Genomic DNA, 461373 nt, shown 5'->3' on the forward strand with positions numbered 1-461373 from the left:
GAAATTGAGCATCACTTTTTTTCCACGGAAATCCGTTAAACTGATATTTTCACCTTCAATAGTCTGGAGCATAAATTCGGGTGCTTTTGTGCCGATCTTCAAGCCTGGTAATTGATCTTCTGCTGCAGTTTTTAAAGGGATGAATAGCCAAAAGCAACAAAGGAATAATACGATTTTTTTCAACTTGAACACTCCTTCCTCTCATTATTGTTCCTAATAGGAAAGAAAATATAGTGTTCTCATCATCCAAAATGAAAGGAAATAAGTAAGTAAATAAACGAAAGCGATACGCATCCAAGGAATCATTGGGAATTGCGAGCGATAGGCTTTAATAAATAAATATATAAACATGATAATCAAAGCAAAATATAGACCTTTCAGTCCACTACTTAAATAAACAATTATGAAAGGATTTTTTATTACATCTGCAAACTTCGTTATTAGAGGCAACCCTTTATAACTTAGGAGAAAAATGATAAGACCAGTCATCAGACTAGAAGTAACTTCATCTTTTATTTCCTCCTCCACCTTAAAGAAAGTTTTTAAAAGAAAATATGTGATTACAAACGCGATCGCAAGACTTAACTGATTCACAGTGATTAAAAACGGACCAATCATCCACGCTTTCATTTGTTATCTCCTTTTATTTCAATATGCTCAAAAAACTTTCACATCGTGATTTATGAGTATTGAATATAGACAAATTAAAAAAACCTCTACACATCTAGATGTGTAGAGGGTAGGAAATCTACAATTATTTCTTCAATCGATTTCGAAGAACCATTTGCAAGATACCACCATGACGATAGTAATCAATTTCCACTTCAGAGTCGAATCGAACAAGTGCTTCAAAAGTAGTTACAGTGCCATCTTCTGCAACAGCAGTCACTTTTACAAAGTCGCGAGGTCTTACGCCTTCTCCGATTTCAACACTAATTGTTTCCTTACCAGTTAATCCTAGTGTATCAGCACTTTCACCAGCTTTAAATTGAAGTGGTAGAACGCCCATTAACACAAGGTTAGAACGGTGAATACGCTCATAACTTTCGGCAATAACTGTTTTAATACCTAGTAAGTTTGTTCCTTTTGCTGCCCAGTCACGAGATGATCCCATTCCGTAATCCTTACCAGCAAGTACAACTAATCCAGTTCCATCTTCTTTATATTGCATACATGCATCATAAATGGAAGTTACTTCACCAGTTGGCCAGTAAGTTGTGAATCCACCTTCAGTACCCGGTGCGATTTGGTTACGGATACGGATATTAGCAAATGTACCACGCATCATGACTTCATGGTTACCACGACGAGAACCATAAGAGTTGAAGTCACGAACTTCTACGCCATTTTCGCGAAGATATTTACCAGCTGGTGTATCTTTTCCGATTGCACCTGCAGGAGAGATATGGTCAGTTGTAACTGAATCACCAAATTTACCAACCACACGTAAACCATTTAATGGTTTTACTTCTTCTGGATCTGGTTTTAAACCTTCAAAGAATGGTGGGTTTTGGATATAAGTAGATGATTCATCAAAAGTATATAATGGCTCATTACTTGTTTTAATTTCATTCCAACGCTCATTATCATCGAAAACACGCTCATATTCATCACGGAATAAATCTGGTGTTACCGTTTGTTTAACGACTTCATTGATTTCCTCTGTTGTTGGCCAGATGTCTTTAAAGAATATATCGTTACCATCTTTGTCTTGACCAAGAACATCATGTTGAAGATCAACATCAACTGTTCCAGCTAGAGCGTATGCAACTACTAATGGTGGTGAAGCAAGGTAGTTACCTTTCACTAATGGATGAATACGACCTTCAAAGTTACGGTTACCAGAAAGAACAGACGTAACAAGTAAATCGCTATCAGCAATCGCTTCTTCAATTTCTTCTTTTAATGGACCGGAGTTACCGATACATGTTGTACATCCATAACCTACTAGGTTAAATCCTAATTGCTCTAAATAAGGAAGTAAACCAGAGTTATTTAAGTATCCAGTAACAACTTTTGAACCTGGTGCTAAAGATGTTTTTACGTATTTAGGAACTTCCAAACCAAGTTCTACTGCTTTTTTCGCCACAAGACCTGCACCAACTAATACATAAGGATTAGATGTGTTTGTACAGCTAGTGATCGCAGCAATTGCAACTGCACCCGTTTTCATTGTCGTAGAATCGCCATTTTTGAAGTTAACTGTCGCTGTTTTATCAAACTCTTTCTCATCATAACCAAAACCTTGGTTCCCTTGAGGAGCCGTAACAGCCTTATTAAATTCTTTTTTCATAGCAGAAAGCGGAATTAAATCTTGCGGACGTTTTGGACCTGAAAGGTTCGGTTCAATGTCAGCTAAGTTAATTTCTACTACATCTGTGTAAACAGGTTCTAATGAAGGATCAAAGAATAAGCCGTTTGCTTTAGAATAAGCTTCAACAACTTTGATTTGTTCTTCTTTACGTCCAGTTAAACGCATGTATTCTAAAGATTCACCATCGACAGGGAAGAATCCGCATGTTGCACCATATTCAGGTGCCATGTTCGCGATTGTTGCACGGTCAGCTAGTGGAAGTGCAGGAACACCTGGTCCGAAGAATTCCACAAATTTACCTACAACGCCGTGTGTACGTAAAACTTGTGTTACTTTTAAGGCAAGGTCAGTAGCTGTTGCTCCATTAGGTAGCTCACCAACAAGTTTCACCCCAACAACTTCAGGAACTGGGAAATATGAAGGCTGTCCAAGCATACCAGCTTCCGCCTCAATACCACCAACGCCCCAACCGAGTACACCGATACCATTAATCATCGTTGTATGAGAGTCAGTACCAACAAGTGTATCTGGGAATGCTTCAAAATCTCCTTCTGTTGTTTCATTTGCAATGACAACATCAGCAAGATATTCTAAGTTTACTTGGTGAACAATACCTGTTGCAGGTGGAACCGCACGATAGTTATCAAATGCTTTTTGTGCCCAACTTAAGAATTGGTAGCGTTCTGCGTTTCTTTCAAATTCTAAAACCATGTTTGCGTCTAGTGCATCTGGTGTGCCATATTTATCAACTTGTACAGAGTGGTCAATAACAAGATCAACTGGTTTTTCAGGGTTGATCATATCCGGATCTCCACCCATATCAGCCATAGCTTTTCTTAAAGAAGCTAAGTCTACAACTGCTGGTACACCTGTAAAGTCTTGAAGGATAACACGTGAAGGTTTAAATGGTACATCCACTTCCTTCACATCTGCTGTTCCCCATTTTGCCAAGTTTTCAACATGTTCTTTTGTAATTACACGACCGTCATATTGACGTAGTACAGATTCAAGTAGGACTTTAATTGAATATGGTAATTTAGATACCTGTCCAATACCTGCATTTTCAAGTGCTGCTAAGTCATAGTAATGATAGCGTTTCCCTTCTACTTCAAATGATTTACGGGAATTAAACACATCATTTTTCGCCATAGTATTACCCCCTAATTCGAACTACAAAGTACTATAATACCACTTAATGGTAATCAATCGAAAAGTTTGAATTTTTACCCATCCTCACTTTTCTCACAATTTCTATAATAATACAACATTCAACATAAGTAAATAACAAGAAAGTTATTGTTATTGATAAGTTTTACTTATGGTATTTCTAACAAATGATATGATAAACATAAAAACACCATAATTGAGAGAGGTTATCAATTACGGTGTGAAATAGACTTCATTTAATTATTATATTAAGAAAATAAACCATTCGTGTTTAATTGACTTTATTCGACTTTCTTAGCTCTATTTTTTATTTTCCGATTGTACTTGGTGTGTGATGGCATCCAAATCAGTTTGAAATTTAAGCAATTGCTCTTTTTGATGCTCAGATGCCACTTCTAGGGCATTCTGAATTTGTTCATAAGTTTCTGCTATTTCTTGAGATAGATGGTTGAGTTGTTGGCCATACGTACTCGCGTGTTTATCTATTACATCATACTGTTCTTCTACATCTTCCATACTTTGTTGTGCTGCTTGAAATGCTTGCTGTTTATTTTTATGATAAGGCATAACTTGTTTTCACCTCTTTTACTATTCTTACAATTAAATTGTTCAGAGTGATGATGAAATATACCGTATAAAAAATGGGGATTCTTTCATCCTATAAACAAAGGAGGGAAAAAAATGAATAAAAATGATGGTAAAGATATGAGAAAAAACGCTCCAAAAGGGGATAATCCAGGACAACCTGAGCCTTTAAGTGGATCTAAGAAAGTAAAGAATAGAAATCATTCGAGACAAAAGAATCACGCTCATCATGATATGTAGAAGTTTATTGGATGAAATGGAATAAGTGGTAAAAATCTGCTTAAATGAGTTCGGTATTGTATCGAACTCATTTCTCCTTATTTTAGCAACTCTCCGTATAAATTCATGATTGTTCTACTTAAACTTTTCTAAACTATTGTTCTGGGGCAGTTATCATAAATTCTTCCTTCAAAAACAATTAATTCATTAATAATCGATTGGCCATTCACATTACTTATGTATACGCATACATTATCATACTGGGGTGATATGTATGAATATGGAGTGGCAAAGTTGGTTAGAGAGCATGTTTCTCGATCCTTTAACCTCTTTTTTAGACGAGTCTATCTTTCGTATCGATGTGTTTGATACAGAATCAGCTTATATTATTGAAGCCTTAATTGAAGAAGATCGTTATCATCATGTGAAAGTCATACCAACAGGAGATCAACTTATAATTAGTGCTGTTGCAAAAAGTGATGGCGCAACCTATAGCAGAAAACTTACACTTCCTCATATTACAACTCCACTACGAATCGTTCACCAACATTCTATTTTGGAAATTTTCATAGACAAATAACTAGTAGATATTAGTTTACATAATAAATTTATGTAAACCTCTTTATGGTTACAGTTTGCGATTTAAAATGAACAAATTTACCTTTTAGTATGGATAAACTAACTCAATGAAAAACGCCCGCTTAACAAAAGGGGCGTTTTTCTTATCTTTATTTTATTTTTTTAGTTTATTTAACATATCCTCAGTCATTTTCGCGAGATCATACTCTGCTTTAAATCCCCATTCTTCTTTTGCAGCTGAAGCGTCAATGGCATTTGGCCAACTGTCAGCAATCGATTGGCGAACTGGATCAACATCATACGTTAAGGTGAATTCTGGTATATGTTTACGAATTTCAGCAGCGATTTGCTCCGGTTCAAAACTCATTGCTGTCACATTAAATGAATTACGATGTAATAATTTCGTAGGATCTGCCTCCATAAGGTTGACTATCGCATTTAATGCATCAGGCATATACATCATATCCATATATGTGCCTGGTGCAATATAAGATGTATACGCTTTGTTTTTCATTGCTTCGTAATAAATCTCCACAGCATAATCGGTCGTTCCCCCACCTGGTGGTGTTACGTAAGAAATTAATCCGGGAAAACGTAAACCACGCGTATCGACACCAAATTTATGGTAGTAATAATCAGAAAGTAGCTCTCCAGAAACTTTATTAACACCGTACATTGTAGTTGGTCGGCAGATGGTATCTTGTGGTGTATGATCTTTTGGTGTAGAAGGTCCAAAAGCGCCAATGGAACTTGGCGTAAAGAATTGCGCACCCGTTTCCCTTGCTGCTTCAAGTGCGTTCATCAATCCACCCATATTTAAATTCCAAGCAAACACTGGATTTGCTTCAGCTGTTGCTGATAATAAAGCAGCCATATGAATAATGGAATCAACTTGATGCTTCTTCGCCACTTCTAACATCGTTTTGCCATCTGTAACGTCTACCATTTCAAAAGGACCTGATGTAGCTGCCTCTGAGTCATTGCTTCTAATATCAGTTGCAATGACATGGTCTGTTCCATAGATTTCTCTCAATTTAAGTGTTAACTCTGAGCCAATCTGACCAAGTGCGCCAGTAATCATTATTTTTTTCATTTTTTCTCCTACCCTTTTCTAAACTCTTCCTAAAGGAGTGATTTTATATAATCTCTAATTCTTTTCCTACCGCTTCATATATAGTTAATGCTTGATCTAGCATTTCTTTCGTATGTGCTGCAGATGGCATATTCCGTACACGACCTGTTCCTCTTGGTACTGTTGGGAATACGATCGACTTTGCATACACTCCTGCTTCATTTAATTTCTTACTAAATTCTTGCGTTTTCACTTCATCCCCAATGATACAAGGTGTAATCGGCGTTTCACTATCACCGATATTAAATCCTAATTTCTTTAAGCCTGCCTTTAAGTATTCACTGTTTTCCCATAGCTTTTCATTTAGCGCTGTGCTCTCCATTAACATCTCAATCGCTTTCTTACTTGCAGCAGCATCAGCAGGTGTAACAGATGTAGAAAATAAGAAAGGTCTACTTCTTACCTTTAACCAATCGATTAATTGTTGTTTACCAGCTACATAACCACCAACAACTCCGATTGCTTTCGATAATGTTCCAATTTGGAAATCCACTTTATCAGATAGGCCAAAGTGTTTAACTGTACCAGCACCTTTACCTAATACACCAGAACCGTGAGCATCATCTACATATGTGATTAGATCAAACTCTTCCGCGATTTTAACGATTTCTGGTAATTTAGCAATATCTCCATCCATTGAAAATACGCCATCTGTAATAACCATTACTTTATTGTATTGCCCAGATTCTGTTGCTTCCTTTGCTTTTGCTCTAAGATCATCCATGTCAGAATGATTGAATCGAATAATCTTTGCTTTGGATAAACGGCAACCATCAATAATAGAAGCATGATTTAGCTCATCTGAAAGGATGGCATCATTTTTATCCATTACTGCAGAAATCGCTGCCATATTACAATTGAATCCAGATTGATAAGCGATAGCTGCCTCAGTATGCTTGAATTTTGCAAGTGTTTCTTCAAGCTCTACATGGATTTGTAACGTACCATTAATCGTCCTTACAGCCCCTGCACCAACACCATATTTATCAACCGCTTCTTTAGCAATTGTTTTTAACGTATCATTTGTTGCTAAACCTAAATAATTGTTCGAAGATAAGTTGATTAACTCTTTCCTGTTAATTTTAATGATTGGACCATTTGCACTTTCTAACGGGTCAATTTCGTTATATAACCCTTTATTTCTTAAATCCTCAAGATTTTCACTTAAAAATTGATTAAGAATATTGCTTGACATATTCCTTTTCCTCCTAGCGTTTCATCTTAATTTTCTTTTCAAAGCAGACAACTGTCCTCTTGAAAAACACAACTAATTCCTAGTCATGTATTTGCTATGTATAGGTTTTACAAATTATACTTTACCACATTTTAAATAATTGTACACATATAGAGGACATTTTTTCAAAGGAACTTTATTAGTTAATTTACCCATTTCCCTTGAAAAATGTTCATAACTAATTGAATTAACTGCGGTTTTTTTTTGAGCATTTATATCAGATTATAAATGGGGCTATGCTATGATGGAAACGTTAAATATTACATATGGAGGGGTTTTATATGAAAATTGCTGCATTTGTTGGAAGTAATCGCAAAGAATCAATTAATAAAAAGTTAGCTATATTAATGAAAGAACGTTATCAAGAAAAGCTAGAGATTGATATTCTCCCTCTTGAGGAGTTACCGATGTATAATCAAGATGATGAACTTGCACCACCAGCGGCTGTCATAGAAATTCGCCAAAGAATTAAAGATAGTGATGGGTTATTATTTTTAACACCTGAATATAATCATTCCATTCCTGCATTTTTAAAGAACGCCATTGATTGGTTTTCCAGAGTAGAAAAAGTTATGGTCAATAAACCTGCAATGATTGTTGGTGCAACGCCTGGTGCAATGGGAACTGTAAAAGCACAAATGCACTTGCGTCAAATACTCAACTCAGCAGGTGTTGGTGCTGTCACGCTTCCAGGAAATGAAGTTTTTATCGGTACCGTGCTTGAAAAAGTAGATGAGCAAGGAGAGCTTGTCCACGAACAAACTCTAGATTTCTTAGATCAGGTTGTAATAAATTTTATTAACTGGGCAGAAAAGGTAAAATAAAATTCATATCCTTTAATAGGTTAGCTATACATTTCAAACAAAAATCCGCATTGTACCAAATAACGCTCGTGTTATTGGTACATGCGGATTTTGTATTTGTGAAAAATTCGCACTCTTTTATCAACTAGAATCACGATTCAAAGTGTAATTGATAATTTCTTTCCGTCTTGCAATCATTTTTCACACATTTATGTCATGTAACATACTAGTATATTGGTGATTAAATTTATTGCACTCTCAACAGAGGATATATTACCAACAATATCGAAATTAAATTAATACAAAGACCTTATTTATAATTATTATAAAAAAGTATTGATTTTCGAATGAGAAGTGTTATTATTAATATATATCGTTAATATGTTAGTTATTCTCATATTTCGTTTATTTTTTCACTTTTTCTCATTTGCCTTTAAGTAGATCTTAAAGGCATTCACTACAATTACATCACTATAAATGAGGGTTATAGCATGAATAAAGACCAAATAGAAAGCTTGATTCCCTTATTAAAAGAGAAAAACTTAAGGGTTACACCACAAAGAATACAAATTTTAACAACACTAATTGACATGAATGGACATCCAACAGCTGAAGACATTCAAAAAAGAATACCTATTATTAGTCTCGCTACCATTTACAATAACTTAAAATTATTTGTTGAATTAGGAATCATTAATGAGCTACCTTATGGCAATGGATTAAGTCGCTTCGAATTTAGTCAGTCCAATCATTATCACGTCATCTGTGAATCATGTGGAAAGATCGCTGATATTAACTATCCAGAACTAACAGAAATTGAAGAAATGGTAGCTAATCTTACAGGGTTTTCCGTCAACAACCACAATATGGAAGTGTATGGGAAATGCCAAGAATGCATAGAGAAAGGATGATTCCTATGAAAAAAGAAGATAAAATTTGCCCAGTATGTAAAACAAAATTGATTAAGTTAAAGCATAGTACAATTTGCGCTTGTGGTAATAAGATTATGAAAGATAAAATTCCATCATAAAAAGCCATCGATATAGATGACTTTTCTCTATGATGACTATAATCTCGGGTCGACTTCATCTCCTTCGAGGGCAAGTATAGCGACAATACATTCATGAATTCGGCCTAATTCTTCTTGCTTCACAAAACGGTTTAACGCCTCTATTCCTAAAGAAAATTCTTGCAATGCTAATTTTTGTTTACGGTTTGTATTTCTTTTCTTCAACCGCTCTAAATTCTTCTCTTCTAAATAATCCATACCATATATGATTTGTAAATACTTTCTTCCCCTCACCTTTAATGCCGGCTGTAACAGTTTCCCTTTATCCCATATGGTAAACTGATTGGGCTTAACAACCATTCCTTCATGCCCTTCTTCAGTCATTTCCTGCCACCAACCAATTACTCGCTCCCAATTTGATTCACCTTCAATTAGTAAATAATCAGTACGCCTAAAAATACTGCATATTTCGGATAATTCTTCCACATGATCCATATGCCATATATGCGACTGTTCGTGATATACTCTCCCACTATGGGCTAGGATATGAAATGGAGCAATCACAATGCGATCAATGTCAGAAACCTCCCAGCAATACTTTTCATACACTTTTTGAAAACTTTCTGCACGTTCTAACTTTTCCTGATTTTCCTTTAACCAATGATTCTCAACTAGGGCTTCATTTAGTTCTTTATCCAAGATCATTCGATCTAGAATCGCGCTTTCGGCGACAAGATTATATTGTTTATTGATTAAGTCTTGTGCTTTTAAATTCCACGGCATGATTTCACAATCCAGTAACACAAAGTCTGTTTCGTACTTATCAAAATAATCAGTTCTCTTTAAACTAGATTGGATACCCGTTAAAATTTGCTCTTCAATATCCTTTTTAAAGAAACGTTTCCCACTTCTTGAATAAATCGCCCCTAAATTACTAATCCCAGTATAGTTAAAGGCCTCTTCCTCATTCTTAAAAATCAGTAAAATGCCACGTGAGCCCATATGCTTTTTCTCCACAATAAGCTGATTCACACCATGATCACGATAGTACTGAAAAGCTTCTAATGGATGTTCTAAATAATCTGGTAACTGACTCGGAATAGGAACAGGACTCATAGTTGGTGGGAGATAAACCAGTTGATTAAAATGGGTATCAGATGTCGATAACGAACCAATAACCGGCTTTATATATTTACTTTTCACACTCACATCATCGAATCCTTCTATTTGTACGCGATAACCTTCAATAAGTGCTTGTATATTAGGGGGCTGCAACCTCTTGTTCTTCCATTCTATTATTGGGTTATGCTCGACCCCGTTATAATTTTTGAGGGCATCAACTGAGATAAATGACTTCTCAGGGTATCGGTAAGCTGTTAATTTCCCTCCGAATACCACACCTTGATCAATATTAATCGTAGCATTGATATTGGTTGGATACGGTCTCGGATCATGGCCCCAAACAATCGTCATATGACCTGAATGATGATGATACCATTCATCTCTAATGGGCCTACCATCTTCCGTACTACTTGATGATTCACCATATCGACAATAATCGGATATTTGTTGGGAACTCTTCCCTATATACTCATCTTTAATCCCTGCATGCGTGCATACAAGCATTGGCACGCCGTCATCTTCGATTATATAATGTGCCGGAGCATTTCCTAAAAACTGAATGAACTCATCCTTCAATCGTTTTTGCTCTTCTTTTGAATAGGTTGCTAACCATTGATTGATTTCTTTAGCTGTCAATTCGTCACCATGTCGTAAAGTGACCTGATTTCCTTTTAACCATCTGTAAATTTTCCACCCGTGATTACTATCAATCATATAAGCTAAGTTATGATTAACATGATTCTTAAAAAATAAAAGCGTTTCTAAAGAGCGCGGTCCCCGACTCATAATATCCCCTAATGATAAAAACTTCCTCCCTAGGGGATGAGTATAAAGCCCTTGTTCATTTTCTTCATAACCTAACTTCTCTAATAATTGTAATAGCTCAGTAAAACAACCATGAATATCACCAATGATATCGATGCCTGCACCCACATCAATAGAAGGAACTTCATCCATTCGTTCTATTTCAAGAGAGTGATTCAATTCTTTTATTATATGAAGTTGATGATAACCTTCCGTCTTTAAATAGCGCTTATCGTATTGAAATCTTTTCATTTGTTGTTTAATGCGCTTTGAACCTCTAGGCATCGCTCGTTCATTATCTCTCACTAATAATGTATCCAAATCGACATCCAATACAATGGCGCTTACCGGCAAATGATGGCGATGTGCAAGGGAAATCAATTTTTTACGATCATCACTATTTATATTAGTCGCATCAATAAAACTACATTTATTTAAGCGACATCTTGCTTGTATGGTCAATTCTAGCAGTTCAAATGCCTCTTTAGAGATTCTTTGATACTGTTCAAATAAGATTTGCGCCTTCTCGCTATTTTTGTTTTCAACTGAGGTATACTCTTCATCTGCAACGATTTTTCTATATTTATCTGAACTTAAAACTTCTGACTCTTTTATTTGTCCACTATTGACCCATTTCTGCAACAATGTTGTCTTACCACTCCCAGAAGGTCCAATAAGTAAAACGACACCAGCGTTAGGAAGGGTTATTCTCTTCATATCATCACCCCTTTTTCAAAAACGACTATCTGAGTCGGCCCGCCTCGTTCATGATCAATCTCACCTATACTAGAAATGGTTGCTTTATAAGCATACATAGCAGTCATCTTCTCAACCCATGCATGTAATTCTGCTCTTGTCCATTCAAAACGATGATCATAATGGCGCATGGTTTCCCCAAGTTGATAAAGAGTATTATATTCTTTATTAGGTGTTGTTATAATGCAAACCTCAGGCTTATACTCTTGAAAAATAAGTTGCATGACCGTTTGCAGTTTTTCTTCAGCAATATGTTCGATTACTTCACATAAAATAAAGACATCTTTATTCTTTAATCCATCATCATAATAAAATACCGATCCCCATTTTTGTATCGGCATTAAGAAACCCGCATTTTCGGCAGCTTTGGCATATCTTTTTGTCGCCTTTAACGTTTCTCGTTCACTTGGTTCAACCGCGATTATTTCACTCACATGTGGTAAAAAGCCTAATCGAGTACTTAGTTTCCCTTCTCCACTACCCATATCTACGATCTTTCTAAGATGAGGTTTGGCTTGAATGATCTCGATGATCTTTTCATAACGTCGTTGGTTTAGCCCTTTTTGTTTCTTTTCCCGTTCAACCTTTCCCTGTTGAAAAATCGTCCCGTTTAATAACCCTTTATATTTTAGGGCGCGTTTATAAATCCATTCCTTCTGAGGATGATCCTCTAGCCAACCTTCACCGAAACGCTGGAGCTTTTCCGCTTCCTTTTCATCTATATAGTAGTGCTTATAATTATCAATAACTGGAATGAGAATAAATAACTGCCTTAATCCCCTTTGCAACGTTGTCTCACCTGTAACGGTTACATAAAGAGGACTGTTTTTCGTTTTCGATTGCACAGATACGGTAAATCCAAGCGGTGAAAACAACTCACGAAGATTCTTTACAGAAAGGTCTGTATTTACTGGCCCAAATGAAAACGAAAATTGAAATACCTGTTCCACATATGGTAAATATTCTTCCTTAGGTAAGCCATTTAGGGCTGTCGCAAGAGGAGAGCGTATTAGTGATAAAAACAAACTACTAACTGCAAATTCACGGTCATTAATATAATGTGTAATATCTAATTTCTCTCCGCCATCCCTCACTAAACTGATAGCATCCAAAACGGCGTAAATCGTTAGTTTCACCTCATTTGGAGTAAAGCATTGATAAAAGAGGCGTACTTTATGCCCTTTATATTCTCTTTCATATAGACGTTCAGGATGTTTCGCCAATAAAAAAGAAAGGACATTCGCTCCTTCTCCCTTTGCATGGATCGTTAATTGCATAACAATCCCCCTTTTATATGTATTTAAACCATATTATACCACTATCCATTCCCCTTAAGGAATTTTTCTTTTATAGATAAATATCGCCTCTCCCCTAGTTAAACAACGAGAAATCTAGTATGATTATTAAATGATTATGAAGAAATGAGGATTACAAAATGAGTTTACTTACAGTTGATCATTTAAGTCATACTTTTGGCGATCGAACATTATTTAAAGACGTGTCTTTTCGTTTATTAGCAGAGGATCACGTTGGGTTAGTTGGAGCAAACGGAGTAGGTAAATCTACTTTAATGAATATTATTACAGGGCAACTCATTCACGATGGGGGAAAAGTGGAATGGACACCTAATGTTCAATACGGTTATCTCGATCAACATACCGTTTTAACCCCTGGAAAAACGATGCGCGATGCATTGAGAGATGCCTTTCTTCCATTATATAAAAAAGAAGAAGAATTAAATGAAGTCACAGCAAAGATGGCAGATGCCACACCAGAAGAATTAGAAGTTTTGCTTGAGAAAATGGGTGAAATTCAAGACATGCTAGAAGCAGGCGGATTTTATTCAATCGACTTAAAAATAGACGATGCCGCAAGAGGGTTGGGATTAGATGCCATAGGTTTGGACAGAGATGTTGCAGCACTCAGCGGAGGGCAAAGAACAAAAGTCTTACTTGCCAAACTATTACTAGAGCAACCTCAAGTTTTACTATTAGATGAACCAACAAACTATTTAGATGTTGAACATATAGACTGGTTATCCAACTATTTAAAAGAATATCCATATGCCTTCATCTTAATCTCGCATGATACTGAATTTATGAACGGAGTCTCAAATGTCATTTTTCATCTAGAATTCTCTAAGCTTACTCGCTATACAGCTAGTTATGAAAAATTCTTAGAACTGGCAGAAATCAATAAAAATCAACATATTCAAGCATATGAAAAGCAACAAGAATTCATCAAAAAACAAGAAGATTTTATCGCAAAGAACAAGGCAAGGTATTCGACAACTGGCCGAGCAAAAAGTAGGCAAAAGCAATTAAATCGGATGGAGAGAATTGATCGTCCTGAAACAGCTGCTAAACCAACGTTCGAATTTAAAGAGTCAAGAGCGAGTAGTCGATATGTGTTTGAAGGCGAGAATTTTGAAATTGGTTATACCCATGCCCTATTGCCAAAAATGTCAATCACAATTGAAAAAGGGGATCGCATTGCCATTGTTGGTTGCAACGGTGTCGGAAAATCCACCCTCTTAAAAACGATGCTTGGGAAAATCCCAGCCATTAGCGGGAAAATTGAAAGAGGTGACTTCCTCTACCCTTCCTATTTCGAACAGGAAGTGAAAGGCGAGCAAATTACACCAATTGATGATGTATGGAACGAGTTCCCAGCGATGGATCAGCATCAAGTTCGTGCAGCTCTGGCTAAATGCGGACTAAAAAATGAACATATTTCAAGACCAATGAACCAACTAAGTGGTGGCGAACAAGCGAAAGTACGTCTTTGCAAGTTAATGATGAACGAAAGCAATTGGTTGCTGTTTGACGAACCAACAAACCACTTAGATATTACAGCGAAAGAAGAATTAAAAAGAGCCTTAAAAGCATATAAAGGTACCATCGTCCTCGTTTGCCACGAACCCGACTTTTACGAAGATTGGGTCACAAAAGTGTGGAATGTCGAAGAGTGGTCAGATGCAATGAAATAAAAAGAAAAAAAGCAAGATTCCTTTACAAGGGCAAATCTTGCTTTTTTATTATTTATTTACTTTTCATATATCATTTTCTTCGTCATACCACCATCTACAGTGATATTCTCTCCGTTCACGAAGTTATTTTCGGGATCGGTTAAGTAAAGACAAGCTTTAGCTATATCAGCTGGTGTCCCAACTCTCTTTGAAGGGTGCTGTTGATGATCTATTTCTCGAAGTTGCGCCTGTTCATTTGTCTCAATCCACCCTGGCGATATACAATTTACCGTAATGTGATAATCAGCTAGGGAAAGAGCTAATGCATGAGTTAAACTAACGATACCTCCTTTTGAAGCAGCATAGGCTTCTGAATGGATTTCAGACATTGCGGAACGGGTAGAAGCCATATTAACAACCGACCCTCCCATTTCGTTATGCTTCATATATTTCGCCGCTTCTTTCGTGGCTAAAAATACGCTTCTTACATTAGTATTGATGACGCGATCCCATTCATCTATTGTTAATTCGAACAAAGGTTTAAAGACAGATATACCAGCATTATTAATAAGAATATCTACTTGTCCATATTTCTCCACCGTTTCTTCCAATAATCGCTTAATATCCGCTTCTTCTTGGACATCTATCTGATAGCAATCAAGCCCCTTTGCTTCAAGCATTGCAAAGTTCGATTCATCCCAATCAGCTACTACTACGTTGGCACCTTCCCGTTTATAAGCGAGTGCAACACCTTGACCGATTCCATGCCCTGCACCAGTGACAATAACTGTTTTATTTATAAACTTCATTCACATCTCTCCTCATCTATTTAAAATGACTTGTCTATTATTTTAGATAAAAAGAAAAAGAGATGCCAGTATCAGCACCCCACACCAATCAAAAGATGAATGAAACTCTCTATTGTACATAAAATGAGCGAATAACTGTTCTTTCATAAGGTTCTCCTTGAAGTGTTTTACCTTTTATATCAATGGTCATATTATAAACACCACTACTTAACTTTGTAGTGAATTGCCCAATTGACCCTTTTTGCGAAGTATTTTGTACATTTAACGGTGCGACTACTTTATTGCCCTTCTTATCTACTAATGTCGTATTCATTGTGATAGATTGTATATTGTTGTTTGATTGTAAGGAGAAAGCAACTGGATTGTTAGAGAGGAGTGAATTCATCTTTAGTTCTAGATTATTTCCCCCTCCATGGGTAACATTCATCACATAGGCATTATCTTTTTTACTAGATGTTAGTTCCACTTGCCAACGACCTGCCTCAGATATAACGCCAGTAAAACTATGAGCTGCTGCCCCATTAAATATTTCTGCACTTTGAGAAGAGGAAACATAACTTTGATACTTTTTCCCAGTTGGCGAGATTAATTTAACCTTATCATCCTTCGTTGTAGTCCAGATTTGTATATTTTTGAGTTGTTCATCAACATGAAAGTATTGTTTATATGGTGCATTTCCTTGCCATTGCCCACCGTGAACATAGGAAGAAACCTGTTTAGACATATATGCGTCGCTACTTTTTATATCACCCGTTGTCACTCCTGCTACAGATGATGTCCGCAAATAGGGTTCAATTCTAGAAAATACAGCGGAGCCCATGCGAATTTTATCATGATCAAGAGAAGTGTCATTAAAGAGATGTGTACCATATGGTAATCTTGTACTCCAATCGTTAACTAAACCATCATTTTCACCTTCAGAGGATAAGTATTGGCCACCCATCCATAAAGCGGACAATGAAGGCCCCTTATTTGTTCCTGAAACAGTGTAATACTTATTTTTTGTTGCATTAGAATGATGATCAGTTAACGAGCGAAAGTGAGCCATTTCACCTATCTGTAAAGAATAGGTCCCATCATCTTTTTGCCCTAATAACGTTCCTAACCAGCCTGCCCACCAACTATAGGCAAGGTCAGCTAAATGCGAACCATGATGGGGTGAGCCTAATGTAATCACTCGACCGACATATGGGTGAGCACCATAATGAATAAGCGCCGCTTGTGTATCTGGTCCACCTTTACTGTGAGCGACAATATTTAATTTCTTTCCTTGGAAATGCCCGGAAATATCAGCAAGCATAGAAGCGAGAAGTTCACCGTTATCAAATTGGCTAGCCGAACCTTCTCCTGCGGCATCATGCAATTGCACAAACACAGTCTGATAGCCAGATTCGTACGCTTTTGTATACATATCATTCACACCATGGTATTCTGTTTCTTCATACCAACTAGTTGAGCTACCATTTTTTCCTTGAACAAAGACAATCGGGGGTTTACTAGCATCTAAATTCGGTGGTGTACTTCCGAGAAACCACTCTCCTGGCGTGAATACTTCCCCTGGTGGCTTAAGCTTTCCTTGAGGCGTAATTGTTTTAGCAGCATATACTTGAGAGGTTGTTAACATAAATAACGTGACGATGGCAATCGAAGCGACCATTTTTTTCACTTCACATTCCTCCCTCTATTCAGTTTGAAAGCAAAAATTGCTCCCTTAAAAGGGTTATGCAAGAAATCTTCTTTTCCTCCTGTAATATGTAAAAACACATCAAAAGATATAAAAAAAGAGTATGTAAGATACGAATAATATCCTACATACTTAAAACAATCTTTACACGATATAATCATATGTGTGCACGTCTGCTCCATTAATAAACGGATTTGTTTGCGATTTTTGCAAGATAACTAACTGATGCATTGCCCTCGTACACACAGTATAGAATAAAAAGCGGTCCCTCTCTTTTTTATATTGTTCACCATCAGGGATAACAACAGCATCAAATTCAATCCCTTTTGCTAAATAGGAGGGAATAATAGTAACTCCTTTTTGAAATTCCGTTGTTTTTTGATGGATAAGGTTCACATTATTAAAATGAGGCAATAATTGACTGTACCACTTCTCACATTGTTTCGCATTTCTAGCAATGATCGCAATCGATTCATGACCTAGTGAAACGGAGCGGCGAACGACATCGATGAGTGTTGTTAGCGCTTCATCCTCAGTCACATTTTTAATAACAGGCTTTTCGCCACTTCGGTTAAAAGGAATAATATCTTCATTATTCAACAGCAAACTTGATGTAAATGTCGTAATCTCTTTCGTTGAACGATAACTTTGTCTTAATTGATAGACTGTTGCTTTTTCATTACTAAAAAGAGCAGACTGGTTGTCAGCATGATAGTGGATGGTTTGATTCACATCCCCCAATAACGTCCACTTACTATACGGGAATAACTCTTTTAAATAGGCAAAGTGAAAGGGTGAATAATCCTGCGCTTCATCAATAAATATATGACGTACAGAAGTATGACCATCTTCCTTTAATAATTGTTGTTTTAAATATAAGTAGGGAACAACATCTTCATACAACATATCACCAGATGAGATGGCCTCTAATCCCGAATCATCTTCGTTATTTGTACGTAAAAACTCAACATACATTGCAACTACATCAACAAAATAGAAAGAATTGATTTGTTTCCGAAGCGGCTTAAGTTTCCTTTTCACAACCATTTTCATCAAATACGCCTGCTCGACTTCTGGTTGCAAAAAGCCTTCATCATCGATTTTCTGTGCTTTTTTATAGGCTTGTAAATAATCCTCTTTATCAAGTAATTCTACTTCATTCTCAACCCATGCCTTCTTCCGTTCTGCTTTTTCCTTTTTCTTTATGATAGCTAGGATCCATTCCTGTATAAGTTGCAGTCTGTTGGCGATGGAAATATGACTATCATAGGAATAAAACTTCTCAACTATTTCATCGACAGTCAACCATTTTTCATTATGAAAGGTGATATCCCGGAAAATCATCCCTTCTATTAATAAATGGCTAATATATTGATCCATAGAAGATTTATATGATAAAGAAGATTTATATTCAATTTCCCGGACTCTTTTTTCACTCGCATTATTTTCTTGAAGAAGTAATTCTAATTGATCTAGCGGTGTTTCTATCGTAAGCTTCGCATCAAACTTACTTTGAATGAAGTGCCAAAAAGTATCCTGCTTCATATTTTTCTCACCTAATTCCGGTAACACTTGAGAGACGTAGCTATTAAATAGCGGATTCGGCGAAAATAGGATTATATTTTCAGCATGCAATGATTTTCTATAATGATAGAGAAGGTAAGCGATTCTTTGTAATGCTGCTGATGTTTTCCCACTACCTGCTACTCCTTGGACAATAATTAAATCGTCTTTCACGTTGCGGATAATTGCATTTTGCTGCTTCTGGATCGTAGCAACAATACTTTTCATTTGTGCATTCGCATGTCCACCTAACACTTCCTGGAGCACACTATCGCCAATCGTTAACCCTGTATCAAATAATCCTTCAATTTTCCCCTTTTTTATAATAAATTGACGTTTTAATAACATTTCTCCCGTTATTGTTTCATATGGGGTATCATACTTTGCTTCACCAGGCGTGTAGTCGTAATACATACTCGCAACAGGTGACCGCCAATCGTAAATAAGAAACTGCTCATCGTTTGCATCCATCAAAGAGGCAATACCAATATAAATGGATTCCTTTTCTTCCCCATCTTCCCTAAAATCAATTCTGCCAAAATAGGGAGAGTCTTTTTGTTTCGACAATATGTTGACATATTGATCGAGCATGCCCATTCTCCGTTCCCTTTCTCCTAATAATTCGGCTTGCTGCTTCACACTTTGAAATGTCTCAATCACATCATCCATTTCCTCTAGGTTGACTGTCACATCATCCCAAAACCCAGTTTTTAAATGTTTCACATCCTTTTGTACGTGGTCGCGATTTTCTATATAAGCGACTTGCTTCTTATTCACTTCATGTATTATTCTATCGACCCTTTTTTGCTCTTCTTGTCGCTCTAGCATAAAATCACTCCTTGATAAAAATTAGTTGACACACCCCAATATTTTTGTTATTATTATATTGGATACTTTTACTCAATGATTTTAAAAAAGTCATACCTATGTATCATAGCATAGGTATTAATTAAGTATCAATAGCTATAAAATATTCACAATATTCAATCTATTTATAAAAGGTGGACACAATGAAATCAGATATAAATGTTTTACGCATACCTATTCCTACTCCCACTCTTTGGCCCTATACGACAACAAATAGTTATATTATCGGCAATAAAGAGGAAACTCTTATCATTGACACTGGTTATAATCAACCGATTACAAGAGAAACACTACAAACAGCACTAAAAAAACACGAACTCCCCATTCCGAAAAAAATCCTTCTTACCCATGGACATAAAGATCATTCACCTGGCGTGAAACAACTTCTTGATTGGCAAATACCTACATTTATTCATCCACTTGAAGAGCCCGAAATCAGAAGGAATGTTCAAATTGATAACCTCCACTACCTTTCTGATCACGAAGAGATATCTATAGGCGATGAATCTCTGATAGTATTACACCTCCCTGGGCATTCTCCAGGTCATTTAAGCTTTTATTTACCTTCTAAAAAGATTTTATTGGCAGGTGATAATTTAATTGAAAAGGGAACTTCGTGGATTGGTACACCTGATGGGAATATGAAAGACTACTTCATCACATTAGAAAAAATAAAATCATTATCGTTAACAATGGTTGGTCCAGGTCATGGTGATTGGATTCATAATCCGTACGAACATATTGAATATGTACTGAATAGAAGGAAGCAGAGAGAAGAACAAATTTTACATATTTTAAAAGACAATGAGCCCCTGTTATTACACGAAATTACGAACAAGATATATGATGGCCATATTCATCCTTCAAACAAGGTAGTTGCAGAAAAAACAACAGAAGCTCATTTAATTAAGTTAATAGACGAAAGAAAAGTTATACAGAATAGAAATGCTTACTCCATTTACTCATGAAGTGGCATCCAGCCAACTCATTGCTTTTTCAAGTGAGCGGATAGTCGGATGTATGAGTTTAATTTCACCCATCTCATATGCACGCAAAGCTTCTTTTGGATATATCCACCTGGCTTCTGCCACTTCGTAAGGATCAGGAATTGGTTGTTGCCATTTTGGAAGACGAGCAATAAAGAAACGTGTATCAAAACGTATGGGGCTTTTTGCAGGAGTCGTTTTATGGCCAATATATGTGAAGCAGCGACAATCAAGCGCGGCTTCTTTTTCTTTTAATAACTCGATAAAACTTATTTCCTTATTTAAGAGCCTTTTCCTATCGTGCAAACTCTCCTCTTCTTGAAATGAAAGCGGCTCTCCTTTTCTATCACATCCAAGGAAAACGCCAATTTCTTCATAGACTTCTCGTGCGGCAGCAACATAATAAGCTAATGGGATATTTTCTTGATCGGTTGGAGCAATTAATCTATTAGATAGGAGCGAGTCTTTCTCATCCACTGCGCCACCAGGAAAAACATAATGCCCTGCAAGAAATTTCATTGTTGCTGGGCGTTTCGTCATATATACTTGGCCTTGTTGATTGATTAATAAGACCGTTGCCGCTGGCTTAGGAATAGTTACCATTGTTTAGTCACACCTTTTTAGAAGAATATCATCTTATTCATTTATACTTCTCCAACGCTAGCAAAATTCCTCTCACTTGTTACTAACAATTATTCTCTTATTTGTCCATTGCCTTCAATAAAATATTTACTTGATGTTAGTGCTTTTAATCCCATTGGTCCTCGCACATGCATTTTTTGCGTGCTGATCCCAATCTCTGCACCAAAGCCGAATTCAAATCCATCTGTAAATCTTGTTGATGCATTATGATAAACAGCAGCAGCATCTACATGATTCAAAAAGGTTGCTGCTCGACTATTATTTTCCGTTATAATCGCTTCTGAATGCTTCGTCCCATATTGACGAATATGAGTAATGGCTTCTTCGACAGTGGCAACTGTTTTAACGCTCATTTTCAAACATAAAAACTCATTGTGATAGTCTTCTTCAGTGGCTAATGTCATGTGAGGCAAGAAATCTTTCATATATTGATCACCCACTATTTCAATTCCTTCGTTCTCAATATAAGCTAAAAATTCTCCCCCGTACTTTTCCAACCATCGAGTATGAATCAAAAGAGATTCGATACTATTGCACACAGACGGTCTTTGTTTCTTCGCATTTAATACTACTTTCTTCGCCATTTCTAATTCAGCGAACTCATCAATATACATATGGCAATTGCCTGCACCTGTTTCAATAACCGGTACGGACGCCTCACGTACAACCGTATCAATCAATCCTTTTCCACCTCTAGGGATAAGAACATCAAGAAAAGATTGAAGATGAAATAATTCTTTGGCAGCTTCTCTACTTGTATCTTCAATTAATAATACACTATCCCTTGGTAACTCCGTCGATTGTAATGCGCGATGAACAGATTGGACAAGCGCACGATTACTATGTAAAGCCGTTTTACTCCCTCGTAAAATCACACAATTATTTGTCTTTAATGCTAGTGCAGCAGCATCAATTGTTACGTTAGGTCTTGCCTCGTAAATCATACCTATCACACCAAGTGGGACTGACTTTTGTTGAATAATTAGACCATTTTCCTTCTTTATTGTCTGCAATACTCGATGAATAGGATCGTCAAGTTGTACGATATCAGTGACTGCTTGTGACATTGCCTTTATTCTAGATTCATCCAGCATAAGGCGATCGATCATACTATCACTCAAATGACGACGCGCCATACTTATATCTTTTTTATTAGCTAAACGGATCTCCTCTTGATCTTCTATTAATTGTTTAGCAATTGCCTTTAATGCTTGATTTTTTTCCTCGGTCGTAGCGCCAGTTAAACGATAGCTTGCTTTCTTTGCTAACTTACCTTTTTCATATACTTCACTTGCCATTTCCCACACTCCTATTCGTTTCTAAAACTAATTTATCGCGATGAATCACTTCTTTTATTCGTTTTTTCTCAAGTGATGTTTGCATGAGAAATTGACTTGAACAACTTACTTCCCCCTTAGCAATTAGTTTATTTTCAAACCTCACTTCAACAACCTCACCTGAATGAAAACTTCCATCAATTTTAACAATTCCAGGTGATAATAGACTTCCTCCACCATGCACGAGTGCTTTTTCGGCTCCTTTATCAACATAGATTTTTCCTTTGACCGTCGAATGAAGAGCAATCCATTGCCGCTTCGTATTAATATTTTTCATTTGCTGATTAGAAAGATAAGTACCGTCTCCAGTTCCATTAAGGATGCTTATTAGTTTGTCTTCACCTTTACCAGTACCGATAAAAACGGGAACATTTAATTCCATAGCTGTTTTAGCAGCATTCAATTTCGAGTACATGCCTCCAGTACCCACTTTAGAGCCCGCACCATTTGCCGCTTTCATTTGTGCATCAGTAATTTCATTCAGAAAGTCAATTCGCCTTGCGTTAGGATACATAAACGGGTTTTGATCATATAAGCCATTAATATCAGTTAAAATCACAAGTAAATCAGCATGAACAAGCCCACTAACAAGTGCTGATAACATATCGTTATCCCCGAAAGTCAATTCCTCAATTGAAACAGTGTCATTTTCGTTAATAATCGGTATGACTTTACGATCTAACAGTTCCATAATCGTATCGTACGCATTTCTAAAGCGTACTTGATTGTTAAAGTCGGACCGAGTTAGTAAAATTTGCGCTGCTAAAGTGTCAAAATTCAATAAGGCTTCCATGTAACTTTGAATTAATAACCCTTGACCGATAGCAGCCGCAGCTTGTTTCCCTTTTAATGTAATGGGACGGGAAGAATAACCTAATTTTCTAAAACCTGCTGCTACTGCTCCCGACGATACGACAATCACTTCATGACCCATCCTCTGTATTTTTGCAAGTGCTAATATATGATCAGTAAATTTATAACGGTCAATCTCTCCTCTTTCATTTGTTAATGAACTGCTACCTATTTTAACGATGATTCTTTTCTTCCCCATACGATTCATTCCTTTTAAGAGCAAGAACATCCATACGTTTAATGTCTTTTCTTCTCTTTTTAAAATAAAAAACCTAACTCAAGCCTTAATACATAAGGACGAGTTAGGTTTCGCGGTACCACCTTAATTGAATGCAACTTTTCTGAAACATTCCACTTTCATGAGTTAACGTCTCAATCACCGCTGATGGTTTTCATCAGACTATAGAGGCAGGTTCAATAGGTTGAAACATGGTGGAATCTTTCAGCTGATAAACCCCACTCTCTTTCATGCCAATTCCTATTTACTAGCCCTCTTTCAATCGTTCAGCTATTATTTTAATACTTTCTTCAATTAAAACGTTTCAATATTAAAACTATTATAGCAGATATCTTTCTCTTGAAAAGTATTTTTTTATCATAGTTGATGAAAATATTACCACATGAAAGAAGAGCGCAGAAATAAATGGTAAACTATTTACTTTTTATTCAGTTATTTTTCATCAGCTGCAATGCAATTACTTGATTGGATGAAAGTTCTTCTATTCTTTCTTGCGTATAGCCTAACGATTGTAAGACGCACTCCGTATTTTCCCCTAGTTTTGGCGGTGCTGTTTTCACCTCAGGTGTAGATTTGCTTAGATGAAAAGGGAGTCTTGGTAAACGTAAATCTTCAATTGTATCATGTGTTACCTGTTGCCACATGCCAAGGGCTTCTGTCTGTTTTGCATCAATGACTTCAGATATTTTCTTTACTTTGGAACTTGGGATACCCGCAGCGTTTAATTCCGTTACCCAATAGTCAGCCGTTTCCCTTTGAAGTATCAGTTCCATTTTTTCTTTTAGGATGAATTGGTTTTTCACACGATTTTTATTATCTATAAATCGCTGATCTGATAGCCACTCTATACTATTTAAAACCCGACATAATCTTTCAAATAACGATTGATTGGAAATGCCAATCATAATATACGTATCACTCGCCAAGTAAGCACCATAAGGAGCGAAAGCCGTGTGACCAGAGCCGTTTTTCTGTGGTTCCTCTCCTGTCGCTAAAAAGGAAAGCATATGATAACTACTCCAAAATAAACCTGTTTCGTATAAAGAAGTAGAAACAAATTGCCCTTCACCTGTTTGCTTTCGATGCAAAAATGCAGATAGAATACCAATTGCACCCCACATTGCACTTCCTTGATCTAAAATAGAGACAGGTACTCTCGCTAGTTCAGCATTTTTTGCTCCGTTTATGCCCATGATACCTGTTTCTGCTTGAGCAATAGCATCATAGCCCGGTTGCAACTTTTGCGGTCCACTTTGGCCGTATGCTGATAATGAGCAATAGATGATTTGTTTGTTTATTGCCTTCAATTGAGCATAGCCTAACCCCATTTGCTCAGCTTTTCCTTGCCGGAAGTTTTCCACGAATACATCTGCCGATTCAACAAGATCATAAACGATTTGTTTCCCATCTTGTTTCTTCAGGTTGATGACAACCGACTCTTTATTTCGATTAATATGAAGAAAATATACGCCTTCACCACTCATAAAGGGCCCCATCCCCCTGGCGTCATCCCCCGTACCCGGACGTTCAATTTTAATAATTTCTGCACCTAAGTCCGCTAGAATCATTGTTAAAGTTGGACCGGAAATATTAGTTGTGACATCAATGACTCTCATGCCTGCTAAAGGTCCCGTCATCCTTATCCCTCCCTGTAGTAAAAGAAATGGTACAAGTTAATAAGACCTTGGTAATCCCAATACATGCTGTCCGACAAAGCTTAACACTAAGTTATTGGCAATAGGGGCAACCTTAAATAATCTCGCTTCTCTAAATTTCCGTTCAATATTATATTCTTTAGCAAAACCATAGCCACCGTAAGTATCCATTGCCGCATTTCCTGCATTCCATGTCGCTTCAGAAGTAAGGTATTTAGCCATATTTGCTTCTGCACCGCAATTGACTCCCTCATCAAATAATTCAGCCGCCCTATCTCTCATTAGCTTTGCTGCTTGTATTTCCATATACGCCTTACCAATCGGAAATTGTACACCTTGATTCTGTCCAATAGGGCGATTAAAGACCACGCGTTCATTAGCATACTGCACTGAGCGATCAATAAAGTATAAACCGTCTCCAACAGATTCTGAGGCAATTAATATTCTTTCCGCATTCATACCACTAAGAACATATTTAAATCCTTTACCTTCTTCACCAATTAAGTTTTCTACAGGAATTTCAGCATTTTCAAAGAATACTTCTGTTGTCGCATGATTAATCATTGTATCAATTGGACGAATGGTTATTTTATCACTTTGTTCTTTCATATCTAGTATGAATAAACTTAAGCCGTCTGTTTTCTTCGCTACAGCTTCTTTTGGTGTGGTTCTTGCTAGAAGTAGCATTAAATCAGAATGCTCAGCTCTAGATGTCCAAATTTTCTGTCCGTTAACTATATATTTATCTCCTTGCTTTTGGGCAAAAGTTTCGATACTCGTTGTATCACTGCCAGCTGTTGGTTCAGTAATCCCAAATGCTTGGAGCCTTGCTTCGCCACTGGCGATTTTCGGGAGAAATCTTTGTTTTTGGTCTTCACTACCATGCCTTAGGATGGCACCCATTGTATACATCTGGGCGTGGCAAGCACCCGCATTCCCACCTGAGCGATTAATTTCTTCTAACACGATACTCGCTTCCGTCATTCCCAAGCCAGCTCCGCCATATTGTTCTGGAATAAGAACGGAAAGCCAGCCCTCATCTGTTAAGGCTTGAACGAAACTTGTTGGATATTCTCCCCTTTCATCCGTTTCTTGCCAATACGTTTCCGGAAATCTCTCACATAAAGTTTTCACACTTTTTCTAATCATGTCATGTTCAGTATTGACTTTCGTCTGTGCCATTTTTACCCTCCTTTATTTTCCTTGCCATTGTGGTTTTCTTTTTTCATTAAAAGCATAAATTCCTTCTAAACGATCGCTAGAATTAGCACAACGATAATATGCTTCTAATTCTAGCGCGATTCCCGTAGATAAATCGCAATCTGCTCCTTTATTAACAACTTTCTTTATTGCCTTTAATGAAAGTGGAGCATTTTCAGCAATTTCTGAAGCCAACTTAATCGTTTCTTCTAATAAATTTTCTTCTCTGCAAACTTTATTCACGAGTCCATATTTTTCAGCTTCTATAGCACTGATTCTTTTACCGGTAAATAAAACTTCTTTCGCTATCGCAAGTGGTAACACTCTTACGGCCATTTGTGTGCCACCAATTCCCGGTATAAGACCGAGTTTCGCTTCAGGTAAACCGAATGAAGCGTTTTCATTTGCTGTGCGCATATCACAGCTTAGTGCAATCTCCATACCGCCACCCAGCGCATAACCATTTACAGCACAAATAACGGGAAAAGGAAACTCTCGAATTAATTCAGTTACTCTTTCAAAAATATCATGTTGCTTTTTCCAGTCACTTTGGCTCATACCGTTTCGTTCTTTTAAATCAGCTCCAACACAAAAGCTTTTATCTCCCTCTGCTGTTAAAATAATGACACGTAAATCTGGATCATATTTTAAGCTTTCTAAACTTGATACGATTTCACTTGCCATTTTTGTATTCAGTGCATTCATTGATTGTGGACGGTTTAAACGTAAAATAGCAATTTGATTATGATGGATTTTTTTTAGGCCAATCGTTTCATATGTCTCAACCTTCATTTATATCCTCCTTTTTGCCTTGAATGAGCATTAATTTCATCCTCAATCATGGCCATAGTTGTTCTTGGTTTAGTATGATTCAAAAAAGAAAGGGGAGCGAATACATGCTCATTTTTCGCCAAATGTCATAGATGGACTTGTGGAGATGTATGGTGCATTCCCATTCAGTAACTTAGAGGGTCGTTTTAAGTGATATTTTAATGGCTTGCTAGAAAACTTACATTAGTCAGCGAAGCTTCTCGCTGTTTCTCTCGAGTGATATTGTTCGTCTTCACTCTGCTTAATAATGGTTATCTATAGGATACTGTATCCAATTTTTAATTGCAATATTTTTTAGAATTTTCTATTTACTTAAATACTCATTAAAAAGAGAGATCGCTGATCTGGGGATCATTACCCAATTGATAACGTCTTCCCCCCATTGCCATACACTTTCGTGAAAACATCGACTTTTACTTTCTCGGAAATGCAGATGATAATAATAACAAGCATTAAAATATTTTCTATAACTTCTTGTTTTCTTCCTTTCGATTTCAGCTTCTTGTAATAATAAGCAATTCGCTACTAAATAATAAATGTGTTGCATAATAGAAATAGCTTCCATCTCTACATCTGTAGGGCTAACTTGCCCTATTAAGTTAAGATCTTCCTCTAATCGATGGATATTTGTTAATAATTTCTTTTTCAATGGGGTAAAATCAACAAATGTCACTTCATTTAAAATCGTTTTCATTGTTTCTATTAACACCGTATTTGCCTTATTTTTTGTTATTGCTCTTAAAACATCCAAGGCGACAATATTCGTCGTACCTTCCCATATTGACCCTAAATGAGCGTCTCGAACAAGTTTAGCATTTGCCCATTCTTCAATATAACCATTGCCACCTCTCATTTCCATCGATTCTCCTGCAATCACTCTTGCTTGTTTGCAAATTACACCTTTTAACAAGGGTGTTAACAACCTTAGCATCGTTTTTGCTTTCTCGTCCTTTTTAGATTCGGTCAAATCATACATATATGCTGTATAAAGTGACATGGATGTCGCCACTTCTGATGTTAGCATCATTTCAAATAATTGTTTCTGCATGAGAGGAAGTTTCGCTAATGGTTTTTCAAATGCAATTCGTCCTCTAGTTGTATATAAAGCTTCTAAATAAGAGCGCCTAATGAGACCTGTAGAACGGACACTATTTGATAACCTTGAAGCGTTGACCATTGACATCATTTGTTTAAACCCATGATCAAGTTCACCGACTAAGTAACCAATCGCCCGCTCAAAAGTTACTTCTCCTGAGGCCATTCCTTTTGTCCCTAATTTATCTTTTAATTTATTGATCGTATAATGATTTCTTTCTCCACCTGGTATGATTCTTGGTACTAAAAACATGGCCAATCCTTTTGTTCCTTCTTTTGCATCTATTGGTCTAGCTAAAACAAGTGCTACATCAGCACTAACATTCGAACAAAACCATTTATCCCCCGTGATGAACCATGCATCTCCATTAGCTTCTGCTGTTACTGAATTGGCACCAACATCCGATCCGCCTTGCTTTTCTGTCATAAATTGAGCAGCGGTCATTCTATTACTCTTCGTACTAATTAATTTGGATAAATATTCTTCCTTCAGCTCTAAACTTCCATAATCTTCCAAAATCTTCGCAGCTGAATCCGTCATACTCATCGGACAACATAAGCCAAATTCAGCTTGAGCAAATACATACCAAAAAGTATATTTCATCACTTTATTAAAAACCTCTTTAGACCCCATGACACCACTGCGATGACTCATGGCAACCAACCCGAATTCTTCATAACCGATTTCCTCGAGACGTGAATAGGATGAATGATAATTAACATCATTTATTCGTTGTCCCCGCTTATCATACATTGTTAATGTCGGTGGATGTCTGTCCGCCTCTCTCGAAAGCGGATCGATTTCATTACTTGCTCTATCCCCTAACTCCATTAACTTAGCTTTAAATAATCGATAATCATCGTTTGCATAGTGTGCTAATAAAAAATGAATATGGGGATCTGATAAGAAATAATTGATTTCTGTCGGTTCTGGCATGCCACCTTTTATCGGTTCCGGTTGAGGTACTTTAATAGACTCATCCATAAATCCCCCTCCTAACTTATCCGCTGTTTAACAGAAAAGGTACCTAGCGCTTTTGCAACAACACTTCCATCTTCCTGAGTTAGGATAGACTCAACATATTGGATTCTTCTTCCTTCGTGTATCATTTTCGCTTCTGCATACAAGATGCCTTCTTTAACTGGTAATAGAAATTGAGTGGTTAATGAAATTGTCGCAACTTTAACATCTTTCATTGAGCGAATAGTGACCCCTATAACCGAATCCAATAAGGAGGCAGTTGCGCCTCCATGAACCACACCATTAGAGTTTAAATGTTGTTTTTCTACTGCCATCTTAATGCGCGCTCTTCCTGCTTCCAATTCATCCATCGTAATACCAAGAAGCTGCCAATAAGGAGATGTATGAAACTCATTTTCTAGCCAATGTAAGTATTCATTCTTCATAATAGAGATTTCTCCATTCATAAGGATTCTATTAAATGATCAATTTTTTCATCCCAAACGATGACACCATCTAAGGCAAGCACACCTTCTCCTTCTTCAAGCACAAGAAGAGGGTTGATATCCATCTCTTTTAATCTACCTTTTTGATTAGCAGCAAAATGAGATATCTTCTCTATCGCTCGAGCTAATGCATGAATGTCATGTCTGCATTTTCCCCTAACTCCTTGCAAAATGGCATAACCTTTTAATTCCGTTAGCATCTCCATTGCATCCTCCTTACTGACTGGGGCTTTTCTTAGCGAAACATCTTTTAATACTTCAATAAATATCCCGCCTAGTCCACAGACAATAATGGCACCAAATTGTGGATCCTCTTTCACGCCAATGAAAAATTCTACGCCTTCTTGCTTCACCATCTCTTCCACAAGAAAGCCATCTATCTGTGCTTCTTTATCATATTTCTTGGCATTTTCTGATATCTCCTTAACCGCTAATGCTAATTGTTGTTCATTCTGTATATTAACAATCACACCTCCTGCATCCGTTTTATGAAGAATATCGGCAGAAATGACTTTGCACACCTTAGGGATATCCCAGTCTACTTTCATTGTCGCTATCTCGTCTATCTTATTGATAAGTACGCCTTTAGGTGTGCGGATGCCAAAGTTTGATAATAAATGTTTGACCTTTACTTCAGTCCAAATTCGTTCTTTTATTTCCTCACGTTTATACATGTTTTCAGCTGTTACCTGCACATCATTCACCGTCTTTGTTGAATATTGTACTAGTACGCTTAGTGCAACCATTGTTTCATAAGATGTTTTATATACTGGGATATTATTTTGTTGTAAATACCTTCTTCCTTTTCCTGTTAATTCATCGGTGCCAGTAATCGTCACGAGTATCGGTTTATCTGTTTTTGCGTCTATTTCCGCTATTGCTTTGCAAATATTAAAGCCTAATTCGCCTCCAAATGTCGTTTGAAAAACAATGCTGTCTATTGTTGTATCCTCTAATAAAATTTTCAATGTATCGGTTAGGATATGTTGTTCTTTTAAACTTTGCGCAGTCACATCAATCGGATTCATTGCAGAACCGTAAGTAGGGATTAAATCTGCTACTTTTCGCCTAGTTTCTTCAGCTAAAGTAATCATATTAAGCTGTAAATCTTCACTATAATCAGCCATTGCAATACCTGCAGCTCCAGAATTAGAAATCGTTACCACTCGATTCCCAGCTGCCCTTTTTTGATTCAAAAAGACTTTGACTGTTGAGATTAAGTCATCAATATCATTCACTGTAATAATGCCATATTGTTTAGCGATGGCTTGATAGGTTTCGTCAGAACCAGTCATTGAGGCTGTGTGTGATAAAGCTGCTTTCTGTCCTAATTTTGACCTTCCAGCTTTCAGCATGATGAGTGGTTTATTTTTTTCTTTTGCGGCTTTCGCTAATCGAATGAATTGTTCCCCATCAGGAATACTCTCTAAATAACCAGTAATGATTGATGTCTGCTCATCATTTACCATATAGTTCATTACATCAAGTGTCGTAATATCCATCTGATTACCTGTATTTACAACATAGGAAAACCCAATATTTTCTTCTTGTGCCATCCCAAATAATGAAAAGCCGATCGCTCCACTTTGAGAAGCAAACCCGACTGGTCCAGAAATAAATGGCCGGTCTGTTTCAAACGAGGTAGCAAAACCCATTGGTAGTGATAAATGAACATTTAATAAGCCGACACAGTTGGGACCAAGAATATGAATATTTGCTTCCTTTGCCTTTTCTAATACTTTGTTCTGTAGATTTGAACCTTCTTCTCCTATTTCTGCAAAACCTGAGCCGAATAGAACAATATTTCTAATCGCCTTTTGTTTACATTGATCGATGATGGATAACATTCTTTTAGCTGAAACTGCAATTAATGCAACATCAACGGATTCCGGAATATCAACTAAAGATGGGTAACATTTGTAACCACCAATCTCGTCATATTTAGGGTTAACAGGATAAATGTTTCCTTTATAATGATGGTGAATAAGATTTTTAATCGGTTTACCACTAATGGATGTAAAATCTTTTGATACGCCTACAATAGCGATTGATGCTGGGTGAAGAAATTTTTGTATCGCTTCATTTTTATCCATTCGTTATACCTCCAGTTCATTACCTTGATTATAATTACTTCTATTTCTACGCCATTTAAGTACATAAAGACATATAGCTATCACGGTTCCCCCGATAATAAATGACCACATCGGAACAAACATTATCAGACCAGCAACAAATAGAATGATTCGCTCTGCCACAACTAAAGTGCCAGCTCCCACAAGATAACCTTCCAGAGCAAAGGAAATGCATGCAATCCCTATAATGGCAACAATTATACTGATGACCGTCTCCCACGGATCTCCGCGCCCAATCAATATGGCTGGATTATAAATCATGAAGAAAGGGACGATAAACTTTACTGACCCTAACTGGACAGATTGAAAAGCTGTTTTCATCGGACTTGCTCCTGCTATACTTGCTGTAGAAAAGGCAGCTAATGCTACTGGTGGCGTGATATAGGAGACAGTTGCCCAATAAACAACGTATAAATGTGCTGCAATTGGATCTACACCGACTGCAACAAGTGCCGGTGCCATAATTACTGCTAAAAATACATATACAGCGGATACAGTCATACCCATCCCTAAAATAAAGCAGGTAAGTGCTCCACCAATTAAGATTAAGAAAGTATTATCACCCGCAGCAGCCACTAATTCACGTGAAAACGAAAACGATACTCCTGTAGCGGACAACGCACCAACAATAAAGCCTACCCCAGCAATAATCACAACGATATCAGTTAAAACCTTTCCTATATTCACAACCATATTCGCTAGGTCTTTACCTGACATCCTCGTTGATTTCTTTATCATGGCAATGAGTAACAATACAGCACTCGCATAATAAGGTGCTTGCCCTTCTGAGTTTAGTACTGCTAAGAAGAAAATCATGACAACGATTGAGAAGATATAATACCAACCCTCTTTCAATGTTTTCCAGAAAGGTGGTATTTCCGAAACAGACATCCCTTTCAATCCATTTTTGGCAGCATATCCATCAATTTGAATAAATAAGCCAAAATAATAAAGAAATGCTGGTACTGCAGCGGCTAAAGCGATTTCATAATAAGGAACCGCTAAAAAAGAGGCCATGATAAAGGCTGCCGACCCCATAATCGGTGGTGTAATCGTACCTCCTGTAGAGGCTGTCGCCTCAATAGCTGCTGCATAATGCGGTTTATAACCTGTTTTCTTCATTGCCGGTATGGTCATTGCACCAATTGTCACGGCATTTGAAACGGCACTACCACTCAACATGCCAAAAAACGCACTCCCTACAACGGCAACCTTCGCTGAACCCCCCCTTGTTTTGCCAAAGATAGAAAGAGCGAGGTTGAAGAAAAAGTCACCGCCTCCAGTTTTCGTAATGACTACACCAAAGACTAAAAATCCAAGTAATAAATTTCCTATCGTTGTATAAGCAATACCAAAGACGCTATTAGAACTCATGATGTGATTTCTCGCTAACGTAAGAAAATCATAAGACTGTCCTTGGAGCAATTCTATCGGGATGACTCCTGCAATAAGCGGATACAGTGAGATTACTAGACAAATCATCGCTAAAACAAGACCGGCCGTTCTTCTAAGAGCTTCAATAATTAGCCCCCAAAGAAGAATTGAGGCAATTGTCGGTAAAATGGGAGCCTCCCAATCCCATCCCTCAATAATAATCCGTTCACCATTCAAGCCAATGGCGATAGCAATGATTAGGGATAATAAAAAACAGGCTATATCATACCATTTAATTGAAAGATCCGTTTTCTTTGCGGGGAACATAAGATAAGCGCTAGGGAGAAAACATGCTAATAATAAGATCATATAAGCATTTTGGATTGGATTTATGCCAAATAATTCAAGATAGAATAACATGTTTACAGATAAGAAAATGCCTATTAGAGTAGAGCTAATAATGATCGTTTTCCAAAAAGTGTTTAAACGTGACTGCATCATAGACTAAACTCACCTCACATTTTAAGAATGGATGGTTATCTTATTTCTTATTGACAGTTTCTCGGTTTTGCAACCAGAGCGCTTCGAATTCCTCATCTGTTAAATCTTCTTTTTCAGCGTATGCAACTGTTTTATCCCACACTTCTCTTAACTCTTCGTACCGTTCAATTAATTGATCATTTTTTTGTTGTTTCTCTTTACTCCATAAACCTTCTTCTTTAAAGAACCGGATGACACCGTCGTGAAACGGAATCCCTTTTGGCTCTGTTAAAACTTCATCTTTACCATATAGTGCTAGATTAGGTAGTGCATCGCTATATAGATGGAAAGAATCATTTAACGATTTAATAAACTGGTAGACTGCCTCTTCACTTTGATCTGCGTATCCCCCAATTAAATAGCCATGGCCCATGACATTGAAACCTTTTTCCATCCCTGCTCCTTGCTTTGAATGAATAGGAAATAACCATGCAGCCACTTCCTCTACTCTTGCCCAACCTTCATCGTCACCTTTATCCATTTCCAGCCAACGAATCCCGCCTTTACTATGGGCTTCAAACATTGTAGATGCAGTCGGATTAATACCAGCAACATCAATTTGTCCTTGGATAAGCGCTTCTCCTTGTCCTGAATAGGAAGTGATTTTTACGGGCTCTACATCATCCCAAGTTAAACCAGCGAAGGCAAGCATCGCTTCATTTTTCAAATTGACGGAAGTGTTTCCTGCGATTATTGGAATCTTCTTTCCTCTTAAATCTTTGAGAGTTTGTATATCTGAGTTTTCTCTCACAGCAAATCCGAATTGGCTAATGGGTGCCCAATAAGCACGAACATCTTGCGGTCCCCATTTTTTTGAAGTGAATTCTTCTGTCCCTTCAAATGCCAGTTGAATTTCATCTCCAACTTTTCCTACAGAAGCAATTTCACGCCTTAAAGGTACCATCCTTCCAACACCACTTGCAGATGGTAGCATTCTCACTTTTGTATCATATTTTTCTGTTAGCACATTCGCAATAGCTGACATTTCTGCATAACCACCAGAACCTACATCATATACACTCCACGTCATTTGATCAGCAAGACCCGATTCATCTGCAAGCAACGAAGCTTGCGAAGCGGAGCTACATCCAGCTATAAGAAAACATAGTATTAGCAGCAGGACTAATGGAAGCATTTTATTCCCTTTTTTCATGTAATAACCTCCCATCCAGATATGGCAAATGAACACTATCTTATACAGGCGTAAACATGGGTAGAGCCATCTCTCCGACTTTTTGAAAGACGACCTTTACTTTTTGGTTGCAATGAATGGCTTCCATATCCGTATCAATAATGTTCGTCATCATCCTAACCCCTTCTTCTAGCTCGACGAGGGCAACACAATAAGGTAAATCGCCCTTAAATGCAGGACCACCAGCTCTTCGCGCAATCGTATAAGAATAAATCGTACCCTCTCCGCTTGCTTCAACCCAAGTCACGTTTTCCTCTCCACAGTGAGGACATAGAATACGTGGGTAAAAGATATGCAAAGAGCAACTTTGACATTGTTGAATGAATAATTTGTTTTTCTCGCACCCTTCCCAAAAAAATTTCGAATCATTATCAATAATTGGTAATGGCTTCATTATCTCATCCATCTGTTTAGTCCCTCCCTAAAATGACGACCGATGTTGAGGAAAGTGTTCCCCCTGTTCCATTCACAAGTCCTATTTTTGCTTCTTTCACTTGTCTCTCTCCACACTCACCTCTTAATTGCCTTACCGCTTCAATAATTAAAAAGATACCGTACATGCCTGGATGTGCGTATGAAAGGCCCCCACCGTTCGTATTCATTGGAAAATCACCGCCCGGAGCTGTACGTTGATTCTTCACAAAATCGCCACCTTCACCACGCTTACAAAAACCTAAAGATTCTAATGTGAGCAACACCGTAATCGTGAAAGAGTCATAGATTTCAACAAAATCAATGTCATCATGGCCAACACCGGCCATCTCAAACGCTCGTTTACCTGATTGTGCAGCAGATGTCACTGTTAAGTCAGGCATCGCCTGAATAGACCAATGACTATGTGCCTCACCTTGACCAAGAATCCATACCGGTTTTTTTCGACAATCCTTTGCTCGCTCAGGTGATACAAGTACAACGGCTCCTGCTCCATCTGTTACCAGACAGCAATCTAGTAAATGAAGAGGATCTGTAATCATCGGTGATTGCAACACATCCTCAATGGATATCGTATCCCTTTTTGTCGCAAAAGGATTTAATTGCGCCCATTTTCTTGTTGCAACTGCTATCTCGGCTAAGTCTTCATTCGTTGTTCCGTATTGATGCATGTGGCGATTTGCCGCCATTGCATAGGCACCAGCTGGTGAAGGTAAGCCAAAAGGTGTTTCATATTGTGCAGTAAACGTAGGTGGCCTTCCTGCTAAAGATCGTGATCTCTCTGATTTCTGTGTACTTCCATATAAAATTAATGCCACTTCACAAAGTCCTGCTTGAATGGCAGCTGCAGCATGGCCAATATGAGCTTCAAATGAAGAACCACCGATCTGTGTAGAATCTGTATAGTTTGGCTCAATCCCCAGATATTCTCCCATGACAACAGAAGGAAATGTACCAACACCGGGTACTCCCCATAGACCAGCAACAAACAGACCATCTACATCAGACTTTGATAAACCTGCATCATCTAATGCTCGTTTTGCTGCAATTGCTTGAATTTGCATGACGGATAAACCGTCTTTTACTTTCCCATCTTCAAGCTCAATGTCACCTACTCCAACAATGGCAGCAGCGTTTTTAATTGACATAGTAACCCTCCATCTATGCATTTATTTGTGGAAATTCATATGAAAAGTAATAACTAATGAATTGGTAGGAATATGTTTTTATTAATGGGTTTGGTCATTACAAAGAAGTTAAAAGAGAGTATTTCAAGATGTATCTTTGTTGAGGATGTTGTTTTGTCATTTTGTATGACTGAGAAGAGATGTTAGTAATTATCAATTTATTTTCTTATTGTGCAATCGCTTACATATATCTGCCACCAGTTACTTCAATTACATTCCCAGTGATATAATCTGCGTAATGAGAGCTTAAGAAAACGACAGCTTTAGCAATATCAAGAGGTTGACCTACTTTTTGCATCGGTATTTCAGCTATTTTCAACTCCTTTAATTTGTCAGGAATGGCTTTGGTCATATCTGTTTCGATAAAACCGGGTTGTATGGCGTTAACATTGACCTGGAACTTAGCTAATTCTTTTGCTGCGGCTTTCGTCATGCCCACAATTCCTGCCTTTGCGCCTGCGTAATTCACTTGCCCCATATTACCAACTTTACCGGCAATGGAGGAGATATTAACAATCTTTCCCTTTTCTTGTTTTCTCATATGAAGTGCCGCGGCTTGCATACATAAGAATGTCCCTTTCATATGTACTTGAATCACTTGGTCAAATTGCTCTTCTGTCATTTTATGAAGCATTGCATCACGTGTAATTCCGGCATTATTAACAAGCACATCTATATCACCAAAATGACTAATTGTCTTTGAGAAAAGTTCGTCCACACTTTCTTTTTTGGCAACATCTACTTTTACTGCTAATCCCCTTGATCCAACCTTTTCGATTTCATTCACGACAGATTCACATGCCTCTACATTCAAGTCACCAACGACTATTTGAGCACCATGTTGAGCTAATAAAAGACTAATCTCTCTACCGATTCCCTTTCCAGCGCCAGTGACTATCGCTACTTTATTCTTTAAGTCCATTAAACTACCTCCCATTCGAAAATATGATATGTACTAAATTTTATATATTAAAAAAATTTTTGTCAATGAAAAATTAGAAAATTAAGATTATTTAACCATATTCGATAATTCTCAGCAAAAAAGACATTATTACTCCTTATCTTCTGACTGAATAATAATGTCTGTTCTAATTAGACTAAACGGCTTTCTCCACCTAATTTAATTGTAATTTCACTGGCAATTCCCTTTACTAGTTCACCAATTCTTTCTGCTTCCGCTCCTTGCAACTGACTGGTTAAGCCAACTAACGAAATGGACATCTCCACTTTATTCGTATTATTAAAGATCGGGGCAGCAATGCCAATTAAACCATCAATATATTCCCCATATGAAATGGCATATCCTTTTATTTTTATCCTCTCTAACTCTATTAATAATTCTTTCATTTCGTTTTCCGATAAAGGGCGAAGACCATCATTATAATCAATTAACCGTTTTGCTTCTTCTCGCCTGAGATTAGCTAACAAACACTTACCATAAGCACCATCTACAATTGAGAAATGTCTTCCTACAGATACATTTATTCCAAATTGTTCTGCTTCAACCTTCGCAATGATGGTCGATTTTTTTTCACCAATTCGATTGACGAGAAAACTCGTTAATCCTGTTTCTTCTGTTAATCTTTCCAAATAAGGCATAATAACAGATAAGTCTAATATATTTTCTTTCGCTCTTTCTCCTAAAACGACTAAATAGGGTCCAAGACTATATCTTTTCGAACTTTGATCATAACGTACAACCGATAGCTCTTCTAGTTTTTGCAGAATGCGGTAACATGTTGTTGGCGTTAATGATAAAGCATTAGCAATCTCAGTTAAGTTACTTTTACTAAACTTTTTTCGACTTAATAAAGTAAGGATTTTAAATGCGCTGTCGACTGCAGGTACATTATATTTTCTCTTCGCCTTCTTTACATGCTCATCCATCTCTTCTACTCCTTCATTTTCCTATTATCCGTAATTTTATATACAAAAAAATTTTTTGTCAATGAAATTTTAGAATGATAATAAATTATCTGATATCTATATGATAAAATAGTGGCAGCAGGAAAACATGTAAGGAGCGTTAGTAGATGGATATTAAACAATTAGAAGTATTTCTATCAGTCTATAAACATCATAACTTTTCTAAAGCTGCTGAGGAATTATGTATTTCACAACCAACTGTTAGCTCTCAAATTAAATCTTTAGAAGACCAATTAGGACTGCAATTATTCAATCGAAAAAATAAAGCATTAGGTAACTTAACTGAAGCCGGAAAAATTCTTTATCCCTATTCCACACAAATTCTTTCATTACTAGAAGAGGCTGAAAAATCACTCACTCAATATAAAGAAGGGGATAAAGGTTCCCTCTCTCTAGTAACTTCTGATTCATTTTGTTACTGGATCTTACCAAAAATTTTAGAAAGCTTTCACATTTCCTATCCTGCAATTGAAATCATACTGCATACGGCTTTTACACCTAAAATGATCGATATGCTCTATCATCGTGAAGTGCATTTTGCCATTGCACGTTCCGCTCAAAAAGAGTTTATAGAAGAAGATTTAATCAGCCATCATATAGGACAAGATCCTATTGTCCTCGTTGCCTCAGCGAACAATCGCTTAACAAATATTCCAAGTCCACATTTAAGTGACTTAGCTGATGAAACCTTCATTGTTTATGGGAAAGAATCAAACTATTGGCAACAAATCGAACAAAAGCTTTCTTCCTATGATTTTCATATGAGAACAGGCATGGAGCTTAATGACATCAATGCAACGAAAAAAATGATTGAGATCAATCTCGGGATATCTTTCTTGCCAAGTATTTCAGTGCAAGAAGAAATTGAAAATGGTAAACTCCGCGTCATTCCGATAAGTGAGGACCTAGATTTGTATCGTCACTCTCACCTTGTTTACCATCAAGATACCGTTATAGCGGGAGGGATACAGAAGTTTTTATCGTTTGTCACTGAACAGAAGCCCTATTTAATTTAAATGCATATAAACTCCCTTATTAATGAACTCTATACGCTCAGTCTCATTAATAAGGGGATGTGAATCAATTATATATCTCTGCCTGTTTCTTCCCAACAATGACAGCATCAACTGCTGTAACACCTTTACCTTCTTTATGGACGAGTATCGGATTAAATTCCATTTCTGTCCATTCTCCTTGATGAGATAAACAAAATTCTGATAAAGATTGTATCGTTAATGCCAATGCTTTTATATCTGACTTATGTTTTCCCCTGGCTCCATTTAGAAGTGGAAACGCCTTAATAGAAGCGATCATTTGTAAAGCCTGTGCCTCTGTAATCGGTGCAGGCAAGAAAACGACATCCTCAAGCACTTCCGTAAATATTCCTCCGATACCAAACATGATTGTCGGTCCAAAAGTGGGGTCATCAATGGCACCAATAATCACCTCTACCCCTTCATCTGCCATTTCTTCAATCATCATTCCTTCGATAAGATGTTCGACTTGATGATGCTTTATTCTATTTATCATCCCTTCATAAAAACGAAGTAACTCTTGTTGATTATTAATTTTTGTTTGAACCAACTGATAGTCAGATTTATGAGTTATTTCCTTTGAAACTCCTTTTAAGACAAGCGGAAAAGGAAGACTATGCGCATGTAGATCTTCTTGATTACGAACAAAAGACCCTTTAGGCACTTTTATACCAATCGATTGTAATAGTTGCTTCCCTTCCCATTCATTTAGTTTTTCATTTACAATCATCGGTGACTGCTTATGGTTTCCTTTTCTTATTTGAGCGGATGTATTCCTTTCTGCTGTATAGTAATTTACGACATGTGCAAGGGCATTAATGGTCCGTGTGGGGGTAGGAATCCATGGAATACTTTTTTCGCTAAAGAGTGCCCTTTTAGTTTCTTCCTGTATTCCTGACCAACAAACAACAATGGGCTTATTTGCTTGTTTAATCAACGTACTAAGTTTGTTGATAATAGGTGTAAATAAATGATCGGTCATTTGAATATAGAGCACGATGGATTGCACTTCAATTGCTTCTACTAGCACAGTTAAAGTGGCAAGTATTTGTTGAGGATTTTGATTCACTTGTGCAGTCATATCAACTGGATTCTTAATTGATGCAAAAGCAGGAAGTGTTTGTGATAGTCTTTCTTTCGTTTCTGCTTTTAAAGTGGCAAGCTTAATTCCTTTACGTTCACATTGGTCAGCCATCATAATGCCTGCACCACCGGATTGTGTGACGATAACCGTCCCTCCATCTTTAGCCATATTTTTAGCATAATTAAACAATGATAATGTATCGATTAATTCTTCCTCATCATTAACAAGGACAACATTGTTTGCAGCAAAATAAGATTGATAGATCTTCGCATTGCCTGCTAATGATGCGGTATGCGAACTAGCCGCATCCGCCCCTATTACTGACGTTCCAACTTTCATTAATACAAGTGGTTTATTATTTTCATGACTTGCCTTTATTGCACGATTCATTTTAGTTACACTTCTTGCTCCCTCTAAATATCCACCAATGACTTTTATATCACGACTTTTAGCAAAATAATCAATATACTCAAAGAAATCAACCGCGCTTTCATTTCCACTTGATACAAATGCTTGAAATCCGATACCGATTTCAGTTGCTAATGTATGAGTTAAAGATCCGATTGCTCCGCTTTGTGTAACAAATGCAATCGGTGCAGAATCACATGCTTTTAAACTGGAAAAGGAAGCAATCATTTGCTTATTTAAATTAAATAACCCGAGAGAATTTGGACCGCAAATCGGCAAATGGTGCCCTTTTGCATACTCTCTTATCTCTTTCTCTAACTTCTCTCCCTCACCACCTATTTCAGTAAATCCAGAACTAAAAATTAATACACTTTTTACCTTCTTCGCGTGTAATTGTTTAATAATAGATAATACACTTTTAGCGGCTACGGAAATCAAGGCTAAGTCAATATGTTCAGGTAGTTCTTCTATCTTCTGATAGCAAGGAAAACCTAATATCTCTTCATATTTTGGATTCACAAGATAAACTTCACCTTCATAGCCTACCTCTTTTAAATTCGCTATCGGTTTATAGCTGATTTTTGTTTTATCTCCACTAGCTCCAATAATGGCTATTGCTTCTGGTTCTAACATTGGTCTAAGGTCATCACTTGTAAACATCTATTCACCTTCCTCTTAATACATATTTTTAGGCAAGAACAAAGCAATATCAGGAAATAGATAAAGAATAATAATTAATAGGAAAATGGGAATTAAAAATATACTCGCCCCTTTAAAAATTTGTTCTAAAGTAAGGTCAGGGGCCGATCCTCTCAGTACAAAACAATTCATGCCAACAGGAGGAGTGATCATAGCCATTTCCATCACTAAAACAATAATGACACCAAACCAAATTAAATTCATATCCATCGCAAGAATGATCGGTAGAATAATTGGTAGTGTAACGACAACCATAGCAAGGGCATCCATCACCATTCCTAATAAAATGTACATAAGAATAATAAGTACAAATAATAGAAAAGGAGGAACTGAAATAGATTCGAAAATATCTGCTAATAGAAAAGGCAATCTCGTAATTGTAAGGAAGTAATTTAATATAAATGCCATAATAATAATGGCAAATAAAAATCCAGTTGTTTTCAAAGTAGCAGATAATGCTTGAACAAATGACTGTATCGTTAATTTCTTTCTGATTAATGCAAAAATAAAAGTAAAGAATGCGCCAATCCCTGCTGCTTCTGTTGGGTTAAACCAGCCGATATACATACCGCCAATCACAATGCCAAATAACAAAATAATCCATACGGTGGATTTCAATGCGATAAAACGATCCTTCCATTCCACCTTTGTATGAATCATTGGTGCTAACTCTGGTCTTAAAGAAACAGCCACAAATACAGTGATCATATATAAAATGATCAGCATAATCCCCGGGATAATGCCAGCCACTAAAAGCTGTCCGATAGATTGTTCAGTCATCATGCCATATAGAATAAACAATGTACTTGGTGGAATGAGCACTCCCAATGTTCCCCCTGCAACAATCGTTCCTCCGGTTAATGATTTGTTATAACCCGCCTTTAGCATTTCCTTCGATGCAATTACACCCATTGTGGCAGTATTTGCAAGGCTTGAACCTGAAGCGGCCGCAAACACTGCAGAGGATGCAATCGTCGCCATCCCAAGTCCACCTCTTAATCTACTAAGCCAAAGTCTGAATGTATTAAAAAGTTCTGTACTAATTCCACAGATAAATAATAATTCACCCATTAGAACGAACATAGGAATAGTGCTTAACGTATAACTAAAACTATGATCCCATGTCACTGTTTCAACAACGGTGGCCAATGCCGTCCAACCTTTCAAATAAAAGATTCCTAGTACGGCTGGTACGACCATTGCGATAGCAATGGGTACTTTAAAAAACATTAAAACAAACATGAGCAAAATAACGATTACGCCAAACCATTCAACCGGCATGTTCATCACCTCCTATATTTTCATGATTCAATGAAAGGATGAGCTTGAGCATTCTTAGAAATGCCTCAGCTCCCCACATGAGAAAGCCGAATGTAATGATATAATCAAAGGGGTAAAAAGGGATTTCTAAAAGAGTAGTAGATATAGGCATTGTCAATTGATGAAAAATCCCGACATGAAGATAAATATAAGCAATGAGGATGGTAATAATAAATGTAAGAAATGCGCCAAATATATCTAAGACGCGTTGCCACTTATATGAAAGTCTACTTGTGATAATATCTATTGTAATATGTCCGTTTACTTGTTCTGTATAAGCCAAACCACACATGATTAGCACAACCATACCTAACTGAACAATTTCGATATCACCTATAATAGGTGAAAATAGTAAGCGACTCATCACAGCAAACGTAATAAATATCATCATCAGTGTCATCGTTGCTAACGCAATATATTTTGTTATTGCTGTAAAGAAACGTATGACCTCTTCAAGCTTTCTCATGTATTCCACCACCTTAACTGTTTTAATTTTCAAATGGTAAAGGGTAATCTTCTTCACGGAGAATTTCAAAAAAAGCTTCGACCATTTCTTCCCCATCATATCCACGTTTATTTGCATCTTCTATCCATAACTCCCAGGCACCTTTACCCGCTTCACGATACTTAACGTCTTCTTCTGTAGAAAGTTTAATATATTCACCTCTTTTTTCAACTGCTTTCTCTAACTGCTTATTGGAAGCAGCTAACTCTGTAACATAACTCTCTGTAAACATTTCTGATAACGCAGGATTCAATTCTTCTGTAAAGATTTTTTGTAAATCTGGCGGAAGCTGATCATAGAAGTTTTTATTCATTACAGGAATGAGTGGATTGACGAGTACTGACATTTGTGTGATATAAGGGGCCGGTTCATAATACCTTACTGCTTCACCGCCAATAGGTGTATAAAATGCGGTATCAATCATCCCTTTTTCTAATCCTTCGTATATACCTTCAGATGTGATCGATACTGGCGTTCCTCCTAATGATTGAATAAAGGCATTTTCTCCTTTTCCGCTCATTCTCATTTTTTTGTTTTGTAAATCTTCAATTGTGTAAATAGGTGATGTAGAGAATAAATCATAGGCATCTGTTGATGTGGGAGGCATAAGGATGACATTATCTAATCCCTTGTCTGCAAATCGATCTTCGAATTTACTTAAAACTTTGTTGGCCTCAACAGGTCCTTGCAAGGCAAAAGGTAGACTACCGATTGTATAAGGAAAAAAAGGAGTATCATAAAAATAGTTTGTTACGAGAAGACTTACATCATAGAGCCCTCCTTTTATATCTTGATAAACGGAGCTAGACTTTCCTAACGCACTGCCATGATAAATATTGACCTTTACTCTTCCGTTTGTCTTTTCTTCCACCATCTTCTTCCATGGCTCCCATGCATTATAAGCATAGTGATGTGTAGATGGCTGCCAATTATTAATATCCATCACATACTCCTCATCGGAAGCGCTTTCATTGGATGTCTGTTGACTACATGCACTTAATAAAATGCCTATACAAAATACAGTCAATAGAAGGATCTTTTTCATTGGAAACACCCCCAGTATTGTTCAAAATCACACTTTCTTCTTATCTGACGAACCAATTACTCCCTCTTTTCTCAATTGATTAATCTCTAATGTTTGATACCCTAAAGAATGTAGAAGTTCTTCAGTATGTTGCCCTAACAAAGGTGGTCCTGTTTTTGTTTTAATATTTAGCGTAGAATTCTTGAGTGGACTTTTTACTAATTGAATACGTCCAAGCTTTACATGGTCAACTTCTTCAACAACTTCTCTCGCTTCAGCTTGAGGGTGTTGAAAAACTTGTTCAATATTATTTACTGGTCCAGCTGGAACACCTACTTGTGATAATTGAGTGAACCATTCATCTGCCGTTTTGGTTATCATAATTTCTGCGATTTTTTTTGATAACACTTCACGATTAGTTACTCTAGCTTGATTTGTTATAAACCTTTGATCATCTATCCAACTATCACGAGCTAAAACCACACAGAATTTTGCGAATAATTTATCATTCCCACAACAAACCATTAAAGGGCGGTCACTGCATTTAAACACTTGATAAGGAACAATATAACTATGATCATTGCCAACTCTTGTTGAAACAGTACCTGTATTTAAATAACTACTTCCTACATTGGCAAGTGCACTTAATTGTACTTCAAATAGAGATAGATCAATATATTGTTCCTTTCCTGTTTGATCTCTTTGCCTTAAAGCGGCGAGAATCGCTATTGCTACATATTGTGACGTCATAATATCGACGAGTGGAAGCCCCACTCTTGTCGCCTCCCCTTCCGGAAATCCAGTGACTTCCATTAAACCGCCTATTGCTTGCATAACAGGGTCAAACCCAGGTTCCCCTTTATACGGTCCCGTTTGACCATATCCGGTTACTGAACATAATATAATATCTTTTTTAACCTTTTTAAGTTGTTCTAGGTCGAGACCCAACTTTTTCAAAGTGCCTGTTTTAAAGTTTTCTAAGACAATATCAGCCTCTTTTACGAGTTGTAAAAAGATCTCCTTCCCTTTTTGCTTTTTCAAATCCAACTCAACTGATTTTTTATTACGATTAGCGGTAAAATAATACGTACTTTCTCCTTCTATGAAAGGAATCCAATCTCTCATACTATCTGTACCATTCGGTGCCTCTATTCTGATGACATCAGCCCCTAAATCTGCTAATATCATTGAACCCCCAGGTCCTGCATATACACGAGACAAATCCAATACTTTAACACCTGCAAGTGGTTGACTATCACTCATCGATTACAACCTCACCTTATGAATATCACTACTTAAGGAAAACTTTCTTTCGATATGATGACGATTGGCATCCTTTTCTCCTAAGGCGTCATTGGCAATCAGTATTCGTTGGATATTCGCCGATCCTTCACCAAAGTGAAGCATATTCGCATAGTTTACATACTTCATAATCGGATATTCATCTGCGATACCATTGCCACCAAATATCTCTAATGCACTTCTTGCTGCTTTGGTAGCTACTTCTGAGGCAAAATATTTTGCGTATGCACTTTGTCTAGTTGCCGCCTCGCCTTTGTCTTTTAAGTAAGCGCTTTTATAAGTAAGCAATCTTGCAGCCTCTGTTTCTACTACCATATCCGCAATCAAATGTTGAATCATTTGATATTGACCAATCGCTACGCCACTCACTTCTCGTTCGTTTGCATAAGATATCGATTCATCAATACAACCTTGAGCAATACCAACCAATCGCGAAGAAACAGTTAAGCGCCCATAATCAAGGGCGTTCATCGCTATTTTAAAACCTTCTCCCTCTTTACCTAATAATTGATTTTTTGGGATTCGATAGTCTTCTAAAAATACTTCACAGCTTCTAGTCATAAATCCTAGGGAACTGATTTCGATTGGCTTTGCATAAAACCCCGGTAAATTAGTCTCAATAATAAAAGCAGAAATGCCATTATGACCAGCGTCTGGGTCTGTTTTCGCAAATAACACACCTACATCTGCTTCATTAGCAAAAGTAATCCACATTTTTGATCCGTTCAGCACGTACTCATCACCATCTAGAACAGCCGTTGTCTTCATTGCTCCTGCAGGATCTGAGCCACCACCAGATTCAGTAAGAGCGAACATACCAATTTTCTCCGCTTTTATTAGTGAAGGAACATATTTTTCAATTTGCTGCTTATTTCCCCAATTTAATATTGTAAAAGGACAGGTCATTGCTTGCATATTAAAGGCATAACCTAACGATGGATGTGCTTTTGATATTTCTTCAGCAATGATAGCTAAATTAAGAAAACCTAATTCAGATCCACCATATTGCTCCGGGAAACAAGCACCAAAAAAACCGAGATTCCCCATTTTTTCAAAAATATCTTTCGGGAATAATTGATTTTTCTCATAATACTTGATTTGGGGTGACACTTCTTTTCGAACAAACTCCTTTACCATTTGTAAGACTTGTTGGTTTTCACTTGTATATTCAAACTCCATCTACCCACACCACCTTATTAGAATTTTCTGAATTTATTAATTATATTATTATATATATTAATAATATTCAATATTTTATTGAGAAAATAGATAATTAGTTTGGGATAATGGATACAATTGATAGGCAATATAAGTCTTTGTCCTAGCATGAAAATAATTGATTAAAGCTTCGATCTTTCTTGTTGAAACTTCTCTCTTGCTTGTATATACCAGTCATTACCTAAAGAATCGATAATTACTGTAGCTGGAAAATGTTCTACTGTAAGCCGATATACTGCCTCCGTACCTAACTCAGGAAAGGCCACAACCTCTGCCTCTCTAATAGCCCTAGACAGAAGTGCGCCGCTTCCCCCTATTGCTGCTAAATAAACTGCTTTGTTTGTTTTTATACTTTCCTTTACTTCTTCGTTTCGATACCCTTTTCCAATCATTCCTTTTAAGCCATGCTCTAATAATAATGGTGTGTATTTATCCATTCTACTACTAGTTGTTGGACCGGCGGAACCAATCACTTGGTCAGGCTTTGCTGGGGTCGGACCAACGTAATAAATAAAAGCATTTTCTAATGAGAATGGAATCGTTTCTTGTTGAGATAAACGAGCATAAATTTTTTTATGGGCTGCGTCTCTCGCTGTATATATTAAGCCGGTTAATTCAACTTGCTCTCCTGCTCTTAATGTTGCCAACTCTTCTGGACTTAACGGTAAAGATAACTGTTTTTTTCCCAATTCTATCAGCCTCACATTCTCAATTCTTTATGTCTAGACGCATGACAATTCAAATTAACTGCCACAGGAAGTGCAGCGATATGACATGGTTCTAACTCGATCTTTACATCTAGGGCAGTTGTATCTCCACCTAACCCTTGAGGACCAATCCCCATTTCATTCATGTTTTTCATCAAATCTTTTTCTAATTGGGCTACTTCTGGAGATGGATGATGTTGACCAATTGGCCGAAACAATGATTTTTTAGCTAAATAAGCGCAGCGTTCGAAATTGCCACCAATTCCAATACCAACGACTAAAGGAGGACAAGCATTCGGTCCTGCATGTTCAACGGTGGTTAAGATGAAATCTTTTACGCCTTCAATACCATCTGCTGGGGTTAACATTTTAAGGGCACTCATATTCTCACTCCCTCCCCCTTTTGCCGACATATGGATAACGAGTTGATCTCCGGCTTTCATTTCGATATGAATAATGGCAGGGCTGTTATATGTTTCAGATTTATCTCTCGTCAGGGGATTATTGACGATAGAATGCCTTAAATACCCGTCTTTATACCCTTTCATTACACCTTCATTAATGGCATTTGTGATTGTCCCACCTTTAATAAAACAGTCTTGACCTAATTCAACAATAAAAACGGAAACACCTGTATCCTGACACATGGGGACGCGGTTTTCAGTAGCGATATTGGCATTTTCAATTAAATCTAACAATATATCTTTTCCAATTGGTGACCTTTCTGTTTCCACCGCTTGTCGAAAAGCAGAAATAACATCTTCGCCAAGATCAAAGTTCGCTTCCTGACAAAGCTTCGCTACTTGTTCCACTATATGGTCATAAGCAATCACTTTCATCATTAAGCCTCTTTTCCATTTGCAATTGGACTATTTGCCACTAGCCAATCCTTTATTTTTAATTTTTCAATATTGTATATATCATCTACTCTATGATTTACATCTGTGATCTTATGAGCCACTAATGACTGGAATTTTTCAACCATTTGTTTTTTACTGGCAGGATTCTCTGGGTCTCCTTTTGGAAATTCAGTCGCGAAACAATAACTTTCTTTATTTCTTAAGACAATAGTTACCTTTGCACCCCATTGTTCCGGATAGGCATCCGTAAAATCCTTTGTAGATGTAACTCGAACTTTATGAATCATTTCTCTGATTTCACTATTATTTAATGACTTTTCATTAAAATCTTGTAGAAAAGCACTACCTTTAAGAGCAAGTAAGCTAACACAGAATTGCACACTAAATTTTGCTGCATAAATGGAACGAGGATCAGGATTATCCGTTATATCTAAAACTGTTTGATAAGTTTCTATGTGGATTTTTTCAATTTCAGTAGGGTCTATTGTATATTTGTTCATCAATGTATGCACACAGTCCATACTCGGATGGGTATGACGACAGGAGGCATACAGCTTAAAACCATTTTCCATTATTTTAAACTGCTCACCGAGTCCTTCCACAACCTTTTGTTCGTTGTACGAATCACTCATTGCCTTGAAAAAGCCACGTTTTCCCTCTAGTATTTTTGATGCACCTGTAAAGCTCTTTTTAGCAAGTAATGCTGCAAGTACACCATTATAGGATGCCTTTGCTGTATGAAGCTGTTTAGAATTAGCTCCATCTTCAATAAATTCCCATAATCCTGCTGCCTGTGTCCCTGCATTCCCCAAAGCATGAACGATTTGTTGTTTATTGAGCCTTAATAACTTCGCTGCTGCAGCTGCTGCTCCGAATGTGCCACATGTTGCGGTATTATGCCAATAATAATAATGACTAGGCGTAACCGCTTCACCAATACGATAACAAACTTCATAGCCGATGACGATACTCGTAATTAAGTCTTCAATAGATAAGTCATACGCTTCACACACAGATAAAGCAGCTGGAATCACAACTGTTGCTGCATGAATAATCGATCCTTTATGGATATCATCTAACTCCACTATATGGCTAGCAGCACTATGAATCATCGCAGCATTAGCAAGAGAAGTTCTTTCACCGGAAATGAGGGTTGCCTGTTCCTTCCCTCCCATTTCCAGTAACGTCTCTTTTAAAGCAATAACTGGTGGTTCATCTATTCCTGCTATTGCTGAACCGTACCAATCCAAAATACACACTTTCGTAAATTCAATCACATCTTTTGGTAAATCTTGATAGTCTAAATTAACTATATATTCTGAAATTTTTTCCGTTAAAGTCATTCCCATTCTCCCTTCCTTCATTAAAGTAAACGTTTACAAAAGATAAGGCAGCTCGGAATAATTCGTGCTGCCCTCTTGATGAAACTACGTTTATGTCATTCTCTCATTTTTTAAACTGTGAATAAGTGATTCGCCTGTTCTTAAAATATGATGAGACAAAATCTCACCTGCATGCTCAAATCTTTTCTCTTTTATCGCTTTGATAATCTCCTGATGCTCTTCATTTGATGTAGCCGTCTGACCTGTAATAAAATGTGGGGTTTGTTGTGGTAGCCCATTCCAAAGAGAATCAATAAAACCATTTAATCTCTCCCAATGGCAGTGCTTTAATAATAATTGATGAAATTCTATATTTCTTTCAACAAATTCATCTACATCTTCACTATCTTCCATCAATTGAACAAGTTCTATTAATCTCGTGATTTCAGTATCTGTAAGCAGCTTTGCACTTTGGATAAAAGCCAGCTTCTCTAACTGTGCTCTTAAGGTGTAAACCTCTTGTAAATCTGATAAATGAATGGTTTTAACAATAGCTCCTTTATGTGGTACTAGTGTAATTAAGCCTTCAGATTCTAATTTCCTCAAGGCTTCTCTAATGGGCATTCTACTAACACCTAGTTTTTCTGCTAAATCTGATTGTTTTAATCGTTCACCAGGTTTAAACTGGCCTTTTATAATTGCTTCTCGGAGGACATTACATACTTTTAAATGCAGTGTATCGCGATTATCTAATTTTAATTCAACATCAATCGTCAATGATCACTCACCCTTTACTCCCTTTTAAAACAGGATACAAAATCCAATTAAAATTGTCTATACTTTTCTGAATTTATTTCGAAGAGTAGTAAAACTAATTGCAAGACGTTAATGGAATCCCATACCAACTTACCAACCTTTTTATAGTTAGCCATATGAGAGTGTTATCACTTTCATTCATTATTAATCTGCAGTATTTTCTTAGCCTGTTTATACACGGGGTAATCAACTAAGCGACCATTCACATTAATGGATGCTTTCCCCTCTTTCTCAGCGTTTTCAAACAGTCTAATTACTTCTTTTGCTTCTTGAATACGGTTTTTACTCTCTTGATGATACACATCATTGATCCATACGACTTGGTTTGGATGTATCGCTAATTTACCGGCGAAGCCTAATTTCCGGCCATGGTTTGTTTCTTTAATCAGATCGTTGCTATTCTCTAATTGAAGGAACACAGAATCAATAGGGGGTAACGTTTTAGCTGCTGCTGAAGCGTTTACTAATTGCGAACGTGCGTATAATAACTCTTCCCTCCGCTCCCCTACCTCAATATTTGTATCTAAACAATAATCAACCGCACCAAAAGCGAGCCTTTCAACGGTTTTTGTTGCAGTGGCAATGTCAAATGAATAATGTATCCCTTTTGCCGTTTCGATTAACGGAATAAGTGCTATAGATTCATCTGCCAAATAAGTAGCTACCTTCTTTATCATGTTTTTATCTTCTGACTTTGGGATAAATACCCCCCGTGGCCTACAGCCTTTCACTAATTGGAGATCATGATAAAAATATGGACTATCACTATCATTAATCCTAATATATACCCTTTGCCTATCCCATTCATTAAGTTCACTCATATAACCAGAGACCTTCTCTCTGGCTACATGCTTTTTGGAGTGGGCAACAGAATCCTCTAAGTCTAGTATGATAGCTGATTGTTTAATCGTTAAGGCCTTATTTACCATCTTGGTAGAAATCGCTGGTACGAATAAAAAGCTAAACATTTGATTCATCAAATATGCTCAACCTCCCTCAATTCAGCCAATATTATTTTGTAATTGAAGACAAATCTTATTTGTCACTTCATCAGTCGTAGCATTTCCACCAATATCTTTCGTCTTTATCCCTGCCTCAGTCACTTCTTCCATTGCTCGTAAGACCTCTCTAGCTAGTGCTGCTTCACCTAAATGATCTAACATTAACGAAGCCGTCCATATTTGCCCGATTGGATTGGCTATTCCTTTCCCATAAATATCTGGCGCTGAACCATGTACAGGCTCAAACATGGACGGATATTTCCCATTTATATTGATGTTTCCTGCAGGGGCTATACCAATACTCCCCATAATCGCTCCACCAATATCAGTTAAAATATCTCCAAAAAGATTACTAGCAACGATCACATCGAAATCGCTCGGTTTGGTAACAAAAAAAGCAGCTAGTGCATCAATATGCACAGATGATGTACGCACTCCTGTATAGCACTTACTCACATCATTAAACACTTCATCCCAAAATGGCATCGAATGGACAATACCGTTAGATTTCGTAGCTGAAGTGACATGACCCTTACGAAGAACAGCTTGCTTAAACGCATAATCCATTACTCTTTCCGTTGCTTTTCTCGTAAAAATGGCGTTTTGGATAGCGATTTCATCTTCTCCTTTATGTATCCTTCCCCCAGACTCACTATACTCCCCTTCACTATTTTCACGGATAACTAAAAAATTAAATGGTCCAGGATTAACGAGAGGGGAAGTTAACCCTTTAAATAATTTTGCTGGACGGATATTAATTGTCTGCTCAAATTCTCTCCGAATGTGAATGAGTAACCCCCATAAAGAAATATGATCAGGCACTTTGTTCGGATCTCCTACTGCACCCAAAAAAAGCGCATCAAAATTCTTCAGTTGCTCTAGACCGTCATCACTCATCATTTTGCCATGTTTGAGATAATAGTCGCACCCCCATGGAAATTCAGTTGTCTCTAATTGAATACCACCATGTAAAGTCGCTGCTGTTTGGAGCACTTTTACGGCAGCAGGTACAACCTCCTTTCCTATACCATCACCAGGAATTACTGCTAGTTCATATTTTTTCATCACTTTTACCTCCTCTTAGTTGTCATTGTTATATATTTCATTTTCTTTAAGACCCCTTATAAATCCTTTTCTTTTTTCAAATATTAAGAGAAGTCTTCTTACTAAGTAACCATTCGATCGATTTATTTTAAAAAAACATAAAGTTTTTTCTTGGTCATTTTGCGCAAGAAGTCTTTAAATATCTAACTAATCTCATCCTTTAGGATATACTAAGGTTGTACATAAAGATTTATCATAAAAGTAAAAGGGTGGTTATATTTGCAAGCAGCGATTTCATTTCAAAATGTGCATTATCATACTGATTCAGTAGCAATTATTAAAGACATAACGGGTGCGATTTCTTCCGGAAATATAACGACCGTTGTCGGTCCATCAGGCTCAGGCAAGTCTACATTATTTCATTTATGTAATGGGATGAAGTCAGCCTCATCTGGAGATATTTTCATTCAGGGTGAGGATATTTTGACCCTTACACCAACAGTATTACGCCGTAAAGTAGGAATAGTTCTCCAAAAATCTATCATGATAGAAGGGAATGTCTTTGATAATTTATCATTGCCACTATCCCTCCATGGAAAGCGATTATCAAAAGAAAAGGCGATTGAAATGCTTCATTTAATTGGGTTGAATGAAACATTTCTTCACCGGAAAGCAACAGACCTTTCTGGGGGGCAACAACAAAGGGTGTCTATCGCACGGACATTACTGAATGAACCGGCAATATTATTGTTAGACGAAGTTACATCTGCCCTTGATCAGTCTTCACAAAGGGAAATTGAGCAACTGATTACATCGATTAATCAAAAGAAGGAAACAACCATCATTTGGATTACTCATAATCTAGAACAAGCACTTCGTATAGGGGATGATACGTGGGTAATGATAGATGGCAAACTAGCGGCATATGGAAAAAGTGCTGAAGTCGCTTCCTCCACGAATGATAAGGTCAAACAGTTTTTTGAAGGTGGTGAGAAAAAATGACATTTTTTCAATTATCTCTGACATTAATATTTGTTCTTATTCCTATTGTCTTATCAAAAACATTTCGGTTAGGTCTTGAAAAAGATGTCTTGATTGCGACCATACGTTCAATCATCCAACTTCTTGCGGTCGGATATGTGCTGCAATTCGTTTTTGATTCAGAAAGCTATTTCTATATCTTTTTAATGATTCTTCTCATTATTACTACTGCCGTACATAATGCAAGAAAAAAAGGGGTGATGATCAAAGGGATTACATGGAAACTTATCCTTACATACTGCTTTATTGAAGTGTTAACACAAGGTGTCCTTATTAGTCTTAAAATCATTCCAGCAACTGCCCAATACATGATTCCAATTAGTGGAATGATCATTGGCAATGCAATGGTACTATCGATATTATTTCTCAATCGGTTTACCGCTGAAATTGAAAACAGAACAGGAGAAGTTGAGCTATTTCTATCATTGGGAAGTACACCGAAGCAAGCCATTCACCGCCAGTTAATGACAAGTATTCGTGCCAGTACGATACCGACAATTGAAAGTCAAAAAACGATTGGTCTTGTACAACTGCCTGGGATGATGAGCGGACAAATAATCGCAGGAGCTGATCCTGTTCAGGCTGTCATGTTTCAATTGTTGATTCTATTTATGTTGCTTTCATCTGCTGTTATTACGAGTACTATACTTGGGTTCCTATCCTACCCAACAATGTTTAATGAAAGGATGCAATTTGTGGCTCAAACCTCAAGTAAAGAATGATATCCTCAATAAACGCGGACAAATGGAAATTTGTTCGTGTTTTAATCAACAATAAAGCAAGCACTCTTTGGCCTTTTTTCATTATTTTTTATTTCTAAAATAATGCCAAGATGTTTTAAGGGAAGCATAACTACCAATAGCCCCATAACCATAAAAGTATCCCATAAAGACACCTGCAATGAAATCCCCTCTATGGCTTATAAAGATTGATACAATTAACCCTAATAAAATAGCCACTGTCGGTACAAAAGGTTTACTAATCCCGAGATAATATTTTAACACTTGCGTAAAGATAATCACTAAGGGAATGGCGATAATAGCATCCCAAAAATTTGTATGTATGATTGGAAATTCCATATTTTATTACTCCCTTTATTATAAAGACCATTAAAATTGTTTTCTTCTATTATTCTTCATTATTGCTGAAATACACTTATAAAGGATAAACCTCTTAAAAATTGGTTACATTATGATTAAACAACCCAAGTGAAGCAATGGAATATAAAAATATTTAATAGGGTTTTACCATACGATTTACATAAGATTCTATTTCACCCTTGAGATATATTCCCAAAGTAAAACCAAGTCTATAGTTATAAGTCATAATTTAAATTGGAGGAAATTAGATGGCTATTAAAAAAAATATGGAGTTTAACATTAAAGATGGTTTTTTACCTAACTTATGCTTATCAAAATCTTTGAAGGTTTTGGATGTAAGTGAAAGTAGTATTATTATTGAAATGGGCTCTTCACAAAGACGTGGTGTTTTCCCGCCCGAAAATTTCAATTATTGGATTAATAAGGGGATTCTTATTGCTGTAAAAGATCATCAAAAGCGGATATCATAAAATTTTATACATACTTTATTACCGTCATCATACCTTTGATAATGGAGGTGACTGTAGTGGAGCGAGAAGGCAAAAAGCCAGAAAATAAAAAAACGAAACAATTAGAAGCATTCATTCGTGAAAATAAAAATCAACCGTTAACAACTAATGAAGGGGTAGAAATTGCGAATGACGAAAATACTTTAACAGCTGGTGAACGCGGTCCCACCTTGATGGAGGATTTTATATTTCAGGATAAAATGGCGCATTTTGATAGAGAGCGTATTCCTGAGAGAGTAGTTCACGCAAGGGGATTTGCTGCACATGGGGTTTTTCGTGTATATGAATCGTTAGAAGATATAACAATGGCACATTTTCTTCAAGATCCTAGTTTAGAAACACCCGTATTCGTCCGTTTTTCTCAAGTAGCGGGCTCGAGAGGCGCAAATGAAACAAACCGAGATGTACGTGGATTTGCGACAAAATTTTATACAGAAGAAGGTAATTTTGATTTAGTAGGGAATAATATTCCCATCTTCTTTATTCAAGACGGCATAAAATTTCCAGATCTCATTCATGCAGTAAAACCGGAACCGCATAATGAAATTCCACAAGGTCAAACAGCTCATGACACTTTTTGGGATTTCATTTCGAGCAATGAAGAATCTGCAGCAATGATGATGTGGATTATGTCCGACCGAACCATTCCCCGTAGTTTTAGAACGATGGAGGGCTTCGGCGTCCATACATTTAGACTTGTTAATAAAAATAACGAAGCGAAATTTGTGAAATTTCATTGGAAGCCCGTACTTGGTCTTCACTCATTAATTTGGGATGAAGCACAAAAACTTGGCGGAGCGGATGCGGATTTTCACCGCCGAGATTTATGGGAAAATATCGAAGAAGGCCACTTTGCTGAGTATGAATTAGGCATACAAGTCATTAATGAAGAAGACGAATTTACATTCGGCTTTGATATTCTTGATGCGACTAAATTATGGCCAGAAGAGCTTGTACCCGTACGAAAAATAGGTAAAATGACATTGAATCGAAATGTTGATAATGTATTTGCCGAAACTGAACAAGTTGCTCTTCACCCTGGTAATATCGTCCGTGGTATTGACTTCTCTAATGACCCCCTACTACAAACGCGTATTTTTTCCTATTCAGATACACAAATATATCGTGTAGGAACAAACTTCCAACAAATTCCTATTAATCGTCCTGTTTGTCCATTTCATAACAACCAACGAGACGGTGCAGCCAGATATATTATCGATAAGGGCAAAGTCGCTTATCACAATAATTCCTTGCAAAACAATACACCTTATGAAGTACCCCCAGCAAGAGGAGGGTTCCTCACATATCCTTCTCAAGTTGAAGGTATGAAAGTTCGAAAGACTGCGCCAAGTTTTCAAGACCATTTTTCTCAAGCAAGGTTATTTTGGAATAGTATGAGTGATGTTGAGAGGAATCATATCTACTTAGCTTTTAGCTTTGAATTAGGTAAAGTAAAAAGTAAAATGGTCAGGCAAAATGTCGTCAATCTCATTGGTCATATAAGCCACGACCTTGCCACATCTGTCGCACAAAAAATTGGTGTCCAGCCGCCTAATGTAAAAGAGTCATCTGAAACTGCATCCTCTAAAGCACTTAGTATGGCAAACACAACTTTTTCTCCAGCTACCTTAAAAGTGGGGATTATCGTGGCTGATCAATATGATGCAGCAATTGTACGTCCATTATTACAACAACTGCTCGCTGCAAAAACTCGCCCGTTCATTATTAGTGAAACACAGGAAACATTGACTGGAACTGATGGTAGTACGCTTCAAGTCGACGATTCCTTTTTAACAGGTTCTCCACTGGTTTATGACAGTCTATTTGTCGTATCTGGAAGAGGAGCCACACCTCACTTTAATCAAAAGGCTAAGAGCTATATAATTGAGCAATATAACCATTATAAACCCATCGGCTCTTCTCGAAGTGGCATGTACTTAATTCAAGAAGTCGGGATTATTAATAAACCTGGTGTAACAATAACAAATGGCCCTTTTAAAACTTATATTCAAAATGTAGGTAAACAAAGGTTTTGGGACCGAGGTTAAGGAGAATATACTAGTATCAACTATCATTTGACCCCTTTACATCAGACCACTATTGTAGTGGTCTTCCCTTTTACTCTTGCTTAATTATATTCTCAAGTTAGGAAGAACCTTGTATATCAAGTAAGCACTTCATTAAGTCTTTTTGATTTATTTCTTTAAAACTAACTACAGTACTCTTTACCTCTAGTCGTTTCTCGCCCTATCTCATTCCTAATTAGCAAACGCAGAAAAATTTTACTAACTTAGCTTACAGGTACACCTTTTACCTAAATAACAGAAAAAGAACACCCTTGAATCGTATGGACACGAATCAAGAATGTTCTTTTTTAGTTCTCTTACAAAAATTATTTAACTGCTTTTGTTTTGTTTCCAAAAATCTCTTGTTCTAGTCTTCTGCCTGTTGGTGTAGCCGCTAACCCACCTTCAGCCGTTTCTCTTAACGCGGAAGGCATCGTTTGACCGATACGGTACATGGCATCAATCACTTCATCACATGGAATTCTACTTGTGATTCCTGCTAATGCCATGTCCGCTGCAGTCATCGCATTTGAAGCACCCATTGCGTTTCTTTTCACACAAGGGACTTCTACCAATCCAGCTACAGGGTCACATACTAAACCAAGCATATTTTTTAAAGTAATCGCCATCGCATGTGCTGCTTGAGAAGGTGAACCACCTGCCATTTCTGTAATAGCTGCAGCTGCCATCCCACTCGCTGACCCTACCTCTGCTTGACAGCCACCAGCTGCTCCGGAAATGGAAGCATTGTTGGCAACGATGAAGCCAAACGCTGCGGATGTAAATAAGAATTCAATCATTTCTTCTCTTGATGGGTTAAGTACATCCTTAACAGCAAACAGTGTCCCAGGTACAACGCCTGCTGAGCCTGCCGTTGGTGTTGCACAAATGGTCCCCATCGCTGCATTTACTTCATTTGTAGCAACAGCTTTGCTAACAGCGTCAAGCAGGGTGTGACCAGAAAGTGCTTTTCCACTTTTTATATATTTTTGTAATAAAACCGCGTCCCCACCTGTTAACCCGGAAACGGAAGTTACACCATTTAAACCTCTCTCTACCGCTTGTTCCATAACGGTGAGATTACGATCCATTTGGGCAATAATATCTTCACGTGTGCGCCCAGATACTTCCACTTCTTGGCGAATCATCACTTCCGCAATTTTAATTTGCTCTCTTTCTGCTATTTCTACTAATTCTGCCGCGTTCTTAAATAACATCATACATCCCTCCTACGTGCTGTCATTAATCCACCATCTTGATGACTTGAGTGATATGTGGTAACTGAGCGATTTCGTCCATTAAGTTTTGATCAATATTTTGGTCAACTTCAATGACCATTAATGCCATTTTCCCTTTTTCTTTTCTTGACACTTCCATATGACCGATGTTTATTTCATGTTGTGCTAAAAGGTAAGTAACTTTTGAAATTACACCAAATTGGTCATTATGGACAACTAAGATAGCAGGATGTTCACCTGTAAGCTTGAGAGCAAATGAATTTAATTCAATTATTTCAATAGAGCCTCCACCAATGGAAATACCAACAAGCTCCATTTCTTTATCATCATCGAACAATTTAATGCGCACAGTATTTGGATGATCGACAACTGCTTCTTCAACAGAGAAAACGATCTCTATTCCTAGTTGCTCGGCTAATTGCAGCGATCCAGGAATACGTTCATCATACGTATCGTAATCAAGAATTCCCCCGACAATTGCCACATCTGTTCCATGTCCCTTATATGTTTTCGCAAATGAACCATAAAGGTATATTTCTGCTTTAGTTGGCTGCCTGCCAAATAAAGTGCGAGCTACCCTTCCAATGCGAGCAGCACCAGCTGTATGTGAGCTAGAAGGTCCGATCATCACTGGGCCGATAATATCAAAAGCTGATCTATATTTCATATATTATGCTCCTTTATCATTAACTGACTCATTATATTAAACATACTCATGCGTGTTCTCATTCTCATTCATCACTTTTATTTTCTGTAAATAATTATAAATAGTAAACTTGGAAACTCCTAAAATAGAAGCAACATATTCATTGGCTCCTTTAATTAAGAAAGTCCCTTTTTCCTCTAACTGTTTCACTGCCTCAATTTTTTCATCAATCGTCATACTTGCAGGTGCTTTTTTAAACGGTTGAAGGACTTGTTCCACCATTTCGTGAACAATATCCTGTACGGATGTAAAGAAGGTTTCATCCTTCGTATCTTCCTCATTAAAGTTTGTTAACGTTTCAAGGACACCACCAAATTGCATCATCAAGCTAATGTCATAATTCATACAAAGCGCGCCAATAATTTTATCATTTTCGTCTCGTAAGAAAACGGTTGATGATTTCATTACATTTCCCTTTGGTGTCTGCGTTTTATAGTTGGCAAGATCCTCTGCTACATTGTTTCCCTTTGCTAATTCGTTCAAAACTAAATCTGTAATTGGAGCACCAATTGAACGACCAGTTACATTACCGGCAAGATGTATAAGCGATTTCTTAAAATCTGAGAAATCATGAACACCTACTTCACAATGAGGGCCAAACATCTTCACAAGCATATCAGCCGTTCTAATAGCAAAGTCAAATATATGTTGATCCTTCTTTTTCATCTTTGTCACATCCTATACTCTTCGAATGAAACCGTTTTCAAAATGGTTGTATATCAAATCCTAATCATCATAACATACATGAAGTACAATTAAAATATTTTTTTAATGCATACAATTTTTTTGTAATATTATTTCGAAAGAACTACTAAACTAGGGAAATATAAAAGAAACAAGTTTGAAAAAGCTAATGGGGTTAGCAAAAAAAATTATTCAGTAAATGGTCTCATCTCCTATGAGAATGCTCTTTGAGATGCTTTGAAATCTAATAACTGAAAATTCATTATACACATATCTTCCCCAATAACGAATGGAAAGAGCCTGGGACATAACTAAATGAGCTAACCTCAAAAAAGAACAATAACAAATTGATCTTAAAACATCATTTTTGCAAAAGAAAGTCCGTTCCATAGCGCTCACGTACTCTCGCTTTCCGCGGGGAGGGGCTGAGCCTCCTAAGGCATTGCCTGTGGGTCTCAGCTTTCCCTCTATTTCCCGCAGGAGTCGAGTGTCTTCCGCTCCATTTCACTATTCTTTTCATATAAGGGTTCAAATCACACAAAAAAACCGAATGATTAGATGCTAGAACTCCTAATCATTCGGATAAATCATTAGCTAGCATACTTATGTCCCAACCTCTTTACCTTCAAACATTTCTTAAAATCAACTGAAGACGGTTATTTCTCGTTTCTTGCTCCTCTTGATTAGCTAAATCGTATTTCTTTAATAAGTGAAATACATCGTTTAAAATTTCTTGGCTATGTTCTTCTTGGAAAAACAGGTCGAACTTTGCATGAAAATCCTTAGGCAAATACGTTTTCTGATCCATATATTTATTTTTTACATCTGTCATTGTGTGATCCAATTTGCATTCGCTCATCTTTTTTCCCCCTTAATCGATTTCTCAATGTATGAAGTATAACATTGATTTTAGGTCGTTTACTATATTTTATCTCTAAGTGCACATTCAATACTTTAACTTTCTACTTCTCGCTCATAAACATATTGATAATCCTCACGATTCATAGGTGTAAACCCTGATGGATTATAAAACCTTAATAAATCTTTTGTTAATATTTCATCAGAAAGATTCAGTTTTTCTCTCGCGGCTTGTGTCAGTTAATCAAATTCCTCCTCATACGATATCTTCTTCCCACTTTTACTATCATAATAACGCTGATTAATCATACTTATATCAGTCGAGATAAAATCGCCATTTCGCAATGAAGTAAGTTTAAAAATGACCTTTCGCTAATAAATTTGTACCTAAACCGGGTTTCAATCCCTAATAAATGTAAAAGTGCTGGCCTGATATCCAACTGACCGCCGATAGGTGTAGGATCATCTCCTGTTTTCACACCAGGGATATGAATCAAGACTGGGACTTGTTGTAGTTTTAGACTTTCGAATGGCAATCAAAACTGGTGTAATATGTAATGATGAACTTCACAGCAAAGCAACTTAATACAATAAGGAAAATCGGATTAAATGATATAGATTTACTGTTTCTTTCTTCCATCATATAACCTCTTTCACATCGCTCTAATAAATAAAAATGTAATATGAAGACGAAGATGAAATTAATAAAGTTTCATTTTTGCATGATTATATATATCCCTGCTGCAAAGAAGAATGAGAAAACCTTCAAAGGCAAAGACCTTCGAAGGTTTTAAGTCATCATTATATTACTGGTAACTCTACATAACTTACATTACATAACGGTATAATGATCTCATCCGTTTCATTTGTGTAATAACCAGTTACGACACGAGCTAACACAAGTGAACCATCATCTACGCGTAAAAGGACGCCCGTTTGCGAAGAAAAGTTACTTACTACAGTGATAGTACGTCCAATGAAACCTTCAAGTTCTTCTGCAATAGTTGGTGCTAAACCAGAAAACCCTCTAGACAATATAACCCCTCCTTAACTTAAATTTATAACTGATTGAATATTTCTAAATGGAACAAAGAAAGTTGAAGTGCCATCAGTAACAACAACATAGTCTTTTTTCACTGCTGCTAATACACCTTCTACTGGTCCACCTGTTGTTTCAATTTCTACAAAAGTTCCGACTAAGCGTCTTAATTCATCTCTTAGTCCTTCAAAATTACAGAAGTCATCACCACAGTCATTGTTATGAGATGGTTTTCCACAACCCTCAAACTTTTCTTTTTTCTTACCATCTAGATAACGTTGTTTTTTCTTAGAGTCAGTACATAACATATTGTAATACCCTCCCTTCACTCCTTAATCACTAACTATCTTATGTCGTTTTTCTATAACTGAATGGACGAGTTTCCCAGTACAAACGCCTTTTTTCTAATAATTCTTCCATCATCCCACATATAATGTAAAAAACATGATTGGAAGTGTTAAGATGAAATCCATTTTAATGGTAGCTGATCACTTAGGAGCAAACGGTACAGTAACCTATTTATTCACAATTAGTAAAGCATTAAAAGCGATCGGTTATACGATCGTTGTAATCGGGAGAACCGGCGTGTTAGGAGACAATTTTAAACATGAGAACATTCCTGTCTATGAGGTAAATATTCCGACCACCTTTGACGATAAATCTACGGAATTACAGGAAAAAATAGAAGAAATCATTCACAACCATCAAATTGATCTCATTCATTGTCATCAAGTTTTTTCCGGTATTGTATTACTTCATATGGCCCAAAAACTTAACATCCCTTATGTCTACACCCTTCATGGCCTATACAACCGCAGAGAAGAATTATTAAAAATACTGCCAAAATGTAATCAAATTATTACTGTGAGCCAATTAGTTCAAGAGCAATTAGTTCATCAATATAATCTGTCATCTACCTTCATCCCAAATGGTATAGATGGAAATGATTATATTGATCAATCTGATTTAACTGTAAGAAAAAACCTTCACATCCCAGACACAGGGTTTGTCGTCTTCTACGCCAGCCGGCTAGAATTCGATAAAGCAGATATTTGCATGCGCCTGTTAAAAGCAATTGAAGAATTGAGACAGCCAAACCTTTACGCCCTTGTTGCTGGGGAAGGTTTTAGAACGAAACAAATTCACAATATGATTAAAGCGATGAACCGGAAAAGAGCAACACCGTACGTTCATTTATTAGGCTCACAACAAGATTTACGTCCCTTTTACCGTTCCGTTAATGTGGTTGTAGGAACCGGAAGAACAGCAATGGAAGCAATAAGCTGTGAAGTTCCTGTTATAGCAGCAGGTGCAAAAGGTTATAGTGGAATCGTGACAAAAGAAAACTGGGAAAAGATGAAATATGGTCATTTTGCAGATCATCATGCAGATCAACCTATTCATCAACGGAATATCAAAAATGACATCTCCCAATTGATGACACATGAAAAAAACATTGTAGAAATGAAAGAAATTCGTCAAGCATTATTAAGGGACTTTAATATTGAGAAAATAATAAAAGATTTAAATAGTTTGTACATCAACACGCTAAATTAATGTTAAAATATGCTAAAAGATATAGAAAAGGATGTGCGAGCTCTCCATGTCTAGAAAGAAAATCATATTTATTTCTTTCATAAGTTTAACAACGATTTTCACCGCCATACTTATTTGTTTTGCAGTGCTAGAGGGAGTTTCTTATCATGCAGCGACTAGACTGGCTGACACTATTCAAGAAGAAGACATGCAAATATTATTAAACGACCCTTCAATCCAGTCATATATAAATGAAAAAGACGAGATTGCAACAATGAATTTAAGTAAAACAGACTTACCGATAAAAACGAGATCAGAAGCTATAACTAAAGTAACACAAACCTTTACCAATCAAGACATCAAAGATCTTTCTACTAAACTAAAAAAAGGGTTGACGGAGAAAGATAAGGAGGAATTAATGGACACCGTCAATCAACATTTCAGTGAAGAAGAAATTCTTTCATTAAAAATTCTTGCCCTACAAGAACTTAAAAAAAGAGAATCTCAATCACAAAAACAATAAAGAAGCTGGCATGTTCAGACACAGAAAAAAAGCGTATAATAATAGACAATAAAACATATAGGAGGGAACACAATTTTGACTAACTTTCAAACGAAAGAAACACTGCAATTATTAAAAGAATTAGTTTCCATCCCTAGTCCATCAGGGAATACATATGAAGTAATCTCATACGTTGAGCATTATTTGCATGAACTGGGAGTACAAACAAAGAAAAATCGCAAAGGCGGTCTAATCGCAACAATTACTGGAAAAGACCATTCCCAACATAGGATGTTAACTGCACATGTGGATACATTAGGAGCAATCGTTAAGGAAATTAAACCGAGTGGAAGATTAAAAATTGATCTCATTGGTGGGTTTCGTTACAACTCTATTGAAGGCGAATACTGTCAAATTGAATCGTCAGATGGAAGAAGATATAGTGGTACCATCCTCATGCATCAAACCTCTGTTCACGTCTATAAAGATGCTGGTACTGCGGAAAGAAATATGAATAATATGGAAGTACGTTTAGATGAGGAAATCCACTCGATTGAAGACGTTAAGAAACTAGGAATTGCCGTTGGAGATTTTGTTTCATTTGATCCACGAGTGGAAATAACCAATGCTGGATTTATCAAATCTAGACATTTAGATGATAAAGCAAGTGTAGCTATTCTACTGCAATTAATTAAAGATATCGTTACTAGTCGTATTGAACTACCTTATACCACTCATTTCCTCATTTCAAATAATGAAGAAATTGGTTATGGAGGCAATTCAAATATTACTGACGAAACAGTAGAGTATTTAGCTGTCGATATGGGCGCTATCGGTGATGGACAGACAACTGATGAATATACAGTTTCTATTTGTGCGAAGGATTCTAGCGGCCCTTATCATTATCAATTGCGTAAACATTTAGTCTCTCTTGCAGAAGAACATCAAATCGGTTATAAGGTAGATATTTATCCATACTACGGTTCCGATGCATCTGCCGCTATTCGATCCGGATTTGATATTATTCACGGATTAATCGGACCAGGTATTGACTCTTCTCACGCTTTTGAGCGCACGCATGAAAAGAGTATTCGCCAAACTTACGATTTACTTTATTATTATCTACAGTCAGAACTTGTTGGATAAAAACATATGCTGGATTAACTTATTTTCATCATACCTGCCTGCCCAGATATATCATTTGTTGGCAGGTATATTTTCCCCCTAATGTCCTTCTCTTCTTAATTCTATAATTTTCTTTTGTACATGATTGTGATATTGTCTCTTAATAGTGAAAACTTCTCGCTTGATCTCTTTTTGATGATGAACTGTCCCCATCTCCTCGTGTACACGATAATTCACCAATTTTTCCGCGATGTAATGAAAGTTTTCACTTAAACCAATGCGCAGCCACATCTCATAATCATGTGTATATCTATAACTGACATCAAACGGACCAACTTCGCGCAATAAATCCATACGCAGCATGACTGTACAACCGTGAATAAAACATATTTCTAATAAAGCTTTTAAGAAGTGACTTCTCAATGAATACGTTTGATTAAAATTCGCATCTAACTGTGTATCACTTTTCCCAATTGTCTCACAACCGCTATAACAAGCTCTTACACCATATGTTTCCATATATTTTACTTGTTTTTCTATTTTTGTTGGTTTATAGCTATCATCGGCACTAAGCCAACAAAAATATTTACCAGTTGCGATTTGAATCCCTGCGTTAAGAGCTGTAGCTGTCCCTCCATTTTCCTTCCTTAAATAAGTAACTTTTGTTTTATATGGTTCAAGTTTATCAAGATGACATGTGGAGCCATCATCAATGACAATAATCTCGATATTTCCATATGTCTGTGCAAGCAGACTTTCAATTGCCTCACCAATATATCGACAATTATAAAAAGGGATTACGACTGAAACTTTATCCATAAATTAACTGCACTCCGTTCTTTCTTTCTAGACGTATTGTCCAAACCACATGTGAGACTTGCGCATATTTATAATTAAAGGGTAAATGTGATAGGAGGAGTACATCTTGAAAGTATTATTTATATTCTATGTACCAAGTGGAGGAGTCGAAACCTTAAATAGACAAAGAAGTATTGCTTTAAAGGAGGTAGGAATCAATTGTCATTTTCTATATTATGAAAATCGTAGAAATTATTTAAATGAACACTATAATCCTGTATTTATTAAAAGCGATGAAGCAGAAATTATTAAGCTTATAAAGAAACATCAATATGATGCTATTGTCATAACTTCCGATTTTAAAATGGTTCCTGCTATCAAAAAAAGTGGATACAAAGGTAAAATCTTTGTTGAAATCCAAGGTTATGGGTCGATACAACAAACAAGAAATGGTTTTTTTCTTGGTAAAACATTAGCGGAGAATGATATTGATGGTTTTCTTAATCCAAGGACTCCCCATATTTCCGTATTATTAAATGAGATATTCCCAAAGGTCCCCAAGTATGAATTTAATAATTGCTTTGATTGCAGTAACTTCAACTATAAAGCGACTGGAAAAAGTTTTGTCCAACCAATTATTGGTTGGGTTGGGCGAATTGAGGATAATAAAAACTGGCAAGAATTTTTGAGCATTTGTTTTTTACTAAAAAGGAAGCTACGCAACCAGCTACAAGTCTACCTTTTTGAAGATCCAACTTTATCTTTCCCTGAAGATAGAGAGAAGTTTTTAAAGGCGATGAGAAAGTACCATTTAGAAAAAAACATAACATTATTACCGAATATTCCTAATGAGAATATGGCTGACTATTTTTCAATGATTAGTGATTCTGGTGGATTTCTTTGTTCGACCTCAAAAATAGAAGGTGCTCCATTAACAGCATTAGAAGCAATGAGTTGTAGATGCCCGATACTCACAACTGATTCTAGCGGTATAAGAACAGCTGTTACTCATAATATTACCGGCAAATACTATGAAATTGGTAACCCAAAAGAAGCTGTGAAAGAAGGGGTCGAACTGATTCAAAACCAAGCTCTCAGACAAACGATTATTAATAATGCAGTATCGCATGTAAAAACGAACTTTCACCCCTCGCTTTATGCTCAAAATTTCAAGAAAATGATGACAAGTACATTAGTAAGCAACTGAAAGTTGTTCATAAAAGAAATCGGTTTTACACGGTTTTTCTATGTGAACGTCATACCATCGTTAAGGAATACGTAGCAACTAGCCTCTTAAGAGATGAAACGAACAAGATTGTAAAAATAATCATACATGAGGAAACGAATTGAGCAGGACCATACACTGCTCAATTCGTTTCCTCATGTTGGCTCTTTCTTATGCTGTTTTTACTCTATAGTATAACTAGATATCTTAACTTCCTTTAAAGTAAATGTCTTTCGGCTAGAATTTTACTTACTCGACAATCAGTTTTATGTAAAATAGAAAACACTCCCTTTTTTAGGAGTGTCCATTTGACATGTATTCATCCAAGTGACTATGCAAACTAGTATCTTTTCATTTCCACTTTTTTAAAAGTTGCCTTAATTTTCTCCGATAAATCGCTTCGAGTTTACGTATTTCCATTTTCATTGCCGGCTGATTTTTAGCTGATGTTGAATTGCTATGGGCGCGATATTTTGTCAGACTTTCATTTATAAATGCTATTGACGTTTCGGCAAGGACCACCCTTAACCACATATCATAGTCTTGAGTGAATTTATATCGAGCATTGAAATAGCCCAATTCATTAAATACATCTTTTTTTATCATGACTGTACATCCATTTACAGGGTTATAGTATAAAAAGGTTTCATAAATATGACTGGTAGATAGAAAATTAATCGTTAAGTTTTTATTCACCACTTCATTATTTTCATTGATAATATCATAGTTTGTAAAACTCATACTCAGTTGACGATTTTCCATAAAATCTACTTGTTTTTCAATCTTTTCATGTACAAATAAATCATCGGCACTTAACCAGGCAATATATTTCCCTTTAGCAGCTTTAATTCCCGTATTCAACGCAGCAGCCGTTCCTTTATTTCTTTGGTAAATATAGGTTAGTTTATTTTTATAAGCTTGCACTAAGTTTACGTATTCAGTTGAACCATCATCGACAACAATTAATTCAATATTTTTATAAGTTTGCTGTAATACGCTTTCAATTGCTTGATCGACATATTGGCAATTATAAAAAGGAATAACGACCGAAACTAGTGGCTTCATATTTACACGTCCTTCTTTATCTTATTCCTAAAGTGAGTTAACACATCATTTAATGATTGTGTTAAAGAATAGCTCCTCACCCAACCTAAATCTCTTAAGCTTTGTGCACTCATTGATGCGACATAAGATGGTCGTAACTCTTCCACTTCTTCTATATGAATATGTTCATTCGTAAGAGATCTGTAAATAGCCATCACTTCAAGAAGTGTATAAGATGTTTCTGAACAAATCTCGTACACTTCCCCTACTTTTCCTTTTCTTAACAACAATTCGTACGCTTTTATTGCATCTCTTACATCGAGAAAATCTCTTTTGGCATTGACAGCAATTTCTATAGATTCTTTTTTATCATAGGAATGCTTTGCTTCTAATTCTGCAATTCGTTGACCTAAAATGGCACAAATACCCGTCGAATTCCCTGGACCAATTAAGTTTGTTGGTTTGGCTAAGATGACTTGGCTTTCAAAGAGCTGAATCCATGACTTTGCCAGGATTACTTGTATGGTTTTACTAAGACTATAAGGATTTTTTAGCGTGTCTAATTGATTCGGTTCAAATTCTAATGCTGACCCTGGTATAAGGATGCGACAGTGTGCCACATGCTTTCTAGCTTCGTCTATTAATTTGACTGTTGCGATTGTATTAACACTCAATACATCAACTGGATGTTCCCATGAATCAGAAACATTACACCTCCCAGCTAAATGCAAAATATAATCAGGCTTACTGACATTTACTGCTTCTTCAATTTGTTCAAGTGATAATAAATCACAAATGATCACCTTATATGGTAATGATAAGTTTGGCTTTTTCCTCATTAATGCATATACTTGATAACCTTGATTATGAAAGAAATCACATGCATGCCGACCCGTAAACCCACCAGCACCAGTAATAAGGATCGTTTTCCCTTTACCCATATTGCCCCTCTCACTCTCCATTTCGAACAACTTACTAAATAGCATATGAAGAGTTTGTCTATTTGTTTGGGCTCAATTCTTTTAAAAAAATGGTAAAACTTGTCCAAGCACCTCGTACGCCATGCACATAATGTATTACTAACTGACAAGCAAAGGAGGTGAATATAATGGGAACATTTTTAGATTCACAAAGCTCACAAAACTCAACAGCAAATGGTCAAATTAGTATTCCTGTGACAGCTACACCAACATTATTTGGTACATTAGGCTTGAATTTAGCTGGTGCAGGGACTAATCCTCGTGTAACATTTTCTATCAGCGCTGCATTCACTTCCTTAGCTACAGTGTTAACACCGATTGTCGTAAACGTTTATCGCGTTGTAAATGGAACGCCATCTCTTATTTATTCAGCGACACAAACATTAGCAGTTGCAGGCCTTGGATTAGCTTCAACTACTGTATTATCCTTCAATGGTGCCGATTACAACCCGATTGCACAAACGACTTTTCCAATTTATCGCGCAACAATCAATGTAGCAGGCGGGGTCGTATTATTTCCAACTCGAACAGGCCCAGAAACATTCTATGCAGCAGCATATTCTGACTAATTTGTGAATAAAGCAAACCACGGACAATATATGTTTTAAACATATATTGTTCGCACTTTAATTTGAACACAGCTTTCTATTTTCATATTGTATAAGGTTTTAGCAGGTATACCCGTCTATAACAGATAATAGCGGACCGCATATACATATAATGTGGACAATCACAAAGGAGAGGAATATATGAAGATTCTTTTTGCAACCTTTTGGCAAATTCCGCACGTTGGTGGCGTATGGAAATATATGAACCAACTAAAGAATAGATATGAACGACTTGGTCATACAGTTGATATCATTGGCTTTACTCAAGATCATAAAGCGCTTGCGGTGATTAATCGTAATATTTTTATTCCTACGCCTACTGGACCACCACCTATGGCTGAGAGTAAGGATCCAATTATTGGCTCTTATTCTTCCTTATTAGACATATATATAAATTGTTTCAAACAAATCGACCTTAGCGAATATCATGTTATACATGCCCAAGATATTTTCTCTTCCATAGCGGTCAATCGATTAAAATACCCTCAAACTGCAACGGTTACAACAATGCATGGATGTGTAGCTCAAGAAATTATTGATGCCCATTATAATGGTCAAATTGAAAATCGCTCCATAGAAGGGGTTGAATATTTCTGTCAACTCGAAAAACAAGGAGCTGAAGCTAGCGACTGCACCATTGTTGCAAACCGATGGATGTATGAAAAACTGATATCCCAATTCGATGTATCTGAACAGCAATTAAACATTTTACACTACGGCTATGATATCGATGCATTTACCGCTAGCGCTAAGGAAACAACCAATATGAAAAAGCCACGCAATAAAAAAGTGATCATTTTCACAGGTAGATTCACGCCGTTCAAGGGGGTTAGGTTTCTTATTGAAGCACTTGCAATGCTTAAGGAAACAAGGCGTGATTGGGTATGCTGGCTTGTAGGGAGCGGTCCTGAAGAAAACGATTTGAAAAAACTTGTTAAACAAGCACGACTAGAGAAAGAGATAGTCTTTCTAGGGCAACGAGATGATGTCCCTGCCTTACTGCAACAGTCAGATATGCTTATTTTACCAACGTTAATTGAGAACCAACCTTTATCTGTTATTGAAGCACAAATTTCCGGGAAAGCCGTCATCGCAAGTCAAGTTGGGGGTGTCCCCGAGATGATTCAACATGGAATGACTGGCATGCTAGTGCCTCCAAAAAACGCCTACCCACTTTATGAAACGATTGCTTATCTCTTAAAAGAACCAGCATTCTTGAATAATCTCGGTATACGTGCCAAACATTTCGCCCATGATTATTGGCGTTTAACTCCAGCCATTGATAGTGTTATTGCCGTTTACCAAAAAGCCTTGAAGACAAAGCAAACTTAGGGAGGAACAATCATGAATATTGTTATTAGCGGAGGAGCAGGATTTATTGGCTCACATCTAGTGGACTACTTTATAAAAGAAAGAGCAAAAGTATATGTGATTGATAACTTCTCATCTAGCACACAAAAATATCTCCACCCTGAGTCAATCGTTCTTGATTGTGATATAAGAAGCGAGACAATAAAGCAGCACTTTTCTACAATAAAACCTGATCTTGTTTTTCACCTTGCTGCTCAAGCAGATGTAACAAAATCCATCAAATATCCAACTGTAGATGCAGATATTAATATCGTTGGTACAATCAATCTTCTAGAAGCTAGTGTTCAAGCAAAAGTCAAGCAATTTATATTTTCATCTACCTCAGCTGTTTATGGAGAATCATCAGAAGATATTATTCATGAAACAGATACCACTCAACCAATCTCCTATTACGGTATGTCAAAATATGCAGCAGAAAATTATATCCGCCTTTACCACCATTTATATCAATTACCCTATACGATTTTACGCTATGGCAATGTGTATGGTCCTAGACAAACACCAAAAGGAGAAGGTGGTGTTATTGCTGTTTTCCTGGAAAAGATTTTAGCAGGGGAAACACTTAATATACACGGTAATGGCGAACAAACACGAGACTTTATATTTGTCGACGATATCGTTCTTGCAAATGTTTCTGCTAGTAAACAAGTCACAAATGATACCTTTCATGTGAGCACAGGTTTAAAGACTTCAGTTAATCAAATCATTGAAAAACTCTCTCAAATTCATAACAAACCGATCAAAAAACAATATGTTACCGGTCGCCAAGGAGATATAAAAGATAGCTGCCTCTCCCCGGAAAAAATCAAACAGAAACTCAATTGGGTATCACAACATGCTATCGATAATGGATTACTACAAACCTATCAATTTATGAAAAACAAAAGCTAACTTCATGTAAGGAGCTTTTTTATGAAGATGATGCCTAGAAGGAGTGTAGAATGATATGAATCCGTAAGGCGAGTTACACAAACATAGGTAGCTAATGGATGAAGCGTATCTTATGTAATAACATTCACATCGAGAGTCATTAACTAACTGTTCTTCACTATGTGTTTATTTATCACCCTCTCAGAAAACCAGCCTTTATCAATTATCAGGATTAGCTATTATCGCTCGTGATGTAGGAGGTAAACCAGAAATGATTGAAGATGGTGTAACAGGTTTTCTTATACCGAGCGGAGACTCAAAGAAACTAGCTCAACAAATTTCTTTCTTACTACGTGAAGATAAGATCAGAAAAAGTTTGGGGTATGAGCGCATTTGCGTTCGCTCCTAGTTACTGGTCGTTAACAAACACAATTAAACAAGTCTCCCCCTTCTATCATCAGACGATAAGAAAAAACAGCATGAATAATTGAATTTTAGTAAACAAGTAATCCGGTTTGATTCGCTAAATTTCTTATCCATGCCATCTGAATGCGAATAAACGGAGACGTTTTAAAAAAGGAGACGCTAAACATAAAAAACGAACAAATTCTATCGATTAAATGGAATTGTTCGTTTTTTTCTGTATGAGTAATCACGACTATGCTCTTTCTTTCATTCTTTTCATCTCTGTTTTAAGCTCACTGAGCATTTCTTTATATGTTGGAAATCGATAGGAGAAATCTTTCCTTACCGTTTGCACTGTTCGATCCAACTTTACTTCATCATCAGGGATAATCGATACATCTTCTTTGTGAAATACTTCTTTTATTAAAGACAAGAGCTCATATTTAGAAACGGCTTGAGGCATACCAAGATGATACAGTCCTTGTATATCCTCCTTAATCATCTGATGAATCGCTTTCGCTAATTCTAAAGTCGTTACGCCATTCCAATACACATTACTAAAACCCTTTATGGTACCTGTTTGATTCATAAACCATAAGAATAAGCCAATGCCATCTTTCTTTAACTCAGGACCTATAATTGATGTCCTGACAGTTAAATGTGGGGGGGAAGATACTTCACCTAATTGCTTCGATTGCGCATAAATAGATGTGCCATCTGTTATGTCTTCTTCAGAATAACCTCCCTTATCGCCTAAAAACACACAGTCCGTACTAATATGGATGAGACGGCCTCCCCTTTTTTCCATAATACTTGCCAACGATTGTGGCAGCAGACTATTAACTTGAAAGGCAAGTTTTGTATTAGCACTTGCATGCTCGTTTAAGATACCAACACAATTAATAACGATATCTGGTTGTACCTTATCAATAACCGCTTCTACATCAGTTGTACGGGTCACATCTAAATATAGTTGATGATCATTTTCTGAATGTTCTCTTGAAGTTATATAGACGTCAAACGTTGAATAAGCATGAAAATAGGAGGCAAGCATGTGACCTGCCATGCCCTTCCCTCCCAAAATTAATAATTTCATTTTAAATAAACCCGCCCTTCTTCAACATCTTCCTCAGCTCCTCTTTATCCATTAACGATTGACCAGAATTATATTCTTCTAGATTAATCGGTTGATAATCTTTATAATAAGCCCTCAAACCATCGATATGAATAGAGGGTAGGATAACATAGTATTCATCATCATATGTGACGGTCATTGTACTTTCATAATCAGATAGTAAGAGTTCATGGATTTTTTCTCCTGGTCTAACTCCAAGGATTTCTGTTCCGATATTCGTTTTTCCTGATGCTTCAATTAATAAGTCAGCGAGGTCAGTAATTTTGCATGCAGGCATTTTCATTACAAATGTTTCGCCACCAATACTTTCAAAGGTTGCTTTAAAAACCAATTTTATCGCTTCCTCTACTGTTAAGAAGAATCTTGTCATACGAGGGTCGGTAATGCCTACTTTACCTTTTTCTTGTATTTGTCTCTTAAACACATGGATGACACTTCCATTTGTACCGAGTACGTTTCCACCTCTTATACAAACAAACTTTGTTTCCGAGTTTAATGTATTGGCATGGATAATCAATTTCTCCCCCATCGCCTTAGATAAACCGTAAAAGTTCGACGGATTAGAAGCTTTATCTGTGGATATATATACAACTCTTTCTACTTTATTAATAACTGCTGCATCTATGACATTTTGCGTTCCAATCACATTTGATTTTAAAGCTTCAATCGGTTGGTCTTCACATACAGGAACATGCTTAAGTGCTGCAAGATGGAAAACATAATGTACGCCTTGTGTTGCTTCAATCATTGCTTCCTTTTCTTTTATATCTCCAATTAAAAAATGCAATGAAGGATGATGATCGAATGCTTCCTTCATTGAAAATTGATTAGACTCATTTCTAGAAAGTATTCTTATCTCTTTCGGTTGATAGGATAGTAATTGCTCGACGAGTTCATAGCCCCAAGACCCTGTTCCGCCGGTTACTAAGATGATTTTATCTTTAAACAACTGTCAGTCCCCCTAATAGTAGTTTGATTACTTTATCTGAAACATCATTTGCTTCGTAGCCTTCAGGCAATTTCCAGTTTGTTGGCTGACTCGTCATAATTTTTGCACAGGAAAGAATTCTTTCTGCATGTATACCAGAAATCATATTGCTTCCACAGGCTAATGTTTCAGGTCTTTCTGTTGTATGGCGGATCGTAACAGTTGGAATATAGAATAAACAGCATTCCTCTTGGACTGTTCCACTATCCGTTAATACACAGAAAGCATTTTTCTCAAGTTGTACAAAATCAAAAAAACCAAATGGTTGATGGAATTCGACTAATGGATGTAGAACGAAATCGGTAAGGTGATCGATTTTGGATTTTGTGCGGGGATGAATACTGCAAATAACACGTTTATTAAAATGATCAGCTACTTGATTAACGCCATTTAATATCTCAAGCAGTCTTTCTTGATGGTCGACATTTTCAGCTCTATGTGCAGTAAGTAACAAATAATTTCCTTTTTGTAGTGATAGTGAGGGTAAAATATTACTTTTATTAATTTGTGCTGAATAGTGTTGGATGACTTCATTAATCGGATTGCCTGAAGTATAGATTCTTTGTGGGGCAACCCCTTCTCTTAATAAGTTTTCTTTACTTCCTGGTGTATAAGGTAGATTAATTGTTGAAATCGCATCAATTACACGGCGGTTTTTCTCTTCAGGCACTTCTAAATCATAGCAACGATTCCCCGCCTCCATATGGTATACTGGAATACCCATGCGCTCAGCTAGAATGGCACAGAGTCCACTATTAGTGTCTCCTAATACGAGGATTTTATCTGGTGCCTCATCTTGTAATATGCCTTCTAGTTCGCTATACATTTTTGCTAATTGTTTCCCAAGTGATTGTTGTTTTGTTGCTAATATATAATCAGGTTGTCTTAAGCCTAGTTCTTTAAAAAAGATATCGCTTAATTCATTTGTGAAATTTTGACCGGTGTGGACAATAAGATGTTCATCAATTAATTGATCGAGTTTTTTTATGATTAAACTTAAGCGAATAATTTCGGGCCTTGTCCCCAAAATTGTCATGATCTTCATCCCTTCACTCCCTTTCCTTTCAATTACTAGACCATAGCACTTTTTTCTATCTAATATTAATTTATGCTTGTATCTCGACTTTGCTATAGGCAAGTCTTTGAAAGATAAAATTGAAACATATACCTAAAGAGCGCTTTTAAGGGACGAAGCCACTGGAAATGAAAAAAAGCTATGATGAAATGGTATTTACCCTATCATCATAGCAAGCAAAATTATCGTTCTTAATTAGTTCATTACATTACATCATTATTATTAATGAAACGGATAAAAAAAGGCATGAGAAGACAAATAATGATAAATACGAAGCCACTGGATAGATAGACAATGGTTTGCGAAGGGTTAAACAGATAAATAAAAGCGATAATAAATGAGGAAACGAGCGGTAGAAAGCAAGTTACTTTTTTTGAAGCTACACTTTGATATTGATTTTCCCCGCAGTACATACACTTTAATGTTCTTCTCATAGTAAATAGCCTTTTAAATGTTTGCGTCCAACTCCACTTGTGATGACAATTTTGACAAATAGGCATAACAAACCTCCATTATTCCTTTATCGCTTAAAACCAAATTCACCCAAATAGTGGGCATATGTATGAAAATCTGATCCTCCAGTTTGCAGGATCTCATATTTTTTTGCCATTCTTTTGTATTTTTTCACATCCTTACTTGTATGCCTGCGATGCCAAACTTCGATACCATCGAGACCTAAATGCAGTAGCTCTAACACTAACTGATCATCTTTTATGAGGCGCGGATGAGCTAGCACAGCATGTCCACCCGCCTCATGAATCGTGGCAATCGCTTCTTCCACAGACATCGTATCGAGTGGAACATGTGTTGGCGTATCATCACCGATGTAGCGCCGAAAAGCATCATTCTTACACGATGCATAGCCCTTTTCGACTATAGCCATGGCAATATGGGGTCGACAAATAAGCTCTCCTGCCATTTGTTTCCTTATATCTTTCATACTAATAGGCACTCCATAAAAGTTTAACAGTTTTAACATCTTGTTGGCACGATCTAACCGACTTTCATAAATAAATGCCAGTTTCTTTTTAAGACTATTAGTCGGATGAATACCATAACCTAATATATCAATTCTTTTATCTTTATATGTTGATGATAGCTCAATCCCTCTAATGAGATGAATAGGGAGATTGTGGGAGATGCTATACACCTCTTCTACACCATCAATCGTATCATGATCTGTAATACTGATGGTCTTTAATCTTTTTTGAACAGCATATTGTATTAACTCAAGAGGAGTTAGTTCACCATCGGAAGCAGTCGTATGCAAATGCAAGTCAAAGCCTTCCTCTTTAGTTACAGCAGCTATATCCAATACACTCAAGCCCCCTTAACGATATTTATTCTTCTTCAGGAGGTCTTTTCCCCCTTTGTAATTCATTAATCGATAAGCCAAAGTCATATTGTAAATGCGGGTAATCTTTAAAATGCTGCCAATCCCCACCCCATTCAAATCCTAACTTTTTCGCTTCTGCTACTACTTCATCCCAGTCAGCTTGTCCATTCCCATTCCCATCATATGTCATATCCCACACTACTTCTCCACCTTTTGTGACTAGTGCAAAATCAACAGCTAACCCATAATTATGATACGATTCTCCACCTTTGGCATGTGTGACAATTTCTCCTTCTTCAGATCGCCCTTTTGCATACAGCTCATCTTGGTCATGTAAACTGCGATAATCATCTGTAATCAATATATTGATTCCTTTGTCTTCTAATGATGTGATTAGCTGTTCTGTCTTAGCTCTTACTTCGGGATGAACCTCAACTGGTAAAGGTACATCTTTATACTTAAATAATGAACCGAATAAATATTGGATAATTAACAATAGAATAATAATAAATATGAGCGTAAATACAAACGCTCTAAAAACTTTCACCATCTTCACTTTTTCTTTTCCCTTCCACACAAAGTTGTCTCTTTTAATAGTTTATCAGTTTCATAAACGAATAATCGAAGAAAAAGGTTTCAGTTTTTTGATAAAGGGAATAAATGTAACAAACTTCAAAAGGAGTGGTACAAATGAACAAAGAGCAAATGGATGGTCTTAAAGATAAAGTAAAAGGAAAAATGAAAGAAGAATATGGTGATAGTACAAATCATACATCAAAAAAATCTGAAGGTAAGATGGATCAAGTGAAAGGAACAGTTAAAGAAAAGTTCGGCGATGTGAAGGAAGCTTTTAACAAACAAAAGTAAGAAAAAGGTGATGATTCCTTTCATCACCTTTTTTCTTCTTTACATTCTGTTATTATTTCTTCCCATCTAACATACGAAATCCTTTTGCTGACATCTCACCCATTTATGGCCCTCTTTAGCAACCGATCATTTAATCATGATAATATAGTTCTACTCTTAGTATTTTTTTCCTGCCTATTTTCAATCTCATAAGAGATAAATAGAAAAGAGATTCCGAATATCCACATATGATGATTCGCCATTAACTTGCCATCTTTTGAAACAAACATCGTAAATTTTTCATTTAAAGGCAAACGGAAAAAGTGATTTCTCCATTGAAAATATATTCCTTCATGCGACTGCTCGTTTTCTTGAAAACTAGTTAATACTAAGTTCTCTTTATCCATCTTCAGTGAAAGAATACCGGTCATAGCAGAGAAAGGAAGGGGTAGACTTATATTCATATATTTTTTCCCTAAATGTTCATGTGCTGAATATAAAGCAATAAAGCAAACGTCATTGTTAATTTTTCTCAACCATGCTCGGGGATTTGTTCGCCCATCGACTTTAGATGAGACCGATACCAACTCACCGTTCATTTCTATTTTATTGTTATGCAGGGGTAAATGGATTTGTTTAACGAAACGGCTCACTTGGTAATAACAGAAAGCAAATGGTTTAAACCATTTAGCCCATTGTACAGTTGCAAACAAGCGAAACTCGCTCGTATGTTCATAAAAATCTTGGTATGGTTTTGGAATCGAATGGGATGAATAACTTTGTAGATCTTCAACAAGTCCATCTACTTTTCTACTGTCTTTCACTTTAGTTAACACTTCTTCACCAACCACCACGCCACCTCTCACATGACTCAGTGGGATATGATGCTTAACGAAACGACTTTGTGGTCGGATAAAAAACCACGCTAAGCAACCACATAAAGCAAAAAAGATACTATTCGTTATTCCATGAAATTGAAGCATGAAAGGGATAGTCATCCCCTCATTCCCACCATATCGACTAATGATATAGGCAACAGAAAATAAAATGGTTACACCTAAGGAAGCAAATGAAATGACAGCCAAGGATTTGTGAAACAATCTATGAATTCGTGCGCTTAATGCATAATAAATCAAGCCATAGATTCCATATATATAAAGAAAGACTGACACTACTTCTAACCAATAAGAAACAGCAATGCCGATTGCAAGAAGAAGCGGTGCAATAAGGATGGCTGTGCTACAGTAGTAAAAACCCCTTCGCTTCCCTTTTAGTACTCGACCTAAAAAACCAGCAAAAACCGGTAATAAAAAAGAAGCATAATGAAAATGGATGCTCGTTAACCAAGTAATCATAGGGGAAAAACCAGTATCAATTCCATTATAATGAGCAAATGTCCATAATCCACCAATTGCTAAATAAATCAAACCAACATCAATCAAAAATTCTTCAAAGTGAGTGAACCCCCGGTTTAGAAAGCGCCATATCCCATAAAAACAGAAGAAAACCGTATAAATCAGGTAAATTGTAGAGAAAATCCAATTGGTCTCACTTGAAGTGAAAACCATTAGTATAAAAACCGAAATGACACCCATTGTAATGAATAGCCATCCGTATCTATCTATCCAATCCCCTTTCTCAACAATAAGCAAGATCATTGCCGGAACATAAATCATTTGTGCCACGGTCAAAAGTAAAAAATAGCCACTATCGATTGATACGATAAATGTAATAATAAATAAAATGAGGTATAGGATAAGTAATGTTTTTTTCTGTCTATTCATCAATAAAAGTCCCTTCATATGTAAACAATGTACCTATAAGCCGATTCCTTACTTTTACTTTAATTCGAAACCGGTCAATCTTCTCATCGAATTGTTCATACACCTCAGCTTTTACTTGTAAGAAAGAGGGGATTTCTAACTCGTGTTTACCAATAAGTAACGCTTGCCGACCCGACACAATCTTTAAACCACCACAAGGTTGTACTTGAAAACAAAGTGATGAGTATAGAGGTGAAGGATAACCTAAAAAATCATCCACTACTCTCGTCTGTTCATTCCACTTCATGTTTGCATCAAAATAACGCACTTTCCCACCAATGAAAAACTTCCGCTCCCAATACACTTCATTTTTTTCTACATTCAACGTATTTTTCACTTCAAACGGAATATTTTTACCATGTTCAGGGAACATTAAGCGTCTTTTTGTCGCTAAATATAAAAAAGGGCGTAGCCACCATTTGTTTTCAACAATATCCATTTTCCCTTTTCCTATAAAAGTTGCCTGATTGAAACGATATCTTTGTTGCATTCTCTTATGTAATCTTTCAAACTGTTCACCTAATACTTGCTCATACATAGTCATTTGCGCTTTTTCACTCTCCTACAATTTTTAGCAGACGGTAGATGAGTCGAACTTAACCACCCAATCAGGGCAAGTATAATTAAACTAGTGTTAAACGTAAAAGGATTAAAGGGGGCAGTCATTAAAGATGGAATTCCGACAATTGCCGCTATACCTAAAGCAAGTAAAAGTAAAAGGGCTATTATAAACAACTTCCCTTTTCGCTGAATGAATAAAAAACTCAAGCCAAAGACAATCTCACCTACACCTGCAATTACCATCAATGTTTTCGCATGCGCATATGAGACTGGCATTACATCGGTAATCATTTGCACCTCTAGGGGATGTTGCGTAATCAATTTAGGAACCAAACCGTGATAGATCCATATAAAAGCAAAGAGAAACGTAACAATCCAGTGAATGATAAAATTGCGATATTGCGCCCCTGGACTTTCACCTTTTTCTAACCATCTTCGCAATACATCGAAACTAAGGGCTGTTGACCATCCTAATAAAGGTCGGAAAAAATAGTTATCTAGCAACATACCAAACTTACCTAATGGGACATTATAGTCATATTGGGTAATAAATAATGTCTTATTCTCTCCTTTAGGTTCATATTTCCAGTATCCTCTACCTTCCCTTATTGGCGAAAGCGAATAATCTGTACCGAAATGAAGCGATGAAGTCTTTTTTCCATCCCTATCTACGCTCCCTCTTGTTTTCCCCCACCCTACTATTTCTAAAAATGGTGGTATATTTCGCTTATATGTAAAAGTTTGCACGTCATCATCCAGTATTTCTTCATAGTTAATGCTTGAGAATCTGATATCCCATTCCACATGCTTAGTAGGTTCTTGTGTATATGTCCAAACGTCATCTAGCTCACGATTGATATCAATCTCCACATAAATCGGTTTAGGCTTCATCACCCCACCTCCCTTACTTACCATTATAACTGATAATAAACGGTTAAATCACCAAATGTTGGAGAATAATCACTCAATACATAGAGCCGCATTTTCCCTGTACTTATCGTTCATTTACTAGATTGAAAGACGAAATGCTCCTGCGACCTCCTTTCTACTCTACGGTAAAAGAAATATTCAATTCATCTAAATAAATAAAATATTCAAATAATATTGACATTAATCAAATATTTTTTGTATTTTTAAAACTATGTATTATATATAAAACAAAGGGGGATTTAACATGAAAAGTAGCTTATTCACTTTATTGCTGTCAACACTGCTCCTTCTGACAGCTTGCGGTAATGCTTCTTCTACTTCAGAGGATGGAAAGACAACACTTACTTTTGCAGAGCCAGCAAGAATTCTTTCCTTCGCTCCTCTCTATGTGGCAATTGAAAAAGGATATTTTGAAGACGAAGGGATCGAGGCAACTATTGCTTCAGGAGGTGGTGGTTCCCAAGTGACAGCGACTATTCTTTCAGGAGATACACAATTTGCGCTAGCTGCACCACGTGCCATGTTATCTGCCATTGAAGCAGGAGAAGACCTTGTAGCCATCCAAGGATTAAATTCTGCTCTCACATATGAAGTAGCGCTGTCTGACACCTTTATGAAAGAAAAAGGCATAACAAAAGAATCCACTGTTGAGGAGAAAGTAAAAGCATTAGCTGGTGCAAAAATTGGCTCTAATCAAGTAGGAGATTCCGGCGATGTTTATTTACGCTATTTAATGGAAAAGTATGGCCAAGATCAATCGACCCTTGAAACAGTAAAAATGGAAGGAACAGGTTCAAAAGTCGGTGGAATGCAAGAAGGTATTATTGATGGTGGAATTGCGTCACCCCCATTCTCTGCACTGGTTGAAGCAGAAGAGGGTGGTTCACTTGCACTCGAACTAAGTGAAGAAGAAATGTACGCTGAACTAGCTTGGGAGATTGTTTTTGCGAAGAGAGACTATATCGAAGAAAACCCTGAACTTACTACAAAAGTTGTAAGAGCATTAGGAAAAGCGATTGAATTTACTCGAGACAATCCAGGTGAAGCTGCTGGATTAATTACAGGGTATTTTGAAGGAGTCGATCAAGCAATATTAGAAAAATCGCTCACTTCATTAAAACCAACCTATGTCGGTTATGGTGAAATGACTCAAGCTGCATGGGATCACGCACAAAACCCTTTAGTTGAATTAAGTGAAATTTCTGGTGTAAGCCAAACTCATGATACGTCTGAAGAAAAACTTTGGACAAATCGTTACTTAAAAGAAGCTTTCCCAAAATAATAGGAAAGGAAGGTTACGATGATAGATACACAATCAATACCAAAACTGCAAAGTCAATTCCTCGATGTCACTTATATAAACCATAAAACCGGTCAAGAGGTAACTGCTTTAAAAAATATCAACCTCTCCATTCAAGAAGGAGAATTTATTTGTATTGTCGGTCCATCAGGTTGTGGAAAAACAACTTTCTTGAATACGGTGATCGGTTTTATTGAACCGAGTAATGGGTCCATTCTTTTAGATAATAAAAAAATAGTCGGACCTGGGAAAGATCGCTCCATGGTCTTTCAATCTCCGAGTCTCCTCCCATGGAGAAATGTAATGGACAACGTCTTATACGGTGTAGAATTACAAAAAAGAATCACTTCTGAAACGAGAAAGCTTGCGAAAACATATATAGAAATGGTTGGCCTCAAAGGATTTGAAAGTCATTATCCGCATGAATTATCTGGTGGTATGCAACAACGAGTAAACCTTGCGAGAGCCTTAACAGTAGAACCTTCCTTGCTACTTTTAGATGAACCATTCTCCGCTCTTGATGCACAAACAAGAGAATTTATGCAACAGGAACTTGTGAGAATATGGAGTGAAACGAAAAAAACAAGTATATTTATCACACATCAAATCGATGAAGCTGTTTTTTTAGCTGATCGCGTTTTTGTATTCGGGGCAAGACCTGGCCATTTGGTTGATGATATTGCCATTGATTTAAAAAGACCAAGAGAATTGAAGATAAAAAGAGAACCACATTTTCTACAATACGTTGACCGTATTTGGCAATTAATAGAAAACGAGTCAGCAAAACAAGGTTTCGCCTAAGGAGGAGACATTCAGTGAGTAAAACCGAAATGATATCCACCACTCCTGTCAAAAATAAGTCACGAAAAATAAAAACCAAAAGAAACACCGTTTGGATTAGTGTAACATCCGTCATTCTATTTTTAATTACTTGGGAATTGATTTCCTATTATAAGCTTATTAACCCGCTATTTATAAGCTCACCTATTAAAATTGTTGAAGCGGCTACAACACTTTTTGCAGACCCTAAGTATTGGCAGCATCTAGGTGTTAGTGCATATGAATTTTCTCTTGGATTTATACTAGCCATGGCGATAGGGATTCCGCTTGGCATATTTGCAGGGTGGAACCGTATTTTCAATAGTATTATTAGTCCATTTGTATCCGCTCTATACGTCACACCAAAGGTTGCATTATTACCAATCATCATCATTGCTTTTGGAATTGGTGTGGCATCTAAAATCGTCGTCGTTTTTTTAATGGCTTTTTTCCCCATTGTCATGAGTGCACAAAAGGCCATGTCCACCTTAGATCAAAACTTAATTAAAGCAGCTCGTAGTTTTACCGCATCTGAATTCCAAATATTCAAAACGATTGCTCTACCTTCCACGGTTCCTTTTCTTCTAAATGGTATTCGCTTAGGGCTAGGTCAGGGGTTAATCGCCATTGTCGTTGGAGAAATGTATGCATCTACAGCTGGTATTGGTTATCATCTCACACATGCAGGACAAAATTTAAAAACGGCCGAAATGTTTGTTGGTGTCGTTGTAATCGCTGTTTCTGGTGTCATTCTCACCGGCGTAATCGGTTTGATTGAAAAAAGATTTAGTTCATGGAAGCCTGAATAATTATCATAAAGCAGCATAAAAAGGTTGAACTTATCAGTACTATAAGTTCAACCTTTTTGCTATTTTTTATTTTCAGTCTTGACTGCGGTTGGGCTTCATATCTTTAATCTCATAGCTGGCAACAATGAGTGATGGTTTTTACCATTTTTCCATCTTAGTCATGCGGTATTTTTAAAACCATTTTCCCAAATACCTTTCCTTTATCCATTTTTTCATGAACATTTTCAATATCCTGTATGTCATATACTCCGTCAATCACTGGCTTTAACTTATGAGCTTCATAGAAATCAATCATTGATTTAAATTCAGAAGCACTGCCCATAGTTGTCCCTAAAATATGTAATTGCTTAAAGAAGATTCTTGGCATTACTACTTGCTCTACCGGCCCTAATGTCGCACCAAACGAGACAATTTTACTACCTGGTTTAGCCAAGTAAATGAGATCATTAAAGGTAGACCCGCCAATACTATCAATGCTTAAATTGGCTCCACCTGACAATGCTTTTAATTGCTTCACCCAATCCTTATTGCGGTAGTTTACTCCACCAGTAGCACCTAGTTCCTTAGCGTAAGCAATTTTTTCATCACTGCTCGAAGTAACAAAGACAGTCGCTCCTTTTGCTACAGCAATTTGTAATGCAAAAGTCGCAACACCTCCTCCAACACCCGGAATAATAACGGTATCAGACGGTTTGACCTCTCCTTTTGTAACAACCGCTCGGTATGCTGTCAGTGCGCCTAAAGGAATGGCAGCTGCTTCTTCTAATGTTAGATGAGAAGGTTTTTGTAGCACATTTTCAGCAGGTACTGTCACATACTGTGCATAAGTCCCATTAGAAGGAACACCAAGTACTGTATGTTCAGCTTGAGGATAGTCAATGTTATCTCCCCAATCAAGCGCTGGATTGATGACAACTTCACTACCTACAGCGATATTTGAAACCCCTTCACCTAATGCTACAATGACACCTGCTCCATCAGAACCTAAAACAGATGGAACCTCGATACCAGGATAAGCACCATATCGGATAAATACATCCCGACGATTAACAGCAGCATAATGTAATCTCACGAGCACTTCACCTTTTTTGGGCTGTGGTGTCTCTATTTCTTCATAATATAATGGAGCAATTTTATCTCCTTTTTTCATTTTGTCTTTTAATACAACCGCTTTCATTTTTTATTCCCCTTCCCAAATCTGTCCTGTATGTAGGGCAAATTTTTCACTTAATCAAACATAATACAAGTATAACAAACCGAAAGATTAATTCAAAAATTCTGATTTATTTATGAATATCCTACCAAATTATTTAATAAAACATGTAAAGGTTGATTCTATATGCTCGAAACGACAAATGCGAACATAACCAATGAAGATTTCCCCACGATATGTTCGCATAAATTCACGTAAAAACAACCATTATAGCTAGAATCATTGTCGTGTGAAGATTCTATTAGCAACCATTAAATATTGTTACAATTTAAGCATATTTACGAATGAGCTCTGTAAGTTTCGCTTCCATTTGAGGGATATCATTTACAGATAAACGGACTCTTAATTTCGTTTCATCTGTTTCCATAAGTTCTGAAAGAAAGGAGCCAAAATCTCTTGCTCGGCGATCGACTTCTATGAGTAATTCAACATTACTTTCGTTTTGCTTCATGAAAATCAATTCTATTTCATCCAATCTGCCTCTAAACTCTCCACTAGCAGGGACAAATTCCCACTCTTGAGCAAATGGATATTTACCTCTTAGTCTTCTAGGTAATTCCTCGCAAACTACTTCTCTTAACCTAAATCCGATATCCTCCATGCTATGTAAAATGGAAGAAGATAATTGATTAGGCTCAACCTTTATAAAATCTGTATCATTAGGGTCCATTGCATTCTTAATATCCCCCGAAGTCTGTAACCAAACCTTTGTTTTTCCATAAGTCATCGGTGTATCATAAGGTAATTGAAAAGAAAAAGGGATTTCTTTTTCTTCACCTTCTAAAACAGTTATATTTTGTGTAATCAATTGGCGACATAAAACTGCTGTATGTGTGCTTACTCCATTATCATCATTTTCGACATCATATTTGCAGCATACTTCTATATATAAATGTTCAATCTGTTGATCTATTTTCCCTCCGGTTATTGCAATGACACCATCGATTTGTTCGCCTTGCACAAAAGATGCTTTTGCAAGTTTTGTATCCACTTTACAGCCACCTATACCCACACTAGCTAAAACTTTAGAAAAGAAACTCATTCATTTCTTCCTCCTCGTCATATTAATCTTCATCAATATTTTACCATGTAGTGAGGAATATCAACACATATTTCACTTGGCTTTTACTACTTCCGGCTCACATCCCGCTTCACATTTTCCAGGTAATTGGTAAGTAATGATGTAAGAAAAACATGACTTTCTAATCAATTTAAAGTATGTGTCTCATAAAGTTTCTTTCTGAAAGCAACACTCGATAAAAAGTGTTTTTTTATTCAGATGAAAATGGTAATGAACACTTCAATAAAAAAGATGCCCACTGATGTTTTAAAATACCGATTTCTCTCATATGATCCCTTGTTCTTTTAATGCAGCTATTTCTCCTTCACCCAAACCTAATTCTTCTTGCAAGAACGAATTTGTATGCTCACCGAGTATTGGTGGTGCCAGATCATATCTTATGTTTAATCCAGAGAAGCGTAAAGGGCTTTTCGTTAATTTCACCTCTCCCATCACTGGATGTGACATCGTTGCAACCGTTTCTCTTGCAAGTACTTGTGGATCATTGAAGGCTTGCATAATACTATTCACTTTTCCAGCAGGAATACCATATTGGGAAAACTTCTCTAACCAGTTATCTGCTGTATTTGCTAGCATTTGTTCAGCTATCCATGGGACTAATATATCTTTATGCTCTAATCGTTTTTCGTTTGTTAGAAACCTATGATCGCTTATCCATTCAGGTTTTTCTAATAGCTTGCATAGTTGACTAAATAAATGGTTATTTCCTACACAAATCATTAGAGGATGGTCTTTACAATCAAAAACTTGATAGGGGACAACATTGTTATGTTGATTCCCTAACCTTTTAGATTCCATCCCAGTATTTAGGTAACCACTCGCAATATTGGCCATTGAGCTGATTTGCACATCGAGTAAAGATAAGTCGATATGCTGGCCAACACCATTCTTATCCCGCATCCTTAAAGCGGCTAAGATACCTATAGCGACATATTTAGAGGTTAGAATATCCGCAATCGGTATCCCCACTTTTGTTGGTTCACCGTCAGGGTGACCTGTCACATCCATTAACCCACTCATCGCTTGAATAACTGGATCAAAACCTGGCTCTGTACGCATTGGACCTGTTTGTCCAAAACCTGTTACAGAACAAAGAATGATCCCATTATTGATTTTTTTTAATTCATCATAATCAATACCAAGCTTTTTCAATGTCCCTGTTTTAAAGTTTTCAAGAACAATATCAGCTTTTGCTACTAATTGCTTAAATATCGTTAATCCATCATGAGTTTTTAAATCAAGGGTAAGAGAACGTTTATTCCGATTAGCTGTTAAATAATAACTGCTGTGACCATTTACAAATGGTCCCCAATCTCGCATGCTATCAGTACCCAAAGGTGATTCGATTCTGATTACATCGGCACCTAAATCAGCTAATATCATTGAACCAGCCGGTGCAGCGTAAACTCTTGATAAATCTAATACTCTTATTCCATCCAATGCCCTCTCCACAACTTCCTCCCCCCTTTACATCGGTTTATTGAAATATCGGTTTTCTTTTCTCTGTTACCGCTTTTACCCCTTCACGATGATCATCTAATTCGGTTGCGATTGCCATAAACGAAGAAATCATATCTAATGATGACCTTAAGCTCATCGTTTGATTTTGATAGACTGCTCTTTTAATGAAGCGAATGGCCGTTTGTGGTCCACTAGCTAATTTTTTGGCATAGTTTTCTGTAAAACCTTCCAGCTCATCATCAGCAACTACAAATGTGACCAACCCCATTTCTTTCGCTTCACTAGCCGTCAATACTTTCGCTGTCCAAAGCATATCTAAAGCTTTGTCTATGCCAACTATTCTTGGAAGAAAATAAGCAGCACCATCTCCAGGAACTAAGCCGACTTTTGTATAACTTTCGGATAGTTTCGCTCCTTCTGCGACAATGCGGATATCACACATTAATGCCATATCAAGACCTGCGCCAAATGCCGCTCCATTTATTTGTGCAATAACAGGTTGATCAATCTCTTCCAATAATAGCGGAATACGTTGTACCTTTTTCCATAAAGAATTTTTCCTTGCGAGTCCAGTGGTTACACGATCTTCATCAGAGCGATAAAACCCTCTGCCTGCGCCCATTTCTTTCATATCCCCACCAGCACAAAAGCCTTTTCCATTTCCTTTAACAATTACAACACGTATATCATCAGAATCTCGCACAGTCTGTAGTGCATCAATCCATAAATCTAGCATTTCCTCACTAAACGCATTCATTGCATCTGGGCGGTTTAATATAATTTGTGCAATTCCGTCTCTTACCTCAAAATGTAAATCAGACATCCTTATTACCTCCTTATAAAATGGATCTAACTGAGTGATTATCTACTAATAGTGACCATATAGTGCCTGAATTTTTTTCTATATATGTGCTTAATTCCCCTTGCCAATAGCGTTCATTTCCACCTTCATCACGCCATGACCATAACCGTTTTGTTAAATGATGCAGCGTATGTTCATATGTCATCCCAATGGCGCCATGTAGTTGATGGGCAGTCATCGCGATATCCCCTGCAACAGCACTCACCTTTATCTTTGTCAACATAATAGACAACGCATCATTTCCACCTTGAAGCATTTCCACTGCATTATTAACAGCAGCTAAGCAAGCAGCTGTTTCTCCGACTAGAAAGGAGATATGCTGTTGCACCGCTTGAAAACGAAATAAATTCCTGCCAAACTGTTTGCGCTCACTTGCATAAAACAGACACTCCTGAACTACACGTTCACTAATACCAGTAAGCATCGCCGCTTTAGCCAATGCATACAGTTGCTCTACTTTTTTCTTACTCTCACAATCTTTTATTATTTTGATGGCTGAATCTTCAATATTGACACCATGAAAAAACAAGGAATCACGTGGTTCACCGGCTAGATTCACTTTTTCATGTATCTTTGACTCATTTACTGGTACGAGGACCATTATCCATTGGTTTTGACATTTGGCTAGGGCAACGATTTCTTTCGCTACCCTTCCCCACGGTACGTTCAAAGCCTCTCCGTTTAAGATATAATTACCGTTATGTTCTCTCACTTCCAAAGGGTTTTGTTCATTAAAATAAAAAGATAGCGGTTGATCATGAGTGATCTTTATCCCGTACTGTGACAGGATCCACTTACTGATTAAAGTTTCAGTTAAAGGGAGAGGAATAGGGTACTGACCAACTAATTTAATAACTGTAAAACCATCTTCATAATCTCCACCCACTCCACCATATGCTTCTGATATATTTACGCCTGTTAGACCCATGTCATTTACGGATGCCCATAACTCATCATCAAACAACCCCATTTGTCCCTTTTCAAGTAATGCCTGTGTAGATTGTTTCTTCAAGAATTTACTGGCTGAATCATAAATATACTCTTTGATTTCACTCACTGTGACACAACCCCCTTGGCAATAATTCCTCGCAGGATTTCCGTTGTTCCCCCTCTTAAAGTGAAACCTGGACCATGCAAAATAGACTGTGTATACAGCTCATCGATAGACTTACTATTAAATAATTCGGGATGCTTAGATAATACTAACCTCACAGTCTCAGCCACTTTTGTTTCAAAAGTTGTTCCTCTATCTTTAACAAGTGAGGCAATAAACGAAACATCCTTCCCCTCGTCAAGATACTTTGCCACACCAATCGATAAATTTCTAATGCTCCAAAGTTCGGGAAGGAGTGACAGCATTTCTGTTAATCCGTCTCGATCATTTATCCTTTTTAGTTCTTCAATTACCATTGAAAATAACGGGTATGTACTGAGTATTCTTTCGGGTCCACTTCTTTCATAAGCAAGTTCGGCCATTCCTTGTTTCCAACCATTCCCGACTTGACCGACCACGTGTTCATCAGGAACGAAAACGTTTTCAAAAAACACCTCATTAAAATGATGCGCACCTGTTAAAAAAGTGATTGGGCGAATGGTCACACCGTTAACATGTAAATCAACCATTAACTGACTCATACCATCATGGCGATTTTCTTCATTTTGTGGTGATGTTCGACATAGCACCACCATATAGTGAGCGATATGAGCACCACTTGACCATATCTTCGAACCATTGAGTAGCCAGCCACCATCCGTTCGTACTGCTCGGGTTTTGATAGCAGCTAAATCAGAACCAGCATTCGGTTCACTTAAACCTATAGCAAAGAAGCATTCCCCTTTTGTTATTTGCGGTAAAAAAGTCTTTTTTTGATTTTCCGTCCCATATTTAAGAAGCAATGGCCCTGTTTGTCTATCAGCAAACCAATGGGCAGCAACGGGTGCCCCGGCTACAAGTAATTCCTCTGTTAAAATATATCTTTCAATTGCGCTTTTTTCACTTCCACCATATGATCGCGGCCATGTCATTCCAATCCACCCTTTATCACCTAGCTTTTTCGAAAAAGTAGGTGATTCTCCACTTAACCATGAGTCACATGCAGGTGTAAAATGACCGGATTGTATTTCTTCTCTTAAAAATGCACGGACTTCATTTCTAAATGACTGCTGATCAGATGTGAATTGAACAGTTGGCACTTCTAATTTAACCAATACTTTTCACCCTCTCCTTTTATCGGTATTCGATACTATATATCTATATATAATATTTTATTCAAAATAATACTTTTTGTCAATTTTAAATATTTAGAATATTCATCAGATGATTCAGCGCTTTAAATCTAAAAAAGAGCATCTGAGAACTGTCTCCCAAATGCTCTTTTAAATTCGTTTTTATAATGCCGTTTTTGCACCTAAATATTTCGGTTTCCAATAACTTGAAGACATATCAGCAATTGTTACACCTGTACTTGTTCCAGCATGAATAAATTGATTGTTGCCTAAATAAATACCTGCATGTGATGGCCCTTTTTTATACGTTTCAAAGAAGACAATATCACCCGGTTGTGGAGATGAAACAGATGTAGTCGCTTGCCAAATTGTCTCCACTGTTCGTGGAATGGAAACGCCTATTTGATTAAAAACATATTTTAAAAATCCACTACAGTCAAACCCAGAAGATGGTGAATTTCCTCCCCATGTATAAGGAACCCCGATATGTTTTTTTGCTTCTGTCATTAATGTATTTACCTGTGACTGTTGGTTGGTGCTCGTTTGATTCCCACCTGCCGAAGAGTTAGATGAACTCACTTTTAATACCTGCCCTGGACGAATCACATCCGTTGTTAAGTTATTTATGTTTTTTAATTGCGCTACTGATAACTGATGTTTTGAGGCAATTAACCAGAGGCTATCACCGGATTTCACTGTATAAGTTGATTGGTTTGTACTAGGGGTTGTTGGCGCTCCCCCTGCACTCCCTTTTAGCTTTAATTTCTGACCTGGATATATCCTATCGGAACTCAGACCATTGAAGTTTTTTAAATCAATGACAGAGATGCCATATTGCTGTGCGATTTTCCAAAGTGAATCCCCACTTTTGACAGTATAGGTACTTGTTTGATCTGATCCATTCACCTTCAGCTTTTGACCAACAACAATTGTAGAACTCGTTAGCTGATTCCACTCCATTAATTGATTGATGGAAAGGTTATATGTATTTGACAATTTCCATAATGTATCACCTGATTGTACTGTATGTGTTTGCGCTGCTCCAACTTCTGCATATGTTGCCGCAAAAAGAGTAGTAGCCGCTGCTATTGACACGAGTTGTTTTTTCATCACTTGTACACTCCTAATCTATCATTTCTCATTCATGATAGTGGGCATACGATAAAAAACAAACCGTGTAAAACATGGTTTATATGTAAAATAAATGCAATTTAAAAGAAAATACATACTAAACTTCCAATAGCATCCACAACAAACGGTTCTTTCTCACTAAAACAAAATGTAACACAAAAGAAAATAGTTTCATTTTGTTTGACTATTTTGTGACACCTATAGCGAAAATGGGACGATTTAATCAACTAATTGTTTTTCTTTTTTTTAGAGGGTCTTTCCTCCTACTCTTAAATGGGAGATACATAAGTACAAATAACAATAAAGCTACACACTCAAGAACAAGAATGTAATAAGGATATGGACCAAAAAAATCAAGCACAGAACCCGTCGCTGGTTTGTTGGAAAGAAACATATAATTTCCACCAGTAACATAGTTAATAACAGCCGCTACACTTGCAAATATATTAAGTGAAATAAACGCAGTTACAACCCCTTTACTTGTTGGAGAGAACTTAAAGCTGAATATATAAAGTAAAGCTGTCCATACGATGATTATATGGATCAAGAAAAATTGGAAATAACGAAAATGAGGGTATCCGAAAAACAGTTCTGGTGTCAAAATAGCCATCGTCGCTCCCGCAATACCAATATAATAAGTTAATTGAAAGAGCAAACGTTTTTGTAAAATAAGTAATAGCATACAAAGGAGTACGCTAATCGAACATAAGTGAAGAGGCAAAGCAAATGATACATCCCACTCTCCACCTATCCATAACCAATAGTGATAACTTCCTTCTAAAAAGAGCAAGAGCAATAAGAAGATTACTCGCATTATCGTTTTATGTCCGGCTAACCTATGTCTCACGAAATATAAGAAGAAGCAACCAAATAAAAAAAGCGCCACCATCACAAGGTGTGAAGTGGAAAATATCTCAAAGGAGTAGCTGCTATTGTTTTGCTCAAATAGTTGCATAACATTCCTCCAATATATGTATCTAATTGCCCTTATTGTCCTATCTCATAAATAGGAGCAAAATCAAACAATCACAATGATAAGGAAAAGAACAAACTCATGCCATGTTCTTTTCCTTTAAAATAAGCTTATTGTTAGGTTGTGTTAATAATCACTAACTTTAACAAGCTGTTTACCTAAATTATCTCCCTTAAATAAGCCAATAAATGCATGAGGAGCTTTTTCTAAACCTTCGACAATATTTTCCCGGTATTGAAGCTTGCCTGAATTAACCCATTCTCCAAGTTGCTTCAATCCCTCTTCGTGATTATCTGCATAATCTCCAACAATGAATCCCTTCATTAATGCACTTTTTTGTACTAATAATCCTTGTATTCTCGGCCCATACACTACTTCTGTCGCATTATAGGAGGAGATTTGTCCACAAAGGATAATCCTTGCTTTGTAATTAATTCTTTTCATTACTTCATCGGAAATTTCGCCACCTACATTATCAAAGTAAATATCGACGCCATCGGGTGTATATTGTTTAACTTTATCCTTTATATTATCCGTTTTATAGTTGATAACCTCATCAAAATGTAGGTCTTCTTTTAAATATTGGCATTTTTCTTCCGTTCCAACGATTCCAATCACTTTACAGCCTTTTAATTTAGCTATTTGCCCAACTGTAGATCCAACGGCACCTGCTGCGCCTGAGACAACAACCGTCTCTCCCTCTTTAGGATTTCCTATATCTAGTAATCCAAAATAAGCTGTTAATCCCGGCATTCCAACAATACCTAATGCTGTTGATATAGGAGCTATAGAAGGGTCTAATTTACGTATTTGATGACTTTTAGCCACATTATAGTCAGACCAGCCCAGCCGTCCTTCCACAAAGTCACCTACTTTATAATTACCATCCTTTGATTCAATTACTTGACCTACAATTCCACCGGATAACACTTCATTTAATGCAAATGGCTCAATATATGATTTTCGCCCACTCATTCTACCTCTCATATATGGATCAACAGAAAGGTAGATTGTTTGTATTAATACCTCGCCTGCATGTAAACGTGGAATCTCTTCTTTTTCTACTAATTTAAAATTTTGATCACTGGGCATTCCAGTTGGTCTTTCGACTAAAAGAATACTTCGATTATTCATTTTATCCCTCCATTATATACTTTCTACTTCTCTATACCCTTATCAATTAAGGTAAAACAAAAGATAGGACGTCTGTGAATCTTCCTCACTCACAGACGTCCTGTTTTTACTCTAAATCTACTTCTTCAAACTCACCGTCTTTAATTACACCCATTCTGATAAAGTTTTCGATTGCCCCATTTTCTTCAATTTGTTTCAAATCATATACTTTTTTATCATCTGGTAAATTAGTTAATCCATCTCCAATATGTGCCCGTATAAGCTTAGCATCATCAACAGATCCCGCTGCTTTCATTGCTTCTACAAATACATACATGGCTAAATAGTGATACCCTGCTTCAGAACCTGGATCCTTGTCATGCTTTTCACGATACTTATCTATAAAAGCTTTTGTTCCAGAATATTCTGTATATATAAGCGGAACAACACCTATTGCTCCTTCTAATACATCATATGAACCTGTCACATTTTTCATTTCATCCAATTTCGCTTGGTCCATCACAATAAAGCCGCCGTCATATCCAAGCTGTCTTGCCTGTGATACGATTTTAGCAGTAGGTTCTGAAGGTCCACCAATGAAGAGGACATCTGGCTCTTCTTTTAATGCATTCGTTAAGAGAGTAAAAAAGTCAGTATCTTTTGAGTAATCAACTGAAGCTTTATGCACCACTTCTCCTCCCGCACTTTCCCAATATGGAATAATCGCTTCAGCCCAATCTTTTCCATATTGCGTAACAGGTGGAATCGCTGCTAATTTTTTTCCGAAATTATCCATCGCATAATCGGAGAATGGCTCAATATAACCTTCATAACTCGGCGGGATTCTAACAGTTAATGTATTTCCACGCTCTACAATATCTGGTTCACTCGAATAGGCTGATACGATGAAATTATCCACTTCATTAAAAACTTGTAATGCTGAGATGCCACCGCTATGTGGCGAGAATATAATCGGTGTTTGGTTTTCTTGAACTAACCGTTTTCCATTCGATGCTGTTTCATTTGGTAAATATTTATCATCCAAGGCAACAACATTCAGTTTGTATTTCTCACCATTTACTTCAAATCCTTCTTTATTAATATCCTCTACTGCCATCTTCAAACCATTTAAAGTGTTTTCACCGTAATAAGCAGCAGCACCACTTAACGGACCACTATAGCCAATATTGACGACTTTCTCACCATCGCCACCACTTGATTGTGCACAAGCTGAAAGAAAAAAGATAGTGAATACTACTAAAACACTTAACCATTTCCGCTTTTTCATAAAACTCTCCCCCTAAATGATTTTCACTTATGCACCAATATAAGCCTTTCTTACCTCTTGGTTTGATAAAAGCTCATCCGCAGTCCCCTGCAAAGCAATCTGGCCATTTTCAAACACATAACCTTTCTTCGCAATACTTAACGCTGCAAATGCATTTTGTTCTGCTAAAAGAATGGTTGTTCCTTCTTGATTAATATTTTTAATGCTCTCAAACATTTGTTCAACAATAAGTGGTGCTAGCCCAATAGAAGGTTCATCAAGTAACATTAACTTCGGTTTAGCCATATAAGCTCTACCGATTGCAAGCATTTGCTGTTGACCACCACTTAGTAAACCTGCTGCTTCATTTCTTTTCTCGTGAAGAATCGGGAAAAGCTCGAACACATCATGTAAGGATTGTTTCAACTGCGCTTTACGCTTACGATGAATATATCCTCCCATCATTAAATTTTGTTCTACGCTCATATAAGGAAACAATTTACGGTCTTCGGCACATTGGACAATCCCCATTTGTACAATCTTTTCAGGTGCCGTTTGATGAATAGGCTCATCGTTAAAAAGGATCTTGCCTGAAGATGCTTTTAATAAACCACTAATTGTTTTGAAAGTGGTGCTTTTCCCTGCTCCATTTGCCCCTAGTAAAACAACAATCTCGCCTTGCGTAACATCAATTCCAATATCTTTAATACTTAAATATTTTCCATATTTAGCAGAAACCCCATCTAATTTAAGCACTCACCGTCCCTCCTAAGTAGGCTTTGATGACCTCTTCATTTTTTTGAATCTCTGCTGGTGTTCCTTCTGCAATTTTTTCTCCATAGTTTAAAACCATAATATGATGGGCCAACCGCATAATCATCGGCATCTTATGTTCGATAAGACAAATCGTTAAGCCCTTATCCGACATTTTTTGGATTAAATTTGCCATTTCATCTGTTTCATCAGGATTGACCCCAGCTGTTGGTTCATCGAGAAAAACGATCTCAGGATCAGTAGCAAGTGCTAATGCGAAAGCAACACGTTTCTTCTCTTCTTGAGAAATATTTGTTACTAGTTGATCACTTACATGTGATAAGCCAACGAAATCTAATGATTCCTCCGCTTTGGCGATACATTGTTGTTCTTCTTCTTTCAGCCTTTTCGTCCGAAAGATACTATCAAACAGATTAGATTTCGTTCGCAAGCGATGGCCAACGATTACATTGTCTTTCACCGTCGACATTTCAAATAAGTGTGTACTTTGAAATGTCCTTGCCACACCTAGCTTTGCTATCACATTCGCCGGTTGCCTAGTAATCTCCTGATTTTTATAGATAATCGTTCCTTCGGTCGGTTCGTGCACGCCTGTAATCAAGTTAAAGAATGTACTTTTTCCCGCACCATTAGGGCCAATGATCGCGTTTATTTTTCCTTGTTGTACCGAATAATCCACTGACTTCACTGCTACATTCCCACCAAAACGCTTCGTTAAGCCTTTAACCTCCAGCATTTGTCTCCTCCTCCCTATTTTTGTAAGCAAGAGATTCCTGTTTTTTCCGTTTTCTTTGATACAATTGCATTTGAATAAACCCTACAATACCTCTTGGAGAGAAGATGATGAGTAATGTCAGTAATGGGCCGAATATGAGCATACGATAATCTTGTAAGAATTGTAGATTTTGCGAGATGATCACAATAAGAAATGTCCCTACAATCGGACCAGCAAATGTACCTATTCCACCAACAATCATATAAGTAAGCAAATCAAAGGTAATCGTTGTATAAGCTATTTCTGGACCGATGAAACGGATAAAACCTGCATACATCGCTCCTGCCAAACCAGCAAAAAAAGTTGAAAGGACAAAGGCAAGAAGTTTATTACGCTTAGTTGAAATACCAAGTGATAACGCTAAATCTTCACTATTACGAATGGCGACAAACGTTCTCCCAGTAAGAGAATGCACGATACGATAAATAACAGCCACAACGAGGAGAAAAATGATAAACGCTAAATAATATTGTGCTGTTGGTGATTGAAAAGAAATTGGACCAATTGCCTCTGGCAACGGGATACCAATTAAACCTCTTACGCCACCAGTTAGACCTTCCCACTTATCAATCACAAGGTAAATAATATAGCCTACACAAAGAGTATATATAGCAAAGAAGTGTTCTTTCGTTCTTAAAGCAAACAGCCCGATGATTAAACCGATGAACATTGTTACCAATGGAGCTAACAAAAAACTTAACCAAAAACCCATCTCAAGTTTAACGGTAAGGATGCCGATTACATACGCCCCAATTGCAAAGAAACCACCATGCGCTAAAGATAAGTAACCTGTATAACCCGCAAGTAAATTCAAGCCATAAACCGCGATTGTCCAAATAAAAGCCAAAGTCATAATATGAAGATAATAAAGATTCGGGATGATGAAAGGGAAAACGATTCCGAGTACGATGAGCAAAGATATGATGACCTTCTTGTTTGTTAGAATGTTCATTCTATACGCCTCCTTTTGAGAAAATTCCTTGAGGCTTGATCGATAGAATGAGAATCAATAATACAAAAGCAATGATGTCTTTATAATCTGCAGAAAGATAGGTTGCACCTAAACTTTCCGTGAACCCTAGAATATATCCACCTAATATGGCTCCTGGAATACTGCCCATTCCACCGATTATGATAATAACAAAAGCTTTTAGGATCACCAGATGTCCCATTCCAGGAAAGACGAGGTTAATTGGTGACGTGAGTGAAGCACCAATTGCTGCAAGAGCACCAGCAATAAAAAAAGTGAGGATCGCTACTTTATGTGTGTTGATACCTACTAATTGCGCTCCTTCTCTATTTTGAGCCATTGCAATGATTGTGCTACCCGTAAATGTTTTCTTCAAGAACCAGTAAAGCAAAATCATTACTGCAATTGCTGCGAATACAATGAGTATTCTTTGCAATGTCAGTGTAAGACCAAACACTTCTACCACCTGCCCAAAAGGTGTTGACATTTGGCGATAATCCGCTCCCCATATAAACTGTGCTAATGCCTCAAGAAAAAGTAAAATACCGATGGCAGCCACTTTATCTTGAATAGGAGGAGAGTGCCTTAAAGGATAGAAAACGAGTCTCTCCATTAAGACGCTTAATAGTCCGACGACACAAATGGAAACAACCATTGCGAGAATATAGTGTAAACCTGCTTCAGTCATCATAATTAAGGTGATATATCCACCTACCATGTACAGAGCACCGTGAGCGAAATTTGGAATATGGAGAATGCCGTACACTAAAGTGAGCCCCAAAGCTACAAGAGCATAGACACTCCCAATTGTTAATCCATTAAACAATTGTTGCAATAAAAGTTCCATCATTTTCCCCCTTTTTCACGTCAGTAGAAGATTAGACTTTTTGTTGATTCACTTTCGCTTCCTCTTCTTCTTTCAATTTACGCCATAATATTTTCCCGCTCGATGTCATCGGGAAAGACTCTCTAAACTCAACTACTTTCGGAACTTTATAAGCAGCCATATGCTCTTTAGCCCATTGAAGAATCTCTTCAGCAGATGTCTTGCCTTTACTGTCTTCATTCAATATTACGAAGGCTTTTGCTGATTCTCCCCGTCTCGGATCAGGAATCCCCACGACACAAGCCTGTTGAATCGCAGAGTGACGATAGAGAATTGACTCCACCTCTGTCGGCCAAATTTTATAACCGGAAGAATTAATCATTCTTTTTACACGATCAACAATAAAGAAATAACCTTCTTCATCCACTTTTCCTAAATCACCTGTTCTAAAAAATTGTTTTCCTTCCATAGTAATAAAAGCGCTTTCATTTTCTTCTGGACGATTATAGTAACCTTTCATTACTTGGTGACCATGAATGATGATTTCACCAACCTCATTGATTCCCAATTCTTCATTTGTAATAGGGTCTATGATTCTAGCATCCACATCGAAGAAGGGAATGCCTAAACATTGCATTTTTGGATGATCTGTTGGATTCGAATGGGTTTGTGCAATTGTTTCGGTCAAGCCATATCCTTCTAAAAAAGTTAATCCAGTTAATTTCTCTAATTTCTGACCAACTGCTTCCGGCAAAGTAGCGCCACCACCGGAAATGCCAATAAGTGAAGCTATACGATCAGCTGTTAATTTTGGATTAGAAATAAAATCAATTAACATTGTACTAATAGCGGTCCAATTACTGCACTGCTTTCTCTCAATAAGTTGTAATGCCGTATCTTTATTCCATCTAGTCATAATGACCATAGTACTTCCAGCATAAATTGGCACATGCATACTTTGCACCATTCCTGTCACATGGAAAAATGGCAAGGAAGACAAAATGACATTGCTACTTGAAATCCTCCCCCATAAAGCACCCCCAACCGTATTGGCTTGAACAGAATAATTCGTATGCATACAGCCTTTTGGTACACCGGTTGTTCCTGAAGTGTAAGGAAGGACGATTAAATCATCCTGTTTGCTCGTATAATATGGAACGATTTCTCTCATCTTTAAAGCGTCATCCCATTGGTAATGCTCTTGCTCTTCTGTCCACTCTTTTCGTGGTTCTTCAACTACATCTGGTCTATTTATGTTATCTTGTGGGTCAATATAATCTGAGTAGGAGGCAATGAGTAGATGTTTCAAAGAAGTCTGTTCAATAAGTGGTTTCACAATAGGTTGTAATTCTTGACCAATAACTGCCGTTTCAATTTGACAATCATTAATATAAAAAGCTAACTCACTCGTAACAAGCATGGGATTAATCGGAACGACGACAGCGCCTATTCTCATAATGCTATAGAAACTAATGACAAACTGGGGAGAATTCTGCATAAAGAGCAGGACTTTGTCTCCTTGTTTCACCTGTAATTCCGTTTGCAGATAACTAGATACACGCTTCACTTCATCTAATAATTGCTTAAAACTTATTTCATTCCCATAATAATGGATAGCCTCTCGCGATGGATATTGAAGTGCTGAGAATTCTAAGTTTTGGTAAACTGAAGTTTCCGGAACAATCAGTTGTTTAGGAAGCTTGGGCCAGTGATCAAAATGTCTTGTTTGCATTAATTTAATCTCCTCCTTAACTTTTCAGAATAGCTCATAGAGGTTTTATATTAATTTAGGAACGATTGAAGTTAGGCTGTCTTTTTTCTTTAAAAGCAGTAATTCCTTCATGATGATCCTCTGTTGTTACCATCGTACCTTGTGTAATCCTTTCTTGTTCTAATACTTGTTCTAATGTTAACTGATAAGATTGGTTAGTAAGTTTTTTAATAAATCCATACGCAATATTTGGACCAGCACTTAATTTTTCTGCATATTGTTTTACTTCATCCTCAAAGTGACCTTTTTTGTAAATATGGTTAATAATGCCATATTCGTATGCTTTTTCAACTGTTAATGGCTCTGCGCTGAAGAATAATTCCTTCGCCCGTTGCAATCCAACTAATCGAGGAAGAAAATAAGAGCCGCCACCATCCGAAATTAAGCCTACTTTAGAAAAACTTAAAATAAATTTAGTTTCTTCTTCTGCTAAGATTAAATCACATGCTAATGCTAGATTAAACCCAGCTCCTGCCGCATATCCATGTACGGCTGCAATGATTGGTTTCTCTACAGATTGTATTAAAAGAATAAGCTCATTCAAGTTACCAATATGTTCATAAGTAGCTAGAGGCGATCTTGAACCCATTCTTTTCACATCTCCTCCAGAACTGAAAGCTCTTCCTGCTCCCTTCAATACAATAACACGAATATCTTTATCCGCCTTCGCTTGTTGTAGTGCTGATTTTAATCCTTGAATCAGCTCAGGACTAAATGAATTTAATGCCTCAGGACGATTTAACGTTAATTCCATTACACCATTCTCAATTTTCATTAGTAAATGACTCATTGTTTTCGATGTCATATCTTCACCTCATTTTTTTATTAAACGCTGATAACACCTTCATTAGTTACAATAGGGGCAACAGCAAAAATATCTTTTTGAGCTGCGAACACTACTTCCGTCTGCATACCGTGATTTGCAATCATTTTACCTACACGTGAAGCCATTAATAATTCTGTTCCTTTTTCTTTTGCACCCAAATAAAACTGATGCGCACATAGTGCTGTATCTGACATTTCCCAAATCTTATGACTACTAGTTATTAAACAATCGATGTAATAACCGACTCCATAAAAGTCCTCGACATTGAATGCACCTGAAGATCCTGAACAGACAAGGACAACCGTCTCATCATGATGTTCGCTACAAACTGCCTTTGCCGAATGTTTGGCATTTAAGAGGGATGCTATATACACTTTTTTCGCTTTAAGAGCCTGTTTGATGGCCACAGTTCCATTGGTGGTTGTTAAGATAAGATCCTTGCCTCCAACAGTTTTAGATAACGTTTCTGGATGGGGTGATTCAAAACCATCTATCGTCAGGCCGTTATATTCCCCCACTAACACATATGTTCCTTTCTCGCGAATGCTTGCTTCATATAATGCATCCTCTTGATTCGCAACTGGTATGACCGACTTTGCCCCGTGTTGAATTGCTGTTGTTATAACCGATGTGGCCATCAAAATATCAAAAACAACGACCACTTTCTCTCCATTTAATTTCTCTTTATCGATTTCTTCTTTTTTCATGATTACATGAAGTTTCACCATATCAATAACCTCACAATATTCTCCTCGATGTCTTTACAGCATGTTGTATTAAGTTATTTACATATAAGTTTAGTTTAGAAAAACGTTCGTCTTTTGTTTGTCCACGCTTCCAGCGATAATAAATTTGCTGACATATAACGGCAAGTTTGAAGTAAGCAAATGTTAAATAATAATGAATCTGACTGACATCTGTCCCACTTTTTAAAGCATATGCTTGAATAAACTCTTCCCTTGTGAAAAAGCCAGGCTTTGTCGTCACCGACTCATCTCCTAGACCTCTCTTCAATAGATCGGAATCATTTTTTTCATGCCAGTAACTTAAGGCAACACCAAGATCCGCTAACGGGTCACCAACAGTTGACATTTCCCAATCAAACACACCGATTAATCTTGTTAACTGTTGATTGAACATACTGTTATTTAATTTGAAATCATAATGGATGATCGTTGTTTTTTCGGTATGTGGGAGATGTGACTCTAACCAATTTGTAAGTTCATCTATCTCAATAATTTCATCTGTTTTACTACGATGGTATCGACTTATCCAACCATCTACTTGCCTTTGCATGAATCCAGCTGGTCTCGTCATATCTTTTAATTTAGTCTTCTGATAATTAATATCGTGTAATTGCACAAGGGTGTTTACCATCAGTTGTGATATCCTTTGACCGACATCATAAGCACTGTCACCATCTGGAATAATGAGGGAATCGTCAATCACTACCCCTTTTTTTCTTTCCATAATAAAGAACGGTGCACCTAAAAGTTCTTTATCACTATATATAAAAGGCTTCGGTGCTTGGTTGAAAAAAGGGTGGATCTCCTGAAGTACTTTAAACTCTCTTTCCATATCATGCGCTTTAGGTGCTACGGGTCCCATAGGTGGTCTTCTTAATACAGCCTCCCAGTTACCAACCTTTAATTGATAGGTTAAATTTGATTTACCTGCACTAAATTGAGAGATTTCTAATGGTTTGTTAGGTATTTCTTCCATGTTCGCCTTTAAATATTGTTCTAAGCGATGAACATCAAGCCCTTCACCTTCTCGAATGGGAATTGTATCAGAAGTCATGAACACCCTCCTCTGTTTTACTTGGTGATGCTAGAGGCTGATATTTTTTTAAGTTTTCCCTTAAATGTTCCGGAATCAAAATAGAATGATCATCTATGAAGTTATAACATACAGTGACACAACTTGCTTTAGCCACCAATTTACCATCCATCTTCCTTGTTAATAAATGCTGTAATTCAAAGCTTTTACGGCCAATATTGCTAACCTCAGTTGTCACAACTAGTTCCTCACCGGCAAATGCGGGGGCAACATAATCACAATGAATCGAAGCCAAAATCATGCTACTTTGTCTATTTCTATTAGGTAGGATCTCATAAAATAATTTTGTTCTTGCCTCTTCAAAATAAAGAAAATAACTCGTATTATTGACATGACCAACAGCATCGGTTTCACTAAAGCGTACATACACCTCTATTTGATGTTTTATATACATCATCAAATCCCCTCTTTAACAGGCACTTCTTCAATACCTTTTAATATAATTTCTGTATAAAACCGTGCTAATTCCTTATCCGTTAGCTCACCATCTGTTCGAAACCAATAATAGCTATAATTCGTCATTCCTAAAAATCCGAAGGCAAGAATATCTGTACGAATATGATTACTAAATTCTTTTGTCTTTTTACCTGCATCAATAATTTTTTCAAAATTTAAACGATATTCTTTTCGCTTTAATTTAATTTGTTTGACATGATCTTCATGTAAATGTCTTAACTCCCGGTGCACAATACGTGCTTCTTTACCCTGAGTGTCAATCTTACTTAAGGTTAAATAAATGTTCTCGTAAAGCTTTTCTTTATTACTTAATGTTTGATTTTGTAAGATTTCTTCTTGTTCTTGTAATAAGCCTTCGATGTATTCTAAATGGATATCCCTTAATACTTCCTGCTTACTGTTGAAATAGTAATAAAAAGTACCTTTCGTCACATCGAGTTGATCAACAATATCTTGAATTGTCGTTTCCTTAAAGCCTTTATCATCAAACAAATCGATGCTTTTCTTTAAGATTTGATTTTTCACTAAAAGCCCTCCTGACTATGCCTATTCTTAGACTAGTTCTCTTTCAATGAGAAGGGCAATCCCTTGACCTCCACCAATGCAAGCAGTAATTAAAGCGGAATGACTTAGTGACCGCTGCAATTCATATACTGCTTTCGTTACAAGTATGGCACCTGTTGCGCCTAATGGATGACCATGAGCAATCGCTCCGCCATTCACATTCAACTTTTCCGGGTTGAATGATAACTCCCTGTCACAAGCAATGACTTGCGCGGCAAATGCTTCATTCAATTCAATTAAATCGATATCTTCAAGTGTTTTGCCAGTTTTCTTTAATAGTTTTCTAACAGCAGGTACAGGACCTATCCCCATAATATTAGGATCAACACCAGCAACGGCTGATTCTTTTATAACAGCTAATGGACGTAAACCGAGGGAATTCGCTTTTTCTCTCGACATGACAACAAGCGCCGAAGCAGCATCATTTAAGCCTGAACTGTTGCCAGCTGTTACACTGCCAGCTTGCTTAAATGCAGGTTTAAGTTTTGCTAACCCCTCGATATTCGTTTGTGGTCTTGGGTGTTCATCCTCTTTAAAAGTAATCGAATCTCCTTTTCTAACAGGAATCTTTATCGGAACAATTTGTTCTTTAAAACGACCTTCAACCATCGCTTTAGCCATTCTAGCTTGACTACGATTGGCATATTCATCTTGCTCTTGACGAGAAATACCATATTTCTCTACTAAATTTTCTGCCGTTATCCCCATAGGTGGATCACCAACTTCATCAGGTGAAAGCCGTGATTTTCTAAATTGAGGGGGTCTTGGACTATACGGCTGATCAGCCCGATCCATCAAATAAGGTGCCCTCGACATACTTTCTACACCACCGGCAATATATACATCTCCCTCACCCGCTTTAATCATAGCTGCAGCAAGTGCAACAGCGTTAATACCTGATCCGCATTGACGGTCTATCGTTAAACCAGGTAGATTAAGAGAAAGACCTGATTGAAGACTTGATAATCTAGCAATATTTCCGCCACCACTTAGCACATTACCAAAAATCACATCATCAATCTCTCCCACATTCACTTGCGCCCGCTCTACTGCTGCCTTAATGACTTCGCCACCAAATATATGAGCTGGAACGGAGGCAAGAGAACCTCCCTGCCTACCAATCGCTGTGCGTACAGCTGAAACGATTACAGCTTCTCTATTACCCATGTCATCCATCTCCTTCCCTTTACATTGCTGTTGTTCCACCGTCTACAGCAATTGTTTCACCCGTAATGAAATCAGACGCGCCACTTGCTAGAAATAGAGCCACTCCTTTTAAATCAGAATCCGAACCGAATTTCCTAAGTGGGGTCCTTTGCAAGAAGCGCTCGCTGTTTCTTTCAATAAGTACCTTTGACATTTTTGTTGGGAAAAACCCTGGTGCAATCGCATTGACATGAATGCCTCTCGGTCCCCATTTCACTGCCAAATCTTTTGTAAAAGAAATGACGCCACCTTTACTTGAGTTATATCCGATTGCATCCATTAACTCTGGATTTGACCCCTTCAGTCCAGCTACAGAAGCAATATTAATGATTTTTCCTTGTTTTTCAACGAGCATTGCTTTACCAACAGCTTGCGACATTAGAAATGTGCCTACAACATTTACGTTGACTACTTTTTGGAATGCTTCTAAGGGCATTTCTTCTACTGGAGCACCCCATGTTGCCCCACTATTATTGACGAGAATGTCGATCTTCCCAAAACGCTGAATCGTTTCATCGACGACTGTTTGCACATCTTCTGGGTTAGTAATATCACATTTAAAAGTCAGTACTTCAACACCAAGTTCTTTGAGACGATTGGCCACTTCATCACAATTCTCTTTTTTTCTGGAACATAATACGATGTTTGCGCCAGCTTCAGCAAACCCTTCGGCAATTTGTTCACCTAATCCTCTTCCGCCCCCTGTGACAATAGCTGTTTTTCCAGATAGATCGAACAGTTCTTTTACATGCATTATTTGACCCCCTGTGCTACTTTTTTATATTTTTTTAACTCCTGTCTTGCAATCGCTCTTTTATGCACTTCATCTGGACCATCTGCCAAGCGTAATGTTCGAATATTCGCCCAACTCGCAGCAAGCGGTGTATCTTGGCTTACGCCTTTTGCACCTAGTGCTTGAATGGCATGATCAATAATTTGAAGTGCCACATTAGGTGCGACTACCTTTATCATGGCAATCTCTGTTTTAGCAGCTTTATTTCCAACAGTGTCCATCATAAAAGCAGCTTTCAATGTGAGTAAGCGCGATTGTTCGATATTTATTCTAGCTTCGGCAATCCATTCTTGAATAACACCTTGCTCGGCTAATGTTTTACCAAAGGCGATGCGCTCTTGGACACGCTCACAAAGAATGGATAATGCTCTTTCCGCTGCTCCAATCGTTCTCATACAATGATGAATGCGCCCTGGTCCTAATCTACCTTGTGCAATTTCGAAACCTCTCCCTTCACCTAGTAGCATATTACTAGCAGGAACTCTTACATTGTTATATTCAATTTCAGCATGACCATGAGGAGCATGATCGTAACCAAATACATTTAATGTGCGTTTGATTTTTACACCTGGGGTATCAAGTGGGACTAATATCATCGATTGTTGTTTATGTTTTTCGGCATTTGGATCGTTTTTACCCATGACAATAGCAATTTTACATCTAGGATCACCTGCGCCTGATGACCACCATTTTGTCCCATTAATGACATACTCATCACCATCACGAATAATGCTTGATTCGATATTGGTCGCATCAGATGAGGCCACATTCGGTTCAGTCATGGAGAAACAAGAGCGAATTTCACCGTTTAGTAATGGTTTTAGCCATTTTTCCTTTTGTTCATCCGTTCCATATCGTACTAATACTTCCATATTTCCTGTATCTGGTGCAGCACAGTTAAATACTTCAGGTCCGATAGATGACCGCCCCATTAACTCACATAATGGAGCGTATTCGATATTGCTTAAACCCGCACCATCTTTACTATCCGGTAAAAATAAGTTCCATAATCCTTCTGCTTTTGCTTTTGCTTTTAGTTCCTCCATAATGGTTGGATGGGTACTGAATCGATCCTCTTTACTTATTTGCTCCATGTAAGTTTTTTCATTTGGAAAAACATATTGGTCCATAAAATCACTTATTTTTTCTTGTAAACGCTTTACTTTATCCGAATATTCAAAATTCATTACACGCACCTCCCCTTATTCATTTGTTATAACAAACGTGACATCACCTTTTAAAACAGCCTTTCCTGCTTGATTAACTGCTTTCACCTCAAATGCGATTTCTTGCTCCTCTTCAGCAGTAACTGTAGCAACAAGTGTAATCACATCATCAATAAAGACCATACCTGAAAAACGAATACGATAATCCTTTATAAAACCTTCTTCAAAATAGGGTGTAAATAATTTAGCAAGATTCCCCATTGTCCACATACCATGAGCGATAATTCCTGGAAGTCCCGTTTTCTTTGCTTCTTCATCAACTGTATGAATGGGGTTAAAGTCACCTGATGCACCTGAATACTTTATTAAGTCCATTCTAGATACAGGCGCTAAGGTTTCGGACAATGTTTTTCCCTTTTCTAAAGTCAAGATATTACTCATACACTCATCGCCTTTCTCACAGCTTCTGTAATAATGGTAATGGCTTCTTCTTTAAAAATGAGCTTCCCATCCTTATCTTCTCCATACTTTACTACAGAAAGAAAGCCCATTAAACCATTGCTCCCTTTCTTCTCATAATAATCCTTCACTTCTGTCCAAACATATACATCTTCTCCAACTAGAAGAGGCCTTTCATAATGAAACCTTTGCTCACCATGAATCAACCCTTTCTTCGGCAGCTGTAACGCTTCAATTGTGCCAGATTCAAACACCCGTGGGAAAGTAGGAGGCGCAATATTTGTGCCATACTTACTTTTCTTTCCATATTCTTCATCAATAAAAATAGGATGGGGATCGCCAATCGATTGCGCGAACCGTTTGACTAACCCACGTTCAACCGTATTCTTCACCTTACCTGATACTTTGCCGATCACATTAGTGTACATCCTGTGCATCCACTCCAATTTTAATTTTTTGGACCGCCCGCGACATAAATAACTTGACCATTCACAAATGATGATTTCTCATCTGCAAAAAATGCAACTGCATTGGCGATATCGGCAGGCTTTCCGCTTCTCGCAACCGGTATAGCCGCTATCGCTCCATTAACAAAATCTGTAAAAGGAATCCCTACTCTTTCTGCTGTAGCCTTTGTCATCTCTGTTTCAATGAAACCAGGTGCGACACTATTTGCTGTGATGCCATAGCGTCCAAGTTCAATGGCTAATGTTTTTGTTAATCCTTGTAAACCAGCTTTTGCTGTTGCATAGTTAGCCTGCCCTCTATTCCCAAGAGCAGAAGTAGAAGAAATACTAATAATTCTGCCATAGTTTTGTTTGACCATATATTTTTGTGCGGCACGCGATGCATTAAACGATCCCTTCAGATGTACATCCATTACGAATTGCCAATCATCGTCCGTCATTTTAAACAGTAAATTATCGCGAATAATACCAGCGTTATTAACTAAAATATCAAGTGTACCAAACTGTTGCACAACTTCCTCCATCGCTGTTTCTACTTCGCCTGCTTCGACAACATTTGCTTTTTTCACGAAGATATGATAGCCCTTTTCCTTGAATTCTGCGGCTGTTTCCGCTAATGCATCCTCATTGATATCAATAATTGCAATATTGGCGCCCTCTTGTGCGAAGAGCTCAGCGACACCTTTACCAATTCCTCGGCTTCCGCCAGTAATAAATGCAGTTTTCCCTGTGAATCTTGTCATTTTCATATGCCCCCTGTATCATTTTCTTATATTTGTTGGCCGATTTTCACGTGCCCCTTCAGTAAGTTTCTTGAGATAATCATACGTTGGATTTCATCTGTGCCATCATATATTCTCCAAAGTCTTGCCTCTCGGTACCATCTCTCAATCGGAAGCTCTCTTGTATACCCCATGCCACCATGAATTTGTAATACGCGGTCAACGACTCGGTTCCCCATATTAGACCCATAAAGTTTGGCCATCGATGCATAGTGACGATTATCTTCCCCTTGATCCAAAGTAAATGCGGCATTCAACGCTAGCCATTTAGCTGCTTCTATTTCAACGGCTGAATCTGCAATTTGCCATTGAATTGCCTGTCTCTCTGCAATTGGTTTTCCAAAAGTTTCTCGTTCTTTTGCATAATCTATTGCCATTTGCAATAGTCTCTCTGCTGCTCCGACCGCTCTTGCTCCTACTATCCATCGAGCAAATCCAATCCATTCAAGACCGAGTTTATAACCGCCATGCAGCTCACCTAGGATATTCTTCTCTGGTACTCGGACATTATCAAATACAAGTCCAGCTGGTCCCCATTCACCCATCGTATGGATATATTCTGATTTCCAGCCCATTTCGCGGTCAGCGATAAAACAAGTGACACCGTCTCTACCCTTCGTTTTTTTATGTAGCTCCTTATCCGTTATCGCGATGACCATAACGAAATCTGCTTCATTACCACCAGTAATGAATGTTTTCTCACCATTTAGGATCCACTCATCTCCATCTTTCACTGCTGTCATGCGTATATTTTGCGTATCAGATCCTGCTCCAGGTTCAGTCATAGCAAAACAAGATTTTTTTTCGCCATTTATTGTAGGAATTAAGTAATTTTGTTTTTGCTCTTCATTAGCATAATAAAGGATATTGTCAGCAGATCCACCAAAACTAAATGGCACAAACGTTTTAGCTACTTCAATACAAACAATGGCTTGCATCATTTGTCCTAAGTCAGCTCCACCGTATTCCTCAGGTGTGTTAATTCCCCAAAAGCCCGCTTCCTTTGCTTTTAACTGTAATTTCTTCTGGACTTCTTTAGAAAGGCTAGGCTTTCCTTCTCGTTCATTCTTTAATACTTCATTTTCTAGCGGAATCAATTCTTTCTCCACAAACTTTCTAATGGTTTGTTGGACCATTTTTTGTTCTTCTGTTAATCGTAAATCCATTTCTTTCACCTCTATCTATTTATTTATACTAACTAGTTAGTATGTTAGAACTTTTTTACATACTAACCGGTTAGTTTTTTCACTTTCTACAAACTACATGATCGATTTAGTTCAACTCCCCCATGAAGCGAAGCATAGGGTAGCCAGCTTTAAATGATAGGATGAATCTATTCTTTTTACAGCTTGCTTAGAACAATGGTGTTGTATTTCTTTGAACAAAATAGTTAGGAAACGCTTTCATTTTTTATAAAAACGTTTAGCAGAGGTAACGGAACTAAAAACATAGAAGTGTCTACAGCCAAACCAAGCAGTCGTTTTGCAAAGTTCTTAGTAGTTGAATGGAAATGTATCATGGAGTAATAAAAAACATAAAATATTATCTGACTAGTCAGTATGTTTTTAATATTCATTATAATAGCAGAGATTTTTTCTCTTGCCAAGACTAAACTGATGATTTTTTGAATTTTTCTTGATAGCCATTAATGATAGAAGTTACAATATGAATTGTATCCCATTCACCGTTTGATATCGAAATCATCTGATAGTGTTTTGGAAAAAATAATTGCTGAATCTCTAAAACACTTTTACCTTCAAGATACAATTGAATGATTTTACCACTGAGATCCTCTAAATAATTCAATTTCGTTCGCAATTGATCTTTACCATTAAGAAAATACCCCGAATGAGAACAAAACATTGCCTCAAAGTCATAAGTTAGCAATTTTTTTATTGATTGGATAATTTCCGGAATGGATTCTGTATCCATCGCAATCTTTGTATGAGGCTGAACATATAAATCACCAGTAAACATTATACCTTTATTGTGGCAAAAAAGGGCCACATGGTCATCCGCATGACCGGGTGTCTCTATTACCTCCCAATCAAGCTGTCTTGACGAAAATTTTTGCGATAATGGATAAGCAGGAAACGCTTTTCTTGCTCCCCATGTTTTTTGCCTATATAAGGGGTATGGCGCATCTTCAGAACAAATCTCTACCCCTAACCGATGACAGAAAATAGGAATTTGTTGATTGGCAAACCACGAGGCATTGCCAGAATGATCTTCATGACTATGTGTTAAAACGACCTGATCAACAAAATAGGATTGATAAAATTGAGTGAAGTCAGATGACATTGAATAAGGCCCAGTATCAATCACCAAACCATCGACAATAAAAGAAAATATTTTTCTTGAAATTCTACTATTTTTCAGTAAATTCCCTTCGGCGCAAATCACACCTTCATGTTTATAAGTTTTCAGCATATCGGTGGTCCTTTCTCCTATCTTTTTCGTCCCAAAATTTCAAAATACTATATAAAGACCTAATCGTTGGCACTTCTATTTCTGTTTCATGAGCAAGTTTAAGAACATACCCACACATCGATTCGTATTCCATTGCTTTACCATTTAAGCGGTCTTGTAGCATGGATGTCTGATGTTCCTTAGCATAGGTCGCTTTTTTAAAAATAGAAGGAATCATTTTTTCTTTATCAAAGGAATACCCTTGTCTTGCTGCCACAGAAACGGCCTCTGATGCCACGTTTTTCGCCAAAGCACTTAGTTCCACACTATCTAATATTTCGCCAATTGTTGCTTTTGTTATAGCAGACAATGGATTAAAGGTAATATTCCAGAGAAGCTTTTTCCACTTATGCATAAGGATTTCTTCTGTGAATTTTGCCCTTATTCCTGCCTCTTGAAATAATTCAACGATGTTTCTCGCTTGATTGCTATTCTCTTTTTGTAATGCACCCATTAATAATTGATGGGAGCCCGATTCTTTCACACAGCCTGGTTCAGTTATACTTGCTTGCACATAAGTCGCACAAGAAAAAATTTTATTACTCGTTAGACTACGTGCCAATATTTCTTCATTATCTACCCCATTTTGCATCGTTACGATCATCGTCTCATCTTTTATCACACCCTTCAGGCTGTCCGCTAACTTTTTCGTATCAGTAGACTTTACACAAAATAGAAGGATGTCTACTGAAGCTAATGCATGGATGTCATTGGTGAAAATTGTATGTTCATTATTTAAGTTAAGGATAGGATATTGCTCACTGACTACTTTTATGCCCCTCTCTTGCAATCTAGTTAAATGCTTACCTCTAGCTAGAAAGGTCACTTCATGATGAGCATTCGCAAGTAATGCCCCAAACAAACTCCCAACTGCCCCTGCACCAGCCACACCTATTTTCATATTTCTACCTCCCCATCATGAGTTAAATGCAAATCAACCTTCTTAGATCCTTCCCATATCACCGTTTCCTTAGTAAGGATAGCAACCACTTTAGAAAAAATCGGTCCATCATAAACAAAGCTATGATATTCTCCTGCTTCTCCCATCGGACAGACTTCTTCTAACTTAATCTGTTGATAAAATGATTCATCAATCTCTCTGCCTAGCCAACTATCAGATAAACAATCAGGGCGGACTCTTATCACTTTAGCTCTATATCCACGCTGAATAAACGAATGTAGAAGTGCATCCACTTCCTCTTTCTTCCTCCATAATGGATAGATAGCCTGTAATCCTACTGATGAAGCAAGCTTCTCTCCCCAGTCTTTATGCGGTCTAAAATAAATGTCTCCAAAGGCGATAGCCTCTAAATCATATTTTAACTTCAATTGCTTTAACTCTTCTACAAATCTATCTGTATAATTATCTATGTCTGTCTCAATAAAATGGATGGGTATACCTAATGATTCACTTTGTTGTACTAACAGATTTGTTTTTTCTCCATGTCCGTGTGTTCTTTTTTCAGATCGTTGTTTTGTTGTAATCAATACTTCAACACTTATTCCATTTGCTAGTAAGTAGTCTAACGCCAAACAAGCGTCCTTCCCCCCACTCCAAGATAAAGCCGTTTTTCCCATGTAATCCCCCTTTTAATAAACTGAATATTCTTATAATGTATCATACTCCTTTCACTCTTTAGCAGCAAATAAACTGTTTGCAGGGCAATCTTATACAAGAATAGCAAGTGCCTGTTATTCATCAACGGATACCCCTTCACTTTTCTCTGTAAAATAACGTTGAAAAGAATGGCGAAAAATAACTAAAACATAAAAGCAAGTGAATACAAAAAGGAGTAGACTCAATGAAATAATGATATTTTTTAATGGGATGAGATTAGTCATCAGCATGATGACACTTAAATAACTTACTTGTAGCATACTTTGCAGTAATTGAAAAATACTTGTCACTCTGCCCATCATTTCTACCGGTATATTATTTTGATAAAAAGTTAACGCTCCAGCATTTAAGAAACTATTAAAAAAACCTAGTAGAATAAAGCTGCTCATTACAGCCGTAAATGACGAGGATAAGGAGTAGAAAACATATCCAATTGCCATCATGAACATTCCACAGGCAATCATTGATCGGATAGATAATCTATTTGCAATAATGGTTAATACAAAAGCGCCAGCAACCGATCCTATCCCCGTAATACTCAGAAGAAAGCTATAATCAGTTTCAGAAAGACCAACTACAGTTTGAATAAAAGCGACCTCTTGTGCATCCATAATATAGGCAATGATCATTAGAGATAAATAACCTAAGTAGACAAAGCTGACATATTTCTCTTTTTTTAAGAAGGTAAAAACGCTGATGAAATCTTCCTTTACTCTGTTAACTGTTAATCGAGGAATCTCCGTCTTCTTCTTATCAACATCTGGTAGAAAGCAAATAAAGACGGCTGCGATGACAAAAAACAAACTAGTTAACAAAAGAGTCACCTCTACTGATGTCAAAAAGATCAATACACCGGCTATAGCTGGCCCAATAATAAAAGCACTGGATGATGTGACCGAACGGAATGTATTGAACCTTTTTCTTTTCTCATAAGGGACTATCATCGTTGTATAGGTTATTGAGGCAGGGACAAAAAATGACTGGCCCACACTTACAACAATTAAAATCAGATACAAGGAGGTTATATTTGTTGCGAAGAACATGGTCACAATTAATAAAGCACGTAAAACATAAGTAATCATCACGATTTTCTTTTTACTACGATAGTCTATAAAACTACCTGTCCACAACTTTGTAATGATGTTGATGATTGGAGAAATCACCCATAGACCAGCGACAGCCGCTGCTGAACCGTCTGTTACTTTGTACACTAGTACATTAATTGCAGCCAAATATACAAAACTACCAATATGCGCACTAGAAAGTGAGAATAATAAAATGATTGGTTTTTTCCATTCTTTCACTTTATGTAATGATATCAATTGTCGCGCAAATCTCCTTTTCACTAAATTTCTAAGACTGATCTATTTACAAATAATAGCACAAATATCCTCAACAAAATAAGCAAGTTTAAAATCATCTAAATTTTCTTTCATTTTATTACATAATACTGTAAGGACACATTTTATGAAAGCGGGAAAGGCATGGTTCTGCAAAAGCTTAGGAGACTATATCTCTCGGTTGATTATAGGTTCTTTCAATAACTACTTGTTTTTCTGGTTCTCTCACTTCTTCCCATCTCCATCTATCATCGTTTTATAACATTAGGTGATCATTCGCTCGAAAAATATTCCAAAATGGTTTAGTCCTTACGAAATATTGCATGTCCTCTACGCTTTCATTTAAGATAGTAGAGAATGTACATATTTTGCACAAAGAAAGGGTTTTCCAATTGAGTTCAACATTCTCTATTTTCTTACCAGCTCTCATCTTTTTTATTCTCTTTATTGTGATGGTCTTTGTTCTTAACAAATACTCCAGTAGTAAAATTGCAACCATTGCCTTTACAATTGTCGGGTTATTAATCTTCATTTACATTCTGTTTTTTATATTCACTTTTGTCCTTTAAAATAGATTCCCTTAGCGAAGAAAAGCAGGTGCAAATCACAAACGGTTTGCACCCTTTTTTTAATGTAGCTTTGAAATAAAGTTTTAGCAAAAATACCTCGCTAACCCTTATTTTACGATAAATAAGGATAATCCATTTGAACAAAAGATTGATCAAAAAGGATTCTTCTTTAGCAGACTTAAGTTTGGTTTTTATAAAAAAGTTTGATCATTTTCTACCTGTGATGCTCAACAATCGAGCCCGTTTGCGGAAGATTAAATTAATGTTTTTTCTTTTTCTTTTAGTTGCTTCACTGGTGCACCAATTACTTAATCTTGTCATTAAAAATCCTTTAACGGGCTAATTCATCGTTATCTATTCCTCTTACAATAATTTCGTATGTTTCATCTTCTTGAAGTAAGTTGGGTAATTTATTTGATTCTATAATTGCATTAGCATCTTTAATCAATTCACTTAAATGTTGATCATTATCTAAATCTGAATCTTGTATAGAAGTTTTTAAAATATATTTTATAGGTTTAGGATTGAAATCTATTGCTATACCCGTATATTGAGCATAATTCACTTTTAATTTTCCATCCATTTTTGAAACAACTTCTATCCATTTATTCTCAGGGTGGCCAACTTCAACAGCAGATGAATTAAAAATAAAGACGTTGGCATTTTCTCCATTTAGAAAGAAAAAAAATTAAAAAAATAGCTCTTATCACTTCAATATTGTGTTTTCTTTCTTGTTTTTTAAGCTCAATTATTTCTTTATATTTTTGTTGTACTCTTCCCTTTTTGAATCTATTCTCATAAGGAGACTCCTTAAAAGTTAGAATTTAGAACCTAATTAATTATTGTGACCATTACAATCATGCATATAATATCATTAATATCCAGCCTCAAGGAAAGCTCCTTCCCTTAATGGCCCTTACACGAGAAAGAGACGTACCTAAATAAGCGTAGCCGATTGCTTAATAACAATTATTTCAAAATTCGCAATATAACTCAATCCTTTTATACATTAAATAAGGCGTATTCCTTGCTCAAGAAATGTACTTCTATTGCGGAAGATATGTTTATTCAATTTTTAGGACAGGCTTAAAATAATTTTTTACAACTTTAATATTATTAGTACGTGATATCTTTCATACGAGAACGGTATTCTATACTTTGTATACTAGTTTTCTAGCTAATTAAGCTTTCTTTAAAAAGTTAGATCATCAATTTCATTATTACGATTTTCCCAGTCGCGAATTATTTTCATCTCGTTGTTAGTTGTGACTGTTATTTCTCCTTTTCTATCTATAGATTCTTCAGAACCATTATCGGAAAAAGTCAAATGTAATGTGTATTTATATTTTTCTGTCTCTTCTTCTGATTCGACTTTTTCAAGAGTAATATCATCTAAAGCGATGCTGTTATTTGTTTTAGATGCAACTTCAGCAGGTATATCGAAAGCCCTATTGGCAAATTGTTTCTCATATTCTTCATCAGATAAGAAAGGTTTCACTTTTTCCCCTATTTCATCAGCAGTAGGGGGGTTTTTAGGATCTTCGATTGTATACTGGTAGGATTTATATTGACTTAAAAATTCTTTAACTTCTTTTTCATCTGCGTTACTACTGCTATTACTATCTTCTGAACATGCTGAGATAAAAAACAGACACATAAATGTAACTGTAAATAAGATGATTCGTTTCATATTGATCATCGCCTCCTTTTACACCAATTATATACTAAATTAGGAATAAAAGGATTATTATATCGAGTCGTACCAGCGAAGCTGACACCACTCGATATAAGGGAATGTCAAAGGTTATATTACGTTGTTTAAGTTAAATGCTGCAATACACATACTCCCATTCTGTAGGAAAGGGTAACATAAATGTTGCTAAATGAAGATTCTTTAGCAATAAAGTTATATAAAAATCTAAGTTTTATACAACAAACGCGCCGGATAACAGAAGAACTTCAATAAACTATTTTTATCCTTCTCGAGATTTTGATATATAATAATTTAATGGTCCTGCAAAAATTAATCCCGCGAGAACAGTCCCCAAGAAGACTGCCGAATATGAGAATAATTCAATGTCACGATCAAAAAAGTAATTCGTAATAATGCGGAGTATAGTAATAATAACTGGAAATCCAAGTGACCAAAATAACATTATTTTTAAACCTTTAGACATTACTTTTCTCCCTTCCCCAAGAAAACTTTTTCAACTAAATGGCCGGATTCTGACACAACTTATGCCATTAAGCGCCCGATTCCAGAATACTATAGATTCTAACCTTCGGCATCTGCCTTTGTTCTATGAACAGTGCCAAATGGATGCTCAGGCGGTGCATAGATTGTGTAGAGTTTTAACGGGATGTTGCCTGTATTCGTTAAATTATGCCACATGCCAGCAGGGACCATAATAGCAGAATCATCATGCACATTCCTTACAAAGTTTAACTGATCTCTACTCTCGCCCATTTGTACAAATCCCTGACCTTCCTCAATACGTAAAAATTGATCTACGTCAGGATGAACCTCTAGACCAATATCTTCTCCGACGTTGATACTCATCAAGGTCACTTGTAGATTATCTCCAGTCCATATAGCAGTTCGGAATGTGTTGTTTTGCCTAGCAGCTTGATTAATATTTACGACAAAAGGGTCTTTTCCATGGTCATTTAATATGGAACGAGTATATCCCTGAGTGTTTGGATATGGCCAATATTGATTTGCATAGCCCACACTATAAGACATATTTCCATAGCCAGGACCAAACATTTTATCATGATTACACATTGGCCCATTACTATAATAAGGGTTCGAATAATAAGGATACATATAAAAAGGGTTATTCATTAAAACATTCCTCCAAAGACATATGATTATAAACCATCATATGTCCCGCGTGTTTAGAAGGTCATTGCTAATTCTTATTCCGTTATCTGGCCCGATTGTTGAATATCGTCATGTAATTTTCACCAAAATCCCTCTTCAGGCAATGTATATTCAAAGGGGTAAATCTTCGCATCTTTTTTTACAAACGTCGCTATTTTATTTTAAATCCCCATTTAATTTAGGAGATTTTAAACTAGCACAAATATCAATAACAAACATAATTATTTAACTTTTCATTGATCGTGTCATAAACACACTATTAGGATCTTCCTTATAGTGGTCAAATGGTTGGCAATACTGAAATCCTCTACTTTCGTACAATTTTCTAGCCGGTTCAAAAGAGTCCATCGAACCTGTTTCTAGACTTAAACGCAAGTACCCCCGCACATTTGCTTCATGAATTAAATGATCTAATAGTTTTCCTGCTACTCCTTTACGTAAGGCATATTTAGCTGTTCTCATCGATTTGATCTCACCATGGCGGTTGTCTATCTCTTTTAAAGCTGCACAACCAACGAGCATACCAGATTCCCAGCAGCTCCAAACGGTCACAGAAGGATGTTTTAAACCATCTAAATTCAATGCATGTGTACTCTCTGGCGGTGATTGACTACTCATATCGGTTAAATGTTCCATTATCAATTGTTGAATAGCTGTACCTGATAAATCATCGATCATCAATTCCATCATCTGTTGTCCCCTTGAATTCTTTTTCTATTATCATAATGTTTTCTGCTATTATTTTTCAATAACTACTTTGCGAAAGATCATTTGATAGCTAAAAGCAAGTACGAGGATACTAGCAAGCATAAAGTAGACACGCTCATACTGAATATATAGTGGCAATTCCTTCTGAAGATTCATTAATAACCCACATAATGTCACTCCAATTCCTCCACCAATAAATTGAAGTAGTTGTAACAACCCCATTCCTGCACTATTCATTTCAACTGATAATAGATAAGCTGTCTCATTAGCTACGCTGCTATTCAACATTGAAAAACCGATACTTGCAAAAATGTAAGCACCCATAATAGAGTACGGATTGTAAGCTGCTAAAAAAGCAAACAGTAATGAGGCGAGCAGTAACGTTAATTGGCCGAGAGAAATAAAACGCTTGCTTCCATATAAATCAATCAACTTACCAATATAGGGGCCAGCAAACATAGCGATAATGGCACCTGGAAATATCAATAGTCCCATAACGATTGGATCTTTATGATGTAAATCCCCTAAAATGAGTGGCATCATAAATAAATTAGAAAAATGAAAAATAAAGCCTGATAAGCCAATGATTAATAATCGAATATAGTCCTTATTTAATAATAATTGCGGGAAAATAAATGGCTGTTTCTGTTTCCACAAATAGAACAATGTAATGATTGCTAAACCTACAAATACGGCGCAGAACAAAAATGATGTTTGAGAGATAGTTAAAAGGGCGGCAATGGTTGTACAACTAGTAAGCAAGCAGCCATATATATCAAAGCTACCTTCCCTACTTTCATTTTTCGGAGACAATTGCATCAAAATAGGCAAAAAGCCAAGAACCATTAGCGGTATAAGAAACAAGTAATTCCAGCCAAAGAATTGTGTTGCTATCCCGCCTACTACTGGACCTAAACCAAAGCCTAATGCTGCACCGGAACCAATCATGGCAATTGATTTTGCTCGTTGTGATATCGGCACAAATTTACTAGCAATGATCATAGATAATCCTGGAACTGCTCCAGCACCAACCGCTTGGAAGATTCGTGCAAATAAAAGGATAATAACATTTTCAGCAAAAAATCCAACCAGCGATGAACATATAAATATAGTAAGTCCAATTAGGAGCAGTTTTTTTATAGAAATATAATCAGATAATCTACTAAATGTGAGAGTGAAAATGGCAAAAGCTACTGAGTATCCAGAAACCATCCACGAACCGATAATAGGCGTAATATTTAAATCTGTTATGATATTTGGTAAGGCAATATTAAACATTGTTGTGTTCATAACGACAAATCAACTACAAAAACAGAGTGCTAAAATTAACTTTTTATATTGTGGGTTTTCTTGCTTTTGAGCGCTCGTTCGAGCATAAGATACAACGACCATGCCTTTTCACCCCCTTTTTATTATTTTCTGATTATTAATAATTATACAATAATTAAACTTTGATTCCTATTATTCCGCTTTTCGAAAGGAAACAAGAGACAATTTTTTTGGCTTGAGGTTCTTGTTAGGAGTTTTTGAACTTAAGTTAACTCAGCTAACCTTGTTTTCATTTTTATTTTTTCGTTCTGAGTGACGCACTTATCTTTTCTGTTCTGCTCTCATCTCTATTTTTTGCTTTCGTATCAGTACTTCCTTTTTGTAAATAAAGTGACAATAAACAAACACACCTATTCGCCCGAAGGTACTATGAATAGTTCATAACCGCTCGGCAAAAAAGTATTTGAAACGAAGTGATGTGATTCAATTGGTTACATAAAAAGGACTCTCTTATCAATGAAGAGAGTCCAAAATTACTTATGTTGTAAAAATAAACTTAGTTGTACTGCCCCCTTTGGATGACTCTACCTCTAGGCGTGCATCCATTCTTTCCTTCAACTCGGGAACATGGGAAATGATACCAACTAGTCTTCCGCTACTCTGGATTTCGATGAGTGATTCAATCGCTTGTTCTAATGATTCAGGATCAAGTGTACCAAAACCTTCATCAATAAACATCGTTTCCATCGAAACGCCACCTGCATGTGATTGAACTACATCAGCAAGACCTAATGCTAGAGCAAGAGAAGCCTTAAAGCTCTCCCCACCTGATAATGTTTTAACATGTCTTTCCTGTCCCGTGTACTGGTCAAATACAAGTAGTTCTAACCCACTTTGTACATTCCCTTTGGAACGATCCGTTTTTCTCGTTAATTCATATCTTCCGTTCGTCATTTTATATAAACGTAAATTGGCTTGAATAAGAATATCATCTAAGAAAGCCGCTAAAACAAAACGCTCAAACGTCAATCTATACGTATTTTGTCCTTTCGAAATATCAGATAAATGACCAATGAGGCGATAACGTTCTTCTAGACCAGCAATTTCTTCATGGATACTTTCTAAAAGTGTATATGCCTTTTCATTATCTCTTTTTTTATACATAAGTTGATTGTATTGCTCATTTTCAAATTGAATCTTATCAACGAGTTCGTTTAATTTCAATTCAATTTGCTCAAGGTCTGGTTTCATTACATCTCTTAATTGATTCGTCAACTCATTTAAGCGGTCATTAACCGAACGAAATTCTTCACGATACGAGCGGATCTCTTGAGCGATTTGTTCACGCAGCTCTTCTGAAATCTGTGCATTGGCATATTCACTATAGCTTTGAAAGCCTTGTTCATGCATTCGATTAACAAAGTCCGTTCTTTCCTGATCTAATTGTCCTTGTAAGTGGTCATATTGTTGAGTGAATGTTTCATACCGCGATTTCAAAATGGTTAATTGTTTAGTAACTTTTTCTTTCTGTTCTTCTGCAAACTTTAATTGCTCTTTTAATGTCTGCAATTGTTCCTGTTTATTTTGTAAAGCCATTTTGTATTGTGGTAAAGAACGCAAGTCTTCAGGAATAATCTTAATCAACCTTTGCAGTGAAGTATGATGTTTTATATATTCATTGTTTAAATCGAGGATAGATTGGTTAAGCGTAGCTGTTTTTTCTGCATACTGAATTTCCTCTTCTTCTAACACTATGATTTTTTCTTGACATTCCTTCAACCTGGATTTTTCTTTTTCTAGTTGATTTTTCCGTTGCATTTTTTTTCTTTCGTTTTCTTCCACTTCTGCTAAAACTTCTTTGGCATTTTCTAATGTGAGAAGGGGTAAATGCTCTGATTGTATTTCTCGCAATAATTTCGCAATTGATTTTTCGATAAATTCAAGTTTAGATTGTACTTGGTAGTATGCTTGCTCAGCCGCTATTTTTTCCTTTTCAATGTCTAATACTTGATGTTTAGCTGCATTTAAATCCTCTTCAGTTGGAATGGTTTCATGACCATTGGCAATTGACGGATGATGAGTAGAACCACAAACAAGACATGGTTCTCCTTGTTGAAGCTGCCTTGCTAGAATACTTGCTTGCCCTTCTATCAACTTTTTCTCGAGTTCGTCCTGAAGTGATTTACTATCATTCAGGCGAGCAATCGCATTTTGTAGATATTTGTCCTTTTCTTTATAAGTTTCCTTTTCAATCACTAATTCACTCTCTAATTGTATAAGTGATTGTATTTGTTTGCTTTCGTATTTTAGTTGATGAAGATGTTGTTCTATTGATAGCATATGCTCTTGGCTTTTCTCAAGCTCTAGCTTCTCTGCTTTTACTTTCTTTAATTCCTGCTGTAAATGATCAAGTTTTTGTTGGTTTTTCTCTATCTCGTTCTTTTTGCTTGTCATTGCATGATCTAAAAAAGAGACCTTTTGCTCTGTGTCAGCAAAAATTTGTATATCATCATGTAAATTTTTTAATGACAACCACTCCGATTCTACTGTTTCTCTTTCTTTCTCACGGAGCAATTCCTTTTCTAATGCTTTATTTGCATACAGTAGCCGTTCCTGCTGAATTTTTTCTTCACTTTGGACTGATTGCATTTGCTCGGAAATATGATTAATTTCTTTTTTTAGACGATGGCAATGTTGTTCCTGTTCGAATAAGACAGCTGCCTTGTACGCCGATGATAAATCTTTCTCTTTCTTCGACATTATTTTCTCATTATCTTTTAGCTGTTCATACCTTTCCGTTAATCTTTCCTTTAATGTGAACTGTTCAATCAACCGATTTCCTTCTATTTTCTTTTGCTGATATTCTAAACTAGTATTTTCAAGCTCTTTTATCTTTTTTGACCAGTCAATTATTTTCTCTTCCATTAGTGCCAATTCTTCTGATAAAAGTTTCACAAACTGATGATGATTGATAGACTGGAACTGATCCTCATCTAGTATTCTCTGTAACTCTTGATTCATAACTGCATGAATTTGCTGAGCGGTTCTCTGCTTTTGCTCGATTTTCGCTTCCACATTTTTTCGCAGTTCAGCTGCTTCATCTTTTAATCTTTCTTCTATTCTTTTATATATCTCTGTATGAAATAGTTTTTGCAGAATGACTTCCTTTTCTTTACTATCTGATGTGAGTAACTTTCGGAACTCTCCTTGTGGAATCATCAATATTTGCCTGAATTGATTGCTATCAATAAGCATGATTTCTTTAATTTTCTCATCTACATCGCGCACATTCGCAGCTAATTGCTGTTGTGTACCATCTTTAGCAATCGAATATAATTCTGCCTTTGCTCCAACGGTTGTGAAGCCATCCCCTCTCTTTTTTTTCTTCAACTGCTGAGGGGAGCGAACAATATAGAATTGTTTCTCTTTGATTGTGAATGTGAGCGATACTTCCGTTATCAATTCTTCTTCTGCAAACTGACTACGTAAGTCTGCACCCATGCGATCTTCCCCACTTGCTTTACCATAAATGGCAAAGGTTATACCGTCAAAAATAGTTGTTTTTCCCGCTCCTGTTTTTCCGGATATAACAAACATTGAACGACCGCCTAATTGAGTAAAGTCAATCTTTTCTTTCCCCGCATATGGTCCAAACGCTTGCATTATTAGTAACTGTGGCTTCATTGGCCAACTCCCTCCCTTCTCATTTTTTCTATTACATCAACGATAATATTTTGCTTCTCCTTAGTGAATTCAGCGGTTGTTACTTCTTGATAAAAATGCGTAAATAGCTCAAGTTCACTTTTTCTCTCATCGGTTAAAATATTTAAGTGAGTCTTCTTTTTCATATCCTGCAACGTACGTTTTCGCTCTAAATGAAGAATATTTGGGTATATTTGCCGTAATTTGTTAATAGGATCAATCAATGCTCCATCATCTAATAGAGTAACTTTTAAATAATCATCCTTTTTCTGTTCACTATAATAACCCTCATCTAATAACTCTTCTAAATAGCCCTCAATTTCTCTCATATCTCGGAGCGGCTTTAAACTTTTCCGCTCTAATTGAAAGGTACCATTTTCATTCATCTCAACAATTGAAACCGATTTTTGTTGTTTGGCCTCTGAGAAAGAATATTTCATCAGAGACCCAGCATATTTAATTTTGTCATGTGATATCGCATCTGGACTATGTAAATGTCCAAGAGCTGTGTAATTAAATAAATCGAAGTTACTGGCACTTACACAACCTGAACCACCAACTGATAATATTCGCTCTGAATCTGTCGTTTCTCCTCCAAGTACGAATGCATGGCCAACGAGCACATTTGGCTCATTATGATTCATGTTCTTGTCTATTTTTTCAATAATCGCTTTCATTGCTTCTTCATGAGAGCTAATTCGATCATCATTGAAAGCATATTTTACTAAACCTGGTTCGGCAAAAGGGACAAGATGAAAATTCACTCCCTTAATATTCACACTTTCAACCGTGTCAGTCAGCTTTCCAGCTAAGTAAAAATTACTTTGTTGGTACCACGAACTGCCAAATGACAATCGTTCTGCACTATCATGATTTCCGCCAATTGCCACAATGGGGACACCTAATTTTACATTGATTGTGAATAATACTTCATTTAATAATTCAACCGCAGCAACTGGCGGGACAGATCGGTCATAAAGGTCACCTGCAATCACTAAACAATCTGGTTGTTCTTCTTCGACAAGCTTAACTAATTGCTTGAGCATATACCGTTGATCTTCTGTCATATAAACCCCATGAACAAGCTTGCCTAAATGCCAATCAGCTGTATGGATAAATTTCATTTATTTTCCCTCTCTTCTATGTATCTATGTTTAGCTACTGAAACCTTCATTAAATACTGGATTTTAGATTGCTTTTCTCCACATTGTGATTGTACCTTCAATATTTATAAATCTTAATGTCGAACTTCTATAGGTAACCGAATGCTTCGGTACATTGGTAATAGTCATCAATACAGCATGCTACGCGAGGCATGATTGATGATATATGTTAGTCCATCACGAATCGGTAATTTGTAACTTTTGGTACTTCCAATTTATTTAATAGAATAAAAGATTCGCTCTCAAATTGGAACAATGGATGATTACACGCAACGACAACATATTGTGCCTGTCTCCATAAACGTAATAATGCCCATGCTTCTGCTGATTTTATTTGTAATGGGTAAAACCAATATCCATTTGATTTTGCTCGAGTTTTTTAACAATATAACTTTTATTAAATGATCAAATTGTAGATGAATATCCTAATGATGATATTTGTTGGCTAAGTAATAAATATTGCCGCAACCAAAACAATTCAGCTCTAGCTACGGTAATAAATGTCTTGAGTTTCCTTCATGCCATAGCACGAAACCACTTTTCTCTCCATTTTATCACAAATAATCTTGTATTATTACAAGCTATACCTTACTACCTTTTTCCTATTACATGATTACTTTTTTCTATTTCAGTTCTCGGAAAAATTCATCTAGCATGAAAACAAATAAAGGAATACAAAGACTAGAGCGAGCATTAATACAATTAGATGTCATTATTTCATTAGTAAAGTATGTAAACAGAAAAATGAACTGATCCAAACTGATAAGAAAATTGGTCACTTAAACTGTTAATGGCTAGAACGTGGGATGGTACAGAGCTGGTCTTTTATGATCTGTATTATCCAAATGATGGATGAGTTGTCTTCATTCATGGATGTTAACATTCTTTCTGAAGGCTGTTTTCGTAAACTTTGTTGTTTTTGGTTATGGTTATTTTTGTAAACTAAGAACAATTGTTCTATAATAAAAATAAATATGGAGGTGTGATTTATGAGACCTAACCTTACGAAAGATATTAGTGTAGAAAGTTTTAAAGATTTCTATTGGTTAAAGGAAGAATTACAATCTTTTTGTCGAGAAAACGGAATAAGTGCTTCTGGTTCAAAAATAGAAATTTCCAGTAGGATTGAAATATTTCTTCGGACAGGAGAGATAAAAAACCTCTCAGAAAATCAAAAGTGAATAAGAAGATGGAACCTCAAGTAGATTTAAGTTTTGATACAGTTATTACGGAAAACCATCGTTGTAGTCAAAATGTTAGAGCGTTTTTTAAGACAATTATCCCGAAATTTCATTTTTCCACCTATATCCAAAATTATTTTAAAAACAATGTTGGAAAAACGTATCGTGATGTTGTAAACGCTTGGTATGAGGAGGAAGAACGAAAAAAAGACCCTTCGTATACGAAAAACATTGCACCTCAATTTGAATACAACCTTTTCATTCGTGACTTTTTTGCTGACCCAGAAAACCAAGGGAAAAGTCGTGAAGAAGCAATTGAAGCCTGGTATGAAACGAAGAAACTTCCTGGAAGCAATAAATATATATCTAATAATTAGTTAAGCACTTCTCAACATTTTTACTGTGATGTGATTTAACTTTCGACAAACAGAAACAAGTATTTGTTTTCCTTTTTCAAGCCAACTGAACCAATAAAGTTAAGTTGGCTAATATTTAGTAGCCAAACCCTGGAACCGCACCATCCAACCTTTTAGATGGCTATCTTGTTAAATGTGATAGATACCCTTCTTTAAATGTGTACTGATAAAGAAAATAATGAGTCCTGTGGATCAAGAACAACCTAAAAAGATACATATATAAAATTAAGTATGGTGGAAAAACTTTGCAAAGAAGTAACACAAGAGATTATTGATTAATGAGGGAATGTGGAGAGAGTTTCAAGCATCACCCGTACCTACTTTTGATATGGCACATCTTAATGAATGTAGCTCGGCGTCCCATTAAGTGAAAAAGAGCAACTATTATCTTCATATATAAAAACAGCCTAACATATGTTAGGCTGTTGATTATCGAATTATAATTTATTAACGTTAGCCGCTTGAGGTCCACGAGCACCTTCAACAACTTCGAAAGAAACTTCTTGACCTTCATCTAGTGATTTGAATCCTTCAGATTGGATTGCAGAAAAATGTACGAATACATCATTTCCGTCTTCGCCTTCAATAAATCCAAAACCTTTTTCTGCGTTAAACCATTTTACTTTACCGTTTTTCATAACAAAAAATCCTCCTTATGGTTGAAGAAACAACCATATAAAAATTCACCTTTAATCATCGTACTTACAAAGACCTATCCAATCCTAGGAAAAGCTTTCTTCATATATCACTAATGAGTAACGGTTAAATTAAATTTAGCATCTATCCCCATCACTGTCAACAAATTACGCTCTTATTCTTTTAGCTTTTCGGGCAAGCTTTGAATCGATTGAACAACTACATCTAACTTCGCCTCAATGCGATAAAGTAAAAACAATGTCACAATGATAGGAAAGCCGACTTCACTGATCATTTTAACAAGCTCACTCACATATTCCCCTCCCAAATATAACGTAATAATAAATAGAAGATCAATTAAAAAGTGAACCTCTTCCCTTGCAAGAGGTAGAGGTTCACCTAAAAATGCAGCTTGGTAACAATCAACCGATATTACTCTAACTCATAATCGGTAACGGTTCTTTCTACAAGTCTTGCACCTTTAACATTAGTAAGCTTTCCTTTTGTAGATTGAACCGCCTCTGAAGCAATCATTTCTTCCATTACCGAAATGACCTCAGCGATGTCTATTGGTTCTTTAGGGTCATCAACCGAAATGGTCGAAACACTTCCATCTGACGTTCCAAAGGTTAACTCTAACTTTTTAGTCATTTTTTATTCTCCCCTTTAAAATATTATGATTGTAAAATATCATGGTTGTCATTTCGTTGGATGGAAACAAGTGGTGATTGTGCCAACGATCCATACGCCTCGGCAAATCGATACAATTGATCAGCGGTAGCTTCTGCCATCACATGACTAAAAGTTTTTACCTTATACTCCACTTCCCCCTTTTCATTCACACCTGTCTCAAAACTTAATCGAAGCTTTGAATCAACTAAAATAGTTTGTGCCATATTCTCTCCCCCCTTTCATTCCTTATATACAAGTGGAAAGGTAAAAGAGACAGGCTATCATGAGAAATAATCAAATTAGGCTACTCAAAAGATGCTTTCATTGATGAAAATTTTGAGATTATTCATCACTATCTCACACAACAGAAAACCTAAAATAAGCATTTATTTATTACTATTTCTAGTATTCTACGAAAAATAATACTTTTCTCCTTCTAAACATAGTGCAAGCGAACAAGCAATCTTATGCGGTTTTCATAAAATATTTAATAGCCGGAATAAGGAGGTGTTGACATGAATCTTGTGCAATTTTTGAACCAAAATTATTTTGTATTAATACCGGCGCTTTGGCTCATTGGACATGCACTCAAACAGACCCCTATTATCCCTGATTGGACAATCATTTGGATCTTGTTTATATGTTCTATCGGTATTGGGAGCATCGGATATGGTTTTTCTTTGGATGCGATTGTTAACGGTATTATTGCAGCAGGTATCGCTGTTTTTGGTCATCAGGTTTTGAAACAAACAAAGGAAGGGATAGTGATAAATAAAAAACCAGATAACAAGGGCTGATATTTGAGGAGGTATGGTGTTCGTGAGAGTAAAGGCTGCCGGCATGTTCGGTAGCCTTTATTTTGTTTCTAATTGGGCATAAAAAAAGACCACAAGTTTCAAGTGCTTGTGGCCAAAGTAGATCAAAAGATCTAATAGGGAGGAGATCTTACACAATTATAGTATGTCCACATCTTGACTTTGTTTGGACAAACATCCCCGGCGAATTCATTATTTTATATAAAAATTGGTTCACTATATGCCTTTCTTGTGACACCAGTAGAAATGGCCGCTTCACTAACTGCTTTTGCCACATTGTTCGCTACATTGATATCAAATGGATCTGGGATAATATAGTCCTTAGTAAGTTCTTCTTCGTTAATGATGCCCGCTATTGCATAAGCAGCCGCAATTTTCATTTCCTCATTAATTACTTTTGCTCCTACATCTAATGCCCCTCTAAAAATTCCTGGAAAAGCTAATACATTATTCACTTGATTAGGAAAATCAGATCGGCCAGTACCAATGATGGCTGCTCCTGCATCTTTGGCTTCATTTGGCATGATTTCTGGACTTGGATTAGCCATCGCAAAAATGATCGCATCACGATTCATTGTTTGTACCATTTCTTTAGATAATACACCTACTGCAGAGACTCCAATAAACACGTCCGCCCCATTAATGGCCTCTTTTAACGTACCTGATAGAGACTTACTGTTTGTTATTTTGGCCATCTCTTCTTTAATCGCGTTCATACCCTCTTCTCTTCCGCTATAAATCATTCCTTTCGTATCACAAAGAATCATTTCTCTAACGCCCAATTTTCTTAATAATTTTATAATTGAGATCCCTGCTGCACCTGCACCATTTACGACTATTTTTATTTCATCAAGGTTTTTCCCTACAACCTTCAAGCTGTTGATTAAACCAGCTACTGTTACAATTGCCGTACCGTGTTGATCGTCATGGAAGATAGGAATTCCACACTCTTCAATTAATCTTTGTTCAATTTCAAAACATCTAGGTGCAGATATATCTTCAAGGTTCACACCTCCAAATGATGGCTCTAATAATTTCACCGTACGGATAATCTCCTCTACATCATTGGTTTGAAGACAGATCGGCACTGCATCGACATTGGCAAATTCTTTAAAAAGAATCGCTTTTCCCTCCATAACAGGTAAAGATGCCTGTGCACCAATATTTCCAAGTCCTAATACGGCACTACCGTCTGAAACGACTGCGACCATATTGCCCTTACTCGTATATTCGTAAGCTTTCTCTTCATTTTCAGCGATCTTTAAGCAAGGTTCAGCTACACCTGGAGAATACGCCAAACTTAAATCTTCTTTCGTTCTTACCGAAACCTTTGTGCTAATACTTAATTTTCCCTTATGCAAACGATGAAGTGCTAATGCTTTCTCCTTTAATTCCATATAATAACCCTCGCTTATTTATTTTAATATTCAGATAATAAAAATCAACTACTTTGTATGATTTTAAAAAAATTGAGAGAAGCAACCTTGTATACATCTTCATTTACAAAGCGCTTCCCAATATTGTTTAATATTTTTCTAATAACTCAATGATGACTTTAAAAGTTGAAGTTGTGTCCATATAAGCATATCTGCCTTTTCCGTTATAAAAATTTCCTCTTTGAATAACAGGATAACCCATTTCTTCTAGAAGAGTAATCTTTTCATCCATATCTTTTACAACAAAGGATATATGGTGGACACCTTCACCATATGATTCTAAATGAGTCTTCCATGTGCTTGGTGCTTTTCCAGGTTCGATTAATTCAATTTCTAATAATGGTGTACGAATGAACATATAGCGACTATCTGCTTCCGTAGCTTCACCGTTATATACAACTTTTGTTATGTCACTTTTCCCTGATTGAATCACTGCTGGTTTTTCTATGCCTAACAATTGACAATACTTATCTGCTGCTCTGTCTAAATCTTTTACCACAATAGCCAGTTGTTCCACAACATTTGTACCTAATAGTGGCTTATCTTCTCCCGCTTTGTATGTAGTATCCCTAGGTTCTGCGCTTTCTAACAATTCAATCAAAGTTTTCGTTTCATTCGCGGTATCAACATAAACGTACCTACCATCACTTGATGTAAACTCACCTGATTGAAGAAGTGGATAACCGTTTTTTTCGAGGTTCGGCAAATGATTTTGAATCTTATCAACATCAACGGCAATATGATGGATTCCTTCTCCTATCTCGTTAAGAAATTCACGCATTGTTCCCGGTTCCATATTAGGTTCGATGAGTTCAAATTGAACAGTCGGTGTATTTAGAAATGCTAGTTTACTCTGAGAAGCGGTCGGCTTTCCTTTATATATTACTTTAGATACTTCCTCATCACCTGTTAAAAACCAGCCAGGATTAGGAATACCTAACAATTTCGAAAAATCAGCTGAGGCTTTTTCAATATCATTGACAACAAAAGCTAATTGATTAACTTCTTTACTACCAAGAAGTGGCTGCATTTTTGTATTTGATTCCATTATCATTCATCCCTTTCTTAACTAAGACCTCTGATGGCAAGACCGCCATCACTTGAAATGGCTTCGCCAGTAATGGCGCGTGATTTACTTGAAGCTAATAATAAATATGGACCGACATGATCATCAGCATTCATTGCAATTCTTAATGGGTTTCTCGTTTTTATGCTTTTTGCTTTCGTATCATTGTCGATTTCTTTCACAAACGGTCTTAAAGGTGTGATGACATTAAGTGATGTTAATGTCCCACCTGGGCTAACTGCATTCACTCTGACATCTGGCGCAAGCTCAAATGCCAATTGTCTCATTAAACCTATTTGCGCATGTTTACTAGCGGTGTACCATACCCCACCACCATCAGGGTAAAATCCAGCACCAGAAACGGTAAAAATGATATTACCTTTTGTCTTTTTCAATTCATGAAGTGAAGCTTTCGCACCGTTAAAATACCCTTTTACATTAATGTTCATTAATAATTCATAAGCATCATTCATGGCTTCAGCCGTCACATTTTCGAATTTTGCAAACCCATCGAACACCCCTGCATTAGCAATAAAGACATCTAGTCTCCCAAATGTTTCAACCGCTTGATATACAGCTTTTTCGTGGTCTTCAAAATGAGTCACATCTCCTTCTATACAAATCACCTGCTCACCATATTGTTCCTTGATTGCAGCTAATCCGTCTTTTGAGCGATCAAGAATCGTCACGTATGCTCCTTCTTTCAGAAATGAGTCCACCACAGCTCTCCCAATACCTGATGCCCCACCAGTTATATAAAGTGAGCGACCATCAAATTCCGCCATTCTAGTTGTTCTCCTCTCTTCCTTGTGAATAAATTAAATAAAGATTGCTAGATTTCGAGTATTGATTGTCGTTTGATCCACGATAAACACCCGTTTCGATAATTTCCATTTGCCATCCTCGAACTTGAATTCATCGCGACGTTCTCCTGAAATAATATCGTGATGGATATCTGTACTCCTACTTCTGTAAAGAAGTAAATAACTATTTACTGACGCCCATTCTTCCGCGTTATAACCTTCCAGTTTTACATTACTGACGAAACGTCGAGTTCGAGAAGGTGGAATTTCCGCCCAAGCATAATCTGTTTTTAACCGATCCACTCTGAGTTTTAATAAGTCAATGTCATCATCAAAACAAAACATATCTGTTGTATAATCAGGACGCTCTGTTCCTTCCTTATTTATACGGACTGGCATTTGATATTTCAAATCTTGATGCATCAAACTGAACCAACCATCAAAATCGATATCATCCAATAATTGTGCTTCTTTATATAGCCATTGTTCAAATTCATAGTTTGCAAGCATTTTTTCCATACTCATCTCATCTATCTCCTTTCTTCACGAAAATTTATTTATTCATTAGCTCCAGCCAATATTTATAGAAATTTCTTTGGTTCGCTTCAGAAAATTTATCATCATAAGCCACACCAGGACCGATAAAGTCTACAGGTTTTCTATGCATGCCCATTGTGTAGTTATAAGTTAAATTTTTTATTACTGGCATAGGCCCTTTTGCTGCGGCAGTAATATCCGTAAATACTTCCGTATCGTCTTGTTCAAAAATGCCTGATGGACTGAAAGTAAGGACAAAGGATTCACGTGACCGCCTCTTCCAATCTTCCGGCGCATTTTTTTCAACTAAAAACCAAGCAATCACTTCCATTTTGTCGTGATCGATTGGTCTCCATAACCTAACAGTGGTATTGGAAATCAATTGCCCTTTTACTTTCGTATGTGAAATTAAGAAAGATAGATGAGGGAAGATGTTCCCGATCATATTCTTCAAGTTACTTAATACTTCAAACTGTTCTGTCGATAAATTAGATTTATACTCTTCTATTAATTCTTCTGGGAAAGCAAAATCAGGGTTTGGTGTCCCAAGGTTTAGACCATGACCATTTTCACTATGAATTTGATAACCCATTTTGGAATACGTTGCAGAAGGTACCATTCCTAATTTAGCAATTGAGCCATGTGTCACCATTGTATGATAGGAGTCACCAACAAAATTATCAGCACCAATTTTCCAGTTTGAATGAATAACGAAACGTTGTGGAGCGCCTAGCACTTCCATCTCAGCTCGACCTACTAAGATATCAAGATACCATTTAAAGTCTCCTAAAAAATCATCTAATGATTCTGCCTCTTCATTCCAAGTACCAAATAACAACCCTTTATAGGATTCAATTCGCACTTCTGTTAAACCCATTGTAGATTTATCTAGCTCTTCACCATAGATATTTTTTTGTAGTGGGACGCCAATCAAATCACCATTGTTTTTAAAGTTAAATCCATGATATGGACAAACAAAAGCAGATTTGTTCCCTTTGTCTGCACGACACAACTTCATACCGCGATGTGTACACATATTGTAAAATGCCTTGATGCTCCTATCTGCATTTCTAGATACAATAATTGAATACCCGGCTAAGTCTCTTAACATATAATCATTTTTATTTGGTATTTCTGATTCATGACCAATAAATATCCATGTTTTCATAAAGACTTTTTTATGTTCTAGATCATATACTTTCGGATCGGCCAAAATGTATGCAGGTATTTCGCCTACTTCCGGTTTGACCGTATCATTCAAATGTTCCAATAATTCCGATTTCGTCATATCTTCTAAGTCTTTTACCGTTTTAATCATAGTAATCCCCCTTCTTACCAATTGATTCATCGATGTCGCAAAGATTATTGTAACTTATCCCTATCCCACTTTGATAGATTGATCTTTATGTTTCAATGTTGAGAGAACACTTAATGCTGCTAAATAACTTGTCTTTGGATTGTTTGGCATCGGATCATTCTCAACCACTAGTTTCACATTTCCAAACGCCCCTTTTGCTGTAATCTCATGACTATTTTTCGATGCTTTTGGATCAGCAATAATCTTCACTTTTGTCTCTTTTGAACCAAGTCCAGCTAACGATAGAATGATTGATACGTTAATATTCTTAGGAAACTGTTTAATCGCTTCATAGGCATTACCTTCAAATAAGACTGTTTTCTTCTCAAGACTAACCCCATTTAATGCATGCGGTGGCTTCGTTGTTGTTAACGCTACTTCTTGTAAAGCACCGATAGCTTTAGCAGCTTTTAATATATCCAAACCTCCTACCGCTCCTGATGGTAAATGAATCGTTGTCCCATGTTCTTTACATATCGTTTCTAATTGGAGAAAATAGTCGTTATCTGAAAACGCGCCTACACTGCTTACAACAAGATCTTTCCCATGTGTGAGAATCGATGCGGCATGTGTTCGAACAACTTCTACAGTTGCTGCTTCAACAATCACATCTATATCTGATGCAATCAGCTCATCTATGGTTTGGTAGCTTCGCAAATCATACTGCTCTGCCAGCTCATTTGCTTTCTCTTGATTTCTTGTATACAATCCAACGAATTGTGCACCATCAACCAATTGATCGTTATTGATAGATTGCAGCAAAAATTTTCCGATATTTCCGCCACCTATTAATCCCAGCTTCATTTTTTCAACCCTACTTTCTAATTCGCGAATCCATATGTGTCTGCAAAAAATTCCAAGCTACAGTGTCTTGTTTCGCGTGAAATACCACTTTCTTTTAAACCAGGAAAATCTAAATGAAGGTCCTGGAATACGGTATGGTTATTAATAAATACAGCTCCTGCTTCTAATTGATCAGCAAACATAATCGCTTCCTCTTCATTCTCTGTCCAAACAGAAGCGCGTAAACCAAAATGGCTATCGTTTGCAAGTTTTATGGCTTCTTCATTTGTTTGAAATGAGAGGATTGGAATAACTGGTCCAAATTGTTCCGCTTGAACAATTTCGCTATTTTGAGCAACACCAGTAATAATAGTCGGTTCAATAAAATATCCATCATTCCAACCATCTGGATCAATTTTGATTCCACCTGTAAGGACTTCTGCCCCTGTATCCTTCGCTCTCGCAATTAATCCTTTTACATATTCATATTGTGTTTGATTATTTAACGGCCCCATCTCTACATCTGGTTGAATCCCATTACCAACACGAATATATTGGAACTTTTTCCGCAATTTTTCCACAAGCTCTTCATATCGAGATTCATGCACATATACCCTTTTAACTGCTGAACATACTTGACCAGCTGCTCGTAAGATCCCAAATCTCAACTTAGTAATCAATTCGTCATCGAGTTTCGCGTCTTCTAAAAAGATGGCAGCATCATTCCCGCCTAATTCCATAAAAATGTTTTTCACATTGCTAGCTGACGCTTTCATGATTTCTTTACCCGTTTCCGTACTACCAACAAAGGCAACTGTACGTACACTAGAATCTTTGCATAGCGCATCCCCGATTAATGAACCTGATCCCGTTACAACATTCAATACACCATTTGGAAAGTATGAAGCGACCTTTTCTAGAAATGTCATAATCGTAAGTGGACAACTTGTAGCAGGTTTAACGATGACTGTATTCCCTGTTAAAATAGCAGGAATTACGCGCTTAAATGTTAAGATCATTGGTGAATTCCATGGGGAGATGACCGCTGTTACCCCTCTTGGCCTTCTACGAATTTGCACTTTTTGTTCTCCATCTAATGCCTCTGGTTGCCACCAATTTAATAATTCATCGGACGCTTCTCTCATAATGTCGACACATCGAAGTAAATCTTTCTTTGCTTCAACTAATATTTTACCATTTTCCCTTACGAGCAAATTCACATTTTCTTCAACGATTTTTTCAATCGCTCCTGCTGCTTCCTTCATTTTTGCTGCGCGTTCGTGAATATCTGATTGAGACCAAGATTCTAATGCTTTCACTGCTGCTGTTATTGCTTTATCTACATGCTCCTTTGTACAAAGAGCAACTTCTCCAACAACTTCTTGCGTATTTGCTGGATTAATGACTTCCTTTTTCTTGTCCGCTTCCAACCAGTTACCATCAATTAAAAACTTGCCAGACACTTTAGGATATGTTGAAATCATTATGCTTCCTCCTTTACTCAGATGTTTGCTTATAACTTCTTCGGTTTAAATGCATCAGCAGCACCAGGAGGTCCTTCAAAAGGCTTAGCCATTGGTCCTACAGCTTCCATATCTACAACAATAATTGTGGGATTAACACTTTTTGCCGCTTTATTAATTTCTACCGCAAATTCATCACTTGAATGAATTCGTACCGCATCAAATCCCATAGACTCTCCCATTTGCACAAAATCAGGACTTAGTAGATCAACAGCTACTTGACGACCATATGCATTTTGTTGAATATTACGAAGAACGCCATATCCACCATCATCAAACAAGACAACAATAAGCGGCAGTGCTTCTTGGGCAGCAGTCGGCATTTCACCAACATTCACCATAAAACCACCATCACCAGCCATTAAAACTACTTTGCGATCCTTTGCAGCGATTTGAGCACCAATCGCTGTCGGTAACCCTTGACCAATTCCACCACCGGAAGCATGAATAGATGTTCTCGGTTCAATAATCTCGAACAATCTACTTCCCCATACGTTAGCTTGCACGGTAACATCTCGTACGAGCACTGTATCTTTAGGTAATGCTGCTCTCATTTCGTCCATTATTTGCTCATATGGTCCTAATGTTGCTCGTAAATTAGCTCGTAATGTTTCTCTTAGGTGCTTTACTTCAGCTTTATATGATGGTTTATCTTGAACCCCTTTTGTTTGTAATTGCGTGACTAAGTTATTTAAAATATCCTTTGCGTCTCCAACAAGCCCATAACTACAAGCGTAATTTCGGTTCATTCCTTGCCAATCGGCATCAATAGCAATATGAAGATTCGGCACTTCAACCTTCCAATTAGACGTTTCATTTCCTCTAAATCTCACACCGACACTAATTAACAAGTCCGCATTCTTGAGCAATTCTTTCGTGCCTTGATAGGCAGCAAAATGACCAATGCATTGTGGATGATCTTCAGGGATGCTTCCTTTTCCAGATTGGCTCGTAATAACAGCAGCTCCCAGCTGATTGGCCAATCTTGTTAACTCTTGGGATGCGTTTGCTGAAATGACACCTCCACCAGCCCAAATCACAGGACGCGTCGCTTTAGCAACCAATGAGAGTACATCTTCAGGAATATATGTATTTGAGTTAACTTCGGGAGTTTTTACCGACCAGTCTTGTAGGTGCAGGTCAGGAATAATCGCAGATTGATAATCAATGGGGATCTCTAACGAAACAGGGCCAGATGGGGCAGTTAGAGCAGTTACAACCGCTTGCCTTACCACTGCTTTTGCTTGATTCGGCACTCTTAAGCGCATCGCTTGTTTAGAGCATCCTTCTAACATTGATAATTGATCTTTACATTCATGAATATAGCCACGGCCAGTACCTAAATAGGTTGATGCCACTTCACCAGTTAGGTGGAGAAGTGGTACACCTGCTGCCCAAGCTTCAACAAGTGCGCCAGCTGCATTACCTGCGCCTGTTCCTGTACTCGTAATGACAACACCAAGCTTTCCTGTCACACGTGCATAGCCATCGGCCATATTCACCGCTCCACTTTCACCACGTGCACACACAAGATGGATGCTTCCTTCTCGTAAAATGGCATCATAAATTGGCATATTATGTATACTTACAATACCAAACGCTGTCGTTACACCCGCTCTAACAAGCTCTTGAACAACCGCATCAGCAACGGTAAAGTTCATTTCTGAGTTTTCTGTTAACTCTGCTTGCTCCATTTGCTTTGTTTCTGTCATTAGTATCTTCCTACCTTTTTTGTATATTTATAATGCCTTTCCTAATGCACCTGCTGTTTCAATAGTTGAACCAGCGACATAGCTTGCGTGTTTGGATGCTAAAAATAAAATCACACTAGCTACTTCTTCTGCTTCTCCCACACGTCCTAGTGGGATATTTCTTTTCTTCGCTAAGTCTGCATAATAACTTTCCGGATCCATGTCGGGTGCATTCTTTTTCCTTCTTCTTTCCCATTGATCCGTTCTAATTAAGCCAAGACTTACTGAATTTACAAGAATATTATCACTCGCCAGTTCTTGAGATAATGTTTTACTTAAATTAAGTAATCCTGCTCTTGTTGCAGCTGTTGCGATCATATGTCTCTCAGGTTCTTTCGCGAGCGTAGCATTTATATTGATTATGCGACCGCCACCACGCTCAACTAAGTATGGATGAACAGCTTTTACAGCGTGGATGATAGCAAAATACTTTAATTGAATTTGTTGTTCCCATTGTTCATCAGTGACATCAAAGAAATGTCCCATCACACTTTGCCCAGCTGCATTGACTAAAATATCAATACCCGAAAACTTTTCTGCTGTACCTTTGACAAAACGCTGTACATCTTCTTTATTCGTTACATCACATGTTTCGGCAAAAATGCTGTTAGCAGATCCTAAATCTGTTAAATGCTTCTCTGCCATATTTTTTCTTCTTTCATCTCTACCACAAATAGCGACTTTAGCACCTTCAGCTAGAAACATCTCAGCCGTCTTCAATCCAACACCTGAGGTACCACCCATAATAATTGCTACTTTATTTTTTAATCCTAAATCCATTACATTCTTCCTTTCTCAAGTAAGCCATTAAATCAATGATTGTAATTTTGCCCAGCCTGGATCTGGTTTTCCCCCCATTGCTGCCCGTGCTTCTTTAGATGGCGGTCCGGCGATTCCCCACTGATCCATTAAGTGTGGTACACGCTTCCATACTCTTGCTTTCCATTCTGCTTCGTCCTCAATCGTTTCAAGATAACAAGTGTATTCCATGACAAAATTACCCGGGTCCTTGAAATAGCAAAAGATATTATCTCCTGGGCCGTGCCTACCTGGTCCCCATAGTTCACTAAATCCCGCTTTACGCACATTAGCAATGCCACGCATTACTTCATCTACTGTGTCAACTTCATAAGCAATATGATTAACAGATGCATGACCTTCTTGATTAAAAGCAATGGAGTGATGTTTTCGATTACAACGTAAGAACACCATTTTATCTTCGCTCCAGTCCGTCACTTTAAAGCCAAGAATATCTGTATAAAATTCTGTAATCATTTGTAAATCAGCTGTATTCATTACGACATGATTGAGCTTCACTGGGTCTACATTTTTTTGATTCCAAATGGATGTATGAATTTCAACCCATGTTGATAATTCAATTACACGATTTTCCGGATCAGCAAAGCGGAGGCCATAACCTATACCTTCTTCATCTAAATAGCCGGGTGCCTGAACAATCGGTACGCCTTTTTCTTGTAAATATTCTGCAGCACGGTCAACCGCATGCTTATCCACCATGCCAAATGCGATATGATGAAGAGCACTTCTGTCGCCACTGTGTAAACTTAGAATATGATTTTCAGGTCCTGCTCCTCTGAAATAAACCGTTTGTTCATCCTCAGCCGTTTTGTCTAATCCCCAAACTTTTTCATAAAAGGCAGCTTGTTCTTCAATGTTCGGAGTAATGAGACTGATATGTCTTAAATGGGTAATACCAATCATTTTGAAACCTCCTCTATAAATAAAGCGAAATTTCGTGGTAAATGTTTCGCTCGTTACAAATTATTGGTGAATATAGTATGTTAATAAAAATCGGTAAGGATAGACCATATGATATTGGCCTTCCTTACCTCACTTCATTATTTGTCTGCAATAATTGCTTCTCTTTCTTTCGCTCTTTGAAGACGAAGTTCTTCTAATTCGCTCCCTTTTACGTAAGTTGGCAAATTCGGTTTAACAGCACCAAGCATAACTAACATTAATGCTTCTTCGTCACCATCATTATGAATCCCACGATAGACACCAGGTGGTGAACTGATACAATCACGCTCATTTAAACGAATTTCATGAACCTCATCACTATCTACTTCTTGAATCAGCGCTTTTACGCTTCCTTTAATAATAAAGAAAACTTCTTCAACATCATCATGTAAATGCAATGGTCCAATACACCCTGCAGGTAATACCATCGTGCTTAATGTAAAATGCTCAGCTGCAATAACATTAGAATCAGCATTTGCAGTGGCTCCACGACCAATATATCTCATTTGTGCTCTTTTAAATCTTGGGTCAATTTCTTCTTGGAATTTAAGAACATTCCAATCTAATGAACGATCCTGTAATCTTGCTACATGCTTCTTTTCAAATTCTTTAATATCAATTGCCATTTTCAAAACACTCCTTTATGTTTTATATTAGAAACACTGTTTCTCCTATAAATCAATTTTAAAATCTGTTAACAAAAAAGTCAACAAATTTTGAGAAAATTTTAAAAAGATAAATAGTTGAAATCAAACAATTAACTTACTATTGACTGATTATTATGAATAACCCTTAACTCAGCTGATTCACGTTTAAGTGTAAATAAATAAGCAACAAAACCTAAAGCAGAGGCAAAAATTAAAACAATGATTGACGTCCCAAAGTCTCCGTTAGATAGATCTCGTAAATATCCCATAATATAACTGGCAAAACCACCCATAATATTAGTGAATCCCATCATACCTGCTGCTCTCCCAGCGGTTTCAGGTGTAGAGAATTTCACAATAAACAAATTACTTAGATGGAAGACCCCACCTTGTGTTCCCATAGCTAATCCCATGCATATACCAGCAATGATCGCGTTAGGTGACATAATGCCACCACATAAAAAGATCGTGGTTAATGCAAATAAAATGGTCGCCATAAGGCTTGGACGGTTTGTCTTATCTGATAAGTACCCACAAATAAGGACAAATCCTAAAGCAAATAACCAAGATAATGATGTAATACTACTCATCGCTTCCCTCGAAAAGTCTTTCGCTTCAATTAAATAAGTAGGTAACCAGATACTTATACCAAAAAATAAAAAGGAAGACATCAGCATTCCAAACCATACAATCCAGTAACGATAGTCTTGGGCAAAACTTTTCGATTCATCTTTTTTATCAACCGGGTTTTTCTCACGTATATAGGAAAGCTCATCATGTGTAATCCCTTTATGCTCTTCTGGTGTATCTCTAGTAAGAAAATAAAAAAGTGGCAGTACAAGCAATAAGTTAAAAGCAGCGAGTAAGAAGAATGCAGCTTGCCAATGGAGACTAGCAATGATGGCGGTTAGCATTAAAGCACCCACAGCCGGACCTAAATAGTTACCAGATAACCATGATGCTTGTGCTTTTCCTAATTCTTTATAATGAAACCAGTTAGCAATGAATTTTCCACACACAGGAATCATCATACCCTCACCAAGGCCAAGAACGATTCTTGATAAGATAAACATCTCATATGTAGTTGATAAGCCAGCGGTAATCATCGTTATGGTCCAAACAACTAATCCTAACATTGCTGTTTTTCTGGCACCTAGTTTATCAATAATCACACCCCAGAATAGGTTTGATACAGCATAAGCAATTGTGAATATAAATGTGATAAAACCAATCTTGGCATTTTCACCAGTAATGCCTAAATCACTAAGAAAATCAGCATCTGTTTGAATAATAGAAATACCGAGCTTATCAATTTGGCCAAAAAACCAAAAGAAGAATATCGGTACAGCAATATACAACCATCTTTTCTTTCCTGTTAACATCCTTTACCCTCCTATAATATGCTGGAAAAAATCACTAACTATAAAAAGTCACCCCCATTAAAATATCTATCCATTCAAAACTTTGTTTTTTATACAAAACAAAGTTTATATAATCTTAAAATTTTTAAAAAATTTTGTCAATACAGATTCTTATAAATTAAAACTATTTTCACTATACTTATACAGAAAATTATTTCATCTTAAGTGAGTTTGCTTCCTCTATTAGTTAGGGCATATCAGTTAAAGCAGCCATAAACCTTAGTAAATTTAAAGAGATAAATGACACTTTATGATAGGATTTCAATATTATTTCTAGCGAATCTATTCATTTAATGACTTTTTTATTGGGGACTACTTATAAAAGGAGAGACAAATGAAGGGTTTCTAATGCATCGTTCATCTAGTAGTTTAAACTTTTACCTACTAGGGCGAAATTGTCCAGAGGTGAAATAAGCAATGGAAAAAACTTCGTTTAAAAGAAAGAGAATAATTCCAATACAAAAAACCCGAATCCATTAGATTCGGGTACAACAATTGTTCGAGTCTTCTAGTGAATTAATTTCCAATAAGACCCGATAATTGTTTAGATATTTCAAGTATTTTCGGTAGGGCTACTTTTTCGATAAAATCATTCTGATAGGTAACATCAGTGGCGACAATATTAATAGCTGCCACTACTTTTCCGCTACGATCATATATTGGTGCCGCTACCGATTGAATGCCTTGATGGAATTCACCTAAAGAAATAGCATAACCATTTTTCCTAATTGTTTCTAATTCTTCAAAGAAGCCAGGTAAATCAGTTTGCGTTTTTTCTGTATACGGTTTTAAGTTTGATCCATACACTATTTCACGTAGCTTTGCTTCTGGCTGCATAGCTAATAGAAGCTTACCATTAGCTGTTGCATGTGCTGGCAATCTTAAACCGATATTTACATTAATGGCAGATACGCCGCGAACAGGTGCACTGCCTATGTATACGACTTCATAATCATCTAATATCGATAAATGACATGACGCTCCAGTTGTATCACGGAGCGTATCCAAATAAGGTTGAATGATTTCAGGTAAGTTTAAACTATTTAAATAAGCAAACCCTAGCTCAAGCACTTTTGGTGTTAAGCTATAGCGCTTTGTATGTTCATCTTGATGTAAGTAACCTAACGTTTGCAATGTATAGAGTAAACGGTATGGTACAGTACGACTTACATTTAATTCTTTCGCAATTTCAGCTAAAGACATCGTTGAACGTCCGCCGTTGAATAGTTTCAAAATTTCTAATCCTCTGACTAATGAATTGGCATTATATCGCTCTTTTTCACCGTTAGCCACTCCATCACCCCACTTTCCCAGTAAATACTATATTACTATTTTAACAAAAAATCGTTGAAAAAGATATTAAGAATCATTTTCGTTTATATATTTACAGGATTTTGCAGAAATTTCCGTACAGCTTCATTAAAAGATGCCGGATCCTCTTGATAGCATAGATGACCTGTATTAGGGATAATGACCAACTGCGATTCAGCAATCGCTTGATGGAAGATTTCTGCTTCCTCAACAGGAGTTGCCTTATCAAATTCACCACATATTATTAAAGTTGGCGTCGTTATGCTCCCATAAATATCTGTGTGATCCAAAGAATATAAAGAGTTAGCAACCGAGATATACCCTTTCGGTCGAACTTGTGCCATAATTCTTTCTGCTTCTTTCACTACCTCCAGATTAGGTTCTGGCGCTAACAATTCCCTTACTCTTTGTTTTGCTAGTTCTTCTCCTGTTAGATTTGACACATTATAAACTCTTCTAGTTAACTTTTTCCTGTTCTCTTCTTCACTATTCCCAGCAGCCCCTCGTGTTGGATCAGCAATAATGAGTAATTCAACTCGATCTTTAAAACGATAGGTAAAATCTATTGCAATGGCAGAGCCCATGGAATGACCAAGTAAGTAAAATTTCTGTAATCCTAATGCATCGACGAATTGCTTAAGTACATCAGCAAATTGCTGGAAACTTGTAAACTCTTCTTCCGGATCACTACTTTGCCCATAACCTGGTGCATCCCATACAAATACTTGAAAGTCATCTGATAAACCTTCTAATTGTTTTGTCCACGACTGAGAATTATTACCCAACCCGTGTAAAATAATAAGCGGCTTTCCTTCGCCCTTCACCCTATAATGAATCTTCATTTCTTCACTTACTCTTATGATAGGCATTCTATTCCTCCTCTTCATTATGTTTCTATAACAAAACATTGTTTTAATTTTAAATAGATACCCATCATTTGTCAATCATTATTCTAAATTTTTAGATATTTCACTATTATCATGTACTATTTTTTCTTTTATTTTTTATGAGTAAACTCTATCAAACTAGGGTATGAATTTAATAATCAACTAGGAGGTGGAGAATATGCCTTGGAATACGACAGATTATCCAGATTCATTCAAAAACTTAGAAACAGCGATAAAGAAAAAAGCCATCGAAATAGCTAACAGTCTCATACGTGATGGCTATAATGAAAGTCGTGCTATTCCAATTGCAATTGAACAAAGTAAGAAATGGTATAGAAATGCAGCAACGAAAGAACGAAACCAAATGATTCAATCATCTGACAGTGATTTACAACCCGAAGGAAAAGCGGATAAAGATAAGAGTAGAAGAATTCAAGAAGGACAACATGTACTGCCCCATGATGATGGTTGGGCTATTACAACTGATCATGGGAAAAAACCATCTGAGATACTTCCTACGAAAGCAGAAGCAGTAAAAAGGGCAAAAGAAATCGCTCAAAATAAAAAAACCCATCTTGTGATATATAAACAAGATGGAACCATTGACGAGAAACATTCTTATGATATAGAAGAGTAACAGCACTTATTCTTCCTATCATAAGAATCTAAAAACACAAACAAGCCGGAAAAGGTTTCGGCTTGTTTGGTATGCTCCTAAACTCATTTACTAGTCTGCAAAGAAAATAACTACCCTTAATAACTTAGGCAGAAGGCTGCCCAATCGTTATCCATTCATTACTTTTCTCTTGTTAACACATCGTTAAACCGCCATTAACAGAAAGTGTTTGCCCGGTAATATAATCCGCTTCCTTTGAAGCAAAAAAAGCGACGGCACCAGCTATATCTTCTGGTTGAGCTAATTTTCGGAATGGAATGGCTTTCTCAAGTGCAGCAGCAATCCCTTTATTATAAGATCCTATTTCTTGGAAAAGCGGCGTATCGGCTGGACCTGGGGCGATGCAATTCACATTTATTTGATATCTAGCCATTTCTCTCGCAATCGTCTTTGTAAATGCAATTACACCACCTTTAGCAGCAGAGTAAACTCCTTCTCCGCTTGAACCTACTCGTCCAGAATCTGAAGCAATATTAATTACTTTTCCTTTCCCTTTTTCAATCATTAACGGCAGGATCGTTTTACATGTGTGTACTTGCCCCATTAAATTAATGTCTATTACTTTTCTCCAAGTATCGGGTTCACTTTGTAAAAATGGTTCGATTTTATCCCATCCCGCATTATTTACAAGTAAATCAATACTTCCATACTTCTGTTGCACTTCCTTTACAGATTGTTCTACACTTTCTAAACTCGTTACATCACAATGTACAGCAAAGCCCTCTCCGCCTATTTCTTTAACAAGTTCGATCGTTTCTTTGGCATTATTTATATTAATATCACTGGCAACTACCTGATAATTATTTGCAACGGCTAAGGAAATCGCTCTTCCCATCCCTCTACCGCCTCCGGTTATATAGGCAATCTTAGTCATTATTCATCCACTCCTTTTTACTTAAAGTACATTCAATTCTTTAATAACGATTCTCTTAATTTAAACTTCTGGATTTTCCCACTTGCGGTTCGTGGAAATTCATCTAGAAGGACAAAATGTTCTGGCCAATATTGTTTAGCTACCCCTTTTTTTAGTAAAAATTGTTGTAACATTGATAAGGTAAACGTAGTATCCCTTTGTTTCAATTGAATAAATGCGCATGCTTTTTCTTGCAATCGTTCGTCCGGCATTGCCACAACTTGCACATCATTGATCAACTCATACTCATATAGGACATTTTCAATATAAGATACAGGGATATTCTCCCCACCACGAATAATAATATCTTTGTTTCTGCCAGTAATTCTTAAATAACCATCTTCATCCATCACACCTCTATCACCAGTAATAAACCAATCTTGATCGAATTCAGACTGTGTTTTCTCTATTTGTTTATAATAACCGCGAAATAAAGCAGGACCACGGCAATAAATATTACCTTCTTCTCCCGCCTGGCAAGTCTCCAATTGTTGATTGACAACCTTTACTTCCATTCCAGTGAAAGCAACGCCATCTGTTTCCGTCAATTTTTGAATAGAATCATTTCTCTTTGTTAAGGTAACTAACCCATTTTCTGTTTGCCCCCATCCTGCCAATATTTTGAATGATACAACCTTTTCTGCTTGCTTGACTAAGTTTCTAGGAATGGGTGCCCCTAAAGCAATAAAATACTTCAAACTACTAATATCTGCCGTTCTTTTTTTAGCAGCAGCGATCGTGTCTTTTAGAAAAGGTGTAGCTCCTGCCGTAAAAGTCACATTCTCTGTTTCTATCAGCTTTAAGAATGCATCTGGGTTCCAAGTATCTTGGTAGATTGCTGTACCACCATATTGTGTTGGTAACCTAACACCGTAAGCAAACCCCGTTTGATGGGCGAAGGTTGATGCCATAAATAACACATCTTCATTCGTTAATTGCAAATGATCAATCCAATAATGAGAAGTAATACATAAAGTATTATGAGTATGCATGACACCTTTAGGAAGACCAGTTGTACCTGATGTAAAAATGATCTCAGTCACTTCATTAGGATCTATTTCTATATTTAATAGCTCATTTCTGCGTTTTTCCTGTGAGTCTATAGAAGTGACTAGTGATGCAAACGATTTCATTTCTTCCGGAATTGGTAACGAATTTCCTACAACTACAACATTCTCAAGTTCCGGCCATTCTTTTAGACATTTCTCTACCATTTCAATATAATCATGGCCTCTAAAACAATCCGGAATAACTAACAATTTAGCCCCTACTTCTTTAATCATATAAGTAAGTTCTCTTTCTCGATAAATAGGGACAAGCGGGTTAGTAATCGCCCCAATTTTTGAAGCAGCATAATGCAGAATCACAAACTCATTCCAATTCGGAAGCTGAATAGAAATGACATCGCCTTTTTTTATACCTAAGTCCAATAAACCAAGTGCGACGCGATCGACTACTGAGCCTAACATTTTGTATGTGTATCGACTTTTACTATCGATAATCGCTGTTTTATTTGGTGTACGTGTGATTGCTTCATCTAAGTAATCAATAATCGTTTTATTGAGCCATTGTGAAGAATACGATGTTAATTCACCTAATCGTTCCACAACAAACACTCCTTCATCTTTCATTTAACTTCTAAATGTCGAAAAGTCTACTGGACGTTTCTCTATGAAAGCATTTTTTCCTTCCGCTGATTCACTTGATTGATAGAATAATGCTAAATTGGCCATTGACAATTGCGTAATCCCTTGAATATTTGCACTATCTGCATTGAAAGACAGTTTCAACATTTTAATAGCTGTTGGACTTTTTTGTAGAATTTTTTGTGCCCAGTCTTCTGCCGCTTGCTGTAATTCATGTAATGGAACAACTTTATTCACTAAGCCCATTTCCTTACATTCATCAGCGCTATATTGCTCACATAAGTACCAAATTTCTCGCGCTTTCTTCTCACCAACGATTCTCGCTAAATATGCTGATCCGTATCCTGCATCAAAGCTACCAACCTTAGGCCCTGATTGCCCAAACTTTGCGGTATCAGCAGCAATTGTTAAGTCACATACAACGTGTAATACGTGCCCTCCACCGATTGCATAGCCATTAACAGCTGCAATAACTGGCTTAGGGATGTTTCTTATCGTTTGATGGAGATTCTCTATCTCAAGGCCAATCCCATTCCCTAGACCACCTTTACCATCATAGCCACTTTCTCCATCTTTTTGTTTTTGATCGCCACCTGTGCAAAACGCTTTTTCTCCTGTGCCTGTTAAAATAACAGCACCAATTGTGTTATCATCCCAAGCTTCACGAAAACACCAAATTAATTCTTTAATCGTTTGTGCTCGAAAGGCATTATAAACCTCTGGTCGGTTAATAGTTATTTTCGCTACGCCATTTTTCTTTTCCAGTATAGTATCTATTAATTCCATCAGTGATTCTCCTTTTCTTCTAATTTGTATTTATATTTTTTGATAAGATCGAAATTCTTTTCCTATAAGATGTTTGGCAATGACCATTTGGTTTGCTTGCGCTGTTCCATCACCAATTTCTAATCCAATAACATCTCTTAATCTTTGTTCAAATGGCATTTCTTTTGTATAAGCATAATGCCCATTTAAAAGGAGACATTCATGAATCGCTTCACTACTATATTTCGGTGCAAGCCACTTAACAGATGCTGCCTCTTTCGTATGTGGTAAACCTTCATCACGCAACCACAGTCCTCGATAAGCTTGCCATTTAACGAGCTCCAGTTGCGTATAGTGATTTACTATCGGAAAAGAGACTGCTTGATTCACAGCTAACGGTCTGCCAAAAGAATGTCTTGTTTTCACATGTTCGATTGTTTCATCCAAACTTTGTACGGCTGCACCTATACATTGGAGTCCTATTAATAACCGACTTAAATCAAAGCCATTCATCACTTGAGAGAAGCCTTCATTTAGATTACCTATCAAATACTGCTCAGGAATCATCACATCAGTTAAATAAACGGAGCCTCTACCTATTGGGATATTTCCCATATCTTCGTAACCTTTGCACTCTACTCCTGGTAGATCACTAGGTACAAGAAAAGCGGATATTCCTTTATTTCCAGCAGTTGGGTCGGTTTTAGCAAAAAGAATAAATGCATCAGCAACGGTTGCCACACTGATACCCGATTTCTCACCATTTAGAATGAAGTAATTCCCTTTGCTAATAGCTGTTGATTGTATTCCACCTGCATCGGTACCTGCTTGCGGTTCAGTAATTGCAATGCCAACAATCGATTTTCCCTGTGCAATTTTCGGCAGCCACTCTGATTTTATGGCATTATTTGCATGAATGGAGAGAATTTCTCCTATTAATGCATTTAACATTACCGAATAAGTCAAATTAAATTCACCTTTGCCAATCTCCTCAGCAGCAATACCTGTCGTGATACAATCTGCCTCGCTGCCACCATATTTTTCTGGAATACGTAAACCTGTTACACCTAACCCCCCTAGCTCCTCCCATAAATGTCTCGGTGTCTTATTCTCTCTGTCCCATTTTGTATATTGAGGTAATAATACCTCCTTAGAATATTGTTTTAAAATTTTTCGAAAATCCTCTTGCTCTTCAGTAAATGAAAATTGTAACATTATCCATCCTCCTCTCTGTGAATATAAAGCAAGAACCATGCCAAATTATTTTATTTGTTTGTAGCGGTTTTGTCGTTTTATTTTTCTCAATATTGCGAATTATTCTCACTTTTGCAAATTACGTTTGCAAAAGTGAGTCCTTATCCAATAATTGATCAAACAAAAAACGCAAACAAATTGGCTACCTGCCAAAATCTGTTCACGTTTTCTAATTTTTATGTTTTGATTTGATATTTAGCTATTTTTCTATATAAACTAGCTAAATGAATATTTAATTTTACAGCAGCCATTGTTTTATCTCCACCCGTTTCCTCCAAAGCCTCAACAATAGCCTTTCTTTCTGTATCTTTTACGATTTCTTCTAAGGTTTTTGAAGGTTGAATGCTTGGTAAACACTCGGTATGACTAGTTTGAGTCGCTACTCTTTTCACCACTGCATTGTCACCTAACTCTTCTCCGGTAGAAAGTGTTACCCCTCTTTCTACAACAGCTTTTAATTCTCTTATATTACCAGGCCATTCATGGTTCATTAACCATTTGAGTAAATGAGGATGAATATGATTTACGTTTTTATTTAGTTGTTGATTATATTTATCTAAAAAATAGTCAACAAGCGGGATTATATCTTCTTTTCTTTCTCTTAAAGGTGGGATAGGTAAATCAAATACGAATAAACGATAGTATAGATCTTGTCTAAATTCCCCCGCTGAAACTAGCTCAAATAAATCTCTATTCGTAGCGGCTATAATCCGAATATCCACCCGCTTCTTTCCTATGGAACCAAGCCTCTCAACTTCCCTCTCTTGCAACACCCTTAATAGCTTACCTTGAGCGGCTTTAGGCAATTCGGAAATTTCATCAAGGAACAAGGTACCATTTTGTGCTAGCTCAATTTTTCCCGGCTTGCCTGTTTTTTTTGCTCCACTAAATGCGCCTTCTTCATAACCAAATACTTCAGATTCAAATAATTCTGGTGGAATGGCCGCACAATTAACAGCAATAAAAGGACCTCTTCGCCTTGGACTGGCATGATGAATCGCTTGAGCGAATAATTCCTTACCAGTCCCACTTTCACCAGTAATTAAAACTGTGGATGAACTAACAGCAATACGGGCAGCTAACTCTTTCACTTCTAATAACTTTTGACTTTCACCAATAATATGCGCAAATTCATAATTAGCTGCATGATTAGCACGTGTATATTTCTTTTTTTCTTGTAATAAAGAAAGAAACTGTTTTAAAACAGGAAGAGAAATTTCACCTGCTTTTAATAATATAGTTAAACGATAATGCTCATTTTCCTTATTAACTTTGACAATACAGAGAACCGATAAGATTGTAAGACACTGGAGCTTGCCAATCAGATAAGGAAAATTACTGACTTCAATCAATTGCTCTTTCAATTCCTCTGCTGTCATCGCAAACCGTTGGGTAAATACAGTATTAGCAGTAATTATTCGTCCATGCTCATTCACGATCAATATAGGATTTTGATGAGATTGATCCATCAATGTTATCTCTTTCATCTTATTCAACCTTTACGCCCGAGTAATTGTACCACGAGCTGACCTCTAATGACTTCATGATTATTTTCGTTTAAGCAAGATACCTTCATCGTTAACCAATGACGTTCACTATGACAGTCAAGTAAATCTAACTTAACTGTAATTTTTTCATCACGGTAAACAGGGTCATAAAATAGCAGCTCTTTTTGCAGGAGCACACAGGGACAACCTGGTAATTTCTCACTGACTACTTGATGTATTAGTCCTTCAACTAATAACGCCGGTACAATCGGTTGATCAAAAGGTTCATCCCATTTCTCATTTTGCACTTGGTAAACAGGGCTATAATCCTTTGTTAGCTCCTGACAACTCAATATATCTTCTTCTGTAAATTTTCTTGCAATGGTTGCACTGTCTCCTATTTTAAATCGACTAGTATCCAAATCACTCTTCTCCTTTTTAGATGATGATAGAAAAAAGGGCTAGGACATAACTAAATGAGCTAACCACAAAAAAGAACAATAACAAATGGATCTTAAAACATCATTTGCAAAAAAATCCGTTCCATTGCGCTCACGTACTCTCGCTTTCCGCGGGGAGGGGCTGAGCTCCTAAGGCATTGCCTGGGGGATCTCAGCTTTCCCTCTATTTCCCGCAGGAGTCGAGTGTCTTCCGCTCCATTTCACTATTCTTTTCATATAAGGGTTCAAACCATACAAAAAAACCGAATGATTAGATGCTAGAACTCCTAATCATTCGGATAAATCATTAGCTAGAATACTTACGTCCCAACCTCTTCCTTATTTCAAGATAAAACCATCTCATATTGTGTGTGTACATCTTTTAAAGCAGCTAATATCGCTTGACCCGCTTTGCCTTTATAATGACCTTTTACTCTTTGTATTAAAGGTTCCAAACCATCATTTAAACTATACCCTCTTAACAACTGGCGAATAAATTCTCTTCCATGCTCTGTTGCTAACGTGCATGATGCATCAATTATTACACCATACTTTTGATCCAATTCTAATGTAATTGTAATCGAATCATATAAGTTCCTTGCCGCCATTCCTTGAGGAAGCTTTGCGTGTCCTGCTAGAAAAAATGTATTCATGATAGGTTGATCTCCTTATCTTTGTTGAATTGCCACCTCTTCTTCTTCAAAAGGCCAAGATGGCAGTGGGTTACGCAGTGGCTTATCTTCACGATAGCCTAATGCATATTCACCTTGCATGACGGTATGAATTTCTCTCGTTCCTTCGTAAATAACCGGTGCTTTTGAATTTCTCAAGTATCTTTCTACTGGATATTCATCTGAGTAACCATAAGCCCCATGTACTTGAACCGCATCATTTGCCGCCTCAAACGCAGCGTCACAAGCAATCCATTTTGCTAATGATGTTTCTTTTGTATTTCTCTTACCAGCATTTTTTAGCGACCCTGCTTTGAATACAAGTAGGCGCGAAATTTCCAGGTTAGCAGTCATCTTAGCAATCATTTGTTGAACAAGTTGATGCTTTCCTATCTCCTTACCAAATGTTTTTCTTTCATGGCAATATTTCACACTTGCTTCTAAACTGGCAGCGATTAAGCCAACAGCACCAGCTGCTACTGTGAATCGACCATTATCTAATGCCGACATGGCAATTTTGAAGCCTTCCCCTTCTTCACCTAAACGGTTGGCCACCGGTACTTTTACATCAGATAAGAACACTTCACCGGTATTACCCGCTCGTATACCTAACTTACCTTTAATAGCCTTTGTTTCTACTCCAGCAAATGTTCTCTCAACAATAAAAGCTGTGATGCCTTTATGGGCTGCATCATGATCTGTTTTAGCAAATACAAGAAAGTGATCAGCTACATCGCAAAGTGAAATCCATGTTTTTGATCCGTTTAAAATATAATAGTCACCATCTTTTTTCGCTGTCGAATTCATTGCTGCTACGTCTGAACCAGCATTCGGCTCAGTAAGACCAAATGCACCTATTTTTATACCTTTTGCTTGAGGTACTAAATATTTTTGCTTTTGTTCTTCAGTTCCCCATTGTAACAAGGTCATACTATTTAACCCTGTATGAACAGACACTGCTGTTCTATAAGCTGTGTCTCCTCTTTCTAATTCCTCACATACGATTGCTAGTGTGTTATAATCCATACCAGCCCCGCCGTATTGTTCAGGGATACATACACCCATTAATTCAAGTTCTGACAACCTTTTTAAAATATGTGGTTCAAAATGTTGTTTGCGATCCCATTCTTGAATATTTGGCATAATTTCATTGTCAACAAACCGTCTCACTAATTTTTTTACACTTTCTTGTTCTTCTGTTAATTCGAAATTCATCATCATAAATCCTCCTAAATAACTTGATTTTTTTTCATTTCTTTTATTTCAGCACTGGTATATCCAACTCTTTGTAGTATTTCGGCTGTCTGTTCGCCATAAAGCGGTGGATGATGTCTTACTTTGACCGGAGATTTTGACAGCTTTAATGGCGAACCTGTTAATTTCAATGACGGGATATGAGGATGATTGCCCTCTATCACCATCTCTCTTGCCAGAACTTGTGGATCATTAAACGTTTCGCTAATTGTATGGATCGGACCGTTAGGAATTGCATGTTCATCAAATAAACGCTTCCAATTCTGTTTTGAATCTTTTAATAATTCTCGTTGTAGAATCGGTATTAGCGAACTACGATTTTCAACGCGACTACGGTTGGTGGCATAACGTTTATCGTTTATCAACTCAGCTAATTCTAAAATATTACAGAAACGGGCAAATTGTTGATCGTTGCCAACAGCAATGACCATTTCTCCATCAGCAACCGTAAATACTTGATAGGGGGCAATATTTGGATGGCGATTACCTAACCGCTTAGGTTCGGTTTTACCGACCAAATAATTACTGGCTACATTGACTAAGGCAGATATTTGACAATCTAATAATGCTATATCAATCTCCTGACCTTCTCCAGTGTGCTGACGGTGATGCAATGCACTTAATATGCCAATGCAAGTATATAATCCTGTAATCACATCAGAAATGGCAACACCAACTTTCATTGGTGAGCCAGCTTCCTCTCCGGTAATATTCATTAAACCACTCATTGCTTGAATGATGTAATCATACCCAGGTAAATCTTTATATGGTCCAGTTTGACCAAACCCTGTAATAGAAGCCAAAATGATTTTACTGTTCCATTCATTTAGCTGCTTGTATCCAAGTCCCAATTTATCTAATGTACCTGTCTTAAAATTTTGTACTACGATATCAGCATCTTTTACTAAATGACGAAAAACTTCCTTCCCTTCTTCAGCTTTTAAGTTCAATGTCATACTCTCTTTATTTCTGTTTGCACATAAATAATAAGCGCTTTCACCTTCAACAAAAGGAGGTCCCCAAAATCTTGTTTCATCTCCATTCTGATGATGTTCAATTTTGATGACTTCTGCACCTAAATCACCAAGTATCATCGTACAGAATGGTCCTGCTAACACCCGTGAAAGGTCGATAATCTTTACCCCTTCTAATGCAAGCCCCATCTTTTATACACTCCATTTCTACAACAAATAAAATGGAGCCAGCAAAATAAACTTTTCCTTCAAAAAGTTTACTCTACTGACTCCTATTCACGGCTTGTTTTTCGGCAAGAAAAATCAAGTGAATCATTGTCAATGATTTTCATATTCAAACATTCAAAAAGGGAAACCATATTTGCAGTAAGGTAATTACTGTCATTGGTTTATATATTATATAATAATTAAAATTTTTAAAAAATTCAATAGTTTTTAAGAACTTTTGTTAAAAAATAAAAAGAGGAGCACTTATGGCTCCTCTTTTTATTCTCTAATCATATCCTTTGAGTTGCTTGATTCAGTATCTGTAAACAACTTTTTAAAGTCGGCATAATCATAATCCGATCGATTTACAGGAGTAAAATTCTCTGGTTCATAGAATCGAAGTAAATCAGCATTGACGACTTTGTCTGAATAAGCGAGCTTTTGCTCAACATTTTCATTCATTTCATCACCTTTTGCAATAACTTCTTCATCTTCTATTAGTTCACCTGTTTTTGAATCATAATATTTTCCACCGATGGCTGTAATTGTTGGGCTTACAAAATCGCCATTTCTAAACGGTATTAAATCATCATGTTCTTTTGAAAAAATATCAGTTCCAAAGTGAATATACTCTTTCGAATCGATACCAAGTAAATGTAATAACGTTGGTTTTAAATCAATTTGGCCCGCGTATTCATGGTTCGTTCCACCTTCCATACCTGGGACACGAATGAATAACGGTACACGTTGTAAACTTGTATCAAGAAAATCGCTATACTCTGTATCTAATACTTGTTCCATTGCTTTCTTATGGCTACTTGAAATTCCATAGTGGTCACCATACATAACGATAATTGAATTATCATAGAGTCCTGATTCTTTAAGATAATTAAAGAACTCTTCAAGCGCTTCATCCGCATATCTTGCCGTTTGGAAATAATTATCCACAGATGGATCGCCAGTTGTATGTTTCTCAATTGTCGCTTCTTCTTCATCTAATGGATACGGGTAATGATGTGTTACTGTAATAAACTTCGAATAGAAAGGTTGTGGTAATTCATCCAAATAAGCTTCTGATTGCTCAAAGAATGGTTTATCCATTAATCCGTAGTCAGTTAAGTTATCTGAATTCATATCAAAGTAACTTGCATCATAAAAACGGTCATAACCAAATCCTTTATAAATCTCATTCCTATTCCAGAATGTGCCGTTATTTCCGTGGAATACTGCAGACGTATAGCCTTTTTCTTTTAAAATGGCTGGTGCTGCATGGAATGTATTCATTCCTTTTGTCGTAAAAGCAGAACCTTGTGGTAACCCGTATAAGGAGTTTTCAAGCATAAATTCTGCATCAGCTGTTTTTCCTTGAGCTGTTTGATGGAAGAAGTTATCAAAATAAGTTGTGTTTTCTTCTTCAATTAATGAATTGAGGAATGGTGTAACTTCTTCTCCATGCAATTCATAGTTCATTAAGAAGGTTTGAATGGATTCCAAATGAAGATATATCACATTCATATCCTTCCCAATACCGAATGTTTCTGGATTGGGTTCAGCATAATTAGATTGCGTGAAGTTCACGACTTCGGTTGTATCATTGCTATCTGCCATAACTCTTTGAGCTGATGCTTTTGTACTTTGTACTGCATCATAAATAGTATAATTGTACATACCTAGATATTTAACAATATAGTTTCTATCAAATCCACGTGTTAATAATTGTGGACGATCTGCTTCAGCCAGTCCTAGGTTTGCACATGAAATTGCTAAACCTAAAGATAATACAGCAACCATGCGTCTCTTACCATAATCTTTCTTCTCAATCTTAACAAATTTAAATGCTAATAAAGCAATTAAGAATAGAAGATCTATGAAGAATAAGAAATCATATGGGCGTAGTAGAGTCGTTACACTTTTACTAACATCTGCAAAGTTTTGTGTCATTGTTAATGTTGGTAATGTGATAAAGTCCGTAAATGAACGATAATAAACCACATTGGCATATAACAAGAATGACATGATGCTGTATATTACTAATGTCGCAATATACTTTCGTCTTCCTTTAAAAAATAAAGCGAAACTAAGGAAGATTAACGATGATCCTAAAGGATTTAAAAATAAAAGAAATTGCTGTATTGGGCTGTCAACCCCGAGATTAAATTGAGTTAATTGTGTTATATACGTTTTCATCCAAAGGAAGAATACAGCTAACATAAAGAAGCCAATATATTTATCGAAGAATAAACTTTGACCTTTTTTAGATAAACTATCCATTATTGCACCTACCTTCTAGCACATTATTATAACATGCTTTAAAAAAAATTCTATAAGTAATTGGTAATAAAAACCCTTTTCTTACCAACTACCTTCCCCGTTTTTATTGACCAGAGGCATATTATGATTATAATCGATAATTATGAACGTTCTATGACAATGTAAATTTTTCTTTAAACTTTACGCTATCACGAGTTATAAATATACTCTTTTTTGAGCAAAAGTCAAGAAATATCCTTAAAGACCTCCATAATCAAAAGCTGCTTAAAATTAAGCAGCCCTTAGATGTAATAGCTAAAAATGTCAGTATTACTCACTTACACATTTAGAATTAGCATATGTCATGCTGATGTGAACTGTTCTTAAAAAACGGACTAGCTTCATTAGTATATGATGGCTAATTTGAATTATGCTAAGTTCAACTGCTCCTGCAACAACTTTGCCAGTTGTAACATGCCGTATTTACCTGCAATTCCTTCAGCGTCTGCATTATAATTCGTGTTTGTATTGATGTCATACGTATAAACACGCCCATCAGCATCTTTAATAAATTCAATTCCTGCTACATCAATTCCTGCATATTTAAGAAATTTCTCATATTTATCCATTTGTTCAGCATCCACTTCATCAGTAATTTCGAATTTAGGGCGCTTCTGTGTCTCTTCTCCCACCGGACAAAAAGCATCGCCAATTTGACAAGCATCTGCCGGACATAATTCAAATCCTTCCGAAGTATCAACTTTTACAGCATAATAAAACTTCCCGCCAATAAACTCTGCCCTTGTAATGATCTGATCTTCCGATTTTATATACTGCTGAATAAGAGTGATTCCATCAACAGGTTCTTCAAAGGAATTGCTACTAACATAGGTTTTTAGAGATTCAATTGTTTGGAATAGCTGCACACCTAAACCTTTTCCTGCTCGGTTGTGTTTCGTTATAAAAGGAGTAGTTCCTAATTTCTCGGCTGCAGTAATAATATTTTCTTTCCCAACTGCTCCAATTGTATTTGGTGTTTTAATTCCGCTTTTTTCTAGTAGGGCATATTGTTTCACTTTACTGACTTCTAACGAAAGTGCGTGACTCCCATTTAACACTTTTCTACCGTGACTTTCTAGCCAAGTAATCACACTTGCTGCTAATTCTGGAGCGAAACGATGCCCTCTCGTATGAGATGAAGCACTCATGCGATTATAAAACACCCCTTCTGGTGGTGTAGAAGTTAAATCAATTATCCCTTCATGCAAGTGCCATGTTTCGTAAGGTACTTGCAATTCATCTAATCTACTTGTCAAATGGTCTGTCCATTCATCATTTTCGTGAATAATATAGATCTTTTTCAAAGAAAACACTTCCTTTTAATTAAAACGATTATGTATAGTTACTATTATTTCACGGGTGTCAGAAATTCGCAATTATTTCATATAAAGATGCCAATTATCTTACTTTAAAATCAAGTAAAACAAGCATAAAAAAATGACTGTGAGATTAGGATCTCCAGTCACTTTTTTCTATCATTTTGACGATTCTGTTTCATTTAATGGCTCGGTTTCTAATGCTTCAGTCTGTTCTTCAGGATCTTTTGCAGGTACTGAACGTTTCATAAAGAAGACGAGAATCAACGCAATAACCGAAATAAAAGTTGAAACGAAAAAGGCAAAATTAATCCCTTCTAATGTAGATTGCAACCCAATTTGTAACATTGCTTCTTGAGATAATTCTCCTCCACCATTTTCACGTAGAGTAGCATTTGCTAAATCTTCTCCTGCAGCGTTTGCCTTATTAGACATAATTGTAATAAGCAACGCTGTACCAATAGCACCAGATACTTGGTTAAGTGTATTGTTCATTGCCGTCCCATGGGGATAGAATCGTGGTGGTAATTGGTTCAAACCGTTTGTAGATACAGGCATCATTACCATTGACATACCGAACATTCTAATTGTATGTAATATCATAATATGAATAGCCCCTGTATCCATCTCAAGGCGACTAAAAAAGTAAGTCGAGATTGTCATAATGGTTAAGCCAGTTATTGCTAATATTTTCCCACCGAATCTATCAAATAACTTTCCAGTTAGAGGTGACATTGCTGCCATTACTAATGCACCTGGCAACATCATTAAACCGGCATCAAATGGGGAAATACCTCGGATATTCTGCACATAGATAGGAATGAGTAGCATCCCTGAGAACATCGCCATATTCACAACCATTGTAATAATCGTTGAGAGTGTAAACATTGGGAATTGAAAAACACCAAAGTTTAACATCGGTTCTTTTTGCTTATTTTGTCTAATAATGAAAATGAATAGAGAAATAGCACCGACAATGATGGTTAAATAAACGTTCGTAGCACCCCATCCATCATTTCCTGCTGAGCTAAATCCATATAAAACACCACCAAACCCAATACTAGATAATAATAATGAAAGAAAATCCAATTTAATTGCTTGCTTTTCTTTTTTATCTTTTAACCATATAAAGCCTAATAGTAAAACGATTATTGCAATTGGAGAAATAAAATGAAACAGCATCCGCCAATCATAATTTTCGACAATCCAACCTGACAATGTTGGACCTATTGCTGGAGCTGCCATTAATATTAATCCAAATAAGCCCATCGCAGATCCACGTTTTTCAACAGGGAAAGAAACGAGCATCACATTCATTAATACAGGCATTAAAATAGCCGAACCGGAAGCCTGCATCATTCTTCCAATAAGTAAGATGCTAAAAATATCGGCAAATCCAGCTACAAATGTACCTAAAGTGAACATAAGCATCGCAAATAAAAACAACATGCGGACACTATATTTACGTATTAAGAACGCCGTTGCAGGGATTAAGACCCCATTTACTAACATATACCCAGTTGTTAGCCACTGGACAGTAGCCGTATCTACATTCAAATCTTCCATGATTGATGGTAAGGCGATATTTAATAGAGTGTTGTTTAAAAACGCAATAAACGCACCCACCATTAGGATTGCTAATAATCCATAGGGTGGTTTATTTGAATTTTGGTGATTTGCGGTCATTATTTCCCCTCCCTATACACATTGTTCAATTGTTTATACCACTATTTCACGCAGGACTTATCATAACTGATATGATTAGTGAATGCAATGATTATATTTCGCTTTGCGAATTTTTTTCTAAGAGAATTTTATGTTATGATACTAATTATTTAAAACTTAAAAATAAGGTGATATTTCTTGAAGGACAGAAAATTACATGTCATTCATTTAGCTCATGAATTATTTATCGAAAAAGGCTTTCAAGCTACTTCTATCCAAGATATATTATCTTATACAGGTATATCTAAAGGAACGTTCTATAATTACTTTTCCTCAAAAGCAGAATTACTGATGGCCATATTTAAAGATAGTTACAAGCTGATGGAAAAGGAAAGAGATGCTTTACTTATTGGAAAAAGTCCACAAAGTATTGAGATTTTCACACAGCAAGTTGAACAGCAAGTCATGTTTAATCATAAACATCAGCTTGTTTCTTTATTTGATGAAATGTTCATATCAGACGACTTAGAACTAAAAGCATTTATAAGAAAAGGTCAGCTCCGGACAATTAAATGGACTTATTATCGCTTTATTGAACTGTTTGGAGAGAATCGGAGAGCCTACCTTCTCGATATGTCTATTATCTTCCTTGGTATTCTTCATCAGTTGAGCAAATATTATACTGAATTATTTCAATCATCGGTCAGTATTACAAAGGTTGTTCGATATAGTGTTGAGAGAATTGTTGAAATGACAAATCAAGTTGCGACAAAGGAAGTTCAATTATTCTCACCATCCTTAATCGATACAGAGATCAATGATTTATTAGGTACTGAAACACAACAAGATGAAATTAAGCATATATGTGCACTCATGTTGGAAACGGAGACACTAACTAAGGACGAAGAATTGTTGATACAATTTATTCAAGATGAACTCCTATTAAGAAAAAAGCCAAGAAAGTTTCTAATTGATAGTGCTTTAGAGACTTTAAAACGGACAGATTCAATTTGTAATAAAGGTCGCGTTTTACGACTTCAGTTTATTGTTAACAACGCTACTTCCCAATCATAAAAAAGATAGATATTCTAACCGTTTTGCGTTAGAGTATCTATCTTTTTTTAATAAGGTTTATGTTGATAATAATAATTAGGTGACTTACTTATGTTTTTATAAGGTTTATGAAAAATATGAGTAGTAGCTGGTGATAAAGGGGGGATAAGCCAAGTCCAATCTCCAGTGACTTCCCTCTTATGTATTCTTTCCTTCGCTTCAAATTGTTTGAATTGTTCTGCAGCCGTATGATGATCTACAATACTCACTCCGTCTCGTCGAAAAGAATGCATCACTGCTAAATTTAATTCAACTAATGCACGATCTTTCCAAAGTGAAGCATTCGAGCGAATATTTAAGCCTAACCCTTCTGCAATGATAGGTAATTGATTATACCTATCTTCATCAGCAAAATTTCTAGCTCCTATTTCTGTCCCCATGTACCAACCGTTAAAAGGCGCCGCTTCATAAATGAGACCACCTATCTCCATTTTCATATCAGAAATAATGGGAATGCCATACCATTTTAACTGTAATTCTTTAAACCAAGCATAATTTGGATGTTCGATTTCTACCTCAACAATTAATTCTGTTGGTATTGTAAACCATTTAGGTTCTTCGTTGTTCTTTTGAATAACAAGCGGTAATATATCAAAACGACTATAGGTCGGCTCCCAACCAAGCTCGATGCACTTTTTTGTAAACTCAATAGAAGACCTGTCACCTAATATACCATCTTTTGTGTCGTATCCAGCATATCTAATTAATTGGTGATTCCATATACGAAAGTTTGTATCACTCTCTTTACTTGGAAATACTGTAATAGAAGGTTTAATTTTCCCACTATTTGTCGCTACTTTTATGTGCTCAAAAAGCGCCTTTGCTACTTCCTCTTCTGTTTTAGCTTCTCTCTTATCGATGACTTGAAGTGTTTCCCAAAAGAAACGCCCTATACAACGATTACTATTACGCCATGCAAGTTTGGCACCATAAGCCAATTCTTCTTGTAATTGTCTATATGATCCTGTTGAGTTCAGTTCATCAGAAATAATACTTAATCTTTTATCCGCTTGTTCTTTTGTTTGCCCTGTTTCTTCGTAAAACTGATAAATAAATTCCTGAGCTTTTTGAAATTTTTCTCTAGACAAGATAGACTGAATCCTCCTGAATGTTCATTCGATAATACTATCTTATCATATTCCTATCGTATATTAGATAAATTACAGCTTTTCTATCGTTACCTCTTTCATCTCTATGTTATCCTGTTCAATCTTTAACATCTGTTTCACATACGGATTGACAAATAATTGGTCTGGATCAAGCCTTGCTCTCCATTTGAGAAAATTTCTTAAGTGGCTGTATTTTGTAGTCAACTCTGAAAACTTTGCTTGATGAATCTTCCCCCAATGAGGACGCCCATCATACTTCTTCATAATTGTTTCCATATCGTTAAAATAGGTTTCATATGGCATACCTTTAAACATATGAAATGCAATATAAGCTGAATCTCTTCCAAAAGAGGGACTTAGCCAACTATTGTCTCTTTTTACAACACGACATTCGATTGGAAAATGAACATTATATTGTTGCTCTTCTATCTTTGCCCTTATTTCATCGATACAGGCAACCATATCCTCTAATGGAATGGCATACTCCATTTCAACAAACTTTACTTTTCGTGGAGTAGCAAATAAATCATAACTTGGCGCATATTGCTCACTATTACTAATGGCTCTTGCGCTTATGCGACTAACTGATTTAGTTAGATTTGGCCATTTGCGACATAAGACAGATAGAAACCCAAATATATAATTCTCCATTATCATACTTTCAATCCTACGCCATTTCCTTGTCCGAGGCTTTTTGTCTGTTATATTCATTGTTTTTATTTGCACATGGTTAGAATAGGGGAACAAGAAACATTCAAAATGGCGGTTCTCATGGATATAGGAGCTAATCTGATGTTTTAAATCACTATAAAGTATTTTCCTACTTTTATAAACATAGGTCGGTGCGTGGATGACTTTTAGTTTCACTTTTACAACAATACCCAACAAGCCTAACGAAACAAGCGAGACATCGTACAAATGTGAGTTTACTTGGCGAGAAATCATTAGTTCCTCTCCTTCAGCTGTTATCATCACTAATTCTTCAACTTGTGTAGAAATATTGCCAAATTTCATACCCGTCCCGTGTGTACCAGTTGATATCGCACCGGCAATACTTTGCGTATTTATATCACCAAGATTTTCTTGCGCCCAACCTTTCTCACCTAAATATTTTCCGATTTCATATAATTTAGTGCCCCCATATACCTCTACTAAACCTTGGTCCTCATCAAAGAAAATCACACCGGATAAACGGTCTAATGAAACGAACCACTCATCGGTTTGAATCAGGTTTGTGAAAGAATGTCCGGATCCTACCACTCTAATCTTCTTCTTTTCCTTTCTTGCATTATTTACCACTTCTATCACATCATCTATGCTTTCTGGAAAAAATAATTGCCCTGCATTGAATTGTACATTTCCTGCCCAGTTTTGAATAGATGCGAGTGAAGTTTTTCTCATAGGAAACACATCCCTTCTCCTCTATACGTTTTTAATGTAAATGTAGATTGATTCTCCGAGTAGCAATGAATCTCTGTAAACCTTTCACATACCTCTCCTGCTTTCGCAGCCCGAAAAACAACGGCACTCCCTATGGATAAACGTCCCTTTGAATAAGACAATGGTGTTTGCACTTCACCAGCACCTTCCATTGGTAAAAGCTTCATGCCATATGGATATACAGGAAGTGGCATCTTCGTGCGGTCAGTAACACCGGAAGCAATGTATCCTCCTCCGAGACATGTATAGATATTCTTTTTCGCTTGACGGACAATAGGTACTGCAAAAAAAAGGGCAGGTTCGTATTTGATCTCTTGATAATAATCAAAAAGAAGCGGTGAATAAAAGCCTGACCCGACAGTCATTTCCGACACTTGTTCATCTGTTGCCGTATAATGGATACTCCCAGTCCCGCCACCATTCACTAAAGCAGGTGTATACCCTCGTTGTTGTAAAGCTATAGCGATTTCTGCCCTCTTCCGTTTGACTTCTCGTTTTGCTTTTTGTTTCATTAAACGAATAATGGTATTTTTTCCATATGAATGCGGAACGTTATCTCCAACACCAGCAATTTGTGCTTCATATCCCATGATTCCCTTCCAGTGAAGGACTTCACTCGCATTAATAGCTTCAACTATAGCTAGGACTTCAGAGGGGCTCCTTAAAGAAGAACGGCGGACACCAAAATGGAAACCAAAAATATTTGTACTCATATCTATATCTATACAAACTGAAAACTGACCATAAACAGACTTTGCTAATTTTATTAAATAATCAACATGCGCTAAGGAATCGACCATGACAGTGATTTCTTTCGCATGCTCACGAGCAATGATTGATAGAAATTTTTCATCCATACTTGGGTAGCCAAGCAATATGTCATTAAAACCCTGCTTCACTAATGTTAAGCTTTCACCAGCAGTATAAGTCATAATACCTTGATAGCATTCATTTGATGCCAAGATACGCTTTATCACTTCAATGGAACGAATAGACTTTGTTGCTACTCTTATTTTTTTTCCTTTTGCATGCAGTGCAATGGCCTGGCAGTTTCGATCGAAAGCATCTAAATCTAAGAAAAGTGCAGGCATCGATAAGAATTCTATTTTTTTCATATCCATTAAAATCTCACCACCATGATTTCGCATAATATAAGAAAAGCGACTTTCTAGTGAAAGCCGCTTTGCCTGTTGATCATTATGATATTATTTGACTCCTGTATTCGCTTTAACAGATACTTCAGCATATTTCTTCTCATCTCGTTTATTTGATACAACTGCACCAATATATGCTGCTAAAAACCCTGCTGGAACTGATACAATTGCCGGATTCGTTAACGGGAATATTGGATCACCAACAAGAATCGCTGTACCTTCTGGGCTTAATACACTTGGACTAATAGCTACTAAAACAAGTGCCGTTACAAGACCGGTTACCATACCAGAAATAGCACCTGCTGTGTTGAACTTCTTCCAGTAAATTGTATAAATGATAACTGGTAAGTTCGCACTTGCTGCCACACAGAAAGCTAAAGATACTAAGAAGGCGACATTTAATGTTTGCGCAAATAGTGCAAGAATAATCGAAAGTACAGAAACACCAATGGAAGCATATCTTGCTGCTAGCATTTGCTCTCTCTCAGTTGCTTTACCTTTTTTAATAATTTGCCCATAAATATCATGTGCAAAGGCTGAAGCTCCTGAGAGCACAAGCCCAGCAACAACGGCAAGAATTGTTGCAAACGCAACGGCAGAAACGAATGACATGAGGAAGTCTCCGCCAAGCGCTTCAGCTAAGAGCGGTGCTGCCATATTACCAGCTGCATTTGCTGCGACGATATCTTGTGAACCTACAAACGCCGCCGCTCCAAATCCTAGGAATATTGTCAAAATATAGAATATTCCTACAATCCAAGTAGCTGTGACAACAGAACTTCTCGCTGTTTTAGCATCTTTCACTGTGAAAAATCTCATCAAAATATGTGGAAGTCCAGCTGTACCTAATACCAGAGCGACCATCATTGACAATGTGTCAACACCGTTCGTATATTTCACACCTGGGTTTAAATACGATTCACCGTGTGATGTTACCGTTTTCATTTTCTCAAACATACCAATAATATTGAAGTTAAACTCTTTTAAAACAAGGAATGAAATAATAACTGTTCCTATCATCAATAGAGCCGCTTTAATAATTTGAACCCAACTAGTTGCAGTCATTCCGCCGAATAAGACATAAGTTGTCATCATGACACCTACGATTACAACAGCAATCCAATAATCAATACCTAACAATAATTGTATAAGTGCACCTGCTCCAACTAATTGAGCAATCATATAGAAAATAACAATCGTTATCGTGCTAATTGCCGCTACTCCTCGAACTTTCTTTTCACTAAACCTGGCACTAATCATATCAGCAATTGTATATTTACCCAAATTTCTTAGTGGTTCAGCAACAATATATAATACAACTAAATAAGCCACTAAGTATCCAATAGAATAGAAGAAACCATCAAACCCGAATAATGCAATCGCACCCGCAATACCTAAAAAGGAAGCGGCTGATAAATAATCACCAGCAATCGCTAAGCCGTTCTGCCAACCTGTTAATCCTCCGCCAGCTGTATAAAACTCACTTGCTGTATTCGTGCGTTTTGCTGCCCAATAAGTTACCACTAATGTCATCGCTACGATTAATACGAATAAAGTTAGACCAATTCCACTCATAATTAACGTTCTCCTTGTGTTTTATGACTTTCAATGATTTCTTCTGCAGCTTTATCAAATTTTGCAGCTTTTTTAACGTAAATCATGCATAAAACCCAAGTCATGACAAATTGTGCAAACGCATACACCCAAGTCCAAGTAATAGAGCCGATTGCCGGTTGATTAAGCACATTCGTAAACGAAGTCAGTATCGGTAGCATAAAATAAAAGAGCATGAAAAAAATAATCATTGGCACTAAAAAGGCTTTCTTAGCACTTAATAAATTTTTAAAAGCAGAACTACTTGCCACAACCTCATAATTAATATTCTTTTCCTTTTGGTCATGCGCTTTTGCTAAATTATCCAATGGATCCCCTCCTATTTTTCTGAAATATAAGTATATTCTAAAAAATATAATAAATATATGCAATAGAATTTGTACTAAAAAATAAAAATTTATTTTTAGACATGTTTCGACAATAGCAAGAAATCCTAATATAATAGAAAGTAAATTATTTACTATCGTTTGCGAGGGAAATCATGAAAAAAGTACGTCTAATAAAAGACTATCAAAACTTTAAAAAGGGTACCCCTTTTCTCGTCATTACTGAATCTGAATTTATTGGTGTGAAAGAATATGTATTGAGAACATATGATCTACACCATCGATTACTAATCACCGACAAGGAATACGCAACACTGTTTTCACAAATTGGGGAAAACTAACCTCTTCTGCTACACTTGCTTGTCTGATTGATTAAGAAGCCTTATAATAAGGTAAGAATAAGAACGGTAAGGGTGAAAAGAACATGCTCGATGGTTGGTTTATGTGGTTTATACTTTTTTGGGTTGTAACATTAGTAATCCTTATGTCCATTGGCGGGTTTTTTATGTTCCGAAAGTTTTTAAAACGGTTGCCAAAAGCGGACGGTAAATCTGATATGGACTGGGAAGAATATTATGTAAGACAAACACAGCATTTATGGGGACAGCAAGAAAAAGAGTTATTAAATGATCTCGTTAGCCCAGTACCAGAACTCTTTCGTGATGTCGCGCGGCAAAAAATAGCCGGAAAAATTGGTGAATTAGCTGTAAAAGAAAAAGCAACAAAGATAACAGAAGAAATTCTCATCCGCGGCTACATAATTGCTACACCAAAAAAAGATCATAAATTTCTAAGAAAAAAACTGGCACAAAAAGAAATCAACATGACACCATATGAACATCTTTTTTAAACGAATCAAAAAAGGATCCATAACAAAGAAGCACCTTTAAGAGTTAGTACACTCTTAAAGGTGCTTCTTTCATTATTAAGTAGTTGGTCTCGATTCTACTTGTTTGACATGTACCGCTTTGTCCATTTTGCGAAATTGAAAGAACATCGCCACACGCCATGGAACAATCATTGCAAATGCTAATAAATAAAACATTCCTGCAAGCGCACCAACATCAATAGTCGAACTTAGCATCAATTTGGCAACAAGGCGAATAATAAGCAAGCTTATTAAGATAAATATAAACGCTTTCGATTTCTTTAAATAGATTTCGGATCCCTTGGTTTCAAATTTAGTCGTTTTGATTAAAATCAAGGAAAACAATGCCCCTACTATAACAGCTTCCAATAATTCTATTGACGTAACGCGAAAATAGGGAAAAATAAACATTAATGCCCCCGTACTCATAAATACGGGAGGTAAGATTATCTTCTTAATCGTGACTGGATGATTAGCCGCCTTCATTCGAATGAACATAGCTAATACTGCCATAGAAACAGCTCCAATTGATGTCAACAACACCATGTCCATAAAAAACATCCTTTTACAATAAGATCAATGACACTTATTATTATAGCTAATTACTATTCAATAGTAAATTATATGTATGATTTTAAGATAACACTCGCGATACAGCATCTATCACTCTAACTTCATCAAATGGTTTGATAATAAAGTCTTTTGCTCCCGCTTCGATCGCTTCTACTACCATTTTTTGTTGCCCCATGGCTGAACACATGACAATTCTAGCTGTTGGGTATTCAGCTTTAATTTTTCTCATTGCTTCTAACCCGCTCATCTCTGGCATCGTAATATCCATAGTCACAAGATCTGGCGTTAATTCTTCATATAAGGCAATGGCTTGTTTACCATTCTCTGCTTCGCCAACAATATCATGATTCGCTTTTTTTAATATATTCTTTAAAGTCAACCTCATAAATTTCGCATCATCTACTACTAATATCTTTGCCACCTATTATTCCTCCTCCAAACACCATGCGCTACAACATCTTATATAATGAACTACTTTGATTTCAAAGTAATATCACTCATTACAATATATCTAATTTTTCTAATAATTTCAATTTAAACCCAACGACAATTTTCGCACGTATCAAAAAGCGAGTTTTCCTCGCTTTTTGATGCAATGATCGCTATTAAAAACCCGTAAAGCCACCTGTCAACATAGTGAGAAGGGAGATAATATCAGTCATCCAATCAAAGAACAAGACGACGCCCATTACAATCATCAATATCCCACCAATTCTCATAATCGTTACATTGTGTTTTTTAATCCATTTCATTCTACCGATAAAGAAAGACAATATCAAAAATGGGACAGCAAAACCAATAATATAGGCAATCATATAAAATAAACCTGATCCAGGGTTTGTCGCTGAAAGTAAAATAACTGATGCTAAAATAGGCCCAGAGCAAGGAGTCCAACCAGCAGCAAAGGCTAGACCTATTAGAACTGAACCGAAATAACCAGTCGGGCGATTTTTAAAATCAAATCTCCTTTCTTTCATTAAGAATGCTGGTTTAAGCAAACCTAAGATCACAAGCCCAAATAAAACAATAAAAATTGCGCCAATTTGACGAATGAGATCAGCATATTCATAAAAAAAGCTACCTATATAAGAAGAACCAAAACCGATGGCAATAAAAACAATTGAAAATCCTAATAAAAAGCATAGCGTATGTATCAAACTACGTTTTTGTAGCAGTGCATTCTCCGTTTTTAACTCGCCTACGCTCATTCCAGTGATATACGATAAAAATGCCGGATATAATGGTAAACAGCATGGCGAGATGAAACTCAAAAAACCTGCACCAAGAGCAATTATAAAATTCACATCAGTCATATCAACACCTCCATACCTTCCCCTTTTTCCTTCCCCATTCTATCAAAACATTATGTGAAAAGAAATTAATCTTTTTGAATAATTTGTGTCTAACATAGAATACACAGGTTAAACACAAGCTTTATGTCGTCAATGTATCAAATCAGTTGAATAAATAGTTTTTTTGTATCATGAATGTAAAGAGTTTTACATAAGTTTCTTTTGAATTAATTACCATTATTCGCTATAATTAATAAAAGAATATTTGGGACAAAATAGAAACTACTTCATGGTTAGAACAAAATCGCAGAGGAGTTTTAGGTGCGTGAACAAACAAGAATTACTATTATTAATTGAACAAAAAAGACGGGAACTGATTCAAACCGCTATGAGAAACGGCCTCAACTCTGCTTCTGCCATCAAATATAGTCAGGAGTTAGATTCTCTATTAAATGAATATAATCGTCTTTACGAGAGTAGACTTACATTAAATAGACAAGCATAAAAGGCTAACACTTGAATTTCATTTTAAAAAATATTAACAAGTGATTTGATATCATAGAATTCGACAATATGATCCTAATGAAAGAAATAGACCAAAGCTAAAATTAGCTTTGGTCTATTCTTTGTTGCAATGAAGAACCGAAAAATAAAGTTGATCTGTTTCTATCTATATGCAATTGAACCTAGAAACTTTATTTAACTGACGTTCTTAAGTTATTTTCCAGGTTGTTGCTTATTCATCGCATTCATCATTTGGTTAATTTTCTTCTGAGATGGCTTCATTCCCATTTGCATCATCATCATTTTAAGCATTTGTTCATTAATTGGTGGATTTTTCTTAAGGTAGCTCATCATATATTTACGAGCGATGAAAAATCCTAGTGCTACACCAGCAAGTAATGCTAATATACCAACTAGAATATATGTCCACATACTACTTCCTCCTTCATGTTGTCTATCATACAGTGTACTAGACCAAAGGTTATTATACAATATTTGCTGATGATTTTCTCTAATTTAGACAAACTTTCTTTCTTTTAATGGCTTTAACCAGCCAAATCGATTATGAAAAAGGTCAATAGCTAAATAGGAACTCTCTTCTTTTCGTAGAACTTCAAAGAACACCGTCTCTGCATCATAGTTTCCTGAAGCCTCTAAACTTAGAAAACGATCATGGATCATCAACTTTGCTTGACTATTTTTTTCTTTAATGTAAAACGCATTGCTCTTATAAGAAACTTTTTTCTCTGCATATAATTCTCTATACAAATCATTATTTACTTTATCTTTTGGAATATTCTTGGTGATAAAGGCAATTTGTTTTCCCAAAATAAATTGGATCGTGCCTGTCGCTTGTTCATATTCCTTGAACAGCTGATAAAACATTTGCTCTCTACCAAAATAATGAGACGCAAAAGGTTCATCTATTAAATATAGCTGATACGTTCTCATAGAATTACTCCTTTTTAGACAAGTCTTTCTCTTATTATAAAATTTTATTTCAGTATTTTCTGTCTCTTTTTGTTATAAATCTCTACTTTTTTTGTCGAAAAAAAACGAAGAGGGAAATTCCCTCTTCGCTCATGTTTATAAGCTCTTTACTTTGCTTACAATATTCTCTACAGTAAAACCGTACTCTTTTATTAGAATATCTCCTGGTGCTGAGGCACCGAATTGATCAATCCCTAAAACGTCGCCTTCTAGGCCCACATATTTATGCCAGCCGAATGATGCTGCCATTTCAATGGCTAAACGTTTGGTTACATTTTTAGGTAAGACAGATTCTTTATATTCATTTGATTGAGCATCAAATCTCTTCCAATCCGGCATACTGATTACCGCCACATCAAAGCCTTCTTCTTTTAACGCAGCTTTAGCCTTCACCGCTAATTCTACCTCTGACCCTGTCGCTAAAAGAAGCGCATCTGGTTGCTCTTTTTCTGCTTTCGCAATCACATAAGCACCTTTTTCTACTCCTTCAAGGGCTAACTCTGCTGAGTTTGGTAGTGTAGCAATATTTTGCCTAGTTAACACAAGTGCTGTTGGTTGATCTTTTGACTCAATCGCTAGCTTCCAGGCAGCTGAAGTCTCATTTCCATCAGCTGGGCGAATCACAGCTAAATTAGGCATGGCACGAAGCGCTGCTAATTGTTCAACCGGTTCATGCGTAGGCCCATCTTCACCTACAGCAATGCTGTCATGTGTAAAAACATAAGTAACTGGGAGCTTCATTAATGCTGCAAGTCGAATAGCTGGTCTTAAGTAGTCGGAGAATACAAAGAATGTCCCTCCAAAGACATTTAGACCACCGTGTAAAGCCATACCATTTAAAGCTGCACCCATGGCAAATTCTCGTACCCCAAACCAAATATTTTTACCAGCATAATTAGTTGCTGAGAAGTCTTCTGCATCTTTCATCATCGTCTTATTCGAGCCCGCTAAGTCAGCTGAACCACCAAAGAAAGATGGTAAGTTCTTCGCGATACCATTGAGAGCTTCCCCTGAAGATGCTCTAGTTGCTAAGCTTTTGCCTTCTTCATAAACAGGAAGATCTTTATCCCAACCATTTGGTAATTCACCTTTGATTGCACCTTCTAGCTGTTCTGCTAATTCCGGATGATCTTTTTTGTAAGCAGCAAAAAGATCTTTCCATTCACGATCTACTTTTTCACCGTTAATAGCTACATTTTGATTGAAGTGTGCATATACTTCTTCAGGCACATGAAAATCTTCTTCAAATGTCCACTCATAAGCATCTTTTGTTAATTTTAATTCAGCTGAACCTAGTGGTGATCCATGAGAAGCAGAGGAGCCTGCCTTATTCGGGGATCCATAACCAATTACCGTCTTAACTTCAATTAATGTCGGTTGTGTAGTATTTTGACGAGCGCTGTCAATTGCCTGGGCAATTTCATCGAGATTATTTCCATCTTCTACTCGGAGATAATGCCAGCCATAACTCTTAAAACGATCCGCTACACTTTCAGAAAATGATTGATCTAAATCTCCGTCTAATGAAATATCATTAGAATCATACATTACGATCAGCTTTCCTAATTGAAGGTGACCAGCAAGAGAAGCGGCTTCTGCTGACACTCCCTCCATTAAGTCTCCATCTCCGCATATACTATATGTATAGTGGTCTACTACATTGTAGCCATCTTTATTATATTCAGCTGATAGGTGGCTTTCTGCCATTGCCATCCCAACTGCCATGGCAATCCCTTGTCCTAATGGACCTGTTGTGGCATCTACACCTGGTGTATGGCCAAATTCAGGATGTCCTGGTGTTTTACTACCCCACTGGCGAAATTCCTTAATATCATCTAAAGAAAGATCATATCCCGATAAATGAAGGAGACTATACAATAGCATAGACCCATGACCTGCAGATAACACGAAGCGATCACGATTAAACCAATCAGGATTTTTGGGATTATGATTCATAAACTTTGTCCATAAAGTATACGCCATTGGCGCAGCTCCCATTGGCATTCCTGGATGACCAGAGTTTGCCTTCTCGACTGCATCGATTGACAATGTTCTTATGGCGCTAATTGATAAAGCATCTGTTTTGTTGAACATGAACGACATCCTTTCAATATATATCCTACAAATTAAATATAATAGACTTTCACCTTCAGTTACAACCAGAAAGGTAAAATATTATATAATTGTCATATAAAACAACAACAACAAAGGAAACTGCTCGTTACAGTTTCCTTTTAAAATTTATAAACACAATCTTAGTGAAGTGGTTTATTTTGTTCACGCTTTAACTTATCTGGTGTAACATCATTACCTTCAGGGTCAATAACAGTAACACCTTTTAATGTATTTAACATAGAAGCTCTAAACTTTTCTAAATATTCTTTTCTTAATTTAGATTGTTCCTTTGCCTCTAATTCTGATAAACCTTCCGTCTTTGCTTTCTTGGCAAGCGAATTAATTCTCGCTAATTTTTCTTTTGAAATCATTGTGTTACACTCCTTCCCATCCAAAAAGTCTTCAACCATATGGAGAAGATACTTAATAGCCATATTACTAAATATGAATGCATTTGACAAGAAAGCAGTTTACAATCATGTTTTTCACTATAATTTTCAGACGATAATACGTTGGTAAAGTATTGCTTTAAGATTTGGTAAAGCTATGTATCATTGTGCTCTTTTGAAAAATATGAATCTATTTAATGTAGGAAGCGTATGGAAGTAAGGGGAATGAGGAAATATACTTTCACTATCGTTTAATGTAAAAAAACATGGATTAATCTTAGGAACACAGATAACCATTCACAATTTACATTATTTCCCTCCAATGATGGTGCATGAACTCAACAATTGAAGGATCTTTCAGTATGCTTTTTTCTTGGGAGCAAAACAAGATATCTTTGTCTTTCAGTTTTAAAATACATTGCGCAATCAAATTAAGTGACATATTAGGTCTGTATCATGATGGTTCATGATCCACCAGCTCTATTTCATCTATATATTCATTATATCTACGGTTAACGGTCGCTTTAGATACTTTATAACCAAAGCCTCTTAACGTTGCAGCAATTTCTGCAAAAGTAAGGTTGTTTTTTCTCAATTTTACTATTTCTTCAATTGGTACTTCTATTCGTTCTCTGCCGTTTATATTACCTTGGTTTTTTAAATTTTTTTCAGGTCGAAAGCCTTTTTGAACAGCTTTTTGCATCCCTCTTTTAATTTTTACATTATGTAGTTTTCTTTGATATTCTTCAACCATGCTAACAATCTGTAATACCATAGAATCTGAATCTGAAAGTTGCAATTCCCCGTTATGGGCAATTGTAAAAATCTTCCCATTTTCTTTAAGTATACAATGTAAGATGGCGATTTTAGCATTGCCTCTTCCAATCCTGGTTTCATCTTGAATAAGAACAGCCTCCGCTTGTTTCTGTTTTAGTAACTCTAATAATTGCAGCACACCTATTCTTTCTAAATCATAGCCACTTGCTTTCTCACGTATCACTTCAACTACAGTCATATCCTTCATTCTCGCTAAATGTAAAAGTTCTTCTTCTTGTCTAGCAAGGGACGTTTCCTGTGTATCCTTCGTCGTGCTCACCCTGCAATATATAATTACATTCATTCTCATTCATTCCTTTAGTCTTCTAATATCACACTAGCTAAATTGGTTTCAGATATTATTTCACCATCTGTAATGGGAAGATATACCGTATCACCAGGATGTATTTCACCTAAATGTATATGATTAAATTCTTCTACCCAAGCAACAAAATCTTTAGAAGACATATTATGGGCATCTCTAAAATCCTCCGCAATTTTCCATAAAGAATCCCCTTGTTTTACTTCAACCTTTACATACTCCTCCTGATTTGCATTACCAGTGTTCAAAAATAATAGGAAAGCCATACCGAAACTAAAAGCGATAAGAATAATAGCATAACTATAAGAATTCCACAATTGTTTTATCATTAATTGTCACCCCTGAATAGAATATATGTTCGATTTGATAATTTTAGTATAATGCGAACACTTGTTTCTGTCAACAAGAAAATTCGAACTTATGTTTGTATCTGTTTTCTACTGGTGGTATAATAAGCTTAATGATATTGACGAAGGTGCGTGATAGCGTGAAATTATCTAAGAGGCAGCAAGATATATTGAATTTTATAAAGGATGAAGTAAAACAAAAAGGGTATCCACCGTCTGTTAGGGAAATAGGCGAAGCTGTTGGACTAGCTTCAAGTTCAACCGTACACGGTCATCTAGCCAGACTAGAGAGTAAAGGGCTTATTCGTCGAGATCCAACAAAACCCCGTGCCATTGAAGTATTAAATTTAGAAGAGAGCAATCCAATTCCTAAAGTGCAAACAGTGAACGTTCCTATTATCGGTAAGGTTACTGCTGGTCAACCTATTACTGCGATTGAGAATGTTGAGGAATATTTTCCTTTACCTGAAAGAATGGCTCCGAGTGACGAAAATATCTTCATGCTTGAAATTATGGGAGAAAGTATGATTGAAGCTGGCATATTAGATGGTGATTATGTCATAGTCAAGCAGCAACAAACAGCAAATAATGGAGAAATCGTCGTTGCTATGACGGAAGATGACGAGGCCACGGTTAAGCGATTCTTTAAAGAGAAGAACTTTATTCGCCTACAACCAGAAAACCCTACTATGGAGCCGATTATTTTGCATAATGTATCTATTTTAGGCAAAGTTATTGGTGTTTATCGCCAAATTCATTAAAAAAGAGTGTCATTTTTGACACTCCTTTTTAATCGTTGCAATTATCTTTATATGTTACGCATCCAATTATCAAATTTGAAAAATTCAGTAAAATAGAATCATTACATGGAGACAAAAATATATTATAATGAAATTTACACCAAGAATCAACCTAAGGTCGCAAAAAAATCTCGGCTTTAGGAGTGTGAAGGAAAAATGTTAATGAACATTCTCTTCGCTGCGTTGATTGGTGGAATTGTCGGTGTTGCAGGGCATTTGCAGAGGTTAGGCAAACTAGTCAAGCCACGGATGACGAAAAAATTCATTTATTTAGGGTTCTTAGAAGACATCTTACTAGGAGGACTGGCGGCCGTATTTGTCATTGTGACAACAACACCGGATTCCCCCACTGCTGTTTTCATCATCTCTCTCGTATCTGGTATGGGAGGAGAGGGTATCTTAAAATTATTAGATACCCTAAAAGTAAAAGATCACGAATAAATTTTATTCCGTTCTTATGAACGGTTTTTTGTTGTATATAAAAAGAACAAATAATATCTAGACAACCTCATTTTTCACCTACTATTATAAGAACTAAGCGCTAGAAATACCTGCTCAGACTGTTCAATTTCACATTTATGAAGGGATATAACACATCATCGTTTTACGATGAGTTGCTTCTTAAATTGTAGTATGTATGTCTTACACAGTTCTTAGAATCACTTGACTACCTTCTACATGATGTTTTATGGGGCGATAAAACATCATGTCTTTTCATGAAAAACTGATGGTTTAATGGAATAAATGTTCATTTGATCCAGTTGATGGGTAAATAGAACAATCTACTTCAAAATACATACACTTTATATTCAATTCATCATCTATTAGGAATTAATAGCTATCTTGATTTCACGAACCAAGTCATCCACAGGTTGAGGATCGCTTCAAGCAACTATTTCTCATTGATTTCGATTATCTAGCATCATTCTTATAGTTTTTCTTCCTATTAATTAATAGATAGGACTGTAGACAAACTCAATATAAGGAGTTTGTCTACAAGTGAAGCAACCGTTAAGATTGGTTTTTAAAGATGTTTTTTAGTATCCGCAATAGTTAGTTTCCCATAAATTAACTTCCGCTAAAACACTGTAAAAGCACTCTCAACTATCGGGTTTTCTTCAGTGCCTTATACCTCAACTGCAACAATATCATCACAACAGATCGTAGTGATTCTTACACGACCTTTCTTGTCACAACAATCATCGTGACGATGACATTCCGCTTTTGCTAAGAAGACTAAATTTCCACGAACATCGATAAACTCTCCGAACACATGGCCGCCACCTTTAAGAAAAACCTTCACATCTTCACCACGGGAAATGTTCTTAAAAAACTCATCGCAGCCACAATCGTTATTGTCGTCTTTGCTGTAATTACCACAACCATAATTATTGTTGTCATATCCGTATGAGTCTGAATATCTTGGGCTTCTACCAAAAAAACAATTATTATATCCCATACCTCTTCCTCCTTTCTATGATTATGTTAATACTATATGTGGATGGTCTTGCAGTTGTACGGGCTATACCACCCTGTTAAGAGACCATTTTATTTGCTCTATGTTTCTATCTTTTAATCTTTCTACCCTAACTAAATAAAGAAGCAGCCGTTATGGCTGCTTTGAGCTGGATCCTTTTTAGTATCTCTTAAATAGATAGCAAGTTGAATGATGATATGAAACTGTTATATCCTATTGCCTTAATTCCTCGATGATACAATAAAGAAGAAGCTTAATTATCGAGTTTCAACTGCAACGATATTATCACAACAGATTGTAGTGATTTTTACTCGACCTTTCTTGTCACAACAACAATCATCGTGATGATGACATTCTGCTTTTGCTAGGAAGACTAAATTTCCACGAACATCGATGAATTCTCCTGATACATGGTCGCCGCCTTTAAGAAAAACTCTCACATCCTCACCACGGGAAATGTTCTTAAAGAACTCATCACAGCCACAATCCTTATTGTCGTCTTTACTGTAATTGCCACAACCACAATTGTTGTTATTATATCCATATGAGTCTGAATATCTTGGGCTTCTACCAAAAAAACAATTATTATATCCCATATCTCTTCCTCCTTTCTATGATTATGTTAATACTATATGTGGAAAATGAAGAGTTGTACGGGCTATCTCACCCTGTTAAGAGACCATTTTATTTTCTCTTTGTATCTTCTTTTAGTTTTTCGAGTCTACTTCTATCTAATATAAAAAAGCAGCCGTTATGGCTGCTTTGAGCAGAGTCCTTTTAGTATTTATTAAATAGATACGAAGTGAAGAAGCAGTTATATCCCTTGCAATAACTTCCTCTAAGACACATAAAAAAGGACTCTTACTAAGGTGTTTCTTTAGACTTCAACTGCAACGATATCATCACAACAGATCGTAGTAATCCTTACACGATCTTTCTTGTCGCAACAATCTTTGTGGCGATCATCGTGACGATCATCGCGACGATGACAGTTAGCTTTTGCTAGGAAAACTAAATTTCCACGAACATCGATAAACTCTCCGAACACATGGCCGCCGCCTTTAAGGAATACTTTCACATCCTCACCACGGGAAATGTTTCTAAAGAATTCATCGCAGCCACAATCGTTATGATCATATCCATATGAATCTGAATAGTTTTGATTTTTATATCCCATATTCTCATCCTCCTTTCTATGATTATGTTAATACTATATGTGGAAGATGAAGAGTTGTACGGGCTATATCACCTTGTTAAAGGACCATTTTATGTTTTATATGACATCTTTTAGATTTTTTAAAATGCATGGAAAAGCGACGTTAAGGTCCATACTATAAAAGGAAGAAGGTTCAAAATGAATCTCTTAAGGCCTATCCTCACCACTTTACTTTCTTCTATTTTTAATACAAAAAGACCGCAGGTACCTCGATTACATCGAGTTTACCTACAGTCACATTTTTTTGGTCTTATTTTGGTCAACAGTAATTAGTTGGTCATGAATTTTATTTGAGCAAAACAAAACCCCCTCAAACCATAGTGGTAGAGGGGTTAATTTTATTAATACATTTGTAAATATTGCTCGCGTTCCCATGGGTGAACTTGCGTACGGAACATATCCCACTCAATTTCTTTTGCTTCGATAAAGTGTTCAAGAATATGTTCACCAAGCGCAGCAACCATTACTTCATCTTGTTTAAGAAGTTCTAGCGCGCTATAAAGTGTAGCTGGAAGATCTTTAATGCCTTCAGCTTCTCGCTCTTCTTTGCTCATCACATAGATATTACGATCTACTGGAGCTGGTGGTGTTAGGTTGTTTTTCACGCCATCTAACCCAGCTTTAAGAAGAACAGCCATTGCAAGATAAGGATTTGCAGCTGGATCCACACTACGTACTTCTACACGTGTACTGACACCACGTGATGCTGGGATACGAATAAGTGGTGAACGGTTTCTTGCAGACCAAGCAACATAACAAGGAGCTTCATATCCAGGCACTAAACGTTTGAAAGAGTTTACTGTTGGATTTGTTACAGCTGTGAAACTTGGTGCATGGTTAATGATACCTGCAATAAAATTACGTGCTGTATCACTAAGTTCTAAATCACCTTTTGTATCATAGAATGCATTTACACCATCTTTAAATAAAGAAACGTTACAGTGCATACCTGATCCGTTCACACCGAATAATGGTTTTGGCATAAATGTTGCGTGTAAACCGTGTTTACGTGCAATTGTTTTAACGACTAATTTAAATGTTTGGATGTTATCACACGCTGATAATGCATCAGCATATTTAAAATCGATTTCATGTTGCCCTGGAGCCACTTCATGGTGAGAAGCTTCAATTTCAAAGCCCATTTCTTCAAGCTCAAGAACGATATCACGACGGCAATTTTCACCTAAGTCTGTTGGAGCTAAATCAAAATAACCACCATTATCATTAAGTTCTAAAGTTGGTTCACCTTGTTGATCTAACTTAAATAAGAAGAATTCTGGTTCAGGTCCAAGATTGAAATCTGTAAAACCGAGGTCTTCCATTTCTTTAAGGATTCTTTTTAAGTTATTACGTGGGTCTCCCGCGAATGGCGTACCATCTGAATTATAAATATCGCAGATTAAACGTGCTACTTTTCCTTTTTCAGCTGTCCAAGGGAAGACTACCCAAGTGTCTAAGTCTGGGAATAAATACATATCTGATTCTTCAATACGAACGAAACCTTCAATTGAGGAACCATCGAACATCATTTTATTGTCCAAAGCTTTTTCAAGCTGACTAATTGGAATCTCTACGTTTTTAATTGTTCCTAAAATGTCAGTAAATTGTAATCTGATAAATTTTACATTTTCTTCTTTAGCAATACGTCTGATATCTTCTTTAGTGAATTTTGCCACCTTGTGTTTCCTCCTTTAAAGTCAAGAAAAGATTTTTTATTTTAATGGAAAAAGCGTGATAAATCACCTTGTCTTAAAGACGATCGAGTAAACCTACCTGCTTGCATAAATTCTTTACGCAAAAGCTTTCTCAATTCATCATCTGACAAATCATGTCTCACTTTTTCTTCTTGCTTCTTAAATGCTTGTTCATCCATCTCTTGTTGTTGTTTCACTGTGAATAATTGCTTTATTCCCGCCATATTGACACCTTGATCAATTAAATCTTTGATTTCTAGCAATTTATCAATATCATTCAATGAATACAGCCTTCTATTCGTATCCGTTCTAGCTGGAGTAATCAATTGGTGTTCTTCATAATAGCGAATCTGTCTTGCAGTAAGCTCAGTCAGCTGCATAACAATGCCAATTGGAAAGAGCGGCATGGAACGACGTATTTCACTTCCAGTCAACCATCTCTCCTCCTTCATTCTTTTACTTTTTATTTCTTTGTATCTTATATCCTATTATATGTCGTGTTAGATAATCTGTCAACAAAATGTTATGTTTTATCACATGTAAATGATGAAATTTTCAAACTTTTATCCTAGTATTGAAAAAAGGCAGCGTATATTCGCCTCCTTTCTCCACATTTATTGATTCTTTTGAATGAGTTTTTTCTCTAATAATTGGTCTAACGCCGTACAAATGGCGATTTTTACATGAGAATAGGTTAATCCGCCTTGAACATATGCTTCAAAAGGGTGGCGAATAGGTCCATCTGCTGTTAGCTCAATACTTGCCCCTTGGATAAAGGTACCCGCAGCCATAATAACATCATCCTCATATCCTGGCATATATGCTGGATATGCAGTTACGTGAGAGTTAATTGGGGAAGCATATTGAATCGCTTGACAAAAGGCAACCATCATCTTAGCATCACCAAATTGTACTGATTGAATTAAATCTGTTCTCTCTGCATCCCATCTTGGATTTGTTTTCATCCCAAAGTATTCAAGGATTGCTGCTGTAAAAACCGCTCCCTTCAAAGCTTGTCCCACTACATGGGGAGCTAAGAAAAAGCCTTGATACATCTCCTGCAAACTATAAAGGGATGCACCAGCTTCGGCTCCTATTCCAGGGGAAGTTAATCGATAAGAACACGCTTCAATAAGGGCTTTTTTCCCAACAATGTAACCACCAGTTTTCGCTAATCCACCGCCAGGGTTCTTAATAAGTGAACCGGCCATTAAATCGGCACCAATATGACATGGTTCCATCTCTTCAACAAATTCACCGTAACAATTATCTACGAAGACAACGACTTCAGGGTCAATTGACTTAACAAAATCAATCATTTCTTTTATTTCATTTATTGTAAATGATGGTCTTTCCGCATAACCTCTTGAACGTTGTATACCAATCATCCTTGTATTAGATGTCATTCTTTCTTTGATTACTTCATAATCAACCCTACCATTCGCTTGCAATTCAACCGCATCATAACCAATACGAAATTCTCTTAGAGACCCTACCCCTTTACCTCTAATACCGACGATTTCTTCTAACGTATCATAAGGTTTACCTGTAATATATAAAAGGTCATCTCCCGGTCGTAAAATACCAAATAATGCAGTCGATATAGCATGGGTACCAGATATGATTTGTGGTCTAACCAATGCTGCTTCGCCACCAAAGACATCTGCATAGATTAATTCTAAAGTATCTCTACCCGCATCGTCATAGCCGTATCCTGTTGACGGTATAAAGTGGCTATCGCTTACACGATGTTTTTGAAAACTTTGCAGTACGCGAAATTGATTATCATCTATTCTTTGCTCTATTTTATGTGTCACAGCAGAAATTTTCTTTTCTACTTCTTGAACAATCTCAAAAAGGGATTCTCCATTTACTAAGCTTTGGAACATGTTCTACACCTTTACTTTCTATACTCTATAATAATTTAGCATTTGTGTGATTGGATGATCTTTGAAGTAAAAACCTTTAGCTAAATATATTTGTTCTTCTTCGATAAATTCACTACTCCGCACAATAGTCACCGTATTTAGGAGCGATAATAACTTTCCTTCTGAAGCAGGGATTGCAGCAGTATATGAATCCATTAATTGAGTGATTGCTCGTTCAATTGCCTCTTTTAGCAGCTGGCGATCACGATCATTTAAGGCACTTATTTGTAACGTGTCCTTACCCTTTGTTGGGATGAATCTTTCATGTGCTTCATCCTTTTTATTATATACGATTAATTGTGGTATCTCTTCTTGCTCTAAATCATCAATTAATTGCTTTACAGTTTGTTCATGTTGGATGTAGTCAGGATTAGACATATCGACTACATGTAAAATAAGATCCGCTTCGTTTACTTCTTCTAAAGTAGATCTAAAGGCTGCAATTAACGTAGTCGGTAAGTCTTGTATAAATCCAACTGTATCCGTTAAAAGAGCTGTATATCCACTTGGTAAAGACATTTTTCTTGTCATTGGATCCAGTGTGGCAAATAATTGATTTTCTTCATAGGAATCCGCTTCTGTTAGGCGATTAAACAGTGTAGATTTACCCGCATTCGTATAACCTACTAAGGCAATTTGCAGTGCTTGATTCTTCTTTCTTCTTTCACGGTAACGCTTCCTATGATGAACAACTGCTTTCAATTGCTTATCAATATCATCTATTTTCTTTCGTATATGACGTCGGTCTGATTCGAGCTTTGTCTCACCGGGACCTCTTGTTCCAATTCCCCCGCCTAGTCGTGAAAGTGCTGTTCCTTGTCCCAATAATCTCGGTAGTAAATATTTTAATTGAGCTAATTCAACTTGAAGTTTCCCCTCTTTTGAACGAGCCCTGCCTGCAAAAATATCAAGAATCAACTGCGTGCGATCAATAATTCTTGCCGAAATGAATTCGGATAGGTTACGAACTTGGCTAGGAGATAGTTCATCATTAAAAATGATCACATCAGCTTCTGTCTCTTCTTGTAGACGTGAAATTTCTTCAACTTTCCCTTTTCCTATATATGTAGATGGATGAATTCTTTCTCTTTTTTGTATAACACTTGTAACAACTTCACCATTTGCCGTTTTTGTTAGTGACATAAGCTCATCCATTGAATAACTATATTGCAAATCGTCTTCAGTCGTTTGACAGCCGACAAGTATCGCTTTTTCTTTAAAAGACTGTTGTTCCATTAAAGCCCTACTTTCTTTTTAACATATTATTATCATATCAAATTCTTTTGTAATACACTAATTATTCTTTACGTTAAAGGGAGAAAATTTCCTTTTATCCACAATGTCTTGCAGTTTTATCTATCATTATCATTTGCCAAAAAAATTATTAATTAAAAATCATTGATTTCATGCTATTTCATGTTAAAATCTATATGTTTGTGCAGGATTTTAAGAACGTGTGGTGATATGTGGTGTTAACTTGGGATTTTTTAAGTATGATTGGTACAATTGCTTTTGCCATTAGCGGTGCAATCGTAGCTATGGAAGAAGATTATGATATATTAGGCATTTATATTTTAGGCATCGTCACTGCCTTTGGCGGAGGAGCCATCCGTAATTTATTGATTGGGGTACCCGTTTCAACATTGTGGGAACAGGGAACTTTTTTTCAAATCGCCTTATTATCTATTACATTGATTATCATTTTTCCCCATCATTTATTAAAGCATTGGCATAAATGGGGAAACTTCACTGATGCCATTGGTTTATCAGCATTTGCTATACAAGGTGCACTTTATGCTGCTGATATGAATCATCCATTAAGCGCAATTATCGTTGCCGCAGTATTAACAGGTAGTGGTGGAGGAATGATTCGTGATTTATTAGCACAAAGAAAACCTTTAGTATTACGATCAGAAATCTATGCTGTTTGGGCGATTATTACAGGGTTATTAATCGGATTAAATATTTTTACATCATCAGTAGAGCTCATTATATTATTCATAACAATTACCGCCCTTAGAGTATTATCTTACACTTATAAATGGAAACTCCCTACAAAACAATATAAGTTAAATTAGTCATAAAAAACAGAGCCAGCTCAAAGCCCACTATATAAAGTAGGAGAGCGGCTCTGTTTTTTCAATTAGCATTCCTATTAATAACAAAAAACAAACTCCTAAATTAAGCGGAGCTAGGACTCATTCAATCGTCTTCTTCAAAAACTAAATCGTTACTTCTAATTGTCATTAATTCATGGCGGTCATAATGACTTTGCATTAAAAGCCTCATGGATTGTGCACGTATTGCCTTTTCAATAATATTCCTTATATATCTTCCATTAGAAAATGTTTGAGGATTTAATACTGTTTTAACCCAAAGTAAGTGATCTTTTAATTTCCTTTCACTTTCTCTGCTAAGTACGTACTCTTTTTGTTTCAGCATTCTTTGCCCGATTTCCATTAGTTGTTCAATTGAATAATCCGGAAAATCTATGACAAGCGGAAATCTAGAATGTAAACCTGGATTTAATGATAAAAAATAGTCCATTTCCTTTGAATATCCCGCTAAAATGAGTATAAAATCATGCTGTTTATCTTCCATATGTTTCACTAATGTATCGATCGCCTCTTTACCAAAATCTTTTTCCCCTCCTCTACCGAGGGAATAAGCTTCATCAATAAAAAGGATGCCTCCGATCGCTTTTTTAATTAAGTCTCTCGTTTTTTGAGCCGTATGGCCAATATATTCTCCTACTAAGTCAGCCCTTTCAGCTTCGATCAAATGCCCCTTTGTCAAAACATCCATTTTTTGAAATAGCTTACTTATTAACCTAGCTACCGTTGTTTTCCCTGTTCCAGGATTTCCTTTGAACATCATATGAAGGGACTGCTTTCCCGCTTTCAGTCCTGCTTCTTCTCGCTTCTTGTTCACGTAAATCCAGGCGTAAATTTCTTTAATCATTCTTTTCATTTCTTCCATGCCTACTAAGGCAGCTAATTCTTCTTCAATTTCTCTAAGAGCAAGATGCTCTGATTGTAAGGTTTTTTGTACCACATTCGGTTCGGGTATTTCTTTTGTTAAGGCTTTTCTTTTTTGAGAATTTAGTACAATACTGATTTGTCCATTATTTTTCAAACGAATCGGCTGATCCAATAGCTTTCACCTCACATTCTCTTGCACCAGTATACGCTAAGATTGCCTTAATTGTGACAAAAGCCTAGACGTTATCTCAAGTAGTTATTTAGCCTATTCTATTATTAGAAGTAAGAGTCTTCTTGTTCATATATATTCAATTTGGAGAAAATCATTAAAGTTTTTTTAGTCAAAACAAAATTGTTAATCACTTCAAATGATATATACCATCATTATCCCCAAAAGGATTGTCAAACCATAAGAAAAAGCCCGCATGATTTGCGGACTCGGTGAAGCAACTTATTATTTTTGTTCCATATCTAACGACACATTTCGTTGAGGAGCAAATGTTGAAATCGCGTGCTTATAAACAAGTTGTTGTTTTCCTTCTGATTCAAATAGGACAGTAAAATTATCAAACCCCTTTACTTGACCCCTAATTTGGAAACCGTTTAACAAGAAAACTGTCACATTGGCGTTATCTTTACGCAATTGATTTAGAAATTGATCTTGGATATTGATTGATGTTTTCATTACAAATCCTCCTCTTTTATCTCTATTATTATGTATTCGATTTAATTTTCAGCTTTCCTTCAATCGTTACATAAATTTCATTGATTTTTTTATGAAAACCCTTTGAATCGAGGGCTATACTCATATCTATCCAACTAACATCCATTTTATTACGAAACCAAGTTAGCTGCCTTTTGGCATATCTTCGAGAGTTTTGCTTCAGCTGTTCAACAGCCTCATCTAAAGAAATCAATCCATCAAAATAAGGATAGAATTCCTTATATCCTATCGCTTGCATTGACTGACAGTTTCGCAATCCTTTTTCACAAAATCCTCTCACCTCAGCCAATAAGCCTTTATCCATCATTATATCTATTCTCTGATTAATCCGTTTATACAAAAGATCTCTATCCATGGTTAAACCGATTACAGCGGCATTATATACCGATTCAGGTTTCTGAGTATTTTGCCACTCTGTCATCGTTTTTCCTGTACAATGGTATACTTCGAGAGCTCGAATCACTCTTCGAATGTTATTAGGATGAATTTTTAAGGCAGATTCCGGATCGACCACCTGTAATTCCTTATGAATACAAATATTCCCTTCAACTTTCGCCCTTTCCTCTAAGTGCTTTCTGAAACCATCATCTGAGGCAACATTTGAAAATTGATAGTCAAATAGAACGGATTGTATGTATAGTCCCGTCCCTCCTACAATAATCGGTAACTTCCCTCTCCTGCTGATTTCAGTTATCTTCTCTCTAACAATCGTTTGAAATGCAGCTGTCGAAAAACTTTCATCCGGTTCTTTAATATCAATTAAATGATGGCGAATACCCTCAGTCTCTTCTTCCGTTATTTTGGCTGTACCAATGTCCATACCTTTGTATATTTGCATGGAATCACCACTAATAATTTCACCATTGTATTTTTTTGCCAGTTCAATACTTGTTTTTGTTTTCCCTACTGCAGTAGGTCCTATAAGAATAATGATTTTTTCTTTTTGAGTTGTCATTCATTCACACTGCCTTTTAGTCTTTCAATTTCTATCTTATCGTACCATAAGCATAGGAAGGAAAAAAGACAATCAATACCCAAACATTATTCACCCTTTTTCTACAAATTAAACCTTTTTTATTGCGGATTCGATTCTTTTTTACAGTGGAGATTACATTTTTATAACGTTTTATTTACATTCAGGCTTCTATGGTCGTTTCATGTTACCTTATAAAAAGCGGAGTTTAAGATAAGATGTCTTATGAATATGGTCTTATGAAAATGGTTTGAGACGAAGCAGAATTATAGGAAATTAGGTGATTGATAATGATAGGAAATGCTGAAATTGGAATCGATTTAGGAACAGCTAATATACTTGTTTATAGTAAGGCAAAAGGTATCGCTCTCAATGAACCTTCTGTTGTTGCGATTGATACAGAAACAAAAAAAGTACTAGCAGTTGGTACTGAAGCAAAAGAAATGATTGGTAAAACACCAGGACGGATTGTTGCTATACGCCCACTAAAAGATGGCGTCATTGCCGATTTCGATACAACGACAGAAATGTTACGTCATATTATGAAAAAAGCTGCAAAAGCAGGCGGCTTCTCAATTAGAAAGCCGAGTGTCGTTGTTTGTACACCTTCCGGGTCGACAAGTGTAGAAAGAAGAGCGATTCAAGATGCTGTACGAAATGCAGGCGCGAAAAAAGTTTTCGTTATTGAGGAACCTGTTGCAGCAGCAATTGGCGCTGGCATGCCTGTCGATGAGCCAGTCGCAAATGTGGTAGTTGACATAGGTGGCGGTTCTACTGAAGTAGCGATTATTTCCTTCGGTGGTGTAGTTGCTTGTCACTCCGTTCGTATTGGTGGAGACCGTTTAGACGATGATATTATTCAGTATGTACGTAAAGAATATAATGTGCTTATTGGAGAAAGAACAGCAGAAAATATTAAAATTGAAATTGGCCATGCGCTTATTAACCATGATGAACTTAAAATGGAAATACGCGGGAGAGATTTAGTCACTGGATTACCAAAAACGATTGAGCTTTCTTCCTTTGAAATTAGAGATGCGATGAAAGAAGCGTTACTCAGTATTTTAGAAGCGCTTAGAGCAACACTAGAAGATAGTCCTGCTGAATTAAGTGGTGATATTGTTGACCGTGGAGTCATCTTGACTGGCGGAGGAGCATTACTTAATGGTATGCAAGAATGGATCAGTCAAGAGATTGATGTGCCTGTTCACCTTGCTCCAAATCCGTTAGAGTCTGTTGCAATTGGGACAGGAAAATCATTAAAGTACATGGATAAATTACAAACAGCTAATGCGAAATAATAAAAAAAGAGAGAACCGCGTGTAACTATTTGCGGTTCTCTCTTTTTTATGTGACCTTAAGGATTACTATGTTAGTTTCCTATAAAAAACCTCTCTCATCAGGTCTTACATAATACGCTTAAACATTTTTTCCATTTCATATATAGAATAATGAATGATAATTGGGCGACCATGGGGGCAAGTAAAGGGATCATTTGTTTGGCGTAACTCATCCAGCAATGCTTGAATCTCATCGTTACGTAAATGACGATTTGCTTTAATTGAACCTTTACAACTCATCATGATCGCCGCTTCTTCTCTCAGTTTTTTTATATCTACTCGCTTCATGTTCAACAATTGCTCAATCATATCCACAATCGTTTCTTGTTCCTCTCCTTTAGGAAACCATTGTGGATGGGCACGAACAATATAACTGTTATGACCAAACTCCTCTAAGAATACACCCACTTTTTCAAGTACGTCCTTGTATTCCTCGATCTTTATCACATCATCGTTTGCATATTCGAAGGTCATTGGAATCAAAAGCTCCTGTAATTCACTTTCTACTTTCCCAACCTTTTCTTTAAAAAACTCATACTTGATTCTTTCCTGAGCCGCATGCTGGTCAATGATATACAAACCATTATCATTTTGTGCAAAAATATAGGTACCGTGCATTTGACCTATAGGATACATTGCTGGAACTCTAGACGGAAGCACGGTTTCATCTTCTTCCGCAATCGTTGTTTTTTCTTCTTCATGTAAGTCCACTTCTTTAGGTTGAGAAGGAATTTCTATTGAAGGAGCCGTTTCAAAGACCGTATCTTGTTTTGGTTGATTTCGTGTTACTGTATTTTCTTGGATAAATTGTACTTCTGGTGCTTTCCTCTCCTGCTCAATCTCTTTAAATGGTTGTCTTTCTGGTAAATGATCGAGGTGAAGAAACGTTTGTTCTTCTTTCGGCTTTATTATTTTCTTTTCGGTAAAGCCACTTGGAATTAATTCTTCTTTTTTAAAGACTTGTTTAATGGTGGCAGTGACTAATTCGTTTAATTCGTGTTCTTTACTTAAACGAACTTCCATTTTAGAAGGATGAACATTTACATCGACTAATAATGGATCCATTTCTATGTTTAATAAAACAATGGGATACCGTCCTATCGGTAACAATGTATGATAACCTTCCTGAATAGCTTTCACTAGTGGATAGTTTTTAATAAACCGCCCGTTGATCATCGTTGAAATATAATTTCTCGATGCTCTCGTTATTTCTGGTAACGCCACATAGCCAGAAACCTTGAAGTCAAGCGACTGAGTTTGAATTGGGATCATTTTTTTGACAATATTTAAACCATAGATCGCCGCTAAAACTTGACGGACATCACCATTGCCTGTTGTTTTCAGCAGTTGTTTATCATTATGAAGTAACCTGAATGAGATCTCCGGGTGTGATAAAGATAAGCGATTCATGACATCAGTAATATTACCTAATTCGGTATGAATGGTTTTCATATATTTAAGTCTTGCCGGCGTATTGTAAAATAGATCCGACACCGTGATATCTGTCCCCTTGCGACTAGCTGCCTTTTCCATCGTTACAACCTTGCCGCCTTCAAGCACCACTCTCGTACCTATATCACTATGGCAAGTTTTCAATTCCACTTTGGAAACAGAAGCAATAGAGGGAAGTGCTTCCCCTCTAAATCCTAATGTGCGAATCCTAAATAGGTCGCTCTCGTCTTGGATTTTACTTGTCGCATGTCGGTGGAACGCATGGAGAACGTCATCTTCTGCTATTCCTTCGCCATTATCGATGATTCGGATACTTGCAAGGCCAGCTTCTTCTACTTCCACTTCAATGACAGAACTGCCTGCATCAATGGCATTTTCAACCAATTCTTTCACAACAGATGCTGGACGCTCAACGACTTCTCCTGCCGCGATTTTATTTGATAGATAATCATCTAAGAGCTTGATTTTACCCACTAGGATTCACCCTTTCAATCTTTATTTTAACTTTTTTTGCATCTCATATAAGGTATTTAATGCTGTCATCGGTGTCATTTCTAGAATGTCTAGTTTCTTTAGCTGATCAAGCATCTTTCTTTCCTTCGTAGCAATATTTGTCCCTCTCTTCTCTTGCTTTTCTTCTTCAAAGAATGACAATTGGCCTACTGCTTCTTCTTGTACTTCCATCGTTGCTGCTGTTGTATTTATTTTTGATGAATCCTTTGCTTCTAATCGCGTAAGAATGTCGTTTGCTCTTTGAATCAATGTCTCCGGTAGCTCTGCCAGTTGAGCAACATGTATACCATAACTTTTATCTGCTGAGCCCTCTTTAATCTTATGGAGAAATACGACCTTTCCGTTCTGTTCAACTGCACTGACATGCACATTTTCTAAACGTGGCAATTCTTCAGCCAAAACAGTAAGCTCATGATAATGAGTGGAAAACAATGTTTTCGCCCCAATATGATGGTGAATATATTCAATAATCGCTTGAGCAAGTGCCATTCCGTCATAGGTCGACGTCCCTCTACCAATTTCGTCAAATAGGATAAGACTATTTTCTGTTGCATGAACAATGGCATTTCTTGCTTCTAACATTTCCACCATAAATGTGCTTTGTCCAGAGATTAAATCATCCGCCGCACCTATTCTAGTAAACACTTGGTCAAAAATAGGTAACACCGCTTGTTTAGCAGGGACAAAACAACCGATTTGTGCCAAAATGGAGGTTAGAGCAATTTGTCGCATATATGTGCTTTTACCTGACATATTTGGTCCAGTAATAAGTAGTAATTCTCTTTCCTGGTCCATATAACAGTCATTCGCTACATATTCTTGCGCATTCATCACTTTTTCGACAACTGGATGTCTCCCGTCTTCAATTACGATTTTCCGTTCATTTGAAAAGCTCGGTTTATGGTATTGTCGCTGTTCGCTAACGACAGAGAAACATTGCAACACATCAAGTTCACTGATAAGCTTGGCAAGATTTTGGATGCGTGGAATATGTTCTTTCACCTGTTCTCTTACCTCTAAAAATAATGTGTATTCTAGGTCTACAGACTTTTCTTCTGCTTGTAAGATTAATGCCTCTTTTTCTTTTAGCTCTGGAGTAATAAACCTTTCAGCATTTGTTAATGTTTGTTTTCTTTCATATAGACCTTCTTCTAACAGATGAAGATTGGACTTTGTCACTTCAATATAATATCCAAAGACACGATTGTATCCGATTTTTAATGACTTAATCCCTGTCTTCTCTCTTTCTCTCTTCTCAAGCTGAGCAATCCAATTTTTACCGTTTTTCGTTGCATCACGATATTGATCGAGATCTTCATTAAAACCGTCAGCAATAATATTGCCTTCCTTAATAGTTAACGGGGGATTATCGGCAATGGCTCTTTCTAACAAATCGGTTACATCCTCACAAGGATCCAGTTCACTTGCCAATTTTTTAGCTACATCATTCGTTAACTGATTCACTACATGTCCTATTTTGGGTACTTGCTGTAATGATTTCTGCAATTGAAATAAGTCACGAGCATTGACATTACCGAATGCGACTCTACCTGCAAGCCGCTCTAAATCATATACTTCTTTTAAAGTATCTCTTAGCTCTTCTCGTTCGAAATAATGATTCATGAAAGTTTCCACCATTGATTGTCGTTCTATAATGGCATCTTTATTAATTAACGGACGATCTATCCATTGTTTTAACATTCTTGAACCCATCGCTGTTTTCGTTTCATCTAGCAGCCAAAGAAGCGAACCCTTCTTCCCATTAGAACGCATTGTTTCTGTAAGTTCTAAGTTTTTCTTGGAGAAGTAATCAATTTTCATAAATTGGTTCACTTCATACACTTCAGCTAGTTGCAAATGATCAAGACTACGTTTTTGTGTTTTATACAAATAATTATATAATCTCATTACAGTATCACGCAGACGATTATTTGCTAACTTTGATACACTTTCCTCAAACGGTTGCTGAGTTTGAACATCATCTTCAATAGAAATGGTCAGAACCATTCTTTCTTTCATCTTTTTAAGCCATTTATCTGAGAACTGCGAAGAGACGACAATTTCTTTCGCATTAGAAACTGACAGCTCATTTAAAATAGAGGTAAAACCATCAGTAATAATGGTTGCTTTTGTTTCTCCTGTTGATAAATCACTATAAGCGAAACCATAGGTATCATCTTCAAATGCAGTTACTGTAGCGATATAGTTATTTTCCTTTTCATTTAACCCCTTGCCTTCCATCCGAGTCCCAGGTGTAATTAATTGAACAACTTCCCTTTTGACTACACCTTTAGCTTGTTTCGGATCTTCGGTTTGTTCACATATGGCTACTTTATAGCCTTTTTCAATTAAGCGTTCGATATAATTTGGGGCTGAATGATAAGGTACCCCGCACATCGGTATGCGGTCTTCCGCTCCGCCATCTCTACTTGTTAACGTAATTTCTAACTCTCTTGATGCTGAAATCGCATCTTCAAAAAACATCTCATAAAAATCGCCTAAACGAAAAAATAAAAAGGCATCTTGATAATCTGCCTTTACACTTAAATATTGTTGTATCATCGGCGTATATGTTGCTGCCATAATTTCCTCCACATATTTCATAATCTATTATTTTCTTATCTTATTATATCATACTTGAAAGTCAACAAACGATTAGAAATGCTTCATACTCTTGCCTATCTACACTCTTCAATACTTTTAAAAAAGAAAAAAACTAGGAAGTAAAACCTCCTAGTTAGTTATTATTCCTCTTCAGTGCCAATGATGAAGTCTGGGTTTAAATCTTCAAATTCTTCATCTTCTACTTCTAATCCCCAATCTTCATCTTCGCAGTCACCTGCGTCAGCCACTGCTACACAAATCTTTGTTTCTCCAATGACTTCAACAATAAACTCTCTCTCTACATGTACAATAATTTTATTGCCATTTTTAGAGATTGTTGCTTCAATACAGTTTGGTTGTTGAACGACCCGTGCAACAACTTCAATATCGTCAAGGATTTCTTCATCACGATACTTCACTTTGATTACATCTTTGTATTCCACGCACTCTGTAACTACTTCAGTTTGCGTGTTATCTTTATAAGAATACCAGATATTGATATCAAAGCTTCCGCTAACCTCTACAGTATTTCCCACCTTTTTTGCTTTGTACTTATGGTTAATAATCCAGGCACCAAGAATACTAGATGGGTGGTGTTGAGGACAAACCGTGTGATTGGACTGGATAAACTTACGTCCTTTCGCAACGACTGCCTTCGTTATTATCTCTCTATAGTCTCCCATTGCGAGCGAACCCTCCTCATTCATTTTCAATTCATCCTATGCGGGATATTAGACTAGTGTGCGACCTATTTTCTTATGGGCAATTAGCCAAATCCATTAGCATGCTTTATCATATGCCGCATACGGGCGATTGTTACGGACTGAGGTGGGCAAGGGCCCAATCTAGGAAAGATTTTTCATCAACTTCTTGGAACATTTCCTCTCGCTTTTGATTCAAATACTTGTAGAAATTGACACGTGGCTTTTATAATAATCATAAAAAATGTTATTTGCTGAGGAAATGGTGATAAATCCATATAATTACCCTATTTTGATAATTATCTTTCCATATCTACATTCAACAATAAGAAGTTCTAAATCTAAGAATATATTGATAAGACTAAAGTGGCCACAACAAAAGACCATTCAATTATTGAAACGAGTTTCTAAAGTGGCAGATTCCTACGAACCAATAATAAAAAATCAAAAGGGTGATCACATCGACTTGTGATCACCCTTTTGATTTTTTAATGTTGGCAGCCTGAATTTTTTAATTGTGAGCCCGTTTGACCAGATAGTAAATCGCCACCAGTTGACGAAATAATCTCATCCGTTACTCTGTTAGAAATGGCTGAAGAGACAATTTGTAATAAATCATTCACATCCACTTGAGATTGTTTAAACTCTTGAACAACTGGAATTGCATCTAGCTCTTCTTCAAGAGAATCAATTTTCGCTTCTGTTTTTCTTAAAGCTTCTTCTTTCCCATAATGTTGTAAATTAACCGCTTGTTTTTGTAGCCCTTTAATTTGCGCAATAATCTTTGAAACTTTTTCATTTTCATTAATTTGTGCTTCCGCACGTTTAAAGAAATCTACTTCTTCCGTATCAGCTATCATTACAGCTAGTTCTCTTGCCCGTTTTACAATATCATCTTTAGAATACTTCGCCATCTTAGCTCACCTCAAGATTTTCTTTTTCTTCAATCATCTCACCATTAAGTGACCAAGTTTTAGCATCCGTCACTTTCACTTTGACGAGTTTTCCAATTGCTGTCTTCGGTCCTTTAAAGTTTACCAACTTGTTCTTTCTTGTATAGCCGGCCAATGTATCAGGGTTATTTTTACTTTCCCCTTCTACTAACACTTCAACTATTTCACCTTGGTATTTCTTCATAGATTCAGCAGATATTTCATTGACTAGTGCGTTTAATCTTTGTAAGCGTTCTTTCTTCACTTCCATTGGTACATTATCTTTCATTTTCGCAGCAGGTGTGCCTTCACGAGGAGAATAGATAAAAGTATACGCCGCCTCAAAGCCTACTTCACGATAGAGCGACATCGTTTCCTCGAACTGTTCTTCTGTTTCATTCGGATAACCAACAATAATATCTGTTGTAAAAGTTGCACCTGGTACGTTTTCTTTTATTTTGCCTACTAACTCTAAGAACTGTTCTCGGGTATACTTTCTAGCCATAATTTTCAATACATCATTCGAACCGGATTGCACTGGTAAATGAATATGTTCCACAAGATTGCCGCCTTTTGCCAGCACTTCAATGAGATGGTCATCAAAGTCACGTGGATGGCTAGTTGTAAAACGGACCCTAGGAATATCAATTTTATGAATTTCATCCATTAAATCCCCGAGACCATACTTCATATCATTAAAGTCTTTACCGTATGCATTCACATTTTGCCCTAATAAAGTAATTTCTTGATAGCCTTTGGCCGCTAATTGACGGACTTCTTGAATGATATCTTCCGGTCTGCGACTTCTCTCTTTTCCTCTTGTATAAGGAACAATGCAATACGTACAGAATTTATCACAGCCATACATAATATTTACCCAAGCCTTAATATTACCTCTTCTCACTTTAGGTAAATTTTCAATTACATCGCCTTCTTTAGACCAAACTTCAAGTACCATTTCCTTAGACATATAAGCTTCTTGTAAAATATTTGGCAAACGGTGAATATTATGCGTACCGAACACCATATCTACTTGGCTATATGTTTTAAGAATTTTATTAACAACAGATTCTTCTTGAGACATACATCCACAAACACCGATAAGTAAGTCAGGATTTTGTTGTTTTAAATGTTTTAAATGTCCGAGTTCACCAAACACTTTATTTTCCGCATTTTCACGGATAGCACAAGTGTTTAGAAGAATCACATTGGCATCATCAACGGATTCAGTTGGTTCATAGCCTAAATTCATAAAAATCCCTGCCATTACTTCCGTGTCATGCTCATTCATCTGGCATCCATATGTACGAATATAGAACTTTCGGCCTTCCCCTAATCCAGCAAATTCACTCGGTATTTCAAAATCCTTATGATATTTGACATCTTCTTTTCCACGTTTCTTCGCATCCTTTAAAGATGGAGCTGTATACACATGTTCAAAATACTTGCTGTAATCCTTTTCGGATTTTTTGTCCGCAGGATTTGCGACCTTTACTTGTTGAGTTTCTAATCTTTGTTTTTCATTCATTTACGACATGCCCCTTTCTATGTTACTGTAGGCGTTTACTATCCATTATTTCCATACACATTACTATAGTATAAAGCGTATTTCTATTGAACACAATAGCAATGCACCTTTCCTATTCTTTTTCGTAGGAAAGTATTAAAAAATATACTCATATTCTATAAAGAAAAAAAGACTTAAGAAAATCAAAACTGGATTTTCTTAAGTCTTTTATTTTACATAAATTCTTCTACTAGTTTATCAAAGTATGCTTGATCTAAGTTTAAATCAGCCTTTGCTAACGGTGTTTCAGAATAACCGTGAAGCATTTCCTGATAAGACTTACGTTCAGTGTTTTGATAGATTAGTCCTGTTACTAAACCATCGTGTTTCATTAATGTTTGCATTGCTTGTTCTCTATTGGAAGAATCGTATCCCTCGATATCTTTCAATTTAGTTAAATTTGCTTTAAACCAATCATACGTATTGATTTTGTTATAAGTGACACAAGGACTAAACACATTAATAAGTGAAAATCCATCATGTTGAATTCCTTGTTCAATGAGAGCAGTTAAATCTTTCAAATCGGTAGAAAAACTTTGGGCAACAAAAGTAGCTCCTGCCGTTAAAGCCATTTCCATTGGTGAAATCGCTTGTTCAATGGAACCTTCAGGTGTTGATTTTGTTTTAAAACCAGTAGATGAACGCGGTGATGTTTGCCCTTTTGTTAAGCCATAAATTTGGTTATCCATCACAATATACGTGATATTAATATTACGGCGAATAGCATGAATCGTATGCCCCATACCGATAGCAAAGCCATCCCCGTCACCACCAGAAGCAATAACAGTTAAGTCCTTATTCGCCATTTTAACACCTTGAGCAATCGGTAATGAACGTCCATGGATTCCGTGAAATCCATATGAGTTAATATAGCCTGAAATTCGCCCAGAACAACCAATTCCAGATACTACAGCTAATTCTTCAGGTTCTAAACCAACATTTGCGGATGCGCGTTGAATAGCAGCTTGAACAGAGAAGTCACCACAGCCTGGGCACCAGTTCGGTTTTACATTATTTCGAAAGTCTTTAAATGTAGCCATTTAGAACAACTCCTTGCACTTTGTATGGATTTCGTGCGGCAAGAAAGGATTCCCGTCGTACTTATTATATTTAATGATTTTATTCGCATATCCAACATTCATTTTAATAATATTTGCTAACTGTCCAGTGGCATTATTTTCAACCACCACAACCTTTTTAGCAGATGCTACTAGCGGCATTAACTCATCAGTTGGGAATGGATGAATCAAACGAATATGTGCGTGATTCACCTTCAAACCGTCTGCTTCTAATCTAGTAATCGCTTCTTCAATCGCACCTCTTGTTGAAATGAAACCAACTAATAACAAATCTGCTTCTTCATGAGGGGCGTTTTTATATACTGGTGTATTAAATTTCACATTTTCAATTTTACGGAACCGTTTATCCATTTGTTGAATACGATTTGCTGCTGATTCCGATGGTTTTCCAGATTGATCATGCTCCACACCTGTAACATGGTGGATACCATATTTCATCCCTGGGATTACCCGTGGTGATACGCCATCCTCCGTCACTTCATAACGTTTAAAATATTCTTTGCTATCTATTTCAGGTAGATCGTCTTGTAGCTTCCCACGACGAATTTCTACTTCATTAAAATTCAATGGTTCTACCGTTTGTTTACCTAATGATAATTGTAGATCTGATAAAACAATAACTGGACATTGATATTCTTCAGCTAAATTAAATGCTTCAGCAGTATCATAAAACGCTTCCTGTACTGTACTTGGTGCAAGAACAATTTTTGGAATTTCTCCATGTGTTCCGTAAATCATAGCCATTAAATCTGACTGTTCTTGTTTTGTTGGTAGACCTGTTGACGGACCACCACGCTGAGTATCAACGATGACTAACGGTGTCTCTGTAATACCTGCTAGACCAATTGATTCCATTTTTAAAGATAATCCTGGACCGGCTGAGGCAGTGAAAGCACGTACTCCTGCATAGTTGGCTCCAATCGCCATAGTTGCAGCAGCAATCTCATCCTCCGTCTGAATAACAGTACCACCAAGTTCAGGTAATTTTTTTATTAAATACTCCATAATTTCCGAAGCTGGCGTAATTGGGTAAGCAGCCATAAATCGACTTCCTGCGGCTAATGCACCAAGTGCAATGGCATCATTTCCGATCATGAACATTCTTTTCTTACCGTCCGCTTCATCCAACTGCATCAAGCCATCTGTTTTACCTAATTGTTCAACTGTTGTATCATAACCAGCTTTTATTGCTTCCATATTTTTATCTACAACGGCTTGTCCTTTGCGGGCAAAAATCTCTTCAACTACTTCTTTAAAAACTTCGACATCCAAATTTAAAACGGCGCAAGTTGAGCCTACAGCGACCATATTTTTCATAAGTGATGTTCCTAGATCTGTCGCCATTTGTGTAAATGGAACGGATAGAAGTAGCGCGTTTGTATCTTCTGGTTTCTCTGGATTAAATTTCGCATCTGCTAAGATGATACCACCATCATGTAACTCTTTATAATTGACATCGATCGTTTCTTGGTCAAACGCAACAAGAACGTCTAAATCATCTGCAACAGACCGCGTTTGAGAGGTACTCACACGAATTTTGTTATTCGTATGCCCACCTTTAATACGAGAAGAAAAATGACGGTATCCGTATAAATAATAGCCAAGGCGATTCAATGCAATAGAAAATATTTCACCAGTGCTTTCAATTCCTTCGCCTTGTTGTCCGCCAACCTTCCACGAAAGTTGTTTCACCATGTCCTACACCCCTTTTATTACATTCGAGAAATATGTAAAAAACTTGTATAATCTCTTTTTATACATCCATTTCACCATTTAACGTACTAAACGCTTTCAATTCTAGACCTAACAATGTAAAAATGCAAGCCTTTAAGATTAAATAATTGATAGATTTATTTATTTTTTTAGATAGTTAAGAAAAATTAATCTATTTATCTGCTAAATAACACATTTTTGAAATTATGATAGGTAATCTTTTCTACAACCTCCTGTGAGAAATGCTGTAATAAAGTATCAATCAAATATTGATACTCTCCTGCATGCTCAAGCCCTTTTAGTGGTGGTTCAGTGCCATCAAAGTCTGAACCAAGGCCAATGTGGTTTTCTCCACCAAGAGAGCAGATATAATCAATATGTTTTAATACATCATTGATTGACGCTCGATGTGGCTCATTTAAGAATTCCCTCACAAAAGTCAATCCAATCAAACCATCTTTCTTAATAAGTGCGCGAATTTGGTCGTCGGTTAAATTCCTTGGATGCGCACAATAATGAAGACAATTAGAATGTGAGGCAAACGGTCTTTTAGCTATATCCATTACATCCCAGAAGCCTTTTTCTGATATATGCGAAACATCACATAATATATCTCGTTCATTTAATACTTCTACAACCTTTTTGCCAAATCGTGATAGCCCTCCTGCACTCTCTTCTAATACACCATCGGCAACAAAATTTCCGTAATTCCATGTTAAACCGACCGACTGTACACCTAATCTTAACAGCGTTTTCAATTTCACTTCATCATTGTAGATAGCATCACAGCCTTCTAAAGTTAAAACAGCCCCTAGTTCATTCTCCTGTAATCCTTGAAGATCTTTATTTGACTGAATTACCTTCACTTGAGGATGAGGTTTAACTATTTTTTCATAAAAAATATCAACCATTTGTAGTGCTGCGTTAAACTTTAATTCTGGATGAATTTTCTCTGGTACATAAATAGCAAACAATTGGACTTTCACACCACCGGCTAATAGTCGATTAAGATTAGCCTGTAGCAGCTGCGAATGCTGAAACTCAATAGAAGGGTCCAAAAACATTTTTGCTAATACATCACAATGCCCATCAAATATCTTCACTTTCTCCCTCCTTTATTCTTTAAATATACAAAATCTTTCATCTATTCTCTATTGTTTTTTCTTACAAAGAGAAAAAACCCATTTGATAATCAAATGAGCTTTTACATTTTTGATGGACAATGACAGCCATTATCTAGGTTCTACGATTAGTTTTATAGCTGTTCTCTCTTCCCCATCTATCAAAATATCTGTAAACGCAGGAATACATACTAAGTCTACACCGCTAGGCGCTACAAATCCTCTTGCGATTGCTACTGCTTTAACCGCTTGATTCAATGCACCCGCACCAATTGCCTGGATTTCTGCTGCTCCTCTTTCACGTAGAACACCAGCAAGCGCACCAGCTACAGAATTAGGATTAGATTTTGCTGAAACTTTTAATATTTCCATTCCTAGCTCCTCCTCATTTTTCCCCCTCCTGAATGCTCTTTTTTAAAGAGTTCATCAGGTTTCAATAAATGTTTCCACTGCTACTATATTCATAATGAAAAAGACATATTCCAGCTTGACCAGAAAAATTAGAAATTGAGGAGGTTTTTTTTAGCTATAAAATGGATGATCATCATTAATTAAAACGCTTTCTATCTTCTTCGCTTTTCCTGTTTTCATATCAATGTCAATGATTACGGCACTCAATATACCTCTTCCACTTTTCGGTACTTCAAAACGGACGGGCATATTCGTGATAAACCGCTTTAACACAGCTTCTCTTTCCATACCAAGAATGCCATCGTATGGTCCAGTCATCCCTACATCACTCATAAATGCCGTCCCATTTGGTAGAATGCGTTGATCTGCTGTTTGCACATGTGTATGAGTGCCAATTACTGCTGAAACCTTACCATCTAAAAACCAGCCCATTGCTTGTTTCTCACTTGTTGTTTCACCATGAAAATCGACAAAAATAACCGGTGTTCTTTGCTTTGCTTCTTCAATAAGTTGCTCTGCTTTTTCAAAAGGACAATCACTTGGTTGCATAAATGTTCGACCTTGTAAATTGATAACAGCTATTTCTTCACTATTATATTTTAAATAAATTAAACCCTTCCCTGGATTGTTATCAGGGAAATTAGCAGGCCTAACCAAATATTTTGCCTCTTCAATAAAATCAAATATCTCCTTATTATCCCATGTGTGATTACCTAATGTCACTGCTTGGGCCCCAGCCGATAAAAATTCCCTGTATATTTTTTCGGTAATTCCTCTACCACCAGCTGCATTTTCGCCATTTATAATGGTTATTTGCGGGCGATACTTTTCCTTTAATTTCGGTAAATACTCCTCTACCATTTCACGACCTAATGATCCAACAACGTCCCCTACAAATAAAATTCTCATAATCTTTTCCCTTCTAAATATACTTCTGTTTATACATACGCAAATCTCTGAGGAGATAGTTAGCTCTTCAAGAGTTTAATCCTTCAAAAAAAGGAAAGGCGATGCCTAAAAGGCATCGCTCTTATTTCGCATATTCTACGGCTCTTGTTTCCCTAATAACCGTTACTTTTATATGACCTGGATAATCGAGTTCTTCTTCGATTTTCTTCCTTATATCTCTTGCAAGACGATGTGCTTCCAAATCATCAATTTGCTCCGGTTTAACCATAATACGAATTTCACGACCCGCTTGAATAGCAAATGATTTTTCAACACCATCATATGACTCTGAGATTTCTTCGAGCTTTTCTAAACGTCGAATATAATTCTCAAGCGTTTCTCTTCTCGCCCCAGGTCTTGCAGCAGAAAGTGCGTCAGCCGCAGCTACAAGAACAGCGATAATGGATGTTGGTTCCGTATCACCATGATGGGAAGCGATACTGTTAATGACAACTGGGTGTTCTTTATATTTAGTCGCTAGTTCAACCCCAATTTCAACATGGCTTCCTTCTACTTCATGGTCAATCGCTTTCCCTACATCATGTAATAATCCTGCACGGCGTGCTAATGTCTCATCTTGACCTAATTCCGCAGCAAGCATACCGGACAATTGTGCTACTTCCATCGAGTGTTTCAATACATTTTGACCGTAGCTTGTACGGAATTTTAGGCGGCCTAATATTTTGATCAAGTCAGGGTGTAAACCATGGACACCAACTTCGAATGTCGTTTGCTCTCCAATTTCTCGAATATGCTCATCCACTTCTCGGCGGGCCTTGTCCACCATTTCCTCGATACGAGCTGGATGAATTCTTCCATCCTGTACAAGTTTATCAAGTGCAAGACGAGCAGTTTCTCGTCGGATAGGATCAAATCCTGAAAGAATAACGGCTTCTGGCGTATCATCGATAATCAAATCAATACCTGTCAGCGTTTCAAGTGTACGGATATTACGACCTTCACGACCGATAATTCGACCCTTCATTTCGTCGTTCGGTAAGTTAACAACTGACACAGTTGTTTCAGCTACATGGTCCGCAGCACATCTTTGAATCGCTAATGATAAGATTTCTTTCGCACGCTTATCCGCTTCTTCCTTCGCTCTTGATTCACTCTCTTTTACCATGATGGCAATATCATGTGCAACCTCTTGTTCAGTACGATCTAAAATGATGGATTTAGCTTCCTCACGAGTTAACCCGGAGATTCTTTCCAGTTCAGTTTGCTGAGACTGTACCATTTTGTCCACTTTGCTTTCCATCTCTTCAATATGCTGTTGTCTTTTGCCAAGAGAGTCGTCTCTTTTTTCCAAAACCGCTTCACGCTTATCTAGCGTTTCATCTTTTCGGTCTAGATTCTCTTCTTTTTGCAATAAACGATTTTCTTGTTTTTGCAGTTCATTCCTACGTTCACGAATTTCACGTTCCGCCTCTGTGCGAAGCTTATGATTCTCATCCTTCGCTTCAAGTAATGCCTCTTTCTTTAGAGCCTCTGCTTCACGTTTTGCATCTTCTAATATTTGATCAGCAGCTCCTCTGGCACCAGCGATTTTTGCTTCCGTAACGGATTTTCGAAAGAAATAGCCAACAAAAGCAGCAACGATTAGGCCAAGCAAAATGGAGATGATATAACCTAGTTCCATCATTTCACCTCCTCTTGCTATAAACTTTTTTGTTACGTTTTTAAAGTGTTGGCATGTATACCGTCTTTAACAATATACTGCACTTAAGCTTTTCAACGCTTTCATTCTTCCTATTGTTTGCAAATAATACAGTTATTTGGAAGCTTACTCCATTGTTAACAACAGAATATCTTCTGAAAGGTAATTCCTACCTTTCCTTAGCAAATATGCAAATTAACATATAAAAAATGTAAATTATACATTTTTAATTGTAAAGCCGCAGAATTTCATTGTCAAGTACTTGAAGGTAGAGTATAAGTCCATAATGCCTGTTATTATGTATAATCATGAGCCAAAGAAGTTAACGATTCTTTCCGAAACAATTCGTCTATACAAAAAGAGATATTCAACTATATTTATCATAAGTTGTGAATATCTCTTTTCAAAGTAACAAGAGCAGCAGTCGCCTAAACTCTCCTATTTCTCACTTAATCGATTAGTTCAAATTCTTCTTGTCCATCATCGCTGTTAGAAGATTTATCTACATCTAAACCATAGTACTCGCGGATTTTTTCTTGGATTTGCAAACGAATTTCCGTATTCTCTTTAAGGAATTGCTTTGCATTTTCTCTTCCTTGACCTAATCGTTCATCATTATAGGAGTACCAAGAACCACTTTTTTGTACTATATCAATTTCTGATCCGAGGTCAATAATTTCCCCTTCTTTTGATACACCTTCACCGTACATGATATCAACTTCCGCTACTCTAAAAGGAGGAGCCACTTTATTCTTTACAACTTTAATTTTTGTTTTATTACCAACAATCTCATTGCCTTGCTTTAAAGCTTCTGCTCTACGCACTTCTAACCGTACCGTTGAGTAGAACTTTAATGCACGCCCACCTGGCGTTGTTTCAGGGTTACCAAACATAACGCCTACTTTTTCGCGAATTTGGTTAATGAAAATCGCAATCGTTTTGGATTTATTAATCGCACCAGATAGTTTCCTTAGTGCCTGAGACATTAATCTTGCTTGAAGGCCGACGTGAGAATCTCCCATTTCTCCTTCAATTTCTGCCTTTGGTACTAATGCAGCTACAGAGTCAATAACTAAAATATCAACGGCACCACTTCGAACTAAAGCTTCAGCAATTTCAAGCGCTTGTTCCCCTGTATCTGGTTGTGATAAAAGAAGCTCATCAATATTAACCCCAAGGTTTTGAGCATATACAGGGTCAAGTGCATGCTCTGCGTCGATAAATGCTGCTTGTCCACCTGCTGCTTGTACTTCAGCAATGGCGTGCAGGGCAACCGTTGTTTTACCAGAACTTTCAGGACCGTAAATTTCAATGATACGTCCTCTCGGATATCCACCTACCCCTAAAGCAGTATCTAATGCTAATGACCCACTTGGAATTGTGGATATTTTACGCTCTGCTTGTTCTCCCAACTTCATAATCGAGCCTTTACCAAATTGCTTTTCTATTTGTTTCAACGCCATATCTAAGGCTGCTTGACGATCACTCATGCTATTTCCTCCTTTAAATTTCTATTATCTATGATAAATTTATCATCAGTTCTTGCGATTTCATATTTATACTATAGCTTTTTTTTATGACTTTGTCGAGAAAAAAGTCGAACATTCATTCGTTTTTTTCGTCAGTAGGTTTTTTCGTAAAAATGATGGTTTTGCTAAATATAAATCCAATTATCAAATCTCTTTCTTAGCATAAACTTCAAATTTCTTTTAATCTCTGACTATTTCTTTAGCTAAAATAGCGACCAGGGGGGGCACAACATGTATCTATTGCTTCAATAAAAGTGCGAAATCCGAACAACGTTTAATCATTGTCCGGATTTCTTCAATATTTTAATACCTCGCTACGCCAAAGACTTCAATAGAAAATAGGCGCCATAAAGAGATGATCTCTTTCTAATTGATGTGCGAGAACCACCGAGGTTGAGCTTCTCAGCCCTCACTTCACCATCGTGATAAATCCCTATATATACTGTGCCGACTGGGTTGCCTTCTAATTCATCAGGTCCCGCAACACCCGTAAAGCTTACACCAATATCACTTTCCATTAATTTGGCGACATTTTCCGCAAGTTCCTTTGCACATGTAGCACTGACTACACCATCATTTTTAATTGTCTCTTGCTTTACATGTAGTACATTTGCTTTTACTTCATTTGTATAACAAACGACGCCACCATTTAATAGACCACCGGCTCCGGGAAACGATGTAAATGTTTCTTGGAACATCCCCCCAGTTAAACTCTCCGCAGCAGACAGAGTTAAATTCTTTTCTTGCAATTTTTTTGAGAGCTCATTAAAGAGAGACGTATCATCATAACCGTAAAAGTACTCTCCTACTATTGCCATAATTTCTTTCTCTTTCTCTTCCAAAAGCTGTATAGCCGTATCAATATTATGATGTTTGGCTGTCAACCTCAAGGTGACCTCATGATCTCCAGCTAACGGTGCAATCGTCGGGTTCGTTTGGTTATCAAGTATATCTTCTATTTCCGCCTCTAGCATTGCTTCACCAATGCCAAAGAACCTAAGGACACGCGACGAGATAACTGCTTCTTCTACTGCTTGTGATTTAATTGCGGAAAACCCGTACTTCAAAAACATCGGTTCCATTTCTTTTGGTGGACCAGGCAACAGCATATATTGCTTATTTTCTTTCCGATAAAACATACCAGGTGCCATACCGTAATCATTAGGAAGTACTTTTGCACCAGAAAGCACTAAGGCTTGCTTACGATTATTTTCAGTCATTGGACGATTTGTCCGTTTAAAATATTCTTCAATAGACGCGAGTGCTGTATCATCCATTACGAGATCTGTTTGCAAATGTTTAGCAATGGTTTCTTTTGTTAAATCGTCTTTTGTCGGACCGAGCCCACCAGTGAAGATAATGAGTTCAGCTCTATTTTCAGCAATTTTTATAGCAGACTCTAGTCGGCCCGCATTATCTCCGACGACCGTATGATAAAAAACATTCACACCAAGGTCAGCTAACTGCTGTGATAAAAATTTGGCGTTCGTATTGTTGATTTGTCCTAATAACAACTCAGAGCCAACGGCAATAATTTCAGCATTCATGATGACCACTCTCCTATTATTTTGAATTGGTAAAGGCATGTTTGTTTTTAATAAAGTAATCAACGCCAGACCATACAGTAAACACCATGCTCACCCATAAAGCAAATGTCGCAAAGTCAAATGAAATTAATGCGAAGATTGTATTATGCAACAACAACGCAGATACAGCAATAATTTGAGTCCACGTTTTAATCTTACCTAACATATTTGCCGCAACTACCTCACCACCACCTGCTAAAATCAGGCGAAGACCGGTAATGGCAAATTCCCTACTAATAATAATAATGACAATCCAAGCGGGAGCCATCCCTAATTCTACAAGGATAATTAATGCGCTTGAAACTAATAACTTATCTGCTAAAGGGTCCAAAAATTTCCCTAAATTGGTAACTAATTGATACTTTCTCGCTACATAGCCATCAATCCAATCCGTAACAGAAGCGAAGATAAAAATGAGCGCGCCAACAAAATGAGCAATAGGGAGTGTCACACCGATAAAATTCATGTCTCCCCATGAGAAAGGGTTGTACATAATAATAATGAAAATTGGTATTAACAATATCCTTGAAATCGTAATCTTATTTGGTAAATTCATAAGTTCCCTCCGGTAATTATGTAATTCTTCCCTGGGTGGGATGATCATATTTTATCAAAAAAAAGCAATAAAGCCTAAAGTGCAATGTTAGCATTCATACTATACCTCCCACCTCAGGGGCTAAACACGAAAATAGTCATCAATGGTTGATGACTATTCGCCAAGCGATGTAAAACGGATCGTAATGTTTTGGTTTACATACTCTGATGGTGAAACTTCATATTCAAGCTTTTTATCATTGATTTTAATTTCAGTAGCAGTTGTATTGCCAATGATTACTTGTACTTCTTTTTGATCTGTTAAATCTAACTCTTTTTCAACGCCTTCTTCCATTGTTTCTTCGTAGAAGGTTTCATTGGTAGCGCTAGCCACTCTCACCCAGCTTTTTCCTTCAGCTGATAAAGTTAATATAAATGTATCCGTATTTTTCAATTCATATACAGTGTTTTTACCAGAGGATTCTTGTACACTTATCTCTTGAACAGGTTTCTCCTCTTCTGCTTTTTCATCTGGTGCATCTTCTTTATCTTCCTCAGGTGCAGCATCTTCGTTCTGTTTCTCATCTTTAGGCATATTATTTTCAACAATTGCACCTGGGTTATTATTGTCTTCATTTAATTGCTTATCACTATCTGATGCGCTATTTTCAACAAAATAATAAATGACGGCAAGAACACCAATGATAAAGACAATAATTAAAACTTTTGGTAAAACATCTAAAAGCTTTGAAGTTGAAGGAGAAATATTCTTACTTGTTTGTACACGAGAAAGTTTCTCTGGAATATCTTCATTGGTTGTTGCTGGAATTTCACTTTTATACTCATCTAACAACTCTTCATGATTTAAGCCTACTGCCTCTGCATATTGTTTAATGAAAGCCCGCACATAAAACTTACCCGGCATGATTCGATAATTACCTTCTTCTATGCCGATTAAATATCTCTTCTGTATTTTTGTAACTGTCTGTAACTCATCAAGAGACATTCCTTTTTGTAAACGAGCTTCTTTTAAACGACTACCTAATTCTGTCAAAACTAACACCTTCCAACATTACTAAAAATCAAAACCTCCGAAGCCTGTGTCGGAGAACATATTATGATTGTTACGCTCGACTACATCATAGACAATATCTTCATCATGGTCGTGACGAAGTTCGATAATATAATCAAAATCATCCAAAGTATATTCTGAATTTTGCACGAAAACATCAGGATGTTCGATTACTTTAATAGCTGGAAGTCTCATTATTTCTCTCACAAGTTGCCAATGACGTTCATTTGCTCTTTTTGTCGAGACAATTCCATCAATGATAAATAAATTATCATCGCTATACTCATCTTCAATTAATTGATTGCGAATCGTTTGTTTAAGTAGCGTTGACGAAACAAACAGCCAACGCTTATTCGCACAAACACTTGATGCCACAATGGATTCTGTTTTCCCCACCCTAGGCATGCCACGAATACCAATTAATTTATGGCCTTCCTTCTTAAATAATTCTGCCATAAAGTCTACTAAAAGACCGAGCTCATCTCTGACAAATCGAAAAGTCTTCTTATCATCTGCGTCTCTCTGTATGTATCTCCCATGTCTCACAGCCAGCCGATCACGAAGCTTTGGCTCTCTTAGTTTAATGAGCTTAATCGTATCCATTGTCTTTAATATTGATTCCAATCGAACGATTTGGTCATCATCTTTAGCAAGAATCAGCATTCCACGTCTACCTTGATCAACTCCATTAATGGTAATAATGTTAATGGAAAGCATCCCTAACAATGATGAAATATCTCCGAGTAATCCAGGTCTGTTTTTTTGGATTTCATATTCGAAATACCATTCTTTTTTCTCCACCTAAAACACTCCTTATTCGCCTACAGTTCCAGATAATCTTATTTACATAATTTCATCACAATATTAATTTATTTTTAATTAAATCTAGGTACTATAATATATGATTTTCCACTAATATGAAAGGAAAATCCTTTTCCCACGTAAAAATATATATAAAATAAGAAAAAAGCAATTAAAGGCATGTACACCTCTATTGCTTTTCCCTTACTCGCTAATTATTTTTGAACTAATTTCACCACTAAATTAGCAATCGCATGTTGTTCTTCCTCACTTGCGACAGACCAAAGATCAGCAAGAATTTTTTCTTGGTCGTTTTTAGGCTCTACTGAACCAGCAAGATAATCTCCAATTTGATAAGCAATTTCGCTAACTGTAGATTGGTTCATCCCTTGCTCTTGACCTTGTTCTAAACGCTCACCTAAAAAATCTTTCCATTGTTGCCAATTATCTAGTACAGACATTGTATTTCCTCCTCGTTATAGACATTTGCCTCAACAGCTAGATGGTGCAAATGCAAAATATTAAAACGTACAATATTATCATGCAACGAGGTGAAATAAATTATTCATTCTTATGTATACCATCCGCCATTGACGCTTATGGTTTGACCAGTTATATAAGAAGAGGCGTCAGATAATAAAAAGGCACACGCTTGAGCAACTTCATTTGGATGACCTAATCTACCGATCGGGATATCATTCTTAATATCTTCCACTTCTATTTCGTTAAAAGATGCCATCATCTTCGACTCAATGGCACCTGGTGCAATTGCATTCACACGGATGCCATTATAAGCCACTTCTTTACTTAATGCCTTTACAAAGCTAATCTGAGCCCCTTTAACAGCGGAATAGACTGTTTCACATGCAGAGCCTGTTTGTCCCCATATCGAAGAAATAAACTGGATATTTCCTTGCTGTTTTGCTACAAGTTTTGGCATTAATGCTCTCGTTAATAAAATCGGATTTAAGACGTGTACGTTCATTAAATGTTGGATATCGACCTCATTCATATCTGTTAATAGACCGTAAGAAGCCTGACCACTACAATGGATTATTGCGTCAACGGAAAAAATATTTTCAACAATTTTTTGATATCCTTCAGGAGAAGTTAAATCTGCAGAAATAGCGATATATTCCCCGCCATAAGTATTCAATGTTGTCATTAACTGCTCAATGCGTAATTGATTTTTGTGATAATGCAAATAAAGGGAATAACCTTCTTTCGCTAATACCTGCGCAATTGCTCCGCCAATATCTCCACTAGCTCCCGTTATTAATACAAATTTTTTCATTGCTTTCCTCCAAAAAACTAATACATAAATCAAGCTAGCCCATCTATAAACGGGCTAGCATCAATTATTTTGGTAACACTTGACATACAGACATTCTTTCTTCAGAAATTAATTCTTTGGCAGATTGATTAATATCATCCAATGTCAGATTTTCTAAAATAGGAACAATTTGAAAGAGATCCATATCATTGAATGAATAACGAGTAAATTGATTGGCTATATATTCAGGGGAGTTAAGTGCCCTTAAAAACCCTCCAATTTTCTTCTTGATTGAGCGTTGAAGTGCCGCTTCATCCCAATTTGAACCATTTGTAGACTGCAATAAAATCTCTTTCACTTTCTCAGCAAGTTTATTTGGGTCACTTGTATCTCCACCAATCATCGCAAAACCAAATCCAGATTCTTGGGAATAATCGTAAGAGAAAGTATCATCAATTAAACCTTCACGATAGAGATCGTTGTAATGTTGTGTACTTTTACCAAACAACAAGTCTAACATAACATTTAGGCTTAATTCTTTTTTAAGCATCTCAGCCCCTTGTTGGCTCGCATCATTAGTTTTAATGCCGACCATACATTTCGGAGTTTGTACATTCATTCTTAATGTACTTAACTTTTCAGCAACCGTTTGTGGCTCTTGATCAAAAATTCTTTCGATAGAAGGCTGTTCACTATAATTTTTACTATCCTGATTTTTCCTTACTTGAGCAATAATTTCTTCTGGTTCAACTGGACCAACGACAAAAAGTAGCATATTACTTGGATGATAAAAGGTATGATAACATTCATACAACATATCCTTCGTAATGTCAGAAATACTTGCAATTGTTCCCGCAATATCAATTTTCACTGGGTGATGATGATATAGATTTGCTATTAGACCATAATATAGACGCCAGTCGGGATTATCATCATACATTGTAATCTCTTGTCCGATAATACCTTTCTCTTTTTCTACCGTTTCCTTAGTAAAATAAGGATCTTGGACAAAGTCAATCAAAGTTGTTAAATTCTCTTGCACGTTTGAAGTACTTGAAAAAAGATAGGCTGTTCTAGTAAATGAAGTAAATGCATTAGCAGATGCACCTTGCCGACTAAATTGTTGAAACACATCTCCATCTTCTTTTTCAAACATTTTATGCTCTAAGAAATGGGCGATTCCGTCTGGTACTTTAACTGGCCCATTTTTATCAAGTGGGACAAAATGATTATCGATCGAGCCGTATTTTGTCGTAAATGTTGCAAAAGTCTTATTAAAACCATGTTTCGGTAGGACATATACATCTAGACCATTGGCCATTTTTTCATAATAAAGTTTTTCTTGCAGTTGATCAAATGCGATTTGTTCCATTATTTTTGCACCTCTTTTCCATGAAGAAAGTAAATTGTATCAAGCTGAACTTTTTTAGCTACAGTTATGATGTCTTCTTTTATTACGGCCTCCATCCCATTCATCCATTGGGTTAAGTCCATTTTCTTTTGAGAAACGATGTTATGATAGAGCACTTCTGCAACGCCTCTTGCCGTATCCATTGTTTCTAACATTTGGTTTTGAATAACCGCTTTTGTCTGCGTAATTTCCTCTTCTGTAAAGGTACCCTTCCGCATTTCCTCTAATTGTTCTTCAATAATGGAAGTTGCTTGCCCATAGCTGCTATTATCAATTCCAGACATCACCATTAACAAACCTTTATGACTTTCCAACCGACTGGCAACATAATAGGCTAGAGAAGCTTTTTCTCTCACATTAATAAACAATTTTGAATGCGAAAACCCACCAAAAATTCCGTTGAATATTTGCAAAGCACTATACTCAGGGTCACCATAATTGATACCGGTACGATAGCCAATATTTAATTTTGCTTGCTTCACATCCTGCTCTTCCTTAATCGTTTCTGGTTCAATCGAATCGTTTCCTCTTATTAAAGAAGCTTCTTTAACAGGACGATTTTTAAAAGGTAGTAATTCACGAACATATTGTTCAACTTCATTCGTATCTATATCACCAATCATATACAAATCAAGCTCATCTTCAGCTAGAGCCCTTTCGTAATACTGATAAAGGGACGATTCTGTAATTAATGGTAAATCGTCTAATTCACCATGAACATGGAGAGCATAGGCTTCATCTTTACACATTTCTTGTACAAGGCGTAAATTAGCATATCTCATTTTATCATCATTAACAGCTTGTATCCGCTGCTTTAAAGTCCTTTTTTCACTCTCAACCACCTCTCGGTCAAAAGCTCCATTATTTGATAATGGACGTAGCAATAACTCCGAAAGTAATTCAAAAGCTTTTCTAAGTAATGGGGTCTGGTCAGATAGAAATTTTTCATTTGCCATTTCAATGGTCATAGAAATAATGTGGTATTCCCCTTTTTTTGATAAATCCACATACAAGGATGCGCCATAAAGCTCATCTAAGTATGCCCTCAGCTTAGCCGTTGTAGGGTAAGCTGCACTACTACTTTCTAATACATGCGGTAATAAAGCTCTTAGTGTGACAGTATCTTTACTTAGAGGCGCTTTCATTTTCCAAACAATCGTATTCGTTTTATATTTATCTGTTTTAATTTGATGAAGCTTCACACCATCAATGGCTTTAACCGTTTCTGTTGTAATATTCATTAATAAACCTCCTTATTCCTTTTACCTAAAAAACAATACTTGGAGCACACTTCTTCCTATTTTGTCATCTTTTTAGTATATGTATGAAAAGAAAACAATATTTTCTATTATATACGTTAACACCTATCCTATGCTAATCTTGCAGACATCTTTTAGGAAGAATACGTAAAATAAAAGTCTCAGGTTCAAACCCGAGACTTTTACTTATTTATCTATTTCCTTTTACATAAGGTATACCAGATGCTTTAGGCGCATCTGCTCTACCAATAAATCCAGTGAGTGCAATAATTGTTAATACATATGGTGCAACAAGTAGATATACATTCGGGATATTCTCTAATAGCGGTAAGCTAGAACCAATAATACTCAAACTTTGGGCAAAACCAAAGAATATCGCTGCGCCCATTGCTCCTAACGGATGCCATTTGCCAAATATCATTGCAGCTAATGCCATAAATCCTTGTCCACTAATTGTCGCATGACCAAAATCAGAAGAAATCGCTTGGGCATATACACCACCACCTATACCACCTAGCGCACCTGATAGTAGTACACCATAATAGCGCATTTTCGTCACATTAATCCCCATTGTATCTGCGGCCATTGGATGTTCACCAACAGACCGTAATCTGAGACCAAATTTTGTCTTATAAATCACATACCAAGCAACCACAGCGAAAATGATTGCGACAAACGAAGTGTAATACGTATTAGAAAAGAATATTGGACCAATAAACGGGATATCACTTAAGAGCGGAATATCTATTTTACTGAAGCTCTCTTGAATGATATCTGTTTGCCCTTTACCATAAATAAATTTAACTAGAAATAAGGTAACACCTACCGCCAACAGATTTATTGCGACACCAGAAACGGTTTGATCCGCTCTAAAGGTTATGGATGCGACCGCATGAATAGCTGAAAAAATGACTCCAGCTAGCATGGCTACTAGTAGCGAAACCCACGGTGTCCATGCACCTAATGTATCAGCAAATGATAAATTGAAGACAATTGCTGTAAAAGCACCAATCACCATTAATCCTTCTAATCCAATATTAATTACACCTGAACGTTCTGAGAAAGTGCCACCTAACGCGGTGAAAATAAGGGGTGCTGCCCAAAGTAAAGTAGTTGGCACAATAATCATTAATATTTCCATGAAACCCACTTACTTCACCCCCTTCTTATTAATCTTTCTTATGAGTAATCGAATCATATAACTTGAAGCCACAAAGAATACAATTAAAGCAATAATAATATCAACCAACTCGTTCGGAACGCCTGCTTCTAGTGGCATATTGAGCGCACCAACCTTCAAGCTTCCGAAAAGAATCGCCGCCAAAACAATCCCTATCGGTGAATTCGCACCTAATAAAGCAACAGCGATACCATCAAAACCGACTCCGGTAAACCCACTTTTCACAGCAGCATATCCGAAAGTCCCAAGCCCCTCCATAGCACCAGCTAATCCAGCAAACACTCCGGATATCACCATGGAAAGAATAATATTCTTTTTGACGTTCATCCCTGCATAATTTGATGCATGTTGATTTAAGCCAACAGCCTTCAACTCAAATCCTCTCGTTGTTTTTTCTAAAATAAACCACATAATAATAACAGCAATAATGGCAATAACGATTCCCCAGTGCATACGAGAGTAATCTGTTAAGGATTCTAATAAAGGTGAACGAAGACTTGCTGTCTCAGCAATTGGATCTGAACTATCGCTACCTTCTGACAATTTAGTTCGAATAATATAGTTCGTAATATGAAGTGCTGTATAATTCAACATAATCGTGACTATTACTTCATGAACACGATATTGCGCTTTCAAAAAACCAGGAATAAAGGCCCAAAACGCACCCGCTAAAGCAGCGGCTAGCACAGCTAAAGGTAAATGGATGATTTTTGGTAGTTCAAAAGCTACACCTACCCAAACAGCAGCTAACCAACCTACTATTAATTGACCTTCAACTCCGATGTTGAAAAGGCCTGTTTTAAAAGCAAATGCGACTGCAAGGCCGGCTAATATATAGGGGATGATTTGCCTAATTGTTTCACCTAAAAAATAAACATCACCAAATGCGCCATTCCAAAGAGCAATAAACCCAGCAACGGCATCATAACCTGTTACAATCATTAAAATAGTCCCGACAATGATGCCAAGTAGGACAGCAATGATCGGTATTAATATATTTTGCATACGGTTAGACATTTCCATCACCTGCCTTTTTCTTTGTTGAACCAGCCATTAATAAGCCCAACTCTTGCTCTGACGTCTCCTTTGGATCAACCATTGCAATGATTTTCCCTTCAAAGATAACAGCAATACGGTCACTCACATTCATGATTTCGTCCATTTCAAAAGAAACTAAGAGCACGGCTTTGCCTTGATCTCTTTGGTCAATTAACTTACGATGGATGAATTCAATTGCACCCACGTCAAGCCCCCTCGTCGGTTGTGAAGCAATTAACAAATCCGGATTACGATCTACTTCTCTGCCGATAATCGCTTTTTGCTGATTACCTCCAGAAAGCGCGCGAGCTGGTGTATATTCACTAGGTGTTCGGACATCATATTCTTCTATTAATCTAGTTGCTTTTTCATAAATCGCTTTCTTATTCATCATGCCTGATTTGGAATAAGGCTGTTGGTAATAGGTTTGTAGCACCATATTTTCACCAATTGTAAAATCTAATACTAAACCATGTTTATGGCGATCTTGCGGTATATGTCCAATGCCAGATTCAGTTACTTTTCTAGTAGTTAATTTTGTTATTTCTTTATTGTTTAATAAAATTGACCCATTTTCTACTTTTCTTAATCCAGCAATTGCTTCTACCAATTCTGTTTGTCCATTCCCATCTACCCCTGCAATACCGACAATTTCCCCTTTTCTGACTGTTAAGTTTAAATTATCAACTACAGTGATATTGCGAGAATCTTTAACTGTAAGTGATTGTATTTCTAATGACGCTTCTTCCGGTTTAGCTTCTGTTTTTTCAGTTGTAAACGTCACTTCCCTACCAACCATTAAGCTTGCTAATTCATCAGGATTCGTTTCAGATACATTCAGCGTTCCAATTCCCTCACCTTTGCGAATGACCGTTACTCGGTCACATACTTCCATAATTTCTTTAAGTTTATGTGTAATCAGAATGATAGATTTACCTTCTTTAATCAACTTACCCATTATTTGGATAAGTTCTGCAATCTCCTGTGGGGTTAGCACCGCAGTAGGCTCATCGAATATTAAAATATCTGCCCCTCGATAAAGTGTTTTTAAAATCTCAACTCGCTGTTGCATACCTACAGAAATATCTGCAATTTTTGCTTTTGGATCAACAGATAAACCATATTTATGCGAAATATCGCTAACTACTTTTTCTGCTTCTTTTAAATCAATTTTTCCTTTCGAAGTGATTTCTTTCCCTAAAATTATGTTTTCTGTTACAGTGAATTTATCAACTAACATGAAATGTTGATGAACCATCCCAATACCTAGTTCATTCGCGACATTTGGATTGGTGATTTTTTCACTGTTACCTCTGACTTTAATCTCCCCTTTTTCAGGTTGATAAAGACCGAATAAAACATTCATTAACGTTGATTTTCCTGCACCATTTTCTCCGAGGAGCGCATGAATTTCTCCTGGTTTTACTTGAAGTGTGATATTATTATTCGCTACAATACCCGGAAACTCTTTACGAATATTGAGCATTTCAATAACATATTCCACCATCTCCACTCCTTACCCTTATGTAGTTAGAGGTCAGACCTCACTTTTTTATTTATTATTGATTTATCATCCATTTATGAAATTTTAGGCTTATTTTTAAAAACCTAATTGAAAAGGATCATTTGTATGCTATTATCCTTTTCAATTAAACTTTTAAGTTAAAAAGGAATAAGAGATTTTAAGTCCCTTATTCCTTTCCTCATTACTCTGCAGTAAATTCCTTCGCTTCTTCTACTGATTCAGGAGGAGTAACCTCTCCACTCTTAATTTTTTCAATCCACTCGTTTACTTGTGTTTCAACTTCCGCTTTGCCAGCAAACTCTTCGTTGATTGGTGCCAAAGTCACACCATCTTCATTTAAACCGTAAACCGTTGTTTCGCCACCAGGGAAATTCCCATCTTGTGCTTTAGTTGCGATGTCTTGTACAGCAACGTCTACACGTTTCATAGCAGATGTAAGGATAATATTATGATCCCCGACTACCCCTTCTGCTGATTGGTCTGCGTCAACACCAATTGCCCAAAGTTCTCTTTCTGAATCTTTTTCTTTTAAGTCACGTGCTTCTTTAAATAATCCATTACCCGTTCCACCAGCAGCATGGAAGATTACATCAATGCCAGAAGAATACATCTTAGATGCAATCGATTGCCCAAGCTCTGCTTTGTCAAATGCGCCTGAGTAATTGCTTTCTACTTTAATATCTGGATTTACAGCTCTAACACCTGCAATAAACCCTGCTTCAAAACGTTCAATAACAGGAAGTTCCATCCCGCCAATAAAACCTACTGTATCCCCTTTAGTTGCATTGGCAGCAACCACACCAGCTAAGAAACCTGACTCTTGTTCTTTAAACATAATGCTAGCGACATTTTCTGCCTCTACTTCTGAATCAATAATTGAAAATTGACTATCTTTTTGTTGCTTGGCTATTTCAGCAATTGCATCATGCATCATTGCTCCAACACCAAACACTAAATCGAATTTTTGACGAGTTAAGTTATTTAAATTTGTTGCATAATCAGCATCAGATTGGGATTGAAGGTAAGTGTATCCACCTTTACCTTCTTCTAAACCATTTTCCTCACCAAAAGCTTTAATCCCTTCCCATGCAGATTGGTTAAATGATTTATCATCTACTCCACCAACATCTGTTACCATTGCAAGCGTGAAGGACTCTTCTTTGTTGCCTTCTGAACTTGATCCTTTTTCGTTTTCTTCTGAAGAACCACATGCTCCTAAAATGGTACCTGCCGCTAGTGCAAAAGAAAGTACAAATCCAAGTTTACGTTTTTTCATTTTGCTCCCCCTTAAGGAATTGGTTTACATTAGTAGTTGTAAATGATTGATTAGTTAATCCGTTTTCTAAGAACATGGAAGCTAAACTTGTCTGCTCTAAAATAGTTAACCGAGAGAAGTAATGGCTCGTCTTGTTCAGTGTAATGCATTTGCTTAAGAACAAGTAGAGCTGTCTCAGGACTACAGTCTAAAATAGGTGAGACCTTCTCATGATAACCAATCGGTTCAATTTCAGAGACCGCATATGTAATTCTTCTGCCTGTTTTTTCTTCCAAATTTTCGAAAATAGATTCTTTTTCCCAAGAGATAGAGTCTGGAATATGCTTCGCCAACATTTTATCCAAGCAATGAACTACAGGTTCACCATTTGCTGTTCTTACCCGTTCTACTACTAAGATTTCTTCATCTGCTGAACAGGAAAAAAGTCTGGTATCTTCCTCGCTCGGACATTGCGTCTCTGAGCTAAGGAATATAGTCCCAGGTTGCATTCCTGCTTGGGTAATCATATTAGTGATACTATTTAACTGTTCAATTCCTGATGTAAATAACGGCTTTGTATTTACAAACGTGCCTACACCGTGCCTACGAATAATGACATTTTCTTCTTCTAATATTCTTAACGCCTCTCTTAACGTCGCACGACTGACACCTAATTGTTTCGCAAGATCAAATTCAGAAGGTAATTTTTCTCTCTCTTTATAAATACCTTTATCAATATCTTGCTTCAAACGATCAATCACTTGTAAATACAAATGGCGGCTATCTGACTTAATAGACATGCTGTGCTCCTCCAAATCAAAAATCTCAAGACATCAGACATCTGATGTTCAATCATCTCTACTAATCGAAAATAATATAACATTTTTCTAAATATAAAGAAACATATTTTTCAAAAAATGTCGAAAAAGATAGTGAAAAAAGTGAATATTTTTCACATTTGTTGACTCGTAGTTGATGTCTCAAAGAGTTTTATTTATTTATTTCTCTTTATTTATAGGCCTCTTATGTTAAAACCAATTGCTACTAAAATAGAAACCTCTAAAAAAGAATAGGTCATATTTATAATAAATATTAACCTATTCTTTGTACATACTTTCTTTCAATTGTTGACTAAAGCTGTGTGGAAAATATATTTTTAAGAAGATGCCTCATCGACACTTTGGCTGACGAGTACTGTTCTTGGTTTACTTCCCTCATAAGGCCCAACGATCCCCCGTAATTCCATTTCATCAATTAGTCTCGCTGCTCGCGTATAACCGATACGGAACCTTCTTTGCAGCATCGAAACAGAAGCTGTTTGCATTTCAATGACAAGCTCAACTGCTTCATCATATAGCTTGTCATCCACTTCACTTGTTTGTGCATCTGGTAAATCATCGGGAATCATTTCTTCTTGATATTGCGCTTTTTGCTGCCCAATGACAAAATCAACAATTTCTTCTACTTCATCATCTGATAAAAATGCACCTTGTACCCGAATAGGTTTTGATGCCCCGACTGGCATAAATAACATATCGCCTCTTCCTAATAACTTCTCTGCCCCGCCCATGTCTAAAATCGTCCGTGAATCCGTCATAGAAGAAACAGCAAACGCAATTCTTGATGGAATATTTGCTTTAATCACCCCGGTAATGACATCGACTGAAGGGCGTTGAGTGGCAATGATAAGATGAATACCAGCTGCCCTAGCCATTTGAGCTAATCTAGTGATTGCATCCTCAACATCCGATGAAGCAACCATCATTAAATCCGCTAACTCATCAACAATAACAACAATGTAAGGGAGTAGGGGCTGCTTAGCTTCCTCTAATTTATTTTGCCTTTTAATATATTCATTATAACCTTCTATATTCCTTGTGCCTGTATGGGAGAATAATTCATATCTTCTCTCCATTTCGCTTACAACCTTTTTCAATGCTTGAGAAGCTTTTTTAGCGTTTGTCACAACTGGCGCTAATAGATGCGGAACCCCATTATACACATTAAGTTCTACCATTTTGGGGTCAATCATCATTAATTTTACTTCATGAGGTTTCGCTCTCATTAAAATACTAGTAATAATACCATTAATACAAACACTTTTCCCACTGCCAGTCGCTCCCGCAACGAGCAAATGCGGCATTTTATTCAACTCTGCTGTGACAGCTTCGCCAGTAATATCTCTTCCTAAACCGATTAATAGTTTTGAATCATTGCGATCTTTACCTTTAGGTTCAATGACTTCTCTTAAGGAAACCATCGCTACTTCAGAATTCGGTACCTCTATCCCAATAGCTGACTTCCCTGGAATTGGTGCTTCAATCCGAATATCTTTTGCTGCTAAAGCAAGTGCTAAGTCATCACTTAAGCTAACAATTTTACTTACTTTCACACCTACATCAGGATGCACTTCATATTTGGTTACTGCCGGTCCAAGATGGACTTGGGTTACTTTAGCTTTGACACCAAAGCTTTGGAAGGTTCTCTCAAGCTTTGCTGCATTATCATGTATGAGTTTATATTCACCACTTTGATCGGTATGATTAGGTGCCTTTAATAATTTCATTGGTGGTAGTTTATAATCTTTATTTTCCACTTCTGTAAAAGTAATCGGCGGTACAGTCTCATCTTGTTGCTCTTCTTCCTCCGGTTGACTCTCACTTATCCCTTGGATCGGCACCGTAACATCTTGCTCTTGGTCATAAGCATTTTGAGAAAAACTAGAAATAATTGGTTCTTCTGGTGTGTTGTCTTTATCCACTTCTTCTGAATTGTTATGAATCGTTATTGCCGGCTCTTCTTGGTTTTCTTTACTTCTTCTTGTACGAGGTTTCGCATTGCGTTTATTTTTCTTACTTATCCAACCTTTTACATCTTCAACAAAGGCCAGCCATTGTTTTTTTAGAAATTGAGCAAATGAAATGGTCATATCTCCCACCGCTGGACCAAAAGTTTTTCCCGTAATTAATATAATTCCTACGATGATCAAAAGGAATGCAATAATTTTTGAGCCGGCTTCATCAAATAAATAATAGAAAACGGCAAACATTAATGCTCCAATCATGCCCCCACCTAAGTCTGAAGTGCTCGCCTGATTCGTCACCTCACTCCAATAGAGACGCCATGTATTCATTATTACACTTGGATCGGTAAATGCTCCCCCATTTGAGAGTAATTCAAATAACATTACATGACTTAATAAAAGAAGTGCACTAATGATGAAGTATAAGCCCACTAATTTCATATGAAAGAGATCAGGTCTCTCTCTTTTCCACATTAAAAAGCCTGCATATATGACTAATCCAATTAAACAAAGCATGTACCATTCTCCGGTAAAAAACCGGAAAAAGAGTACGATTGCTCCACCTACTGCGCCTAATTTCGCTATAGCAATCACGGCTAATGCGAGCATCACAAGGGCAGTTAATTCATATTTTAAAGTTTGTCTCACTTGTTGCTTTTTTCGCGTTTTACGTTTCTTTTTTTTCGCCATTTTATCACCTGATTTATAAGTACTTGAATGATGCATGAAAGAAGAGAGCAGCCTTTAGGTGGCTGCTCTACGTATGTTCATTTATTATAGCATAATTTCATCCAACATTTGCTTAACTGAGGGTGATTTTTACTCCAGGTCCAATATTTTCATTCATGAAATCATTTGGGTCTGTACTCATAACTTGAATGACACGATATTCAGATCCACTAGTTAATTCCACTAGTAATGGGACACCTTCAAAGTTAACCACTTTTTGTTTCGCAAATTCAGATGGATCAGCTTGGTATATCCATTCATTTGGCATAGATGTATATAATATCATTGCACAAGCCCCTCCTGATTTTCATTGTTTTCAATTAACTCCTCAAGTTTTTTTAATGCCGGACCAATGCCCCCAACCTCATTAATTAAACCAAATTCTACAGCATCAGCACCAATGACGTTCGTACCAATATCTCTTGTCAAATTTCCTTTAGCAAACATTAAGTCTTTAAACTTCTCTTCAGAAATATGAGAGTGCTTTGTTACAAAGTTTATGACACGTTCTTGCATTTTATCTAAATACTCAAAAGTCTGTGGTACGCCAATTACTAAGCCTGTCAACCGAATGGGGTGAATGGTCATCGTTGCTGATTCAGCTATATAAGCATAATCACATGATACGGCTATTGGAACACCTATTGAGTGCCCACCACCTAGTACGATTGAAACGGTAGGCTTTGACAATGATGCTAACATCTCAGCAAGTGCTAACCCTGCTTCAACATCTCCGCCGACCGTATTTAATATTACTAACAAGCCTTCTATTTTTGGATTTTGTTCAATGGCTACAATCTGAGGAATAAGATGTTCATATTTTGTTGTCTTATTTTGTGGTGGTAGTTGTAAATGCCCTTCTATTTGTCCAACAATTGTCAAACAATGAATTTTAGAATCTTGAGATAGTTGCGGTACATTTGTTTGACCTAATTGCTGTATTTTTTCCATTAAAGGCGATTGCTTATCTTCTTTCGGTTGTTGCTCTTGATCATTCCCATTCATTTCAAAATCCATAAGTCTTCTCCCTTCAAACTTTTATATATTTAGTATGAGACAGGGATGGGATTTTCATTCTACTTATGCTTTTCGAATCGGTTTTATCAATTATCGTAAGAAGAATAAAAGCAGGCAATTACAAATACGTAATTACCTGCCTTTTTTTAGGATTCCATTATTATCGGTAAGATCATCGGACGACGTTTTGTTTTATCAAATAAGAACTGATTGAGACCTTCTCTCATATCTTGCTTGATACCTGACCAGTCAAAAGCTTCTTTCGATAGTTTTGCTTCAACAATTTCTTTTACCAACTTGCTTGCATCTGCTAATAATTCTTCAGACTCTCGAACATACACAAAGCCTCTTGTAATAATTTCTGGCCCGGCTGAAATAATTTTTTGTTTTTTGTTTAATGTAACAACTACGAGTAATATCCCATCTTGAGATAATAATTTTCGATCTCTAAGAACAATATTACCGACATCACCTACACCACTGCCATCAATTAATACATGTCCAGTTGGTATTTTACCCACATTTTTCATTGTTCCTTTAGCTATCTCATATAATTCTCCCTTTTCAGGAATAAAAATAGCTTCACTATCCATACCAGTCGATTCGGCTACCTTCGCATGCGCTTTTAACATTCTGTATTCTCCATGAACAGGAAAGAAATATCTCGGATTCATCAAATTAATCATGAATTTAAGTTCTTCTTTACTACCATGGCTAGATGTATTAAAACTTCCTTTTCCTGATACCACATGAGCTCCGCTTCGGAACAATACATCAACTGTTTTTGATAAATAAACTTCCGATCCTCTTAAAGGAGTAGCGAAGAATATAACATAATCTCCAGATTGAATATGCACTTGACGGTGGGAGTTTTTCGCCATCTTATACAGCGCATCAATTGGGTCTCCTTGCGTACCTGTCACTAAATAAATGATTTCTTCATCTGCCAAGTTTTTCACATCATTCATAGAGACCATTATGTCTTCATATACGTCTAAAAACCCTAGTCTGATGGCGATATCATATATTTTTTGTAAGCTTCTTCCAACAATGGCTACCTTTCGGTTGGACTGTTTTGCAGCGTCAAATACTTGTTGAATCCTTATTAACTCTGACGCAAATGTAGCGACTACGACTCTTCCTTTCGCTTGATAAAAATGCTTCACTAAATCATCTAATACTTCCGCTTCAGATTTTGTATAGCCAGGCTTTTCTGCTTCTGTACTATCAGATAATAAGCACAAAACGCCATTTTCTCCAATTTTAGCCATCTTTCCAATTTCGGCTTTATAAAGGGGTCCTGCCGCTTGATCAAATTTGAAATCTCCAGTATAGACGATACTGCCTTGTGACGTATGAATACAAACCCCTACACTGTCGGGGATGCTATGGTTTGTTTTAAAAAATGAAATTTCACAATGATCAAAGTGAAGTTCGGTATCACTATGTATTTCCACGAGTTCAGCTTTCCCTTTAAATCCTTGCTCTTTCATTTTTGCTTTTGCTAACGCAATCGTAAGCTTAGTTCCGTATACCGGTACCTCAATCTGACGTAGCAAATAAGATAATGCACCGATATGATCCTCATGTCCGTGGGTTAAAAATACTCCTTGCACACGATCTTTTTGTTGAATAAGATAGGTGAAATCTGGAATAACCGTATCAATTCCTAGCATTTCGTTCTCTGGAAGCATTAAACCTGCGTCGATAACGAAAATATCATCATCAACTTCAATTATATACATATTTTTTCCTAATTCACCAACTCCACCTAGAGCTGCTAACTTGATGCTTTCATTCTGTCTTTTCACTTATGTATCCTCCTATAGTTCATTCACCCGATCAAAATCAGTTATTCCCATTATACTTTAACTAAGAAAATAATAACAACCAAATTTATGCATTTTTGCGGTTATAAAGCAATTTATCCAGTTAAATTAGGTTTAAACATATTAGTGACGATAGAGGATGAAAGCTTTCTCTAATAGGGATAATTATTCACAATAGGAAAATCTAGTGGTTATTTAAAGAAGTGATGAAGGTTATAAGAAATGAAAAGGCTAAGGAAAACTGAGCTAATTATGTTTGGTCACTATTTTTTATTTTTTTTACGAAGAGCCCCTCTTTTCTCTCACGACAAAAAAACCTGAACAATACAAACCCGAAAGTGGGGAATGATCGTTCAGATTTTTTGCTTACTTTTTAATAATGGCAATCAGTGTGGCTCGTTCTTGTTCAGAGAGTGGTACCATTGGTAATCGCACAGAACCGACATCAAGACCTTTGACCTGCAAAGCTGTTTTAACTGGTACAGGACTTGGGGCTGCAAACATCGCTTCCATAATTGGTAGTAAGGATTGATGCAATTTTGCTGCCTCTTGATAGTGTCCATCTAAAAATGCTTGCACCATTTCTTGAATTTCAGAGCCGATTATATGTGAGGCCACGGATACGACACCAGCTCCACCAATGGATAATACAGGTAGAGCGATACCGTCATCGCCACTATATAATAAGAAATCATCATCTGTTTCAGCGATAATCTTCGTCATTGCATTAAGATCACCACTCGCTTCTTTCACAGCGACAATATTTTCAATCTTGGAAAGTTCGATAATTGTTTCTGGTGTGATATTAACAGATGATCGACCTGGGATATTATATAACATAACAGGTAAATTTGTACTTGCGGCGATCGCTTTAAAATGTTCATATAAACCTGCTTGGTTTGGCTTATTATAATAAGGAGCAACTAACATAATGGCATCTACACCAATTTCTGTTGCCTTCTTCGTTAATTCAATGGATGAATAAGTATTATTGCTACCTGTACCAGCAATAACCGGCACGCGACCATCCGTTACCTTAACTACATGTTTAAATAATGCGAGTTTTTCTTCTTTCGTTAACGTTGGTGATTCGCCTGTCGTTCCAGCAACAACAAGGGAATCTGTCCCATTCTCAATCAAATGATTGATTAACTGAGTTGTCTTCGCAAAATCAATATGTCCATTAATATCAAATGGCGTAACCATTGCTGTTGAAACTCTTCCGAATAAAACCATTTTTACACCTCTTTTTAAATAATCACTTATATCATTTCTACTTGATCTTTTTCTAAATGAAAGGCATCATGGAGTGCATTGACTGCTTTCGGTAAATCTTCTTGTTCAACTAAAACCCAAATCGTCGTATGGCTATCTGCTGATTGCATAATTCTAATGCCTTGTTCCGAAAGTGCTGTTACAATTTTAGAGGCAACACCAGGAACCCCTTGCATACCTGCACCGACCACTGAAACCTTCGCACAGCCTCTTTCCACTTTTGGATCATGACCTAATCCATTTAAAATTTGAATCGCTTGATCCGTCATTTCCTCGGTCACTGTATACGTTACGCCATGTGGATAAATATTAATGAAATCAACACTAATGCCTTCTTTGGCCATTGCCTTAAAAACCTCTGATTGGAGGTCATACTGATTTTCTTTAGCAACCACTTTAATTTGCGTAATATTTGCTACATGGGCAATCCCGGTAACCGGTCTTTCTTTTATATCTGTTCCTCTACTTTGTTTAGTAACAGCCGTAACTAGTGTACCTAAACCGTCTGTATAGGTGGAACGGATACGAATAGGAATTTTCGATTGCATCGCGATTTCAACTGCTCGTGGGTGAATAACCTTTGCACCTTGATACGCCATATTGCAAACTTCTGTATAAGTCACGACATCCAAAGAACGTGCATTCTGTGCAATGCGCGGATCAGCTGTCATAATTCCTTCAACATCTGTGAATATATCAATCCACTCCGCATTAAGGGCAGAACCTAGCGCTGCTGCTGAAGTATCACTACCTCCACGTCCAATTGTTGTTGTATCACCGTTTCTAGCTGATCCTTGAAAACCTGCAACGACAACAACATCATGTAATTCTAACTCATTTTTTAAACGTTCACATTTCATATCAATAATTTTCGCATTCATATGATCATGATTTGTACGAAAACCAGCTTGCGCACCTGTTAAAGCGGTTGCTGTTAGTTCGTTTTCTAAAAGCATATTTGTAAATACAACACTTGAAATAACTTCTCCACAAGATAGTAATAGATCTGTCTCACGTTTATTGATTTTGGCAAGGGGCGCACCAACGAGTGATAATAACGTGTCTGTTGCATAAGGGTCTCCCTTTCTTCCCATTGCAGAAACAACGACTACCACTTTGAACCCTTCTTGAACGGCATTCTTAATATGCCTTAATGCATGACTCCTGCCTTCTTCATTTTTTACCGATGTACCGCCAAATTTTTGAACGACGATTTTCATCTAAACACCTCGAGTAATTGCAATTTATTTCACTAACTTTAATTTAACAAGACTTTCTGCGATTTGTACAGAATTCCAAGCTGCACCTTTTAGTAGATTATCAGAAACGACCCACATATGGAACCCTTTTGCTTCATCTAAGTCATTGCGAATACGACCGACGAACACTTCTGATTTACCAACGCAATCAGCTGGCATTGGATAAATTTGATTGTCAGGGTCATCTTGTAGTTCTATACCTGGTGCGTTACTTAATAAAGCTTTTATATCCTTTGCGTCGATGCCTTCCTGATCAATCTCAAAATACACAGATTCAGAATGGCCAGTTCCAACGGGCAGACGAACACAAGTTGCAGCTACTGGTAAAGAAGGCAGATGCATAATTTTTTTCGTTTCATTAATCATTTTCATTTCTTCGAAGGTATAACCGTTATCAACAAACTTATCAATTTGAGGGATAGCATTAAAAGCGATTTGATAATGTTTTTTATCACCTTTTACTGGCAAAACTTCTGGTGTATATGCTTGATTATCTAAGATCGCTCTTGTTTGCTCCTGCAGTTCATCAATAGCTGCTTGCCCTGAACCAGAGACTGCTTGATACGTGGAAACAATCACCTTATTTAAACCGAATGCTTTTCTAATCGGTTCTAGCGCTACAACCATTTGGATGGTTGAACAATTAGGATTGGCAATGATGCCGTTATGATTATGCAAATCTTCTTCATTTACTTCAGGTACGATGAGTGGTGTATTTTCATCCATACGGAATGCACTTGTATTATCAACCACAATTGCTCCTCTTTTTACCGCCTCTGGAGCTAATTGCTTGGATACACTTCCTCCTGCACTAAACAAAGCAATATCTACACCTTCAAAACTATCAGGTGTAGCTTCTTCTACAGTATATTCCTTACCGTTATATTGAATCTTCTTCCCAGCTGAGCGAGACGAAGATAGTACTTTCAACGTTGATATCGGAAAAGCACGCTCTTCCAATGTTTTTAGCATTTGTTCACCTACTGCTCCTGTTGCTCCTACTACAGCTACATGGAAGTCTTTTTTCTCTGTCATAACCATTTCTCCTTCCGGCCAACATAATGATTGATATTTTTTTAGTTTACCTTTCAGCTAACAAGCAAGTGAGCGACTAACTGTCAGTCAACTATGTGAGCAAGCTAGAGATAGTATACTAAGATTATTTTATATTTTATCATATTCCCGCATTAAAAAATAAAATTTTATGAGAAAAACATGGCTTATCGCCAAGTCTACTGGCGAAAGCCGTCGTCTGCTAAAAATATTTTACTTTAACGATAGAAAATATGATAAATTTCGAACTTAGTTACCATCTTTGTATCGTTCAACAATGACTGGCTGAATCTGTTCACCATTCATTGCTTTCACTATTGTATCAGATAATGCTGTCATACGGGCGACCATTGAGTTCGGTTTCTTCACTGGGTCATCTTGCCCAAATGGAATAAAATAAATATTTTTTGTTGACATTAAACGCATGAGGTTTGTGCCGTTTAAGCCAAGCGCATCGTTAGTCGATATACCTAGTACGACTGGTTTTTCATTCCGTAATGTTGCTTTGGCAGCCATAAGCACTGGAGAATCTGTCATCGCATTTGCAAATTTACTCATAGAGTTTCCTGTTAATGGGGCAACGACCATGCAATCTAATGGGATTTTCGGGCCTAACGGTTCTGCTTTTACAATAGAATCGATGACTTTATTCCCAGTCACTTCTTCTATCCTTTTAATCCAATCTTCTCCATCACCAAATCTTGTATCAGTATTTTGAACGGTAAAAGTGACGACGGGTAAGACTTCAGCTCCCGCCGCAACTAGCTTTTCTATTTCCGGAAATACGGCATCATATGTGCAATGCGACCCAGTTAAGCCGAATCCTATTTTTTTCCCTTTTAAATTCATGATTGTTTATCCTCCCTTTCATCAAAATTGGCCAAAATCAATTGTGAAAGAACATTAGCTAAAATACGTCCCGCTGTTTTCGGTGCAACGATTCCTGGAAGGCCAGGGGCTAATAGTGCCTTTACCCCACGTTTCTCTGCGTACCTAAAGTCCGTACCACCTGGTTTAGAAGCTAAATCAATAATGAGCGTATGAACAGGCATTTTCGCTATTACTGATGCCACCACGACTTGTACGGGAATTGTATTAATGCATATATCTGTATCCACAACGGCTTCTTCGATATCATTCAAATGAAAAGGCCTAAGACCCATTTCAGTTATTCTCGCTATATGCTCGCTTTTTCTAGCTCCTACTTTCACTTTAGCTCCTAAAGCATGAAATGCACGGGCTACACTCATACCTGTTCTTCCTAGTCCTAATACAGTGACATTTGATCCGTGAATGGTAAAATCAGTATGTTGAATGGCCATCATTAATGTGCCTTCAACAGTGGGAATTGAATTGTATATTGCGACATCATCACGGTTGAATAATTGAACAACTTCACGATCTGCTTTCGTTGAAATTTCTTGAAGATAAGGAGGATTAATACCAGAATAAATTTTACAATGTTGCGGTGTTTTCTTTAAGATTTCTTCATTTATCGTAATTTTTTCATTAGAGAAAATTGTATCAATCTGTCCATCTACCCCAGCCCCAGGTACTGGCAATATAATGGCGTCAATGCATGTAAAGTCCACATCATCTAACTTCTCCTTTACTGCACCAGAAAAAGCGTGGTCAAGCTGTTCAAAACCAACTAAATATAATTTTGCATCCAATTCTGTCAGCTTACGTATGACCTCAAGCTGCCTTGCATCTCCACCGATCACTGCAATTTGTAATCCTGTCAGCATGCAACACTCACCTTCTTTTAAAGAACTTTTAATGTTCTTTTACTCAATTACTTCAACATCTTATGTAGAAATGACCTATTCGGTGAGTTCTCTAACAAAGAATAGACACTAAGTTTGAATTGGCTTTGTAGAGAAGATAGAGAAAGGGGGTAAAAACAAACCTCTATTCATAAAAACCACTTTGAATAACTTAAATAGTTAGGTAGCGACTCCTTTTTCTTCACATACAATAAAATGCTAAGTGAGGAGGAAAGGAAATGAAAAATATAACAGATTCCAGATTTATTGCAACTGACGATCCGAAATCTCAGCAATTCGTTTTTCAGTTACCTAAGGAATGGGAAACAAGACCCTATGAATATGAGTGGGCAAAGAATTTTGCAGACAAAAATGATATTGTCCTCGATGCAGCTTGTGGATTGGGACACCCTTTAAAGTTTTATTTAGGTGAGAAATGCAAACACACCTTTGCCTGTGACATTGATGAAAGATTATTAGACAATAGAGCCATTTTATTAGATATGAAAGAAACATATACACATGACGAAATCCAAGAAGAACATGTGCAGCGATTGTTAAACAGTGTCTCTATGAGTTGCTGTTCCTTAACTGATTTACCATACAGTAACCAATTATTTGATAAAATCTTCTGTATTTCCGTTATTGAACATTTAAATATTGAGGATATTTATAAAAGCCTTGTAGAGTTTAAACGGGTATTAAAAGAGGATGGACTCATCATTTTAACTTGTGACTATCCAACAATCGATTTAGACATATTCAATCGAATAATAAATGAGGCAGAATTAACCTTTTTTGAAAATGTGTCCTTTACCCGACCTCCTAATGTTCTCACATCTACCATATGGGGAGAATTAAATTGTTTTCGTGCCGTTCTAAAAAAGAAAAATGGCTAAATGAATAAAGAAACGAACAACTTCCTCTCTTTTAAGAAGGAAATTGTTCGTTTTTATTTATAGCCCTTGAGGTAATTCCCCATCTGGACTAATTAAGGCTAATGAATAATCATCTGTAAAGATCTTTTTCGCCATTTCATTGACTTCGTCCATTGTCACTTCATCAATTTCTTCAATAATTTTATCTAATGTACGATGAGACCCAAGCAATAGCTCGTTTTTGCCGTTACGGCTCATGCGACTATTTGTACTTTCTAAACTTAGCATTAACCCACCTTTTAATTGTTCTTTACTGTTGACTAATTCTTTTTCTGTTATGCCATTTCGTTTCAAAACATCTAATGTGTTCTGAATTGTTTCGAAAAGAACATTCATTTGTTTCGCACCGGTACCACCATATATCGTAACCAAACCAACATCTTTAAAAGAAGAGTGATAAGAAAATACAGAGTATGCGAGGCCCTTATCTTCTCTAACATCTTGGAATAAGCGACTACTCATGCTTCCACCAAGAATATTATTTAAAACGATCAACTGATACATATCATCATGGCCCACTGGAAGCCCATTAAACCCTAAACAAAGATGCGCTTGTTCTGTTTCTTTCTTTCTTGCGATCTTATTATTATGAAATGTAGGTTTTGTTTCATTTACTGCTGGGCTACCACCTGTATATGTACCAAAATGCGACTCTACTTCTTTAATAAATGATTCAGGCACATTACCTGCTATGGAGATGACGACATTCTCAGGTATATAGTGATTATGCATATAGTCTCTTAATGTGTCACCGTTAAATGTTTCTAGTGTTTCTTCCGTTCCGAGTATCGGATATCCAAGTGAATGGTTTCCATATACGCCCTTGCTTAATACATCATGAACAATATCATCCGGCGTATCTTCATACATTTTAATTTCTTCGTATACAACATTTTTTTCTTTTTTCAACTCTTCGTTATCAAAGGCAGAGTTGAAAAACATATCAGCTAGTACATCTAACGCAAATGAAGCATGAGTATCCAGTACTTTTGCATAATAGCAAGTATATTCTTTTGATGTGAATGCGTTCACTTGTCCACCAATACTATCAAAAGACTCCGCTATCTCTCTAGCTGTTTTTGACTCTGTACCTTTAAATATCATATGTTCAAGAAAGTGGGAAATCCCATTATTCTGTTTATCTTCATTTCTTGATCCTGTTCCAATCCAAACGCCAATGGCAACAGAGCGGACAGTCGGAATATTTTCTAATACAATTCTTGTTCCATTTTTGCAAGTATATCTTTTAATCAAGCATGCTCCTCCTGTTCTGTTTGCAAGCTGTCTTTTTTTCGGATGATACGCAAGATGTTAAAAGGCTAATTAGAACAGCTGCTATCAAACATAAAGAAAAAAAGACTCATGATGGTAGAATAACATAAGTGTATCCTATTGTTGCTATATTTTGCAAAATCTCGCTTGCTATTTTTTCTTTTTTTCGTGTGACCTGATTCTTTCCTCTGACAATAAGGATGTCACTGTACCAATTTGTAAGTCTTTGTCTTTAATCCCTACAATCATTCGATCCAGTGCATTTGCTGTTGATTCTGTTGGGTGCATTAAGACCATTGAACCATTTTCTACTTTATTGACTACACGATTAATTATCGTTTCAGGTGATGGTTTTTGCCAATCTATCGTATCAACAGTCCACATCACAGTAAGTAGACCTTGCCCTTCAGCGATGTTGACGGTTTGATCACGATAACTACCACTTGGGGGAGCAAACCATTTCACTTTTTGTTCAGTCGTCGCTTCTATGACTTCGTTTGTTTTCACGATTTCTTCTTTTGTTTTTTGATCAGAAGAAACTTTTAAATCCGGATGCGTATATGAATGATTGCCAATTTCATGCCCAGCAGCAACAATCATTTTTGCTAAATCAGGGTTGTTTTGCGTCCACCTTCCTTCTAAAAAAAACGTTGCTTTTACATTATGTTTCTTTAATGTTTCCAACATTTTAGGAAGATACTCATTTCCCCAAGCTACATTAATTAATAAACTAACCATGGGTTTTTCTGGATGACCCTTATAAATCGGTGAAGGTTCTAAATCTTCTAGGTGAATCTTCGGTTTAACTTCGGTAAATACGAGTTTCTCTTTATCAAAAAACCCGTCCTTTTTCATCTTTTTATAAGATGCATTCACATCAACTTTTAATCCATTTAAGCCTGGAATCGCCTTCCATACCTTATCTATGACAGCATCCTGAGCAGGTACTTCAAACGTTTTCGCTTGCTCCTTTATTTCTATTAAAAGCGGATCCTTTTCTTTACTTACCGATATGCTTTCACTTAGTGCTAAAGACATATATTGATCTGTTAACGGGTTCGCAACGATTAAAAAGCCACAAATGACTATTAACAACAAGTATCCAATTCTTCTCATTAACACCAGCCTCCCTCTTCATTAAAATATGTTAAAGGAGGACAAGGTAGAACCGTTTAACCACTCGATAAAGCGCTTACATATTAACTGCCTTCTACAGGTAATAGAAAGCAGCCGAGGGCTCACATGAATTATAGGCAATCAACTTATATTTTTCCATAAAAAAAGAAAGAAAAAAATCAGGGAAACCCTGACTTTCTTACATTAATTTATTTATTCTCAGCTTTTTCTTTTTGTTCACGCTGCTCTTTTAATACAGCTTTACGAGAAAGGTTCACTCTACCTTGTTTATCGATTTCAGTTACTTTTACAAGGACTTCATCACCAATTGATAGCACATCTTCGACTTTTCCTACCCGCTCTTCAGCTAGTTCAGAAATATGAACAAGTCCATCTTTCCCATTAAAGATCTCTACGAAAGCACCAAATTTTTCAATGCGTTTCACTTTACCCAAATACATTTGTCCAACTTCAACTTCACGAACGATATCTTCAATGATTTTCTTCGCTTTTTGATTCATCTCTTCATCCACTGAAGAAATAAATACTGTTCCATCTTGTTCGATATCAATTTTTACGCCAGTTTCTTCAATAATTTTATTGATTTGTTTTCCACTTGGCCCAATAACATCACGAATTTTATCTGGGTTAATTGACATCATTAAGATTTTCGGTGCATATTGTGAAAGCTGTTTATTAGGTTCAGCAATCGTTGCTAGCATAGAATCAAGAATTTGCATTCTACCGATTTTTGCTTGTTGTAATGCTTCTTCTAAAATCTCTCTAGAAAGTCCATCGATTTTAATATCCATTTGTAGGGCTGTGACACCTTTACTTGTACCTGCTACTTTAAAGTCCATATCACCTAAGTGATCTTCCATTCCTTGAATATCCGTTAGAATAGAGTAATAATCACCTGATTTGATAAGACCCATCGCAATACCAGCAACTGGCGCTTTAATTGGTACACCTGCGTCCATCATTGCTAATGTACTTGCACAGATACTTGCCTGTGAAGTGGAACCATTAGATTCCAACACTTCAGAAACAAGTCGAATCGTATAAGGGAATACCTTTTCTGATGGAATAATTGGTTCTAAAGCTCTTTCTCCTAAAGCACCGTGTCCGATTTCACGACGACCAGGTCCTCTCATCGGTCCAGTTTCACCAACACTGAAATTAGGGAAATTATAGTGGTGCATAAAACGTTTTTCTTCTTCAATGCCAAGACCATCTAGAATTTGTACATCACCAAGCGCACCTAATGTACAAATGCTCAACGCTTGTGTTTGACCACGGGTAAACAGTCCTGACCCATGTGTACGTGGAAGTAGATCAATCTCAGATGACAGCGGACGAATTTCTTCTAGTCCACGTCCATCAGGTCTTACTTTATCTTCAGTAATTAAGCGGCGTACTTCTTGTTTCACAATTTTATCAAGTACTTGCTTCACTTGTTTAAGAAAATCATCATCTACTTCTTGCTCTTCAAAATGGCTAATTACTTTATCTTTGACGACTTTAATAGCCGCTTCTCTAGCATGCTTTTCTTGAACTTGAATAGCAGGAATCATATCCGCTTCACACATAGAGCGCACAGTTGCATTTATCTCTTCATCGACTTGATAAAGCGTAACTGCCATCTTTTCTTTGCCAATTTCTTCAGCAATCTTCTCTTGGAAGGCAATTAATCGTTTAATCTCTTCATGTCCAAACATAATTGCTTCAAGCATCGTTTCTTCAGGAACTTCTTCTGCCCCTGCTTCTACCATGTTAATCGCATCTTTCGTACCAGCAACGACTAAATGAATATCACTTTTTTCTGTTTGTTCTACAGAAGGGTTAATGATAAATTCATTGTCTATTCTGCCAACAGTCACACCAGCAATCGGACCGGCAAACGGAATATCAGAAACACTTAATGCAAGAGATGATCCAAACATAGCCGCCATTTCAGAAGAACAATCTTGGTCGACACTCATGACCATACTGACAACTTGAACATCGTTGCGGAAACCGTCTGGGAAAAGTGGTCGAATTGGTCTATCAATTAATCTGCTAGCTAGAATGGCTCTTTCGCTTGGACGACCTTCACGTTTAATAAAGCCGCCTGGTATTTTACCAACTGCGTATAATCTTTCCTCATAGTTTACAGTAAGTGGAAAGAAATCTAAGTTTTTCGGTTCTTTTGATGCCGTTGCTGTACTAAGCACAGCTGTATCACCATAGCGAACCAATACAGCACCGTTTGCTTGCTTTGCCAATTGTCCTATTTCAACAGACAACTTGCGTCCAGCCCAATCTATGCTGTAGATATGCTTATCTTGTCCCATATTTGTACCCCTCTCTACCATTTCACTTACAACATCATATATACTAAAGCAAAATGCCATGACATATTTTCATCATTACTACTATTATGCACACTTTTTCAAATATATAAAATAACAAAATTTTATGTAGAATAGCGTTTTTAGGCTAATAAAAAAGCGGGAAAAAATCCCGCTTCTTCAAATAAGAAGACAAACTTCTTATTATCGACGTAAACCAAGCTTATTGATTAACTCACGGTAACGTTGTACATCTTTGTTACGAAGGTAAGTTAATAGGTTACGACGTTTACCTACCATTTTTAATAGACCACGACGAGAGTGGTGATCTTTCTTATGAGTACGTAAATGTTCATTCAAATTGTTGATTTCTTCTGTAAGGACAGCGATTTGAACTTCTGGAGATCCAGTATCATTTTCATGAGTTTTGTACTCACTGATAAGTTCATTTTTACGTTCTTTAGTGATAGCCATCCGATTCACCTCCTAAAATTTCAATCCCCTGTTACTGAGCAAGCGTCGGTGACTCGACTTGCCAAGCAAAGGTTCATTAATCAATACGTTTATAAGAATACAACTTTTTTAGACAAAATGCAAGAATTAACCGTTGTTTTTTGCAAAATAATCGAGTGTTGCTTGCTTATCTTTAGCAATTTGCTCTATTAATGCTTCAATTCCATTAAACTTTCGTTCATCTCTAATATGTTGATGCCACTCCACTTCAACCTCTTCACCATATATATCTTGATCGAAATCAAAAATATGGACTTCAATAGAAGGGGCCTTTAAGTCATCATGGAAAGTCGGCTTATAGCCTAAATTACAAACCCCTCTCCACCATTTTCCTTGAACAAAAATTCTAACAGCGTATACACCTGTTGGAGGGGTGATAAATTCTTCACTCACAGCAACATTTGCTGTTGGAAAACCTAATTGTCTCCCCCGTTGATCACCTTGCACGACCGGACCAGTAACTGTATAGTATCTTCCCAAGAGCGGAGGGATTTTTTCTACACTCCCCTCTTTTAGGTAAGTCCTAATAAGTGAGGAGCTAATCTTAGCATTGTCTCTTTTCAACTGCGGAATCGTGGTTGTAGAGAAGTTCCCTTTTGCATGTGTTTTCATCGTATCCATAGTACCTTTTCCGAATTTGCCATACGTATAATCAAATCCAGCTGTTACATGTGATACATTTAAATCAATAATATACTGATCGATAAAAGCTTCTGGATCTAAATTAGCAAACGCTTTAGAAAAATGCACAATAAATAAATAATCAATGCCTAACTTTGCAACAATCTTAATTTTCTCATTTATTGGAGTGATATATCTAATTTGTTCTTGTGGATCACCTAATACAGCTGATGGATGAGGGTCAAATGTCATTACGGCACTTTTTATCCCTTGTTCATCTGCCTTATCCTTTGCATTTTGTATCACTTTCTGGTGACCAAGATGAACACCGTCAAAAAAGCCCAATGCTATTGAAAGAGGTGGCCAACTATCTTTAGTGTGGTTATGTGGATGTACTATTTTTATAACTTCCATGATCATTCACCTTTTTATATTGTTTAAACATGAAGATAGGCATACAACTTCTACTTTATGTAAAAGACCGTTTACCTTTACCTATTCACCTATGTATAGAACTTTAGTTGGCTTTATTATACCTGGTTTATCAGGATGATGAATATACAAGGCTAACGCTTGATTGTTCACAGTCTCCATTACAATAGGACCAGCTACACTCTCAAGTTCTTCAGGAGTAGGAAGAACTGCGCCATTCTTCACTTTCATTGCTACTTTATCATTTATTTGATATTTCGGCAAATAGCTAATCCCCCATTCTAACGGTTTGAGTACGTCAGCTATTCTTCCCTCGTTCATCATTTCCTCCACTTGTGATAACGTCAAACAATCCTCAATTGTAAAGTCTGCAGACCGGATACGAGTGAGATCAGACATATGGGCAGGATAACCAAGAAGTTCGCCCATCATAACGGCTAATGTTCTAATATATGTTCCTTTTCCACAAGCAACACGAAAACGAAAGGTGATTTGTTCCCCATTATAGACTTCCTGCTCATTTAGCAATGTGATACGATCAATGCGCACTTTTCTACTTGGCCGCTCCACTTCTTGCCCTAAACGTGCATATTCATAAAGCTTTTTACCATTCACTTTAACAGCAGAATACATTGGTGGTGTTTGTACAATCTCTCCAGTTAACTGCTGGAACACTGCGATAATCTCTTCTCTAGTAATCGGTTTATCCACTTTCTTCTCTTCAACTACTTCACCTGAGGCATCTTCTGTTGTTGTAGAGAATCCTATTGTGACCTCTCCTTCATACTCTTTACCTGCATCTGTAATATATTCTGCAACCTTCGTAGCACGTCCTATACAAATAGGTAATACGCCCGTTACCTCAGGGTCCAATGTTCCTGTGTGACCGACCTTTTTCGTCTTTAGAATCTTGCGTAACTTGAATACGCAATCATGAGACGTCATTCCTTTTGGCTTTAATAAAGGTAATATTCCCTCCATTTTTACGCCCCCTTTCACTAAAACTCCAATTAAGGTGAAATAAATACGGATAGACAAACGTCTATCCGCCAATCATTATTTATCCTTATCTTTGGATTGACCGTCATCTTGAATTTGATGAAGAAGTGTTTCAATGCGATTACCGTAATCGATTGATTCGTCAAATTCAAAAGTGATTTCAGGGGTTTTTCTCAAGCGAATTCTTTGACCGATTTCAGAACGGATAAACCCTTTAGCTTTAGCCAATCCTCTTAATGTATCTTCTCTTTGTTCTTCATTACCAAGAACAGAAATATAGACAGTAGCTTGTTGTAAATCACCTGTCACATGAACGTCTGTTACTGTTACAAATCCCACACGTGGATCTTTAATTTTTCGACCGATAATTTCTCCGAGCTCTTTTTTCATTTGCTCGCCAACTCTATTTGATCTTAGGCTCAATTGTTACACCTCTTTTTCAAAGCCATTCAATGTCTGTAATTGTCCGTTCTATCTCAGGAAAAGAATCAATTAATTTAAGCGCATTTGAAAGCTCCCACTCAACCGCTTGCTTACTTGAAGCTACAGCAGTTAAGGCTATTTGCGTATGCTGCCACGTATCTTGAAACCCAACTTCTGCAACAGAAACGTTAAATTTCTGTTGCAGACGAGTGAGGATTCGCTGTAATACACTTCTCTTTTCCTTTAATGAACGGGCATCATATATAATACACTCACACGAAACCAAACCTACAATCATTTACGCTCGATTTCTTGCATAATATAAGCTTCAATAATGTCGCCTTCTTTGACATCATTGTAGTTTTTAATTGTAATACCACATTCATAGTTCGTTGCTACTTCTTTGGCATCATCTTTAAAACGTTTTAACGCATCAATTTCGCCTTCGAAAATAACAACACCATCTCTAATAAGGCGGATACCAGAATCTCTAGTAATTTTACCTTCCGTAACATAAGAACCAGCAATTGTACCAATTTTTGATACTTTAAATGTTTGACGGACTTCTGCTTGACCAATAATTTTTTCTTCAAACTCTGGGTCAAGCATTCCTTTCATTGCTAATTCAATTTCTTCAATTACATTGTAAATGATACGGTGTAGACGAATATCAACATCTTCTGCTTCAGCAGCACGTTTTGCATTCGTATCAGGTCTTACGTTAAAGCCGATGACAATTGCGTTAAAGGCAGCAGCAAGCGTAATATCTGATTCATTAATGGCACCAGCACCAGTGTGCAGAATACGTACTTTAACGCCTTCTACATCGATCTTATTTAAAGCGGAAGTAAGGGCTTCAGCCGAACCTTGAACATCAGCTTTGACGACGATGTTTATGTCCTTCATTTCCCCTTCTTTCATATGCTCAAACAAGTTATCAAGGCTAACACGAGACTTCTCAGATCTTTGTGCTTGTAGAGCTAATTGTGCTCGCGCTTCCCCTACTTGGCGGGCAGACTTCTCGTCTTCTAGAACAGCAAATCTATCACCCGCTTGAGGAACATCATTCAGTCCTGTAATCTCGACAGGAGTAGATGGTCCTGCCGTCTTCACTCGACGTCCAAGGTCATTAACCATTGCACGTACGCGGCCAAATGTATTTCCGACAACAATCGGATCTCCAACCTTCAATGTTCCGTTTTGCACAAGCAATGTAGCAACTGATCCTCTACCTTTATCAAGCTGTGCTTCAATAACTGTTCCGACAGCATTACGATTAGGGTTCGCCTTATATTCTTCTACTTCACCAACAAGGAGAATCATTTCTAACAATTCGTCAATACCGTCACCTTTAATCGCTGAAATCGGTACAAAGATTGTATCTCCACCCCATGCTTCAGGAACTAGTCCATGTTCTGTTAGTTCTTGCATGACACGATCAGGATTTGCCGCTTCTTTATCCATCTTATTAACAGCAACAATAATAGGTACTTCTGCAGCTTTTGCATGGTTAATTGCTTCAATTGTCTGTGGCATCACACCATCATCCGCTGCAACAACTAAAATTGTAATATCAGTTATTTTCGCTCCACGGGCACGCATCGTTGTAAATGCCGCGTGACCAGGTGTATCTAAGAATGTAATCTTTTTACCTTTATCTTCTACTTGATAGGCTCCAATATGCTGGGTAATTCCACCAGCTTCGCCAGCAGTTACTTTAGTGTGGCGAATGGAATCAAGTAATGTCGTTTTACCATGGTCAACGTGACCCATAATCGTTACAACAGATGGACGTTCTACAAGATTAGCCTCTTCATCTTCTGTGAAATATGCTTCTAAATCTGTCACATCTACTAATACTTCTTCTTCCACGTCAACACCATATTCGCCTGCAATTAACTCAATTGAATCTTTATCTAATTCTTGGTTAATTGTTGCCATCACACCGAGCATAAATAGCTTTTTAATGATTTCTGAAGGCTCTCTATGAAGCTTCTTAGCAAGCTCACCAACAGTTAGTGATTCAGTAAAAGTGATTTTTTCTGGCAATTCTTTTACTTTTTTAGGTGCAGTTGGTTGAGGCGGTTTTTGCCCTTTATTCTTTGGTTTATTTTTTTGATTATTATTGCGATTAGGTTTTTGATTCTTATTATTATTATTTGGCTTATTTCTATTGTTGCCTTTTGGTGCACCTGCTGGTTTATTTTTCTGATTGTTTGCAGGTTGTGATTGCGCTGATTGTTGTTTTTGCGGTTGTTTCTCTTCTTGCTTATTGTAAATACCGTCTAATTTTGTTACTTCACCTGGTTCTAATGTTGTCATATGATTCGAAACCTCTATATTCATTTCCTTTAATTTCGTAATTACATCTTTACTAGATAAATTATGTTTTTTAGCATATTCGTAAACGCGAATTTTACTCATGCTTTCACCCCCGCTAGAATTAATCGAGCAACGTTAATAGCTTTTTTGCGAATCCAGCGTCTAAAACAGCCACCACTACTCTTGCTTCCTTGCCAATTGCTTGCCCTAACAATTCTCTGTCTGGGACAATCTTATAAGGAACAGCATAAGATTTACATTTGTCTGTTACTTTTTTTGTCGTATTTGCAGAAGCATCTGCAGACAACAAAACAAGTTTCGCTTTCCCTTTTCTAATCTCGCTTATAGAAAGCTCTTCACCTGAAGTGATTTTACGCGCTCGATTGGCCAAGCCAAGTAATGACATCCATTTTTTCTCATTCATTTTGGACCGTCATTTCTCCTTTTCAATAAGATCTAAAAGTTCGTTATATATGTCCTCATCCACTTGTACATCTAGATGACTAGCTAATATATTTTTCTTTTTTGCAAGTAAGATGGCTTCCTTGCTTTTTGTAAGATAGGCTCCGCGACCGGATTTCTTACCTGTCACATCAACCGAAACTTCGCCTTCTTTTGAGCGAACAATGCGTACGAGCGATTTCTTCGGCATCATTTCCCCCGTCGCTATACATTTTCTCATCGGAATTTTTCTGCTTTTGTTCACCAGCCATTCACCTCTTATTCCTTATCTTCAGGGAATGTAAAATCTTCATCTTCGTCATCTTGATGATAGCTTAAAAGTGCTTCATCTCTTGGGTATGTGCCGGCTTCTCTTGCTTCTGTCTCTGATTTAATATCAATTTTCCAACCAGTAAGCTTCGCCGCAAGTCTTGCATTTTGTCCACGTTTCCCAATAGCTAGCGATAATTGATAATCTGGTACAACAACCGTTGTCGCTTTGTCCTCTTCATTAACTACAACATCTAGTACTTTAGATGGACTTAATGCATTGGCTACAAAAACAACTGGATCACTAGACCATTTAACAATGTCAATTTTTTCACCTTTCAACTCGTTTACAACGGCTTGCACACGAGTTCCTTTAGGTCCAACACATGAACCAACTGGATCTACCTCTGGATTATCAGAATGTACAGAGATTTTTGAGCGATCTCCGGCTTCACGCGCAACTGATTTTAATTCAACAGTACCGTCATAAATTTCTGGTACTTCAATTTCAAAAAGACGCTTTAATAGTCCTGGATGTGTTCTAGAAACATAAATTTGTGGACCTTTTGTTGTTTTTTCGACTTTTGTAATAAACACTTTAATTCGATCATGCGGGCGATACTGCTCACTTGGCATCTGTTCACTTACAGGTAAAATCGCTTCAATTTTACCAAGACTAACATATATAAATTTTGCATCTTGTCTTTGGACAATGCCTGTCATGATATCTTCTTCTCGATCAATGAATTCAGAATAGATAATGCCTCTTTCTGCTTCACGAACACGTTGAGTAACGACTTGTTTGGCTGTTTGTGCTGCAATTCTACCAAAATCTTTTGGCGTTACTTCCATTTCTACAATATCTTCAACCGTATAGTTAGGATTAATCTTGCGTGCATCCTCGATAGAAATCTCTAATCTTGGATCAAACACTTCATCAACGACTTCTTTGCGGGCAAATACTTTCATTGTGCCACTACCTAAATTTAAATCAATACGGACATTTTGTGCTTGATTAAAGTTTCTACGATAAGCAGACACTAACGCGGCTTCCATTGCATCAATGATTACATCTCGCGAAATTCCTTTTTCCTTTTCAAGCAAAATAAGAGCATCTAATAATTCACTGCTCATGTGATTCATATCCCCCTTTAAATAAGTTGCGTTACGCCAATTGCTTTATTAGAAGACAATAGCTAAGCGAGCTTTTGCGATTTTTTCATACGGTAATTCTACCGTTTTCTTTCTCGTTTTAATTTTCATTTCAACTTTTACGATATGGCCATCGAAGTCTGTAAGTACACCTTCAAATGTTTTCTCTCCATCGATTGGTTCATATGTTTTTATAAATACGTTTTTACCAATCGCTTTCATGAAATCTTGTTCTTTTTTTAGAGGGCGTTCCGCTCCTGGTGAAGAGACCTCAAGGAAATAGTTATAAGGAATTGGGTCAATTTCATCTAATTTCTCACTTAAGCGTTCACTAACTAAACCACACTCTTCTATATCAACGCCTGTCTCTTTATCAATAAAGACACGAAGAAACCAGTCTTTCCCTTCCTTCACATATTCGATCTCAACTAATTCCAACTGAAGATCGCTCAAAATAGGAGTGACTAATTGTTCAACTTCTTCAGTCACTTTACTCATCTTTATCCCTCCTTCTAGCAAGATGCCTATTCATTATAAATGTAGCAGCAAACACAAGAGTTGCTGCTAATCAAGATATACCGGATCATCTTAGTAACCGATGAAAATTTTGGTTAAAAACAAGACGAAAGAGTGGGTTGCCCCACTCTTGTTTGCGAAGATATCCGTTAGTATTTCCAATAAAACTATACCATAACCATAATTTTTATGCAAATGGAATAGCTGTAAAAGCGACTTAGAACAAACTTAACTGATTTTGGTCTGGTAAATCTTCTAAACAACCATGATTATTTAAGTACTCGATAATTGTTTTAGATACTTTACCTCTTTGCTGGAGATCTTCCTTCGATAGGAAGTCTCCTTCTTCCCTTGCTTTTACGATATTCAGTGCCGCATTCGTCCCTAATCCTGGTATAGAGTTGAACGGCGGTATCAGTGTATTACCTTCAATAATAAAGTCACTTGCACTAGATTTATACAAATCAACTTTTTGGAAGCTATATCCTCTTTCATTCATTTCAAGTGCTAACTCCATTACAGTCAGTAAGTTCTTTTCTTTTGTAGAAGCGTCTAGTCCCTTCGCATTGATTTCTTCAATTTTCGCCCGAATTGCCTGTGAGCCTTTCACCATCGCATCTATATCAAAATCTTCTGCCCGAACGGTAAAATAAGCTGCATAATATAAAAGTGCATGATGAACTTTAAAGTAGGCAATACGTACCGCCATTAAGACATAGGCAGCCGCATGGGCTTTAGGGAACATATATTTAATCTTTAAGCAAGAGTCAATATACCACTCAGGTACTTCATTCTTCCTCATTTCCGCTTCCATCTCTTCTGTCAGCCCTTTTCCTTTTCGGACAGATTCCATGATTTTAAAAGCGAAGGCAGGTTCTAAGCCTTGATAAATTAAATACACCATAATATCATCACGGCATCCAATAACTTCACTTAACGTGCAAGTATTGTTATGAATTAACTCTTGTGCATTGCCGAGCCATACGTCCGTTCCATGTGAAAGACCTGAAATCTGAACAAGCTCAGAAAATGTAGTTGGTTTCGTGTCTTCTAGCATTTGCCGAACAAACCTTGTGCCAAACTCCGGGATACCAAATGTACCCGTTTTACTCATAATTTGCTCTTCTGTGACGCCTAACGATTCCGTTCCACTAAAAATCTTCATCACTTCTGGATCATCGGTTGGAATGGTCTTCGGATCAATCCCACTTAAATCTTGCAACATCCTAATAACAGTCGGATCATCATGACCAAGTATATCTAGCTTCAACACATTATCATGAATCGAATGGAAGTCAAAATGAGTTGTTTTCCATTCTGAATTACGGTCATCAGCCGGGAACTGGATAGGTGAAAAATCATAAATATCCATATAATCAGGAACAACAATGATGCCACCAGGATGTTGTCCAGTTGTTCGTTTTACACCGGTACAACCAGAAGCTAAACGATCAATTTCTGCACCTCGAATTTGGAGGTTGTTATCATTTTGGTACGCTTTGACATAACCGAAGGCCGTTTTATCTGCCACAGTACCGATCGTACCTGCCCGATACACATATTCTTCACCAAAAAGAACTTTTGTATAGTTATGGGCTTTTGGCTGATATTCTCCGGAAAAGTTCAGGTCAATATCGGGTACTTTATCGCCTTTAAACCCTAAGAAAGTTTCAAAAGGAATATCATGGCCATCTTTTCGATAATGCTGAGAACATTTTGGACAATCCTTATCAGGTAAATCAAAACCTGAACCAACTGAACCATCATCAAAAAACTCAGAGTGCTTACAATCTGGGCAGACGTAATGAGGTGGCAGCGGATTAACTTCTGTTATTTCCGTCATTGTCGCAACAAATGAGGAGCCTACCGAACCCCTTGATCCTACTAAGTAGCCGTCATTTAACGACTTTTTAACAAGTTTATGAGAAATCAAGTAAATAACAGCAAATCCATGTCCGATAATACTTTTTAATTCTTTCTCCAAACGAGCTTCTACGATTTTTGGAAGTTGTTCACCGTAAATACTTCTTGCCATACTATAGCTCATTTCGCGCATTTCTTCGTCTGCGCCTTCTATTTTTGGCGTATAGAGATCATCTTTTATTGGTTTAATTTCATCAATCATTTCAGCAATTTTATTCGTATTATCTACTACGATTTTTTTTGCTGTTTCTTTTCCTAAAAATGAAAAGCATTCAAGCATTTCATTGGTCGTGCGAAAATGCACATCAGGCAGTTCATGACGATTGAGCGGATTTGCCCCACCTTGAGAATTCACTAAGATTTTACGATAAATCTTATCATTCGGATTTAAGTAATGAACATTCCCTGTGGCCACAACTGGGATATTTAATTTTTCACCTAATTGCACAACGTTTGAAATGATTTCTTCGAGCGCCTTTTCATCGCGAACTAACTCTAATTCTAATAAATGAGCATAGACCTCTTTAGGGTGAACCTCTAGATAATCATAAAACGCAGCTATCTCTTCCACTTCATCAGGAGATTTTTGCATCATCCCTTCAAAAACTTCACCTTTGTCACATCCAGAACCAACAATAATACCTTCTCTATATTTCTGCAATACAGAACGAGGAATACGTGGCACACGATAAAAATAATTAATATGAGCAATCGAGACTAATTTAAAGAGATTCTTCAACCCTTCACTCGTTTGCGCTATTAATGTACAATGGGACGGTCTTGCCCTTTGGTAAGCATTTCCTTTACCCATATTATCATTAAATTGATCATGGTATTCAATACCTTTAGACATCGCATCTTTGAGCATTTTTATTAAAATATAACCTGTCGCTTCTGCATCGTAAATCGCCCGGTGATGTTGGGTTAGTTCAACATCAAACTTCTTAGCCAGTGTATTGAGGCGATGGTTTTTCATTTCTGGGTGTAAAAAACGCGCTAATTCAAGTGTATCTACAACAGGGTTCGTTGCTTTTCCAAGGCCTATTTTCTTATAACCTACATTTAAAAAGCCCATATCAAATGAAGCGTTATGTGCCACAAGCACACTATCGCCTGTCCATTCGTAAAAATCTTTTAAAACGTCAGCTACTTCCGGCGCATTCTCTACTAAATCATCCGTTATGCCCGTTAAATTAATAGTCGTAGCAGACAATGGATGATGGGGATTAGCAAAAGATTCAAAACGATCAATAATCTCGCCGTCATGAATTTTCACCGCTGCAAGCTCTATAATGGTGTCATAAACGGCAGATAACCCAGTCGTCTCTACGTCAAATACAACATACGTATCTTCAGCTACTCGTCGATGAGCATCATTATAAGCAATTGGTACACCATCATCGATTAAATTCGCTTCAACACCGTAAAGGATTTTAATACCATTTTTCTTACCGGCATTAAAAGCTTCCGGAAACGATTGAGCCACAGCATGGTCGGTAATCGCAATTGCCTTGTGTCCCCACTTCTTCGCTTGTGCAACAAGCGCACTAACCGAACTAACGGCATCCATTTGGCTCATTGGTGTATGAAGATGAAGTTCAACTCGCTTTTCATCTTCCTTTGCTGTGTCTTTTCTCTCAATTGGTTTGATTTCATTCAAATCATTACCAATCATCACTAAGTCTCTAACAAATGTATCATTTTGAATACTACCGCGAACTTTCAGCCACATGCCTTTTTGTACCATTTGAAAGAGTGCAGCATCTTCTTTATCTCGGGAAAACATTTTTACAAGTATCGAGCTTGTATAATCAGTAATTTTGAAAGTTAATAATGTCCGACCACTTCTAAGTTCTTTCGTTTCCGCATGAAAGACGTAACCTTCTATTGCTATTCTTCTCTCTTCATCAACGATATCAATTAGTTTGCGGAAGTCCGCATCATCTTTAATTGTTAGGCCGACCGTCAATGGTCCTTGTGGTATCGGTGTATCTGATTCTTGTTCTAATGCTTTCTTCTCCATTTCAATCGCTGCTTGCATGCCGCGTTCTTGATCTTCTTTTCTTTTTGCTTCTAAGAACCGCTCATATGCTTCATTGCTTTCGTCTGTTGACAATTCTGTTTCAATTTGAAATGGTGGAAAACCAAATGATTGAAAGCTATCAAGAATAAGTGGTACATACTTATTTTTAATGGACTGACTTTCCATATCATTACTCACGGTAACGATTAACTTATTTCCTTTCATTTTCGGCACTTGCTCATGAAGAAGCTTAAGCATCGGTGGTGAGATGCCTTCAATTTCTTTCATACAAAATGTCCAATAATCTTGAATTAAGCTCTCATCATATTGTTGATTCGTTACGGTAATAGAAAAAGAGGTTCGTGCAATATGAGAAAACTTATGGTGCAATTGAGCTGCAAATCTTTGAAGAACAGCTGCCGGTAAGATTTGTTCTAAATTAAAGGAAAAATGCCATCTTTTTTCCTTTTTTTGAATATATACTTTCATGATTTCAGCTTGTTCAAAATAATGAACAAAAGCATCTTCTGTTAATTCTAATTGTTGTAACAGGAGCTGAAAACGTTCTTTATTTCCTTTTATATCGCTCATTTCAGCCCTCCCCTTTCATAAACGTTCTATTTTTTTCAATCGGTCCCTATTATATCATAATTAAATACTAGATCTGATAAAGTAAAAATTACGGTAATTGTCAACTATTTTGTGGTAATGCACTTATTCCCCCGAGAAATGGAACTTTTAAATTTCAAAAGATCATTTAGTATTATGTAGAGGGTCATTCGTACGGAGATTTTATTCATAGACAATCAATTAGTTTTAACGAGATAAATAAAAAAACCGCCCCCTTTCTCACCTTTAACATTGGACGACTAATGGGGTCGGATCATTTTTAATATAGGAATGTTAGTTGTTATGCTAACTGACGATGAATAAATTGTGGTAATTCTTCCACCGATACTTCAAATTGCTCGCCTGTACTTCTTAATTTCACTTCAACGATGCCTTCATTTGCCTTTTTACCAACTGTAATTCGTAAAGGTAAACCGATTAAATCACTATCAGCAAATTTCACACCAGCTCGTTCAGCGCGATCATCCCATAAAATACGATACCCTAAATCTTTCAAAGTACCGTATACTCTTTCACTTAATTGCACTTGGTCTTCTTTTTTCATATTTAATGAAACAAGGTGAAGTTGATATGGTGCAATATTTTTCGGCCAAACAAGGCCATTTTCATCACTATGTTGTTCAGCAATAGCTGCCATTACACGAGAAACCCCGATGCCATAACATCCCATAATCATTGGTTGTGAACGGCCATTTTCATCGAGAATAGTCGCATCCATTGCTTCACTGTATCTCGTGCCAAGCTTAAATATATGACCAACTTCAATTCCTTTTGCAAAAAGAATATTTCCTTCTCCATCAGGTGATGGGTCTCCTTCTTGGATAAAGCGAACATCTGCATATTGTTCTACTGTAAAGTCGCGGTCTACATTTACATTAACATAGTGGTAGCCCGCTTCATTTGCACCGCAGACACCATTAACAATTGCACGGACGGCATGATCGGCAATTATCCGTACATTTGCACCAATCGGACCAATGGAACCAATTTCACAGCCAATAACTGATTTTGTCTCCTCGGCATCAGCCAATTCCACATCATTCGCAGCAAGTAGATTCTTTACTTTAATATCATTGACTTCATGATCACCACGAACAAGTAGTAATACATAATCTTCATCAACTTTAAATAGTAATGATTTTATGCATTTTTCTGCTGAGACATTTAAATAATCCACAATTTCAGCAATGCTTTTTTGATTCGTCGTACTAACTTTTTCAAGTTCTCTTAACTCTTCATTCGATTTTTCATATGTTGAAACTACCTGCGCCATTTCAATATTTGCTGCATATTGAGATGTATCAGAGTATGCAATCGTATCTTCTCCGATTTCAGATAGCACCATAAATTCATGAGTATCTTTACCACCCATTGCTCCAGAATCCGCAATAACAGCTCTAAAATTCAAACCTGCGCGAGAAAAAATATTGGAATAAGCTTGATAAAAATGGTCGTACATCTCATCTAAACTTTCTTGGCTTGAATGGAAGGAGTAACCGTCTTTCATAATAAATTCTCGACCTCTTAGCACACCAAAACGTGGACGCTTTTCATCACGAAATTTCGTTTGAATTTGATACAGAGCAAGAGGTAACCTTTTATATGATTTCACTTCATCACGCACAAGACTCGTCACAACCTCTTCATGTGTGGGTCCAAGAGCAAATTCACGCTCATGACGGTCTTTCATTCTCATTAATTCTGAACCATATGTATACCAGCGACCAGACTCCTGCCACAACTCTGCTTGCTGAAGTGCAGGCATAAGCATCTCTACTGCATTAATGGCTTCAAGCTCTTCTCTAATAATCGTTTCAATATTTTGTAACACTTTTCTTGCCATTGGTAAATAACTATAAATACCACTAGCATTTTGACGAATAAATCCTGCTCTTAATAAAAGTTGATGACTTTTAATTTCTGCATCAGCAGGGTTTTCCCTTAAAGTTGGAATTAATACCTGACTTTGTTTCATCTTTATCTATACACCTCTATTATTTATTTTCATTATCAAGGCTCAGAAACCATTTAGTTAAAACGGATCTCTGAGCCTCAGGTTTCATCTTCTTATAAAAAGAATCGCTGAATGTCATTCCATGTAACAACTAACATTAGCAGCATTAATAACGCAAAGCCAACAAAGTGAACCAGACCTTCTTTTTGTTTATCTATCGGTTTTCCTCTAACCCCTTCAATAGCAAAGAACATTAATCTTCCACCATCGAGAGCAGGAATAGGCAATAGATTCATAATACCTAAATTGATGCTTAAGACACCTGCCCACTTCATTAAATAAAATATACCTGATTGAGCAACTGTGTCAACTGAAACATAGATACCAACAGGACCTGAAAGGGCATCAATCGTAAATTCCCCGGAGATTAACTTTCCTAAAATAACAAAAATTTCTTTTGTCCACAATACGGTCTCTTCCGCACCATATACTACTGATTTTAATGGATTTTTTTCCATCGGACTATATACACCGATCACACCGATTGTCGGACCATCTTCTATTTCTTGCGATTTAGGTGTGACCGGAATTGTCATTTCTTCTCCATCGCGATCAATTTGAAATTCAAGCTCATTATTAGGGTTTTTCTGAATGATCTCTACAACATCTTGCCAACTTGAAATTTCTGCACCATCGACTGAATGAACAATGTCACCTTCTTTGAATCCAGCTTCAATCGCTGCACCATCTTTTGTTAATTCTCCTAGCATCGGCGCATTTGATGGCATCCCCTGTAATATAGCGATGATGACAAAAATAACAAAAGCCAATACAAAGTTCATCATCGGTCCAGCGAAAATGGCCATTGTTCGTTGCCCTAAAGTTTTGGAAGAAAATTGACGATCATAAGGAGCAATAAGCGTTTCTGTTCCATCTTCCACCAATACTGCTCGTCGATTCACTTTAAACGTTTCTAATTTTTCTTCTTCACCTTCAACATACCCTTTTAATATTAATTCATGTTCAATATCAGCATGTTCGACTTCGAGAATCCTTGCATCCGGATATTTATCTTTGTTATTCAAAATAATCTTCTGAACTTCATTTTGGTCGTTGAAAACTAATCCTACTCGGTAGCCTGCTTTCAATTCAACCATTTCAACATCTTCACCAGCCATGCGGACATAGCCACCTATCGGTAACAATCGGATCGTGTAAAGTGTATCATTTTTTGTAAATGAAAAAACTTTCGGTCCCATACCAATCGCGAACTCACGACATAGGATACCTGCTCGCTTCGCAAAGATTAAATGTCCAAGTTCATGGAAAAATACTAATGCCCCAAAAATGATAATAAAGGCTATTACTGTACTCAATTTTTAACCACCTTTTTTCTGAATCAAAAACGAATCAGCTTGATAAAAGCGAATAGATATAGGCTCTTGTTTCCTCATCTACTTCTTGTATGTCCGATAATGTCGGTGCTTTTACACAGGAATGTCTATTTAAAGCTTGTTCAATTAACTCCTCAATCTTTAAAAAGCTTATTTTCCCTTCTAAAAATGCTGCAACCGCTGCTTCATTAGCTGCATTTAAAACTGCAGGCATCGATCCACCTTCTTTTCCTGCCTGATAAGCAAGCGCTAAACAACGGAAGCGATCATAGTCCATTTCTTTAAAATGTAGCTGACCAATCTCGGCTAGATTTAATCGCTTATTCTTTAAAGGTAAACGGTCCGGGTAAGAAAGCGCGTATTGGATAGGAACCCTCATATCCGGTGTGCCTAATTGAGCGATCACACTACTATCATGGAATTCAACCATTGAATGAATGATGCTCTCGTTATGAAGGAGACAATCAATCTTATCGTATGGTAATGAGAATAACCAATGTGCTTCGATTACTTCTAAGCCTTTATTCATCATAGTTGCTGAATCAATTGTGATTTTTGCACCCATTGACCAGTTGGGATGATTTAATGCTTGTTCCACTGTTACTGCTTCTAAATCCCCTCTACTATAATCACGAAAAGATCCACCAGAAGCGGTTAAAATCAATCTGTCAATATTTTTTGCTTTCTCACCTTGTAAGGCTTGAAAAATCGCTGAATGCTCGCTATCAACAGGCAATAGATCCACACCATGGCTTTTCGCTGATTCCATGACTAAATGCCCTGCTGTTACTAATGTTTCCTTATTTGCAATAGCAATCGTCTTTCTTTCTTCAATTGCTTGTAATGTTGGTTCTAGCCCCACACGTCCTAAAACAGCATTTACTAATATATTTGCTTTGTTATACACTGCCACTTCAGTTAAACCGAGTTGTCCATATGTAAATGATATGCGTGGAAACTCAGCTTTAAGCATCTCCATTGAACTTTTTTCTAAGACAGAAACAAGCTCTGGATGAAATTCATTGATTACTTGACGGGCAAAGTTAATATTGTTACCTACTGAAAAAGCCACTAACTGAAATTCATCAGGATGCTGTCTAATGATATCTAACGTTTGTGTACCAATAGAACCTGATGCACCCATTAAACTAATCTTTTTCATTACTATCATCTCCTATTAAGAAAAGCGGAAGGCTTCTACCAAGCTATTACATGATGTATATACACTCTTCTTCGCCTAAAACAGCGCCTATATAGAATCGTCTCTTTGCTTACATGATAGATAAGATAATATACATCAATGGCCATACGAATAACAGGCTATCGAAACGATCAAGTATCCCACCATGACCAGGTAATATTCTACCTGAATCTTTTACTCCGTAATGTCTTTTGAAAGCTGATTCTGCCAAATCGCCTACTTGTCCAAAAACTGCTAATAAACATGTCATAAGAATGATGAGAACAGCTGGTTCACTAATATCAGTAAAAATTAAAAATAGACAAGCTACGACAACAGACGAAATCACGCCGCCAATACTACCCTCTATTGTTTTATTAGGACTAATATCTGGCCATAGCTTTCTTTTGCCAAATGCCTTTCCAAAAAAATACGCACCTGAATCAGAAGCCCAAATAATGAAGAGGCTAAAAAAGATCCATATTAGACCATTCTCCATTGCCCTTGTTTCTAAAAAGTAATGAAAACCAAAACCTATATAGATAGTAGAAATGAGCATAAAGGCCATATCATCATATGTAAAACGATTCTTAGTTAATACTGTATATGTAAGCAAAAGAAGTACACCAAGTATTAATATATCTGACTTTCCAAGCCCTGCTTGTATCATCCAAGCAAAAGAAAATTCTGAAGGAATCATTATCATCCATAATATAAATGTAGATATGAGTCCTGGAAGGGAAAATAGATTAAACCCTTTCATTCTTAATAATTCATATAGACCTACTGTTGCAAAAAAATAGGCAAGGAGCATCAATGGCCACCCACCAATAAATACTAGTGGCAAAAGAACTGCTCCAAAAATGATTGCTGTGATTACTCTTTCTTTCATTCATTTCAACACCTTTATTAAACTCCTCCAAAGCGCCTTTGACGCTTTTGGAATACTTCAACTGCTTCAACAAAATGTTCTTCTCCAAAGTCTGGCCATAAAACATCTGTAAACCAGAATTCAGCATAAGCCAGTTGCCATAACATAAAATTACTTAATCGAATTTCCCCACTTGTTCGTATAAGTAGGTCTGGATCGTTCAACTCACTTGTCATTAAGTACGATGAAAAAACTTCTTCTGTTAGCTTTTCTTCATCTATTATACCACTTTGTGCATCGATTAAGACGTTTTTAACTGCCTCAATAATTTCAGCTCGACTCCCATAATTCATAGCAAAATTTAACACTAACCCATCATTATGAGCAGTCGACTGAATCGCTTCGTCAATCGCTTTTAATGTCGCTGATGGTAAAATAGATTTATTGCCAATCATTTTCACTTGAACATTCTCTTCTATTAATTCAGGTAAAAACGTTTGCAGAAATTCGGATGGCAGCTTCATAAGAAAATCGACTTCCATTTTTGGCCTCTTCCAATTCTCAGTAGAGAAGGCGTATAATGTTAACGTTTTAACGCCGAGTTCATTGGCGAATCGAGTAATCTTTCTAACGACTTTTGCCCCTTCATGATGACCTGCAACACGTGGCAACGTTCTTTTTTTAGCCCAGCGACCATTACCATCCATAATGATGGCTACATGCTCTGGAATTGGTTGTGCTTTAATATTATCTATTCTTTCTTGAAGCTCTATTGAGTCATTATTATTTTTCCAAAGTTTCATTTTATCGAACATTTGAATACTCCTTTTAATAGGCTGATTTACCATTAAATAAGAAATACAATATATTTAATGGATAAGCACCCTTTTCCGTTCATACTACTTCGATGATTAAACGAGTGACGCTTTTGCCATTTCAGATATATTCATTATAGGCAGAATAAGTAAGCACATCAATAACTTTCCTACAATTGTGCTCCTCATTTTAAAGATTACCACAAAACGATGCAATAAGATATTTTTTTAAGATATTAATTAGAAAATATAAGATCGATTTCATAGATGGCCGTTTTGTTTTATCTGCCAACAAATTCTACCAGTTAAGATAAGAGTTCAATATTCTTCTACGCTACTGTTCTTTTCACTTTATTCAAAAATACGAAATGTAAGAATCGGTCCATTATAGAAAAAGCCCCCTATTTATCATAGAGGGCTTCGCCTACAATCGAAAAAGTATGTCTTATATAAGGTAAATAAGATTATACTTCTAAAATTTCTTTTTCTTTATCTTTTGTTAATTCATCAATTTTCTTGATAAACTCATCTGTTGCTTTTTGAATATCATCTGAATAACCACGTTGATCATCTTCAGTGATTTCACCATTTTTTTCTAGTTTTTTTAGATCATCATTACCGTCTCTTCTAATATTACGGATGCCTACTTTTGCTTCTTCCGCTTCCTTTTTCACAACTTTTACAAGTTCCTTACGGCGCTCCTCAGTTAGTTGTGGAATAGATAAACGAATCAAGTTTCCATCGCTTGTTGGAGTAAGTCCTAAATCTGATTTCAAGATTGCCTTTTCAATGTCACCTAATACAGATTTATCATAGGGTTGAATGACTAATAAACGTGCTTCTGGTACAGATACACCAGCTAATTGGTTAATAGGTGTTGGTGCACCATAGTAATCTACTGTTATTCTATCTAATATAGAAGAATTAGCTTTCCCAGCTCGAATACCGGCTAATTCGCGTGAGTAAGATTGTGTTGCTTTTGTCATACGTTCTTTTACATTAGCTATGATATTTTTTGGCATTTAGTTTTTCCCCCTTACGATTGTACCGATTGGCTCGCCTAATACAGCTCGATTGATATTTCCTTTTTCCATAATAGAAAAGACAATCAGTGGAATATTATTATCCATGCAAAGTGATGATGCAGTTGAATCCATTACGGCTAATCCTTCTTTAATAACGTCTAAATAGGATAGTTCATCGTATTTCTTTGCATTTTTATCGATTCGTGGATCAGCAGAGTATACACCGTCAACATTATTTTTTGCCATTAAGATCACTTCAGCATCAATTTCAGCTGCCCTTAATGCTGCTGTTGTATCTGTTGAGAAATAAGGGTTTCCTGTGCCTGCAGCGAAAATAACGACCCTTTTCTTTTCCAAGTGACGAATGGCTTTTCTACGGATATATGGCTCAGCAACTTGTCTCATTTCAATTGATGTTTGGACTCTTGTTTCAATTCCAAGTTGTTCTAAACTATCTTGAAGCGCTAAGGAGTTCATTACCGTTGCAAGCATTCCCATATAATCTGCATTAGCACGTTCCATGCCCATCTCTTCACCAATCTTACCACGCCAAATATTGCCGCCACCAACAACGACAGCTACTTCAACATCTAGCTCAGCTAAGTCTTTCACTTGCTGCGCGACTGATTTAATTACCGATGGATTAATGCCGAAACCTTGTTCTCCAGCTAATGCTTCACCACTTAATTTTAAAACAACTCTTTTATACTTAGGGTCGCTCATAAGAACCTCCATAATGAATAGTAAGCAATAGTTTTTATGAAGAAAAGCTTTTGCTTAAAATTTCAAATTACATTTATTCTAACAAACAGGGAACACACAGTGTTCCCTACAAAATTCATCTACTATGTGTAGATTATTTATTATTTTTTCACTTGGCTCATTACTTCTTCTGCAAAATTATCTTCGCGTTTTTCGATACCTTCTCCTACTTCGTAACGTACGAATTCGCTAATTTTACCGCCTTTAGAAGCAACAAATTTACCAACTTTTTCATCTGGGTTTTTAACAAATGATTGATCGTTTACACAAACTTCTTCGAAGTATTTACCTAAGCGACCTTCAACCATTTTCTCAACGATTTTTTCTGGTTTACCTTCGTTAAGTGCTTGTTGAGTAAGAACTTGACGCTCATGTTCAACTTCTTCTTGTGAAACTTCATCACGAGAGATATATTTAGGATTTAAAGCTGCAATGTGCATAGATACGTCTTTTGCTGCTTCTTCATCAGTTGTACCTTCAAGAACTGTAAGTACACCAATGCGGCCACCCATGTGTAGGTATGCGCCAAAAGCATCGTTATCTGTTTTTGTTTTAATTTCAAAACGACGTAATGATAGTTTCTCACCAATTTTTGAAATAGCTGTATTGATATGAGATTCAACTGTGTTACCATTTGTCATAGACCCTTGAAGAGCTTCTTCAAGTGACGCAGGTTTTGCACTTAACAAGTGCTCTCCTAATTCTTTAACAAGTGTTTGGAAACCTTCGTTTTTAGCAACGAAGTCTGTTTCAGCATTTACTTCAAGAATAACTGCTTCATTTCCTTCTACTTTAATAGAAGTTAAACCTTCAGCAGCGATACGATCGCCTTTCTTCGCAGCTTTTGCAATACCTTTTTCACGAAGAAAGTCAATTGCTTTTTCCATATCTCCGTCTACTTCTTGAAGTGCTTTTTTACAATCCATCATTCCAGCACCTGTTTTTTCACGTAATTCTTTTACCATTTGTGCAGTAATTGCCATTATGGAATCCTCCTTATTGAATATGTAAATGTCGTAAACGAACATTCAGCATGTTTTTTTATTACATTATCTTTTCCAACTATTGCGTGTGCCAATCGTTCTCTTTGCATTTGCAGGTAATAAATACGTCATTCTTTTTAAAAAAAGGTGATAAAGGGTGCTCCCTATTATCACCTTTTCAAAATAACGCATTTCATAGCAATTATGCAGTCGTTACTTCTTCACCTTGTTTAGCTTCTAAAATTGCATCCGCCATTTTACCAGTTAAAAGTTTAACGGCACGAATTGCATCGTCATTTGCAGGGATTACTACATCGATTTCATCTGGATCACAGTTCGTATCAACAATACCAACGATTGGAATGTTTAATTTATGCGCTTCTGCAACTGCAATGCGCTCTTTACGAGGATCAATGATGAATAAAGCATCAGGAAGAGCTTTCATATCTTTGATTCCGCCTAAGAATTTTTCTAAACGTTCTTGCTCTTTTCTTAATTGAACAACTTCTTTTTTAGGAAGTACTTCAAAAGTGCCATCTTCAGACATTCTTTCGATATCTTTAAGACGTGCAATACGCTTTTGGATTGTTTCAAAGTTTGTTAATGTACCACCTAACCAACGTTGGTTTACATAGTACATACCAGAACGAATCGCTTCTTCTTTAACAGAATCTTGCGCTTGTTTTTTAGTACCAACGAAAAGAACTGTTCCGCCTTCACCAGCTAGTTCTTTAACGAAATTATAAGCTTCTTCTACCTTCTTAACTGTTTTTTGAAGGTCGATAATGTAGATGCCGTTACGCTCAGTGAAAATGTATTTTTTCATTTTTGGGTTCCAACGGCGAGTTTGGTGTCCGAAATGTACACCAGCTTCAAGCAATTGCTTCATAGAAATTACTGACATGGATGTTTCCTCCTAATGGTTTTTATTTTCCTCCGCTCATATCATCTTTAACTAGAAACTGTATTGACAGCACCAACTAGTTAAATCAATAAGCGTGTGTATTAACACCGTTTTATAATATAGCATAACTCCAGTAAGTAAGCAAGACTTATCATCATTCCATAGAAAATTTCAATAAAAGTTCTACTTCCTTTTTTCCTTTATTCATGTATTTTGCAATTTCTTCAACGGAGTTCCCTTGATGATAAAGCTCCTGAATAGAAGAATGGGTAGTCGCTTCATTTTCTTCTCTTTGATGATCAATAGGAGTATCCTTATTGGCTTGATTAGCTTGATAAATAGATGCAGCCTTCTTTTTAGCTGTTGTTGCTGGATAGCGTTTATTCAACTCTTGTGGATTTGCCTCCGTTTGTAGGTTAGATTCGTTATTTACCGGAGATAATGTATTTCTTTGTTGGATTTGCTTTAAAAAGGCTTCATTCTCTTCACGCATTTCCGTTAGGTATATCGCTAATAATTGATCCATTTGTTCTATATTATTTTTTTGTTCTTTTTCTAAAGAAACAAAACGGTTTTGCCGTAAATAAAGGAGAAGAATCGCAGTTATTGCGAGTATATTCAATATAAGACTTATGATAAGGAAGAAAACAATCATTATTTATCCCCTTTTTTATAAACTATAAGTGACTCTCTGCTTTTTAATTTTCGATAGGTGATACTACAAATTCTGATTGATTAAAATGAATGGTCACATGCGCATTCGGCTTTTTAAATAACTTGGCGTACTTTCCTTTTTTTATCTTCGTTTGTGGGTAAAGATCTCCAAGAATTTTGATAGCTAGCTTTTTCTTTTGTAAGGAGTGGTGGCTTTCTATCTCTTGTTTCTTTTTCGTCAGATTTAAAATTTCTTGGTCGATATGTTTCTTAGTCTTTTTATGCTTTACTGCCAACGGATGTCCCTGCTGATCCTCCTGCAATTTATACTCAATTGAGACTAACTTTTGTTTGACGATATTTAATTCAGCAAGTTTGGTCGAGATTTCTCCTAGCTTTTCTTGTAGTGAATGATCCTCTTCTTTTAATTCAATTTCAGTATATGTATAATGGTGATTGCCAATATCTTTGACAATCAATTCACCATATGTTGATAAATGCCCCCCGATGACAGATGCATTATTTGCAAAAATATGTTCCTTGGCAACTACTACACTATGAAGGATAGAACGCTCTATATAAATATTACTTGCCGATTCTACCGCAGCTTGATTTAAAAAAGTGGCTCTAATACTGCCTTGAGCCTGAATTTTACCATATTGATTCCCCAAGACTCCACCTTCAATATAAATATAGCCTTGTGCCTCTAATTTGGCGTTTTCAACAGTTCCTTCTACTCTTATATTACCTGTTGCGGCAATATGGCTCCCTGTTAAGACATTCCCTTTTACAACCACATGGCCATCAAATTTTATGATCCCTTTTCCAGGATGATAATCACCATCTATTACTTGTATCGGCAAAACAGATAAGGTGTCTTTTGACAGTAAGACTTCACCATTAATTAAAGAATAATATTGTCCATGATGAAAAATGACATTTTCCCCTGGGGTGATATGTAATTCTCTCCCATCCATACTGTTCACTCTGCGTCCATGTACATCGATTCCGTCCGTCCCAGGTGTAGCTGGAAAAATGGTTGCGACCACCTCACCGTTTGTTACTGTCAGCATATGCCGATGGATGTCAGTAAGCTTCTCTCGCTTCTCACTATGCAAATTTAACTTTTCCTTTACTAAATAAGCATCTCTTCCAGCGATTGGTTTCTCGCCCTTTGCAATTTCGATTGGGTAAGTGTAGGCTTGAGGGTCTTCGACGATTTTCGCGATTAGTGCATGGTCAAGTCCATATGTAATATTCGCCTTAAGAATACTATTTTCTATTACTTTTTTAATATCATCATTTTGTATCTCACTTGCCTTTAGGTGCAACATAGCAGTTAACCTATCAGGTGATACAGTAATGATTTGCCCTCTTACCATAGAAAAACCCTCCTTCAAAGAACATTAGACGATTTTTTCTAATGTTTTCTTTAACTTTTGAATTGCCTTTGAATGAATTTGTGAAATTCTAGATGTAGAAAGCTGCATAACTTCCCCAATTTCTGTTAATGTCAGTTCTTCTTTATAAAATAAACTAACCACTAATTGTTCCTTTTCGTTTAATTGCTTAATTTGGGACGTTAATTCTTCAATTATTTCATTTTTCACAAGCTGCTTTTCTGGTAATATCGCTCTTTCATCTTGAAGAACAAATGAATAATCATCGTAGTCATAGTCACTCGGTTTTTCATCAATAGATAATAAGTTGGCTATGTATTGTTCATTTAAAGTAGCATATACTTCCTTTGTTGATAATTGCACTTCAAGAGCAATTTCTTCAACTGTGACATTACGCATATAGGCCTGTTCTAGTCTTTCAATCGCCGCTTCCACTTTTTTTGTTCTTTCTCGCGAGCTTCTAGAAAGCCAATCTTCTTTTCTTAGCCCATCTAAGATGGCGCCTCTTACTCTGAAGGATGCATACGTATCAAATTTAAGGTCTCGATTGGGATCGTATTTTTCTAGTGCATCAAATAAACCCATCATGCCTAAACTTTTCAATTCATCCCTTGACACGTTTTTAGGGAGACCCGCTGCAATTCTCTGTACATGATAACTCACTAGTGGCATATATCTTTTAACGAGAAAATTACCCGCATCCTGATTTCGTGAACATACCCATTCATCCCAAGCTTTTTCTTCTGAAACTTGTAGCATTGATTGAATCTGGCTAAATACATGATTTAAACCAGATACTCACCTCCTCTAACAAATATTTATATATATGTGACTCCTTGATTAACCGTCTTAACCATCATCTTGCCATTCTCTGGGTTGAACTCAATCGTTCGTCCGCAATGACCGCCTACATCTTTACCTGTCACTTCAACTTGCAAGCTTTTTAGTATTCGTTCTGTAGTGGCAATGTTTCTTTCGCCAATACGGATCACATCTTGGCCAGATGAAAATTTAAACATATGAGCCCCACCTGCAAACTTAGCCATGATGGAAATACGATGCGCTCCACTTTTAATTAATTCATCGTACAAATGCTTAATACCTGAATCAGCAAACTTGGCGGGGTTAAATACCTGTGATTTTGCTAAGGATGAGTCAGGGAGCATAATATGAACCAAACCTGCTATTTTCTTTTTTTGATCATAAAGTACGACACCTACGCAAGAACCTAAACCTGACGTCCGGATTAACTGAGGTGCCTGAACAATATGATAGTCAGCTATCCCAACTTTCACGACTTCACTTGTATTCATTATATTTGTCCGTCACATCTCTTTAAGATTTCAGATAACGAGTGATTATCGAGAAAGATCAATAAGCGACAAAGCTCTTGTTTCGATTCTTCAACAATCTCCATACTCGTTTGCATAACTAATAACTCGTCAAAATCGTATGATTGTGTAATACACGCATCACTGATTAGTGCAGCTGACATATCGATACTAATAGCAGGAAGCGAACAAAAAAGAGGTTCTCCAAAAAAATCACCAAGTGCTGAAGCGTAAGCGCCTGTTAACATATTCATTAATTCTGCTAATGCAGATTGTTCCATGTGATCGTATAGACTACTAAACTTTTCATTTTGACTTTGTAGCAAATCTGCTATCCACCGTTCTACATTTTGATGAGACATTAATAATAATAGTTGGCTTGAAAGAGAGCCTGAGACTTGCGATAGGCCCCCAACCGTTACGTTCTCGTCATTACCGTTTGCTTCGACTACCTCTTGATAGCTATATATATGAACCGAGGGAACATGCATATTTACTTTTTTATCCAACAAAAAAGAAAGGGCTGTTGCTGCATTACCTGCACCAATATTTGCTACTTCTTTTAACATATCTATAAATTTTGGGAGATGGTGTCGTTCATTAATAGAATAAGAATGCGCCATTAAATTTCTACATTCTCCTCTATATTTAATACTTTAGCTAAGTCAATCAAAATAAGAATTTGTTGATTCATTTTGGCGACAGCTTTTATATAATCAAACGACTCTGTTCCCACCACTTCAGGCGGGGGCTCTAATTGTGATGTGGCAACATCTATCACATCATTCGCTGTATCAACAATTAGCCCCACTTCCTTTTCACCTTTTTTCGTAATAATAATTCGAGTATGTTGGGAATATGGGTGTTCGGGTAAATTAAATCTCGTACGCAAATCGACAATTGGCAGTATAACGCCACGCAGATTAATGACCCCTTTAATATATTTTTCTGTACCTGGCACTCTCGTAATATGTTCTATTTTTTCTATTGAGAGTACATCAGCAACAGGTACCCCATATTCTTTATCACCAAGCTGAAATACAATTAATTGAACAGTATGTTGTTTATTTTCCACAGTCCAATCACCATCTTCCTATTATTTTATCAACTCATTGCAATCAATAATTAACGCTACTTGTCCATCCCCTAATATTGTCGCACCCGATATAGCAAAAACATTCGTTAAATAATCACCTAATGATTTTAGGACAATCTCTTGTTGTCCGATAAAAGAACTCACGATTAATGCAGCAAGCTTGTCTCCTTTTCGAACGATAACTACTGAAAGCGTCTCTGGTATTTCTTCACTTACATCGTTCACTTCAAAGATAGATTGTAAGGAAACGAGCGGAACAACTTTACCTCTAAAGTCGATTACTTGCTGATTATGTGTTTTCATAATGTCAGCTTTTTTTATAATGGCTGTTTCAATAATTGACGATAAAGGAATAGCATATTTTTCATTTTCTACTTCTACTAACATAGCGGAAATAATCGAAAGGGTTAAAGGTAATTGAATGGAGAAAGTTGAGCCGTAGCCTTCATTAGACTGAATCGTCACATATCCGCCTAATGATTCAATTATACTTTTAACAACATCTAAACCGACACCTCTGCCCGAAACATCGGAAATTTCCTTAGCTGTAGAAAAACCTGATGAAAAAATAAGCTGATAAATTTCTTGATCTTCCATAGAAGCAATCTCTTCTTCTTTAATAATCCCTTTAGCAATGGCTTTTCGACACACATTATCCTTATTTATTCCCGCTCCATCATCCGTTATCTCTATGAATATATGATTTCCGCTATGATAAGCTTTCAAGATAATTGTTCCTTGTTGTGGCTTACCTTTCGCTAAACGCTCCTCCGGCTTTTCAATTCCATGATCCATTGCATTTCTAATCAAATGAACGAGTGGATCACCAATCTCATCAATGACGGTTCGATCTAATTCTGTTTGGGCACCAATAATCTCTAAGTTAACAGATTTATGCAAATCCTTCGCTAGTTGCCTAACCATTTTGGGGAAACGATTAAAGACGGTATCAATTGGAACCATCCTCATATTGAGAATGATATTTTGCAAATCACCGGAAATACGAGACATATGTTCAACCGTTTCTTGTAACCCTTGATGGTCTAGATCTTGCGAAATTTGTAGTAAGCGTCCTCTATCAATCACTAATTCCTCAAATAAATTCATCAAGATATCTAACCGTTCAATGTTTACTCTTATTGTTTTCGTGCCATGTTTGCTTTGCTGTTTGAATGATGAAGTCTGTTGCTGCGTTACTTCAACCTCTTTTTTTGTAGGCAACGAGGTTTCTTCTACAGCTACAGCCACTTCTTCACTCGCTTGAGACAAATCTATCGCTATGATTTCAACCGCGTCAATTTCAGATATCTTCAACAGTTCTATTTCAATCTCTTCTTTTGTGTTAGAGGAGAGAATGGTTACTGTAAACTCAAAGTCAAATTGTTCCTCTTCAAGAGCAGTTGCTTGTGGGTGCGATTTAATGATTTCCCCATTTTTCTCTAATGTTTCAAAAACCATAAATACTCGAACCGCTTTTAATAAACAATCTTTATGTAATTGCACCGTCACTTCAAAGGGCTGATAATCGGTATCTTTTGATTGACTTAATACCGTCCACTCATAATCATCATAGGTCAGCTTTCCAACTTGCACAGTTTCCGGTGCATTTCCAATTTCAAGCGGTTGGTTGCTATCCAAGCTTTGCAATTGTTTCACAACAGTCTCTACATTCAATTGTCCATTCCCACCATTGGCAATAGATTCTACCATTTCTTCTAAATAATCAGCTGCTAAAAATAATACATCAAGTACTTGTGAAGAAACAGCTAATTTCTCATTCCGAATAAGGTCTAACACATTCTCCATTTGGTGAGTTAATTGGGCTAGATCATTAAACTCCATTGTAGCTGACATGCCTTTTAAAGTATGAGCAGAGCGAAAAATCTCATTAACAATGAATAAATCCTCTGGGCTTTGCTCTAATTTAAGAAGCAAATCATTACAGTTTTGTAAATGTTCTTTACTTTCTTCAATAAAAAGATCTAAATATTGGTTCATTTCCATCTAAAGACACCTCCATTAAACATACTTCAAGATTGTAGATGAGACATTTTGTAACTCTACCACTTCATCAGCTAATCCATTATCAACGATCGCTTTTGGCATTCCGTAAACGATGGCTGTTTCTTTCGATTCGGCAATAATTGTTGTTTTCGTTTTCTCTTTTAACTTTTGTGCTCCCTTTTTTCCATCTACGCCCATTCCAGTCAATACGACAGCTAATTGTCTATAGCCCTGCAATTCACTAAATGAAGCAAATAGCACATCAGCAGACGGACAATGCCCCACTTTTTTCTCCGGTGGTATTAAATGAGCGAAAAGAAAACTGCCTTTTTGATTTATAGTAAAATGAAAGCCGCCTTTTGCAATATAAGCAACACCTCTCTCCAACCTTTCCCCATCTTCTACTTCTTTCACCGTAATATGAGTCATTTGATTCAAACGGTTTGCTAAAGATTGGGTGAAAAACGGAGGCATATGTTGGACAATGAGTATTGTTGCATTTATATCTTGTGGAAAACTTTGTAAAATAGATTGAATGGCTCTTGGCCCTCCTGTTGATGCGGCAATTGTAACGAGTAAAGGTTTCTTCTCACTTGATACAAAATACTCACTTTCTAGTTCTATATTACTATAATTTTCGGATGTTTTTATGGTTTTGCGAGGTTTATTTATAGGACTAATTAACGATTTCATATTTGTTTGTCGTGCTATTTTCACTTTTTCTATTAAATCATGCTTGATTTTATATAAATCCAATGAAATCGGACCTGATGGCTTTTCTATAAAATCAAATGCACCATATTTAAATGCTAAAATCGTATGATCTGTACTTACTTTTGCAGCACTAGATAACATGATAACTGGTAGAGGTTTATTGGCCATTATTTTTTGCAACGCCTCAAGTCCGTTCATAATAGGCATTTCAATATCTAAAGTCACGACATCTGGCTGTTTTTGAATCACTTCACGGACGCCCTCTTCACCATTCCTCGCCACACCTATTACTTCTATTAGTGGATCTCCAGATAAAAAATCAGTAATTAGTTTTCTCATAAATGCTGAGTCATCAATGACAACTACCTTAATCTTATCCTTACTCACACCCAATCACCCCCTACTTAAAAGCAAATGTTTTAAACGCTGGATAAAAGATGTACTGTTTCCTTGTTCTACTCTTTCTATTTCATTTAATAATTGAGAAGTAATAAGTGCTAATTGCTTGGCAGCTTGTCCTTCTCGATCCAATTGGACAAAGGGCACTTGGTGTTGAACAGCTTTTTTCACTTTTTTATCTTCTAACACAGAGCCCAAGTATACGATTTCCAATTGTAGAAATTTCTTAACTACTGCCGAAACCCGCTGGAATGCTTCACGAGCTTGCTGTAAATCATCGACGCGATTCATAATCATTGAAAAATGAACATCCGACTGATTTTTGGCAATTTGTTTTATCGCACCGTAAGCATCCATTATAGCTGGAGGCTCCGGCGTTGTAACAACAATCACTTCTTTAGAAGATGATATAAATGAAACGGCTTCGAAGCTCATCCCTGCACCCATATCTAAAATAATGAAATCATATGTCCTTAAAATGAAACTTAAATCATCGAGGAAGTTATTCACCTTTTGTTTATCCAGTTGCAACATATTTGATAGTCCTGAACCACCGGCAATCATATCAATCCCTAATGGACCTTTTTCTATTAACTCATTGAATGAGCGCTTTCCATTAAAATAATCAGCTAAAGTAAACGGAAAAGAACGACCGATAAGAATATCTTGATTTCCCATACCTATATCCATGTCAATTAACAAGACTGTCTTCTTTCGCTCTTTCAATAAAAGGGATAGATTCAAGGATATATTTGACTTCCCCACACCGCCTTTGCCACTAATCACAGAGATGACACGACCTTCTGAAGCGATAAAGGGTTGATTATTCTTTAATTGATCACGTAGTTTAGACGCCTGATCATACATGAGCCGAATCCTTTTTGAGAACGATATCTAAAAAATTCTCCTTTGTCATCTCTTGCAGGTCTTCAGGTACTTCTTGTCCATTTGTCATATAAGCAATCCCTTTTTGATAATGAAATACCATCTCTCCTACTGCATGAAGGCTGCTCGTTTCATCCATTTTAGTAAATAGGAAACGGTCAATGTCCATTCCGATAAATTGCTCATATATCTCTTTCATATCTTCTACTTTTGCAGTAAGTGACAGCACTAGGAACGTCTCTGTTGGGAAATCAGTGGTTTTTGTTACAGAGGAAAGCTCCTTTATATTTTCCTCAAGTCGATAATTCCTTCCTGCTGTATCTATGAATATCACATCATAGTGAGCAAACTTCTCTACTGCTTGTTGATAATCTTCGGCAGAATAGCAAACTTCTATAGGTGCATGAAAAATATTGGCATATGTCCTTAGTTGCTCAATAGCAGCAATACGATACGTATCAGTTGTAATAAATGCCACCTGTTTTTTATGCTTTAATACCGCTTCAGCAGCCAATTTAGCAATTGTAGTTGTTTTCCCAACTCCTGTTGGACCTATAAGTTTAATTAATTGATTGTTATAAGTAATACCACCAAATGAAAGACCTGTGAGTTTACTATTTAGATATTCTTCTATCCATTCTGTCACCTTGCTATCACGTAATTGCTCTGATTCTTTATACCATCTGGCTAATAGATGATCTGTCATCTCATTTATAAGGAATGGCGGTAATTCCATATTGTGTAATCGTTCAATCATTCGTTTAACATCTGTCGGCATGGTTTCAGCTTGAATATGTAAATCGTCTCGCTTTTCTTTGATGAGTCCTTTTACTTCTTTCAATTGCGTAATAATTTGTTGCATATTCTCTATCTCACCTGAAGGAGTTTGCGGATCAGATGCCTGCTGTTTCACATCAGGGTCGACACCTGCCATAATCTCTAGTTGCTCCTTTTTAAACAGACCGAGAAATCCCGTTGCTTTTTTCGTTTTTTTCGTCTGTAAAATCATGGCATCTGGCCCTAAATCTTTACGTATCCTCTCTAACCCTTCTGCCATTGTATTAACAGTAAACTTTTTCACTTTCATTATAGATTCACCACTCCAACGCTTTGTACTTCTGCATTAGCTTCTATCTCATTGTAAGAGAGAATAGGTACTTGCGGAAAATACCTTTCTGTCAATTGTCTTACATATAATCGAACAGCAGGTGAACATAAGACCACTGGTGAATGATTCAACATAGAACTTTGTTCGATTTGGTTTGCCAGTGACTCTAAAATCGTTTGTGTTTGCGTCGGATCTACCGATAAAAAACGCCCCTGTTCTGTTTGTTGAATGCCATCAGCAATAATCTTCTCAACTTTTCCAGATAAAGTGATCACTTTTAACGATTCACCTTCATGAAATTGATCGGTGATTTGCCTAGCGAGTGATTGGCGAACATACTCCGTTAATAAATCTGTATCAGTTGTCGATCGAACAGTATCTGCTAAACTCTCAAATATCACTGGTAGGTTCTTAATAGAGATGTTTTCTCTAAGTAATTTCGCCAGTACTTTTTGAATATCTCCCGTTGTTAAAGGCGTCGGTGTAACTTCTTCAACCAGAATGGGATAACTTGATTTTAAATGATCGATTAATTGCTTCGTTTCTTGACGACCAATTAACTCATGGGCATTATTTTTAATCACTTCAGTTAAATGAGTGGACACAACTGAAGGGGGATCAACAACCGTATAACCGTAAATCTCAGCTTGCTCTTTCGTGTCTTCATTAATCCATTTAGCTGGTAAACCAAATGAAGGTTCTATTGTGTCAATTCCTTCGATAGAATCTTCCTCGACACCTGGACTCATGGCTAAATAATGATCTAACAAGAGCTCCCCTTTGGCCATTACATTCCCTTTAATTTTGAGACGATACTCGTTTGGTTGTAATTGAATATTATCTCTAATGCGAACGACGGGGATAATAATCCCTAATTCTATGGCTAATTGCCTTCTAATCATCACGATTCGATCAAGTAAATCGCCACCTTGATTCGCATCTGCGAGTGGGATAAGCCCGTAGCCAAATTCAAATTCTATCGGGTCAACATTTAATAGATTAATCACACTCTCAGGACTTTTCATTTCATCCGTTTGCACTTCTTCTTCGATTTCTTGTAATTGTTCCTTGTCAGGTGCTGGTGTTTTAGAAATAAAATACCCACCAGCTATTAACAAGCCTGCAATAGGAAGTGTTAATAACAAGCCAATCGGTGTAAACACACCTAAGAAAAGAATAGTCGCGCCGGCAATATAGAGCATTTTAGGATAAGAGAATAATTGCCCAGTGATATCTGATCCGATATTTCCCTCTGAAGCTGACCTAGTGACAACTAACCCAGTCGCAGTAGACATGAGAAGAGCGGGTATTTGGCTCACTAATCCATCACCAATTGTTAACATAGAAAAATGAGTGGCAGCCTCTCCTATAGGTAAACCTAATTGTGTGACACCAATGATTATTCCAACGATTAGATTAATTAAGGTAATAATAATTGACGCAATTGCATCGCCTTTTACAAATTTACTCGCACCATCCATCGCTCCATAGAAATCTGCTTCACGCCCGATTTTTTCACGACGATTTCTAGCCTCTTGTTCAGAGATCATCCCTGCATTTAAATCTGCATCAATACTCATTTGTTTTCCCGGCATTGCATCCAAAGTAAATCTTGCTGCAACCTCTGACACTCGCTCAGTCCCTTTTGTAATTACAATAAACTGAACAATAACAAGAATGATGAACACAACTAAACCGACGATTACGTTACCTCCAGTAACAAAGGAACCAAACGTCTCAACAACTTTCCCCGCATCACCTTCGGAAAGGATGGCACGCATCGTAGAGACATTCAGCCCGATGCGAAATAAAGTCATTAAAAGAACAAGCGATGGAAATATAGAAAATTCTAGTGCTTCCTTCATACTCATGGCCATGAGTAAAACCATAAGTGCGAGCGCCATATTAATGATAATTAAAATACTTAATAGCCAATGGGGGAAAGGAATGATGAGCATAGCAACAATTAAAATAACGCTCAACAACACCGATAAATCTTTTACAGCCATCTGATTCTCTCCTAACGATATATAAAACAATCTATCTCTCCATCTTATGATAGATGGTTATTTTTAATAGTTATCATTTCTCCAATTGGTTTTTCACTTTGTATACGTAAGCTAATACTTCAGCAACCGCTTTAAAAAACTCTTCAGGTATACTCTCGCCAATATCAACTTGATCATAAAGACCTCTAGCAAGCGGTCTATTCTCTACCATGATTACTTTATGTTCATTAGCGATTAATTTTATTTTTTGGGCGACATGGTCGACCCCTTTAGCTGTAAGAATTGGTGCGTCTGCTTTAGACTCATCATACTTCAAACAGATAGCATAGTGAGTAGGATTGGTAATGATGACATCTGCTTTTGGCACTTCTTGCATCATTCTTCTTGTCGCCATCTCCCTCTGCCTTTGTTTAATTTTTGATTTAATTAAAGGGTCTCCCTCAGAATTTTTATGTTCATCTTTTATATCTTGCTTTGACATCCGTAAATTCTTTTCATAATCATATTTTTGGTATAAATAATCTAATATTGCTAGAACCAATAATGCTAACGAAGCAAATATCCCCATTTGAATGGTTAAATCTATGACTGTTTTCATTGCAGCCCCTATTGTTTTTTGCGAAAGAATGAGAATCTCGTCAATTCTTAACCATAAAATAGAAAAAACAACGACGCCAATTATACTAATTTTAAGAATCGATTTTAACATTTCAACAATGGCGCGGAGGGAAAAAATTCTCTTGAAGCCTTTAATCGGGTCTAACTTCTCAAGCTTCGGTTCAACTGGTTTTGTCGTAAATAACACGCCAACTTGAATATAATTAACAATGATTCCTGCGATCAGGGCAACAACCATAATTGGACCAACAATCATCACCAGTTCTTTTAAGACATCCAATAAAATCTTAAAAACGGATGCTTCCGTTACATCGAGTAATAAATATTCATTAAAAGAATGCTCAAGCATTGTGATGATGGAAGTTTGCAGAAAATCTGCGGCAAAGAAGAAGAAAGTAAAAACAGCTAGTAACATAATAGCGGTAGTTACATCTTGGCTCTTTGCAACTTGCCCCTTCTTACGACTGTCTTGTTTCTTTTTCGGTGTTGCTTTCTCTGTCTTTTCCCCAGCAAAAAGTTGTAAATCGAGTGTGAGAAACATTTTTTATGCCCCTCCCATCAAGTTCATCATGCCTCGTAAAAAATACAACATTTCTTCAAACAGTTTTGATACAACTAACATCATCACACCCATCACAATAAATAAAATGATGTAGCTAACACCTATTTTCAACGGTAACCCGACAACAAAGACGTTTAGCTGTGGGAAAGTTCGAGCGAGAATCCCTAATGCAACATCGACAAGAAATAAACAGCTGACAACGGGAATAGCCATTTGAAAGGCAATAACAAACATTCTACTAAAAGCTTTCACCATGTATTCAGCCATACTAGCATCTCCAAATGCAATCCACGGTTGATCGAGTGGCACATATTGATAGCTATAGAAGATACCGTCTAATAATAAATGATGACCATTGACCGATAATAGAAATAGAAGTGAGATAATGTATAAATATTGACCCGTAAGCGGACTTTGTGCACCAGTTTGTGGATCGATGACATTCGCCAAGGCAAAACCCATTTGAAAGTCGATAAAGCCACCTGCTGTTTGAATCGCCGATAATAATAAATAAGCAAGAAAGCCGATAAACAATCCAACCAATGCTTCTTTAAGAATTAGGAAAATATACATATTGTCTATTTCGAGTAATGGTAAATCAAGTGTAAATACCATAATCCAGGCAATAAAAAAACCAAGCCCTACTTTCATTGTATTTGGAACATTCCTATATGAAAAAATCGGCATCATTACAAAAAAGGAGGTAATTCTTACAAATACTAATAGGAAACTTGGAAAATAGTTGAATAATTCTTCCATAATAACTTTAACCTATATACCTTGTTAAATTAGAAAGAATATCATTTGTATAGCTAACCATATAATTTAACATCCATGGCCCAAAGACGACTATTCCAACTAATACAGCGACAATTTTAGGAACAAATGCTAGCGTCTGTTCTTGGATTTGTGTTGTTGCTTGAAAGATACTTACAATTAAGCCGACCACTAAAGCAAGTAATAATAATGGTCCGCATACAATTAGTACCGCCATTATCCCCTGCTCTGCAATTGAAATTACGGTTTCCGAAGTCATTTCCCTAACATTCCCTTACTTAAAAACTTTGTAGTAGTGATTTCACTACTAAATACCAACCATCAACTAATACGAACAATAAAATCTTAAAAGGTAATGAGATCATTACAGGTGGAAGCATCATCATTCCCATCGACATTAATACACTTGCCACGACCATATCAATCACTAGAAATGGAATAAAAATCATAAAACCAATTTGGAAGGCTGTTTTAATTTCACTAATAGCAAATGCCGGCACTAGTGCTGTTAATGGAATCTCCTCGATAGAAGTAGGCTTTTCAGCTCCTGAATAATCTAGAAATAACTGTAGATCCTTTTCTCTCGTATGAGCACTCATAAACTCTTTAAAGGGAAGGGAAGCTCGATCATATGCTTCCTCTAGATCAATTTCTTCATTGAAAAGGGGTGATAATGCTTGTTCATTAACCTCATGAAAAGTAGGCGCCATCACAAAAAAAGTTAAAAATAAGGCAAGTCCAATTATCACTTGATTGGGAGGCATAGATTGAGTAGCTAATGCCGTCCTAACGAAGGAGAGAACAATCACGATACGCGTAAAGCATGTCATTAATATTAAAATACTTGGCGCTAAGGAAAGTACAGTTAACATTAGTAACAGTTTAATAGATGTTGAAATATTATCAGGTGAACTGTTATTAAATATCTCCATTACTTCATTCATGTTCGTGATTACCTTTCTTCTTCACCTTATCAAGTTGATCGGAACGTGTTTTTTTCATATCTGCCAGTTGTTTACTAAGAATATCTTGGAAAGATTGGTTCTTAACTTGTTCACTTTCCGACTTCTTCATTATCTTGAAAGGTTGAGTAAGAAACTGTCTTGCTGGCAACGACTGCTCACCTTGTTCTTCATAATGTTTTAATAAAGTCTCCCGCTCTTCTTTATCAGCGACCTCACTGATGAGTTGTACATTTTCACCAACGCCTAGTATATACACTTTTTCACCTATTTTGACGACTTGCACCGAGCGGTTTTGACCTAAGGCAGTCCCCCCGAGGTGATTAACGACATTGGTTGATTTATAAGAGCGGCTTTTTTTATTAACGAACTTTAACAATCCATATAACAACGCTACAACAAACACTGTAGCAAAAATCATCTTAATAAAATCCCAAGCACTTAAACCGACATCGGTAGTGTCTGCTGTAATTTCTTCTGAGTCTATATCTTGTTCAACCTCATTGGTCTCTGCGGATTTCTCCTCATCATTCACCATTTCTTCTACACTTCTAGATTCAGCTGACGCAGTCACAATGAGTAACTGCGTCAAAAATAAGCAGGAAATGGTTAGTAGACATATTCTTCCTATTACTTGTTTATACATGTTCATTACATCTCACTTCTTACGGCTTATTGATTCAATGTTTTTGAAATCGCCTCGATAACCCTATCTGCTTGAAATGGTTTAACAATAAAATCTTTCGCACCTGCTTGAATCGCATCGATTACCATCGCCTGCTGCCCCATAGCAGAACACATAATAATCTTAGCTTGACTATTAATTTTTTTGATTTCCTTTAATGCGGTGATCCCGTCCATTTCCGGCATGGTAATATCCATTGTAACTAAGTCTGGCATTGTTTCTTTGTACTTTTCCACGGCTTGTACACCATCTGCTGCCTCACCTACAACCTCAAAACCATTTTTCACCAATATATCCTTAATCATCATTCTCATAAAAGCTGCATCATCGACAATTAATATTTTTTGAGACATTTTCTCTTCCTCCTTGATTACCTTAACTTTTTAAGACGATCTTGTTGACTGATTATTGAAGTGACCCTTACACCGAAGTTTTCATCTATTACAACCACTTCACCTTTGGCTATTAATCTACTATTTATTAATATATCTACTGGTTCGCCAGCCAATTTGTCTAATTCAATAATTGACCCTTGTGTCATATCTAAAATTTCTCTTACAGACCTTTTGGTACGTCCTAGTTCGACTGTTAGCTGCAATGGTATATCTAAGAGCATATCCAAATTATTCGTTTGCTTTTCAGCTGGTTGTTGAGAACCAAAATCTAAAAAGTTGGCCGGTTGAATCTGCGCCTGTTCCGTTTGTTTTCGCATGGACTCAGTGGGTTGTTGATAATAATTAGGCTGACTATATGTATCACCGTTTTCAGTGGCGCTATGAGACATATCACTCATTGATAAAGATGGGCGTCTCTCTTGCATCTGTGAAATCTCTTGCGGTTGTACATCATTTACTTCTTGCTCCTCAATTTCCTTGTCACTTTGTTCTTCAGCTGTAGTTTGTAATAACTCCTTCACTAAACTTTTTGCAAAGTGATAAGGTAATACTTGCATAATATGAGAATCAATTAATTGACCAATGATAATACGAAAAGAGATTTTCACTAGAGGATCTTCCCTAGGGATGGTTTCTGCTCCTTCACCTGTTGTTAAATTAAGTAAATCAATTGTCGGAGGAGATATATCCACCCTCTTTCCAAAAATAGTGGACATTGAAGTAGCAGCCGAACCCATCATTTGATTCATTGCTTCTTGCACCGCACTTAAATGAATATCTCCCATGTCTGCTGATGGTTGACTTCCATCGCCACCAAGCATCAAATCTGCAATGATCGATGCATCATGTTGATTAATGACGAGAATATTCGTTCCCTTGAAGCCCTCTGTATAATTCACCTTAATAGCAACATAAGGATGTGGGAATTCTTCAATTAATTTGTCATATTCGATAACAGAAACAGAAGGGGTCGTTATTTCTACCTTCTGATTTAATAATGTAGACAAAGCTGTCGTCGAACTACCAAAGGAAATATTTCCTATTTCTCCAAGAGCATCTTGTTCAATAAGAGTTAATTCTTGCCCTTTGTCTTGCTCTTCTGGAACAGAACGAAAAAATGTTTCATTCTCGTCTCCCGTTCCTTTTAATAATGCATCAATTTCATCTTGTGAAAGCATATCATTACTCATATTCTTCTTCTCCTTTCACAAAATCCAAAATTTGTACAGCCATTTTTTTATGGACTTTCCCAGGTTGTCCTGTGAATTTTGGAATTTCGCCAACTTTAATCTGCATCGGTTCGTGAATGCCTTGATCCAACTCAATCACATCACCAATTGATAAATCTAAGAAATCTTCAATACTAATATCCGTCGATCCTAATTCACATACAACGGGAATACTGGCCATCTCAATATTCTTTGTTAATCGTTCTATCTCTTCAGGCTCTCTGTTTTTCACATCTGATTCAATCCAATATCTTACTGATAATTTCGGCATAATGGCCTCTAATGCCACATGCGGGATACAAATGTTAATCATGCCACTCGCCTCACCTATTGTGGCATTGAGAGAAATCACGACAACTGTTTCATTAGGTGAAACCATCTGCAAGAATTGAGGATTGACTTCAAAATCTGCATAACTGGGCTCGATGTCTATTACATTACTCCAAGCCTCTTTCAAGAGAAGGAAAGCTTTCGAAAACGTATTAGACATAATTTTTGTTTCTATTTCTGTTAGGTTTTCTACTTTATTTAAGCTAGACCCTTTCCCACCCATCATGCGATCCATTAATGCGTATGCGATATTCGGATTAACTTCGATCAATAGTTTCCCATCAAGTGGTGGAACATCGAAAACATTAAGAATTGTCATTTTAGGAATAGAGCTAATAAACTCTTCATACGGAATTTGATCTGTAGATGTCACTGAAATTTGCACATAAGTTCTTAATTGTGCTGAAAAGTACGTTGTTAATAACCGAGCAAAATTTTCATGAATCCTTGTTATGCTTCTAATTTGATCTTTAGAGAACCTAAGAGCACGTTTAAAATCATATGTTTTAATTTTGCGCTCACTCTGTTCCTTTTTCAGTTGATCAGCGTCCATTTCTCCAGTTGAAAGGGCTGATAAAAGCGCATCTATTTCACTTTGCGATAAAACTTCTCCTGGCAAAAAAGTCACCTCCATATCTTTGAAATAAACTCTTATTTTTAAAAGATGAGTAATCTGACAGCAATTATGTTATTGGAGGATTGATTCAGTAATATAGATTTTTTCAATTTTGCCCGTTTCCATCAGGTCATTTATTTTTTCAGTTAAACTTTTCTGTAATAATAGTTGACCCTCTTTACCTCTTAAATCATCTGCTTGCATTTCTGATAACTCTTGAATCATTAAATTCTTTACTTGGAAATCTCTTTTCTCTAACTCTTCTTTCGCCTTTTTACTCTCCACTTGAATAGTAAAAGATATCCGAATATAATCGTCACTTGCTAGATTTGTCGTAATCTCGTCAATAGAAACAGTACGTTCAAGAATATCATCAATAGAAGACTCATTTGCATCCTTAGCAATTACATCCGTAAAGTAAAATAACGAACCACTAATTACCAGTAACAATGCCAGAATTCCAACGATGAGCCATTTTTTATTCATCTTCACCGTTCTCCTCCCACATAGAATGAGCTTTGATCATACCAACAGCCTGGTAGAACTGCTGAATACTTTTCACTACTTCTAATTCATTTTCCTTCACCACATACTTTTTACCATTGGTAAGTGTGATTGTCGTATCAGGAAACGATTCGACTGTTTCGATATAAAATGCATTTAACATAAACGATTGACCATTTAATCTCGATAATTTTATCAATTTATTGTAATAGGCAAACCCAAGCTTACCTAAACCTCCCCTTTTTAACGTTTCAAGTTAACGAGCTCTTGAAGAATCTCATCAGATGTCGTAATAATTCTTGTATTTGCTTGAAAGCCTCTTTGTGCAGTAATCATTTCAGTAAATTCTTCTGATAAATCGACATTAGACATTTCAAGTGATCCTGCTGCTAAGCTGCCTCTTCCATCACCTGCCACACCAATATTAGCCACCCCTGAGTTGGCAGAAGCTTGATAAAGGTTATTACCTGCTTTTGTTAACCCTGAGCTATTGCTAAATTTGGCTAAAGCAATCGTTCCAAGAATTTCAATCAGTCCATTTGAATAGACACCATTAATTTCACCAGAAGCACCTATATTGAAGCTTTCCAGTTTCCCTTCCGTATAACCATCAGGGAATACATTCGCATTTGATGCTCCTTCTACTTGTGTAAGTGCAGAAAAATCAAGATTAACTAATAATTGACTTTCATCTTCACCCGTTGCCATATTATCTGTTACACCGGAAGGAACTGGTATTCTAATGCCTTCTTTTAAAGCATCAGCACCAATGATTTGTCCATTTGCATCAAAACTTAATGTAAGATTATCTTCAGGTTGCGATGGTGGGGTTACCTCAAAAGTCCAGGAACCAGTTTCTTTCACATTTGATACATCAATTTGTAAGCCATGGGCGGATAATACGCCATTCTCTACAGCAGAAGCATTTACAGTGACATCACCATCAGGAGTTGAAATAGTATATACATCGCTTTCCAATGCCACAGTCCATGTCCCTGATCCTGTCCCCTTGTAACCCTCAGGATTTTTCACGCTAATATTACCAGCTTCTTCATTTGAACTTGTGATCGTGCCAACAGAAGATGGTTTTGGTTCTTCATTAAAAAAGACACCCCAGCTATTATCGCCCATCTTTTTAAAGTAAACCGTTGACGCATGGGCATTGCCATTACTATCAATTGTTTTTATTTGTTGATTGAATACCGTTCCAATATTCGCATCTTTTGCTAGATTTCCTTGCACTGTGATTGATTCTGTTGTCACTGAAGGTAGGGTGGCATTCACATTTACAACTACATCACCTAATACACCGTTATTATTATATGCCTGTACCTTTAAACCCTCACTATTCACTAGACTGCCATCATCATCCAAATAAAAATTACCTGCACGCGTATAATACTGTGCGCCACCTTGCTGAACGATAAAATAACCGTCTCCCTCAATACCTAAATCCAATGCTCTACCGGTTGTTTGCATACTCGATCCAGAGTGAATAACATCGATAGTAGCCAAAGTCGACCCTAGCCCAACTTGTGTTGCATTTCGCCCTCCACGTAATTCTGTCGGTGAAGATGGACCGGCTACCATTTGATTCATTGCATCTTTAAATGTAACTCTACTTTTCTTAAAACCGGCTGTATTAACATTGGCGATATTATTACCAATTACATCTAATTTTGTTTGAAAATTCTTCATTCCACTAATCCCTGAATACATTGAGCGTAACATTGCAATTCCTCCTTTAAATCATTACATCTATCATTTTTCTTTTATTCAATTTTCGTAATTTGCTGTGGTGTAATTAATTTTTCAGACCCTGAAATATGAAAATAGGTTTGTCCATCTTTAAAGGATACTGACTCTACTTTAGCTATTTGATTTTCGCCTTGATCATCCTGATAAGTAATTTCTTTGCCGATTAATAAACTAGATTGTACTAATGTATTCTCATCAATCGTTGGCTGATTTAGTTCAGAAATATTACTTGGTGATAATTGCGTGCCATCTTCAAGAATAAATGTGACAGTAGAATCTTTAAACTGTATGGAAGCAACCTTTCCAGTCCCTTGCTCCACTTCCACATTATCCTCACTACTATTTAATTTATGCCAAGTAATCTCTTTACCTACAAAATGAGAATAAGATAGTAATTGGTTCTGCTCTTGAATGTTGATCATTTCTTCCATACTTGTTGTCAAATTAGTCATTTGTTCTAAAGAAGAAAACTGAGCCATTTGTGATATGAATTCTTTATCATCCATCGGGCTTGTTGGGTCTTGATTTTGAAGTTGAACCATTAATAATTTCAAGAAATCATCTTTGCCTAATGTATTGCTATTATTTTTATTCGTTGTTTGTGATTGTGATAGCAATAAAGAAGAATCAATACTGTTTGTCATAAAACGTACCACCTAAACCTTTAGATTTAATAATTCTGCTTCTAATTCATCGAAAAAAGAGATCGTATCTGTGTCTTGTTCATTTTTTTCATTATGACCATGACCATTTTGGTTCGATTGGTTCTTCTCTCTTTGATTGAACGATTCCTCTGCTTGCTTTTGTTCTAGTGAAGTTTGATAAATTTCGATCTTATCGACATTGATATTTTGTGTATGAAATGCTTGTCTGAGAGATTGTGCGCTAGATTCAAATGCCTCTTTGGCTGCATGTGTACTCGCAATAATTCTAGCAATCATCATTTGATCTTTTTGGACAATTTCTATCTTTAATGTGCCTAAATGTTCTGGTGTGAGTTGTATGCTCAGTTTCTGTATCCCATTCACAGTGGTAAATTTCGCACGAGATAAGATATTCTCAAACTGTTTTATTTGTTGTTCTGCAGGAATTGGTTTACCATTTTGTAAAATAGGTAACTGCAAAGTATCGTTTTTAGTGGTAGCAACCGGATTTGCAGAAAGTTGCACAGACTTTATATCCGGATTTTGATCCTCTATTCGTTTACTCATAGTTGCTTGTATATCTACTTCTGCTTCCATTTGCTTTTGCTCACCATTTATTAACGTCATGCTTTGTGGTAAGTCTTTCATCAACTGTTGTGTTGAAAGTTTTGTCCCTTGGCCTTTTAACGAAATGGATTGAGGTATCTGTATTACCGCTTCTTTTTCTAGTATTTTCACGATGTCGCCTATGAGATCAGCTAATTGTTGTTGACTAAATGGCGATGGTTCCGTTTGTTGATTCATCATTTGCACAAGCTTTAACATTTGAAAGACGGCTTTATTTTGAGTGATGAGGTCAGTTGTTTGTGTCTGCGTCCGTCCACCTTCTACAGCTGAAATGAACTTTGATAGAAAATGCTCTCTAGCTTCTGTCGTATGTAAACCTTCAGCCATATCAGCTTGCTTTGTCAACAATGCTTGGATATGAGCAAAGACCAGTTCCATTTGTTCTTCTTCCATGTTTAATAACTGACTAGCCCGTTCTACAACAAGCGTTTCATCTCGTAAATCGATGTACATAAACGCTTGCCATTCTTCCGGCAAATCATCCCACTCTACTACCTCGAGAAGAGATAGCAAATCATCTTGATTTGTAACTGTATCTTTCGTGTCGCCGCTATTAGGAGTGACTGTGTCCTCAGTTGATACAACACTTCCTAAAAACTGAGCAAAATCGCCTTTACCTATCTTGTCATTAGCTGGTTCTGCTTTAGTAGATTGATAATTATGACTTATCGGTAACAGTGACATGAGTTCCATGAAACATCTCCCTCTTTATTCAGCGGCTTGCTCATCGTCATCTGTGGTAGAAGTATTTTCTACAGACGCTGTTACCAGGCTTGTAAATGAAGCAGCCTTTGTTGGTTCCATTTTTGCCAATATTTCAGCAAGTACTTCAGGTTTTACCTCTGCCAGGATTCGCACCGCTTCTTCTTCATTCATATTAGATAAAATAGGCGCAGCTTTTTTAGCCGCCATTTCTTCATAAGTTTTAATAATGTCACTAAACGCCCGTTTATTCTCTTCTTTCATTAAAACTAATTCGTCTACCCTATTCTCTAATCGTGTTTTTTCTTGGCTTGCTTTATTTAATTCATTGTCTTTACTTTCTACTTGATTTTGCAATTGCTCAATTCTTGCCTCACGGTCATTTACTTCTGCCTCTAGTTCAATCAGTCTATTTTCCATTGTTTGCATCATTTCTGTTTGATCTTCTTCAAAAAGGCTAGATAGAACAGGAATATTTTGACTATACTTTTTCGTCACTTCAAAAATGTTATATCCACTAACCGTTAGGATTAATAATCCAATTGCGATAAGGCCAATTAAAGTGGTGGCAATGATCATAAATATTTTAATAACCGGTCTAGACTTTTTCTCTTTGTGACTTTCCATCTTATCACCTAAAGTTCTTTATGGATAAATTGCTGGATTGAAATATCATCCATTTCAATATTTTCTAATCTCTTCATTTCTGATAGGTATTGCATCTTCTTCTTATTTTTCATGACTTCATATTTCTTAAACTCTGTCATTTTTTCTGCAAGCTTTTCTTGATAATAGTACATTTGTGTACGGGCATTCATTACTCTTTTTTGATAATGGTCTATTGTCTTTTCTAAATTCGAAATAAACTGTTGCTGATAACGCATTTCCACTACTTGTAATCCACTAACTAGTCTTTCAGATTGCATTTGATCTAGATTTTCTTTTTTCTTAAGCAATTCATATAGCTTGGTCGCAGCTTCTTCAAAACGTCTCGTCGCTTGATTATAAATATCCAAAGCTTCATCTTTTTCTCGTTCTTTTACATGCATAATTTTCTCGAACTTATATTTAAAAGACATCTGTTACTGTGCTCCTTCTCCAACTAGCGTAAATAGTTGTTCAATTCCAGCTTCAATCGTCACTTTTTCATCCGTTTGTTGCTTAAGAAAATTTAAAATTTGTGGATATAAAGTAATCGCTCGATCTATTTCTTGTGAAGAGCCTTTTTTATATGCCCCGATATTAATTAAATCCTCTGATTGCCTATAAGTACTAAGTGATTCTCTTAAGCTCTCAGCTGCTTTCATATGCTTTTTACTACTAATTTGATTCATTACACGACTTATGCTTTTTAGTACATCTACAGCAGGATATTGTCCCTTATTAGCAAGTTCCCTATCTAACACATAATGACCGTCCAATATACCTCTCACTGTATCTGCAATCGGTTCATTCATATCATCACCATCAACGAGCACTGTATAAAAAGCAGTGATAGACCCCTCTTTGGAGGTGCCAGTTCTCTCTAGCAGTTTAGGTAAAACTGAAAAAACTGATGGCGTATACCCTTTTGTTGTTGGCGGTTCGCCAATTGCTAAACCTATTTCCCTTTGCGCCATCGCTACTCGAGTAACAGAGTCCATTAGCATCATCACGTTCATGCCTTTGCTCCGAAAGTATTCAGCAATGGCTGTCGCTGTATAGGCGCCTTTTATTCTCATTAATGGCGGTTGATCAGAAGTAGCTACTATGACAATTGAACGCTTTAATCCTTCAGGGCCAAGATCTCTCTCGATAAACTCACGGACTTCCCTTCCTCTTTCACCAATTAAAGCGATAACATTAATGTCTGCTTTTGTATTTCTGGCAATCATTCCGAGTAGGGTGCTTTTACCAACCCCACTACCCGCAAAAATTCCGACTCTTTGGCCATTACCAACTGTTAGTAAACTATCAATCAACCGAACGCCTACCTCAATAGGTTCGCTAATAGGTGGTCTCAATAGAGGATTCGGGGGGTCTTGTTCTGTTGGCACCTCTCTTAATCCTTTTGGAAGTTGAGACCCGTCTAATGGTTTTCCCAGGGAATCAAGGACATTTCCTACAAGGGAAGTCCCAACTTTAATTTCTAACGGTTTGCCTGTTGTTTCTACTAAGCTCCCCGGTGATATATCAGTAACCGTTGTATAGGGCATCAGAATAATATTCTCATCTTTAAAGCCGACCACTTCTGCACGTATTTTCCTACTCTTCTTACTTTGGACATGAATATAGCAAACATCACCAATCGAACTAACCGGCCCTTGAGATTCAATCATTAGGCCAACAACTCTCTTGACTCTTCCGTATTTTTTGAAACTATCTACAACATGAATTTCCTCTAATAACTTATCCAAGTTCATGATGGGTCTCCAACCATTCTGACAGTTTTTCTTTGATCTCATCTATTTGACTCTTACATGTGGCATCAATTCGCCCATTATCTGAGTCAATCACACAATCTACTACAGAAAGTTCTTCATCAGGAAGGATATACAGGCCAGCTTCAACTGGTAACATTGCCTTTAGTTCATCCTTATAGCTTAATAACTCTATATATTTATCAGGATGAACAATTAGTTTAATGTTTTTGTAATGCTTTGCTTCTTTTAATGCGTTTTTTACATATGATTGATAGTGCTCAATATGATGAGTTAATTCCGTTGCAATGATTTTCTCTGCTACTTTCATACTAATCATTAATATCGCTCGGTCTGCTGACTGAATCGTTTCTTCATAATCAGTTTTTGCTGCATTAATCATCTCTTTTGCTTCTGCTAACCTAGAGGTATAAGTGTTTAATCCATCTTCCTTACCCTTACTCATCCCGGCGAGATAACCTTTCTCATATGCGTCTTTACGTGCCGCCTCTTGTTCTTCTTTTGCCTTTTCCTTTTCTTCTTGAACAGTTTGATATATGCGATCAGCTTGCTCATTTGCTGAATGGATAATTTCCTCCGCCTTCTTCTCTGCCTCACTAATCACCTGATCATAATAGTCAGATAGCTGCGGAGATGGATGATCCTCTGATTGTTTAAACATCGGCCGGATAGAGATTGTTATTTTCTCCTCTTCACTTAAGTAATCGTGAGAGGAATGTTTAAATAACCTAGACAATAATATCATCCCCTCCGCCTCTTGCGACGATGATCTCCCCAGCTTCTTCCAGTCTACGTACAATTGCGACAATTCTTGATTGCGCTTCTTCGACTTCTCGAAGTCGAACTGGTCCTAAAAATTCCATTTCCTCTTTAAATGTATCAACAGTACGCTGTGACATATTTTTATAAATAATCTCTTTTACTTCTTCACTAGACACTTTCAAAGAAAGCATGAGATCTTCACTTGCACAATCTCTTATCACTCGTTGAATCGCTTTATTATCAAGCGTAACAATATCCTCAAATACAAACATTCTTTTCTTTATTTCTTCAGCTAAATCTGGATCCTGAATTTCTAACGCATCAAGAATCGTACGCTCAGTTGAGCGATCCACTCCATTGAGCACTTCTACTACAGACTCAACTCCACCAGTTTGCGTATAATCTTGCGTAACAGTAGCGGACAGCTTTCTTTCTAAAATCTGTTCAACCTCATTAATAATTTCAGGAGAAGTGCCATCCATCACTGCGATTCTTCTAGCAATATCAGCTTGCGTATTTTGAGGTAATTCCGACAGTATTTGCCCAGCCTGCTGTGGCTCTAAATAGGAAAGAATTAACGCAATGGTTTGCGGATGTTCATTCTGAATAAAATTCAATATTTGTGTTGGGTCAGCTTTTCTGGCAAAATCGAATGGTCTCACTTGAAGCGAGGAAGTTAAACGATTGATTATCGCTGTTGCTTGCTCGTTTCCTAATGCCTTTTCGAGCACTGTCTTTGCGTATCCGATACCACCTTGAGCAATGTAATCTTGAGCAAGCGCGATTTGATGAAATTCATCTAGCACTTCTTCTTTTGCCTCATTGTCTACTTTTCTTACACCGGATATTTCTAAAGTCAACTTTTCAATTTCTTCTTCACTTAAATGTTTATAGACATTAGAAGCAATATCTGGACCTAAAGATATTAATAAAATGGCTGCTTTTTGCCGTCCTGAAAGATTTTTCTTCTCCCTTTTCACGCTTGACTGGCCTCCTAATCTTCCGTAATCCATGTTCTTAGGAGCTTGGCAAAGTCTTCCGGTTTCTCTTTAGCTAGCTTCTCTAATTGCTTGATTCGGATGCTTGCCTCTGTTTCCTTTACCTGATGTACATCGGGTAAAGAATCATTTAATTGCTCTTCCACTTCATACTCTACAATCTCTTCTTCTTTCTCTTTTTTATTACGTAAAAATAACCATAGCAATAATATAATCACTAATAATAATAATCCGACAACCAAATAGATCCACCAAGGAATCGTTGCTGTTTCTTCATTTGGAAATTCAACTTTTCCATTGAACTCTTGCACGGAGACAGCAATTTTATTTTGTAGCTCTTCATCAGTTAACGTTTCATTCAATGTGTCTTTATCGATGGATGTACGGATGATGGTTGATAAGATTTGCGTAATATCATTAATCCGATCTTGTGGCAATGAATTTGGATTATTCGCATCAGGTGGTTCCACCATTACTTGAATGCCCAAATCCCTTACCTTATATGGACTTTCAACGATTTCTTTTCTTATTCTGTTTACTTCATTATTAATTGTTTCTTCTATTTTTTCATAATCGCCGTTACTATTTGAACCTTCAACATAAGAAGAGCCAAGTGCATCTGCACCATCTTCACTTTGTGGGATGCCCCCTTCTGTATCTCCATTACCTGTGAAGGTTTCTGTTAGTTTTTGCGCACTAATGGCTATGCCTGCCATATTCTCTTCATCTACTGGTTCGACAAGATTTTCTTCTCTATTCTCTTGTGTAAAATCGACATCTGCTGTAACAGATACCACTACTTTTTCTTGACCCATTAATGTAGCTAGCATCGTTTGTACTTGACGTTGGATATCCTTTTCGATTTCTTTTTTAATTTCATGTTGTACGGCAAATTGAGAACCTGTCGAAAAATCTTCGCTATTTTTTAAATCGTAGTACTCAAAGTTTTGATTAGTTATGACGATATTATCAGTAGGTAAATTAGGTACACTTTTAGACACTAGATGATAGAGCGCTTGGATTTGTTGATTTTCAAATTTATAGCCTGGATCCGTGTTTAACACGATAGACGCTGATGCTTGTTCCTCTGTTTCATTTAAAAACACACCCGATTCAGGCATGTTTATCATAACTTTAGCGTTGTTAATACCGTCAATACCTTTCATTAACTCTGCTAATTCAGACTGCATCGCATCAAGCTTCATCACATCAAATTCATTTTCCGTCATGCCGATTCCAGCATTTTGACTAAAAAATGAATAATCAATATTACCACTATCTGGAATACCCTCCGCAGCTAGCTCTACCATTAGGCTATCTACTTGTTCTTCTGGTACTTTAATAGCTGTACCACCTTCAACGATTTCTGACTTAATCCCCTTAGCATCTAAATTTTCCTTTATACTGCCTGTTTCTGAGGGTGTCAGGTTACTATATAGTGGAACTAAGGTGGTTCTGGACGAAAGAAAAACAATCATACTAATACCAATGATTAATAATAACGGAGCACCGATAATTAGAGCCTTTTGCCCCTTTGTTTTCGCATCCCAGAATGTTTTCACCTTTGTACCATATGCTTGCAAAGAATCTTTCATCTAAAAATCCCCCGATGGTCCTTGGTTAGTCATCAGACGAGAATACGCGTTTTACACTTGCATTCTCATCATCTCTTGATATGCTTCAACTGCTTTGTTACGAACTTCTAGTGTTAAAGACATCGATACACTCGCTTTTTGCGCGGTGATCATTACGTCATGGAGGTCAACATCCTGACCCGTAGCAAGTTTTGTCGTCATTTCATCCGATGATATTTGACTTTCATTTACACTATCAATTGCATTTTTCAAAGCCGAAGCAAAGCTATTATGCGCATCACTTGGTGTAACCTCTCTTACGTTTTGATCATTATTCGGACTATTTGTATGTACGACGGGAGAAAAGCTATTAATATTCATCTCTTAGTCTCCTTCTTATTTACCAATTTCCAATGCCTTCAATAGCATATTCTTATTTGCATTAAATACAGTGACGTTTGCTTCATATGAACGTGTTGCACTCATCAAATCTACCATCTCTCTTAATGGGTCCACATTTGGCATTTCTACATACCCTTCTTCGTTAGCATCAGGATGAGATGGCTGATAGACGAGTTCAAAAGGCGTTTCATCTTCAACAATTCTCGTTACCTTTACACCATTACCCGTTTGACTTTTTTCATTTATTGCCGTTTGTAAAAATGATGAAAAGCCGTTATCTTTCGGTTGAAGCACGACAGATTTTCTTCTATAAGGATCTTCTCCAGTCACGCTACGAGTAGAATCAGCATTGGCCATATTTGAAGAGATGACATCCATCCTTAACCTTTGCGCTGTCAGTGCTGAAGCTGTTGTATCCAAACTACGAAAGATAGTCATCGATTATCTGCCTCCCTTAATTACGTTTTCAAGTCCATTAAATTTACTGCTCATGCGATCAACCAATGCATTGTATTGAATTTGATTTGCTGCAAGCTCTGACATTTCTTGATCCATATCTACACTATTACCACTTTCGTTATACGTTACATTTTTCTTCGTAAAAACTGTGGTACCTAAATTAGATGGCGTAATATCAAAATGCCTTTCATCCGTTTTATATGTATTCACGTTAGATATCGCGGATTTAAATGCAGATTTAAAACTTACATCTTTCGCTTTATATCCTGGGGTGTCAACATTCGCGATATTTTGCGAGATCACCTTTTGTTTTGTCGATGTTTGTTGAATTGCGTTTTCAATAATCGACATGGATTGTGAGAAGACTTTCACAAACTTCACCTCGTTTTTTCCAAAATTCTCTCCAATTAGCACTTACTAAACATTTCATCTATCATCATTGTAAAGAATATGAAATAATAAGTCCATGACCTAGAACGTATTTTTAATAATTCTTTTGTCCTATTTTCGACATTTTCCTCACTAGGTAAAAATACGCTCTATTTTTCTGCACTATTTATAAATACTATTAAATATCGGTTTAATCCAACTTTTATATTTTTTCTATTATAGGTATAATGAACTATAAGTGAGTATTTTTTGAAAAAATAGGTGTAAAGTTCTACTTCATTCGTTATTACTATATTATTTCGTTCGTAATAAAGTTGTAATATTAGAAAATTTGACATCATAAAAATAACACGGTAACGCACAACTGCGTCTCCGTGTTATTTTAAAGGGTCTTTAATTTACATCTTAGTTAGATTTTAATTTTTCTAATTCGAAAAGGAATTTATCGTTCAATACTTTAATATAAGTACCTTTCATTCCTAATGATCTTGATTCAATTACGCCAGCACTTTCTAATTTTCTAAGTGCATTAACGATAACAGAACGAGTGATTCCTACTCTATCGGCAATCTTTGAAGCAACTAATAAGCCTTCTTTTCCGTCCAACTCTTCAAAGATATGTTCAATTGCTTCTAGCTCACTGTAAGATAAAGAGCTAATTGCCATTTGTACAACTGCTTTACTTCTAGCTTCTTCTTCAATTTCTTCTGCTTTTTCACGAAGAATTTCCATACCAACTACAGTAGCACCGTATTCAGCTAAAACTAAATCATCATCTTCAAAAGCATCTTCCACTCTTGCAAGAATAAGTGTACCTAAACGTTCTCCTCCACCAATAATAGGAACAATTGTCGTTAATCCAGCGCCAAATAACTCCTTGTTTTCAATAGGGAATGCAGTATATTCACTATTCACATCTAGATTAGATGATGTCTCTTGAATGTTAAATAAGTTTTTAGTGTACTCTTCTGGGAACTGACGATCTTCTAGCATTTTCTTCATGCGCTCATTTTCGATTTGTTGGTTCGCAGCATATCCTAATAGTTTACCTCTACGGCTTACGACGTAGATATTTGCTTCGATAACAACACTTAAAGTTTCTGCCATTTCTTTAAAGTTAACTGGCTTACCAGCAGCCTTTTGCAGCATTGCATTAATTGTTCTTGATTTTTTTAATAAATTCATTGATTTTTCCTCCTATAACTTTGGAACATTATTTCAATCCCTTGAATGTTTCATTACTTTATTTTTTTGCTAAGATTTGCTTGATTAGGAGTACAATGAAATTTCATCAAATAAGGATTATAAAATAAATTGACTTAAATCTTTATTCTTAGAAATTTCCCCGAGCTTTTCTTCTACATATTGTGGCGTAATCACAATTTTCTCCAATGTTACCTCAGGCGCTTCAAACGAAAGGTCCTCAAGCATTTTTTCCATAATCGTCTGCAATCGTCTTGCTCCAATATTATCGGTATTTTGATTTACATCATAAGCAAATTCTGCAATCCTACGTATAGCATCGTCAGAAAATTCAATTTGTATACCTTCTGTTTCCAATAATGCTTGATATTGTTTGATTAAGGCATTATCAGGCTCAACTAATATTTTCACAAAATCATCCACAGTTAATTTTGTCAATTCGACTCTAATCGGGAAACGCCCTTGTAATTCAGGTATTAGATCAGACGGTTTAGCGGTATGGAATGCCCCAGCTGCAATGAATAATACATGATCAGTTTTAACTGTCCCGTATTTCGTTACAACAGTTGACCCTTCGACGACAGGAAGAATATCCCTTTGCACACCCTCTCGGGAAACATCCGCTGAGGAACCTCCTGAATTTTTACTTGCGATTTTATCAATTTCATCGATAAAAATCATACCAGATTGTTCTGCTCTATAGATGGCTTCAGAACCTACTTCATCCATATCAATAAGCTTTTGTGCTTCTTCGTTCGTTAACACTTTTCTAGCTTCGCTTACTGTAAGTTTTCGCTTCTTCTTTTTCTTTGGCATTAATCCACCAAGTGCATCTTGCATATTCATCCCCATTTGTTCCATACCCGAACCTTGGAGCATATCAAACATAGACGGTTGCTGCTCTTCTATTTCAACAGTGATGATTTCATCTTCTAGCTCTAAATTTTCAAGCTTTGTTTTAACTACTTTACGCTTTTGCTGAATTGATTGATCATCTTGTTGCTCTTGATCGCTCTCTTGTTGATCATTCCCACCACCAAAAAACATTTCTAAAGGGTTCTTATAATTGGCGGACTTTTTATTACTAGGTACGAGCAATTCGACAATTCGGCGATTAGCATTTTTCTCTGCTATTTCTTGCACACTTGCTACCTTTTCTTCTTTCACAAGTCGTACAGATGTCTCAACTAAATCTCTAACCATAGATTCTACATCTCTACCCACATAACCAACTTCAGTGAATTTCGTCGCCTCAACTTTAACAAATGGAGCACCAACTAATTTCGCAATCCTTCTTGCAATCTCAGTTTTACCTACTCCTGTTGGTCCAATCATTAAAATATTCTTAGGACTTACTTCATCACGAAGCTCTTCATGTAGTAGGCTTCTACGATATCTATTTCTTAATGCAACTGCTACAGCTTTCTTGGCATTTTTTTGACCGATTATGAACTGGTCTAGTCTTTCGACAATTTGACGGGGTGTTAAACTTGTCATTTTAACCATTTTAGCACTCCTTTGTTTTACAGTTCTTCCACAACAATATTGTGGTTAGTATATACACAAATTTCTGCAGCCATTTCAAGCGAAGCTTTTGCAATTTCCCGAGCTGTTAAATGTTCACCTGCAAATCTCTTTAAAGAGCGACCTGCTGCTAATGCATAGTTACCACCTGAACCGATTGCTAGCACACCATCGTCAGGTTCAATGACTTCACCTGTTCCTGATACGAGCAATAAACCGTCTTTATTCATAACAATTAGAAGCGCTTCAAGTTTCCGCAGAACTTTATCACTTCTCCACTCCTTAGCAAGCTCCACAGCCGCTCTCTGCAAATTACCATTGTATTCTTCAAGCTTACCTTCGAACTTCTCGAATAAAGTAAATGCGTCGGCAACAGACCCCGCAAATCCGGCAATCACTTTGCCATTTGCTAGCTTTCTTACTTTTCTTGCAGTATGCTTCATGACAACCGACTCACCAAATGTAACCTGTCCATCTCCAGCCATTGCATATTCGCCATTATGTTGTACTGCAAAAATTGTTGTTGCATGAAATTGTGACATGTTTATTCCTCCTTTTGGAGTATGTTAATAATCCACTATAGACTATATATGAGTATGACTTTTCGTTTATCCATCATATAGTTAAACTTCTTTAAAATCTATGCTCTAGGATGATACTGATTATATGTCTTTTTCAAGTAATCAGGTGTAACATGTGTGTAAATTTGCGTTGATGAAAGAAAAGCATGACCTAAAAGCTCTTGAACTGTTCTCATATCAGCCCCATTTGACATTAAATGTGTAGCAAATGAATGCCTAATCTTATGGGGATGGATGCCACCTTCTAGAGACGACTTTTCAATCAATTTATTTAATATACCTCTTATACCGCGGTCAGTTAGTGCGCCACCACGGTGGTTTAAAAATAAATGGTTGCTCTTCTCTTTTTGGAGTTTCAAACGCCCATCATGACAATATTTAAAAAGAGCATCGTGAGCAAAACTTCCGAATGGTATGTATCGATCTTTTCTCCCTTTTCCATGAATAAGGATAACGGAAATATCCATATCAATATCACCCAGTTGTATAGAAGCACATTCAGCTACCCTTATGCCTGTTGCATACATCACTTCTAAAATCGCCAAATTTCTTTGTCCAAGTGCTGTATCAACTTCTACACTATTAAAGAGCTGTTCCATCTCTTCTTCATAAAAAAACTGCGGTAGTCTTTTGTCTCCTTTTGGGATGGATGTTAATTGGAAAGGATTATCGTTAACTATACCTTCTCGTACCAATAACTTAAAAAAGCTTCTTAAGCAGGAAATTTTACGAGCAATTGTCTTTCGAGCTAAACCATCTTGATAAAGTTTTGTGAGAAATAATCGAACATCCATATATTCGACATCATTTAACTTTTTCAAACCTTGTTCAGCCATGAACATAAAAAATCCTTTTATATCCGTCTGATAATGCTCAATTGTATATTGTGAATAATTCTTTTCAATTTGTAAATATTCGATAAATAACTTTAAAGAAATGTTCACATTTTCGCTCATTTTTTGTACTCACCTCACAAGGGCTTCATCATACTATCATATTTAAGCGACCCATGCAAGAAAATTTACATATTTTTCACAAAGTTCTGAATTGTTTCTAATGCTCGGTTAGCATGTTGTTCATTTCTCTCCTGTTTACCTTTAATCCTTTTTTCCAACTCTGGGAATAAACCGAAATTCGCATTCATTGGTTGGAAATTCTTTGGATTGGCGTTTGCAATATATCTTGCCATACTTCCAATAGCGGTCTCAATCGGAAACTCTAATGCTTCTTGCCCTTCCACAAGACGGGCAGCATTTATTCCAGCAATTAACCCACTAGCTGCTGATTCAACATATCCCTCTACGCCAGTCATTTGCCCAGCAAAGAATAAAGATTCTCTATTCTTGAATTGATAAGTTGATTTAAGCACTTTAGGAGAATTAATAAATGTATTTCTATGCATGACACCGTATCTTACAATTTCAGCATTTTCTAAGCCTGGTATTAAACGAAGCACCTCTTTTTGTGGTCCCCATTTTAGATGCGTTTGGAATCCAACAATATTATAAAGGGTACCTGCTGCGTCATCTTGACGTAATTGAACAACAGCATATGGTCTCTTCCCTGTTTTAGGATCCTCTAAACCAACGGGTTTCATCGGTCCAAAAAGCATTGTTTTCTTTCCACGAGATGCCATAACTTCGATCGGCATACAACCTTCAAAGAAGATTTCTTTCTCAAACTCTTTTAACGGCACAGTTTCAGCATTAATTAACGCTTCGTAAAAAACATTGAACTCTTCCTCGTTCATCGGACAGTTTAAATAGGCTGCTTCTCCTTTATCGTATCGAGACTTCAAATAGACTTTATCCATATTAATGGAATCTTTTTCGATAATAGGTGCCGCTGCATCATAGAAATAAAGATAATCTTCCCCAGACAGATCACGTAATTTATCAGAAAGTCCTTCACTTGTTAATGGACCTGTTGCAATAACAGTAATCCCTTCAGGAATCTCCGTCACTTCCTCATTTATCACTGTCACATTTGGATGATTCTTTACAGCTTCAGTAACCCTAGCAGCGAAGTCATGACGATCAACAGCTAACGCCCCACCCGCTGGAACTGCACTTTCATCCGCTGAAGAAATAATTACAGAATCTAGTCGTCTCATTTCTTCTTTTAAAACACCTACAGCATTCGTTAGATTATTCGCTCTTAAAGAATTACTACAAACCAATTCAGCAAATTTATCTGTATGATGAGCTGCTGTTTGTCTAACCGGTCTCATTTCATATAAGCGCACCTGAATGCCTCGTTTAGCAATTTGCCAAGCGGCTTCACTTCCAGCTAACCCGGCCCCAACTACGTTTACTACCTTTTCAGTCATTAGTTAATTCTCCTTACTTATTATGAAATTATTTATATCATTCATTTAATTGTTCGTTTTAACTAAATCACAAACGAGTATAATCTTTTAATCCCAAATTGCATTGTACAATATTACAAAAAAATTTGAAAGCATAAAGTATTTTTTTAATTGTTATCCGTCGTACAACACCATTTGTCCACCCATCGTGTAATTTTACCGTTATTAACAGGATGCATGATGATATTTTTTCATCCCCTTTCAACATTTTTACCACAATCATAGCAATCAATATCATCGCTTTTGATGGCATTTCAATATTTTCACAAAAACTTTAAATCTCTTCTCTTGATTCCATGTAGCACCTTTTCTGATATAGAACAGTTAAACGATATGATAATTATTTTATAAACTAAAAACGAAGATTGATTCTTTACTTTTCAGCTTTTAGATCAACGCGATTTCTATAAAAAAGATTCAATCTTTTCATTTATTATTGATAAAAATGATCTAAACATAAATAAAACGAACAATTACTGTAATTAAACAATAATTGTTCGTTTCTGTGTGTAGCTATACTTTTTTTATTAGAAATGAGCAAAGCGTTGCTCACTTATATTTATCCTTGTTTTTCTTCTTTATAATCGCACTCCACACACTGTACTTGTACACCCTTTTTCAGCTTTTTCTCAACGAGTAATGATTCACATTTCGGACAGCTTCTTGCTATCGGCTTATCCCATGATATAAACTCACACTCAGGGTAGCGGTCACAACCATAAAAGATACGGCGCTTTTTGCTTTTTCTTTCAATGATATTACCTTCTTTACAAGTAGGGCATTTCACACCGATTTCCTTAACAATTGCCTTCGTATTGCGACACTCCGGAAAGTTACTGCAAGCCATAAACTTGCCATAGCGCCCCATTTTAAATACCATCGGGCTTCCACATTGTTCACAATCTTCACCTGCAGGCTCATCTTTAATTTCTATTTCCTGCATTTCTTTCTCTGCCACTTCTAATCGTTTTTCAAAACCTTGGTAAAATTCATCAATAATTTTAACCCAATTTTCTTTTCCCTCTTCAATATAATCCAGATCTTGTTCCATTTTTGCAGTAAATTCTACATCTAATATCTCAGGGAAAAACTCCATTAATAGTACGGAAACGACTTCTCCTAATTCAGTTGGGACAAAACGTTTATTATCTAATGTTACATAGCCACGCTTCTGAATTGTATCTAGCGTCGGTGCAAAAGTTGAAGGTCTGCCTATCCCAAGTTCTTCGAGTGTTTTGACCAACCTTGCTTCTGTATATCTTGGAGGTGGTTGGGTAAAGTGTTGTTTCGGTTCGATATCCTTCTTAACGACTTTATCTCCCTCTTTTAAATTAGGGAGCATATTAGATTTTTCTTCCGTCTGATCATCTGTTCCTTCGACATACACTTTCATAAACCCAGGAAATTTAACCTTTGACCCGTTTGCTCTAAATGTCACTTGACCATTGATTAAATCTACACTCATTGTATCCATAACAGCAGGAGCCATTTGACTAGCAGTAAAGCGTTCCCAGATTAAGCGATATAAACGAAGCTGATCTCTTGAGAGATGCTCTTTCAATGAATTTGGTTCCCTTAATATACTCGTAGGTCGGATGGCTTCATGTGCATCTTGAGCATTAGCGTTTTTCTTTTCTTTCCTTTTTGATGCCGGTAAATATTCTTTACCATATTGGTTTGTAATATATTCAACTGCTTCATTTTGAGCAATTTCAGATACTCTCGTAGAATCTGTTCTCATATACGTGATTAAACCGATTGTACCTTCTTTTCCTAAATCAATACCTTCGTAAAGCTGCTGTGCAAGCATCATTGTTTTCTTTGCTCGGAAGTTTAATTTTCTTGCTGCTTCCTGTTGAAGAGAAGACGTAGTAAAAGGGACTGCTGGATTTCTCTTTCTCTCCTTTTTCGTTACATCTGTCACTTCAAACTCATTATTCTTTAGCTCTTTTAAAACCGCTTGCACATCTTCTTCAGACTTCAACTCAAACTTTTTACCATTTAGCGCAAAAAAGCTTGCATCAAACGCAGATTTACCTTTGACAAATTCGCCATCGATGCTCCAATATTCTTCTGGTTCGAACTGGTTAATTTCCTTTTCTCTATCAAGAATTAAGCGAACAGCGATTGATTGTACACGACCGGCACTAAGCCCTTTTTTAACCTTTTTCCATAGTAGCGGACTAATATTATAGCCCACTAACCTGTCTAGCATTCTTCTTGCTTGTTGGGCATCAACTAAATCCATATTAATCGCACGTGGATGTTTAAAAGATTCTTTGATGGCATCTTTTGTGATTTCATTAAATACGACACGGCATTTTGAATCAATATCCATATCTAAGCTATGTGCCAAATGCCAAGCAATTGCTTCCCCTTCGCGATCGGGGTCAGCTGCGAGGTAAATTTTCTTTGCCTTTTTTGCAGCTGTTTTTAACTCTTTTAGTACTGGTCCTTTACCTCGAATGGTTATATATTTTGGTTCATAATTATTCTCTACATCTACACCCGTCTGGCTCTTAGGTAAATCCCTTACATGCCCCATGGATGCTTTCACTTTATATTTTTTCCCCAAGTATCTTTCTATTGTTTTTGCTTTCGCTGGGGATTCTACGATTACTAGAAATTCTGACATCCAGTTGTCCTCCTCAAGAGGGAATAAATTTGCTAAACCCGCTGTTTCTTTCATTTTTAGATAAATGTTTTTATGTTTATTGTTATTTATTGACCATTTTCTACCTATTTAAATGCTCAATAGTATTTGTTCTTTGAAATATCCACTATTATTAATCAATCTATTTAGCTTTGTCAAATCTAAACTGCGACTATCGCATCTCAAATTGTTGTCTGACAAACAAACTTCTGAAGCAAAATGTATAACAGTTTTTCAATAATTTCAACCTTTTTCATAAAAATTCCTGTAAAAATTATGATTTTTGCCCCTAATATACCAGCTCTTCTATAATATCTTCTGCAGAAAGTATTAATTTCGCCCCATGTTGTATCAGTTCATTTGTTCCAGAGAAAAAAGGTGAAAGAATGCCGCCTGGTACTGCAAACACATCTCTTCCTTCTTGAACAGCAAAGTTAGCGGTAATGAGAGATCCGCTTTTACTTTTTGCCTCAATGACTAAAGTTGCACGGCTAATACCACTAATTATGCGATTTCTCATCGGAAAATGCCATCTTTCCGCTTTTGTGTGCGGTGGATACTCTGATAAAACAAGGTGATGACGAGACATTTGCTGAAATAAATGGCGGTTACTGTTTGGATACATATGAAAAAAACCACTTCCCAATACCCCAATTGTATGCCCACCTAAGTGCATAGCTACTTTATGAGCATGGGCATCAACTCCATTTGCTAAACCACTTGCGATAATAAATCCTTTTTTTATGAGTGTTGGAAAGATTTCTTCGATTACTCTCGCACCGTATTCAGTCATATTTCGGCTTCCGACAACAGATAGAATTGGTTTTTTATTTAATATAGACAAATCTCCTTTTGCATAAAGAAACCAAGGTGGCTGATACGTTTCCTTCAAAAGCTTAGGATAATTTTCATCCATTATAGAAATGATTTGTATATCGTTGTTCACATACTGTGAAAGTAGCTCTTCCATGTTTAAGGAATGAATTTCATCATTAATTTTTTTCCTTGTATCTGCAGTTAGAAAGTGAAAATAAGGGAGAGGTTTTTGTTGTTGAAAAGAGATAGAGGAAAGGGAAGGATCCGCTTTTACAATTTGATATAGTGTTTTCCACGACACAGAGCGACAATGATGAAGGGTGAGTAATTTAGTTGTCAACAAATCATGCATTATAACACACTCCTTTTTCTTAATTTTTAGTTAATTATTTTATTTAATAAAGTCCCCTTTATTGAAAAGGGGACTCTTTTATTAATTAATGCGTTTTACATTTATCATATAGATCTGTTTCTTTTAACACTTTAATAAGTGTTTCACCCATTACTGAAGGTGTGTCAGCTACTTGAATTCCACACTCGTTCATTACACGGATTTTTTCATCAGCTGTTCCTTTACCACCAGAGATAATCGCACCAGCATGGCCCATACGTTTTCCTGGAGGCGCTGTACGACCACCGATAAAGCCAACAACAGGTTTATTCATGTTCGCTTTTACCCACTCAGCAGCTTCTTCTTCTGCAGTTCCACCGATTTCACCAATCATGATAACTGCATAAGTTTCAGGGTCATTATTGAACTCTTTTAATACATCGATGAAGTTTGTACCATTAACTGGGTCTCCACCAATACCTACAGCAGTCGTTTGTCCAATTCCAGCTTCTGATAATTGGTGCACTGCTTCATAAGTTAATGTACCTGAACGTGAAACTACGCCCACATGACCTTTTTTGTGAATGTATCCTGGCATAATACCAATTTTACATTCGTCTGCTGTAATAACACCTGGACAGTTAGGTCCAACTAGACGCGTTTTCTTACCTTCCATGTAACGTTTCACTTTCACCATATCAAGTACTGGAATGTGCTCCGTAATACAGATAGCAAGATCTAACTCAGCATCCGTTGCTTCCATGATTGAATCTGCAGCAAAAGGTGCTGGAACATAGATAACAGATGCAGTTGCACCAGTTGCTTCAACAGCTTCTTTCACAGTATTAAAAACAGGTACACCTTCGACTTCCATGCCACCTTTACCAGGAGTCACACCGCCGACAATTTTAGTACCGTATTCAAGCATTTGTTTTGTATGGAATAGCGCAGTTGAACCAGTAATTCCTTGTACAATCACTTTTGTATCTTTATTAATAAATACGCTCATGTTTTTTTCTCCTTCCTGATTTCCGTATCTCAGAAATAATAACTAAGGCACAACGCCCATTATCATTTTTTTTCGTCATCTACCTATAGGTCTTATCCTACAAGTGATACGATTTTTTGCGCGCCGTCAGCCATAGAGTCTGCTGCAACGATTTCAACATCAGATTCAGCAAGAATTTTCTTACCTAAGTCCACATTTGTACCTTCTAAACGTACAACTAGAGGAACTTCTAATCCAACTTGTTTAGCCGCTTCAACAACACCTGTAGCAATAACATCACATTTCATAATTCCGCCAAAGATATTAACGAAAATACCTTTAACATTTTCATCAGAAAGGATAATTTTGAATGCTTCAGTTACTTTCTCAGCAGTCGCACCGCCCCCAACATCAAGGAAGTTTGCCGGATCGCCGCCATAATGCTTGATAATGTCCATTGTAGACATAGCAAGGCCCGCACCATTAACCATACAACCAATGTTGCCGTCAAGTGCGATATAGCTTAAGTCATATTTAGAAGCTTCAATTTCTTTTGTATCTTCTTCTTCTAAGTCACGCATTTCTAAAATGTCTTTACGACGATATAATGCGTTGCTATCGAAGTTTAATTTTGCATCAAGGGCCATTACTTTACCGTCCCCTGTTACAACTAATGGGTTAATCTCAGCAATTGAACAATCTTTTTCTACATATGCTTGATAAAGACCCATCATAAATTTAACAGCTTGGTTAACAAGCTTTGTAGGGATATTAATATTAAAAGCAATACGACGTGCTTGGAACGCTGTTAATCCAACAACAGGATCAATTTCTTCTTTGAAGATTTTCTCTGGAGTAGCTTCTGCTACTTCTTCAATTTCTGTTCCGCCTTCTTCAGAAGCCATTAGCGTTACACGTGAAGTTGCACGGTCTAAAACTAGTCCAACATAATATTCTTTTTGAATGTCGCAACCTTCTTCGATAAGCAAACGTTTTACTTCTTTTCCTTCTGGTCCTGTTTGGTGAGTAACAAGCGTTTTACCTAGAATTTCTTCAGCATATGTACGCACTTCTTCCAAGTTTTTAGCTACTTTTACTCCGCCAGCTTTTCCACGTCCACCTGCATGGATTTGCGCCTTTACAACACATACGTCTGTACCTAATTCTTTTGCGGCTTCTACTGCTTCTTCAACAGTGAATGCTACTTTACCATTTGGTACTGCAACCCCGTATTGTCTGAGGACTTCTTTTCCTTGATACTCATGTATATTCATTTCCCATCCTCCTAACTAACTCTTCAAAAAATTAGACTGCGTTTACATTTTATATAATGTGACAAAAGTTGTCTACAGTATTATCTGAAATATTCAATCCTCGGATTCGATACTTATTCAAAAAAAGCGCTTTAAGCCTTTATCTCATCGCATTTTTTCTATTTTAAAAAAATATTATTGTTTACAACTACTCCACCTTTTCAAAAAATTGAATAATTACAATACCCTTACTTTGGGGTACTGGTATTTGGAAAAGAATGACTATCGACTCAGTAAACGCACGCCATTATTTTACTCCTTTCGCCTTTCGGTCTACTTGATAAATAAACGCAAAAACTTCTGCAACTACTTGATATAGCTCTTCAGGTATTTTTTCATTCATATTTAATTTTCCTAGTACCTCTACTAACGAGGGATCTTCTTGAATGGGTAATTCATGCTGTTGTGCAACAGTTATAATATTTTCTGCAATGAGCCCTTTTCCTTTAGCAGAAACAACTGGTGCATCCATCTTTTCTGAGTATGATAGGGCAACCGCTTTTTTGGATCTTTGTCCATTCATATTCGCATATCAACACCTATTATTTGAATTGGATTGGTTGTATCCTTCTTTTCCTCTTTCATTTTACTTGTTATTTCAGAAAAACTAATTTTCGTTAATTGGTAATTCATTTCGTTCAATTTACTTTTAATCAGCTCTTCAAATGGCTTCGTATCTGGAAGCAGTCTTGTATTTTCAATTGATAGATTCATCGTGATTACTCTGTTTTGAATCTGCAATTTTATAAAGGTTTCTCCCAATGTTTCCATATTTAAATGAAATAGGACCCGACAGAAACTTGGATCAATCTCTCCATTCTTTTTACTTTTACCTGACCACTGCATTGAAAGAAGTTTACTAAATGGGCCTAGTGGAAATGGCAACTGCAGGGCAAAATGTGAGAGTCCATCTGTATCAGAAGAAAGTAACTGCATGCCAGTGATTTTATTTAATAACTCTTTTGCAGCTTCAGTCAGTGCAGGTTGCTGAATATCTTTGAGCAACTGTAATATTAGCGGTTTAATAGCATGAATGTTTATATGCTGCTTTTCATTCATTTGCTGTTCATATGTTAAACCGAATAAAGCTAATATTTGCTTTAGTTCACCCTTTATCATCACTGGCGTATGTAATTGCTGCCTGGTTTCTTCCGCTATATTATACAATAGCTGTTGTGTTTTTGAATAAGCGCTTTTATTTAAGGTTTCTAGCACTTGAAGTTGTTCATTTAAACGTGAATAAATATTTATAAGTGGTGATGAAGTTTGCTTGATGGGAGTTGACGAATGATCATATAATTTCGCCAGACCATCCTTTATTAAACTTGTTATCTGGTTAGCATTTAAAGGCAAAGTGATTTCTCCATTTTTTATGCTAGCTTGTAACTTAGTACCACTCTCCCACGCAAATGAGAAAGCGTGATTTAATTTTGTTAATGTGAGCAAAAAAGGGGCCGTTTGTTTTTGTATACCCCTGCTTTGTATATCTTGTAAAAGGGTTAATATTGCTTTATTTTTTTCATCTGATCTGGTATATAACAGTTGCTGAATGATTTGTTCTTCACTGCTTTTCGGTGAAAATACACCTAACTTTTGTAACAAGGAGAAACTTTCTTTTGCTTGAACGCTATTTTTCAACCAGCCATCCATTAAACTAGTTAACATTTTATCGTTGAATAGATGGTTAAATTTAGTTAATAAGTGATCAAGTGTTTGAGCTGTTTCGTTATTGAGATAGGGCGTAAGCTTATGCTGAAGATTGTTTATGGCAAACGTGATTGTTCGCTCATTTTTAATGCTATGTACGGCGTTGAAAACATCTTTAGTTAATGGCAATCTTCTATCTAGAAGTGTTTTAAATACAGCAATATCTTGTTTTGTATCACCCGTCATCCAAAGAGTAAATGATTTTACAAGCGATTGATTAAGCGGAATCTCTCGACTTTGAAACCATTTAACGAGCTTAAGCTTTTCTTGTGTAACCTTTATTCCCATCGTTTGTAGAATCGCTTGTGGTGATATGCCTTTTAAAAATTGATTTTCATCGATAATTTGTAAGTGAATGCCCTCACCATTTTTTTGCACCACAAACCAAATATCACTATTGTTGATAAGATTAATTGAGGTTTTCGCAAAAATCTTCTGGGCCCCTATTTGAATTTCAGCCATGTTTTCCTCATTCACCTTTAAAACTTTGCCCTTTAGCAATTGCCCTGGCCGCAACATGAGAGGCTGGTTTTTTATTTGATCTCTTGAAACCAGCGTTAATTCATTCACTTCCACTAACCCTATCCCCTTCTTTTGTCAATTAGAAAATCCTTAACTGGCGCAAAGCTACGGCGATGAATCGGAGATATTCCTGTTTCTTCAATTGCACGTAAATGTTCCTTTGTACCGTAGCCCATATTATTCGCAAATCCATAGGCAGGATATTGTTTATCATAATCTTTCATCAAGCTGTCACGTTCTACTTTTGCTACAACTGAGGCAGCAGCAATACTAATACTCTTGCTATCACCCTTTATGATTGATTCACTCGGATAAGGTGTGTTTAATTTAACGGCATCAATAAGCAAAAAATCAGGTTGCGTTTGCAAACGATTGATCGCATTCATCATCGCTTTTTTTGATGCCTCTAAAATATTCATTGTATCAATCTCATGATGATCAATCATACATGTTGAAACAGCAGTCGCTTCTTCCATAATTCTTTCATAATAATACAAGCGTTTCTCTTCAGAGAGTTTTTTTGAGTCATCAATACCTATAAGCTGAATGTTCTCAGGTAAAATAACGGCGGCGGCTACAACCGGTCCAGCTAACGGACCTCGCCCTACCTCATCTACCCCGGCAATCAAACGATAACCTTCACTATGAAATCGCTTTTCATATTTTTGCATGCACTCGTACTTCTTTAGTAATGCCCCTCGTTTTTCTATTTGCTTATCCCAGCGTCCTAATGCTTTTTGCACGCCTTTTCTTTCATCTAATCTTAATGTTTTTATGTATTCATTTTCTATATCACTATTCTTTAATAATTGCTCTATTTCTTTAATCGATTTCATGTTTGCATTCTCCTATTTCATCGACAGATTGGTCAAATTCTTAAATACTTGCATTCATAGACGAAAAAATAAAGGCCTATGATTAAGACCTTTATAAATCGGATAATGTACTAACTATATTCTTCTTTTTCGTTCATTGAACACATTACTCTTCATCTATTATATCTTTTGGACTTTCTAATGTTAAGCGCCCAAATTTTTCTGAGCGGAACTCTCTAATAATTAGCTCTGTCACCTTATCATAATCAACCGTACCACCGCTCACTAGACAGCCTCTTTTTTTGCCAATTTCATCGAATAGTTCTACGATTTCTTCAGGAAGCTCATTCAATTGATACCTTTCTACTAACTTCTCTGGGTAGTGTTCTTTCAAAAACCTTAGGGCATAAACAGCAATATCTTGTAAGTTTAAAATCGTATCTTTAATCGCACCAGTTAATGCAAGCTTTAAACCAATTTCTTGGTCTTCGAATTTCGGCCATAAAATCCCCGGCGTATCGAGTAGCTCCATCTCTTTTCCAACTTTAATCCAACTTTGCGCCTTCGTAACACCAGGTTTATTACCTGTTTTAGCGATATTCTTCTTTGCTAAGCGGTTGATTAAAGTTGACTTACCTGCATTTGGTATACCGACTATCATCGCTCGTATGGCTCTCGGTCTTATACCCTTTGCTCTTTGCTTGTCGAATTTCTCTTGAAGTAATTGTTTTGCTGCCAGAGTAATCTCCTTCATGCCCTGGCCATCTTGTGAATTGATACTAATTGCTGTTAGCCCTTTGCTTTTAAAATAGTCAATCCACTGTTTTGTGAGTATAGGATCTGCCATATCTGCTTTATTAAGCAATACTAGCCTTGGCTTTTGTTGAATAATCTGTTCAATCATTGGATTTCGTGAGGATAGAGGAATCCTTGCATCAACCAATTCAAAAATAATATCGACTAACTTTAACTTCTCTGTTACTTCTCGTCTAGCTTTCGCCATATGTCCTGGAAACCATTGTATTGTCATTACTTATCATCACCTTTATATTCACATTTCAAATTTACGCTTTATTAAGCATTAAATTAAACTACTACTAGGTACTAAAAAAACACAATCATGGCGCTTGTTTTAGAAAAGGGTAACCCTATTCTTTAGTTAAGAGAAATCAATCACTCATCTTAAGCGCCATATTGTGTTTTAGATGTTATCATGCAAATCTACTTAATTAATCTAATATCCTCAATCGGCCAATAAATAATTCCAGCAGTTCCTAATACATCTTCCATAGGAACTGGGCCAATATGACGGCTATCTTTACTAAAACGGCGATTATCACCCATCACAAACAAATGGCCTTCAGGCACTGTTTCTTGGCCGATTTTCTCTTCTAGAGTAAATGGCTCTGTTAATGGACCGTCAGCTACTTGTTGCTTATATTCGTCCAGATATGGCTCCTCATAAGGTTCCCCATTTACGTATAATGTATCATCCTTATATTCAATTTTGTCTCCAGGTAAACCAATGACCCTTTTAATATAATCTTTATTTTCTGGTGCATGAAAAACAATGATATCAAACCGATCAGGCTCTCCAATTTTATAACTGAATTTATTGACAATCATACGGTCTTGATCATGCAGTGTTGGCATCATTGATAATCCGTCTACCACTATCGGTGCAAAAAGAAAATATCTAATAATTGCTGCTAGCAAGACGGCGACAACTAATGCCTTTGTCCATTCCCATAATTCACTTTTCTTCTTAGCCATCGTTTCCCCACCATTCTTTCTCTTTTAAAAGCATAGCCACTTATACAGTTTCGTTTTTATTCTCTCGATCATTGACATACTCTTATTTTATACATAAAAGAAGTAGACGATGCAACTATACAATGAACTATTGTTTGATTTAGTAGAATCAAACTGCTTCTTAACTTTACCAATACTGAAAAAACAGCTTATAAGTATGTTATTATCATATCAGAAATGAGAAATATGTATAGAAAAAGAGCTTGTAAAAATACAAGCTCTCCTTTCTTCATTTTAACTAAGGTAAAATAAGTTGAACTAATATACCTTTTGTTAAACGGATTATCGAATTTCTTTAATACGAGCTTTTTTACCACGTAGGTTACGTAGGTAGTAAAGTTTCGCACGACGGACTTTACCGCGACGAATTACTTCAAGCTTCGCAATTTTAGGTGTGTGTACAGGGAATGTACGCTCTACGCCTACACCGTAAGAAATCTTACGAACTGTGAAAGTTTCGCTAATTCCACCACCACGACGCTTAATCACAACTCCTTCGTATACTTGGATACGCTCACGAGTTCCCTCTACGATACTAACGTGTACACGTACAGTATCACCAGGACGGAATTCAGGTAGATCCGAACGAAGTTGTTCTTGAGTGATTTCTTGAATTAATTTATGCATCGTTTTCAACTCCTCCCAAGACGCTCATGCAAACCATTTGTGTTTCAGCGGAACATCGTTATCAGACAAAAGGCTTTTTAACAAGCCCAAGTCACAAAGATTATAATACCATATCATACGGAGAACATCAATGTTAAATCTGTTCTTTTTTTATTTCTTCTAACCAAGTCTTTTCTTGATCAGTCAAATCTATGTGTTCAAGTAAATCAGGGCGACGTTGATACGTTCGCTTTAACGATTCCCTCTGTCGCCATTGTTCAATATGAAGATGATTTCCTGAAGTTAATACGTCCGGGACTTTCAATCCTCGAAAATCAGCTGGTCGCGTATAATGAGGGTGTTCAAGCACCCCTGTACTAAAGGAATCTTTCATATGTGACTCTTGGTTTCCTAAAACATTAGGTAATAACCTTACCACACTGTCAATGACAACCATAGCTCCTAATTCTCCACCTGTTAATACATAATCACCAATGGAAATTTCATCAGTTACAATATGTTCACGAATCCGTTCATCATAACCTTCATAATGTCCACATATAAAAATAAGATGCTCACTTTCGGCAAGCTCTTCAGCCTTTTTCTGTGTATACCTTTCACCTTGAGGACATAGAAGAATAACGCGAGGATTGGTATCACTTTTACTCTTTATATCACTGACAGCATCAAAAATCGGCTGTGGTTTTAATACCATACCCGCTCCGCCACCATAGGGATAGTCATCGACTGTTTGATGTTTATTATCCGAATATTGCCTAAAGTTTACTACATTATAGGATGCAGCACCTGCATCACTTGCTTTTTTTAAGATAGAGTGACCGAATACACCTGTAAACATTTCTGGAAATAGAGATAGTACATCTATTTTCATTATAATAGCCCTTCTAACAAATCGATCATAATCTTCTTATCGGTGATATTTACTTCCTTTACGACATCAGCGATATAAGGAATGAGGATTTCTTTTTTCTGCTTACCTTTAATCACCCAAACATCATTCGCACCTGGTGAAAGAATTTCTTTAATTTCGCCAAGCTCTTCGCCATCCATCGTATAGACTGTACATCCAATGATTTCGTGATAATAAAACTCGTCTTCTTCTAATTCACTCAATTGCGATTCATTTACTTTTAAAATGCCACCTTTAAGCTGTTCAGCTTCTTGCATACCAAAGACCTCTTCAAAAGTAAGTAAATCAAAAGACTTATGTGTGCGGTGGGATGAGACGGTTAATTCTCTCCCTTGTTTATTATCAGGCATAAATAAAGTCAATTTATTTCCTGGTGAATAGCGTTCTTCTGTAAAATCTGTTCGAGAAATGACGCGAACTTCACCACGTACACCATGGGTATTTACAATTTTACCGACATTAAACCATGTTTCCATTTTCATACTCACCTCTAGCGGATATCGTCAACTCGTCCATCTTTTATGATAATCGTTTTGCCTTTTTCGACCTCTTCCCAATTATCTCCCTTTTCGATGGTTATTAACGATTGAACTTCTTTTTCTTTTAATTCACTTCCAAGTGGAAGCATATGTAACTGCTCTATTTGAAAATCAAGTAATTTCATTTTTTCATTTCTTGATTCTATTTCTTTATCAAAAAAAGAGCGAAGATGGCCAGTTTGGGCCTTTTGATTCTTCTCCCATTTTTTCATTTCAAATTTAAATTGATCACATTCTTTTTGCAGTTGCTGTTTCTTCCATTCATAGTTATTTAATAATTCCTGTTTACTCGTTTCAGTTAAAACTTGTTTCACAGTAACCGTTTGAATAATTTGCAAGATTAACCAGCCTCCATTCAATAATAGAATGTGCATATTTTTCTTAATGGTGAAAAAAGGAGGGTCTCCCCTCCTTTCTCATTTTTGTTTATTCAGCTATATCGATAGGATCGATTATTTAATTTCTAAGAAAATCTTTTTTTCTTGAGAAGTACCTGCTGCATAAACAACAGTTCTTATCGCCTTTGCAATGCGCCCTTGCTTCCCAATTACCTTCCCCATGTCATTCTTGTTGACAGAAAGCAAATAGGTCACCGCTCGTTTTTCTTCACGAATACTCACTTGAATATCTTCAGGAAAATCAACCAGGGGCTTCACAATTGTCTCGATAAGGTCCTTGATCATCAGTTAATCACTTATTTTGCATGCTTTGCATTATGGAATTTTTCCATAATACCAGCATTTGAGAATAAGTTACGAACTGTATCAGACGGTTTAGCACCATCTTGTAACCATTTAAGCGCTAGTTCTTCATTGATATCAACACTTGCTGGTTGAGCAACTGGGTTATAAGTTCCTACAGTTTCAATGAAACGTCCATCACGTGGTGAACGAGAATCAGCTACTACAATACGATAGAAAGGAGATTTTTTAGCTCCCATACGTTTTAAACGAATTTTTACTGCCATTTTTAAAGCACCTCCGAATAGTTTCACACAAGATAGTATATTATCAGATACTACCCTGTTTTGTAAAGGTTTTTTTCTTTACATAGTATTTTTTTATTAAAAAGGATTAAAAGGAAGCTTTAAACCGCCCTTTTTCTTCCCTTTTTGTTGCATTCCTGACATCTGTTTCATCATTTTTTTCATTTCTTCAAACTGCTTCAGTAAGCGATTGACCTCAGGAACCGTTCTTCCACTACCTCTTGCAATTCGTTTTCTTCTACCTGCATTAATAATCTCAGGCTGACTTTTTTCTTCTTGTGTCATTGATTGAATAATGGCTTCAACATGGGCAATTTGTTTATCATCAATTTTTAAGTTATTCAGCCCTTTTACCTTGTTTGCACCAGGCATCATCTTTAATAATTCATCGAGCGGACCCATCGTCTTCACTTGACCAAGTTGCTCGAGAAAATCATCAAGTGTGAACGAAGCCGTACGCATTTTCTTTTCTAGCTCTTTCGCTTTTTCCTCATCTACATTGGCTTGCGCCTTTTCAATAAGTGAAAGCACATCTCCCATACCTAAAATTCTTTGGGCCATTCTTTCTGGATGAAAAGCTTCAATTGCATCTAACTTCTCACCAAGACCAATAAATTTAATAGGTGTTTCGGTGACTGAGCGAATAGATAGTGCCGCTCCACCACGGGTATCACCATCTAACTTAGTTAATACCACTCCAGTGAGGCCAAGCTGTTCGTTAAAGCTAGACGCTACATTGACTGCGTCTTGTCCCGTCATTGCATCTACTACAAGGAAGATTTCATCTGGGTTCGTTAAGTCTTTTACATCTTTAAGCTCATTCATCAGGGATTCATCGACATGTAAACGACCAGCTGTATCGATAAGCACATAATCATGATGGTCTTCCTTCGCTTTAGCGATAGCTTGTTTGGCAATTTCAACAGGACTAACTTGATCTCCTAAGGAAAACACAGGCATATTAATTTGCTTACCCAATGTCTCTAATTGCTTAATTGCCGCTGGTCGATAAATATCAGCTGCCACTAACATTGGATTACGGTTATATTTCTTCCTTAATAAGTTTGCAAGTTTTCCTGTCGTTGTCGTTTTACCTGCCCCTTGTAATCCAACCATCATGATGACAGTTGGTGGACGATTGCTAACAGCGATTTTACTTTGCTCGCCGCCCATAAGCTCTGTTAATTCTTCTTTAACAATTTTGATGACTTGTTGCCCTGGAGTCAGACTTTTCATTACATCTTGTCCGACAGCACGTTCGCTTACCTTTTTGACGAATTGTTTAACTACTTTAAAGTTAACATCGGCTTCTAGTAACGCTAAGCGAACTTCACGCATCATTTCCTTTACATCCGCTTCACTTACTTTTCCTTTTCCACGGATTTTTTGAATTGTATTCTGCAGTCGGTCGGCTAAACCTTCAAATGCCATGCACGCCGCCTCCTAATCTAATTTCTCAAGCTCTTCCAGCAAAGCTGCATATTGCTCTTTTGAGCTTTCTGGTTGAAAATTACTCTTTAATTTTGCAATAATTTTAGCGCGCTCTTGAAATTTATGAAACAATAATAACTTTTCTTCGTATTCCTCAAGCATCGCTTCTGTTCGCTTTATGTTATCATAAACTGCCTGACGGCTCACGTGATACTCTTCTGCAATTTCACCTAAGGAGTAGTCATCAAGATAATAAAGGGACATATAGCTGCTTTGTTTTGGTGTTAACAACGATTGATAGAAATCATATAAATAATTCATTCTCGTTGTTTTTTCAAGCATCTCTAAACCCCCTTGTTAAGTGAAAAGCCTTTACAATGTAAAGTTTACCTATCACACACTAAATTGTCAAGCATAGACTGACTTTTAAGAAAGACAACTTACTACGCTCAAATTGAAGAAATCAAATTAGTAGACAAGCTTCTGTCAATTTCAAGACAAGATGACATTAAATAAAGCTCATTGCTTTTTAGCAATGAGCTTGTTTCTTAATCTTCTGCTTCAACCATTTCAGCAAATAATCCATACACGTATTGTTCGGCATTGAATGTTTGTAAATCATCCATTTTCTCACCTAAACCAACTAATTTTACTGGGATTTCCAACTCATTACGAATGGCCAAGACGATGCCACCTTTAGCTGTTCCGTCTAATTTCGTTAAAACAATACCTGTTACATTTGTCGCTTCTTTAAACGTTTTCGCTTGGACCATTGCGTTTTGCCCCGTTGTCGCATCTAAAGCTAAAAGTACTTCATGAGGCGCACCTGGCACTTCCCGTTCAATGACACGTTTTACTTTTTCAAGTTCTTTCATTAAATTCACTTTATTTTGCAGACGACCAGCGGTATCACAAATAAGCACATCTGCTTTTCTTGACTTTGCTGCCTGAACAGCATCAAACATCACGGCAGCAGGGTCAGAACCTGCCCCTTGCTTAATTACTTCAACACCGACTCTATCGCCCCATACTTCAAGTTGTTCAATTGCCCCCGCACGGAACGTATCCCCCGCAGCTAACATGACCTTTTTTCCTTCACCTTTGAGCTTATGAGCAAGCTTTCCTATTGTCGTTGTTTTTCCCACACCATTGACGCCGACAAACAACATAACCGTTAGACCATCTTCTTGAATATTTAAATCACTAGAGGATTCGCCTGCTCTTTCATAAATATCAATTAATTTTTCAGAAATAACTGCATGGACCTCTTTTGGATCTTGAATATTTTTTCTTTTCACTTCCATCTTTAATTCTTCTACTAATGTCATGACAGTATCAAAACCAACATCTGCTTGGATAAGAATTTCCTCTAATTCTTCAAAGAAATCTTCATCCACTTTCCGATACCTTGCAACTAAATCATTAACTTTGCCAGAGAAATTATCTCTTGTCTTTGATAATCCGTCTTTAAATTTCTCTGTTACAGTATCCGTTTGTGAAGTGATTTTTTCTTTCAACCTCTTAAAAAAACTCATTTTCTTATCTCCAATCTGCTAATAATTACTTTCCAATATGTATGGATAAGCCCCACTAACGAATGACTAATGGGACTTATCTAAGTTAATTCATCGCCATCTCTTTTGTTTCTTCAAGCCTTACAGATACCATTTTTGAAACGCCTGATTCTTGCATCGTAACACCATACAATACATCCGCTTCCTCCATTGTTCCTTTTCTGTGTGTAATCACAATGAACTGTGTTTCATGGCTATAGTTCCTTAAATATTTCGCATAGCGGTGCACATTTGCTTCATCTAACGCTGCCTCTACTTCATCCAAAATACAGAATGGGACAGGTCGCACTTTTAATATAGAAAATAATAGCGCAATCGCAGTTAAAGCTCTTTCTCCACCAGATAATAGCCCTAGGTTTTGTAACTTCTTACCTGGTGGTTGTGCTACAATCTCAATACCCGTATTTAATAAGTCCTCTGGATTTGTAAACTTAAGATCTGCTCGCCCTCCACCAAATAATGATTGAAAAACAGATTCAAAATGGAAACGGATTCCTTCAAATGTTTCTTGAAATCTCCTTTTCATTTCCACATCCATTTCGTCAATTACTTGGAAAAGCGTGTCTTTTGCAGCTAGTAAATCGTTCTGCTGTTCTAATAAAAACTCGTAACGTTCTGATACACGTTCATATTCATCAATGGCACCTAAATTAACCGTGCCAAGTTCATCTATTGCCAATTTGATTAACTTTACCTTTTTGCGGGCATCCTCCACATCGATACTTAGTGGGAACGACTCTTTCGCTGCTTCATATGAGAGCATATACTCTTCACGCAAATGCGTTAACCGGGTCTCTAACTCGACGTCTAAACGATTAATTTTTACTTCGAGGTCTTTTAATCCTTCTACTCTTCCTTTATGAAGACGTTTTAACTCTTTTAACTCCACTTCGATATCTTCAAGTACTGTTTGCAATGAAAATCTTTCTTCTCTTCGTTTAGCGATGAGTTCAATCGTTTGCTTCTTATCTTCACGCTTTCTCATTGCTTCTTCTTCGAGATGTTGTTCTCCTGAGGAATTATTCGTCATTTCTGATGATAATAACTGCAAATCATCTATAACCAGTTGCAATTTCTCTTCTGTGTCTGCTTTTTCTGAGACGATGGAACGCAATCGATCTTGTGCAGATTTTAGTTGCTCACTTTTAGAAGCAAATTGCACCTTTAATTCGTTTATTTCTTCTTGTAAACTTTCTTTTGACGTTTGTTGTACATTTTTTAATTGCGTTAATTCTTTAATTTGGTTATCTAATGAGATGATTTCTTCAGCATAATTTCGCAGTATTTCCGTTAATTCTTTTTCTCGATTCACGAAGCGGTTTTTCTCTTCAACAAATTGCGCCTTATCTAGGTCATATAAAGAAAGACGATCATTTACTCTCTTCTCTTCATACTCCAAATCTTTAAGGAGACTAAGGCGGCTTTGCTCTTGTTCGCGTAATTGTTCACCTTTTTGTTTGAGCGTTTCTAATAGATGCTCAGCATCTTTGAACTGTTGCTTCATTTTCTTCACACGTGCTTCAAGCTCTTTTGTTTGCAGATCCATATGTGTGATTTTATCGTTCAAATCATCTAGCTCATTTTTTCTACTTAATATCGATGACTTGTTTTGTTTAACCGCTCCGCCTGTCATTGAACCACCAGGATTAACGATATCACCATCTAGTGTGACTATTCGCACGCGATATCCTAATAACTTGGCTAATGTATTAGCTCCTTTTAAATCGCTAGCAATTATTACGTTGCCTAGTAAGCTTTCAATAGCAGAAGCATATTTCGAATCATATTGTAGTAAAGAAGCCGCCGTCCCTATGTACGCTTCGTGTTCTTTCACTATTTTTAATTGTGCTTCATTCAATGATTTCTTTTTTAACACATCAAGTGGCAAGAAAGTCGCTCTCCCGTAGGATTGACTCTTTAAATATTGAATCGCCTTTCGTCCATCAGATTCTGTCTGCACAACAATATGCTGCATTGCCGCACCTAACGCAACTTCCATTGCAGTTTGATATTCTTTAGGAACTTCAATTAACTCCGCCACTGCTCCTTCAATACCACTCAGGCGGTTGTTTCTTTCTTTCAGTACTTCTTTCACACCTTGGAAAAACCCAGAATAATCTTCTTTCAACTCTTCCAACATTTCTTTTCTAGATTGTGCTTGTTGAAGAAATTGGATAGCTTGATAATATTTCTTTTCGTCCTTTTCATATGTTTGTTGCAATACTTCATATTCTTTTTGCTTTTGCCTATATTGATGGATATGGTTGTCTAATTGTGTTTTAATCGCGTCATGATCATGCAATAACTCCGCTTTACGCTCGAGTAATGCTTCTCTTTCCTCAATATATCGACTATTATCACCGATCAACTTTTCTTCACGAGTCGCTTGTTGCGTAAGTTGTTTTTGCAACATTTGCTGTTCATTCTTTGCTGCTGCTTCAGTATTTAAAAGGTCGATATACTCACTTTTTAAGTTCTCAATTTGTTCATCAATATCAACGCTATATAACTTCAACTGCTCTAACTTTTCAGCTAGGTGTTTTTCATAAGTAGCAGCATCAGACTTTAAAGTAAGTGTTGATTGTTCTTGTTCTCGTTTTATCTTCTTAAGTTCCTCTACACGTAAGGTAAGTTCTTCTTTGCTTTTTTGTAGTTGTTCTTTATTTTGTGAAGCATTTTTCTTTCTTTCCTTGAGTACTTCTTTACGACCTTCAAGTTTTTCTAATGCTTCACTGGCATGTAGGAGCACTTCTTGTAATTCATTGACTGATTCATCCAATGCGACTGTGCGGTCTCTCACATCAGCAATTTTCGCTTCCTTCATTTGTACCTCTGTTGAAAGGGCCATTTCTTGCTGTTGCTGTTGATCAAAATCATTCGAGTGTTGCTCCCATTTTTTATGCAAATCCTCTATTTCATAAACGGTTAAACCGACTTCGAACTGTTCAAGTTCCTCTTTTTGTTGTAAATAATCTTTGGCAATAGAAGCTTGCATCTTCAACGGTTCAACTTGGGTCTCTAATTCGTGCAGAATATCATTTACCCTATTAAGATTATCTTTCGTTTCAGTTAGTTTGACTTCTGCCTTCTTTTTACGTGTTTTATATTTTAAAACGCCTGCAGCCTCTTCAAAAATTGTTCTTCTTTCTTCTGGCTTACTATTAAGAATCTCCTCTACTCTGCCTTGGCTAATAATCGAAAATGCTTCTCTTCCTAGCCCCGAATCCATAAACAAATCAACAATATCCTTTAATCTACAAGGCTGTTTGTTAATTAAATATTCACTATCTCCCGAACGAAAAACTCTTCTTGTTACACTAACTTCACTGTATTCTAGTGGTAAAAATTGATCATGGTTATCTAGCGTTAATGTGACTTCTGCATAGTTTAAAGGTTTGCGCGTGTCACTTCCTGCAAAAATAACATCACCCATTTTCACGCCACGTAACGATTTAGCTGATTGTTCCCCTAATACCCAACGGATGGCATCAGTAATATTACTTTTACCACTTCCATTAGGGCCAACAACTGCAGTTACACCAGTAACAAAATCAACTGTTACTCGTTCAGCAAAAGATTTAAAACCGACGATATCGAGTTGCTTTAAAAACAAAATCCTGCTCCTCCCTTACTAAATCTTTTTCATCTTTGTAAAGATTTAGTTCACATGGTTTTTAAGCACTTCTAATGCCATTTGTGCTGCATGTTGTTCCGCTTGTTTTTTTGAACGACCTGTACCAGTTCCTAGTTCTTCACCATTAAGGTAAACTGTTGACTCAAACTCACGATTATGAGCCGGTCCCTTTTCCTGTAGAATCTTATATTCAATCATTCCCGCTGAATCTCTCTGCACTAATTCTTGTAATTGGCTTTTAAAATCCATCACATGAGAAAATGCGCCCGAGTCTATTTTAGGAAATACATATTTTTCTAAGAAGCAAACAACAACATCAATCCCTTGGTCTAAATACAGCGCCCCGATAAAGGCTTCAAATACATCAGCTAATAGGGCTGGGCGCATTCTTCCCCCCGTCATTTCTTCTCCTTTTCCTAGTAAAACGTATTTACCGAAATCTCTTTCATTAGCAAATTCTACTAAGGAAGGTTCACATACGACCGCTGCTCTTAATTTTGTTAATTCTCCTTCACTCATCATCGGATACTTAATATAGAGAAATTTGGATACTGTTAATTCCAATACAGCATCTCCTAAAAATTCGAGTCTTTCATTATCTTCATGAGGCTTTCTTCGATGCTCATTCACATATGAAGAATGAGTAAAAGCTTGTCTTAATAATTTTTCGTTTTTAAATTCAATTTCTAATACTTGTTGTAATTCTTTAAACTTCTTTTCATCCGCACGTTTTCTTTTCTCTTTTTCTTTATAATTACGCATTTTAACAGCCACCTTGTACCTTTAAATAAATTTATCCAAAAATGGTGATAACCACATACATTGTCTACCATTATTAAACGTGGTTCCCCTTTTACTGATGACAAATCTTATCTTTTTTTATATACATTATTCTCTCTTAGTTTAAGCAATTTTACATAAAAACACAAAGAAACTTGGCAGAAAGAATTCTTAACCAAGTTTAAAGCGCTAATGAAGGTTAATCTGGATGTACTTACTGTCCGTCACTACCTGAAAACTCCCAAGTCACGGCGGACAATAAGCACAAAAGTAACATCTGACTCATTAACTGCTATTTATATAGAAAGATTGAGTGAGGGATATCCCTCACTCATACTTATCCAACGATTAGTTTTTTGCTTTTATGTAATTTACAGCGTCACCCACTGTTACAATTTTTTCAGCATCATCGTCAGAGATTTCCATATCAAACTCATCTTCTAATTCCATTACTAGTTCAACAACATCTAGGGAATCAGCACCAAGATCATCTTTGAAAGACGCTTCTTCTTTTACTTCTGCCTCATCAACACCAAGACGATCAACAACGATTTTTGTTACACGTTCTAATACTTCTGCCATGCTTGTTCACCTCCCCTCAAGATATTATAGATGAAAGTTAATAAATACGAAAGATGTTTTTCGCAAATGCAACAATCACGTCGTCTTATCTCTCTCATTTTTATGTAAACCCTTTGAAAGGATCTACTAATTACATATACATACCGCCATCAACATGCAAAGTTTGACCAGTCATATACTTACTATCTTCAGAAGCAAGGAAGTTAACTACTTTTGCAATATCTTTTGGCTCGCCGAATGTTGCCAGTGGAATATTAGCGAGCATTTGCTCTTTAATTTCCGCATTTAATTCATCGGTCATTTCTGTCGTAATAAACCCAGGTGCAATCGCATTAACCGTAATGCCTCTCGATGCTAATTCTTTTGCTGTTGTTTTAGTTAAGCCGATAACACCGGATTTAGCAGCAACATAATTTGCTTGTCCTGGATTTCCAGTTGTGCCAACAATGGAAGAAATATTAATAATGCGTCCGCTCCGCTGTTTCATCATTTGTCTTGATACAGCCTTGGTGCACAAAAATACCCCTTTAAGATTGGTATTAATGACAGCGTCCCATTCATCTTCCTTCATTCTCATCAATAGGTTATCCTTCGTAATACCTGCATTATTCACTAAAATATCAATACGCCCAAAATGGTCGATGACTGTTTTAATCATATTTGAAACCGATTCACTATTAGAGACATCACACTGAACAGCAAATGCTTCCGACCCTAACGATTTAATTTCATCAACTACTTCGTTGGCTTTCGCCTCACTACCCGCATAATTGACAGCTACTTTTGCCCCTTCTCTGGCAAGCTCTAAAGCTATTTCCCTACCAATCCCTCTAGAAGCACCTGTTACAATGGCAATTTTACTTGATAACTTCATTTTGCTGCCTCCTTTATGGCTTCAATGGTTGACTCAATGGACTTACTATCAGAGATAGCATAAAGCTGAACATTGCGGTCTACCTTTTTGACAAGACCTGATAAAACCTTTCCAGGTCCAATTTCAATAAAGGTATCTACACCTAAAGCAAGAAGCTTCCTCACAGAATCCTCCCAAAGAACAGGTGAATATAATTGTTGCAATAGCTTTTCTTTAATTTCTCCAGACGCAGTTATTGGTGTTGCTGAGACATTCGCAATCACTGGCACACTGGCATCCTGTAATTTGATTTCATCTAATACGCTTAAGAGGCGATCAGCTGCTGGTCTCATCAGTTGTGAATGGAATGGACCGCTTACTTCTAATGGTAATACTCTTTTCGCACCGGCTGTTTTCGCTTCTACGCCAGCTAGTTCTACACCTTGTTTTGTACCGGAAATGACAATTTGTCCAGGTGAATTCAAATTGGCTAATTGTACGGAATGGCCAGATTCCGTAATCTTAGCGGTAATTGCTTGCAGTGCTTCTCTTTCCATCCCAAGAACTGCGGCCATTGTCCCTTCACCATTAGGAACAGCATCTTCCATAAATTCACCACGTTTATGAACAGCATAAACACCGTCAGTAAAAGAAATGGCTCCTGCTGCAACAAGTGCTGAATATTCTCCTAAACTATGACCGGCAACATAATCTGCTGTAATGCCCGATTGTTTGAATGCTTCTAAAACCGCCATACTTGTTGTTAACAATGCCGGTTGAGCATTCATCGTTTGCGTCAACTTTTCTTGTGGGCCTTCGAAAATAAGTTGTGAAAGAGGGTATCCTAATCGTTCATCAGCTTGTTTAAATAAGTTTAAAACGTTCTCATTTTCATCAGCTAGTGATTTCCCCATTCCAACAGTTTGTGAACCTTGTCCTGGAAAAACAAATGCAATTTTCCCCATATTATCTGCCTCCCATTATGATTGAATTTCAAGCGCCGCTTTAACTTTTTCAGCTACTTCATGCTCTACCATAATTCTAGTCTGCTTTACAGCACTGTACAAAGCATTGCGATCAGACGATCCATGCGCTTTAATAACTGGAGCCTTTAGACCAAACAATGCTGCTCCACCGTATTCCGAGTAGTCCATTTTCCCTTTCAACTCTTTTAAATCCGGCTTCAATACTGCTGCAGCTAGTTTCGATTTCATATTGCTTGTCATTGCCGCTTTCAGCATTTTAAACAGACTCATGGCTGTCCCTTCAATAGTCTTTAATACCATATTGCCAGTAAAGCCATCGGTCACTACCACATCTGCTACGCCATTTAATAAATCACGCGCTTCGACATTTCCAATAAAGTTGATATCAGCTTGTTGCAAACTAGTAAAAGTACCCTTTGTTAGTTCGGTTCCTTTTTTCTCCTCTGTACCAATATTCAACAAACCAACTCTAGGGTTCTTAATTCCTCGTACCTTCTCTGCATAAATCGACCCCATCAAGGCATACTGCGTTAAATGCTCAGGTTTCGCATCGACATTTGCTCCTACATCTAAAAGTAAGAAACCTTCTCCTCCTACGGTTGGTAAAGTAGGGGCTAATGCTGGTCTTTCAATTCCGTCAATTCTCCCAACTACAAATAATCCAGCAGCCATTAACGCTCCAGTATTACCTGCAGATATACATGCATCAGCCTTGCCATCTGCAACAAGTTGTGCTGCTAATACCATTGATGCTTGTTTTTTTCTTCTAACTGCGCGAACAGGTTCATCTGTGCCCAAAATCATTTCATCCGTATGAAGCACTTGTATTCTATCATCATTTGATGTTAAATATTTTCTAATCTCATCTTCATTACCTACTAAAGTAATTTCAATATCATCGAAGTCTAACGCGGCCTTCATCGCACCATGAACAATTTCCTCTGGTGCATTGTCACCACCCATTGCATCTATTGCAATTTTCACATCTATTCATCCTTTAATTTCATTTAATATTTTTATTGATGGGAGCGATACATATCAAACTCACCTTTAAAAACACATTCATTATGTACGGTACTTATAACCTCTATCTTTGTCCGATCGTTATCAATACTTATCACTTTCGCTTTACAAACTACTCGTTCTCCTTCCTTTACCGAGCGTGTAAAATGAATATTTGCCTTCGCTGTTAAGGCAAGGTCATCATTAATAACCGCAACCGCTAAAGAATTTGCTTGAGCAAATAAGTGATGTCCACGCGCAATTTGATTTCGTTTAAAGACGTGCTCCTCTTTGACATCGAATATAGAAATAGCTACGTCATCTAACACGATATCAATGATTTCCCCTATTACTTCATCAATAGGGAGCGCGACAACCTCGTCTTCAAAGTTTTTTTCAGCGACCGTTTTTATTCTTTCTCTCAATTCAGGAATTGAGAGTTCTAACCGATCAAGCCTAATCGTCTGCACACTGACAGAAAACTTATCGGCTAAATCTTCATCCGTGATGAAAGGATTCCCTTTTATCGTTTCAACTAATAATGATTGTCGTTGCTTTTTGTTTCTTTTCATTTTTTATACACCGTCCAAGAAATTTAAGACTAGGTACTAATAGTAGTATATAATTATAGCTATTATATTGCAAGAAGTAATTATTGCTACTATCGACCTTTAGATGCCTTAAGCATACTAGCGAGCATTTAGGAATTGTTTCTTTTAGTAGCTAATAACTTCATTTATCCACCGTAATAAATGGAGAGCTGCACCTAGAGGGAATATCTCCTTTTCATCGCTCTTAATATTAATCTAACTTCTCACCTTCAAGCACACCATGATCCCTTAAGTAATCTCTTAACATTTGATATTCTGCATCATACCAAAAGCTCTCTGTTTGAATTAATTGCGTAGCATCGTTCCTTGCCACTTCAAGCGCACGGTAATCATGTACCATATCAGCTACCTTGAATTCAGGAAGCCCACTTTGCTTGCGACCAAAAAAATCACCTGGACCACGTAATTCTAAGTCCTTCTCACTTAAAACAAACCCATCATTCGTTTCTGTCATAATTCGCATTCTTTCTTTCCCAACTTCTGATTTAGGATCTGCTAGTAATATACAAAAGGACTGTTTATCTCCCCTACCAACTCGTCCTCTTAACTGATGAAGCGTTGCTAACCCAAAGCGATCGGCATCGTAGATGAGCATCATTGTGGCATTCGGTACATTTACACCTACTTCAACTACAGTTGTAGATACTAGTACTTGCGTCTGATTGTCACTGAACTTCTTCATCACATCATCTTTCTCATTAGGATGTAGACGCCCGTGCATTAAACCAACCTTATATCTATCTTGAAAATATTGCATAAGAATAGCATGGACATCAATTGCATTTTGGACATCAAGTTTTTCTGATTCTTCGATGAGTGGGCAAATCACATAAGCTTGCTGTCCTCCACGTAATTCTTTCTCCATAAAACCTAATACCCTTTCTAGCATATCAAGTTTTGCCCAATACGTTTCTATTACTTTTCTACCTGCAGGCATTTCATCGATTATGGATACATCCATTTCACCAAATGCAGTAATAGCCAAAGTTCTCGGAATAGGGGTCGCAGTCATAAATAATACGTTAGGGTTTTCACCCTTTTGCCTTAATACACGACGCTGCTCAACACCAAAGCGATGTTGTTCATCTGTAATTACAAGCCCTAATCTTTTAAAAACAACTTCCGTTTGAATAAGGGCATGTGTACCAATAACAATATCGATGTTGCCTGCTTCTAATTCTGCAAGTAGTTCTTTTCTCTTTTTCCCCTTTACTGAACTTGTTAATGTTTCAATCCGTATTGGATAATCCGCAAACATCTTAGCCATTGATTCCGCATGTTGTTCAGCTAAGATCTCTGTCGGCACCATTAATGCACCTTGATATCCCGCACTATTAGCAGCAAATAGCATAATAGCAGCGACTGCTGTTTTACCTGATCCAACATCACCTTGAAGCAATCGATTCATACGATAATTAGATTTCATATCATAGAGAATTTCATTAACAACTCTTTTTTGTGCACCCGTCAGTTCAAAAGGAAGTGTATCAATAAATGACTTTAATCGTTGTAAATGATAATCAATGTTTACCCCTGCACTACTTTCTCTTTCTATTTTTCGTAAAGCTTGGATTTTTAATTGAAAATAAAAGAACTCTTCATACACTAATCTTCTTCTTGCTTGCTTTAGCATTTCCGGGGTATCAGGATAATGTAATGTTCGAATCGCTTTTTCACGCGCCATCAAGCGGTAAGCCCCTATGTATTCTGAAGGTAGTGTTTCTACTATATCGTGTCCGTATTGATCAAGTGCTTGCTTAATATAGCGACGTAAAGACTTTACAGTGACTTTCCCTTTAACAGCATAAACAGGTTCAAATGCATTCGTTTGCGTAACCTCACCTTTTGTAAGTTTACCTAAAGTAATCGTTTGGCGATGTTGGTCCCATTTTCCCGTAATCGTAACTGTATCATTTAATTCTATTTGCTTTTTTAAATAAGGTTGATTAAACGCAATTACTTGTATGAGATAGCGGTCGACCAATACTCGAAATGTTAAGCGAGAACGTTTACGTCCATAAAAACTAAGAGTGGGCTCTGAATGGACTTTCCCCTCAACTGTAACGCGTTCTTCATGTTTGATTTCACTTAAATCTTTTAGACGATAGTCTTCATAACGAAAAGGCAAGTATTCAATCAAGTCGCCTATAGTGATGATTCCCATCTCTTTAAGATTATCTGCAGCAGATTGACCCAATCCTTTTATATGATCTACTTTGTCACTTAACATGCTTGACCCTCCTTTTCAAACAGACTTTCGTTTCGGGAAATAAAGAAAACTCGCCCTTTTTGGCGAGCACTAAATAGGCGAAGAAAGAGGCATCGTTTTAAAAACCATATGATTAAAAAAGGCCACGGGAGTGTAAAGAAGCTACCCATGGCCATTCTCTTCTATTTATTCTACCGAGAAGATAAATGCATATAATGGTTGTTTGCCGTCGTGCACTTCTACTTCGACATCATCATACTTCTCTTCTATATAGTTAAGAATTACTTCTACATCTTCTTTTGAGGCATCTTCACCTTGAATAATTGTGACAATTTCTGAATCTTCATCTATCATCTGGTCAATTAAACTTTTAGCAGATTGAAGTTTATCTTTATCTTTAACGATAATTTTGCCTTCTTCAATCCCCATAAAATCGCCTTTTTCAATCTCAAGACCATCGATACTTGTATCGCGGACTGCAAAAGTGATTTGACCTGTTTTGACATGTGATAATGCTTCAGACATATAATCCTTATTCTCTGTTAGTTCCATGGATGGATTGAAAGCAAGGAGCGCACTCATTCCTTGAGGAACAGTTTTAGAAGGAACAACAATGGCATCAGTTTCTGATACTTCACATGCCTGTTCAGCAGCCATAATAATATTTTTATTATTTGGTAAGATAATTACTTTCTCTGCATTCACTTCTTCAATAGCTTTTACAATATCCTCTGTGCTTGGATTCATTGTTTGTCCGCCTTCGATTACTACATGCGCACCAATACTACGGAAGACATCAGCTATTCCACTTCCCATTGAAACAGTGATCACTCCGTATTCACGTTTTTCTTGGGGAACTTTAGCGTCATTTTGTGAAGAGGAAGCCTTTTCATCTTCATCAAGAATGTTTGTGTGTTGCAAACGCATATTCTCAATTTTCATATTTATAAGGTTTCCGTACTTTTGACCATAAGATAAGCAATCACCTGGTTGTTCGGAATGAATATGAACCTTTACGAGGTTTTCATCAGCAATAACAAGTAAGGAATCACCATATTGACTTAAGTCTTGGCGGAATTTTTCTTCAGAGAACGGATTCTCAGCTAACTTCTCAGATTCAAATCTAACCATAAATTCCGTACAGTAACCGAATACAATATCTTCTGTATTCATATGACTCTGAACACTTTTATGATGTTCCGCACTCACAAGCTCTTCCATTTTCTGGATAGACGCACTAGAATCTGGTAATGCTTCTCCCTTTAATTCTGCTAGAAAGCCTTCATATACAAAGAGGAGACCTTGTCCACCACTATCAACTACTCCTACTTCTTTTAACACTGGTAGTAGCTCTGGCGTACGCTCAAGAGAAGCTTTAGCTTCATTGACGATTGCTTGCATAATTTTAACAATATCATCTTCTGTTTGTGCTACTTGTACGGCTTTTTTCCCAGCATCTTTCGCAACAGTTAATATCGTTCCTTCTACAGGTTTCATAACCGCTTTATACGCAGTTTCTACACCCGCTGCAAATGCAGAAGCAAATTCAAGTCCATTTACACTTTCTTTCTGCTCAATATGCTTTGCGAACCCTCGAAAAAGTTGAGAGAGAATTACGCCAGAGTTACCACGAGCGCCCATTAAAAGACCCTTTGAAAGAGCAACTCCCACTTTACCAATATGATTGGTTGTTATATTTTTAACTTCCTTTGCACCAGAAGTCATTGACAAGTTCATATTTGTTCCCGTATCACCATCAGGAACAGGGAAAACGTTCAATGCGTCTACATAATCTGCATTTGTAGATAAATGATTAGCTCCTTGGATAATCATTTTCGCAAATTGTTTTCCTTCTAAAACTTTAATTGACACGAAATTTTCCTCCTCATTACGGGTTCGTTACACGAACACCTTGAACAAAAATATTAACAGACTCAGTACTTAAACCGACTGTTTGATCTAAAGTGTATTTAACTTTTGATTGCACATTATGAGCAACTTCAGAGATTTTCGTTCCGTAGCTGACAATAATATACATGTCGATATGTACTTCATCTTCTTCCTGACGCACGATGACACCTTTAGTAAAATTTTCTTTACGCAGGATTTCAGATAAGCCGTCTTTTATTTGATGTTTAGAGGCCATGCCAACAATACCATAGCAGTCGACTGCTGCTCCTCCTGCAATTGTCGCAATTACGTCATTTGAGATATCAATTTGCCCGTAGTTATTCTTTAATTCGATGGACATTTTGTTGTTCCCCCTTCTGGTTAATTATGCTTCTTCTAAGCTAGTCTTCGTTTTCATTGTGAATAAAAATGAATATCATTCATTGTATGATGAAGCCATGGAACGAATAGACGCATGTACTACACTTTTCATAAAGAATATTTTACTATACATGTAAGCATTTTAAAAGTCATACTTGCCTCTTTCATATTATAACGTATTTTCACAACATATATGTCAAGGTTTTTTTCTTGATAGAATAGAGGCAAACTATTGCATTGTAAGTGTTTGTATGATAAATTATTAAAGTATCTTTTTAGTATGAAAGTGGTGCGAGCTACTTTCGTATTAAGTTAGATGTAACTGACAATTGTGATCGAAACATGAAAATAACGACGTCATGTTTTAGTAAGGAGGGAATATAGATGCCACGCCAATGTGTAATTACTGGAAAGAAAACAAAAACAGGTAATGCCCGTTCTCATGCGATGAACGCTAACAAACGTACTTGGGGTGCTAACCTACAAAAAGTACGCATTCTTGTAGACGGTAAACCTAAACGAGTATGGGTTTCTGCAAGAGCTTTGAAATCAGGTAAAGTTGAACGCGTATAATGAATGAGAGGGTACCATTATTGGTACCCTCTTTTTTATACAATATTCGCACTAAAGACTTTACTAAAGAAAGAGTGTTCTCTTTACTCCTTTTTAAATGTCCCTAGCATCGCCCTCACAATGCCTCCCAAAAATTTAGGCAGCTTGATTGTATAAAATCTCATTTAAGTCCCTCCTCAAAGTCTCACACCTTAAGTAATAAACGTACGCGCTACTTCTTTTTATTCATATTAGAACAAAGGAATCAATAATAGTTATTTTTCATCCTTGCTTCTTATCACCATTAATATGCCTTTATCAAAAGAAAAAGTACCATTATCATTAATAAGTTCATTACTTATACAAAGAGTTGACCCAAAGGGAACGAAGCGATTAGTTAATGGGTACTTGAAACCCGTTAATGTCAAGTTCTTCACGCTTTCTGTTACGGGAATGAAAGATATGTATGGATATGTTGATTCCTTAGCAATTTGATAATGCCCGCTCTTTTTAACCATAATTTGATTTTGTTTATCAACTATACGAATAGGTACTAGAGTGTCATTTAGAAGTGGTTGAATTAACAGTTGAGTATTAGCAAAAAAATGATCTAATCTCCCACCTGTGGCTCCAAATATCGTAATTTCTTCGGGCTTTTGTTCGATCGCCCATAAAAGTGCTAATTCCATATCCGTTTCATCCTTTTCAGGTTTTACCCTCTGAAGATGAGGAACATGCTGTTTAATTATACTGTACTGACTTTCATCAACTGAATCAAAATCTCCGAATGCATAATCAATAGCGATTCCCTTCTTAATTAATGTATAAGCACCACGATCTACACCTATCCATAATACGTCATCAAAACAATAGTCACTGAGATTGGGTAAATACTGTTGTGGCCCTCCTGCTAATAAATTGATTTTCATCTCCACACCCTCCACTTTTTCTATCTTTCAGGTTATGAACTATTTATTCTTTCAATTGCTATCTACGTAAAATAAAAACATAAGAAAAGCTGACTCTAAGTATAATCTTAAAATCAGCTTTTTCAGGTCAATTCCGCAGTCTAGCAATCGCCTCTTTACGGTCTTGTTTATTATAAACGGCAGATCCTGCTACTAAAACATTCGCTCCTGCAGCAATGCATCTTTTAGCAGTCTCCTCATTTACGCCACCATCCACCTCGATTTCGAGAGAGGGATTACATGTTTTACTCCACTCTTTTACTTCAGCAATTTTAGGTAAAACATTTTCAATAAATGATTGTCCCCCAAATCCAGGGTTCACAGTCATTAATAACACCATATCCACATCAGTTATCACATGCTTAATCGCTTCGACAGGTGTTGCAGGATTAATCACAACGCCTGCTTTAACACCCAATGACTTGATGAGATGTATTGTACGATGAAGATGTTTACACGCCTCCGCATGAACAGTAATTATATCTGCTCCTGCTGAGGCGAAGCTTGGAATATATTGATCAGGGTTTTCTATCATAAGATGAACATCTAATGGTAGGTTCGTTATCGGTCTGATGGCTTCAACAATCAACGGACCAATCGTAATATTAGGAACAAAGTGACCATCCATTACATCTACATGAATATAATCCGCTCCCCCACGTTCAACATCAAGAATTTCTTCTCCTAATCTAGAAAAATCTGCAGATAAAATCGATGGTGCAATTTTAACCATGCGTTAATACCTCGGCTTTCTGTCTCTGATTTCTTCTATAAAAGTAATATAATGCTCATAGCGATAGCTTGGCAAATCACCAATTTCCATCGCTTGTTTAACTGCACATTTAGGTTCCTTCAAATGCATGCAACCCCTAAATTTACATGAGCTACTTATTTCTTGGATGTCAGGAAAATAAGTTTGTAAATCCTCTTGCTCAATATCAGTAAATTCTAAAGAACTAAAACCCGGTGTATCAGCCACAAGGCCACCATTAATCTCAATGAGCTCCACATGTCTTGTTGTATGTTTTCCTCTCCCTAAATGAGAGGAAATGTCGTCTGTTTTCAATTGCAAATCAGGTCGTAATACATTCAATAGTGAAGATTTACCAACACCTGATTGGCCAGCAAATACTGATATTTCTCCCGTAATGAAAGGATAAAGATCCTCGATTCCTTCCTCCGTTTCGGATGAAGTCAAAATAACTTTATATCCCGCTTTTCGATAGTTATCAGCATATACAGCTAGTGTTTCTTGTTCTTCTTTACTTGCCAAATCCATCTTAGTGATACAAATAATAGGCGTAATATGATTTGATTCTACCAAGACAAGAAAACGATCTAATAACGCTGTACTAAAGGTAGGTTCAACACTTGAGAAAATGAGAAAAGCTTGATCTACATTCGCAATAGGTGGGCGAATAAGTTCATTTTTACGCTCTTTCACTTCTAAAATATACCCTTCTTTATCATTTTCTGCTTGATAGTTTACTTCATCTCCGACTAATGGAGTTATTTTATTTTTACGAAAAACACCACGTCCACGACATTGGATGATTTCTTTATCCTTGTTCAAAACATAATAAAAGCCACTTAAAGCTTTTATGATTTTGCCTTCTGGCATAACTGTCCTCCTACATCACTGTTCATACGGAACATTTTCTTGAATAATCATTTGACCATCTCTCATAATTTGGTAAGAAGCGGTTTCTCCAGGTTGAATTTGCAGAGTAAAAGAAATAACCCGATCTTCAGTAATATGAATTGTATTAAATGGCTCATCAATATTGTTGTCCATATCCTCTATAAAAATTTGTACTTCTTGAGGTTGTCCGACATTATCAGGATTGGGCTTATACGGTACATTCACTTCTCTTTTCACTTCTACAGGAACTTGTTCGGGTCCGCTTGATAGATAAACTTTTACTGTGTCCCCGTCATTTAAAGATGCTCCTGCTTCAGGATCCTGAGAAATGACCTCACCTTGGGCGATCTCAGCATGATGCTCTTCTCCAGCTACTTCAATTGTTAATCCACTAGATGCTTCGTATTCTGATAAGGCCTTATCGTTATAACCCGTTAAATCTTTTAATTCTATTGGTTCCTCACCTTTGCTGACAACAAAGACGAGCTCTTCTTCTTGTGGAATCACTTCTTCTCCGGGATCAATATTCTGTTCTAGAATCGTTCCCTTTGTTTCATCACTAAATTCCTCTTCTGATTGAATAGATTGGAAACCCTCTTCTTTCAGCATCTCTTCTATATCACTAAAAGGGCGACCAGTAAAATCCTCCATAGAATAGCGCTCTTTACCGATACTTTCATAAATATTTACTGCGGTTCCTTCTTTTTGTGTCCTACCTGCTCTCGGTTCGGTTCTGATAACTTCCCCTGCTTTTACTTCATCATTGTTTTGTTCGATTTCTTCACCAATCGTAAATCCTTCTTCTTGTAACAATGTTTTCGCTTCATCCACGCTCATATTTGATACATCTGGTACAGTAATATCATCAGGTGAAAGCATTTCAGGTAAAACAGTGATAGAAAGGACGAATAGCACAACTAATAGTACAAAAGTAGATATAAGAATAATTGGACCTTTTTTGCGTTTTTTCTTCTTTTTCTTTTCAACTTTTTCTTTTTTGGAACTTTCCTTTTTTACACTAGGTGCAGGACTATCTTCATTTTTTTCTTCAATCTTATGAATAATCGTTTCGTCAGTAGGATGGTACATTTTATCTGCAGTAATGATCGGAATTGCTTTTGTCGCATCATCGTCATCAGGTACAGTAAACTTTCTTTCGTTCATCCTCTCTTCGTTTAAAGACGTGGAGAGGTCTTCTTCCATTTCATCGGCACTATTATAGCGATGAAATGGGTCCTTTGCTGTTGCCTTTAATACGATATTTTCAACACTTTGTGGTATATCTGGGTTCCATCTTCTTAAGGAAGGTGTTTCTGATTGTAAATGTTTCAACGCAATAGAAACAGCTGATTCTCCCGAAAACGGTAATCTTCCAGTTAATAACTCAAACATGACAATCCCTAATGAATAAATATCCGATTTACGGTTTGCCATACCGCCTCTTGCTTGTTCTGGTGATAAATAATGAACCGACCCTAATACTGAATTCGTCTGGGTGATGCTCGTCGCACTCAGAGCCATCGCAATTCCGAAATCAGTAATTTTTATCTTACCTTCATGATCAATTAAGATATTATGCGGTTTAATATCACGATGAATAATTTGATTTTGGTGGGCATGAGAAATAGCTGATGTTAGCTGTTTCATAATATCTATGGCTGTTTCCAAAGGAACAGGTCCGTTTTTTTGTATGTATTGCTTTAATGTTTGACCGTCAACATATTCCATGACGATATAATAAAGGGTATCTTCTTCCCCTACATCATAAATCGTTACAATATTTTGGTGAGTTAAGCTTGTAGCTGATTGTGCTTCACGGTGAAATCGTTTAATAAACTCATCATCTTCAGCGAAGTCTAGTCGCAACATCTTTAATGCAACGTTTCGATCTAGAATCATATCATGAGCTAAATAAACGTTGGCCATGCCGCCCCCACCGACCATTTCCAAAATTTTATAACGGCCGTTTATACGCTTACCAATCATCACCGTTTATCACCCTCTCTCACAATCATCTGCATACTCGATGATTACGAGGGTAATATTATCTTCCCCTCCATTTTCATTTGCTCGTTTAATTAACTCAGTAGCTTTCTCCTCTAGTGAGTCAGTGCCATTTAAGATAGCTTCCATCTCTTGTTCTGAAACTTTGTTTGACAAACCATCAGAGCATAACAATAGCCTATCATCATCCTCAAAAATAATCGTTTTAATGTCTTGATTCACATCTTCTTCCGTACCGAGGACACGTAATACTAAATTTTTCATCGGATGATTTTCAGCATCCTCTTTTGTAATTTGTCCTGACCGAAGCAGTTCATTAACAAGGGAATGGTCGTCGGTTAGCTGCTGAAAACCCGCTTCATTTCTAATATAACAACGGCTATCTCCCACGTTTACAATCGTTGCAAATCGGCTTGTACATATAGCAGCAACAACGGTCGTACCCATACCTTCACATTCAGTTACTTTTTTACTGTGAGCATATATGGCTTTATTGGTTTCATTAATATGATCATGTAACCACTTTTCTGCTTGATCAGCTGTTTCAATCTTTGGCGCAAGCAACCACATAGATTTCAGCTTCTCTTTGGCCATTTCACTAGCTACATCACCAGCGCGGTGACCGCCCATACCATCTGCTACGATAGCTAAGCGATCACCACTGGCGTTTGTAAATATGCCACCATTATCTTCATTTCGCTGACGAAGTTTCCCTACATCAGTCATAAAAACAGCCTTCATACTGTCACCTCGTTTCTTCTTTTCTCTCCTTTGCACGAAGTTGTCCACATGCTGCATCAATATCATGACCTTGTTCTCTACGTATGGTCACATTAACCCCACGATTTTTCAATGCTTTTTCAAATTGAAAAATCTGCTCTCTAGGAGTTCTTACATAGTCTCTCTCAGGTACGTAATTAACCGGGATTAAGTTAATATGACACTTCAATCCTTTAACGAGATCAGCAAGCTCCTCTGCATGCTCAACTTGATCATTGACTCCTCCGAATAAACCATATTCAAAACTTACACGTCTACCTGTTTTGTTCACATAATAATGAATAGCTTCCATTAGATCAGGCAATTTATAAGCACGGTTGATCGGCATTAGTCTTCCTCTTATATCATTATTAGGCGCATGCAAGCTGACCGCAAAATTGATTTGCATATTTTCATCAGCAAATTTATAAATTTTCGGGATGATTCCGCTGGTAGAAACAGTGATGTGTCTAGCACCAATATTTAAGCCATCATCATGATTAATAATTTTTAAGAAAGACATCATTTGATCATAATTATCAAACGGTTCCCCAATACCCATAATAACAACAGAGCTAACTCTTTCATCTGTTTCATCCAATGCTTGTTGTACCTTTACGACTTGAGCAACGATTTCTCCTGCTTCTAAATGACGCTTTAATCCCCCTAAAGTAGATGCACAAAATGTACAACCAATACGACAACCTACTTGTGTCGTTACACAAACTGAATTCCCGTATTCATGGCGCATTAAAACCGTCTCAATTGAATAGCCATCGTGTAACTCAAATAAAAACTTAATCGTGCCATCAGTAGATTGTTGCTGAATAATCGTCTTTAATGTTGTTAAAGTAAATGTAGCTGCGAGTTTTTCTCGCAAACCTTTTGATAGATTTGTCATATCATCGAAGCTTGTTACTCTTTTTGTATATAACCAATCAAAAATTTGACTTGCACGGAATGCTTTTTCATTATTTTCCTTTAACCAGTCCTTTAATTCGTCCAGTTGTAATGAATAAATGGATGGTTGATGATTCGTTTCTGTTTTTTTCTTTGTTGCATTTCTTTCCATGTGATTACACCTTCTTTCTCAGACAAGCGATATAAAATCCGTCTGAACCTATATATTGCGGTAATACTTGTATTTCATAATCATTCACAAACGTTTGTAATGCTTGTGGTAGCCTTTCCTTAAGTGTTGAGTCTCCAACAAATTCTTTATGGTCACTTAAAAAACGTGAAATAACTTGATGGTTTTCAGATTCATCAACAGTGCATGTACTATACACTAGCATACCACCTTTTTTTAATAATGGGGTGACAGCATTTAATAAATCCAATTGAATGGCCTGCAGGCGTACTAAATCATCTGCTTTTTTTGTATATTTCATGTCAGGTTTTCTGCGCATCACACCTAAACCTGAGCATGGTGCGTCTAACAAAATACGATCAAACGACTCTTGCGGGAAATGATCTTGGACTTGTCTACTATCGAGTGCAAGAGTGACAATATTCTTTAATCCTAATCTGTCTGCTGTTTGTGAAATAAGCTTCACTTTATGTTCATGGAGATCTATCGCTATAACCTCTCCACTCCCCGACATCGCTTCAGCAAGATGAGTCGTTTTCCCACCTGGAGCAGCACAGGCATCAAGGATTTTTTCATCCTTTTGGGGATTCAACGCGCAGCAAGCTAGCATTGAACTTTCATCTTGTATTGTAATCAGTCCACTTTTGAATGCTGTCGACTTGGCTAGATTTCCCCGAAGGGCATGAATGGCTTCAGAGATCCATTCACTCCGTTTTACGGCATATCCTTCTTCTTCCAATAATGTCATCACTTCTTCTGTCGTAGCCTTCGTACGATTTACACGTGCTGTTTGTGTCGGGGCTTGTAAATTAAGCTTACACATTTCTTCCGTTGTTTCTAGCCCAAATTGTTCCACCCATCTGGCAACGAGCCACTCTGGGTGACTTGTTGCTATTGAAATGCGTTGAATAGGATCTTTTATCTCATCAACTTGTCTCATTCCATTTCGCTGTATATTCCGTAATATCCCATTCACAAATGAAGCAATGCCTTTATGGCCTTTATTTTTTGCTATTTCTACTGCTTCATTTAATGCCGCATGATCAGGAATTTTATTTAAGTGAACCATTTGGTAAACAGTAATCCTTAATAACTGCTTTACCCATGACTCCACTTTATTTGGTTTTTTTATATAAGGCTGTAAATAATAATCTAATGTCATTTTACGTTGTAACGTCCCATAAACCAGTTCTGTCAGCAAACCAATATCTTTTTGTTCTAAACGGTTTTGATTAATAGCATGGTTTAACAGGAGGTTACTATACGATTGGTTCTTTTCAATCGCCTCTAACAGATCCATCGCAACTTCTCTTACATTTTTCTTTCTTTGCTTTTTCATTGATTGTCCCCTAACTTCATCCCAACTTGAAGATGGGCACCTGCACCGCGCAGGTAATCTTTCGCTTTCATGCGTTTTTTACCTGATGGCTGAATCTCCGTTATCTGCAATGTCTGACCATCGCCGGTAGAAACATTGATGCCATCCTCTTCTAATCCGACAATGGTTCCAGGCACTTGATTTGATTTTGATTCAATGATAGTCGAAGCCCAAACTTTCATAACCCCATCAGACAAAGTCGTATATGCAACTGGCCAAGGATTCATACCTCTAATATGGTTATAAATTTCTACTGCTGGTTTACTCCACTGGATTTTTTCTTCTTCACGCTTAATATTGTATGCAAATGTTGCTAAATCTTCATCTTGTTGTATCGGAAGCAATTCACCTTTTAGTAACGGTGGTAATGTTTCTAACAATAGTTTGCTGCCAGCTTCACTTAATTTTTCATGAAGGGTACCAACAGTGTCGTCCTTAGCGATTTCGACTTCTACTTGAGTTAAGATATCGCCTGCGTCTAACTTCTCAGCCATATACATAATCGTAATACCAGTCTTTTCTTTCCCTTGGATGATGCTGTAATGAATCGGTGCTCCACCTCTTAATTCTGGCAACAATGAAGCATGTACGTTAATGCAACCATATTTAGGTGCATCTAACAATTGCTTAGGGAGAATTTGCCCGAATGCAGCCGTGATAATAAGCTCAGGCTCAAGATTTAAAACAGCTTGCAAGTCCTCTTTATTTTTAACCTTCTCAGGCTGTAGCACTGGAATACCATGTTTCTGTGCTTCCACCTTTACTGGTGGTGGAGTTAGCACCTTTTTCCTTCCCACTGGTCGGTCAGGTTGTGTAACAACTGCAATGACATCATAACCTTCTTGAATCACACTTCGTAATACCGGAACTGAAAAATCCGGTGTTCCCATAAATACAATTTTCGTCATTCTTCATCCAACCTCTCTAACTCTTCTTCCTCTATATATCTGCTAACCTTCGAGGTAAATAGGATTCCATCCAAATGATCAATCTCATGTAAAATTGCTCTAGCAAGAAAACCTTCTGCTGCGAACTCATATGGCTTTCCCTTGCGATTGAATGCCCTTATTTTCACATATGATGGCCGTGTAACTTCACCATAAATGCCAGGAAAGCTCAAACAGCCTTCTGGATCTGTTTGTTCACCTGATGTTTCGATTACTTCTGGATTTATCATCTCAATCGTGCCATGTTCATCTTCTATATCTACAATCGCTATTCTCTTATCGAGACCTATTTGAGGAGCAGCTAGTCCGACCCCATCAAATTCAATCATTGTATCATACATATCATTTAATAGCCTGACTAACTTTTTATCAAAAACCGTTACCGGTGTACATTTTTTTTCTAAAACTGTATTAGGGTACATCACTATTTGTTTAACACTCAAAATATAAATCCTCCATAACATCTTCTCATTCAACAGCCAGCCATTTCTATGAAAAGTGACTTAAATTATTACCATTCTCGACGATTTTCTCTATCTATAACCTTTTTTAGTTGTTTTTCTTTACATCAGAATAAATGGATTAACATCTACAGATATTTTCAATGAAGTTGAAGTCACTTCTTGCTGATATTGATCTAATATCTGTTTTAATGATTGATTTAACTCTGGCTCCCGTTTGTATTTTATCAAACATTGGTAGCGATATCTATTGTTGATTCGTGGAATAGGAGATGCAACAGGACCAAGGCAGACGGCGCTTTTAGTTAAGCGACTAGTCAGAAATGTGGTAATTTTTTCTGTGACATCTAACGCTTTCATCAATTGTTCATGACTAACCGTAATAAGCGTAATAAAATAAAAGGGTGAGTACTTCAAGCCTTTTCTAATCATCATCTCGCGCTCGTAAAACTGATCGTAATTTTGTTCAGCGGCTAACTGAATACTATAATGTTCAGGACTGTATGTTTGAATGACCACTTCTCCTGGTAATTGATGTCGGCCTGCTCTACCACTAACTTGCGTCAATAGCTGAAACGTTTTTTCTGATGAGCGAAAATCTGGCAAATGAAGCATTGTATCAGCCGATAATACACCGACAAGCGTGATATTTGGAAAATCGAGTCCTTTGGCAATCATTTGTGTACCAAGCAAAATATCCGCATGGCCTTTTTGGAACTCATTAAGCAGTCGCTCATGGGAACCTTTTTTACTCGTTGTATCGACATCCATCCGAATAACTCTCGCTTCTGGTAACACTTTATGAAGTTCTTCCTCTACCTTTTGTGTCCCTGTGCCAAAATAACGAATATGATCACTCTGGCATTCTGGACAAACAGTGGGGACATGATCCTCAAATCCACAATAATGACATTTCATTTGCTGCTGGTGGCGATGATAAGTTAATGAGATATCACAGTTCGGACAATTAACAACATAGCCACAATCACGACACATAACAAAAGAAGAGTATCCACGTTTATTGAGGAAGAGGACCGTTTGCTGTTTTCTTTCGATACGTACTTGGAGCTTTTCTAATAAGGAAGAAGAAAACATCGAGCGATTTCCACTTCTTAGCTCTTCACGCATATCTACAATATCCACATGTGGTAAATCTTGATTATTCATCCTCTTCGGCAAACTTAACAAAGTGTACACACCTTTTTTAGCGCGAGCAAATGATTCGAGTGATGGTGTAGCACTACCTAAAATAATGGGGAAACTCCCTTGCTTCCCTCGTTTTATTGCTACATCTTTTGAATGATATTTCGGGTTTTCCTCTTGTTTATAACTGGTTTCATGTTCCTCATCTATAATGATGAGACCAAGGTTTTCAAACGGAGCAAATACAGCTGACCTTGCCCCAACGACAACTTTCACTTCCCCCCGCTGTACCTTTCGCCATTCATCATATTTCTCACCAGCTGACAATCCACTATGCATTACTGCTACTTGATTCCCAAATCTTCCTTTAAAACGATGAACCATTTGTGGGGTAAGTGCAATCTCTGGCACTAAACAGATCGCTTCTTGTCCTCTCTCTAGTACTTTCTGTATCGACTGTAAGTAAACTTCTGTTTTCCCACTCCCTGTGACGCCATACAATAAAAACACTTCATGCATGGATTTGGCAATGCGATCATGGATAGGATCGATGGCTTCTTGTTGTTCATTTGTTAACTGCAATGGTTCTGTTCGTTTAAAATAACGATTTGCATAAGGGTCACGATAAATTTCACGTTCGCTCTCCTCTAATACTTCTTTTTTCACGAGTTCTTTTACGACGGCATTCGATATTTGTAGGGTTGCCGTTAAGTCGGTAAGGAAAATCCAATCATTATGTTCGATAAAGTAATTGATCACGTCATGTTGTTTTTGTGCCCGTTGTGTAAGAGTCGATTGATAAGTCTTTAAATCCTCTATTGAAAGAGCACTTCTAATGGCGAGACGTTTTTTCTTTTTTATTTTATCTTTCACTTCATAAATAATTTGTATATGACCTTTTGTTACTTCTTGCTGTAACAATGATAAATAGCCCGTTTCTTTCGCTTCTTCCCACATGATGCTTTCTTGATTAGCAAATAAGCTTTGTAAGGTTTGAGGCAACAACGGTTTATTTTCCTTTGGAACCAGTAGTTTTTTTTGATATTTTGCTTTAAGTGCTGCTGGTAACATCGCTTGATAAGCAGAGATTCGATAACTTAGAGTTTCTTCTGATAGCCAATTTCCTAATGAAATGAGCGACTCAGATAATACAGGTGTTAAATCTAATGGCTCGATGATTTCTTTTAATTTATTTAGCGTGGAATGAGGTTTGATTCCAATAACAAAACCTTGAATTTTCCTTGGCCCAAATGGGACGACGACTCGCATCCCAATTTGAATGACCGTCTCAAGTGATTGCGGTATCACATAATCAAAAGGTCGATCTGTTTGCTTAGCCGGTACGTCAACAATGACCTCAGCAATCATTTCCTCTCATCCTCATGTAAATGAAGGGCCTCTTTTAAAATGTTTTCTGCCACGTCATGTTTAGACATTAATGGGAGCGCTGTTTTAGTTCCATCTCGTTTATAGAGAGTAACAATATTCGTATCTGTTCCGAATCCAGCACCAGCACTTGTTACATCATTGGCTACAATCATGTCAGCATTTTTCTTTTCCAGCTTTCCTTTCGCGTATACATCCACATTATTTGTTTCTGCTGCGAAGCCCACCAACACTTGATTTTTCTTTCTCTTACCAAGTGCCATTAAAATATCTTTCGTTCTCTCTAATTCTAGCTGTTGATCACCATCATTCTTTTTCACTTTCTGCTCAAAAGTATATTTTGGACGATAATCCGCTACAGCAGCTGTTTTTATCACAATATGAGCATCAGCAAAACGAACAATCATCTCTTCATACATTTCTTCCGCACTTTCAACGTTTACAACTTTTACCCCACGAGGTGAAGAAATATGAACAGGACCTGATACTAATGTCACATCTGCACCAAGCTTCGCTGCCACTTCTGCAATCGCATAGCCCATTTTACCACTCGAATGATTGGTTAAATAACGAACGGGGTCAATTTTTTCTCTTGTCGGACCAGCTGAGATTAATAATTTTTTCCCTTTTAACAACGGTTCTTTTTGATTGAAAAAATGATTCATATGCTCAACAATCTTTTCCGGTTCTTCTAATCTACCTTTTCCAACATAGCCACATGCTAGATAGCCTTCACTCGGTTCAATAAATTGATAACCAAACTGATGGAGCGTATCTATATTTTTTATCACGGCAGGATGATTGTACATATTGACATTCATCGCAGGCGCAATCCATACAGGCGATGTGTGTGCTAACAATGTTGTAGAAATCATATCATCTGCAAGGCCGTTCGCAAGCTTTCCAATAATATTCGCAGTTGCTGGTGCAATTAAAATCAAATCTGCCCAGTCTGCTAAATCTATATGAGCAATCTTACTGGCGTCCTTTTCATCGAAGGTATCATAATATACTTCATTACGGGACATCACTTGAAAAGTTAACGGTGACACAAATTGTCTAGCTGAATCGCTCATCATCACTTTCACACAAGCTCCAGCTTGCGTTAACTTACTTGTTAAAGCTACAGCTTTATAAACAGCAATTCCACCCGTTACACATAGCAAGATTTTTTTACCATCTAACATCTTACAAACCCCCAATATTCAAAAGGTTACTTTTCTTTTATTATGAATAATTTCGCTCAATTTTTCATCTATCTCTTCTTGTTTTTAACAAATTTTACGGCTATGAACAAAAATAACAACCTCCATACAGGTTGTTATTTTTTCAAATATGTGGATTTTATCTTTTTTCCCCTTCATGCGTTGTATCACCTAAGCGATAAAAAAGTTCATTTGCATTAATCTCTTCTAATGCTTTACCAACATTTTTATGTGATACATATTTTTCTAAACGATATTGCTCTTCATTATTTTGTAATTTCCGTGCTCTTTTAGCAGCTACAGATACAAGAGAGTATTTTGAATCGATTTTTGTCATCAATGAATCAATTGATGGATTTAACATATTATTCAGCCTCCAACATTTTCAAATATCTAGGTTCAACCCGAGTGCGACGGCAATGTTCTGCTACTACAATCGAATTAATTCTTTCACAAGCGTTTTCCACTTGATCATTTTCTACAACATAATCATATAATTTCATCATTTCAATTTCTTCTTTAGCTGCACTTAAACGGTGATTAATACTATCTTCTGTTTCCGTGCCTCTCGTGACGATTCGATTTTTTAATTCAGATAAACTAGGAGGAACCAGGAAGATAAACAAGCCATCAGGAAACTTTTCTCGCACTTGCTTTGCCCCTTGTACTTCTATTTCTAAAAATACATCCTTACCCTCGTTTAACGTTTGTTTGACATAATCAACAGGGGTTCCATAATAGTTGCCAACAAACTCAGCATACTCCAATAATTTATCTTGCTCTATTAATGTTTCAAATTCTTCACGTGATTTAAAGAAATAATCTACTCCATCAACTTCACCTTGTCTCGGTTTTCTTGTAGTCATAGAAATAGAGTATTCAAAAGCCGTATCAGGCTGCGAGAAGATCTCTTTTCTCACTGTACCTTTCCCTACACCAGATGGACCTGAGAGTACAATTAATAAACCTTTTTCCTTCATTAGAAAATCCTACCCTTCATCGATAACATCATCGCGGTCATTCAGTCGTGCAGCTACTGTTTCCGGCTGAACAGCAGATAAAATGACATGGTCACTATCCATGACAATTACTGCTCTTGTTCTACGGCCATATGTTGCATCTATCAGTACACCACGGTCTCTTGCATCCTGAATAATTCTTTTAATTGGTGCCGATTCCGGACTCACTATTGATATGATTCTATTGGCAGAAACAATGTTTCCGAAACCAATATTAATTAATTTTATTGACATATGCGTCCCCCCGTCATCAGTTAACTATTTTGACCTTTCTCACACGTTTCTAAACCGCTTTATTCAATATTTTGTACTTGTTCTTTCATCTTTTCTAATAGACCCTTCATTTCAACCACTTCCCCAGCAATGGTAGAATCATTTGCTTTTGAACCGATTGTATTGACCTCACGATTCATCTCTTGAATCATAAAATCAAGTTTTCTACCAATTGCATCATCCAAGGAGAGAGTCAATTGAAATTGATTTCGATGTGAAGCAAGTCGTGTCAACTCTTCATTGATATCTGCCTTATCGGCAAATATTGCCACCTCTGTTATGATTCTTGATTCATCAATATGACCATCAGCATATTCCTCCATCCGCTTACGCAAACGGTCCTCGTATTGCTTTACGACGTTAGGAGCTAAGTCATATAAGCGGTTAAGACATTCAGTTAATAAACCAAGCTGTTTAAAAAGATCCTTCTCTAGCTCCTTACCTTCAGCTAAACGCATCATTTGCAACTCTTTACCAGCTTCATTTGTCGCTTCAATGATTAACTCATCTAACCATTCGTCGTCTTCATCCACTTCCACAATAGCAAACACATCGTCATTAAGTAAATCTTTTAACCCAGGTTCACTACTTAACATATATTTTTCTTTCACTTCTGTCATTGAACGATAAAATTCGTCTAACAAATCCCAATCCACACGTATCTTTTTTTGTTTCGATCCCGTTTGTTCTATGGTTGCATAGACTTCTATTCTACCACGCTTAATGTATTGATTAAGCGTTTTTTTTATTTTATCTTCCAGCTTGAGAAATTGCTTTGGAATGCGCAGAAAATATTCTGTAAAACGATGATTAACCGTTTTTACTTCAATCGTGATAGAGAAGGTGTCAGTTTGCCTTTTACCCTGTCCATACCCTGTCATACTCACTACCATCGTTTAACCACACTTCCTTTCGCCGTTTGCGGGAAGTACCTACAATTTTCTTCTACAAATTTGGCACTAACCATACCTGTTTCTTACATTCATACATTATGTAGTTTGCATTAAAAACCAAAAGGTAATAGAGTGTCACTCTACTACCTAAAGGATTATACCATATTTCACTTCGTTTTTCTTGCCAAATATGTGAAGCCAAGTAAAAATGTTGGGACAGCAGATAAGCCAACAATCATTAACCAATCACGACCAGCGATTGGTACTGTGTGGAAAATTTGTTGCAATGGCGGCCAATATAAAACGACAAGCATAAGTAAAACCGAAGAAATGACCGCCCAGACAAGATACATATTTCCAAATGGATTTCGAGCAAAAACGGATTTTTCACTACGACAATCAAACACATGAATTAATTGGGCAAGGACTAATGTCGCAAAGGCGACAGTTTGCGCATAGGCGAGCTCATTTGGATCGCCTTTATATGTGAGCATAAATGCAAGTAAGGTCACTCCACCAATTAAAAACCCTCTTGAAATAACCTTCCAGCCAAGTCCTCTAGAAAAAATACCTTCTTTAGGATTACGCGGCTCTCGCTTCATGACATTCCCTTCTGGTCGGTCTAACCCTAAAGCCATCGCTGGCAGGCCATCTGTTACTAAATTCACCCAAAGAATTTGTATAGGTACGAGTGGCAGAGGTAACGCTAGTATCATTGCAAACAGCATTACGAGTATCTCGCCAACATTAGATGCAAGTAAATACCTCACAAATTTTCTAATATTATCGTAAATATTTCGACCTTCTTTTATTGCTGATTTAATAGTAGCGAAGTTGTCATCAAGTAAAATAAGAGAAGATGCTTCTTTTGCTACATCCGTCCCGGTAATGCCCATAGCAATGCCAATATCGGCAGCCTTGATAGCTGGTGCATCATTGATTCCGTCCCCTGTCATGGCCACAATATGACCGCGATTTTGCAAAGCTTTAACAATTTTTAGTTTATGTTCTGGTGAAACACGCGCAAACACTGATACATCATCAACTACATCTTCTAACTCTTCTGTACTCATTGTAGCTAGTGCTTTACCTTCCATTACTTTTGTTGACTTATTAAGAATACCTAATTGTTTCGCAATGGCTTGAGCAGTCGTAACATGATCACCAGTAATCATCACTGTCTTAATTCCTGCTTCTTTACACTCCCTAACCGCTGCTCGTACCTCTGTCCTTGGTGGGTCAATCATTCCTTGTAAACCAATGAACGTCAATCGATTTTCTGCATCTTTTTCCGATGTTATTCTGCCCTCATTCGTCAATTCTTTATATCCAATCGCAATCGTTCTAAGTGCTTGGGAGGCTAAACCGTGAATGGCCTCATTAACTGATTTATGCATCTCTTGCGTCATTGCTTGTTTACGATTATCCCACAGGATACTCTCACAGTTTTGCGCCAACACATCCGGTGCCCCTTTACAGACTACAAATCTTCTGCCACTGGCATCCTTTAATACGATACTCATCATTTTTCGAGTTGAATCAAAAGGAAATTCTTCGAGAATTTCATACTGATTTAATAAAGAGGGTCGACTATACCCCGCTTTCATCCCAGCGACTAACAATGCACCTTCAGTTGGGTCACCATCAATGATAAATTCTTTATTCTTCTTATGAATCTCAGCATGATTACAAAGCATACCAAACATCAATAATTGTTGTAATGTTTTTTCTTTTTTCGGATCTACACGTTTTTCGCTGCGATAAAAATCACCTTTTGGTGTATAACCAATGCCATCTACTTGCCACGTGTTCCCACCACTCCATAAATGGGTGACAGTCATTTTATTCTGAGTCAAGGTTCCCGTTTTATCAGAACATATGACAGAAGCACATCCTAATGTTTCTACTGCTGGGAGCTTTCTGACAATCGCCTTTTGTTTAATCATGCGTTGGACTCCAAGCGATAAGGCCACGGTGACTATCGCCGGTAATCCCTCTGGTATAGCTGCTACAGCTAACGATACCCCTGTTAAAAACATCGTATATAATTCTTGTCCTTGAAGTACACCGATACCTACGACAAGAACCGTTAAGAATAGTGCGACAACAATGAGGATTTTTCCTAATTGTTCCAACCTTCTTTGCAACGGTGTTGTCATCGTTTCCGCACTTTGAATCATATCAGCGATTTGTCCCATCGCTGTTTTCATTCCTGTGCCAATGACAACCCCCACTCCGCTACCCTTGGTTACGATCGTACCCATAAAGCCCATATTTTCCATATCGCCGATTCCGGGGTTATCTTGCTTAATTGCTGCGACTGTTTTTTGCACTGGTAATGATTCACCTGTTAAGGCCGATTCTTCTATTTCTAAGTTATTGCACTCGATTAAGCGGATATCCGCCCCAATTCTATCACCGGAGGAGAACTTCAGTAAGTCACCAACAACCACTTCTTTTGAAGGAATCTTTTTCCATTCCCCATCACGTAATACCGTTACATGAGGCGTTGATAATTCTTTTAAAGCACTTAATGATTTCTCCGCTTTTCGTTCCTGGAAAAACCCTAATACTCCGTTGATAAGCACAATTGCAATGATGGCAATTGCATCAATATATTCACCCAGTAGACCAGATATTAATGTGGCTACTAATAGAATTAAAGTCATAAAGTCTTTGAATTGACTAAAAAATAAGAGTAAAGCAGATTGCTTTTCTCCCTCTACTAATTCATTATATCCAAATTGCTCTAACCTTTTTTGCGCATCTTCTTCAGACATGCCTTCATGCCTATTCGTATTTAACGTATCCTCAACCTCTCTCGCTTCCATCTCATGGTATTTCATCCGGACATCACACTTCCTCCTTTTCATTTTAAGAGAATTCGCACATGCTTGAATGCGAACCGTCCTACTTCCCCTACTGTCTCGATGGAGAGCTGTCCTATTTTTAAGGCTCTCATGAAAGCTTATTCAGTCTCGTCCTAAAAAATGCTATGCTATTATGAGAAAGAATGTTTTTTACATAAACAGAAAGCTTTTAAAAACCATTTGTTTATGGGAAAATAGCTTCCATAAAGTAAAGAGACGCACAGCGCTGAATCTCGTGCGTAGAAAAGGATGTTTTCAATGTCATTTGATGGATTATTTACAAAAGCGATGGTAGAGGAGTTACAATCCACTCTTAAAGGTGGTCGAATTAATAAAGTTCACCAACCTTATAAAAATGAAATGATATTAGTGATTAGAGCAAACGGAAAAAATCATAAATTACTTTTATCTGCTCATCCAAGTTATGCTCGGGTACAATTAACGAATGAAACCTATGACAACCCTAGCATTCCACCGATGTTTTGTATGCTATTAAGAAAACATTTAGAAGGATATATATTAGAAGATATTAAACAAATGGATTTAGACCGCATTATTATCCTTGAAATCAAAGGCCGTAATGAGATTGGAGACGTATCCTATAAAAAGCTGATTATTGAAATAATGGGACGACATAGCAATATTACGCTTATCGATCAAGAACGAAATATGATTCTCGATTGTATTAAACACGTATCCTTTGCCGTTAATAGGCATCGTGCCTTACTTCCAGGTCAAACTTATATGGCTCCACCTGCGCAAAATAAAGCCAACCCATTAGAAGCAGATGAGACGGATGTATTACGAAGATTGGACTTTAATAGCGGGAAGTTAGATAAACAGCTTGTAGAACATTACAGCGGATTTTCACCACTGTTTGCAAAAGAAATTGTTTATCAAGCAGGTCTAGCCAACCGCGCAACATTACCATCAGCTTTTATCATGGCAATGGATAAAGTAAGAAGCAACAAAGTTAAACCAACCATCACGACGAGTGATCAAAAAGAGACTTTCTATTTCCTTCAATTAGATCATATTAAAGGAGAACACCGTCATTTCGAGAGTTTAAGTCAAATGCTTGACCGCTATTATTTCGGCAAAGCTGAAAGAGACCGCGTCAAACAACAAGGCAATGACTTGGAAAAATTCATTAGCAATGAAAAAGAAAAAAATACAAAAAAAATAGAGAAATTAAAGCAAACGATGCAAGATGCAAAAAACGCCGAGCAATTTCAATTGTACGGTGAATTAATTACCGCTCATATGTATGCCATTCAAAGAGGGATGGATGAGATTGAAGTGAGCAATTATTATGATGAAAATGGCAGCAATGTCCTGATCCCTTTAGATACACAAAAAACACCATCGCAAAATGCACAGCTATACTTTAAAAAATATCAAAAAGCAAAACATGCCAAACAAGTTGTACAAGAACAAATAGATCAAGCCTATGAAGAAGTTAACTACTTCGATCATCTGTTACAACAAATACAAACCGCTTCACCGAAAGATATTGAAGAAATACGTGAGGAACTCGTTGAAGGTGGTTACTTACGGGAAAGACAAAGAAAACAGAAAAAGCCCGGAAATACAAAGCCAATTCTCGATTATTTTGTCGCTAGTGATGGTACAGAGATGATTGTTGGTAAAAACAACAAGCAAAATGATTATTTAACAAATAAATTAGCAGCAAAAGATGACATATGGCTACATACAAAAGATATTCCCGGTTCCCATGTGGTCATTAGAGATAAAGCGCCAAGTAATGAGGTTATACAAGAAGCTGCTTGTTTAGCTGCCTACTTTAGTAAAGCACGTAACTCAAGCAGTGTTCCCGTCGATTTTACAAAGGTACGCAATGTGAAAAAGCCAAGCGGTGCTAAGCCAGGATTTGTCATTTATGATCAACAACAAACAATCTTCGTCACCCCTGATGAAGAAAAAGTCATTTCACTAAGTAAAAAGAAATAAAAAAACCCCAATTGATGGATTCATTAAAGACCATCAATTGGGATTTTTATCGTCGCTGTAATATCTCAGGACAATACACATAGGATGGTCGAAAAGTAATCAAACTTTTCGACCATTTTTGTTATGCGAATGCTTTGCCCCATGCTTGTGGATCTTTTTTCCATTCGTCTAATACATCAAAGTCTGATGCCTCAATTGTACCTTGCTCTTTTGCGACCTCTTTTAATGCATTAAAATCGGAAAGTGTGTGAGCTGAGACTTTCGCAGCTTGAAGTAACTCTTCTCCTTTTTGCAATTGATAAGTGAAGATAGCGACAATCCCTAACACTTCACAGCCAGCATCTCTTAATGCTTCTACTGCATTGATAGCACTGCCACCGGTTGAAATTAAATCTTCAACTATTACTACTTTTTGCCCTTTTTCTGCCTTCCCTTCAATTTGTTTTCCTTTACCATGCGCTTTTGCTGTTGAACGTACATAACACATCGGTAAGTTCATCCGCTCACTTACCCATGCAGCATGTGGTATACCTGCAGTTGCTGTTCCCGCTATTACTTCAGCATCACCATAATGATCTTCAATTAACGCTTTGAGGCCTTTAGCTATTTCACTTCTTACTGCTGGATACGCTAATGTTAAACGATTATCACAGTATATGGGAGATTTTAAACCTGACGACCAAGTAAACGGATCTTTAGGATTTAATGCCACTGCTTTAATAGTTAATAAGCTTTCTGCTATTTGTTTTTTCATACGGAAATGCCCTCCCAAAGATTTTTAATTTGATAATAGGCAGCAAGGGAATCAGTTGCTTTTGTAATGGAGCGTCCGACCACAATCGCTGAGACACCTTCGCTTCTGGCAAAATCAGGTGTGGCAACCCTTTTTTGATCTTGTTTATCATCATTCGCCATCCTAATTCCTGGTGTAACTGTTAGAAAATCATTGCCTAACCTTTCTGCAATTTGCTTTGCTTCAAAAGTAGAACAAACGACTCCGTCCAACCCAGCTTGTTTCGTTAATTGACTATAGTGCAATACCGACTCGTTTAATGAACCAGGAATTAACTGTTCTTTATTCATTTGTTGTTGTGATGTACTCGTTAATTGGGTGACTGCAATTATTTTTGCCCGTTCATCGCCTTGAAGTTTCCCTTCCTCAAGCCCTTCAACAGCTGCTTTCATCATCTCCATTCCACCAGCTGCATGAACATTCACTAAGTCACATCCGAGACGAGCAAGTCCCCTCATGGCACTTTTTACTGTATTCGGAATATCGTGTAGCTTTAAATCTAGGAAAACTTGGTGGCCTTCAGCTTTTAATCGTTCCACAATTTGTGGACCTTCTTGATAATATAGCTCCATTCCAACCTTTAAGAATAATTGCTCATTTGTGAAAGGTTTGAGGAAATCGTCCACTTGTTGACCATTAGCAAAATCAAGCGCGATGATGAGTGAGTTTTTCAACAGTCTTCCAGCTCCTTCCTGTACATTCAGAAATATGATCAAAGCCTAATGAGTGAATCAGTTCTGGCAACTCTGCGATTATTTTTGGACAGATAAATGGATCAACAAAGTTCATCGTCCCCACTGCAACGGCGCTTGCTCCGGCATAAAAATATTCAATTACATCTTCAGCCGTTTCCACGCCCCCCATGCCTATGATCGGAATGGACACTTGCTGGCTTACTTCATGAATCATACGAATAGCAACAGGTTTAATGGCCGGTCCGGAAAGCCCCCCTGTTTGATTAGCAATCACTGGTTTACCGGTCCTTATATCGATTCTCATCCCTACAAGTGTATTAATCATCGTTAATCCGTCTGCCCCACCATTTTCAACGGCTTTTGCCATTTCAACGATATTTGTTACGTTTGGAGAGAGTTTTACATATACAGGTACTGCTGAGACTTCCTTCACCTTTTTCGTTAATGATTGCGCAATTTCCGGAACAGTACCAAAGGCAATACCACCTGTTTTCACATTCGGGCAAGAAATATTCAACTCAAGCGCATGAACATTCGGTGCTTGTGAAATCTCTTTTGCTACTGCGATATAATCTTCCTCCATCGATCCCGCTACATTCGCTATAATAGGGACATCAAATTGAGAGAGCCATGGTAATTCTTCTTCAACAACTTTTGTCAATCCAGGATTTTGCAGTCCAATTGCGTTCAACATACCCGCAGATGTTTCTGCTACCCGCGGTGTTGGATTTCCGAACCTAGCTTCTTTCGTTGTCGCTTTAATCATAATCGCACCAAGCTGACTTAAATCATACAAGTGACTATATTCTCTACCGAATCCAAAGCAACCCGATGCCGGCATAATTGGGTTTTTCAAACTAAGCCCTGGTAGGCTAATATTTAGAGCATTCAAATGACAACCTCCCCTGCCCTAAATACGGGCCCATCACTACAAACCTTTTTATAAGAAACTCCTGTTGGATCGTCACCTGTATGGCAAACACAAGCAAAGCAAGCACCTATTCCGCAACCCATTCTCTCTTCTAAGGATAAAAATACCTTTTTATGTCTGTTTTCTTTCTCAAGTGCCCGTAGCATTGGTGTTGGCCCGCAAGTGTACAAAACATCAAAAGTTATATTTTCATTTTTAATGACATCAGTGACTAACCCTGAATAAGCGTAACTCCCATCAGCAGTTGTAATATAAGTTGCACCTAATTGCTTAAATTCTTCTTCATAAAAAACGGCATTCTTCGTTTGAAATCCGAGAACATGGATTACATTTACACCATTTGCCGTTAGTCTTTGCGAAAGTTCATATAGCGGCGGGACGCCTATGCCGCCACCAACGAGCAATGCCGTTTCACAAGACTCTACTTCATCTACAGGAAAACCGTGACCAAGTGGGCCTAACACATCAAGTAAATCGCCTTGTTTTAATTTCGCTAACAGACTTGTACCTTTCCCCTCTGCACGGTAAATCATTGTGAAAGTCTGTCTGGATTGATCTATATTTGCAATAGATATCGGTCTTCTTAATAGAGGTGAAAGGCTGTTATTCACTTTTACATGTACAAACTGACCTGGCTCTGTCATTTCATGAACAAGCTCACCTTTTACAGTGAGCTCATAAATATTTGTTGCGATTTCTCTTTGATCAATTACTTGACATATTTCTTGTTTGATCATAAGAAAACCGCCTCCTGTACTACTTTTTCTTCTAGTTTATTCATTGCATCTGCAGAGAAAGTCATTGATTCGATGACTTGTAGAATCGCATCTGCCGTATCTAATGATGTTAAGCATGGAACCCCATTTTCTACCGATTCCCTGCGAATTCTAAAGCCATCTCTTGCTGGTTGCTTTCCTTTTGTCAGTGTATTAATGACAATTTGCGCTTGCCCATTTCGAATGACATCAAGTAAGTTCGGCTCATCAGCACCAATTTTATTCGTAATATCAACAGGTATACCGGCACTTTGAAGATATTCAGCCGTACCACTTGTTGCCATTAATCTATAACCGGTAGAAGCAAAGCGTTTGGCGAGACTCAAAGCTTCTTCTTTATCTTTGTCTGCTATAGTCATTAAAACTGTGCCATATGGATAAATCTTCATACCCGAAGCAACTAACCCTTTATATAAAGCTTTTTCAAGTGTTTGATCTTTACCCATCACCTCACCAGTTGATTTCATTTCTGGACCAAGGGTGATGTCAACTCTTCTCAATTTTGCGAAAGAAAACACCGGTACTTTAACGTATACACCTGTTTTTTCAGGTACCAACCCATTTTCATACCCTTGACTTTGTAATGTTTCCCCTAGAATGACCTTTGTTGCAATCTTCGCCATTGGTACGTTTGTAATTTTACTCAAAAAAGGTACCGTTCTACTTGAGCGGGGGTTGACTTCGAGCACATATACTTCACCTTTTGAGACGACATATTGGATATTTAATAACCCGATAATACCAAGTCCTTTTGCCAACCTCTCCGTATAATCAACTAGTTTCTCTTGAATGCTAACACTTATATTTTGTGGAGGATAAACAGCGATCGAATCCCCTGAGTGCACCCCAGCTCGTTCGATATGCTCCATTATTCCTGGAATAACTACAGTCTTTCCATCACTGATTGCATCCACTTCAATTTCTTTCCCCGTTAAGTATCGATCGATTAATACTGGATGCTCCGGATTTACTTTCACAGCGTTCTTCATATAGAAGAGAAGCTCCTCTTCTTTATATACGATTTCCATCGCTCGACCACCTAGTACATAAGAGGGTCTAACAAGAACTGGATAACCGATATCAGTTGCAATCTCCACCGCTTCTTCTACTGATAATGCTGTTTTCCCTTGCGGCATAGGTATGTTTAATTCTTGCAATGCATGTTCAAACTTGTCTCGGTCTTCTGCGCGATCGAGATTCTCTAGCGAAGTTCCTAATATTTTCACTCCGCGTTCCACAAGACCTGCTGCTAAGTTAATCGCCGTTTGACCACCGAACTGAACAACTACTCCTTCTGGCTTCTCGAGGTCAATAATATGCATTACATCTTCAATCGTTAATGGTTCAAAATATAGTTTATCCGAAATACTAAAGTCAGTTGAAACTGTTTCAGGGTTATTGTTGATAATGATGGCTTCATATCCAGCTTCTTTTATTGCCCATACCGCATGAACAGTGGAATAATCAAACTCTACACCTTGACCGATTCTGATTGGACCAGACCCCAATACAAGCACACTCTTCCTATTTGTCACAATCGACTCATTCTCATCTTCATATGCACCGTAATAATAAGGTGTTTCCGATTCAAATTCTGCCGCACAAGTGTCGACCATTTTATAAACTGGGGTGATACACGCCTCTTTTCTCATTTCATAGACTTCTCTTTCTTTCATTGACCACAAGTTGGCGATCGTCGTATCAGCAAAGCCTAGTTTTTTCGCTAGTTGTAAAGTTTCTAGGTTTCCAATATTTTTTGCTAATTGAGTTTCCATCTCCACAATTTTATTCAATTTATATAGGAAAAATAAGTCGATTTGGCTCCATTCATGAATGGTTTCTATTGTAACTCCGCGTCTTAACGCTTCACCTATATAGAATAAACGCTCATCACCAGCTTTACGAATACGCTTTTGTAAAAGAGCATCATCAATTTCGGCCCCGTTTTGCAAGAAAAGGTGGTGCACATTTGCTTCTAGTGACCTTACAGCTTTCAAAATTGACTCTTCAAAATTCCGGCCAATCGCCATGACTTCACCAGTTGCTTTCATTTGCGTACCTAATGAACGATTTGCCGATTCAAATTTATCAAATGGCCAACGTGGAATTTTTGTCACGATATAGTCTAATGCTGGTTCAAAGCTTGCATATGTTTTTCCTGTTACAGGGTTCATCATTTCATCTAAAGTTAACCCAACGGCAATTTTTGCTGCAAGCTTGGCAATTGGATAGCCCGTCGCTTTAGAGGCGAGTGCGGAAGAACGACTGACTCTAGGATTCACTTCAATAATGTAGTAATGGAAACTGTAGGGATCAAGTGCGAGTTGAACGTTACAGCCACCTTCAATCCCAAGTGCTCTAATTATTTTAAGAGAAGCGTTTCTCAGCATTTGATATTCACGATCACTTAATGTTTGGCTTGGTGCCACAACAATACTGTCTCCTGTATGTACCCCGACAGGATCAATATTCTCCATATTACAAACGACAATTGCGTTATCATTTGAATCTCTCATAACCTCATATTCTATCTCTTTAAAACCGGCAATACTTTTCTCTAGCAAACATTGGGTCACTGGGCTATTTTTCAATCCGCTTGTCACGATTTCATTTAGTTCTTCTTCGTTGTGGCAAATGCCTCCACCTGTTCCACCTAGTGTAAAAGCAGGTCTTACGATGACTGGGTAACCAACAATGTCAACAAATTGTTTGGCCTCTTCTAATGTGTGAATAATTTCACTATCAGGTACCGGTTCACCGAGCTCATTCATCAACGTACGGAACAAATCACGATCCTCTGCTTGTTCAATCGCAGATAGCTTCGTTCCTAAAATTTCTACCTGACATTCTTCTAACACACCTGATTTGGCTAATTCTACCGCCAAATTTAAACCTGTTTGCCCACCTAACGTTGGTACGAGGGCATCCGGACGTTCTTTTCTAATAATTTTACTAACAAACTCAAGTGTTAACGGCTCAATGTAGACTGCATCGGCAATTTCTGTATCAGTCATAATCGTGGCTGGATTGGAGTTGACTAAAATGACACGGTAACCTTCTTCTTTTAGTGCGATACATGCTTGTGTTCCAGCATAGTCAAATTCTGCCGCTTGCCCAATGACAATGGGGCCTGATCCAATTACTAATATGCTTTTTATGTCTGTACGCTTTGTCATTGATAAACACCTTCCTGTCTGTTCGTTTCAATTAAACTTAAAAACTGTTCAAAAAGACCGTTCGCATCCTCTGGTCCAGGTGATGCTTCTGGGTGGTACTGTACGGTGAAAGCAGGGTAGACTTTATGTTTTAACCCTTCAACTGTGCCATCATTCAAGGCAATATGCGTAATTTCTAGGTCTGTCTGATCAACCGACATCTCGTTGACAGAGTAACCGTGGTTTTGTGAAGTGATTGCAATCTTACCGGTAGCCAAGTCTTTTACGGGATGATTCGACCCACGATGACCAAACTTCATTTTTTCAGTATTTGCTCCGCATGCGAGAGCGAAAATTTGATGGCCGAGACAAATGCCGAATAGTGGGACTTTACCTAAAATCTCTCTAACCATTTCAATTGCTTGGGGCACATCTTTTGGATCCCCAGGACCATTAGATAACATAATACCGTCCGGGCTCAAGTTTAATATTTCTTGTGCAGATGTATGATAGGGAACGACTATGACGTCACAGTCTCTTTTATTTAACTCTCTTAAAATCCCGTGCTTCATACCAAAATCGACCAATACTACTCTTCTGCCACGCCCTGGTGATGGGTAAGGCGTTTTTGTTGATACTTGCTTTACTTGATCCACTCGCAGTTTAGTTGCTTTCATTTTTTCTAATACATCGGTAACATTTTCTTCTATGCTACAAATCGTTCCTTTTAATGTTCCGGCTTTACGGATGATTCGTGTTAACTTTCGCGTATCAATCCCTGCGATGCCTGGAATGTCTTTCATAGAAAAGTACTCAGCAAGCGATTGTTGATTACGAAAGTTTGATGGATATTCCGCTGCTTCTTTAACAATGAAGCCACTGATAGCTGGATGAATAGATTCAAAGTCATCACGGTTAATACCATAATTACCGATTAACGGGTAAGTTAAAGTCACAATTTGGCCACAATACGAAGGATCAGATAAAACTTCTTGGTATCCTGTCATACCTGTATTAAACACGACTTCACCCATCGTTTGTTTACCACTACCAAAGCCTTCACCAATAAATACTGTGCCATCCTCTAAAATCAATTGTCTTTTCATGCTGTTACACTCCCCTTTTTAAAGACTACCTTTCCAGCAACAATTGTCGTTGTTGGCCAACCTTTACACTTCCAACCAGCAAACGGTGTATTTTTACCTTTTGATAAGAAGGTATCTGGATCAACTGCTTCTTCCTTTTCTAAATCAAGCAAAACAATATCTGCCCTGTTTCCTGTTTGTAATAACCCTCTATTTAAAGAGAAAGATTCAGCTGGTTTTATTGTTAAGAAATCGATGAGTTGCTTTAGTGTGAAAATACCTTTCTTAACAAAGTTCGTATAAAGAAGTGGAAAAGCTGTCTCTAACCCTACAATACCGAATGGTGATAATGTCATCCCTTCAGCCTTCTCTTCTGCTGTATGCGGGGCATGGTCAGTAGCGATAAAATCGATGGTGCCATCTAGTAGCCCCTCCAACAGCGCTTCTTGATCGTCTTTGCCTCTAAGTGGCGGATTCATCTTATAGTTAGTATCAAGACCAGGAATATCTTCTTCTGATAACAATAAGTGGTGTGGCGTCACCTCTGCCGTTACTTTAATCCCTGCTCTTTTGGCATCTCTTACCACCCGAACTGATTCTTTTGTGCTAATATGACAAACATGATAATGGCAATTGGCTGCCTCTGCTAATAGCACGTCTCTTGCAATATGCACAGATTCACATACTGAAGGGATACCGTTTATCCCTTGCGCTTTTGAAAACTTCCCTTCATGAACGGCTCCTTTATGAATTAATGTATTTTCCTCACAATGAGCGACAATTGCCATATTTACTTCTGCTGCTTTTTTCATCGCTGAGTACATCATATCTGCTGACTGCACCCCAACCCCGTCGTCAGTAAAAGCGAAGGCTCCTGCTTCTTTAAGTGCTGCAAAATCTGTGAGTTCTTCTCCAGCTTCTCTTATCGTGATCGAGGCATATGGTAATACTTCCACTACGCCTGTTTCAGTGATTCTTTTATGTAATGTTTCCATTTGTTCCTTACTATCTGGTACAGGTCTTGTATTTGGCATGGCAGCAATTGTAGTGAATCCGCCTCGCGCCGCTGCCTGTGTACCAGTTGCAATTGTTTCTTTATGTTCACCACCTGGCTCGCGTAAATGGACATGAAGGTCGACAAATCCTGCTGTTACAAGTTGACCTGTTGCATCAATGACCTCATGATCATTTACTGCGATAGAGTCACTGATTTCTTCAATCTTCCCATCGTTAATGAACACATCCTGTTGAAGTAATTCCCCTTCATTAGTAAGCAATTGACCATTTTTGATGATGATTCCCATTACGCTCTCCCCCTTCAAGTTGTTCAATTATTCTTTTTAATACCGCCATTCTAATAAATACACCATTTTTCATTTGTTTGAAAATTCTCGACCGTCCACACTCAACTAGACTGTCTGCAATCTCTACACCACGGTTAACTGGTGCAGGGTGCATAATAATGCTGCTCTTTTTCATCATTTTTTCCCGTTCAAGTGTCAATCCAAATGCTTTATGATACTTTTCAGCGTCCCATATACTACCTTCATGGCGTTCATGCTGTACCCTTAGCAACATGATGACATCGGCTTCTTTTACCGCTTGATCGATAGACACATATTGCCCGTGTTGGGCCATACTTTGATCGAACCATATTTCTGGTCCTGAGAAAATCACGTTTGCACCTAACCGATTTAAACTCTCTGCATTTGACCTTGCAACACGGCTATGACGTAAGTCACCAACGATTGCTACCTTTAACCCTTTAAAGCTACCGAATTCTTGTTTAATTGTTAGTAAGTCAAGCAAAGATTGTGTGGGATGATGTCCACAACCATCGCCTGCATTAATAATCGCACTTTTCGTCTTCCCAATAAGTTGATCAAAATAACAATTCTCGTGATGCCTGATGACAGCTAGTTGAACACCAATTGCTTCAAGCGTCCTTACTGTGTCATAGAGCGTTTCACCCTTTGACACACTAGAAGTACTCACTTCAAATGGAATAATATCTAAGCCCAATCTTCTTTCAGCAACTTCAAAGCTACACTTTGTTCTTGTGCTGTTTTCAAAAAAGAGATTCGCGATAAAAACTTTGTTTTTAGGCTTCCATATTTCACCGTTAATAAAACGCTCTGCATCGGCTAAAATCCCTTGAATTTCGTCTATTGTTAGATCAGTTGTAGTCAGACAATGTTCCATAAAAGACAGCCTCCTTTTTTATTGAAGCGTAAAGGTTGATCTCCCTTGACTTCTATTAAAAAACACCTTGACAAAAACAAGTCAAGGTGTCGAATAAACATGAGTGATTCAAAGTGAGATTTTCTTCCCACTTTGAACTCAGCTCCTCAACACCCTTATGAACCTCTCTGGATTCCTTTTAAAAGGCGTAATTAGTTTTCAAACATATTTTCATCTACTTCCGGTTTACCCGGTAAGACTAAGTTGAGTACAACCCCAGCAATTGCGGCAATCGCCATTCCCTCTAAGTTGAAGACCCAAAGTTGTAAATGCGCGCCGCCAATTCCTAATACAAGGATAACAGAGGCGATAGCTAGGTTACGGTTATTTCCAAAGTCGATTTTATTATCTACAAGCATCCTTAATCCTGAAGAAGCTATGATACCGAATAGAAGGATTGAAACCCCGCCCATAACTGGTGTCGGTATTGAACTTATTAAAGCTGTTACTTTTCCGATAAATCCGAAGACGATGGCAATCACTGCTGCTCCGGCAATGACATAAACACTGTAAATTTTGGTGATTGCAAGGACACCGATATTTTCTCCATAGGTGGTTTTCGGTGGTCCACCAATTAGAGCTGATAACATTGTTCCCATCCCATCTCCTAAGATGGAACGATGTAAACCTGGGTCTTTTATATAGTCTTTGCCCACTACTTTTCCGAGTACAAGTTGATGACCGATATGTTCAGAAAGAGTGACAACAGCAACTGGGATCATCAGTAGAGCAAGATCAAGAGTAATTCTGACATCATAATCCATCACAGGTAAGATAAATTCAGGCATTTCAAACCATGCAGCTTTTGCAACAACTGAGAAGTCAACAATGCCAATCATGAGTGAATATACATAACCGATAATGATACCAGCAAGAATCGGAATCATTCCAAGCATGCCTTTTCCATAAACTGAGATAATGACTGTAGCAGCAAGCGTAATTAAAGCTGCCGAGAAGTGAAGCATGCTATATTCTCCTGTTACTGGGTTGTTCATGGCCATGTCAATTGCAGTTCCAGATAACGCAAGTCCGATAACGATGATAACAGGCCCTGTAACAATGGGTGGTAATAATTTCAAAATCCAACGATAACCCGCTTGCTTAATAATAAGAGCGACGACCCCATAAACGAGACCTGCCATAAAGCTTCCTATCATGGCAGCGCCAGGTCCACCTTCGAGCTGTGCGGTCTGGATAGGAATAATAAATGCGAAAGACGAACCTAGGTATGCAGGAACTTTCCATTTTGTAATCATTAGGAAAGCAAGTGTTCCGATACCACTTGAGATTAGGGCAATAGCTGGGCTTAAACCTACTAAGTATGGTACTAAGATGGTAGCACCAAACATGGCGAATAAATGTTGTAAACTGAGGGTGAGCCAATGTACTGGCGTTGGTTTATCATGTATGTCTAATACTGGTTTATTCATGGTGGTATTTCTCCCCTTTAATATAAAACCCTCTTTGCCTGCGGACAAAGAGGGTTGGTAAGCACAGACCAGGAGCAGTCTGTTACTTCCCCCTTTGTCAGCCTCTCTGGACTGCATTTAAAAAGGGCTCATTTTATTTTTCAAAGATACTTACTTGATCTGTTTGATCAATTTCATTTAGTTCGACAACTATTTTTTCAGAACTTGAAGTCGGAATGTTTTTCCCAACATAATCAGCTCTAATCGGTAATTCTCTATGACCACGATCTACAAGCACACCTAACTGGATAGCTGAAGGTCTACCTAAATCAATTAAAGCATCTAATGCTGCTCTTACTGTCCTTCCTGTATAAAGGACATCATCAATGACAATCACTTTCTTATCGTTAATATCAATCGGGATATTTGACCCCTTAACGAGCGGTTCTTGATTATCTGTCTTCTTTGATAAGTCATCTCTATAGAGAGTAATATCGATTTCACCAACCGCTACTTTGGCACCTTCAATTTCTTCTATTCGCTTTGCTAGGCGATTAGCAATATAAATCCCTCTTGTCTTAATTCCAATAAGCACACAATCCTCAATGCCCTTATTCTTTTCAATCATTTCATGAGCTATTCTTGTTAGTGCTCTTCTTATCGCTTGTTCGTCCAGTACAATGGCTTTTTGTGACATCTTTTTCACCTCATTTTATACTAAAAAACCCTCTCACCTAAAGGAGAGAGGGTAAACGATCGTACTTTATTTGAACATACAACAACCGCATGTTCATACCGTTTCCTTCCCAGCCTCACGGGACTGCTTTTAAAGGACTTATTTAACTGAATTCATCTTATAACACTTCAACTTACTTGTCAACAATTATTTTTCCAACATAGCAATGAGCTGTTTGAAATCAGCTGGCAATGGTGCGGTAAATTCTAGGTACTCACCTGTTCTTGGATGATTGAACCCTAACACCCCTGCATGAAGCACTTGTCCGCCGAACTCAACTGTTTTTCGCGGCCCATATTTCGGATCTCCAGCTAATGGAAAGCCAATATATTTCATATGAACACGTATTTGATGCGTTCTTCCCGTCTCAAGCTGACATTCTATCAAAGTAAAATCTTTAAAGCGCTCGATAACATTGAAATGCGTAACAGCATGTTTGCCATTATCAACAACCGTCATACTTTGGCGATCTTTCGTGTCTCTCCCGATAGGTGCATCAATTGTACCATGATCATGATTTAATACGCCGTGCACAACCGCTTTATATTTTCTTGTCACCGTTTTATTCACAAGTTGCTCTACTAAATTCTCATGGGCGAGATCATTTTTAGCCACCATAAGCAGGCCGGATGTATCCTTATCAATTCTGTGGACAATACCTGGTCTCATGACCCCATTTATACCTGATAAGTCTTTACAATGTGCTAGTAAGCCGTTTACCAATGTACCTGTTCCATGCCCAACCGCAGGGTGCACAACCATTCCCCTCGGTTTATTGACTACTAAAACATCACTATCTTCATAATAAATATCCAAGTCCATTTCCTCAGCAACTACATCTAATGGCTCTGGATCAGGAATAATTATATCAAGCTGGTCTTCATTTACTACCTTATAATTTGTTTTTACTTTATTACCATTGACAAGCACATGTCCTGCTTTTATCCATTCTTGCACTTGTGTTCTTGACCATTCTGCATTCAGATTAGCCAGCACCTTATCAATACGATCACCCGCTTGATTTTCGGTGATATTATGTTCCACTTTGCTCATTTGCTTTCTCCTTTTTCACTTCTCTTTCCTCTCGTATCATCTGTATTAATAACAGCACGACACCTATACATAGAGAGGAGTCCGCAACATTAAATATCGGGAAGTTATATCCGAACGGGAATGTATGAATAAAATCAACCACTTCTTTTCGCCAAAGACGATCAATAAAGTTTCCAATTGCACCACCTAATATTAGTGCTAATGAAAGCTGAAGAAGCCATTTTCCCTTCGCATGTGTTTGCATATAATAAATGATTCCGATGATGACAATAACAGTAATCAAATAAAAAAACCACATTTGACCTTCTAATATTCCCCAGGCTGCACCTGTGTTCCGATGGGAAGTAATATACAGAAAATCTTCAATGACAGTCATACTTTCACCAAGCGTAAAATTCTTGACAATTAACCATTTAGTCCATTGATCAAAAGCAATAATCAATAAAGCGATTATGTAGAAAAACACAAAGGCAACCTCCAATATTCATTTGTATACCTTTGCATTTTAGCATAAACCCATAAAAAACGGTAGCATTGCTCTTTAAGGCATTGTTTTAATCATAAAGGGCTTTACGATAGAACCTTTTAAGAGACTGACAATCGTCCATTGTTTGTAGCGTAGGGATTAATGTTAATAAATCTTCTGGCAAAAACTCACCAGAAATTTCACATGTGCCAAATTGGCCATTTTCATACTTCTCTATCGCCTTTTCAACATCATATAATTCATCTAATATCATTTCATTTATAAAGGGGTGAAGATTACTTTGCATTAACCTCTCCAGTAACTCTTGTCTCGTATTACGAAGCTCTTCAATTAGTGGAATAACATGTGGTTGATTGTTCAAAAAAATCCCCCTTCATCCTTCAAGATTGTTCATAAAGTTATTATGAGCAACTGGCTAATTTTGAACGCTTCTAAAGATTTTACAAGCTGAACAAGTTTTACAGGTTGAGGAAAATTTTATTAGTTTCACTAAAAGAGGAAAAGGTTGAGACATGATAAAATTATTCACTTCAATATTTGTTAACAACTTTTCATTAAAATTATAATCGTTTTTATAGCAAATCTTTTTTAGAATTCTCCTTGATTTCTAACTTCATTCACCCTTCTTATATAATCATGAAAAGAAAACAGAAAAAGACCCGAACGAATAGTTCGGGCCTTGATTAGGCTAATACTAAATTTAGTTCAAATGGCTATAGTTTTCTTTCACGACAGTAGCACAACGTGGGCAAAGGGTTGAAAATTCTTCTACTTCCCCAACATCTGGAGTGACTGTCCAACAACGTTCACATGTTTCACCTTCAGCTTTAGAAACCATGATTGCTACATTGTCAAATTTATGCGCTTCATTTGGTGCTTGCTCTAAGCTGCCTGCCACTTCAAATGCAGAAACGATAAATAGTTGTGGTAAGCTTTCTGAAATAGAATCAAGTAAGGAATTGGTTTCGTTATCAACATACAACGTTACTTTTGCTGTCAATGATTTACCGATCACTTTTTCATTTCGTGCTTCTTCTAGCGCTTTTAGGACATGATTTCTTAATTTCATGAAAGCTGTCCATTTTGTCGTTAATTCTTCCGCATTAGCAAAAGTTTGTACTGTCGGCATATCTGTCAATTGAACACTCATCTCTTCCACACTTGGAATGTGACGCCATACTTCATCAGCAGTATGAGAAAGAATCGGTGATACAAGCTTAGTAAGGGCAACTAAGCTATCATAAAGCACTGTTTGAATCGCACGACGATCATGTTGATCTTGCGCTTCAATGTACAGAACATCTTTCGCAAAATCTAGATAGAATGAACTTAAGTCTAAAGTACAGAAATTATTAACAGCATGGTAAATGCCTGCAAATTCATAGTTCTCATAAGCTTGTAGCGATGTTTCGATTAGGTTATTTAACTTTACTAACATAAACTGATCGACTTCACGTAATTCATCATAAGAGACACGATGTACTGCCGGATCGAAATCAGCTAAGTTTCCTAATAAGAAGCGGAAAGTGTTTCTAATTTTACGGTAAACTTCTGCTACTTGTTTTAAGATTGGATCAGATACTCTTACATCTGCTTGGTAATCAACTGATGCAACCCAAAGTCTTAAAATATCTGCACCTAATTGGTTCATCACTTTTGAAGGTACAATGACATTACCAATTGACTTACTCATTTTTCTACCTTCACCATCTAAAACAAAGCCGTGACTTAAGATGCCTTTATATGGTGCTTTACCAGTTACAGCGACACCTGTAGATAATGATGAGTTAAACCAACCTCTATATTGGTCAGACCCTTCTAGATAAAGGTCTGCTGGTCTTTGTAAATCTTCACGCTCAAGTAATACTGCTTGATGCGAAGAGCCGGAATCAAACCAAACATCCATAATATCCGTTTCTTTTGTAAACACACCATTTGGACTACCTGGATGAGTAAATCCTTCAGGCAATAATTCCTTCGCCTCTTTTTCAAACCACACATTCGAACCATGCTCTCTAAATAGTTGGGATACATGATCAATTGTTTCGTCTGTAATAATCTCTTCTCCATTTTCTGCATAGAAGACAGGAATTGGCACACCCCATGCACGCTGTCTAGAAATACACCAATCACCACGATCACGAACCATATTATAAAGCCTTGTTTCGCCCCATGCCGGTGTAAATGTTGTATCATTAATTGCTTGCAATAATTCTTGTCTAAAATCTTTAATAGAAGCAAACCATTGGGCTGTTGCACGGAAAATAACTGGTTTTTTTGTGCGCCAATCATGTGGATAAGAATGCTTGATAAAAGAAAGCTTCAATAACGCGCCAACTTCTTCCAATTTTTCTGTGATTGGTTTATTGGCCTTATCATAGAAAAGACCTTCAAAACCAGGTGCTTCTTCTGTCATTACCCCTTTGTCATCCACCGGACATAATACATCTAAGCCATATTTAGAGCCAATGTAAAAGTCGTCTTCACCATGTCCTGGAGCCGTATGAACACAACCAGTACCAGCGTCTGTAGTTACATGGTCACCAAGCATAACAAGTGAATCACGGCCATATAATGGATGTTCAGCAGTCACATATTCTAACTCACTACCTTGAATCGTTTGAACGACCTTAGGATTTTCCCAGCCAATCTCTTCTGTTACAGACCCTAGTAGATCTTCAGCTACTAAATATTTTTCGTTAGCCACTTCAACGACAACATACTTTAGTTTCGGGTGGACAGAAATACCTAAGTTAGCCGGCATTGTCCAAGGCGTCGTTGTCCAAATAACAATACGTACGTCTTCAGATAAAACATCTTTACCGTCTTTCACTTTAAATCCTACATAAATGGAAGCGGATTGCTTATCTTTATATTCAATCTCAGCTTCTGCTAATGCAGACTCAGATGATGGAGACCAGTAAACAGGTTTCTTCCCTTTATAGATATAACCTTTTTTCGCCATCTCACCAAAAACTTTGATTTGTTGGGCCTCATAGGCAGGTTTTAATGTAATATAGGGATTTTCCCAATCTCCGCGAACACCCAACCGCATAAATTGTTCACGTTGATTCTCGATTTGACCGTAAGCATATTCTTCACAAAGTTTACGAAATTCTGCTACCGTCATTTCTTTACGTTTTACACCTTTATTCGTTAATGCTTGTTCAATGGGCAATCCATGCGTATCCCAACCAGGTACATATGGTGCATGGTAACCACTCATTGACTTATAGCGGTTAATGAAGTCTTTTAAAACTTTATTTAACGCATGTCCGATATGAAGATCGCCATTCGCATAGGGAGGTCCGTCGTGCAGGATAAACAATGGCTGATTTTTCGTGCGCTCAAGCACTTTTGCGTAAATATCTTGTTCATTCCATTCTGTTTGCATTTCAGGTTCTCTTTTTGGCAAATTTCCTCTCATTGGAAAATCTGTTTTAGGCATTAATAAAGTATCTTTGTAATCCATAGCTCATTTCCTCCTCAACATACTACATAACATTATGACCAAAGTAGCGCTCATACATAAGGTACTCGGGGAAAACACAAAAAACCCCTCATCCCAAAAAAAGGGACGAGAGGTTATATATTCCCGCGGTACCACCCTTGTAGATAGAGAAATTCCCTATCCGCTCAAAAATCAATTCGTAACGTGAACGTCTACGCCTTACTCTAACTTTTTAGCTCAAGTAAGGAACTCAAGGGTGATGTTCAAATTCTTCTTCTTAATATCAGGCTTTCACCTTCCCTGAATCGCTGAAGTGGGAATCCACTCTTTTAAGTAAGATAGAATGCTACTATCCCTGTCATCGTTTTATCATGTTTTTTCTAGATTATATGCGATAGGATACAACTTCGTCAAGTCGGTTTAATTCAGAAGTTAAAGTATCTTATACCCTAGATTCTTCTTCTTTTGTAGACTTCAAGTCTGTTGTATCTAGCTCATATTCCATTAAGTGGTCCCAATCATCATTTTGTAGCATATCTAATTGGGCTTCGATTAACATTTTAAAACGATTTCTAAATACTTTCGATTGCTTTTTCAAATCTTCTATATCCAGCGCAATCTTCCTTGCTTTAGATAATGATTCATTCACAATCCTGTCAGCGTTTTTCTCCGCCTCACGAATAATTAGCTTTGCCTCTTTCTGTGCGTTTCGCTTCACTTCTTCCCCAGCTTCTTGCGCAACAACAATCGACTTATTTAACGTCTCTTCAATCGTATTAAAATGTCCGACTCTTTCATTTAAGTCGTTTAAACGCTCTTCTAATTCCTTCTTCTCACGAATAATGATTTCATAGTCTTTAATCACTTGATCTAAAAACTCATTTACTTCATCTTCATCATATCCACGAAAACCTTTGCTGAACTCTTTGTTATGAATATCTAACGGTGTTAATGGCATAAGGCCACCTCCTAGATCAGTTGGTCAAATTATGTATTTGTTAACATGTAATTCGACAGTTTCTTGCAGATTCCTGCATAAAATTCGATACACTTTCAATTTTATATCGGTAAAACACTATAATCATTATAGCTAAAAAAGATTATTTTTGTATACCAACAACTACTTTCCATTTTTCTTTCTTCGTTTTTCCTTCTATCGCAATCACCTTACAGCGCCCATAGCCTCTAACAGAAATCGTATCACTTTCACGGCAATCGAACGCTACATTTTCTTTCATTGCCCAATTTACTTTTACTTTTTTTGCAGCAATAAGTTGTTGCGCCTTTTGTCTAGAAAAATTATAAATTGATGCAATCAACGTATCAAGTCTTAAGGATGACATTGTAAAAACTTTTTCTTGCCATTGCTCTTTTGCATCAATAACAGATGAAAATGGTTTTTCTTCAAGTTTAACAGAAGCTTTCCCAACAGATTCTAATTGCATAGAAATATAAGATGATACTTCCTTAGAAACAATTACTTGTATCGTATGACCTTCAAACAAAATATCTCCAAATTTACTTCTTTTCAATCCGAGTGACATAAGACTGCCGAGCACTTGTGGATGCTCGATTAATACGAATTTATGAGGATAATTTACTTCGTATAATTCTAAGCAAAAATCGTCCATTTCCGGTACAAAATAATCTGGATAAATTAGCGCACGTTTTCTTTCGGCGTTTCTATGTCCACCTTCAAATTGCACGCACACATCACTTTGTGATCCAATGATGGTGTGTAAAATATCTTGTTCCCTTGGATCGAGAAAGTCAGTAAGCTTAGGCGCATACGATTGTTCAACCGTTTGTCGCCAACTTAACACTTGATCAATAAACTCCCTCTCTTCCGGACGAAAGTGTTGATATATATTTGACATGAGCTTACTCCTTTAACAACAGTTGTGTTATAGTATATCATTTATTAAATTTGCATGTTTTGCAATTTCCTTTGAAAACCTATTATTAAAAAAAAACAAAAATACGAGCTAAGCATTAGCTCGTATTTTTTACATCATCCATAAAAAGATTTGTCGAATTCCCGATGTTGCTAAATTTAATACTAAAATAGCCACAATCGGAGAAATATCTAACATTCCACCAATTGGCGGAATAACACGTCTAAATGGTTCTAGAAAGGGTTCACAAATTTTTGTTAGAACTTGCCCAATACTAGATTCCCTTGCATTTGGGAACCATGACATGAGTATGTAAATGATTAATGCCCATGAATAAATCTCCACGGCTGTAATAATAATCGAAAATAAAGTTGCCATAATTAATTTACCACCTCGAGTTCTCTTCTTCATGTTCCTGAATCATTTGCGAAATATTCCCTGATACTTCAACATTTTCAGGCGTACATAAAAAGATGTCCATTCCAATTTTTTGTATATCTCCACCAATGGCATACACCGTTCCACTTAAAAAATCAACAATGCGCTTTGCTTGGCTTTTATCAATTCTTTGAAGATTAACAACCACTGCTTTTCTATTCTTTAATTGATCAGCAATTTCTTGCGCTTCCGCATAGACGCGTGGCTCAACAAGAACAACTTTAGATGATTTTTGCTGACCGCCTTGTCCTTGAACAGATTGTAAACTAACAACATTTTGTTTTGTTGCAGCGTGCTGCCTTTGCGATGTCCGAATAGAGGTTGTTTCTTGTTCCTCTTTACGATCCCTGCTATTGGCGTACTCATCTTCTCTTGGCTCATAGTTGTCTTCTTCGTCATCTAAAAAGAAATATGATTTAAACTTTGATTTTATACTCATCTGCACCTAACCTCCTTACTTTTCTTTTCCAACTAAAGCCGTTCCTATACGGACCATTGTTGCGCCTTCTTCAATAGCAATTTGATAATCATTGGACATTCCCATTGATAATTCTATACACGGTGCATGAGATAATTGAAGTGATACTACTTCTTGCTGAAGCAACTTCAAATTTCGAAAACAGTTTCTTAATACTGTCTCATCATTTGTCAATGGCGCCATAGTCATAAGGCCTACTACTTCTATTTGTTTAAAATCTGACAACGCTTTAACAAAAGGAATGACTTCTTCTCTGGATAACCCTTGCTTTGAATCTTCTCCAGACACATTCACTTGAATAAAGCATTTAATTGATTTTTTCGCACGCTTTTCAATCTCTTTAGCAAGAGACATCCGATCTAATGAATGTATATAATCCACTTCATTTATGATATTTTTTACTTTTCTAGATTGTAAGCTCCCAATATAATGCCAAACAGCCCCATTGTTTATGACGGCTTGTTTTTCTAACAGACCTTCATCACGATTTTCCCCTAGGTTATTAACTCCTGCTGCAATTGCCTCCTGTGCTCTTTCTGTTGATACATATTTTGTCACTGCGATAATCTTTACGTCATCACTAGGACGATTCATTTTTTCACAAACAGTTTGTATATTTTCCTTAATCCTCTTTAAGTTCTCTTGTACATTCAAGATGCTATTCCTCCTCACACAAACCAATAAAGCTCATCATTCTACCCGTTTTCCCTTCATCTCTTCGGTGGGAAAAAAACAAGGTATCATGACAGCTTGTACAAAATTCAGTTGTATGAATATTATCTCGTAAAACACCATATTTCTGCAATATGAGTTGATTACATCGTTTTAAATCTAATTCATATTGACCTTTAGATATTTCATTATAAACACTAGGAGCCATTTCTCCTAAGGCATCGTTCACCTTGTTAAGCACATAATTATCTACAATATAACAAGAGCGACATATACCTGGGCCTATAACAACTTCGACCTCTTGTGGACGAATTCCTTTTTCATGAAAGGCAGTTAAAACATTTTTAGCGATTCCAAATACGGTTCCTTTCCATCCCGCATGAGCAACTGCCATATATTGATTCTTGGGATGGAAGAAATAAAGTGGAATACAGTCAGCATAACACATAGTTAATAGTATATTATTTTCATCCGTATACAAGGCGTCCGTAGCAGCAAATGCCGTATCATACTCTTTTGCGCCTCTACCTCTTTGGTTATTTTGAACATATTCAATATGAACACCATGAGTTTGTTCTGCTCCCACCCAATGTTCTAATGGAAATTGCAATTCTTTCGCTAATGCTATACGATTTTGGATCACATGCGCTGGTTGGTCACCTACATGAAAGCCAAAGTTTTGTGATGTGTAATCTTTTTCACTATACCCATCATTTTTAGTTGTAAAGCCTGCCATCAGTCCATATTTTTCAAACCAATGTTTTATGATTAAATATTTTTCATGCGTTCGTTGAAATGGCTCCATACACTTTCCCCATTTTTTTCTTTAGTTTACCATATTGCGATTAAGGTTTACAGCTATAACTATCGATTGCTGTATTCTTCTTTTGGTTCTTCTAATTGATATTGATGAGGAAAACGGACAAGAATCACATCCTCACCGATTTTTAAAATATCGTCCCATTCGACCACGATATCCTCCAGCTTATTAAAAAAAGGAAGCATCTTGTTTTGTTGACTAATGAAAATACAGTCTATTTTCCCAGTTGAAACATCAATATCAATATCATTAATAAATCCTAATTTCTTACCATCAGCAACATTAATCACATCTTTCATTTGAAAACTTGAGATTCTCATCATCTTAAAACGCCTCCTTTTATTACAATATATGATTAGAAAGATTAAAAAGACCGAGCTAAATTTGGTGTGGTGATTTGAGAATGAAGTGGTTCTCAAGCTATTTCCTTTGGAAAATCTTATCAAACAAGTATGTATTTAGCCGCATTTTTCTCTCTGGTGTAGTTCTTATTCTTATCTATAAATCGCGTTTATCTAATTATGCTTATTTCCCATGCGTCTTCATCAATCATTCCTCATGGTAGGGCCTCTATTTCATTACAAATAAAAAAGAGCTTAACACGTCTGTGTTAAACTCTCCTGGCATATTAGCTTTGAATATTTTTATTCATTTGTTTAATGGCTGCTTTTTCTAAGCGTGAGACTTGAGCCTGAGAAATACCAATTTCTTCAGCAACTTCCATTTGTGTTTTTCCTTGAAAAAACCTTTTGCGTAATATCATTTTTTCTCGATCATTCAGGCGTCTCATGCCTTCTTTCAGTGCAAGCTCTTCCACCCATTGAATATCCTTATTCTTCTCATCACTGAGTTGATCCATTACAAAGATTGGGTCGCCGCCGTCATTATAAATAGGCTCAAAAAGTGATACAGGATCTTGTATTGCATCAAGGGCGAAAACAATTTCTTCATGCGGAATATCCAACTCTTTCGCAATCTCTTCAGCTGTTGGTTCTTTTGAAGTTTTACTCATTAGGCGTTCTCTTACCTGCAAGGCTTTATAGGCGATATCACGTAAGGAACGAGATACCCTTATTGGATTATTATCGCGTAAATATCTACGGATTTCTCCAATAATCATAGGAACAGCATAAGTGGAGAATTTTACATTTTGGCTTAAATCAAAATTATCAATAGATTTCATAAGACCGATACAGCCAACTTGAAATAAGTCATCAACAAATTCTCCTCTATTATTAAATCGTTGAATGACACTTAAAACGAGTCGGAGGTTCCCATTTACTAGGCTCTCCCTTGCTGATATATCTCCATTATGCATTTGCTTGAAGAGTGCTCTCATTTCTTCGTTCTTTAGTACTGGAAGCTTTGATGTATCTACTCCGCAAATTTCTACTTTATTTCGAGTCAATCCCATTCCCTCCTCACAGGAGCTGCTGTACAAAAATCAGTATCTCCGCGAGAAGGAAAAATATGCACAAGAAAAATGCGCATAAAGTGTAAAAAAAAGAAATATCCTTTATTTAACAGATATTTCAACGACTAAAAAATTTTTTTAAACCATTTTATTGAATTCTTTTTTCAAACGTTTAATAATTCTTTTTTCTAATCTTGAAATATAGGATTGAGAAATCCCAAGCATATCGGCAACATCTTTTTGTGTTTTTTCCTCATCCTCACCAAGCCCGAAACGCAACTCCATTATTTGTTTTTCTCTATCAGATAATTGATGAAGTGCTTTAATTAAGAGCTTTTTATCAACATTTGCTTCTAAATCCTTCGTGATAATATCTTCCTCTGTGCCTAGTACATCTGATAATAATAATTCATTACCATCCCAATCAATGTTAAGTGGTTCATCAAACGAAACTTCGGAACGAATCTTGTTATTTCTACGTAAATACATTAATATCTCATTTTCAATACATCGTGAGGCATATGTAGCCAGTTTAATTTTCTTTTCAGGATTGAAGGTATTTACCGCCTTTATTAAGCCAATTGTTCCAATACTGATTAAGTCTTCAATATTAATGCCTGTATTTTCGAACTTGCGAGCGATATACACGACTAAACGTAAATTCCGTTCAATTAAAATGGATCGTGCTGCTTGATCTCCTTTAGGAAGCTTATTTAACAATATCGCTTCTTCTTCTTTACTAAGTGGCGGGGGAAGAGCTTCGCTACCACCTATATAATATATTTCATCTGTTTTTAAACCTAATTTCATTAAAAGCTTATACCAATAATATGATAAGCGAAATTTAAGTTTACGCACTCTTTCTCCTCCCTATGATTGATTATTTCTCATGCGTTTTAACCAACTTTCTTGGCACCTGTTAACATTTTTGGATGCACAATGCATTGAAAGCGATTCTCTGGGGACAACTTTTGCATAGTAAATGAAATGAGCCCCTTATCCACTGCAATGACTTCATTATCTTTGATTAATGTAATTTTCTCTGGTTTGAGGGCAAGTATCATTTGATTATCACTACCGACCACCTTCGCAGGTATCACTCGGACAACTGACATCCAATCGTTCGGGATTTCCCACCTGCCTTCTATCGCACCATTCGGATCTTTTGCCATTGTTGTAATCGCTTCTGGAAAAGACTCTTTATGCTGGTCAATCGATACAATCATGACAGGTACTCTTGTTAGTGGATCATAAAGCTGATTACCACTGTCTATTAGACCTTGAAAATCATAAGTTTCTCCCTTTAGTTGAATTTGTACATTCACATTTGACTCATAATTGATCTTTGTCATTTCAATAGAATCATAATTTTTCTTTGAAAAATGCCAGGCAATAGGGAATCCTAATAATACGAATAACCAGCTAATAGGATCACCAAAGCCATTTACGGATGCAAGCATAACGGTGGATGTCAGGTCTAGATCAAATTGAATAAAATAATGGACGGCAATTAAACTTCCACCGATTAAAAAGGTCACTGCATAAAATGTGCTTAACGCTTTTAAAAAAAAAGTTAATCTTCTAAAACCAAATACAATAAAGACCATGAAAATAGAAAATAACCACTTACCTATTGGATGACTGGAGTATGCATGAATCGGTGTGACGGATAATAAGATTATTATTGAGCCTACCAAACCTCCTGTGGCTATTCTCCATAATTTAACTTCGATTTTCAGAAGAATAGACGTTAAATATAGGAGAAGACTATCAAACAACAAATTTAATGCCCAAATAATATCTAAATAAATGGCCAATCTGTCTTCTTCCTTCCTAAAACTAACAATGTATATTCTTATGGGTGGCTGTCTTATTGATGTGCTAAAAAAAGTATAGCCTATTCACCAAAATAAAGATGTCACTTTCTGTTGGTAAAACAGCAGAAATTTTCACTATTCTTTTCTTTTTTTGTCAGTTTTTTGCGGTCTGTCTCATTTATAGGAAATGACGAAAATGATGAAGTCTTTTAATGGACTAATTTAAGGAGTTATTATCTAATTAACGTTAATATAGAAAAAATTTTTGAGGGGATCATCTTCTTTTAAAACAAAAAAGCCAATGCCCTTCATTTTCGGACATTAGCTTCTTTATACAAATTGTCTTATCTTCTACGGTTACGATTTCTTAAAAATGTTGGGATATCTAACGTATCTTCTGGATGTTCCTTTGCTGTATTTGATGGCTGCTCATGTGATGCTGCTTCTTCCCTCTCGCGTTCACGATACGTTTCACGCTTTTGCACCTGCGATCCTACGCCAACGTTTCCTTTATTTTGTCCAAATGCAGGTTTGGAAGGCTTTGTTTGAATAACTTCTTCATTGAAGCCAGTCGCGATAACTGTTACAACAATCTCATCCTTCAAATCCTCATTGATAACAGAACCAAAGATCATATTAACATCTTGATCTGATGCTGATGCAACAATATCTGCTGCTTCTTGTACTTCATACAAGCTTAAGTTTGATCCGCCGGTAATATTCATTAGAACCCCTTGCGCACCATCAATGGACTTTTCTAATAATGGAGAAGAGATGGCCTTCTTGGCCGCTTCTGCTGCTCGATTTTCGCCTGCAGCTAAACCGATTCCCATAAGTGCAGAACCTTTATTGGACATAATTGTTTTCACATCAGCGAAGTCCAAGTTAATCAAACCAGGTGTGGCAATCAAATCTGAAATACCTTGGACACCTTGGCGAAGAACATTATCTGCTTCACGGAATGCTTCAAGCATTGGTGTACTTTTATCAACAATTTCTAATAAACGATCATTAGGGATAACAATCAATGTATCGACAGCATCTTTCATAGAAGCTATTCCACCAGCTGCTTGAGTAGAACGTTTACGACCTTCAAATGTAAATGGTCTTGTCACAACACCTACAGTTAAAGCGCCTAAATCTCGTGCGATTTGGGCAATAACAGGGGCAGCACCAGTACCTGTTCCTCCACCCATTCCAGCAGTAACAAATACCATATCTGCACCTTTTAATGCTTCTTCAACTTGCTCTTTACTTTCCTCAGCTGCCTTTTTTCCTACTTCTGGATTGGCACCTGCACCGAGCCCTCTTGTCAATTTACCACCAATTTGCATCTTTACTTCTGCTTTTGATAGGTTTAATGCTTGAGCATCTGTATTCACTGCAATAAATTCTACACCTTGTACACCATGCTCAATCATACGGTTAACGGCGTTATTTCCTCCGCCACCAACCCCAATTACTTTTATCGTTGCTAATGAATCTAAATTCGTATCAAATTCCAACATGACAAATCCTCCTAATTCGTCGATATTCCTAAGAACACCTTTTTTTCGATTCGCTCATTTATCTTGATGATTAACTGTTTAATAGCTGACTAACATCTACTGTAAATTGACAATCTGCCTTGCTATTAATCTATTACAATACAATGTTTTGTTTTTGCTACTCGAAAAAGTATCCAAGGAACTTTTTAACTCTTGATGTCACTTTTTGTTCCGGCTCTTTTTCTGTGCTTTTCTTCGGCTGTGTTTGCTTTTGTGTTCTTTTTTCATTTGCTTCAGGTTGATCGACAATTGCTTCCATGTTCTTTCCTTGTATCTTTGCATTTTTATATGCAAACTGTATTAAACCTACGGCTGTACAATATTGTGGCTCTCTAACCCCAATATAATCAGGCACGGCTATTCTTACTCTATTTTGGAAGACCACTTGAGCAAGTTCTAATACCCCTTGCGTATTTGCAACCCCTCCGCATAAAACATAACCACCTGGAAGGTCTGATGCACCTAGCCTTCTAATCTCATGTTGAATAAGATCAAAGGTTTCTTCCATTCTCGCTTCAATAATATCTGCTATTTCTAGCTGATTAAATTGTTGATGTTGATCACTACCGATAATTGGTACACTAAATACCTCTTCCTCTGAAGCGTGGTCATAAAAAGCATACCCATGTTTTATTTTAATTTTTTCAGCATCTTCAGTTGAAGTACGTAAACCAATCGATAAGTCTTTCGTGATATGTTCTCCTCCAACTGGCAATACACTTGTATCCTTTAGTACACCATTTTCAAAGATAGCAATCGTTGTTGAACCACCACCTATATCAACAAGAGCCACACCTAAGTTTTTCTCATCTTTTGAAAGGGCGAAAGCACCTGCTGCTAACGGCTGAAGGGTAATATCCATAATTTCTAGGCCTGCGCGTTCAACGCATCTGAGCGTATTATGTAATAAAGTTTTAGATCCGGTAATGATGGTACCTTCCATTTCTAGTCTTACACCAATCATTCCTCTTGGATCATTGATTTCATCTAATCCATCTACAATAAATTGTCTTGGAATGACATCAATAATTTCTCTCTCAGGTGGCACTGATACCACTTGAGCAGCATCCATAACACGCGCTACATCCTCATCTGAGATTTCCTTATTTTCACTTGACACGGCGACAACACCGTGAGAAGGCTGAAGCATAACATGGTTACCGGTGATACCTACTATCACTCTTCTAATCTCCATGCCAATCATTCTTTCAGCTTGTTCAATTGCTCTTCTAATAGAATGAACGGTTTCATCTATATCAACAATGGAGCCCTTTCTTAATCCTTCGGAAGCTACATTGCCAACACCAATAATGTTTAAAGAATCATTGACCATCTCACCAATGATTACTTTTACACTGGATGTACCGATGTCAAGGCTGACATATATTTCATTGCTGTTCATTCTGTGGCACCTCCCTTTTTGCGAGTCGACTTTTTTAGTTACCTATTCTTGCAGTTATCATTACTATAACCTCTTTATATTAAACTAATAAACCAAATTTGATATTAATAAAATTATTCGTCAAAACTAAACTATTCCCTTTTTTAAAATCAATTTTTTTCTAAATTTTCATTCTTACTTGTCCACTTTGCTAATAAAATCCTGCGAATAACAGCGATGTTTTGAAATAACCTCACACCAAATGCAAACACAGCTGCTAAATATAAGTCTACACCAAGATGAACCCCTAGAAAAGCAAGACCTGCTGCAAGCAAAATATTAAAGAAAAATCCTGATACAAAGATCTTTTCACTGTACACATCCTGTAAATGGGCTCTAATGCCACCAAAAAGTGTATCCAGTGCAGCAAGAATAGCGATTGATAAGTAATTGGCATATTCATCAGGAATTTGAAAGTCTGTCATAAACCCAATAAATAACCCGATTAGTAAACCTAAGATGGGTAGCCACATCTATGAATGTCCTCCTTCGCTTTTCTTGTCCGCCTCCTTCATATCAGTCATTTGAATTGGTTCATTGTAGGCTGGTACAGTAATCTTATTTTCTGCTAGTTGTATATCGAGTGTTAAATTCTCGATAAAAAAATCTTCTATAGATTTTGAAACTTGCATTCTTTTATACATTTGTTCAGCATCATCTTCATTCTCAACAATAACCTTCAATTCTAGCGGTAAGGTCTGAATAGAATAACCATCTATTTTCGTTATATTATTAATATCTCTTATCACAGTTGAGTTGATTACCCGATGACCACCTATGGATACTTCTTTCGCGCCATAACGGTTGAGTTCATTTACTAACCTTTTCAATAAATCGGGTGTAACTCTCCCTACTTGTGAACCGATAATCAACTCCTCAGCGATAGGTTGTACCGTTAAAATCAAACCTGGACCTGATTTTTCTGTCAGTCCTACTTCTGTTTTGAGCTCATCCAATGTTGATCTCAGAACCTCTTCCTTATTAGCATCTATATTATTTTCATATTGCGCTATTTTCTCTTCTTGTGACCGGATTTCCTTTAGCAACTCAAGTCGTAATGCTTCCTCATTTTGCAGATCTTCCCGCAATTGCCATGTGTCTCTTGTATCTCTTACGTCTGTATTCTTTACCGTCTTAAACTGAACGGCTAGCATGACACCAATTAAGACTGTGATTATTGTAAAACCCCATTGCTTTTTGTTCATCTTTTCACCTATCTTCTTTTCCCACCAAATATTGCTCCTATCATGATAGAAAAAGCGCTAACTCCCAATTATCGGATCCATTATGATTTCAGATTTACCCTCTAATGAAAACTGAATATTTTCATTGACAAGTAAATCTTTAACGCCGCCAGCAATATTTAATGCCGATGTGAGAACGTCCGTATCTCCAATTGCAGATATAACAAATGGGGCTGGGTGTTGCTTCCCGTCCACTTCAATGACCGGACCGTTACAGACAATATAAGAGGAGTGCGTTAAGCGCTGACCATTAATGGCGACAGCTGAAGCACCGGCAATGTATAACTCATTAATAACTTGAAACACATGATGTTCATGTACGATGTAATTATTTGCTGAATCGGCTTTGGGATTGTATTCCCCATCTAAGAGAGTGACATTTACACCAGGGCCACTCACTTTGACCTTCCCTAAATACATGCGATATTTATCGACATCCTCGGCAAGATTACTATATACTTGCTCATCTTGAGAAAATTCTTTTTCAATTTCTTGTAGAACATCTTGTGTCTTGTACAATTCTTGTTGAAGGTTAAGATTTTTCTCTTCCAAATCAATCAATTCACGCCTTAATTGTTGATCCCTCTCCCACTGGTTACTCGTTATACTGCTTTCATCTTTCATATCTTTCGCCAATTGAAAGGAATAAGCAATCAGAAAACCTAATCCAATGAAAACGAGTGAAAAGATAACCTGGTTATTCTTCAACTTCCTCTTCTTGTTCTTTTTCATTCTCCTCAGCTCCCCCTTCGCCATAAGGCTTAAAGTAAGAGCCCACTTCTAAATCAATTATTCCTTTAACTTCGGGATCAAGTTGAGCAACGATTGCCGGGTAATGAGACATTTTATCGACAAAGGTAGCTAATGTAGCGACTACTTCATACCCATCATTCATATAAAGCGTAATCGCCTCTTTATCTGTTTCTTTAGGTGACGCGTGTATTTCTGAAATTGAATTACGCACTTCTTCTGGTAATTGACCAAGAGACGCAATCATCTTCTCTAACACTTTTCCTTCAGAAAATTGAAATAAAATAGGTGCACTGGCTGGGAACTCACTTTCACCTTTTACGGAGAGAGTTTTACCGTTTTCAAGAACGGGTATATAGTTCTCACCTTCCATAATATAAGCTACTCGTTTATGTTCTTTCACCGAAATAACGACTGTATTTGGAAACTCAGTTGCTACTTTTACCTCTTTCATTTCTGGTAGTTTTAAAAGCACTTGCTCAATTTCAGCTTCATCAACTTTCCATATATTCATATCTTCAGTTAATCCACTTTGTTCTACAATCGTTTCATTGCTGAAGACAGTATTACCTGATACTTTAATTGCTTTTATATTGCTCAACGGTGACTGGAAATAAACTACTAAGGCAATCAGAAATAAAAAGAAAATTAGTAGGGAAATGAGTCTCCGGTTCGCTTTCTTTTTTCTCTGTTGTTTTAATTTAGGAATTCTATCTTCTATGGATACTATTTTTCCTTGTTCCAGTATCATCACCTCGTACATCGTTACTCACAGCATATATCCTTATTTTCGGTTAATTAAACTAATATATTAACATAATGAGATAATATACCTAAATCTTTATTGTGATATAATCATTCTATTGAATGATTATATCACAATAATTGGAATGAAAGATGGTCTTTTTCGCTACTCGCGACCAATTATTTCAACTTCTGTTTGCAATGCTATTCCCTTTTCTGCTAATACCGTATCCTTTGCATGTTGAATTAGCCCCAAAACATCCTCAGCAGTTGCCTGATTACTATTCACAATAAAATTCCCGTGTAATGGCGAGATTTGGGCGCCTCCGAGTGTATGTCCCTTTAAACCAACTGCTTCAATCAGCTGACCAGCATGATGTGGTAGTGGATTTCTAAAAATACTCCCTGCACAAGGGGCATCCCATGGTTGTGTTTCTTTACGATATGCCTTATTACGTAACATCCTATTAGTTATCGCTTCCTTCTCTCCTTGCTCTAAGCGAAAAATGGCTTCAACCACAATGCCTGGTCGTTCTTTTTGTAAAATAGACGTTCGATATGAAAACTTCATTTCTTCGTTTGTTAACCATTGCAGATCACCATTCGGAAAAAGGATATACGCTTTCTCGAGAATCGTTGCGATATCCGATTGATGTGCACCTGCATTCATATAGACTGCTCCACCAACAGAACCAGGAATACCACTTGCAAATTCTAGCCCTGCATACCCCTGTTTACTCACTTTGGTTGCTAATGCCACAAGGGGATACCCTGCACCGACCCGAAGAAGTTCTTTTTCACGTTCGAGATTGGCAAAACCTTTACCGAACTTAATCACTACTCCCTCAATGCCATCATCAGCTACAAGTAAATTAGAGCCTCTTCCTATTACAGTCCATTTAATTTGATGTGAGACAATAATTTTCATCGCTTTACGCAAATCTTCTACTGTCTTAGGTTCGATAAATATATCAGCAGGTCCGCCTATTTTCATCGTTGTATGATAAGCAAGTGGTTCTTTTTCTTTTACCGTTCCATTGATAGCGCTGTTTAACTCACTATATATGCTCTTCATAACATCCGCCCTCTCTGTATCGTATTCTATATTATGCTAAAGTCAATAAGAATGGGCTACATTACTGCTTATCTTTCATTATTTTTTTCATTACATTATATAACCGATCCGCTGCATCTGGGACGCCTATCTTCTTCGCAGCAGATTTCATCGCGATAATTTTGTCCTCATCTAATAAAATCCGGTCAATCGATTCAATTAATTTATTCGCGCTCAAATCTCCTTCTAGGAGTAATTCTGCTGCGCCATGGTCGCTTAATGCTCTCGCGTTCTTTTCTTGATGATTATTCGTTACATATGGACTTGGTATTAATATACTTGGGATGCCTAATGACGTTAATTCCGCTAGGGTTGTTGCACCCGCTCTCGTAACAGCAAGGTCCGTTCCCGCTAATACTTCTGGCATATTATGAATAAAAGGCTTAATTTTAATATTATCTGGATTCCCGGCCAATTCGGCCTCTTTCTTTACACTTTCATAATGGACCTCACCGGTGATATATAATACTTCATATGGCCTGGATGCTAACTGTGTAAACGTTTTTAACACGGCATCATTAATCGGCCTTGCTCCCCTACTACCACCGAAAATCAACACAGATGGTTTCGCTGGATCTAGACCAACAGATAATTTACCATTAATGGCATTTTGTCCAAGCACTTCTGTTGCTCGCGGATTTCCCGTCATGACTACTTTTCCTTTAGGGAAGCTCGCCACAGCTTCATCAAAGCATACAGCCACTTTATCGACATATTTACTAAGGAACTTATTAGTTAAACCCGGTACACTATTTTGTTCATGAATGATTGTTGGAATCCCCAACTTGGCACCAGCGTACACAACTGGCCCACATACATAACCACCTGTACCAATGACGACATTAGGCTGAAATTCCTTCAACATTTTTTTACTATCTTGAACACCTTTTAAGAACCGCCAAATCGTTTTCACATTATCTAAAGATAAGCTTCTTTTAAATCCCGAAATTTCAATTGACTGAAAAGGTATATTTGCACGAGGAACAATCGATGCCTCTAGTCCATTTTTTGTACCTATGTATAAGAATTCTGCGTTTTTATCTTGCTTTTGAATTTCCCGAATTAGGGCAAGCGCAGGATAAATATGTCCCCCTGTGCCACCACCACTTAATGCAATTTTCATGCTTTCACCTCAACCAAAGCTGTTAGTTTCCTTTTAGTTTCCTTTTAGTTTCCTTACTGTTTACTAGTCTTACTTTATCCTATTCTACTATATTTGCACTGAAAGGAAGAAATGATAACCTACAATGTCATGCAAATGTAATGAATTTGGAAAATCTCTTTCCCTTTTGAAATAAATAAAAGTTCTACATTAACAAATTAAGCCAAGTAATACCACTTAATTGAAGCTTTAACTATATATTCTTTTTTTGTTAGCGATTCTCCTATCAGCAAAAAAAGAAACCCTAAATGGGTTTCACTAATAACGAGAATACCGACTAATATTAAGCAACACACCAATCGCCATTAACATAAGGGTCAATGAAGATCCTCCATAACTTAGGAATGGCAAAGTGATACCAGTTACTGGCATCAAGCCTGTGACTACTCCAATATTAATCATTACTTGTATGGCGACCATGGCGATAATCCCTACTGCCAAAAAGCTACCATATAAATCCGGTGCACCAAGCGCTACTCTAATGCCTCTCCATAAAAGAAGGGCGAAAAGTAGAATGACGAATGTGCCCCCTATAAAACCTAGTTCCTCAGATAATATGGCAAAGATAAAATCCGTTTGCGGTTCAGGTAAATAGAAGAATTTCTGTCTGCTTTCACCTAAACCTAAACCGAATAGTCCCCCTGGACCAATGGCATAAAGCGACTGGATAATTTGAAATCCACTGCCTAAAGGGTCCTCCCACGGGTCTAAGAATGAGGTAATTCTTTTGATACGATAAGGAGCAGAAAGCACTAATGCAACAAAGCCCCCTATACCGATTAAACCTAAAAGTGCAAAATGTTTAATTCTTGCACCAGACACAAATATCATTACAATGCAAGTCCCTACCATTACAGTTCCTGTGCCTAAATCCGGCTGTAACATGATTAAGCCGAATGCAAGAAAGACGAGACCTAATGAAGGAACTAACCCCTTCTTAAATGATGTAATGAGTTTCTGTTTTTCGGAAAGAAACTTAGCGAGAAAGGCAATCATCGCTAGTTTCATAAACTCGGAAGGTTGAATAGAGAATGCACCGACACCTATCCAACTTCTTGAACCATTTCTAACATTTCCTATACCAGGTATTAATACTAATAATAGCAACACAAAACAAACAATGATAATGACTTTTGCCCATGTTCTCCATGTCCAGTAATCAACATTCATAAGAAAGAACATGGCTACTAAACCAACAATTGCAAATAGTAACTGCCTTTTGGCGAAGAAAAAAGAATCATCAAACTTGTAATCTGCCCAAATGGCACTGGCACTATAAACCATCGTTAGTCCAACTGCTAAGAGCATGAGCGTAACAATAATTAATATCATATCTGGAGTGGCTTTTTTTGTTGGCAAAGTCAACACACCTCTAAGTCCAAGTTTTAGGGCTGTTTGCTGTTTCCTCTACCGAACATAATCAAGCTTAGCTCAAGAATAGAATCATTTGAACCGGCAGACAAGCCCTTTACTTAAGCTTATGCACCGCTTCTATAAAAATGTCTCCTCTTACTTCAAAAGTTTTATATTGATCCCAACTTGCACACGCAGGTGAAAGTAAGATAATATCTCCTTCTTTTGAAAGGTCAAAAGCCAGTGGCACAGCATCTTCCACATTATTGGCATGTACAATGCTTTTTATCCCCGCATGAGCAGCAGCAGCATCAATTTTTTCAGCTGTCTCTCCGAAAGTGACGACCGCTTTCACATTTGTTAATGCTGGTATAAGCTCATCAAAGGAATTGCCACGATCAAGTCCACCAGCTAGAAGAACAATAGACTGGTCAAATGCAGCCAATGCTTTCGTTGTCGCTAAAATATTTGTTGCTTTTGAATCATTATAAAACCGTCTTTTATGCTTTTCACCAACGAACTGTAGACGGTGAGCTACGCCTTGAAAAGTCGTTAATACTTGATAGATAGCTTCATTACCAATACCGGATAATTTGGCAGCAATGATACTTGATAGAATATTTTCTAAGTTATGTGCCCCCGGGAGAACAATATCAGCTATAGATATAATTGCTTCCTCATTAAAGTAAATGATGCCGTCTTTGACATATCCACCTTTATCCAACGTTTTTGTGGTTGAAAACGGGATGATCGTCGCTTTTGAATGAGCAGCTACTTCCATCACTGCCTCTTGATCAGCATTTACTATGAAGTAATCTTCCTTCGTTTGGTTTTTCGTGATATTCGCTTTTGCACTAATATAATCTTTCATTGTGCCATGATAATCAATATGAGCTTCATAAAGATTGGTTAAAATAGCTATTTTCGGGCGAAATGCTTCAATACCCATTAATTGAAAAGAAGACAACTCAATAATAATTGTATCATCCTTCTTCGCATTTTCCGCAACGATAGATGAGACCTTTCCGATGTTACCCGCAATAAGCGAAGACTTTTGAGCAGCTTGAAAGATTTCATTAATGAGCGTTGTCGTTGTTGTCTTGCCATTTGTACCAGTAATGGCAACAAATGGCGCTTGGGATATTTGATAAGCAAGTTCTACTTCCGTAATAACCGGCAACCCTCTATCAATCGCCCCTTGGACAATAGGATTACTATACGGAATGCCAGGGTTTTTCACAACATATTCAAACCCTTCATCAAGCAAGGCTACTGGGTGGCTTCCACAAATCACAGTGATACCTTGCTCTAACAAGCTTTGAGCCTCCGGGTTTTCATCTAATGGTTTATAGTCATTTACGGTTACAAAAGCACCTAACTTATGTAGTAGTGATGCCGCTCCGACACCACTTTTAGCAAGGCCTAACACGAGTATTTTTTTATGATGATAATGATTGACTGTTTTCATTACATCCACACCTCTACATAGATTCCGAGAATGGCACAAAGTAGGCCTACTGTCCAAAATGTCACAACTACGCGCCACTCTGACCACCCTACAAGCTCGTAGTGATGATGTAGTGGACTCATTTTAAATACACGTTTACCAGTTGTCTTGAATGATGCTACTTGAATAATCACTGATAATGTTTCAATTACAAATACGAAACCTATGATTAATAAAATCAGTTCAAACTTAGTCATAATAGCAATCGCTGCAATGGCTCCACCCAATGCAAGTGATCCTGTATCACCCATAAACACTTTCGCTGGATGTGCATTGAATACAAGAAATCCAAGAAGCGCGCCAACAACGGCTACTGAAAACACTGATACTTCAAATAAAGATTGACTCCAAGCAAGGACGGCAAATGCTCCAAATGCGATGGCTGCTGTCCCACTAACCAATCCATCTAACCCGTCTGTTAAGTTCACAGCATTTGAAAATCCAACGAGCCAAAAGATTATAAATAATGCATAGCCCCATCCTAAATCAATGGAAAAATCGGTTAAAGGAATCGATACTTCCGTACTAAAACCTGTTTGTTTTAACACGATGAAGAATATTATGGAAATAATAATCTGTCCAATTAGTTTTTGCAATGAAGTTAAACCTAAGTTTCTTTTCATGACTACTTTTATAAAGTCATCTAAGAACCCTAATAAACCAAACCCTAAAGTAACGAGCAACAGCAAATAGGTGGTACTTGTCGGTCCTTCAAATTTAGCTGTCATAATAAGTGTACTTAATGTGATTGAAAATAAAATCATTAAGCCACCCATTGTAGGTGTTCCTGTTTTCTTCAGGTGGGATTTTGGCCCTTCTTCTCTTATGCTTTGACCAAATTTAAGTCTCCTTAGAAAAGGTATGAACAAAGGAGAAATGAGAACGGTAATTAAAAAACCTAGAATAATTGTAAATAATATCACTTGTTCCATCATCATTGTTCACAACCTTTAGCGGGTATTGAGAATTGTTTTACTTGTTTTCTTCTTAATCGTTTTATCATATATTCTAAACCTTTCAATCAATCATTCATAATCATGATATTTTTTATTGTCACTTACTACTTGCTATCTTTTGTTCAATGGCTTCCTTTGCTACTAATCGGTCATCAAAATCAAAATGTTCATGACCAATTATTTGATATGTTTCATGCCCTTTACCTGCAATTAGTATGCAATCCCCAGGTTCTGCCTGATTCACTGCATATTGAATCGCCTCTTTACGGTCAATAATTGAAACAAAAGATTCGTTTTTCACACCAGCTTCCATATCTTTTAAAATACTTTCAGGGTTCTCGGTACGGGGATTATCAGATGTAAATATAGCATCTGTACTATGTTTACAAGTAATTTGAGCCATTAAAGGCCTTTTCGTACGATCTCTATCTCCTCCACAGCCGACAACAGTAAAGATTCTTTTCTTTGCTAATTGTTGCACTGTTTTTAAGGCATTCTCTAAACTATCCGGCGTGTGAGAGTAATCGACAATAACAGTGAAATCTTGATGAGCATCTACTGTTTCGAATCTTCCTGCAACGCCAGCTACACTTTCAACGGACTGGATAATTTGCTCCATAGAAATATTAGAAGCAAAAGCTGCAGCAATACTTGCCAATACATTATACACACTAAATTTTCCTATTAACTGAATATGAAGAGAATAGCTGCCGTTGGGACTATCTAAATCAAAAGTGGTCCCCGAAGCATTCATTTCTATATTTCTTGCCCGAAAATCCGCATCTCGATCAATTCCATATGTAAGAATATATGCGGAAGTTGATTTTTCATAATCATATGACGCTGGATCATCTACGTTCAAGACAGCATATTTTGCTCGATCATAATGATAGGCATTTCCTAGTTGTGCAAACAGAAGACCTTTCGCACGACGATATTCATCCATAGTATGGTGATAATCTAGATGGTCTTGCGTTAAATTTGTAAATACAGCTACATCAAAATCACAACCATGTACTCTGCCCTCATCTAATGAATGAGATGACACTTCCATCACTGCTGATGTGACACCAGAATCTTTCATTTGTTTAAATGTTCTCTGTAAAGTAAGACTCTCTGGCGTTGTGTTTTTAATTTCATATTTTTGCTGACCAATTTTAGTATACATTGTGCCCATTAGGCCCGTTTTTTGCCCAGCATCTGATAAAATTTTGTCAATAATATGAGTTGTCGTTGTTTTTCCATTTGTACCTGTCACACCTATTAAGTGTAATTGTTGACTTGGCTGCCCGTAAAATGCATCTGCCAATAAAGATAGCGCTCTTCTTGTACTCTTCACTACAATCACAGGTACTTTTAATGAGAGCTCTTTCTCAGCAATAACAGCTACTGCTCCTTTTTCAACAGCAGAAGCAGCAAAGTCATGACCATCAACTGTATAACCTTTTATACAAACAAATAAGCTACCTTCTTCTACTTTGCGGTTATCGTTTTCAATCGATTGAATATCAATATTTTCTACATCATTATATCGAAGGTAAGGTTGCAACTTTTGCAGCAACGTATGTAATTTCATGAAACTCCATTCCTCTCATACAAACTTCTCATAAAACATTTTTACGATCATTTTGTCTAACCTATGCGTTAAAGGTGATAGGCGTATAATATTTTACATGATTTAGCGATAATTTTCTATGAGTTTCTCATAATTGCCTCGTTTTATCGGTAGTTTTCTATAAAAATAAAGGCATTCGATCTACAACTAGCCTTTTTTCATTCATTATACGCCATTTCCATCCTGCTAATCATTTGACTCAACTTCTGGCTACTTTGTTAGACATGAATTATTATAAACTTAGAAAAAGGCGGCTTTTAGTCGCCGCCTTTTTCTGAATCATCTTGCTGTTCATCATTGAAATAGAGTCGAATGGTTGAACCTTCTTTGATTTTTGTACCAGGTAGAGGCGATTGTTTCACAACCGTATCTCCTTGTCCACTAGCTTCAATTTGAAGGTTAATCATCATCTCACCTAACTCCAATTTTGTAATACCAACTAAATCAGGTACTTCTAAAAGCGGTGTATCTGGCCAAGCATACTCTTTTTCTACTTGATCTTTCCTAGGTTCAACTCCCATGGCACGTAAGCTATCTCCAATAATGTTACCTACAATCGGAGCGGCTACAACTCCACCAAATTGGATTGTGCCTTTCGGGTTATCAACAGCTGTATAAACGACAATCTCAGGGTCATCAGCTGGTGCAAAACCAATAAAGGAAACGATATGGTTGTTTTCTAAATATTTACCACCTTGAGCCTTCTGAGCTGTTCCTGTCTTTCCACCTACTCTATATCCTTCAACAAACGCATTCTTACCTGATCCTTGAGCAACTACAGTTTCTAATGCTCTGCGAATTTCCGCTGATGTTTCTTTTGATATTACCTTTCTTTTCGCTTCCGGAGTTACTTGTTTTATGACCTCGTCTGTTTTAGAATCAACGATTTCTTTAGCAATATATGGTGTATACAATGTGCCACCGTTAATGGCGGCAGAAATGGCGGCAACTTGTTGAATGGGTGTGACTGATACTCCTTGACCAAATGCCGTTGTTGCTTGCTCTACTGGCCCTACCTTATCTAAGTTAAATAGTATTCCTGTAGATTCTCCTTGCAAGTCAATCCCCGTTTTTTCTCCAAAGCCAAAATCATGAATGTATTTAAATAAGGTTTCTTTCCCTAATCGTTCACCAAGATTAACGAAACCTGGGTTACAAGAATTTTGTACCACTTCTAAATACGATTGTGAACCATGTCCACCTTTTTTCCAACAGCGAAGCTTTGCTCCACCTACTTCGACATAACCCGGATCGTGAAAATGATCATGCTCTAGATCAACTTTCCCCTCTTCCAATGCAGCTGCCAATGTAATTATTTTAAAAGTTGATCCTGGTTCGTACGAGCTCCAAATAGGTAAATTACGATTATACACATCTGCAGACACATTACGAAAATTAGCAGGGTCAAATGTCGGTCTACTAGACATTCCGAGAATTTCCCCCGTATTCGGATCCATTGCAATCGCTATTAACCCATCTGGATTATACTTAGCCTCAGCATTATCAAGTTCTCGCTCAATAATTGTTTGTACTTTCGTATCAACAGTTAACTTTAATGTATCACCGTCAACAGGTGCCTGATAGTCATCAGCCATATCATTCATTCTTTGCCCTTTTGCATTAGCATAAAACTTTACTGATCCTTTTTCTCCACTTAGTTCTTTATCGTAGTATAATTCTAGACCCATCAATCCTTGATTATCAACGCCAGCAAAACCAAGTACATGGGATAAATAATCGCCAAACGGATAATGCCTTTTAGAATCTTCACCGATATATACACCATCTATATTTAATGATCTTACTTCTTTTGCTTTTTCGTGGGTGATTTTCCGGCCACCAGTAATTCTTACACTCGATTTTTTCTCTGTAATTTCTTCAAATACTTTCTCTTTAGATAAATTAAGGGTAGCGGCTAACTTTTCAGCCGCATCGTCAGGCTCGAGAATTTGTCGCGGGACAACGTAAACCGTTGGCGCACTAACATTAGTAGCTAAAGCGACTCCATTCCGATCAACAATTTCTCCTCTTTCAGGCTCAAAAGGAATATTTCTACTCCATAATTCCTTTGCCCCATCTGTGAGAACATTTCCTATAAAAAATTGGACATAGCCCAAGCGAACATCAATAATTAAAAACACAAATAACCCAATAAATAATGCAGCAATTAATCTCTTTCGAACGGTTACATTAGATACACGCATAAATGGAACGAACCCTCCTTTTTTATCTGGCTCGTTCCATTTTATGCTTGTACATTATTTTTAGAACAGAAGCTCTTTAACTTCTACTGTTCGCTGGCACTTTTATCATCTTTCAGTTCTTCCCCCTCAGTATCGGAGGTTTTTTTTCCACTTTGTTGAAAATCAACAATTAAATATTCATCTTCTTTTATAGCGCTTCCTGGTGCTAGGTTTTGCTGAACTGCAAAACCGTTGCCGACACTGTTAAGCTTAAGATTAGATAGTTTAACAAACTTCATCACATCTCTCATCGACCAACCAGTTAAATCTGGGACAGTAAGCTTCCCATCCGTTTTCAGAATAACTTTTTCACCTTCTAACACACTTTCTGTAGCAGCTGGTGATTGTTCAATAACTTTTTTCCCATCACCGATAATAATTGGCTGCAGTCTATTTTTCTCCAATGATTTTTTCGCTTCTTCAACAGACTTTCCTTCAAAATTCAACGCTTTACTCACTTGAAGCTTATCGTAGTCAGTAGGTTCAATACTTAAGTAACTTAAGCTATTCTTCATGACTGGTTTAAAAATTTCTGAAACAGGATCGCTACCTGTTTCTGTATTTTCAAGCTCAGGTTGCTGAACAGCCACATATACAAGTAATTCAGGGTCTTCAGCCGGTGCCATTCCTAAAAACGAGAACACATAATTTTCTCTCCCCGTTATATAGCCGCCACCTTCTTTTGGTATTTGAGCTGTTCCTGTTTTACCAGCTACTTTGTAACCATCAATTTGATAATGATTATGCCCTGTTCCATTCTCAGAAGAAACAACCGTTTCTAATACTTTTCTTACTTCCTTCGCTGTATTTTCAGAGATCGGTTGACCTTTTATTTCCTCTTTTGCTTCTTTTACCACTTTATCATTATTCGGGTTAATGATCTCATTTATCACATGAGGCTGTTTCATAGACCCGTCACTGGCAATAGCAGTCGCCGCTTGTATTTGTTGGATGGGTGTAATGGCGGTTCCTTGACCATAAGCCGTTGTTACTTTTTCAAATGGCCATTCGTAAACAATTTTCCCCCCAGCTTCATTAGGCAAATCAATTCCGGTCGGTTCTTCAAAACCAAATTTCGTCAAGTATTCTCGATACGTTTCATAACCTAGTTGATCTTTCACCATTTTCGCTATCGCTACATTGGAGGAACGTTGAATACCTTCTAAATACGTAATTGCTCCCCATCCTTGTCCATTATTATGGTCTCTTACTGGTGGGGATTTTTCCGTCACTTTATACGTACCAGATTCAAACGTTGCATTAGGCGTAAACACCCCTTCCTCAATTGCTGCTGCTAACGTAAAAGCTTTCATTGTTGAACCTGGTTCAAACGAATCCTCAATAGCGAGATTACGCCATGTTTGGTCAATGCCTTCCCGTGTTTCCGGATTAAATGTAGGTCGTTGACTCATCGCAAGAATTTCGCCCGTTTTCGGGTCAGCAACAACAGCCACCATCTTTTCGGGGTCATACTTTTCACTCACTTTGCTCATTGCTTCTTCTATAAATATTTGAATTTTATTATCGATAGTTAAGTATACATCATTTCCGTCTTCTGCTTTTTCTACAACCTCTTCACCATTTGGTAATAAGTAGCCCCAAATATCTTTTTCATAAGAAAACTTGCCATCTTTCCCTAACATTGCATCATTCAAACTCTTCTCTAAGCCCATAATTCCTTTGTCTTCTAGTTTTCCCTCTTCACCTTCGACAGAATCAACATAGCCGATAAGGTGAGAAGCAAAAGTTCCATTAGGGTAAAAACGAATGGTTTGCGGTTGAAAAACAATACCTGGCAATTCTAACTCTTCTATTTTCTTCTTTTGACTAACTGTTAATTTTTGACCGGCACGACCGAATTCAACCTGGAATAACTGTTCATCCTTCCCTCGCCTTTCATTGATCGTTAACCTTTCGTAGATTTCAGACTCTTCCATATCAATGACTTCAGCTAATTGCTTTGCCGTCTCATCTGGCTCCACAACATGTTTGGGATTATCTTTATTCTTGGTCATTTCTTCTGATAAGACGGCAACTAAAGTGTAAGCTGTACTATCTTCAGCAATGACATTGCCATTACGATCGTAAATTGTCCCGCGTTTAGATTTAATAGTTGTTGAACCTTGGTACAACTGTTCAGCTTGTGCAGCAATGACTTTACCACCCGCTTCACCAGACACTTGAATGGAGATAAACCGGAAAAGCAAGACAAAAAAGAGCAGACTGAATATCATAAACAATATCGCTGCTCCAACATTCATATTTCTTTGCTTTTTATACATTACTCACCACCAACAACCTTTGGAGATTCATTCATTTCAAATCCAGATTTTTCAGCTGCTTGTTTTACACGGTCTGGACGACTTAATTCCTCAATTTGCATTTTTAAATCACTATTCACACTTTGCTGTTCAGTGATCGCTTTTTGCGTGTCTTGAATTTCCGCATTTACTTCATATAAACCTGCTTGATTTGAAATAATTGTTGTGGCGCCAAAGAAAACTGCGCCCGCAAATACAATACCCATTATTTTTTCTCCAGGCGAGAGCAATGATTTACGATCTTTTATTTTCTTTTTTGGCGCTTGAGCCGGCTGATTAGATACATGTTGTTCTTGCTGTAGTTTACGAGCTACATTCTCCATATTTCCCCTCCTGAATGTGTATCTTTTATTTTATATTTTTTCTATAATCCTGAGTTTAGCTGAACGAGATCGATTATTATGAGATAACTCCTCTTCAGATGGAATAATAGGTTTTCTGTTCACTAATTTCATCTTAGGTTGATATTCATCAGGAATAACTGGCAATCCCGGTGGTAGGTCTGGTGTTGAGCTGGCCTCTTTAAACGCCGCTTTACAAATACGATCTTCTAACGAGTGGAACGTAATTACGCTTACTCTTCCGCCACTTTTTAGCAAGCCCATCGCTTGCTCTAATGATTGCTCGAACACCCCTAATTCATCATTTACAGCAATGCGTATCGCTTGGAAAATCCGCTTAGCTGGATGCCCCCCTTTTCTTCTAGCTGGGGCAGGTATGCCTTCCTTAATCAAATCTACTAATTCACCTGTTGTTTTTATCGGCGCTTTTTCTCTCGCTAACTCAATTTTCCTTGCAATTTGTTTAGAAAATTTTTCTTCACCATATTTAAAAAAGATTTTCACAAGTTCGTTATATGACCAATGGTTGACAACATCATAGGCTGAGATCTCCGCTTGCTTGTCCATTCTCATATCGAGCGGAGCGTCATGATGATAACTAAAACCTCTTTCCGGTGTATCCAATTGCGGGGATGAAACACCTAAGTCATACAAAATACCATCCACTTCAGAAATCCCTCTTGCATTCAACTCTTCCTTTAAATGACTAAAATTACTTTTTACCAGTGTCACTTGCCCGCTGTACTTAGCAAGTTTCTCCTTCGCATTGTCAATTGCCGTTTCATCTTGGTCAAAAGAGAATAATCTTCCTTCACTTGAGAGCTGTGATAATAAATATTCACTATGCCCTGCTCCACCTAAAGTACAATCTACGTAAATCCCATTTTCTTTCACATTTAGTCCATCTACTGTCTCTTTTAAAAGTACTGTTGTATGATTAAACATTGTTGCTCATCCTTCCCAACCTGTAATCGTGTGTAAAAGTCCCCTTATGTATTCATTCGGGTTCAGCCTTGCTTAAATATCAAAGCCAATCATATTTTCTGCAATTTCAGCAAAAGATTCTTCTGACTCTGCAAAATATTCTTCCCAAAGGCTTCTACTCCAAATCTCAATTCGGTTGGAAACACCTAATACGACACATTCTTTGTCTAATTTTGCATATTGCATTAGTGGGGAAGCGATATTTACTCGTCCTTGTTTGTCAATTTCACATTCTGTTGCACCCGAGAAGAAGAATCGGGTAAAAGCGCGGGCGTCCTTTTTTGTCATGGGTAAAGCTTTTAGTTTCTCTTCAAGCTCTTTCCATTCTGTTAAGGGATAACCAAATAAACATTGATCCAAACCTCGTGTTAATACAAATATCTCTCCTAAGTTCTCACGAAATTTAGCGGGTACGATTAAGCGGCCCTTCGTATCAACATTATGATGGTATTCTCCCATAAACATACCCGCTTCACCCACTTTCTAACACAAATGTACCACATTCCCCCACTTTCCTCCACTATTTTAAATGATTCGCTTATGTCCAATAAATTCCTGCTGTTTTTTTACTTTTCAAATATTTTTCTTTCGCTATCTTTTTACAAAAATATTTGCTTTTTTCGGCTTATCTCTTTCAAAATGCATAAAGTTGAAAGAGAATTGTCAAAAGAAGATGTTTCTTTAGTCACACATTTTAAAAATCGACAAAGGCATATCAATTACGCCTAACTTAAAAAGATTCTCTTTGTTGTTCGCCTAGCCTTAAACTTCTTCCTGTACTTTGGCTGTTCTGCAAAAAAAAAAGACTTAAACCCTCCTCTATATTGAGAAGGAATTAAGTCTTTTGCTTTATACCTTAATCACTTTATGCGTACCATCAAACGGTAGTTCCTGATCGAGAATTCGGGAGAAGAATGATAAACCGTACTTGTTGATAAAATAAAGTCCATTCCATACCCTTTCTTGTGGGTTACCGTCTGGTTTTACCGAAGATTGAATACGATCAAATTTCGAGAGTATATTTGTATATTTTTGCTCTGTCGATTGTTTAAATTTAGTTTGTATAAATGCAATTTGCTTTTGCACAAGTGCTTGATTCTTTTCTACGAGTGGGTACATACCCTTTTCTTGCTCTGAAGTATAAGTTAATAACTGTTTGTAAGAATCTTCTAGTTTCGCTTGTAATTCGTTTAAAATTTCATCTCGTTCTTTACTTTGGACGGATTGGAGAAACTGATCCTTTCGTTCTTCAGTGCCATTTATTAATACATCTTCTAATGATAATCCAAGCTCTTTCATTTCCGATTCAATTGCTCTCTCTAAAATCGTGAAATTCAAGCGTGGAACTAGTGGCGGCATTTTTAAAGAGAACTGCTCAAACACTTTTTGCAGTTCTGCCCAGTAGGCGATTTCCCCTGGTCCAGCAATAAACGCTAATGTAGGGAAAAGTAATTCCTGTGTTAAAGGTCTTGTAACAACATTATTACTCAATTTCTCAGGTGTTGTTTCAGCCATCATTAGCATTTCTTCTAATGTGAAGCTTATTTTAGCATCTGTATTTACAAACAATTGGGTTTGATGATTGTAATCAAGTAGGATTCTCTCTTTAAAAACTTCATCATAATAGAAGAGATTAGCAGCAGTTTCACTGATTTCTAACATCTTAGCATAACCATCAGCTTGTAATCTCTGTTGATTTTCAAGCACAGCTGTTGTCATTTTTGTCGCAGCTTTGATTTGCTCAGCTAATATGCCCTTTTCCAATTGTTTTAATTGCGCATTACCTGAATCAACCAATAACAGACCATGTTCTTTAAACATCCCCATAATTAAATGGGCGAATACGTCTACATATGTTTTCGATTGTTCTATAGCCTTATGGATGAACGACATAATATCTTTTGTAAATGCGGTTTCACCATATGACTCAATGATTTCGTCAACCCACTTGATACAAACATCTGAATCAATAGCGATATTTGATACCATCGTTTTATCATTCGGTGATTCTGGGTACACCTGCTTTTTCATTTGGTTGTTTTCACAACAATAAATATGGTTTACCTCTTGATAATCATGATCCTCACCAGCAATCCAAAAAACAGGTACAACAGGAACATTTAATTCCCGCTCTTTTTCCTTAGCAAAGGCAATGATAGAAATGACTTTATGTATGGAATAAAGTGGTCCAGTCATTATACCTGCCTGCTGCCCTCCAATAACAACTACACTTTTATCATCATTTAGTTTTTTAAGAGATTCTTGTACTTTCTCAGATGTTGGAAAGCTACTCATGAAATCACTTATATGACTTACTAGCTTATCTCGTGAAAAATTTCTCTGACCAAGTTCTTCTATACGTCTCTTTAAATCACTATTATGATTATAACGGTAGTGGAAGTATGGCTGAATTTTCTCATCTTGAGCAGTATACTCTGTTGCAAACCGATTAGTGGCCGGTATTGTGAGATGCAAAATCTCCATCTATGAACTTCCTTTCTAAACACATTTTCCAAGTATCTTTATGAGTATAGCATTGTCAGAAAAGAAAAGAAAAAAACTTTGCTTATGATGAGCTAGATTTTAACTTCTTTTGATTTCATCATTCATAATGATAATATATTTCCTTAGCCAACTAAAGAGCCTTTTTAAAATACCAAATAACTTATACTGTTAAAAATACCAATTACTATCAAAACACCGTAAGCAGTAAGAAAAAACAAAAAATTAATGCGCCAATATCCTTTGAACAATTTACTGTAATCGATTTCTTGCTTTACCCGCCAATAATACAAAAGATAAAGTATAGCAGTAGTAATAAGGAAAAGAAAAATCAACCAAATGTACGAACGATTCCAAATTGAAGCTATCATAAAGTGAACAGAGAGAATGAGCAACAATGTGGTAATATCAAGAGCTAGATGTACAGACTTCTTATGCTTTTTCGTCACTTGTTTACAAATGATAAAAACGAGCAAATACCCTAGAAATGGTATAGTAATAAATGTCGCAATCATCGAGGATAAAAATACACTCAATCGTTCTCCCCCTTTTTTTCCATCCCCTTGATCATAAAATAACAAGATGTTAATAATGGTACACTCTCTTGACTTTTTTTTGCTTGATTAAGACAATAACCAACAATGGAATCAACTTCTGTTTTCCTGCCTTCAACAATATCTTTGAACATAGATGAGTGATTATGAGCAGTCTTTCTACAAATTGATTCAACATATGTTTCGATCTCTTGACTCTCTTTAATTGAAAGCGCAGCTGTTACTTCTGTTAATAAGATTTTAAATACTTTAAAATAAGATGGGTCTTCAATTAGTAAGCCATTTCTTATCTTTAAAATTGCTGTCAAAGGGTTAATCACAGCATTGGCAACTAATTTCTTCAGCATGATTTCCTCATAGTTATGATAAAGCACAAACGGAAAATCTTCGCTATTAGCCACTACATTCGACAGTAGGGTGGGTTCAGCATTTTCCATTAAAGGAGCAAGCTTTGTTACCCCCATTCCCGTATGGTTCACTTCATTTTTATTTACCTTTAGTGCACCATGTTCTACTGTACCAATATAGACTTGTTGATTTTTTAACCGTTCGAGCTTTTCTAAATGACCCATACCATTTTGCAGAAAAATAAATACCGTTTTTGTATGTATGCTAAGAGTGGCAAGGAGTGGGTCAAGGTGATATTCTTTTACAGCAACAAAGGTAATCTCGTCTTGCCCTTTCCAATTATGTATATATTCAACATGAATACGTTCATTCCTCCGATTTTCTTTCGTATTTAAAAAGATACCTTCTAAGGAGATAATGTCCTTTTGCTCATCTGAACGCACATAAAGAGTAACCTCATGTTGTTGATTTAAATAAAAGGCATATAATAGTCCGATAGAACCTCCGCCAATAATCCCAATTTTCATCATTATCACTTCACTTACAATGTATTTAGTCTCATTTTAGCAAATTTCATTCTAGAAAGGTGAGACGATTCTTTTTTTCTTAAAAGTTTCATATATTTTTCTTTTTTTTGTTTGGAGGGCTACTATCCATAATCATTGCTCAAAGATTCCACACTCAAAATAAACACGATAGAGATAAAAAAGTGCATTCGTTTACCTTATAAAAAATAAGGGTGCGAGCCACTCCGAACTTACTTATGAGTTTTTCAAAATTTACGAAACCGGTTAAACAAGAAAAGCGTATAGCATAATAACGAAAGGAAATGATTATATGTATTTTCCATCAAAGAAAGATTTATGGTTGTCAATCATCTATTGGTTATGTGCATTGTTTTTCATTATACCACCCATTTTCTTTCCAAACTTCGGAGTTTGGATAAGCCCATCGTTCTTAGATAAACAATGGATAAAAATTATTACTTTATCGCTCATTGGATTTTGTCTGCTGTGGATTTGGTTTAAGACAGGGTATTCAATTAAAAAAGATGTTCTTACTATTCAATATGGGCCTTTTAGGTGGAAAATCAAGATAGCTGATATTCACAGCGTTACGGAAACTAAAAACCCGTTTACAGATCCTGCTTTGTCTATCGATAAACTTGAAATTAATTATGGGAAGTTCAAAACAATTGCCATTTCACCTAAAAACAAAACTGAGTTTATCAATCAATTAAGAAAACAAAACTTAAACATTAGCACTGATAAGAACAAATAGTAGATTGTACATCTCCAAGAAAGGAAAAAACCCTGATACTCTCCTAAGAAAGGTCAGGGTATTTGTCTTTAAACTGGATTTACTGGATGTTTTCTAGAAACGATTGGTATATCTTTTGTAGCGTATAACTCAAAGCGATTAATAAGGGCACTTCTAAGCTCGTCTGGAGCGATAATATCATCTATAATGAGTTCCGATGCCAGTTTATAAATATCAATTGTTTCCTTATATTCTTTTTGTTTTTCTTGTACATACGCAATGCGCTCTTTCATATCTTCAATTTCATTAATCTTATTAGAGTAAACAGCATTGACTGCAGCCTCAGGTCCCATAACAGCTATTTGAGCAGTTGGTAAGGCAATACAGCAATCTGGTTCAAAGGCTGGCCCCGCCATCGCATATAACCCTGCACCGTAAGCTTTCCTTACAATAACTGAAATCTTAGGTACTGTCGCAGAACTCATTGCAGCAATTAACTTTGCGCCATGTCTAATAATTCCTGCTCTTTCAACTTTAGTGCCAATCATAAACCCTGGAACATCCGCTAAAAATAACAATGGAATATGATAGGCATCACATAGTGAGATAAACTTTGCTGCTTTGTCAGCCGAGTCAACAAAAAGAACGCCGCCCTTAACCTTTGGCTGATTTGCGATAATTCCGACTGGTTTTCCATCTATTCTCGCTATTCCGGTAATAAGTTCAGCTGCGAATAATTTCTTCATTTCAAAAAAACTATTCTCATCAACTAGTTGTTCAATACATTCATACATATCAAATGGGGCATTTTGATTCACAGGAATGATCTCTTCTAAAGACTTACCAGTTTTAGGTGCTACAGGTTCTTTAGTCGGCGGTAATTCTTGAAAATTCCCCGGAAAATAAGATAAGTAGTTTTGTGCGACCGTAATCGCTTCTTCCTCACTGTATGCTAAGTAATCCCCACAACCACTAACAGAACAATGCATTCTTGCTCCGCCCATTTCTTCTAGGGTAACCTTTTCCCCAATAACTTTTTCCGCCATTCTTGGTGACCCTAAATACATAGAAGCATTGCCGTCAACCATAATAACAATATCACAAAAAGCGGGAATATAGGCGCCGCCTGCTGCCGATGGTCCAAATAGTAAACAAACTTGAGGGACAACACCAGAAAGTTTTACTTGATTATGAAAAATTCTCCCCGCACCTCTTCGGTTTGGAAACATATCTAATTGATCGGTTATTCTTGCACCAGCTGAATCTACTAAATAAAGCAAAGGAGCTTTAAGTTTTTCCGCTGTTTCTTGAATACGAATAATCTTTTCAACTGTTCTAGCTCCCCATGATCCTGCTTTAATAGTTGAATCATTCGCCATCACACAAACTGTGCGTCCATTAATCTTTCCTACTGCCGTGATGACACCATCAGCTGGCAATCCTTCCTCACTACAGTTAGCAAACTTACCATCTTCTTCGTAAAAACCATCATCCAATAATAGTTCTAAACGCTTTCGGGCAAATAATTTATTTTGACCTTCAAGCTTTTCATGGTATTTAGGCGCACCGCCCGCTTCAATTTTTTTTCGTCTCTCTTTTAAATCGTTTGTTAGTGTTTGTATCGTTGTCATGTTTATCTCTCCTTATTCTAAAACTAATAAAGAATCGCCTTCATTCACAAAATCACCAATATTAACTTTTAACTCAGCTACCTTACCGCCTTGATTGCTCTCAATCGGAATTTCCATTTTCATACTTTCTAAGACAAGTACTTCTTGACCTGCAGTAATTTCATCTCCTTTTGCAACTAACACATTAAGAACTGTACCTGCCATATTTGCTACGATTTCTTTCATTTTCTTTTCCTCCTTGGGGTTGTATTACTGTTTTTTCATTAATGATTTATTTTTTAAAAAATCAGTTGTATATTGACCTTTACTAAAATCTTGATCATCTAAAATTTCTACAAACAACGGGGCATTCGTTTTGATTCCAGAAATTTCTAGTTCCTCGAAAAATTGTGCTGCTTTTTGTAAGGTTTCCTCTCGGTTCTCGCCCGTGATAATACATTTCGCAATCATTGGATCGTAAAATGGGGTTACTTTAGAACCTTCAACATAACCATAATCAATGCGAACACCGTCAGGGTTTCCCCATTTTAATTGGCTAATTGTACCAGGCGAAGGCATAAATGTAACAGGGTCTTCTGCATACAAGCGGAACTCCATCGCATGCCCCACTGATTTAATTTCACTTTGCTTAAGAGGAAGTTCTTTTCCTTTAGCAATACCTATTTGCCATTCTACCAAGTCTATCCCCGTTATTTGTTCTGTGACAGGATGCTCGACTTGGAGACGTGTATTCATTTCTAGAAAGTAGAAATTCTCATCCGCATCGACGATAAATTCAACGGTACCAGCATTTTTATATCCTACTGCCTCACCTGCTTTAATAGCAGTCTCAAGCATCTTCTCCCTCGTTTTCATTGATAGAGAGGGGCTAGGCGATTCTTCAATGACTTTCTGATGCCTTCTTTGAATAGAACAATCTCTTTCAAATAAGCTAACAATCTGGCCCTTATCATCACCAAATATTTGTACCTCAATATGACGACTACCCTCTATACACTTTTCTACGAATACTTCATCACTGCCAAAGTATGCTTTCGCTCTTGATTTTGTCGAGGTGAAGGCACTTTTGAGCGCTTGCTCAGTTTCACAGCGCACCATACCGATTCCACCGCCGCCTCCACTTGCCTTAAGCATAATAGGGTAACCATATGTTTCAGCTAAAGCAAGAGCAGCTTCAACCGTTACAACACCACTATGACTACCGGGCACAATAGGTACGCCAGCTTTTTCCATCGTTTGCCTAGAAATAATCTTATCTCCCATTTTTTCAATTGTGTCAGGGTTCGGTCCGATAAAAATAATGCCCGCTGCATGAATTTTTCTAGCAAAATCAGCATTCTCAGATAAGAAACCATAGCCTGGATGAATAGCATCAACCTTCTCTGCCAAAGCTATTTGAATGATTTTCTCAACATTTAAATAAGATTGATTAACTGGCGGTGGCCCAATCAGAAATGCTTGATCTGCCTCGATAACAAATGGCATCCCTTCATCTGCCTCTGAGTATATTGCGACCGTTTCGATTCCCAGTGCTTTACAAGTTTTAATAATTCTTAAGGCAATTTCTCCTCTATTGGCAATTAATATTTTCTGCAATCATTTAGTCTCCCTTCGTTCGTTACTACATTAATACAAATGCAAATAAATATAATTTATCGCAATATTCTCTATTTCTACAAAGTTCTCTCTTTTTCCTTCTTTTTTATTGAAAACGCTTACGTTTATTTTTGAACAATACATTTTTATGCCTTGAATGATAAAAGAATAACAGTTTACTAAAGAAATTTTCTTAATATTGTTATATAATGATAGACAGTAAGCGCATTCAATAAATTACATAAGTGTTTTAGGGGGATGAATCATGAGCTATAAAGTTGAAAGACTAAAAGTAAATTACAGAACCTTAGAAGATTTTAAAAAGTTTAAAGAATATGGTCTTCAAGAATTATCAATGCTCGAGGATCTCGAAGGCAATATTATAGAAAACGGAAGCCAATCACCTTTTTATGGTATTTACTTCGGAGACCTACTCGTTGCCCGCATGAGTCTTTATAAAGTAGAAGCCAAATTCGACCGTTACTTCCAACCTTCTCATGATTATTTAGAACTTTGGAAGCTTGAAGTGTTGAAGGATTATCAATCAAAAGGTTATGGATCAGCACTTGTTAACTTCGCCAAGAGCTTTAACCTACCTATTAAGACGAACACAAGAATTAAGTCAAAGGAATTCTGGGAAAAGATGGGCTTCACATCAGCTCAATATGATATGGATAGGGATTTAGGGGAAAACCCTGTTCTATGGTTTCCAGAGGGTATGGTAAAGGAATCTTTAAAAGAAGACGAATAAACATAAAAAGGCACTCCGAATATAAATGGAGTGCTCTTTTATTTATAATATAAAATAAACTTTATAAGGAAACTTAAGTATACATATCATTGTTCGTAATAGGGTAATAGAAATTATACACGCACATTTTTTTCGCGATCGTCGGTTTTTAGTACAACCATTTTTCTTGCTTTTTCCATTATTTCTACAAGCGCCTTATAATCCTGCTCCAATGTTTGTATTTCTTTTAATAATCTTTCATTCTCAGCAGCTAAATAATAAGTTTGTTTTTCTAAAGAAGTAATTTTCCCCTCATAATGAGATAATGTGTTTTTTTCAGCAGAATGAGCATTTTCCGCTTGTTCATATACAGATTTAAGGCTCTCTACAATTTCATTAAAGCTTAATTGCGGGGGGCTTGTTGATACTTGTTTTTCTTTTGCTGCCTCTTCAACAACCAATGATGATGGTGCTGGGTCTTTTTTACGGTTCTTTAATTCTTTCCGTTGTTTCTTTGCTACTTCAATTGCTTTCTTATATTGCTTTCTTACATATGAGTTCCAGCGAAACCCACAGGCAGCACCTGTTCTTGATAACTTTTTACCCACTTCTTCAAATGCTTGAAGTTGTGTTCCTCCACCTCTTATTTGGCGAAGAACGACTTCAGCTAGTAAAACATCTTCATCTTGTGACCACGCATCTTGACGAGTAGAAGACATCCCTAACCCCTCCTAGTAGTGTTTTTATTTCATCTTATGCTTATACTAGAAAAGATAGACTTAAACATGGGATATTCAGTCGTTTTCTTTATTTACTTATTTTTTGTTAAAAATGTATTTACCGCTTGATGGTGACTTTCCTTACTCCAAAGAATCGAGCAAGCACGAACTTCTTCTTCCATTCTTTTTTCTAATTGTGTGACCTTCCACTTACGAACAAGGATCTCTTTATAGGCAGATAAAACATCTGTATGAATTCTATTAATGTTGCCAAAGAATTCTTGCACTACTTCCATACTTACTTGATCATAAATAGCATGAATAAAACCTTTTTTATACAAGTCTTCTGCCGCGAGTGGTCTAGCTTCCATCAGTAACTTTAAAGCAACTTCATTCTCCAGCTTCTCCAATAATATACTACCTCCGCCCCAACCTGTAGTAATAGCTAAAGTACCTTGAATAAAGCCCATTTTTGTTCCTTTTTTAGCGATGCGGAAATCACATGCTGTAGCCAGTTCACATCCACCACCTACTGCAGTTCCATTCATAAGGGCAATTGTCGGTTTGTTGAGTGTAGTGAGCTTATATAAAATCTTTGACATTTTAGATAGCATGTTAAATGCTTCTTCTGCAGTGATCAGATGTTGAAAAGCAGATAAGTCGCCACCAGAACAAAAGGCTCTCTCTCCTTCTCCAGTGATGACCAACCCTTTTATGTTTGCTTCTTGTTTAGTCATTTCAATTACTTTAAGCAGACCATCCATTACCTCATAATTAATGGCATTTCTCTTATGTTCTCTAGTAATCGTGAATACAAGCAAATTTTCTTCCTTATGTATTAGGTAACTGCTCATTATTATCAGATCTCCTTTAAAAAGTATAATGTAACAAAGATAATTAGGAATAAATTTTGCATAGCTTTTTGCTCCATTGCTTTATAAACCTTGAATAATTATTAAAATTTTTATAGGATACTCCGCTGTAGATCCCTATATTCAATTCTTTTGTTTCTTCATTACTATGCCAGAAAAAGTTGACAACAGACAATAGAAAAAACGCTGAAGCTTTTATTGCTCCAGCGTTTTGTCATATGAAAAATTAGTTGTTTACAACTTCTTTTCCTTTGTAAGTTCCACAAGCTTTACAAACGCGGTGTGAAAGTTTCATTTCACCACAATTTGGGCATTCTACCATACCAGGAACCTGTAATTTAAAATGGGTACGACGTTGTCTTTTTGCAGTTTTAGATGTTCTTCTAAAAGGTACAGCCATTATTCCCACCTCCTTATAGAGATTTAGAGTCGTTCAAACTTGAGGATTAACTTCTATTAATACAATAGAGTAGAAAAGACCTCTCTATATTTTGAACATACACTATGAAGAAAAAATTATTAAGACCAGCTTTCACTGTTTTCTTCCAGTTATGAATCAGAAGAATCCTTTTGATTAAGTAGCTGAGCAAGTCCAGCAAGACGTGGATCAATCTTTTCCGTTTTCTCTTGCTCGGAAATGACCTCCCAATCTTTTCCTGATTGAGGAGCGCCCTCTTCACCGCTATCATCGCAGAATACTTGCATAGGGACCTCAAGCACAAGAATTTCATGAATAATAGGCATCATGTCTATTACATCACCTTGTACTTGATGAACTTCCTCTTCAGTTTCATAATCGCTAGCTTTCAAGAGGAATGTTTCAATTGTTTCCACATTAATTGGATATTTAACGTCAACCAACGTGCGAGAACAAGGGAGAATCAAATGACCTTCCATTTTAAAATGGACAATCACTTTCTCAGAATCAATATCTGCTCGACCAGTAATTCTCATTGGTGAGGCATCTCTGATTTCATTATCCATTTTGACTAATTCATCAACATTGACGATTTCATCAAAGGGGAAGTCCTTGCTTCGATACTTCTGTAACTGACTTAAAGTCCATTTCATATAAATCACCCCAAGGCAACAAAGGTAATTATAGCTTTCATATAATTATTTGTCAATATTTTTTCTTTACAGTCAGAAGGTTATTGAAAAGAGAATCATTTATCTCATTTTCTCTTAGTATTGTAACCAATTTTATTCAATTTGCAAACCTTTATCGTCGATTTATGGAACCATTAGTGAAATTTTATTTCTTCATTTATAATTAAAATAAGAAGGAGTGGTTAACAAATGAAAGCTGTCGGTATTGTCGTTGAATATAATCCTTTTCATAATGGGCATGCCTATCAAGTGGAGCAAGCAAAAAAGGAAACAGGTGCAGACGTGGTGATTTGTGTGATGAGTGGTAACTTCCTGCAAAGAGGAGAGCCGGCAATCGTATCAAAGTGGACGCGAGCAGAAATGGCCTTAGCTGGTGGCTGTGATCTTGTTTTTGAACTGCCTTTCTCATTTGCGACATCTCAAGCAGATATATTTGCAAAAGGAGCCATATCAATACTCGAAGCTACACTGTGTCAATATTTATCATTTGGTAGTGAACAAGGGAATATACAACCATTTTTATCAACTTATCACGGGTTACAGAAACATGAAATTGAGTATAACCAACTGCTTAAACATTATAGTAAAGAAGGCTATAGTTATCCTAAAGCTGCATCTCTTGCTTTCCAACAATTACAATTGGCCATCGATGAAGAAATAGTGGATTTAACAAAACCGAATAATATTCTTGGTTTCCAATACATAAAAGCTATAAAGCAACAAAATGCGAAAATGGAGCCAACCACAATCGCCAGAAAGAATGCGGAGTTTCACGATGAAGACTTTAATGCATCAACAATTGCAAGTGCTACAAGCATCAGAAAAAAGATATTTTCTCAAGAACAAAATATAGAAGAAACTTTTAAATATATGCCGAGAACCTCATATGATGCCTTGCATTCGTATTATAAAAAATATGGAGTTCTGCATCATTGGGAACGATATTGGCCTATGCTACAGTACCGCTTGCTTAGTTCGTCACCTGCCCAACTTAGAGAAATATATGAGGTTGAAGAAGGGATCGAATTTCGTTTAATCGAGGCGAGTAAGACTTCAACTTCTTTTCAATCATTTATGGAAGCAGTGAAAACAAAACGGTATACATGGACACGCATTCAAAGAATTTGTTTGTATATTCTTATCCATGTGAGTAAACAATCCATGTCGCATATAGAGGAAGCTGAATATCTTCGCTTACTTGGCATGTCATCAAAAGGGCGAGTCTATTTAAATCAACATAAAGGTGAGTTTAAGCTTCCACTCATTTCTAAAGTCTCCGAAAAAAATCGGGAGTCATTAGCTCTAGACCTTAAAGCAACTAGAATATATGCACTGGCAGCAAATTCTCCACAACAACAGCAGCTTTTAAAACTTGACTTTAGCCAACCACCAATCATTTATGACAAGCGATAAAAGCGGCGCTTAGTTTGTTTAAGGTTATAGTCAAATAAGTTTTTGTACTGTTTAAGCTAAAAATAACACTGGTTAGTTAGCGGAAAAGACAATTTTCGCCATCGCTCTGGTTGAGTATCACAACCTACCCTCTACTTGTAAATAGCTACAGAAAATCAGTAGCATTGGGCGAATACACATAACTAAATATGAAAAAAACTCATAAAAATAACCTCATAAAAATAACGGAGAAATTCTGATTCATTTAGCAGAACTTCTCCGTTATTCATTACAGACCACACTTTTAATAAAAACATTTTCTATCATTTAGCTTCTAGGTCTTCTAAGTACTTCACTGCATCATCAAATGTGTCAATTGGGATGATTTTCATATCCGTATCAATATCTTTAGCTGTTTTAACTGCCTCTTTGTAGTTTGATTTATCACTATTATTCTCGTTCGGTGCAAAGAAGATATCTGCTCCGGCATTATCTGCAGCCACTATTTTTTGATCTATTCCACCGATGCGCCCAACCGTACCATCTGGTGCGATTGTTCCAGTTCCGGCGATTTCATATCCTCTTGTTATATCTCCCTGAACTAACTGATTATAGATTTCTAATGAAAACATAAAGCCAGCGGACGGACCACCAATTTCACTTGTATCAATCGCCACTTCTGGATCAACTGTAATCTCTTTATCATCCACTAATGTGATGCCCACACCAGCCTTTCCGGTCGCGGCAATTTTCTGTAGTTCGATATCAGTTTCTCTTTCTTCCCCGTTTCTTTCAAAAGTAAGGGATATGCTGTCACCTTCCGATTTTGATGAAACCATATCAATAAATTGCTCTGAAGATTGAAATGATTGGCCATCTACTTTCGTTACCCTATCTGATGCTTCAAGTTTCCCCTCTGCTGGCATACCTTCCATAATGTTAAGTACATACACACCTTGATAATTGTAATTTACTTCTAAACCAGCATGTTGATATGCCACTTCTATGGCTGACTGCTTGGAGTTATCCATTAAGTATAATTGCCTTAACTGATATTCTCGATCAGTTTCATCTTCTCTTCGAATATCCTCAATAGGATAAATATGTTGATATTTTTGCCATTTCGCCCATAAATAAGTATAAATATTCGCTTTGCCCATTCTTATAGTCGTAAGCATGAAACTTCCTGTCGCATTGTCTCCATTCTCAACTTCAATGATTGGTTCTAATTCTTTCGCCATCCCTGGCTTTGAGACATAATAAGGAAGTTGTATAAAAGAAGTAACAAGGACGAGTAATGCTAAGACGAAGAAGGAGCGAGCCCAAATTTTTCTTTTCATTCATTTGGCTCCTTCCAATTTTCGATTATTTCTTTTATTTTATCAATATATTTGAGCGCTTCCTCTTCTCCTATCTTAATTATTTCATTTATATTTGTAAAAGCTTTTGAACTATACATCTCTACACTCGGTCGAATCATCACATTGGATGCTATTTCACGGTTGATTACATTCTCCATTTGTAAAATATCTAGGCTCTGCATAATCACATCATAAATGGAGTGTATCTCTGTCTGAACATTTACCCTTGAGACATCAACAGCAATAATAATATCTGCTCCCATATCTTTTACAACTGAAACAGGCACACGGTCAATAACCCCCCCATCGACTAGTAACCGCCCATCAACCTTTTCAGGTACAAAAATACCAGGAATAGATATACTTGCTCTAACAGCTTCTGCTATTGGCCCTTCTTGGAAAATTACCTTCTCTCCCTTCTGGATGTCCGTTGCGACAACAGAAACAGGAATAGTTAAATCTTCTATTTTCTTGTCTTGTGTGAATACACGGATAAATTCCTTCACGCGATTACCAGCAACAAACCCCCTTCTAGGAACCGTAAAATCCAAATAATACTTTCTTTTAAAAACAGTGGAAAATTTATATAATGTTTCAATATCTATGCCTGTAGCGTAAAAGCAGCCTACCATTGCCCCCATACTGCTCCCTGCAATCAAGTCAATTGGTATATCTTTATCCACAAGCGCTTTTATTACACCAAGATGAGCAAACCCACGCGCACCACCAGATCCGAGAGCAAGACCTATTTTTGGTCGAACCAAATCTTTCCCTCCAATCTCTTTCATAAAATGATTGTCTTTCTTCTTTACATGGTTGGATATCAGAATACATCAGGCTATTTATTATCTTATGTATAAATTGATGCTTTAGTTAACAGGCAATAAGTAATGTCGTTTTGAAATCAATGGTCTAATTTTTCATTTATCGTCGTATATTCAATAGAAGAAGGACATGCTTACAATGTGTTCCAGCCGTCATTACATAAGGGAGGCTCATTCGTGTCACGTTCAAAGTTAAAAACAATCATGCTTGCACTTTCGGCGTCATTAATCGCCTTTTCACTTATATTATATCCGCAAGAATCCGTTGATGCATCGAGAAGGGGCCTCGAAATGTGGTGGGAAATTGTTTTTCCTTCCCTCTTACCGTTTTTTATTATAGCCGAGGTTTTAATCGGTTTTGGTGTTGTGAAATTTATTGGTGTCCTCTTAGAACCACTCATGCGACCATTGTTCAAAGTTCCAGGTGTTGGCGGCTTTGTGTTAGCTATGGGAATGGCATCTGGTTATCCAGCTGGAGCGAAGTTCACAGTACGATTAAGACAAGAGAAACAAATATCACGTCTGGAAGCAGAGCGACTTGTTTCCTTCTCTAACTGTTCCAATCCTTTGTTTATTTTTGGCGCGGTTTCTGTTGGGTTCTTTCATAATACAAAATTAGGGATTATTCTTGCCCTAGCCCATTATCTAGGTAATTTAACTGTAGGTTTAATCATGCGCTTTTACGGACGAAAGGAAGAAGAGCAGAACACTGAGATAGCCACGCCTCCCACTCGAAAATTTTCTTTTAAGGAAGCATTTAATGTCTTACATGAAACAAGGTTACAAGAACAGCGTCCATTAGGAAAGCTTGTTGGTGATGCTGTAATATCTTCTATCCATACTTTATTAATGATCGGCGGCTTTATTATTTTATTTTCGGTCATAAATAAATTATTATTCCACATTGGCATTACCGACTTTTTCGCTTATGGGCTTGGTCTATTATTATCTGTTTTCCAAATTTCCCCTGAATTTAGTAAAGCTTTATTCTCTGGTATTTTTGAACTGACTCAAGGAAATCAAATGACCGCTCAAGTCGATCATGTTCCTCTGTTACAAAAAGTAATGATTGCAAGTGCTATCTTAGCCTTTTGTGGATTCAGCGTTCAAGCACAAGTCGCAAGCATTATCGCTCAATCTGATATTCGCTTTAAGCCGTTTTTCATCGCTCGAATTATTCATTCATTTATTGCTGCTTTTTACGCCTATCTATTTTGGCATTTATTATATAACCGCGTGTCATTTGAACAACCATCTAATGCCATACCAGTTTTTCAAAATGAAGGTTTCACCCTATATGAATACATGATAACACTTGGACCACTCATTACTTTATTTTCTCTCATTCTATATATTTTTATCTACTATCGTAGGCATTTTCATTCCCATTAGTACACGACCTTGAAGGAGAATGATCGTATAAAAAAAGGCAGACAATCTCTGGTGAGTTGACCTGCCTCTTTATTTTACTTAGCGAATTTTTTGTGTAGCGCATGTTGTACAACTGCTGGAACAAGGTCAGAAATATCTCCTTGATATTTTGCCACCTCTTTTACGATACTTGAACTTAAAAAGGAATATTGATTATTCGTCATAACGAAGAATGTTTCGATATCATCATTTAATACTCGATTCATCGATGTGATTTGCATCTCATATTCAAAGTCTGACACAGCCCTTAGCCCACGTATAATTGCTTTCGCATCTACACTTTTAGCATAATCCACTAATAAACCTTGAAAAGTCCCCACTTTGACATTAGGAATTTCTTTTGTCACTTCTTCAATCAAGTGGATTCTTTCTTCAACAGAGAAGAGTGGATTCTTCGAAGAGTTATTTAATAGCACAACATGTATTTCGTCAAATACTTTTGCTCCCCTTTTAATAATATCCAAATGGCCAAAAGTAATTGGATCAAAACTTCCTGGACATACGGCAATCCCGCTCATTTTTATCCCCTGCTTTCTAATTTATTCATGAGGCTCAATAAAACAATAAATGGAAACAGCAATGATACCATAGCTTTCATACTTTACTTGTTCTAAGTCCCCACAAAAAGTGGGTAATTGTATATCTGAGCTATGTTCACACATTATCATGCCATTTTGCTTTAGTAATTTCTGTTGACTAATAATTTCTAACAATTTTACGAGTTGTTGCTTTTTGTAAGGTGGGTCAAGGAAGATATAATCAAATTGTAACCCCCTTTTCATAATGGCTTTTAAAGCTCTTTCAGCGTCATTTCTATAAACTTCAACGCCTTCTTCAATTTTACAAATTCGTAAATTCTCATGTACTGTATGTACTGCCTTGCTATCACGATCAACGAAAATCGCTTTTTCTACACCTCTACTTAATGACTCTATCCCCAGGCCACCACTTCCAGCAAACAAATCCAGTGCGATGCCTCCATCAAAATAGGGGCCTATCATATTAAAGATTGCTTCTTTTACTTTATCAGTTGTTGGTCTTGTTGATTTACCAGGAACAGCTTTAAGTTGCAGTCCCTTATATTGACCAGATACTACCCGCATACTACTCACCACTTATCTTAAATTCAATTTTTCTTCATCATCCTACCATACTTTTTATAGGAAACAAACACATATTCTCCTAAGTATTTCAAGAGATGATGAATAAAAATGTATAACAATATCTTATATGGAGATAATGAGATTAACAGCATCTAAACGATGTTGTTGCCAACCGCGGAGAAGACTTACGTTTCCCCATAAGTTCTTCCTCCGGTTTCTCCTCTCCCTTTACCTTCTGCCTATTAGTTGGTTAGAAGGACCCTGTAGTATTTTTGCTACAGGGATTTTTTTATTTATTTGACGATGACATTAAATAAGGATTCCCCATATAAATTGTTTTTCCTTTTACATGTCAAAATAAACTTTATTGCCCTCTTCTTTCAAGTGTATACGAAAGATGGACTGGAGCCATTTTTTTTCTAAATAGTACTCACCATTCATCTTTTTTAGTGGATGTTCTAACAAACCAAAAACCTCTTCATTTTTTATAAAAATCGACTGATCTGAATATAAACGATAAACATCTTCCTCATCAAAGATTACCCATTCCGTTTCAGATAAACGCTCTGTTTCTAACTCGAGGAATGACATTGTCTTTTGTAAAGGTACCCACTCTATTCCATCAATCTCAATTATTTTTACAGTGAATTTTTTATCCTTCCAATAATAATCTTTCATTGTAAACAATTCTAATGAAACCGGTTGTTTATTCCTAAATAATTCAGCAAAGAAGTTCGTTTGCTTTCCTGTTATTTGATAGAGGATTTCATCCATATCTTCTGGTACGAAACTTTCATCCAAGTCGGAAATATTGGCAACAAGTTGCTCCAACTCACTTGCAGTTAGCTTTTCTTTTAGTTCGTTAAAAGCAAACTTACTCAGAGCAAAACGAGGATTTTCATCAATAATAAATGATGTTAATAAATCCAAGAACCATTCTATTTCTTCACTTTCAATAGCATAGAAATAGAGAGCCTCTACTAATTCTCGTTCTAATGATTCCCCACTAGGTAAAATAAGAATCCCTTCATATAGGCCACTTTTCAACTGATTAGTTGTAATGATATTTAAGAATTTTGCTTCTTTTACCTTTTCTTCATGTTTTTGCATCAGTTCTTTAATCTCATGATAATGATTCCCATAATATGTATAATACTTATCGTTTTGCTCAGTGTTTATTTCACCCTTATGCCAAAGGAGTGCCGGGTTGTTTGCATGACCTGAAAAGGAGTAATAATCTATTAGGTCCTCTTTCACGAACCCTGATAAAGGAATACCAGCCATCCAAGTTCCATTTCGGTGGTGAGATTCAATGATTTTTAATTCCACATGATCAATAGTGACGCCCTTTAATTGAAATAACCATTCACGAATCAAAGTGTTAGTCTTTTGATTTATAGGCAAACTATAGGTAATGTGTAACTGACTCCCTTTAGTCTCGATAATATTCTCAGCTCCCCAAACACTCTTACACTCACCTTTATTATCATATGTACATGTCCAATTTGAAGCTTTCTTCGGTACGATCATTTCGTATATGGATTCGTCAGATAAGGTAGAAATCGTTTGAATGACTCGTACAGAGTTTTCACCCGAATGAATGGTAACTTTTGTTTGTGCACTTTCATGTGCATTAACGGTTTGCCCATCAGTTATGAATTGGTCCCATTGATTAAAAAATATGCAGACGATAATGATAACAAAAAGAATAGAAATTACCTTTTTCATCATGTGCTCCTTACTACTCACTCAAGTAATACTTGTACCTAATTATATATAAACACCGAATATCCTTCTAATCAATTAAAAAAAATGATAAAGTAGAAAAGTGTTGATTAAACATAAAAGGAGAACAAATATGATTCAAAGATTTATTGAACTCGGAGAAGGGTATTCTGACATTTATGAATTGATAGAGATAGCGAAAAGGAATAGTGACCGCCTTAAACATATGATGGTTTTACATACAACGATAAATGACAAGGCCATGAGTTCACTTATCGTGATATTAAACCCACCTGCTGAAGGAAAATTCCAACCGATATATATTTGCAGAGAAGGCGTGCCAAATCATGAAATCAAACCTAATAAACGCTTTCAATTATTTGCCGAAACAGCGAAAGAGTTAGATAAAGAACTCATCCAATTCAATGTGAAACCTTCAACACTTTTCTCTGAGAAAGACTTATATTTTCAACATTTAATTGCTATATTCAGGTTAAATCACTATTTACCTGCACTAACTTAAACAAACCTAGGCATATATTAGCTATATATGCCTAGGTTTGTTTAAATTGCTAAATGCCCATCTTATAATCATATTCTTTTGCTTTATCTGGTTTTGCATTTTCAAACTGAGTTTTTAAAAAAGGTTTGTACGAAGGTTCCACTTTTTTAACAAACGAATAAGAACTAATCTTTTCAGTTAAGGCGTCGATATCCTCCATGTTACAATAAACAACTACGTACTTTAACCGTTTCGATACATAATGAACGTTGCCAAATCGTCGTAACATTTTCGCTTGCTTTAATGAATAAAGCCAAACAATTAAACCTTGCCTCTCTCCAAGCATAATACTTCCCCTTTTGTTCAAATGATTGTTATTAGTCTAGCATATATTTCATTATTTTTACAATGTGATTGATTTTTTCATTCTCTATCTTCTAAAAAAACAGTGCGGTCATGACCGCACTGTTAAGCAGAACAGCTACATGCTCCGCCTGATCCACAACCACCCGAACAAGCATTATCAAAAAATGGGTTACCTGTTGGGACTTTAATATGTTGAGACACAGAGTGACTAATAATGACACTAATTTCGTCAAGCAAACTTTGTAACTCTGTTTCCGATTGTCTAAACGCTGCTACATATGGATCCATATCCATTTCTCTCTTTAACTGACGTATAGACATCGTGACTCTTTTATAATCAGGATGATACTTACCGAATCGTTGTACATCCTCATAAAGATCTTTCATTTCAACAAATTGACGAATCTTTTTCTGAGTTTCAGAATTTGATTGCATCTCCTTGAGGCATTGCTTGTATTGAGCAGCTTCCTCAGACTTGACAATCATCGTGACAATCTCATCGGCTACATCCAATATTTCTAATCTTTCTAAAGTAGCAAGCATCTGGAAGCTCACCTCCACTTTTCATCATATCATGGAATAGCTAAAATCAAAAGCACTGAGAAAAATTATTCCACCTGTACGATAAATTCTTTTGTCAAAAAGTAAAGGGCAGGGTCACTACTCACTACTTCCAGTTTGATATGATGTTTCCCTTGTGACAACCCTTTTATTTTGAATGCAGCGCGGCTGATTTCATCTGTTTTCTTCCCATCAAGATATACAATGAACTTCCCTTTCACCCCTTGTCGATCTTCTCTAAATGTTACCCCATCAACGATACATTCAATCAATACATCATTACCTTCCACTACATGTTTTACAAGAAAATCTTGTGGTCCTTTTGCCAAGGCAGTTGTTACTGGAATAGATTCTCTAATTTCAAGCCCATTAACAGGCGCTAGGATGCTATTTGTTTCTGGCTCTGGAATATCTTTGGTGCAAGCAACTAATACAATAAATAAAATACAAAGCGAGAAGTATTGAAAAATTTTCTGCAAGCTCATCAACCCTTTTTATTATGTATTATTTGCTTTACAAAAATAATTACTCATAAAAAATAGTCCTCTTCCTTAACGAAGAAGACCATTTATGATTGACTGTTCATTGCTTGAAACATACTCATCATCATAGATGCCATCTGAACTCCATTAGAAAACTTTTCTACATGATGAGGGATTGTTTTTTTATGATAGTGTAACGATGCTACTTCTAATTTCTGTATTTCTGTTGGATTCCGCGATAACGTTCGATACCATTGTGGTTGTTCTCTAACGAACTTTTTCAATTCTTCATTTTGTTGAATATATTCTCTAATATCTTTACGCAAAGATTGTCACCTTCTTTAATCTTTTTTAAATGCAAATGGATTTGGTTTTTGAGCTATTGGGTTTGATTGAGTAGCGCTTTTAGAGGATGAAGCTCCTCCTTGAAATTGTGATAACACTCCTTGAATGGCTCCGAGAGCTTGGCTCATATTTGTAATATAACCTTGTACTTGATTCACATCCATGTTCTTTACAGTACCCATCACCTGATTGACCCAATCTTGTTTGTTTTCAGTGGTTGTTGTGGTCGTTTCTGACGAATCTGTCTTCTGCTCACGTTCATCTTGCTCATCATCTATTAATAAGTACCATTCTTCATACAATTGCTGCATCGACTTTTTACCGGATCTAACTTCCTTTAGTACTGATGGATTCTTTTTTACATATGACTTAAACCGCTCAACAGTAGGATGCAATTGTTTCTGTGCCACTATTATTCACCTCTTATTCGTTACAAATGCCTACCTTATTGTATGAGTGGCCCATCATAAAAGTGATAAATTTCTATATTTCTATTGCTCAAGTTTCTGTTACGATAAAGATAGCATAAATACAACACTTCATTTGTATTGGTATGAGGAATAGAAATTGCTTATACTTAAAATCAATGAAAAGTTAATGATATAACAAGGAGTCTCACAAATGATGACAAACAAAGATCTCTTACTTCAGAAGTTTTCAAAAATGATTGATCAAACCACTGACAAAGACTTACCATTAATCAATACTATCGTGGATAGTTTAGAAAGACAGCAAAATGGGACAAATCGTTCATATATTGAAGCATTTATGAATGTAGAAGAACAGTTAGAGGATGATACTGTTACAATCTCTATTCCTATTACACCTCTACTTTATAATCCGCTTGGTATTGTGCACGGAGGTATGATTGCTACCCTCATTGATACCGCAATGGGTACATTAAGCAATAAAGCAACACCAATAGATAAGATGGCTGTAACCACGCAATTAAACATTCATTATTTAGCTGCAATTAAAGGGAACAACCTTACTTGTTATGCAACAATCACTCATAAAGGAAGCCGCATGATGGTCCTCTCTGCTGTCGTTGAAAGAGACGATGGTAAGAAGGTTGCAATTGCTTCCTCTAACTTTTTTGTTGTCGGTAAGTGAATAAAAAAGACGTTGCACTCATCATACAATGAGTAAGCAACGTCTTTATTCTTGTTCCCATTTCTCAATAAAGTTTTGTGTAAAGTGCTTCTTGTAGACGCCTACACCAATGTCAGTAAATTGTTCATTTAATAAAGTTTCACGATGTGCACTACTGTTTAACCATCCCTCCATCACTGAAGGTGCATCTACATAATTAGCAGCAATATTCTCGCCCGCCGATAAATAAGCAACCTCGCCTGCTTTCAGTCGGTCTGACAGTTCACCATATTCATCAGAGGTATGAGAAAAGGCTTCACTTTCATACATATCCACACTGTGGTTGTAAGCTACTTCTGAAGTCTTCTCATCTAAGGAAAGCTCCTTCACATCATATCTTTCTCTCATCACGTTCGTAATATCAATAATCTGCTGCTCCATCCCTCGATTGATAGCTGCTTCTTCCTCTTCTAATATATCATTTACAACAAATAACTCGCCTCTATAAACTAATTCATAAGGCCTTAACATCACGAAAGACTCATCATTTAGAAAACGAACACTAGAAAGCGTGCCTGTAAATTTATCTAAATAAAGGATTGCGTAATAATCACCAATTCTAATAATAGGTCTCATATTCATGTCTGCTTCTGATAATTCAAAGCGATAAACACTACCCTCAAATTCAATTTCTATATTTGTTTCTGCATATAGAGATGAGTAAATTTCTCCTGATGGTTGTCCAATTTTAAAAGGCGTTACATCCACTTCATCACCTGTGGCATATACGGATATGACTTTACCTTCCCATATACCGACTTGTATATATTCATGATTGCCATTCGGATAAATCCACCAATCATAGCCTTGAAGTGTAGGATCAATCCGTTCTGGTTCACCAAACTCTTTTTTAATATCCGAAGCTTTAGACCCCATTAAGGTGAGCAACCCTTCTTCAGGCATCTCAGCAACCATTGACTCTTCATCATCTTGATTACCTATCGTTTCATCTTGAGCAACTTCTGTACCCTCGTCACTCAATAGCAGTTGATCTTCACTACTAAAATCTAAGTATAACCATATAACAGTAAGAGCCAATATCAGTACAAATACACGTAATACACTCTTCAGAGAACTTGCACCTCCCATGACTTCTTTTAAAACTCGGACACTTCTATTATATCCACGTCATAAACATGAGTATCGTAAAATATACACAACTTCTCATTTTTTCAATACACAAAAAAGTATTTTTTATAACATATGTTTAAATATAGTATATCATCACATAGAAATGGATAATAGCAAGTTGTTTATGAATTAAGAAAACCTTTACACATATTTATGGGTACACTTCATTAAATACGTTGAATAACTTGTATAAAAGTCTCGAATTAAAGGTTTATACATATTATTATACATGGAATTGAACTTTATAGCATTACCCTCTATTCATCATTCTTTTCTCTAATTTTTCATTATACATATATAAGGGATGTTGGGAATACTAGTGTTAGGTGAGAATAGTGATATATTTGAAAAAGATTGCAACTTGTCCATTTTTCAACTATTATTAAATTTGAGATGATTCAATATTGGTTCTGTTTACCAATTGTTTTTTTCAGGAGGGATTGATTATTATGAAGCTTGAAAATACGGGTTTAGAAAACAAGCAAGTTGAACTAAAGCGACTAGATGACCTAATGGATTCTTATCAGTTAGTACGTGCAGGACAATGGGATTATGAAAGAGTTACATACGATCGAAAATTCGAATTAAAAGAAGGAGTCTACTACCTGCGTGTGTTTGGATATGCAGTAGAAGGTGACGTTGGCGCTAGAAAGGCGACGATTCAATTACTTACTCCTTTATTAGGCAAACATTATTATCCGCACGGAGTAGAATACGGGGATGGCGAACACTTCCCACAAGCACTTGTAAAGCAATCTGAAAAGATCTTGACAGACATTAATAATGATTTAGAACAAATACTTAAGTAAGCGATAGAAAAAACGTGAAGACAACATCTTCACGTTTTTTCTTAAGAATCGATAAAGCAATGTTCGACTTTTAAAATTACCTTACCAACGCGAAGTCCAGTCAATAATCGAATATCTTCAATTATTTGTTTTTGTAAAACCAGCAAATCTGTTAAAACTTCTTTATATGGTATAATACTTAGTCTTACTTCAATTATCATCGGATCATCTAATCGCGTGATAATATCTTCACTACTTCTTCTAATTAACCTTATTTTTTCCTCCGCACCATCCATTTTAAGATAGCGTAAATTGGATTCTACAATGGATGAAATGATAAATTTGCGTACTTTTTGTTTTTCCCCATCTCGCTTTACCAATTGCATCATCCATTCATTCCTGTATTCAACCTTTTTAAGAAAGGATAATATAGTTAATGCAGTTCAATCGGATTTTGTTCTACTATGTCTTGTACTCATTAAACTGATTCTAAAAACTAATCATTATTCCTTACTGTTTGATGGAGTCACTAACTTTATACTTTCTATTCTCATGTTATCCATTGCCATAGGATGGAAACAAAAAAATCCGAGCTTATTCGAATAGCATTAGCACTCGAATAAGCTCGGACTTGCATTGTTTTTGAACTCCTTAAAATCCGAATATTGCCTTGATTAATGAAGTCGTTTCTCCGCCATGATAAAAGACATATAGTAGTAAATAAACCGCTACCCCTGTTATGGCCGTAGCAAACCAGATGATGCTCGTAAAGGGACCGATCTTTCTATGCAGTTTTAACTTATTCTTATATCCCGTATACAAATTGATGATTCCAAGTACTGCTCCTGATGTGGCCAGGGTAATATGAAAGATAAGAAAAAGGGTATAATAAATTTTTATATCATCAGGCCCACCGAATGATGTATTTCCGATAAATATTGTTCGACTAGCATAAATAATAAAGAATATGATGGCAAAAATGCCAGCAAACGTCATCGATTTTTTATGTGCGTCAATTTTTCTCTTACTAATTTGAACCCAACCAATTGCCACCATAATGGCACTTAACACGATAAAGGTTGTACTGATTGTTGGTAAGACAGGCAATGAATGCTCCATAGTAACTTCCTTTCTCATCAAACTTCCTATATGTATAGTTTATCCTTCATCAATTTTATGAAGAAGCTATGCTCATTTTATAAAAGTATTACTTCTTTTTCAATCATGATTGAATGGTTTTCGTAAAAGTTCTCTAATTGTTCAAAAATGGAGCCTACCTCAGTAGCTAGGTAGGCTCGGGATTTATTCCACTGTTCTTGGATTCATGAGCTGATTTTCAGCTTCATTCTCTGACTGTTCTTTACGATACCATTCAAAAAATACAAGCGCCAACACATACCCATAAACAATTTCCTGTATAATCTTCATAATAACGCCGCCTAACTGCTGATCATGCAGTAAAGACATGCTATTAAACATTTCTGGTCCACTTAAATTTAACCCTGCGAGAGTTCCTGTAGGGACACAGAGAGCTAATGCTTGCCCCCATGCATGTGGATCAGAATACGTTGCATACATCGGTGCATCTGCAAAAATAATCAGGGCACAAGCGGGTGTTAATAGAATCCCATCTGCAAATATATAACCGACTTTTTTTAGCCCACTTAATCTTTGCTGTTCTGGTAACGGGGTGATAAGCGGCCACCACATACAGATAGCAAAGAAAAATAGGATAATTGTATAAACTGTATGCAAAGTCATATCCACTTTGATTACATCAAAAATTAATGGGATATGGTAAAAAGAAAATAACCCATTAAAAAAGATTAAAGCAATTAATGGTTTTGTAAAAAACCGAAATAATGGTTTTACGATTGGTAAGGCAATAAAGGAACGCCACATCCATTTAGGAATTCCGTAAATAAACAAAATTGGCACAACTAAATATAGTACACCCATTTGAATCATATGTGCATAAAACATTAAATGTCCCATTAGATCAAGCGGAGAACCCTTAATCAGATATAAGACTAAGATTGCACTTGAGAAGAATAGCGCTTCTTTCTTATGTAATGGTTCACTATTAGCAAAACGGTGGCGAAACTTAACAGTCACTAAAAAGTACAAGATTAACAACAAGACCAATGCTAGAAAAAAATATGGACTCCATAATGCTCTAAATCCAAAAATACTAAGTGGCATTCTTACGTCACCTCATTTTATGTAATACTACAGGCCATCTTTATTGTTTCTGATATCAATGTCTATTATACGCTTGTCTTAAAGACCGTGGCAACCCACTTTATGGAATCGTTGTCAACATCTTACCTTGATTGTTGTAACTGTCATAAATTTTTAAGAATTGTAGCTCTATTTTGTCATTCATCTTTACTTGAAATAATGAGCAGTGTTATTTGACCATTTTTCACATAAAAAAAACGACTGATATTCATCAGCCGTTTTTTTAATTTTACCACCAAATAATTGTCACGAATGCCAGCAGAGTAATGAAAGCTACAAAGACGCCTGAGTACAGGAACAATGCAGGAGCTTCATGTCCTTTATGGCTCATATGCATGAAATAATATAGTTGAAAGCCTACTTGAATGATTGCTAGAACTAAGATAAACGGAATGGTAAACCATCCAGAAATATCATAGCCAACAGCAATGAAAGCCACAAATGTTAAAAAGATCATCATTGCAAATGAAACTACCTGATATCTCATTTCCTCTGCGCTTTTTCTGCGACGATATTCAATGTCAACTTTTGGGTTACCTGAGTTTAATTCTTCATTTGCCATCAGTTATCCCACCATTCCCATTAAATATACAACCGTAAAGATAAATACCCATACAACATCAATAAAGTGCCAGTATAAACTTGCAACATAAAACTTTGGTGCTGTATAAAGGTCTAATCCACGTTTTGCATTACGTACCATTAATGTAATGATCCATGCAAGACCAAATGCAACGTGAGCCCCATGGAAGCCAACTAGGGTATAGAAAGCTGTACCAAATGCTGAACTCGTAAATGTATGATGGTATTCATGTACATAATGGTTAAATTCGTAAACTTCAAAACCAAGGAATGCTAAACCGAGTAATACGGTAATGCCTAACCATAACTGCATTTTTTTGAAGTTAAAATTCTTCATATGGTACATTGCATAAACACTTGTTAGTGAGCTTGTTAATAACAACATTGTCATAACAAACACCAATGGTATTTCAAAAAGATCTTTGGCTAAATAATGGTCACTGTTTGGTACACGATCTTTTAATGCTAAATAAGTCGCAAATAAAGTCGCAAATAAAACAGTTTCACCACCAAGGAATAGCCAGAAACCTAAAAATTTATTTTTTCCATCGAGGGTTTGCTTTTCAGGCGCTGCAGGCCATGTTTCATATGTGAATTTTTCATCTGCCTTCATTATGCCTTACCCCCTTTATCATCATCCATTAATTCCTCTTTATGAATATGATATCCGTGGTCATCTTTAACTGATCTAAAGAACATAGAACCAAAGACAACCAACATGCCGATAATAAGTACTGGGATGCCCCAAGAATGTTCATTATGGTACATTGCACCGAATGCTGCGATAAACAATCCGAGTGAAATAACAAATGGAACGAAAGAATTGTTAGGCATATGAATGTCACCTATTGGCTCTGCCGGTGTCATCTCTTTATTACCTTCCATTTTCTCAATCCAGAATGCATCTAAACCACGTACAAGTGGTAGCTGTTTAAAGTTATAAAACGGTGGTGGTGATGGTAAGGCCCATTCAAGTGTACGACCGTCACCCCATGGATCGCCACCAACTTTTTCGTTCTTCGCAATTGTCATCACAATATTAATTAATAATACGATGGTTGCTACCGCCATAAAGAAGGCACCAACAGTACTTACCATGTTTGCCATATCAAATCCTTGACCACTATTAAACGTAAAGATACGACGCGGCATTCCCATTAAACCTAAGAAATGTTGAATAAAGAAGGTTAAATGGAAGCCAATTAAAAATAACCAGAATGTTATTTTACCAAGAGCTTCGTTTAACATTGTGCCAAACATCTTCGGCCAATATAGATGTAAACCGCCAAGTAATGCGAAGACTACCCCACCAACAATAACATAATGGAAGTGAGCAACAACAAAGTAACTATCATGGAACTGATAATCCTGTGCAGCTGACGCGAGCATAACACCTGTTACTCCACCCATTGTAAAGGTTGGAATAAAGGCTATCGCATATAACATTGGGGTTGTAAATTTAATACTACCGCCCCACATTGTAAAGAGCCAGTTGAATATTTTTATCCCCGTCGGAACAGCGATTGCCATTGTTGCAACAGAGAAAATCGCATTAGCGATTGGACCTAATCCCGTTGTAAACATATGGTGAGCCCATACCATGAATCCTAAAAATCCGATTAACACGGTAGCGAATACCATGGATGAATAACCAAACAATCTTTTTCTCGAGAAAATCGCAAAAATTTCTGAAAAGATACCAAAAGCTGGTAATACTAAGATATACACTTCTGGGTGACCAAAAATCCAGAATAAATGCTCCCAAATAATTGTGTTACCACCCATATCTGGGTTAAAGAAATTTCCTCCAAATAAACGATCAAAAAGCATTAAGAAAAGTGCTACAGTTAATGGAGGGAATGCGAATAGGATTAATGCTGACGTTACAAACGTTGTCCATGTAAATAACGGCATACGCATATAAGTCATTCCCGGTGCACGCATATTAATAATCGTTACAAGGAAGTTAATCCCCCCTATTAATGTACCCGCACCCGAGATTTGTAATCCTAGTACGTAAAAGTCTATCCCGTGACCTTCTGATGCAAGTGAGAGCGAAGCATAAGAAGTCCAACCAGCATCAGGAGCTCCTCCTAAAAACCATGAAAGGTTTAGGAATACACCACCAAAGAAAAACAACCAGAACCCTAAAGAGTTAAGGAAAGGGAATGCAACATCACGTGCCCCAATTTGTAGTGGCATAACCGCATTCATAAATGCGAATATCAACGGCATCGCTGCCAAGAAAATCATTGTTGTACCGTGCATAGTGAGTATTTCATTATATACTCCAGCACTTACAAAATCATTGCCTGGTACGGCTAGCTGGATACGGATAAACATTGCCTCTAGTCCACCGACTAGGAAGAAAAATCCACCAGCAATTAGATAAAGGATGGCAATTTTTTTATGGTCAACAGTTGTTAAGTAATCCCATAAAACGGCGCCAACACCTTTTTTCTGAGCATAGGTACTCACAATTTTACCTCCTTATTAAACGCATATCGCCTTATCAATCCTCAACTTTAAGGCCCATTAAGTAATCTGTTAATGCATCAATTTCTTCATCTGAAAGGTTACCATATTGATCTGTCATTTTATTTCCAGGTTTGAATTCTTCCGGATCTTTTATCCAAGCTTTCAGATTCTCTTCTGTATGCTCTAAATATCCAGCTATATGCGTACGGTCACCAAAAGTTGTCAAGTTAGGACCAACAGCATTTGCTCCTGTAGGCGTAACCGCATGACACCCAATACAGCTTTGATTAAAGATTTCTTGCCCTTGTTCTGCAGACGCAGTTTCAGGTTGAGCTGCTTCTTCCATTGAAGCTAAATCTTCAGCCCAAGCATTAAAATCATCTTTTGAAATAGCTTTTACTTTAAAGTCCATTAATGCATGGGATGGTCCGCAAAGCTCAGCACATTTCCCATAAAAAATATTACCAACTTCATCAGCTTTCTCACTATTAAATTCTAACCAAAACTTATTCGTATTTTCAGTATTGGTATCCAACTTACCACCAGCAGCTGGAATCCAGAATGAGTGTTTCACATCTGTCGATAATAGGTTGAAATATACTTTTTCGTCAGTAGGAACAACTAGCTCCTGACTAGTGACGATACCTTGATTCGGATATTCGAACTCCCACCAATAAAGATTTGCTTTAACATTTACCACCGTTACATCTGTTTTCCCCTCTTCATTCTTTTCTTCCATAGGAGAAACATCAGCTAAATCAAACGTAGCTGCAACAGTCGGTACAGCTAAAACTAGAAGTAATAAAATTGGTATAACAGTCCAGATAATCTCTAATTTGTGACTTCCTTCAACTTGTTTAGGGATCTTATCGTCTTTACGACGAAACTTAAACAGTACGATAAGGAAAATGACTGTCACGACAATAATGACTCCAACCATAATGAATGTACTCAATAGCATAAGGTCATATTGTGTTTGCGCAACTTCACCCGCTGGTTGTAGTGTCGATATAAATGGTTCACCACAGCCGGCTAGAAATAACGTCGTTACAGCTAACATAAATAGCAGACGCCCTTTTGCAAGCCTTTTCATAGCTTATTCATACCCCTCTTTCATGAAAATTTCTTTGAGTGCTAAAACTTAATATGGATAAATCTCTCAACAAGAGAGAATCTCCCAACAACTGAAAAATGAACTACTTCACCAGTAATAATAAGTAAAGCCCAGCACATACTTCTAATCATATTGTTACAAACTTTGGAAAAGGTATTCCTATCTTAGAAAACAACTTTCTTAAAAGCTTGTCTTCTTTACTATTATGTTCACTTTTTAATTATGTAAGTAATCTCTTTTGTGTTAGCTATGTATTTAAGTAAACATAATATCCAGATTATTAAAAAAATCTCAGACAGATTTCAAGCTATTTTCGTTTTCATCCCATTCCTTTTAAGTATGTGATACTGGAGGCCATTTAATGACAGATTAAAAGTTAAGCACTATCTCCACTATAAAGCAAATTAGTTTACTTTACCATATTTGTCATTAAATTCACCAAAGCAGTTAAAATAAATTCCAAAACACTTACAATTCCCCTAAACAAATGTGATGCATTCACTGTATATTAAATCACATTTTTTAGTTATTTTGTGAAATTTTCTAGAATTAATTATGACTAATTTGTGTCAGAAGTTTGTTTTTCATTATATATTCATCACTTTTCTGAGATAATTAAGTTAATAATTTTTTCATTAAATGATAAATTAAGGTAATCACACAACTTCAGCTTTTTATACATATTTTCATGACAACTATATTTCTAGCAGACAAAACCGATGTTTTCAAGGGAAATAAGGATGAATACGGGAGAATTTTTATAAGTATTGTAATATTTTGATGAATCCTGTAGTATCAAAAAAGTGAGTATACATAGACGTTATTTTTTCACATTTAGTTAAATCGCAACTGAATCTCTTTTAAACTAAGAAATTAAACATAAAATCTACACAATATTTTGGCAAATACCATCATTTATATGGTATCAGTGAAGACTTTATGTTCTTAAAGCCAAAGAGCTCATACATACCTATACATTCAGAAGAGGGTGAAAGTTTTGCAACGATCATTAAAATGGTTCGCTGTCCTAACAACAATAGGCATGCTACTCATTCTATTAGGCGGGGCATTAGTTACAAAGACAGATTCGGGAGACGGCTGCGGGGCATCATGGCCATTATGTCACGGTGAATTTATCCCAAGCAATATATCACCCGAATTAATTATTGAGCTCGCTCATAGACTTGTTTCAGGTTCTGTCGGACTTATGGTTCTCATTTTAGCCATTTGGTCATGGAAAAAGATTGGTCATGTAAGAGAAACTAAATTTCTAGCTATTTCATCTGTCATTTTTCTAGTATTGCAGGCTCTAATCGGTGCAGCTGCAGTCATGTGGGGACAATCTGATTTTGTAATGGCACTCCATTTCGGGATCTCTTTAATTTCCTTTGCCGCCGTTCTATTACTTACTTTGTTAATATTCGAAGTGGATAAAAAGTTTCAAGCAGAAAAACTTGTTATTGATCAACGAATGAAACGCCATATTATCGGGGTTACGCTCTATAGTTATATCGTTGTTTATACAGGTGCGCTCGTAAGACATGTAAATGCTAGTTTGGTTTGTTTCGATTGGCCTTTCTGTAGAAATGATGCCATCGGTCTTCCGCTGAATATGTATGAATGGATTCAGATGGGACATCGTGCAGCAGCTGGTTTAATATTTATTTGGATTACATATATCATGATACTAGCACTCAAACATTATAAGGATCAGCCTGTTATTTATAGAGGCTGGATTATCTCGTTTATTTTAGTCAGTTTACAAGTCATTGCTGGCGCACTAGTTGTAATTACCCAATTAAACTTGTACATTGCGCTCGCCCATGCATTTTTTATTTCTTGCTTGTTTGGGGTGTTAAGCTACTTTATTCTTCTGACTACAAGAAGCAAAGCGAATGAATTGGCTCAATCAAGAAAAACGGATAACAAAAAAGACAAAAATGTTCCGTTATCATAAATTTTTTAAAAGTTTGATGTAAGTAAATGTGAGCAAACAAAAAAACTTTTCCTCTTTCTAAGAGGAAAAGTTTTTTTGTTATGATCGCGCTAATTCAATTAAAAGATCACCCGTAGCAATCGATTCTCCATCAGTGGCATAAATTTCTTTGATTGTGCCTGTAAATGGAGCTTGTACAGTTGTTTCCATTTTCATCGCCTCAGTAATCATCAAGTGGTCACCTTGATTAACAATATCACCTTTGTTTACTACTGCCTTAATAACTGTTCCAGGCATTGTCGCAGCAATATGTGTTTCATTGTGAGGGTCCGCCTTCACTTTCGTTGCAACGGAAGATTTAATACTTTCATCTTTTATCACCACTTCACGAGGTTGTCCATTGAGTTCGAAATAAATCACTCTCGTTCCATCTGCTCGTGCTTGACCAATTGACACCAATTTAACAATAAGCGTTTTACCTTTTTCAATCTCCACTTCAATTTCTTCACCTAAGTTCATACCGTATAAGAATGTAGGTGTATCAAGAACAGAAACATCACCAAATTGCGTATATGTTTTGTGGTAATCCATGAATACCTTTGGATAAAGTGCATAGGCAATTGCATCAAAACTTGTCACTTCTCTACCTAATTCTTTATATAAAGTCGCTTTGATTTCATCAAAATCAACAGGTTCTAACAGTTCTCCAGGTCTAACGGTAATGGCTTCTCTATTTTTCAATATCGCCTTTTGTAGATCTTTAGGGAATCCTTGATACGGTTGTCCTAAATAACCTTCAAACAGCTCGACAACAGAATCAGGGAAGTCTAATGAAGCACCTTTTTGAATAACCGCTTCTTCATCTAATTGATTTTGTACCATGTATAGAGCCATATCTCCTACAACCTTTGAAGACGGTGTCACTTTTACAATATCACCAAACATGTGGTTGACGCGAGAATACATCCCTTTTACTTCATCCCATTTCTCACCTAGTCCAACTGCTTTCGCCTGTTGCTGAAGATTACTATATTGCCCTCCAGGCATTTCATGTTGATAAATTTCCGTATGAGGTGCTTTCATACCACTTTCAAATTCTTGATAATATTTACGTACATCTTCCCAATAATAGGAAAGTTGTTCTAAAGCATTCACATTCATGTCAGGTTGTCTTTCTGACCCTTCTAACGCATAATATAATGTGTTTGCACTAGGTTGAGAGGTTAACCCAGCCATCGTACTTAAGGCAACATCAACAATATCAACGCCAGCCTCGATTGCTTTTGCATAAGTGAAAATCCCGTTACCACTCGTATCATGCGTATGCAAATGAATTGGAATATCTACAGTTTCTTTCAATTCAGAGATAAGCTCATATGCTGATTGTGGCTTCAATAATCCAGCCATATCCTTAATCCCTAGAATATGTGCACCTTGATTCTCAAGTTCTTTAGCCAACTCTTTATAATACGCTAGATCATATTTCTTTCTTGATTTATCAGAAATATCCCCTGTGTAACAAATGGCTGCCTCAGCAATTTTGCCTGTCTGTCTAACAGCGTCAATCGCTACTTCCATACCTTTTACCCAGTTTAAACTATCGAAAATACGGAAGACATCAATTCCTGCATGTGCTGACTTTTCTACAAACTCTTGAATAACATTATCCGCATAATTTTTATATCCTACGGCATTAGAAGCCCTTAATAACATTTGCAAGAGAATGTTCGGCATCTTTTGTCTCAATGTTAATAATCTTTCCCATGGATCTTCTTTCAAAAAGCGATAAGCTACATCAAATGTCGCGCCGCCCCACATTTCAGAAGAAAACATTTGTGGCAGTAGTTTTGCAGTTGGTTCAGCAATATTTTGTAAATCCTTTGTTCTAACTCTTGTTGCTAATAAGGATTGGTGGGCATCTCTAAAAGTCGTATCTGTTAATAGAACATTTTTTTGTTCCTTAATCCATGACACAAGACCTTCAGCGCCCCGTTCTTCAAGTACTTGCTTCGTACCAGATTGATACTCATTTGGTAAAATAATTTTTGGCATTCTTGGTTGATCAAATGCCGGTTTCTTCTGTTTTTCAATTCCAGGGAAACCATTGACCGTTACGTTACCAATGTAAGATAACATTTTTGTTCCACGGTCTTTTCTTTTTGGAAAAATAAACAATTCTGGTGAACGATCAATAAATGATGTATCATATTCACCTGTCAAAAAGTTTTTATGTTTTACGACATTTTCCAAAAATGGAATATTCGTTTTAATCCCTCTAATTCTAAATTCCTGCAAGTTTCGAACCATTTTTGATGCAGCTTGCTCAAAAGTAAGGGCATGAGTTGAAAGTTTCACCAATAATGAATCATAATGTGGTGTGATTACTGCACCTTGGTATGCATTACCAGCATCTTGACGAACACCGAATCCTCCACCACTACGATAAGCCATTAGTCTTCCTGTATCCGGCATAAAGTTGTTTAAAGGATCCTCTGTAGTAACCCGAGATTGAATCGCATATCCCATTGTTTTGATCTCTGTTTGATCTGGAATCCCAATTTTTTCACTGTGTAATTCATATCCTTCTGCAACTAATATCTGTGTTTGGACGATATCAATACCTGTAATCATTTCAGTGATGGTATGTTCAACTTGGACACGAGGATTTACTTCGATGAAATAAAACTCATCACCTGAAACAAGGAATTCAACTGTTCCAGCGTTGATATAATCCACATTCTTCATTAGTTGTACGGCTGCTTCACAAATACGTCCTCTTAATTCCTCGTCTAACGATACACATGGTGCGACTTCGACAACTTTCTGGTGACGTCTTTGTACAGAACAATCACGTTCAAACAGGTGAACAATATTGCCGTGTTGATCACCAATAATTTGCACTTCTATATGTTTCGGATTTTGTACGAATTTCTCGACATAAACTTCATCATTTCCAAATGCCGCTTTTGCTTCAGATTTGGCACGATTATATGCTTCTCTTACTTCTTCAGCACTTTTAACAATTCTCATTCCTCGGCCACCACCGCCAAGGGAGGCTTTAATAATGATTGGATAGCCGTAATCTCTCCCGAATTGCTCTACTTCTTCCACAGCTTGCACCGGTCCATCAGAACCAGGAATAACCGGAATATTCGCAATTTGCGCTTGTGATCTCGCCTTCACTTTATCTCCAAACATATCTAAGTGTTTAGATTCAGGTCCAATAAACTTGATTCCTTCTTCTTCACATCTTCTAGCGAACTGAATATTCTCTGATAAAAAGCCATAACCAGGGTGAATCGCATCAACACCACTATCTTTTGCAATTTTAAGAATACCCTCGATATCAAGGTAAGCATCAATCGGTTTCTTACCTTCACCAACAAGGTATGCTTCATCTGCTTTGTATCGATGATAGGATCCTGAGTCTTCTTTTGAATAAATCGCAACTGTACGGATATTTAATTCCGTACAGGCACGAAAAACACGAATGGCTATTTCTCCACGATTGGCGACTAATACTTTGCTAATTTTTTGACCCATAATAACACCCCGTATATTTTTATCGTCTATTATATGTAAAACGACCGCTCATACTTGCTGTTGTCTTTACCGGTTTGTCAGTCGTTACATTTTGTTCTTCTTTATCTTTATATTTCTTTTCATAGTTTACAAACATTGATACATTCACTAATATTCCCATTGATACCATAAGTACTAATAAGGATGATCCACCATAGCTTATAAAAGGTAATGTCACTCCAGTCAGAGGGATTACTCCTGATATTCCACCAAGATTAATGAATGTTTGAATGCCTATCATAGCAGAAACACCTATTGCCAATAGACTTCCAAAAGCATCTTTGCATCTCAAGGCAATAAAAATACCTTTAAGGACTATAAATCCTAAAGCGAAGAGTACGAATATTACCCCAAAAGCACCTAACTCTTCAGCAATTACAGCCATAATAAAATCAGTATGGGGTTCAGGTAAATAACCCATCTTTTGAATACCTTGGCCTAAACCTAAACCACTTAACCCACCGTTTCCAAGAGCAATAAATCCATTAGATAACTGCCAACCAAACTCTGATTCAAAGGGATTTAAAAACGAATCAAATCTACCTAAACGTTTCACAGAAAAAATCTCTTTGCCTAGCAACAGAACGACTGGTATTAAAATGACTGCACCTATACCAACTAATTTCATAATATTCTTCAAACTCATTCCTGAAGAGAAAATGATTGATGCACCTATTAAAAAGATAATACCTGCTGTGCCGTAGTCTGGCTCTAGCGCTATTAATACAACAACAAATACTAAATAGAAAATGGGTGGAATAACTCCCTTATTAAACTCATTAATATAGGATTGTTTCTTAGCATATACTGCCGAAAGATAAACAATCACAATTAACTTCACAAACTCAGACGGTTGAACTGAACGAACACCAAGATCAATCCAACTTTGCGCATTATTTGCAGCTCTTCCTATCAAGGAAACAAGTATTAACCCAAATATTGATAACATAACTAAGGGAATAAGTAACTTATTATTTTTATATGCTTTATATGGGAATAGAGCAGCAATGACAAAAGCAATAGCTCCTAAAATTAGGTGTGTTCTCTGTTTAATATAATAGTAGTCACTTTCATATTCGTAATTCTGTACCGCTACAACCATGCTTGAACTATATACCATAACCAGTCCAAAAATACATAAAAGACCTAATACAACGATCAATGAATAATCATAAGATTTTAGAATTTTTTTAAACATATGCCTCTTCCTTTATTCTCTTAAGTAGTATATTTATTCTACTATAGCATTCATTTTCCTGCCAAAATAAAGATAAAAAGGAATGTAATTAAAACGTAACGCGATAAATGATTAGATCATTGTTCTGTATTATTCTATTCAATGTGACATACTAATTAATATATTTATACATCATAATTATCTTTTTGTCTACTATATATGCTTAATTAATAGATTCAGTTTCATAGTTCAGCATAATATTGCCTATCATTTATAAAGCAGCATAACCTATATTTCTTCTTATCCACTCTCCTCTTAACCAAGTTCTAACAAATAAAAAAACTCAAGCTAATATCCTTAGCTTGAGTTTTTAATATGTTTTATTTTTTTACTGATGCTTCATGTAGAATGGATAATTCTCTCTCAAGTTTATCAAGAATTTCTTTTCCATCTTTATCGGCAATTAATCCAAGTCTCACAGCAAAATCAATTTCACGAGATAAGCCAAACATCTGCGTATCAAGTACTTCTTCGTATAATGGACATTGAGGCATAGTCAAATTATCCATTTGGACTTTGATTAATTTTAATATTTTTTCAGCATCTGCCTGTAATAGAGCATTAGCTCTTTCTTTATGATCAATAACCATTTCAGAAGCCAACTTTCAATCCCCCCGTTTCCGAGCGATTATCCTATCTATAAATTTTAAACTTAAGTGAAGAAAAAAGCAAGGATAATCAGGGGAGATCCGCAGATTAAAAAATACTAAAATGATATTTCTTTGCCATAATCTTTAATATTTCTGCACCAGCAATACTATTCCCTCTCTCATCTAGTGCAGGCGAGAAAATGCCTATACCTAACTTACCTGGTACAACTGCCATTATACCACCCGAAACACCACTTTTCGCAGGGATTCCCACTTTGATTGCAAACTCCCCTGAAGCATTATACATACCGCAAGTGACCATGAATGTTTTGCATATTCTTGCAATTTCCTCATCAATTAATATGTTTCCTGATTGCGGATCACGGCCATTATTTGCAAAGACAGCTGCTATTCTTGACAAATCTAAACAATTCATTTCAATCGCGCATTGTTTCGTATAAACATCAATTAACTCATCGACATCTCCATCAATTACTCCATGTTGTTTCATAAAATAACATAATGAACGATTTAAGTCTGTTGTCTTATATTCCGAATCTGCAACCTCTTTATTGTAACCGATGGCTTTACCCCCTAATAAACATTGCACAAAATGGAGAATACGTCGCCACCTCTCATCGGGAGAATCTCCCCTTACCATGCTTGTAACCGCCAATGCACCTGCATTAATCATTGGGTTCAAAGGTTTAGAATGAGAGCTCGTCTCAAGCTTGATCATTGAATTATAAGGATCGCCCGTTGGTTCCATCCCTACTTTTTGAAATACATTCGTGTATCCTTGATCAATTAATGCTAGTGCTAGAACAATTACTTTTGAAATACTTTGTAATGTGAACTTTTGTTCAATATCTCCAGCTGAAACACAAGCATCACGACCGCGAGTAATATGAAAGACAGCAGCTGAAACATTTGACTGATCAGCTGCCTGCAAAGCCGGAATATAATCTGCTACTTTACCTCTAGCAGCAAGCGGCTTCACTTGTTCAATTATTCCTAACAATTCTTGATCTGTCTGACAACCCATTACACCCCTACTCTCCATCGACATTTCCTTATAGTTTAATACATTTAGTGATATTCCATTCGAGTTGAAATGACATTTATGGTTAAAAGCGTTATACTTTATTAGGACAAAAGATATTAGTCACACAAGCAGGGGGTATGACAAAATGAAAGATATCATCCATATTACAGGCAACGTCAAATATACAATTACACTCGATCCAAGTGTATGGATTTTTGATGATCGAAAAATTGACCTTGATACATATTTTGAGAATGAAGAAGAGTTACCGAATGAAAAGGAGGAATATACGAAAGCAGCCTCTAAACATTGGGATCGTGAAATTATGGAAGGTGCAGTATACCCACCAACACTTAAAACAGAAAAGAAATTTGAAAAAGTCCGTGTCTTAACTGGTACTTTTGGGATTCCCTTCTTGCCTTTCCTTACAAATGCAGAGCCAAATAGTGAAAGCAAGACAATAGAAGTACATTGTGAGAATGAAACAGTCAATATCCCTATGGCAGAGGCAGAAAACCTCATTCTCGCCTTTTCATTAAAAGGAAAGCCATTGAAGGAAGATGGCCCAGTGCATATTTATTATAAAGATGGTAGCAATCGCCGTCAGCCAATTAAAAATGTGCTAGACTTCCATATTATATGAGAAAAAAGACTGAATTTGAGCCACTAAGCTCATTCAGTCTTTTTTCTTCAGTAGTTCTTAAATTTTACAAGATATCAGCAGCTAATTGAGCTAGCCCTGACCTTTCACCTTTAATCAATTTAGCATGCCCAGCAATCTTCTGATCTTTAAACTTTTCGACAACGTAGGTAAGTCCATTATTATAGGCATCTAAATACGGATGGTCAATTTGCTCAGGATCACCCATTAAGACAATCTTACTACCTTCACCAACTCTTGTTAAAATCGTCTTTACTTCATGCTTTGTTAAATTTTGTGCCTCGTCAATAATAATAAATTGGTCAGGTATACTTCTTCCTCTTATATAAGAAAGAGCCTCGACTTCAATTGAACCCATACCTGCCAAAATGGCATCTAATTCCCCTGGCTTCTTAACATTAAATAAATACTCAAGATTATCATGAATCGGTTGCATCCATGGCCGTAATTTCTCTTCTTTTTCTCCAGGTAAGAAACCTAAGTCCTTACCAACTGGGACAATCGGCCGTGCGACAAGCAATTTTTTAAAATCCCCTAAATCCTCAGTCTGCATTAATCCTGCAGCGAGCGCAAGTAATGTCTTTCCAGTCCCTGCTTTTCCAATTAAGGTAACAAGAGGCAAGTCCCTGCGTAAAAGCAGTTCTAATGCCATCGTTTGTTGTACATTTCTTGGTTTAATTCCCCAAATATGATCATAATCAAAAATGAGTTTTTTCAATTTACCTTTCGATTGATCCACAATGCCAAGTGCAGAAGCTGATGAACCAAGCGCATCTTTTAAAATAACAAATTGATTGGGATAGAATGCGTGGTTCGTTATTTTTTTTAGTGATAATTCTCCTTGACTGTAAAATTCATTCACCATATCTAAATGGAGATATACTTCAAGAAAACCTGTATATATATCATCATTTTCAATCACACGATCGCTTAAAAAATCTTCGCTTAGTAAACCAATAGCATCTGCCTTTACTCTTACAAGCGCATCTTTACTCACAAGAATAACTGGTCTACCACCTTCTTTTGTCTCTTCTTCTAATGAGAGGTTTTTAGCGACAGCCAAAATCCGATTATCGTTCGTTTTCTCAACAAAAATTTCTTGCAATTGGTGAAAAGAACGATGGTTTAGTTCGATGCGTAAGCTTCCTCCATTTTCAAGGAGGATTTGCTCATGCAGTTTCCCGGACTGCCTCATACTGTCAATCATTCTTGATACTTGCCTTGCATTCCTCCCAATTTCATCCATGTATCTTTTTTTCGAATCTACCTCTTCTAACACCACAGCTGGAATAACGACTTCATTATCCTCAAAAGAATAAATGGAATTTGGATCCTGCAATAGGACATTTGTATCTAACACGTATATTTTACTCAACCCGATGCCTCCCGCCATTAGAAATACATTAGTGCGTAAATAGTTCATTGCTTGTTAGTTTCAACATTTTCATTTATCAACATGGACAAATCTAACTTTGCTTAAAATATATGATTTGTCGCATAAAGATAGAAGAACTTTCGCACACTAGTTATAAACATTTACTTTTTTTTATGTTTAATCTTGATGGAGGTAGTAAAATGAAGTACTTTTACGTTCTACTATCATTATTTATCGTACTCAACTTAACGGGGTGTGGTGCACAAAATAACGCACAATCTTCACAAAATGATAAAGATACACCTCATACGGTCAATGTGAAAAATAGTACCATTTCTGAAAAAGAAGTATTAACTGGACAAGAGACTTCTAAGCACTTAGCCACATTAGCTTCTGATAATCGTCATGTGAATGATGTAACTGCTGTCGTTTTAGGTGACTATTGCATCGTAGGCATTGATATTGATGAAGACGTTGAGCGTTCTGAAGTTGGCTCGATTAAATATGCAGTTGCTGAAAGCTTAAAGCATGACCCCTACGGTGCGAATGCTGTAATTATTGCCGATCCTGATTTATATGCCAGGCTACAGGAAGTAACAGAAGATGTGGAAAATGGCCACCCGATCACAGGGATTTTAAATGAGTTAGCTGATATATCTGGTCGATTGATGCCTGAAGTACCTGCTGATATCGTTGAACCGAATAAATCAGAAGAAACGGAAGAATCGAAAGAACAGCTTAATGAGCAAGAATCAAATAAATTAAATAAACATCAAGAAGAACAATCGAATAATCATAAGTAATTCACTACGGCATCCTTTCTTTTCAAAAACAGCTAGTTTATAATAAGGAAAATGGTTGTTTATTAGAAAAGGGATGTATATAAATGAAAGTACAATGTGTTATTTGTGATAAAATTGAAGCAATTGATAATGAATCATATGAAGCAAAACGTTTAAGAAACCGACCTATACACACCTATATGTGTGTTGAATGCAATGACAGAATAACAACAAAGACTAATGAAAGAGCAGCTACTGGGAATTTTAAATTGTATAGAAGTAAACAAGAAGAAGAAGAATGGTGATTTAAAACCCCTCCGTTAATGAGAAAACGGAGGGGTTCATTTCATTGAACAAAATGCCATCTTTTATTCCAACCTTTTGAAATCATTCTGCTTTCATATAATTGCATTCTCTCCCTCGATGCTGCAAAAAAAGGAGTCGGTTTGATACGAAGATGAATGAGGTCTTCAATACCCCATGGTGCTGTTATGACTAATTGATTTTCACTATCCAACTTTACTCCAATCGCGGTGGCTGTCTCCGGAAATTTTGCAATAGCGTCCTCTGAGGATCGATAAGGCGGCAGGCTATTAACAGAATGCATTCTCGCTTCGTTCTTAACTGACCAAGGAATGTGTGGAAGTATTTTATGTAATTTTTTTTCATACTGTTTTTCAATGTTCTCATTCAATTGCTGATTATCATAATAGATTACATCAACATCAGGCAATTGTGTCCTTTCTTGAAAATGATGGAGGGTATCCCAGACTTTTGAGCGAACAAAACCAGCACAAATCCACCAATCAGGTAATTGCAGTTGTTTAACTGCTTTTAATACGGCCATCATTTCTTCATCATCTCTAATTAACTGCAAAATATCTCCTTCATTTCGAATCATCTATTTCCTCCCCAAAAGTTTCTTCCAACCCTTCTTTAAACCACTCACTACAAAACGCCACCCACTCTCTAGCAGCAAAAGATAAGTAATGTTCCTTTCTCCAAATCATAGCAAGGTCCCATGGAATCGCTGGCTCAATCAATGGTATCGTTTGAAGTTTACCATCAATACGCTTACATATACTTTCAGGTAATAAGGCTACACCAAGCCCTGTAGCAACCATCTCACTTATAAAATCCCATTGCGCACTCTCATAGGCAATCTTTGGTTGAAATCCAGAACGGACACACTCGACAATAATTCTTTCATGTAAGGTAAAATCTTTTCGATATAAGATAAAGCTTTCATTCGCTAACTCTTGCAGTCGCACTGTTTCCTTTTGTGACAAATGATGATTAATGGGCACAACTACTTTTAAGTTTTCACAAGCGAAAGGAATATAATCAAAGTGTTCACTATTCATAGGCAGAACAGATACACCAATGTCAATCATGCCTTTTTTCACCTTTTCCTCTAATGCTCTTGCTCCGTCCTCAATAATTTCGATTTTAACTCTAGGATATTTTTTCCGAAAAGCATAAATAACAGCAGGAAAAAAACTTGCACCTACCATAGGTGGCATGCCTAATTGAATTGTGCCTGTTTGTAACAGTTTAAGCTGATCAATTTCATCTGTAAGGTTTGCAAAGGAATCAATTATATTCTGCGATTGATTGTAAATCCTTTCACCAACGTCTGTTAACTTAATTGTCCTCCCATTTCTTTCAAATAAAACAACCGCCAACTCTTCTTCTAACCCTTTAACCATCTTACTAATAGTCGGCTGTGAAACAAACATTTTATCTGCCGCCTTAGTAAAACTTCCTTCATTCGCAACTGCAACAAAATATTTTAAATGTTGAATATCTATTGATGGACACCTTCTTTATAGAACATCATGTTTATTATCTTATTTTAACGATAAGGAAGCTAGCTGTACATATGTACATAGTGATTCTATTTCTGTATGGATGTGCCATGGGATGCATATCGTTGTCCAGTAACCTTTATTTTAAGGCAGGTTTTGGTTACTATGTTCGAAAATATATTTTCAGTGCGAAGACCAGTTTTGATACTCCTACTCTTTTCTCTATTTCTGAGCCGATTGAATAGCTTCACCTCATTAATCTGCTATTTAAACCTTTGTATCCAAAAATTCCTTACTTCAATGCAATAAAAAACGCCACATTGGAGTGGCGTTCTTTCTTTATGTTGTGGGGAAGTTTTTGTATTTTTCGGGTTCTGCTAAAATTTGTTTTAACATCACTTCTATTAATTCAATCGGATATTTAGTTGACTTACTCTCTTCATTATCAAGATAAGATACATGATAGAATAAATCAGCTTTTTCATATTGGATTTCGTTAATGCCATGATCACTTTTCAACATTTGTAAAAACATTTCTTCTGTTTCGGTTGCTGCTTCATCCTCTGGTCTCGCATCTGTCACAACTTTAATTGTTAGCCAATTATAAATAGCATCATGCACGTTCAATTAAAATCTCCCCCAATTCATTATTCCGCGCTGGCTCTTTGTTGTTTCTTTTCTTGATGAAGACGGATTTTATAAATAATTAAAATGACTGCAGCAACGACAAGTCCTTCTGCAATTGGTAAAAATACCCCTAAGAAAGTAAGCATTGTACATCCCATAAATAAGAATACGTAAATGATAATTGATTTAAGTATAGGGAGCTTTTTAGCAAATCCTAACTTAAAGACAATAATACAAAGGGCAACAATGGTGAGATACAACAACCACATCCCTAGATCTGAATTCTCATGAACTTTATATAGTGCTGCAAAAAAGGAAAGGCGATCTTCAATCATGCTCTAAATCCTCCTTAGTATGTATTAAGGAAGGAGGCAATATGAATTACCTCCTTTTTTTCGAGTGACTATGTGTACTTAAGCTTCAGCGTATTTTTTCTTTTTAGCTGCTTTTTCTCGTTCGTTTTTATCCAGAATTTTTTTACGAAGACGAATTGATTCAGGTGTTACTTCACAAAGCTCATCGTCATTTAAATATTCTAGTGCTTCTTCAAGCGTCATGATTCTTGGCTTTTTAATGGTTGACGTTTGATCTTTCGTTGCACTACGAACATTCGTTGCATGCTTCACTTTTGTAATATTAACAGCTAAATCATTTTCACGTGTATGCTCACCAACAATCATACCTTCGTAAATTTCTGTGCCTGGTTCTACAAATATTGTACCACGGTCTTCTACCTGCATGATACCATAAGTAGATGCTTTTCCACTCTCCATGGAAACTAGAACCCCTTGTCTTCTACCACCTACTTGACCTTGCATCATTGGTTGATAGCTGTCAAAAGTATGGTTGATGATTCCATAACCACGAGTTTGTGTCAAGAATTCAGTTGTATAGCCGATTAATCCACGAGCAGGGACATGGAAAATTAATTTCACTTGACCGTTCCCGTTGTTAACCATATCTAGCATTTCACCTTTACGCGCACCAATAGATTCCATAATCGCACCAGTATATTCTTCAGGTACGTCAATTTGAACGCGTTCAATTGGTTCAGACTTAACGCCATCAATTTCTTTAATAATAACAACTGGTTTAGAAACTTGAAGTTCAAAGCCTTCTCGACGCATATTTTCAATTAAAATAGATAAGTGAAGCTCACCTCTACCAGAGACTGTCCATGCATCAGGTGAATCCGTTTCCTCAACTCTTAAGCTTACATCTGTTTGTAATTGTGCATGCAAACGTTCTTCGATCTTTCTTGCCGTAATATATTTTCCTTCTTTACCAGCGAATGGACTATTATTCACTTGGAAAGTCATTTGCAATGTTGGTTCATCGATTCGTAATACAGGAAGAGCGTCTTGGTTGTCTACAGGGCAAACTGTTTCCCCAACATTGATATCTTCCATTCCAGAGACAGCAATCAAGTCTCCTGCTTTTGCTTCTTGAATTTCAAGGCGTTTCAAACCAAAGAAACCAAACATTTTTGTTACACGGAATTGTTTAACAGACCCATCAAGCTTCATTAACGCAACTTGTTCGCCCACTTTCATCGTTCCGCGGAATACACGGCCAATTCCAATTCGTCCTACATAATCATTATAATCTAATAGTGCTACTTGGAATTGTAAAGGTTCTTCACTATTATCGATTGGTGTTGGGATATTATTGACAATTTCTTCATACAAACATTTCATATCTTCATCTTGTTTTTGTGGATCTAGACTAGCTGTTCCATTAATAGCAGAAGCGTAAACAACAGGGAATTCTAATTGCTCTTCAGTCGCATCTAATTCAATAAATAAATCAATGACTTCATCAATAACTTCTTCAGGACGAGCAAAGTCTCTATCGATTTTATTAACAACAACTATTGGAGTTAAATTTTGCTCTAATGCTTTTTTTAATACAAATCGCGTTTGTGGCATACAACCTTCATATGCATCAACTACAAGTAATACACCATCAACCATTTTCATAATACGTTCTACTTCGCCACCAAAGTCAGCGTGCCCTGGTGTGTCAAGTATATTAATACGCGTATCTTGATATTTAATAGCTGTATTCTTAGCAAGGATTGTAATTCCACGCTCTCTCTCAATATCGTTGGAATCCATTGCGCGTTCTTCTACATGTTCATTTGTACGGAATGTTCCAGATTGCTTTAATAATTGGTCAACCAAAGTTGTTTTACCATGGTCAACGTGGGCGATAATCGCTATATTACGTATATCATCTCTATGTTTCAACTATGTTTCCTCCTAGCTGATTGTGTAAACCTTCTTACTATGTGAAGATATATAATCAGTTTATTTTCTTTTCATTTTTGACTAAAAATCATTGCCTTCATACTTTAACTGATACATTATATCACATATATTGTAGAAAACTAACTTCTTTTTGTGTAAAATAAGTTTTGTGGACGATTAAGGTATCCAATGTACAAAATTGGAGGTTAGGATAAAAATGAAAAATATTAAATGGCCATTATTAGCTTGTGCGATTGCTGCGGCTATATGTATCGGCGGAATTGGTATTGCTATTGGGGAAAGAAGTATGCTTGGATTTCTTCTATGTATCGTAGGTATCGTTGCTGTTATGGGATGCGGCTTTACGTTAAAGAAAAAAATGCGAGAAAATGGAGAATTATAAAGTCTAAATCACAAATTAGAAATGGTGCCAACTGGACAAGCCTGGCACCATTTTTTCATTTACCAATTTCCACCGTTTAAATACTGCTGAAGGATTTCTTCATGTACACCCGGCCGTGCAACAAATACTGACGTTTGAGGCGTAATCTTTAAGGCTTCTCCTTTTAAATTAGTCGTTATGCCCCCTACTTCGTTAATTAAAATCATGCCGCCACCATAATCCCACGGGGCGAGTCGTAAACTAATATAAGCATCCAATCGGCCTGATGCAACATATGCCAATTCAAGCGCTGCAGATCCATACGATCTTGTTCCTCTTGCATCCCTAACTAAGGGGCTCAGGTAATTAGGATCAATTCGTTTATTACTTGTTACCCAAGTGGCGTTGATTCCAATTATTGCATCTTTCACTTCACCCTCAGTTAATGGATTGAGCTTCGTGTCATTCATATATGCACCTTCACCACTAATCGTATGATACATTTCATCATGTACCACATCATAAATCATCCCGACTTTACCGACTCCCTCTTGAAATACACCGATGGAAATTGCAAAATTTCTTTGTTGGTGAATAAAATTCATTGTGCCATCAATGGGATCAATCACCCAAATGACCCCACTTACATCCGCAAATTTATCACCAAAACCTTCTTCACTTAAGATTCGATGTGATGGGAAATGGTCATGTATTTTACCAATAAGGAATTGCTCCGTTGCTTTGTCCATATCAGTGACAAGGTCATTACGATGAGATTTTGTTGCAATGGTTAACTCCTCACTAAATGAAGCTTTAATTCTCTCTCCAGCTTCCTTCACCCATGTGGTGGCTAGTTTATGTATTTCATTCCAATTAGTCATTTTCATCCTCCACTCTTTATTAAGCGGTATAAAATACCATTAGCTTAACGAAAAAAAAGCAATACTTCAAGTGAACTACTTTAAAAAGCAATAAGCGAACTTAACTACTTGCTGTAAAGTTCGCTTTTATCATCTTTATTTATCACACTTAAAATGCATTAAGCTTGAGAAGTTCCTGTCTGATTTTTTCAAGCTTTTTCTTTGTAGATTTTACTTCCTCTTCATCTTTCAGTTCTAAAGCTTCAAAAAGTGTTGCTAATTCATAATCCATTTCTAATCGCAATACTGCCGTTCTTTCTTTCTCAAATGTAGCCATTTTGATTGAATTAATTAGCTGCTTCATTAGACAGTGCACCCCTTTTCATTATAGTAGTTTCCCAAAGCAAATTTTCTGATTATTTTTACTTTTATCATATGAAGCTTCTTTTCACAGTGCAACAAAATTGTACGTTTACCTATGAAGAAGATGTTTTCACCCAATTGATTATTATTTTGATGTACTAAATTGGTTATCACTCCTGCTTTTATGCTACAATATGCGACATAGACAGACGGTTTAAGGAGTGTTTACAAATGACATTTAATGGATTTAAGAAAGAGGATTTCGATGTTTTTACAATTGATGGTTTAGAAGAAAGAATGGAAGCATTAATTGCAACAGTAAGACCCAAACTTGAAGCACTTGGAGAAACATTTTCTCCTTTTCTCTCTGCAGAAACGGGTGATGAAATGTCTCCTCATGTAGCTAAGCATGCGAGAAGAACAAAAAATCCACCTAATGATACTTGGGTCGCATTCGCCAATAATCCAAGAGGCTATAAGATGCTTCCTCACTTTCAGATTGGTCTGTGGGAAACGCATGTATTTATCTGGTTTGCCGTTATATATGAAGCACCAAATAAAGTTGAAATTGCTGAAAAGTTGCAAACCAAAATAAATGAAATCTATGATGAAATACCACAAGACTTCGTTTGGTCATTAGATCACACGAAACCAGAGGTGATCAAACATAGCGATCTTACAAAGGAAGAACTAGAAAACATGTTTATTCGACTTCAAAATGTCAAAAAAGCAGAGTTACTCTGTGGTATAAATATGCCAAAAGAAGAAGCGATTAAACTTTCTGGTTCTGAGTTTATTACTTACACAGAGAGTGTTTTTAAAAAAGTTATACCCCTCTATCAATTGTAATAAACCTCAGTATCGTTTAATCCTTTTACCAAAAGGAAAAAGCAGTAAGAGACTCAGACTTATCTCTTACTGCTTCTTCTTTTACATTTTAATTTTACTACCCTCGTCTGCTTTTTTTGCCATTTGAACCGTGCGGTAAGAAGAATACCCACTTATTTCTTCAAAATCATTACAAAGGTTTCTCTCTTGGGCTTTGCCCGGTACAATTTCTTTAAAGCGACGATAAGCTGCCATGAAATCCTCACGTTGAATTCCTTTTTCATAAGCTTTTTCAACTGCTTGAAAAAAAGCAATCGCATCTATAATTTCTTCTGTTGACCAATCGCTTTCCATTGGATATTGATACTCCATATAAACACCTCTCACTTAGATTACATGCTGATTGTACGGGAGTTAGCGAAGAAGAGCAAGTATGCTAAATTTTGGCATCCCAAAAAATAACCGCAGAGATTATTTAGTCGATGCGCTTCTCTCTTAGTATGGGAATAATCCACTTATATGAATCAATTCATAATCATAATCGAATCCTCTAAGACTATGTACTGTTAACTATATTTCCTAACAAATGGAATGCAAAGTATTCGCCAGAAAAATATTTGCTTATCTTTCTATGCAGACTGAAGGATAAATGCTATAATTCACTTGTTTGTTTGCAAAATTGATTGTTTAAAGAGGTGTGAATTTATTGTCTCAAAAAGAAACACCATTATTTAATGGACTTCTCTCCCACGCAAAACGCGATCCGATTCAATTTCATATTCCTGGACATAAAAAAGGAAAAGGAATGGATCCTGATTTCAGGGACTTCATAGGAGAAAATGCACTTTCGATTGACTTGATAAATATCGGTCCACTAGATGACCTGCATCAGCCATCAGGCATCATAAAAGAAGCACAAGACTTAGCAGCTGAAGCCTTTGGTGCTGACCATACATTCTTTTCCGTACAAGGTACGAGTGGTGCTATTATGACGATGGTTATGGCTGTTTGCGGCCCTGGAGAAAAAATTATCGTACCAAGAAATGTGCACAAATCGGTTATGTCTGCCATTATCTTTGCAGGCGCAACCCCTATCTTTATCCACCCCGTCGTCGATAAAGAGTTAGGAATCTCTCACGGTATAACAACTGATGCCGTTGAGAAAGCGTTAGAACAACATCCAGATGCCAAAGGGGTACTTGTTATTAACCCTACTTATTTTGGAATTGCCTGTGACTTAAAGGAAATTGTTGATTTGGCTCATTCTTACGATATTCCCGTATTAGTAGATGAAGCACATGGTGTTCATATTCATTTTCATGATGAACTGCCATTGTCTGCCATGCAAGCTGGTGCAGATTTAGCAGCTACGAGCGTCCATAAGCTAGGTGGTTCTATGACGCAAAGCTCCATTCTCAACTTAAAGGGTAAGAGAGTGTCAGCAAAACGGGTACAGTCCATTCTAAGCATGCTAACTACTACTTCTACCTCTTATTTGCTTCTTGCCTCATTAGATGTTGCGAGAAAACGTTTAGCCACTGAAGGTAGAGCAATTATTGAGGAAACCATTGAGCTTGCTCAATATATGAGGAAAGAGTTAAACGAAATTGAACATATTTATTGTGTAGGTAAAGAAATTCTTGGTACAAATGCAACCTTTAATTACGACCCTACAAAATTAATCATATCTGTGAAAGATTTAGGCATAAGTGGGTTTGATGTAGAAGTATGGTTAAGAGAGCATTTCCATATTGAAGTTGAATTATCTGACCTATACAATATCCTTTGCATCATCACACCAGGTGATGCAAAAAGTGATGCAGATAAGCTTATTCATGCCTTAAAAGAGTTATCTAAAGAAAGACATGGAAAAGCAGCGAAAGTAAATCCGCAAGTGTTATTACCAAATATTCCATTATTAGCACTGTCTCCTAGAGACGCATTTTATGCGGATAGTGAACTTGTTCCTTTTGAAGAATCAGAAGGTAGGATTATTGCTGAATTCATCATGGTTTACCCACCAGGCATTCCTATTTTCACTCCTGGGGAAATTATTACAAGGGAAAACCTAAATTATATAAAAACGAATATGGAAGCCGGACTACCTGTCCAAGGCCCAGAGGATTATGATTTTAAATATATTCGAGTAATCAAAGAACATAAAGCGATAAAATAAGACTGGAGATAAAATGCTATTGGTCTTAGTTTTACATTTCCATTGCGAATCAGATGACATATTTGATTCGCATTTTTTATGAAAAATATTATGAGAAGTACCCTTTAGCTACAAAAGAAATGCCATAGATAAAATCTATGGCATTTGCTCTCTGTTTATTATAATGATTGACCCGTTTAATATATCATCTATTCTTCAATGTGCATCTTGTTATGCTCATTTTTACAACCACATTGACCGTATAAAACTGACACCTTTTCATCTTCAAAAACTTCAATAGTTTCGTCACATATTTGACAAACGATGGTACCCATTCTTCATCCATCCTTTCATCATTAATTGTAATCGTTTACATCATATATATTATAATAATACATACTATTTATCTTATCAAGCCCTTTTTTTACTAATTAACGATTAAATAAGACATACTAAATATCGTTATAAAAAAAAGAAATCAGCACAATAGCTGATTTCTTATACCTTATTAACCTTGATTTATCTACAACCTTACTTATTTAATTCAATTTTAAAGAATTGAATAAGTTCAGCTGTTTGTTCATTACTTTCAATTTGAAAAGCTTTTTGGAGGTAATGGCGATCATCAAGATCTTTTATATCGAGGAGAGTAGAACAACTCGTCTGCAAGCAAACCACAAGGGGTTTCGTAAAGAAAGGGACCGAAAAAATGGCAAAATCGTAGCGAGTAATAGAAGAAGAAAAGCCGACAAATCTGGCATGTACGTCCTCTAAATCATCATACATTTGTTTTAAAAACTTCATATCCACCCTCCTTTTGAATAATTTGAATATTATTATAATTTATCTTTGATTTCTATGCAACATTTTCATTGTCACATATATTTCACTGGTGATAGAATAGATATAGTGTATAACTATAGGATTTTTGAATGGAGGCTTTTTAAATGAATGCATATGCATCGATTAAGCTAGTGCCTGCATCGAAGATTGACACAATTACAACAACTGAACTAAAAGAATATTTTCTATATTATAAAGACATCACCGCGAAAACTGGAGATCAGGTTGATTGGACATATGGTCAAGCTGCTTTCCCGTATGAAATCATTGATTCTAATGAAAAACAAGCAGAACAAATTACTCTCTATTCTGAAAAAGAAAGATATCGTGCTATACTTATCTCTATTCAAAAAGAGAAAATAATGGATCATGATAATACACCGAGGATTCAAACAAATATTTGCTTTACATTGCCTGAAGGAGCGACGTTCGGCGATAAAGGAAAAGCAAACGAATATTGCAAATTTCTCGCTAAAAAGTTACAAGCCGAGCTCCATCTATTCAATGGAAGAGTCATGTACTATTACAAAAGAAAACTACAATGAAAAAATACTTCAACTAGAGGGGTTATAATCTTCATGCGAAAACCAGTCATATTCATTTTAATCATCGCACTTATTTTCACATTTATCTCGCCATTTATTTTTAGTAAATATCTCGAAGATGTGCCAGAAACATTAGAACAATCATTTTTGTTTGGCGGTCCATTTCCGTATGCCAAACAGAGCGTAACCGTTTCAGACGATTCCTCATCCTATCCGAAAGTTATAGAATTTACATCTCCACTGGACGCTGAGACGAGTATTCAATGGATTCCATTTCTTTTAAACATTTTAAGCTACTTTCTATTATTCTTCTCAATCTACTCCATTACTTCACGATTTATTAATGGACGGGCAACAAGAAAAGAAAAAGAGGATCAGCCTTAAGCTGCCTCTTTTTCTTTTTGTATTTTGTTTGGATCTAGAAACTCATAGCCCTTCTCTTGTATACCGTTAATCATTCCTTCCAATGCTTCATTGGTCCATGAACGATCATGTGTTAATAGAATGGCTCCATTACTCAAATAAGGGGTCTCTACCATGATCTTTTCTAATGCATCTTTTGACTGGTAATCTGCTTCCCAATCATAGCCAAAAGTCCAATTCATTGGTATCATTTTCTCTTCTTTAGCGATTCTCAAACTAGTGTCTGTGTTCGCCCCAAACGGAGCTCTGAAAAACTGCGGTCTACTTCCAATAATCTCTTCCACTAGATCATTTAAGGATATGATCTCTTCTCTTTGTTTCTCTTCTGAAATTTCTGTTAAGTTTTCATGGTGATATGTATGATTTCCAATCGGGAAACCTAAATCAGCAATTTCTTTCAATGTCTTTTTACCTTCTTCATTTTGTAGAAAATGACCATTGACAAAGAAAATAGCTGGCACATTTTTTTCACTTAATGTTTTTGCCATCTCCAATGCATGCTTGTCCGGTGCATCATCAATCGTTAACAATACCACTTTATCATTAGCATCTTTTATCGGCTCAACCTTCCATGTTTTTTCATTAACGATATAGGATGGTTGAACATCAACTTCTGCCTCTTTCTCTTCAGTTACATCTTCATCCTTTTCTTCTTCTTTTGCAATCGTTTCTTCCTCATTCTTTGTTTCTTCTATCGCCTCATCGTCTTTTGGCTCATTCGTTGTTTCTTTTTCTTCATTACCACATGCTGTAACAACCAAAACAAAGCTAAGTAATAAAACGAAAAAACTGTTCTTCATCTCATTCATTCCTCTCACGCAATTCTTTAGTTAAAAGTTATCTTATTAGATCATCTATGTAGAACATAAAAATATAGAAAAATAAATATACACTAATACTTATAAATGTAGCTAATACTGTTCTCATGTTTGAATGTAATAAACGATTACCCAATACCATCGCAAAATAAACAAATATAAGCAGGATGATGACCTTTATACTGAATTGGTCATATTTAGATAACCATTCAACAAATGTATAACCGCTCCAAATGATTAACTGTAACATAACGACCATATATAGCCTCATACTCTCACCATCCTGAAAAGTCCACTTTTTATTTCTATCATTGTATGCAAGCGAACAGAACGATATTTCCATTGTATCATACAACACATACCAAAAACTTCCTTATTATTTCAATAAGTAAAAGAAGTGCTAATTTCATGGAAAATTTTAGTCGTTGTGAGATTTACTATATATATCTGCTATGTCTTACATTGTCAGATATAACATATGTTACTCTTAGCCATGATTGAAATTTTTGGATTCTGGGAACTTCACCTTAAACAGTCACTTTCTTTAACAAAAAAACTGCACCAGCAAATGTAGCAAACATTTGTGATGCAGTTCATCATATAAACAGTTGTTGATATAATAATTATTTTACAATATGAATAGGTGTACCTAGAGCAACCTCTGCTGCTTCCATTGTAATCTCACCTAAAGTTGGATGGGCATGAATAGTCATCGCAAGATCTTCTGCAGTCATTCCCGCTTCAATTGCTAAGCCAAGCTCAGCAATCATATCAGATGCATTTGCACCAGCGATTTGCGCTCCGATTACTAATCCATCTTCTTTACGAGTAATTAACTTCACATAACCATCTGTGCTATCAAGAGCCAATGCACGGCCATTTGCTGCAAATGGGAACTTAGCAGCTGTATACTCAAGACCTTCTTCTTTTGCTTGTGCTTCTGAATATCCTACAGTAGCAAGTTCAGGTTCTGAGAATACAACAGCAGGAATGCCAAGATAGTCAATTTCAGACGGTTCACCAGCAATTGCTTCAGCAGCAATTTTTCCTTCATATGAAGCTTTATGCGCTAGTTGAGGTCCAGCGACAACATCACCGATAGCAAAAATGCTATTGACATTTGTACGGCATTGTTTGTCAACTTCAATAACGCCCTTATCAGACATTTTCACACCTACTTGCTCAAGGCCAAGTTCATCTGTGTTAGGACGACGACCAACCATAACAAATAAGTAATCAGCTTCTAAAACTTCTTCTTTACCTTTTACTTCATAAGTTACTTTTACGCCATTTTCAGTTTCTTCAACTGATTTTGCAGATGCTTTAGTAATAATCTCTGCACCTTTTTTCTTTAAGTTCTTTTTCACAAGTGTTGTCATTTGTTTCTCAAAACCTAGAAGAATATCATCTGCGCCTTCTAGAATGGTTACTTGAGAACCAAAGCTTGCGTATGCACCACCAAGCTCGACACCAATTACACCGCCACCAATGACAGCGATTTTTTCAGGAATTTCCTCAAGCGCTAGCGCCCCTGTAGAATTTAATACACGTTTAGAATATTTAAATGCTGGTAGTTCAATTGGTCTTGAACCAGTTGCAATAATCGCATTTTTGAAAGTGTATGTTTGTGCGGAACTGTCATCCATTACACGTAAAGTGTTTGCATCAACAAAGTACGCTTCACCTTTAACAATGTCAATTTTGTTCCCTTTAAGTAAGCCTTGAACCCCGCCTACTAACTTTTTAACTACACCAGCTTTAAATTCTTGGACTTTAGAGAAATCTACTTTTACGTTTTCAGCTGTAATACCAATTGATTCTGATTCTTTAGCCGTTTCATAACGGTGACCAGCAGAAATCAATGCTTTAGATGGAATACATCCAACGTTTAAGCATACGCCTCCTACTTCACCTCTTTCTACGATTGTTACTTTTTGTCCAGTTTGTGCGGCACGAATGGCTGCCACATATCCTCCTGGACCTGAACCAATTACTATAGTATCTGTTTCAATTGGGAAATCTCCTACTACCATTTCTTACGCCTCCATTAGCAATAATTCTGGGTCATTTAGTAAACGCTTGATGTGATTTAGTGCATTTTGAGCAGTTGCGCCATCGATGATGCGGTGATCAAAGCTCAATGATAATGCTAGAACTGGTGCTGCGATAATTTCTCCATCTTTGACGATTGCTTTTTCAGCAATACGACCGATACCTAAAATAGCTACTTCTGGTTGGTTAATAAGTGGTGTAAACCATTGACCACCAGCTGAGCCGATATTTGTTATCGTACAAGAAGCACCTTTCATTTCGCTTCCTGAAAGTTTGCCATCTCTTGCTTTTGTAGCTAATTCATTAATCTCATTTGACGTAGTGAAAATTGATTTGCGGTCAGCATCTTTAACCACTGGTACAAGTAGGCCTCTATCAGTATCAGCAGCGATACCAATATTGTAATAATGCTTATGAACGATTTCTCCCGCTTCTTCATCTAATGAAGTATTAAGAACTGGATATTCACGTAATGCACTTGTTAAGGCTTTGACTACGTAAGGTAAGAATGTTAATTTAATACCTTTTTCTGCGGCAACCTCTTTGAACTTCTTACGATGAGCAACTAATTTTGTTACATCGATTTCGTCCATTAGTGTCACATGTGGAGCCGTTTGCTTCGTCTTAACCATTGCTTTAGCAATTGCTTTTCGAATTCCACTCATTTTTTCACGTGTTTCAGGATAGCTTCCTTCAGGAATAGACTGAGTTTGGGATTTCTCCACTTCTTTACTTTCAACTGAAGCTTCTTGTTGTTGAGACTCGGTGTCAACTTGTTGCTCGTTTCCACCCTCTAAGAATTGATTAATATCCTTTTTTAACACACGTCCATTTTTTCCACTACCGCTTACTTGTTGAATATCTACACCTTTTTCTCTTGCAAATTTACGTACAGAAGGCATAGCAATAACACGCTGATTAGGATCCGTGTTTGTTTCAGAGATTACTTTTCCTTCTTTTTTGTCTTCTTCTTTAGGAGCTGTATTCTCTTTTTCTACACTTTTACCTTCTTCAGCAGTTCCTTGAACTTGAGATTCTGTTTCTTTCTTTTCCTCAGACTCTTCATCTTCATGGTCACCTTTAAACTTTAAGTCTTCATAACCAGGTGCATCGAAGCTAATAAGTACTTGTCCAACAGTGGCCACGCTACCTTCTTCTACGTGAATCTCTTCTACTTTTCCTTTTACAGGAGAAGGGATTTCAACTACCGCTTTATCATTTTGAACTTCACAAAGAACATCATCTTCTTGAACTTCATCACCAGCTTTTACAAACCATTTGACGATTTCGCCTTCATGGATACCTTCACCGATATCAGGCAATCTAAATTGAAATGCCAATTAAATTCACCATCCTATTGTATCATAGTTATTATAGAAATTAGGGGCCACGCCCCCGATTTTATTTAAAATTCAATTACTTTTTTTGCAGTTTGAATAATGTCTTTATAGTTCGGCAACCAAACTGTTTCCGCTTGTGGGAAAGCAAACACAGTATCCGGTGCTGCTACACGTAAGACAGGCGCCTCTAAGCTAAGAATCGCACGGTCGTTAATTTCAGCTACGACATTTGCTGCAATACCAGCTTGTTTTTGTGCTTCTTGTACAACAATCGCTCGGTTTGTCTTCTCAACTGAAGCAATGATTGTTTCAATATCAATTGGGCTAACTGTACGAAGGTCAATCACTTCTGCTGAATGGCCTTCTTTTTCTAACTCATCAGCCGCTTTTAATGCTTCATGTACCATTGCACCATAAGTAATAATTGAAATATCTTTACCTTCACGTTTCACTTCAGCTTTACCAAGTGGAATTGTATATTCTTCTTCCGGTACTTCTTGACGGAATGAACGATATAATTTCATATGCTCCAAGAAGATAACAGGATCGTTATCTCGAATCGCAGAAATCAACAGGCCTTTTGCATCGTATGGAGAAGATGGAATAACGACCTTTAAACCTGGTTGTTGAGCCATCAATCCTTCTAAACTATCAGCATGCATTTCTGGAGTGTGTACACCGCCACCAAATGGTGAACGAATTGTAACTGGGGCATTATATCTGCCACCTGAACGATAGCGCATACGAGCAAGTTGTCCGGAAATACTATCCATTACTTCATAAACAAATCCAAAGAATTGAATTTCAGGTACTGGGCGATAGCCTTGTAAACCAAGTCCAACTGCAAGACCGCCAATTCCAGATTCCGCTAGTGGTGTATCAAATACACGCTCTTCGCCGAATTCTTTTTGAAGACCTTCAGTAGCACGGAAAACTCCACCGTTTACGCCTACGTCTTCTCCAAATACTAATACATTCGGGTCATTCTTAAGTTCTGTACGAAGTGCATCAGTGATTGCTTGGATCATTGTCATTTGCGCCATGGCTTACTTCGACTCCTTCTCTTTATAAATTTCATATTGTTCTTTAAGATGATAAGGCATTTCTTCATACATAATATTGATTAAGTCAGTTACTTTTTGTTTTGGTGTGTTATCAGCTTCTTTAATAGCCACTTTGATATCTTCTTTTGCTTTTTCAATGACCTCGTTTTCCATCTCTTCATTCCAAAGGTTTTTGCCTTCTAGGAATTTACGGAAACGAACAAGTGGATCTTTCTTTTCCCATTCATTATCGAGATCACTTGTTCTGTAACGTGTCGGGTCATCGCCAGCCATTGTGTGAGGACCGTAACGATAAGTTAATGTCTCAATTAATGTTGGCCCTTCACCGTTAATCGCGCGCTCACGTGCTTCACTAACAGCAGCATAAACAGCTAGAGCATCCATACCATCCACTTGAATACCAGGAATACCTGCAGCAACCGCTTTTTGTGCAATTGTTTTAGCAGCAGATTGCTTCTCTACAGGTGTGGAGATGGCAAAACGATTGTTTTGTACAATGAAAATAGCAGGTGCTTTGAACGCACCAGCAAAGTTAATTCCTTCATAGAAATCACCTTGTGAAGCTCCACCATCACCAGTATAAGTAATGGCTACTTTCTTTTCGCCACGTTTCTTAATGCCTAATGCTACTCCGGCAGTTTGGATGTATTGTGCACCTATAATAATTTGTGGTGCAATCACATGGACATCCTCTGGAATATTACCACCTTCGAAATGACCTCTAGACCATAAAAAAGCTTGTGAAAGCGGTAGGCCATGCCAAATGATTTGAGGAACATCTCTATATCCAGGTAGAATAAAATCTTCCTTCTCTAAAGCAAATTGTGAAGCCAGTTGTGATGCTTCTTGTCCAGCAGTTGGCGCATAAAAGCCCAGTCTACCTTGTCTATTTAAAGAAATGGAACGTTGGTCAAGAATACGTGTATACACCATACGTTTCATTAGTTCTTGTAATTGCTCATCTTTTAGATCAGGCATTGCTGATTCATTAACAACTTTACCTTCTTCATCCAAAATTTGCAGTGTTTCAAATTGATCTTCTACTTTTTCAAGTTGCTTCTTTACATCTAAACTAGCCTTTTTCGTTTTTGAAGCCATAAAAAGTCACCCTTTCTTATTTTAAAAACGCTTAATTGATTATCAAATGGAGAATATCACGTTTATATTTGTCTGATGACAACATATAGTATAGTTTTCCACAAATACCAACAAAAAAAACGTCTTTATTATTATAACTTCTTTTCTTCAAACTGTACTAGTTGTATCACAAAAATATATGACACACTTTTCTTCGTTTGCATTCATTTTAATATAAGGTTTTTCATTCGTCAATTGTGAAAACCTTTATTTTTTTGGTTTTAAATCAATTTGAAAAATAATAAATGAAAATTTAAAACTTTAACTGTTTTAATCTGTACTATAAAAAAAGAGGTTTTACCCATCTGTTATAATAAAGATAATTTTCATAAAAAGAGTTATAATTCGACTATTTTTATTATTAAATAACTTACTTCTTCGCGTATTGATATAGTCGGAATGAATCCTGTTAAAGTTTTGGCGTAATTATTTATCTCTCTCACTAAAAAACAGTAAAGTTTTTGATAAGATAATATAAAACAAACAACGAGCAAATCCATAATTGAATTTGCTCGTTGTCATATTCTCTATTAATTGTATACTATTCTTTTTCCTCTTCAATTTCTATGCCAGCATCTTTATAAAATACAAGCTTCTTATCATTATATTCTTCCGTTTTCTCATTAAATGTTTCATTGTTTTCTACAATCTTTTCGTATGATTGATTAATCTTCTCAATTTGGGATTCAAGCTGTTCTAGCGTGACATCTTCTTTTTTAAATAGCTCATACAATTCGATGTCCATTTCTGTTGAATTCATATAATGTTTATATAATTCACTATGTACATCATAACGTTGCATCATCACATCATATAATTCATTAGCTGACTTTTTTAAATCATCATCTTCAATTTTATTAATGAGCTTATCCGTTTTTTCGAACTCTTTTTGCGAAGCTGTAATGCTTTCTTCTTCATTTTTCATTAAGTCTTGTCTTTCATTAACAAGCTCAATCGCCTCATTTGAAAGTTCTTTAATTTGATCGAATTCTTTCATACTTAAGGCAATAATTTGATCATAAATTTCCTTTTCTTTTTTCTCAATTTCTACAAGAGGCTCCTGTTGATTTTTAAATTCTTGTTCAGCTTGTGCAACATCCTCTAACGTATTTAGCAGCTCTTCTTTCGGACTTTGACTACAACCACCTAGGAAAATGATACTTGCGACCATTGTTAATCCGATGAGCTTTACTTTCTTATACATCCTATCCCTCCCTCAATTCGTATAGACTATTATGTATCTCTCTTGCATAAACTTGTCTAATTATAAAAAATTTGTCGTTTATCACTTCTACTATATCGATACTTTAAACATTTTACAATTATTAACTTGTACTATATATATTCTTGTTATTTTTAACTATGCATTAGGCGCTGGCCCATACAACTTGCTTTCTATGGTCATAGCCTATACTAATCGTCCGCTATGGATGAAAATGAAAAAAACTTGGAGGTATAAACTATGTATGGCTATGGATACGGTAATGCTGGTTGCGGATACGGTTGTGGAGGAAGTGGATTTGCCTTAATTATCGTCCTCTTTATTTTACTAATTATTGTAGGGGCAGCTCTTTGGAACTAGTATTTGCGAGGGTGTAGATAATATCTACACCTTTACATACAAATTAAGTAAAATGATTAGATTAACTTTTTCAATATTGTTTGGTAAACTTATTTCATTACTTTGTCGATTGAAAAGATAGGGAACATAAGCAATCCTTATTTCACAAAACTTTTCAATAGATCTTTTAAATATAAAAACATGATATTTAACTTTTCAAGGAGTGTTGAGATTTTGTTAACGATGAATGATATTGTCCGAGATGGTCACCCCGTGTTAAGGGAAGTAGCCGAAGAGGTTATGTTACCAGCTTCTTCAGAGGACAAGAAACTATTAAACGAATTGATGATGTACGTACAAAATAGTCAAAAACCTTCCATTGCGGAGCAATATGGATTACGGCCAGGAATAGGGTTAGCAGCTCCACAAATAAATGTTTCGAAAAGAATGATTGCCGTTCATTGTACAGATGAAAAAAACAACTTAATCAGTTATGCACTCTTTAACCCCAAAATCATTAGCCATTCAGTTGAGAAGGCGTATTTAACTGCTGGTGAAGGCTGTCTTTCAGTTGATGAAGCAATTGAAGGATTTGTTCCAAGGTATGCACGAGTTACAGTTAAAGGATATACTATTGACAATGAGGAAGTTAAAATAAGATTAAAAGGGTTACCTGCTATTTGTTTCCAACATGAAATTGATCATTTAAATGGCGTAATGTTTTATGATCATATAAATCAACAAGACCCATTCAAACCTATTGAGAATGCCATTGCGATAGAGAGAATGTGAAGGACATGGAAATGAGGCTGGGACATAACTAAATGAGCTAACCTCAAAAAAGAACAATAACAAATTGAACTTAAAACATCATTTGCAAAAAATCCCGTTCCATTGCGCTCACGTTCTCTCACTTTCCGCGGGGAGGGGCTGAGCGTCCTAAGGCATTGCCTGTGGTGTCTCAGCTTTCCCTCTATTTCCCGCAAGGGTCGAGTGTCTTCCGCTCCATTTCACTATTCTTTTCATATAAGGGTTCAAATCAACAAAAAACCGAATGATTAGATGCTATAACTCCTAATCATTCGGATAAATCATTAGCTAGAATACTTATGTCCCAACCTCATTTAAATTTTACTTAAGTCTACTTTTAAATTAATTCTACCTTTCTTAAACCCTTCCATATCCCATCTTCGTCTACATGTTCTGTCACCATATTTGCGACTTTTTTAACTTCCGGTAAAGCGTTTCCCATAGCAATACCGACACCACTGGCCTCAAGCATTTCAATATCATTCAAACCATCACCAAAGGCGTATACATCTTCCATACTGATATTAAGTCGCTTAATCATTTCTTTTATACCTTCTGCTTTTGTCCCTCCAGTTGGGACAACATCAGTAGATACACGATGCCATCTTACAAATCCAAAGTCGTCATATCCGTCCACATATAGGCTTTCATCCTCATGTTTACAGAAAACAAGTGCCTGATAAATCTCTTTCTTTTCATAGAAAGTGCCATCCTCTTCAGGGTGTGGAAAATCAAGGCTATCCATACTTTCTTGAATGTATGGATGATGAGAAACAGATGATTTCATTGTCTCTTCATTTAAATAGACCATTGGATGGCCATTTTGGTGTGCATGTTTCTCTAATTGTCTCAACTGATCTTTATTCAATGGGTTTTTATAGATGACGTTTCCTTCAAATACAACATATTGCCCGTTAAAACTAACAAAAGACTCAATATCTAATTGCTCTCTAATATGCTTAAACATAAACGGAGCTCTGCCTGTAGCAATCGCTACATAAATACCATTTTCCTGTAATTGCTTGACCGCTTTTTTCGTTGTATCTGGTATAATATTATCTTTATTAAGCAATGTCCCATCTATATCAAAAAATACAATTTTCATCATATGACTCCTTTTACTACCTACATTATAAATGATTCCGTTGTTACGATTCCTGCCACTCAACCTTATAACCTTCTTGTATAATATGTCAAACAACTTCAATTCAATAACATTTTTTACTAAAACTCTAACCGAAGGCTTTACTTTACACGCATATCGTATACAATAGGATTAAGGGAATTGAATCGAAAAGTGTTTAAAGTATGACAAATAGTAGTGAAAAACGGATTTTGAGCCCTTCAAACTTGCGGAGGGCTCCTTCATTATTGTAAATTTATAATCAATACACTTAATTACATACATGACAAACAGAAATGAAATCGCAATTCGCAAAATAAAAAGTCACTGTTTTAGACATAAATAAGAATGGGCATGATGATGAAAGCCTTAAGACTGATTTAATTTTATTATACAATTAACGCTTTAACTAAGTAAATACATAAGATTGTGTTAAGAAATCCGACGATGTTAAGTATATAAGACCAATGTTTGGCTTAGTCTATAAATTATCTGAGTTAACGATATAAAGATAAGAAAGTAAGGCTAAACACTGATTCTTATAAAAGGCCTTTGTTACCCATAGTCGGTAACCATTACTAAAAGTAAATAATAATGAATGAGTAGCCTTTTTTACTTTATATACTGACATGTGGCGATCTCTTATCCTATATCTCATGTTACTTTTTAAAAAATATAGATAAAGACTACGGAATAAGGAGAGATACCCTATGTTATTTAAAGTTTACTATCAAGAGTCCGCGAAAGAAGTGCCTGTACGTGAGCACACAAAAACCGTGTATGTCGAAGGAAAAAATGAAAGGGACGTTCGTACGAAACTAAAAACGCGTCCAATCAATATTGAGTTTGTTACAGCAGTTGAAGGTGACTACTTAACTTATGAGCAAGGCCATCAAGATTTTAAAGTATTGGAGATTGAATAATTTATGAAATTTGTTAAAAATGACCAGACTGCTGTATTCGCTCTTGGTGGTCTTGGAGAGATCGGAAAAAATACGTATGCAGTACAATTCCAAGATGAAATTATCCTGATTGATGCGGGTATTAAGTTTCCAGAAGATGAATTATTAGGGATAGATTATGTCATTCCTGACTACACTTATTTACAAAAAAATGAAGATAAAATTAAAGGTTTGTTTATTACGCACGGACACGAGGACCATATCGGCGGGATTCCGTATTTATTAAAAACGATAAATATCCCCATTTATGGCGGTAAACTAGCACTAGGATTATTAAAAAACAAACTAGAAGAACATGGTTTACTAAGACAGACGAAATTATATGAGATTCAAGAAGATGATATCATTAAATTCAGAAAAACGTCTGTGACATTCTTTAGAACAACACATAGTATCCCAGATTCTTATGGGATTGTTGTAAAAACTCCTCCAGGCCAAGTTGTTCATACTGGAGACTTTAAATTTGATTTTACACCAGTTGGCGAACCTGCTAATTTAACAAAAATCGCTGAAATTGGTAAAGAAGGTGTCCTTTGCTTACTTTCGGATAGTACAAATAGTGAAATTCCTGAATTTACAATGTCTGAAAGAAAAGTCGGAGATAGCATTCAAGATATTTTCCGTAAAGTAGAGGGTAGAATTATTTTTGCTACCTTCGCTTCAAACATTCATCGTCTTCAGCAAGTGACAGAAGCAGCTGTTAGAAATGGAAGAAAGGTCGCAGTGTTCGGAAGAAGTATGGAAGCTGCAATCAATATTGGTCAAGAGCTTGGTTATATTACTGCACCAAAAGATACATTTATTGATGCACAGCAAATCAATCGCCTCCCTGCTAACCAAGTCACTATCCTATGTACAGGAAGTCAAGGCGAACCGATGGCAGCACTTTCAAGAATCGCGAATGGTACTCACCGTCAAATACAGATTCACCCTGGTGATACTGTTGTCTTTTCTTCTTCACCTATACCTGGTAATACGATTAGTGTAAGTAGAACGATCGATCGCCTCTCACGCGCTGGCGCTGAAGTGATTTATGGTAAATTAAATAACATTCACACATCAGGACATGGTGGGCAAGAAGAGCAAAAGCTAATGTTAAGATTAATCAAACCAAAGTTCTTCATGCCAATACACGGTGAATATCGCATGCAAAAAATGCACGCTGGACTAGCTATAGATTGCGGTGTGAAGGAAGAAGATATTTTTATCATGGACAATGGAGATGTGCTAGCTCTCAGTGACCAGACTGCTCAAGTTGCTGGAAAAATCCCATCAGGAAATGTGTATATCGATGGAAATGGTATTGGCGATATCGGAAATATTGTTCTACGTGACCGCCGTATTCTATCGGAAGAAGGATTAGTTGTGGTTGTGGTTAGTATTAACATGAAAGAGTTTAAGATTTCTGCAGGCCCAGACTTGATTTCTAGAGGTTTTGTATACATGAGAGAATCTGGCGACCTAATCAATGATGCACAATCCTTAATCGCTAAACATTTGAATAAAGTGATGGAAAGAAAAACAACACAATGGTCTGAGATTAAAAATGAAATTACGGATACACTTGCTCCGTTCTTATATGAAAAAACAAAACGCCGTCCAATGATCCTACCTATCATTATGGAAGTATGATAAAAAGCATTCGAGTTTACCTCGAATGCTTTTATTAACTTAACATTTTTTTCTCTAGACGATTAATATCATTGTCTGCTCCAATGACAATAAGGACATCTTTATATTGTATAATTTCCGTTGCTTGTGGCGAGACGATAATACTTGATCTGCGTTTTATCGCTACTATATTCACACCATATTTTGCTCTTATATCTAAATCAATAATCGAATGACCGCCAATTCTTTCATTTGCTTCTATTTCAACGATGCTATGTTCATCAGATAACTCTAAATAGTCAAGGATACTATTGGAGGCTAGTTTATGAGCAATCCTAATCCCCATGTCTCTTTCAGGGTGAACAATGACGTCTGCCCCTATCTTACTTAATACTTTGCCATGATAATCATTTTGAGCTTTAACCGTTACTTTTTTAACGCCATTTTCTTTTAACATCAGTGTTGTCAATATACTTGCTTGAATGTCGTCTCCTATGGCCACAATGACATGATCAAAGTTACGTAAACCCAAACTTTTAATGACGGCATCATCTGTTGTATCACCTACTACAGCGTGAGAAGCAATAACTGAAAACTCATTCACTCTTGCCTCATTCGAATCAATGGCCATCACTTCCATACCTTGTTCCGTTAGCTCTCTACAAATACTACCACCAAATCGTCCTAAACCAATCACAACAAAGTTTTTTCTCATCCGTCAAACCTCCGAATTATCACCTATTAACGAACATTATTCTACCACATTTATGAAAGAAAAAGCCATAAATGTAAGGATTCATTTTATCTTTTCGAATTTAATAGAAAAAAGCTGAGATTATTAGATCTCAGCCCTTACACTAACTATTATTCAGATTTCTCCATTTCATCCAACACGCGATTTACGCGCTTTGTTAACATTTTCATTCCGCTTCCACCTGCTTGAAAATGACGAAGGACACCCGCTTTGTCAAATACATAATAAGCAGGGACATATTGATTTTCAAAGGCATCATTTAATTTATGTTCACTATCAATATAAATCGGTTGTGTGATATCGTGTTCGGCAGCCACTTTTTTAATTTCTTCTATATCTAAATCATCTTCAGATCTTGGCATATGAACAGCAATCACATTTAACTTTTCGCTATATTCATCTCTAAATTGATTCACTTGAGGCATGGCTTCTTTACATAGATGACAACTGATAGACCAAAAATGAATGAGCGTTGGTTTTTCACCAATTAGCTCCTCTTTTGTCACTTGTCCATTTAACCATTCTGTTGCTCCCGTTAATTCTGGCATCGGCGCACGTAATTTCATCTAGTTAATCTCCCTTCATGATTATATTGCTTTGAAGAAAAGAGGCCTAACAAACGAATGTTAGGCCTCTTTTCTTCTGTTACCCAAAAATGGGGTTATAAGGCTTTATAAAAAATTATAGAGTTTTTTGCCCTGGTTTCCAGTTAGCTGGGCAAAGGCCACCTGTTTGAAGTGCTTGAAGTACACGTAGTGTTTCATCAACGTCACGACCAATGTTGTTATGATTAACTACTGAATACATTAACTCTCCTTCAGGGTTGATGATATATAGCCCACGAAGTGCTACACCTTCTTCTTCAATTAAGACACCATAGTCACGTGATACGACATGGTTTGTATCAGCAGCTAATGGATAATGAAGGTCACCAAGTCCATTTTCTTTACGATCCGTATTAATCCATGCTAAATGAGTGTGAATAGTATCTGTTGATACACCAATTACTTCTGCATCAAGATCTTCGAATTCATCATAGCGATCTGACATTGCAGTTATTTCAGTTGGGCAAACAAAAGTAAAATCCATTGGGTAGAAGAAAAGAACTGTCCATTTATCGTTTTTCATATTTTCTTCAAGACTTACTTTACCAAATTCTTTGTTAGCTAATACAGCGTCCATTTCAAATCTTGGTGCTTGTTTTCCTACCATACGTTCTGCCATGAATAATTCCCTCCAGTAATTATGTACTAAACAAGAATTGTCATTTACATTCTCATTTGCATCTTGTTTATCGATAATAATTATACCTTTTCACTTGCTAATAGTCAAGATAATTTAAAATGAATTTAAATTAGGATTCATTCTAATTTATTCAATATACTATCTATAATATTATACTATCAAAAAAAGCTAGGTGATGAAAATAATTGAGCGCACGCTCGACTTAATATGAAATGATTATGCACTATTACCTTTATAGTTCAAGTAATCAACGATATAGTTTATCGCTAGATCAATTGCTTCTTCATCCGGCTTAAGGCGGGCATGGTGTAAGCCAAATGGAGAATTAACCCCTAACCAAAACATAAAACCGGGAATTTCACGGAGCATATAACCAAAGTCTTCGCCTGTCATTGCTTCTTTACACAAGAATAAGTTTGCCTCTTCATGGCCTTCTGTGAATTGAATGAAATCGGCTGTTAACACTTCATCATTGTATACTTGATAATAATTACTTCCATAATCGATTGTTGTTTGACATTCATACCCCACTTCTATTCCTTGTACAAGTGCTTCGATTCTTTGTTTTACTCTGTTCATCGATGTTGGTGAGAGCGTTCTGATTGTACCCTCTATTCTTGCATTTTCAGCAATAATATTTTGCACAGTACCACCAGTGATTTTTCCTATTGTTACAACAGCACTATCAAGAGGGTCAATATTTCTTGAAACAATGGTCTGAAGTTGATTAACTAACGAGCATGCCGCTACGACCATATCTATTGTTTGATGAGGATACGCTGCATGACCACCCTTTCCTTTTAAATCGATAAACAATTCTGACGTATTAGCAAACAATAAGCCTTCTTTCACAGCGATTGTACCAACTGGATATTCAGGTGCAATATGCAAAGCGAAGATCATATCAGGTTTCCATTGTTGAAATTCTGCTGATTCTAATAACGGCTTAGCACCACCTGGTCCTTCTTCAGCTGGTTGAAAAATAAATACCGTATGATCATTGATTGGATGATTGACGATATTAGTTAATACCCCAAGTGCGATTGCCATATGAAAATCATGACCACAAGCATGCATATTTCCTTTATGTATGGATTGGAAAGGATACTCTGTTTCCTCATCAATTGGTAAACCATCAATATCTGCTCTGTAACCAATCGTTTTTGAAGGATATAAGCCTTTTACCCTTATAATAATACCCGTTCTCCACTTTTTTATTTCCATTCGCGTTTGATCCAATGAGGCGATATAATCTAATAAATATTTTTGGGTTTTCACTTCTTGAAATCCTAGTTCCGGTATCTTATGCAAGTCTCGGCGTATGCTCACAAATTGATTATCATTCAACAAACATTCTCCTCCATATACAAAAGCGTGGAAATAAACTTCCACGCTTCTTCTATATTCATTTTACCTTATTATTAAAGTTGTCGAAGTTCTTGCTTAATTTCTGTTTTAGATTTTGTTTTGTCATCAATTTGTTTAATGACCTTTGCTGGTGTACCAGCTACAACTGTATTAGGTGCTACGTCGTCAATTACAATTGCACCTGCTGCAACAACAGCACCTTTACCAACGGTTACTCCTTCTAATATAACTGCATTTGCACCAATTACTACGTCATCTTCAACAATAACCGGCTTTGCAGATGGTGGTTCAATGACTCCTGCTAATACTGAGCCTGCTCCAATGTGGCAGTTTTTACCGACAGTTGCTCGTCCACCAAGAACGACATTCATATCGATCATTGTTCCGTCACCAATAGCAGCACCAATATTAATAGCAGCACCCATCATAATGACAACATTGTCACCAATTTCAACTTGATCACGAATGATTGCACCTGGCTCAATACGTGCTTTAATGTTTTTCATATCTAATAATGGAATAGCAGAATTACGGCGATCATTTTCGATTACATAATCTTCAATTTTCGCTCCGTTATCTTTAATTGCTTGTTCAATTTCAGCCCATTCGCCAAACACAACACCACTTTGACCATTAATAAAAGTTTGACTTGAGCTACCAAAATCAATATTCTCTAAATCACCTTTAATATACACTTTTACAGGTGTGGATTTAGTACTATTTTGAATAAAAGAAATGATTTCATTTGCATCCATCATTTTCATTGTAATTCCTCCTTTAATGTTCATATATGTATAACTAACTAGAATTAATTTAACAAACTAACGCATTGAAAACAAGTGAAATTATCTATTTTGCTCTTCAGCTATGTGTTGCTTTATTAATTCTACAAATGCTTGTACTTGTTTCAACTCAAAAGCTGATTCATATCCGAGTAACCATGTATCCCGACTAATAGGTTGTTCGTCTTCATCCTCTAAGGGGCTAATAAATATATTTTTTTCCATCCCGGTTAATGTAATGGCAGGCAATATCGCATAACCAATTCCATTTAACGTCATCTGTTTACATGTCTCAATTTGATCAACTACAATCGTCCTTTTCGGTGGCGTTTTAAATTTCCTTAACCACCAATCTTGGATCTCTTGATAATAATTTGAATCACTTTTGAATTGAATAAAGGGTCTATCGGTTTCTAATATTTGATTCGTATCTTTAATCTCTGTATCAACAAGATAAAGACTATCTTTAAACAAAGGTATTTTAACACCTTTCCAATCTGGCGTCCCGCGAATAATACCTATATGTACATCGTCATCATAAAGTGATCTTAAAATCTCACTACTCCAGCCTGTAATTAATGATATTTTCGCTTGCGGATAGCGATTAACGAATTTCTTTAATACTTGAGGTAACCAATTTTGACCGACAATGGAAGCAACAGCTATTTTCAATGTCCCGTATACCTCAGTATTTAAAGACTGAATCGATTCTTTTACCTTTTCCTCTGCTACCACGACTTCATTAACAAATTTGATGACCATTTCACCTGCTGGTGTTAGGGACAATCCCTTTTGAGATCGTACGAATAATTTACTACCCCATTCTTTCTCGATATTTTGTAACCTTTGAGAAAGAGCTGGTTGTGATACAAATAGACGTTCAGCTGCTTTGCGCATATTCATTTCTTGTGCAAGAACACTTAACATATGGAATTCCGATAGAGAAGCCACCTTTGACGTTCACCACCTTTAAACTCACATCTCTCACCATCACATACGGATAATGGCTTGCTTACATAATTTTGACATACGGAAGCTCCCAATATCATTCGGGAGCTCTTTAATCCTTCTTCTTTTTGCTATGCAAAGCTTTTTGCAATTGTACTAATAAGGACCTACGGGTAAGAATACCTTCAAAGTACCCTTCATCATCTTCAACACAAATAAATGGATGATCGACTAACAGTCCTGTGGCATTTTTAAGAGAAGTATTAATGTTTAGGCGTGGTACATCATGATTCATAAATTCTTCTACACGCTTTTCTTCCAATTGATCAAATTCAATTCTCTGTAATCCAAGAATAGATTCCATAATCATTGGAGTACTAATCAATCCATGGAGCTTATAGTGAGGATCTAAGACAGGAATAGCTGTGTAACCACTTTTCGTTAAAACTAAAAGTGTGTGTTCTAAGTTATTGCCGATTTGAACATGTGCCACTCGCTCTGAAGGGATAAGCAAGTCTTTAATATCAATTTCTAAAAATTCTTCACTGTGGAGACTGATCATAATTTGAAAACTCCTCAAACTTTAATGATTTGTATTCAATTATGATTTTATCATAGTTTCCTCATATCTGCCTTATTTTTACCCCATAATCCTATCCTTTACTTGTATGAATATTTCTACTACGATATTGACAGTAAGGACAATGAAAGATTAAGTTTTGGTTAGATTGCGCAGTAAGTGTTTTATCCATCTTCGCTCTTCTTTCACAGTTTGGACAAATAACCTCTGGTACCATATCACATCACCTCGTTTATAGGGTGACCGAAGAACAATGAAATTATTTAGGCGCTGAAAAATAATAATACCGATTCATATCTTAGGTGATATCATGTATTTTTTAAATTTACATGAGGCTTGAACAATCTTCTAGCCTCGTTATGAACTTGTGCTTTTCGCTATCCCCATGTAAGTAAGACAGGTGGTTTTATGTTTCGCCTTCTTCAGGCTTAATGGTTAAATCCAATAAAAAAAGAGACCATTTCATTGGTCTCTTCGCTTATAAAAGTTACTGAATGAGCTCGAACACTTCAATTGTTATCATATCAACATTATCAAATTGATAACGTTTAGGTTTTTCTTTGTCATTGTAAACTTCTAATTCGAATGTTTCGTTTTTCGGGTGAAAAGTAACTTGGCATTTTCTTTCACCATTCACCTCAAAGAATCTTTGTGTAGGTTCTGAGCCAGTTGCTTGCTCCTGTAAATTTTTTAATCTAGTCAATATGCCTTGTAATTGTGACAATTGTTTATCTCCTTTCCAGAACAACCCTTTTAACTTAAGGTTTCTCTCTAGGCATGTTTTTATCCTACTTCTAAAAAGCGGTCAGTAACCGTTTTTTCACATACCAATATTAACAGGATAATTAATATGATATGATTACACAAGTAAAAGAACAAAAAAAGTCCAGATTTTTTCAAAGTTCGACTTTTCAGGAGGAATGTTTGTACGTGAAAACAATTACTATTTACACACAACCAGAATGCCCGCCATGTGAAATCACTAAAATGTTTTTAAAAGACTACGGTTTTTCCTTTGAACAAAAAGATATAAAAAAAGACCCTAAGGCAATGAAAGAACTTACACAAACATATCATTCCTACTCCACCCCAACGGTCGTAATCGGAAACGAAGTGGTTAGCGGGTTTAATTTAGAAAAGCTAAAAGAATTATTAGAGATTAAAGAATAGTCTCGGAACAAAAAGGGGCTCCCTTGAAAAATAGGAAGCCTTTTTAAACAGTATTTACCGAAAAACAAAAAATATAGTGATAGCCACTAAAGCAACAAAAAAAACGATATAAGCAACAAGAATAGGATTAAATATATAAGGTCTTTTTTTCACCTCATCTGGGATATCTGCATCTAGTTCTTTATTCGTTGATGCTTTTTCCTTTAATAAAGATGTAGTGGAAAACAATGACCAAACGATGATAGCTAAACAAATAACGATTAAAGCAATTAACCAGCCGCTCACCCTAAATTCACTCCTTTAAAAAATGCGTTCTAGTAATGATAGGATGTGCGCTATAGTATGTTTTATGCTGGTTGATATTGCCTTTATCTATAATAGCCCGTCTCTTTCATATAAGAAATCATAGGAAAGATCTGCGAATAAATACTCTGTCGCTGTTAATGGAAAAGAAAAAGTTCTAATGGTTTCCCCCGTCTCAATATCCGTATACAGATCTGACAATAAACCTTTTTTATTATTTTTCATGCGCATGATATGCTCTAAAAAATATGGTCTCCAGCTCCAATTTTTATGTAAGTATTCATCTTGTTGTATCCAATGCTTATTTTTCTTGAAAATATTTGGTGTTTGCTGAAAACCATCTTCATCACAAATATATAACCTAAAAGCAACATGATCTAACTTCAATGCTAGTTTTGTCAGGAATGGCACGTAAGATTCATATACATGATTTTTCTGTAAGTATTCTGCCATCGTTTCGTTAAACTTTTCAGTTATTGTGTGTAATGAGTGCAATTTTTTCTTCTCATAAGTGATAAATTGATGACACTTCTCTTTTAATTTTTCCTTTAGGATATCTCGATCAACAAATACACTTCCAGCTTTATGCAAATAGTCTCCTTGATAATACCTGCCTCCATTCCTCCAAGCAAATTGCAGTTGAAAATCCATATCGATGTTTTCAAATAATAATGTTGCTCCAATTTTTCTGGCTAACATCGAAAGAGAATAAAGAATTTCTTGATAATGATGATTATTTGAGGAAGAACGTAAAGCTTTTAAATCAATTCTTAAAATATTTGGTGCTAATTTCCCAATCTGCTCTAGATTATTATTCGCTTCTCCTAAGTTATCGATGGCTATTTTTATACCATATGTACGATAATAGCTAATGAAATGATCCAAATAGTCAAAATCATCATCGATAGGCGTTTTTTTTGTCATACTGATGACAATTCGATCTAACGCAATACCTTGCTTCTCATATTTTTTTAAAATATTCAGTAGATGCTCACTATCTTGATTTAATAGTAAGTCAACATTTCGATTAATATATATCATTACATCATCTTTCATTTGAATAGCATGCTCTAACGCTTTTTCCAACAAAATATCATCGACTTTATTACGATATTCTTCTGGTATGGAATCGTCTGCTAGAAATGACTTCAAATCGATCTCATTATTTTCAGTTATACACTTACCCATCACTTCATATCCGATAATTCTATGCTCGTCCGCACTAAATATCGGAAAAAAATACGGAATAATTTGTTTGCTGTCTTGTAGGATTTCTAATGGTTCCATAAAGAGGCACTCCCATTTATCTAAACTTTTTAATACGATATCCCATTATAGCATATTCTTACATACATATTGCCAATAGGTCGAAAATTAAAATTTTAATATCTATGTTAAAAGATATTAACCTATCTATTGGTACAATTTACTTCTAGTTAATTATTACAATTTGTTATCAATGATTGGAAATATAGGTCTTTGCTGTTTTTTCGTTCATATATTTGATAGTATGAGAGAGTATATTAAAGAGATTGGTTGGTATAATGTAATGGCAGAAAAAATGAATCGGAGAAGTTTTTTGAAAAAAAGTATGGGATCTTTCGTAGCTCTAGCCGCTATCGGTACAGGTGGCTTTTTTTATGCACGTGATATTGAGCCGAAATACTTACAAGTAAATCATCATAACATCATCAAATCTCAATTACCCCACTCCTTTCATAATTTAAAAATAGTACAATTCAGTGATACACACTTAGGCTTTCACTATGACTTAACTGAACTCGAGAAATTAATGAATAAAATTAACTCATACCAGCCTGATTTAATACTTTTTACTGGAGATTTAATGGACAAACCGAATGAGTATCCGTACATTAATCAAATTGCTCCCATATTATCAAAACTAAAAGCATCGATTGGTAAATTTGCTATCTATGGCAATCATGATCACGGTGGATATGGTTCTGATATTTACAGAGAGATAATGGAAGATTCGGGTTTTGAGGTTTTACTTAACGAGAGTAAAAAAGTGACCATCAATAATGAAAGTATATATATTTCAGGCATTGATGATGCGATGCTCGGTAAACCAAATTTCCAAACTACTTTTGCGGACATACCTAATGACGGGTATCATATATTCCTTTCGCATGCCCCTGACTTAGCTGAGGAAGCAAGTCAATATCATGTAGACTTTCAATTTAGTGGCCATAGCCACGGTGGACAAATTCAAATTCCCTTCATCGGTGCACTGGTAAAGCCACCTTTTGGAGAAATTTATTATGAAGGTTTTTATGATGTAGGAGATGAAAAACCACTTAAATTATATGTTAATAGAGGAATTGGGACAACAAGACTACCTTTTCGTTTCCTCTGTCGGCCTGAATTAACAATTTTCACTTTAAAAAGTGAATAACATCGCCTTTTTATCATGTTAGGTGAGTTTTTCATTTTTAATGAACACTCACCTTAAAATAATCTACCTACATACCTATCCTTAAAAAGAATGTATGTGACAACTTCTAATAACATATACATATCATACCCTTCTCTAGAAAGGATGGATAGAAAATGTATCATATTGTTCAACCCGGAGAATCGATGCAACTAATTGCTGCAAACTACCGTATACCTTATCATCAATTACTATTAGCAAACCCAGCTATTGTCAATCCATCACTTATTTATATCGGGCAACAAATAGTAATCCCTGGACTCCCTAATTCATCTGATATCCCCTATTCTATTGTCGTATCCAAAGAAAAAAGAACGCTTTCTTTATACAATAACAGGCAATTAGTGAAAACATATCCGATTGCAATTGGTAAAATGTTAACAACTACACCTGTAGGTCAGTTCGTTATCGTGAACCGTGAACCAAATCCTGGAGGTCCATTTGGGGCAATATGGCTGTCACTTTCTAAAAAGGGATACGGTATTCACGGTACAAACGATCCAAGTTCAATTGGTAAAGCTGTTTCGAAAGGATGTATTAGAATGCATAATAAAGATGTATTGGAATTGGCTAGTTTCGTTCCCAATGGAACTTCAGTCCTTATTACTTAACAAATGTAAAGGGTATTTCAACTTACCCTTTTGTATTTCCTTAAAAAGGGGTATAATGTATACTAACAATTTAATTTTTTCTAAAATATGAAAGGAGTACTTCAATTGAACTCTGCAAGTAATGAGCACCACC

Annotated in this window: 451 protein-coding genes, 2 pseudogenes and 1 other annotated feature (2 of these 454 only partly in view); of the genes and pseudogenes, 61 read left to right on the top strand and 392 right to left on the bottom strand. The window is 36.7% G+C overall.

Annotated elements, in window-relative coordinates:
• The 4 genes from H9655_RS05425 to H9655_RS05440 form a co-directional block, all read right to left on the bottom strand.
• Nucleotides 1–192: the 5' portion of a peroxiredoxin family protein gene (locus tag H9655_RS05425; protein WP_404826072.1), read on the bottom strand. Its footprint begins 309 nt before the window's first position; the window shows 192 of its 501 coding nt (coding positions 1–192); it begins with the start codon at nucleotides 190–192; its stop codon lies off the left edge, out of view.
• A gap of 21 nt (nucleotides 193–213) precedes the next feature.
• A complete protein-coding gene (locus H9655_RS05430) occupies nucleotides 214–630 on the bottom strand; it encodes a hypothetical protein (protein ID WP_191811715.1) in 417 nt (138 codons plus the stop codon).
• Nucleotides 631–754: 124 nt separating this feature from the next.
• Nucleotides 755–3463 (bottom strand): aconitate hydratase AcnA, encoded by a 2709-nt coding sequence (gene acnA / locus H9655_RS05435; protein ID WP_191811717.1) that lies wholly within the window; start codon nucleotides 3461–3463, stop codon nucleotides 755–757.
• 318 nt (nucleotides 3464–3781) lie between these two features.
• Nucleotides 3782–4048, bottom strand: coding sequence for a hypothetical protein (locus tag H9655_RS05440; protein WP_191811720.1), 267 nt, complete (start codon nucleotides 4046–4048; stop codon nucleotides 3782–3784).
• 114 nt (nucleotides 4049–4162) lie between these two features.
• On the opposite strand from H9655_RS05440, the gene H9655_RS05445 reads away from it, so the two are divergent.
• On the top strand, nucleotides 4163–4306 hold the full coding sequence (locus H9655_RS05445; RefSeq protein ID WP_191811722.1) for a small acid-soluble spore protein P: 144 nt from the start codon (nucleotides 4163–4165) through the stop codon (nucleotides 4304–4306).
• A 253-nt stretch (nucleotides 4307–4559) separates the two neighbouring features.
• The gene (locus H9655_RS05450) at nucleotides 4560–4865 is read left to right on the top strand and encodes an Hsp20/alpha crystallin family protein (protein WP_191811724.1); all 306 of its coding nucleotides are present in this window, start codon (nucleotides 4560–4562) and stop codon (nucleotides 4863–4865) included.
• 153 nt (nucleotides 4866–5018) lie between these two features.
• Here H9655_RS05450 and H9655_RS05455 read toward each other — a convergent pair whose 3' ends face one another.
• Together H9655_RS05455 and H9655_RS05460 are read right to left on the bottom strand one after the other, a co-directional pair.
• Entirely contained in the window at nucleotides 5019–5957 is a 939-nt protein-coding gene (locus H9655_RS05455; protein ID WP_191811726.1) for an L-threonine 3-dehydrogenase, read from the bottom strand.
• 43 nt (nucleotides 5958–6000) lie between these two features.
• The gene (locus H9655_RS05460) at nucleotides 6001–7191 is read right to left on the bottom strand and encodes a glycine C-acetyltransferase (protein ID WP_191811728.1); all 1191 of its coding nucleotides are present in this window, start codon (nucleotides 7189–7191) and stop codon (nucleotides 6001–6003) included.
• A gap of 320 nt (nucleotides 7192–7511) precedes the next feature.
• On the opposite strand from H9655_RS05460, the gene H9655_RS05465 reads away from it, so the two are divergent.
• Complete coding sequence (locus tag H9655_RS05465) at nucleotides 7512–8054, top strand: NADPH-dependent FMN reductase (RefSeq protein WP_191811730.1); 543 nt, start codon at nucleotides 7512–7514, stop codon at nucleotides 8052–8054.
• A gap of 470 nt (nucleotides 8055–8524) precedes the next feature.
• Nucleotides 8525–8944, top strand: coding sequence for a Fur family transcriptional regulator (locus H9655_RS05470; RefSeq protein WP_191811732.1), 420 nt, complete (start codon nucleotides 8525–8527; stop codon nucleotides 8942–8944).
• Between the two features lie 155 nt (nucleotides 8945–9099).
• On the opposite strand, the gene H9655_RS05475 is transcribed toward H9655_RS05470, so the two are convergent.
• Together H9655_RS05475 and H9655_RS05480 are read right to left on the bottom strand one after the other, a co-directional pair.
• Entirely contained in the window at nucleotides 9100–11685 is a 2586-nt protein-coding gene (locus H9655_RS05475) for an AAA family ATPase (RefSeq protein ID WP_191811734.1), read from the bottom strand.
• On the bottom strand, nucleotides 11682–13001 hold the full coding sequence (locus H9655_RS05480) for a 3' terminal RNA ribose 2'-O-methyltransferase Hen1 (RefSeq protein ID WP_191811736.1): 1320 nt from the start codon (nucleotides 12999–13001) through the stop codon (nucleotides 11682–11684). The genes H9655_RS05475 and H9655_RS05480 overlap by 4 nt, the downstream gene beginning before the upstream one ends.
• Before the next feature lie 158 nt (nucleotides 13002–13159).
• Between H9655_RS05480 and H9655_RS05485 the strand changes: the two genes are divergently transcribed.
• Nucleotides 13160–14713, top strand: a complete 1554-nt coding sequence (locus H9655_RS05485) for an ABC-F family ATP-binding cassette domain-containing protein (protein WP_191811738.1) — start codon at nucleotides 13160–13162, stop codon at nucleotides 14711–14713.
• Nucleotides 14714–14769: 56 nt separating this feature from the next.
• Here H9655_RS05485 and H9655_RS05490 read toward each other — a convergent pair whose 3' ends face one another.
• The 3 genes from H9655_RS05490 to helD all read right to left on the bottom strand — a co-directional run bounded on the left by H9655_RS05490 (nucleotide 14770) and on the right by helD (nucleotide 19576).
• Complete coding sequence (locus tag H9655_RS05490) at nucleotides 14770–15501, bottom strand: SDR family NAD(P)-dependent oxidoreductase (RefSeq protein ID WP_191811740.1); 732 nt, start codon at nucleotides 15499–15501, stop codon at nucleotides 14770–14772.
• A 109-nt stretch (nucleotides 15502–15610) separates the two neighbouring features.
• Complete coding sequence (locus H9655_RS05495; RefSeq protein WP_191812654.1) at nucleotides 15611–17158, bottom strand: esterase/lipase family protein; 1548 nt, start codon at nucleotides 17156–17158, stop codon at nucleotides 15611–15613.
• A 171-nt stretch (nucleotides 17159–17329) separates the two neighbouring features.
• Complete coding sequence (gene helD, locus H9655_RS05500) at nucleotides 17330–19576, bottom strand: RNA polymerase recycling motor HelD (RefSeq protein ID WP_191811742.1); 2247 nt, start codon at nucleotides 19574–19576, stop codon at nucleotides 17330–17332.
• A 182-nt stretch (nucleotides 19577–19758) separates the two neighbouring features.
• Here helD and H9655_RS05505 point away from each other — a divergent pair, with 182 nt between their 5' ends.
• Nucleotides 19759–20583, top strand: coding sequence for an MBL fold metallo-hydrolase (locus tag H9655_RS05505; protein ID WP_191811745.1), 825 nt, complete (start codon nucleotides 19759–19761; stop codon nucleotides 20581–20583).
• Here the strand turns inward: H9655_RS05505 and H9655_RS05510 are convergent.
• The 15 genes from H9655_RS05510 to H9655_RS05580 all read right to left on the bottom strand — a co-directional run bounded on the left by H9655_RS05510 (nucleotide 20578) and on the right by H9655_RS05580 (nucleotide 38662).
• On the bottom strand, nucleotides 20578–21204 hold the full coding sequence (locus H9655_RS05510) for an NUDIX hydrolase (RefSeq protein WP_191811747.1): 627 nt from the start codon (nucleotides 21202–21204) through the stop codon (nucleotides 20578–20580). The genes H9655_RS05505 and H9655_RS05510 overlap by 6 nt on opposite strands.
• Nucleotides 21205–21293: 89 nt before the next feature.
• On the bottom strand, nucleotides 21294–22541 hold the full coding sequence (locus tag H9655_RS05515) for a glutamate-5-semialdehyde dehydrogenase (protein ID WP_191811748.1): 1248 nt from the start codon (nucleotides 22539–22541) through the stop codon (nucleotides 21294–21296).
• Entirely contained in the window at nucleotides 22531–23631 is a 1101-nt protein-coding gene (gene proB / locus H9655_RS05520) for a glutamate 5-kinase (RefSeq protein ID WP_191811751.1), read from the bottom strand. Before proB ends, H9655_RS05515 begins: the two co-directional genes overlap by 11 nt.
• A gap of 467 nt (nucleotides 23632–24098) precedes the next feature.
• Complete coding sequence (locus H9655_RS05525) at nucleotides 24099–25307, bottom strand: CaiB/BaiF CoA transferase family protein (protein WP_191811754.1); 1209 nt, start codon at nucleotides 25305–25307, stop codon at nucleotides 24099–24101.
• Between the two features lie 36 nt (nucleotides 25308–25343).
• A complete protein-coding gene (locus tag H9655_RS05530; RefSeq protein WP_225230460.1) occupies nucleotides 25344–26507 on the bottom strand; it encodes an acyl-CoA dehydrogenase family protein in 1164 nt (387 codons plus the stop codon).
• 12 nt (nucleotides 26508–26519) lie between these two features.
• The gene (locus H9655_RS05535; protein ID WP_191811756.1) at nucleotides 26520–27317 is read right to left on the bottom strand and encodes an enoyl-CoA hydratase/isomerase family protein; all 798 of its coding nucleotides are present in this window, start codon (nucleotides 27315–27317) and stop codon (nucleotides 26520–26522) included.
• Between the two features lie 343 nt (nucleotides 27318–27660).
• Nucleotides 27661–29436, bottom strand: coding sequence for an acyl-CoA dehydrogenase family protein (locus H9655_RS05540; protein ID WP_191811758.1), 1776 nt, complete (start codon nucleotides 29434–29436; stop codon nucleotides 27661–27663).
• An 11-nt stretch (nucleotides 29437–29447) separates the two neighbouring features.
• Nucleotides 29448–29858 (bottom strand): PaaI family thioesterase, encoded by a 411-nt coding sequence (locus tag H9655_RS05545; RefSeq protein ID WP_191811760.1) that lies wholly within the window; start codon nucleotides 29856–29858, stop codon nucleotides 29448–29450.
• Nucleotides 29859–29875: 17 nt separating this feature from the next.
• Nucleotides 29876–32011: an acetate--CoA ligase family protein gene (locus tag H9655_RS05550; RefSeq protein WP_191811762.1), complete on the bottom strand. Its 2136-nt coding sequence runs from the start codon at nucleotides 32009–32011 to the stop codon at nucleotides 29876–29878.
• A gap of 3 nt (nucleotides 32012–32014) precedes the next feature.
• Nucleotides 32015–33925: a TRAP transporter permease gene (locus H9655_RS05555; RefSeq protein ID WP_191811764.1), complete on the bottom strand. Its 1911-nt coding sequence runs from the start codon at nucleotides 33923–33925 to the stop codon at nucleotides 32015–32017.
• Nucleotides 33926–33965: 40 nt separating this feature from the next.
• Nucleotides 33966–35117, bottom strand: coding sequence for a TAXI family TRAP transporter solute-binding subunit (locus H9655_RS05560; RefSeq protein ID WP_191811766.1), 1152 nt, complete (start codon nucleotides 35115–35117; stop codon nucleotides 33966–33968).
• A gap of 40 nt (nucleotides 35118–35157) precedes the next feature.
• Entirely contained in the window at nucleotides 35158–35562 is a 405-nt protein-coding gene (locus H9655_RS05565) for a Zn-ribbon domain-containing OB-fold protein (protein ID WP_191811768.1), read from the bottom strand.
• Nucleotides 35563–35566: 4 nt separating this feature from the next.
• Nucleotides 35567–36736 carry an acetyl-CoA acetyltransferase gene (locus tag H9655_RS05570; protein ID WP_191811770.1) on the bottom strand — a complete coding sequence of 390 codons (1170 nt, stop codon included), beginning with the start codon at nucleotides 36734–36736 and terminating at the stop codon, nucleotides 35567–35569.
• Between the two features lie 220 nt (nucleotides 36737–36956).
• A complete protein-coding gene (gene fabG / locus H9655_RS05575; RefSeq protein ID WP_191811772.1) occupies nucleotides 36957–37697 on the bottom strand; it encodes a 3-oxoacyl-ACP reductase FabG in 741 nt (246 codons plus the stop codon).
• Nucleotides 37698–37867: 170 nt separating this feature from the next.
• Nucleotides 37868–38662, bottom strand: coding sequence for an IclR family transcriptional regulator (locus H9655_RS05580; RefSeq protein ID WP_191811774.1), 795 nt, complete (start codon nucleotides 38660–38662; stop codon nucleotides 37868–37870).
• Nucleotides 38663–38808: 146 nt separating this feature from the next.
• Here H9655_RS05580 and H9655_RS05585 point away from each other — a divergent pair, with 146 nt between their 5' ends.
• Nucleotides 38809–39717, top strand: a complete 909-nt coding sequence (locus H9655_RS05585; RefSeq protein ID WP_191811775.1) for a LysR family transcriptional regulator — start codon at nucleotides 38809–38811, stop codon at nucleotides 39715–39717.
• A gap of 64 nt (nucleotides 39718–39781) precedes the next feature.
• Here H9655_RS05585 and H9655_RS05590 read toward each other — a convergent pair whose 3' ends face one another.
• From H9655_RS05590 to H9655_RS05645, 12 genes are all read right to left on the bottom strand, one after another.
• Nucleotides 39782–41887, bottom strand: coding sequence for an acetate--CoA ligase family protein (locus tag H9655_RS05590; RefSeq protein WP_191811777.1), 2106 nt, complete (start codon nucleotides 41885–41887; stop codon nucleotides 39782–39784).
• A 15-nt stretch (nucleotides 41888–41902) separates the two neighbouring features.
• Nucleotides 41903–43207 (bottom strand): TRAP transporter large permease, encoded by a 1305-nt coding sequence (locus tag H9655_RS05595; protein ID WP_191811780.1) that lies wholly within the window; start codon nucleotides 43205–43207, stop codon nucleotides 41903–41905.
• Complete coding sequence (locus H9655_RS05600; RefSeq protein WP_191811782.1) at nucleotides 43197–43712, bottom strand: TRAP transporter small permease; 516 nt, start codon at nucleotides 43710–43712, stop codon at nucleotides 43197–43199. Before H9655_RS05600 ends, H9655_RS05595 begins: the two co-directional genes overlap by 11 nt.
• Before the next feature lie 22 nt (nucleotides 43713–43734).
• Nucleotides 43735–44796 (bottom strand): TRAP transporter substrate-binding protein, encoded by a 1062-nt coding sequence (locus tag H9655_RS05605; RefSeq protein ID WP_225230461.1) that lies wholly within the window; start codon nucleotides 44794–44796, stop codon nucleotides 43735–43737.
• 27 nt (nucleotides 44797–44823) lie between these two features.
• Nucleotides 44824–46038 carry a CaiB/BaiF CoA transferase family protein gene (locus tag H9655_RS05610; RefSeq protein WP_191811786.1) on the bottom strand — a complete coding sequence of 405 codons (1215 nt, stop codon included), beginning with the start codon at nucleotides 46036–46038 and terminating at the stop codon, nucleotides 44824–44826.
• A gap of 3 nt (nucleotides 46039–46041) precedes the next feature.
• Complete coding sequence (locus tag H9655_RS05615) at nucleotides 46042–47256, bottom strand: acyl-CoA dehydrogenase family protein (protein WP_191811788.1); 1215 nt, start codon at nucleotides 47254–47256, stop codon at nucleotides 46042–46044.
• Between the two features lie 161 nt (nucleotides 47257–47417).
• Nucleotides 47418–47984 (bottom strand): Fe-S-containing hydro-lyase, encoded by a 567-nt coding sequence (locus H9655_RS05620; RefSeq protein ID WP_191811790.1) that lies wholly within the window; start codon nucleotides 47982–47984, stop codon nucleotides 47418–47420.
• 11 nt (nucleotides 47985–47995) lie between these two features.
• Nucleotides 47996–48841 (bottom strand): fumarate hydratase, encoded by an 846-nt coding sequence (locus H9655_RS05625; RefSeq protein ID WP_191811792.1) that lies wholly within the window; start codon nucleotides 48839–48841, stop codon nucleotides 47996–47998.
• Nucleotides 48842–48843: 2 nt separating this feature from the next.
• Nucleotides 48844–50205 (bottom strand): MmgE/PrpD family protein, encoded by a 1362-nt coding sequence (locus tag H9655_RS05630; RefSeq protein WP_191811794.1) that lies wholly within the window; start codon nucleotides 50203–50205, stop codon nucleotides 48844–48846.
• A 90-nt stretch (nucleotides 50206–50295) separates the two neighbouring features.
• Complete coding sequence (locus H9655_RS05635) at nucleotides 50296–50961, bottom strand: GntR family transcriptional regulator (protein ID WP_191811796.1); 666 nt, start codon at nucleotides 50959–50961, stop codon at nucleotides 50296–50298.
• A gap of 173 nt (nucleotides 50962–51134) precedes the next feature.
• The gene (locus H9655_RS05640; RefSeq protein WP_225230484.1) at nucleotides 51135–51977 is read right to left on the bottom strand and encodes an HpcH/HpaI aldolase/citrate lyase family protein; all 843 of its coding nucleotides are present in this window, start codon (nucleotides 51975–51977) and stop codon (nucleotides 51135–51137) included.
• 24 nt (nucleotides 51978–52001) lie between these two features.
• The gene (locus H9655_RS05645; protein ID WP_225230462.1) at nucleotides 52002–53066 is read right to left on the bottom strand and encodes a tartrate dehydrogenase; all 1065 of its coding nucleotides are present in this window, start codon (nucleotides 53064–53066) and stop codon (nucleotides 52002–52004) included.
• 258 nt (nucleotides 53067–53324) lie between these two features.
• On the opposite strand from H9655_RS05645, the gene H9655_RS05650 reads away from it, so the two are divergent.
• Both H9655_RS05650 and H9655_RS05655 read left to right on the top strand, forming a co-directional pair.
• Nucleotides 53325–54047, top strand: a complete 723-nt coding sequence (locus tag H9655_RS05650; protein WP_191811802.1) for an ABC transporter ATP-binding protein — start codon at nucleotides 53325–53327, stop codon at nucleotides 54045–54047.
• Nucleotides 54044–54808, top strand: a complete 765-nt coding sequence (locus H9655_RS05655; RefSeq protein ID WP_191811804.1) for an ABC transporter permease — start codon at nucleotides 54044–54046, stop codon at nucleotides 54806–54808. The genes H9655_RS05650 and H9655_RS05655 overlap by 4 nt, the downstream gene beginning before the upstream one ends.
• A gap of 81 nt (nucleotides 54809–54889) precedes the next feature.
• Here the strand turns inward: H9655_RS05655 and H9655_RS05660 are convergent, their stop codons facing one another.
• Nucleotides 54890–55165 carry a hypothetical protein gene (locus H9655_RS05660; RefSeq protein ID WP_191811806.1) on the bottom strand — a complete coding sequence of 92 codons (276 nt, stop codon included), beginning with the start codon at nucleotides 55163–55165 and terminating at the stop codon, nucleotides 54890–54892.
• A gap of 269 nt (nucleotides 55166–55434) precedes the next feature.
• On the opposite strand from H9655_RS05660, the gene H9655_RS05665 reads away from it, so the two are divergent.
• Together H9655_RS05665 and H9655_RS05670 are read left to right on the top strand one after the other, a co-directional pair.
• Nucleotides 55435–55656, top strand: coding sequence for a hypothetical protein (locus H9655_RS05665; RefSeq protein ID WP_191811808.1), 222 nt, complete (start codon nucleotides 55435–55437; stop codon nucleotides 55654–55656).
• A 56-nt stretch (nucleotides 55657–55712) separates the two neighbouring features.
• Entirely contained in the window at nucleotides 55713–57743 is a 2031-nt protein-coding gene (locus tag H9655_RS05670; protein ID WP_318245448.1) for a catalase, read from the top strand.
• A gap of 344 nt (nucleotides 57744–58087) precedes the next feature.
• Here H9655_RS05670 and sdaAA read toward each other — a convergent pair whose 3' ends face one another.
• The 6 genes from sdaAA to H9655_RS05700 form a co-directional block, all read right to left on the bottom strand.
• Nucleotides 58088–58978 (bottom strand): L-serine ammonia-lyase, iron-sulfur-dependent, subunit alpha, encoded by an 891-nt coding sequence (sdaAA, locus tag H9655_RS05675; protein WP_191811812.1) that lies wholly within the window; start codon nucleotides 58976–58978, stop codon nucleotides 58088–58090.
• A gap of 25 nt (nucleotides 58979–59003) precedes the next feature.
• The gene (sdaAB, locus tag H9655_RS05680) at nucleotides 59004–59666 is read right to left on the bottom strand and encodes an L-serine ammonia-lyase, iron-sulfur-dependent subunit beta (protein ID WP_191811814.1); all 663 of its coding nucleotides are present in this window, start codon (nucleotides 59664–59666) and stop codon (nucleotides 59004–59006) included.
• A 36-nt stretch (nucleotides 59667–59702) separates the two neighbouring features.
• A complete protein-coding gene (locus H9655_RS05685) occupies nucleotides 59703–60371 on the bottom strand; it encodes a helix-turn-helix transcriptional regulator (protein WP_191811816.1) in 669 nt (222 codons plus the stop codon).
• Nucleotides 60372–61014: 643 nt separating this feature from the next.
• The gene (locus H9655_RS05690) at nucleotides 61015–61248 is read right to left on the bottom strand and encodes a group-specific protein (RefSeq protein WP_191811818.1); all 234 of its coding nucleotides are present in this window, start codon (nucleotides 61246–61248) and stop codon (nucleotides 61015–61017) included.
• A gap of 800 nt (nucleotides 61249–62048) precedes the next feature.
• Nucleotides 62049–62282 (bottom strand): hypothetical protein, encoded by a 234-nt coding sequence (locus H9655_RS05695; RefSeq protein ID WP_191811820.1) that lies wholly within the window; start codon nucleotides 62280–62282, stop codon nucleotides 62049–62051.
• A gap of 12 nt (nucleotides 62283–62294) precedes the next feature.
• Nucleotides 62295–62594 (bottom strand): DUF2642 domain-containing protein, encoded by a 300-nt coding sequence (locus H9655_RS05700; RefSeq protein WP_191811822.1) that lies wholly within the window; start codon nucleotides 62592–62594, stop codon nucleotides 62295–62297.
• Between the two features lie 154 nt (nucleotides 62595–62748).
• Here H9655_RS05700 and H9655_RS05705 point away from each other — a divergent pair, with 154 nt between their 5' ends.
• The 3 genes from H9655_RS05705 to H9655_RS05715 all read left to right on the top strand — a co-directional run bounded on the left by H9655_RS05705 (nucleotide 62749) and on the right by H9655_RS05715 (nucleotide 65470).
• Nucleotides 62749–63843: a glycosyltransferase gene (locus H9655_RS05705; RefSeq protein ID WP_191811824.1), complete on the top strand. Its 1095-nt coding sequence runs from the start codon at nucleotides 62749–62751 to the stop codon at nucleotides 63841–63843.
• Nucleotides 63844–63889: 46 nt separating this feature from the next.
• Nucleotides 63890–64345, top strand: coding sequence for a hypothetical protein (locus tag H9655_RS05710; RefSeq protein ID WP_191811827.1), 456 nt, complete (start codon nucleotides 63890–63892; stop codon nucleotides 64343–64345).
• A gap of 102 nt (nucleotides 64346–64447) precedes the next feature.
• On the top strand, nucleotides 64448–65470 hold the full coding sequence (locus H9655_RS05715; protein ID WP_404826080.1) for a M42 family metallopeptidase: 1023 nt from the start codon (nucleotides 64448–64450) through the stop codon (nucleotides 65468–65470).
• Between the two features lie 78 nt (nucleotides 65471–65548).
• Here the strand turns inward: H9655_RS05715 and H9655_RS05720 are convergent, their stop codons facing one another.
• Nucleotides 65549–66268 carry a glycosyltransferase family 2 protein gene (locus tag H9655_RS05720; protein WP_191811831.1) on the bottom strand — a complete coding sequence of 240 codons (720 nt, stop codon included), beginning with the start codon at nucleotides 66266–66268 and terminating at the stop codon, nucleotides 65549–65551.
• Between the two features lie 106 nt (nucleotides 66269–66374).
• On the opposite strand from H9655_RS05720, the gene H9655_RS05725 reads away from it, so the two are divergent.
• Entirely contained in the window at nucleotides 66375–67454 is a 1080-nt protein-coding gene (locus tag H9655_RS05725; protein ID WP_191811833.1) for a glycosyltransferase family 4 protein, read from the top strand.
• Between the two features lie 369 nt (nucleotides 67455–67823).
• On the opposite strand, the gene H9655_RS05730 is transcribed toward H9655_RS05725, so the two are convergent.
• Nucleotides 67824–68537, bottom strand: coding sequence for a glycosyltransferase (locus H9655_RS05730; protein WP_191811835.1), 714 nt, complete (start codon nucleotides 68535–68537; stop codon nucleotides 67824–67826).
• A gap of 2 nt (nucleotides 68538–68539) precedes the next feature.
• The gene (locus tag H9655_RS05735) at nucleotides 68540–69457 is read right to left on the bottom strand and encodes an NAD-dependent epimerase/dehydratase family protein (protein ID WP_191811837.1); all 918 of its coding nucleotides are present in this window, start codon (nucleotides 69455–69457) and stop codon (nucleotides 68540–68542) included.
• Between the two features lie 167 nt (nucleotides 69458–69624).
• Here H9655_RS05735 and H9655_RS05740 point away from each other — a divergent pair, with 167 nt between their 5' ends.
• The 4 genes and pseudogenes from H9655_RS05740 to H9655_RS05755 all read left to right on the top strand — a co-directional run.
• Complete coding sequence (locus tag H9655_RS05740) at nucleotides 69625–70065, top strand: hypothetical protein (protein ID WP_191811840.1); 441 nt, start codon at nucleotides 69625–69627, stop codon at nucleotides 70063–70065.
• A 180-nt stretch (nucleotides 70066–70245) separates the two neighbouring features.
• Nucleotides 70246–71436 carry a glycosyltransferase family 4 protein gene (locus H9655_RS05745; RefSeq protein WP_191811842.1) on the top strand — a complete coding sequence of 397 codons (1191 nt, stop codon included), beginning with the start codon at nucleotides 70246–70248 and terminating at the stop codon, nucleotides 71434–71436.
• A 12-nt stretch (nucleotides 71437–71448) separates the two neighbouring features.
• Nucleotides 71449–72366, top strand: coding sequence for an NAD-dependent epimerase/dehydratase family protein (locus tag H9655_RS05750; protein ID WP_191811844.1), 918 nt, complete (start codon nucleotides 71449–71451; stop codon nucleotides 72364–72366).
• A 211-nt stretch (nucleotides 72367–72577) separates the two neighbouring features.
• Nucleotides 72578–72754: pseudogene (locus H9655_RS05755) on the top strand (glycosyltransferase); the annotation flags it as partial.
• A 249-nt stretch (nucleotides 72755–73003) separates the two neighbouring features.
• Here H9655_RS05755 and H9655_RS05760 read toward each other — a convergent pair.
• The 6 genes from H9655_RS05760 to H9655_RS05785 all read right to left on the bottom strand — a co-directional run bounded on the left by H9655_RS05760 (nucleotide 73004) and on the right by H9655_RS05785 (nucleotide 77861).
• Entirely contained in the window at nucleotides 73004–73846 is an 843-nt protein-coding gene (locus H9655_RS05760) for a dTDP-4-dehydrorhamnose reductase family protein (protein ID WP_191811845.1), read from the bottom strand.
• A 1-nt stretch (nucleotide 73847) separates the two neighbouring features.
• The gene (locus H9655_RS05765; RefSeq protein WP_191811847.1) at nucleotides 73848–74834 is read right to left on the bottom strand and encodes a polysaccharide biosynthesis protein; all 987 of its coding nucleotides are present in this window, start codon (nucleotides 74832–74834) and stop codon (nucleotides 73848–73850) included.
• A complete protein-coding gene (gene wecB, locus H9655_RS05770) occupies nucleotides 74827–75918 on the bottom strand; it encodes a non-hydrolyzing UDP-N-acetylglucosamine 2-epimerase (protein ID WP_191811849.1) in 1092 nt (363 codons plus the stop codon). The genes H9655_RS05765 and wecB overlap by 8 nt, the downstream gene beginning before the upstream one ends.
• Nucleotides 75919–76151: 233 nt before the next feature.
• Nucleotides 76152–76448, bottom strand: coding sequence for a TIGR04104 family putative zinc finger protein (locus H9655_RS05775; protein ID WP_191811851.1), 297 nt, complete (start codon nucleotides 76446–76448; stop codon nucleotides 76152–76154).
• 20 nt (nucleotides 76449–76468) lie between these two features.
• Nucleotides 76469–77263: a PHP domain-containing protein gene (locus H9655_RS05780; RefSeq protein ID WP_191811853.1), complete on the bottom strand. Its 795-nt coding sequence runs from the start codon at nucleotides 77261–77263 to the stop codon at nucleotides 76469–76471.
• A 25-nt stretch (nucleotides 77264–77288) separates the two neighbouring features.
• Nucleotides 77289–77861, bottom strand: coding sequence for a M15 family metallopeptidase (locus H9655_RS05785; RefSeq protein WP_404826075.1), 573 nt, complete (start codon nucleotides 77859–77861; stop codon nucleotides 77289–77291).
• Nucleotides 77862–77974: 113 nt separating this feature from the next.
• Between H9655_RS05785 and H9655_RS05790 the strand changes: the two genes are divergently transcribed.
• On the top strand, nucleotides 77975–78151 hold the full coding sequence (locus H9655_RS05790; RefSeq protein WP_191811855.1) for a CsbD family protein: 177 nt from the start codon (nucleotides 77975–77977) through the stop codon (nucleotides 78149–78151).
• Between the two features lie 134 nt (nucleotides 78152–78285).
• Here the strand turns inward: H9655_RS05790 and H9655_RS05795 are convergent, their stop codons facing one another.
• From H9655_RS05795 to H9655_RS05805, 3 genes are read right to left on the bottom strand one after another with little or no spacing between them, the layout of a single operon-like run.
• Nucleotides 78286–79914 carry a YndJ family protein gene (locus tag H9655_RS05795; protein ID WP_191811857.1) on the bottom strand — a complete coding sequence of 543 codons (1629 nt, stop codon included), beginning with the start codon at nucleotides 79912–79914 and terminating at the stop codon, nucleotides 78286–78288.
• A complete protein-coding gene (locus tag H9655_RS05800; RefSeq protein ID WP_191811859.1) occupies nucleotides 79907–80497 on the bottom strand; it encodes a DUF4166 domain-containing protein in 591 nt (196 codons plus the stop codon). Before H9655_RS05800 ends, H9655_RS05795 begins: the two co-directional genes overlap by 8 nt.
• The gene (locus H9655_RS05805; RefSeq protein WP_191811861.1) at nucleotides 80494–81405 is read right to left on the bottom strand and encodes a DoxX-like family protein; all 912 of its coding nucleotides are present in this window, start codon (nucleotides 81403–81405) and stop codon (nucleotides 80494–80496) included. The genes H9655_RS05800 and H9655_RS05805 overlap by 4 nt, the downstream gene beginning before the upstream one ends.
• A gap of 283 nt (nucleotides 81406–81688) precedes the next feature.
• Here H9655_RS05805 and H9655_RS05810 point away from each other — a divergent pair, with 283 nt between their 5' ends.
• The 3 genes from H9655_RS05810 to H9655_RS05820 are packed head-to-tail and all read left to right on the top strand — an operon-like array spanning nucleotide 81689 to nucleotide 84372.
• On the top strand, nucleotides 81689–82726 hold the full coding sequence (locus H9655_RS05810) for an ABC transporter substrate-binding protein (RefSeq protein ID WP_191811863.1): 1038 nt from the start codon (nucleotides 81689–81691) through the stop codon (nucleotides 82724–82726).
• Between the two features lie 18 nt (nucleotides 82727–82744).
• A complete protein-coding gene (locus H9655_RS05815; RefSeq protein WP_191811865.1) occupies nucleotides 82745–83545 on the top strand; it encodes an ABC transporter ATP-binding protein in 801 nt (266 codons plus the stop codon).
• Nucleotides 83546–83559: 14 nt separating this feature from the next.
• Nucleotides 83560–84372, top strand: coding sequence for an ABC transporter permease (locus H9655_RS05820; protein WP_191811867.1), 813 nt, complete (start codon nucleotides 83560–83562; stop codon nucleotides 84370–84372).
• Between the two features lie 154 nt (nucleotides 84373–84526).
• Here H9655_RS05820 and H9655_RS05825 read toward each other — a convergent pair whose 3' ends face one another.
• The 38 genes from H9655_RS05825 to H9655_RS06010 all read right to left on the bottom strand — a co-directional run bounded on the left by H9655_RS05825 (nucleotide 84527) and on the right by H9655_RS06010 (nucleotide 125056).
• Complete coding sequence (locus H9655_RS05825; RefSeq protein ID WP_191811869.1) at nucleotides 84527–85549, bottom strand: zinc-binding dehydrogenase; 1023 nt, start codon at nucleotides 85547–85549, stop codon at nucleotides 84527–84529.
• Between the two features lie 304 nt (nucleotides 85550–85853).
• Nucleotides 85854–86627: a sporulation protein gene (locus H9655_RS05830; RefSeq protein ID WP_191811872.1), complete on the bottom strand. Its 774-nt coding sequence runs from the start codon at nucleotides 86625–86627 to the stop codon at nucleotides 85854–85856.
• Between the two features lie 303 nt (nucleotides 86628–86930).
• Nucleotides 86931–88118: a CaiB/BaiF CoA transferase family protein gene (locus tag H9655_RS05835; RefSeq protein ID WP_191811874.1), complete on the bottom strand. Its 1188-nt coding sequence runs from the start codon at nucleotides 88116–88118 to the stop codon at nucleotides 86931–86933.
• A gap of 25 nt (nucleotides 88119–88143) precedes the next feature.
• On the bottom strand, nucleotides 88144–88950 hold the full coding sequence (locus H9655_RS05840) for an enoyl-CoA hydratase/isomerase family protein (RefSeq protein WP_191811877.1): 807 nt from the start codon (nucleotides 88948–88950) through the stop codon (nucleotides 88144–88146).
• A gap of 13 nt (nucleotides 88951–88963) precedes the next feature.
• On the bottom strand, nucleotides 88964–90046 hold the full coding sequence (locus tag H9655_RS22820) for an acyl-CoA dehydrogenase family protein (RefSeq protein WP_191811879.1): 1083 nt from the start codon (nucleotides 90044–90046) through the stop codon (nucleotides 88964–88966).
• The gene (locus H9655_RS05850; RefSeq protein ID WP_191811901.1) at nucleotides 90043–91197 is read right to left on the bottom strand and encodes an acyl-CoA dehydrogenase family protein; all 1155 of its coding nucleotides are present in this window, start codon (nucleotides 91195–91197) and stop codon (nucleotides 90043–90045) included. The genes H9655_RS22820 and H9655_RS05850 overlap by 4 nt, the downstream gene beginning before the upstream one ends.
• 180 nt (nucleotides 91198–91377) lie before the next feature.
• Complete coding sequence (locus H9655_RS05855; protein WP_191811903.1) at nucleotides 91378–92325, bottom strand: C40 family peptidase; 948 nt, start codon at nucleotides 92323–92325, stop codon at nucleotides 91378–91380.
• 244 nt (nucleotides 92326–92569) lie between these two features.
• Nucleotides 92570–93301 (bottom strand): YwaF family protein, encoded by a 732-nt coding sequence (locus H9655_RS05860; protein WP_191811905.1) that lies wholly within the window; start codon nucleotides 93299–93301, stop codon nucleotides 92570–92572.
• Between the two features lie 144 nt (nucleotides 93302–93445).
• Nucleotides 93446–94453 carry an NADP-dependent oxidoreductase gene (locus tag H9655_RS05865; protein ID WP_191811907.1) on the bottom strand — a complete coding sequence of 336 codons (1008 nt, stop codon included), beginning with the start codon at nucleotides 94451–94453 and terminating at the stop codon, nucleotides 93446–93448.
• A gap of 106 nt (nucleotides 94454–94559) precedes the next feature.
• Entirely contained in the window at nucleotides 94560–95720 is a 1161-nt protein-coding gene (locus H9655_RS05870; protein ID WP_191811910.1) for an ABC transporter substrate-binding protein, read from the bottom strand.
• 27 nt (nucleotides 95721–95747) lie between these two features.
• Nucleotides 95748–96455: an ABC transporter ATP-binding protein gene (locus tag H9655_RS05875; RefSeq protein ID WP_191811912.1), complete on the bottom strand. Its 708-nt coding sequence runs from the start codon at nucleotides 96453–96455 to the stop codon at nucleotides 95748–95750.
• Nucleotides 96448–97209, bottom strand: a complete 762-nt coding sequence (locus H9655_RS05880; RefSeq protein ID WP_191811914.1) for an ABC transporter ATP-binding protein — start codon at nucleotides 97207–97209, stop codon at nucleotides 96448–96450. Before H9655_RS05880 ends, H9655_RS05875 begins: the two co-directional genes overlap by 8 nt.
• Nucleotides 97196–98200: a branched-chain amino acid ABC transporter permease gene (locus H9655_RS05885; RefSeq protein WP_191811916.1), complete on the bottom strand. Its 1005-nt coding sequence runs from the start codon at nucleotides 98198–98200 to the stop codon at nucleotides 97196–97198. Before H9655_RS05885 ends, H9655_RS05880 begins: the two co-directional genes overlap by 14 nt.
• A 1-nt stretch (nucleotide 98201) precedes the next feature.
• Nucleotides 98202–99065 carry a branched-chain amino acid ABC transporter permease gene (locus H9655_RS05890; RefSeq protein ID WP_191811918.1) on the bottom strand — a complete coding sequence of 288 codons (864 nt, stop codon included), beginning with the start codon at nucleotides 99063–99065 and terminating at the stop codon, nucleotides 98202–98204.
• 31 nt (nucleotides 99066–99096) lie between these two features.
• Nucleotides 99097–100776, bottom strand: coding sequence for a long-chain-fatty-acid--CoA ligase (locus H9655_RS05895; RefSeq protein ID WP_191811920.1), 1680 nt, complete (start codon nucleotides 100774–100776; stop codon nucleotides 99097–99099).
• A 55-nt stretch (nucleotides 100777–100831) separates the two neighbouring features.
• Entirely contained in the window at nucleotides 100832–101620 is a 789-nt protein-coding gene (locus H9655_RS05900; RefSeq protein ID WP_225230464.1) for an enoyl-CoA hydratase/isomerase family protein, read from the bottom strand.
• 20 nt (nucleotides 101621–101640) lie between these two features.
• Complete coding sequence (locus H9655_RS05905) at nucleotides 101641–102369, bottom strand: 2-phosphosulfolactate phosphatase (protein ID WP_191811922.1); 729 nt, start codon at nucleotides 102367–102369, stop codon at nucleotides 101641–101643.
• A 10-nt stretch (nucleotides 102370–102379) separates the two neighbouring features.
• Complete coding sequence (locus tag H9655_RS05910) at nucleotides 102380–103441, bottom strand: phosphotransferase family protein (protein ID WP_191811924.1); 1062 nt, start codon at nucleotides 103439–103441, stop codon at nucleotides 102380–102382.
• Nucleotides 103431–103874 (bottom strand): acyl-CoA thioesterase, encoded by a 444-nt coding sequence (locus H9655_RS05915; RefSeq protein WP_225230465.1) that lies wholly within the window; start codon nucleotides 103872–103874, stop codon nucleotides 103431–103433. The genes H9655_RS05910 and H9655_RS05915 overlap by 11 nt, the downstream gene beginning before the upstream one ends.
• A gap of 2 nt (nucleotides 103875–103876) precedes the next feature.
• Nucleotides 103877–104461 (bottom strand): TetR/AcrR family transcriptional regulator, encoded by a 585-nt coding sequence (locus tag H9655_RS05920; RefSeq protein ID WP_191811927.1) that lies wholly within the window; start codon nucleotides 104459–104461, stop codon nucleotides 103877–103879.
• Nucleotides 104462–104488: 27 nt separating this feature from the next.
• Entirely contained in the window at nucleotides 104489–105667 is a 1179-nt protein-coding gene (locus H9655_RS05925; protein ID WP_191811929.1) for a thiolase family protein, read from the bottom strand.
• Between the two features lie 19 nt (nucleotides 105668–105686).
• Nucleotides 105687–106460, bottom strand: a complete 774-nt coding sequence (locus tag H9655_RS05930) for an SDR family oxidoreductase (protein ID WP_191811931.1) — start codon at nucleotides 106458–106460, stop codon at nucleotides 105687–105689.
• Nucleotides 106460–107686: an acyl-CoA dehydrogenase gene (locus H9655_RS05935; RefSeq protein ID WP_191811933.1), complete on the bottom strand. Its 1227-nt coding sequence runs from the start codon at nucleotides 107684–107686 to the stop codon at nucleotides 106460–106462. Before H9655_RS05935 ends, H9655_RS05930 begins: the two co-directional genes overlap by 1 nt.
• A 15-nt stretch (nucleotides 107687–107701) precedes the next feature.
• Nucleotides 107702–108106, bottom strand: coding sequence for a MaoC/PaaZ C-terminal domain-containing protein (locus H9655_RS05940; protein WP_191811936.1), 405 nt, complete (start codon nucleotides 108104–108106; stop codon nucleotides 107702–107704).
• Complete coding sequence (locus H9655_RS05945; protein WP_191811938.1) at nucleotides 108103–108552, bottom strand: MaoC family dehydratase N-terminal domain-containing protein; 450 nt, start codon at nucleotides 108550–108552, stop codon at nucleotides 108103–108105. Before H9655_RS05945 ends, H9655_RS05940 begins: the two co-directional genes overlap by 4 nt.
• Nucleotides 108553–108572: 20 nt before the next feature.
• On the bottom strand, nucleotides 108573–109334 hold the full coding sequence (locus H9655_RS05950) for an SDR family NAD(P)-dependent oxidoreductase (protein WP_191811940.1): 762 nt from the start codon (nucleotides 109332–109334) through the stop codon (nucleotides 108573–108575).
• A gap of 26 nt (nucleotides 109335–109360) precedes the next feature.
• Nucleotides 109361–110539, bottom strand: coding sequence for an acyl-CoA dehydrogenase family protein (locus H9655_RS05955; protein WP_191811942.1), 1179 nt, complete (start codon nucleotides 110537–110539; stop codon nucleotides 109361–109363).
• Nucleotides 110540–110981: 442 nt separating this feature from the next.
• A complete protein-coding gene (locus H9655_RS05960; protein ID WP_191811944.1) occupies nucleotides 110982–111803 on the bottom strand; it encodes an MBL fold metallo-hydrolase in 822 nt (273 codons plus the stop codon).
• A complete protein-coding gene (locus tag H9655_RS05965) occupies nucleotides 111787–112743 on the bottom strand; it encodes a ketopantoate reductase family protein (RefSeq protein WP_191811946.1) in 957 nt (318 codons plus the stop codon). The genes H9655_RS05960 and H9655_RS05965 overlap by 17 nt, the downstream gene beginning before the upstream one ends.
• On the bottom strand, nucleotides 112740–113420 hold the full coding sequence (locus H9655_RS05970) for a Dph6-related ATP pyrophosphatase (RefSeq protein WP_191811948.1): 681 nt from the start codon (nucleotides 113418–113420) through the stop codon (nucleotides 112740–112742). The genes H9655_RS05965 and H9655_RS05970 overlap by 4 nt, the downstream gene beginning before the upstream one ends.
• 114 nt (nucleotides 113421–113534) lie before the next feature.
• A complete protein-coding gene (locus H9655_RS05975; protein WP_225230466.1) occupies nucleotides 113535–114782 on the bottom strand; it encodes an MFS transporter in 1248 nt (415 codons plus the stop codon).
• Between the two features lie 918 nt (nucleotides 114783–115700).
• Nucleotides 115701–115952: a hypothetical protein gene (locus H9655_RS05980; RefSeq protein WP_191811950.1), complete on the bottom strand. Its 252-nt coding sequence runs from the start codon at nucleotides 115950–115952 to the stop codon at nucleotides 115701–115703.
• 609 nt (nucleotides 115953–116561) lie between these two features.
• Nucleotides 116562–117059: a hypothetical protein gene (locus H9655_RS05985; protein WP_191811952.1), complete on the bottom strand. Its 498-nt coding sequence runs from the start codon at nucleotides 117057–117059 to the stop codon at nucleotides 116562–116564.
• A gap of 585 nt (nucleotides 117060–117644) precedes the next feature.
• Nucleotides 117645–118214, bottom strand: coding sequence for a cupin domain-containing protein (locus H9655_RS05990; RefSeq protein WP_225230467.1), 570 nt, complete (start codon nucleotides 118212–118214; stop codon nucleotides 117645–117647).
• Nucleotides 118215–118478: 264 nt separating this feature from the next.
• The gene (locus H9655_RS05995) at nucleotides 118479–118940 is read right to left on the bottom strand and encodes a GNAT family N-acetyltransferase (RefSeq protein WP_191812670.1); all 462 of its coding nucleotides are present in this window, start codon (nucleotides 118938–118940) and stop codon (nucleotides 118479–118481) included.
• A 51-nt stretch (nucleotides 118941–118991) separates the two neighbouring features.
• Nucleotides 118992–120251 carry an MFS transporter gene (locus H9655_RS06000; protein ID WP_191811954.1) on the bottom strand — a complete coding sequence of 420 codons (1260 nt, stop codon included), beginning with the start codon at nucleotides 120249–120251 and terminating at the stop codon, nucleotides 118992–118994.
• Between the two features lie 516 nt (nucleotides 120252–120767).
• Nucleotides 120768–123914 carry an AAA family ATPase gene (locus H9655_RS06005; protein WP_191811956.1) on the bottom strand — a complete coding sequence of 1049 codons (3147 nt, stop codon included), beginning with the start codon at nucleotides 123912–123914 and terminating at the stop codon, nucleotides 120768–120770.
• Nucleotides 123911–125056, bottom strand: coding sequence for an exonuclease SbcCD subunit D (locus H9655_RS06010; protein WP_191811958.1), 1146 nt, complete (start codon nucleotides 125054–125056; stop codon nucleotides 123911–123913). The genes H9655_RS06005 and H9655_RS06010 overlap by 4 nt, the downstream gene beginning before the upstream one ends.
• A 1028-nt stretch (nucleotides 125057–126084) precedes the next feature.
• Between H9655_RS06010 and H9655_RS06015 the strand changes: the two are divergent.
• Nucleotides 126085–126653, top strand: a pseudogene (locus H9655_RS06015) (DUF6434 domain-containing protein).
• A 476-nt stretch (nucleotides 126654–127129) separates the two neighbouring features.
• On the opposite strand, the gene H9655_RS06020 reads toward H9655_RS06015, so the two are convergent.
• The 4 genes from H9655_RS06020 to H9655_RS06035 all read right to left on the bottom strand — a co-directional run bounded on the left by H9655_RS06020 (nucleotide 127130) and on the right by H9655_RS06035 (nucleotide 128224).
• Nucleotides 127130–127330 (bottom strand): cold-shock protein, encoded by a 201-nt coding sequence (locus tag H9655_RS06020; protein ID WP_191811959.1) that lies wholly within the window; start codon nucleotides 127328–127330, stop codon nucleotides 127130–127132.
• A 173-nt stretch (nucleotides 127331–127503) separates the two neighbouring features.
• On the bottom strand, nucleotides 127504–127623 hold the full coding sequence (locus tag H9655_RS06025; protein WP_225230489.1) for a YvrJ family protein: 120 nt from the start codon (nucleotides 127621–127623) through the stop codon (nucleotides 127504–127506).
• 137 nt (nucleotides 127624–127760) lie between these two features.
• Nucleotides 127761–127979 (bottom strand): DUF2922 domain-containing protein, encoded by a 219-nt coding sequence (locus H9655_RS06030; protein WP_191811963.1) that lies wholly within the window; start codon nucleotides 127977–127979, stop codon nucleotides 127761–127763.
• A gap of 23 nt (nucleotides 127980–128002) precedes the next feature.
• Entirely contained in the window at nucleotides 128003–128224 is a 222-nt protein-coding gene (locus H9655_RS06035; RefSeq protein WP_191811965.1) for a DUF1659 domain-containing protein, read from the bottom strand.
• 291 nt (nucleotides 128225–128515) lie between these two features.
• Between H9655_RS06035 and H9655_RS06040 the strand changes: the two genes are divergently transcribed.
• The gene (locus H9655_RS06040; RefSeq protein ID WP_191811967.1) at nucleotides 128516–128797 is read left to right on the top strand and encodes a phage holin family protein; all 282 of its coding nucleotides are present in this window, start codon (nucleotides 128516–128518) and stop codon (nucleotides 128795–128797) included.
• 215 nt (nucleotides 128798–129012) lie between these two features.
• Here H9655_RS06040 and H9655_RS06045 read toward each other — a convergent pair whose 3' ends face one another.
• The 14 genes from H9655_RS06045 to H9655_RS06110 all read right to left on the bottom strand — a co-directional run bounded on the left by H9655_RS06045 (nucleotide 129013) and on the right by H9655_RS06110 (nucleotide 144080).
• On the bottom strand, nucleotides 129013–130212 hold the full coding sequence (locus H9655_RS06045) for an NAD(P)-dependent malic enzyme (protein ID WP_191811969.1): 1200 nt from the start codon (nucleotides 130210–130212) through the stop codon (nucleotides 129013–129015).
• 127 nt (nucleotides 130213–130339) lie between these two features.
• Nucleotides 130340–131299: a VOC family protein gene (locus H9655_RS06050; protein WP_191811971.1), complete on the bottom strand. Its 960-nt coding sequence runs from the start codon at nucleotides 131297–131299 to the stop codon at nucleotides 130340–130342.
• A gap of 17 nt (nucleotides 131300–131316) precedes the next feature.
• Entirely contained in the window at nucleotides 131317–132102 is a 786-nt protein-coding gene (locus H9655_RS06055; RefSeq protein ID WP_191811973.1) for an SDR family NAD(P)-dependent oxidoreductase, read from the bottom strand.
• A gap of 33 nt (nucleotides 132103–132135) precedes the next feature.
• Nucleotides 132136–132630, bottom strand: coding sequence for an aromatic-ring-hydroxylating dioxygenase subunit beta (locus tag H9655_RS06060; RefSeq protein ID WP_263600736.1), 495 nt, complete (start codon nucleotides 132628–132630; stop codon nucleotides 132136–132138).
• 43 nt (nucleotides 132631–132673) lie between these two features.
• A complete protein-coding gene (locus H9655_RS06065; RefSeq protein ID WP_191811977.1) occupies nucleotides 132674–133975 on the bottom strand; it encodes an aromatic ring-hydroxylating dioxygenase subunit alpha in 1302 nt (433 codons plus the stop codon).
• Between the two features lie 60 nt (nucleotides 133976–134035).
• Nucleotides 134036–134818, bottom strand: coding sequence for an aspartate dehydrogenase (locus H9655_RS06070; protein ID WP_191811979.1), 783 nt, complete (start codon nucleotides 134816–134818; stop codon nucleotides 134036–134038).
• Between the two features lie 17 nt (nucleotides 134819–134835).
• Complete coding sequence (locus H9655_RS06075) at nucleotides 134836–136281, bottom strand: aldehyde dehydrogenase family protein (protein ID WP_191811982.1); 1446 nt, start codon at nucleotides 136279–136281, stop codon at nucleotides 134836–134838.
• 29 nt (nucleotides 136282–136310) lie between these two features.
• Complete coding sequence (locus H9655_RS06080; protein WP_191811984.1) at nucleotides 136311–138032, bottom strand: thiamine pyrophosphate-binding protein; 1722 nt, start codon at nucleotides 138030–138032, stop codon at nucleotides 136311–136313.
• 27 nt (nucleotides 138033–138059) lie between these two features.
• Nucleotides 138060–138851 (bottom strand): SDR family oxidoreductase, encoded by a 792-nt coding sequence (locus H9655_RS06085; RefSeq protein ID WP_191811986.1) that lies wholly within the window; start codon nucleotides 138849–138851, stop codon nucleotides 138060–138062.
• A 27-nt stretch (nucleotides 138852–138878) separates the two neighbouring features.
• Nucleotides 138879–139793: a VOC family protein gene (locus tag H9655_RS06090; RefSeq protein WP_191811988.1), complete on the bottom strand. Its 915-nt coding sequence runs from the start codon at nucleotides 139791–139793 to the stop codon at nucleotides 138879–138881.
• 137 nt (nucleotides 139794–139930) lie between these two features.
• Complete coding sequence (locus H9655_RS06095; RefSeq protein WP_191811990.1) at nucleotides 139931–140458, bottom strand: cupin domain-containing protein; 528 nt, start codon at nucleotides 140456–140458, stop codon at nucleotides 139931–139933.
• Between the two features lie 131 nt (nucleotides 140459–140589).
• Entirely contained in the window at nucleotides 140590–141861 is a 1272-nt protein-coding gene (locus H9655_RS06100; protein WP_191811992.1) for an MFS transporter, read from the bottom strand.
• A gap of 555 nt (nucleotides 141862–142416) precedes the next feature.
• Nucleotides 142417–143193, bottom strand: coding sequence for an IclR family transcriptional regulator (locus tag H9655_RS06105; protein ID WP_191811994.1), 777 nt, complete (start codon nucleotides 143191–143193; stop codon nucleotides 142417–142419).
• An 83-nt stretch (nucleotides 143194–143276) separates the two neighbouring features.
• Nucleotides 143277–144080 carry an alpha/beta fold hydrolase gene (locus tag H9655_RS06110; RefSeq protein WP_191811996.1) on the bottom strand — a complete coding sequence of 268 codons (804 nt, stop codon included), beginning with the start codon at nucleotides 144078–144080 and terminating at the stop codon, nucleotides 143277–143279.
• Between the two features lie 196 nt (nucleotides 144081–144276).
• Here H9655_RS06110 and H9655_RS06115 point away from each other — a divergent pair, with 196 nt between their 5' ends.
• Entirely contained in the window at nucleotides 144277–144735 is a 459-nt protein-coding gene (locus H9655_RS06115) for a DUF2188 domain-containing protein (protein WP_191811998.1), read from the top strand.
• Nucleotides 144736–144907: 172 nt separating this feature from the next.
• Here H9655_RS06115 and H9655_RS06120 read toward each other — a convergent pair whose 3' ends face one another.
• The 12 genes from H9655_RS06120 to H9655_RS06175 all read right to left on the bottom strand — a co-directional run bounded on the left by H9655_RS06120 (nucleotide 144908) and on the right by H9655_RS06175 (nucleotide 159697).
• Entirely contained in the window at nucleotides 144908–145648 is a 741-nt protein-coding gene (locus H9655_RS06120) for an SDR family NAD(P)-dependent oxidoreductase (RefSeq protein ID WP_191812000.1), read from the bottom strand.
• Between the two features lie 32 nt (nucleotides 145649–145680).
• Nucleotides 145681–147294: an AMP-binding protein gene (locus H9655_RS06125; RefSeq protein WP_318245449.1), complete on the bottom strand. Its 1614-nt coding sequence runs from the start codon at nucleotides 147292–147294 to the stop codon at nucleotides 145681–145683.
• A 24-nt stretch (nucleotides 147295–147318) separates the two neighbouring features.
• Nucleotides 147319–148119: a 1,4-dihydroxy-2-naphthoyl-CoA synthase gene (menB, locus tag H9655_RS06130; protein ID WP_191812004.1), complete on the bottom strand. Its 801-nt coding sequence runs from the start codon at nucleotides 148117–148119 to the stop codon at nucleotides 147319–147321.
• A gap of 30 nt (nucleotides 148120–148149) precedes the next feature.
• Nucleotides 148150–149313: an acyl-CoA dehydrogenase family protein gene (locus H9655_RS06135; RefSeq protein ID WP_191812006.1), complete on the bottom strand. Its 1164-nt coding sequence runs from the start codon at nucleotides 149311–149313 to the stop codon at nucleotides 148150–148152.
• A gap of 215 nt (nucleotides 149314–149528) precedes the next feature.
• Nucleotides 149529–150839, bottom strand: a complete 1311-nt coding sequence (locus tag H9655_RS06140; protein WP_191812008.1) for a sigma-54 interaction domain-containing protein — start codon at nucleotides 150837–150839, stop codon at nucleotides 149529–149531.
• Nucleotides 150840–150844: 5 nt separating this feature from the next.
• Complete coding sequence (locus H9655_RS06145) at nucleotides 150845–151261, bottom strand: hotdog family protein (protein ID WP_191812010.1); 417 nt, start codon at nucleotides 151259–151261, stop codon at nucleotides 150845–150847.
• A 362-nt stretch (nucleotides 151262–151623) separates the two neighbouring features.
• The gene (locus H9655_RS06150; RefSeq protein WP_191812012.1) at nucleotides 151624–151932 is read right to left on the bottom strand and encodes a DUF3870 domain-containing protein; all 309 of its coding nucleotides are present in this window, start codon (nucleotides 151930–151932) and stop codon (nucleotides 151624–151626) included.
• A gap of 15 nt (nucleotides 151933–151947) precedes the next feature.
• Complete coding sequence (locus H9655_RS06155) at nucleotides 151948–153165, bottom strand: acyl-CoA dehydrogenase family protein (RefSeq protein WP_191812672.1); 1218 nt, start codon at nucleotides 153163–153165, stop codon at nucleotides 151948–151950.
• Between the two features lie 14 nt (nucleotides 153166–153179).
• Entirely contained in the window at nucleotides 153180–154367 is a 1188-nt protein-coding gene (locus H9655_RS06160; protein WP_191812014.1) for a CaiB/BaiF CoA transferase family protein, read from the bottom strand.
• Nucleotides 154368–154664: 297 nt separating this feature from the next.
• Nucleotides 154665–156656, bottom strand: coding sequence for an LTA synthase family protein (locus H9655_RS06165; RefSeq protein ID WP_191812016.1), 1992 nt, complete (start codon nucleotides 156654–156656; stop codon nucleotides 154665–154667).
• Between the two features lie 407 nt (nucleotides 156657–157063).
• Nucleotides 157064–157999, bottom strand: coding sequence for an ATP-grasp domain-containing protein (locus H9655_RS06170; protein ID WP_191812018.1), 936 nt, complete (start codon nucleotides 157997–157999; stop codon nucleotides 157064–157066).
• Nucleotides 158000–158170: 171 nt separating this feature from the next.
• A complete protein-coding gene (locus H9655_RS06175) occupies nucleotides 158171–159697 on the bottom strand; it encodes an MDR family MFS transporter (protein WP_191812020.1) in 1527 nt (508 codons plus the stop codon).
• A gap of 177 nt (nucleotides 159698–159874) precedes the next feature.
• Between H9655_RS06175 and H9655_RS06180 the strand changes: the two genes are divergently transcribed.
• On the top strand, nucleotides 159875–160750 hold the full coding sequence (locus H9655_RS06180) for a TetR/AcrR family transcriptional regulator (RefSeq protein WP_191812022.1): 876 nt from the start codon (nucleotides 159875–159877) through the stop codon (nucleotides 160748–160750).
• A gap of 47 nt (nucleotides 160751–160797) precedes the next feature.
• Here H9655_RS06180 and H9655_RS06185 read toward each other — a convergent pair whose 3' ends face one another.
• The 5 genes from H9655_RS06185 to H9655_RS06205 all read right to left on the bottom strand — a co-directional run bounded on the left by H9655_RS06185 (nucleotide 160798) and on the right by H9655_RS06205 (nucleotide 166414).
• Nucleotides 160798–161877, bottom strand: a complete 1080-nt coding sequence (locus H9655_RS06185; RefSeq protein WP_191812024.1) for a nitric oxide synthase oxygenase — start codon at nucleotides 161875–161877, stop codon at nucleotides 160798–160800.
• 72 nt (nucleotides 161878–161949) lie between these two features.
• Entirely contained in the window at nucleotides 161950–163299 is a 1350-nt protein-coding gene (locus H9655_RS06190) for a D-arabinono-1,4-lactone oxidase (protein ID WP_191812026.1), read from the bottom strand.
• Nucleotides 163296–164486: an alanine racemase gene (locus H9655_RS06195; protein ID WP_225230468.1), complete on the bottom strand. Its 1191-nt coding sequence runs from the start codon at nucleotides 164484–164486 to the stop codon at nucleotides 163296–163298. The genes H9655_RS06190 and H9655_RS06195 overlap by 4 nt, the downstream gene beginning before the upstream one ends.
• 57 nt (nucleotides 164487–164543) lie before the next feature.
• Nucleotides 164544–166067 (bottom strand): solute symporter family protein, encoded by a 1524-nt coding sequence (locus H9655_RS06200; RefSeq protein WP_191812030.1) that lies wholly within the window; start codon nucleotides 166065–166067, stop codon nucleotides 164544–164546.
• 2 nt (nucleotides 166068–166069) lie between these two features.
• Nucleotides 166070–166414 carry a DUF485 domain-containing protein gene (locus H9655_RS06205; protein ID WP_191812032.1) on the bottom strand — a complete coding sequence of 115 codons (345 nt, stop codon included), beginning with the start codon at nucleotides 166412–166414 and terminating at the stop codon, nucleotides 166070–166072.
• Nucleotides 166415–166587: 173 nt separating this feature from the next.
• Here H9655_RS06205 and H9655_RS06210 point away from each other — a divergent pair, with 173 nt between their 5' ends.
• Both H9655_RS06210 and H9655_RS06215 read left to right on the top strand, forming a co-directional pair.
• Nucleotides 166588–166773 carry a hypothetical protein gene (locus H9655_RS06210; RefSeq protein ID WP_191812034.1) on the top strand — a complete coding sequence of 62 codons (186 nt, stop codon included), beginning with the start codon at nucleotides 166588–166590 and terminating at the stop codon, nucleotides 166771–166773.
• Nucleotides 166774–166856: 83 nt separating this feature from the next.
• Complete coding sequence (locus tag H9655_RS06215; RefSeq protein ID WP_191812036.1) at nucleotides 166857–167282, top strand: DUF2621 domain-containing protein; 426 nt, start codon at nucleotides 166857–166859, stop codon at nucleotides 167280–167282.
• 75 nt (nucleotides 167283–167357) lie between these two features.
• Here the strand turns inward: H9655_RS06215 and H9655_RS06220 are convergent, their stop codons facing one another.
• The 3 genes from H9655_RS06220 to H9655_RS06230 all read right to left on the bottom strand — a co-directional run bounded on the left by H9655_RS06220 (nucleotide 167358) and on the right by H9655_RS06230 (nucleotide 169186).
• Complete coding sequence (locus H9655_RS06220; protein ID WP_191812038.1) at nucleotides 167358–167852, bottom strand: CcdC family protein; 495 nt, start codon at nucleotides 167850–167852, stop codon at nucleotides 167358–167360.
• 82 nt (nucleotides 167853–167934) lie between these two features.
• Nucleotides 167935–168294, bottom strand: coding sequence for a response regulator (locus H9655_RS06225; protein ID WP_191812040.1), 360 nt, complete (start codon nucleotides 168292–168294; stop codon nucleotides 167935–167937).
• Between the two features lie 184 nt (nucleotides 168295–168478).
• Nucleotides 168479–169186: a cytochrome c biogenesis CcdA family protein gene (locus H9655_RS06230; protein WP_191812042.1), complete on the bottom strand. Its 708-nt coding sequence runs from the start codon at nucleotides 169184–169186 to the stop codon at nucleotides 168479–168481.
• A 304-nt stretch (nucleotides 169187–169490) separates the two neighbouring features.
• Here H9655_RS06230 and H9655_RS22375 point away from each other — a divergent pair, with 304 nt between their 5' ends.
• On the top strand, nucleotides 169491–169670 hold the full coding sequence (locus tag H9655_RS22375) for an aspartyl-phosphate phosphatase Spo0E family protein (protein ID WP_318245450.1): 180 nt from the start codon (nucleotides 169491–169493) through the stop codon (nucleotides 169668–169670).
• 212 nt (nucleotides 169671–169882) lie between these two features.
• On the opposite strand, the gene H9655_RS06240 is transcribed toward H9655_RS22375, so the two are convergent.
• The 6 genes from H9655_RS06240 to yneA form a co-directional block, all read right to left on the bottom strand.
• A complete protein-coding gene (locus H9655_RS06240; RefSeq protein ID WP_095369430.1) occupies nucleotides 169883–170101 on the bottom strand; it encodes a YneF family protein in 219 nt (72 codons plus the stop codon).
• 84 nt (nucleotides 170102–170185) lie between these two features.
• Nucleotides 170186–170620: a sporulation inhibitor of replication protein SirA gene (gene sirA, locus H9655_RS06245; RefSeq protein WP_191812046.1), complete on the bottom strand. Its 435-nt coding sequence runs from the start codon at nucleotides 170618–170620 to the stop codon at nucleotides 170186–170188.
• Nucleotides 170621–170755: 135 nt separating this feature from the next.
• Nucleotides 170756–172753, bottom strand: coding sequence for a transketolase (tkt, locus tag H9655_RS06250; protein WP_191812048.1), 1998 nt, complete (start codon nucleotides 172751–172753; stop codon nucleotides 170756–170758).
• Nucleotides 172754–172914: 161 nt separating this feature from the next.
• On the bottom strand, nucleotides 172915–173145 hold the full coding sequence (locus tag H9655_RS06255) for a DUF896 domain-containing protein (protein ID WP_191812050.1): 231 nt from the start codon (nucleotides 173143–173145) through the stop codon (nucleotides 172915–172917).
• Between the two features lie 472 nt (nucleotides 173146–173617).
• Complete coding sequence (locus H9655_RS06260) at nucleotides 173618–174283, bottom strand: YneB family resolvase-like protein (protein ID WP_191812052.1); 666 nt, start codon at nucleotides 174281–174283, stop codon at nucleotides 173618–173620.
• 14 nt (nucleotides 174284–174297) lie between these two features.
• Nucleotides 174298–174630, bottom strand: a complete 333-nt coding sequence (gene yneA, locus H9655_RS06265; protein WP_191812054.1) for a cell division suppressor protein YneA — start codon at nucleotides 174628–174630, stop codon at nucleotides 174298–174300.
• Nucleotides 174631–174761: 131 nt separating this feature from the next.
• Between yneA and lexA the strand changes: the two genes are divergently transcribed.
• Together lexA and H9655_RS06275 are read left to right on the top strand one after the other, a co-directional pair.
• A complete protein-coding gene (gene lexA / locus H9655_RS06270; protein WP_191812056.1) occupies nucleotides 174762–175409 on the top strand; it encodes a transcriptional repressor LexA in 648 nt (215 codons plus the stop codon).
• A gap of 195 nt (nucleotides 175410–175604) precedes the next feature.
• Complete coding sequence (locus tag H9655_RS06275; RefSeq protein WP_191812058.1) at nucleotides 175605–175889, top strand: DUF4257 domain-containing protein; 285 nt, start codon at nucleotides 175605–175607, stop codon at nucleotides 175887–175889.
• Between the two features lie 685 nt (nucleotides 175890–176574).
• On the opposite strand, the gene H9655_RS06280 is transcribed toward H9655_RS06275, so the two are convergent.
• The 7 genes from H9655_RS06280 to hflX form a co-directional block, all read right to left on the bottom strand.
• A complete protein-coding gene (locus H9655_RS06280; protein ID WP_191812060.1) occupies nucleotides 176575–176907 on the bottom strand; it encodes a hypothetical protein in 333 nt (110 codons plus the stop codon).
• Between the two features lie 275 nt (nucleotides 176908–177182).
• Nucleotides 177183–177521 (bottom strand): hypothetical protein, encoded by a 339-nt coding sequence (locus H9655_RS06285; protein ID WP_191812062.1) that lies wholly within the window; start codon nucleotides 177519–177521, stop codon nucleotides 177183–177185.
• Nucleotides 177522–177802: 281 nt separating this feature from the next.
• A complete protein-coding gene (locus H9655_RS06290; protein WP_191812064.1) occupies nucleotides 177803–178102 on the bottom strand; it encodes a hypothetical protein in 300 nt (99 codons plus the stop codon).
• A gap of 380 nt (nucleotides 178103–178482) precedes the next feature.
• The gene (gene glnA / locus H9655_RS06295; RefSeq protein WP_191812066.1) at nucleotides 178483–179817 is read right to left on the bottom strand and encodes a type I glutamate--ammonia ligase; all 1335 of its coding nucleotides are present in this window, start codon (nucleotides 179815–179817) and stop codon (nucleotides 178483–178485) included.
• Between the two features lie 41 nt (nucleotides 179818–179858).
• Nucleotides 179859–180269 carry a MerR family transcriptional regulator gene (locus tag H9655_RS06300; RefSeq protein ID WP_095369443.1) on the bottom strand — a complete coding sequence of 137 codons (411 nt, stop codon included), beginning with the start codon at nucleotides 180267–180269 and terminating at the stop codon, nucleotides 179859–179861.
• A 180-nt stretch (nucleotides 180270–180449) separates the two neighbouring features.
• Nucleotides 180450–181724: a methionine gamma-lyase family protein gene (locus H9655_RS06305; RefSeq protein ID WP_191812068.1), complete on the bottom strand. Its 1275-nt coding sequence runs from the start codon at nucleotides 181722–181724 to the stop codon at nucleotides 180450–180452.
• Nucleotides 181725–181742: 18 nt separating this feature from the next.
• Complete coding sequence (hflX, locus tag H9655_RS06310; protein ID WP_191812070.1) at nucleotides 181743–182999, bottom strand: GTPase HflX; 1257 nt, start codon at nucleotides 182997–182999, stop codon at nucleotides 181743–181745.
• Between the two features lie 257 nt (nucleotides 183000–183256).
• Between hflX and H9655_RS06315 the strand changes: the two genes are divergently transcribed.
• The gene (locus H9655_RS06315) at nucleotides 183257–183841 is read left to right on the top strand and encodes a trimeric intracellular cation channel family protein (protein WP_191812674.1); all 585 of its coding nucleotides are present in this window, start codon (nucleotides 183257–183259) and stop codon (nucleotides 183839–183841) included.
• A 124-nt stretch (nucleotides 183842–183965) separates the two neighbouring features.
• On the opposite strand, the gene spoVK is transcribed toward H9655_RS06315, so the two are convergent.
• From spoVK to miaA, 3 genes are all read right to left on the bottom strand, one after another.
• On the bottom strand, nucleotides 183966–184916 hold the full coding sequence (gene spoVK / locus H9655_RS06320) for a stage V sporulation protein K (protein ID WP_095369446.1): 951 nt from the start codon (nucleotides 184914–184916) through the stop codon (nucleotides 183966–183968).
• A 282-nt stretch (nucleotides 184917–185198) separates the two neighbouring features.
• Nucleotides 185199–185429, bottom strand: a complete 231-nt coding sequence (hfq, locus tag H9655_RS06325) for an RNA chaperone Hfq (RefSeq protein WP_095369447.1) — start codon at nucleotides 185427–185429, stop codon at nucleotides 185199–185201.
• Between the two features lie 28 nt (nucleotides 185430–185457).
• Nucleotides 185458–186423 (bottom strand): tRNA (adenosine(37)-N6)-dimethylallyltransferase MiaA, encoded by a 966-nt coding sequence (gene miaA / locus H9655_RS06330; protein ID WP_191812073.1) that lies wholly within the window; start codon nucleotides 186421–186423, stop codon nucleotides 185458–185460.
• Nucleotides 186424–186731: 308 nt separating this feature from the next.
• Between miaA and mreBH the strand changes: the two genes are divergently transcribed.
• Nucleotides 186732–187742: a rod-share determining protein MreBH gene (gene mreBH / locus H9655_RS06335; protein ID WP_191812075.1), complete on the top strand. Its 1011-nt coding sequence runs from the start codon at nucleotides 186732–186734 to the stop codon at nucleotides 187740–187742.
• 105 nt (nucleotides 187743–187847) lie between these two features.
• Here mreBH and mutL read toward each other — a convergent pair whose 3' ends face one another.
• The 34 genes from mutL to dpaA all read right to left on the bottom strand — a co-directional run bounded on the left by mutL (nucleotide 187848) and on the right by dpaA (nucleotide 228658).
• Nucleotides 187848–189707 (bottom strand): DNA mismatch repair endonuclease MutL, encoded by a 1860-nt coding sequence (gene mutL, locus H9655_RS06340; RefSeq protein ID WP_191812077.1) that lies wholly within the window; start codon nucleotides 189705–189707, stop codon nucleotides 187848–187850.
• A gap of 21 nt (nucleotides 189708–189728) precedes the next feature.
• Nucleotides 189729–192329 (bottom strand): DNA mismatch repair protein MutS, encoded by a 2601-nt coding sequence (gene mutS, locus H9655_RS06345; protein WP_191812079.1) that lies wholly within the window; start codon nucleotides 192327–192329, stop codon nucleotides 189729–189731.
• 161 nt (nucleotides 192330–192490) lie between these two features.
• On the bottom strand, nucleotides 192491–193033 hold the full coding sequence (locus tag H9655_RS06350) for an outer spore coat protein CotE (RefSeq protein WP_191812676.1): 543 nt from the start codon (nucleotides 193031–193033) through the stop codon (nucleotides 192491–192493).
• A gap of 506 nt (nucleotides 193034–193539) precedes the next feature.
• Nucleotides 193540–193965, bottom strand: a complete 426-nt coding sequence (locus H9655_RS06355) for a RicAFT regulatory complex protein RicA family protein (protein ID WP_191812081.1) — start codon at nucleotides 193963–193965, stop codon at nucleotides 193540–193542.
• Between the two features lies 1 nt (nucleotide 193966).
• Nucleotides 193967–195511 (bottom strand): tRNA (N6-isopentenyl adenosine(37)-C2)-methylthiotransferase MiaB, encoded by a 1545-nt coding sequence (gene miaB, locus H9655_RS06360; protein ID WP_191812083.1) that lies wholly within the window; start codon nucleotides 195509–195511, stop codon nucleotides 193967–193969.
• A 212-nt stretch (nucleotides 195512–195723) separates the two neighbouring features.
• Nucleotides 195724–196590, bottom strand: a complete 867-nt coding sequence (locus tag H9655_RS06365) for a 2-oxoacid:ferredoxin oxidoreductase subunit beta (protein WP_191812085.1) — start codon at nucleotides 196588–196590, stop codon at nucleotides 195724–195726.
• Nucleotides 196591–198324 (bottom strand): 2-oxoacid:acceptor oxidoreductase subunit alpha, encoded by a 1734-nt coding sequence (locus tag H9655_RS06370; RefSeq protein ID WP_191812087.1) that lies wholly within the window; start codon nucleotides 198322–198324, stop codon nucleotides 196591–196593.
• 194 nt (nucleotides 198325–198518) lie between these two features.
• Nucleotides 198519–199445 (bottom strand): dipeptidase, encoded by a 927-nt coding sequence (locus H9655_RS06375; protein WP_191812089.1) that lies wholly within the window; start codon nucleotides 199443–199445, stop codon nucleotides 198519–198521.
• A gap of 129 nt (nucleotides 199446–199574) precedes the next feature.
• On the bottom strand, nucleotides 199575–199835 hold the full coding sequence (gene spoVS, locus H9655_RS06380) for a stage V sporulation protein SpoVS (protein WP_095369458.1): 261 nt from the start codon (nucleotides 199833–199835) through the stop codon (nucleotides 199575–199577).
• Nucleotides 199836–199985: 150 nt separating this feature from the next.
• Nucleotides 199986–200783: a TIGR00282 family metallophosphoesterase gene (locus H9655_RS06385; RefSeq protein WP_191812091.1), complete on the bottom strand. Its 798-nt coding sequence runs from the start codon at nucleotides 200781–200783 to the stop codon at nucleotides 199986–199988.
• A 121-nt stretch (nucleotides 200784–200904) separates the two neighbouring features.
• Nucleotides 200905–202464, bottom strand: a complete 1560-nt coding sequence (gene rny, locus H9655_RS06390) for a ribonuclease Y (RefSeq protein WP_095369460.1) — start codon at nucleotides 202462–202464, stop codon at nucleotides 200905–200907.
• Nucleotides 202465–202931: 467 nt separating this feature from the next.
• On the bottom strand, nucleotides 202932–203972 hold the full coding sequence (gene recA / locus H9655_RS06395; protein WP_191812093.1) for a recombinase RecA: 1041 nt from the start codon (nucleotides 203970–203972) through the stop codon (nucleotides 202932–202934).
• Nucleotides 203973–204325: 353 nt separating this feature from the next.
• The gene (locus H9655_RS06400; RefSeq protein WP_191812095.1) at nucleotides 204326–205558 is read right to left on the bottom strand and encodes a competence/damage-inducible protein A; all 1233 of its coding nucleotides are present in this window, start codon (nucleotides 205556–205558) and stop codon (nucleotides 204326–204328) included.
• Nucleotides 205559–205574: 16 nt separating this feature from the next.
• Nucleotides 205575–206153: a CDP-diacylglycerol--glycerol-3-phosphate 3-phosphatidyltransferase gene (pgsA, locus tag H9655_RS06405; protein ID WP_191812097.1), complete on the bottom strand. Its 579-nt coding sequence runs from the start codon at nucleotides 206151–206153 to the stop codon at nucleotides 205575–205577.
• A 153-nt stretch (nucleotides 206154–206306) separates the two neighbouring features.
• Nucleotides 206307–207194: a helix-turn-helix domain-containing protein gene (locus H9655_RS06410; RefSeq protein ID WP_318245451.1), complete on the bottom strand. Its 888-nt coding sequence runs from the start codon at nucleotides 207192–207194 to the stop codon at nucleotides 206307–206309.
• 12 nt (nucleotides 207195–207206) lie between these two features.
• The gene (locus H9655_RS06415; RefSeq protein ID WP_095369465.1) at nucleotides 207207–208004 is read right to left on the bottom strand and encodes a DUF3388 domain-containing protein; all 798 of its coding nucleotides are present in this window, start codon (nucleotides 208002–208004) and stop codon (nucleotides 207207–207209) included.
• A gap of 215 nt (nucleotides 208005–208219) precedes the next feature.
• A complete protein-coding gene (locus H9655_RS06420) occupies nucleotides 208220–208465 on the bottom strand; it encodes a DUF3243 domain-containing protein (RefSeq protein ID WP_191812102.1) in 246 nt (81 codons plus the stop codon).
• A 110-nt stretch (nucleotides 208466–208575) separates the two neighbouring features.
• Nucleotides 208576–209298: an elongation factor P 5-aminopentanone reductase gene (gene ymfI / locus H9655_RS06425; RefSeq protein WP_191812104.1), complete on the bottom strand. Its 723-nt coding sequence runs from the start codon at nucleotides 209296–209298 to the stop codon at nucleotides 208576–208578.
• A 64-nt stretch (nucleotides 209299–209362) separates the two neighbouring features.
• Nucleotides 209363–210649 (bottom strand): EF-P 5-aminopentanol modification-associated protein YfmH, encoded by a 1287-nt coding sequence (gene yfmH, locus H9655_RS06430; RefSeq protein WP_191812107.1) that lies wholly within the window; start codon nucleotides 210647–210649, stop codon nucleotides 209363–209365.
• Complete coding sequence (yfmF, locus tag H9655_RS06435; protein ID WP_191812109.1) at nucleotides 210649–211929, bottom strand: EF-P 5-aminopentanol modification-associated protein YfmF; 1281 nt, start codon at nucleotides 211927–211929, stop codon at nucleotides 210649–210651. Before yfmF ends, yfmH begins: the two co-directional genes overlap by 1 nt.
• 208 nt (nucleotides 211930–212137) lie before the next feature.
• Complete coding sequence (locus H9655_RS06440; protein WP_191812111.1) at nucleotides 212138–213097, bottom strand: ABC transporter permease; 960 nt, start codon at nucleotides 213095–213097, stop codon at nucleotides 212138–212140.
• Entirely contained in the window at nucleotides 213098–214144 is a 1047-nt protein-coding gene (locus tag H9655_RS06445) for an ABC transporter permease (RefSeq protein WP_191812113.1), read from the bottom strand.
• Nucleotides 214137–215669, bottom strand: a complete 1533-nt coding sequence (locus H9655_RS06450; RefSeq protein ID WP_191812115.1) for an ABC transporter ATP-binding protein — start codon at nucleotides 215667–215669, stop codon at nucleotides 214137–214139. The genes H9655_RS06445 and H9655_RS06450 overlap by 8 nt, the downstream gene beginning before the upstream one ends.
• Before the next feature lie 202 nt (nucleotides 215670–215871).
• Nucleotides 215872–216966, bottom strand: coding sequence for a BMP family lipoprotein (locus H9655_RS06455; protein ID WP_191812117.1), 1095 nt, complete (start codon nucleotides 216964–216966; stop codon nucleotides 215872–215874).
• A gap of 50 nt (nucleotides 216967–217016) precedes the next feature.
• Nucleotides 217017–217745 (bottom strand): GntR family transcriptional regulator, encoded by a 729-nt coding sequence (locus H9655_RS06460; protein WP_191812119.1) that lies wholly within the window; start codon nucleotides 217743–217745, stop codon nucleotides 217017–217019.
• A 356-nt stretch (nucleotides 217746–218101) separates the two neighbouring features.
• Nucleotides 218102–220438 (bottom strand): DNA translocase FtsK, encoded by a 2337-nt coding sequence (locus tag H9655_RS06465; protein WP_191812121.1) that lies wholly within the window; start codon nucleotides 220436–220438, stop codon nucleotides 218102–218104.
• 112 nt (nucleotides 220439–220550) lie between these two features.
• Nucleotides 220551–220763 (bottom strand): YlzJ-like family protein, encoded by a 213-nt coding sequence (locus tag H9655_RS06470; protein ID WP_191812124.1) that lies wholly within the window; start codon nucleotides 220761–220763, stop codon nucleotides 220551–220553.
• Entirely contained in the window at nucleotides 220760–221494 is a 735-nt protein-coding gene (locus H9655_RS06475; RefSeq protein ID WP_191812126.1) for a ClpP family protease, read from the bottom strand. The genes H9655_RS06470 and H9655_RS06475 overlap by 4 nt, the downstream gene beginning before the upstream one ends.
• A gap of 146 nt (nucleotides 221495–221640) precedes the next feature.
• Nucleotides 221641–223305 (bottom strand): ribonuclease J, encoded by a 1665-nt coding sequence (locus H9655_RS06480; RefSeq protein ID WP_318245452.1) that lies wholly within the window; start codon nucleotides 223303–223305, stop codon nucleotides 221641–221643.
• Between the two features lie 384 nt (nucleotides 223306–223689).
• Nucleotides 223690–224559 (bottom strand): 4-hydroxy-tetrahydrodipicolinate synthase, encoded by an 870-nt coding sequence (dapA, locus tag H9655_RS06485; protein ID WP_191812128.1) that lies wholly within the window; start codon nucleotides 224557–224559, stop codon nucleotides 223690–223692.
• A gap of 26 nt (nucleotides 224560–224585) precedes the next feature.
• Complete coding sequence (gene dapG, locus H9655_RS06490) at nucleotides 224586–225818, bottom strand: aspartate kinase (RefSeq protein ID WP_191812130.1); 1233 nt, start codon at nucleotides 225816–225818, stop codon at nucleotides 224586–224588.
• Between the two features lie 24 nt (nucleotides 225819–225842).
• The gene (gene asd / locus H9655_RS06495; RefSeq protein WP_191812132.1) at nucleotides 225843–226892 is read right to left on the bottom strand and encodes an aspartate-semialdehyde dehydrogenase; all 1050 of its coding nucleotides are present in this window, start codon (nucleotides 226890–226892) and stop codon (nucleotides 225843–225845) included.
• A gap of 267 nt (nucleotides 226893–227159) precedes the next feature.
• Nucleotides 227160–227759 carry a dipicolinate synthase subunit B gene (dpaB, locus tag H9655_RS06500; protein ID WP_191812134.1) on the bottom strand — a complete coding sequence of 200 codons (600 nt, stop codon included), beginning with the start codon at nucleotides 227757–227759 and terminating at the stop codon, nucleotides 227160–227162.
• Nucleotides 227756–228658: a dipicolinic acid synthetase subunit A gene (gene dpaA / locus H9655_RS06505; RefSeq protein ID WP_191812136.1), complete on the bottom strand. Its 903-nt coding sequence runs from the start codon at nucleotides 228656–228658 to the stop codon at nucleotides 227756–227758. The genes dpaB and dpaA overlap by 4 nt, the downstream gene beginning before the upstream one ends.
• Nucleotides 228659–228915: 257 nt before the next feature.
• Between dpaA and H9655_RS06510 the strand changes: the two genes are divergently transcribed.
• A complete protein-coding gene (locus tag H9655_RS06510) occupies nucleotides 228916–229575 on the top strand; it encodes a class I SAM-dependent methyltransferase (RefSeq protein WP_191812138.1) in 660 nt (219 codons plus the stop codon).
• Between the two features lie 57 nt (nucleotides 229576–229632).
• On the opposite strand, the gene H9655_RS06515 is transcribed toward H9655_RS06510, so the two are convergent.
• The 89 genes from H9655_RS06515 to H9655_RS06955 form a co-directional block, all read right to left on the bottom strand.
• On the bottom strand, nucleotides 229633–230868 hold the full coding sequence (locus tag H9655_RS06515) for a M16 family metallopeptidase (protein WP_191812140.1): 1236 nt from the start codon (nucleotides 230866–230868) through the stop codon (nucleotides 229633–229635).
• A 168-nt stretch (nucleotides 230869–231036) separates the two neighbouring features.
• Nucleotides 231037–232002, bottom strand: coding sequence for a polysaccharide deacetylase family protein (locus tag H9655_RS06520; protein WP_191812142.1), 966 nt, complete (start codon nucleotides 232000–232002; stop codon nucleotides 231037–231039).
• Nucleotides 232003–232211: 209 nt separating this feature from the next.
• Nucleotides 232212–234335 carry a polyribonucleotide nucleotidyltransferase gene (gene pnp, locus H9655_RS06525; RefSeq protein ID WP_191812144.1) on the bottom strand — a complete coding sequence of 708 codons (2124 nt, stop codon included), beginning with the start codon at nucleotides 234333–234335 and terminating at the stop codon, nucleotides 232212–232214.
• Nucleotides 234336–234536: 201 nt separating this feature from the next.
• Nucleotides 234537–234806 (bottom strand): 30S ribosomal protein S15, encoded by a 270-nt coding sequence (rpsO, locus tag H9655_RS06530; RefSeq protein WP_095369486.1) that lies wholly within the window; start codon nucleotides 234804–234806, stop codon nucleotides 234537–234539.
• A 126-nt stretch (nucleotides 234807–234932) separates the two neighbouring features.
• Complete coding sequence (gene ribF / locus H9655_RS06535) at nucleotides 234933–235880, bottom strand: bifunctional riboflavin kinase/FAD synthetase (protein WP_191812146.1); 948 nt, start codon at nucleotides 235878–235880, stop codon at nucleotides 234933–234935.
• An 81-nt stretch (nucleotides 235881–235961) separates the two neighbouring features.
• Nucleotides 235962–236879 carry a tRNA pseudouridine(55) synthase TruB gene (truB, locus tag H9655_RS06540; RefSeq protein ID WP_191812148.1) on the bottom strand — a complete coding sequence of 306 codons (918 nt, stop codon included), beginning with the start codon at nucleotides 236877–236879 and terminating at the stop codon, nucleotides 235962–235964.
• A gap of 75 nt (nucleotides 236880–236954) precedes the next feature.
• Nucleotides 236955–237320, bottom strand: coding sequence for a 30S ribosome-binding factor RbfA (rbfA, locus tag H9655_RS06545; protein ID WP_191812150.1), 366 nt, complete (start codon nucleotides 237318–237320; stop codon nucleotides 236955–236957).
• Nucleotides 237321–237336: 16 nt separating this feature from the next.
• Entirely contained in the window at nucleotides 237337–237618 is a 282-nt protein-coding gene (locus H9655_RS06550) for a DUF503 domain-containing protein (protein WP_191812152.1), read from the bottom strand.
• Nucleotides 237615–239744, bottom strand: coding sequence for a translation initiation factor IF-2 (infB, locus tag H9655_RS06555; RefSeq protein ID WP_191812154.1), 2130 nt, complete (start codon nucleotides 239742–239744; stop codon nucleotides 237615–237617). The genes H9655_RS06550 and infB overlap by 4 nt, the downstream gene beginning before the upstream one ends.
• A 19-nt stretch (nucleotides 239745–239763) precedes the next feature.
• Nucleotides 239764–240066, bottom strand: a complete 303-nt coding sequence (locus H9655_RS06560) for a YlxQ family RNA-binding protein (protein ID WP_191812156.1) — start codon at nucleotides 240064–240066, stop codon at nucleotides 239764–239766.
• 9 nt (nucleotides 240067–240075) lie between these two features.
• On the bottom strand, nucleotides 240076–240348 hold the full coding sequence (rnpM, locus tag H9655_RS06565) for an RNase P modulator RnpM (protein WP_095369493.1): 273 nt from the start codon (nucleotides 240346–240348) through the stop codon (nucleotides 240076–240078).
• Between the two features lie 14 nt (nucleotides 240349–240362).
• The gene (gene nusA / locus H9655_RS06570; protein WP_191812158.1) at nucleotides 240363–241487 is read right to left on the bottom strand and encodes a transcription termination factor NusA; all 1125 of its coding nucleotides are present in this window, start codon (nucleotides 241485–241487) and stop codon (nucleotides 240363–240365) included.
• A gap of 48 nt (nucleotides 241488–241535) precedes the next feature.
• Nucleotides 241536–242003, bottom strand: a complete 468-nt coding sequence (rimP, locus tag H9655_RS06575) for a ribosome maturation factor RimP (RefSeq protein ID WP_191812161.1) — start codon at nucleotides 242001–242003, stop codon at nucleotides 241536–241538.
• Nucleotides 242004–242238: 235 nt separating this feature from the next.
• On the bottom strand, nucleotides 242239–246558 hold the full coding sequence (locus H9655_RS06580) for a PolC-type DNA polymerase III (protein WP_191812163.1): 4320 nt from the start codon (nucleotides 246556–246558) through the stop codon (nucleotides 242239–242241).
• A gap of 319 nt (nucleotides 246559–246877) precedes the next feature.
• Entirely contained in the window at nucleotides 246878–248572 is a 1695-nt protein-coding gene (locus tag H9655_RS06585) for a proline--tRNA ligase (protein WP_191812165.1), read from the bottom strand.
• A gap of 92 nt (nucleotides 248573–248664) precedes the next feature.
• Nucleotides 248665–249927, bottom strand: a complete 1263-nt coding sequence (rseP, locus tag H9655_RS06590; RefSeq protein WP_191812168.1) for an RIP metalloprotease RseP — start codon at nucleotides 249925–249927, stop codon at nucleotides 248665–248667.
• A 34-nt stretch (nucleotides 249928–249961) separates the two neighbouring features.
• A complete protein-coding gene (gene dxr / locus H9655_RS06595; protein WP_191812170.1) occupies nucleotides 249962–251107 on the bottom strand; it encodes a 1-deoxy-D-xylulose-5-phosphate reductoisomerase in 1146 nt (381 codons plus the stop codon).
• Between the two features lie 109 nt (nucleotides 251108–251216).
• Nucleotides 251217–252017, bottom strand: a complete 801-nt coding sequence (locus H9655_RS06600) for a phosphatidate cytidylyltransferase (protein WP_191812173.1) — start codon at nucleotides 252015–252017, stop codon at nucleotides 251217–251219.
• A gap of 17 nt (nucleotides 252018–252034) precedes the next feature.
• The gene (locus H9655_RS06605; RefSeq protein ID WP_191812175.1) at nucleotides 252035–252811 is read right to left on the bottom strand and encodes an isoprenyl transferase; all 777 of its coding nucleotides are present in this window, start codon (nucleotides 252809–252811) and stop codon (nucleotides 252035–252037) included.
• A gap of 464 nt (nucleotides 252812–253275) precedes the next feature.
• Nucleotides 253276–253833, bottom strand: a complete 558-nt coding sequence (frr, locus tag H9655_RS06610) for a ribosome recycling factor (protein ID WP_191812178.1) — start codon at nucleotides 253831–253833, stop codon at nucleotides 253276–253278.
• Nucleotides 253834–254559 (bottom strand): UMP kinase, encoded by a 726-nt coding sequence (pyrH, locus tag H9655_RS06615; RefSeq protein ID WP_095369502.1) that lies wholly within the window; start codon nucleotides 254557–254559, stop codon nucleotides 253834–253836.
• Nucleotides 254560–254699: 140 nt separating this feature from the next.
• Nucleotides 254700–255581, bottom strand: coding sequence for a translation elongation factor Ts (gene tsf, locus H9655_RS06620; protein WP_191812180.1), 882 nt, complete (start codon nucleotides 255579–255581; stop codon nucleotides 254700–254702).
• A 202-nt stretch (nucleotides 255582–255783) separates the two neighbouring features.
• A complete protein-coding gene (gene rpsB, locus H9655_RS06625) occupies nucleotides 255784–256485 on the bottom strand; it encodes a 30S ribosomal protein S2 (protein WP_095369504.1) in 702 nt (233 codons plus the stop codon).
• Between the two features lie 154 nt (nucleotides 256486–256639).
• Nucleotides 256640–257140: a DUF6115 domain-containing protein gene (locus H9655_RS06630; RefSeq protein ID WP_191812181.1), complete on the bottom strand. Its 501-nt coding sequence runs from the start codon at nucleotides 257138–257140 to the stop codon at nucleotides 256640–256642.
• Nucleotides 257141–257183: 43 nt separating this feature from the next.
• On the bottom strand, nucleotides 257184–258521 hold the full coding sequence (locus tag H9655_RS06635; protein ID WP_191812183.1) for a DUF342 domain-containing protein: 1338 nt from the start codon (nucleotides 258519–258521) through the stop codon (nucleotides 257184–257186).
• 24 nt (nucleotides 258522–258545) lie between these two features.
• Nucleotides 258546–259298, bottom strand: a complete 753-nt coding sequence (locus H9655_RS06640) for a FliA/WhiG family RNA polymerase sigma factor (protein WP_191812185.1) — start codon at nucleotides 259296–259298, stop codon at nucleotides 258546–258548.
• 59 nt (nucleotides 259299–259357) lie between these two features.
• Complete coding sequence (locus H9655_RS06645; protein WP_191812187.1) at nucleotides 259358–259852, bottom strand: chemotaxis protein CheD; 495 nt, start codon at nucleotides 259850–259852, stop codon at nucleotides 259358–259360.
• Nucleotides 259852–260493 carry a chemotaxis protein CheC gene (locus H9655_RS06650; protein WP_191812189.1) on the bottom strand — a complete coding sequence of 214 codons (642 nt, stop codon included), beginning with the start codon at nucleotides 260491–260493 and terminating at the stop codon, nucleotides 259852–259854. The genes H9655_RS06645 and H9655_RS06650 overlap by 1 nt, the downstream gene beginning before the upstream one ends.
• Nucleotides 260493–260945 carry a chemotaxis protein CheW gene (locus H9655_RS06655; protein WP_191812191.1) on the bottom strand — a complete coding sequence of 151 codons (453 nt, stop codon included), beginning with the start codon at nucleotides 260943–260945 and terminating at the stop codon, nucleotides 260493–260495. The genes H9655_RS06650 and H9655_RS06655 overlap by 1 nt, the downstream gene beginning before the upstream one ends.
• Before the next feature lie 21 nt (nucleotides 260946–260966).
• Nucleotides 260967–262970: a chemotaxis protein CheA gene (locus tag H9655_RS06660; RefSeq protein ID WP_191812193.1), complete on the bottom strand. Its 2004-nt coding sequence runs from the start codon at nucleotides 262968–262970 to the stop codon at nucleotides 260967–260969.
• Nucleotides 262971–262985: 15 nt separating this feature from the next.
• Nucleotides 262986–264071 (bottom strand): protein-glutamate methylesterase/protein-glutamine glutaminase, encoded by a 1086-nt coding sequence (locus H9655_RS06665; protein ID WP_318245453.1) that lies wholly within the window; start codon nucleotides 264069–264071, stop codon nucleotides 262986–262988.
• A gap of 6 nt (nucleotides 264072–264077) precedes the next feature.
• Nucleotides 264078–264950: a MinD/ParA family protein gene (locus H9655_RS06670; protein ID WP_191812195.1), complete on the bottom strand. Its 873-nt coding sequence runs from the start codon at nucleotides 264948–264950 to the stop codon at nucleotides 264078–264080.
• Nucleotides 264943–266055 carry a flagellar biosynthesis protein FlhF gene (locus tag H9655_RS06675; RefSeq protein WP_191812198.1) on the bottom strand — a complete coding sequence of 371 codons (1113 nt, stop codon included), beginning with the start codon at nucleotides 266053–266055 and terminating at the stop codon, nucleotides 264943–264945. Before H9655_RS06675 ends, H9655_RS06670 begins: the two co-directional genes overlap by 8 nt.
• On the bottom strand, nucleotides 266055–268085 hold the full coding sequence (gene flhA / locus H9655_RS06680; protein ID WP_191812200.1) for a flagellar biosynthesis protein FlhA: 2031 nt from the start codon (nucleotides 268083–268085) through the stop codon (nucleotides 266055–266057). The genes H9655_RS06675 and flhA overlap by 1 nt, the downstream gene beginning before the upstream one ends.
• A gap of 73 nt (nucleotides 268086–268158) precedes the next feature.
• Nucleotides 268159–269244, bottom strand: coding sequence for a flagellar biosynthesis protein FlhB (gene flhB, locus H9655_RS06685; RefSeq protein WP_191812202.1), 1086 nt, complete (start codon nucleotides 269242–269244; stop codon nucleotides 268159–268161).
• Between the two features lie 3 nt (nucleotides 269245–269247).
• Nucleotides 269248–270024: a flagellar biosynthetic protein FliR gene (fliR, locus tag H9655_RS06690; protein ID WP_191812205.1), complete on the bottom strand. Its 777-nt coding sequence runs from the start codon at nucleotides 270022–270024 to the stop codon at nucleotides 269248–269250.
• A 7-nt stretch (nucleotides 270025–270031) separates the two neighbouring features.
• Nucleotides 270032–270301 carry a flagellar biosynthesis protein FliQ gene (fliQ, locus tag H9655_RS06695; protein ID WP_191812207.1) on the bottom strand — a complete coding sequence of 90 codons (270 nt, stop codon included), beginning with the start codon at nucleotides 270299–270301 and terminating at the stop codon, nucleotides 270032–270034.
• A gap of 19 nt (nucleotides 270302–270320) precedes the next feature.
• The gene (gene fliP / locus H9655_RS06700) at nucleotides 270321–270986 is read right to left on the bottom strand and encodes a flagellar type III secretion system pore protein FliP (protein ID WP_095369518.1); all 666 of its coding nucleotides are present in this window, start codon (nucleotides 270984–270986) and stop codon (nucleotides 270321–270323) included.
• Nucleotides 270979–271596 (bottom strand): flagellar biosynthetic protein FliO, encoded by a 618-nt coding sequence (locus H9655_RS06705; protein WP_225230470.1) that lies wholly within the window; start codon nucleotides 271594–271596, stop codon nucleotides 270979–270981. Before H9655_RS06705 ends, fliP begins: the two co-directional genes overlap by 8 nt.
• 80 nt (nucleotides 271597–271676) lie before the next feature.
• Nucleotides 271677–272042 carry a response regulator gene (locus H9655_RS06710; protein WP_191812211.1) on the bottom strand — a complete coding sequence of 122 codons (366 nt, stop codon included), beginning with the start codon at nucleotides 272040–272042 and terminating at the stop codon, nucleotides 271677–271679.
• Between the two features lie 17 nt (nucleotides 272043–272059).
• Complete coding sequence (gene fliY / locus H9655_RS06715; protein ID WP_191812213.1) at nucleotides 272060–273274, bottom strand: flagellar motor switch phosphatase FliY; 1215 nt, start codon at nucleotides 273272–273274, stop codon at nucleotides 272060–272062.
• Nucleotides 273267–274262, bottom strand: a complete 996-nt coding sequence (gene fliM / locus H9655_RS06720) for a flagellar motor switch protein FliM (RefSeq protein WP_191812215.1) — start codon at nucleotides 274260–274262, stop codon at nucleotides 273267–273269. The genes fliY and fliM overlap by 8 nt, the downstream gene beginning before the upstream one ends.
• A 69-nt stretch (nucleotides 274263–274331) precedes the next feature.
• On the bottom strand, nucleotides 274332–274745 hold the full coding sequence (gene fliL, locus H9655_RS06725; protein ID WP_191812217.1) for a flagellar basal body-associated protein FliL: 414 nt from the start codon (nucleotides 274743–274745) through the stop codon (nucleotides 274332–274334).
• A complete protein-coding gene (locus H9655_RS06730; RefSeq protein ID WP_191812219.1) occupies nucleotides 274738–274962 on the bottom strand; it encodes a flagellar FlbD family protein in 225 nt (74 codons plus the stop codon). The genes fliL and H9655_RS06730 overlap by 8 nt, the downstream gene beginning before the upstream one ends.
• A gap of 44 nt (nucleotides 274963–275006) precedes the next feature.
• A complete protein-coding gene (locus H9655_RS06735) occupies nucleotides 275007–276494 on the bottom strand; it encodes a flagellar hook protein FlgE (protein ID WP_191812221.1) in 1488 nt (495 codons plus the stop codon).
• A 41-nt stretch (nucleotides 276495–276535) separates the two neighbouring features.
• Nucleotides 276536–277165, bottom strand: coding sequence for a flagellar hook assembly protein FlgD (gene flgD, locus H9655_RS06740; protein ID WP_191812224.1), 630 nt, complete (start codon nucleotides 277163–277165; stop codon nucleotides 276536–276538).
• Between the two features lie 12 nt (nucleotides 277166–277177).
• Entirely contained in the window at nucleotides 277178–278485 is a 1308-nt protein-coding gene (locus tag H9655_RS06745) for a flagellar hook-length control protein FliK (RefSeq protein WP_191812226.1), read from the bottom strand.
• Nucleotides 278486–278500: 15 nt separating this feature from the next.
• Nucleotides 278501–279121, bottom strand: coding sequence for a MotE family protein (locus tag H9655_RS06750; protein WP_191812228.1), 621 nt, complete (start codon nucleotides 279119–279121; stop codon nucleotides 278501–278503).
• Between the two features lie 8 nt (nucleotides 279122–279129).
• Nucleotides 279130–279573 (bottom strand): flagellar export protein FliJ, encoded by a 444-nt coding sequence (gene fliJ / locus H9655_RS06755; protein WP_191812230.1) that lies wholly within the window; start codon nucleotides 279571–279573, stop codon nucleotides 279130–279132.
• Between the two features lie 3 nt (nucleotides 279574–279576).
• Nucleotides 279577–280896 (bottom strand): flagellar protein export ATPase FliI, encoded by a 1320-nt coding sequence (fliI, locus tag H9655_RS06760; protein ID WP_191812232.1) that lies wholly within the window; start codon nucleotides 280894–280896, stop codon nucleotides 279577–279579.
• Nucleotides 280883–281650, bottom strand: a complete 768-nt coding sequence (gene fliH / locus H9655_RS06765; protein ID WP_191812235.1) for a flagellar assembly protein FliH — start codon at nucleotides 281648–281650, stop codon at nucleotides 280883–280885. Before fliH ends, fliI begins: the two co-directional genes overlap by 14 nt.
• Nucleotides 281643–282656, bottom strand: coding sequence for a flagellar motor switch protein FliG (fliG, locus tag H9655_RS06770; RefSeq protein WP_318245454.1), 1014 nt, complete (start codon nucleotides 282654–282656; stop codon nucleotides 281643–281645). Before fliG ends, fliH begins: the two co-directional genes overlap by 8 nt.
• Before the next feature lie 14 nt (nucleotides 282657–282670).
• The gene (fliF, locus tag H9655_RS06775) at nucleotides 282671–284269 is read right to left on the bottom strand and encodes a flagellar basal-body MS-ring/collar protein FliF (protein ID WP_191812239.1); all 1599 of its coding nucleotides are present in this window, start codon (nucleotides 284267–284269) and stop codon (nucleotides 282671–282673) included.
• A gap of 51 nt (nucleotides 284270–284320) precedes the next feature.
• On the bottom strand, nucleotides 284321–284629 hold the full coding sequence (fliE, locus tag H9655_RS06780) for a flagellar hook-basal body complex protein FliE (RefSeq protein ID WP_191812241.1): 309 nt from the start codon (nucleotides 284627–284629) through the stop codon (nucleotides 284321–284323).
• A gap of 15 nt (nucleotides 284630–284644) precedes the next feature.
• The gene (gene flgC / locus H9655_RS06785) at nucleotides 284645–285088 is read right to left on the bottom strand and encodes a flagellar basal body rod protein FlgC (RefSeq protein WP_191812244.1); all 444 of its coding nucleotides are present in this window, start codon (nucleotides 285086–285088) and stop codon (nucleotides 284645–284647) included.
• A gap of 3 nt (nucleotides 285089–285091) precedes the next feature.
• Nucleotides 285092–285481, bottom strand: a complete 390-nt coding sequence (gene flgB / locus H9655_RS06790; RefSeq protein WP_191812682.1) for a flagellar basal body rod protein FlgB — start codon at nucleotides 285479–285481, stop codon at nucleotides 285092–285094.
• Nucleotides 285482–285904: 423 nt separating this feature from the next.
• On the bottom strand, nucleotides 285905–286684 hold the full coding sequence (gene codY, locus H9655_RS06795; protein ID WP_095369536.1) for a GTP-sensing pleiotropic transcriptional regulator CodY: 780 nt from the start codon (nucleotides 286682–286684) through the stop codon (nucleotides 285905–285907).
• Between the two features lie 117 nt (nucleotides 286685–286801).
• Nucleotides 286802–288199 carry an HslU--HslV peptidase ATPase subunit gene (gene hslU, locus H9655_RS06800; protein WP_404826081.1) on the bottom strand — a complete coding sequence of 466 codons (1398 nt, stop codon included), beginning with the start codon at nucleotides 288197–288199 and terminating at the stop codon, nucleotides 286802–286804.
• A gap of 26 nt (nucleotides 288200–288225) precedes the next feature.
• Nucleotides 288226–288768, bottom strand: a complete 543-nt coding sequence (gene hslV, locus H9655_RS06805; protein ID WP_191812249.1) for an ATP-dependent protease subunit HslV — start codon at nucleotides 288766–288768, stop codon at nucleotides 288226–288228.
• A 98-nt stretch (nucleotides 288769–288866) separates the two neighbouring features.
• Nucleotides 288867–289763, bottom strand: a complete 897-nt coding sequence (xerC, locus tag H9655_RS06810; RefSeq protein WP_191812252.1) for a tyrosine recombinase XerC — start codon at nucleotides 289761–289763, stop codon at nucleotides 288867–288869.
• A gap of 65 nt (nucleotides 289764–289828) precedes the next feature.
• A complete protein-coding gene (trmFO, locus tag H9655_RS06815; protein WP_191812254.1) occupies nucleotides 289829–291136 on the bottom strand; it encodes an FADH(2)-oxidizing methylenetetrahydrofolate--tRNA-(uracil(54)-C(5))-methyltransferase TrmFO in 1308 nt (435 codons plus the stop codon).
• A 598-nt stretch (nucleotides 291137–291734) separates the two neighbouring features.
• Nucleotides 291735–293810, bottom strand: coding sequence for a type I DNA topoisomerase (topA, locus tag H9655_RS06820; RefSeq protein WP_191812256.1), 2076 nt, complete (start codon nucleotides 293808–293810; stop codon nucleotides 291735–291737).
• A 307-nt stretch (nucleotides 293811–294117) separates the two neighbouring features.
• Nucleotides 294118–294996, bottom strand: coding sequence for a DNA-processing protein DprA (dprA, locus tag H9655_RS06825; protein WP_191812258.1), 879 nt, complete (start codon nucleotides 294994–294996; stop codon nucleotides 294118–294120).
• Between the two features lie 85 nt (nucleotides 294997–295081).
• Nucleotides 295082–295984: a succinate--CoA ligase subunit alpha gene (sucD, locus tag H9655_RS06830; RefSeq protein WP_191812260.1), complete on the bottom strand. Its 903-nt coding sequence runs from the start codon at nucleotides 295982–295984 to the stop codon at nucleotides 295082–295084.
• Between the two features lie 92 nt (nucleotides 295985–296076).
• The gene (sucC, locus tag H9655_RS06835) at nucleotides 296077–297237 is read right to left on the bottom strand and encodes an ADP-forming succinate--CoA ligase subunit beta (protein WP_095369543.1); all 1161 of its coding nucleotides are present in this window, start codon (nucleotides 297235–297237) and stop codon (nucleotides 296077–296079) included.
• A 286-nt stretch (nucleotides 297238–297523) separates the two neighbouring features.
• Entirely contained in the window at nucleotides 297524–297799 is a 276-nt protein-coding gene (locus H9655_RS06840) for an EscU/YscU/HrcU family type III secretion system export apparatus switch protein (RefSeq protein WP_191812262.1), read from the bottom strand.
• Nucleotides 297796–299559 carry a hypothetical protein gene (locus H9655_RS06845; RefSeq protein ID WP_191812263.1) on the bottom strand — a complete coding sequence of 588 codons (1764 nt, stop codon included), beginning with the start codon at nucleotides 299557–299559 and terminating at the stop codon, nucleotides 297796–297798. Before H9655_RS06845 ends, H9655_RS06840 begins: the two co-directional genes overlap by 4 nt.
• A 5-nt stretch (nucleotides 299560–299564) precedes the next feature.
• Nucleotides 299565–300341 (bottom strand): ribonuclease HII, encoded by a 777-nt coding sequence (locus tag H9655_RS06850; RefSeq protein ID WP_191812266.1) that lies wholly within the window; start codon nucleotides 300339–300341, stop codon nucleotides 299565–299567.
• A gap of 145 nt (nucleotides 300342–300486) precedes the next feature.
• Nucleotides 300487–301350, bottom strand: a complete 864-nt coding sequence (ylqF, locus tag H9655_RS06855) for a ribosome biogenesis GTPase YlqF (protein WP_191812268.1) — start codon at nucleotides 301348–301350, stop codon at nucleotides 300487–300489.
• 191 nt (nucleotides 301351–301541) lie between these two features.
• The gene (gene lepB, locus H9655_RS06860) at nucleotides 301542–302093 is read right to left on the bottom strand and encodes a signal peptidase I (protein ID WP_095369548.1); all 552 of its coding nucleotides are present in this window, start codon (nucleotides 302091–302093) and stop codon (nucleotides 301542–301544) included.
• A 321-nt stretch (nucleotides 302094–302414) separates the two neighbouring features.
• Nucleotides 302415–302759: a 50S ribosomal protein L19 gene (rplS, locus tag H9655_RS06865; RefSeq protein WP_095369549.1), complete on the bottom strand. Its 345-nt coding sequence runs from the start codon at nucleotides 302757–302759 to the stop codon at nucleotides 302415–302417.
• A gap of 133 nt (nucleotides 302760–302892) precedes the next feature.
• A complete protein-coding gene (trmD, locus tag H9655_RS06870) occupies nucleotides 302893–303630 on the bottom strand; it encodes a tRNA (guanosine(37)-N1)-methyltransferase TrmD (RefSeq protein ID WP_191812270.1) in 738 nt (245 codons plus the stop codon).
• Entirely contained in the window at nucleotides 303630–304145 is a 516-nt protein-coding gene (gene rimM / locus H9655_RS06875) for a ribosome maturation factor RimM (RefSeq protein WP_191812272.1), read from the bottom strand. Before rimM ends, trmD begins: the two co-directional genes overlap by 1 nt.
• 14 nt (nucleotides 304146–304159) lie before the next feature.
• Nucleotides 304160–304546 carry a YlqD family protein gene (locus tag H9655_RS06880; protein ID WP_191812274.1) on the bottom strand — a complete coding sequence of 129 codons (387 nt, stop codon included), beginning with the start codon at nucleotides 304544–304546 and terminating at the stop codon, nucleotides 304160–304162.
• Nucleotides 304547–304660: 114 nt separating this feature from the next.
• Nucleotides 304661–304888: a KH domain-containing protein gene (locus H9655_RS06885; RefSeq protein WP_191812684.1), complete on the bottom strand. Its 228-nt coding sequence runs from the start codon at nucleotides 304886–304888 to the stop codon at nucleotides 304661–304663.
• Nucleotides 304889–304902: 14 nt separating this feature from the next.
• A complete protein-coding gene (gene rpsP / locus H9655_RS06890) occupies nucleotides 304903–305175 on the bottom strand; it encodes a 30S ribosomal protein S16 (RefSeq protein WP_095369553.1) in 273 nt (90 codons plus the stop codon).
• A gap of 96 nt (nucleotides 305176–305271) precedes the next feature.
• Complete coding sequence (ffh, locus tag H9655_RS06895; RefSeq protein ID WP_191812276.1) at nucleotides 305272–306624, bottom strand: signal recognition particle protein; 1353 nt, start codon at nucleotides 306622–306624, stop codon at nucleotides 305272–305274.
• 12 nt (nucleotides 306625–306636) lie between these two features.
• Nucleotides 306637–306966, bottom strand: coding sequence for a putative DNA-binding protein (locus tag H9655_RS06900; protein WP_191812278.1), 330 nt, complete (start codon nucleotides 306964–306966; stop codon nucleotides 306637–306639).
• Nucleotides 306967–307172: 206 nt separating this feature from the next.
• Nucleotides 307173–308159: a signal recognition particle-docking protein FtsY gene (ftsY, locus tag H9655_RS06905; protein WP_191812280.1), complete on the bottom strand. Its 987-nt coding sequence runs from the start codon at nucleotides 308157–308159 to the stop codon at nucleotides 307173–307175.
• An 85-nt stretch (nucleotides 308160–308244) separates the two neighbouring features.
• Complete coding sequence (smc, locus tag H9655_RS06910) at nucleotides 308245–311811, bottom strand: chromosome segregation protein SMC (RefSeq protein WP_191812282.1); 3567 nt, start codon at nucleotides 311809–311811, stop codon at nucleotides 308245–308247.
• Nucleotides 311812–311856: 45 nt separating this feature from the next.
• Complete coding sequence (gene rnc / locus H9655_RS06915) at nucleotides 311857–312594, bottom strand: ribonuclease III (RefSeq protein ID WP_191812284.1); 738 nt, start codon at nucleotides 312592–312594, stop codon at nucleotides 311857–311859.
• 366 nt (nucleotides 312595–312960) lie between these two features.
• Nucleotides 312961–313194: an acyl carrier protein gene (locus H9655_RS06920; RefSeq protein ID WP_095369559.1), complete on the bottom strand. Its 234-nt coding sequence runs from the start codon at nucleotides 313192–313194 to the stop codon at nucleotides 312961–312963.
• A 130-nt stretch (nucleotides 313195–313324) separates the two neighbouring features.
• A complete protein-coding gene (gene fabG, locus H9655_RS06925; protein WP_191812286.1) occupies nucleotides 313325–314068 on the bottom strand; it encodes a 3-oxoacyl-[acyl-carrier-protein] reductase in 744 nt (247 codons plus the stop codon).
• Nucleotides 314065–315012 (bottom strand): ACP S-malonyltransferase, encoded by a 948-nt coding sequence (gene fabD, locus H9655_RS06930; protein WP_191812288.1) that lies wholly within the window; start codon nucleotides 315010–315012, stop codon nucleotides 314065–314067. Before fabD ends, fabG (H9655_RS06925) begins: the two co-directional genes overlap by 4 nt.
• Before the next feature lie 15 nt (nucleotides 315013–315027).
• Nucleotides 315028–316017 (bottom strand): phosphate acyltransferase PlsX, encoded by a 990-nt coding sequence (gene plsX / locus H9655_RS06935; protein ID WP_191812290.1) that lies wholly within the window; start codon nucleotides 316015–316017, stop codon nucleotides 315028–315030.
• A gap of 32 nt (nucleotides 316018–316049) precedes the next feature.
• On the bottom strand, nucleotides 316050–316607 hold the full coding sequence (fapR, locus tag H9655_RS06940; protein WP_191812292.1) for a transcription factor FapR: 558 nt from the start codon (nucleotides 316605–316607) through the stop codon (nucleotides 316050–316052).
• Between the two features lie 229 nt (nucleotides 316608–316836).
• Nucleotides 316837–318876 (bottom strand): ATP-dependent DNA helicase RecG, encoded by a 2040-nt coding sequence (gene recG / locus H9655_RS06945; RefSeq protein ID WP_191812294.1) that lies wholly within the window; start codon nucleotides 318874–318876, stop codon nucleotides 316837–316839.
• Nucleotides 318877–319041: 165 nt separating this feature from the next.
• Complete coding sequence (locus tag H9655_RS06950) at nucleotides 319042–320727, bottom strand: DAK2 domain-containing protein (protein ID WP_191812296.1); 1686 nt, start codon at nucleotides 320725–320727, stop codon at nucleotides 319042–319044.
• A gap of 16 nt (nucleotides 320728–320743) precedes the next feature.
• Entirely contained in the window at nucleotides 320744–321106 is a 363-nt protein-coding gene (locus tag H9655_RS06955; protein WP_095369566.1) for an Asp23/Gls24 family envelope stress response protein, read from the bottom strand.
• 404 nt (nucleotides 321107–321510) lie between these two features.
• On the opposite strand from H9655_RS06955, the gene rpmB reads away from it, so the two are divergent.
• Nucleotides 321511–321699: a 50S ribosomal protein L28 gene (gene rpmB, locus H9655_RS06960; RefSeq protein ID WP_095369567.1), complete on the top strand. Its 189-nt coding sequence runs from the start codon at nucleotides 321511–321513 to the stop codon at nucleotides 321697–321699.
• An 83-nt stretch (nucleotides 321700–321782) separates the two neighbouring features.
• Here the strand turns inward: rpmB and spoVM are convergent, their stop codons facing one another.
• The 17 genes from spoVM to H9655_RS07045 all read right to left on the bottom strand — a co-directional run bounded on the left by spoVM (nucleotide 321783) and on the right by H9655_RS07045 (nucleotide 339692).
• The gene (spoVM, locus tag H9655_RS06965) at nucleotides 321783–321863 is read right to left on the bottom strand and encodes a stage V sporulation protein SpoVM (RefSeq protein ID WP_095369568.1); all 81 of its coding nucleotides are present in this window, start codon (nucleotides 321861–321863) and stop codon (nucleotides 321783–321785) included.
• Between the two features lie 90 nt (nucleotides 321864–321953).
• Nucleotides 321954–322607, bottom strand: coding sequence for a thiamine diphosphokinase (locus H9655_RS06970; protein ID WP_191812298.1), 654 nt, complete (start codon nucleotides 322605–322607; stop codon nucleotides 321954–321956).
• Nucleotides 322608–322734: 127 nt separating this feature from the next.
• Complete coding sequence (gene rpe / locus H9655_RS06975; RefSeq protein WP_191812300.1) at nucleotides 322735–323379, bottom strand: ribulose-phosphate 3-epimerase; 645 nt, start codon at nucleotides 323377–323379, stop codon at nucleotides 322735–322737.
• Between the two features lie 3 nt (nucleotides 323380–323382).
• On the bottom strand, nucleotides 323383–324267 hold the full coding sequence (gene rsgA / locus H9655_RS06980) for a ribosome small subunit-dependent GTPase A (RefSeq protein WP_191812302.1): 885 nt from the start codon (nucleotides 324265–324267) through the stop codon (nucleotides 323383–323385).
• Nucleotides 324268–324282: 15 nt separating this feature from the next.
• Entirely contained in the window at nucleotides 324283–326274 is a 1992-nt protein-coding gene (pknB, locus tag H9655_RS06985) for a Stk1 family PASTA domain-containing Ser/Thr kinase (protein ID WP_225230499.1), read from the bottom strand.
• 9 nt (nucleotides 326275–326283) lie between these two features.
• Complete coding sequence (locus H9655_RS06990) at nucleotides 326284–327033, bottom strand: Stp1/IreP family PP2C-type Ser/Thr phosphatase (RefSeq protein WP_191812309.1); 750 nt, start codon at nucleotides 327031–327033, stop codon at nucleotides 326284–326286.
• 4 nt (nucleotides 327034–327037) lie between these two features.
• Entirely contained in the window at nucleotides 327038–328123 is a 1086-nt protein-coding gene (rlmN, locus tag H9655_RS06995) for a 23S rRNA (adenine(2503)-C(2))-methyltransferase RlmN (RefSeq protein ID WP_191812311.1), read from the bottom strand.
• 4 nt (nucleotides 328124–328127) lie between these two features.
• On the bottom strand, nucleotides 328128–329480 hold the full coding sequence (gene rsmB / locus H9655_RS07000; RefSeq protein ID WP_191812313.1) for a 16S rRNA (cytosine(967)-C(5))-methyltransferase RsmB: 1353 nt from the start codon (nucleotides 329478–329480) through the stop codon (nucleotides 328128–328130).
• On the bottom strand, nucleotides 329477–330427 hold the full coding sequence (gene fmt / locus H9655_RS07005) for a methionyl-tRNA formyltransferase (RefSeq protein ID WP_191812315.1): 951 nt from the start codon (nucleotides 330425–330427) through the stop codon (nucleotides 329477–329479). The genes rsmB and fmt overlap by 4 nt, the downstream gene beginning before the upstream one ends.
• Nucleotides 330424–330909: a peptide deformylase gene (def, locus tag H9655_RS07010; RefSeq protein WP_191812317.1), complete on the bottom strand. Its 486-nt coding sequence runs from the start codon at nucleotides 330907–330909 to the stop codon at nucleotides 330424–330426. Before def (H9655_RS07010) ends, fmt begins: the two co-directional genes overlap by 4 nt.
• Before the next feature lie 120 nt (nucleotides 330910–331029).
• Nucleotides 331030–333438: a primosomal protein N' gene (gene priA / locus H9655_RS07015; protein WP_191812319.1), complete on the bottom strand. Its 2409-nt coding sequence runs from the start codon at nucleotides 333436–333438 to the stop codon at nucleotides 331030–331032.
• The gene (coaBC, locus tag H9655_RS07020) at nucleotides 333435–334643 is read right to left on the bottom strand and encodes a bifunctional phosphopantothenoylcysteine decarboxylase/phosphopantothenate--cysteine ligase CoaBC (RefSeq protein ID WP_191812321.1); all 1209 of its coding nucleotides are present in this window, start codon (nucleotides 334641–334643) and stop codon (nucleotides 333435–333437) included. The genes priA and coaBC overlap by 4 nt, the downstream gene beginning before the upstream one ends.
• A 157-nt stretch (nucleotides 334644–334800) precedes the next feature.
• Nucleotides 334801–335025 (bottom strand): DNA-directed RNA polymerase subunit omega, encoded by a 225-nt coding sequence (rpoZ, locus tag H9655_RS07025; RefSeq protein WP_095369579.1) that lies wholly within the window; start codon nucleotides 335023–335025, stop codon nucleotides 334801–334803.
• Between the two features lies 1 nt (nucleotide 335026).
• Entirely contained in the window at nucleotides 335027–335641 is a 615-nt protein-coding gene (gene gmk, locus H9655_RS07030) for a guanylate kinase (protein ID WP_191812324.1), read from the bottom strand.
• Between the two features lie 9 nt (nucleotides 335642–335650).
• The gene (remA, locus tag H9655_RS07035; protein ID WP_095369581.1) at nucleotides 335651–335914 is read right to left on the bottom strand and encodes an extracellular matrix/biofilm regulator RemA; all 264 of its coding nucleotides are present in this window, start codon (nucleotides 335912–335914) and stop codon (nucleotides 335651–335653) included.
• Nucleotides 335915–335973: 59 nt separating this feature from the next.
• Nucleotides 335974–336846, bottom strand: coding sequence for a YicC/YloC family endoribonuclease (locus H9655_RS07040; RefSeq protein WP_191812326.1), 873 nt, complete (start codon nucleotides 336844–336846; stop codon nucleotides 335974–335976).
• A gap of 167 nt (nucleotides 336847–337013) precedes the next feature.
• Nucleotides 337014–339692 carry a cation-translocating P-type ATPase gene (locus H9655_RS07045; RefSeq protein WP_404826077.1) on the bottom strand — a complete coding sequence of 893 codons (2679 nt, stop codon included), beginning with the start codon at nucleotides 339690–339692 and terminating at the stop codon, nucleotides 337014–337016.
• Nucleotides 339693–339974: 282 nt separating this feature from the next.
• Between H9655_RS07045 and H9655_RS07050 the strand changes: the two genes are divergently transcribed.
• A complete protein-coding gene (locus tag H9655_RS07050) occupies nucleotides 339975–341687 on the top strand; it encodes an Rqc2 family fibronectin-binding protein (protein ID WP_191812330.1) in 1713 nt (570 codons plus the stop codon).
• 121 nt (nucleotides 341688–341808) lie between these two features.
• Here H9655_RS07050 and pyrE read toward each other — a convergent pair whose 3' ends face one another.
• The 44 genes from pyrE to H9655_RS07270 all read right to left on the bottom strand — a co-directional run bounded on the left by pyrE (nucleotide 341809) and on the right by H9655_RS07270 (nucleotide 389289).
• Complete coding sequence (pyrE, locus tag H9655_RS07055; protein WP_191812332.1) at nucleotides 341809–342441, bottom strand: orotate phosphoribosyltransferase; 633 nt, start codon at nucleotides 342439–342441, stop codon at nucleotides 341809–341811.
• Nucleotides 342438–343154, bottom strand: coding sequence for an orotidine-5'-phosphate decarboxylase (gene pyrF / locus H9655_RS07060; RefSeq protein WP_191812334.1), 717 nt, complete (start codon nucleotides 343152–343154; stop codon nucleotides 342438–342440). The genes pyrE and pyrF overlap by 4 nt, the downstream gene beginning before the upstream one ends.
• A complete protein-coding gene (locus H9655_RS07065; protein ID WP_191812336.1) occupies nucleotides 343126–344067 on the bottom strand; it encodes a dihydroorotate dehydrogenase in 942 nt (313 codons plus the stop codon). Before H9655_RS07065 ends, pyrF begins: the two co-directional genes overlap by 29 nt.
• The gene (locus H9655_RS07070) at nucleotides 344064–344843 is read right to left on the bottom strand and encodes a dihydroorotate dehydrogenase electron transfer subunit (protein ID WP_191812338.1); all 780 of its coding nucleotides are present in this window, start codon (nucleotides 344841–344843) and stop codon (nucleotides 344064–344066) included. The genes H9655_RS07065 and H9655_RS07070 overlap by 4 nt, the downstream gene beginning before the upstream one ends.
• Nucleotides 344840–348058 carry a carbamoyl-phosphate synthase large subunit gene (gene carB, locus H9655_RS07075; protein ID WP_191812340.1) on the bottom strand — a complete coding sequence of 1073 codons (3219 nt, stop codon included), beginning with the start codon at nucleotides 348056–348058 and terminating at the stop codon, nucleotides 344840–344842. The genes H9655_RS07070 and carB overlap by 4 nt, the downstream gene beginning before the upstream one ends.
• Entirely contained in the window at nucleotides 348055–349143 is a 1089-nt protein-coding gene (locus H9655_RS07080) for a carbamoyl phosphate synthase small subunit (protein ID WP_191812342.1), read from the bottom strand. The genes carB and H9655_RS07080 overlap by 4 nt, the downstream gene beginning before the upstream one ends.
• A complete protein-coding gene (locus tag H9655_RS07085) occupies nucleotides 349140–350426 on the bottom strand; it encodes a dihydroorotase (RefSeq protein WP_191812344.1) in 1287 nt (428 codons plus the stop codon). The genes H9655_RS07080 and H9655_RS07085 overlap by 4 nt, the downstream gene beginning before the upstream one ends.
• Nucleotides 350389–351324, bottom strand: a complete 936-nt coding sequence (locus tag H9655_RS07090; RefSeq protein ID WP_191812346.1) for an aspartate carbamoyltransferase catalytic subunit — start codon at nucleotides 351322–351324, stop codon at nucleotides 350389–350391. The genes H9655_RS07085 and H9655_RS07090 overlap by 38 nt, the downstream gene beginning before the upstream one ends.
• Before the next feature lie 191 nt (nucleotides 351325–351515).
• A complete protein-coding gene (locus H9655_RS07095) occupies nucleotides 351516–352793 on the bottom strand; it encodes a uracil-xanthine permease family protein (RefSeq protein WP_191812348.1) in 1278 nt (425 codons plus the stop codon).
• 133 nt (nucleotides 352794–352926) lie between these two features.
• Nucleotides 352927–353469 (bottom strand): bifunctional pyr operon transcriptional regulator/uracil phosphoribosyltransferase PyrR, encoded by a 543-nt coding sequence (gene pyrR / locus H9655_RS07100; protein WP_191812350.1) that lies wholly within the window; start codon nucleotides 353467–353469, stop codon nucleotides 352927–352929.
• 186 nt (nucleotides 353470–353655) lie between these two features.
• Nucleotides 353656–354561, bottom strand: coding sequence for an RluA family pseudouridine synthase (locus tag H9655_RS07105; protein WP_191812352.1), 906 nt, complete (start codon nucleotides 354559–354561; stop codon nucleotides 353656–353658).
• Nucleotides 354542–355027, bottom strand: a complete 486-nt coding sequence (gene lspA / locus H9655_RS07110; protein WP_191812354.1) for a signal peptidase II — start codon at nucleotides 355025–355027, stop codon at nucleotides 354542–354544. The genes H9655_RS07105 and lspA overlap by 20 nt, the downstream gene beginning before the upstream one ends.
• A gap of 88 nt (nucleotides 355028–355115) precedes the next feature.
• On the bottom strand, nucleotides 355116–355409 hold the full coding sequence (locus H9655_RS07115; RefSeq protein ID WP_225230473.1) for a hypothetical protein: 294 nt from the start codon (nucleotides 355407–355409) through the stop codon (nucleotides 355116–355118).
• Nucleotides 355410–355748: 339 nt separating this feature from the next.
• Nucleotides 355749–358520: an isoleucine--tRNA ligase gene (gene ileS / locus H9655_RS07120; protein WP_191812357.1), complete on the bottom strand. Its 2772-nt coding sequence runs from the start codon at nucleotides 358518–358520 to the stop codon at nucleotides 355749–355751.
• A 98-nt stretch (nucleotides 358521–358618) separates the two neighbouring features.
• Nucleotides 358619–358870, bottom strand: a binding site (T-box leader).
• 71 nt (nucleotides 358871–358941) lie between these two features.
• Nucleotides 358942–359457, bottom strand: coding sequence for a DivIVA domain-containing protein (locus H9655_RS07125; protein ID WP_191812359.1), 516 nt, complete (start codon nucleotides 359455–359457; stop codon nucleotides 358942–358944).
• A 142-nt stretch (nucleotides 359458–359599) separates the two neighbouring features.
• Nucleotides 359600–360376 carry a YlmH family RNA-binding protein gene (locus tag H9655_RS07130; RefSeq protein WP_191812361.1) on the bottom strand — a complete coding sequence of 259 codons (777 nt, stop codon included), beginning with the start codon at nucleotides 360374–360376 and terminating at the stop codon, nucleotides 359600–359602.
• Between the two features lie 129 nt (nucleotides 360377–360505).
• Nucleotides 360506–360772 (bottom strand): YggT family protein, encoded by a 267-nt coding sequence (locus H9655_RS07135; RefSeq protein WP_191812363.1) that lies wholly within the window; start codon nucleotides 360770–360772, stop codon nucleotides 360506–360508.
• A gap of 7 nt (nucleotides 360773–360779) precedes the next feature.
• A complete protein-coding gene (locus H9655_RS07140) occupies nucleotides 360780–361271 on the bottom strand; it encodes a cell division protein SepF (RefSeq protein ID WP_191812365.1) in 492 nt (163 codons plus the stop codon).
• Nucleotides 361272–361286: 15 nt separating this feature from the next.
• Nucleotides 361287–361964: a YggS family pyridoxal phosphate-dependent enzyme gene (locus H9655_RS07145; RefSeq protein WP_191812367.1), complete on the bottom strand. Its 678-nt coding sequence runs from the start codon at nucleotides 361962–361964 to the stop codon at nucleotides 361287–361289.
• A gap of 4 nt (nucleotides 361965–361968) precedes the next feature.
• Complete coding sequence (gene pgeF / locus H9655_RS07150) at nucleotides 361969–362787, bottom strand: peptidoglycan editing factor PgeF (protein WP_191812369.1); 819 nt, start codon at nucleotides 362785–362787, stop codon at nucleotides 361969–361971.
• A 59-nt stretch (nucleotides 362788–362846) separates the two neighbouring features.
• On the bottom strand, nucleotides 362847–363125 hold the full coding sequence (locus tag H9655_RS07155) for a YlmC/YmxH family sporulation protein (RefSeq protein ID WP_191812370.1): 279 nt from the start codon (nucleotides 363123–363125) through the stop codon (nucleotides 362847–362849).
• Between the two features lie 305 nt (nucleotides 363126–363430).
• On the bottom strand, nucleotides 363431–364210 hold the full coding sequence (sigG, locus tag H9655_RS07160) for an RNA polymerase sporulation sigma factor SigG (RefSeq protein ID WP_191812371.1): 780 nt from the start codon (nucleotides 364208–364210) through the stop codon (nucleotides 363431–363433).
• A 144-nt stretch (nucleotides 364211–364354) separates the two neighbouring features.
• Nucleotides 364355–365074, bottom strand: a complete 720-nt coding sequence (gene sigE, locus H9655_RS07165) for an RNA polymerase sporulation sigma factor SigE (protein WP_095369607.1) — start codon at nucleotides 365072–365074, stop codon at nucleotides 364355–364357.
• A 38-nt stretch (nucleotides 365075–365112) separates the two neighbouring features.
• Nucleotides 365113–366033 carry a sigma-E processing peptidase SpoIIGA gene (spoIIGA, locus tag H9655_RS07170; protein ID WP_191812372.1) on the bottom strand — a complete coding sequence of 307 codons (921 nt, stop codon included), beginning with the start codon at nucleotides 366031–366033 and terminating at the stop codon, nucleotides 365113–365115.
• Nucleotides 366034–366377: 344 nt separating this feature from the next.
• Nucleotides 366378–367541 (bottom strand): cell division protein FtsZ, encoded by a 1164-nt coding sequence (gene ftsZ, locus H9655_RS07175; RefSeq protein ID WP_191812373.1) that lies wholly within the window; start codon nucleotides 367539–367541, stop codon nucleotides 366378–366380.
• 157 nt (nucleotides 367542–367698) lie between these two features.
• Nucleotides 367699–368982: a cell division protein FtsA gene (ftsA, locus tag H9655_RS07180; protein WP_191812374.1), complete on the bottom strand. Its 1284-nt coding sequence runs from the start codon at nucleotides 368980–368982 to the stop codon at nucleotides 367699–367701.
• Nucleotides 368983–369131: 149 nt separating this feature from the next.
• Nucleotides 369132–369494, bottom strand: coding sequence for a small basic family protein (locus H9655_RS07185; RefSeq protein ID WP_191812375.1), 363 nt, complete (start codon nucleotides 369492–369494; stop codon nucleotides 369132–369134).
• Nucleotides 369495–370226, bottom strand: a complete 732-nt coding sequence (locus H9655_RS07190; RefSeq protein ID WP_191812377.1) for a DUF881 domain-containing protein — start codon at nucleotides 370224–370226, stop codon at nucleotides 369495–369497.
• Between the two features lie 57 nt (nucleotides 370227–370283).
• On the bottom strand, nucleotides 370284–370997 hold the full coding sequence (locus H9655_RS07195; RefSeq protein WP_191812379.1) for a DUF881 domain-containing protein: 714 nt from the start codon (nucleotides 370995–370997) through the stop codon (nucleotides 370284–370286).
• Complete coding sequence (locus tag H9655_RS07200) at nucleotides 370963–371616, bottom strand: cell division protein FtsQ/DivIB (RefSeq protein WP_318245455.1); 654 nt, start codon at nucleotides 371614–371616, stop codon at nucleotides 370963–370965. The genes H9655_RS07195 and H9655_RS07200 overlap by 35 nt, the downstream gene beginning before the upstream one ends.
• A 309-nt stretch (nucleotides 371617–371925) precedes the next feature.
• On the bottom strand, nucleotides 371926–372834 hold the full coding sequence (murB, locus tag H9655_RS07205; RefSeq protein WP_191812381.1) for a UDP-N-acetylmuramate dehydrogenase: 909 nt from the start codon (nucleotides 372832–372834) through the stop codon (nucleotides 371926–371928).
• Between the two features lie 61 nt (nucleotides 372835–372895).
• Nucleotides 372896–373996 (bottom strand): undecaprenyldiphospho-muramoylpentapeptide beta-N-acetylglucosaminyltransferase, encoded by a 1101-nt coding sequence (gene murG, locus H9655_RS07210; RefSeq protein ID WP_191812383.1) that lies wholly within the window; start codon nucleotides 373994–373996, stop codon nucleotides 372896–372898.
• 297 nt (nucleotides 373997–374293) lie between these two features.
• Entirely contained in the window at nucleotides 374294–375394 is a 1101-nt protein-coding gene (spoVE, locus tag H9655_RS07215; protein ID WP_191812386.1) for a stage V sporulation protein E, read from the bottom strand.
• A gap of 109 nt (nucleotides 375395–375503) precedes the next feature.
• Nucleotides 375504–376856 (bottom strand): UDP-N-acetylmuramoyl-L-alanine--D-glutamate ligase, encoded by a 1353-nt coding sequence (gene murD, locus H9655_RS07220; RefSeq protein ID WP_191812388.1) that lies wholly within the window; start codon nucleotides 376854–376856, stop codon nucleotides 375504–375506.
• Complete coding sequence (gene mraY, locus H9655_RS07225; protein ID WP_191812690.1) at nucleotides 376856–377830, bottom strand: phospho-N-acetylmuramoyl-pentapeptide-transferase; 975 nt, start codon at nucleotides 377828–377830, stop codon at nucleotides 376856–376858. Before mraY ends, murD begins: the two co-directional genes overlap by 1 nt.
• Nucleotides 377831–377948: 118 nt before the next feature.
• Nucleotides 377949–379427, bottom strand: a complete 1479-nt coding sequence (locus H9655_RS07230; RefSeq protein ID WP_191812390.1) for a UDP-N-acetylmuramoyl-L-alanyl-D-glutamate--2,6-diaminopimelate ligase — start codon at nucleotides 379425–379427, stop codon at nucleotides 377949–377951.
• 296 nt (nucleotides 379428–379723) lie between these two features.
• Entirely contained in the window at nucleotides 379724–381670 is a 1947-nt protein-coding gene (locus H9655_RS07235; RefSeq protein WP_191812392.1) for a stage V sporulation protein D, read from the bottom strand.
• Nucleotides 381671–381753: 83 nt separating this feature from the next.
• The gene (locus H9655_RS07240; RefSeq protein ID WP_191812394.1) at nucleotides 381754–383991 is read right to left on the bottom strand and encodes a penicillin-binding protein; all 2238 of its coding nucleotides are present in this window, start codon (nucleotides 383989–383991) and stop codon (nucleotides 381754–381756) included.
• Nucleotides 383991–384353 (bottom strand): cell division protein FtsL, encoded by a 363-nt coding sequence (gene ftsL / locus H9655_RS07245; RefSeq protein WP_095369620.1) that lies wholly within the window; start codon nucleotides 384351–384353, stop codon nucleotides 383991–383993. The genes H9655_RS07240 and ftsL overlap by 1 nt, the downstream gene beginning before the upstream one ends.
• Before the next feature lie 30 nt (nucleotides 384354–384383).
• Nucleotides 384384–385316, bottom strand: coding sequence for a 16S rRNA (cytosine(1402)-N(4))-methyltransferase RsmH (gene rsmH, locus H9655_RS07250; protein ID WP_191812396.1), 933 nt, complete (start codon nucleotides 385314–385316; stop codon nucleotides 384384–384386).
• A gap of 72 nt (nucleotides 385317–385388) precedes the next feature.
• Nucleotides 385389–385820 (bottom strand): division/cell wall cluster transcriptional repressor MraZ, encoded by a 432-nt coding sequence (gene mraZ, locus H9655_RS07255; RefSeq protein ID WP_191812398.1) that lies wholly within the window; start codon nucleotides 385818–385820, stop codon nucleotides 385389–385391.
• A 384-nt stretch (nucleotides 385821–386204) separates the two neighbouring features.
• Nucleotides 386205–387839, bottom strand: a complete 1635-nt coding sequence (bshC, locus tag H9655_RS07260) for a bacillithiol biosynthesis cysteine-adding enzyme BshC (protein WP_191812400.1) — start codon at nucleotides 387837–387839, stop codon at nucleotides 386205–386207.
• A 164-nt stretch (nucleotides 387840–388003) separates the two neighbouring features.
• Nucleotides 388004–388393 (bottom strand): DUF3397 domain-containing protein, encoded by a 390-nt coding sequence (locus H9655_RS07265; protein ID WP_191812402.1) that lies wholly within the window; start codon nucleotides 388391–388393, stop codon nucleotides 388004–388006.
• Entirely contained in the window at nucleotides 388390–389289 is a 900-nt protein-coding gene (locus H9655_RS07270; protein WP_191812404.1) for a 2-dehydropantoate 2-reductase, read from the bottom strand. The genes H9655_RS07265 and H9655_RS07270 overlap by 4 nt, the downstream gene beginning before the upstream one ends.
• A 307-nt stretch (nucleotides 389290–389596) precedes the next feature.
• Here H9655_RS07270 and H9655_RS07275 point away from each other — a divergent pair, with 307 nt between their 5' ends.
• The gene (locus H9655_RS07275; protein ID WP_191812406.1) at nucleotides 389597–390040 is read left to right on the top strand and encodes a PH domain-containing protein; all 444 of its coding nucleotides are present in this window, start codon (nucleotides 389597–389599) and stop codon (nucleotides 390038–390040) included.
• A gap of 68 nt (nucleotides 390041–390108) precedes the next feature.
• On the opposite strand, the gene H9655_RS07280 is transcribed toward H9655_RS07275, so the two are convergent.
• From H9655_RS07280 to H9655_RS07290, 3 genes are read right to left on the bottom strand one after another with little or no spacing between them, the layout of a single operon-like run.
• Complete coding sequence (locus tag H9655_RS07280) at nucleotides 390109–391650, bottom strand: acyl-CoA carboxylase subunit beta (protein WP_191812408.1); 1542 nt, start codon at nucleotides 391648–391650, stop codon at nucleotides 390109–390111.
• 12 nt (nucleotides 391651–391662) lie between these two features.
• Complete coding sequence (locus tag H9655_RS07285) at nucleotides 391663–391875, bottom strand: acetyl-CoA carboxylase biotin carboxyl carrier protein subunit (protein ID WP_191812410.1); 213 nt, start codon at nucleotides 391873–391875, stop codon at nucleotides 391663–391665.
• Nucleotides 391876–391899: 24 nt separating this feature from the next.
• Entirely contained in the window at nucleotides 391900–393246 is a 1347-nt protein-coding gene (locus tag H9655_RS07290; RefSeq protein ID WP_191812412.1) for an acetyl-CoA carboxylase biotin carboxylase subunit, read from the bottom strand.
• A 265-nt stretch (nucleotides 393247–393511) separates the two neighbouring features.
• Between H9655_RS07290 and H9655_RS07295 the strand changes: the two genes are divergently transcribed.
• Nucleotides 393512–393997, top strand: coding sequence for an N-acetyltransferase (locus H9655_RS07295; protein ID WP_191812414.1), 486 nt, complete (start codon nucleotides 393512–393514; stop codon nucleotides 393995–393997).
• Between the two features lie 113 nt (nucleotides 393998–394110).
• Here the strand turns inward: H9655_RS07295 and H9655_RS07300 are convergent, their stop codons facing one another.
• The 4 genes from H9655_RS07300 to H9655_RS07315 all read right to left on the bottom strand — a co-directional run bounded on the left by H9655_RS07300 (nucleotide 394111) and on the right by H9655_RS07315 (nucleotide 396638).
• Nucleotides 394111–394695: an RsfA family transcriptional regulator gene (locus H9655_RS07300; protein ID WP_191812416.1), complete on the bottom strand. Its 585-nt coding sequence runs from the start codon at nucleotides 394693–394695 to the stop codon at nucleotides 394111–394113.
• 92 nt (nucleotides 394696–394787) lie between these two features.
• Entirely contained in the window at nucleotides 394788–395549 is a 762-nt protein-coding gene (locus H9655_RS07305) for an enoyl-CoA hydratase/isomerase family protein (protein WP_191812418.1), read from the bottom strand.
• Nucleotides 395550–395793: 244 nt separating this feature from the next.
• Entirely contained in the window at nucleotides 395794–395967 is a 174-nt protein-coding gene (rpmF, locus tag H9655_RS07310) for a 50S ribosomal protein L32 (RefSeq protein ID WP_095369631.1), read from the bottom strand.
• Between the two features lie 149 nt (nucleotides 395968–396116).
• Nucleotides 396117–396638: a YceD family protein gene (locus H9655_RS07315; RefSeq protein ID WP_191812420.1), complete on the bottom strand. Its 522-nt coding sequence runs from the start codon at nucleotides 396636–396638 to the stop codon at nucleotides 396117–396119.
• Between the two features lie 228 nt (nucleotides 396639–396866).
• On the opposite strand from H9655_RS07315, the gene H9655_RS07320 reads away from it, so the two are divergent.
• The gene (locus H9655_RS07320; protein ID WP_191812423.1) at nucleotides 396867–398090 is read left to right on the top strand and encodes a nucleotidyltransferase; all 1224 of its coding nucleotides are present in this window, start codon (nucleotides 396867–396869) and stop codon (nucleotides 398088–398090) included.
• 302 nt (nucleotides 398091–398392) lie between these two features.
• Here H9655_RS07320 and H9655_RS07325 read toward each other — a convergent pair whose 3' ends face one another.
• Both H9655_RS07325 and H9655_RS07330 read right to left on the bottom strand, forming a co-directional pair.
• Complete coding sequence (locus H9655_RS07325; RefSeq protein ID WP_191812425.1) at nucleotides 398393–399409, bottom strand: SepM family pheromone-processing serine protease; 1017 nt, start codon at nucleotides 399407–399409, stop codon at nucleotides 398393–398395.
• Entirely contained in the window at nucleotides 399406–400194 is a 789-nt protein-coding gene (locus H9655_RS07330; protein ID WP_191812427.1) for a patatin-like phospholipase family protein, read from the bottom strand. Before H9655_RS07330 ends, H9655_RS07325 begins: the two co-directional genes overlap by 4 nt.
• Nucleotides 400195–400431: 237 nt before the next feature.
• Here H9655_RS07330 and ylbJ point away from each other — a divergent pair, with 237 nt between their 5' ends.
• Complete coding sequence (ylbJ, locus tag H9655_RS07335) at nucleotides 400432–401646, top strand: sporulation integral membrane protein YlbJ (protein ID WP_191812429.1); 1215 nt, start codon at nucleotides 400432–400434, stop codon at nucleotides 401644–401646.
• A gap of 74 nt (nucleotides 401647–401720) precedes the next feature.
• Here ylbJ and coaD read toward each other — a convergent pair whose 3' ends face one another.
• The 3 genes from coaD to H9655_RS07350 all read right to left on the bottom strand — a co-directional run bounded on the left by coaD (nucleotide 401721) and on the right by H9655_RS07350 (nucleotide 404516).
• Entirely contained in the window at nucleotides 401721–402203 is a 483-nt protein-coding gene (gene coaD, locus H9655_RS07340) for a pantetheine-phosphate adenylyltransferase (RefSeq protein WP_191812431.1), read from the bottom strand.
• A gap of 21 nt (nucleotides 402204–402224) precedes the next feature.
• Nucleotides 402225–402788, bottom strand: coding sequence for a 16S rRNA (guanine(966)-N(2))-methyltransferase RsmD (gene rsmD, locus H9655_RS07345; RefSeq protein ID WP_191812433.1), 564 nt, complete (start codon nucleotides 402786–402788; stop codon nucleotides 402225–402227).
• A gap of 345 nt (nucleotides 402789–403133) precedes the next feature.
• A complete protein-coding gene (locus tag H9655_RS07350) occupies nucleotides 403134–404516 on the bottom strand; it encodes a hypothetical protein (protein ID WP_191812435.1) in 1383 nt (460 codons plus the stop codon).
• A gap of 130 nt (nucleotides 404517–404646) precedes the next feature.
• Here H9655_RS07350 and H9655_RS07355 point away from each other — a divergent pair, with 130 nt between their 5' ends.
• The gene (locus H9655_RS07355; protein ID WP_191812437.1) at nucleotides 404647–405036 is read left to right on the top strand and encodes a DUF7147 family protein; all 390 of its coding nucleotides are present in this window, start codon (nucleotides 404647–404649) and stop codon (nucleotides 405034–405036) included.
• Nucleotides 405037–405085: 49 nt separating this feature from the next.
• Here the strand turns inward: H9655_RS07355 and H9655_RS07360 are convergent, their stop codons facing one another.
• From H9655_RS07360 to H9655_RS07380, 5 genes are all read right to left on the bottom strand, one after another.
• A complete protein-coding gene (locus H9655_RS07360; RefSeq protein ID WP_191812438.1) occupies nucleotides 405086–405361 on the bottom strand; it encodes a YlbG family protein in 276 nt (91 codons plus the stop codon).
• A 122-nt stretch (nucleotides 405362–405483) separates the two neighbouring features.
• Entirely contained in the window at nucleotides 405484–405924 is a 441-nt protein-coding gene (locus H9655_RS07365; RefSeq protein ID WP_191812440.1) for a YlbF family regulator, read from the bottom strand.
• A gap of 65 nt (nucleotides 405925–405989) precedes the next feature.
• The gene (locus tag H9655_RS07370) at nucleotides 405990–406421 is read right to left on the bottom strand and encodes a hypothetical protein (RefSeq protein ID WP_404826078.1); all 432 of its coding nucleotides are present in this window, start codon (nucleotides 406419–406421) and stop codon (nucleotides 405990–405992) included.
• Nucleotides 406422–406510: 89 nt separating this feature from the next.
• A complete protein-coding gene (locus H9655_RS07375) occupies nucleotides 406511–406750 on the bottom strand; it encodes a YlbE-like family protein (RefSeq protein WP_191812444.1) in 240 nt (79 codons plus the stop codon).
• 15 nt (nucleotides 406751–406765) lie between these two features.
• Nucleotides 406766–407179 carry a YlbD family protein gene (locus tag H9655_RS07380; RefSeq protein ID WP_191812446.1) on the bottom strand — a complete coding sequence of 138 codons (414 nt, stop codon included), beginning with the start codon at nucleotides 407177–407179 and terminating at the stop codon, nucleotides 406766–406768.
• Between the two features lie 211 nt (nucleotides 407180–407390).
• Between H9655_RS07380 and H9655_RS07385 the strand changes: the two genes are divergently transcribed.
• Nucleotides 407391–407882: a PaaI family thioesterase gene (locus H9655_RS07385; RefSeq protein WP_191812448.1), complete on the top strand. Its 492-nt coding sequence runs from the start codon at nucleotides 407391–407393 to the stop codon at nucleotides 407880–407882.
• A gap of 45 nt (nucleotides 407883–407927) precedes the next feature.
• Here the strand turns inward: H9655_RS07385 and H9655_RS07390 are convergent, their stop codons facing one another.
• Nucleotides 407928–409010, bottom strand: coding sequence for a CAP domain-containing protein (locus tag H9655_RS07390; RefSeq protein ID WP_191812450.1), 1083 nt, complete (start codon nucleotides 409008–409010; stop codon nucleotides 407928–407930).
• A 491-nt stretch (nucleotides 409011–409501) separates the two neighbouring features.
• On the opposite strand from H9655_RS07390, the gene H9655_RS07395 reads away from it, so the two are divergent.
• The gene (locus tag H9655_RS07395; RefSeq protein WP_191812452.1) at nucleotides 409502–409861 is read left to right on the top strand and encodes a YugN family protein; all 360 of its coding nucleotides are present in this window, start codon (nucleotides 409502–409504) and stop codon (nucleotides 409859–409861) included.
• Nucleotides 409862–409902: 41 nt separating this feature from the next.
• On the opposite strand, the gene H9655_RS07400 is transcribed toward H9655_RS07395, so the two are convergent.
• The 7 genes from H9655_RS07400 to coxB all read right to left on the bottom strand — a co-directional run bounded on the left by H9655_RS07400 (nucleotide 409903) and on the right by coxB (nucleotide 416234).
• Nucleotides 409903–410226, bottom strand: a complete 324-nt coding sequence (locus H9655_RS07400; protein ID WP_225230474.1) for a hypothetical protein — start codon at nucleotides 410224–410226, stop codon at nucleotides 409903–409905.
• Between the two features lie 265 nt (nucleotides 410227–410491).
• Nucleotides 410492–410959 carry a DUF420 domain-containing protein gene (locus tag H9655_RS07405; protein WP_191812457.1) on the bottom strand — a complete coding sequence of 156 codons (468 nt, stop codon included), beginning with the start codon at nucleotides 410957–410959 and terminating at the stop codon, nucleotides 410492–410494.
• 183 nt (nucleotides 410960–411142) lie between these two features.
• Nucleotides 411143–412042 carry a cytochrome c oxidase assembly factor CtaG gene (gene ctaG / locus H9655_RS07410; protein ID WP_191812459.1) on the bottom strand — a complete coding sequence of 300 codons (900 nt, stop codon included), beginning with the start codon at nucleotides 412040–412042 and terminating at the stop codon, nucleotides 411143–411145.
• 268 nt (nucleotides 412043–412310) lie between these two features.
• Complete coding sequence (gene ctaF, locus H9655_RS07415; protein WP_191812461.1) at nucleotides 412311–412643, bottom strand: cytochrome c oxidase subunit IVB; 333 nt, start codon at nucleotides 412641–412643, stop codon at nucleotides 412311–412313.
• A gap of 3 nt (nucleotides 412644–412646) precedes the next feature.
• The gene (locus tag H9655_RS07420) at nucleotides 412647–413276 is read right to left on the bottom strand and encodes a cytochrome (ubi)quinol oxidase subunit III (RefSeq protein WP_191812463.1); all 630 of its coding nucleotides are present in this window, start codon (nucleotides 413274–413276) and stop codon (nucleotides 412647–412649) included.
• Entirely contained in the window at nucleotides 413276–415141 is a 1866-nt protein-coding gene (ctaD, locus tag H9655_RS07425; RefSeq protein ID WP_191812465.1) for a cytochrome c oxidase subunit I, read from the bottom strand. The genes H9655_RS07420 and ctaD overlap by 1 nt, the downstream gene beginning before the upstream one ends.
• A 34-nt stretch (nucleotides 415142–415175) precedes the next feature.
• Nucleotides 415176–416234 (bottom strand): cytochrome c oxidase subunit II, encoded by a 1059-nt coding sequence (gene coxB / locus H9655_RS07430; protein WP_191812467.1) that lies wholly within the window; start codon nucleotides 416232–416234, stop codon nucleotides 415176–415178.
• Nucleotides 416235–417252: 1018 nt separating this feature from the next.
• Here coxB and H9655_RS07435 point away from each other — a divergent pair.
• On the top strand, nucleotides 417253–418212 hold the full coding sequence (locus H9655_RS07435; protein WP_191812469.1) for a COX15/CtaA family protein: 960 nt from the start codon (nucleotides 417253–417255) through the stop codon (nucleotides 418210–418212).
• 78 nt (nucleotides 418213–418290) lie between these two features.
• On the opposite strand, the gene pyc is transcribed toward H9655_RS07435, so the two are convergent.
• The 4 genes from pyc to glsA form a co-directional block, all read right to left on the bottom strand.
• Nucleotides 418291–421734, bottom strand: a complete 3444-nt coding sequence (pyc, locus tag H9655_RS07440; protein ID WP_191812471.1) for a pyruvate carboxylase — start codon at nucleotides 421732–421734, stop codon at nucleotides 418291–418293.
• Between the two features lie 19 nt (nucleotides 421735–421753).
• Complete coding sequence (locus H9655_RS07445; protein ID WP_191812473.1) at nucleotides 421754–422971, bottom strand: FtsW/RodA/SpoVE family cell cycle protein; 1218 nt, start codon at nucleotides 422969–422971, stop codon at nucleotides 421754–421756.
• A gap of 359 nt (nucleotides 422972–423330) precedes the next feature.
• Entirely contained in the window at nucleotides 423331–423612 is a 282-nt protein-coding gene (locus H9655_RS07450) for a YlaN family protein (RefSeq protein ID WP_095369658.1), read from the bottom strand.
• A 94-nt stretch (nucleotides 423613–423706) separates the two neighbouring features.
• Nucleotides 423707–424645: a glutaminase A gene (gene glsA / locus H9655_RS07455; RefSeq protein WP_191812475.1), complete on the bottom strand. Its 939-nt coding sequence runs from the start codon at nucleotides 424643–424645 to the stop codon at nucleotides 423707–423709.
• Nucleotides 424646–424790: 145 nt separating this feature from the next.
• On the opposite strand from glsA, the gene H9655_RS07460 reads away from it, so the two are divergent.
• The gene (locus tag H9655_RS07460) at nucleotides 424791–425288 is read left to right on the top strand and encodes a molybdopterin-binding protein (RefSeq protein ID WP_191812478.1); all 498 of its coding nucleotides are present in this window, start codon (nucleotides 424791–424793) and stop codon (nucleotides 425286–425288) included.
• Between the two features lie 64 nt (nucleotides 425289–425352).
• Here the strand turns inward: H9655_RS07460 and H9655_RS07465 are convergent, their stop codons facing one another.
• Nucleotides 425353–426681, bottom strand: a complete 1329-nt coding sequence (locus tag H9655_RS07465; protein WP_404826079.1) for a PhoH family protein — start codon at nucleotides 426679–426681, stop codon at nucleotides 425353–425355.
• Between the two features lie 200 nt (nucleotides 426682–426881).
• On the opposite strand from H9655_RS07465, the gene H9655_RS07470 reads away from it, so the two are divergent.
• Both H9655_RS07470 and H9655_RS07475 read left to right on the top strand, forming a co-directional pair.
• On the top strand, nucleotides 426882–427484 hold the full coding sequence (locus H9655_RS07470; RefSeq protein WP_191812480.1) for a YhcN/YlaJ family sporulation lipoprotein: 603 nt from the start codon (nucleotides 426882–426884) through the stop codon (nucleotides 427482–427484).
• A gap of 83 nt (nucleotides 427485–427567) precedes the next feature.
• Nucleotides 427568–427768, top strand: a complete 201-nt coding sequence (locus H9655_RS07475) for a YlaI family protein (RefSeq protein WP_191812481.1) — start codon at nucleotides 427568–427570, stop codon at nucleotides 427766–427768.
• A gap of 41 nt (nucleotides 427769–427809) precedes the next feature.
• On the opposite strand, the gene H9655_RS07480 is transcribed toward H9655_RS07475, so the two are convergent.
• The 5 genes from H9655_RS07480 to typA all read right to left on the bottom strand — a co-directional run bounded on the left by H9655_RS07480 (nucleotide 427810) and on the right by typA (nucleotide 432147).
• Complete coding sequence (locus H9655_RS07480) at nucleotides 427810–428364, bottom strand: nucleotidyltransferase family protein (protein ID WP_191812483.1); 555 nt, start codon at nucleotides 428362–428364, stop codon at nucleotides 427810–427812.
• A complete protein-coding gene (locus tag H9655_RS07485; RefSeq protein WP_191812694.1) occupies nucleotides 428351–429274 on the bottom strand; it encodes a LysR family transcriptional regulator in 924 nt (307 codons plus the stop codon). The genes H9655_RS07480 and H9655_RS07485 overlap by 14 nt, the downstream gene beginning before the upstream one ends.
• 336 nt (nucleotides 429275–429610) lie before the next feature.
• Nucleotides 429611–429892 (bottom strand): hypothetical protein, encoded by a 282-nt coding sequence (locus H9655_RS07490; protein WP_318245460.1) that lies wholly within the window; start codon nucleotides 429890–429892, stop codon nucleotides 429611–429613.
• A gap of 26 nt (nucleotides 429893–429918) precedes the next feature.
• On the bottom strand, nucleotides 429919–430233 hold the full coding sequence (locus H9655_RS07495; protein WP_191812487.1) for a YlaH-like family protein: 315 nt from the start codon (nucleotides 430231–430233) through the stop codon (nucleotides 429919–429921).
• Between the two features lie 78 nt (nucleotides 430234–430311).
• Nucleotides 430312–432147, bottom strand: a complete 1836-nt coding sequence (typA, locus tag H9655_RS07500; RefSeq protein ID WP_191812489.1) for a translational GTPase TypA — start codon at nucleotides 432145–432147, stop codon at nucleotides 430312–430314.
• Nucleotides 432148–432364: 217 nt separating this feature from the next.
• Between typA and H9655_RS07505 the strand changes: the two genes are divergently transcribed.
• Entirely contained in the window at nucleotides 432365–432550 is a 186-nt protein-coding gene (locus H9655_RS07505; protein WP_191812492.1) for a DUF5325 family protein, read from the top strand.
• Between the two features lie 59 nt (nucleotides 432551–432609).
• On the opposite strand, the gene H9655_RS07510 is transcribed toward H9655_RS07505, so the two are convergent.
• Together H9655_RS07510 and H9655_RS07515 are read right to left on the bottom strand one after the other, a co-directional pair.
• Entirely contained in the window at nucleotides 432610–433410 is an 801-nt protein-coding gene (locus H9655_RS07510; RefSeq protein ID WP_191812494.1) for an inositol monophosphatase family protein, read from the bottom strand.
• 148 nt (nucleotides 433411–433558) lie between these two features.
• A complete protein-coding gene (locus H9655_RS07515; RefSeq protein ID WP_095369670.1) occupies nucleotides 433559–433753 on the bottom strand; it encodes a hypothetical protein in 195 nt (64 codons plus the stop codon).
• A gap of 230 nt (nucleotides 433754–433983) precedes the next feature.
• Here H9655_RS07515 and H9655_RS07520 point away from each other — a divergent pair, with 230 nt between their 5' ends.
• Nucleotides 433984–434601, top strand: a complete 618-nt coding sequence (locus H9655_RS07520) for a YktB family protein (protein WP_191812496.1) — start codon at nucleotides 433984–433986, stop codon at nucleotides 434599–434601.
• Nucleotides 434602–434682: 81 nt separating this feature from the next.
• Here H9655_RS07520 and H9655_RS07525 read toward each other — a convergent pair whose 3' ends face one another.
• Entirely contained in the window at nucleotides 434683–434952 is a 270-nt protein-coding gene (locus H9655_RS07525; RefSeq protein ID WP_191812498.1) for a UPF0223 family protein, read from the bottom strand.
• Nucleotides 434953–435286: 334 nt separating this feature from the next.
• Between H9655_RS07525 and H9655_RS07530 the strand changes: the two genes are divergently transcribed.
• Nucleotides 435287–436756: an aminotransferase class I/II-fold pyridoxal phosphate-dependent enzyme gene (locus H9655_RS07530; protein WP_191812500.1), complete on the top strand. Its 1470-nt coding sequence runs from the start codon at nucleotides 435287–435289 to the stop codon at nucleotides 436754–436756.
• A 188-nt stretch (nucleotides 436757–436944) separates the two neighbouring features.
• On the opposite strand, the gene H9655_RS07535 is transcribed toward H9655_RS07530, so the two are convergent.
• Nucleotides 436945–437070 (bottom strand): GapA-binding peptide SR1P, encoded by a 126-nt coding sequence (locus tag H9655_RS07535; RefSeq protein ID WP_191812501.1) that lies wholly within the window; start codon nucleotides 437068–437070, stop codon nucleotides 436945–436947.
• Nucleotides 437071–437266: 196 nt separating this feature from the next.
• A complete protein-coding gene (locus H9655_RS07540; RefSeq protein WP_191812503.1) occupies nucleotides 437267–437539 on the bottom strand; it encodes an SAV0927 family protein in 273 nt (90 codons plus the stop codon).
• A gap of 143 nt (nucleotides 437540–437682) precedes the next feature.
• On the opposite strand from H9655_RS07540, the gene H9655_RS07545 reads away from it, so the two are divergent.
• Both H9655_RS07545 and H9655_RS07550 read left to right on the top strand, forming a co-directional pair.
• The gene (locus tag H9655_RS07545; RefSeq protein ID WP_191812505.1) at nucleotides 437683–438123 is read left to right on the top strand and encodes a DUF1885 family protein; all 441 of its coding nucleotides are present in this window, start codon (nucleotides 437683–437685) and stop codon (nucleotides 438121–438123) included.
• Nucleotides 438124–438156: 33 nt separating this feature from the next.
• Entirely contained in the window at nucleotides 438157–438507 is a 351-nt protein-coding gene (locus H9655_RS07550; RefSeq protein ID WP_191812507.1) for a hypothetical protein, read from the top strand.
• Here the strand turns inward: H9655_RS07550 and H9655_RS07555 are convergent.
• From H9655_RS07555 to H9655_RS07585, 7 genes are all read right to left on the bottom strand, one after another.
• A complete protein-coding gene (locus H9655_RS07555) occupies nucleotides 438504–439346 on the bottom strand; it encodes a polysaccharide deacetylase family protein (RefSeq protein ID WP_191812509.1) in 843 nt (280 codons plus the stop codon). The genes H9655_RS07550 and H9655_RS07555 overlap by 4 nt on opposite strands.
• 37 nt (nucleotides 439347–439383) lie before the next feature.
• Complete coding sequence (locus H9655_RS07560; RefSeq protein WP_191812511.1) at nucleotides 439384–439635, bottom strand: hypothetical protein; 252 nt, start codon at nucleotides 439633–439635, stop codon at nucleotides 439384–439386.
• 352 nt (nucleotides 439636–439987) lie between these two features.
• Entirely contained in the window at nucleotides 439988–441397 is a 1410-nt protein-coding gene (gene lpdA / locus H9655_RS07565; RefSeq protein ID WP_191812513.1) for a dihydrolipoyl dehydrogenase, read from the bottom strand.
• 3 nt (nucleotides 441398–441400) lie between these two features.
• Nucleotides 441401–442756 (bottom strand): dihydrolipoamide acetyltransferase family protein, encoded by a 1356-nt coding sequence (locus tag H9655_RS07570; RefSeq protein ID WP_191812515.1) that lies wholly within the window; start codon nucleotides 442754–442756, stop codon nucleotides 441401–441403.
• Nucleotides 442757–442821: 65 nt separating this feature from the next.
• The gene (locus H9655_RS07575) at nucleotides 442822–443799 is read right to left on the bottom strand and encodes an alpha-ketoacid dehydrogenase subunit beta (RefSeq protein ID WP_191812517.1); all 978 of its coding nucleotides are present in this window, start codon (nucleotides 443797–443799) and stop codon (nucleotides 442822–442824) included.
• Nucleotides 443800–443802: 3 nt separating this feature from the next.
• Entirely contained in the window at nucleotides 443803–444918 is a 1116-nt protein-coding gene (gene pdhA, locus H9655_RS07580) for a pyruvate dehydrogenase (acetyl-transferring) E1 component subunit alpha (protein WP_191812519.1), read from the bottom strand.
• A 580-nt stretch (nucleotides 444919–445498) separates the two neighbouring features.
• Nucleotides 445499–446161 (bottom strand): YkyA family protein, encoded by a 663-nt coding sequence (locus H9655_RS07585; protein ID WP_191812521.1) that lies wholly within the window; start codon nucleotides 446159–446161, stop codon nucleotides 445499–445501.
• A 258-nt stretch (nucleotides 446162–446419) separates the two neighbouring features.
• On the opposite strand from H9655_RS07585, the gene H9655_RS07590 reads away from it, so the two are divergent.
• Both H9655_RS07590 and def (H9655_RS07595) read left to right on the top strand, forming a co-directional pair.
• Nucleotides 446420–446539, top strand: a complete 120-nt coding sequence (locus H9655_RS07590) for a YjcZ family sporulation protein (RefSeq protein WP_191812523.1) — start codon at nucleotides 446420–446422, stop codon at nucleotides 446537–446539.
• A 213-nt stretch (nucleotides 446540–446752) separates the two neighbouring features.
• On the top strand, nucleotides 446753–447310 hold the full coding sequence (gene def / locus H9655_RS07595) for a peptide deformylase (RefSeq protein ID WP_191812525.1): 558 nt from the start codon (nucleotides 446753–446755) through the stop codon (nucleotides 447308–447310).
• Nucleotides 447311–447665: 355 nt separating this feature from the next.
• Here def (H9655_RS07595) and H9655_RS07600 read toward each other — a convergent pair whose 3' ends face one another.
• Entirely contained in the window at nucleotides 447666–448436 is a 771-nt protein-coding gene (locus tag H9655_RS07600; protein WP_191812696.1) for a Cof-type HAD-IIB family hydrolase, read from the bottom strand.
• A gap of 725 nt (nucleotides 448437–449161) precedes the next feature.
• Between H9655_RS07600 and H9655_RS07605 the strand changes: the two genes are divergently transcribed.
• On the top strand, nucleotides 449162–449374 hold the full coding sequence (locus H9655_RS07605) for a DNA-dependent RNA polymerase subunit epsilon (protein WP_191812527.1): 213 nt from the start codon (nucleotides 449162–449164) through the stop codon (nucleotides 449372–449374).
• A 3-nt stretch (nucleotides 449375–449377) separates the two neighbouring features.
• Nucleotides 449378–451045 (top strand): ribonuclease J1, encoded by a 1668-nt coding sequence (gene rnjA, locus H9655_RS07610; protein WP_191812530.1) that lies wholly within the window; start codon nucleotides 449378–449380, stop codon nucleotides 451043–451045.
• Nucleotides 451046–451079: 34 nt separating this feature from the next.
• On the opposite strand, the gene H9655_RS07615 is transcribed toward rnjA, so the two are convergent.
• From H9655_RS07615 to H9655_RS07655, 9 genes are all read right to left on the bottom strand, one after another.
• The gene (locus H9655_RS07615; protein WP_191812532.1) at nucleotides 451080–451739 is read right to left on the bottom strand and encodes a potassium channel family protein; all 660 of its coding nucleotides are present in this window, start codon (nucleotides 451737–451739) and stop codon (nucleotides 451080–451082) included.
• A 149-nt stretch (nucleotides 451740–451888) separates the two neighbouring features.
• Nucleotides 451889–452344 carry a TlpA disulfide reductase family protein gene (locus tag H9655_RS07620; RefSeq protein WP_191812534.1) on the bottom strand — a complete coding sequence of 152 codons (456 nt, stop codon included), beginning with the start codon at nucleotides 452342–452344 and terminating at the stop codon, nucleotides 451889–451891.
• A gap of 115 nt (nucleotides 452345–452459) precedes the next feature.
• A complete protein-coding gene (locus H9655_RS07625) occupies nucleotides 452460–453002 on the bottom strand; it encodes a peroxiredoxin (RefSeq protein ID WP_191812537.1) in 543 nt (180 codons plus the stop codon).
• 237 nt (nucleotides 453003–453239) lie between these two features.
• Nucleotides 453240–454370, bottom strand: coding sequence for an N-acetyldiaminopimelate deacetylase (locus H9655_RS07630; protein ID WP_191812539.1), 1131 nt, complete (start codon nucleotides 454368–454370; stop codon nucleotides 453240–453242).
• A 74-nt stretch (nucleotides 454371–454444) separates the two neighbouring features.
• A complete protein-coding gene (gene dapD, locus H9655_RS07635; RefSeq protein ID WP_191812541.1) occupies nucleotides 454445–455155 on the bottom strand; it encodes a 2,3,4,5-tetrahydropyridine-2,6-dicarboxylate N-acetyltransferase in 711 nt (236 codons plus the stop codon).
• A gap of 81 nt (nucleotides 455156–455236) precedes the next feature.
• Entirely contained in the window at nucleotides 455237–456124 is an 888-nt protein-coding gene (locus tag H9655_RS07640; RefSeq protein WP_318245456.1) for a LysR family transcriptional regulator, read from the bottom strand.
• 109 nt (nucleotides 456125–456233) lie between these two features.
• On the bottom strand, nucleotides 456234–456683 hold the full coding sequence (gene cbpB, locus H9655_RS07645) for a cyclic-di-AMP-binding protein CbpB (protein WP_191812543.1): 450 nt from the start codon (nucleotides 456681–456683) through the stop codon (nucleotides 456234–456236).
• Between the two features lie 91 nt (nucleotides 456684–456774).
• Nucleotides 456775–456918 carry a hypothetical protein gene (locus H9655_RS07650; RefSeq protein WP_191812545.1) on the bottom strand — a complete coding sequence of 48 codons (144 nt, stop codon included), beginning with the start codon at nucleotides 456916–456918 and terminating at the stop codon, nucleotides 456775–456777.
• A gap of 270 nt (nucleotides 456919–457188) precedes the next feature.
• Entirely contained in the window at nucleotides 457189–457425 is a 237-nt protein-coding gene (locus H9655_RS07655) for a YkuJ family protein (RefSeq protein WP_191812547.1), read from the bottom strand.
• Nucleotides 457426–457631: 206 nt separating this feature from the next.
• Between H9655_RS07655 and H9655_RS07660 the strand changes: the two genes are divergently transcribed.
• Nucleotides 457632–457871 carry a glutaredoxin family protein gene (locus H9655_RS07660; protein WP_191812549.1) on the top strand — a complete coding sequence of 80 codons (240 nt, stop codon included), beginning with the start codon at nucleotides 457632–457634 and terminating at the stop codon, nucleotides 457869–457871.
• A 54-nt stretch (nucleotides 457872–457925) separates the two neighbouring features.
• Here the strand turns inward: H9655_RS07660 and H9655_RS07665 are convergent, their stop codons facing one another.
• Together H9655_RS07665 and H9655_RS07670 are read right to left on the bottom strand one after the other, a co-directional pair.
• Nucleotides 457926–458156, bottom strand: coding sequence for a hypothetical protein (locus H9655_RS07665; protein ID WP_191812551.1), 231 nt, complete (start codon nucleotides 458154–458156; stop codon nucleotides 457926–457928).
• An 87-nt stretch (nucleotides 458157–458243) separates the two neighbouring features.
• Nucleotides 458244–459461, bottom strand: coding sequence for an EAL domain-containing protein (locus H9655_RS07670; RefSeq protein ID WP_191812553.1), 1218 nt, complete (start codon nucleotides 459459–459461; stop codon nucleotides 458244–458246).
• A 262-nt stretch (nucleotides 459462–459723) separates the two neighbouring features.
• On the opposite strand from H9655_RS07670, the gene H9655_RS07675 reads away from it, so the two are divergent.
• The 3 genes from H9655_RS07675 to H9655_RS07685 all read left to right on the top strand — a co-directional run.
• Nucleotides 459724–460590 (top strand): metallophosphoesterase, encoded by an 867-nt coding sequence (locus tag H9655_RS07675; protein ID WP_191812555.1) that lies wholly within the window; start codon nucleotides 459724–459726, stop codon nucleotides 460588–460590.
• A gap of 155 nt (nucleotides 460591–460745) precedes the next feature.
• Nucleotides 460746–461240 carry a L,D-transpeptidase family protein gene (locus tag H9655_RS07680; RefSeq protein WP_191812557.1) on the top strand — a complete coding sequence of 165 codons (495 nt, stop codon included), beginning with the start codon at nucleotides 460746–460748 and terminating at the stop codon, nucleotides 461238–461240.
• An 87-nt stretch (nucleotides 461241–461327) separates the two neighbouring features.
• Nucleotides 461328–461373, top strand: the 5' end (the start) of a protein-coding gene (locus H9655_RS07685; protein ID WP_191812560.1) for a YkyB family protein. Its footprint extends 446 nt past the window's final position; only the first 46 of its 492 coding nucleotides appear in the window; its start codon is at nucleotides 461328–461330; its stop codon lies off the right edge, out of view.

It is taken from the genome of Cytobacillus stercorigallinarum (assembly GCF_014836495.1).
Classification (GTDB): domain Bacteria; phylum Bacillota; class Bacilli; order Bacillales; family Cytobacillaceae; genus Cytobacillus; species Cytobacillus stercorigallinarum.

What these genes read in the sequence shown, in the direction of transcription:
- H9655_RS05430 (WP_191811715.1), bottom strand. Translation starts at nt 630, where the DNA reads ATGAAAGCGTGGATGATTGGTCCGTTTTTAATCACTGTGAATCAGTTA.
- acnA (WP_191811717.1), bottom strand. Translation starts at nt 3,463, where the DNA reads ATGGCGAAAAATGATGTGTTTAATTCCCGTAAATCATTTGAAGTAGAA.
- H9655_RS05440 (WP_191811720.1), bottom strand. Translation starts at nt 4,048, where the DNA reads ATGCCTTATCATAAAAATAAACAGCAAGCATTTCAAGCAGCACAACAA.
- H9655_RS05445 (WP_191811722.1), top strand. Translation starts at nt 4,163, where the DNA reads ATGAATAAAAATGATGGTAAAGATATGAGAAAAAACGCTCCAAAAGGG.
- H9655_RS05450 (WP_191811724.1), top strand. Translation starts at nt 4,560, where the DNA reads ATGAATATGGAGTGGCAAAGTTGGTTAGAGAGCATGTTTCTCGATCCT.
- H9655_RS05455 (WP_191811726.1), bottom strand. Translation starts at nt 5,957, where the DNA reads ATGAAAAAAATAATGATTACTGGCGCACTTGGTCAGATTGGCTCAGAG.
- H9655_RS05460 (WP_191811728.1), bottom strand. Translation starts at nt 7,191, where the DNA reads ATGTCAAGCAATATTCTTAATCAATTTTTAAGTGAAAATCTTGAGGAT.
- H9655_RS05465 (WP_191811730.1), top strand. Translation starts at nt 7,512, where the DNA reads ATGAAAATTGCTGCATTTGTTGGAAGTAATCGCAAAGAATCAATTAAT.
- H9655_RS05470 (WP_191811732.1), top strand. Translation starts at nt 8,525, where the DNA reads ATGAATAAAGACCAAATAGAAAGCTTGATTCCCTTATTAAAAGAGAAA.
- H9655_RS05475 (WP_191811734.1), bottom strand. Translation starts at nt 11,685, where the DNA reads ATGAAGAGAATAACCCTTCCTAACGCTGGTGTCGTTTTACTTATTGGA.
- H9655_RS05480 (WP_191811736.1), bottom strand. Translation starts at nt 13,001, where the DNA reads ATGCAATTAACGATCCATGCAAAGGGAGAAGGAGCGAATGTCCTTTCT.
- H9655_RS05485 (WP_191811738.1), top strand. Translation starts at nt 13,160, where the DNA reads ATGAGTTTACTTACAGTTGATCATTTAAGTCATACTTTTGGCGATCGA.
- H9655_RS05490 (WP_191811740.1), bottom strand. Translation starts at nt 15,501, where the DNA reads ATGAAGTTTATAAATAAAACAGTTATTGTCACTGGTGCAGGGCATGGA.
- H9655_RS05495 (WP_191812654.1), bottom strand. Translation starts at nt 17,158, where the DNA reads ATGGTCGCTTCGATTGCCATCGTCACGTTATTTATGTTAACAACCTCT.
- helD (WP_191811742.1), bottom strand. Translation starts at nt 19,576, where the DNA reads ATGCTAGAGCGACAAGAAGAGCAAAAAAGGGTCGATAGAATAATACAT.
- H9655_RS05505 (WP_191811745.1), top strand. Translation starts at nt 19,759, where the DNA reads ATGAAATCAGATATAAATGTTTTACGCATACCTATTCCTACTCCCACT.
- H9655_RS05510 (WP_191811747.1), bottom strand. Translation starts at nt 21,204, where the DNA reads ATGGTAACTATTCCTAAGCCAGCGGCAACGGTCTTATTAATCAATCAA.
- H9655_RS05515 (WP_191811748.1), bottom strand. Translation starts at nt 22,541, where the DNA reads ATGGCAAGTGAAGTATATGAAAAAGGTAAGTTAGCAAAGAAAGCAAGC.
- proB (WP_191811751.1), bottom strand. Translation starts at nt 23,631, where the DNA reads ATGGGGAAGAAAAGAATCATCGTTAAAATAGGTAGCAGTTCATTAACA.
- H9655_RS05525 (WP_191811754.1), bottom strand. Translation starts at nt 25,307, where the DNA reads ATGACGGGACCTTTAGCAGGCATGAGAGTCATTGATGTCACAACTAAT.
- H9655_RS05530 (WP_225230460.1), bottom strand. Translation starts at nt 26,507, where the DNA reads ATGGCACAGACGAAAGTCAATACTGAACATGACATGATTAGAAAAAGT.
- H9655_RS05535 (WP_191811756.1), bottom strand. Translation starts at nt 27,317, where the DNA reads ATGAAGGTTGAGACATATGAAACGATTGGCCTAAAAAAAATCCATCAT.
- H9655_RS05540 (WP_191811758.1), bottom strand. Translation starts at nt 29,436, where the DNA reads ATGGATGAGTCTATTAAAGTACCTCAACCGGAACCGATAAAAGGTGGC.
- H9655_RS05545 (WP_191811760.1), bottom strand. Translation starts at nt 29,858, where the DNA reads ATGAAGAATGAATACTTACATTGGCTAGAAAATGAGTTTCATACATCT.
- H9655_RS05550 (WP_191811762.1), bottom strand. Translation starts at nt 32,011, where the DNA reads ATGGATAAAAATGAAGCGATACAAAAATTTCTTCACCCAGCATCAATC.
- H9655_RS05555 (WP_191811764.1), bottom strand. Translation starts at nt 33,925, where the DNA reads ATGATGCAGTCACGTTTAAACACTTTTTGGAAAACGATCATTATTAGC.
- H9655_RS05560 (WP_191811766.1), bottom strand. Translation starts at nt 35,117, where the DNA reads ATGAAAAAAGGGAATAAAATGCTTCCATTAGTCCTGCTGCTAATACTA.
- H9655_RS05565 (WP_191811768.1), bottom strand. Translation starts at nt 35,562, where the DNA reads ATGGATGAGATAATGAAGCCATTACCAATTATTGATAATGATTCGAAA.
- H9655_RS05570 (WP_191811770.1), bottom strand. Translation starts at nt 36,736, where the DNA reads ATGTCAATTAAAAACGCTGCTGCCATTGTTGGAGTAGGTGACATTGAG.
- fabG (WP_191811772.1), bottom strand. Translation starts at nt 37,697, where the DNA reads ATGGACTTAAAGAATAAAGTAGCGATAGTCACTGGCGCTGGAAAGGGA.
- H9655_RS05580 (WP_191811774.1), bottom strand. Translation starts at nt 38,662, where the DNA reads ATGGATGAGCATGTAAAGAAGGCGAAGAGAAAATATAATGTACCTGCA.
- H9655_RS05585 (WP_191811775.1), top strand. Translation starts at nt 38,809, where the DNA reads ATGGATATTAAACAATTAGAAGTATTTCTATCAGTCTATAAACATCAT.
- H9655_RS05590 (WP_191811777.1), bottom strand. Translation starts at nt 41,887, where the DNA reads ATGTTTACAAGTGATGACCTTAGACCAATGTTAGAACCAGAAGCAATA.
- H9655_RS05595 (WP_191811780.1), bottom strand. Translation starts at nt 43,207, where the DNA reads ATGCCGGTTGAATGGTTTGGCGTAATCGTTATTTTGCTCATGTTTGTT.
- H9655_RS05600 (WP_191811782.1), bottom strand. Translation starts at nt 43,712, where the DNA reads ATGAGAAAGCTTGAAGAGGTCATACGTTTCTTTACAGCAATAACAAAA.
- H9655_RS05605 (WP_225230461.1), bottom strand. Translation starts at nt 44,796, where the DNA reads ATGAAAAAGATCCTTCTATTGACTGTATTTTGTATAGGCATTTTATTA.
- H9655_RS05610 (WP_191811786.1), bottom strand. Translation starts at nt 46,038, where the DNA reads ATGAGTGATAGTCAACCACTTGCAGGTGTTAAAGTATTGGATTTGTCT.
- H9655_RS05615 (WP_191811788.1), bottom strand. Translation starts at nt 47,256, where the DNA reads ATGGAGTTTGAATATACAAGTGAAAACCAACAAGTCTTACAAATGGTA.
- H9655_RS05625 (WP_191811792.1), bottom strand. Translation starts at nt 48,841, where the DNA reads ATGAAAGTGATTGCTTATGACCATATAGTGGAACAAGTAGCGAAGCTT.
- H9655_RS05630 (WP_191811794.1), bottom strand. Translation starts at nt 50,205, where the DNA reads ATGACTTTAACGGAAAAAATTTCAGAATATATAGTTAATTTAGACTAT.
- H9655_RS05640 (WP_225230484.1), bottom strand. Translation starts at nt 51,977, where the DNA reads ATGAATCAAATGTTTAGCTTTTTATTCGTACCAGCGATTTCTACCAAG.
- H9655_RS05645 (WP_225230462.1), bottom strand. Translation starts at nt 53,066, where the DNA reads ATGAAAAAATATGAACTAGCAGTAATTCCTGGTGATGGTATAGGAAAG.
- H9655_RS05655 (WP_191811804.1), top strand. Translation starts at nt 54,044, where the DNA reads ATGACATTTTTTCAATTATCTCTGACATTAATATTTGTTCTTATTCCT.
- H9655_RS05660 (WP_191811806.1), bottom strand. Translation starts at nt 55,165, where the DNA reads ATGGAATTTCCAATCATACATACAAATTTTTGGGATGCTATTATCGCC.
- H9655_RS05665 (WP_191811808.1), top strand. Translation starts at nt 55,435, where the DNA reads ATGGCTATTAAAAAAAATATGGAGTTTAACATTAAAGATGGTTTTTTA.
- sdaAA (WP_191811812.1), bottom strand. Translation starts at nt 58,978, where the DNA reads ATGTTATTTAAGAACGCGGCAGAATTAGTAGAAATAGCAGAAAGAGAG.
- sdaAB (WP_191811814.1), bottom strand. Translation starts at nt 59,666, where the DNA reads ATGAAATATAGATCAGCTTTTGATATTATCGGCCCAGTGATGATCGGA.
- H9655_RS05685 (WP_191811816.1), bottom strand. Translation starts at nt 60,371, where the DNA reads ATGAAAAAGAAGGATCAACATATATTTGACTTTGCTATTAGAACGGCT.
- H9655_RS05690 (WP_191811818.1), bottom strand. Translation starts at nt 61,248, where the DNA reads ATGAGCGAATGCAAATTGGATCACACAATGACAGATGTAAAAAATAAA.
- H9655_RS05700 (WP_191811822.1), bottom strand. Translation starts at nt 62,594, where the DNA reads ATGTTATGTACTGACTCTAAGAAAAAACAACGTTATCTAGATGGTAAG.
- H9655_RS05705 (WP_191811824.1), top strand. Translation starts at nt 62,749, where the DNA reads ATGAAATCCATTTTAATGGTAGCTGATCACTTAGGAGCAAACGGTACA.
- H9655_RS05710 (WP_191811827.1), top strand. Translation starts at nt 63,890, where the DNA reads ATGTCTAGAAAGAAAATCATATTTATTTCTTTCATAAGTTTAACAACG.
- H9655_RS05720 (WP_191811831.1), bottom strand. Translation starts at nt 66,268, where the DNA reads ATGGATAAAGTTTCAGTCGTAATCCCTTTTTATAATTGTCGATATATT.
- H9655_RS05730 (WP_191811835.1), bottom strand. Translation starts at nt 68,537, where the DNA reads ATGAAGCCACTAGTTTCGGTCGTTATTCCTTTTTATAATTGCCAATAT.
- H9655_RS05735 (WP_191811837.1), bottom strand. Translation starts at nt 69,457, where the DNA reads ATGGGTAAAGGGAAAACGATCCTTATTACTGGTGCTGGTGGGTTTACG.
- H9655_RS05740 (WP_191811840.1), top strand. Translation starts at nt 69,625, where the DNA reads ATGGGAACATTTTTAGATTCACAAAGCTCACAAAACTCAACAGCAAAT.
- H9655_RS05745 (WP_191811842.1), top strand. Translation starts at nt 70,246, where the DNA reads ATGAAGATTCTTTTTGCAACCTTTTGGCAAATTCCGCACGTTGGTGGC.
- H9655_RS05750 (WP_191811844.1), top strand. Translation starts at nt 71,449, where the DNA reads ATGAATATTGTTATTAGCGGAGGAGCAGGATTTATTGGCTCACATCTA.
- H9655_RS05760 (WP_191811845.1), bottom strand. Translation starts at nt 73,846, where the DNA reads ATGAAATTATTAATTTTGGGAGGGAAGGGCATGGCAGGTCACATGCTT.
- wecB (WP_191811849.1), bottom strand. Translation starts at nt 75,918, where the DNA reads ATGAAGATCATGACAATTTTGGGGACAAGGCCCGAAATTATTCGCTTA.
- H9655_RS05775 (WP_191811851.1), bottom strand. Translation starts at nt 76,448, where the DNA reads ATGCCTATTTGTCAAAATTGTCATCACAAGTGGAGTTGGACGCAAACA.
- H9655_RS05790 (WP_191811855.1), top strand. Translation starts at nt 77,975, where the DNA reads ATGAACAAAGAGCAAATGGATGGTCTTAAAGATAAAGTAAAAGGAAAA.
- H9655_RS05795 (WP_191811857.1), bottom strand. Translation starts at nt 79,914, where the DNA reads ATGAATAGACAGAAAAAAACATTACTTATCCTATACCTCATTTTATTT.
- H9655_RS05800 (WP_191811859.1), bottom strand. Translation starts at nt 80,497, where the DNA reads ATGACTATGTATGAGCAAGTATTAGGTGAACAGTTTGAAAGATTACAT.
- H9655_RS05805 (WP_191811861.1), bottom strand. Translation starts at nt 81,405, where the DNA reads ATGAAGCCTAAACCGATTTATGTGGAGATTGATATCAATCGTGAGCTA.
- H9655_RS05810 (WP_191811863.1), top strand. Translation starts at nt 81,689, where the DNA reads ATGAAAAGTAGCTTATTCACTTTATTGCTGTCAACACTGCTCCTTCTG.
- H9655_RS05815 (WP_191811865.1), top strand. Translation starts at nt 82,745, where the DNA reads ATGATAGATACACAATCAATACCAAAACTGCAAAGTCAATTCCTCGAT.
- H9655_RS05825 (WP_191811869.1), bottom strand. Translation starts at nt 85,549, where the DNA reads ATGAAAGCGGTTGTATTAAAAGACAAAATGAAAAAAGGAGATAAAATT.
- H9655_RS05830 (WP_191811872.1), bottom strand. Translation starts at nt 86,627, where the DNA reads ATGAGTTTCTTTTCTAAAGTTTTAGCTAGTGTGGGTATAGGTGGCTGT.
- H9655_RS05840 (WP_191811877.1), bottom strand. Translation starts at nt 88,950, where the DNA reads ATGTCTGATTTACATTTTGAGGTAAGAGACGGAATTGCACAAATTATA.
- H9655_RS05855 (WP_191811903.1), bottom strand. Translation starts at nt 92,325, where the DNA reads ATGAAAAAACAACTCGTGTCAATAGCAGCGGCTACTACTCTTTTTGCG.
- H9655_RS05860 (WP_191811905.1), bottom strand. Translation starts at nt 93,301, where the DNA reads ATGCAACTATTTGAGCAAAACAATAGCAGCTACTCCTTTGAGATATTT.
- H9655_RS05865 (WP_191811907.1), bottom strand. Translation starts at nt 94,453, where the DNA reads ATGAATAATCGAAGTATTCTTTTAGTCGAAAGACCAACTGGAATGCCC.
- H9655_RS05870 (WP_191811910.1), bottom strand. Translation starts at nt 95,720, where the DNA reads ATGAAAAAGCGGAAATGGTTAAGTGTTTTAGTAGTATTCACTATCTTT.
- H9655_RS05880 (WP_191811914.1), bottom strand. Translation starts at nt 97,209, where the DNA reads ATGCTGGAGGTTAAAGGCTTAACGAAGCGTTTTGGTGGGAATGTAGCA.
- H9655_RS05885 (WP_191811916.1), bottom strand. Translation starts at nt 98,200, where the DNA reads ATGAACATTCTAACAAACAAGAAGGTCATCATATCTTTGCTCATCGTA.
- H9655_RS05890 (WP_191811918.1), bottom strand. Translation starts at nt 99,065, where the DNA reads ATGGAACTTTTATTGCAACAATTGTTTAATGGATTAACAATTGGGAGT.
- H9655_RS05895 (WP_191811920.1), bottom strand. Translation starts at nt 100,776, where the DNA reads ATGCAAACAAGACATTTTGATCACTGGCCCAAGCTTCCTAAACAACTG.
- H9655_RS05900 (WP_225230464.1), bottom strand. Translation starts at nt 101,620, where the DNA reads ATGACATCGAAAACAATGAGTCATTTACTAATGAAAATTGAGAATGGT.
- H9655_RS05905 (WP_191811922.1), bottom strand. Translation starts at nt 102,369, where the DNA reads ATGGTGAAACTTCATGTAATCATGAAAAAAGAAGAAATCGATAAAGAG.
- H9655_RS05910 (WP_191811924.1), bottom strand. Translation starts at nt 103,441, where the DNA reads ATGACTTCTGATACAATTCCCATTCGAGAAGGTGAAGGGCTTGATGTT.
- H9655_RS05915 (WP_225230465.1), bottom strand. Translation starts at nt 103,874, where the DNA reads ATGTATATAAAACATCAAATAGAGGTGTATGTACGCTTTAGTGAAACC.
- H9655_RS05925 (WP_191811929.1), bottom strand. Translation starts at nt 105,667, where the DNA reads ATGGGTAATAGAGAAGCTGTAATCGTTTCAGCTGTACGCACAGCGATT.
- H9655_RS05930 (WP_191811931.1), bottom strand. Translation starts at nt 106,460, where the DNA reads ATGCATGTAAAAGAACTGTTCGATCTATCTGGAAAAACAGCTATTGTC.
- H9655_RS05935 (WP_191811933.1), bottom strand. Translation starts at nt 107,686, where the DNA reads ATGAATTTTGAATATTCGGATAAAGTAAAGCGTTTACAAGAAAAAATA.
- H9655_RS05940 (WP_191811936.1), bottom strand. Translation starts at nt 108,106, where the DNA reads ATGAGTAATATCTTGACTTTAGAAAAGGGAAAAACATTGTCCGAAACC.
- H9655_RS05945 (WP_191811938.1), bottom strand. Translation starts at nt 108,552, where the DNA reads ATGTACACTAATGTGATCGGCAAAGTATCAGGTAAGGTGAAGAATACG.
- H9655_RS05950 (WP_191811940.1), bottom strand. Translation starts at nt 109,334, where the DNA reads ATGACAAGATTCACAGGGAAAACTGCATTTATTACTGGCGGAAGCCGA.
- H9655_RS05955 (WP_191811942.1), bottom strand. Translation starts at nt 110,539, where the DNA reads ATGGATTTACGATTAACAGAAGAACAAAAAATGGTCCAACAAACCATT.
- H9655_RS05960 (WP_191811944.1), bottom strand. Translation starts at nt 111,803, where the DNA reads ATGCTGAAAACTTATAAACATGAAGGTGTGATTTGCGCCGAAGGGAAT.
- H9655_RS05965 (WP_191811946.1), bottom strand. Translation starts at nt 112,743, where the DNA reads ATGAAAATAGGTGTGGCTGGTGCAGGGGCAGTTGGGAGTTTGTTTGGG.
- H9655_RS05970 (WP_191811948.1), bottom strand. Translation starts at nt 113,420, where the DNA reads ATGGGAAAAACGGCTTTATCTTGGAGTGGGGGGAAGGACGCTTGTTTG.
- H9655_RS05980 (WP_191811950.1), bottom strand. Translation starts at nt 115,952, where the DNA reads ATGGATGGAAAATTAAAAGTGAATTATGCTCAATATACGGGTATAGCA.
- H9655_RS05985 (WP_191811952.1), bottom strand. Translation starts at nt 117,059, where the DNA reads ATGAAACGAATCATCTTATTTACAGTTACATTTATGTGTCTGTTTTTT.
- H9655_RS05990 (WP_225230467.1), bottom strand. Translation starts at nt 118,214, where the DNA reads ATGAATAACCCTTTTTATATGTATCCTTATTATTCGAACCCTTATTAT.
- H9655_RS05995 (WP_191812670.1), bottom strand. Translation starts at nt 118,940, where the DNA reads ATGGAATTGATGATCGATGATTTATCAGGTACAGCTATTCAACAATTG.
- H9655_RS06000 (WP_191811954.1), bottom strand. Translation starts at nt 120,251, where the DNA reads ATGAACACAACAATGTTTAATATTGCCTTACCAAATATCATAACAGAT.
- H9655_RS06005 (WP_191811956.1), bottom strand. Translation starts at nt 123,914, where the DNA reads ATGAAGCCACAGTTACTAATAATGCAAGCGTTTGGACCATATGCGGGG.
- H9655_RS06010 (WP_191811958.1), bottom strand. Translation starts at nt 125,056, where the DNA reads ATGAAATTTATCCATACAGCTGATTGGCATTTAGGCAAGCTTGTTCAT.
- H9655_RS06020 (WP_191811959.1), bottom strand. Translation starts at nt 127,330, where the DNA reads ATGAAAAACGGTAAAGTAAAATGGTTTAACGCAGAAAAAGGTTTTGGA.
- H9655_RS06025 (WP_225230489.1), bottom strand. Translation starts at nt 127,623, where the DNA reads ATGATCAGTGAAGTCGGCTTTCCTATCATTGTGACATTGTTTTTACTT.
- H9655_RS06030 (WP_191811963.1), bottom strand. Translation starts at nt 127,979, where the DNA reads ATGACTAAAAAGTTAGAGTTAACCTTTGGAACGTCAGATGGAAGTGTT.
- H9655_RS06035 (WP_191811965.1), bottom strand. Translation starts at nt 128,224, where the DNA reads ATGGCACAAACTATTTTAGTTGATTCAAAGCTTCGATTAAGTTTTGAG.
- H9655_RS06040 (WP_191811967.1), top strand. Translation starts at nt 128,516, where the DNA reads ATGAATCTTGTGCAATTTTTGAACCAAAATTATTTTGTATTAATACCG.
- H9655_RS06045 (WP_191811969.1), bottom strand. Translation starts at nt 130,212, where the DNA reads ATGGAATTAAAGGAGAAAGCATTAGCACTTCATCGTTTGCATAAGGGA.
- H9655_RS06050 (WP_191811971.1), bottom strand. Translation starts at nt 131,299, where the DNA reads ATGGAATCAAATACAAAAATGCAGCCACTTCTTGGTAGTAAAGAAGTT.
- H9655_RS06055 (WP_191811973.1), bottom strand. Translation starts at nt 132,102, where the DNA reads ATGGCGGAATTTGATGGTCGCTCACTTTATATAACTGGTGGGGCATCA.
- H9655_RS06060 (WP_263600736.1), bottom strand. Translation starts at nt 132,630, where the DNA reads ATGCTTGCAAACTATGAATTTGAACAATGGCTATATAAAGAAGCACAA.
- H9655_RS06065 (WP_191811977.1), bottom strand. Translation starts at nt 133,975, where the DNA reads ATGATTAAAACGGTAAAAGACTTAGAAGATATGACGAAATCGGAATTA.
- H9655_RS06070 (WP_191811979.1), bottom strand. Translation starts at nt 134,818, where the DNA reads ATGAAGCTGGGATTAATAGGTGGCGGAAATATCGGAAAATTTTTGCTG.
- H9655_RS06075 (WP_191811982.1), bottom strand. Translation starts at nt 136,281, where the DNA reads ATGATTTCAACATATCCTAAAGTGTCTGGCAAGTTTTTAATTGATGGT.
- H9655_RS06080 (WP_191811984.1), bottom strand. Translation starts at nt 138,032, where the DNA reads ATGACAGAAACAAAGCAAATGGAGCAAGCAGAGTTAACAGAAAACTCA.
- H9655_RS06085 (WP_191811986.1), bottom strand. Translation starts at nt 138,851, where the DNA reads ATGGATTTAGGATTAAAAAATAAAGTAGCAATTATTATGGGTGGTACC.
- H9655_RS06090 (WP_191811988.1), bottom strand. Translation starts at nt 139,793, where the DNA reads ATGATTGGTATTACCCATTTAAGACATATCAGTCTCATTACTCCGAAC.
- H9655_RS06095 (WP_191811990.1), bottom strand. Translation starts at nt 140,458, where the DNA reads ATGGCAATTGATATTAAAGAATTTGAAAAGAAGCATGTAGCAAGATTA.
- H9655_RS06100 (WP_191811992.1), bottom strand. Translation starts at nt 141,861, where the DNA reads ATGTTAACAGGAAAGAAAAGATGGTTGTATATTGCTGTACCGATATTC.
- H9655_RS06110 (WP_191811996.1), bottom strand. Translation starts at nt 144,080, where the DNA reads ATGCCTATCATAAGAGTAAGTGAAGAAATGAAGATTCATTATAGGGTG.
- H9655_RS06115 (WP_191811998.1), top strand. Translation starts at nt 144,277, where the DNA reads ATGCCTTGGAATACGACAGATTATCCAGATTCATTCAAAAACTTAGAA.
- H9655_RS06120 (WP_191812000.1), bottom strand. Translation starts at nt 145,648, where the DNA reads ATGACTAAGATTGCCTATATAACCGGAGGCGGTAGAGGGATGGGAAGA.
- menB (WP_191812004.1), bottom strand. Translation starts at nt 148,119, where the DNA reads ATGGAATTAATAGATACTATACTGGAAAAGAAAAATGGCGTAGCGAAA.
- H9655_RS06135 (WP_191812006.1), bottom strand. Translation starts at nt 149,313, where the DNA reads ATGTTACAATTTTCATTTACTGAAGAGCAAGAGGATTTTCGAAAAATT.
- H9655_RS06140 (WP_191812008.1), bottom strand. Translation starts at nt 150,839, where the DNA reads ATGAAAGAGATAACATTGATGGATCAATCTCATCAAAATCCTATATTG.
- H9655_RS06150 (WP_191812012.1), bottom strand. Translation starts at nt 151,932, where the DNA reads ATGAATACATTTTTTCTAGCAGGACACGCAAAGCTTCCTCAAGGAATG.
- H9655_RS06155 (WP_191812672.1), bottom strand. Translation starts at nt 153,165, where the DNA reads ATGAATTTCGAATTAACAGAAGAACAAGAAAGTGTAAAAAAATTAGTG.
- H9655_RS06160 (WP_191812014.1), bottom strand. Translation starts at nt 154,367, where the DNA reads ATGGGGCTTGCATTAGAAGGGGTAAAGATTATCGACCTTTCACGGGTG.
- H9655_RS06165 (WP_191812016.1), bottom strand. Translation starts at nt 156,656, where the DNA reads ATGGATAGTTTATCTAAAAAAGGTCAAAGTTTATTCTTCGATAAATAT.
- H9655_RS06175 (WP_191812020.1), bottom strand. Translation starts at nt 159,697, where the DNA reads ATGACCGCAAATCACCAAAATTCAAATAAACCACCCTATGGATTATTA.
- H9655_RS06190 (WP_191812026.1), bottom strand. Translation starts at nt 163,299, where the DNA reads ATGAGAAAAACTTCACTCGCATCTATTCAAAACTGGGCAGGAAATGTA.
- H9655_RS06195 (WP_225230468.1), bottom strand. Translation starts at nt 164,486, where the DNA reads ATGCGAAATCATGGTGGTGAGATTTTAATGGATATGAAAAAAATAGAA.
- H9655_RS06200 (WP_191812030.1), bottom strand. Translation starts at nt 166,067, where the DNA reads ATGAGTGGAATTGGTCTAACTTTATTCGTATTAATCGTAGCGATGACA.
- H9655_RS06210 (WP_191812034.1), top strand. Translation starts at nt 166,588, where the DNA reads ATGAAAAAAGTACGTCTAATAAAAGACTATCAAAACTTTAAAAAGGGT.
- H9655_RS06215 (WP_191812036.1), top strand. Translation starts at nt 166,857, where the DNA reads ATGCTCGATGGTTGGTTTATGTGGTTTATACTTTTTTGGGTTGTAACA.
- H9655_RS06220 (WP_191812038.1), bottom strand. Translation starts at nt 167,852, where the DNA reads ATGGACATGGTGTTGTTGACATCAATTGGAGCTGTTTCTATGGCAGTA.
- H9655_RS06230 (WP_191812042.1), bottom strand. Translation starts at nt 169,186, where the DNA reads ATGACTGATGTGAATTTTATAATTGCTCTTGGTGCAGGTTTTTTGAGT.
- H9655_RS06240 (WP_095369430.1), bottom strand. Translation starts at nt 170,101, where the DNA reads ATGTGGACATATATTCTAGTTGGTATATTAGCATTACTTGCTGGTGTA.
- sirA (WP_191812046.1), bottom strand. Translation starts at nt 170,620, where the DNA reads ATGAGAACGTATCAGCTATATTTAATAGATGAACCTTTTGCGTCTCAT.
- tkt (WP_191812048.1), bottom strand. Translation starts at nt 172,753, where the DNA reads ATGTTCAACAAAACAGATGCTTTATCAATTAGCGCCATAAGAACATTG.
- H9655_RS06255 (WP_191812050.1), bottom strand. Translation starts at nt 173,145, where the DNA reads ATGATTTCAAAAGAAAAATTAGCGAGAATTAATTCGCTTGCCAAGAAA.
- H9655_RS06260 (WP_191812052.1), bottom strand. Translation starts at nt 174,283, where the DNA reads ATGAATGTAATTATATATTGCAGGGTGAGCACGACGAAGGATACACAG.
- yneA (WP_191812054.1), bottom strand. Translation starts at nt 174,630, where the DNA reads ATGATAAAACAATTGTGGAATTCTTATAGTTATGCTATTATTCTTATC.
- lexA (WP_191812056.1), top strand. Translation starts at nt 174,762, where the DNA reads ATGATATTGACGAAGGTGCGTGATAGCGTGAAATTATCTAAGAGGCAG.
- H9655_RS06275 (WP_191812058.1), top strand. Translation starts at nt 175,605, where the DNA reads ATGTTAATGAACATTCTCTTCGCTGCGTTGATTGGTGGAATTGTCGGT.
- H9655_RS06280 (WP_191812060.1), bottom strand. Translation starts at nt 176,907, where the DNA reads ATGGGATATAATAATTGTTTTTTTGGTAGAAGCCCAAGATATTCAGAC.
- H9655_RS06285 (WP_191812062.1), bottom strand. Translation starts at nt 177,521, where the DNA reads ATGGGATATAATAATTGTTTTTTTGGTAGAAGCCCAAGATATTCAGAC.
- H9655_RS06290 (WP_191812064.1), bottom strand. Translation starts at nt 178,102, where the DNA reads ATGGGATATAAAAATCAAAACTATTCAGATTCATATGGATATGATCAT.
- H9655_RS06305 (WP_191812068.1), bottom strand. Translation starts at nt 181,724, where the DNA reads ATGTTCCAAAGCTTAGTAAATGGAGAATCCCTTTTTGAGATTGTTCAA.
- hflX (WP_191812070.1), bottom strand. Translation starts at nt 182,999, where the DNA reads ATGGAACAACAGTCTTTTAAAGAAAAAGCGATACTTGTCGGCTGTCAA.
- H9655_RS06315 (WP_191812674.1), top strand. Translation starts at nt 183,257, where the DNA reads ATGATTGGTACAATTGCTTTTGCCATTAGCGGTGCAATCGTAGCTATG.
- hfq (WP_095369447.1), bottom strand. Translation starts at nt 185,429, where the DNA reads ATGAAAACATCAATCAATATCCAAGATCAATTTCTAAATCAATTGCGT.
- miaA (WP_191812073.1), bottom strand. Translation starts at nt 186,423, where the DNA reads ATGACAACTCAAAAAGAAAAAATCATTATTCTTATAGGACCTACTGCA.
- mreBH (WP_191812075.1), top strand. Translation starts at nt 186,732, where the DNA reads ATGATAGGAAATGCTGAAATTGGAATCGATTTAGGAACAGCTAATATA.
- mutS (WP_191812079.1), bottom strand. Translation starts at nt 192,329, where the DNA reads ATGGCAGCAACATATACGCCGATGATACAACAATATTTAAGTGTAAAG.
- H9655_RS06350 (WP_191812676.1), bottom strand. Translation starts at nt 193,033, where the DNA reads ATGGGAGACTATAGAGAGATAATAACGAAGGCAGTCGTTGCGAAAGGA.
- H9655_RS06355 (WP_191812081.1), bottom strand. Translation starts at nt 193,965, where the DNA reads ATGGCGAAGTATTCTAAAGATGATATTGTAAAACGGGCAAGAGAACTA.
- miaB (WP_191812083.1), bottom strand. Translation starts at nt 195,511, where the DNA reads ATGAATGAAAAACAAAGATTAGAAACTCAACAAGTAAAGGTCGCAAAT.
- H9655_RS06365 (WP_191812085.1), bottom strand. Translation starts at nt 196,590, where the DNA reads ATGGCTACATTTAAAGACTTTCGAAATAATGTAAAACCGAACTGGTGC.
- H9655_RS06370 (WP_191812087.1), bottom strand. Translation starts at nt 198,324, where the DNA reads ATGGTGAAACAACTTTCGTGGAAGGTTGGCGGACAACAAGGCGAAGGA.
- spoVS (WP_095369458.1), bottom strand. Translation starts at nt 199,835, where the DNA reads ATGGAAATATTAAAAGTTTCAGCAAAATCTAATCCTAATTCTGTAGCT.
- H9655_RS06385 (WP_191812091.1), bottom strand. Translation starts at nt 200,783, where the DNA reads ATGAGAATTTTATTTGTAGGGGACGTTGTTGGATCATTAGGTCGTGAA.
- rny (WP_095369460.1), bottom strand. Translation starts at nt 202,464, where the DNA reads ATGGAACTAGGTTATATCATCTCCATTTTGCTTGGCCTAATCGTTGCT.
- recA (WP_191812093.1), bottom strand. Translation starts at nt 203,972, where the DNA reads ATGAGTGATCGTCAAGCAGCCTTAGATATGGCGTTGAAACAAATAGAA.
- H9655_RS06400 (WP_191812095.1), bottom strand. Translation starts at nt 205,558, where the DNA reads ATGAATGCTGAAATTATTGCCGTTGGCTCTGAGTTGTTATTAGGACAA.
- pgsA (WP_191812097.1), bottom strand. Translation starts at nt 206,153, where the DNA reads ATGAATTTACCAAATAAGATTACGATTTCAAGGATATTGTTAATACCA.
- H9655_RS06420 (WP_191812102.1), bottom strand. Translation starts at nt 208,465, where the DNA reads ATGTCTGTACTAGATAATTGGCAACAATGGAAAGATTTTTTAGGTGAG.
- ymfI (WP_191812104.1), bottom strand. Translation starts at nt 209,298, where the DNA reads ATGAAAAAATTTGTATTAATAACGGGAGCTAGTGGAGATATTGGCGGA.
- yfmH (WP_191812107.1), bottom strand. Translation starts at nt 210,649, where the DNA reads ATGGAACAAATCGCATTTGATCAACTGCAAGAAAAACTTTATTATGAA.
- yfmF (WP_191812109.1), bottom strand. Translation starts at nt 211,929, where the DNA reads ATGAATATTACAACAGAAACGGTTAAAGCCATTGATGGTGTGAAGCTT.
- H9655_RS06445 (WP_191812113.1), bottom strand. Translation starts at nt 214,144, where the DNA reads ATGTCTAACCGTATGCAAAATATATTAATACCGATCATTGCTGTCCTA.
- H9655_RS06455 (WP_191812117.1), bottom strand. Translation starts at nt 216,966, where the DNA reads ATGAAAAAACGTAAACTTGGATTTGTACTTTCTTTTGCACTAGCGGCA.
- H9655_RS06460 (WP_191812119.1), bottom strand. Translation starts at nt 217,745, where the DNA reads ATGTCTATTAAGTCAGATAGCCGCCATTTGTATTTACAAGTGATTGAT.
- H9655_RS06465 (WP_191812121.1), bottom strand. Translation starts at nt 220,438, where the DNA reads ATGGCGAAAAAAAAGAAACGTAAAACGCGAAAAAAGCAACAAGTGAGA.
- H9655_RS06470 (WP_191812124.1), bottom strand. Translation starts at nt 220,763, where the DNA reads ATGATATTATATACATCTATGCCAAATGAATGGATATACCAAGCTGAT.
- H9655_RS06475 (WP_191812126.1), bottom strand. Translation starts at nt 221,494, where the DNA reads ATGGATTTTGAAATGAATGGGAATGATCAAGAGCAACAACCGAAAGAA.
- dapA (WP_191812128.1), bottom strand. Translation starts at nt 224,559, where the DNA reads ATGGTTTTATTCGGAAGAGTTTCAACAGCAATGGTTACGCCATTTGAT.
- dapG (WP_191812130.1), bottom strand. Translation starts at nt 225,818, where the DNA reads ATGAAAATCGTCGTTCAAAAATTTGGCGGTACATCGGTAAAAAATGAA.
- asd (WP_191812132.1), bottom strand. Translation starts at nt 226,892, where the DNA reads ATGACAGAGAAAAAAGACTTCCATGTAGCTGTAGTAGGAGCAACAGGA.
- dpaB (WP_191812134.1), bottom strand. Translation starts at nt 227,759, where the DNA reads ATGAATTTAAAAGGGAAAAAAATAGGATTCGGCTTAACTGGGTCGCAT.
- dpaA (WP_191812136.1), bottom strand. Translation starts at nt 228,658, where the DNA reads ATGCTGACAGGATTACAAATTGCAGTGATCGGTGGAGATGCAAGGCAG.
- H9655_RS06510 (WP_191812138.1), top strand. Translation starts at nt 228,916, where the DNA reads ATGAAAAATATAACAGATTCCAGATTTATTGCAACTGACGATCCGAAA.
- H9655_RS06520 (WP_191812142.1), bottom strand. Translation starts at nt 232,002, where the DNA reads ATGAGAAGAATTGGATACTTGTTGTTAATAGTCATTTGTGGCTTTTTA.
- pnp (WP_191812144.1), bottom strand. Translation starts at nt 234,335, where the DNA reads ATGGGACAAGATAAGCATATCTACAGCATAGATTGGGCTGGACGCAAG.
- rpsO (WP_095369486.1), bottom strand. Translation starts at nt 234,806, where the DNA reads ATGGCTATCACTAAAGAACGTAAAAATGAACTTATCAGTGAGTACAAA.
- ribF (WP_191812146.1), bottom strand. Translation starts at nt 235,880, where the DNA reads ATGGAAGTTATAAAAATAGTACATCCACATAACCACACTAAAGATAGT.
- truB (WP_191812148.1), bottom strand. Translation starts at nt 236,879, where the DNA reads ATGGAGGGAATATTACCTTTATTAAAGCCAAAAGGAATGACGTCTCAT.
- H9655_RS06550 (WP_191812152.1), bottom strand. Translation starts at nt 237,618, where the DNA reads ATGATTGTAGGTTTGGTTTCGTGTGAGTGTATTATATATGATGCCCGT.
- infB (WP_191812154.1), bottom strand. Translation starts at nt 239,744, where the DNA reads ATGAGTAAAATTCGCGTTTACGAATATGCTAAAAAACATAATTTATCT.
- H9655_RS06560 (WP_191812156.1), bottom strand. Translation starts at nt 240,066, where the DNA reads ATGAATGAGAAAAAATGGATGTCATTACTTGGCTTGGCCAATCGAGCG.
- nusA (WP_191812158.1), bottom strand. Translation starts at nt 241,487, where the DNA reads ATGAGCAGTGAATTATTAGATGCTCTTATTTTGCTTGAAAAGGAAAAA.
- rimP (WP_191812161.1), bottom strand. Translation starts at nt 242,003, where the DNA reads ATGAGTAAAGTGACTGAAGAAGTTGAACAATTAGTCACTCCTATTTTG.
- H9655_RS06580 (WP_191812163.1), bottom strand. Translation starts at nt 246,558, where the DNA reads ATGAGCGATATAAAAGGAAATAAAGAACGTTTTCAGCTCCTGTTACAA.
- H9655_RS06585 (WP_191812165.1), bottom strand. Translation starts at nt 248,572, where the DNA reads ATGAAACAAAGTCAGGTATTAATTCCAACTTTAAGGGAAAACCCTGCT.
- dxr (WP_191812170.1), bottom strand. Translation starts at nt 251,107, where the DNA reads ATGAAAAAGATTAGTTTAATGGGTGCATCAGGTTCTATTGGTACACAA.
- H9655_RS06600 (WP_191812173.1), bottom strand. Translation starts at nt 252,017, where the DNA reads ATGAAAGAAAGAGTAATCACAGCAATCATTTTTGGAGCAGTTCTTTTG.
- H9655_RS06605 (WP_191812175.1), bottom strand. Translation starts at nt 252,811, where the DNA reads ATGTTCGATAAAATGAAACTTTGGAAAAATAATAATGACTCAATAGAG.
- frr (WP_191812178.1), bottom strand. Translation starts at nt 253,833, where the DNA reads ATGCCAAAAAATATCATAGCTAATGTAAAAGAACGTATGACAAAAGCA.
- pyrH (WP_095369502.1), bottom strand. Translation starts at nt 254,559, where the DNA reads ATGAGCGACCCTAAGTATAAAAGAGTTGTTTTAAAATTAAGTGGTGAA.
- tsf (WP_191812180.1), bottom strand. Translation starts at nt 255,581, where the DNA reads ATGGCAATTACTGCACAAATGGTAAAAGAATTACGTGAAAAAACAGGT.
- rpsB (WP_095369504.1), bottom strand. Translation starts at nt 256,485, where the DNA reads ATGTCAGTAATTTCTATGAAGCAATTGCTTGAAGCTGGTGTACATTTC.
- H9655_RS06630 (WP_191812181.1), bottom strand. Translation starts at nt 257,140, where the DNA reads ATGATTGTTTTCTTCCTTATCATAAGTCTTATATTGAATATACTCGCA.
- H9655_RS06635 (WP_191812183.1), bottom strand. Translation starts at nt 258,521, where the DNA reads ATGGTAAGAGGGCAAATCATTACTGTATCACCTGATAGGTTAACTGCT.
- H9655_RS06640 (WP_191812185.1), bottom strand. Translation starts at nt 259,298, where the DNA reads ATGCTACAAGTTTCAGAAGAAAAAGCTTGGGATGAATGGGTATGTTCA.
- H9655_RS06645 (WP_191812187.1), bottom strand. Translation starts at nt 259,852, where the DNA reads ATGAATACAAGTGAAGTCGTGAAAGTTGGGATAGCTGACTATCATATT.
- H9655_RS06650 (WP_191812189.1), bottom strand. Translation starts at nt 260,493, where the DNA reads ATGGCGCATTCTTATTCTATTAATGAACGACACCATCTCCCAAAATTT.
- H9655_RS06660 (WP_191812193.1), bottom strand. Translation starts at nt 262,970, where the DNA reads ATGGAAATGAACCAATATTTAGATCTTTTTATTGAAGAAAGTAAAGAA.
- H9655_RS06670 (WP_191812195.1), bottom strand. Translation starts at nt 264,950, where the DNA reads ATGTATGATCAGGCGTCTAAACTACGTGATCAATTAAAGAATAATCAA.
- H9655_RS06675 (WP_191812198.1), bottom strand. Translation starts at nt 266,055, where the DNA reads ATGAAAGTGAAAAAGTTTACTGTTAATACAATGGCAGAAGGGTTAGAG.
- flhA (WP_191812200.1), bottom strand. Translation starts at nt 268,085, where the DNA reads ATGGCTGTAAAAGATTTATCGGTGTTGTTGAGCGTTATTTTAATTGTT.
- flhB (WP_191812202.1), bottom strand. Translation starts at nt 269,244, where the DNA reads ATGTTTCTCACACTCGATTTACAACTTTTTGCTGGGGAAAAGACAGAG.
- fliR (WP_191812205.1), bottom strand. Translation starts at nt 270,024, where the DNA reads ATGGAAGAATTATTCAACTATTTTCCAAGTTTCCTATTAGTATTTGTA.
- fliQ (WP_191812207.1), bottom strand. Translation starts at nt 270,301, where the DNA reads ATGACTTCGGAAACCGTAATTTCAATTGCAGAGCAGGGGATAATGGCG.
- fliP (WP_095369518.1), bottom strand. Translation starts at nt 270,986, where the DNA reads ATGAATGAAGTAATGGAGATATTTAATAACAGTTCACCTGATAATATT.
- H9655_RS06710 (WP_191812211.1), bottom strand. Translation starts at nt 272,042, where the DNA reads ATGTCTCAAAAAATATTAATTGTCGATGATGCAGCTTTTATGAGAATG.
- fliY (WP_191812213.1), bottom strand. Translation starts at nt 273,274, where the DNA reads ATGAGTAATGATATGCTTTCACAAGATGAAATTGATGCATTATTAAAA.
- fliL (WP_191812217.1), bottom strand. Translation starts at nt 274,745, where the DNA reads ATGAATAAAAAATGGCTCATCGTTGGAATTCTGGCATTGTTACTGGTA.
- H9655_RS06735 (WP_191812221.1), bottom strand. Translation starts at nt 276,494, where the DNA reads ATGTTACGCTCAATGTATTCAGGGATTAGTGGAATGAAGAATTTTCAA.
- flgD (WP_191812224.1), bottom strand. Translation starts at nt 277,165, where the DNA reads ATGACAAACAGTATTGATTCTTCTTTATTGCTATCACAATCACAAACA.
- H9655_RS06745 (WP_191812226.1), bottom strand. Translation starts at nt 278,485, where the DNA reads ATGGAACTCATGTCACTGTTACCGATAAGTCATAATTATCAATCTACT.
- H9655_RS06750 (WP_191812228.1), bottom strand. Translation starts at nt 279,121, where the DNA reads ATGGAAAGTCACAAAGAGAAAAAGTCTAGACCGGTTATTAAAATATTT.
- fliJ (WP_191812230.1), bottom strand. Translation starts at nt 279,573, where the DNA reads ATGTCTTTTAAATATAAGTTCGAGAAAATTATGCATGTAAAAGAACGA.
- fliI (WP_191812232.1), bottom strand. Translation starts at nt 280,896, where the DNA reads ATGAACTTGGATAAGTTATTAGAGGAAATTCATGTTGTAGATAGTTTC.
- fliF (WP_191812239.1), bottom strand. Translation starts at nt 284,269, where the DNA reads ATGAAAGATTCTTTGCAAGCATATGGTACAAAGGTGAAAACATTCTGG.
- fliE (WP_191812241.1), bottom strand. Translation starts at nt 284,629, where the DNA reads ATGAATATTAATAGCTTTTCTCCCGTCGTACATACAAATAGTCCGAAT.
- flgC (WP_191812244.1), bottom strand. Translation starts at nt 285,088, where the DNA reads ATGACTATCTTTCGTAGTTTGGATACAACAGCTTCAGCACTGACAGCG.
- codY (WP_095369536.1), bottom strand. Translation starts at nt 286,684, where the DNA reads ATGAATTTATTAAAAAAATCAAGAACAATTAATGCAATGCTGCAAAAG.
- hslU (WP_404826081.1), bottom strand. Translation starts at nt 288,199, where the DNA reads ATGACAAGTTTAACACCCCGTCAAATTGTCGAAAGACTAGACCAGTTC.
- hslV (WP_191812249.1), bottom strand. Translation starts at nt 288,768, where the DNA reads ATGTCACAATTTCATGCAACAACAATTTTTGCAGTACAACATAATGGC.
- xerC (WP_191812252.1), bottom strand. Translation starts at nt 289,763, where the DNA reads ATGAGCGAAAATGTGAACATTTCTTTAAAGTTATTTATCGAATATTTA.
- trmFO (WP_191812254.1), bottom strand. Translation starts at nt 291,136, where the DNA reads ATGACTGAAAAGGTAGTAAACGTAGTTGGGGCCGGGTTAGCTGGAAGT.
- topA (WP_191812256.1), bottom strand. Translation starts at nt 293,810, where the DNA reads ATGTCAGAATTTCTAGTAATCGTAGAATCCCCAGCGAAAGCAAAAACA.
- dprA (WP_191812258.1), bottom strand. Translation starts at nt 294,996, where the DNA reads ATGCATGATTTGTTGACAACTAAATTACTCACCCTTCATCATTGTCGC.
- sucD (WP_191812260.1), bottom strand. Translation starts at nt 295,984, where the DNA reads ATGAGCGTATTTATTAATAAAGATACAAAAGTGATTGTACAAGGAATT.
- sucC (WP_095369543.1), bottom strand. Translation starts at nt 297,237, where the DNA reads ATGAATATACATGAGTATCAAGGAAAAGAAGTCCTCAGACAATACGGG.
- H9655_RS06840 (WP_191812262.1), bottom strand. Translation starts at nt 297,799, where the DNA reads ATGAATGGACAAAGATCCAAAAAAGCGGTTGCCCTATCATACTCAGAA.
- H9655_RS06850 (WP_191812266.1), bottom strand. Translation starts at nt 300,341, where the DNA reads ATGAAATCGATTAAAGAAATAGAGCAATTATTAAAGAATAGTGATATA.
- ylqF (WP_191812268.1), bottom strand. Translation starts at nt 301,350, where the DNA reads ATGACAATACAATGGTTTCCAGGACATATGGCGAAAGCTAGACGAGAA.
- lepB (WP_095369548.1), bottom strand. Translation starts at nt 302,093, where the DNA reads ATGGCTAAGAAGAAAAGTGAATTATGGGAATGGACAAAGGCATTAGTT.
- rplS (WP_095369549.1), bottom strand. Translation starts at nt 302,759, where the DNA reads ATGCATAAATTAATTCAAGAAATCACTCAAGAACAACTTCGTTCGGAT.
- trmD (WP_191812270.1), bottom strand. Translation starts at nt 303,630, where the DNA reads ATGAAAATAGATGTACTATCTCTATTTCCAGAAATGTTTACAGGTGTA.
- rimM (WP_191812272.1), bottom strand. Translation starts at nt 304,145, where the DNA reads ATGGAAACATGGTTTAATGTCGGTAAAATTGTAAATACCCATGGTGTA.
- rpsP (WP_095369553.1), bottom strand. Translation starts at nt 305,175, where the DNA reads ATGGCAGTAAAAATTCGTTTAAAACGTATGGGAGCTAAAAAATCTCCT.
- ffh (WP_191812276.1), bottom strand. Translation starts at nt 306,624, where the DNA reads ATGGCATTTGAAGGTTTAGCCGACCGACTGCAGAATACAATTCAAAAA.
- H9655_RS06900 (WP_191812278.1), bottom strand. Translation starts at nt 306,966, where the DNA reads ATGCTTGAAAAAACAACGAGAATGAATTATTTATATGATTTCTATCAA.
- ftsY (WP_191812280.1), bottom strand. Translation starts at nt 308,159, where the DNA reads ATGAGTTTTTTTAAGAGGTTGAAAGAAAAAATCACTTCACAAACGGAT.
- rnc (WP_191812284.1), bottom strand. Translation starts at nt 312,594, where the DNA reads ATGCGTAATTATAAAGAAAAAGAGAAAAGAAAACGTGCGGATGAAAAG.
- H9655_RS06920 (WP_095369559.1), bottom strand. Translation starts at nt 313,194, where the DNA reads ATGGCAGAAGTATTAGAACGTGTAACAAAAATCGTTGTTGATCGTCTT.
- fabG (WP_191812286.1), bottom strand. Translation starts at nt 314,068, where the DNA reads ATGAAGTTATCAAGTAAAATTGCCATTGTAACAGGTGCTTCTAGAGGG.
- fabD (WP_191812288.1), bottom strand. Translation starts at nt 315,012, where the DNA reads ATGGGGAAAATTGCATTTGTTTTTCCAGGACAAGGTTCACAAACTGTT.
- fapR (WP_191812292.1), bottom strand. Translation starts at nt 316,607, where the DNA reads ATGAAAAGAAACAAAAAGCAACGACAATCATTATTAGTTGAAACGATA.
- recG (WP_191812294.1), bottom strand. Translation starts at nt 318,876, where the DNA reads ATGTTAAGTGACAAAGTAGATCATATAAAAGGATTGGGTCAATCTGCT.
- H9655_RS06955 (WP_095369566.1), bottom strand. Translation starts at nt 321,106, where the DNA reads ATGTCCATCGAATTAAAGAATAACTACGGGCAAATTGATATCTCAAAT.
- rpmB (WP_095369567.1), top strand. Translation starts at nt 321,511, where the DNA reads ATGCCACGCCAATGTGTAATTACTGGAAAGAAAACAAAAACAGGTAAT.
- spoVM (WP_095369568.1), bottom strand. Translation starts at nt 321,863, where the DNA reads ATGAGATTTTATACAATCAAGCTGCCTAAATTTTTGGGAGGCATTGTG.
- H9655_RS06970 (WP_191812298.1), bottom strand. Translation starts at nt 322,607, where the DNA reads ATGAAAATCAATTTATTAGCAGGAGGGCCACAACAGTATTTACCCAAT.
- rpe (WP_191812300.1), bottom strand. Translation starts at nt 323,379, where the DNA reads ATGGTTAAAATTGCACCATCGATTTTATCTGCAGATTTTTCTAGATTA.
- rsgA (WP_191812302.1), bottom strand. Translation starts at nt 324,267, where the DNA reads ATGCCAGAAGGCAAAATCATAAAAGCTTTAAGTGGCTTTTATTATGTT.
- pknB (WP_225230499.1), bottom strand. Translation starts at nt 326,274, where the DNA reads ATGATTGGTAAGCGTATAAACGGCCGTTATAAAATTTTGGAAATGGTC.
- H9655_RS06990 (WP_191812309.1), bottom strand. Translation starts at nt 327,033, where the DNA reads ATGAAGGCTGTTTTTATGACTGATGTAGGGAAACTTCGTCAGCGAAAT.
- rlmN (WP_191812311.1), bottom strand. Translation starts at nt 328,123, where the DNA reads ATGGAAAGAAATGCAACAAAGAAAAAAACAGAAACGAATCATCAACCA.
- rsmB (WP_191812313.1), bottom strand. Translation starts at nt 329,480, where the DNA reads ATGAAAAAGCAAAGAAAGAAAAATGTAAGAGAAGTTGCGATGGATCTG.
- fmt (WP_191812315.1), bottom strand. Translation starts at nt 330,427, where the DNA reads ATGACGAAAATTGTATTTATGGGAACACCGGATTTTTCAGTTCCGGTA.
- priA (WP_191812319.1), bottom strand. Translation starts at nt 333,438, where the DNA reads ATGATTGCTGAGGTCATTGTTGACGTACCGGCTAAGCAAACAGATCGA.
- coaBC (WP_191812321.1), bottom strand. Translation starts at nt 334,643, where the DNA reads ATGTTAGATGGTAAAAAAATCTTGCTATGTGTAACGGGTGGAATTGCT.
- rpoZ (WP_095369579.1), bottom strand. Translation starts at nt 335,025, where the DNA reads ATGTTAAATCCATCAATTGATTCATTGATGACAAAAATCGATTCAAAA.
- gmk (WP_191812324.1), bottom strand. Translation starts at nt 335,641, where the DNA reads ATGAAGGAAAAAGGTTTATTAATTGTACTCTCAGGTCCATCTGGTGTA.
- remA (WP_095369581.1), bottom strand. Translation starts at nt 335,914, where the DNA reads ATGTCAATAAAATTAATTAATATTGGTTTCGGAAACATTGTTTCTGCC.
- H9655_RS07040 (WP_191812326.1), bottom strand. Translation starts at nt 336,846, where the DNA reads ATGGTAGTGAGTATGACAGGGTATGGACAGGGTAAAAGGCAAACTGAC.
- H9655_RS07045 (WP_404826077.1), bottom strand. Translation starts at nt 339,692, where the DNA reads ATGAAATACCATGAGATGGAAGCGAGAGAGGTTGAGGATACGTTAAAT.
- H9655_RS07050 (WP_191812330.1), top strand. Translation starts at nt 339,975, where the DNA reads ATGTCATTTGATGGATTATTTACAAAAGCGATGGTAGAGGAGTTACAA.
- pyrE (WP_191812332.1), bottom strand. Translation starts at nt 342,441, where the DNA reads ATGAAAAAACAAATAGCAGAAAGCTTATTAACTATTAAAGCAGTGGCA.
- H9655_RS07070 (WP_191812338.1), bottom strand. Translation starts at nt 344,843, where the DNA reads ATGATCAAACAAGAAATATGTCAAGTAATTGATCAAAGAGAAATCGCA.
- carB (WP_191812340.1), bottom strand. Translation starts at nt 348,058, where the DNA reads ATGACAAAGCGTACAGACATAAAAAGCATATTAGTAATTGGATCAGGC.
- H9655_RS07080 (WP_191812342.1), bottom strand. Translation starts at nt 349,143, where the DNA reads ATGAAAAGACAATTGATTTTAGAGGATGGCACAGTATTTATTGGTGAA.
- H9655_RS07085 (WP_191812344.1), bottom strand. Translation starts at nt 350,426, where the DNA reads ATGGGAATCATCATCAAAAATGGTCAATTGCTTACTAATGAAGGGGAA.
- H9655_RS07090 (WP_191812346.1), bottom strand. Translation starts at nt 351,324, where the DNA reads ATGGAACATTGTCTGACTACAACTGATCTAACAATAGACGAAATTCAA.
- H9655_RS07095 (WP_191812348.1), bottom strand. Translation starts at nt 352,793, where the DNA reads ATGAATAAACCAGTATTAGACATACATGATAAACCAACGCCAGTACAT.
- pyrR (WP_191812350.1), bottom strand. Translation starts at nt 353,469, where the DNA reads ATGTCACAAAAAGCCATTGTACTGGACGAACAAGCGATAAGAAGAGCA.
- H9655_RS07105 (WP_191812352.1), bottom strand. Translation starts at nt 354,561, where the DNA reads ATGAGCAAAGTGGAACATAATATCACCGAAAATCAAGCGGGTGATCGT.
- ileS (WP_191812357.1), bottom strand. Translation starts at nt 358,520, where the DNA reads ATGGATTACAAAGATACTTTATTAATGCCTAAAACAGATTTTCCAATG.
- H9655_RS07125 (WP_191812359.1), bottom strand. Translation starts at nt 359,457, where the DNA reads ATGCCATTAACACCGTTAGATATTCATAACAAAGAGTTCAGCAAAGGT.
- H9655_RS07130 (WP_191812361.1), bottom strand. Translation starts at nt 360,376, where the DNA reads ATGTCAAATATATATCAACACTTTCGTCCGGAAGAGAGGGAGTTTATT.
- H9655_RS07135 (WP_191812363.1), bottom strand. Translation starts at nt 360,772, where the DNA reads ATGGCAACTTTATTTTCGATTATTATTACAGCCGTGGAGATTTATTCA.
- H9655_RS07140 (WP_191812365.1), bottom strand. Translation starts at nt 361,271, where the DNA reads ATGAGTATAAAATCAAAGTTTAAATCATATTTCTTTTTAGATGACGAA.
- pgeF (WP_191812369.1), bottom strand. Translation starts at nt 362,787, where the DNA reads ATGGAGCCATTTCAACGAACGCATGAAAAATATTTAATCATAAAACAT.
- H9655_RS07155 (WP_191812370.1), bottom strand. Translation starts at nt 363,125, where the DNA reads ATGATGAGAATCTCAAGTTTTCAAATGAAAGATGTGATTAATGTTGCT.
- ftsZ (WP_191812373.1), bottom strand. Translation starts at nt 367,541, where the DNA reads ATGTTGGAATTTGATACGAATTTAGATTCATTAGCAACGATAAAAGTA.
- ftsA (WP_191812374.1), bottom strand. Translation starts at nt 368,982, where the DNA reads ATGAACAGCAATGAAATATATGTCAGCCTTGACATCGGTACATCCAGT.
- H9655_RS07185 (WP_191812375.1), bottom strand. Translation starts at nt 369,494, where the DNA reads ATGTGGCTACCCATCTTAGGTTTACTAATCGGGTTATTTATTGGGTTT.
- H9655_RS07190 (WP_191812377.1), bottom strand. Translation starts at nt 370,226, where the DNA reads ATGAACAAAAAGCAATGGGGTTTTACAATAATCACAGTCTTAATTGGT.
- H9655_RS07195 (WP_191812379.1), bottom strand. Translation starts at nt 370,997, where the DNA reads ATGAAAAAGAACAAGAAGAGGAAGTTGAAGAATAACCAGGTTATCTTT.
- murB (WP_191812381.1), bottom strand. Translation starts at nt 372,834, where the DNA reads ATGAAGAGCATATATAGTGAGTTAAACAGCGCTATCAATGGAACGGTA.
- murG (WP_191812383.1), bottom strand. Translation starts at nt 373,996, where the DNA reads ATGAAAATTGCATTAAGTGGTGGTGGCACAGGGGGACATATTTATCCT.
- murD (WP_191812388.1), bottom strand. Translation starts at nt 376,856, where the DNA reads ATGAAAACAGTCAATCATTATCATCATAAAAAAATACTCGTGTTAGGC.
- mraY (WP_191812690.1), bottom strand. Translation starts at nt 377,830, where the DNA reads ATGATGGAACAAGTGATATTATTTACAATTATTCTAGGTTTTTTAATT.
- H9655_RS07230 (WP_191812390.1), bottom strand. Translation starts at nt 379,427, where the DNA reads ATGAAATTACATACGTTGCTGCAAAAGTTGCAACCTTACCTTCGATAT.
- H9655_RS07235 (WP_191812392.1), bottom strand. Translation starts at nt 381,670, where the DNA reads ATGCGTGTATCTAATGTAACCGTTCGAAAGAGATTAATTGCTGCATTA.
- H9655_RS07240 (WP_191812394.1), bottom strand. Translation starts at nt 383,991, where the DNA reads ATGTATAAAAAGCAAAGAAATATGAATGTTGGAGCAGCGATATTGTTT.
- ftsL (WP_095369620.1), bottom strand. Translation starts at nt 384,353, where the DNA reads ATGGAGAATGTAGCTCGTAAACTACAGCAAGAACAACATGTATCTAAT.
- rsmH (WP_191812396.1), bottom strand. Translation starts at nt 385,316, where the DNA reads ATGTTTAATCATACAACAGTACTTTTAAAAGAGACAGTAGATGGACTA.
- mraZ (WP_191812398.1), bottom strand. Translation starts at nt 385,820, where the DNA reads ATGTTTATGGGAGAATACCATCATAATGTTGATACGAAGGGCCGCTTA.
- bshC (WP_191812400.1), bottom strand. Translation starts at nt 387,839, where the DNA reads ATGGAGATTTTGCATCTCACAATACCGGCCACTAATCGGTTTGCAACA.
- H9655_RS07270 (WP_191812404.1), bottom strand. Translation starts at nt 389,289, where the DNA reads ATGATGAAAATTGGGATTATTGGCGGAGGTTCTATCGGACTATTATAT.
- H9655_RS07275 (WP_191812406.1), top strand. Translation starts at nt 389,597, where the DNA reads ATGTATTTTCCATCAAAGAAAGATTTATGGTTGTCAATCATCTATTGG.
- H9655_RS07280 (WP_191812408.1), bottom strand. Translation starts at nt 391,650, where the DNA reads ATGACAACGATACAAACACTAACAAACGATTTAAAAGAGAGACGAAAA.
- H9655_RS07285 (WP_191812410.1), bottom strand. Translation starts at nt 391,875, where the DNA reads ATGAAAGAAATCGTAGCAAATATGGCAGGTACAGTTCTTAATGTGTTA.
- H9655_RS07295 (WP_191812414.1), top strand. Translation starts at nt 393,512, where the DNA reads ATGAGCTATAAAGTTGAAAGACTAAAAGTAAATTACAGAACCTTAGAA.
- H9655_RS07300 (WP_191812416.1), bottom strand. Translation starts at nt 394,695, where the DNA reads ATGTCTTCTACTCGTCAAGATGCGTGGTCACAAGATGAAGATGTTTTA.
- H9655_RS07305 (WP_191812418.1), bottom strand. Translation starts at nt 395,549, where the DNA reads ATGAGCAGTTACCTAATACATAAGGAAGAAAATTTGCTTGTATTCACG.
- rpmF (WP_095369631.1), bottom strand. Translation starts at nt 395,967, where the DNA reads ATGGCTGTACCTTTTAGAAGAACATCTAAAACTGCAAAAAGACAACGT.
- H9655_RS07315 (WP_191812420.1), bottom strand. Translation starts at nt 396,638, where the DNA reads ATGAAATGGACTTTAAGTCAGTTACAGAAGTATCGAAGCAAGGACTTC.
- H9655_RS07320 (WP_191812423.1), top strand. Translation starts at nt 396,867, where the DNA reads ATGAAAGCTGTCGGTATTGTCGTTGAATATAATCCTTTTCATAATGGG.
- H9655_RS07325 (WP_191812425.1), bottom strand. Translation starts at nt 399,409, where the DNA reads ATGAAAAGAAAAATTTGGGCTCGCTCCTTCTTCGTCTTAGCATTACTC.
- coaD (WP_191812431.1), bottom strand. Translation starts at nt 402,203, where the DNA reads ATGAGCGGGATTGCCGTATGTCCAGGAAGTTTTGATCCAATTACTTTT.
- rsmD (WP_191812433.1), bottom strand. Translation starts at nt 402,788, where the DNA reads ATGCGGGTAGTATCTGGTCAATATAAGGGACTGCAACTTAAAGCTGTT.
- H9655_RS07350 (WP_191812435.1), bottom strand. Translation starts at nt 404,516, where the DNA reads ATGAAAAAGGTAATTTCTATTCTTTTTGTTATCATTATCGTCTGCATA.
- H9655_RS07355 (WP_191812437.1), top strand. Translation starts at nt 404,647, where the DNA reads ATGATTCAAAGATTTATTGAACTCGGAGAAGGGTATTCTGACATTTAT.
- H9655_RS07360 (WP_191812438.1), bottom strand. Translation starts at nt 405,361, where the DNA reads ATGCTTGGAGAGAGGCAAGGTTTAATTGTTTGGCTTTATTCATTAAAG.
- H9655_RS07365 (WP_191812440.1), bottom strand. Translation starts at nt 405,924, where the DNA reads ATGCTTGCTACTTTAGAAAGATTAGAAATATTGGATGTAGCCGATGAG.
- H9655_RS07385 (WP_191812448.1), top strand. Translation starts at nt 407,391, where the DNA reads ATGATGACAAACAAAGATCTCTTACTTCAGAAGTTTTCAAAAATGATT.
- H9655_RS07390 (WP_191812450.1), bottom strand. Translation starts at nt 409,010, where the DNA reads ATGGGAGGTGCAAGTTCTCTGAAGAGTGTATTACGTGTATTTGTACTG.
- H9655_RS07395 (WP_191812452.1), top strand. Translation starts at nt 409,502, where the DNA reads ATGAAGCTTGAAAATACGGGTTTAGAAAACAAGCAAGTTGAACTAAAG.
- H9655_RS07400 (WP_225230474.1), bottom strand. Translation starts at nt 410,226, where the DNA reads ATGCAATTGGTAAAGCGAGATGGGGAAAAACAAAAAGTACGCAAATTT.
- H9655_RS07405 (WP_191812457.1), bottom strand. Translation starts at nt 410,959, where the DNA reads ATGGAGCATTCATTGCCTGTCTTACCAACAATCAGTACAACCTTTATC.
- ctaG (WP_191812459.1), bottom strand. Translation starts at nt 412,042, where the DNA reads ATGCCACTTAGTATTTTTGGATTTAGAGCATTATGGAGTCCATATTTT.
- ctaF (WP_191812461.1), bottom strand. Translation starts at nt 412,643, where the DNA reads ATGGCAAATGAAGAATTAAACTCAGGTAACCCAAAAGTTGACATTGAA.
- H9655_RS07420 (WP_191812463.1), bottom strand. Translation starts at nt 413,276, where the DNA reads ATGAAGGCAGATGAAAAATTCACATATGAAACATGGCCTGCAGCGCCT.
- coxB (WP_191812467.1), bottom strand. Translation starts at nt 416,234, where the DNA reads ATGAAAAGGCTTGCAAAAGGGCGTCTGCTATTTATGTTAGCTGTAACG.
- pyc (WP_191812471.1), bottom strand. Translation starts at nt 421,734, where the DNA reads ATGGGTCAAAAAATTAGCAAAGTATTAGTCGCCAATCGTGGAGAAATA.
- H9655_RS07445 (WP_191812473.1), bottom strand. Translation starts at nt 422,971, where the DNA reads ATGTTTAAAAAAATTCTAAAATCTTATGATTATTCATTGATCGTTGTA.
- glsA (WP_191812475.1), bottom strand. Translation starts at nt 424,645, where the DNA reads ATGGGTTGTCAGACAGATCAAGAATTGTTAGGAATAATTGAACAAGTG.
- H9655_RS07460 (WP_191812478.1), top strand. Translation starts at nt 424,791, where the DNA reads ATGAAAGATATCATCCATATTACAGGCAACGTCAAATATACAATTACA.
- H9655_RS07470 (WP_191812480.1), top strand. Translation starts at nt 426,882, where the DNA reads ATGAAGTACTTTTACGTTCTACTATCATTATTTATCGTACTCAACTTA.
- H9655_RS07475 (WP_191812481.1), top strand. Translation starts at nt 427,568, where the DNA reads ATGAAAGTACAATGTGTTATTTGTGATAAAATTGAAGCAATTGATAAT.
- H9655_RS07480 (WP_191812483.1), bottom strand. Translation starts at nt 428,364, where the DNA reads ATGATTCGAAATGAAGGAGATATTTTGCAGTTAATTAGAGATGATGAA.
- H9655_RS07495 (WP_191812487.1), bottom strand. Translation starts at nt 430,233, where the DNA reads ATGATTGAAGATCGCCTTTCCTTTTTTGCAGCACTATATAAAGTTCAT.
- H9655_RS07505 (WP_191812492.1), top strand. Translation starts at nt 432,365, where the DNA reads ATGAAAAATATTAAATGGCCATTATTAGCTTGTGCGATTGCTGCGGCT.
- H9655_RS07510 (WP_191812494.1), bottom strand. Translation starts at nt 433,410, where the DNA reads ATGACTAATTGGAATGAAATACATAAACTAGCCACCACATGGGTGAAG.
- H9655_RS07515 (WP_095369670.1), bottom strand. Translation starts at nt 433,753, where the DNA reads ATGAAGCAGCTAATTAATTCAATCAAAATGGCTACATTTGAGAAAGAA.
- H9655_RS07520 (WP_191812496.1), top strand. Translation starts at nt 433,984, where the DNA reads ATGACATTTAATGGATTTAAGAAAGAGGATTTCGATGTTTTTACAATT.
- H9655_RS07525 (WP_191812498.1), bottom strand. Translation starts at nt 434,952, where the DNA reads ATGGAGTATCAATATCCAATGGAAAGCGATTGGTCAACAGAAGAAATT.
- H9655_RS07535 (WP_191812501.1), bottom strand. Translation starts at nt 437,070, where the DNA reads ATGGGTACCATCGTTTGTCAAATATGTGACGAAACTATTGAAGTTTTT.
- H9655_RS07540 (WP_191812503.1), bottom strand. Translation starts at nt 437,539, where the DNA reads ATGAAGTTTTTAAAACAAATGTATGATGATTTAGAGGACGTACATGCC.
- H9655_RS07545 (WP_191812505.1), top strand. Translation starts at nt 437,683, where the DNA reads ATGAATGCATATGCATCGATTAAGCTAGTGCCTGCATCGAAGATTGAC.
- H9655_RS07550 (WP_191812507.1), top strand. Translation starts at nt 438,157, where the DNA reads ATGCGAAAACCAGTCATATTCATTTTAATCATCGCACTTATTTTCACA.
- H9655_RS07555 (WP_191812509.1), bottom strand. Translation starts at nt 439,346, where the DNA reads ATGAAGAACAGTTTTTTCGTTTTATTACTTAGCTTTGTTTTGGTTGTT.
- H9655_RS07560 (WP_191812511.1), bottom strand. Translation starts at nt 439,635, where the DNA reads ATGAGGCTATATATGGTCGTTATGTTACAGTTAATCATTTGGAGCGGT.
- lpdA (WP_191812513.1), bottom strand. Translation starts at nt 441,397, where the DNA reads ATGGTAGTAGGAGATTTCCCAATTGAAACAGATACTATAGTAATTGGT.
- H9655_RS07575 (WP_191812517.1), bottom strand. Translation starts at nt 443,799, where the DNA reads ATGGCGCAAATGACAATGATCCAAGCAATCACTGATGCACTTCGTACA.
- pdhA (WP_191812519.1), bottom strand. Translation starts at nt 444,918, where the DNA reads ATGGCTTCAAAAACGAAAAAGGCTAGTTTAGATGTAAAGAAGCAACTT.
- H9655_RS07585 (WP_191812521.1), bottom strand. Translation starts at nt 446,161, where the DNA reads ATGTATAAGAAAGTAAAGCTCATCGGATTAACAATGGTCGCAAGTATC.
- H9655_RS07590 (WP_191812523.1), top strand. Translation starts at nt 446,420, where the DNA reads ATGTATGGCTATGGATACGGTAATGCTGGTTGCGGATACGGTTGTGGA.
- H9655_RS07600 (WP_191812696.1), bottom strand. Translation starts at nt 448,436, where the DNA reads ATGATGAAAATTGTATTTTTTGATATAGATGGGACATTGCTTAATAAA.
- H9655_RS07605 (WP_191812527.1), top strand. Translation starts at nt 449,162, where the DNA reads ATGTTATTTAAAGTTTACTATCAAGAGTCCGCGAAAGAAGTGCCTGTA.
- rnjA (WP_191812530.1), top strand. Translation starts at nt 449,378, where the DNA reads ATGAAATTTGTTAAAAATGACCAGACTGCTGTATTCGCTCTTGGTGGT.
- H9655_RS07615 (WP_191812532.1), bottom strand. Translation starts at nt 451,739, where the DNA reads ATGAGAAAAAACTTTGTTGTGATTGGTTTAGGACGATTTGGTGGTAGT.
- H9655_RS07620 (WP_191812534.1), bottom strand. Translation starts at nt 452,344, where the DNA reads ATGAAATTACGTGCGCCGATGCCAGAATTAACGGGAGCAACAGAATGG.
- H9655_RS07625 (WP_191812537.1), bottom strand. Translation starts at nt 453,002, where the DNA reads ATGGCAGAACGTATGGTAGGAAAACAAGCACCAAGATTTGAAATGGAC.
- dapD (WP_191812541.1), bottom strand. Translation starts at nt 455,155, where the DNA reads ATGAAAATGATGGATGCAAATGAAATCATTTCTTTTATTCAAAATAGT.
- cbpB (WP_191812543.1), bottom strand. Translation starts at nt 456,683, where the DNA reads ATGATCAGTCTCCACAGTGAAGAATTTTTAGAAATTGATATTAAAGAC.
- H9655_RS07650 (WP_191812545.1), bottom strand. Translation starts at nt 456,918, where the DNA reads ATGGTACCAGAGGTTATTTGTCCAAACTGTGAAAGAAGAGCGAAGATG.
- H9655_RS07670 (WP_191812553.1), bottom strand. Translation starts at nt 459,461, where the DNA reads ATGGAACCATTAGAAATCCTACAAGACAGCAAACAAATTATTCCGTAT.
- H9655_RS07675 (WP_191812555.1), top strand. Translation starts at nt 459,724, where the DNA reads ATGGCAGAAAAAATGAATCGGAGAAGTTTTTTGAAAAAAAGTATGGGA.
- H9655_RS07680 (WP_191812557.1), top strand. Translation starts at nt 460,746, where the DNA reads ATGTATCATATTGTTCAACCCGGAGAATCGATGCAACTAATTGCTGCA.